Raw genomic sequence first — 457599 nt, 5'->3', positions numbered from 1 at the left:
TCGGCCTGGAGCTGCTCGTCGGTGGTGCCCACGTCGAACTCGGTGATCGCGACGGGCAGGCCGATCCCGGCGAACTTGTTGATCAGCGTGACCAGGTCCGCCGGAGGGGTGAGCTGCTCGCCGGCGAAGTGTCCCTGGATGCCGATGCCGCCGATGGGCGCCCCGCCGTCCTTCAGCGAGCGGACCAGGGCCGAGAACTGGTCCTGGTGGCGGACCTCCCAGCCGTTGTCCTCGATGATGTCGTAGTCGTTGAGGTAGAGCTTCGGGCCCGGGTCGGCCTGCCGGGTCAGCCGGAACCAGCGGTCGATCTCGCCGTCGCCGAGCACGTTCTGCACGTCGTGGTTGGCGTACGGCTCGTTGACCACGTCCCACTCGTCGATCTTGCCGGTGAGCGTGCCCACCTCGTCGGTGATGTGGGTGTCGATCCTGTTCCGTAGCGCGGCGGGGTCGTCACGGAGACCGCAGACGTCGGAGGGCATGTTCCCGCACGACGGCCAGATCAGGGTGTGCCCGCGGACGAACAGGCCGTTGTCGCGCCCCCACTGGAGTGCGGGAAGGGTGTAGGTGTTCCGCTCGGTGAGGTTCTCCCAGTGGTTCCACTTGAGGTTGTTGCCGAGCGTGAACTGGTTGAAGTTGGCCAGCAGCGTGTCGCGGTATTTCTGCCCCGCGGTGTTCTGGGTCATCAGGCGCACGCCGTCGGCGGCCGAGCCGAACTTGAACGCGTGCCCGGTCATGTCCGCCTGGACGGTGGCGCCGGGGACGAGGTGGCCCTGGGAGTCGACGACCTTGACGTAGAGGTTGCCCTTGCGGTTCCGTTCGATGCGGTCGTCGGCGGCCGCCCGCCAGGACGCCGCCGATTCGCGACCGGCATAGGTGGACGCCGGCCAGCCGGCTGGAGTCCCGGGTCCGTACCGGAGCACCGACACACCCGCGATCTGCAGCACCTGCGGGCCGTAGCCGAGCCAGAAGTTGATGCGGACCTGCCCGGCCGCGTAGTCGGCGGCCATCCGGAACGGCAGCTGGAACCGCTGCCAGACGGATCCGAACTTCATCGCCGCCTGGGTGGACTTGGTGTAGCCGCCGCCGTTCTGCTCGAACACGAAGTGGGCCAGGCCGGATCCGTACGCGGTCGGCGTGACCGACCGCGCCCAGAAGGTGGCCAGCATCGCCTCGCCCTTGACCGTGGGCAGCGCGGATGGGGCGCCCACGCCCAGCGAGTACTCGCCGTCGAGTCCGGACGTGCTCGGTTGCCCGGTCACCGTTACCTGCAGCGCCTTGTCGAAGTCGGGCTGCCCCTGCACGGCGACGATCTTGGTCTGTGGTGCCGGGCTCCCCGTGAACTGGGTGAACGATTCGAGGACGTCGGCCGGCATGATCTCGGTCGGCGAGTCCGCGGCGGCCGGGGGCGCCGCCGGTCCCAGCGCCGCGACCAGCGCCAAGGCAATGGCGTACGCCGGCCGGCGCCGTGCCTTCGTGAAGCGACCCATGGCAGGGTCCTCTCTTTCGACGGGCAGGGGGGATCGCGACCGGTGCCCCGAGGGCGCCGGTCTTTGCTTCGTCGATGTGAATGTGCGTCCGGCGGCAGGCGTCAGCCGGGAGCGGGGCCCGTGCTGTCCCGGACGACGAGAGTGGTGGGCAGGTGGACGCGGGCGGGCGGCGGCGGGCCGTGCTCGCCCGGAGCGGAGCCCTCGCCGGACTCGGGGGAGATCGCGGCGAGCAGCATCCGGGCCGCGTGCTCCCCCATCGCCTCGAACGGCTGGCTGACCGTGGTGAGGGCGGGCTTGACGTGTGCCGACGACGGTATGTCGTCGAATCCGACCACGGACAGGTCCTCGGGCACCCGCAGGCCGCGGTCGGCGGCGGCCTCCATGGCGGCGTAGGCGGTGACGTCGTTGTGCGCGAACACCGCCGTCGGCCGGTCGGCGCGACCCAGTAGCTCGCGCACCAGCTCACGGGCTCTGGGTGGCTCGAACCCGCTCTGCAGGGTGAGCGAGACCTCGACCGGGACTCCGGCCTCCGTCAGCGCGTCCTCGTAACCGCGCTGCCGGTCCTGGCAGCACGGGTACGTCATCGGTCCGGCCAGCGAGGCGACCCGCCGGTGGCCCAGCTCCAGCAGGTGGCGGACCGCGCCGTACGCGCCCTCGTAGTTGTCGGCCTCGACCGACGGCAGGTCGAGGCGGGAGCCGAGGGTGTTGATGAGGACCACGGGCACTCCCTGCTCGTGCAGGTCGAGCAGCGGTTTCATGGTCTGGTCCTGGCTGATGACCAGGACGCCGGCCGACAGTCCCGAGGCGAGCATGCGGTCGATGACCGGCCCGTAGTCGTGGTCGTTGGTGCTCGTGTAGAGGATGATCTCGTACGGCGTGCGCTCGATGACGGAGGCGACTCCGAAGTTCAGCGGGGCCACCATCCGCCACGTCAGCCCGGGCACGATCATGCCGATGAACGGCGGCCGTCCCTTCGCCAGCGCGCTCGCGGTGGCACTGGGCACGTAGTTGTGCCGCGTGATGACCGCCAGCACGCGCCGCCGGGTCGCCGGATCGACCCGCGGGCTGTTGTTGATCACCAGCGACACCGTCGATTTCGATACGCCGGCCAGGCGTGCGATATCGCGGATCGTGATTTTCTCCATGCACGTTCCTCAGCTGCCCGGCTTTTGTCAAACCGGTCCAACACTTGTCAGGAACGTAGCGCTGGACCGGTTCGATGGCAATACCTGAACGAAAAACGGGAGTAACTCGGCCGTAACTCTTGCGACGAATACGGCCCGATGTCAGCATCGGTCACGAGCGCCCGGACCGCCGGTCGTCCGTGCCCTTCGGAGAGATCTCCCACCCAGCCACCCTCAGGCAAGGGGTTGACGCATGCCTTATTCCGTTGACGAGTTCGCCTTCGACCTGCGCCAGAACATGGCGCCCGGCGACACCTGGGTCACCAGCGGCTGGACCACGGTCCACGCTCCGCCGGGGTCGGTGTGCGGGGCCGGCGGGTGGTTCGCGCCGCCGTACGCGGCACCCGACGCGCGGCTGGCCGTCGAGCTGGACGTGGACGGGCACCGGATCGCTGACGGCGCGGCGCCGGGCGTGGCCGGGGTGGGCCTGCTCTATTCGGGTGGCTCCTGGCGGCCCGGCCGGATCGTCAGGAACGGCACCTACCACCGCCGCCACCAGGGGAAGCTGACCTCGCTCCGGGTCCAGAGCACCCTCACCCCGCTGTACGGCCAGGCGGGGTTCGTCCTGGAGGTGGAGATCACCAATCGGGCCGGACGGGACGTCACCGTGGCCCTGCATCCGCGCGCCGAACCCGGCGGTCCCCGTCGCGTCCCGCTCGCCGAATGGGGCTGGGTCCCGCCGACCCCTGGTCCGAAGGCCGTGAGCACGGGCCAGTGGACCTGGCAGGCCGGGGACGTCAGCGTCGAGCTCTCCCACGAGGGGCTCCGCCAGGACGTCCCGGCGGGCGGTACCACGGTGTTCGCGCTGGCCGTCCGCGCCGGTGCAGGCATGCCGTCCGGGCGGCCGCGGGAGCTGGCCGCCGAGGCGACCGTGCGGTCGGAGTACCGGCTGGCCCGGGCCCTGGCGCGCGTGCCGCGGCTGTCCAGCGACATCCCCGGGCTGGAGGCGTACTGGCGCGGCTCACTGACCAGCGGGCTGGTCTGCCTCTGGGACAACCCCGGCTTCATCACCTCGCCCTTCGTGGCCACGTCCGGCGTGGACGGCGGGGCGCTCTGCGCCTACGCGTGGGACACCGGCGGGTACGCCCCGCACCTGCTCACTCTCATGCTCGGCGACGACACCACCGGTGTCCTCGAATCGATCATGAAGGTGGATCTCACCCGGCACTACGCCATCGCCCCCGACGGCACGGGCCTCGGCGTCCCGTACGCGTACAGCGGCTGGTCCCTGGTCACCCTCGCCACCGCCGTCGCCGCCCACCTCGGCATCTCCCCCGCCCTGGTGACTCAGCTCCATGACCTGGTCGAGGGTCTGGACGCCCGCTTCACCCCAGCGGGAGTGCTGCGCGACTACGGCAGCCAGTACAACCTGCTGGAGATGCGCAGCACGGGCTGGGAGCACGTGGTCGCCAGCCCCAACGCCGAACGCGCCTGGTGCCTCGACCGGCTGGCCGAGCTGGCCGAGGTGTCCGGCGCGCGGCTGCCGGTCGACGACCTGCGCTCCCGTGCCCGCGACATCAGGGGCGCTATCGCCCGCGAACTGTGGGATGAGCGCGAGGGCTGGTTCCGCTGCCGCTACCCCGACGGGCACACCGAGCTCGTCCAGCACGTCCAGGCGTTCGACGCGATGCGGAACGGCGCCTGCACACCGGAGATGGCCCAGGCCATGCTCGGGCGGCTGCGTGACGGCTCCTTCCTCGCGCCCTACGGCGTCAGCGCGGTGGCCGCGGACGACCGGCTGCACTACGAGCTCGGCGACACCGACTGGTCAGGCGGCGGTGCGTACACGGGAGAAGGCCCGCAGCTGGCCCTGACGCTCTGGGAGCAGGGTGAGCCGTCCCTCGCCTGGGATGTCATGCGACGACTGCTCTGGATGGGGCGGCACTTCCCGTACTACCCCCAGGAGCACTACTGCGACCGCCCGGCGGCGCCTCCCACAGGGCGGCGGGTCAACATCGTCGCCGGGCTGGCCGGTGCGGAGGCGATCCTGACCGGGGCCGCGGGCGTGCGGTTCCAGCTCGACGGCAGCCTGGTCGTCGTCCCTGCCGCGCTCCCCGACGGGGACGTGGAGCTGACCGGTCTGACCTACCGGGGGCGCACGATCGACATCTCGACCGCCTCAGGCGTCGTCACCGTCGACGGCCGTCCCCGGAAGGCCGGCGAGGTGATCGAGTGACGTCGGTGCCGGGTTGCCGGGCCGCACCGGCCAGAGCCGCGGGCACACGGCGGGGTCGGCGTAGTCGGGCCGGCCCTCGGGGTCACGACGGACGAGGTCGTCGTTGCCGTGCCGGGTCCGGAGGCTGGGGTGGTTGTCGCCCGGCTGGAGGTGAACGGCCAGCGAGCGGCGCGGCCGCCCGCTCAGGTTGGGGCCGCTGCCGTGGACCGTGCGGCAGTGATGGAAGCTGACCGCGCCGCGCGGGATCTCCGGCACGACCACCTCGACGTGCCGCGAGCCGCGCAACCGGTCCAGGGTCGAGAGGTCGGAGTCGAAGAAGTCGAGCCCCACGTCGTCCGGCCACAGGTGGCTCGCGTCCACGAACGAGATCCCGCCCTCGGCCTCGCCGACGTCGTGGAAGGGCACCCAGGCGGTGAGCATCTCCGTGCTCTCGCAGCTCAGCCAGTACTGGCGGTCGGTGTGCCAGCCCACGTTCACACCGCCCGCCTCGGGCAGCGCGGACTCGGGCGGCTTGTAGAGCAACTGGTCGTGCCAGAGGCGGATCTCCCCCGCGCCGCTGAGCCGGGTTGCGCACGCGGCGATCAGCGGGTACCGGACGAGCGCCGCCAGTTCGTCGACGACGAGCGAGGCGTAGTCGTTCTTCCGCAGCCCCTCGCCGTGCTCCGGCCGCCAGCCGCCGAGGGGCCGGACGCCGGGCAGCGGCCGGTCGGTGTCGCCCGCGTACAGCCGCGCCATGCCTGCCTCCGCGGCGTCGAGCACGCCCGCGGGCACGATCGGCCCGGAGATCCAGTAGCCGTGGGCACGGTAGAACGCCACGTCCTCGTCTGTGGGGAGCAGATGATCCATCATGGTACGGAACGGTACGTTCAAGGCCCGTCGCCGGGCGTTCACCAGAGCGGCGAATACGTATACGATCACGGGGTGATCCGCCCGGCCGGGCTGAGAGCGGGCTTCCACGCCCACCTCGCCGGGGCCGGCGTGCCGGGGCTCGTGCACGCCGGAGACCAGCGGGCCCCGTCGTCATGGCTCATCTCCGAGCACCGCCACGAGGTGTGGGAGCTCTACCTCCAGACGGACGGCCCCCCGACGAGGTGGCGGATCGGCGACGCCGAGTACGAGGTGCCGCCAAACGGGCTGCTGATCGTGTCCCCGCACGTGGCGCACCACATGACCCGGCCCGCCGACACGGTCTGGCAGTTCATGTTCGCCGCCTTCGACGCGCCGCTCCTGCTGCCCGAGGTCCCCTGGCACCGGTTGCCGTCCTTCGTGGCGGACGCTGCCTCCGCCGTCACGCCCTTCGAGACGTTCCTGCGTGAGGTGACCACGACGCGGGCGCTGCGCGTCCCCGGGCTGCGGGCCAGCGCTCAGCACCTGCTCGTCGAGGTGGCCCGGCTGCTCACCCCGGGCGACGCGACCGGGCGGCTCCGCCTGCACCCTGCCGTGGCCCACGTCCTACGCCTGCTGGAGACCCGCTATGCCGAGCGCCTGCCCCTGTCCGCACTGGCCAGGGCGGCCGGGCTCTCGCCGTCGTACCTGGCCGAGCTCTTCACCGCCCAACTCGGTGTGAGCCCCGCCCGCCACCAGGCGCGCCTGAGGATCCGCCGGGCCAGGACCCTGCTCGCCGAGACCCGGCAGAGCATCACGTGGATCGCGGCCGAGCTGGGCTTCTCCTCACCTCAGCACTTCGCCACCGCGTTCCGGTTCCACACGGGCATGACACCGCGCGAGTACCGCCGCGTCACCCAACTGTCGGATCCTGCACCGCCGAGGCCCGAGGTGGCCGGCGGCCGGCTCAGTCCTCCTGGGCCGGCATGCGAAGGACGAAGCGGGCGCCGGTATGGGAGTCCTCGATGGTGAGCGTGCCGTGGTGCGCCTTCGCGATCTCGCGGGCGATCGGCAGGCCGAGTCCGGAGCCGCCCGCGTCCCGGCTGCGCGAGTCGTCCAGGCGGGCGAAGCGCTGGAAGACGATTTCGCGCTGGTCGTGCGCGATGCCCGCGCCGTCGTCGAGTACCTCCAGCACGGCCTCACCGTCCTGCTGCCGAACCGTCACGATGATGTGTGACTCGGCGTGCCGCTCGGCGTTGTCCAGCAGGTTCGTCAGCAGGCGGGCCAGCTGCAACCGGTCGCCCGTGACGACCACGTCCGACTGCAGGTTGGGGATGACACGTTTGGAGCGCGGCCTGGCGATCTCAGCGGCGGCCAGCTCGCCGAGGTCCATGGGTTCGCGGCGGTCCGGGGCGCCCGCGTCCAGCTTGGTCAGCGTGAGCAGGTTGGTGACGATGGCCTGGAGCCGATCCAGGCTGGTGAGCACTTCGTTGCCCGTCGCCTGCCAGTCGGTGTCCTCGGGATGGAGCAGGGCCCCCTCGACCTGGGTGCGCATCGCGGTGATCGGGCTGCGCAGGTCGTGCGAGGCGTCGCCGGCGAACCTGCGTTGCTGCTCTATCGCCGTCTCCTGCTGTTCCATCGCCGCCTCCAGCTGTTCCAGCGTCTGGTTGGCGGTCTCGGCCAGTGCCCTGATCTCGTCGTCGTTCTCCGGCACGGGGACGCGCATTCCGCCGCCGCCCGCGGTGATCTCGGCCAGCTTCTTCCTGATGCTGTCGACGGGCGCGAGCGTCCTGGCCACGACGTGTGACACGCCGTACCAGGTCAACGACACCAGCAAGATCATTAGGCAGATCTGAAAGATGATCACTTTCGGGCTGACGTACCAGGGCACCGCCGGGTCGAAGGCGTAGATGACCCATGCGCCGTCCGGCTGGTACGCGTGCAGGGCGACCGCGATCTCGCACCGGCCGGGGAATCCGCGCAGGTCGCAGATCTCCGCGACGTCGTTGGCGTGGTCCCGATGCGGGATCTCCCTCGTGAGAGGGGGCAGGCCGGCCAGGTTCGGCGTCGAGGAGACCACGCGCCCGGCCGGGTCGACCACTTGGACGCCGTCGAGGCCGTCGGAGGTCACCCGCGGGGCAAGCTGGTTCCGCTTGACCAGGAGAAGCACGCGCAGCGCCTTGCTGGACACTTCCTGTGCCTCGGCATCGGCGACCTCGTTCCGGAGGGCGTACAGCACGAAGGCGCTGACGACGATGTTCAGCAGCAACATGGCGATGCTGGCGAAAAGTGCCAGCCGTGTACGCAGCGACCGGCGCAAACGTGTGCTCACGCGCCTTCCCCCGGCATTCAGGGGATCACATTCGTCGCGTTCGTCGCTAATCAAGGGAGATTCCCCGACAAAGACAGACAACCGTTACGGAGCAGGCATCGAGCTGATGGTGGAGTAAGCGCCCGTCATAGGACAGGTCGAGACCACGTCAGCACTCGTCCCGCCGGTGTCGCGCCGTCCCTGGCGCTCCCCCGTCCCGTGGCTAGATGGCAGCGGAATTGATCTTCGTACTGAGGGCCGTTGGGACAAGTTGATGACCAAGGTAGGACGAATTGCAACCGGCGTGGGCCTGCTCGCCGCCCTGTGCGTGCCGGGTCAGGCCGTCGGCACTCCCGTAGGGGTGGCGATGCCGGGACCGGTCACGGCGCCGCCGGTGTTGGACCTGGAGCTGGACGGCGATTCGCTCTCCCTCCGGGACGCCTTCGCGATCCTCGAGGGCCGTCCCGTGACGGCGCACCTCGCGGCGGCCGCGCAGGCGAACATGAGCAGAACGCGGGCCGGAGCGCTGGCGGCCCTGGACGACCAGCGGGTGTACGGCTGGAACCAGGCGCTCGGGCCGCTGAAGGACCGTCCGCTCTCCCCCGAGCAGGCGGAGCAGTTCCAGCGCAACGTCCTGCGCTCCCACGCCGCGGGCGTCGGGGAGCCCCTGCCCGACAACGTCGTCAGGCTGGCCCTGATCCTCAAGGCGAACCAGATGGCCAGAGGAACGTTCGGGGTGCGGCCCGAGGTGCCCCAGCGTCTGCTGGCCATGGTCAACGCCGGGGTCGTGCCGCGGATGCCGCAGATCGGCTCTCTGGGCACCGGGGACCTGCAGCCGCAGGCGGCGGCGGGGCTGGCGGCGCTCGGCGAGGACGCGCCCGTGCGTTATGGAGGTGAAGAGGGCCCCGCCTCCGAGATGCTGCCGAAGGCCGGGCTGCCCAGGGACTTCACCTTCGAGGCCGGGGAAGCGCTGCCCATCATCAGCGGCAGCACCGTACTGGCCGCCACGCTGATGGACGCCGTGCACCGGGCCACCGTGCTCGCTGACCAGGCAGAGGGCGCCTTCGCCCTGTTCATGGAGGCGACCAGGGCCGAACGGGGATCGCTCGACGCACGTACCCACAAAGAACGCCACATCCCCGAGGAGAACGCGGTCGCCGCGCGGCTGCGCGCGATGGTGGAGGGCTCTGGCTGGATGACGGAGGAGGGCCGCGAGCGCCTCGATCCGGCGAACTATCACCCGCGGGTCCAGGACGCGGTGTCGGTGCGGGCCGCGCCGCACATCATGGCCGGGTTGCGGCACGTGATCGACGACGCGCGCCAGGCTCTGGTACGGGAGGCCAACTCCTCGACCTCCAACCCGCTGATCTTCAAACGCAAAGAGGGCCCGGGGTACGAGTTCGTGATGGGCGGCAACTGGGACGGCTCCGTCATGGGGCATCTCGCCGACACCCTGAACGCGGAGATCACCGACATCGGGGTGCTGTCGCAGGAGCTGTCAGGGCGGCTGCTGTCCCCCAGGTGGAGTTACGATCTGCCGGCGAACCTCGCCGGCGGGACTGTCGGGCTGAACTCCGGGATGGTCCAGGTGCAGACGGTCGCCGCGGCCCTGATCCCGGAGATGCAGGCCAGGGCCACGCCGGCGGGGACGCTGTCCCGGCCGGTCAAGGACGGACAGGAAGACCACAACACGATGGCGATGGCCTCCGTCCGGCACCTGCACGAGAACCTCGACCGGCTGGAAATCGTCCTGGCGGTCCAGTACCTGATGGCGGCCCAGGGCATCGACCTCATCGCGGAGAAGATGTCCGGCTTGGCGCTCGGCACGACGACGCAGAGCCTCCTGGCGGAGATCAGGAAGCACATCGCGCCCCTGGGCGAGGATCGCTATCTGACCCCTGACTTGGAACGGGCCATCTGGCTGGTGCACAACGGGTACCTGACGCCGTCCGTCGCCCGGTGACGTACAGGCTCTTGACGGCGCGTGTAAGGTTCTCGAAGTGCCTGATCAGCAGTCGCGACAAGGGTGATTCGCATGTCATACCCCTCCCATGATCGCTATGACTCCCGCCCGGGACGGGCCCGGCCCAGGGTGAATCCAGCGCGAGTGTGGGGAGGCGGCGTGGCCGCCGCCGTGGTGGCCGCACTGATCGTGGTGGTCGGAGTCATGATCAGCAAGAAGCTCCTCGGCATCCGCGTCCTCACCCCCGACGGGGCAACCGCCTACGGCAGCGCGGCGACCACCGGTTACGCGATCTCGGCCGCCGTCGTCGCGCTCGTCGCCACGCTGCTGCTCTACATCCTGATGCTGTCGACCCCGGAGCCGACCAAGTTCTTCAGCTGGATCGGCGGGCTCTGCACCGTCATCATCACGTTCCTGCCGTTCATGCACTCCGCCGATCTCATCCCGCAGATCGTCACGGCCGTCATCAACCTGATCATCGGCATCGCCATCCTCTCGCTGCTGGCGTCGATCGGGCGTACGGCCATCGAGGAGGTGCCGGATCCGGGACCGTACCCGTACGAGCAGCCCCGCGGGTACGAACAGCCCCGCGGGTACGAGCAGCCTCGGGGCGGGTACGAGCAGCCTCGTGGATACGAGCAGCCGAGGCACGAGCAGCGGCCGCGTGACTACGAGCAGCGCCGACACGAGCGCCGGGACTACGACCCGTACGACTGATCGGGCGTTCGCAGGCATCACCCATCATGGCCTTATGAGCGAGGAGCCCCTGGCAGGGGGGAACAATGCCGTGGAAGTCGTGCGTGCCGGTGACACGGTTCGCCGCACGCGCGACAACCGGGCCGACTTCGCCGCCCAAGTACTCACCCACCTGGAGCACGTCGGCTACCCCCACGCTCCGCGCTACCTGGGCATCGACGAACAGGGCCGGGACATCCTGACTTTCGTCCCGGGCACCACCACCGACCATCCCACGCAGCGAGCACCCGGCGCTTATGCGCGCGGAGGCCGCATGCTGCGCAGCCTTCACGAGGCAACGACCGGACACGCCCTGGCAGCCGGCCAGGAGTGCGTCATCCATGGCGACCCCGGCCCCTTCAACACCATTTTCCAGAACGGCCTGCCGGTCGCCTTCATCGACTGGTCATCCTGCCGCCCCGGCAATTGGCTCGACGACCTGGGCTACATGGCATGGACCTGGTGCATCCAGTCCGAAGGTCACGTACCGATCAGCCAACAGGCCCTGCATCTGCGTGAACTCCGCGACGGTTACGGCGCCGTCGCCCCAGAACCACTCCTGGACGCGATGACGCGCCAGCAGACCGGCATCGCCGAGACGGAAGCCGCCAACATCGACAACCCGAAGATCACCGCCGCCCGTCGCCGCCACGCCGAAGCAGCCGTCACCTGGGCCACCAATGACCGCCGGCTCATTCGCCGGCACACGGAGCTCCTGCTGTCTGCGCTGCGGTAGGAGAAGATGAACAAATTGACGGCGAGGAGCGCTGGGTGAAAATCACTGACGCCGATGTCCGCTGGCTCGCCCACGGGTGGGAGTTGGGCGACGTATGGTGTCTGACCTTCGTACGGGGTCTCGACGAGGCAGAAGCACTAAGGCGGTTGGGCGCCGCAGAGGAGAGCATCCGTCCGCTGAGCTACAGGGAACTGACGGATGAAGGACTGTTCCCTCGTACGGTTCTGGCCGGGCGCCTTGAGGGTTGGGCCGTGCTCATCGAGCGAAACGGCAGCGAGGCGACAGAACCCGATGCCGTGCGAGCGCTGTCGGCCGGAACGGATCTCGTATCCGTATCCCGGCATGACTACGCGACCGATCTGTTCGTATATGCCGTTGACGGGGATCGGCTGACTTCCTTCGATCCAAGGAAACCTGCATGGCGGTACGGCAGCGATCCGGATCGCCTGCTGGGCAAGATGCGGGATGTGGGCGTGAGCGGAGCACTGATGCTCGCGGCCCAGCTGAGCGGCGTCGTGTTGACCCGGGAAGTATTGAACGGACCGCTTGTGGGCGGTGTTGTCGGCTCTCATGTCGACGACACCCTGGAAGAGGGTGCTGGGCGACCAGAGACAATATCGCACACGGCCGTCGATCTCTTTGCGGCGATCCGACGAGATGAGGAGCAGGGGTAAGCCACCGCGCGGCAGGCACGCACCTAGCCCGAGGCGGTGTCAGACGTGCGGGTGGCGTGCTGCGAACAGGATGTGGGTGCCGCCGTCCAGGCATCCGGGCTCCTGGCAGGCGGTCACCTCGTGCTCCAGGAAGCGGGCCCACCGGGAAGGGTCGGCTTCCAGTACGGCGAGCGCGTCCAGGTCGCCCAGGGAGGCCCAGTTGCTGGCGCTCGCCGCCACGATCTCGGCGTCCGCGGCGCGGACCAGGGCCGCCAGGTCGCGGTAGCGGAACATCTGGCACACGTGCGTGTCGATGCCCTGGCCGGATTCGTGGCGCAGGTCGCCGGTGCGCAGGATCCGGTCGTTGGCGTCCTCGCCGATGGTCTCGGCCACCTTGACCACGCCGGGGAGAAAGTGCCGCCAGGCGCCAAGCAGCGACATGACCGAGCCGACGACCAGCCCACCTGACCGGGTGATCCGCAGCAGGCCGCGCATCGCCTCCTCGGCGTGCTCGAAGGTGTACGACAGCGGCCCGCCGTACGCGAGCACCAGGTCGAACTCTCCGTCGGCGTACCGGCTGGTGTCGCAGATGTCCAGAACCTCCCGCCGTTCCACGGCGGCGTCGCTCGCGCTGCCCCGCAGGTGTTCGGCGTTGAGCGCGAGCTGGACCGGGGAGAGGTCGGTGACCACGACGGTCGCGCCGAGGGCGGCCAGTTCGATGGTGAACCGGCCGGGGCCGGCGCCCACCTCCAGCACCCGGTCGCCCGGCCCGACGAAGCGGGTCAGGAAGCGGCGGTGGATCTCCAGGCTCACCCGGCCCCGGACATCGCCTGTGAGCCGGTCCCACTCGGCGTCACCGAACTCGTCGAAGTAGCGCCGCACATGTTCCCGCGACTCGATCGTCATGGCGAGCATGATTGCAACCGTGCCCCCGGACGTCGACTGAATTTCGGGTCGCGAGCACGGAGTTCCCCCAGCATGCCGCACCGGCAGATGGTCGGCGAGAGCGCCGCAGGCCGGCGCAGGTCCAGCCCGCAAGCCGGACGGCGCGCCCTACTGCATGCTGCGCCGGCCGGCGTACAGTCCCTCGTTGCGAGGACCAGCTTCCGGAAGTCCGCCTTCTCCCGGGCCGCGCGGGACCGTGGGCCGAGCGGGGTGGACTATCGGCAGATCGGCCTCCACCCATGCGTCGAAGCCGCCGATGACGTCGGTGGCGTTGTGCAACCCGAGTTCCCGTAACGCTGCCGCGGCCAGCGAGGATGAGTACCCCTCGGCGCAGATCACGATCCAGTGGATGTCGTGGGAACGTGCCTCGGGGATGCGGGACTCGCAGGTGGGATCGAGCCGCCATTCGAGATGGTTGCGTTCGATGACGACGGCTCCGGGTATCTCGCCCGCGGCCCGGCGCTGAAACTCGGGACGGGTGTCGGCGATCACCCCACCGCGGCGCGTGGCGGCCCAGGCCTCGGCGGGATGCAGGCGACGGAGCCCTGCGCGAGCCTGTGCCAGCAGACGGTCGACGCCGGTCGAGCGGGCGGCGTACTCGCAGGTCGTTGCCGAGACGTCGGGTGATTCCTCAGGCACGGAGGCACTCCAGGAGAGGTAGGGCGACGCGGGCGACCGGTGGGCTGGGGCGATCCGCGCATCGCTGACGGCGAAGGGGACGGAAGTCGCGCCGACGGCGGGAAGGGCCACCAGACGCCTGAACGCCCTCGAAGTTGATCATAGGCCCATGAACAACCACGTGATGCCCAGGCGGTGAACCGGAGCCAATGAGGTGATCTCCAGCTTGCCCTCGACCCTGCCCGCTCCTTCAGGTTGAGCAGCTTCAGCGGGTCATTGACGATAGCCCCGCCACCGGCGCCGCTATCGCGGCGAAACCGGTCATCGAGCAGGTGCCCACGATAGAGGTCCCGCCCACGGCGATGGCCCCTCAGTGGAAAGCGGAGGGGTGCGGGGTCGGCACTCGCGGGGGTCGCCCCCAGCGCGATCACACGGGATGATGCAGACATGACGATGAAGGCGCGCGAAACGCGCGCCTCGCGGCGCGTTGCATGTGGTCCCCGTAAATCGCTCGACGTTTCAGGGAGAGCGGATCATCAAGCTGTACGGGGCGTCAATAACGAAATTGCGCGCTAAGTTAAGCCCATCAAGGGCGTAGAAGCGGCTGATACCGGCGTTCGGGGCGCCGCTCCGCGCTGCGGTGGCGGTCGATCCGAGCACGCTCGACGACAAGGTGATCGTGGAGTTTCACGGGGCCGGCAAAGAGCCGGTGGCCGACGCGCACGCACGTCGAACTCATCCGCGACAGCGACGAGCGCTGATACACGCGCTTTCTCAGTGGGCTGCCTCGTACTGTTCCACGACAGTGGCGGCGATGCGGCCACGCTCACTTACCGGCAGGCCCTGCGCCTTGGCCCACCGCCTGACCTCCGTGGCCTTGTCACGGCTGACGCCCCGAGCCGTGCCGGCGCCTCCGCGCCGGCCGCGACCGCCCCTTTCGGCACGGACCGCACGAGCCTTGGTGATGAAGGGAGCGAGAGCCTTCTCCAGCCTCTCTCTGTTCGCGCCCGACAGGTCGATCTCGTAGCTCACCCCGTCGAGAGCGAACCTCGTGGTCCTCTCAGCGTCACTGCCGTCGATGTCGTCGACAAAAGATTCAACAATACGCTTCGCCATAAGGTGCTCCAATTACGTTACGGTTGCAGGTACTGTAGCTCGCTTCAGCAGATCACGCATCTCCGGGGATACTGCTCCTCCGGCAAGGAACTTCGCGAGCCGGCCCTGGACCACGACGCCTTTCGCGCATGCGGCGCAGACAGCGACATCGCCGTAGGCAGACTCATGCGCCCCGCCGCGGGATGTCATCCGACCTCCAGCCCATGGTGCGCACTAGTGGGGCCACGTCCCAGTCCACCGGCCCCTCCCCGCCGACCCTCCAGGTCTTTGCTTCCCATATTGCGATCGTACGGATGTCCAGCCTGCCACCAATGGCAATGAATCCGCTATGTTGAATCCAAATTCAAAGCTCGCCGCATTGCCGATGTGGTGCATTCCCGTGACGCTCTTCCCGATCAGCGCACGGCGCGGGGTGACTGCGGCCGTTCCCGCCCGGCAACCGCCTCTCGGGTGGAGCTTCCGTCCATGACTTTCCTCCGGCCGCCGTCCAGATCACCGTCACGCCCGCGTACGGGTAGGCGGACCTTGCGACGGGACGGTGAACGCCGTGGTCGCCACCGCGAAGGGGTGGAAGCAGGCGAGCCTGCGCGCCGAGGACCGGGTACGCCGGCTGGAACCGCGCGGTCACGTCCAGCCCTTACTTCAGCATCGCCGCCCAGGTGAGGGGCACCGGCTACACGACATCACTATCAGCGGCGGCGCCGGGGGCCGATGACGGCGTCCTCTCGGCGGCGCCATCCTCATCGTCGGCGGGGTGCTCGTTGCGTCGCCTGCGCCCGTGGTACGCCGGGTCGGAGATGTCCTCGTCCGTGGAGCCGTCCGGGGCGAACGCGTCGAACGGGGTGGTCGCCGCGGGGATGACGATGCGCTCGAACGGTCCGGTGTCGACGATCGACTCCAGCGGTCCGGTGGGGAAGACGACCTCCAACGGCTCGGTCAAGGCGGCGGGCTCCTCCTGAGGGGCCGGGCCGGAGTCGGGGCTGGACGGGCTGGTCTCGGGTCGCCGGTTCGCCTGCTCGGTGGGTGCAGGGGTGGCGGGTGGGTCGCTGTCCTGTTCGCCGGGTGCGACGGTGTCGAGTGGCAGGGCGGCGGCGGCCTCGATGGCTTCCAGGAGTTCCCGCCTCCACAGGATGCCCTCGTCGGGCTCGGCGGTGCTGTGGCGGGGGACGTGCGTGGACGGGCTCGGTGCCATGGGCGCGGCCACGGCTGGGCGGGCCGCGCGGCGGGCCTTGACCACGGCGAGCATCACGAGCAAGGCCACCACTGCCACCACGGCCGAGGTGATCATTATCGGAGTGAACGAGTTCGACGATGGGCCGGCGATCGAGGTGTGGAGGTGCGCGGGCAAGACGGTCCCGGTCGTGGTGCTGGACGCCGCCGGCATGGCACTGGTGGCCTGCTCGGGGACGGGCTCGGCCGCGGAGGTCGCGGTCGGCTCGGACGAGGAGGGGGTGGTGGTCTGCGCGTCTGTGGAGGTGACGGTCGGCTCGGCTCCGGACGTGGCCGCCGGCTCGGTTGAGGAGGAGGTCGGCTCGGATTCGGAAGAGGCCGCCGGCTCAGCTTGGGAGGAGGCCGACTCGGATGGGGCGGCGGTCGACGAAGGGGCGCTGGTCTCCGGAGCCGTCTGCGGCACCGATGCGGTGGCCGTGGCCGATGGCGTGTCAGCGGTCGGGGCTGGGGCCGCGGTGGCCGTGGAGGGCTTGTCGGAGAGGGTTGGCGTTGGGGTGGCCGTGGCCGATGGCACTTCAGAGGTCGGGGTTGGGGTGGGCGTGGCCGACGGCATGTCAGAGGTCGAGGTGGGGGTGGGCGCGGTGGGCGGCATGTCAGAGGTCGAGGTGGGGGCGGGTGTGGCGGGCATGTCAGATGTCGGGGTGCCTGTCGGAGCGTCGGAGGAGCTCGGGGCTGGGGCTGTCGCGGTGGGCGGCGTGTCCGAAGCCCGAGTCGGAGCATGTGTGGGGCGGCCCTCAGCGGGAGACGAGTGGGAGTCGTCCCGCTTGGTACCGGGGTTCAGAGGGCTGGCCGGCTTCCCCTGCGAGTGCGGGCGGCCTCCGGCGTCCGTGCCCGGCCGGTCAGCGGCGGGCCGGCCGGGCCCTTGGGGCGCGTGGTCATCGGTTGCCCGAGGGGCCTGGTCGTGGGGTTTCTGGCCTGTCTTGTCACCGGGCGACCGCTCTTGGCCCACGTGGGTGCCGGGCGGCTGGCGGGGTGCGCCGTGGCCAGATTGCCCGTGGGTCCCATCCGGGTTGGGCCGTGCGATGAACTTCTGCATTTCTGGCGTCATGGAAGTGGGGAAACCTCCCGGACGAGACCGGCCTTAACCCACAGACCCTGACAAAAGGGGTAATGCAGGACTGAAGTGAATAAACCGGAAGCCTGTGATAGGGCGAGAGTACCTTGCCATTTCCGCAGGTCAAGTGCCCTTCAAGGGAGGTTCAACGGTTACGTCGAGAGTAAAGTCCCAGGTCAGAGGCACTGTCCCGACATAACCCCTGATGGGCGATATATAGAAAGATCTACCTAAATTCGGTCCATTGGCTCGCCGTCGGGGCATGAGCGACTCCGGCGTCGGTCCTCAGCGCCTGTGATCGAAGCCGGGAAAGCACCCCTGGCTCGGATACCGCGCCCTGGACCAGCCGATGACATGGATTTCGTTGTGGCAGCGAACCAGAGCTCGAAGATTCGTCTTCTGCGGACCTCGACCACGTCTGCTGTCCATCGCGGGGTCCTCCCGTTCGTCGTGAGGGTGTCACACGAAATCGCGAAGCGCCCGCAGCGGGCGCTGGATGGGAGGGCTCGTCATGCCTGATTTCCTCGCCGCCATCTACTCTCTGCGGCCGCGCAATGACTTCGCCCGGTCCGCGTTGCCCGACGCCCCGGTCAGGGCTGCCAGGCAGCGGAAGACCAGGACGTTCCGGCTTCCTTTCGCCGGCGTACTCGTCCGGCGTACAGTCAAGCCCGCCAACTTGGAGGAACCGTGCGGTACGTGATGTTCGTCTGCGACAACGAAACTGTCGGAGTGCCTATGGATGAAGCCGACCCGGCGTCATGGGTGCGCGAGATGGACCGCCGTGGAGTACGCCTGCAGGGGGCGCGCCTGCGGCCGGGCAGCGATGCCACGACCGTTCGGGTGCGCGGCGGTGAGGTACTGCTGTCCGACGGGCCGTTCGCCGAGACGAAGGAGCAGATCGGCGGCTTCGACCTGATCGAGTGCGAGGACCTCGACGAGGCGATCGAGGTCGCCTCCAAGCATCCCTCCGCCAGGTTCGGCTGGGTCGAGGTGAGGCCGCTTTGGGAGGAGTGACCGCCGAGGTCGAGGCGGCGGTCGCCGAGTCCTTCCGCCAGGAATGGGGCCGCATCGTCGCGACCCTGATCCGGATGACCGGCGACTGGGATCTGGCCGAGGAGTGCGCGCAGGAGTCCTTCGCGCTGGCGCTGGAGCGCTGGCCGCGCGACGGCCTTCCGCGCCGTCCCGGCGCCTGGCTCACCACGGCGGCGCGCAACCGGGCGGTGGACCGCTTGCGCCGCAGGTCGACCGAGGCGGCCAAGCTACGGGAGGTGGCCACGATGGCGTCCGGTGATGACGCCTTCGGCTCCGGCGAGGGTGGCGACAGCGGCGTTTCCGACGACCGGCTACGGTTGATCTTCACTTGCTGTCACCCGGCGCTGCCGCTGGAGGCGCGGGTGGCGCTGACGCTGCGCACCCTGACCGGCATGACCACCGCCGAGATCGCCCGGGCCTTCCTGGTCACCGAGGCGACGATGGCCAAGCGCCTGGTCCGGGCCAAGAGCAAGATCAGCAATGCCGGCATTCCGTACCGGGTGCCGCCGGCTCATCTGTTGCCGGAACGGACTGGTTCGGTGCTCGCCGTGCTGTATCTCCTGTTCAACGAGGGCTATTCCGCCAGCGCGGGCACTGACCTGGTGCGGTGGGATCTGTGCGCCGAGGCCATCCGTCTCGCGCGCCTGCTGACACGGCTGATGCCGGACGAGCCCGAGGCGCACGGCCTGCTCGCTCTCATGCTGTTCCACCACTCCCGCCGCGCGACTCGCGTCGACACCGCCGGTGACTTGGTGACCCTGGATCACCAGGACCGTACGCGATGGGACCGCGGCGAGATCGACGAGGGCGTCGCCGTCCTGCAGGCGGCCCTTCGACGTGACCGGCTCGGGCCCTACCAACTGCAGGCCGCCATCGCCGCCTGCCACGCCACGGCCCTCCGTGCGGCCGACACCGACTGGGCACAGATCGCCGCGCTCTACCGGCGGCTGGCACAGGTCGTACCGTCTGCGGTAGTGAGGCTTAATCAGGCGGTGGCGGTGGCGATGGCGGACGGCCCCGCAGCCGGACTCGAGCTGGTGGAAACCCTCCACTCCTCGGGCGAACTGACCGGGTACCACCTGCTCCCCGCGACCCGCGCCGACCTGCTCCGCCGCCTCAACCGCCTCGCCGAGGCCGCCGGCGCCTACCGCGAGGCGCTGGCCCTGGCCCCCACCGAGGCCGAACGCCGCTACCTGGCCGACCGGCTCGCCGAGACCGTCCCCAGCGGCGAAGGCTGATGGACAGACCTGGTAGCCGAGCCGCAACCACGGGCTCGGGCATCATCGCTATCTGCGGCCGTCCGAGCTCTCCACATGCTCGGAAGTCTGGGTGGGGCCGCCGTCGCGGATCCAGACGGTCATGTCGGAGAGGCCGCGGTTGCCCCAGGAGAAATAGGGCACGGCGGTCAGCGTGACGCCCCGTCGGCCCAGCGGGCGGTCACCGTACAGCCCGCCGTCCGCGGTGGCGTCGGCGGTGGCGTCGGCGTGCAGGGTGACGACGCCGGTCCGCTCGTCGGGGATCGCGCGGATCGGTACGTCGCGGGCGAGGGCGAGGTTGTGTACGGCGCCGTCATGGTCGACGCCCTCCACGCAGAACACCACCGGCCCGCGCTCGAGGGCGAGTTTGCCGGCGGCCGAGGCGACGGCGGGGTGCGCCCATGTACGGCGCACTTCCATGCCGAGGTCGATCTCGACCTGGTCGCCGGTCCGCCAGGGGCGGGAGAGGCTGAGATAGCCGTCGCGGAGGACGGGCTGCTGGACGGGTTCGCCGTTGACGGTGACAGTGGGTCGCGGGCTCCAGGCGGGGACGCGGATGGCCAGGGTGAACTCCAACTCGTCATCGGTGGGGCTGACAGTGACCGTGAGATGGCCGTCCTGGGGGTAGCGGGTGTCTTGGCGGAGGGTGACCTCACCGCCGGTGAGGGTGAAGCGGGCGGTGCCGGCCACGTACAGGTTGATGACGGCTTCGTCGGGTCCTTGGGCGTAGATGTAGCGGCCGAGTTCGCTGAGCAGCCGGGCGAGGTTGGGCGGGCAGCAGGCGCACTCGAACCACTCCTGCCGGGCGGCGGTGCCGTCGCTGGCGAGGGGGTTGCCGTAGAAGTAGTGGGTGCCGTCGGCGGAGGCGCCGCTGAGGACGCCGTTGTAGAGGGCACGTTCGAGGGTGTCGATGTAGTGGCCGTGGCCGGTGAGGTTGCTCATCCGCTGCGCCCACTGGACGAGGCCGATCGCGGCGCAGGTTTCCGCGTAGCCGTGGGCGTCGGGCAGGTGGTGGTCGGGTCCGAAGCCTTCGATGCGGGGGTCGGAGCCGATCCCGCCGGTGACGTACAGCTTCTTGGTGGTGAGGTTGGTCCACAGTCGCCGTACGGCCTGGAGCAGCCGGTCGTCGTCGTACTCGCCGGCCAGGTCGGTCATCGCGCTGTACATGTACATGGCGCGGACCGAGTGGCCGACGGCCTCGGCCTGGTCGGCCACGGGCTGGTGACTCTGGTTGTACTCCCGGAACCGCCGCGTCTCCCCGGGCCGTTGGGGAAGCCTGGTGCCGAAGTAGCCGGGGGTGCCGCGGCGCTGTAGCTCGGCCTCGAAGTAGTTGGGCTGCTGTCCGCGCCAGTCGATGAGCCGCCGGCTGAGCTCGAGGTAGCGGCGCTCGCCGGTCACACGGTAGAGCTTGACCAGCGCGAGCTCGATCTCCTGGTGCCCGCAGTAGCCGCCGGCGCAGGGGCCGTCAGGGCTGAAGACGGTGTCGATCAGGTCGGCGTAGCGGCGCACGATGTCGAGCAGCCGGGTCTTCCCGGTCGCCTCGAAATGGGCCACGCCGGCCTCGATGAGATGTCCGGCGCAGTACAGCTCGTGGGCGTCACGGAGGTCGGTGAACCGTTGTCCCGGCTTGACGACGGTGAAGTACGCGTTGAGGTAGCCGTCGTCCTGCTGCGCGCCGGCCAGCAGTTCGATGGCCTCGTCGACGGCCTGGTCGAGCTCGGGGTCGTCGGTGGTGGCCAGGCAGTAGCTGGCGGCCTCGATCCACTTGGCGACGTCGCTTTCCCAGAAGATGTGCGGCTCATGCGGGTCACCCTGCCGCCAGGACAGGGTCAGGGCGTCGAACTGCTGACCGGGCCGGCGCATCTGGCCTTCCTGGTGCCGCAACGTACGGGTACGGATCAACTCGCGGCGCGGCGCCCAGAACCGGTCATCGATCGTGACCGCGGTCAACGGCAGCGGGTCGCGAGCACGCGCGGCGGCGGCAGAGGTCATGGTCATGAGGACTCCAAAACAGAAGTAGTCGTGAAATGGCTGGACATGTCGCAGGCAGACCGTCACGAGCCCCGAGCTGTGGGGAGGACCGCGGTGCCCCAGACGTAGGCGAAAGACGCGAAGGCCGGTACGGCGACGCCGAAGACCGGGACCAGCCCCGGGACCAGGTAGTACACGCAGAGTGTCACGCCGGCCACGAGCAGCGTGACAAGCGCCAGGACCGGGCGGGCGAGGACGAGGATCGCGCTCCGGCGGACGAGCGCGAACGGTCCTTCAGCGAAGTGGGCAGCGAGGATCCAGACGTTCACGGTCATGCACGACACGAACAGCGTCACCAGCCAGAGCACCGCGCCGAGCAGTGGCTCGACGACACCGAGGTCGGCGGTTTCCAGCAGGTGCCGGTCCAGCAGGAGCACTGCCCAAGCCGTCGCGAAGACGTAGCCCACTACGTTGGCCGTGCGGAACTCCTGCCGCCAGATCCGGCGGAACTCGCCAGGCCCCGTCGACGGCTGGGCTGACTGCAGGAACTCGCCGCGGATGACGCCGTACACCGCGGCGGTCGCGGGGAAGACGCCGAGCACGATGCCACCGGCCAGACTCCACACCACCCACAGCAGGTGCAGCTTGAGCAGCAGCAGGCCCACCTCGCCCGCCCTCGTGTGCCAGGTGAGGACGCGTTTCATCAGCCTTTCACCGACCCGATGAGGACGCCCTTCTCGAAGTAGCGCTGGAGGAACGGGTAGAGCACCAGGACCGGGAGGCTCGAGACGACGATCACGCCGTACTTGATCTGGTCGGCATATTGCTGGTCGTAGCCGACGCCGCTGCCTCCGCCGGTTCCGGCGCCACCGGCGAACGCCTGATTGGAAAGGAGAATGTCACGCAGCACGATCTGCAGCGGTTGCAGGGCGTTGTCACGGACGAACACGAGCCCGGTGAAGAAGTCGTTCCAGTGCTGGACCAGGTAGTACAGGCCGATCACCGAGATGATCGCCTTGGACAACGGCAGCGCGATCCTGGCGAAGTACTGCAGGTAGGACACGCCGTCGATCAACGCCGCCTCGAACAGCTCCTTCGGCAGAGAATGCTCGAAGAAGGCGCGGGCGATGATGAGGTTGTAGACGTTCACCGCTGACGGCAGGACGAACACGAGCCAGTTGTCCAGCAGGCCGAGATCGCGATACAGCAGGTACGTCGGGATCAGACCGCCGTTGAAGAACAGCGTGAACACGAAGAACAACATGAGAATCCGCCGTGGACGGAACTCCGGCCGCGACAAGGCGTACGCCGCCGGGATGGTCACGACCAGGTTCAGCGCGGTTCCGGCCACGCTGTAGAGCAACGTGTTGCGATAGCCCGTCCAGATCCGATCGTCGTTGAAGATCTCCCGATAGCCGAAGAAGCTCACGCCTTTCGGCAACAACCACACCTCGCCGGTGGACGTCAGCGACGGATTGCTCACGGACGCGATCACCACGAAGTAGACCGGATAGATCACCGCGAACAGGACCGCCACGCAAATCGCGCCGAGCGCGAGCATGAAGACGACGTCGGCCGGTGTCTTGTTGCGGAAGAATCCCTTGCTCTGCGGGTAGGTCGCGCTCACCACAGGCTCCAGTTCGATACGCGGCGGGCGATCGCGTTCGCGGCGATCAGGAACACGAAGTTGATGACCGTGTTGAAGAGGCCGATCGCGGTGGCGTAGCTGAACTGAGTGCTGAAGATGCCGATCTTGTACACATACGTCGCGATGACCTCGGACACCGGCAGGTTCAGGGTGTTCTGCATCAGCCACACCTTCTCGAAACCGGTGTTCAGCACGCCGCCCATGGTGAGAATGAGCAGGATCACCATGGTCGGCACGATGCTCGGGACGTCGACGTGCCGGATGAGCTGCAGCCGGTTCGCGCCGTCCACCTTGGCCGCCTCGTACAGCTGGGGGTCGACTCGCGACAGCGCGGCGAGGTAGATGATGCTGTTCCACCCGCAGTGCTGCCACACGTCGGAGATCACGTACACCGGCACGAAGGCCGACGTGTCACCGAGGAGGTTCACGTCGTCGAGACCGAAGAAGGCGAAGGCCTGGGTCAGCAGCCCGGTGGACGGGTTGAGGAACGCCTGCAGCATGCCGACGATGACGACGATCGAGATGAAGTGCGGCAGGTACGTCGCCGTCTGCATGAACTTCTTGCGCCGGCCACCGGCGATCTGGTTGATCATCAGCGCCAGCATGATCGGCGCGAGGAACCCCACCACGAGCGTGGTGATGCTGATGACGAACGTGTTCCGCAGCAACGGCCAGAACAGCGGGCTGTCGAAGAACTGCTGGAAGTACTTCAGGCCGGCCCATTTGCCACCCGCGAGACCCGCGGTGAAGTCGAACTCCCGGAAGGCCAGCTGGATCCCGTACATCGGGACGTACATGAACAGGGCGATGAACCCCACGGCCGGCAGGACCATGAGCCACAGTTGCCAGTACCTGCTGACATGCCGGCCGGCACCCAGACCGGCCCGTCTCCGGGCGCCGGCCACCGGCTCGCGAGCTGCCACAAGCGATTCCGTCATCAGTGCGTCTTCACGTACTCGTCGTAGTAGCGCTGGTAGACCTCGATGTTCTTCTGCAGGCCGGCGTTCTGGACCTGCTGAACGTATTTGTCCCACTGATCCTCGATGCCACCCTTGGTGATCCACTCGGCGAACTTCGTCATCGTGCTGTTGAGGATCGTGGTGTTGTTCAGCGCCAGCTGGTTCGTGTCGTCAGGCGTCATCTGGACGAACTGGAAGGGGTAGACGTCCTTTTTCGCGTCCATGTTCGCCAGCGCCTTCAGCAGCGGTTTGGTCTGTTCGACGGCTTCGTCGAGGTCGGCCGGCAGCTTTACCTCGATGTCGTCCCGGATCCAGAGCGGGCCGTTGTCCGCGAGAGTGACCGTCCATTTCAAGGTCGACGGGTCGGTCTTGGGGTCGGCCGGCGGGAGCACCTCGTACTCCTTGTCGCTGACCTTCTTGACGTACCGGCCGAGATCGCCCCACAGCACCTGCAGCGACATCTCCTTGTCGTAGAAGGCGTTGATGACCTTGAGGGCTGCCTGCTTGTTGCTCGTTTTCGCGGACATGACGATCTGGTTCGACGGGAAGTTCTCGCTGTTGGAGTCGTACGTCCAGGTCACCGGGGTCGTCTGGCCGGCTTCCGCGAGCAGCGGCGCCATCGCGACGTACTGGTCGGCCAGCTGGGCGCCGAACCGGTCGCTGGCCGTCCAGCCCCAGCTGAAGCCGACCCTGGCCACGTCGCCGGAACCGCGGCCGACCGCCTGGTAGGCCGAATAGTCCTGCGTCATGACGTTCTTGCTGACCAGGCCCGCGGCGTAGCAACGATGGAGGAACTGGATCACTCGCTTGTAGCGCTCGTCGACGAGGAAATTGCCGACCTTGCCGTCCTCGAGGAAATAGCCCTGGCCACCGCCGCCCGCGATCGGCAGGCCCACGCTGCCGAGCAGCACACTGGGCTGGAAGTACCCGAAGCCGCCCGTGCCGACCGGCGACCAGTCCATCGGGATCTCGTCGTTCTTGTCACCGTTCCCGTTCGCGTCCTCCTCCTTGAACGCGACGAGTACGGTGTACAGCTCGTCCCAGGTGGTTGGCACCTTCAGGCCGAGACGGTCGAGCCACTGCTTGTTGATGTACTGGTGGGTGACGGTCGTCGGCCAGAACCGCTTGTAGCCCGGGATCGAGTAGATCTCGCCGGTGGACAGCGTGGCCATCGACTTCAGCTGCGGCTTCGCCGCGAACAACGCCTTCACGTTCGGCAACGCGTCCAGGTCGTCGGCCAGGTTCTCAAACAGCGTCCGGTACGTGCCCATGTCGGAATTCGTGATCCCGTTCGTACCGACGATCAGGTCCGGCACGTCGCCGGCCGCCAGCATGGTGGACTTCTTCTGGTCCCAGTCGGCCGAGATCTCCTGCCACTGGATCTTCACTCCAGCGATCTTCTCCAGCTGCTTGGGCCACTCCATCGTGCTCATCGGCTTGGTCAACGGATGCTTGGTGACCGCGATCCGCAGCGTGTTCGGATCGCTCGTCGAGTTCTTGCCGGAGCACCCGGCGAGTGCGGTGAGGCCGGCCGCGACGACGAAGGCACGGCGGGACAGAACCGGTGGGGTGGCCATGCGGTCCTCCTAAGGGGGGACGGAGGGTGTGACCCGGATCTCGGTGAATGTTTCAGCGATGTTAGGGGCGCTCCTTCAGCGATGTCAACGACAAGACAAAGAAGGCGACAAGTCACCGGATCAAGGGGTGAAGGGTGGGTCAGACCAGCGCGGACGAGTCGCGGACCAGCAGGTGCACACCGGTGTGCACCTGCCGGGCCTCGCCGTCGTAACCGTCGAGGCGCTCGATGAGCAGGTGAACGGCGGCGGCCACCATCGAGCCCTGATCAGGACTCACCGACGACAGCGACGGGATGGTGAACTCGCCTTCGTCCGTGTCGTCGAAGCCGGTGACGGCGACGTCGTCAGGGACGCGGATCCCGTGCGTGCGCAGGGCTTTCAGCACGCCCACGGCCATCGTGTCGTTGACGCACACCGCGGCGTCGAATCTGGGGCCGGAGCGCCGCAGCAGCCCCACCATCGCCTCGTAGCCCGTGGCCCTGCGGTCCCAGTCCGAGCCGTTGGCGACGAGCGACGGGTCATGCTCGATGCCGTACTCCTCCAGCGCGGCGAGGAACCCGGCGTACCGGTCACCGGTCGGGACGGCACCAACCGGACCGTTCCAGACGAACGCGAGCCGGCGCCGGCCGGTGGCAAGCAGATGCCGGGTGATCGCCACGAAGCCCGCGTGCTCCCCCATCAACACAGAGTCAAGCGTCTTGATCGGAGCGCCACCGAGGGCCACCGCCGGGCGCCGCGGGGCGGCACCGGCGAGCAGCTCATCGGACAGGTGATGCGGGCAGATGATGACGCCGTCGACGTCGGCGGTCGTCACACCGAGGACCGCGTCGCGTTCGCCGGCACTGCTGTGGGCGATCCGCAGCGTGCTGGTGAACCCGCGCTCGGCCAGGGCGAGGATGAGGCGCTCGGCGTTCTCCGCGAAGTACGGCTGGTAGAGGTTCGGGACGACGACGGCGATCCGGCCGGTCCGGCCGGAGGCGAGCCCACGGCCGGCCTGGCTCGTGGCATGCCCCGCCTCGTAGCCGACCTCCTCGACCGCGGCCTGGACCCTGGCCCGGGTCGTGGCCGAGACGTGCGGGCGGTCGAGGAGGACGTTGGAGACGGTCTTCGCCGAGACTCCGGCCCGCGCGGCGACATCCGCGAGCGTCGGGCGTTTCATCGCGGGTCCCGGCCGAGCGTGGACTCACGCCGTACCAGCTCGACCGGCGACACGACCGCGCGCGGGTGCCGCGGTGCCGTGCCGGCGAGGCGATCGGAGAGCAGTTCGAGCGCGCTGCGCGCCAACCGGGCCGGCCCGGGGTCGACCGTGGTGAGCGACGGCGTCGAGAACCGACCGTCCTCCAGGTTGCCATATCCCACGGCCGCCACCCGCCCCGGAACATTCACTCCATGCTTGACGAGCGCCGCGAGAGCCCCGAGCGCCACTTCGTCGTTGACACACAGCAGCGCGTCGACGTCCGGATGCTGCTCCAGCACGTGTACGGCGGCTCGCGCGCCCGCGCGCCGGTCGGCCGCCTCACCGAGATCCACACACGGTACGGCAGCGGGGTCGATGCCGGATCCGGCGAGAGCCGCGAGCATCCGGGCCTGATCCGCTCCGAGCAGAGCCGGGCGCGACCGGCCCATCACGGCGAGGTGGCGGGCCACCAGCGCCGCCGCCTCCGCGACGTCCTCCTCGACGCTGTCCACCTCGGCCGCGCCACCTTGTACGACGACTACCGGGCGGTCGTCCAACCCGTCGGTGATCAGCGCTGCCGGGCCGATGAGCACCACGCCGTCGAACGTCTTCCCCCGAGCGGCGAGGACCGCCTCCAGCCGGGCCGGATCGCCGTGCGTCGGCTCGACCGCGGCGAGCATTCCGCAGCGATCCGCCTCGGTGACGAGCGCCTCGACGAGACCCGCGAGATACGGGCGGCGCAGCTCGGTGACGGCGATGCCGACCACCCCGATCAGCCCGGTCCTGAGCGCCCGGGCGGTCCGGTTCGGAACCCAGCCGAGCTCGTCGATCGCCGCATGCACCCGCTGCACCTTCTCCGGACGGATGTGCGGTTCGCCATTCACCACACGCGAGACGGTCTTGATCGAGACGCCGGCCCGATCCGCCACCTCCCGCATCGTCACGCGCATGCGTACAGCGTAGGTCACGGTGGCACCTGTCAGGATTCGGTCCGATAGTGACGGTGCTCCTCGATGCGATCATCATCGCCTTCGCCACCGGGGCGCTGGATTTCGGTTACGTCAATACCCGTCTTCGACTGTTCGGTCGCTGTGACGGATGTGGCCGGCATAGTAATTTCCCACCATGGTCAAATTACGTGGCGCCGGCTGGGCAGGCGTCCTGCCACGCAAGGCCGTTCGCTTAGCCGTCGCCGGAGTCATCGCCGCCGGGTCTCCGATCGGACTCGGCTCGTCGTTCGCGTACGCGTCGACTTCGCACACGTCTACCAACGCCGTCATCATCTGGGACAGGAACGCCCAGACAGCGATTTGGGACATCGCCGGGCAGCAACCGCAGGTCCAGGCGCGCAGCTTCGCGATGGTGCACGGAGCCGTCTACGACGCCGTGAACGCGATCGCCGGCACTCCCTACCAGCCATACCTGATCGCGCCGCCCGCCGATGGAACCGAGTCGACGGACGCGGCCGTCGCCACCGCGGGCTTCCTTGTGCTGAACGCTCTGTTCCCGGATCAGCAAGTGAGGTTGAAGACACAGTACGACGAGGCGCTGGCCGCGATTCCCGACGGTACCGCCAAGCAGCGCGGGATCACCGTGGGCACTCAGGCGGCCTCCGCGATGAACGCCGCACGACAGAACGACGGGGCGTTCGGAGACCAGACCTGGCCCGTGGGCACCGAGCCCGGTCAGTGGCGGCCGGCGCCACCCACGTTCGCCTCCGACGGGGCATGGGTCGGCGAGCTCAAGCCGTTCCTCATCCGCGGCGCTTCCATGTTCCGCACATCCGGCCCGCCATCGCTCACCAGCCACCGGTACGCCCGGGACTTCAACGAGGTCAAGACGATCGGCTCGGCGACCAGCACGGTCAGGACGCCCGACCAGACACAGGCCGCGATCTGGTGGCACGACCGGCACCTGGCCGAATGGGAGATCAAGCGTCAGCTGGCGACGAAACAGCGACTGAGCACGCTGCAGACGGCGCGGATGTTCGCCATGGTCGACATGGCCGAAGCCGATGCCACGATCGCCTGCTACAACGAGAAGGCGGCGTGGACCTTCTGGCGGCCGGTCACCGCGATCCGCCTGGCCGACACCGACGGCAATCCGGCAACGACGGCCGATCCCGACTGGATGCCATTGCTCGTCACACCGCCGCACCCCGACTACACGTCCGGACATACCTGCTTCACAGCGGCGAGCATGTCGGCGTTGACGTACTTCTTCGGCCGGGACGACATCCCCTTCAGCGGGTACAGCGCCGACTCGGGTACCACCAGGTACTTCCGCGGCTTCTCGCACGCGCTCGCCGAGGTCATCGAAGCCCGCATCTGGGGCGGAATCCATACCCGCACGGCCGACGTGGAGGGCGCGAAGATCGGCAAGAAGGTCACCGCTTACATGGTTGCGCACTACTTCAAATCGAAGGATTGACGGCCCCGGCATCACGGCGGGCCCCCGCCCAGCTTGCCGATCGCGCGCCTGTCAGGCTCCTCTGAGCAGGCGTTGGCAATCGTCTCGCCGTCGCCGGGGGCGCCGCCGGCATCCTCACCCGGATTCGCCGTGCGGGAGATCGTGCTGGGTGAACATGTCGATCAGGAGGCGGACCGGCAGGTTGGCCTCGGTCGGGTAGCGGAAGTGCAGATCGAGGTTGAGGCTGTATTCGTTGCGCCGTCCGACCCGGTCGCGGGTGATGTATCCGGCCTGGTGCAGATCGGTCACTATGCCCTGCACGGCCCGCTCGGTGATCCCGATGCTGGCGGCGATGTCACGCAGCCGTACGCGGGGGTCGCGGGCGATCTCCAGCAGCACCCGTGCGTGATGGGTCAGGAAGGTCCAGGCGGGCAAACGGCTATCGGACTTGGTCACAAACCTTCACCTTCTACCATCATGGCGCACATCTCGGTAGGGGGCGCGGCGGCCCCCTCTTCTCATCATTGACGAACGATGGTTCGGGTATTGCAATTCAGGCATTAAACTTCAGAAGAGGAGAAGCGAGTCATCTTGCCTCGTATGCTTGCAACCCCTCGTGCCCGAGAAGGATGCCATGACCGTTCGCATCATCTTTGTGCCGAGCCTCCCGGAGATCGCCCTGTCACCCCTGAGGCTGGAATGCCAGCACCTGGATGGCGTCGTCCTGATCACCGTGATCGGCGAGGTGGACATCACCAACGCCGACCAGCTGGACACCTACATCCGTCAGCAGATGCTGCCCGGCAGGCCTGTGGTGCTCGACCTCGGCAGGCTGACCTTCATGGACAGCACCGGCCTGCAAGTGCTGGCAGACGTCCATGTCACCCTGCGGGAGCAGGGCACAGCCCTGCATGTGACGGATGTCCACGGCATACCGGCCCGGGCACTACAGATCACCGGCCTGTGGTCGTTCCTGAACATCCACTCCAGCGCGGCAGAGGTCGTCCTTAAGGACCTCAGCGACCAACAAGCGCCTCCCACGTAATCACCCTGAGCATCTATCGGTTCGGACATCGTGGGACTCGTGGAGATCCCGCCCGTGCCGCCACCGCCGATCGAGCAGACTTCTTCGCGAGAGCCGTACACGGGAACCAGCTCGGAAAGCGAGAAGCCATGGCCGATGTGTTCGCGAAATGCCGGCTGCCCGAGACCTACCAGTTCGTTAAGGAACTCGGCGTCTATCCCTACTATCAGGCCATCGAGGAGCGGCCGGGTGGGGGTGAGGTCGTGATCGACGGGCGGGTGCTCGTGCAGGCGGGCTCCAACGACTACCTCGGCCTGTCGGGCGACGAACGCGTGAAGGAGGCAGCGGTCGAGGCGACGCGGCGGCTGGGCACCGGCAGCGGCGGCTCACGCCTCAGCAACGGCTCGCTCGCTCTGCACGAGGAGCTCGAAGCGCGGCTGGCGGCCTTCCTCGGACGAGCGGCGGTCATGGTGACCAGCGCGGGCTACTTGGCCAATCTCGCCCTCGGGGCGCTGATCGGGCCCGGTGACACGGTGATCGGCGACCGGCTGGTCCACGCCTGCCTGATCGACGCCGTACGCCTGAGCGGAGCGCGGTTACGCCGCTACCGGCACAACGACATGAAGCATCTGGAGCGGCTGCTCGACGCCTCCGATCCCGATGCCGGGCGGCTGATCATCACCGAGGGCATGTTCTCCACCTCCGGCAGCGTGTGCGACCTGCCGGGAATCGCCAAGCTCGCCCGCGCGTACGGTGCCCGTGTCGTCATGGACAGCGCCCACGACGTCGGCCTGCTCGGCGCGACCGGGCGGGGCGCGGCCGAGCAGCACGGGCTGGAGCGCGCGGTCGACCTGCAGACCATCACCTTCTCCAAGGCGCTGGGCACCCTCGGGGGCGCTGTTGCCGGCCCCGAGGAGATCATCGCCTACCTGCGGCACTACGCGCGGTCCATGGTGTTCACGGCCGCGCTGTCCCCGGCGTGCGCCGCGGCCGCGCTGGCCGCCCTGGAGATCATCACCGCGGAGCCGGAGCGCCGCGACCGCCTGCGGGTGGCGGCCGAGCGGTTGAGCGGGGAACTGGCCTCCATCGGGTACGCGGTCGTCCCCTCCGATCGGCCGGTCATAGCGGTGCCCGTCGGCGACGACCTGCTGTGCTTCCGGCTGTGGCGGGAGCTGTTCGACGAAGGCGTCTTCAGCACCGCCATGATCTCGCCCGGCGTCCCGCCCGGCCAGGCGCTCATCCGGGTCAGCATCACCGCCTCCCACACCGAGGCCCAGGTGGACCGTATCGTGTCGGCGTTCGCCGCCGCCGGACGCCGCCTGCGGCTCGCCTCCGAGGCGTAGGCGGCACAACCGGCCGTCGTCAGCTCGTCACCCACAGCGGCGTCAACCTCGCACCCGAACTCGGCCGCCTCGCGGCCCAGGAGATCACCTACGGCGCCGGTCCCGGCCTCGCCGAATACCGCGTCACCCGCGGCATCGCGACCTCCGTGAAGGACGAAAGCCTGACCCTCATGACCACACGCTGACCACGCCTGGCGTTCCGTACGTCCTATGCGGGCCCTTGACGGCGGTGCAGGACGGCGGTCGCGGCGGCCTCCGGCGTCATCGGGATCCGGTCGAGAGCGGCCCCTACGGCGTCTCGGACGGCCGCCGCGATCGCGGCCGGTGCCGAGGCTCCCCCACTCCGGTCAGCCCGTCGGCGGCGACTGTGGCTCCTGCGTGCGGTGACGTTACCGGCGCGCTCGAGTGGCGTAGTCGTCAACGTGCCGTCTGAGCTGGTCATTTCTCGGAAAGCCGGGCCTCTTCATGACGGCCCTGACCGAGGCGCCGCGTTAGCGTCGGCGGCATGGAGATCGACGTGGTGCTGCCGTGCCTGAACGAGGAGGCGGCCCTTCCGTGGGTGCTCGGGCGGATGCCGGACGGCTTTCGCCCGATCGTGGTCGACAACGGCTCGACCGACGGATCCGCGAAGATCGCGACCGAGCTCGGCGCGACGGTGGTGCACGAGCCCCGGCGCGGATTCGGCGCCGCCTGCCATGCCGGACTGGTGGCCGCGGCCTCGGACGTCGTGTGCTTCATGGACGCCGACGCGTCGCTCGACCCGGAACAACTGCCTCGGGTGAGCGGGCCTGTCGTGGCCGGCGAGGCCGACCTCGTCCTCGGCCGCCGGGTCCTCCGGCCGGGCTCGTCCTGGCCTGCGCACGCCCGGCTCGGCAATGCCGTCCTGGCCCGGAGGCTACGCCGGCGTACCGGTGCCAGGCTGCACGACCTGGGGCCGATGCGGGCGTGCGGGCGGCTCGCACTGCTCCGGCTGGGGCTGGTCGACCGGCGTTTCGGCTATCCGCTGGAGATGGTGCTGCGGGCCGGAGCGGCGGGCTGGCGCATCCACGAGACCGAGGTGGACTACCTGCCCCGCAAGGGCAGGTCGAAGGTGACCGGCACGGTACGCGGCACCCTGCGGGCGATCGGCGACATGCGCCGGGTCATGGCACGTCGGGACGGGGTCGCGTGAGTGCGGAAGAGGGCCGGGACGGCGACTTCCGGGCGCAGATCCTCGTGATCGCGAAGGAGCCCCTGCCGGGAAGGGTCAAGACGCGGCTCGTTCCGCCTCTCACCCCCGTCGATGCCGCCGCTCTGGCGAGGGCCGCGCTGGAGGACACGCTGCGGACCGTCGCCCAGGTTCCGGGCGTTTATCGGGTGCTCGCCCTTGACGGTGCCCCCGGAGTCTGGCTTCCCAGCGGTTTCACGGTGCTCCCGCAGCGCGGGGACGGTCTGGACGAACGGCTGGCCGCGGCGTTCGAGGACACCCACCGGTTGCGGCCCACTCCCATCGTGCTCATTGGCATGGACACCCCGCAGGTCTCCCCTGGCCTGCTGACCGATGCCGTGTCTCTGCTCTCCGGCTACGACGCGGTGTTCGGCCCGGCGACCGACGGCGGCTTCTGGCTGCTCGGACTACGCGCCCCCGATCCCGCGCTGCTGCTCGGCGTACCGATGTCGGAGCCGGCCACCGGAGAGATCCAGCTGCGAAGACTCGAGGAGGCAGGGATGAGCGTCGCCTTGATGCCGCGCCTGACCGATGTGGACACCGTCGAGGACGCGATCGAGGTGGCGGCGATGGTACCGCGGTCCCGCTACGCCGCCGCGCTCTCCCGGATCGGGGTACCGCGATGACGAGGGTGCTGGTGACCGGTTCCGCGGGGTTCATCGGGAGTCATGTGGTCGAGGCGCTGGAGGCGGGTGGCCACGAGGTGGCCGGTCTCGACCTTCGGTCCGGCGACGACGTTCGTGACACGGCCGTGCTCGGCCGGCTGCTGCCGGAGATCGACGTGGTCGTGCACCAGGCGGCCAAGGTCGGGCTCGGCGTGAACGTGGCGGACCTGCCCGGCTACGCCTCGGTCAACGTGTACGGCACGGCCGTACTGCTGACCGCGATGGCGGAGCATGGCGTCGGGCGGCTGGTGCTGGCGTCCTCGATGGTGGTCTACGGCGAGGGCGCCTACGACTGCGCGCGGCACGGCCGGGTACGGCCGAGCCCCCGCTCCGCCGCCGACATGTCGCAAGGGTCCTTCGAACCCCGCTGCCCCCGATGCGGCGAAAGCGTCGTTTTCGCCGCCATCGACGAGGACGCGCCGACGGACCCGCGCAACGCGTACGCCACCACAAAGCTGGCGCAGGAGCATCTCGCCGCCAACTGGGCTCGCGAGACGGGCGGTACGGCGACCGCCCTTCGCTACCACAACGTGTACGGCCCCAGGATGCCGAGGGACACCCCGTACTCGGGCGTCGCGGCGATCTTCCGTTCCGCGCTGGAGGCCGGTCGCGCTCCACGCGTCTTCGAGGACGGCGGGCAGATGCGCGACTTCGTCCACGTCCGCGATGTCGCCGACGCGAACGTGGCCGCCCTCACCGGCGGCGAGCCCGGAACGCTGCGCGTCTACAACATCGCCAGCGGGGAGCCACATGCCGTCGGTGACATGGCCAGGGCCCTGGCGGCGCAGCGGGGCGGCCCGGAACCGGTCACCACCGGGGAGTACCGGCTCGGGGACGTGCGCCACATCGTGGCCTCACCACACCGGGCAGCCGCCGAGCTCGGTTTCCGGGCGCGCATCGGCTTCGCCGAGGGGATGAAGGAGTTCGCCGCAGCGCCGCTGGCCTGACCACTCATATGCCGACCTTGGAGGATCCGTTCCAGCGCCTTCCGCGGACCGGGGCATGACGCCGGACACCCTGATCCGCTGCCGCTTCGCCTGCGCGGCCGTGCTCCTGCTCGCCCTGGTCTGTGTGCTCGCACTGACGATCAGCGCGGGATCCTTCTACACCGACCGCGTGGGCCTGCTCTGGCGGTACACGCTCGCGTGGGCGCTCTTCGCCGCGGCGGTGTGGACCCTGCGCACGATACCGGGACGTCGCACGGTGTTCCTGGTGATCGCCGGCGGCATCGCGGTGACCGCCACGGGCCTCCTCGCGCCTCCGGCCACCAGCACCGACTCCTACCGCTATGCCTGGGACGGCCGGGTCCAGGCGGCAGGTGTCTCTCCCTATGACCACGCCCCGGCCGACCCCGTCCTCGCGCCGCTGCGCGACCGCTGGCTCTTCCCGGAGGGCGCCGGCTGCGACGGCCCCGGCCGCTACCCGATCCCGTCCAGCGTGGGCACCCGATCGTGTACGCGGATCAACCGCCCCGCTGTCCACACGATCTACCCGCCTCTGGCGGAGGCGTACTTCTCGGTCGTGTACCGGCTCTCGCCCGAGGGGTCACGGCACAAGCCGCTCCAGATCGGCGGAGCTCTGCTGGCGTTGGGGACGTCCCTTGTCCTGCTGATCGCCCTTCGCCGCAGGGCTCCGGCGCAGGCGGCCTGGTGGGCGTGGTGCCCCGCCGTTCCGGTCGAGGCGGTGAACAACGCCCATGTCGACACGCTCGGCGTCCTGCTCACCGTCATCGCCCTGATCACCACGAGCAGGCACAAAGTCCGCGGCGGCCTGCTGCTCGGCGCGGCGACCGCCGTCAAGCTCCTGCCCGCCGCGGCCGCGCCCGGGGCCCTGTCCGGGCTCCTGGCCAGGGGCGGGCCTTCCGTGCGACGTCGGCTGGTCGACGCTTCGGCGGTCGTCGGGCCCGCCGTCCTGGTCGTGGCGCTCTCGTATCTGCCGTACGTGCTGGCGTCCCGTGAGTCCGTCCTCGGTTATCTCTTCGGATACCTGAACGAGGAGGGCTACGACGACACCGGAAATAGCCGCCGCTATGCGGTGCTGCGACTGGTTCTGCCCGATTCGTGGGCCCTGCCGGCCGCCCTCGCCGTTCTCGCGGCCACGACCCTGTTCGTGCTGTGCCGGGGCGACGCCCAACGGCCCTGGCGTGGAGCGCTGGTGGTGACCGGGGTGGCGTTCATCGTCTTCACTCCCGGCTACTCCTGGTACGCCCTGCTGGTCGTCGCACTCGCCGCCCTTGACGGCCGCTGGGAATGGCTCGGCATCCCGTTCGCCGGTGCCGTCGCCTATCTGAGCACCCAGGCCGGCCTCGGGACGGCCGCTTACGCTGTCGCGACGCTGGCGGTGGCCGCGGGCTCCGTCATACGCACGCGCTCACAGCGGCGGCCGCTCAACGATCCGCACGCCTGGAGTTCCTGCGCCGCAGCACGTACAGCAGCCCAGAAACGCCGAAGAGAACCAAAGTGATCAGCAACCACCGCGCGAGATAAGGAGCGGTGCTCAGCCCGGACGCCCAGCGATAGTTCTGCTCGGCACCGCGGAGAATCAGCGGGAACCAGACCAACAGCAACAGGCCGGACAGCGCGGCCGGCACCCGCAGGTAGTTGATCACAGCAGGCGTCCGTCGCCGGCGCGCTACTCGCGGGAGCAGAGCGCGGGTGGCGCCGTCGGCCACGGAATACACGGGGAACAGCACCAGATCGTGCAAGATGATCGCACCCACGAACCATACGACGAACCCCATCCAGATGCCGGCGGCGACCACCCGGGTGGCGACGTAACCCGCGACCACGAAGCAGGCCACCAGCACGAGGAGGTGCCACAGGGGTGCGCCATAGACGCCTGCCAACCGCTTCACGACGTCTCCACGCGGAAGTCGAGTTCGCGCACCCATTTGGTGTTGTGCACTCCCGGGGCGTTCGGCACGATGATCCGCGCCGGATACCCGTGGTCGAGCGACAGGTCGGCGCCGTTCACCCGCAGCGCGAGCAGCGAGCGCGGGTCGGCCACCTGCCCGGCGCTGAGCGACGCCTGGCCGAAGTAGCCCACGCGCTGAAGGGACCTGGCCGTGACCCCCGCCGAGCCGGGCGGCACTCCGGCCAGGCGGGCCAGGTCCGCCAGCCGTACGCCGGTCCAGGTCTGCTCGGTCGACCACCCCTCCACGCAGGCGATCGGCAGCGCGTAGGTGTGCAGCGGCATCGTCAGCAGGTCCTCGCGGGACAGCTGGATCCGGCTCGCGCCGGCGACCGTCAGCCGCCACTGCGCGCCCGTCTCCGCCGCGGTGACGCCCAGGCTGGCCGCCGTCTTGTTGATCTGGAAGTCGTTGGGCCCGGTGCCGTACTCGCGCCCGCGCGGCGCCAGCAACGCCGTACGGCGCAGCGGCCCGTCCAGCGTCTGCCCCACCGACAGGCCGAACATCATCACCGAGCCACCGCCGACGAACGCCAGCAGAAAGCGCCGGGACATGGTGGGCGGCGCCGGATTCGCGGCCACCAGGCCATCGGGATCGGGTGGTTCCGGCCGTGTGCCGGCCAGGTCCGTGCGGAGCTCACGACGCAGGTCCCGCGACCGTACGGCGCGGATCGCCCGCGGCAGTCGCACGGCGACGTGGACGACGAGCGCGGCCAGGAAGATCCACGCACCGTACAGATGCGCCGGGTAGAAGGAGAACGGGAAGACGTAGAAGACCTGGATGTTGAGGATTCCCGTGACGAACTGGAACACCGCGCCGCCCACCAGGAGCACCAGGCTGGCCCGCTCGACGGCCTCGGCGATCGAGCGCGCGGGCGGCCAGGCGAACAGCTTCGGGATCACCGACCACAGCTTGGCCAGCAGCACCGGCACCAGCGTCAGCCCGACGACGACATGGGCGCCCTGGGTGAGCCGGTACATCCAGACCGGGTCCGTCGGCCAGTCGAAGAGATAGAAGCCCAGCAGGCCCTTGGTGGGAGTGGTGTCGTTCCCGGGCAGTCGCGGCTCGTAGGCGGCGTAGGACAACAGCCCGGTGACCGTGACGATGACCAGCCCGACCAGCAGGACCAGGCCGAGCACCGACGTGAGCCACGGGCCACGCAGGGGACTCCGCCAGAACTCGGCCCGGAACGGCCCAGGAGGCCCGCCACGCAACCATGCCTCCAACCGCTTCTCCCCACGGTCTCCCGCCCCAGCCGCGTCACCAGCGCGCCTGGGTGGCATATCCGGCATAGATCCCCCCGAAGCCGATGTCGGATACAGGAGTCCTTACCGGTTACGCCACCTTCTACGCTTCATCACGGTACGCATTCGGCCATGCCCGGCCGCCCACGTGGAAGGCGGCCACATGTCCTATGCGGGCGCCCGCCCCTGACGGCGGTCCAGCACGGCGGTCGCGACGGCCTCCGGCGTCATCGGGATCCGGTTGAGAGCGGCCCCGGCGGCGGCCCCTACGGCGTCTCGGACGGCCGCCGCGATCGCGGCCGGTGCCGACAGCAGCGGCGGCTCCCCCACCCCGGTCAGCCCGTACGGTGAGTCGGGCCGCGGCAGTTCGAGGATGTCGAGCACGGTCGGCGGCATGTCCATCGTGGTAGGGATCAGGTAGTCGGTGAACGACGGGTTCAGGATGCGGCCGTCGCGCAGCCGGATCTCCTCCATCACGGCCAGCCCGAGCCCTTGCGCGATGCCTCCGTGCATCTGACCCTCGACCGCCACCGGGTTGATCGCCTTTCCGACGTCCTGCGCGCAGGCGATCTCCACCACGCGTACCGACCCCAGTTCCGGGTCCACGTCCACGACGGCCCGGTGCGCGGCGAAGGCGTAGGCCACGTGGGCGTCGCCCTGGCCGGTCTCCGGGTCGAGCGCCTCGGTGGCCCGGTGGCGGAACACGGCCGTCTCATCCACGTCGCCCATGGCCAGCAGCTCCGCCAGCGTGATGGAGCGCCCCGACGGCGCCGTCACCGCGCCATCGCCGTAGACGAGGTTCTCCGCGCCGAGCAGCACGGCCGCGCGCTCCAGCAGCCGGGCGCGGACGGCCAGGCAGGCAGCGCGTACGGCGCCGCCCGACATCCACGTCTGCCGCGAGGCCGAGGAGGTCCCGGCGTCGCCGACGGCCGTGTCGGCGGGCAGGATCGTGACCCTTCCGACCTCCAGCTCGGTCCGCGCGATCTGCGCCTGCACGGTGACGAGCCCCTGGCCGACCTCAGCGGCGGCGGTGTGCACCTCGGCGACCGCCTCGCCCTCGTGGGCGAACAGACGCACCCGGGCCGTGCCGTAGTCGTCGTACCCGGCGGACTTGCAGATGTTCTTCACCGACAGCCCGTACCCGACGCCGCGTACGAGCTGGCCGGCGCGCGTGGAGTTGGAGGTGCCGCCCGGCAGCAGCCGAGGGTCGTCCCCGGCGGGCGGTGGCACGGGCTTGCCCGCGACCCGGCGCAGCAGCTCGGCCACGGGCGCGGGCCCCTCGACCCGCTGGCCGGTCGCCATCACCGACCCGGTGCTCACCGCGTTGCGCAGCCGCAGCTCCACCGGGTCCATGCCGAGGGCCGCCGCCAGCTTGTCCATCTGCGACTCGTGCCCGAAGCAGACCTGGACGGCGCCGAAGCCGCGCATCGCCCCGGCAGGAGGGTTGTTGGTGTAGACGGCGCGGCAGTCCACCTCGACGGCCGGCACCTCGTAGGGACCGGTCGCGAAGCAGCCCGCGTTCCCGGTCACGGCGGCCGATGTGGAGGCGTACGCGCCGCCGTCGAGCAGGATGTCGGCCTTGACGTAGAGCAGCCGCCCGTCGCGGGTGGCGCCGTGCTCGTATCGCATCCGGGCCGGATGGCGGTGCACGTGCCCGGCGAACGACTCCTCGCGCCCGTAGCTCATCTTCACCGGCCGTCCCAGCCGCAGTGCCAGCAGGCAGGCGTGGGCCTGCACGCTGAGGTCCTCCCTGCCCCCGAACGCGCCGCCCACGCCGGACAGCGTGAGCCGTACGTGCTCCTTCGGCAGCGCCAGGCAGTCCGCCAGCTGATCCTGGTCGACGTGCAGCCACTGCGTCGAGCAGTAGAGGTCGACGCCCTCCTCGGAGGGCACGGCCAGGCAGGACTCGGGGCCGAGGAAGGCCTGGTCCTGCATGCCGACCTCGTACTCGCCGGTCACGACCACGTCGGCCTCGGCATGGGTGCCTCGGCGGATGCGCAGGTGGCGTACGAGGTTGCCGCCTTCGTGCAGGGCGGGGCTCTCCAGCGCGCGCTCCGGGTCGGTCAGCGCGGGCAGCTCCGCGTACTCGACGCGGACGAGACCGGCCGCGCGGCGGGCCAGCTCGGGCGTGTCGGCGGCGACCACCGCGACCGGCTCGCCGGCGTAGCGCACCACGTCCTCGGCCAGCACCGGCTGGTCACGCTTCTCCAGCCCGTACCGGTTGACGCCCGGCACGTCGGCGGCAGTGAGCACCGCGTGCACGCCGGGCAGCGCGAGCGCCGCGGCCGCGTCCACGGATACGACGCGCGCGTGCGGGTGCGGGCTGCGGACGGTCGCGCCCCACACCATCTCGTCGTGCCACAGGTCGGAGGAGTACGCGAAGTCGCCGCGCACCTTGGACATCGCGTCGGGGCGCCGGGCCGAGGCGCCCACACCGTCCGCCGCGACCGAGAGTGTCATGGTCATCGCGACCGCCCCGCGGCCAGCCGTACGGCCTCGAAGATCTTCTCGTAGCCGGTGCAGCGGCACAGGTTGCCGGCCAGGGCCTCGCGGATCTCGGGCTCATCCGGGTCGTCGCACCGAGCCAGCAGGTCATGGACGGCGACCAGCAGGCCCGGCGTGCAGAACCCGCACTGCACGGCGCCCGCGTCCACGAACGCCTGCTGCACCGGATGGACCTCGTCCCCGTCGGCCAGCCCCTCGACGGTCACCACCGCCGAGCCCCGCGCCTGCCCGGCGGCGACGAGGCAGGCGCACACCGGCGTCCCGTCGAGGTAGACCGTGCACGAGCCGCATTCACCCTGCTCACAGGCGTTCTTGGAGCCGGGCAGCCCCACCCGTTCGCGCAGCAGCCAGAGCAGGCTCTCACCGGCCCCCACCCCGTCGAGGCTCCTGGGAACCCCGTTCACCCGCAGATCGACCCTCACCTGTTCAGCTCCTCCACTGTTCCTGCCAGGCCCACGTCAGCGTGCGCCGGGCCAGTACGGCGACGGCGTGCCTGCGGTAACCGGCGCTGCCGCGTACGTCGTCGATGGGCGCGGTGGCCCGGGCCACGAGCTCGCCGAATCGGGTGAGGACCGGCGAGGGCAGGTCGCCGCCCTCCCAGTCCAGCTCGGCGGCGGCGAACTCCTCGGCCTCGGCCGCGGCGACTGGTGTCGGGGCCGCCGAGCCGACGGAGCACCCGACGCGGCGGCGGCCCGGATCCAGCGTGAGCGCCACGGACGCGACGGCGATCACCATGGCGTTGCGCGGCCCGAGCTTGGCGAACTGCTCCGCGCCCGCGGCCACCGGCACCCGCACCGCCGTCACGATCTCGTCCCCGGCCAGCACCGAGCGCCCGGGACCGGCGAAGAACTCCCTGGCCGGGACCGAGCGCGTGCCCCGCGCCGAGGCGACCTCGACCGTCGCGCGGGCTGACAGCAGCGGCGGCAGCGCGTCGCCGGCGGGCGAGGCGGTGCCGAGGTTGCCGCCCACGGTCGCCCGGTTGCGGATCTGCGCGGAGCCGATCGTACGCGCGGCTCGCGCCAGGCCCGGCAGCTCGCCGCCGAGCTCCTCGACGATCCGTGTGTACGGCACGCCGGCGCCGAGTGTGATCGTGTCGCCGTCGCGCGACCACTCCCGCAGCTCCGGCACCCGGGAGATGTCGATCAGCGTGGACGCGGAGCGGTGCCCGAAGTTCAGCCCGACCATGACGTCCGTGCCGCCGGCGAGCAGCGTGGCCTCCGGGTGGGCGGCCTTCAGCTCGATGGCCTGCCGCAGGTCGGCGGCGCTGAGGAACTCCGTCACGCCGGCACCCCCTGTTCCGCCTGTTCGGAGCCGGCCCGCTCGGTCAGGAACAGTGCGGCCACCGTCCCCGCGACGCCCGCCGCGGTCATGTAGAGGGCGATCGCGAGCCAGGAGCCGGTGCCGTCGTACAGCCAGGTGGCGATGATCGGGGCCAGGCCGCTGCCGAACACCGTGCCGAGCGTGTAGCCGACCGACATGCCCGTGTAGCGCACGGCCGGCGGGAAGACGTGGGCGAAGAACGTCGGCATGGTGCCGTAGTTGGCGGCGTACGGGACGAACAGCACCACGAAGCCGAGCAGCATCAGCCCGAACGAGCCGGTCTGGAAGAGGGAGAACCACACGTACGGCAGCGCCGCCATGGCCACGATGCTGACCCAGAAGATTCGCTTGCGGTCCACCCGGTCCGACAGCCACCCGAAGAACGGGATGGCGGCGATGGTGAACACGTTGACCAGCAGCACGAGCTGCAGGATCATGTCGCGGTCCATGCCGAGCTTCTTCTCGCCGTAGCTCAGCGAGTAGACGGTCGCGATGTAGAAGGTGACGCCTGCCGGGATGTAGGCCAGGCACATCAGCAACACCCGCGGCCAGTGCTTCGACAGCACCTCCACGATGGGGGTCTTCCTGACCTCTCCGCGATCCCTGACCTCCTGGAAGTCGGGGCTCTCGGCCAGCTTGAGCCGGATGATCAGACCCAGCGCGACCAGGACCGCGCTCAGCAGGAACGGCACCCGCCAGCCCCAGGCGAGAAACGCGTCGTCGGACAGCTGCGAGGTGACCAGGAACACCAGGTTGGCGAGCAGCAGGCCCCAGGCGGCGCCGGTGTTGACCAGGGCGCCGAAGAAGCCGCGCCGGCCGCGGGCGGCATGCTCGACGCTCATCAGCACCGCGCCGCCGTACTCGCCCCCCAGCGACAGGCCCTGTACGACGCGCAGCAGCACCAGCAGGATCGGGGCGGCCACGCCGACCGCCCCGTACGTCGGCAGCAGGCCGATGCAGAGCGTGGCGCCGCCCATCAGGCAGAGGGTGACGACCAACATGGACTTGCGGCCGAGCCGGTCGCCGAAGTGCCCGAACAGCGCGCCGCCGATGGGTCTGGCCACGAATGCCAGGGCGAACGTCGACAGCGAGAGCAGAGTGCCGACAAGGTCGTCGAAGCTGGGGAAGAAGAGCTTGTCGAACACCAGCACAGCGGCGGTGCCGTAGATGAAGAACTCGTACCACTCGATCGTGGTCCCGGCCAGGCTGGCGAGGACGACCCGGGTGGAGCTGGACGGTTGTGCCATGGCGGTTACTTCCTCAGGAACCGGGTGACGGTGTCACGAAGCACGGCGGCCTCGTCGCGTACGGCGGACAGCCGTACGAAGTCGTCGCCGAGGAGATCGCCCTCGGCGGGTACCCCGAACATGACGGTGGGGATGCCGCGCTCGGACGGCCCTCCCGCGTCGAAAGAACCCCCGTAGACGCTGTGCCGGGACTCGCCGAGGCGCTCCCGGATCGCGGCGTCGAGCGGCCCCAGCACCTCGCGGTGCTCGGGCGGCAGATAGGCCGGCAACATCGTGACTCCAGGCCTGACCCCGCAGCCTTCCAGCCCCTCCAGCGCCGCGGCGATCTCCTCGGCGGCCTTCGCCGGATCGGTGCCCGGCAGCAGACGCCGGTCCACAATGATCCGCGCCGACGAGGGGAGCGTGTGCGGCGCCAGCGGCTCGTAGCTGACCAGGTACGGCACGACCTGCTCGCGGCCGAGCTCGGGATGCTCGGCGCGGGCCCGTACGACCGCGTCGAGCTCGCGAAGCCTGACGACCACGTCCGCGACGACGTCGATGACCCTGCCCCCGTCCGGCGGGTTCGACGAGTGCGCGGCGGTGCCCTGGACGTCGACGATCACGTCCACCCGGCCCCGGTTGCCGACCGACACCTCGAACCCGGTGCAGAAGAGCTGGATCACCAGGTCAGGGCGGTGCGGGAGGGCGTCGAGGATGGCGCGGGAGCAGTCGTGGCTGCTGCGGCCCTCGTTGTTGACGCACAGCAGCAGCGTGCCGTGCAGCTCGACCCGCTCCGAGGCGATCCACCGGGCCAGGTCCAGCAGGCACGCCTGGTGCGCCTTGTTCTGCGAGACGCCCTGGCCGAACAGGCACGGCTCGTCCACGCCCAGCTCGACGGGCGTGCGGATGCGGCCGGACCAGGGATCGGGCATGAGGTTGTGGTGCTGGGTCGGCGTGTAGGCCATGAGCGCCAGCGTGGGGCCGTCGCCGTCGCCGAACCGCACCGCGAACTGATTGGCCGGCAGGTCGATGACGTCCGTCGCGCCCGTCGCCAGGAACGCCGGGCGCAGGTGATCCTCGACGTAGCGCACGAGCGTCGGGTGGTCGGGGGCGATGAGCGTCTCCGCGCCCAGAGGCACGGCGGAGGGGACGCGGGCCAGGGCGGCCAGCACGTCCACGACGTACTCGCCGGTCACGAGAGCTCTCGCAGACGCGGGAGCACGTGGCCGCCGAAGCTCTCGATCAGCTCGCTCGGCAGCGTGTAGTTGCCGACGTGCCGCAGATAGAAGCCGGTCACGCCCAGCTCGACCGCCCGCCTCGCGCGCTCCACGATGTCGTCCACGGTGCCGAACAGGCAGAACGTCCGTGCGAACCGGACCGCCATCTCGTCGGTGACCCACTTGCTGGCGTGCCGGATGGCCAGTTCCCAGTCCTCGGCGTGCACCATGTCCGGATAGACCTCGGGCACGTGCGGCGGCGGCGCCAGCTCGATGCCGGCGATGCGCAGGAAGTCCTGCCCGCCGATGGTGGCCATGTGCAGGCAGATCGGCTTGAGCACGGCCGCGTCGCGTTCCAGGTCGTCGGTGACCTTGCAGAACGCGCCGGCCGTGAACTCGAAGGGCCGCTCCGACCCGTCCAGGCCCTTGCGCACGGCCTTCGTCGTCTGGTCGAGCGTCTCGGGCGAGATGCCCGCCAGCGTGACCACGCCGTCGGCGATCTCGCCGGCCAGTTCCAGCGTGCGCGGGCCGCTCGCGGCGATGTGCACGGGCACCGGGCCGCCGGCGTCGCGCAGGCGCAGCCGCCGCTCGCCGTACTCCCACTCCCCGCCGCCCAGCAGCGCGCGGATCTGCTCGATGGCCGCCTGGAGCTCGGCCCGCTTCGACGGGCGGATGCCCATGGGCTTCACCGAGCTGTCGCCGGTGCCCACGCCCAGGATGACGCGGCCCGGCGCCAGCTCCGCCACCGTGTTGATGCCCGAGGCCACCACGGTCGGGTGCCGGGTGACGACGTTCGTCACTGCGGTGGCCAGCCCGATGCGCTCGGTCCTGGTGGCGGCCACGGCCATGGCCGCGTACACGTCGCGCCACAGCAGTTGCGAGTCGGCGATCCAGGCGACGTCGAACCCGTAGCGCTCGGCGCGCCGCACCTCCTCGGCGATCTGGTCCGCCCGGGTGGCCGGGGGGAAGCGGACACCTACCTTGATCAACGACATCACCCTCCTCCGCGTTAGTCCGGCAACGTAGTCTGCTGTCTGACATCAGTCAACGGGTGTGGCAGAATATCCCGGTGAGCTCCGAGCAGACACGTGTCCCCGTTCGGTACGAGCCGCTCGCTCGCACCCCCTTGCCCGACGTCATCGCCGAGCAGTTGCTGGCCGAGATCGACTCCGGCGCCCTGCGACCGGGCGACCGGCTGCCTTCCGAGCCCGAGCTGGCCCGCCAGCTCCAGGTCGGCCGCAGCTCGCTGCGCGAGGCCATCCGCAAGCTGCACACGCTGGGCGTGGTCGAGGTCGTCCGGGGGCGCGGCACGTACGTCCGGCACCGCACGGAGCCGGAGCCGACCCCGCAGTTCGTCCATTGGAGCGCCACCCAGGGGCCGGCCATCGCCGAGGTGCTGGAGGTCCGGATCGGGCTGGAGCTGGCCGCGTCCGGGCTGGCCTGCGTGCGCGCCACCCAGACAGACATCGACGAGGTGGCGGCGCGCTGCCGCGAGCACGAGGCCGCACGACGCAAGGGCGATCTGGCCGTACTGGTGCGCACCGACGAGCAGGTCCACGAGAGCCTGATCCGGGCGGCGCACAACGACCTGCTGCTCCAGGTCTACCTGGCGCTGGTGCCGCAGATGGCCGAGTTCCGCGCGCACACGCTGGCCCTCCAGCACGCCGACGAGCGCTTCGACCCGCACCACCAGGCCATGCTGGCCGCGCTGGTCAAACGGGACGCGGCGGGAGTGCGCAAGGCCGTGGTGCAACACGTGGCGGCGCTCTACGGCGAGGTCAAGGCGGCGGGCACCGTGGAGACCGGCCGGCGGTCGGCTGGTCAGATGCTCGACTTCGCCACGATCCTGGCCAACTTCACCTGAAGGACCGCTTGCCTGGGCCGGAGACCACCGGCACGACGTCCATCGCCCCTCGTCCACCAGGCGGAGGGCGAATGCCTGCCCGCCGACGGTGCGCTCCCCCGCCAGTTCCCTCCGTGCCGAGATCGATGCGCACGGGACCGGCGTCGGCCCCGTGCCTGCGGAAGGTGCTGGATCCTAGCTGCCGGCGTACCCTTGTCGTGCAGAGGTGGGCCCGTAAACGTGCAGAGTGATGGGTCTCGGCGGGAATGCGTGGGTGATCCGCACGTCATGAGCGCTGACGATGCGCAAGAGCGGGTCCAGGCGGTGGTCGATGGCCTGGCGGCCGGCGGTGCCGAGGTCGGGTTGCAGGTCGCGGTGGTGGAGCACGGCCGTGTGGTGGCGGAGGCGGCCGGTGGTCTGGCCGATGCCGGCCGAGGGCTGGCGGTGGCCTCCGACACGCTGTTCTACGCCGCCTCCACGGCCAAGGGTGTGGCCTCGGCGGTGGCTCATGTGCTCGTGGAGCGGGGAGAGCTTGGCTATGACATGCGGGCGGTGGAGGTTTGGCCGGAGTTCGGTGCTCACGGCAAGGACCGGGTGACGCTCCGCCACGTACTGCTGCACACCGCGGGTGTCCCTGCCCCGCCGTATGACACCACGGTCGAGGAGTTGTGCGACTGGGACCACATGTGTGCGGTGCTGGCCGAGGCGAAGCCCTGGTGGGAGCCTGGCACGCGCTTCGGTTACGACGCACAGACGTTCGGCTTCCTGCTCAGCGAGATCGTGCGGCGGGCGACGGGGCGAACCCTGTCGTGGTGGCTTCGGGAGGCTGTCACCCGTCCGCTCGGCGGCTTACGCCGACATCGACTCCGGCGTGGCCGTGGCGGTGATGCGCAACCGCTTCACCGCCGACCTGTCGGCGGTGTCGCAGATCGACCGCACCGTCCGCGACGTCCTCCCTTTCGTCCCCGATCGGAGCGATCATGGTGGATCCGGCGGCCAGGCTCGACGAAGCCCTCCACACGTCCCCGCCCGCGCCCCCCTCGAACGACTCGCCACCGCATGGGCGGCGCTCACCGGCGACAACGTGAGCCGGCTCTTTGCCTCGGGAACTCGAGCAGCAACCGCGCGATGTCCTGCCGCCGAAGGTGGCCGAGTCGAACGAGGTGTCGCCGTGGAAGGCGGCCCCTCTGAACAACCCCTGATCCAGCCGGTCACCAATGCCCCGGGCATGCCCACGGCCGAGGCGGTCGAGCGGTTCGACAGCTGGTTAAAAGCCTTTGAGACACCGTGGCGCGCTGGCTAATCTGCCGTCCGTGATCTCACTCTCGCGCCACCGGCTGACCCCTCCCGAAACCGGCCCGGCGCTGCGCGCGCTGTGCGAGTGGACGCCAGTCGATGCCCCGGGCGGCGGCCTCCATCCCGGAGACGTGGGGTGGCATCTGCGGTCCGACGACGCGGCCGTTTTTCTTTGGATGGAGGATGTGGTTCCGGTGGCAGCCGGCTTCCTCGACAGCCGCGTGCTGCGCGTGACCGCCGCGCCCGGCGCCGATCTCGGGGCGCTCGCGGCCGATGCCGAGGAGCTGCTCGAGCCGGGCAACGATTGGTCCGACGGTCTGCCTGTGCCCGGGTGGGAGCTCGAGCAGGAGGAGTCTTGGCTCGTCATGTCGTGGACCCCGCGGCCGGTGTCGAGCCGCGCCGAGCCGGTCGGTGAGGCCGGTGCGGCCGACCGGGTGCTCGTGCAGCGGTCCGCCTTCGCGGGATCCACGTTCACCGTCGAGCGCTGGCGCACGATGAAGCGGTCGCCGGCGGGCGGGCTGGCCGTGGAGGCGCTCGTACGCACGCCCGCGGGGGAGCCCGCAGCCGCCGCGACCGGATGGTTCGCGGGCGTGGGAAGGTGCGGGCTGCTCGAGCCGGTCGGCACCCATCCGGACCATCGCGGGCACGGCTATGGGCGCGATGTCGTGCTCGGCGCGTGCGCGGCTCTCGCTGATCGGGGTGCGAGCGCGGTCGCCGTCGTGACACCGTCCAGAAACGACGCCGCGGTGGCGCTCTATCGATCGGCCGGGTTCACCGTCGTGCGTGAGAATCGCGATTGGGTCCGCGCTCGACGCGCTTGAACAGCGCGCCCACCTCGCCCGGGTTGAGCCTGCGGTGCCGGCCCACGCGCAGGTCGCCCAGCTTGATCGGGCCGATGGACGTCGAGAGATCCCCGAAGAGATGTTGCAAGAGGATGTCGAGAACGGCCTGGCAGCTCCGTCTCAGGGGCGGATGCGGCCACCGTGGCCGTACGACACCAAGGAGACCCAGCATGGCGATTCAGCGGATGGACAACGTTCTCATCGTTGTCGACGACCTTGACGCTGTTATTGCGTTCTTCGTCGAACTTGGCATGGAGCTGGAGGGCAAGGGGCCGATCGAGGGACGTTGGGTCGAGCGTGTCATCGGGATCGACGACGTCCGGCAGGACGTCGCAATGCTGCGGACCCCGGACGGCCACGGCCGAATCGAGCTGGCGATGTTCCACTCGCCGAAGGCGATCAGCGCCGAGCCGAAGGACGCACCGGCGAACACGCTGGGCATTCGTCGCATCATGTTCGCCGTCGACGACATCGAGGACGTCGTCGCCCGCCTGCGCACCCACGGCGCGGAACTCGTCGGCGAGCTGGCGCAGTACGAGGACAGCTATCGGCTCTGCTACGTCCGCGGCCCCGAGGGCATCGTCGTCGGGCTGGCCGAACAGCTCAGCTGAGGGCTGCCGAAGGGACCCTGCACGACGGGACGATCCCCGCGGGTGCGGGGCCGATACTTGTTGAGATGGGGTTTTGTCGGCGGATGCGGGCGGAGAGGATTGGTCCGTCGAAGTCGATGGGGTACCAGCGATCTTTGCCTGCGGTGCGGGTGGCCCAGCCTTGTTCGTTGGTGGCGGGTTCGACGAGTATGACTGGGCCGTCGCCGATGGGGTGTTCCCGGGTTCCAGGTGCCCTCATCCTTAACCCAATCGTCGGCCCCGCGCCTACGGGGGCGTTCCCCTTGAGTTTCTACGCCCTGCTGCCCGGCCCTGATAACCGACGAGGTTTCCCGCGATCAACAGAATAATATTCTGTGGGGCTAGGTGTCGCGCAGGCCCGCGAACAGGTCCTCCTCGTGGTCGGGCGCGTCCACCTTGCACAGCTTCCGTTCGAACGCCTCGTGCGAGAACGCCTGCTGCTGCGCCTCCTCGGACATGCGGAGCATGAAGATGTTCTCCCCCTGGCTTTCGTGCGCCTGGAGCGCCTTGACCTTGCGCTCGACGAAAGGCGCGACGTCGACGATGCTGGTGACCCGCTCGTCAGGCGTGCCGAAGTCGTCGGACGGCTCGAAGCCGCCGAGGTCGACCCCGCTGTCGCGCATCATCTCGAACATCTGCTTGATGGCCGAACGAGGAATGGCCGTGTAGTAGAGCTTGTCGGGAATGCCGGTCGACTCCGTGGCCGCCACCGTGATGCGGTGGGTCTGGACGTGGTCGGGGTGGCCGTAACCGCCGCCGCCCGTCTCGTCGTACGTCACCACGACCTGGGGCCGGTAGTGCTCCATCAGCGCGGCCAGCTTGGCGGCGGCCGTCTCGACGGGCACGTTGGCGAAGGCGTCGGGGTGGGCGTTGGCGTCCCAGCCGTCCATGCCGGAGTCGCGGTAGCCGAGCAGCTCCAGGTGGTCGATGCCCAGGTGGGCCACGGACTCGCGCAGCTCGGCCAGCCGCCGCTCGGCCACCGCCGCGTCATCGTGACCGGCCTCGCCCGGCTTCACGCCGTCCTGGCCGTCGCCCTGCTCACCGTTGGTGCAGGTGACGAGGACCGTGCGGATGCCTTCGTCGGTGTAGCGGGCCAGGATGCCGCCGGTGCTCAGGCACTCGTCATCGGGGTGGGCGTGTACGACCATGAGGGTTAGTTGCCGATCCATGGCCCGAAACACTACTCGCAGGCTCCGACAGTTCCCGCTCCCGCCCAGCCCCTCCCACCGTCCACCCGAACGCCGGGCCGGGGCTAAACCTGGCGGGCCAGGTCGGCGGCGCGCAGGCGGGCGGCCGCCGCGGCGCCCCGGTCGCCCAGCGTTTCGGCGAGGGTCGCCTGCTTGAGCCAGTTGTACGGGCTGCACGGGCGGACGTTGATCCGCTCGCTCACCAGGACCCGTGCCACGTCCCGCCGCCCCGCCCGCAGGGCCGCCTCCAGCAGGGTCTTCTGTACGGCGTCCCGCTGCGCGTGGCTGCCGCCGAACTCGTTGACCCGGTGCCGGATCGGATACAGCGCATCCACCACCGCGTCGTAGTCGCCCCGGCCGAAGGCCACCAGGGAGCGGCACACCGGCAGGCCCACCCGGAGGGTCATGTCCTGGTTGGTGACGCCGGGACGCGGCTCCAGCACGTACGCCTCCCGCGTCGCGATCAGCTTCTCCGCGTCCCCGACCCGCCCGGCGCCCACGTACGACATGACCGCGTGCATGTCGTTGAACGCGTAGAACGGCTCCCCCACCCGGACCGGCCACGCGTCGGCCAGGGCGCGCCACCGTTCGTCCTGACCGGAGCCCTCCAGGTAGAGACGCCAGAGCAGGGCGGCGGCGTCCAGCAGCTCCATGCAGGACTGCCCGTCGGCGAGCACCGAGTCGTAGATCGCCAGCGCCCGCGCCTCGTCGCCCGACTCCAGCGCGTAGAGACAGTAGTGCCACCAATTGTGGACATTGAAGAACGTGCCGGTCGACCAGTCCGGGAGCCGCGCGTCGAGGTAGCGCACGCCCTCCCCGAACCGGCCCTGCATCTCGTACGTGTGCACCACCGCGTGGATGCCCCACACGTCGCGCGGGTTCAGCTCGACCGCGCGCAGGCCGACCTCCTCCGACCTGTCGTAATGTCCCGCCTCCTCCAGGCCGAAGGCGTACATCCCCAGGACATGCCCGAAATGTCGGTCGTCTTCCCGCCAGGCGTTCAGGGCCCCGCCGATCCTGTCGCGCAGCGAGCGCGCGTCGCCGGTGAAGAAGTCGACCTGGTGACCGGCGGCCAGTGCCAGGGCGTCGCGCGGGTGCTCCACGGTGATCTCGCCCAGGAGCCGCCCGCACGTCAGCCAGTCTCCGTCGAGCAGCGCCTGCACGGCAGCCACGTGCGCGCGCTCGCGTGGCAGCAGCGACGTCTCGTCGATCCTGCGGCGGAACGCGGCGAAGCGCGCCCGCGCCGTCCGCGCGTCCTCCACCTCGGTGGTGAGCAACCCCAGGTACGCCGCCAGGACGTTGCCCATCGGGAAGCCGGGCGAGTCGGCCAGCGCCGCGTTGGTCTCGGCGTCGACCTCCACCCGGAAGTGCAGCAGTTCGTCGATCGCCCGGTCGTAGTGCCGTACTGCGGCGGCACCCGCCCCGGTCACCGCCAGGCCATGCTGGTCGTTGGTCACCGGACCAATGTACCTACTGATCCGGTGGGGAATAGGGCCAGGGACCATCGATCGCCGCGCCGGACCCCAGGCGCGGCGATCGAGCTCTCGTCGGCCCCTACGCCGACCGTCCGGTCACCACAGCCCTCCCCATGGCCGGGTCGTCGCAGAACGCTCCGTCGATCCCCAGTTCGACCAGCCTCGAGAGCCATCCCATCACGTTGCCGGTGGCCCGGGCGTAGACGGGGCTGGCCGGGTTGCCCAGCCGGTAGTCCGCCGGGAGCTGAGAGTTCTCGTTCCGTATCGTCCACACGTGCACGTCGAGCCGCCGCCGGTGAGCGTCGGCGATCAGCGTGGTGGGCTCGAGGGTCTTGCCGGAGGCGTCCTGGGGCACCACGCGCCGCGTGTCCACCCCGATCCCGTTCGCATAGGTCGCCACCTCGCGCAGCCCGTCCGGCGTCACCATGTCGTCATAGGTGCGGGTGCTCCCGGAGGCGGCCCAGTCGTACGGCGCGCCCCCGAACGTGATCAGCTGGATCAGCGGCAGCCTCGTCTTGGAGCGCAGCTCGCGCAGGTTCGCGGTCTCGAAGGACTGGATGTACGCCTTGCGCACGTGGTAGCGGTTCAGCACGTCCAGCAGCGGCTCCTCCAGCGACAGGCCGATGGAGTCGAAGTAGGTGGGGTGCTTGGTCTCGGGGTAGACGCCGACGCCGTGCTCCAGCGCGAGCTTCACGACCTCCTCGAACGTCGGGATCTCCGGCAGCCCGTCGAAGGCCGTGTTGTCCGGGCGCAGGTCCGGCACGCGTTCCTTGGCGCGCAGCGTCTTCAGCTCGGCCAGCGTGAAGTCCTCGGTGAACCAGCCGGTGACCGGCCGGCCGTCCACGGTCTTGGTGGTGCGCCGGTCGGCGAACTCCGGGTGCGCGGCCACGTCGGTCGTGCCGGAGATCTCGTTCTCGTGCCTGGCGACCAGCACGTGGTCCTTGGTGGAGACGAGGTCGGGCTCGATGTAGTCGGCGCCCATCGCGATGGCGGTCTCGTACGACAGGAGGGTGTGCTCGGGCCGGTGGGCGCTCGCGCCCCGGTGGCCGATCACGATGGGGGCGTGGCCGCGGCGGTCTGCCGTGGCGGGAGTCGTCTGGGTCAGCACAACGGCGACCGTACCGCCGGCGAGGACACCGGCAAGAATGCTCGCGAATAACCTGCGCATCGTCATGCGCGCACCGTAGACCGCCAAGGTGGACCTTGAGTTACGCATGAGCACACAGTGGAAGGCGTACGGAAACGCCCCTTTCCAACCTCCCCTCGACGCCCCCGTCACGTGGAAGATAGATGACCATGACCGATCTCAATGGGCGCGTGGCCCTGCTGACCGGCGCGTCGGGCGGCATCGGGCAGGCCATCGGACGCCGGCTCATCTCGGCTGGAGTCAGGACGGCCTTCACGTACGGCACCCGCTCCGGACACGCCGACGACCTCGTGGCGCAGGCGCGGGACGCCGGCGTGGACGCGATCGCGCTGCCCGGGGACCTGGCCGATCCCCAGGTGCCGGCCGCCCTGCTCCGCGCCGCGGCCGAGGCGCTCGGCCCCGTCGACGTGCTGATCTCCAACGCCGGCTACGCCATCCAGCAGGACTACACCGCGGTGGACGCGGTGACGTGGGACCGCACGATAGCCGTCAACCTGCGGGCCCCTTTCCTGCTGGCGCAGCGGGCGCTGCCGGGGATGGCGCAGCGCGGGTTCGGGCGGGTGCTGTTCATGTCGTCGATCGCGGCCTTCACCGGCGGCATCGTCGGCCCCCACTACGCGGCCTCCAAGGCCGGCCTGCACGGCATGCTCCACTTCCTGGCCTCGCATGTCGCCTCGCACGGCGTGACGGTCAACGCCCTGGCGCCCGCGCTGATCCAGGACACCGCCATGCTCCCCGCGACGGCCGACCCGCACCTCCTGCCGGTCGGCAGGTTCGGGCACCCGGACGAGGTCGCCGACCTGGCTCTGGCGGTGCTGCGCAACGGCTACCTCACCAGCCAGGTCATCAGCCTCGACGGGGGCGCCTACCCCCGCTAGATCCAGCCGCGCCGCGTCGCCTCCATCGCGACCTGGAAGCGGGTCTGCGCGCCCAGCCGGCGCATCAGCTTCGTGAGGTGCCGCTGCACCGTTCGCTCGCTCCACCCCAGGGCGCGGCTGGCGGCCTTGTCGGTGGCGCCCGCGGCGAGCAGGGTCAGCAGGCGCTCCTCGTCCTCCGACAGCTCACGGCCGGGGGCGGTCATGCGTACCGGCACGCTGCGTTCCCACAGTGCCTCGAACAGGGCGACCAGCGCGTCCAGCAGCGGTGACGGGTGGATCAGGTACGAGGCCGTGACCACGCTGTCGTCCGCCCGCAGCAGCGGGAGCATGGCCAGGCGGTCGTCCGAGATGGCCAGCTTCATCGGCAGGTTCGCGTGGATCCTGGCCTGCTCCCCGTGCTGCACCCCCGCCGTGACGTCCTCCAGCCAGCCCGGCAGGTCCAGCACGCTGGTGTCGTAGATGACGCGATATTTCACGCCTTGGCGGAGCAGGTGGAGTTCGATGGGGTTGGACTCGGTGTGCTCCTGCGGGGCGGCGTACGGCGGGCGGTCGAAGCCGCGCATCTGCGCCCGCGTGTCCTGCTGCATCTGCGCCCACCTGTGGTTGACCTCGTCGCGGCCCGAGACGACCTCGATCAGCTCGCCGGGATGGGCGAAGCGGGTGCCGGCGCGGTAGACGTCCATCAGGGCGCGGACGTGTGTGCGCACGCCGTCCAACTCGCGTTCGCGCTCACGCAGGATGGCCTCGAGGCTGCTGTCCGGCGAGACAGCGACGTAGCGGGTGGGACGGCCGGTCGAGCGGGTGGCCAGGCCGAGCTCGACCAGTGACTGCAGGGTGCGCCGGGCCGCCGTGGCAGGCAGGTGGCAGTCCTGTGTGATCTCCGCCACCGTCGCCTGCGTCCGGCGGACCAGGGCGTTGTAAACCTCCTCGTCCTGGTGGCCCAATCCGATCGCTTCCAGCATCCCGCCCCCTTCGCCGTGTGTCGGGTTTATGTCACATGACCGAAACTCGCCATCAACCGATCTTGTCAGGAAACGGCGAAGGATGTCAGCGTTCCTGTGATTTATGTGAACTAAGGAGCGTTATGCCGCCTTCCTCTCCCCGATCCGCCAAGCGACGCCTGCTCGCCGTCTTCTTACCGGCCGTACTCCTCCTCGGAACCCTCGTGGCGGGTCCGGCGGCGGCCGAGACCGTGGCGGAGCCGGGGCCCAAGGTGGATCCCAAGCTCGTCACGCAGCTCAAGAGCGGCCGTGTCGAGGCGGCGGTCGTGCTCCGCACACCGCAGGACCTGCCCGCGCTGAAGTCCCGCGCCGAGGCGCGGACCGCACTGGCCGAGAGCGCCGAGTCCGTGCAGGACCCCGTGGTCCAGCTGGTCAAGCAGCGCGGCGACCAGGTGCTCAACACGTTCTGGCTGAAGAACATGGTCCTGGTACGTGTCGCGCCCGGCACCCTGAGCGCCCTGGCCGGCCTGGACACGGTCGAACGGATCATCCCCAACTTCACGCTCGAGGCCCCCGAGCCCGAACAGCAGCCCGCGGCGGACGGCAAGGCCTGGGGCATCGCCAAGATCGGCGCGGACAAGGCGCAGAGCGCCGGGATCACCGGCAAGGGCGTGCGCGTGGCCGTGCTCGACACCGGCATCGACGCCACACACCCCGACCTCGCGAACAAGCTGGCCACCGACGACCCCTCGGATCCCCAGCACCCGGGCGGCTGGATCGAGTTCGACCGGGACGGCAAGCCGGTGGCCTCGGAGCCGCACGACAGCAGCTACCACGGCACGCACGTGGCGGGCACGATCGCGGGCGGGAACGCGTCCGGCACGCAGATCGGGGTCGCGCCCGGCGCCGAGCTGATGGCCGGCCTGATCATCCCCGGCGGCAGCGGCACGCTGGCCCAGGTGATCGCCGGCATGCAGTGGGCACTGGCCCCGTTCAAGGCCGACGGCAGCCCCGCGGGCCGGCCGGCCGACGTGGTGAGCATGTCGCTGGGCTCGGAGGGTTACGCCGACGAGCTGATCGAGCCCGCCAGGAACATCTACTTCGCCGGCGCGTTCCCCGCCTTCGCCATCGGAAACGACTGCGCGCCCGGCCAGTCGGCCAGCCCGGGCAACGTGTTCGAGGCCGTGGCCGTGGGCGCGACCGACGCCGACGACGCCGTGCCGGACTTCTCATGCGGCGGCGTGGTCAAGCGGAGCGACTGGTTCGACGCGCCACCCGAGTGGCCTGACTCGTACGTCGTGCCGGACGTGTCCGCCCCCGGCGTGGACGTGCTGTCGGCATGGCCGGGCGGCGGCTACCGCACGCTGAGCGGCACCTCGATGGCCACCCCGCACGTGGCGGGCACAGTCGCGCTCCTGCTGCAGGCCCGCCCGGACCTGAGTGTCGACGCCGCGCTGGAGATCCTGCGGGGCACGTCGGTCTCCGACGACCGGTACGGGGCACGCCCGAACCCCCGCTACGGCAGTGGCCGGATCGACGCCTACGCCGCCGTCACGGAGGCGGGGCTGAAGAGCGGCGTCCGCGGCGTCGTCACCGACGAGCGCACCCGCAGGCCGCTGGCCGGCGTCAAGGTCGCCAGACAGGACGGCCGCAGCGTCGAGACCGGCGCGGACGGCCGTTTCGAGCTCCGGCTTCCCGCGGGACGGCACGAGCTGACGCTGTCCAGGTTCGGGTACGAGACGACGCGCGAGACCGTCCAGGTCAGGGCCGACCAGATCTCCGAGCTGCCCGTGCGGCTGGAGCGGACCCGCTGGGGCACGATCTCGGGGCGGGTGGTGTACGGCCCGACTGGATCGACGGTGCCCGGCGCCGCGGTCACGGTGCTCGGCGTGCCGGACGTCCTGACGGCGACGACCGGCAGGAACGGCCGGTACACGATCAAGGACGTCCCGTACGGCGACTACGAGATAGCCGCCAACGCCCCGGGAGTGTCCAGGTCCGACCCGGTGAAAGCCAACGTGGGCACCGGACACGCCGACGTGACGCTGCCCCGGCCGCCGGACACCGAGCGGGTCTCCCTGGGCACCGACGGGCGGCAGGGCAACCACGAGGCCTGGTGGCCGGAGCTGAGCGGCGACGGCGGCGTGGTGGTGTTCGCGAGCCCCGCGTCCAACCTCGACGGCGAGGACACCAACGGCGAGCTGGACATCTTCGCCACCGACCTGCGTACCCGCGCCACCCAGCGCGTGTCGGTGCCGTCCGGCGGCGGGCTGGCGGACGCGTTCTCGGTGTCGCCGACGGTCAGCGGGGACGGGCGTCTCGTCGGGTTCAACAGCGGGGCGACCAACCTCGTGCCGGGCGACACGAACGGCCAGACGGACGCGTTCGTCCACGACCGGCAGACGGGGACGACGGAGCGGATCTCGGTGTCGTCCGAGGGCGTCCAGGGTGACGGGCTGTCGGGTTCGCCGCAGTTCAGCGCCGACGGGCGGTTCGCCGTGTTCATCAGCGACGCCACCAATCTCGTCCCCGGGGACACCAACGGGCGCAGCGACATCTTCCTCCGCGACCGGCAGACGGGCACGACCCAGCGCATCTCCGTCGCGCAGGACGGCTCCCAGGTGGACGGGAACTCCCGCGAGCCCACGATCAGCGCCGACGGCCGTTTCGTCGCGTTCCAGAGCGACGCGGCCACACTGGTGGAGGGCGACGGCAACGGGCACATCGACGTGTTCGTCCGCGACCGGGAGGCCGGGACCGTGAAGCGGGTCACCGGGCCGTACCCGGACACCGAGACCACCGGGCCCGTGATCAGCGCCGACGGGCGGGCGATCGTGTTCACCAACGGCGTGGGGCTCGGGCAGTTGTACGTACAGGTGCTGGCCACGGGCGAGTCCAAGCTGGTCTCGGCGGCAGCGGACGGCAGCCCGGCCAAGGGCATGTCGTTCGCCCCTGCGCCCAGCGCCGACGGGCGGCTGGTCGCCTTCTACAGCGACTCGGCCGACATCGTCGGCGGCGACGCCAACGGGCGGAACGACGTGTTCGTGCGGGACGTCGCGGCCGGCACGACCGAGCGGATCTCCACGGCTCCCAAGGGAGCGGAAGGGGACGGCTGGTCGGACCTGCCGTCGATCAGCGACGACGGGCGGTTCGTGGCGTTCGAGAGCACCTCGGCCAACCTTGTCGAGGGCGACACGAACCGGCGCTCCGACGTGTTCCTGCACGACCGGGTGGCCGGGCCGAAGGCGCTGTTCGCGCTGAGCGACCTGGAGGTGACGCCTTCGGTCTCGCGTTCCGGGCGCGTGGAGGTCTCGGCGCGGGTGAAGAACGTGGGCGAGCCGGCGGGTGCGTACGAGGCCGTGCTCCGCGTGAACGGTCAGGTGGAGCAGCGGAAGAGCGTGGAGCTGCGGGCCGGACGGGACGCGAAGGTCTCCTTCGACGTGCGTCGCGGTGAGCCCGGCGCGTACACCGTCGAGCTCGGGCCGCTGACGGGCACGTTCGCCGTCAAACGCTGAGGATCACCGGGGCCCGGGCAGCTCGCCCGAGCCCCGGACGATCAGCCGGGTGGACACCAGCGTCCTGCGGGCCTTCGACCTGTCGCCGTCCAGCCGCGACAGCACCAGCTCCGCAGCCGCGGCACCCATCCGCGCCGGGTCCTGGGCCACGACCGTCAGCGGCGGGTCCAGGCACTCGGCCAGGGGCAGGTCGTCGAAGCCCACCAGCGCCACGTCCCTGCGGCGGGCCCGCGACAGCGCCACCACCGTGCCCATCGACGCGAGGTTGTTGCCCGCGAACAGCGCCGTCGGCGGATCGTCGAGGGCTAACAGGCGCATGGTGGCCTGGGCCGCGGCCTCCTGGTCGTGGCCCGTCTCCACCAGGCAGCGCTCGAACGGCAGGCCCGCCGCCTCGAGAGCGTCGCGGTAGCCCTGGAAGCGCTCGCGGCGGGTGTAGAGGGTGGCGGGCAGGTCGCCGACGAAGCCGATCCTGCGGTGGCCGTGGGCGATCAGGTGGGCGACGCCGGCCCTGGCGCCCTCCCGGTTGGCGCTGACCACGCTGTCGGCGGTCAGGCCGACGGCCGGGCGGTCGAGGAAGACGATCGGCAGGCCGGCCACGCGCTCGGTGCGCAGGTGGCGGTGGTCACTGGTGGCCGAGGGGACGACCATGAGAGCGCTGACCCTGCGGGCCAGGAACGTCGCTATCAGCGACTGCTCCAGGTCGGCCGTCTCGCTGGAGTTGCCGACGATGAGGGTGAGCCCCCGGGCGCGGATGGCGCTCTCGATGCCGCCCGCGACCGTGCCGAAGAACGGGTTTCCCATCTCGGGGATGATCAGGCCGATCGCGGCGTCGCGCGCGCCGACCCGCATGTTGCGGGCCATCAGATTGGGCTGGTAGCCCAGCTTCCTGACGGCTTCCATGACGCGCTCGCGGGTTTCGACGGCGACCGGGCCGTCGTCGTTGAGCACCCGCGAGACCGTCTTCGCCGTGACGCCTACCTCACGCGCCACATCTGTCATCGTCGGACGCCGCATTGCGCCCATGTTAGTGGCCGCCCATCAGGACAACCCGATGGCCTCCGCCGCGCCCTGGTCCGCCACCACCGCCTTGCCGTCCGAGACCTGGAGCGCGCCCGTCATGATGGCCACCACCTCGGCCATGCTGTGGTCGCCCGGCTTGATCTGGGCGACCCGGCGGCCGAGGCGCTGGACGTGGACGCGGTCGGCGATCTCGAACACGTGCGGCATGTTGTGGCTGATCAGCACCACCGGCGTGCCCCGGTCGCGGACCCGCTTGATCATGTCGAGCACCTGGCCGGACTCCTTGACCCCGAGCGCGGCCGTGGGCTCGTCCATGACGACGACGTGCGTGGCCCACGCCACCGCCCTGGCCACGGCCACGCCCTGCCGCTGGCCGCCGGACAGCGACTCGACCGGCTGGGTGAGCGAGCGCAGCCCGATCTTGAGCTCGGCCATGTGCCTGGCCGACTCCTCGCGCATGCGCTTCTTGTCGAGCAGGCGGAAGACGCTGCCGAGGATGCCGGGCTTGCGGATCTCGCGGCCGAGGAACATGTTCGTGGCGATGTCGAGCGAGGCCGCGACCGCGAGGTCCTGGTAGACGGTCTCGATGCCGTGCCTGCGGGCGTCGAGCGGGTCGCGGAGGCGCACCGGCTCGCCGTCGAGCAGGATCTCGCCCGAGTCGGGCTGAAGCGCGCCGGTGAGCGCCTTGATGAGGCTGGTCTTTCCCGCGCCGTTGTCGCCGATGACGGCGAGCACCTCGCCGGGCATCAGGTCGAAGTCGGCGCCGTCCAGGGCCGTCACGTGGCCGTACTTCTTGACCAGGCCGCGGGCCTGGAGGACGGGGGTCGTCATCGGTTCCTCCTGCGCGAGAGCTGGTCGACGGCGACGGCGAGGATCACCAGGATGCCGGTGATGAGCGTCTGGTAAATCGACGGTACGCCCATCAGTTGCAGGCCGTTGCGGAACACCCCCACGATGAGCGCCCCGATCAGCGTGCCGATCACCAGGCCGCGCCCGCCGAACAGGCTCGTCCCGCCGAGCACGACCGCGGTGATGCTGTCCAGGTTGTCGGTCTGGCCGGCCTGCGGGTCGCCCACTCCGGTGCGGGAGACGAGCAGCAGGGCGGCGATGCCGTACACGAAGCCGGCCAGGGTGTAGACGCCGACGGTCAGGCGGCGCGTCCTGATGCCGGTCAGGCGGGCCACCTCGGGGCTGTTGCCGAGCGCGTACACGTGCTTGCCCCATGCCGTGGAGCCCAGCAGGTACGCGAACAGCAGGAACAGCAGGATCGTCAGCAGCGAGCCGTAGGTGACGTTCGTCTGCCCGACCTGGAACGTCTGCCCCAGGAACGTCAGCAGCGGCGGCAGGTCAGTGACCGTCTGCTCGTTGGAGTAGATGTGGGTCAGGGCGAAGACCACGTTCAGCATGCCGAGCGTCACTATGAACGGCGGCAGCGAGATCCGTGTCACCAGCAACCCGTTGACCAGCCCGAACCCCGAGCAGATCGCGAGCCCGGCGACCAGCGCCAGCACCGGCGGCAGGCCGCTGTCCACCGCCAGCTTGGTCATCACGATGCCGCCGAACGCCATGATCGCGCCGTTCGACAGGTCGATGCCCGCGGTGAGGATGATCAGGGTCTGCCCGATGGCCAGCGTGCCGACCACCATGACCTGCTGGATGATCAGCGAGAAGTTGGGGCCGGTGAAGAACTGGTCGGTCCTGAGCCCGAAGAACAGGCAGGCCAGCACCAGCGCGGCCAGCGGGCCCGCGACGGGCGTGGTGATCAGGCGTCGCGGCAATGTCGCTTCCATCACTGCCATGTCAGCCCCAGCAGTTCGCCAGGCCGAAGGCCGTGTCCTTGGCCTCGACGCCGGAGACGGACTTGTCGGTGATCAGCGTGACGCCGGTGTCGGTGTAGCCGGAGGCCTTCTTGCCGCTCTTGGCGAACTCGGCCACCGCCTTGACGCCGTCCTCGGCCATCTTGAGCGGGTACTGCTGGCTCGTGGCGGCGATCTGTCCCGACTGCACGGCCTTCGTGCCGGTGCAGCCGCCGTCCACGGAGACGATCAGCACGTCCTTCTCGCGGCCCTTGGCCTTCAACGCCGTGTACGCGCCCAGCGCGGCGGGCTCGTTGATCGTGTAGACGACGTTGATGTCGGGGGCCTTCTGCAGGCAGGTCTCCATGGCGGTCTGGCCCTTGGCCTGGTCGCCCCTGGTGTCCTGGGAGCAGACGATGGACGGGTCGCCCTCCTGGATGCCGTACCCCTTCAGGAAGCCGTCGTGCCTGAGCCGGCCGACCGTGATGCCCGGGGCCAGGTCCAGGGTCGCGATCTTGGCGGGCTTGCCGGCCATGGCGGCCTTGGCGTACTGGCCGATCAGCTCGCCCGCCTTGAGGTTGTCGGTGGCGAACAGCGCGTCCGTGGCGTCCTGCGGTTCCGTCGGGGTGTCGAGGGCGATGACGAGCACGCCCGCGTCACGGGCCTTCTTGATCGCCGGGACGATGGCCTTGGTGTCACTCGGGGTGATGAGGATGCCCTTCACACCGGCGGCGACCATGTTCTCGACGGCCGTGATCTGCGAGGCGTTGTCGCCGTCGAACTTGCCGGCGGCGGTCATCAGCTCCATGCCGCCGGTCTTGGCGGCCTTCTCCGCGCCCTCCTTCATCTTGACGAAGAACGGGTTGGTCTCCGTCTTGGTGATGAGTCCGACCTTGGGGGTGGACGAGCTCTGACCACTGCCTCCGCTGCCGCCGCCGCAACCGGTGATGAGAAGGGCGGTGACCAGGAGTCCGGCCGAAAGCTTTGCGTTCATGGGCGGTTCCTATCAGGGGGGATCCGATGTCATCGTTGACATATGTCAACGTTGACATCCGCTGTGCTGCGATGATGGACTCCGATCCGAGAAACGTCAATGCCCCCATGCCGTAACAAATCGGCAACATGCCTGAAAGGCAGGCCCGATGATCGCTGTCCTGGGTGAGTGCGTCGCCGACGGCTTCACCACCCGCTCCCCCGGCGACCACCCCCTCGGCCCCCGCCCCACCACCCCCTCCCTTGCGCCCAGCGACGCGTCCATGGCCATCGAGCGCGACGATGTACGCCTCGACGACCAGGGGCGACCGGCGCACCGCCCCTCTGGTGAGCAGCACCCTGGTCCGCGACGGGCACCCGCCGGCGGCGAGGCGAGTGCGCCGCGAGCGGAGAACGGCGCGAGGCGGGGCGGCGACCCTCACGGGGCGAGTGACGGCGGCGCGACAGGGCTGGCGTTGCAGGTGCTGCCAGGTGGCGGGCCCGCGAACACGGCGGTGGCGTTGGCACGGCTCGGAACCCCCACGCGCTTCCTCGGCCGCATCTCCGGCGACGTGTTCGGCGAGATGTTCCGCCGGCATCTCACCTCATCAGGCGTGGACCTCTCGGCGTCCGTCGAGGCCGAGGAGCCCAGCACGCTCGCCGTCGCCGCCCTCGACGCCGGCGGCCGGGCCGAGTACACCTTCTATGCCAACGGCACCGCCGACTGGCAGTGGACCCCGTACGAGCTGGACCTGAAGCGGCTCGGCCCGGCCACCTGCCTGCACACCGGCTCGATGGTGCTCGCCAAGGAGCCGGGCCGGACGGCGGTGGAGGCGTTCGCGAGGGAGGCCGCCGAGCACGCCACGATCTCCATCGACCCGAACGTCCGCCCCAGCTTCGCCACCCGGGACGACTACCCGGTGTCCCGCTGGTGCGAGTGGACCGACATCCTCAAGCTCAGCGACGACGACCTGGACTTCCTGCTGCCCGGCGTGCCGGTGGAACGCGCCTGTGACACCTGGCACGCCGCCGGCGCCCGCCTGATCGTCATCACCAGGGGCGCGGCGGGCGCGCTCGTGTCCCTGGGCGGGCAGAGAGCCCCGGTACGGGCGCCGAAGGTGAACGTGGTGGACACGGTCGGCGCGGGCGACTCCTTCACCGCCGGCCTCCTGCACAGCCTCTCCGCCAAGGGCCTGCTCGGCGGCCGCCTGGACGGCCTTGACCTGGAGACGGCGGTGGAGGCGGCGGAGTTCGCGGCCAGGGTGGCGGCCCTGACCTGCTCGGTGCCGGGCGCCAACCCACCCTGGGCCGCCTCGCTCTGACCCACGCTGCCGGATCCGTCATTCCGTCGGGACCGTTCGGTAGCCGTTCCAGACGAAACGGGCGGTCGTCACCGCGTCGTCCCCGTCGCCCGTGATGAGCTGGTGGACCGCGATCCCGTCAAGCTCGCGGTACTCGCACCACTCGTGGTCGGAGGTGAGCACGAGGTCCAGCCCCAGATCCACCAGCAGGTCGAACACCTGGCCGCGGTTCGCCTTGTCCACCCCCACGAACACCTCGTCCAGCAGGATGAACCGCGGACAGTCCGGATCGGTCTGGTAGTGCGCGGCCACGGCGGCGAACAGCGGCAGGTGCAGCGCGATCGCCTTCTCCCCGCCGGACAGTGCCCCGTGCAGCTTTCTGGTGAGCTCCTGCCACCCGTGCCCGTCGCCCCGGTCGAGCTTGACCACGAAGCGGTGCCAGGCCGTGTAGTCGAGCACCTTCATGAGCTGGTCCTCCCAGCCGGCCGACCAGTTGCCGGCCCTGGCCTCCTCCACCCGGTCCCTGAAGAAGACGTAGAGCGCCTCCTTGTCGGCCTCACTCAACCCCGCCGGGTCGCGCAGGAGCAGGTCGCGGGCGGCCCGCGTGCCGGAGGGCTGGGTGGGATCGACCTCCCAGACCAGGCGGACGGCGACCTGGGAGGCGGTGCGGACGCGTTCCAGGCGCTGGTTCATGCCCTCCACCAGCGCGGTCGCCTGCCTGATGCGGTCGGCGAGGTGCCGCCGCGTGTCGCCCGCCAGCGTCCGGCCGAACAGGTCCCGCTCCGCCTCCGTGAGGTCCGAGCGCCGCTCGTCGCGCTCCTTGCGCAGCGCCTCGCTGAGCGCCGCCGCCCCGGCCCGGACGCCGCTGACGGTGGCGGTCAGCACCTGCACGTCCTCGTCGGGCGCCAGCTCCAGGTCCGCCCGGCCGCCGAGGATCTCCCTGGCATGGTGGAAGGCGTCCTGCAGCCGCGTCTCGGCCTCCTTGACGCTCTTCTGCTCGTACGGCACCGCCGCGAGCTGCTCGGCCACGGCACTGGCCGACTCCAGCACGGCCCGCACCCCGGTGTCCCGCACCGGCCCGGCCGTCACCCGCGCGTCCGCCGGCAGGTGCCCGGCCATCAGGCGGCGGAACCGTTCCGACACCTCCTCCCGCACGCGGCCCGCCTCGGCGTGCTTCTCCTCGGCCGTGCCGAGCTCGCCCCTGAGCCGGCCGAGCCGGGCGTTGAGCCGCGCCAGGTCGTCGTTGAAGGAGCGGATGAGACGGCGGCAGGCCTGGTAGGCGACCTGCGTCTCCTGGAGCTGATCCAGCACGCGCGCCTGCTCGACGCCGATGGTGGACTCGACGGCCGCGAGCTTCTCCGCCACCACCACGGCGGAGGCCGCGGCGGCCTCGGCGCGCTCGACGGCTCTGACGGCGAGCTCCTGGTATTCGGCGGCGGTCTCGGCGGCGTGCCGGGCGCGTTCGCCTGCGGCGCGAGCGTCGGCCCGCCGGTCGTGCCAGGCGGTGCCGGCCGTCTCGGCGGTGCGCAGGGCCTCTTCCAGGTTGTCGAGCGCGGGCGGCGCGGTGGGCAGGGTGTGGCTCGCCGCCAGCTCGGTGAGCCGCCGCAGCGACCGGCCGACCTCCTGCTCGCGCTCGTGCAGGCGCTGCTCGTACGCCCGCAGCCGGTCCTCGAGCAGCGCGACCTTCTTCACCGCGCCGTCGAGGGCATCGACCGCCCTGGCGTACGGCTGCCTGTCGGGCCTGCGCCGCAGCTCGGCGGAGAGCGTGTCGCGGTCGGCGTCGACCACGGCGAGCAGGTGGTCGCACTCGGCGATCGTGCCCGCGAGCTCGCCGAGCCGGTCGTCCAGCTCCGCGATGCGGCGGCGCCTGGCGCGCTCGCGGGCGGTCGCTCCGATGTAGGAGGGCTCGGGCTTGACCCAGCGGCCGGCCGCGGGCCCGAGCCGCCAGGTGCCGTCGGCACCGATGACCGCGGGATGGTCGACGCCGATCGCGCTCGGCGCGAAAGCGATGCCCGCCAGCACCGTGTCGGCCCGCACGGGCGAGTCCGCCTCGGTGAGCAGCACGTGGGCCAGGCTGTAGCCAGGCGCGGGCTTGGCCAGCGACGCCACCGCGAACGCGTCGTGCTCCCCCGGGTCGAACCCGCCGTCCGGGCGCAGCCACAGATCCAGCAGACCCGCCGCCTCCAGCGCCGCCTCCACGCCCGCCTGCGCGACCGGATCGAGGCCCGACCTGAACGTCACGGCCCGCCACAACGGGGCGCCGGGGCGGCCCTCTCTGGCGGCGGTGTCCCGGGCGTGCGAGGTCGGCGGTTCGAGGACGGCCTGGTCGTTGAGCCGTTCGCGTTCGCGGGCCAGGTCGGCGCGCTCGGCCAGCAGCTTGTCGCGCAGGCCCGTCAGGTGCTGCTCGCGGGCGGCCAGCCTGACCGCCGCCGCCGTGCGGGCGGCGCCTGCCAGCTCGTCGGCCTGCTCGAATCGTTCGGCCGTGCCCGCCAGCTCTTCTGGGTCGAGCTTGAGCTGCGTGCAACCGGCCGCCCAATCGGCGAGGGCGGCGGCCAGGTCACGGGCCCGCTCGTCGCGCAGGCGTTCCGCCTGGTCGTGGGCCGTCTGGGCGGTGGCGAGGGCGTCCCGGGCGCGGTCGCGGTCCTGCTCGGCGGTGGTGCGGCGCTTGATCGTCTCGTGGTGCTCGACGGCTCCGGCCCGCACCTCGCGGATCTGGGCGGCCCGGCTGGTGACGGCGGCCCGCAACAACTCGCGCGCCCGGTGTACGGCGTCCTCGCCGTCGAAAGCACGCCCGCTCTCGGGCGCGTGTCCATCGTCGGGCGCAGGGTCGGCATCGGGCGTGCGCCCGCCGCTGAACGCGGTGCCGCCGGCGGGTGCGGCGGCTCGGGTGGCACCCGGTCCGGCCTGCGCGACGCCGGGCCGAGGCCCGTCCGCGAGGCCGTCGAGGTCGCCGGCCTCCCAGGTGAACCCCGCCCGCTCGGACTCCTCATGGGCGGCGAGGAGTCCGGCGCGTTCGGCAGCGTGGCGGGCCTCCGTCCTGGCGCGGCCGGCGAGCGCGGCGGCGGTGCGGGCCGCGGCTTCCGCCGAGGAAGCCGACTCCTGCTTGGCCGCGGAGGAGCGGGCGGCCGCGCCCGCCTGGTCGCGGAGGCGGGCGGCCGTCTCGTGGGCGGCCTGCGCCTCCGTGCGGAGCCGGTGCAGCTCGGAGCCCGACGCGTACGCCTCGCTCTCCTTGAGGCCGTCGATCTGCGCGGACAGCGCCAGCTCCTGCGCCTCTTCCTCGCCCAGCCGCGCGGTCGTGGCGGCCAGCTCGCCTTCGACCTCCTTGAGCGCTTCCCGCTTGGCCTCGGCCCCGGCCGCCAGCGAGTCCTGGGCGCGTCCCGAGGACGTCACCGCCGCGGCGGCGGCCCGCAGGACACGCTGGGCGTAGCCACGCTGCCGGACGGCGAGCCGGTCGGCCTCCTCCACGTCGCGGTCGAGCAGCCGCAGCTCCTCACGCTGCCGGTCGAGCCGCTCGAACCCTTCGGCGATCTCGTGGATCTCCCCCTCGCCGAGCGGCGGCAGGGCGCTCGACAGCAGGTCGGACAGCAGGCCGGGGTCGAGGCGTTCGGAGAGCTTGGGTGTGCGCAGCTGACGCAGGGCGGTGAGGAGCGAGTCGTAGCGCTGCTCGTTGAGCGCCGGGTAGAGCGTCTGCCGCACGACCGTGCGGTAGGCGTCGGCGGACTCGTGGACCTTGCCCGACGTGCCGAGCTCCTCGATGAGCTGGGACTTGGTCAGGGGCTGGCCGGCTTCGCCGGTGAGCCGGATGCCGTCGGCGGTGTCGACGCGGGCCTCGGTCGTGAAGTAGACGGCGGTGACGTTCTTGGTGTGGATGGTGGCCTGAAGCCGGGCACCGCAGGTGAACCAGCGGCCGTCGGCGTGCCGGAACTCCAGCCACACGTAGCCGACGCGGGTGGTGCCGCCGGCGCCGTCGCCCATCAGGTTCCAGTGCATGGTGCGCTCAGTGCCGCCGAACGTGGACAACCGGCTCGGCTTGAGGCTGGCGTCGAGCACGTACGGGAACAGCAGCTCGAGCACCTTGGACTTGCCGCTGCCGTTCGGCCCGCGCAGCAGCAGCCTGCCCCTGTGGAACTCGAACACCTCGTCGTAGTAGCGCCACACGTTGAGGATGCCCGCGCGTACGGGGACCCAGCGGGAGTCCATTCCGTGCGCTGCGCGGGCGGCGGCGGTGAGCTCGGTGACTGTCATGAATCCTCCTGGTCGGCCGTGTCGACCCGGTAACGGGCCGCGGCGGGCAGGGCGGCGACCCGGTTACCCGTGCGGCGGGCCAGCCCGAACATCGTGAGCACCTCCAGCGCGTCGGCGGCCAGCCGCGACCCGCCCCCGTCGGACTGGTACGCCCTGGCCCACAGCGGGAAGCGGCGCAGCAGCTCCGTGGCCTCGGCGTCGAACCGGGCGGCGGTGACGGGGCCGGACGAGACGAGCAGGTCGAGCATGAGCAGGGCGGCCACCTTGGCGTGGCTGCCGTCGTCGGGGAACCTCGTGTCCGTGGCGGTGGCGTCGGTGTCGATGAGCAGGAAGCCCTCGGCACGTTCCTCCAGCACGAAACCGGCCTCCTCCGCGACGCGGCGGATGAGCCGGCGGCCGGTGAGTGAGGCCGCGTAGGCCGACTGGTCGGCGGTCAGCTCGTCGCGGTAGACGACGGGCTCGTCGAGCAGGCGGCGGATCAGCGAGTGCCTGGCCCACAGGGTGCGCTGGGTCTCGGTCGGCTCCTCGCCGCCGTACCGTGCCTCGGTGGTGAGCGCGTCGCGGCGGCCCGCCTCCTCGAACGCGATCCGCGAAGGGGGCACCGGGGCGGCGAGGAGCCTGATCACCCGGGTCGTGTCGACGCGATAGAGCACCTTGGCCGCCTCGTCGTCGAGGTAGGCGTCGGTCGCGCCGTCCATGGCGATGATCGCGCCGTAGTGTTCGAGCAGTTTGAGCACGTCCACGAACGCGGCCCGTTCCCCGCCCTTGACCGGGTCGAACGCGGGCACCTCCGCCTCCACCGCGGCCGCCTGGACGACGCGCTGGGCCAGCATGCCGATCGTGGTGACCGGCGAGGTGAGCAGCTCGGCCGCGCACAGGCAGAGCAGTGTGTAGCGGCGGCGGTCGAACGGGGCCCTGGTGGCGCGGCGGCGCCGCGCGGGCCGGGTGGCGCTCGCCTCGGACCTGACCTTGACCAGGCGGGCGTACCCCTGGCGCGGCTCCACGACCAGCCGCCAGCCGCAGAAGTAGTCGAACCACTGGATCAGCGGCTGCCGCCGTTTCCTGATCAGGTCGAAGGCGGCGGGGTCGTCGTGCTGGGACACGAGGGGCCGGCCGAGCAGGGTTCTGATCGCCCGCGCGATCTCCTCCTTCTCGGCCCTGACGAGCTGGTTGGCCAGGCTGCTCATGCGCCCACCACCCGTCTCCGCGGCCCCTCGCCGGCCGCCCAGCGACGCGCGTCGGACGTCCGGCCGCGGGAGGTCTCGAGCGAGCGCACGTCGATGAGGTAGTCGGGTCCCCGGAACCACCCCTCCGAGGTGCGCAACACCGCCACCGCCCCGTCGTCGGGCGCCCGCAGCACGATCTCCACCCGCCCGTCGGAGGTCACGGCCCGCCGGAACCCGGTCGAGTCGGGCCGCTCGGCCAGGGCCCTCCCGAGCAGATCGAGCAGCCGCCCGAAGGCCTCGTGATCGAGCTCCCCCATCTGCGACAGCCGCATGGCGCCGGTGGTGGACAGCGCCGACCAGGCGGCCTCCAGCTCCGCCCGCTCCTTCCCGGCCCGCGCCCTGCGCTCGGCCCGCAAGGAGTCGACGTCGCGTACCCTCCCCGTACGTCCCATCCGCTCGTTGCGCCCGCGCGCACGCAGCAGCGCCGACACCTCCACGGGCTCCGCCTCCGACCACGGCACCCCGGCCGGGATCAGCTCGGCGTCCGCGTGTCCCAGGTGCGCGTGCCGGGCGGAGCCCAGCCCGAACGCCGCGTCCCACAGCCGATGCGCGTCGTCCTCGCTCGGCGCGCCCGCGAACCAGCGGGCCAGCGTACGGAAGTCGGCCGCGGCGCTGGAGGAGCGGCGGCGGGAGTCGGTGATCCGGTCGAGCACCTGCAGCAGCGACACGATGGCCCGCCGCGCCACGTCATGGAGCAGCCGCACCCGCGGGACCGCGCCGTCGCCGGGCGCGAACCACAGCCGCAGCCCCTCCCACCTGGCGGCCCTGGCCGCCAGCCACGCCGCGGTGTGATCCGTGCCGGGCTCCTTCGGCAGATCGGCCCCGTCGAGCGCCCGCGCGTGCAGCACGTCGACGCCGTGCCCGGCCACCGCGCGCACGGCGTCGGCGATGGTGTCGCCGCGCTGCTCCAGATTGCCCGCGAACTCCTGCAGGTAGGCCACCGTGGCGCCCTTGACCTCGTGGTACGTGCTCAGCTCGGACGCCTCGACGCGCAGCAGCCGCTGCAGCTCGCCGTTGAACCGCTTGGTGTTGTCCCGCAGCCCGTCGAGATGGGCCTCCAGCTCCTGCAGGGCGGCGAAGATCCGCCGGTCGCACCTGGGATCGGGATCACGCAGCAGCCCCTCCAGCTCCCCCAGCCGGTCGGCGATCGCGTCGAGCACCGCGGTCTGCAACGCTCCGGCCGAGCCCAGCACCGTCATCGCGTGCCGCACCCCGGCGTAGGCCGCCTCGCCCCGCCTGGTCAGCGAATACTGCAGGTTCTTGCGCTCGTACTCCTCCGCGGTGGCGAAACTCCCCGCATGGTTGAAGATCACGTCGAGCAGCCCCCACCCCGCGAGCTGCTTCAGCGTCCCGGTCAGCTCCTGCTCGCCGACCGGCGCGTACCACCCCACCGCCCGCAGCCCGTCCCGCACCTCGTCCACCGTCAGCGCCGTCTCGAGCCGCTCGCCGGCCTCGCCGAAGGCGCTGAGGACCGCCGTGTGCAGGTCGGCCCGCTCGGTGGAGGTGAACCGGAACATCTCGGGCGGCACCCGTGGCTGCTCAGCCATCGCCGCGCTCCCCTCGCCGCACGATTCCCATCCGCGCCACCGTAGCGGCAAGCCCCCGCGCCACGGCCGCTGTTTGCGAGCAGATCACACGGGTACGGCGGTGGCATTGGAAGGAGGGCTGGGATGGCGGAGTTCGAGGCGACGCGTGGCATGCCCGCGAGCAGCACAATCGTGTACGGAGTCGCGTCCGATGTGGACATCATGGACAGATGGCTGCCGCAGGGCCTGTCGGTCGCCGACGCCGGCCCCGGCACTCTGGAGGCCGGCGGCGATCTGGTGCCCGGGCCAGGGCCTCACGAGGGGCTGTTCCGCGCCTCGGAGGAGCAGCTGCGGGTGGAGTGGGGTGGCCGCGACCACCCTGGCTATGCGGGCTGGTTGCAGGTGTCCGACGCGGCCGGCGGCACGAGCGAGGTGACCGTGCACATCTCCCTCCTCGACGAGCCCGACTCGGGGGCACGGGCCGACGAGGTGCGCGAGCTGCTCGACCGCTCCCTCGACCGGCTGGCCGACGAAGTGAGCCGGCACCTGTCGGCCTGACCCTTTCCTTGCCGCGAGGCCGCCCTTTGCACTCGGCTTGCACACCGTGAGTGATCGGCGCCCCACACTCCTTCTCCCGAAGGGAGGTGCGGCGGGGTCGCGGAGGTGCCCAGGTCAGTCGCGGTGACGGGTGCTAGTCGTCGAGAGCCAGCGCGAGGCGGCGGGCCAGGCCGGTGTTTCTGCGGTGGCCCAGCCGGTGGACCGCCATCTCCAGCGCCTCCCGCTGGCCCACCAGCACCACCCACGCCTTGGCCCTGGTCACCAGCGTGTAAAGGAGCTTGCGGCGCAGCATGATCCCGCCCGATTCGGCGACGATCGGCGCCACCACGAACGGGTATTCGCTGCCCTGCGACCGGTGCACGCTGATCGCGTAGGCGTGGGTCAGGTCGTCGAGCTCGTCGAAACCGTAGCGAACGCTCTCTCCGTCGTCCGTCAGGATCTCGATCGCGCGCTCCTCCTGCACGACCGCCGTGACCGTCCCGGTCTCCCCGTTGAAGACGCCTTTGTCGTAGTTGTTGCGGATCGGCATGACCCGGTCGCCCACCCGGAAGACCGACGCGCCCGACCAGTGCTCCGGCTTGTCGTCGGCCGCCGGGTTGAGCTGGTCCTGGATCAGCCGGCCGAGCGCCGTGGCCCCCGTCTCGCCCTTGCGCATCGGGCACAGCACCTGCACCTGGCCGGGCTCGACGTTCTGCTTGCGCGGGATCGCCACCATCGCCAGGTGGGCCACCCGCCGCGCCACCTGCGCGGGATCGTCGAGCTCCTCGAACCAGAACCCGCCGCCGGCCGTGCGGACCGGCAGCCGGCCGGCGCGGATGCGGTGGGCGGCGTCGATGATGCCGCTGCCGCCCGCCTGCCGGAAGACGTGGGTGAGCTGCACCCGCGGGATCGCCTCGACCCGCAGCAGGTCGGCGAGCACGTCGCCGGGCCCGATGCTCGGCAGCTGGTCGCTGTCGCCGATGAGCAGCAGGTGGCTCCCGGGCGACACGGCCGCGGCCAGCCGGGTGGCCAGGTGCAGGTCGAGCATGGACGCCTCGTCGACCACGATCAGGTCGGCCTGCGACGGCCGCTCGTCGAACAACGTCTCCGGATCGGGATCGGGCTGCTGGGCGAGCATCCGGTGCACGGTCATCGCGGGCATCCCGGTCAGCTCGGACAGGCGCTTGGCCGCCTTGCCCGTGGGCGCCGTGAGCGTCACCGTGCCGCCCGCGGCCCTGACCGTGGTCGCGATGGCCTTCACCGTGTGGCTCTTGCCGCACCCGGGGCCGCCGGTGATGACGGAGACGGTGCTGGTCAACGCCATGTTGACGGCGGCGCGCTGGTCGTCGTGGAGCCCGGGGTCGTCGCGGAAGGAGCGCAGCGGCAGGGTCGAGCGGGCGCGCGTGAGCCGGGTGATCTGCTCGGTCAGCGCCGCCTCACGGCTGTGCACGTGCTTGGCGTAAACCACCGGTGTGCCCAGCTGGTCGGGGCCGGCCTCCACGACCACCCTGCGGTCGGCGACGAGCGCGTCGATCATCGGGCGCACCAGGGACTGGTCCTGCTCGATCAGCTCCGCCGTCTCCCTCACCAGCGTGGACATCGGCACGAAACAGTGGCCGTCGCGGCTGCCGGCCGCCTCCAGCCGGTCGAGCAGCGCCGCCTTGACCCGCTGCGGGCTGCGCTCGGGCACCCCGGACTGCAGCGCGATCTTGTCGGCGATGCGGAACGCGATGCCGCGCACCCGCCCGATCAGCCGGTAGGGGTCGGTGGCCAGGACCTCGTCGGCGTCCTGCCCGAACACCTGGTAGATCTTGGCCGCCAGCAGGGGGCTGACCCCGAGCCCCTGGAGCGTCACCATCAGCGCGGCGATCGCCTTCTGCTCCTGCCACGCCTGGACGATCTGGCCCTGCCGCTGCGGCCCGATGTTGACGACTTCGGTGAGCCGCTCGGGCTCGCTGTCGATCACCTTGAGCGTGGCCTCGCCGAAGTGGTCGACGATCGCGTACGCCAGCCGCGGCCCGATCCCCCTGATCAACCCCGACCCCAGGTAGATCCGGATGGCCCGCACCGACGAGGGCGCCACCCGCTCGCACCCGCTCACCGCGAACCGGCGGCCGTAACGCGGATGCCTGCCCCACTCGCCGAACAGCCGCAGCGTCTCGCCCGGCTGCACCCCGGCCAGCGCCCGCCCGGTGGCCACGAAGCCGGGCTCGCCGTCGGCACTCATGCGCGCGACGGTGTATTCGTCCTCCCGGACGTAGACGAGCTGCTCGACCGACGCCTCCACACGAGAGATCCAACCACCCGCCACCGACAAACGGTCACATGGCGGTCGGGTAAGTCTCTGGTTCGGTGTCTCCCCACGGCTCGCCGTGCAGCGGGTGCAGCGCCTTGGTCTCGTCCAGCCAGATGAACGCGTCGTAGCGGCGGCCCACGACCGTGGGCACGTAGTTGCCCCAGCGCTCCCGCTCGGGATGGTAGACGACGCCGATCGCCCGGTGTCCCATGGGCTCGTCGTAGAAGGCCGCCCTGGCCCCTTCGGGCGGGACCACGAACAGGGCCTCCGGCGCGGCGGCGTCGTGCAGCAGCGCCTCCAGAGACGCGGGCCGCGCGGGCGGCACCCGCATGACGTGGTGCTGGGCGCCCCACCGGTCGGCGGCCACCACGGACCCGCGATGGGTGCCGAACCCCACCAGCACGGCGTCCCGGCCGTGCCGCTCCCGGGCGAGCTGCCCGAGGTTGGTCATGCCGGCGGCGGCCATGTCCGTGGCGCGGGCGTCGCCGACGTGCGTGTTGTGCGCCCACACCACGCCCTTGGCCCCGGAAGAACCGGCGCCGTGGAACTCCGCGAGCCTGTCCATGGTGTCGGCCATGTGGATGTCCCTAACGTTCCATGATTCGGGGCCTCCCCGCATCATGGTCCGGTAGTAGCGTTCGGCCCCGGCCACGACCTCGGCGTTCTGCCGGACGCTGAAACCCTGCTCGTCCTCGGGAGCCGCGTGGATCACGGACTTGAGCAGGTTCACCACCTCGTCCTCGCAGGTCTCCGGGATCAGCCGGGTGGCCAGGCCGTACTGCTGCGGGTCGTGGCCGTAGGCCTCGAAGCAGTACAGCGCGCCCATGACCGAATCCATCTCGTCAGGCAGCTGGCCCGCGGCGTAGCGCCGTACGGCGCGCAGCGACTCCCACAGGCTGTAGACGTCGAGGCCGTGGAAGCCGCAGCGCTCGTCCGGCGGGAAACCGGAGTTCCAGCGCCGCAGCCACCGGCAGAACTCCACGACCTCGTGATTGGCCCACATGAACGTCGGCCAGCGCCGGAATGCGTAAAGCGCCTCGAAGGGATCGGCGTCGCCGGTTACGGCCCGATGCACCCGTTCGCAGTCGGGCCAGTCGCCCTCGACCCCGACGAACCCGAATCCCTTCTCGGCGATCAAGCGGCGGGTCAGCTCCACCCGCCAGGCGTAGAAGTCGTGCGTGCCGTGGCTGGCCTCGCCGATCAGCACGAATCTGGCCTCGCCCACACGTTCCAGCAGCGGGTCGAGGTCCCCCGGGCCGGTCAGCGGCAGTGCCGACCGGCGTACCTCGTCGAGAACCGTCATTCGTCCTCCTCCGCGAGCATCCGCAGGCATTCGCGGGCCAGCTGCAGTTCCTCCCGCACCTGGACCACCATGACGGGGACGGCCGAACCGAACGGACTGACGGGTCCGTCGTCGTGGCGGTTGCCCAGGGCGGGAGGCTCGATGCCGAGCAGGCCCAGCCGCCGGCAGACGGCCTCGCGTACTTCTGGCTGGTCCCAGCCGATCTCCCCCGTGAAGACCAGCGCGTCGATCCGCCCCAGCGAGGTGGCCGCGGCGGCGATCTCCCTGCTCACCCGGTGGCTGAACACGTCCAGCGCCAGCTGCGCCGCCGCGTTCCCCTCCTGCGCGGCCGCCACCAGGTCGCGTGTGTCCCCCGACAGGCCCCCCGACAGCCCGAGCAGGCCGGAGCGCCGTTCCAGCCCCTCGCCCAGTTCCTCAAGCGTCAGATGGTCCGAGGAGAGCAGCCACAGGAGCATCCCGGGGTCCACGCTGCCCGAGCGCTTGCTCATGGGCAGCCCGTCCAGGGGCGTGAAGCCCATGGATGTGTCCAGGCTGCGCCCGCCCGAGACCGCGCACACCGAGGACCCGCCGCCCAGGTGCGTCAGCACGAGGTCCAGCTCGGTCAGCGGCTTGCCGAGCAGCTCGGCCGTCCGGTCGGCCGCCCACGCGTACGACACGCCGTGGAAGCCGTAGCGGCGCAGGCCGAACCGCTCCCGCCATGAGAGCGGCAGCGCGTAGACCGCGGCCTCCTCCGGCAGCCCGACATGGAAAGCGGTGTCCGGGCAGAGCACGTGCGGCACGGCCGGCAACTCCTCGCGGGCCGCCTCCAGCAGGGCCAGCGCCGGCGGCAGATGCAGCGGCGCCAGGCTCGTCAGGCCGCGCAGCGCCGCGGCCGTCTCGTCGTCGGCCACGGCAGGGGCGTGTACGAAGTCGCCGCCGTGCACGAGGCGGTGCGCCACGGCACGGATGTCGCGGCCGAAGTGCCCGCCGAGGAACGCCGACAGCTCCTCCCTGGCCGAGCCCGGGTCGATGGCGCGCTCGGCATGCGCGCTGTCCAGCACGCAACCGCCCTCCACGAGGTCGAGGCGGAGGCTCGACGAGCCGGCGTTGACGGTGAGCACCGCCGCCGACTCCGTCATCTGCTCGTCGATCGCCCGGCTCATCCCGCTCGGCTACCCGCCGACGAAGGCACAAAACGGGACGAAATCCGGGGGCTCCCGCTTTACCGCCCTCAGGGGTTGTCTCGTCTGGACCTCGGGTAGGCGTGCGCCATGGACATCACCCTGAAGGTGAACGGCGTGTCCCGCGCGGTGCACGTGGACCCTCGGATGTCGCTGCTCGACCTGCTGCGCGAACGGCTGGCACTGATCGGCGCCAAGAAGGGCTGCGACCACGGGCAGTGCGGGGCCTGCACGGTCCTGATCGACGGGCGGCGGGCCAACTCCTGCCTGGCGCTGGCCGTCGCGATGGACGGCTCGGAGATCACCACGGTCGAGGGGCTGGGCCGGGAGGACGATCTACACCCTCTTCAGGCCGCGTTCATCGAACACGACGCGTTCCAGTGCGGTTACTGCACGCCGGGGCAGCTCTGCTCGGCGGCCGGGATGCTGGGCGAGCCGGGTCCGAGCGCCATCACCGACGACATACTCACCGACCCGGACCTGACTCCGGAGGAGATCAGAGAGCGGATGAGCGGCAACCTGTGCCGGTGCGGCGCCTACGTCAACATCGTCAGCGCGATCGCCGAGGTCGCGCCGTGAAGACCTTCGAGTACGCCCGTGCGGAGAGCCCGTCGGACGCGGTACGCAGGTTCGGGCCCGGCGCCATGTATCTGGGCGGCGGCACCAACCTCGTGGACCTCATGCGCCTCGGAGTGGCACAACCGGACCGCCTGGTGGATGTCAGCCGGCTGCCGCTCGACGTGATCGAGGAGGTCGGCGACCGGGTCCGCGTCGGCGGCGCCGTACGCAACAGCGATCTGGGGGCCCATCCCCTGGTGCGCTCCCGCTACCCGATGCTGGCGCGGGCCGTGCTGAGCGGCGCGTCGGGCCAGGTGCGCAACATGGCGACGGTCGCCGGCAATCTGCTGCAACGCACCCGCTGCCCGTACTTCCAGGACGTGACCAGGCCGTGCAACAAGCGGGAGCCCGGCTCCGGATGCCCTGCCATCGAGGGCGACCACACGAACCTGGCCATCCTCGGCACCTCACACGCCTGCGTGGCCACCCACCCCTCGGACATGGCGGTCGCGCTGGCCGCGCTGGATGCCGAGGTGCACGTCACCGGCCCGGGCGGTGACCGGATCATCCCGATCCCCGGGCTGCACCGGCTGCCGGGCGACGCGCCCGAGCGGGACACCGTGCTGGAGCCGGGTGACCTGATCACCGCCGTGGAGCTGCCCGCGCCGCCGCCGGGCGCCTCGCTCTACCGCAAGGTACGCGAGCGGGCGTCGTTCGCGTTCGCGCTCGTGTCCATCGCCGCCGTGCTCGACGTCCGCGACAGCGTGGTCGCCGGCTGCCGCGTGGCGCTCGGTGGCGTGGCGCACGTGCCCTGGCGGGCCGAGCGCGCCGAGCAGGTGCTGATCGGCGGCCCCGCGACGGGCGAGGCGTTCCTCACCGCCGCCGAGGCGGAGCTGGAGCAGGCCCGGCCGCTCCCGCGCAACGCCTTCAAGCTGCCCCTGGCCCGTAACCTGATCGTCCGCACGCTCGAGGAGCTGGCATCGTGAACCGCATCGAGGGCCAGGTCAAGGTCACCGGGCTGGCCACGTACGCGGCCGAATACCCGGTCGAGGGCGTCACCTACGCCTACCCCGTGCAGTCCCGGATCGCCAAGGGCCGCATCAAGCGGATCGACGCCGGCGACGCGCTCGCCATGCCCGGCGTGCTGGCCGTGCTGTCCAGCGAGGAACCGCCCCGGCTGGCCCGTGAGGCCGAGGGCGAGCTGGCGCTGTTCCAGAGCCGCGACGTCGCCTACCGGGGCCAGATCGTGGCCGCCGCGGTGGCCGACACGTACGAGAACGCCCGCGCCGCCGCGGACGCGATCGTCGTCGAGTACGAGCAGGACATCCATGACGTGACCCTGCGCGCCGACCACCCCAACCTGTACCAGCCGGAGGTCGTCAACCCCGACTACCCGTGCGACACCGTGAAGGGCGACATCGAGGCCGGGCTGGACGCGGCCGAGACCAGCATCGACGTGACCTACACAACCCCGGTCCTGCACAACAACCCGATGGAGCCGCACGCCACCCTGGCGCTGTGGGACGCCGAGGGCGGGCTGCTGGTGTACGACACCGCGCAGGGCGCCTCCGCGAACCGCGACATCATGGCCGCTGCTTTCGGCCTGCCCAGGGAGCGGGTGCGCGTGGTGTCCAGGCACGTCGGCGGCGGCTTCGGCTCGAAGGGCACGACCAGGCCGCAGGCCGTGCTGGCCGCGCTGGCCGCCAGGGCCGTCGGCCGCCCGGTGAAGGTCGTGCTGACCCGGCAGCAGATGTTCGACGTGACCGGCTACCGCACGCCCACGATCCAGCGGCTGCGCCTCGGCGCGGACACCGAGGGGCGGCTCACGGCGGTGGAGCACGTGGCCTACGAGCAGAGCTCGACGGTGGTGGAGTTCGCCGAGCAGACCGCGACCCCGACCCGCGTCATGTACGCCACGCCCGCGCTGCGCACCGCGCACCGGCTCGTCCGGCTGGACGTCGCCACCCCGTCGTGGATGCGCGCCCCGGGCGAGTGCCCCGGCATGTACGCGCTGGAGTCCGCCATGGACGAGCTGGCGTACGCCGCCGGCATCGACCCGATCGAGCTGCGCGTCGTCAACGAGCCGGAGATGGAGCCGGAGAGCGGCCGGCCGTTCAGCTCCCGCAACCTGGTCGCCTGCCTGCGCGAGGGTGCCCGACGCTTCGACTGGGACCGGCGCGACCCGGGCCCCGGGCACCGGCGGGACGGCGAGTGGCTGATCGGCATCGGCGTGGCCTCCTCCACCTACCCGGCCTACCGCCGGCCGTCCAAGGCCGTCGTCACCATGAAGGAGGGCGACTTCCTGGTCCAGGTGGCCGCCACCGACATCGGGACCGGCGCGCGCACCGCGCTGACCACGATCGCGGCCGGCGCGCTGGGCGTCCCGCCCGACCGGGTGCACGTCGAGCTGGGCGACAGCGACCTGCCGGACGCGCCGCTCGCGGGCGGCTCCATGGGGACGGCCTCGTGGGGCACGGCGATCGTGCGGGCCTGCGAGGCGCTCAAGGTGAACGGCACCGTGGGCCGCGCGGACACCACCGAGGAGGTCAAGCAGGCCGCGGAGCTGGCCAGGCACGCCTTCGGCGCCCAGTTCGCCGAGGTGCGGGTGAACTCCGTGACCGGCGAGGTCCGCCTCTCGCGCCTGCTCGGCGTGTTCGCCGCGGGGCACATCGTGGACGCCAAGCTGGCCAGGTCGCAGTTCATCGGGGGCATGACGATGGGCATGGGGATGGCGCTGATGGAGGAGACGTTCACCGACGAGGAGTTCGGCGGCTTCCTCCGGCGCGACCTGGCCCAGTACCACGTCCCGGCCTGCGCGGACGTACCGGACATCGAGGCGGTCTGGCTGGAGGAGGACGACAGCGAGCTCAACCCCATGGGCAGCAAGGGCATCGGCGAGATCGGCATCGTCGGCACGGCCGCCGCCATCGGGAACGCCGTGTACCACGCCACCGGCCACCGCGTGCGCGACCTGCCGATCACCCCGGCCAAGATCCTCAACCAGATGTTTTAGCCCGCTTTGCCGAGGAAAGAGGATTCTCTCGTTCCATAGGCGGGAGGCGGCGTGAAGAACGAGTCGGACCAGGAGCGGGCGGACCGCAACTTCGTGGAGCTCCTGCAGGGCGCGCGCGTGGCGGTGACCGGGGTGCAGGTGCTGTTCGCGTTCCTGCTGACCGTGCCCTTCTCGCCGGGATTCTCCAAGCTGGACCTGGCCGACCGGTGGCTGTTCTACGCGGCGCTGGTCAGCGCCGCGGTCGCGTCGATCTGCTACATCGCGCCGACCGCGCAGCACCGCGTGCTGTTCAGGCAGGGCCGCAAGGAGACGCTGGTACGGCGCTCCAACAACTACGGCATCGTGGGCGCGCTCGCGCTGGCGATCTCCATGGCCACGGCCACCATGCTCGTGATCGACTACCTGTTCGGCCCCGCGCTGGCCTGGACCACCGCGGGGATCCTGGCGGCGCTGGCCCTGTGGACCTGGTTCGGCCAGGCGGCGCTCAACCGGTCCGAGAAGGATCAGTCCTCCGGTGGGAGCTCGGTGTCGTCGTCGGCTCGCTCGCGCGAGTAGGCCGCCCGCGCCACCATGTACGCCGCCACCGACACGGTGATCACCTGCGAGACGCCCGCCAGCAGCAGCGGCCCGGCGTTCGCCCAGGTGGGCCGGTGCAGCCACATGGCCAGCAGCACCAGCAGCACGCCGAGCACCTGCGGCTTGGTGCCGGCGTGCATCCGGTCCAAAGTGGTGCGGAAGCGGACGAGCCCGGCTCCGGCCGACAGCGCCAGCCCCGCGCCCAGCAGCAGGCAGACGGCCGCCGCCACGTCGAACGCGCTCACCGCGCCTCCCTCATCGTGACCTCCCCGAGAAGAACCTGGCCAGCGACACGGACCCGACGAACCCCAGCAACGACAGCACCAGCAGGATCGGCAGGTCCGAATAGTCGTCCATGACCACGGCGAACGCCCCGACGACGCACATCGACAGCGAGGTCAGCACGTCGAGCGCCACCGCCCGGTCCAGCATCGTGGGCCCGCGCCCCACCCGGTAGAGCGTGGCGAGCGCCGCGCACCCGAGCAGCCCGAGCGTGACCAGGTACACCACCGTCATGGCAGCTCCTGCCTGTCCCGCCAGGTGCCGAAGGCCGCCACGACACGCGACTCCAGCCCGGCCACGTCCGCACGCACGGCCTCGGTGACGTCACCCGGGCGTCCCAGCACGTGCAGGACCAGCTCGCGCTCCTCGCGGTAGAGCTCCACCACGAGGCTGCCCGGCACGGTCGACAGCGCGATCATGATCATCACGGTCATGGACTCCGACGAGGTGCGCAGCCGTACCCGGACGATCTGGGTGGGCGGCACGCCGGGCCGCACCACCCAGAGCACCACCCGCGCGGTCGAGACGACGAGGTCCCGGCCGAACCAGAGCAGGAAGCCCACCAGCGCCACCGGGTGGATCCTGATGCCCGGGTCGAGGACGGGCAGCGGCAGCAGCGACGTCACCACCAGCCCTGCCGCCAGCCCGCCGAGCACGTTGCCGGCCGTCAGGTCGCCCCACAATGTCACCCACACCACCGCCAGCCAGGCGATCAGCGCCAGCCGGGGCTTCACGGCCGCCTCCCGAGCACGGCCGCGACGTACGGCTCGCGGGCCGTCAGCTCCACGGCCGCCCGGTGCGCCAGCGCCGACAGCGGTCCGGCCAGCACCGTGAACGACAGCCCGATCACGACCAGCGCCGCCACCGCCGCCGGCAGCGCCACCGGGAACGCGGTCGTCGTGACGGTCGGGTCCTCGCCCGTGTACTCCTCGCTCTCCATGACCGTGCCCGCCCGGACGGCCCTCGGGCCGCCCCAGAACGCCTTGGCCCACGTCTTGGCGACGGCGTACAGGGTGAGCAGGCTCGTCACCAGGCCCGCCACCACGAACGTGACGGGCAGGGGCCCGCCGTGGGCCAGACTGGCCTGCACCAGCAGCACCTTGCCGAGGAAGCCCGACATGGGCGGGATTCCTGACAGGTTCATGGCCGGCACGAAGAACAGCACGGCGAGCAGCGGCGCGGTCTTCATCAGGCCGCCCATCCTGGACACCGACGTGGTGCCGGTGCGCTGCTCGACCAGCCCGGTCACCAGGAACAGGCTCGTCTGCACGGTGATGTGGTGGAGCATGTAGAAGATCGCCCCCTCCAGCCCGGCCACCGTGGACAGGCCCACGCCGAACACCATGTACCCCATGTGGCTGACCAGGGTGAACGAGAGCATCCGCTTGAGGTCGGTCTGCGCGACCGCGCCCAGCACGCCCGCCAGCATCGTGGCCAGCGCCGCCCACATGAGCAGCGTGGACACCGGCCCGCCCGGGAACAGCAGGGCCTCGAGCCGGATGATCGAGTAGACGCCGACCTTGGTGAGCAGCCCGGCGAACACGGCCGTCGCCGGGGCGGGCGCGGTGGGATAGGAGTCGGGCAGCCAGGCCGACATGGGGAAGATCGCCGCCTTGATCGCGAAGGCGAGCAGCAGCGTCAGCTCCACCAGCATCGCCACCTCCTCGGGCAGCCTGGCGAACCGCTCGGCGAGCTGCGCCAGCGACAGGGTCCCCGTGGCGGCGTACGTGACGGCCAGCGCGATCAGGAACAACATCGACGAGGCGAGGGCCATCAGTGTGTACGTGGCGCCCGCCCGGATCCTCGACTCGGTGCCGCCGAAGGTGAGCAGCACGTACGAGCCGCTCAACAGCAGCTCGAAGGCCACGAACAGGTTGAACAGATCGCCCGACAGGAACGCGTCCGCCACCCCGGCCACCATGACCAGGAAGGCCGGGTGGAAGATCGCCAGGGGGGCGTCGTGCTCCTGCTCGGCGTAGGCGTTCGCGACCGAGTAGACCATGACGAAGAACGTCACCGCCGACGACACCAGCAGCACCAGCGTGGACAGCCGGTCGGCCACCAGGCAGATGCCGATCGGCGCCGGCCACCCGCCCAGGTCGGTGACCAGCGGTCCGCGCGCCTCGGCCGCGACCAGCAGCAGCGCCGACACGACGACCGAGACGGCCAGGGTCACCAAGCTGATCGCCGACTGCAGCCGGCGCAGCCGTCCCCCGATCGCGAGCTTCACCCCGGCTGCGAGGAGCGGCAGCAGCACGGGTACGCACACCAGGCGCTCCATCACCCGCGCCCCTCGCGGCCGGGCACCCCGTCGTCGGCGGCGCGCTCTCCTTCCCCTCCAAGGGATCGCAACCGCGTGCGGTGGGAGCGCGTCCACCCCGGCGGCCAGGGTTGCGGTCCTTTCGAGGGAAAGGGCGGGATCGGGCGGTCCATGGGGTCAGTCCTCGCCTTCCAGCTCGGGGTCCTGCGCGAGGGCCTGCCGCTCCCGCTCCTCCCTGATGGCCGCCCGCATCTGCCGGCGCGCATCCCGCTGGCGCGCCTTGAGCCTCCTCCGCATCGCCCGCTCCCTGGCCGCCTGCTCCTCCCGCCCCCGCGCGTGCTGCTCCCGGAGCTCCTCGATCCGCTCGAGGTTGTCCATGGCCACCGTGTCGTCCCGGAGCCCGGCCTCCTCGAAGCGCCGATGCATGTCCTCCTCCGACAGCCCCTCCTGGCGGCGGTCGCGCATCCACTGCTCGAGCTCGGTGTGCACCCTGGCGATGCGCCGCTCCATGTCCGCCTCCTGCAGCCGCTCCCGCTCCGCCTGCTCGGCCTCCAGACGGGCCAGCTCGGCCCGCTGTTCGGCGAGCAGCCGCCGGTAGGCGTTCTGCCTGGTGCGTACGGCGTCGCTCAGCTCGCCGCGGCGGGAACGCAGCCGCACGCGCCGGTCCTCGGTGTCGTCCTGGACCTCGTCGCTCCCGCACAGCTGCCACGACCGGTGCACCAGGGCCAGCAGGAACGCGGTCACCCCCAAAGTGATCACGATGGCGGTCAGCACCATGGCCTGCGGCAGCGGGTCGGCGATCCCGCGGGCGCCCACGAAGGGCGGCGCGCCGGCGTCGCCGCCCGCGGTGACGATCAGCAGGTTGACGCCGTTGCCCAGGACGATGACGCCGGCCAGCACGCGTACCAGGCCCCGCTCCAGCAGCAGCGTGACCCCGGTGGCGATCATCGCGCAGCAGGCCAGGAACGGCAGCAGGGTGACGGTCACGCGCTCTCCTCGGCGTCGATCTGCCTGTCCAGCTCGGCGCCGAGGCCACGCAGGATGTCCTGGACCATGCCGGCGACGGACACGTACACGCCGAGGTCGAAGAGCAGCCCCGTGCTCAGGTGCAGGTGGCCGAGCAGCGGCACGGTCATGTCCGTGGCCAGCATGTCCAGGGCCGCCCGCCCGAACAGCAGCCCGGCCAGGGCCGTCCCCGTGGACAGCGTGAGCCCGATGCCCATGAGCACGCCCGCGTGCACCGGGACGGCCACGGCCAGCTCGTTCCGCCCACCCGCCAGGTAGCGAACGGTGATCGCCATCCCGGCCACGATGCCGCCCGCGAACCCGCCGCCGACCGCGCTGTGCCCGATGAACAGCAGGAACACCGACAGCACCAGCACGGTGTGGAACGTCAGCCTGGCCGCCACCTCGAAGGCCAGCGCCCGCTGCCCGCGCGGGAGGGTGGCCGACAACCAGCGCGTTCCCTCGGCGGGTAGGGGCGGGCCCGGCTCGATGTGGTACGACCTGCGCCGCAGGAACACCAGGCTCGTCACGCCCAGGGTCAGCACGACGAGCACCGTGCTCTCGCCCATGGTGTCCCAGGCACGGATGTCGACGATGAGGGCGCTGACGATGTTCCTGGCACCGGCCTGCTCGGCCGCCGCCCCCATGAGAGCGCCGATCGGCTGGGCGGTCCGCGCGCCCATGGCCAGCATGCCCGCGCCCGTGACCACCACGGCCACGGCCAGCCCGAGCCCCATCCTGAACCAGAACGGCAGCCGCCCCCTGATCGGGCCGATCGGCAGCCGCCGCAGCACAAGCGCGAAGACCACCAGGCTCACCGTCTCGGCCAGGAACTGGGTGAGCGCCAGATCGGGCGAGCCGTGGACGAGGAACAGCAGCGCCGTGCCGTACCCGATGAGGCCTACGACGACGCCCAGGAGTATGTACGCGCGGGCGAACAGCGCCAGCGCGGCCGATGCCACGATGAGCAGGGCGACGACGGGCTGCTCGGGACGCTGCCAGGCGACGACGGGCACGTCGAGCCGGGGCGGGCCGCCGGACACGAGGGAGAACACGCCGACGCCGATCACGGCGAGCAGGGTGAGCGTGAGGTAATCGGGCACGGATCCGCGCTGCACGAAGCCGGTGAGCTGGATGGCGAAGCGGTCGAGGCGCCGTACGAGCGACCAGAAGATCTGCCCGGAGTCGAACACGTGCAGCGCCGCCCCTGCCCTGGCCACGGGCTCCCTGGCCAGGAACAGCGCCACCCCGGCAGCCGCCGACATGGCCGACAGCAGGAGCGGCAGGGAGAAGCCGCCCCACAGCACCAGATGCGTGACGTGCCCCTTATCACGAAAAGTCCCGATATATCCGGATAGTTCGTGGCCGTACCAGGGCGCGAACGGCGCCAGCGCCAGGCCGAGCACGGACAGCAGCGCGGCGGGCCCGAACATGGCCGCGGGCGCGCGACGCGTCTCCCGCGCCGCCACCCCCGGCTTGTCCCAGAACGCCCCCCACAGGAACCGCAGCGTGTACGCCACCGTCAACGCCGACCCGGCCACCACGCCCCCCAGCGCGAGCGGCGTGTCCATGAGCGCCTCCAGCGCGGCCTCCTTGCCGGCGAACCCCGCCAGCGGCGGCAGCCCCAGCATCGACGCCCCGGCCAGCACCGCGACCCCGCACACCCATGGCATCGACCGGCCGACCCCGCTGAGCTCGCGCAGGTCACGGGTGCCGGCCATGTGATCGACGATGCCCACCACCAGGAACAGCGCGGCCTTGAACAGCGCGTGCGCCAGCAGCATGGCCGCGCCGGCCAGCGCGGCGCCGCCGTCCCCCGAGCCGAACAGCACCGTGAGCAGGCCGAGCTGGCCGACCGTGCCGTAGGCGAGCAGCCGCTTGAGGTCGGTCTCGCGCAGCGCCCGCCACCCGCCCAGCAGCATCGTGACCACGCCGAGCGGCACGGCGACCGCTCGCCAGGGGGCCACGTCTCCCAGCGCGGGGCCGAGCCTGGCCAGCAGGTACACCCCCGCTTTCACCATGGCGGCCGCGTGCAGGTACGCGGAGACGGGCGTGGGAGCGGCCATGGCGGCCGGCAGCCACGTGCTGAACGGGAAGATCGCCGACTTCGACAGCGCGCCGACCAGGATGAGCACGATGGCGACGGGGCTCACGTGCGGCGGGTGCGCGACGATGTCCGAAATACGGTACGTGCCCGCGGCCTGCCCGAGCAGGACGAACCCGGCCAGCATGGCAAGGCCGCCGGACGTGGTGACCCCCAGGGCCTTCAGCGCCGCCTGCCTGCTCGGCCTGCTCTCGGGGTCGTACCCGATGAGCAGGTAGGAGCAGACGGTGGTCAACTCCCAGAAGACGTACAGAAGGAGCAGGTTGTCGGCGGTCACCAGCCCCAGCATCGAGCCGGCGAAGGCCGACATGAAGACGCCGTAGCGCCCGAGCCCGTCGTCGCCGCGAGGGAAGTAGCGGGCGCTGTAGATCATGACCAGCGCACCCACACCGGTGACCAGCGACATCATGAGCACGGCCAGCGCGTCGACGCGGAAGGCCAGCTCCAGCCCGATCGAGGGCGCCCAGGTCCTGGTCTCCCGCGCGGGCAACCCCAGCACCGTGGCGAGGAAGGCCGCGGCCGGAGGGAGCGCGAGCACGGCCAGTGACGCGCGCCTGACCAGCCAGGGAGCGCAGACCGCCGCCACCGCGTGCAGGACCAGCAGCGACTCCATGGGCTCCTCGGGAGGGCATTTCCGGCTACGTCCGCCAATCTCTCCCGTCAGAGCCCCGCTCCGGCGCAGGCACGGCCAGGGTTGACCCGAACGACACCAGTCCCACACCGTGGTGTGGGACTGGGAACGGCGGGTTCAGGCGCTGGCCGCGCAGGTGCCGGGGCGCGGCGGGGCGACCGTGATCAGGTACCGGTCGATCTGCCTCTCCACGCAGGTCGAGCCGCCGTGGTACGCGGTGTGGCCGTCGGCGTCGTTGGTGAGCAGCACGCCGTTCGACAGCTGGGACGCCAGCGCCTGGGCCAGCTTGTACGGCGTGGCGGGGTCACGGGTGGTGCCCACCACCACGATCGGCGGCGACCCCTGGGCCCGCACCTGCTTGGCGAACCCGGTGCCCTTGACCGGCCAGTACGGGCAGCGCGACTCGGGATGGTCGACGCAGCTGATGGCCATGAGCGCCTCGTACCGATTGTCGTAGCTGCCGTCGGGCCGGCGGCCGTTGTACTGGTCGGCGAGCACCAGCAGGTACGTGCCGTCGCCCTTGAACGCCGCCGCCAGCGCCCGGCGCAGCGCCGGCCACTCGCCCGCCGAGTACAGCGCGCTCATGACGCCGGTGCGCGCGACGGCCTCGCTGACCTGCCGGCCGTCGTAGGTGTTGCGCAGCGGCGCCCGGTCGGCCCGCTTGTACAGCGCATCGAGCTTCTTCCACGCCGCGCCGATCGAGTGCTGCCTGAACGGGCAGCCCTTGGCCTTGAAGCAGTCGCGCAGGAACGACTCCGTCGCCACGCGGAAGCCCAGGGCCTGCGACTGGGCGAACTCGGCGCCCGTCTGGCTCGGGTTCTCCGCGCCGTCGAGCACCATGGCGCGGATCCTCGTGGGGAACAGGTCGGCGTACCTGGCGCCCAGGTAGGTGCCGTACGACCAGCCCAGATACGTCAACCGCGCCTCGCCGAGGGCGGCCCGCATCACGTCCATGTCCCGGGCGGCCTCGCCGGTGCCGACGTGCGCGAGGAACTGCTTGCCCGCGTTGGCCTTGCAGGCACCGGCGAACACCTTGGCCCACTGCTTGGCCTGGTTGACCTCGGTGCTGTTGTCAGGGGTCGGGTCGGTGGCGAAGAGCGCGTCGAGGCCGAGCGTGCCCAGGCAGCGCACGGGAGCCGACCCGCCGACGCCTCGGGGGTCGAAGCTCACCACGTCGAACCGCTGCCGGATGGAGTCGGAGACGATCTCCTTGCTCGCTTTCAAGGAGTCGACGCCGGATATTCCGGGGCCGCCGAAGTTGAGCACGACCGAGCCGATCTTTTTACCGGTGGCCGGCAGCCGGACCAGGCTGATCTTAATCTGCTTGCCGTTGGGCCTCGAATAGTCGAGCGGCACTCTTAATTTGCCGCATTGGTATCCGTTGCCACACGAGGACCAGGCCACCCGCTGCCCGTAATACGCATCGAGCCTGACGGGCCCCGCGGCCCGGGCCGCACCGGAGAAACCGGCGGCGGCGACCAAGCCTGCGATCACAGGCGAAATGATTTTGATTAGACGTCGCATGAATAAAACGTGAATGAAAAACCTTGCGACGCCCTTTAAGGGTGCTGGAATAGATCACTTGCAAGCACCCGGGTGCTGCAGTGATATGGCGAGGAGCTCGGCCAGGTGGCTGGCTCGGCGGCCGGTTCCTGCGGCGGCGATCTGGGTACGGCAGGAGAAGCCGTCGGCCAGGATCGTCTGCTGCGGGCTCGCGGCTCGTACGGCGGGCCAGACGGACTCCTCCGCGCAGGCCACCGACACGTCATAGTGCGAGCGCTCGAATCCGAAATTTCCGGCTAGTCCGCAGCACCCGGCGTTCAGCACCTCCGTGCTGATCCCGAAGCGGTCGAGGACCGCCCGGTCGGCGTCGTACCCCATGATGGCGCTCTGATGGCAGTGCACCTGCGCCACCGCCTCACCGCCGGAGGAGGCCGGGCGCCAGTCGGGCGCCCGCGACTCGAGCAGCTCCGCCAGCGTCAGCGTCCGCTCCGAGAGCAGCCGCGTGTCCGGCGTGTTCAGCAGCTCCGGCCCATCGGCGCGGAACACGGCCGTGCAGCTGGGCTCCAGCCCCACCACCGGCACCCCGGTCTCCGCCCACGGCCGCAGCGCGCGCACGCTGCGGGCGAGCACCCGCCGGGCGGTCGCGAGCTGTCCCGTGGAGATCCAGGTCAGCCCGCAGCACAGCGGCACCGGCGGCACATGCACCTCGAACCCGGCCGCCTCCAGCACGCTCACCGCCGCCTGCCCGATGTGCGGATCGAAGTTGTTGGTGAACGTGTCGGCCCACAGCACGACCTTCCCCCGCGTACCGGGCGGCGACGCGCCCCGCCGCTTGAACCAGTCGGTGAACCGCTCCCTCGCGAATCTGGGCACGTCCCGCTCCGCCGCGATCCCCGCGACGGCCTTCAGCAGCCGCGACAGCCCCGGCGCGTGCGTCAGCGCGTTGACCGCGCCGGGCGCGGCGGAGGCGAGCGCGGACCACAGCGGCAGCCAGCCCAGGGAGTAGTGCTCGCGCGGCCGGAGCCGGTGCCGGTAGTGGTGGGCGAGGAACTCGGCCTTGTACGTGGCCATGTCCACGTTCACCGGACACTCGGACCTGCAGCCCTTGCAGGCCAGGCAGAGGTCGAGCGCGTCACGCACGGCCTTCGACCGCCAGCCGTCCGTGATCAGCTCGCCCCGCACCATCTCCCCCAGCAGCCGGGCCCGCCCGCGCGTGGAGTGCTCCTCCTCGCGCGTCACCCGGTAGCTGGGGCACATCACCCCGCCCTCGAAGGTGTGCTGGCGGCACTTCCCGATGCCGACGCACCTCGTGGCGGCATGCCCGAAGCGCCCGTGGTCCTCCGGATAGTCGAAGAACTTGTGCCGGGGCTCCAGCGGGTAGAAGTGCCGCTGGGCGAGATCCTGGTCGAGGCGGTGCGGGTGGACGATCTTGCCGGGGTTCATCCGGTTCCGTGGGTCGAAGACGGCCTTGAACCGGCCGAACGTCTCCACCACCTCGTCACCGAACATGCGCGGCAGCAGCTCGGCCAGCGCCTGCCCGTCGCCGTGCTCCCCCGACAGGGAGCCGCCGTAGGCGGCCACCAGGTCGGCCGCTTCCTCCGCGAACGCCCGGTAGTTGGCGATCCCGTCGTCAGTGTGCAGGTCGAGCGGGAGCCTGCCGTGCACGCACCCTTGCCCGAAGTGCCCGTAGAGGGCGGAGTCCTGGTAGCCGTGGCGGCGCAGCAGCTCGGCGTAGTCACGCAGGTACTCGCCCAGCCGCTCGGGCGGCACGGCCGCGTCCGACCAGCCCTCGTAGGTCTGCTGCCCGGTCGGCGGGTACGCCTCCACGCCCAGCCCCGATTCGCGCCACCGCCACAGCCGGTCCTCCCTGGCCGGATCGCCGAGGAAGGTGTGCGTCGCGTGCTCGCTCATGTCACGGATCAGCTCGTCGGCCCGCTCGCGCGCCTGGTCCGGCGTGTCCCCGCCGAACTGCACCAGCAGCCAGCCCGCCCCCTCCGGCAGGTCGCGGAGCGCGGGATCCCCGGGATGCTCCTGCTGGGCGAGCCGCTGCATGTTCTCGTCCATGGCCTCCAGCGCGATGGGCCTGTGCCGGGCGACGGCCGGTACGGCGTCCGCGGCGGCGAAGATGTCCTCGAACCCGAGCACCGCCAGCGCCCGCGCGGCGGGCTTCGGCACCACGGCCAGCTCGGCGCGGAGCACGGTGACCAACGTGCCCTCGCTGCCGACGAGGGCGCGGGCCACGTTGAAGCCGTTCTCGGGCAGGAGCTCGTCCAGGTTGTAGCCGGACACGCGCCGCTCCAGCTTGGGGAAGCGGGTGCGCACCAGCTCCATGGTGTCGTCGCGCAGCCGGCGGAGCTGCTGGTAGATCTCGGCCAGCCGCCCGCCCTCGGCCTGGATCCTGGCGTACTCGGCGTCGTCGGTCGGCCCGACCCAGGCGCGGACGCCGTCGTAGGTGAGGATCTCCAGGCGCAGCACCGACTCCGCCATCTTCCCGTACGCCTGCGCGGACGCCCCGCACGAGTCGTTGCCGATCATGCCGCCGATCGTGCACGTCGGATGGCTGGACGGCTTGGGGCCGACCATCAGCCCCTCCCGCGTCAGCACGTGATCGACCGCGTCCACCACCGCCCCGGCCTGCACCGTGACCTTCCTGGCCGCGGGATCCACGGACTCCACCGCGCCGCAGTACTTGGACCAGTCGATCACCACGGCCGCGTTGCAGCACTGCCCGGCCAGGCTGGTGCCGCCGCCCCGTGACAGCACCGGCACGTCGCGGGCCCGGCACGCGGCCACCGCCGCCACCCCGGCGTCGAGGGTGCGGGGCACCACCACGCCGATGGGGACCTGCCGGTAGTTGGAGCCGTCCCGGGCGTATACGGCGCGGCTGCCGGTGTCGAACCGCACCTCGCCGTCCACGGTCTCCTCCAGCCGCCGGCGCAGCGGCTCGACATCGATCTCGCGCGGCCGGTACGGATGCGCGACAGGTGTTCTGACCAGGCTGTCCATGGCCTCGCCCGTACCCTCAGAAGCGGCCTCCAGACACCGGGCAGATCTGAGCGTCGTTGAGCACCTGGGTGAACTTCCGCGGGTCATGCCCGAAGGTGGCGTTGCGGGCGGGCTGCGGCACCTGGCGACGGCTCAGGACGTACCGGAAGGAACACGGTGACGGCGACGGAGGCCGCGGCGAGCACGGCCATGGCCGCCGCGGGCGAGGTCCGCTGCGCGAGCGCGCCCGCGAGGACCGCGGCGACGCCCTGCATGGCGAGCATGCCGGAGGAGTGCAGGCCGAGCGCGTGCCCGCTCAGCTCGTCCGGGGTCAGCTCCATGAGTCGCTGCTGGAGCAGCAGGCTCGCCGCATATCCGGTCGAGGCGATGGTGACGGCCGCCGCCGCGACCGGGGTCGCGGGACTCAGGACGAAGATCAGGTACGGGGCCGCGAGCAGCAGGTGCAGCGGGGTGACGAGCCGTATCCGCCAGGCCGGAGGGACGAATCGCCCGGCCAGCACGTCGCCGGCCAGCATGCCGGCGGCCGCGCAGGCGAAGAGGAGGCCGGCGTGCTGGGGAGCGTACGGGACGAACAGCGACTCACAGCCGACGACCAGCCCGTTCGGCACCCAGAGGGCGAGGTAGACGCGGCGGCGCGGCCTGGACGACCACAGCAGGGCGTTGCTCCGCCAGGTCTCGGCGGGCGAGGGCCGTCCTTCCGCGCGGGGCTGGTGTTTCTTGAGCCAGGCCATGGCGGCGGCCGCCACCAGATACAGGGCGGCGCCGGCCAGCAGCGTGCCGCGCGGCGACAGGGCCGCGACCAGCACGCCGCCGACGGCGAACCCGCCGATCTGCATGGCCCCGGAGGCCATGTTGAGCGCGGAGCGGCCCAGCAGATACCCGCCGCCGGCGAGGATCTCGTTGAGCAGGCCGTACCGGACGCCGCCGCCCAGCGACGCGAGCGCGCCCTGCGCCAGCAGGATCACGAGCACCGCCCACACCGGCAGGCCGGGGATCGACAGGATGGCGGTGCCGAGCGCGAGGACGAGCGCCAGCCCGGTCAGCGCGGCGCGCGGGGGTAACCGGTCGGCGGCCGACAGCAGTGTCGCCGCCCCGGCCAGCTGGGCCAGCGCGGGGCCGAACATCGCCAGCCCGGACAGCAGCGGGTTCCCCGTGGCGGCGTAGACGAGTGTGCCGAGGGCGAGCCCGCTGACCGTCTGGGCCGCCACCTGGGCCGCCGAGGAGACGAACAAGGGTGTGAACTCCGGAGCGACGAACAGCTCCCGGTAAGTGCGCATGGGCCTCGAGTCTCGATGGCGGCGGGGCGGAGCGCTAATGTTTCGCGGGGAGGCGAAACATCGTTGGGTTTCTGGCGGATCAGCGCGGACACGCTCGCGAGCGGGCGCTTCGTCGTCTCGCCGCTGGCGGAGGCCACCGCGGCCCTGAAGACGCTGGAGCGGGGCACGGCCGCGCATCCGGGCGAGCGGACGTGGCTCGACGCCCACCTGCCGGCCTACCGGGCGCGGCTGACGGACGACCCGATCACGGCGCTGCTCGTACGGGCCGCGCTGGGGCGTACATGGAACGCCGACTTCCTCACCCCCACGCCCACCGGCGATGAGTCCTCCTTCGAGGAGGAGCTGACGCGCATCCGCGAGACGCCGCCCGGCCGGGCCCGCGAGGACCTGACCCTGTCGCTCGGCGGCCCGCTCCCGCCCGCCCTGCACCGATCCGACCTGCCCGAACGACTCGCCGATCACATGGAGTGGGTGTGGCGGGAGTCGGTGCTGCCCTACTGGCCGCGGCGCCGCCGCGTCCTCGAGGCCGACGTCGTCGCCCGCACGGCCCGGCTGAGCCGGGGCGGCTGGGCCGCCGCCCTGGACGGCCTGCGCCCCGGGATGCGCTGGCTCGGCGACGGGCGGCTGCGCGTCAACACCTACGACTACCCGCCGCGGGACCTCTCGGGTACGCGGCTGATGTTCGTCCCGGTCACGCCCCGCCAGGCCTGGGCGTCATGGGACGACTCAGACCACCGCTCCGCGGTGGTCTACCCGTGCTCGGGCACGCTCGCCGACACCCCGGCGGGGCCGCCGGAGGCGCTGGGCCGCCTGATGGGCCACGCCCGGGCCGGCGTCCTGGTGCTGCTGGACTCCCCGAAGAGCACGACCCAGCTCGTGGCCCTCACCGGCCAGGGCCTGGGCTCGGTCGGCGGCCACCTGAAGGTGCTGCTGGACGCCCGCCTCGTGGGCCGCAGGCGTTCGGGCCGCTCGGTGCTCTACTACCGGACGGAGGCCGGCGACGTCCTGGTCCTTGCCCAGCCGGACCACCGCGGCCCGTGACGGCGGAAACCGGGTTGACGGGGGCGAGATGATGGCCGTGATGGATGAACGGCGCATGGTGCGCATTTCCAAATACCTGTCCCGGCATCTGCGGCACGACCCGCAGCGCATCGGTCTCACCCTCGACGCCCACGGATGGGTGCCGGTCGACGAGCTGCTGCGCGCCGCCGCGGCGCACGGCTTCCGGATCACGGCCGCGCAGCTGTGGGAGGTCGTCCAGTCCAACGACAAGCGGCGCTACACGATCGAGAACGGCCGGATCCGGGCGAACCAGGGGCACTCGGTGCCGGTCGACCTCGACCTGCCCGCCGTCGAGCCGCCCGAGGTGCTGTATCACGGCACCGTGGGCCGGGTCGCCGGGGCGATCAAGGCCGAGGGCCTGCACCCGATGAACCGGCACCACGTGCACCTGTCGGCCGACCGCCAGACCGCGACCCGCGTGGGCGCCCGGCGGGGTGTCCCGGTGGTGCTGGTGGTGGCCGCCGGCGCCATGCACGCCGACGGGCACGTGTTCCACGTCAGCGCCAACGGGGTGTGGCTGGTCGGCCACGTCCCGCCCGGCTACCTGCGGTTCCCGTCCTGACAGCCCGCCTTAAGCGGGGCCTCCGTCCTGACGGCGGGCGAGGAGGGTGTCGCGGGCGGCCATCAACGCGAAGCCGAGCAGGTTGGCGCCCCGCCACGTCGCCGGGGACGCCGCCCGCTCGTCCGAGGCCGCCAGGCCGATGCCCCACACCCGGTCCACCGGGCTCGCCTCTACCAAGACCCGGCCCGACGTTCCGAGCAGGAACTCCGCCAGCTCCTCGTGCGCCCCGAACTTGGCGACGCTCCCGCGTACCACGATGTCGAAGCGGTGCGCCTCCCAGGTCGCCTCGTCGAAGCCCCGCACCGTCCGGCCGAGCGCCTTGGCCTCGCCCGGGTGACGGGCCGCGAGGACCTTGTCCGCGCTCTCCCCGTCCTCGAACAGCCACGCCTTGTGCGCCATCATGTAGTGCTCGGCCGAGGCGAACGTGTGGCCGTCCTCGGTGAAGTCGACCGGCCACCACTGACTGAGGCAACCGGGGCCGACGCCGCCGTCGCGGGCGGGCTGATGGCCCCAGAAGTACAGGTACTTGAGGCGCCGACCGGTCTGCTCGGCGGAGATGGCCTCGTCCACGGTCATGGGGAGCATGGACCATAGCCTACGAGGCGGCCCTTCCGAGCCGCTCGGAGATTTCGCGCAGCACCGGCACCAGCTCCGGCGGGTCCGGCAGAAGAAGCTCGGGGCGTACCTGCGGCTGCACGGGACCCGGCCGCAGACCATCGCCGCCTCGCTGCACGCATTTACTGGTTCACGGAGACGGCGGGGTCGACGGCGCACACGTAATACGAGCGGTTCAACGACTTCAGCATGTGGGGGCCACGGGAGCGGGGGACCGTGCCCACCGCGGTGGCCGTCTTCCCCGCGGACTACTCGGTGCGGCCGCCGGCCGAGCGGGTGCACCCATGGAGGGATGCGGGGGCGGGAGGGCGGCGAAGTAGGCTGGATCGCGGAGGCCATTGATGCGCGCACGCGATCTCGCCGTCGAGTTCCCGACGGTCACCCTGGACACCCCGGCGCTCGAGGCGGCCAAGCTGCTGGCCGAGCAGGACCTGCCGGGGCTCATCCTGGTCGACCAGGACCGGCGCCCCCTCAGCATCCTGCCCGGCACCCAGGTGCTGCGGCTGGCGGTCCCGGCGTACTGCCAGGACGACCCAGCGCTGGCCCGGGTGGTGGACGAGGCACACGCCGACCTGTTCCTGCGGCGGCTCGGGGGCAGGACGGTGCGGGAGTGCCTGCCCGAGCAGCCGCGGGAGCTTCCGGTGGCCGACATGAAGGCCACCGTGCTGGAGCTGGCAGCGCTGATGGCGCGTACGCGGAGCCCGCTGGTGGGCGTGGTGGACGGGGAGCGGCTGGTCGGGGCGGTCACGTTGCAGTCGCTGCTGGACCACGTGCTGGAGCTCTGAACCAAAGCTCCCCGAGTCTCATGGGCGGGTCGCGAAACCCACCGCGAAGGCGCGTCTGAGGTAGTCCCATGCGGGCGCGCTGAGCAGGCCCTTCGTGGCGGTCTCCGGCCCCGCAGTGTCGATCTTGCGGTAGATGGCCGACATGGCGCTCCTGTCGCCGCCCGCCAGCCCGGCCACGGCCTCCGTCCAGCGGCGGGCGAGCTCCTGGACGGCCGGCTCCGCCGGGTCCGTGCCGCGCTCGGCATGGGCGAGCGCCTCGGCGGCCAGGGCGGCGAGCTGCCGCAGCCGGTCGGCGAGGCCCTCCTGCCCGAGCTCCCGGTGCCGGTCCTCGAACCTGGCGAGCTGTTCCGGTGTGAAGTGCCTGGCCTGCATCATCGCCTCCATTGTCTCGATGAGCTGGTCGATCGACGGCTCCCGGGCCTCGCGCAGCGCCTCGGCGATGCCGGACAGCCTGCGGCGCAGGGCGCGCTGCGCGTCCAGCCGGCGTTCGACCTGTTCGAGCTGGCGCCGGATCATCGCCTGGAGGTCGCCTCCGTCCAGCGATTCCGCGATCTCGCCCAGCGGCAGCCTCAGCTCGCGCAGCGCCAGGATCCGGTAGAGCCTGCGCACGTCGTCATCGGTGTACACGCGGTGGCCGGCGGCCGACCGTTCGACCGGGCACAGCAGCCCGATCTGGTCGAAGTGGCGCAGGGTCCGCACGGTCACGCCCGTGGCGGTGGCGAGCTCGCCGATCTTCCAGCGTCGTCCGTTCACATCGCAAGACGCTAGGCCCTGACGCCGCGTCACCCGCAAGCCCCCGGGGTCCCCGTCGGCGGCGGGGCCGTCGTAGGCTGGTCGCATGGCGAAGACCGCGGCACGGCAGCCCGTACCCACGCGGCGTGCGGACGCCGAGCGCAACATCGCCGCGATCCTCGAGGCGGGGACCCGGCTGCTCAGCGCCGACCCCACGGCCAGCGTGGCCGACATCGCCAAGGCCGCCGGGGTGGGCAGGGTCACCCTGTACGGCCACTTCCCGTCGCGGGAGGCGCTGGTGGACGCGGTGCTCGACCACGCGGTCGGCATGGCGGACGCGGTGCTGGCGGACGAGTCGATCGACACGGCGCCGGCGCCGGAGGCCATGGCGCGGCTGCTGCGGTCGTCCTGGGAGCTCCTCGACCGGCACCGCCGCCTGTTCCTGGCCGCCGACCGGGTGCTGCCCACGGAGCGGATCAGGGAGCACCACGACCGGCCGTTGCAGCGGGTCGAGCGGCTCATCGCGCGCGGGCAGCACGAGGGATACTTCCGCACCGACCTGCCGCTGGCCTGGCTGGTCACGACGTTCTTCTCGATCATCCACAGCGCCGCGCAGGAGCGCGAGACCGGGCGGCTGGCGCCCGAGGAGGTCGAGCCGGTGCTGATCAAGACGATGCTGTCGCTGCTCTCCGAGCCCGCCTGACCACAGTCTCTCCAGGACCACCTGTCCCGGACGCTCATCCCCGATAAACCCTACCCATGTATGGTTCATAGCTGTTAACTTGAACATCACTGTTCGAGTTAAGGAGACTTCGGGTGAGTTCTGACACGGTTCCCGCCAAGGCGCGCACGGGCGGGTGGGGCCTGCTCGTGCTGCTGTGCCTGGCCCAGTTCATGCTGGTCGTCGACATCACGGTGGTGCAGGTGGCGCTGCCGACCATCGGCACGGACCTCGCGCTCGGCCGCGAATCCCTGACCTGGGTGGTGACCACGTACACGCTCTGTTTCGGCGGGCTCATGGTGCTCGGCGGGCGGCTCGCCGACGCGTGGGGCGCCCGCCGCACGCTCATGACGGGGCTGGGGCTGTTCACGGCGGCCTCGCTGGTGTGCGGGCTGTCCGGGAGCAGCGCGATGCTCATCGCGGGGCGGGCGCTCCAGGGCGCCGGCGCGGCGCTGCTCTCCCCCTCAGCCCTGGCCGTGATCACCACCGTCTTCACGGGTGAGCGGCGCGGCCGCGCGCTCGGCGTCTGGGCGGCCGTCGGCGGCACCGGCGCTGCCCTGGGCGTGCTGCTCGGCGGCGTGCTGACCGCGGGACCGGGATGGACGTGGGTGTTCTTCGTCAATGTCCCGATCGGGCTGGCGGTGCTCGCCGCGGTGCCCGCGACGGTGCCGTCCACGCCCGGGCGGAGCGGGCGGCTCGACGTGCCCGGCGCCCTGGTCGTCACGCTCGCGACGGCGCTGCTGATCTACGGTCTGGTGACCGCGGGCGACGCCGGATGGGGAGCGGCGGGCACTTTGCTGCCGCTGGCCGGGGCCGTGCTGCTCTACGCCGTGTTCGTGCTGGTCGAGCGGTCGGCACGGTCCCCGCTGATGCGCGCCGAGACGCTCGCCAGGCGGCCGGTGCTCTCGGGGACGTTCGTCATGCTGATGGCGACGGGGCTGATGCTGGGCCTGTTCTTCCTCAGCTCGCTCTACCTCCAGCACGTGCTGAGGTTCGGCGCGCTGGAGACGGGGCTGCTCTTCCTGCCCGTGGCCGTCGCGATCACGATCGGCGCGCAGCTCGGCGGGCACCTCGTCGGCAGGATCGGCGGGCGGCCGGTGGCGGTGGCGTCCTTCGTGGTGACCGCGGCGGGGGCGGCGCTGATGACACGCATCTCACCCGACGCGAGCGCGTACACCACGGTGCTGCCGGGCTTCGTCCTGGCCGCCCTGGGCATCGGTCCGGCGTTCGTGACGGCCACCACCACGACGATGGCCAACATCCCGCCCGGCGAGAACGGCGTCGCGTCCGGCGTCATCAACACCTTCCACGAGCTCGGCGGCTCGATCGGAGTGGCCGTGGTCTCCACGGTCGCGGCCTCCAGCCTCGCGCCCGGCTCGGCGGCGGGCGTCGCGGGCATCGGGGGGTTCGTCTCGGGGCTCACGCTGTGCGCCGTCGCCGCGGGCGCCGCGGCGCTCGTCGCGCTGTGGCTGGTGCCGCCGGGCAAGCCGGCGACGGCGTTCGTCGGCCACGGTCACGGCCACTGACACTGACACTGACACTGACACTGGCATTGGCACGACGCCCGGCCCCCGCTACGCCCGGCCCTGCGCGCGGGGGATGGGTCCGGGGGCCGAGGCGGCCTGACTGCCCGAGTGTGATGTCCGAAAACGGCCGACGTCGGCGGCCGTCGCGGTGTTGTATCTAGCGACACCAGCGACGAAAGGACCGAGGCGATGACGGTGGCGACGACGCTCTTCGACCTGCCCGGCGACGGCGGCGTCCCGGTCGTCGCGCCTCACGCGGAGCTCCCCGCGCTGCGTGATCTGGACTGGGAGAGCCTGTACGCCCGGCTCAACGAGGACGGCGTGGCACTGACGCCGCCCCTACTGACCCCCGCCCAGTGCGCGGCTCTCATCGACGGCTTCGACGCCCAGGGCCTCTACCGCAGCACGGTCGTGATGCAGCGTCACGACTTCGGCCGCGGCACCTACAAGTACTACGCCGATCCGCTGCCCCCGCTGGTGCGCGCGCTGCGCGAAACCCTCTACCCGCCGATGGCGTGGATGGCCAACCAGTGGGCGCGCCTGCTCGGCGAGCGGACCTTCCCCACCGCCCACGCCGACCTGGTCGCCGAGTGCGCGGCCGCCGGACAGCGGCGACCCACCCCGCTCATCCTGCGGTACGGCGCCGGCGACTACAGCTGCCTGCACCAGGACATCTACGGCGACGTCGTCTTCCCGCTGCAGATCGCGATCATGCTCAACCAGCCGGGCGTCGACTTCACCGGCGGCGAGAACGTGTTCGTCGAGCAGCGACCCCGCTCCCAGTCCAGGGCCATCGTCGTCAAGCCGGGACTCGGCCAAGGAATGATCTTCCCGGTCCGCCACCGGCCGTACCGGAGCACCAGTGGCTACCGCCGGCATGCCATGCGGCACGGCACCAACGCCGTCGAGTCCGGGACCCGCACCGTTCTGGGCGTCATCTTCCACAACGCCCGCTGAGACCCTCCAACACCGCCCGGCCTGCCGGAAGGACCTCCCCGATGTACACGCTGACCGGACCGGACGGCAGGCCGTACCCGAGCCCGTTCCCTGGCGCGCTCGGCGGCCACCGGCGCGGCCGGCTGTACGGGCGCCTGGACTGCCCCTCGGCCCTCCGAGCCATCGCCCGCGGCGGGTACGTCACCGACCGCGTCTTCTTCGCCGACGAGGACACCGCGGTCGCCGCCGGATACCGGCCGTGCGCGGTATGCCTCCCCGAGCAGTACGCGCAATGGAGAAACCACCAAGTGAGGACGACATGGGCCTGAGCACCTCCCGATCACCGCTGGTCCACGCGCCGGCGCGCACCCCGCACCGGCCCGCCGCCCACACCACCGCCGAACTGGACGCGCTGGTGACCATGCTCGCCACGCGGCGGCCCCGCGTCGAAACCATCACCATCGGCCACGCCCGCGACGCCGCCTCGGTCGCCGCCGCCGAGCACCTCGCCAGCACGTGGCAGGCCCGAGGCGGGCACGTGCTGACCGTCGTCCATTGGCCGGAGACCGCGGCCTCCTGGCTCCGGCACGCGCGGCGGTTCGCGGCGGGCGAGCCCGACGCGTGGGTGGTGGCGGGTGCGCCCCTGGGGTGGGCGCAGATGGCCCGCCGTCTGCGTCACAGCACCGGCTGGGACCCGGCGCGAACCTTCGCCTTCGCCTCCGTCGGCACGCCCGAGACGGTGGCCCTGGCCGCTCCAGGCACCCTGGACGGGCTGCGCGGCGCCACAGCCGCCGGCGGCACCTGGCGAGTCACCCGGCATTCCATCCTCTGGGAGGAGCCTTCAGCTCAGGCGTAGCGCGCCGGATCGACCCCGCGCAGCATCATCCCCTGCCCCCGGGAGCGGTGCACGTCGTCGGCGGGCCGGTCCTCGGGGTCGCGGTACTGGATGAGCAGGGTCGTACGGGCCTCCTCCGCCCGGTTGACGCCCGACCCGTGCACGGTGAGATAGCTGAGGAACAGCACGTCCCCCGCCTCCGCCTCGACCGGGACGGCCGACTCCAGCGGCCACTCCGGCAGCGGCAGGTGCCACCCGCCCTCCTCGATGTGCGGCAGCGGCCCGTTGCTGTGGCTCCCCGGCACCACCCGCACGCACCCCTTCTCCTCGGGCGCGTCGTCGAAGTGGAAGATGGCCGCGCCCACGGTGTGGCGGGTGTGCGGGAAGTGGGCGGCGTCCTGGTGCATGGGGAACGGCGAGCCCTTCTCGGCGGGCTTCACGAAGATCTTGGTGTGGTGGAGCTGGACGTTCTCCGAGCCCATCAGGGCCGCCGCCACGCCGGTGAAGCGCGGATCCACCATGAGCCGGGCGAACGCCGCCGAGTAGAACTGCGCGTCGTGGCAGTGCCGCAGCTCGGTCGCGCCCCCGCCGAGCTGCCGCGCGCTCCCCCAGGTCGGGTCCGCCGGGCGCAACCGTGCGAGCACCCCGTGGCACTCCTCCCGGTACGTCCGCGCCTCCCCCTTGCTGAGCAGCCCTTTGACCAGCAGGTAACCGTTGTCCCTGTAGAACCGCACCATCGCTGAATCGGTCATTCGCGCCCTCCCCGCGTACGTGCTCCATCTCAGTGATGCCCACCAACGCGCAATGCTTGAAACATTTTCGAAGCGTTTCCCGGTGTTACCAGCGTGACCAGCCACGAGTCGCAGAGCTGGTGGGGAGGCCCGTATGGCGTAGTGGTCGGGGGGACCGAACGATCAGTATCGCCGTGGCGGCCCGCGCTTCGGGCAAGCCCGCCCGCCCGAAGCTCACCTGGCCGCGCGACCAGGCGTGACACCCGGCGCGCCGGGTGGCGTGGGGGCCGGACGCCGTCAGGCCAGGACCCGGCCGCCGGGCCAGGCGGCGAAGGCCGCGGCTCGCGAAGGACGTCACCGGCGCCGTGACGATCCCGGCCACGAAGAGCACGCCTGGACCAGGTAGACCTCAACCCACGTAGTACGTCATCTCCACGCCCGACACCGTACGCCGCACCGCCTCGAAGCCCGTCAGGTCGACGTGGTCGCCCAAGGCATCGCGCACCGCCTCGCTCAGGTGGATGCGGCCGGGCGTGCCGAGGTCCTGGGCCATCTTGGAGGCGAGATTGACCGGGGCCCCGGCGACGTCCCAGCCGCCACCGGGGGTGCGGCCGGCAAGCACCGGCCCTGCGGCCACCCCGATCCGGCCCACGATCTCCCGCTCGGCGAGCCCCGTGCGCATCCCCAGCGCGAAGTGCACGGCCGGGGCGGGCTCCTCGAACAGGTAGATGCCCAGCGGCCCGGCGACCTTGATCTCGACGGCTCCCTCGGGGGACAGGAGGCTCAGGCCCACGTCGCGCATCGCCGCCGACAGCGACAACCCTCTCAGCAGCTCCACCTCCGGCGTGTCGGTCGGGGCGGCACTCCGCTCGACCAGGACGACGGTGCTCTCGCGCAGGTGCTCGGCGGCGAGCCGCCTGGCCAGTTCGGCGTCGCCGGGGCGGGCGTCGAGCAGCAGCAGGTCGGCGTAGAAGGCGCCGGAGTAGGGGATGGGATAATGCTCCTGGTCGGTGACCCCCGACTCGCCCGGCCACCCCTCGGCCGCCCACGCCGCGCCCAGCCCGGGAATGTCGAGGCGGGGACCGTCGAGCACTTGGTGGACGGGCCCGACCAGGCCGCCGACGCCGTCCTTGCGCCGCAGCGCGAAGGGATGCCCGTGAGGCAGCCGGTCCACCACGGCCTGCGTCACCGCGATCTCCCCACCCTCGGTGTCGTTCTCGGCGAACTCCTCGACCGCGTCGGCCTCCGCCCCGTACAGCCCGCCCGACAGCTCGTAGTAGGAGCCGAGGTGCGCGCCGATCCCGATGCGGACCTCGCAGTGGCGCCGGATCTCGTCCTGCGCCGTCAGCAGGGCGGACAGCAGCGTGGACGCCTCCACCGCCTCCGGATGGAACAGTTGCGCGTTGTCGGCCGCCCACACCCCCACCGCGCGCCCGCCGGCGGCCCTGGCGCACGCGTGCAGGATCCGCTTCGGCCGGTCGATGAGCGCCAGCACCTCCAGCAGGCCGAGCCGCTGGCTGAGCCGGGTGAGCCCCGCCGAGTCGGACACCACGGAGTATCCGCGCGTCTCGTGGCGGCTCAGCAGGCGGCGCGCCTCACCGTCGGTGCGGCCGGAGGCGCGCCACTGCTCGACGAGGAACAGTGGCAGGCCGGCAGCGACGTCGCGCCGAGTGTCGAAGCCGCCCGGGGTGAGCGGGCCGGCGGGGGGTTCGTAGGCCACCCCGTCACCTTATCTTACTCAGAGTGATCAGTTGAATGCTTTCAGTGATGCATCGGTCCGAGGGGCGCGAACGCGGCGCCCAGCTCGGACTCGACGCGGTGCGCCGGCGTGAGCAGTACGCGGCCCTGGACGACTACCAGCATCAGGAGGCGCTCACGCGCTTCGGCGGCGGCAACGCATCGCCGGGCAGGCACCGGAGCCGGGTGTCGTGAACGCCGCCACCGGATCACGCCGTGCTGCGTAACCGGACCTCCGCCGAGCATGACCGGCTTGTCGAGGCGGAGACGGCCCGGCGCTGCCGTCAGGCCGGGACGCGGGCGCGGCGCCAGGCGTACGAGCTCACGGCGATGCCCACGAGCGTGACGACGGCCGCCACGACGTAGAGGGAGCGCAGCCCGAACCCGCCGTCGATGACGCGCCCGCCGAGCCAGGCGGCGAAGGCCGCGGCGAGCTGGTACGCGGAGGCGTTCACCGCCATGGCCAGGGTCGGCGCCGCCGAGGCGGTGGACAGGACGCGCGCCTGCATGCCGGGGATGACCGAGAAACCCACCGCGCCGAGCACGAACACCATGACCGCGGTGGTCACCATGCTGCCGCTGACCACCCACGTGAGCACGAGCGCCGCGGCGAGCACACCCAGCAGCCCGAGCTGCGACCGCATCGGCGCCCGGTCCGACAGCCAGCCGCCGGCGAAGTTGCCGACGGCCGCGCCGACCCCGTACACGAGCAGGAGGACGGCCACCGCCGCGGCCGGGAAGCCCGTGACGTTCGTGACGAGGGGCGCGAAGAAGGTGAACACCATGAGCAGCCCCGCGTTGCCCACGGCCGTGACCGCGATGGCGAGCTGCACGTCGCGGGCGCGGAACACACGCAGCTCCGCAACGGCCGACGTCCCGCCCACCGCGTCGCGCACGTCCGGCACCACCCGCCAGACCAGCAGGAACCCGGCCGCGCAGCACGCCGCGACGGCCAGGAACGTGGCCCGCCAGCCGTGGTCGTTGCCGATGAACGTGCCGATGGGCGCGCCCAGGATCATCGACAGGTTCATCCCGAAGACCAGCTTGGAGACGGTGGACGCCTGCCTGCCCGGGGCTGCGGTGGACACCGCGATGACGATGGCGTTCGCGAAGAACGTGGACGTCACCAGCGATGTGACGATCCGGGCCGCGAAGAGCACGCCGTACGCGGGCGCGAGCGCGGAGGCGAGGTTGCCGGCGATGGTGATCGCGAGCATGACCAGGATGAGCGGCTTGCGCGGAAAGCGGGCGGTGAGCGCCGTCAGCACGGGACCGCCGACGATCATCCCGATGGCGTACGCCGTCACCAGCAGCCCGGCGGCCGGGATCGAGACGGCCAGGTCGGTGGCGATGTCCGGGAGGATCCCGGCGATGACGAACTCGCCGGTCGTGATCCCGAAGACGCACAGCATCAGGGACGGCACGGTGGGTCTCATCGGCCTTCTCCTTCTTTACAGATCAGTACAAAATGAGGGCGAAAAAAAGGGCCGCGGCTCGACGGACCGCGGCCGGGTCTCTACAGAGCGGCGACAGCCCCCTCGACGACGTCAAGGAGGGCATTCCTGTCGTCGGTGACCTTGGCGAGCACGCGCAGCCCGTAGTACGCGCTCTGGAACGCGCGCGCCACCTGGAGCGGCGGCCGGTCCCGCGACAGCTCGCCCGTGCTCTGGCCGAGCTCCACCAGCCGGCACAGCGCCTGCTCCAGGTCGGCGAACTGGCGCCGCACCAGCCCCGCGACGGCCTGGGTGCGCCCGCCGGCCTCGGTGGCGGCGTTGAGCGCCAGGCAGCCGCGCCGGCCGGGGTCGGCCATGTCGGCGTCGATCACGCCGATCATGAGGCCCCTGAGCCGCTCGCGCACCGACCCCGGCTCGGCCAGCATCGCCAGCTGCGCGTCGGCCCTCGTCGCGGCGTAGCGGCGGATCGCTTCCTCGTACAGGCGGTGCTTGCTGCCGAAGGCGTTGTAGAGGCTGCCGCGGCCGAGGCCGGTGTGGGCGCACAGGTCCTGGGTGCTGGTCGCTTCGTAGCCCTTCTCCCAGAACACCTCCATCGCGGCGTCGACGACTGCCTCATCGCTGAACTCACGTGGCCTGCCCATGGGAGGAGGCTAGCGGATTTTGTACAAGACAGTAAAGAACTCCTAGGGAGTGGTGGCGCAGTACTCCCGGGTGGCGCCGGTGTGGTGCATGCACACCTCGTCCCCGCTGACCAGCAGCACAGCCGGGTAGAAGTTCCCTTCGAGCGCCGTGCCGGTGACGCTCGTGTCCAGGGAGCCGGGGGTGGGGACGCCGTTGACGGTGAAGGAGAAGACGGCCGTCGTCGGCGCGGGCCGGATCACGAACCAGTAGCGGTAGTCGCCGGGCACTCCGCGGATCTCCTGGCAGAGCGCCGTCTCAGGCGCGCAGACGCCGTCGTCCTGCGCGAAGGCGGCCGGGGTCGATCCCCCGAACGCGAGGACTCCCGAGATCATGGCCGCCACGACGGCGAGGCGGCGCGGAAGACGGGACTCTGGGTTCGAGGGCATGCACGTCACCTTTCCTGAGCGGGGCATGAAAGCGTCCGCCCCCGTGGGGCCGGGACGACACCATCATCATGCGATCGATCATCCGGCGCCGCCAGCCGTTGGCGGCGCCCACGGGCCGTCGATGCGCTGGCAGAGGCCGTAGACGAAGCGGGCGCGGTAGGTCGCGCCCTCGTGGGTGAGATCGACCGCCCAGTGGTGCGGGGCCTGGCCCTCGAGGTGGACGGCCCCGGGGAAGCTCGCGCCGACGTCGCCGACGACGCATCCCCAGGGGACCAGCTCGTCGAAGCCGAACGTCCTGGGGCCCGCAGGGCGGACGAACCACTGGTTCCACACCTCGCCGCCGGGGCCGCTCAGGACCTCGAACTCCAGCCCCGGCCATGAGGGCAGGGCCCAGCGTGCCACGCCACAGGTCAGGCTGCCCATGGAGGTCATGCCGGCGTACGACGGAGGGCCGAGCAGCCTGCGCAGCCCCCTCGGAGGCCGCGGCGAGTGGAGCATCCGCGTCCACTGGGCGTGGGCGGCCCGCAGCTCCGCCCTGGACGCGCCCATGTCGCCCAGCGCCTCCTCCACCCTCTCGGGGTTGAGGTCGCGCATCCGATGCATCAAGGACAGCTCGAACTCCCGCACGCCGAATCCCACCCACCCGTTCTACCTGTTCCCGAAGCGGGCGGGGGCCTCAGCAGGCGCGCAGGCGGACCAGGGCGCTGGCGTAGTCGCCGCGCAGGTCGAGCGGCAGGCCGCGGGACATGAGCACCGCTCCGTGGTGCACGGCGCCCGTGTCCTCGTCGCGGTAACGGGCCAGCGGGTCGAGCCCGGCCGGCCGAAGCGGAGGGAGGGGTGTGCCGAAGGCGGTGGGGCCGCGCCAGGCGAGCACGACCATCCGGTCGCCGTGGACGTACTGCACCCCGTACGGGAGCCGCCACAGCCGCCCGAGCTGCACGACCGGCCGGATGTCCTTGTAGACGGCGACCAGGTCGGCGGCCTCGGACAGCTCGGCGTCGCTCCAGCGGGACAGGTCGCCGCCGAGGCCGAGCGCCCCGGCCATCGCCACGTGGAAGCGGAAGCGCAGCGGGACGGCGCGCCCGGTGAGCGGGTTCGGGCTGTCGGTCACCCAGGCGGACATGACGCGGGCCGGGTAGAGCTGGCTGAATCCGCGCTGGATCGCGATGCGGTCGTGGGCGTCGGTGTTGTCGGAGGCCCACACCTGGTCGGCGCGAGCCAGGATGCCCAGGTCGGTACGGCCGCCGCCGCCCGCGCACGCCTCGATGCGCAGGTGCGGGTGGTCGGCGCGGAGCCGGTCCATGATCGAGTAGACGGCCCTGACGTGGTCGATCCAGAGCCGGTCCTGGTCCGGGTCTCCGGGCCGGCCCGCCTCGGTGAAGGCGCGGTTGAAGTCCCACTTCAGGAAGTCGATGGCGTGCTCGGAGACCAGCTTGTGCAGCCACTTGTGCGCCCAGTCGGCGACGTCGGGCCGGGCGAAGTTCAGGACGAGCTGGTTGCGCAGCAGCGTGCGTGAGCGACCCGGCATGTGCAGGACCCAGTCGGGGTGGGCGCGGTAGAGGTCGCTGTCGGGGTTGACCATCTCGGGCTCGACCCAGAGGCCGAAGCGCATGCCGAGCCGGTGCACCGCCTCGATGAGCGGGGTCAGCCCGTCGGGGAAGCGGTCCTCGTTGACCCACCAGTCGCCGAGGCCCGCGCCGTCGCTCGTCCGCCCGCCGAACCAGGCGTCGTCCATCACGAACAGCTCCGCGCCCGCCCGGGCCGCCAGCCGCGCGAGGTCCTTCTGGTTGGCCTCGTTCACGTCGAATCCGACGGCCTCCCACGCGTTGTAGACGACCGGGCGCAGCTCGCCGGGCTCGGGCAGCACATGCCTGGCGACGTGGTCGTGCCAGCGGCGGCTCGCCTCGCCGTACCCGTCGGGCGCGTACACGCCGGCGAAGACCGGCGTCACCCACTCCTCGCCCGGCTCCAGCCGCCAGGTGAGGCCCTCGTGGCCGAACCCGCCGGTCCAGCTCGCCCGCCCGGACGGCGTGCGGGTGAGCGTGACGCGCCAGCTCCCGCTCCAGGCCAGGGCGCAGCTCCACACCTCGCCGTGCCGCTCGCCCGCGTCACCGCCGTCGATCATGAGCCACGGGTTCGCGTGGTGGCTGCTCAGCCCGCGCCTGCTCGTAAGCGTCGTCTCCCCGACCACCGGTTCGGTACGGCTCAGCGCGTGCTCGGAGCTCCAGCCGCCCGTGACGTGGCTGAGCCGGTAGCCGTCCAGCATCGGAACGCTCCAGGCCGCCGAGTCGCACCGCAGCACGGTCACCGGCACCTGCGAGCGCAGCACCGTCCAGCGCTCGATCACGTCGCTGTCCGCGTGCACCCGGTAGTGCAGCTCGACCAGGAACGGGTGGCGGCGGTCGGAGAAGCGCAGCGTGAGGTGGCCCCCGTCGATGTCGTGGCCCTCGTGCCGCCACTCGATCCCCCGGTCCCCGCCGGGGAACACGACCTGCAGCGACGGCGTCTCGAACCGCGCGCCCACCTCGGTGACCAGTTCCTCCTCCCCTGCCGTGCTGTCGAAGCTGCTGGCCCCGAACGCGGCAGGCGCGGGCAGGCCGGCCGCCTGCTCGGCGGTCAGCGCCGGACCCCAGTGCAGGCAGCGCGGGGCGTCGTCGTCCGCGAGGGCGACGACATAGCTCGTGGCCGGGGTACGCAGCGCCCACCTGCGGCTGGAGGCGTCGAAGGTCACCGATCGCATGCCGCGAGCCTAGGCATGCCCCTGCTCGAATTCAATTCTTGACGAAGTTAATTACTGCTACTATTGCACTCATGCACCCTCGGCTCACCTCGACTCCGGCGGCGGCCACCGTGTTCACCATGGTGCTGACGCAGGGGCCGGTCTCCCGGGTGGAGATCGCCAGGCGGAGCGGCCTGTCGTCCGCCGCCGTCACCAAGGCCGCCCGGCCGTTCATCGAGGCGGGCTACCTGGAGGAGCTCGAGGCCACCGAGCGTACGGCACCTGGTGCGGGCCGACCGGCCAGCCCTCTGTCCATCCGCCCAGAGCGGGAGTTCTTCTGCGGTGTGAAGATCACCCATGAGGAGCTCATCGGTGTGGTCACCGACCTGCGCGCCCAGCCGCTCGTCTCGGCGCACCGCCCGCTGGACACGACGTCGGCCAGGGGCGTGGTGTCGGCGCTGGCCGAGCTGGTGTCCGAGCTGCTCGCCGCCGACCCCGCGTACGGCGAGCGATGCCACGCGCTGGGCCTGGCCGTGTCGGGCGACGTCGACAAGGCCCACGGGATGGTGCGTTACTCGCCTTTCCTGCACTGGCGTCAGGTGCCGCTGGCGCGGCTGGCCGCCGAGGCGACAGGCCTGGCCGTCACGATCGAGAACGACGTCAAGTCGCTCACCGTGGCCGAGCAGTGGTTCGGCGACGGGGTGGGCGCGTCGTCGTTCGCGCTGGTCACCGTGGGGGTGGGGATCGGCTGCGGGCTGGTGGCGAACGACCGGGTGGTGGCCGGCTCGCACGGCGTGGCCGGGGAGATCGGCCACATCCCCGTCGGGGGCGACGAGCCCGAGTGCCACTGCGGCGGGCGCGGCTGCGTCGAGGCCATCGCCGGGACCGAGCCCCTGCTGGCGGCCGCACGCGCGGCGTCCGGCGACGGCTCACTGACCGTGGAGGCGGCCATCGGCGCCGCCCACGCGGGGGACGCGGCGGTGCGGGAGGTGTTCGCCCGGGCGGGGCACGCGATCGGCCTGGCCATGGCGGCGATGGCCAACCTGTTCGGGCCCGAGCGGATCATCGTGACCGGCGACGTGCCCGGGCTGCTGTCGTACGAGCTGTTCGAGGAGGAGCTCAACCGCTCGTTCACGGCCCAGGCGTTCGGCGCGGCGGCCGACTGCCGTCTGCTGCTGCGCCCGAGGTCGTTCGAGCAGTGGGCCCGCGGCGCCGCCGCGGTCGCCATCCAGCAGCACTTCACCCTCGACGGAATCTGAGCGACCACGGCGATCGAGACAGGACGGACGAGTGACCGCAGCACCCGGCATTTGGCAGCCCCACGATCGAGCGTTCGAGCAGCCGGAGGAGGTGCGGTTCGCGGCGGCGGGGCTCGAGTTCGAGTGCACGGCGGCGGCCGCGCTCACTTGGACGGCCGCCGAGCCGTCCCCCGGCGTCCTCGAGCTCCGCGTCACCCCCGACCGGCCGGCCGACGTGCGGGTGGCCTGGCGGGTGCCGTGCGTGGACGCGACCGCCTTCTGGGCCGCCGACGGCGGCGAGCATCGGGGGCTGCCGCCGTTCTGGCGCCGTCCCCGCACGGCGGCGCTGGAGAAGAACGCGCCCGTCGGCTGCCTGGTGGGTGCCGGTGACGTGGCCATCTGCACGTTCGCCGCGGGCGAGGTCGTCAAGCCCGTGCGGACGCGTACCGGGGTGGTGGAGGAGAGCGGCGAGTTCGGGTTCTGGGTGGAGCACGAGGCCACGCCGGACGCGGGGCTGCTGCTGCGGCTCGACCTCACCAGGCGGCACTTCGCGGCGACGCTGGCCGGCGTGGCGGACTGGTGGCGCGCGCTGCACGGGCCCATCGCCGACGTACCGAGGGCGGCGCGGATGCCCGCGTACTCCACCTGGTACGCCATGCAGCAGCACGTCAGCGCCGAGAGCGTGGAGCGGCAGGCGAAACCGGCGGCGGAGCTGGGCTGCGAGGCGATCATCGTGGACGACGGCTGGCACAGCGACGACCGGGGGCGCGGCTACGGCTACGTCGGCGAGTGGGAGCCATCCCCCACCTCTTTTCCCGAAATTTCCGGACACGTGGCTAAGGTCCGGGGTGAGGGACTGGCTTACCTGCTCTGGTACGCCCTGCCGTTCGTCGGCCGCCACACGGCGCTCTGGGACCGCGTGCAGCCGTACACACTGGCGTACAAGGAGCACATGAACGCGGCCATCGTCGACCCCCGCTACCCGTACATCCGCGACCTCCTGGCGGGCCACCTCACCCGGGCGGTCACCGAGTGGGGCATGGACGGGATCAAGATCGACTTCATCGACCAGTTCGCCGTGGAGGACCCGCCGGCGCCCGGTCCCGAGGCCGACTGCTCCACCGTGAACGAGGGTGTGCGCAGGCTGCTGGCCCAGCTCCCCCGCGACTGCCTGGTCGAGCTGCGCCAGCCGTACGTGAGCCCGGGGCTGTGGCCGTTCGCCACGATGGTCCGGGCCTCGGACTGCCCGCTCAGCCCGGCGCACAACCGGCAGCGCACGGTGGACCTGCGGCTGATCGCCGGGCCGCTGGCCGTGCACGCGGACATGCTGATGTGGCATCCCGACGAGCGGCCTTCGCGCGTGGCCACCCAGCTCATCAACGTGCTCTTCGCGGTGCCGCAGATCTCGGTGGACCTGACCTCTCAGACGCCCGAGCAGGCTGAGGTGCTGCGGTTCTGGCTGGGCTTCTTCCGGGAGCACGCGGAGGTGCTGCAGCGCGGCTCCTTCCTGCCCTCCCGGCCCGACCTGGGCTATCCGCAGGTGACGGCCCGCTCGAAGGGCACGGTCATCACCGCCCGCCATGCGCCGATACCCGTGGAGGTGCCCGCCACCGGCACGCTGTGGCTGGCCAACGGCGACGCCTCCTCCGACGTGCTCCTCCAGGTCTCCGGCTCCGGTACGGCCCGCGCCACGGTCCGTGATTGCCGCGGCCGGACCGTCAGCGAGAGCACCCTGGCACTGCGCCCCGGCCTCGCCCAGCTGACCGTCCCCGAGGGTGGCCTGCTCTCCCTGGAGCGCTGACGCCGGACCGATGGCCACGCCCACTTGGACGCGTCCCTCCTGCGACGGGCTCGACGTGCCACTGAAGGCGCGCCACCCGCGGCGGGACACGCGCCCGACGGCGCGCCACCCGGAGCAGGGGCGCGCCATCGCGGGGGCGCATCGACATGTATGCGAGCGTGCCGCACGGCCCAACGCCACACGTGCCGCGCGGCCCAATGGCGCACGTGCCCGGCGCACCTGTCCCAACCGGGGCGCCACCCGCGGCGTCGCCATGGCGTTGAAGCAGTGCGACAAGCTGGGGCCCAGTCGCCAAACGCCGAAAGTGCGATGGTTCAAAGCCGGGCCGGGCACCCCAACGACCCGCCACGTGCCGTGGGAAGCGCGGCGGTGGCGGGTCGGGGGTGTAAGGCGCAGCCGCTCGAGCGCCCTGGAGTCAGCGGCTGCGCCTGGTCAGGGGCGGAGGCGGTCCACGAGCTGTGCCTGGTAGAGCGAGGGCGGGAGGAGCCCGGGCTGGTTCGTGCCCTCGATGTACCCGGCCGGCTGCTGGAACGGCCCGTCGCCGGTGACCGTGCCGTGGCAGCCGATCGCGTAGTTCTGGGCGGTCGGCGGCTTCTGCACGATCAGCCTGCTGGTCGACACGTCGCAGTTCCAGGCCACCGAGTGAGCCGCCGACCACCCGTGCGAGGTGCCGTACCGGCCCCGGTTGTAGAGGCCGAGCGTGTAGTCGTAGTGCGGGTCGATGTCCTTGTGGCCGTCGTACAGCAGGCCCTGCGACCAGCGGCGGTGGCCCTCGCTCGAATTCAGGGCGTACTCCGAGGTGCCGCGCAGGAAGACGACTCCGGAGACGGTGCTGTGGCCGTTGGAGACGAACGCGTGCCGGGCCTTGTAGGCGTAGCAGTCGCGAAAGAGCACCTGCTGGGAGTAGACGTAGGTGTTGAAGTTGTAGCGCCTGCTCCCCGTCACGATGCTGACCGGGTCGATGGCCCGGCAGTTCTCGACCGTGGCGCGGGTGGTCTCCTGGGTGGCGACCCCGGCCTGGGTGAAGTGGAGCATGGTGCAGTTCCGTACCCAGGAGTCCTCGGTGCGCAGCAGGACGATCGCGTTGTAGGCGTGGTCCTCGTCCTGCTCCGGGTCGCCGTGGTACTCGATGTCCACGCGCAGCCGCTCCACGCCCACCTGGCTGACCAGCCCGGCCCTGTCCCACTTGTAGAGGAACGACGTGGAGAGGGCGCGGTTGAGGTGGTTGAAGACCGGGACATCGATTTTCACGACATTTCCGGAGACTTCGCGGATATAGCGGTTGTAGATGAGCGGGTGCTCGCCCACCTGCCACGCCGGCCCCACGTCGTGGCCGCCGTAGTCGATGGCCTTCAGCCACTCCTCGGTGCAGGGGTGGGTGATCACGATGTTGTCGCCGGGCCGCAGCGCGCCGGGGTTCGCCACCTGGAACTCGCGCGAGCCCACCTGCACGAAGTCGGTGGTGATGTCGGTGCGGGTGCCCGCGACCTCGCCCGTCCAGCCGCCGCCGGCGGCGCCGCCGGCCACGATCACGTCGCGGTCCTTCGGGTTGTTCCCGGTGGCCTTGATGATCGTGTTGCTCGCCGGGTCCTCGCCGTCGCCGGTGCCGCGCAGCACCATGCCGCTCGCCCGTACGTATAGAGTGCCCGCCACCGGATAGACGCCGGGCAGCAGGAGCAGGGCGCCGCGCCGCTCGCGGGGCAGCGCGGCGACCTCGTCGAGCGCCGCCTGGACGTGGGCGGTGTTGTCGCCCTCGACCGGGCGGATCGTCTTGACGACCGGCACGTGCGGAATGGGCCGCTCGCCGTTGCGGTAGCCGGCGTGGCTGAAGTCGGGGATCCGGTTGGCCTCGGCGTCCTGCTCGTAGGACAGCCGTCCCCGGTCGTAACGCACCAGGCGGGACTGCCAGACCGTCGAGGCGCTCGCGGGCCCCGCGCCCGCCGCCGCCGACAGCGCCAGCGCGCCGCCCGCGGCGAGCACGGCCCGCCTGCTGAGATCGTTTGCCATGTCCACCTACCTGATCACGATCTTGTCGAGTTCGGGCCCGCGCGCGGTGAGGCCGAAGAACCGGATGGTGTTGACCCCGGCCACCAGGTCCACCGGCACGGTCGCGGTCGTCACCGTGTCCTTGGTCCCGGTCATCGGCACCTGGATGGCGTCGCCGCCGTTGACGCTGACCGAGAACGACTGGGAGCCGTCCACCAGCGCGTGGACGGTCATCTCCTTGGTCCCGGTGGTCTCCGACAGCACGCCCCTGACCACGGCGTAGTCGTAGATGTTGCCGCCGATGAGGATCACCTTCCGCCCGCCGGAGCAGACGGCGCAGTAGGCGGGCTCCGCCGCGCCCTCGAAGACGTTCCCGACCCGCTCGGCCTCGTACGTCCCAGGGCTCCGGTCAGGCGGCGGCAGCTTCACCGGCGGCGTCGCCGGCCCGAGCTGCTCCGCCTTCAGGTCCTTGACCAGCAGGTACGTCTCCTGCAGCCCGGCGCTCTTGATGCTGCGGTAGATGCCCCACTTGGGCCGGTTGTACTGCTCCTGCGTCCACCACAGATCGATGCCGTCGGCCTTCTGGTCCACGATCGTCCGTGACCCGTCACGCAGCACCCACCGCATGTAGCCCGAGTCGCCGGACTTGAACTCGATGGTGGTCGTGACCCACTTGTTCTGGATCGGCTCCAGGTCGGCCGTGGCGAAGTCGTGCGACTTGTTGTCCTCCAGCGTCCAGTAGCGGGCCGCGATCTTCTGCACGCCGTTCACGACCGGCAGCGAGATCTGCGCGATCGGGGTGCCGACGTCGGAGTTCTTCAGCTGCCAGATGTGCGTGAAGTTCGTGGTCGCGTCGAGGGTGTCGGGAATGTACATCTGGTACGTGATCCGCCAGGTCTCGTCCTTGCGGATCTCCAGCGGCGTGCCGTCGGAGGCGCGCATGCCGCGTACCTCGTTGCGCATCCGGTCGGAGCCGTCGCGGTCCTCGAGGTGGGCGTCGAACCGCCAGTAGTTCTTCTCGGCGTGCACGTGCGGCAGGCCCTCGGGGTGCGAGCCGCGCCGGTCGTCCTCCAGGGCCTCGAACGCGTTGACGCCGTCGCGCCACGGGCTGGGGTTCCACCGCGTCTCCCAACGAGGTGCCCCGGCGGCGGTGGCAGCGGGCCCGGCGGCCTGAGCCGCCGGTACCACCTGCAGCAGCAGTGCCGTCGCCGCCAGAGCACCCGCCAGGCGCGGGCCGTGCTTTCTCACTGGATCGTCACCTTGTCGAGGTCGGGCGCGCTGGCGCTGTCGTTGAAGAAGCGGATGGTGTTGGCGCCCGCGTTGAGCTGTACCGAGACGGTCTTGGAGACGGGCGTGTTCCAGTCCGTGCCGGTCAGCGAGACGGTCTGGGCGGCGCCGCCGTTCACGCTGACCTGGAAGCTGCGCGTGCCGCTGACCACGCCGTCCACGGTGAGCTGCCGCGAGCCGGCCGCGGGCGACTGGACGTTGAGCGTGACCGCGTTGCCGGAGCCGCCGCCGATCCAGCCGGCCTTGGTGCCGCCCGAGCAGCCGGAGCAGGACGCGGTGCGGGCCGTGCCGCTGAAGGAGCCCTGCTCCGCCTCGTACGAGGACGCGTCACCCGAGTCGCTGCCGGTGAGCTGGTAGGCCTGGAGGTTCCTGATCAACAGGTAGGTGTTCTGCAGGCCGGAGCTGTTGATGCTGCGGTAGATGCCCCACTTGGGCCGCAGGTAGTCGGTGTCCAGCCGCCACAGGTCCGTGTTGTCCAGGCGCTTGTCCACCAGCGTCGTGGAGCCGCTCTTGAGCGTCCAGCGCAGGTAGCCGCTGTCGGATGCCTTGAACTCGAACGTCGTGTCCACCCATTTGCCCTGGATCGGCTCCAGGTTCGTGTTGCCGACCTCGTGGGTCTGCTCGGCCTCGTCCCAGTACCGTACGTTGATCTTGGGCGTGCCGCCGGAGATCGGCAGCGACATCGTGTAGAGGGGCGCACCGGAGCCGGGCACCTTCATCTGCGCGATGTGCGTGAAGCTGCTGGTCGCATCCAGGGAGGTCGGGATGTACATCTGGTAGCTGATGCGCCAGGTCTCGTTCTCGAGGATCTTGAGGTACGAGTTGCTGCCGGTCCGCATGCCCTTGACCTCGTTGCGCTGGCGGTCGTCGCCGTCGCGGTCCTGGGTGTGCATGTCGAAGCGGTAGGCGTCGCCGGAGACGTAGATGTGGGTGACGCCGGGGTGGGAGCCGGCGCGGTCGTCCTCGATGCCCTCGAACGCCTCGGCGACGGTGTCGTTCGCGGGGCTCGGGCTCCAGCGCAGCGTCCAGGCGGCCGCGGCGGCGGGGGTGGCGGCGGGCAGTGCGGCGGCGGCGACTGCCAGGGCGGCTAAGACGCCGGTGATTCGCTTGTTCATCAGCTCTTTCTCCTCAGGTGGAGGGTGAACCCGCCGTTGGGGGGGACGGCGAGGTCGAGCTTGCCCCCGGCGGAGACGGCGACCGTCTCGGCGAGGATCCGGTCGCCTGGGGCGTCCCGGTAGATCTCGGCCGCCCACTCCCCCTGGTCGAGGAAGTCGAGCGGCACGGTGAGCGTGCGGGCCTCGCCCGACACGCCCGCGCCGACGTACCACTCGCCGCCGCTCCTCCTGGCCAGGAGGATGTGGTCGGCGGGGTCGCCGGACAGCAGCCGGGTCTCGTCCCAGGCGGTGGGGACGGCGGACAGCAGCCGCAGGGCCTCCGGCCGGGCTTCGTAGACCTCGATGCCGTCGGCGAAGTGCTGGACGCCGGACTCGAAGATCACTGAGAGCGCGAGCTCGAATCCGGCCGAGATCGTGCGCACGCCGGTGAACGTGCACGGCGTGAAGTCCATCGGGCCCTGCACGTTGCGGGTGAAGGCCAGCGACAGGTAGTGGGCAGGCTGGTAGAGCGGCTGCTTGCCGGGCTTCGGCTTGATCCACTCGGCGCCCTTGACCGCTTCGGCGGTCATGAACTGCGGCCAGGTCCGCTCGGTGCCGCGCGGAATCGTGCCGCCATGGAAGACCACCATGAGCTCCAGCCGGGCGGTGGCGGCCAGGATGGCGTCGAACCAGCGCATCCGGTCCTGGCCGTCGGACTCGGTGAAGTCGATCTTCACGCCGACCGCGCCCCACTCCTTCCAGAGTGCGAGCTTCTCGCGGTGCTCCAGCTCGGTGTCCACGTGCTGCCAGTGCGACCAGAGCCAGATGCCGACGCCCTTCTCCTTGGCATAGGCGATCAGCTCGGGCATCCACTCCTTGTTCCAGCCCGCGTCGGCCAGCACGTACGGCCAGCCGTTCCGGGCGGCGAAGTCGACCCAGCGCTTCTGGGCGTCCAGGTCGCGGGTGGAGGGACCGTCGGACCACCACGACCAGGCGGCGGCCCCCGGCTTGATCCAGGAGGTGTCCTCGACCTTGGACGGCTCCGCGAGGCTGGTGATCAGGTCACTCTCCACGATCGTGGCCAGGTCGCCGACGATCACCGTGCGCCACGGGGTCGTGAGCGGGCTGGCCGCGGTCACGTACGGGTCGGGCAGGTCGAGCCGGAACGAGCGGCCGTCGAAGCGCAGGCGGGAGCCGGCGTAGCCGCTGTCCAGGTTCGACTCGGTGACCAGCAGCCAGGAGCCGCCGACCTCGAAGAGCGAGGGGTAGCCGTACAGGATCGGCTCGGCGCCGGCGACCGTGCCGTGCCGGTGGATCTCCTCGTAGTCGCACCGGCCGTTCTCGTACGGGAGCAGCACCGCGCGGGCCGCGCCCGGCACCACGTACTCGGAGATCTCCTCCACGACGGTGACCGGCCCCGTCCACGGGACCACGTACCGGTACGCCACGCCGTGCCCGCCGACCCGGATCTGCAGATCGAGCCGGTGCGTGCCCTTGGTGAACGACAGTGTCCACTGCCCGGCCTCGTAGCGGTGCTCGCGCCGCTTGCCGATCAGCGTCCGATAGGACTCCTCGATCCTCCGCTCGGACATCCCGGACAGGACGAGCCCCTCACTGAGGTCCTCGTGGGCGGTCCTGAGGCCGAGCCTGGACGGCTCGATCACCACGCGTCCGGCGTGCCGCACCTCGAGAGTGAGCTGTCCCTCGGGGGAAAGGGCGAGCGCTGCTTCCAGGTCCTCGTCGCTGAGCGTCCAATTCGGCACGATGCCCTCCAGGAGACAAGAGATAGGAGGAGTCGATCGCGCCTCACCATCCGCCCATACGCGCGGTGCGGCGGTCGCTCAAGGCGTCCGGATCTCCTCACAGTGCGCTAGAGCCTAGGTTGCAAGCGCTTTCAATTCAATTCTTGACGAAGTTAATTACCGGGTCTACGGTACGGCCATGCCTCACGGACTGCCAGAAGATCAGCCGCCCAGCCCGTCGATACATCCGACCTCTGCCGCTCGGCTGGCCGAGTTCCGTGAGCAACGCTTCGGGCTGTTCATCCACTGGGGGCTCTACGCACTCGCCGCCCGGCACGAATGGGTCAAGCAGCGGGAGCGCCTCACGGACGAGCAGTACCAGCCCTATTTCGACCACTTCGAGCCAGACTTGTTCGACCCGGACGCATGGGCGGAGGCGGCGGCCGGCGCGGGGATGCGCTACATGGTGCTGACCACCAAGCACCACGACGGCTTCTGCCTGTGGGACTCCGCCCAGACCGACTACTCGGTCGCGAACACGCCGTACGGCAAGGACCTCGTCGGCCCGGTCGTCGAGGCGTTCCGGGCTCGCGGCCTCGGGGTGGGCTTCTACCACTCGCTGATCGACTGGCACCACCCGCACTTCCCGATCGACGGCCTTCACCCGGCATACGCCGAGAACATCACCCATGATGACCGAAATATCGAGATTTATCAGTCCTATTTGCACAGCCAGGTCGAAGAGCTGCTCACCCGATACGGCCGAATCGACACAATGTGGTTTGACTTCTCCTACTCCAAGCGGGTCCGCAACGGCCGCCTCACACCCGGCGGCAAGGGCGCGGCGGACTGGCGTTCGGAGGAGCTGGCCGCGCTGGTCCGCAGGCTGCAGCCGAACATCCTGATCAACGACCGCCTGGAGATCCCCGGCGACTTCACCACGCCCGAGCAGTACCAGCCGGTGGTGCCCCCCGCGCAGGTGTGGGAGGCCTGCCAGACGCTCAACGGCAGCTGGGGCCACGACCGCGACAACCTCGACTACAAGCCGGTGGACCTGCTGGTGCGCCTGCTGGTCGACACCGTCTCCAAGGACGGCAACCTGCTGCTCAACGTCGGCCCGAACGGGCGCGGCGCGTTCGACCCGCGGGCGCTGGAGTCGCTGCGCGGCATCGGGGAGTGGACGCGGCTGCACGGCCGCTCCATTTACGGCGCCGGCCCGAGCACGTACGAGGCCCCGCCGGACTGCCGCTACACCCAGCGCGGCGACCGGCTCTACGTGCACCTGTTCGCCTGGCCGTACAAGCACCTCCACCTGCCGGGGTTGGCGGGGAAGGTGCGCTACGCACAGCTGCTCAACGACGCCTCGGAGATCCGCATCCTGGTCCCCGACCCGGCCGTGGACAGCGGCCACACCCGTCTGGGCGCGTTGCCGCCCGGAACCCTGACCCTCCAGCTCCCGGTGCAGCGCCCCGACGTGGCTGTGCCGGTGATCGAGCTCTTCCTTTGAGAGGCCCCCATGGAGATGAACCGTCGCCAGATGCTGGCCCTGGCGGTGGCGGCCGCGACCGCGCCCGTGCTGTCCGCCTGCGCGGACACCAGGCAGCAGAAGCAGGCCGCGGCTCCCGTCAAGTCCGGCGCGCAGCTGATCGACCCCAACCGGCCGGGCAGCGACGCCTGGCCTTATGAGGCGGCCGAGCAGCTCAACAACTCGCTGACATGGCCGAAGACGAACGTGGCCGACCCGGCGTCCAAGGTGACGATCACGGTGGCGATGACCACGGACGCGGTCACCGAGGTGCGCAACGCCCAGTTCGACTTCTTCTTCAAGAAGCGCCACCCGAACATCGAGATCAAGCGCGAGTCGGCGCCCTTCGACCAGTTCCTGACGAAGTACATGACGCAGGCCGCCGGCGGCACGCTGCCCGACGTGCTCTACAACCACTACTCCTGGACGCAGAACCTCATCGCCAACCAGGTGCTGCATCCCGTGGACGAGTTCATCGCCAAGACGCCCGAGTTCGACATGGAGGACATCCCCCAGCGCGGGCTCGGCTACTTCAAGCGGGACGGCAAGCTGTACGGCCTGCCCACCGACATGGCGCCCAAGCTGCTCTTCTACAACAAGGACCTGTTCGACAAGGCCGGCATCGACTACCCGGACGAGAGCTGGACGTTCGACAAGCTCTTCGAGACGGCGAAGAAGATGACCAGCGGCTCGGGCGCGGAGAAGATCTACGGCTTCTCCCCCATGCCGGTCCCGGCCCCCGACCTCAGCGCCGTCTTCCTGATGCCGTTCGGCGGCCGGTTCCTGGACGCCGCCGAGTCCAAGGTGCTGATCAACGAGCCCGCGGCCAGGGAGGCCATGGGGCGCTGGCTCGACCTGCTGGTCAAGGACAAGGCGGTGCCGAGCCTGGCCGAGCTGCAGCTGCTGGAGAAGGTGGACCCGTTCAAGACCGGGCACGCGGCCATGCTGATCAACGGCGCGTGGCTGATGCTGGAGCTGTCCAAGCAGAAGGCGTTCAAATGGGGTGCCACGCACGTGCCCAAGGGCCCCGCCGGCCGCTTCAGCCCGGCCGTGGGCAGCGCGCTGGTGATGCCGGCCTCGTCGCAGAACAAGGACGCCGCCTGGCTCTACATGTACGAGTTCCTGTCGTCCTCCGGCTACAAGTTCCGCCAGATCACCTCGCCCGCCCGGCAGTCCGCCTGGGACGACAACGCCAAGGAGGTCGGCATCCCCGACGAGACGGCGAAGCTGGTCAAGGAGATCCTGGCCGACTACGCCTCCGACGACGGCGTGCTGCGGCTGCCGGCCAACAAGAAGGTCGTCGACACGGCCAAGCCCATCTGGGAGAGGGCGATGCTCGGCAAGATCAGCGCTGACGACGCCCTGAAGGAGATCGCCGACAAGGTGGCGCCCGTACTGGCCGAGAACAAGATCGCATGACCGCCGTCAGCGCCCCCAGCACCCTGGCACGCCGCGAGGCGCGACGGTTCCACCTGTTCGTCTCGCCGTGGCTGATCGGGTTCGTGCTCTTCAGCGCGGGCCCGATCCTCGCCGCCATCGTGCTGAGCTTCATGGACTGGAACCTCCTGCAGCCGCCGAAGTGGGTGGGTTTCGCCAACTACGTGCGCATGGTCAACGACCCCGAGTTCTGGGAGTCGATCGGGAACACCGTGGAGTACGGCGTCGGGGCGGTGGCGCTCGGCGTGACGTTCACGTTCCTGCTGGCGCTGCTGCTCAACCAGCCGCTGCGCTGGCAGGGCCTGTTCCGCACGGTGATGTACCTGCCCTCGGTGGTCTCGGGCCTGGCCACGGCGCTGCTGTGGCTGAACATCCTGCACCCCGACTACGGACTGATCAACAAGGTGCTGGCGTCGTTCGGCATCCAGGGCCCCGGCTGGCTGGCCTCGCAGGAGTGGGCCATCCCCGGGCTCGTGCTGATGAGCGTGTGGGGCGCGGGCAACACGATCGTCATCTACCTGGCCGGGCTGCAGGGCATCCCCAAGACGCTCTACGAGGCCGCCGAGATCGACGGGGCGGGGTGGTGGCGCCGGTTCTGGAGCGTGACCGTGCCGATGATGTCGCCGGTCATCTTCTTCAACGTCGTGACCGGGTTCATCGCCGCCCTGCAGAGCTACGTGCTCATCCTGGTCATGACCGAGGGCGGCCCCGGCAACGCGACGATGGTGCTGGGGCTCTACATCTACCGGCACGCGTTCGTCTACTTCGACATGGGGTACGCGGCGACGCTGTCGTGGGCGATGTTCGTGCTGGTCATCGCCGTGACCGCGATCCAGTTCAGCCTGGCCAGGCGCTGGGTGCACTACGAGTTCAAGTGAGGTCGCCGATGCTCCTCGAGACCGCGGCACGCCGACGCAAGGGGCCCGCGCCCACCCGGCCGGGCGGCGGCACGTCCCTGACCTCGCAGCAGGCCGAGCACATCAGGAGGATCCGGCGCTCCGGCGCGTACATCCTGCTGATCATCAGCTCGGCGGTGTTCCTGCTGCCGTTCCTGTGGATGCTGACGACCTCGCTCAAATCGGACGCGGAGAACCTGGCCTTCCCACCGCAGTGGTTGCCCGACTCCTTCAACTTCGACAACTACGCCAAGGGCTGGAGCGGGTCGCTGCCGTTCAACCGGTTCCTGGTGAACACGATCGTGATCACCGCGCTGTCCATGGCGGGCAACCTCATCTCGTGCATCCTGCCCGCGTACGCGTTCGCCAGGCTGCGGGCGCGGGCGGCGGGCGTCATGTTCGCGGCGCTGCTGGCGACCATGATGATCCCGCGCGAGATCACGCTGGTGCCCAAGTTCGTGATGTTCTCCAAGCTCGGCTGGGTGGACACGTACCTGCCGCTGATCGTGCCGGAGTTCTTCGGCGTGGCGCTCTACATCTTCCTGCTGCGCCAGTTCTTCACCACGATCCCGCAGGAGCTCATCGACGCCGCCCGCATCGACGGCGCCTCCGAGCTGCGCATCCTGTGGAGCGTCATGCTGCCGCTGGCCAAGCCGGCCATCGCGGCGATCTGCCTGTTCTCCTTCGTCGCCAACTGGAACCAGTACCTGGAGAACTCGATCTATCTGCGCTCGATGGAGAAGATCACGCTCGCGCAGGGGCTCGGCATGTTCAACGGTCAGTACGTGACCCAGTACAACCAGATGATGGCCGTCGCGCTAGTGTCAATGTTGCCCATCCTTATCATCTTTTTCCTGGCACAGAAGACGTTCATCCGGGGCGTCACGCTCACCGGAATCGCAGGAAGGTAATCGTTGGACTACGAACGCCAGCCGTACAGAAGGTGCGGCCGTAGCGGTCTGCTCCTCCCCGCCGTGTCGCTCGGCCTGTGGCACAACTTCGGCGGTGGCAAATCCCTCGACAGCCAGCGGGCCATCTTCAACAAGGCACTCGACCTCGGCATCACGCACTTCGACATCGCCGACCGCTACGGCCCGCCGCTCGGCGCCGCGGAGGCCACGTTCAACCGGCTGCTGCCGCGGTCGCTGCGTGACGAGGTGGTGGTCACCACCAAGGGCAGCAACCCCATGTGGGACGGCCCGTACGGCAAGGGCAACTCCCGCAAGCACCTGCTCGCCACGCTCGACCGGTCGCTGGAGCGGCTCGGCCTCGACTACGTGGACATCTTCTACCTGCACCGCGACGACGAGGACACGCCGCTGGAAGAGCAGGTGGCCACGCTCGACCACATGGTGCGCACAGGACGCACCCTGTACGTGGGCGTGTCCAACTTCTCGCCCGAGCGCACCGCGCAGGCGGCCCGGCTGCTGCGCGACCTCGGCACCCCGCTGCTGATCCACCAGCCGTCCTACTCGCTGCTCAACCGGTGGATCGAGCAGGACCTGCTGGGCGTGCTCGAGCAGGAGGGCGTCGGCTGCGTGGTCTACTCGCCGCTGGCCCAGGGCCTGCTCACCGACCGCTACCTCAACGGCATCCCGGCCGACTCGCGGGCCGCCGAAGCGCGCTTCCTGACCCCCGACAGGGTCACGCCGCAGGTGCTGACGTTCGTGCGGGCGCTCTCCGAGCTCGCCTCGTCCCGCGGGCAGACGGTGGCGCAGCTCTCCCTGGCCTGGGCGCTCAGGGACCCGCGCGTCACGTCGGTGCTGGTCGGCGCCTCCAGCCCCGAGCAGCTGGAGGCCAACGTGGCCGCCGTGGACCGGCTCGACTTCACCGACGACGAGCTGGCCACCATCGACCGCGCCGCCAAGGAGGCGGGCATCGAGGCTTAGGGGATCTCCCCCTTTACCCTGGCTCCCCGCGGGGAGCCGCCGCTGCCCGGGCGACCGGCACGATCGTGGCATGACCACGGCCGGACGATGGACCGCCTGGGCAGCGGCCTCCTGGACGTTGTCCACGTCGCGTCCGAGATTCACTTCGCCCTCGCCGAGCGCATCAGCGTGACCGGCGGCCCGCACGCGGGCCCCGGAGACCTATGTCGCTTCCCGCCCCGCCGGCCGGTGCGGTGCCATGCGGCCGCCCGTCATGCGGCGCGCCGGACGGCACGGCCGAGGGCGACGAATCCCGCTGCGTACAAGGTGGCGCCGGCGACCTCGAGGATCTGGATGAACGGGGAGCGAGGTCCCGAGATGAAGATGAGCAGACCTCCGACCGTGTACACCACTGCGCCCGTGCCGAGGAGCAGGCCCGTCCACCTGCGTCCGTGCCGGGCGAGGAGGGAGGCGAGCACCGCATACCCGATCGGGAACAGGAGCAGAGCCGGCACCACGATGATCGCCCCGCCCGTGTCGAGATCGGCCGGAGTGTGCACGATCTGTGGCGCGTACCGTGCCGTCACCGGGTTGTGCGAGCCGTCGAAGACGATGAGGCCGAACCACGCTAAAGTGCCGGCCATCGCCGAGTACCAGCCGAGTGCCGCGTGGCGCCCCAGGCGGAGGCCGCCCGAGGCGAGGACGCCGACGAGGCTGATCACCTGGAGCAGCAGACCGATCGCCTGCACGTCGTGGGTCACCCCGTACAACTGACCGACCGCCGCGATGCTGTACCCGTCGCGACCGGGGTGCAGCACCGTCCCGATCAGGAACAGTGGTCCCCCGAGCAGCGCGGCCACCGCCCCGGTCGCACGGAGCGAGGTTCGGGCCGTGGCCGTGCCGGCCGGTCCGGAGGTCGGCGGGTGGGAAGCGGTCATCGTGTCCTCCTGGATTCAGGGGCGTTCGGTGTCGAGGATGTCCGGCGTCCACAGGTGGACGCCGTGCTCGGACAGGTCTTCGGGGAGAGATGCCAGGGCGGGGAGTTCGTCGATGTGGTGGACTCCGGCGGGGATGGCTCCTGCGATCAGCCGACGGGTCACCTGGGCTGCTACCAGCGCCGTGGCGCGGCTTTGCGCCTTGCCGGTCAGGGCGTAGGCGGCGTGCGCGTCGCCCACGCGGGCGTCGGCGCGCACCGCCCATCCGTCTCCGCCCAGGTGCACCCGGGTGAGTGCCGCTGTCAGGGCCCGCCGGACGCCGGGATGCCGGGCGGTGCGGAAGGCGCCGACCCGGCGCAGGCCGAACAGCGCGGCGGTAAGCGCCCGGGAGTCCAGGCACAGCCGGGTCGTGACATCGGGCACGCCGAGGGTCCGCCGGAGGCTGTACTGGTCGGAGAAGGGAAAGGGATGGGCCGTCCGGATCCTGTGACCGGGCAGCGGCACCCTCGCCGGCCGGGCTCTGGCAGCGGGATCGGCGAGCCGGGCGATGGTCCAGCGGACCGCGTCGGCGCCGTGGCGCTCGCCGGCACCCAGCAGCACGGTGAGGTCCACCCGGTCGGCGCCGCCGACGGCGTGGTGGGCACGGCGGGCCAGCAGGTTCGTCATGCCGGGCGCCACCCCGACGCTGAGAGCGACCCTCACTCCCGCGGCCGCGGCGGGGCCATGAAGGAGCTCGACCTGAGCCAGCAGATGGTGGGAGGCGCCCACGTCGACCAGGTGCACACCCCGTGTCAGGCAGGCACGGGCGATTCGGTCGTCGGGAGGCTCCACGCACAGGACGACGACACCGATCCGGTGACGGGCCAGGACGTCCTCGAACTCGCCGACATCGCCGGCCACGTCGACCCGGGCCGCCCCGGCTGAACCGGTCTCGGCGGCGACTCCCCGCGCCCGCGTCAAGTCGCGTCCGGCCGGTACGACGCGACCGGGAAACAGGTCGGCGAGGGTCCGGGAGACGATCACTCCGACCGCGCCGTAACCGCCGGCAACGAGAAGCCCGTCCCCGGCAAGTTTCACTGAAGTCACACTCCAGTAGATTTCACTAAACCGACGCTCTAGTCAACTCTCGGGGGCGGATGTCGTGTGGCCACGCTCGCAATTGAGCAGGTGAGCCAGCATGATGGTTGGCGAGCACGGCGGCGGACCGCTCGTGAATCCCAGAAGAGCCGACGAAGACGGTGTCTGCGAACGCTAGAGTGGTACTTTATCGATGTTCGTAGCAGTCTCGGGAACGAGTCGGGAGGTCAGATGTCGACCGCGAGACCCCGGCAAGGGGGCACCGGCGTGCGCGCGGCCAAGACGGCCGCGACACGCGCACGCATGCTGGCCGCGGCACGCGAGCTCTTCGTCGAACACGGCTACATCGCAACGACCATGCAGGCCATCGCCAAACAGGCCGGCGTCGCCGTTCAGACCCTCTATTTCACCTTCGCCACCAAGCGGGCCATCCTGAAGGAGCTCTTGGATGTCGAGATAGCAGGCGATGAGGCACCCATCGCGACCCTGGACCGGCCCTGGGTCGCCGAGGCCATGGCGGCGCCCCCCGCCGAGCAGATCCGGCTCCTCGTGGCCGCGAGCGGGCCCATCCACGCCCGGGTCAGCCCGATCCTGGAGGTCGTCCGCTCGGCCGCCAAGGTCGATCCGGAGATCGCCGAGCTCTGGCAGATCAACATCGGCCAGCGGCACACCGTCCTGGCCGCCTTCACAGGCGCCCTCGCCGCCAAGACGAGACTCCGTAACGGCCTCGACGTGCTACGCGCCACCGACATCGCTCTGGCGACCCTCGCGCCCGAGGTGTATCACCTGCTCATCGAGGAACGAGGCTGGACGCCGGAGGCATGGGAAGCCTGGGCCGCCGACGCACTGATCCGCCAGCTCCTGCCGGACTGAGACGCCTGCCGAGGTCGACCACCCACCGCCGCGGCCACTGCGCGCGCACGCTCGCCGGACGCACTTGAGGCGGGGCCCTCATCCGGTCAGCTGAAATGTCGCTCGTGCGCAGGTCAGGAGCGTTTCTGTCTCCGGACGCGGCGTGGTGGACCTCGCCGTCATCATCGACCACTCAAGGATGGGCGTCGGCTCGACGAGCGGGCGGAACACCAGGTCGCCGGGCGGATCGGCCCAGGTCGCGGTGGGTACGACACAGCCGGTCTCGCGCAGCACCTCGGCGTTGGCGGCGGAGCCGTGCGTGGCCCCCGGCCATCGGCTCGGCTTCACTTGGGCCTGCCGGCAGAAGGAGCGGACGAATTCCACCCATTCGATGGCGGCTTCGTCGGACGGCAAGAGCAGCTCGACGTCGGCCAGCATCGCCACGGGGACGGCGTCAAGCCGGGCGAGCGGGTGACCGGCGGCCATTCCCACCAGGACCGGCTCGCGGCGGATCACTTCGGCGCGCACCTCCGGCGGGCAGTGCGTGGACAGACCGAGGAGCATGTCGAGCCGACCGTCCCGAAGCGCGGCCAGCCCGCGGGGTACGCCGTCCTCGACCTGATGCACGCGAATGCGCGGATGCTCACGCCGCAGCCGCCGCAGGATGCGCGCGCCGGTCTCGAGCCCACTCGATGAGATGTCGACCCGTAGTGGCCGCCCCTGGCCATCCTGCGCGGCTTGCCGGGCGGCGTCGAACGCGTGCTGGACGGCCGTGATCGACCGTCCGGCCGACTCGAGCAAGGCCTCACCCGCCCGGGTAAGGCGCACCGAGCGCGTGGTGCGATCGAACAGCCGCACGCCGAGCTCACGTTCGAGCTGCTGGATGACCCGGCTGAGGGCCTGCTGGGACACGTACAGCCGCCGGGCCGCCGCGGAGAAGTTGAGCTCCTCGGCCACCGCTACGAAGTAACGCAGGTGCTTGAGCTCAGCGTTCATCTCCGCTCGCCCACCGCTCGTCATCGTGGTCAGGCGCCGGGCGCCTGCCCCTTCCGTCAAGGATCGTCGACGACGAACAACGGCTCCCTTCGCATGGGCTATTCCGCCGCTTATGGGCTTCGGCCGGCCACCCGTCACTCGCAAGAGAATCCCGCGTCCCCGCGATTTACCACGTGACGGCGTCAATGGCGGCGTAATCGGTGTTTCCGCCTCCAGAGTCATTCGCATTAGCGTCATTTCCGCGGCAGGCGCCGGCCTGATCCCGCCGCTCACGAACGGCACGCCACGCGGCGAGGTCTGACGTCGCCGCCGCCTTCATCACGTGCACAAGGAGAATGTTCATGCCTTTCGTCACCACCAGGGGCACCACCGTGCCCTACACCGCGACGGGAACCGGTCCGGGCCTGGTATTGCTGCACGGCACGAGTGGTGATGCCGCGACGCACTGGTCGCACCTCTCCGGCAGGTTCACCGATCGCCGGCGAGTCATCGTTCCCGACTACGCGGGCAGCGGCGAGTCCACGGTCGAGGACGGCGAACTCACCCTCGACCTCCTCGTCGAGCAGGCTGTGGCAGTCATCGGTGATGCGGCGGACGCTCCCGTGGATCTCGTGGGCTTCTCCATGGGCGCCGTGGTGGCGGCCGCCACCACGGCGGCCCACCCGGAATCGGTTCGCCGTCTCGTGCTCATCGCCGGCTGGGTGAACAGCGACGACTGCCGGTTCCGGCTGGCCTTCGACACGTGGGCGCGGCTGGAGGCCATCGACCCGGACCTGTACGTCCGGGTTCCGACACTGCTCGCCTTCAGCCCGCCTTTCCTCAGCCGCCTCGGCGACGACGGACTGGCCGGATTGCTCGCCGGCAAACCGGCCGCCGCCACCCTCCGCCAGATCCGGCTGGACATGCGCACCGACATCACAGCAGCGCTACCGCGGATCGCGGCGCCCACGCTGGTCATCGGCTGCAACCGCGACTTCCTCGTCCCCGTCGAGCACTCCCGCGCGCTACGCGACGGCATCGCGGGCAGCACCTACGCCGAGCTGGACAGCGGCCACGTAGTCGTGCACGAGCAACCCGACGAGCTCGTACGGCTCATCCGGGACTTCCTTCTCTGAGACCGGCCGCGACCGGTTCCCGACACCTCGATCAAGGACTGCCCCCTTCATGGACCGCGACCAGCACCAGACCACCACCGAGCCGGTTCGCACGCCGGGCGCCTCACCCGCCGCCCCGCTCCTGCTGGCGGTGATCTGCGCGACGATCTTCTTCGACGCGCTCGACCTTTCCATCACGCAGATCGCGCTTCCCCAGATCCAGGCCGCCCTGCGCGTATCCACCACCGCTCTGCCCTGGGTGGCGACGTCCTACGTCGTCACCTACGGCGGTTTCCTGCTGCTCGGCGGCCGCGCCGGAGACCTCGTCGGCGCCCGCCCCGTGTTCCTCGCGGGACTCGCCGTCTTCGGAGCGGCGTCGCTGGCCTGTGGCCTGGCGGGCGACAGCATGGCCCTCATCACGGCCCGCGCCGTGCAAGGAGTGGGGGCCGCGCTGACCGTTCCAGCCGCGGTCATGGTGCTCGCGACCGTGTTCCCCGACGGCCCGCCGCGCCATCGCGCGTTCTCCATTTTCAGCGCGGCCGCGGCCGGCGGGTTCACCGCCGGCCTCGTGCTGGGCGGCCTGATCACCAGCGGGCTGTCCTGGCGGTGGATCTTCCTGGCCAAGATACCGGTCGTCGCAGCCGTCCTGCTCGCCGCGATCCGTGCCGTCCCTTCACGCTGCGGACCACGCGGGCGTGGCGGCTACGACCTCGCCGGAGCGCTGACCGCGACCGCAGGAGCCCTCCTGCTCGTCTACGGCGTCACCCTGGCGGGCGATCCGGGCGCCGCGCCCGCCGGCGTCGCGATAACCGTCGCCGCCTCTGTCGTCCTGCTGACCGCGTTCGTGCTCGTGGAGCGCCGTAGCCGCGCACCGCTGCTGCCCCTGCGGCTGCTGCGGCAACGCGCTCTCGCCACCGCCGACGCCGCCGCGCTGACCGTGCTGGCCGCGCCCTTCGGGGTCTCCTTCGTCGTCACCCTCTACTCGCAGGACGTGCTGCATCGCTCGCCCTGGCAGACGGCGCTCACCCTGGTGCCGGGCAGCGTCGCCTCCGCCCTGGTCGGACGCTATGCCGCCCCGTGGGCGCTCGACCGGTTCGGGCTGCGCGCGGTGTACTCCGCGGCGCTGCTCACCGTCGCCGCCGGGAACGCCCTGCTCATCACGATCACCGCGGCGTCGGCCACCTGGGTCGTGATCGTCTCCACGCTGACCAGTCTGGGCCTCGGTATGGGCCTGGCCTATCCCGCCGCCACTCTCGGCGGCATCCGCCACGTGCCCCCCGCCGATCAGGGAACGGCCGCCGGCCTGAACAACACCGCGCTTCAGGTCGGCGGCGGACTGGGCCTGGCGGCAGTGGCGGCGGCCGTCACGATCGGGCTGGGCGGCGGCACCGCGGGCACGGTCCCGCCCGGCACCGCCCTGCACGCCGTACGGCTCGGCGCCGCGATGGTCACCCTCATCCCGCTGGCCGGCGCCGCCATCGCCGCGTTCGGCCTGCGCGCACCCGCAAAGCGGTGACCTAGAGGGAGTCAGAACCAGGACAGATGCTCACCGGGATCCGGACGCCTCGCCGCCCGCGTGGAGTTCTGAAAATTTCACGCCGCGACCGGCGTTCGCACTGGTCGCCAAGCGGGCGAGGGCGGCACCGTTGCGGTGACGGATCACCGCATCGTGCAATTGCGGTGATCCGCCCCCTTCGAGATGGGAGACCTGGTGCGCCACCGACTCGCCGCCCTGTCGCTACTCGCGTCCACCGCCCTGGTCCCGGCCCTGGCCGTGGCCACGCCCGCGCACGCCGACCTGACCCTGCAGAAGGTCTACTCCAGCCTGCCCTACGACATCTGCATCTCGTTCGGCCAGTCCGGGCAGCAGAACGGCCGGTGGGGCACCTGGTGGTGCAGCGCGACCCAGCCGCAGAACCCGCAGTACCCCACCTACGACCTGTGGGCGTACCCGTACTGAGGCCGAGACCGCAGGGCCGTGCCGTTCCATACCAGCGCCGGCGGCCCGGGGGTTGAGGGGCGCAGCCAGGCCACCTCCACCCCCGTGCCGACCAGCTCGAAGACGTAGGCGTCCGGGCGCCCCGGAACCTCCACGCGGCGGACGTCCTCCGCTCCGGCCAGCCGCGACGACAGCTCGGCGAACGCGTCCGCGCAGGGGTGCCGCACGGACATGGTGTCGCCCTCGAAGGCCATCAGCTGGAACTTCGAGAACAGCAGCTGCAGGAAGTTGTACGGGTCCGGCGCCGTGGGCTCGTCGGGTCCGAGCTGCCAGCAGACGGTCAGCCGGATGCCGCACGACAGGGCCAGCATGTTCCTGATGACGAGGTCGTCGGCGTTGAGCCGGTGCCGCAGGGCCTCGAGCTCCTCAGGGCAGCCGGTCATGAACATCTGGAGGGTGGGTGGCAGCTCGGCCATCCGGTCGTACAGCCGTTTCATGGCCGCGCGCACCGGTTCGGTGGTGAGCCGCCCCTCGTGGAGGTCTTCGACGGTCAGCCTGTGCCACGGCTGGACGCCCCCGGCCGCGAACACCTCGGTCAGGTGCTCGAACACCTCGGGGTACTGCAGCGGCAGCGGCCCGTTGTACTCGCCCGCCACGACCGGCTTGTCCCCCACCGCCGCGCGCACGTCCTCGATCGTGCGGGGGATCAGGTAGGGGTCCCCGTACAGGTGGATGTCGAAGACGTCGTATGCGTCCCGCCCCTCCTCGATGACCTGGAGGAAGAATTCCCGCTCGCCGTCCGGCTCGTCGGGGGCGGGGAACACGCCGGGCGGGCAGCCGCCCAGCACCACCGTGGCGTCCGGGTCGGCGCTCTTGACCGCCTGGTGGAAGGACGTGAGGTGGGCGACGTAGTCGGCGGCCGTGCCCGCCCAGAACAGCGCGATGCACGGCTCATTCTCGCACTGCCAGTAGCGCACGCGGCCCCGGCAGTGCTCCACGAGGGCGCGCAGCGTGGCCGCGTAGGCCGCCGGGTCGACGGGCGGGGAGGCGGGCAGCAGGTCGGTGGAGCGGGTGGAGCCCCATGGCGAGGACGCGCCCAAGGTGAACCAGAGCTCGGTGCCGTCGTCGACCTGGTCGAGCACGGCGTCCACCGCCGACCAGTCGTGGCGGCCGGGCTCGGGCTCGAGCTGCGACCAGTAGAAGAACACGCGTACCAGTCCTGCGCCCAGCTCCTTGGTCTGCGGGGCGAACGTGTCGGGCTTGGCGATGAGGCCGTACTGGATGCCCCGTACCACTCCGAGTTGGATGTCCATGACCTCACGGTCGCCGGTCGCTCTGGTAGAAAGCTGGCAGAGCGCTGTCAGGGGGTGCGCAGGCGGACGGGGCCGAACAGGCCGGTGCTGCGCTGGCCGGGGAAGACGAAGTGCGTGGGGCTGACCTCGTCCAGGTACGGGGCGAGCGTGCCGAGGACGAGGACCTCGATGGTGTTCTCGCCCTCGTCCAGCCCCACGTCGAAGGTGTAGGGCGAGCACACCCTGATCCCGCAGGGCCGCCCGTTCACCGTCACCTCGGCCGTGCCCCGGACCCTGCCGAGGTCGATCACGCCCGGCCCGGCCGCGGCGGCGATCGTGGTGCGGTAGCGGACGCCGCCGCTGTAGCCGGACAGGCCGCGCTCCTCCCAGTCGCCGAGCCGCATGCGGCCGGGGCCGCAGGTGAAGCGGACAGGGCCGGTCAGCTCCCCGGTGACCTCCAGCTCCGTTCCGCGGATCCGTACGGGACCCGTCGCGTCCGCCTCGATCCCGGTCACGCCGGGCGGCGGGTCCAGCAGGAAGCGCTCGACGCCCGGACGGCCGCCGGGCGCGGTGAACGTGGCGGGCAGGGCGGTGGGCAGACCGTCGAGCCAGCCGGCCTCGGGCAGCGGGTGGGGCCGGGTACGCAGGTGGAGCGCGGCGGGGTCGCCGTGCTGGCGCCGCCGTACGCGCGGTCGCGACGACCAGCCGGGGCCGGAGACCACGAGCCCGTCCACCAGCACCCAGCCGCCGGACTCCACGGTGATCGTGTTGTCGCCGGGCCGGAGCAGCCGGGACACGTCGTAGCGGCGCACCCGGGGGATGTCCGCCTCCTCGTACGGGTCGAATCCGCCCTGCCTGCCCGCCTCCACCCCGTTGACCAGCACGCGGCAGAACACCGTCGAGGCCACCTGCACCAGCTCGTACGGCGGCTCGCCGACGTGGACCGTGGCCTCCATGGGAGACCCGCTGATCCACTCGGGCCGGACGGCGTCCGCCGGTGAGCCGACCAGGCAGGCGTAGGCCCGCAGGTCGAGCGGCTCGTCGGGGACCAGCCGCAGCTCCAGCAGGTGTTCGCCGGGTGCGACCGGCGAGCGCGAGACCGCGGCGTATCCGGCGTCGTCCAGCGGCAGTTCCTCGCCGTCCAGCCACACGGTCTTCGCCGCCCCGGCCCCGACCGCCAGCCAGCCGGTGCGCGGGACGGTGAGCACGCTGCGGAAGCGTGCCTCCTCGCCCGCCCGCACCTGCCCGAACGCCAGGAACTCGCCCGGCACGTGCCCCTTCGGTCCGAGGGTCTCCCGGTGGATGGGGTCCTTGCGCAGGCCGCGTGAGGGCGACCACACCGACGGCGTCCACGGCCCGGCTCCCACCCGCTGCTCCCCGCGGGGCCCGAAGGTGGCGTGTACCGGCTCGCCGTCCGGTGTGCGCAGCGTCCAGCGCTCGACGGTGGCCTGGGTGCCGAAGTCCGCCCACGTGTCGTCCAGCGTCGGCACCAGCTCGACGTCCCACTCGTCACCGAGATCGACCTCGTGGGGGTACGACGGAGGCGTGGGCACCGCGGAAGTGGTCCCGTCGAAGATCAGCAGCGCCGCGGGCCCGTCGTCGAAAGGCACGACGACCTCCACCGCGTCACCGTCCCTTGTGTGCGGCAGCGCCCGGGTCTCCCCGGTGAAGGGACTGGCCAGCATCGGCGTCCCGGAGACTCCCCGCACCTTGACCCGCATCTCCTTGGCGTAGCGACCGGGGTCGAAGGAGATGGTGGCATCCAGCCAGCCCAGGTCGATGCCGCGCTCCTCGGGCCGGCCCACGCCGATCCTGCTGGCCATGGGGTGCGTGGCGGTCAGGAACACCAGCGTGGTCTCCCCGATCTCGCGCACCAGCGGCGGCACCGGCGCCTCGACCCGCCGTTCGAGCCCGGCCAGCGCCTCCCCCAGTTGCTCGCTCGACTCCACGTACGCGGCCGGCAGCCCCTCCGGCAGCGCGCCGACCGCGACCAGCAGCCCGCCGCCGGCGGCGAACTCCGCCAGCCTGGCCGCCACGTCCTCGTCGAGCACGGTGACGGCCGGCAGCACGATCGCCCGGTACGCCTCGGTGGAGACGCTCAGCCGCCCGCCCTTCACGTTCGCCCGCCGGACCGAGTCCTCGTCGATCACGTCGGCGTCGAAGCAGAGCCGGTCGAGCGCCCCGGGCACGGTCGCGAACCACGCCATGTCGCCCACGATCTCGCGGTAGACCTCCTGCGCCCGCGCGGCCTCGGGAGAGACCCCGTCCAGCCCGGTGCCAGCCTGCGACGTCGCGGTGGGCAGGAGCACCGCGACGTCGCAGGCGTGGCGGCCCAGGGAGAGCGCCGCGCACAGGCGGGTGACCGCGTCGGCGAAGACGCGGTGGTGCCGCCAGTACGGCTGGCGCCAGTCGGTGGAGGGAGGCGCCCACTCCCACCAGCCGCGCCTGGTCGTGTAGTAGACGGCGTGCGGGTTGTAGAGGTTGGCCCCGGCCCGCAGCCAGGGCAGCAACCAGTCGAAGGTCTCCTCCAGGGTGCCGCCCCAGCCGCTGGAGTGGAACGCCTCGATCCAGGTGCGCGGCCTGCCGTACAGGTGGGCGAGCGAGGAGTGCAGGCGTGCGTCCCCGTGGTGATCGGAGCCGGGCGCGCCGAACCAGCGATGGGTACGCGCGTAGTCGCCGTACAACCGCACCCCGTCCACGGGATGCCCGGCGCGGGCCGGGTCCTGCTGGTCGCAGCCGTTGAGCAGGCCGTGGCGCTCGTGCCAGGCGGCCAGCGGCCGGAAGAACGCCTCCTCGGCCAGCTCGGCGCGGGTGAGCTGGTAGGCCTGCCAGTCCGGCTCGTCGAGCGAGAAGGGCTCGCCGCGCCTGGCCGCGTACTCCTCGGCGAACGTGGCCGACCAGGTGGGCAGGGTGGGCAGCTCGTCCTGGAACGACCCGGCGATCACCCTGCCGAACCAGTGGCCGACCCGCCGCTCGAACTCCCCGTGCACCCGGTCGAGCAGCACCGCGCACGCCTCACGGGACAGGTAGTCGAAGCCGCGCGTCGAGACGGACCCGTCGGCGGCCAGCCACTGGCCGGCGAACTCCGGACGTTCCTGGACGAGGCGGGCCTGCAGGTCGGCGCCGGAGAAGCCGAGCTGGTCGTAGAACCACAGGTACGCGCCGAGCTCGAAGGCGTCGGCGCAGACGCCGTCCAGCAGCTCCCACCACGCCTCGGACAGGAACGGCGGATCGTCGGCGTCGGAGCCGAACAGCGGCCCCGACGGCGCCAGGTTCAGTATGACGAGGTTGCGCACTCCCCCGGCGACCAGGCGCTCCATCTGCCAGCGCAGCCGGTCGCGGCGCAGCGGCTCGCCGCTCCACCACCAGATGGCCGCCGGGGAGAACTCCCGGGGCGGGTCGCGCAGCACGTCCAAGAGGGTCATCCCTTCAGCCCGCTGGCGAAGCCCTTGATGACGTAGCGCTGCAACACCAGGAAGACCAGCACGATCGGCAGCGCGCCCAGCACGAGCCCGGCGAAGACCAGGCCGTGGTCGGAGACGTACTGGCCGACGAAGGCGAAGACGCTGACCGGGACCGTCTCGAACCCGGAGCCGCCCAGGTAGAGCAGCGGGGTGAAGAAGTCGTTCCAGATGAAGACGGCGTTGAGGATGAGCACGGTGCCGGTGATGGGCCGCAGCAGCGGGAAGACCACCTTGGTGAACGCCGTCAGGTGCGAGGCGCCGTCGATCTGGGCGGCGCTGGCGTACTCGCGGGGCAGCGCGCGGATGAAGCCGGTGTAGAGGAAGACCGTGAAGGGGAGCTGGATGCCGGTATAGAAGAGGATCATTCCGGCATGCGTGCCGATCAGCCCCAGATCGGTCACCAGCTCGTAGAGCGGGATCATGCCGAGCTGGAACGGCAGCACGATGCCCAGCAGGAAGAGGATGTAGAGGCCGTACCCGAGCCGGGTCTGCACCCGGGCCAGGAAGTAGGCGGCGAAGGAGCCGAGCGCGATCAGCGCGACCAGGCTGACGACGGTGATCACCGTGCTGTTCACCAGCGAGGGGCCGAGCGCGGCGGCCGTCCATGCCTTGCCGAAGTTGGCCAGCGTGGGCGGGCTGGGCAGCGCCAGCGGCGTCTGGGAGATCTGCGCCGGGTCCTTCAGCGACAGCGAGACCAGCGTGTAGACGGGGAACAGAAAGGCCACCGCCACCGCGATCATCACGATTTCCAGCAGGAACGTCCTTCTCACGCGGTCACCTCGCGGTTGCGCAGGTAGTAGACCTGGATGAGGGAGACGGCCGCCACGAACAACGCGAGCACCAGCGCGATGGCGGTGCTGTAGCCGAACTTGCCGAACACGAACGCCTGCTTGTACAGCACCGTGGACAGGGTCTCCGTGGCGTAGCCGGGGCCGCCGTTCGTGGCGGCGAAAACCTGGTCGAAGAGCTTGAGCCCGCCGATCGTGGAGAGCATGAGGTTGATCGTCACCGCGGGGGCGAGCAGCGGCCAGGTGACGTAGCGGAAGCGCTGGAACGTGCCCGCCCCGTCGATCATCGCCGCCTCGTGCAGCTCCTTGGGCACGCCCTCCAGCCCGGCCAGGAAGATGACCATGGAGTATCCGGCGTACTGCCACACGACCATGCCGGCGATCGACCACAGCGCGACCGACGGGTCTCCCAGCCAGTCCACGTGCAGGCCGAACAGCCCGTTGAGGCCGGCCGACGGGTCGGGGTTGTAGACGTACTTCCACAGGAACGCCACCATGACCGGGCTGACGACCACGGGCGCGAAGAAGACCACCCGCAGCACCGCCCGGCTCTTCAGCTTGGCGTTGACGCCCAGGGCCAGCAGCAGCCCGACGCCGTTCTGCACGGCCACGATGGCCACGGTGAGCAGCAGCGTGTTGCCGATCGAGCCCATGGCCTGCTCGTCGTGCAGGAGCGTGCCGAAGTTGGACAGGCCGACGAAGGCCATGTCCTGGCCGATGCCGCTCCAGTCCGTGAAGGCGTACACCACGCCGGCCGCGGCCGGGTAGAGCACGACCAGCGCGTAGACGACGAGTGCGGGCGCGGCGAACAGCCAGGACGGGGAGGTGGCGCGGAACCGCCGCCTCCGCCGTGAGGCTGCCGAGCGCCGCTGCACAGTCAGGGAAGTCACTTCTTGTACGCCTCGTCCATCTTCTTCAGCGCCTCGTCGATGGTCGACTTGCCGGCCAGCAGCTCCTGGATCACCGCGAAGTGCACGGGCTGCACCTCGGCGTTGGGCCAGCGCTGGTCCATGAACGGCACCGCCCGGTCCTTGGTGAACGGCAGGAACGACTGCACGGCCGGGTCGATCGTGGAGGAGGAGTCCTGGGTGAGCGGGATCGCGGCGATGGCCTTGGCCCAGGCGTTGATGTTCTCCTGCTTGCCGAGGAAGTCGATGAACGCCTTGGCCTGCTCGACGTTCTTGCCCTTGGCGTTCGCGCCGAGCCCGACGACCACGCCGGCCGGGATCCACACCTGGTTGGCATCGTCGGCCCCGGGCACGGGGAACATCGACAGGTCGTCGGGCGAGGAGGCCGCCTTGCGGAAGTCGGGCAGCACGGCCGACACCTGGATCGCCATGCCGGCCTTGCCGGTGGCCACCATCGAGATCTGCTGCTCGAACGTGGTGCCGTTCGGCTTGTCGTTGAAGAAGCCGCGCTTCTGCAGCTCCAGGTACATCTCCATGGCCTGGCGCCAGCCCGACTGGGCGAACGTGGTCTGCCCGGCGAGCTGCTTGTCGTCGAACGTCGGGTCCTTGGCGTAGACGGTGGAGGGCACCAGCGCGTACGTGATGAGCTGGGTGACCCACGGCGTCTGCGCGCCCAGGGCGATCGGCGTGATGCCGGCCTTCTTCAGCTTGTCGCAGACGGCGAGGAACTCCGTCCACGTGGTGGGCGGCGCGTCCACGCCCGCCTTCTGGAACGCCTTCTTGTTGTAGACGGCGCCGATGACCGACGACCCGGCGGAGTAGATGTAGGTCTTGCCGTCGAGCTGGAAGGCGGGCTTGAAGCCGGCGGGAATCGTGTTCGTCCAGGCCTGGGCCGACAGGTCGGCAAGCAGCCCGGCCTTGGCGATCTGGCTCATGGACATCGCGCTGCCGTTGCCCGGATACACCACGTGCAGGTCAGGCCCGTTGCCCGCGCCGAGCTGGGTCCGCACGGAGGTCTGCACCTGATCGGTGGGGGCGTAGGAGGCGGTGAGCCGCACCTCCGGCTTGGCCTTCTGGTACGTGGCGATCAGCTCGTCCAACGGCGCCTTCTGGTCGGCCACGCCCACGACCTTCAGGTCGAGGGCCGCCACCCCGCCGCCGGTCGTGGCGGTGGTCTCGGGCTTGGTCGAGCAGGCCGTGGCCGCCGCCGCCACCGCGAGGCCGCCCATCATGCGGAAGAACTGGACCCGGCTCAGTCGGGCGTCACGCAGATCGGTCATGTCATGTCTCCTCGACGGCGCTGGCGAGCCGATACGAACGTTTTAATGACGGGTCTGTTAAGTTAACAGCCAAACTTGTTAAAACTGAGGGATGTCGGGAGGTTACGAGTCGCCCGAGAAGGGTGTCAAGAGTAGGATCCGCAACCGTCCTAGCGAGGGTGGGGGCTTAGTGAAGTCGCGGCAGCACACCTCTGGCAGGTCCGCCCGGTGGCGGGACATGGCCGAGCACATCGTGCGGCAGGGTTCGGCCTCGGTGACGGAGCTCGCGGAGAGCTTCGAGGTGAGCGTGATGACCGTGCACCGGGACCTCGACGAGCTGGAGCGCCAGGGCATGGTGCGCAAGGTCCGGGGCGGCGCCACCGCCCAGGCCTCCAACGTCTGGGAGAGCAACATCGCCTACCGGCTCCAGGCGCACACGGCGGAGAAGGACGCGATCGCCAGGGTGGTGGCCGGGCTGATCGAGCCGGGCAGCTCCGTCATGCTCGACGACTCCACCACGGCGCTGGCCGTGGCGCGCCAGCTGGGCGAACTGGCGCCGCTGACCGTCCTGACGAACTTCCTCGAGGCGATCAGGCTGCTCGCCGGCACGCCCGACATCCGGCTCATCGCGCTGGGCGGCGAGTACCACGCCACCCACGACTCGTTCCTCGGGCTCGGCTGCGTGGACGCGGTCGAGGCGGTCAGCACCGACGTGGTGGTGGTCTCCACCTCGGCGGTCTCCGACCAGTACGCCTTCCACCAGGAGCAGGAGATCGTGCTGGTCAAGCGGGCGATGCTGCACTCGGGCACGCGGCGGATCCTGGCCGTGGACGGCTCCAAGCTGGCCAGGGTGGCCCTGCACAGGGTCGCGCCGCTCGAGGACTTCGACGTCATCGTGGTCGACTCGAACGCGCCCGCCGAGATGCTGCAGCGGCTGCGCGACCGGCACCGGCGGGTCGAGGTCGCTCAGTTGTAACAGCAAGATCTGTGATTTGTAACTCAAGTCTTGTTAAGACCTTGCCTGCTTGCTACAAAGTGAGGGCTTTCGCCCCCGCACGTGAGGAAGCAGCATGCACACCCGCCGTTCTTTTCTCGGCCTCAGCGCATTAGCCCTGGCGTTCAGCACCGACCTTGCCGACCCGTGGACGGCCCAGGCCACGGTCAAGGGCGACTATCCCTTCCAGCTCGGCGTCGCGTCGGGAGATCCGCTGCCCGACCGGGTGGTGCTCTGGACCCGGCTGGCGGTCAAACCGCTGGAGCCGCTGGGCGGCCTGCCGTACAACAAGATCCAGGTGGAGTGGGAGATCGCGGAGGACGAGGGGTTCACCCGGCGCGTGGGGCACGGCTCCACCTGGGCCACCCCCGAGTACGGTCACTCGGTCCACGTGGACGCCAAGGGTTTGCTGCCCGGCCGCGAGTATTTCTACCGTTTCCGCACCGGGGGGGAGCTCAGCCCGGTCGGCAGGACCAAGACGGCCCCCGCACTGCGCAGCAGCCCCGAGTCGCTCCAGCTGGCCTTCGCCTCATGCGCGTCGTGGCAGGACGGCTACTACGCCGCCTACCGCCACCTGGCGGAGGAGCAGCCCGACGTGGTCTTCCACCTCGGGGACTACATCTACGAGTACGGCATCGTGCCGTCGGGAGGCAACCGCAACACTCCGGTGCCCGAGCAGTTCCGGGTGCAGTGCGACACGCTCGACCGCTACCGCGTCCAGTACGGCCTCTACAAGAGCGACCCAGACCTGCAGGCCGCGCACCAGGTGGCGCCGTGGATCGTCACCTGGGACGACCACGAGGTGCTCGACAACTGGGCGGGCAAGTACGGCCCCGGCGGCGAGGTGACCGAGCAGGACTACCTGGTGATCCGCGCCAACGCCTTCCGCGCGTACTGGGAGAACCTGCCGATCAGGGTGCCGGCCGTGCAGGGGCCCGACGCGCGCATCTACCGCAGGTTCGCCTTCGGTGACCTGGCCGAGTTCAACGTGCTGGACACCCGCCAGTACCGCGACGACCAGGTCTGCGGCGACGGGCAGCAGATCGACTGCGCGGAGCGGCTCGACCCGGCCCGGCAGATGCTCGGGGCCGAGCAGGAGAAGTGGCTGCTCGACGGTCTGGGCGCCTCCCGCGCCAAGTGGAACGTGCTGGCCCAGCAGATCGCCATGATGCAGCTCGACTACGACGCCGGGCCCGCCCAGAAGCTCAGCATGGACCTCTGGGACGGCTACAAGGCCGCCAAGGACCGCGTGCTGAACGGCATGGTCGAGCGGCAGGTCAGCAACCCCGTCGTCCTGACCGGCGACATCCACTACAACCTGGCCGGCGAGCTCAAGGCGAACTTCGACGACCCCTCGTCGCGCACGGTCGGCGTGGAGTTCGTCGGCACCTCGGTCAGCAGCGGCGGCAACGGCAACGCGAACACCGGCCTGCCGCCCGGGGGCAGCGACCCGGTCAACCCGCATCTTCGCTTCTCCAGTTACCAGCGCGGCTACGTCTCCTGTGAGGTCACCCGGAGCCAGTGGCGGGCCGACTTCAAGGTGGTCCCGTACGTGGACCGGCCCGGCGCGCCGGTCTCCACCCGCGCCAGTCTCGTGGCCCTCGACGGCGTGCCCGGCCTGCACGCGCTCTGACAGGAAGGACCGATCATGCGACTCCTCACCGCCGCGCTGGCCGCCGCCACCGTCCTGACCGCCACGGCCGCGGCCTGGCAGCCCTCCCCCACTGAGCCCCCTTCGGTCCCATCGGTGAAGGTCCGGCAGGGAACGTCCAAGGGCACGGGCAAGCTGACCCCGATCGCGGGCTCCGACCGGGTGCTCGCCCCGCTCGGCGTGGACCCGGCCTGCCCGGCCAAGATCGAGGTCGGCATGCGCAGCGACGCGAAGAAGCCTTCGTACGCCAGCCTGTCCGTGGAGATCGATCAGCCGCTGTCCGCCTCCCGCTCGATGCTGACCAGCTACCTGCCACCCGGCTACGAGCTCGGGGCGAAATTGCTGATCGCCGTCCCTCCCACCACCTCCGAGGGCGAGTACGGGCTGCGGCTCAAGACCGCGAACCAGACCCTGCCGGTGCCGGTGCAGGTGGTAACCCTCGACAAGCTCGACAACGGCGGAAATTTCGCGCTTTATCGCCCGATCACCGCCTCGTCCCAGCACACCAACGCGAACTACCCGCCGTGCAGCATCGCGGACGGCGACTCGGGCTCCAACGGCTGGGCCGGCGGCAACGGCTGGAACGACGCCACGTCCAGGGCCTGGCCCGACACGGTGGCGATCGCGCTCGGCGGGGCCAAGCAGATCTCCCGCGTGGACCTCTACACCCTGAACACCGAGCGCTACCCGGCCTCGAGCGTCGGGCTGCGCGACTGGGACGTCCAGGCGGGACTGAACGGCCAGTGGCAGACGGTCGCGCAGGTCCGCGGCAACACCGCGGGCAGCGTCCGCTCCGACTTCGCGCCGGTGACGGCGGACGCGGTCCGCATCGTCGCCCTGGCCTCCAACGGCGCCAACGACTACACCCGCATCATTGAGGTGGAGGTCCGCTAGGCCGCCCCTAGAGCCCGTCGGAGCGGATGCCACCGCCGGGCTCACTGCCGGCGGCCAGGGGGCGGATCTCGCTGAAGAGCTGCAGCGTCACCGGCCGTATCCGCGCCCTGGGCCAGCGCAGCCGCAACGGGGAGAACGCCGCCGCCAAGACGATCTTCAGGTACGAGCGGCCGGTACGGCCGACGGGCACCGGGACGCACAACCCGGACACGCCGGCGACGGTCTCCCGGCGGCCGACCCGAAACCGGCTGGTCCCCCTGACCCGGGGTCCGCCCTCGAGGCTCACCGAGTCCCAGCAGAGCTCGGCGGCCCCGGGGAAGGCCAGCCGCAGCGTGAACCCCGCCAGCGACCCGCCCGGATCCAGGTAGAAGGAGCCCTGGAAGTCATGCGTCCCGAGGCCGGTCGACAGCTTCGCCTCGCTGGCGTCCATGGCGATCATCCAGGCGCCGGGATCGGTATAGGGGATCAAGGGGCTCACCTCGCTATGGAGTACGACGCGTCTACACAGATAAGACGTCTTTACTCCGGCAAATGTGACATTCTTCGCCCATCACCCGTTCCGTCGAGGGGGAGGTCAGCGTCTGAACGCCAGGCTGCCCACGGGGTGCTCGCCCTCCGTCTGCAGGCGGTACTCCTGGCCGGATTTCGCCCGGTTCTCCTCGATGACCCGCTCGGACGGCGCCTTGTCGCCGCCCATGATCGCGTCCTGCATCTTCTGGAAACGCTCGTGCGCGTCCTGGACGTACCCGGTCCCCAGGGTGGTGAAGTCGATCTGGGTGGCGATCAGCTCGCGCAGGTAGGCCTTGTTCGGCTCGAACGTCACCGGGGCCGGCAGCTCGGGAGCGCACACCTCCTCCGGCTCGCGCCCGTCGTGCCTCTTGAACAGCTCGGCGGCCAGCCGCAGGTGCTCCAGCTCCATGTTGAGGTGGAGCTCCCAGATGTTCTTCACCCTCGGGTCCGACTCGGTCTCCATGAACGAGTGGTACATGTAGCACTCGTTGTACTCGTGGTTGAGCAGCATCTCCCACCAGCTCTCGCCCGGGTCCACGAGCGACTCGTAGTGGGTGACGTGCTCCTCCTCGATCAGGGCGATCTCCTGGTAGAGCCGGCGCGCGATCGGCTCCATGTACATGGGGCCGACGTTCATGTAGAAGTTCATGGTCTGCTGCTCGGCCGCCATGATCGTGAGCGCGTGCAGCTTGGAGATGGGCGCGGTGTTGCTCCTGTCGTACGGCTCACGCACGTTGTCCACCGGATCCCGATGGTGCAGGTACGTCGGCCGCCCCGGCATCACCTCGGTCAGCTGGTCCACGATCTTCTCGGCCTTGCGGCGCTCGATCATCTCGTACAGGTTCGCGTACCGGTACAGATGGTCGAAGTCCTCCAGCACCCCGAACTGGTAGGCCTGCTTCAAATACCCGTCCGGCTCCATCCGCGCCACCCACGCCGTCAGATCCACCGCGACCTGCTCGTAGGCGAGCGTGGTCTCCAGCACCGACGACACCCCGGGCAGCAGCCAGTTGACCACCTTCTGCTGCTGCGCCTCGATGTAACGCACCCGCGCCAGCTGCTGCTTCAGCTCGATCTCCGGGCAGTGGCGGGCGAGATGGTGGCTGAAGAAGATCGCCTCCGTCTCGATCCCGTTCATGGCGATGATCCGGCACCGCGTGTACGGATCGGCGTGGTCGGGATCGATGGGCTCGACGTTCAGCTCGCGCCAGTTACGCAGCTGATCGTCCAGCGGGATACCCCGCTCCCGGAGTGGGTTGAAGGTCATGTGAGCAGCGCTCCTTCGAGGCCGTGGCATTCGGGTTGCGGCCTACCCGGGGCAATCTCCCCACTACACCGTCGAAGGTCCTAGAGATGGCAATGCCTCCGACACGGTCACCAACGCCACATTCCCACCCGCACCGGGACTCCGGGAGAGGAGTGCACGAGCGGCGGCCCGGAAGGCGCGGGCAGCCCGGCGGACTGGAGGAGACACTGGTCCAGGTCGGTCAGCTCGGCCCGGCGCAGCGGCCATGGCGGGTGCTCCACCGGCGCGCGGGCCAGCCGCCCGGCCACGAGGGTGAACAGCAGGAAGCGATCCGTCAGGAAACTCGCGATGCCGCCCCGCTCGCCCTGCTCCAGGGGCAGCCCCACCGTGACGTCCGCGTCGCACCATGCCTGGCCGTGCCTCGGCCAGATCCGGCGGCACCGGTAGCGGGTGTGGGCGCCGTCGGAACGTACCGACATGTCGGACCAGAAGTACGGCAGCCAATAGCCGGCGCGGCCCCCGAGCGCGGCGGCGAGGCGACCGGCGTCCAGCGACAGGAACCAGATCCCGCTGCGCCCGCGCCCGTCGCGGACGTAGGTCCGCACGTTGGTCTCCGGAAACGTGGACAGCCCTGGCAGGGTGGGCGCGCCGGGCACGCGTACCTCGTCCATGCGGAACGGAGCCAGACCCACCCAGGCCGCCCCGTCGTAGGTCTCGACCGTGAGGCAGTCCGGCACCAGGCGCCGCACGAGCTCGGCCGGGTAGCGCCAATGGATGAAGGTGATGTCCGACCAGCGGTTGTACATCACCGGCCGGGCGACACGAGGAGACTGCACCTCGCCTATCTACCCGTCACCGGCGCCGCCACTCACGCCGAGCGCCCGCGGTCACGCATGGGCAGCGTTGCCTCGAGCCGGTAGTGGTGGTCCCGCGAGGTGGTCGTGAGACCGCCGCCGCGGGCTGCGAGGCGTTCGGTGAGGTTGGCGAGGCCCTGGCCGGGGTCGGATGGGCGACCGGTGACGCCGTCGTTGGCCACGCGGAGGCGTACGTGGTCGCCGGAGGCGGACAGGGCGATCGTCACGTGGCGTGCCTGGCTGTGCCGCAGCACGTTGGTGACCGCCTCGCGAACCACGACGGCGAGCAGGGCATCGTCGGTGTCGTCGGGCAGGAGCGCGGGGTCGGCGTCGATCCGCACCGTCGCGCCGGTCGCCTCCAGGATCTCGCGGGCCGAGGTCAGCTCGGACCGCAGGCGGAGCTCGGGCTCGCGGTCACCGGGGATGGCGCGCAGGCCGGCGAGAGCGTCGCGGGCCACGGTGACGATGCCGGCCAGTTCGGCCGCGGCACGAGCCGGGTCGCGGGCGGCCAGCTCCGCCTTGACGGTGATCGCGGACAGGCCGTAGCCGATCAGATCGTGCACGTCCTGGGCGATCCTGCGCCGCTCCCGGGCCGCGGCCAGCCCGGCGAGCGCCAGCCGCGACTCGCGTACCTGGTAGACCAGCCGTGTCACCGCGGTCAGCCCGTAGAACATCGCCGACATGCCGGCCACCTCCAGCAGGGCGGCCGGTATGCCCGCGGGCGAGCCGTACCGGAGCAGGAGCACGATGGGCACGCTTCCCACCACGACCGCGTAGAGCACCCACGCGATCCGCCACGAGGGGATCACGATCAGCAGCGCGGCGGCGGCCCAGCCGGCCAGCTGGTAGTACGGGCGGTGCGGCTCGAGCAGCGGCAGCCACGCGATCATCAGCTGCGCGGGCAGCGTCCAGGCGGCGTGCCGCGGCCAGGTGCCGGGAGGCCGCGGCAGCGCGTGGTACGCCTGCAGAGCGACGACCGCGATGACCATGGCCCAGTACGCCACCCGCAGCCCGACCGGCACCGGCGCGCGGGCGACGACGATGATCGCGGCGACCGGGAACCACAGGTAGACGACCGTCAGGATGGGCACCGCGAGGCGCGGGGTCAGATCGCCGGGCGGCGGCATGGGTGCGGGCTCGGGGCGCCGCCTGGCCTGCTGCGCGGCCCGCCGGGTCAGCGGGGGGATCTCCTCGGCGCGCCCGGCGGCGGCCAGCCCGATGACGCCGGACAGCGCGGAGCCGAGCACGGTGTCCAGGTTGTGGCCGGCCCGCTCGCGCTCCTCGGCCACCGACTGGGCGGCCAGCTCGGCCCGGGTGGTGTGCAGCTCGTCGCGCAGATCGCTGAGCCGGGTGAGGGCGAAGACGACCAGGCCCTGCGTGACCGTGTTCCCGACGGCGTTGACCCAGACGTACGGGTCGGCGCCGAGGTTGATCACGCCCGCGGCGGCGGCCACGCCGGCGAACAGCGCCCAGCGGAGCGGGCCACGTGCGATCAGCAGCACGGAGGCGGCGAAGAACGCCGAAGGACCGCCGAACGGGACCGGGCCCATCCAGACGAACAGCACCGCCTGGCCCGCCACCAGCCACCAGCCCCGCAGCCGCCTGGTCCGCGGTAACGAGCACAGGACCTGCAGGCCGAGGGAGAGCAGGGCCGGCACGCCTGGCAGGCCGGCCGTCGGGGGGATCACGAGGAGGACGAGCACCACCAGGATGATGAGCGTGGACACCCGATCCCCACCGCGACATGACCTTCACCGTTTCCGGCCATAGCATCCCATAGGTGGCGCCGAGAGTCGCGGGCACGGGGCTCAGATCCCTGTCAGGCGAACACGCCCCCGACCATGTGGTACAGGTACGCGACCACCATGAAGGCCACCGTGACGAGCGCGAACGCCGTGTAGGACATCCGTCCCGGCAGCGCCCACCACCCCTTCCACCAGGCGCCCACCGAGCAGGCCACGACCCCGCCGGTGAGGACGAACGCCGTCGATGAGGCGGCCAGGGCGACCGTGAGGAGCGGGGAGCCGAGGAAGATGGCGTCGGTGGGCGCGATGGCGATCGTGGCGGCGAACCCGTACGCGAAGACCAGGACGAGCGCGCTGGTGAGCCAGGCGAGCCACCACGCGGTCCGGTGGCGGGCCGGGCGCCTGCGGATCCTCCGTACGAGCGCCGCGACCGGCATCCCGAGCGCGGCGATCAGGAACACGGTCAGGCCCGCGTAGACCAGCCACACGTGCAAGGCGGCGCCGGAGCGTTCGAAGGTGGCCGCCTCCTCCTGGTGGCCGCCCGCGAGAAGGCCGTGGCCGTCGAAGGCGATGCGTTCCTGGCCGCCCCGCTCGGCGAACAGGCCGGGCCCGATGAGCTGCCACGTCTGGTCCGGCTTGGCGGGGTCGCGCGACAGGCCGGTCGTGGTGATCGTGCCGTCGCCGGCGGACTCCACGGTCACGTTGTTGAACAGCGCGCCGGACCGCAGCAGGTCGCCGCGGATCCTGGTCGAGGTGTACGTGCCGGCGTACGCGGAGGTGTCCCCGCGCACCGGCCGCGGGCTGTCCACCGGGCCGGGGAAGTACCGGTCGACGATCCGGGTGATCAGGTCGTTGGCGGCCGCCGTGGAGTCCTCGCCGTTGTAGACGACGTAGACGCCGCTCTTCTGGTCGGGCAGCAGGGCCAGGACGTGGTGGAAGCCGTTGATGTCGCCGCCCTTGTAGAAGATGCGGTGGCCGTTCCTGGCCAGCTCCTCGAGGCCGTACCCCATGCCGGGCAGCCGCTCGTCCTGCGTGTAGTGGCGCCGCATCATGGTCGCGCCGATGTTCCTGCCCAGGCGCTGATCGTTGCCCAGCAGCGCCGTCATCAAGCGGCCCATGTCGGCGGCGGTGGTGACGGGCCCGGCCCCGGAGGCGGGCGATCCGTAGTAGCGCTTGTACGGGACGTCCCCGTTGTACCCCTGGGCGAGGGTGGCGGTCAGCGCGGCGGGCAGCGGCGCGGCGAACGACGTGCTCCTCATGCCGAGCGGCGCCAGGACGTGCTGCCGGACGTACTCGGCGAACGGCTGGCCGGAGGCCACCTCCACCAGGTAGCCGGCGAGGTTGTAGGCGTAGTTGTCGTAGGCGAGGACGGTCCCCGGCGGGCGCACCCGCTCCGGCAGGCCGTTCTTGACCACCTCCGCCAGCGGCTCGGCGGCGGCGGGATCGTCCCAGGACGAGCCGATCACGCTGTCCTCGAAACCGGCCGTGTGGGTCAGCAGGTGCTCCAGGGTGACCGGCCGTCCGGGGAAGGTGTCCTCGATCTCGAAGGTCTTCAGGTATCTGTTGACGTCGGCGTGGAGGTCGAGCTTGCCCTGCTCGACCAGCTGGAGCGCGGCGATGGCGGTGAACGTCTTGGCCGTCGAGGCCGTGAAGAACCCCGTGCGGGCCGCGTCGACCGGGATGCGCTTCGCCAGGTCGGCGTAGCCGTACCCCTTGGCGAACACCTGCCGCCCGCCCGACACCACCGCGACCGCCGCGCCGGGGATCCCGTGCTCGGCGAGCTGCGCGGGCACCACCTCGTCGACCAGCGTTCCGACGCCTTCCAGGTCCGTGGCGGCGGTGGCCGTACCGCAGAGGCCGGAGACCAGCAGCGCCGTCGTCAGGCCGAGGAACAGGGCTCTCTTCATACTCTCAAGATCGCAAACCTGGGCGGTCGCGGACCAGTGCCTGGCACCTCGATCCGGTATGTGAAATGCACGAACCGGACACCGGAAATATCATGGTCCTTTCCGCTTAGGGGGAGTCGAGGGTGATCCGGGTGCTGCTGGCCGAGGACATGCACCTGATCCGGGGTGCGCTGGCCTCGCTCCTGCGCCTGGAGCCCGACATCGAGGTCGTCGCCGAGGTGCCGTCCGGGGACGCGGTGGTGCCCGCGGCGCTGGAGCACCGGCCCGACGTCGCGGTGCTGGACGTGCAGATGCCCGGCATGGACGGGATCGAGGCCGCCGCCGAGCTCGGGAAGCGGCTCCCCGGCTGCCGGGTGCTCGTGCTCACCCAGCTGGGCCGCCCCGAGGTCCTGCGCAGGGCGCTCGCGGCCCGCGTCGGGGGGTTCATGCTGAAGGACGCCCCGCCCGCCGACCTCGCCGCGGCCGTGCGCCGCGTCAACGCCGGAGAGACGGTGATCGATCCCGCCCTCGCCGCGGCGACCATCACGGCCAGGGAGAACCCGCTGTCACCGCGCGAGGTCGACGTGCTGCGCCTGGCCGCCGGCGGCGACGACCTCTCGGAGATCGCGCACGCGCTCCATCTCACGAAGGGCACCGTCCGCAACTACCTGGGGGCGATCGTCACCAAGCTCGACGCCCGCAACCGCCTGGACGCCGTACGGATCGCCACGGAAGCCGGCTGGCTTTGACCGTGATGCTTCGCAAAAGTCCGAAGCATCGCCGCATGGGCGGCGATCATGGCTAACCTGCCGTTCCATGATGTACGGCCCCCAACAGCCACAGTTCAACACCCCCCATCCCCCGCGGCAGCCCCCTGCCTTCGCGCCGCCTCCGGTGGTGATCGACGTAGGCGGTGACGCCAAGGTGAAGGCGTTGATCGGCGGCTCCGTCGCGGGGGTCATCGGGCTCATCTCGATCTTCTCCGCGCTCACCGGGCAGACGACGGGCGGCTCGGGCAGCGCGGTCGTGGTCCTGGTCCTCGGGCTGATCTTCCTGTTCATCGGGCTGCTGCCGATCATCGCCTGGCGCAAGGTCAGCCGGCCGCGCCGGCTGGTCTTCGACGGCTTCGGCGTGCGCTGGGACGACCCCCAGGGCAAGCCGTGGGCGGCTCCGTGGAACGAGCTGTCCGGGGTGGGCATCTCACGCACGCAGCAGCGCCGGGTCAAGCTGGCCGACTACCTGGTCCGCAGGACGATGGTCCGCCTCGACCTCTTCCCCGCCGACCCGGGCTTCCGCGCGCGCCATCCGGACATGGAGCACCTGTGGGAGTTCCACACGGTCAAGAACGGCTACCGGCTCCCGCTGGGCTCCAACCCCAAGTACATCCCGGTCATCGAGCACGCGATGCGGCAGTACCGCCCGGGCATCTACCTGGGCATCCGCGACGAGGGCTTCATGGTCGGCCTGGTCTGACCGCACCGGGGCGCCCGTCACCCGAAGTCGAGGAAGACGGTCTCCTTCTCGCCCTGCAGGTGGATGTCGAACCGGTAGACGCCCTCACGCTCCTCCACCGGCACCAGCGTCCGCCTGCGCTCGGGCGGCAGCGAGTCGAGCAAGGCGTCCTGACCGAAGTAGATGCGGGTGTAGAGGTGGTGGAGCAGGCCACGGGCGAACACGCAGACGCTGATGTACCCGGTGCCGGGCATGAGCGTGCGCAACGCCCAGCGGCCGTCGCCGTCGGTGGGCACCCGGCCGAAGCCGGTGAAGTCGACGCCGTGCCTGCCGAGGAGCCCGCCGGTCACCTGGTCGCGCCGCAGCGAGCCCCGCGCTCCGCGCAGGCTGCCGGACGGGTCGGCCTGCCAGAACTCCAGCAGCGCGTCCGGCACCGGGTCGCCCGCGCCGTCGTAGACGTACCCGTGGACGACGATCCCGCCCTCGTCGCTCGGTGGGGCGAGGTCGCCTCCGCCGGGGATCGGGAGCGCGTAGCCGTAGAACGGGCCGACGGTCTGGGAGGGGGTGGGGTTCATCGGCCCTCCTCCATCCAGGTCGCGGCGGGGCCGTCCAGCACGATGTCCCACCGGTAGCCGAGCGTCCACTCCGGCACGGACAGGTCGTGGTCGTAGGTGGAGATCAGCCGCTGCCTGGCCCGCTCGTCGGTGACGGAGTTGAGCACCGGGTCGTACGGGAACAGCGGGTCGTTCGGGAAGTACATCTGCGTGACCAGCCGCTGCGTGAAGGCCGTGCCGAACACCGAGAAGTGGATGTGCGCGGGCCGCCAGGCGTTGACGTGGTTGCGCCACGGGTACGCTCCGGGCTTGATCGTGGTGAACTTGTAGCCGCCCTCGTCGTCGGTCAGGCAGCGGCCCACGCCGGTGAAGTTGGGGTCGAGCGGCGCGGGATGGTCGTCGCGCTGGTGCGGGTAGCGGCCGGAGGCGTTGGCCTGCCAGACCTCCACCAGCTGGCCGCGCACCGGGCGCCCGTCGCGGTCCAGCACCCGCCCCTGCACGGTGATCCGCTCGCCGAGTGGCTCGCCGTGGTGCTGCCTGGTCAGGTCCGAGTCGAACGGGGAGACGTCGGTGACGCCGAAGACGGGCCCGGCCAGCTCGGCGGCCTCCGGGTCCTTCAGCGCGACGAGCGGCTGCTTGGGGTGGCGCAGCACGCTGCTGCGGTACGGGGCGAAGTCGCGGTTGGGATGGCCGGTCGCCGCTCCGTCGTGCGCCGCGTGCAACACGGCGATCTCGCGGTCGATGTCGGCCTGGGTGAGGGGTGGGGTCATCTGTGGCTACCTTTCCAGAACGACGGCCAGGCCCTGGCCGACGCCGATGCAGAGGGACGCGAGCCCGGTGCCGGAGCCGGCGGCGGCGAGCCGGTGGGCCACGGCGCCGGTGATGCGGGCACCGGAGGCGCCGAGAGGGTGGCCCAGGGCGATGGCGCCGCCGTCGGGGTTGACGACGGCGGGATCGAGATCGGGCAGCTCGGCCAGGCAGCCGAGGACCTGCGCGGCGAACGCCTCGTTCAGCTCGGCGGTCGCCAGGTCGCCGAACCTCTTGCCCGCCTTGGCCAGGGCCTTCTGCGAGGCTTCGACCGGGCCCAGCCCGAAGTAGCGGGGTTCGAGCGCGCTTGCGGCGCTCGCGGTGATCCGCGCCAGGGGCTCGCGGCCGCGCAGCCCGGACTCGTCGGTCAGCAGCAGCGCCGCCGCGCCGTCGTTGAGCGGCGAGGCGTTGCCGGCGGTGACCGTGCCGTTCGCGCGGAAGACGGGCTTGAGCCGGGCGAGCTTGTCCAGGCTGGTGTCCTCGCGGATGCCCTCGTCCCTGGTCAGGCCGGCGATGGGGGCGATCTCGCGCTCGAACGACGCCTTGGCCGCCTTCTGGTGGCTGGCCAGCGCGTACGCGTCCTGCTCCGCCCTGGTGATGCCGTGCTTGTCGGCGATCAGCTCGGCGCCCTCGCCCAGGGGCACGGTGTGCTCGGCGGGCATCTCCGGGTTGACCAGCCGCCAGCCGAGCGTGGTGGAGACCAGCTCCTGCCCGCCCGCGGGGAAGGCCTTGTCCGGCTTGGGCAGCACCCACGGGGCGCGGGTCATCGACTCCACGCCGCCGGCGATCACGGTGGAGGCGTCGCCGAGGGCGATCATCCGGTACGCCTGGATGACGGCCTCCATGCCGGACCCGCAGAGCCGGTTCACGGTCGCGCCCGGCGTGGTCACGGGCAGCCCGGCCAGGATGGCGGCCATGCGGGCGACGTTACGGTTCTCCTCGCCCGCCCCGTTGGCGTTGCCGAGGATCACCTCGTCCGGGGCCTCCACGTCGTTGCGCTCGGCGATCGCCCGGACGACGTGCGCGGCCAGGTCGTCGGGCCGGACCCCGGCCAGCGCCCCGCCGTGGCGGCCGAACGGCGTGCGGACGGCGTCCACGATGTACACGGTCTTCATGCGAGAACCTCCGCTTCCGTACGGTCGCGCACCTCGGCCAGGCTCACGCCGGGCGCGGTCTCCACCAGCCTCAGCCCGTCGCCGGTGACGTCGAGCACGCCGAGGTCGGTGATGATCCGGTGCACGCACTCCTTGCCCGTGAGCGGCAGCGAGCACTCCTTGACGATCTTCGGTGCGCCGTCCTTGGCGGTGTGATCCATGATCACGATGACCCGGCGCGCGCCGTGGACCAGGTCCATCGCCCCGCCCATGCCCTTGACCAGCTTGCCGGGGACCATCCAGTTCGCCAGGTCGCCACGTGCCGAGACCTGCATCGCGCCCAGCACCGCCACGTCGATGTGCCCGCCGCGGATCATTCCGAACGACAGCGACGAGTCGAAGAACGCCGCGCCGGGCAGCACGGTCACCGTCTCCTTGCCCGCGTTGATCAGGTCGGGGTCCAGCGCGTCGGGGGCCGGGTAGGGGCCGACGCCGAGGATGCCGTTCTCCGAGTGCAGGATCACGTCCACGTCCGGCGGGAGGAAGGACGGGATGCGGGTGGGCAGCCCGATGCCGAGATTGACGTAGTCGCCGTCGCGCAGCTCGGCCGCCGCCCGCGCGACCATCTCGTCCCTGCTCCAGCTCATGAAGTGGTCCCTTCCCGTGCCGGAGGCGCGGAAATTGTGCGCCGTTCGATGCCCTTGTCGGCCGCCTGCTCGGGGGTGAGGACGAGGACGCGCTGGACGAACACGCCGGGCAGGTGGACCTCGTCGGGCTCCAGCTCGGCCAGCTCCTCGACCTCGGCGATCGTGATCCGCCCGGCCATCGCGGCGAGGGGGTTGAAGTTGCGCGCGGCCTTGTTGAAGACGAGGTTGCCGTACCGGTCGCCCTTGGCGGCCCTGACCAGGGCGAAGTCGGTGGTGATGCTGTGCTCCAGCACGTACTGCCGGCCGTCGAACTCGCGGACCTCCTTCGGCGGGGAGGACACCGCGACCGAGCCGTCCGGGTTGTGGCGCAGCGGCAGACCGCCGTCGGCGACCGGCGTGCCGACCCCGGCCGGGGTGTAGAAGGCGGGGATGCCGGCGCCGCCCGCGCGCAGCCGCTCGGCCAGACTGCCCTGCGGAGTCAGCTCCACCTCCAGCTCCCCTGCCAGGTACTGCCGGGCGAACTCCTTGTTGTCGCCGATGTACGAGGCGGTCACGTGGGCGATGCGCCCGGCCGCCAGCAGGACCCCCAGGCCGCCGCCGTCCACTCCGCAGTTGTTCGACACCACGCCGATCCCGCTCACGCCGGTGTTGTGAAGAGCCTGGATCAGCACGTTGGGGATGCCGCTGAGGCCGAAGCCGCCGACCGCGAACGACGCGCCGTCACGCACGCCCGCCAGCGCCTCCTCGGCGGTCGCGACCACCTTGTCTCTCCGCACGACGCTCCATTCACCCGGGAGTGTTCGCATAGTGAACATTAGTTCACTATTGTGATGTCGAGTATGCGTACGGGACCGCGTTCATGTCAAAGTCCTTGATCGAGCGGAGGAGGGCCGGATGGAGGCCGCAGGGACCCTGGAGCGCGGCCTGACCGTGCTGAGGGCACTCGTCGCCGACCCGGCCGGGCCCATGCCCGCAGGCGGGACGGCCGGCGAGGGTCACGGTGCCGCGCCGCCGCGTGCCGGGCGGTCGCGCCCCGGGCGGGTGCGCGCCACCGACCTCGTGCGCGCCACCGGCCTGGCCAGGTCGACCGTCGACCGCGTCCTGGCCACGCTGGTCCACCTCGGCTATGTCCGCGCCGAAGGGCGCGACATGCTGCCGGCGCCGCCCCTGATGGAGCTGGGCGAGGCGTACCTCGCCTGCGGCGGCCTGCGCGGCCCCCTCGCGCCCCTGGCGGAGCGGCTCGCGGAGGAGCTGGACGAGTCCGTGTCGCTGGCCGTCGAGGACGGCGACGGGGTGCGCTTCATCGGCCAGTTCACCCGGCGGCGCACCATGTCGGTCGCCTTCCGGGCCGGCGACCTGCTGCCCGCCGCCCGCTGCGCGGCCGGCCTGGCCCTGCTCGATCCGTCGGCGCCGTGGGCCGAGGACGACCAGCTCATCGAGCCGGGCCTGATCGCGGTCGCGGTGCCCGTACGGGGCCCGGAGGGAAAAGCGGTCTGCGCGGTGAGCGTCGTCAGCCACACCAGCAGGCACACCGCCGCCAGCCTGCGCGACTACGCGCTCCCCCAGCTGCGCAAGACGGTCGCTGACATGGAGGCGGCCCTGTCCGGGCCGGCGCCCCAGCCCCGCCCGGATTCCGCCGTCTCGCATCTTGCGCGGGAGCTTCCAGCGACCGAGCCGCCTCCGCGAAGTGGAGGCCATGGACACCGTGCCGCCAAGGACGAGCTGGGCGCGGGATTCCTGCAGTCGCTGGCGCGCGGCCTGGCCGTACTGGTGTCGCTCGGCTCGGCCCGCGGTGGCCTGAGCCTGGCCGACGCCGCCAAGGCCACCGGGCTCCCCAGGGCCACCGCGAGGCGATCGCTGCAGGTCCTGGAGCGACTGGGCTACGTCACCCCCCGCGACTCGCGCTTCGCGCTGCTGCCCAAGGTGATGGAGCTGGGCTACGCCTCCCTGTCGGAGCGCACCTTCGGCGAGGTCGTGCAGCCGCACCTGGCCGACCTGGTGGCCCGGGTCCACCAGTCCGCCTCGGTCGGAGTGCTGTCCGGCGACGACGTCCTGTACGTGGCGCGCGTTCCCACGGTGAGCATCATGACCGTCAACATCACGGTCGGCACCCGCTTCCCCGCGTACGCGACATCGATGGGCCGGGTGCTCTTGGCCGATCAGCCCGAGGAGCGCCTGGCCGCCATCGCGCCCGAGCCGCTGACCCGCCACACGATCACATCACCCGCCGAGTTGCGAGCCGCCGTACGGCAGGCCGCCGAAGACGGCTACGCGCTGGTCGACCAGGAGCTGGAGGAGGGAGTGCGATCGATCGCCGTGCCGGTCCGCGGCAGGGACGGGCGGGTGGTCGCGGCCGTCAACGTCGCCACCCATGCCAGCCGCGCGAGCCGCGCCGGCCTGCTCCGCGACGTGCTTCCCGCCCTATCAGAGACCGCTGCCAGGATGGCGGCCGACCTGCGGCACATCCCCGCCGCACCGTGACATGGATGGCCGCGGCCGCTCAGAAGGTCACTCGCGTACGCCCGTCGCCCCCCTCGGCGGTGCGATCAGGCCGTACATGACCAGGGCGCAGATCGCGATCGAGATGATGGACCAGACGGGGAAGGCCGCCATGAACGCGAAGTGGCCGATCATGGTGAGCCCTGCCAGCACGATCCCGGCCATACGGGCCCACATCTGCCCGGCCAGCACACCGAGCCCGATGGCGAACAGCAGCACACCGAGCGCCAGCCAGATCCAGCCCCACGCGGTGTAGTTCCACACCAGCAGCCGCCCGCCGGGTGTGACGAAGAAGTACGTCTTGAACAGGGCGATGACACCTTCGATGATGTTGAAGACGCCCAGCACCATGGCCAGCGTTCCGGCGAATCCCAGCCAGCCGGAAAAGCCGGCACCAGGGTGAAATGCCCGTCCGAACGGTGACGTCGACGAGGTCATGATCGTCTCCTTCCCCGAGTTGAACCTCCTGGTCGCGATGCATCCATGCCCGAAATGTCCGACCGCAACAATCCCCTCGGCAAAGCTATGGCTCCGCATCGGCAAAGACAGCCACAAAACATGATGCGACCCCCCAAGAGACCATTTTTGCCAATTTTTCCAGAAAAAGGAGACATCCTTGACCGACATATCAGTTTCAAAAACGACAAAGTGCATTTAAATGCATTCACCGAATAATGTGGGTTGTGGAGGCTCGGCCACCAGCGGCGCGGTGATCCGAGCGCCTGAGCCGTTGGAGCATTCATGACCATGACCGCACCGATCGTTTCGTTCCGGTTGCCCTCGGAGCTCAACAGCTTCGTCGGCCGGCGGCACGAGATTGCCGAGGTCAAGCGGCTGCTGTCCGAAGCCAGGCTGGTGACCCTCGTCGGCGTGGGCGGCGTCGGCAAGACGCGCCTGGCGCTGAGAGTCGGCTACGACCTGCGGCGCAGCTTCCACGACGGGGTGTGGCTGGTCGAGCTCGCGGCGCTGGAGAGCGCCGAGCTGCTCGTGCAGACGGTGATGGAGTCCCTGGAGATCCAGGACCGTTCCGTACGGCCGTCCATCGAGGTGCTCATCGACCACCTGCACGACAAGCACCTTCTCCTGATCCTCGACAACTGTGAGCACCTGCTGGACCGCTGCGCCAGGATGGCGGAGACGCTCATGCGCACCGTGCCCGGACTGCGGATCCTGGCCACCAGCCGGCAGTCGCTCGGCGTCGCCGGAGAGCAGACGATGCCCGTGCCGACGCTGCCCATGCCGGACAGCAACGGCTCGCGCCCTTCCACCGAGTCGCTGAAGCAGTTCGACGCGATACGACTGTTCGCCGAACGGGCCCAGGCCGTGCTCCCGGGATTCGAGGTGACCGAGGCCAACCAGGAGGTCGTGGCGCGCATCTGCCACCGTCTTGACGGCATCCCGCTGGCGATCGAGCTGGCGGCCGTGCGGCTGCGGGCGATCTCCGTCGAGCAGCTGCTGACCCGGCTGGACGACCGGTTCCGGCTGCTCACGATGGGCGCGCGCACGGCCATGCCCCGCCAGCAGACGCTGCGGGCGCTGATCGACTGGAGCTACGGCCTGTGCACCGATCAGGAGCGGCTGCTGTGGGCCCGTCTCTCGGTGTTCTCCGGCGGTCTCGACCTGGAGGCGGCCGAGCAGGTGTGCTCGGGGGACGGCATCCTCACCGATGAGGTCGTCGACCTGGTGGTCGGCCTGGTGGGCAAGTCGGTGCTGGCCCGCGAGGAGCACGAGACGACAGTGCGCTACCGGCTGCTGGAGACGATCCGCCAGTACGGCCGCGAACGGCTGCGGGAGTCGGGCGAGGAGGCGGAGCTGAAGGCCCGGCACCGCGACTGGTGCCACGACCTGGTGAGCCGCGCGCAGCGCGAATGGTTCGGCCCTCACCAGGTGGCCTGGTTCATGCGCCTGCACAACGAGCACAGCAACCTCCGCACGGCGCTCGACTACTGCCTCACGACGCCGGGTGAGGCGGAGCGCGGCCTGGCCATCGCCACGGCGCTGCGGTTCTACTGGATCGCGGCCGCCTCGCTGCGCGAGGGGCGCACGTGGCTCGACCGCCTGCTCTCCGCCGGCGCCGAGCCGACCCCCGCCCGCGCCGGCGCTCTGTGCCTCGACGCGCGGCTGGCGGTCCTGCAGAGCGACTTCGCGCCGGCCGCGGAGATGCTGGACGAGTGCCACAGCCTGAGCACGAAGCTCGGCGACGCGGGGATCCTCGCGGGCGCCGCGTACGTCTCCGGCCTCGCGGCCCTGATCCAGCGCGACTTCACCGGCGCGGTGACCTTCCTCGGCGCGGCGGTCGAAGGCCACCGCGAGGCGGGCGAGGACATGGGCATGGTGAACGCGCTGATGTATCTCGCCACCGCCCACTCGCTGCTCGGCCACTCCGATCAGGCCGAGGCCCAGTACAAGGAGTGCCTGGCGCTCTGCGAGGCGCGCGAGGACCACTGGTTCAGGTCGTACACGCTGTGGGTGTACGGGATCGAGCTCTGGCGGCAGGGCGACACGGCAGGGGCGGTCGAGATGGAGCGCGAGGCCATCCGGCTCAAGCGGCCCTTCGACGACCGTCTGGGCATCGCCCTGTGCATCGAGGCGCTGGCGTGGATGGCCGTCGACGGCGCGGCCGAGCGCGCCGCGGTGCTGTTCGGCGCCTCGCAGGAGAGCTGGCGGTCGTTCGGCGCTCCCCTGCTCAGCTATCTGTCCGGCTACCACGACGCCTCCGAGGCGCGGGCGCGGGAACGCCTCGGCGGGCGCGCGTTCGAGACCGGCTTCCGCAAGGGCACCGAGCTCATCCCCGACGAGGCGATCGCGTACGCCATGTGCGAGAGCGTCCAGGTGGCCGAGCCGGCGCGCGAGGCGGCCTCACCGCTCACCCGCAGGGAGCTGGAGATCGCCCAGCTCGTCGCGCAGGGCATGACCAACAAGGCGATCGCGTCCACGCTGGTGATCGCCCAGCGCACGGCGGAGGGGCATGTCGAGCACATCCTGAACAAGCTCGGGTTCAACTCCCGGGCCCAGATCGCGGCCTGGGTAGGCGAGCGGGAGCAGCCCCTTCCCGGGAGGTCTCCATGAAGGCCCGTGGCGGCCTACTGACCGACAAATCAAGCTTTGTCGGTCGGACGCATGAGCTGTTCGCGGTACGGAGGATGCTGGGGAAGGCCCGGCTGCTCACCTTGACCGGCGTGGGCGGCGTCGGCAAGACCCGGCTGGCGCTCAGGGCGGCGGAGCTCCTGCGGGACACGTACCAGGACGGCGTCGAGGTGGTCGAGCTGGCCACGCTGGAGACCGGCGACCTGCTCGAGTCGGCGGTCGCCACGGCGCTGGGGCTGCGCGACGGGCGCCCCGACCTCATGACCGTGCTGGTGGACTATCTGTCGGGCCGGCGGATGCTCCTGGTCCTGGACAACTGCGAGCATCTGAGCGCGGTCTGCGCCCCGTTCGTGGAGCGGCTGCTGAGGGCCGCCCCTCGCCTGCAGATCCTGGCGACCAGCAGGCACACACTACGGGTGTACGGCGAGCAGGTGCTACCGGTCCCTCCCCTGCCCATCCCGAGCCCCGGGGCCACCCTGCGGGAGATCGCCCGCCAGGACTCCGTACGCCTGTTCATCGAGCGCGCGACGGGCGTCGTGCCCGGTTTCGCGCTGCAGCCGGACAACATGGCGTCCGTGGCGCGGCTGGTGCAGCGCCTGGAAGGGATCCCCTTGGCGATAGAGCTGGCCGCGGTACGGCTGCGCACCCTGCCGCTCGAACAGCTGGCTCGCGAGCTGGACGAGCGGTTCGACGTACTGGCCGCGAAGGCTCCCGCCGCGCTCCCCCGCCACCAGACGCTGCGCGCGACCATCGACTGGAGCTTCCGCCTCTGCTCGACCGGCGAGCGGCGGCTGTGGGCCCGGCTGGGGATGTTCCCCGGCGGGGCCGACCTGGAGACGGCGGAGGCGGTGTGCTCGGGCGAGGGCATCGACCGCCTCGACGTGCTCGATCACCTGGCCGGGCTGGTGGACAAGTCGGTCCTGATCAGGGACGGGGCCCGGTACAGCATGCCGGAGAGCCTGCGCGCGTTCGGCTGCGAGCAGATGCCGCCCTCCGAGATGCGGCAGCTGCGCCGGCGGTACGTCGATCATTACCGGAACCTGGTGGAGGAGCACCGGGTCGACGAGATGGTTCCCGAGCAGCTGGAGCGATACCTGCTGCTGCAGCGGGAGCTGCCCAACATCCGCGCCGCCCTCGAAGCGTGTCTGAGCGAGCCGGCGCTGGCTTGCGTGGAGGTGGGCGCCGCGGCGGCGATGTGGTGCTTCTGGCTGCTCGCCGGCTCGCTCACCGAGGGTCGCTACTGGCTGGAGCGCGGACTCGAGCAGCTGCCCGAGTCCGACCCCGGCCGGGCGGCCGCGCTCTGGGCCGCCAGCATGCTCGCCATCCGCCAGGGCGACCTCGTGGCGGGGATGCCGAAGCTGCACGAATCCATCGTCATGGCCCGCGAGGCGGGAGACCGGAAACTGCTGGCGAACGGCCTGCGCACCTTGGGTGTCGCGGCGTTCCTCGCTCATGACACCCGGCGCGGACTCTCGCTGGTGCGGCAGGCCCTCGCCCTCCACCGCGCCATCGACGACCTCGACGGCGTCATGTTGGCCCTCTACGTCGCCTCCACGTACGGCTCCGACGAGGACCCGGACCAGGCCGCCGAGTACGGCGAGCAGCTCCTTGCCCTGTGTGAGCGGCAGGACGCCCTGGTGTTCCGGGCGTACGCCCAGCTGGCACTCGGTGTCGCCCGCTGGAACCTGGACGACAGCCGGCAGGCGGAAGCGCTGGTGACCACGGCCACCGAGTTCACCGGGGCTATCAACGACAGATGGTGCCTCACCCAGTGCCTGGAGGTCCTGGCGTGGATCGCGGGCGCGCGGGGAGAACACGACAGGGCCGCCGAGCTGCTGGGCGCGGCGCACGCGATGTGGCAGGCGGTGGGAGCCTCACCCGAATGGATGAGCTATCACACGACGTGGCACGAGCGCTGCACGCGACAGGCCCGCCGAGCGCTGGGCGGAGCGGGGTTCGCGGCGGCCTTCCGTCAAGGGGCGAGGCTCGGCCCGGAGCGCGCCGTGGCGTACGCGTTGGGCGGCCCCGCGCGGACGCGCGCCAGACGGCCGGGCGGATGACTGTGGAACCGTCACACATGGGCCGGTTCCCCTTCCGCGAGCTGTGGACGCCGGCCGCCGCGTCCTGTCCGGCTGAGCGCGGTCAGGAACGGGGCGAGAGGCGGAAGACGCGCAGCTCGCGGCCGGAGCGCTCGGTGTAGCCCTGGTACAGCGGCCAGAAGCGGGTGAGCGTCCGCCAGGCCTGCTCGCGGTCGGCGCCGCTCAGCAGGCGGGCCGTCACGGGGATGACGCGCCCGCGGAAGGTCACCGTGGCCTGCGGGGTCTTGAGCAGGTTGCCGCTCCAGGCCGGGTGGTGCTCCTTGCCGAAGTTGCTGCCGACCACCAGGAAGGTGCCGCCGTCCTCGGGCAGGCAGGCCAGCGGGCTCTCGCGGGGCTGCCCGGACTTGCTCCCGGTCGTGGTGAGCAGCAGGTGCGGGATCATCTGGTCGCCCATGAGCACGCGGCCGCCGGTCACGCGGTTGACGAAGCGGTCGAGAGGCGGCACGATCTTGGGCGCGACCCGGGCGAAGCCCTTGGTGCCCGCGAGCCACTGGAAGAACGGGCGCAGCGCGCCGCTGACCCGGGCCCTGGCCCCGCCACTGGACTGCTGCTCGACCACGGTGACCTCACGTCCGGCTTGGGGTGGCGCTGGCTGACGAAGGATACTGCCCAACCAAGCGATAGATCTACTGCATGCCGGATATTGGGAAGTCCCTACATGGGGATATAGGCTGCGGGCATGGATGACCGAGCGCGCAGGACGGGGCGGCGGCCGGGGACATCGACCACGCGGGAGGAGATCGTCTCGGCGGCGGCCCTGGCCTTCAGCACCGGCGGCTACGAGGCCACCAGCATGCGCCAGGTGGCCGCCGACGCGGGGGTGGACCCGGCGCTCGTGCGCCGCTTCTTCGGTGGCAAGGAGCAACTGTTCAGCGCCGTCGTCACGTCGGTGTTCCAGCCCGAACAGGCCGTGGCCATGCTGCTGGACGGGCCGCGGGGCAAGCTCGGCGAGCGCCTCGCCGGCTACGTCCTCGGCCTGCTCGGGGCGGTGGACCGGCCGGGCCCGGTCCTCGGCCTGATGCGCTCGGCCGCGACCAGCGAGCACGCGGCGGCCCTGATCAGGGAGTTCCTGGCCAACGACATGCTCGGAAAGCTCACCCACAAGCTCGGCGTGGACCACCCCGAGCTGCGCGCCGCGCTCGCGGCCAGCCAGCTCGTCGGGCTGGCCATCGCCCGCTATGCCGTACGGGTGGAGGCGCTGATCGCCTCCGAGCCCGGCGAGCTCATCGACTGGGTGGCCCCCGCGTTGCAGCGCTACCTGACGGGCCGCGCCCCCTGACCGCTTCGAAGACGCCCAGAGGTCAAGGCAGACCGCGCATCCCCTGCCTGCCGGTCGCCCGCTAGCCCCCCGCGTTCGTGCCGGCGGTTCCCGGCCGGGCGCCGAGGGTGCTGAGCAGGTAATGGCGCTGGCGCAGGGTGAGGTCGCCGATGAGGGCGCCGCTGCCGATCCTGCCCTTCCGCAGCACTCTGCTGATCTCGTCGGCGCTGCGTCCCGGCAGGGCCCGCAGCAGCGATTCGACGTCGGCGCTTATGGTGGCCAGCTCGCTGCGCGACAGCAGGGTCTCCACGCCGAGCTGCCCGGCGGCGACGGCGGAGCGCAGCTCGGAGGCCGTCATCGGCCCTCGCTCCGGCGTGGGTTCGGGCCGGGGGGACGGTGTACGGGTAGGCGGGACGAGCGGCCTGCCGGTCTGGCCGGCGGCGGCGATGGGGACGGGCGGGATGGGCCACTCCTCGCCGAACATGGTCTCCGCCGCGCCTAGTATGCCGCCCACGGCCAGCACGCCTGCCGCGGCGACCGCGACATGGCGCCGCACCAGCTGGCCGCTGTTGCGGGCGATCTGCAGTCCGATCACGGCGGTACGCAGCAGCACGCCGGTGAGCAGGCCGAGCAGGATCGGCACGCTCTGCGGCGGGATCGGCGCCACCGCGGCCAGCACGACACCGGCCGCGGGGCTGATGCAGGAGAGCGCCAGCCAGGGAATGCGCGGTTTGCTGGCCATGTCGAGCATGGCCGTCATGGCCAGCCCCTCGCCGGCCGAGTGGATCATGAGTGCGGCCACGACGATGGCCGAGGCGGCCAGGGCCAGGGTCGCGCCCTCGATCATGCGGTGCAGGGCCAGCGCGACGGCGGTGCCCACGCCTCCGTACACCGCGGCGCTGACGGCCTGCTTGACGCGCCTGTGCAGGCCGGGGGCGTGCCGCCCGCGCTGAACCGCGACCTCGTGCGGGTGGCCGTGGCGGGTGAAGTACGTGATGATGGCGAAGCCGATCACCCCGGCCAGCGCCACCAGCCACAGCGGCACTTCGGTGGCGTGGGCCTCACGCCAGGCGTCCGGCATCACGTCGGTCAGGGCGGTGATGAGCATGAGCGCCGAGGCGAGGGCCAGCCAGATGCTGATCTTGGCGGCGTTGCGCTGGGCCAGATGGGCTCCGGCCAGCGTGGACAGCGCCACCAGGCCCACGGCCGCCCACACCGTCCAGGCGGGCATGGCGACGTCGAGGCCCGCTTCTTGCAGCGCCGACTGCAGTGCCGGCCCACCGAGCGGCAAGGACATTTCACGACCTTTCTGGCGAGAGTGCGTACGGAACGGCTCGATCAGGGCGCGGCGACGGGACCGGCGTGCGCCGCATGGCCGGGCGTGGCGATGTCCTCGAGGACGGTGCGGAGCCGGCCCAGCTGGGCGCGCAGGCTGTTCTGCAGGTGCCGGCCATGGTCGGACAGCACCATGTCGAACTGGTCGAGCTGCTCCTCGATGGCCTCCCGGTAGGCCAGGCGAGCGGCCTGGGTCAGCGCATCGGCCGCGGCGGCGGCCTCACGACGCAGCCGCTCGGCATCGGCGCGGGCCTCGGCCAGGATCTGGCGCGCCTCCTGCTGTGCGGCCTCGACGGTGTCCTGTGCGGTCTGCTCCGCTTCGGCCAGCAGGTCGGCCGGGATCTGCGGGACCGGGATGTTCGCCAGACGCTCGCGCAGGTGGGCGTTGTCCTGCCAGAGCAGGCCGAGCGTGGTCTCCACGCTGGCCAGGAACGCGTCCACCTCGGCCAGGTCGTAGCCGGCGCGCAGCCGGACCACGGTGAAGACCTGATGGTGCACGGCCGCGGGGGTCAGCAGGGTGAGCTGGCCGGGGCCTGCCGCCTGCACCGGCAGCATGTCGGTGTCGTCGCCGATGGCGTGACTGAACGGGAGCCGGAGGCGATGGTCGTGATCTTCGTGCTTGATGTGCATGACGGTGCTTCACCGAGCCCTTCGGTGCAACCTTTACCGTTTGACCAGGCAACTTATACGCACAGTAGTTGACAGGTTACCTTGTGCTTAAACGTCCGGGCAGACGGTCACAGGTAAAGCCGCCGGACGAGACCAAATGATCTGTGACCCATATCACATTAACCGCCTGTCCCCCCGAGGGGTCCTCGACCGTCCTGTCGCCGAGTAACCGGCTTCGAGGAAGGTCCGAGATCATGAGCAAGCTGATCGTCATCGAGTTCGTCTCTCTCGACGGGGTCGTCGAAGACCCGGACGGGGCACAGGGAACGCCGTGGGGAGGATGGGCGTTCCGCTACGGGCCCGAGTCCGTGGCCGGCGACAAGTTCGCCCTCGGAGAGGTGCTCGACACCGGAATCATGCTGCTCGGCCGCGTCACCTGGCAGCTCTTCTCCCGCATCTGGTCCCCCAGGGACGACGAGTTCTCCAGGAAGATGAACGCCATCCCCAAGCTCGTCGCCTCCCGATCGCTGGACAGCGTCGAGGGGTGGAGCAACTCCGCCCTCCTGCGGGGCGAGCTGATCGAGGAGGTGGCCGAGCGGAAGAAGCGCCAGGATATCGTGGTGGCCGGCAGCGCCGGCGTCGTCGACGCGCTGAAGGAGCACGACCTGATCGACCAGTATCGGCTGCTGGTGTTCCCGGCCGTGCTCGGCCAGGGGCGCCGGCTGTTCGACCGGCCGGGGCAGCCCGCCGGGCTGAGCCTGGAGTCCGCCGAGCGGGTGGGCCAGGCCGCCCTCCTGGTCTACCGCCGCGAAGCAGCTCAAGGAGACCACCGGTGAGATACGCACTGCTCATCAACGAACGTCCCGAGGCCTACGACGACCTCAGCGCGGACGAGCGCGCCACCATCAGCGCCGAGTACGTCACGCTGATGCAGGACGCACGCATGATCTCGGGCGAGCGGCTGCAGCCGGCCGGCACCGCGACCACCGTACGGGTCCAGGGCGGCGAGATGCTGGTGACCGACGGGCCGTTCGCCGACACCAAGGAGATCTTCGGCGGGTTCTACATCGTCGAGGCCGGCGACCTCGACGAGGCGCTCGAGCTCGCCGCCCGGATCCCGGCCGCCCGCCTGGGCGGCTCGGTCGAGGTGCGGCCGCTGGTGGAGCTCTAGCCGGTGCTCGAGGAGATCTTCCGCGACCAGTGGGCGCGTGTGTTCGCCGCCCTGGTGAGCTACACCGGCGACATCGACGTCGCCGAGGAGGCCGCGCAGGAGGCGTTCGTCACCGCCGCCGAGCGCTGGAGCCGCGACGGGCTCCCGGACAATCCGGGGGCCTGGCTCGTGGTGACCGCGCGCAACCGGGCGATCGACCGCCTGCGCCGCGACCGTACCCATGCGGAGAAGCTCCGGCTGCTGGATCGGCCGGAGCCCAGCGATGAGGTAGCGATGGACGAGACGGCGATTCCCGACGAACGACTCGAACTGTTCTTCATGTGCTGCCATCCGGCGCTCGCGACGGAGGCTCAGGTCGCGCTCACCCTGCGGGCGCTGGGCGGCCTGTCGACCCCGGAGATCGCCCGGGCGTTCCTGGTAAGCGAGGAGACGATGAAGCGGCGGCTCTCCCGTGCGCGCACCAAGATCCGGGCGGCCGGGATCCCGTTCGCGATACCCCGGGAGGACCGCCTGCCCGCCCGTCTGGCCGCGGTGCTCGCGGTGCTCTACCTGATCTTCAACCAGGGGTACGGCGACGGCCGGGCCGACCTGACGGCCGAGGCGATCCGGCTGGCCCGGATACTCCTCGCCCTCATGCCCGGCGAGCCCGAGGCCATCGGGCTGCTGGCGCTGATGCTGATGCACGACTCGCGGCGCGCGGCCCGTGTTCGCGACGGCGAGATCGTCCTGCTCCACGAGCAGGATCGCCGTCTGTGGGACTCCGCGCAGATCGAGGAAGGGCGGGGGCTGCTGGACCGCGCGCTCGCGCTCGGCGCTCGCGGCGCCTACACGGTGCAGGCGGCCATCGCCGCGCTCCAGGCTGAGGAGCGGATCGACTGGCCGGCCGTGGCCGCGCTCTATGACCGGCTGCGGGAGCTGACGGGCTCGGCGGTCGTGGAGCTCAACCGTGCCGTGGCGATCGCCGAGGTCGAGGGGCCGCGCGCGGCCCTGGCGATCGTCGACGCGCTCCCCCTCGACGACTACCGTTACTTCCACTCCACCCGCGCCGAGCTCCTGCGCCGCCTGCACGACATCGCGGGGGCGCGGGCGGCCTACCAGAGGGCACTCGAACTGGCCACGACCGAGGCCGAGCGCCGTTTCCTCAACCGCCGGCTCGGCCTGCTCTGACGCGCCAGAGCTCTTGCCGTACCTTTACTGACCTGTCAGTATCGTGGCGTGAGCGATCAACGCGAACTCAGCGCCGCCGGGGAGCGGCTGCTGGAGGTGGCCACCGAGGTCTTCTACGCCGAGGGCATCCGTGCGACCGGCGTCGACACGCTGGTGGCCCGTGCCCAGGTGTCCAAGCCCACGCTGTACGCCCAGTTCGGCTCCAAGGAGCAGCTGGTCGCGGCCGTGCTGGATCGGCGGCGGGCCGCGCGGCAGGCGGCCATGACCGCGTTCCTCCAGCAGTGCGCGAGCGGCGGGGCGGAGCGGCTGCTGGCGGTCTTCGACTGGCTCGCGGAGGGGCACGGACACGAGGCGTTCCGCGGCTGCCCGTTCACCAACGCCGCGGTGGAGCTACCGGATGCGGGGCATCCCGCGCGCGAGGTCATCTCGGCCTACAAGGACTGGCTGCGCTCGACGCTGACCCGCCTGGCGGCGGAGGCCGGTCTGCCGCGGCCGGAGGAGGTCGGCTTCGGGCTGCTCCTGCTCATCGACGGGGCCAACGCCCGGGTGGTGGTCGACGGGGATCGTACGGCGATGCGCAGGGCCAAGCAGGTGGCGGCCAGGATGATCGGAGCCGACCATGCATGAGTTGAAGCCGGGCCTGGAGCACACGTTCAGGTTCCGCGTGCCGGAGAGCAAGATCGTCGCGGCGCTCTATCCGGAGTCGCCGGAGTTCGCGGTCATGCCGCCGGTCTTCGCCACCGGGTTCCTGGTCGGGCTGATCGAGTGGACGTGCATCCAGGCCGTCGTGCCGTACCTGGACTGGCCGCGCGAGCAGACGGTCGGCACGCACGTCGACCTCAGCCACGCGGCGCCCACGCCGCCCGGCCTCGAGGTGACCTGCCGCGTGCGGCTGACCGAGGTGGAGGGGCGACGGCTGCGGTTCGAGGTGGCCGCCGACGACGGGCGCGACGTGATCAGCACCGGCACCCACGAACGCGCGGTCATCGACGCCGCCCGCTTCACCGGGCGCGCCCACGCCAAGGGAGCGCCGGCGTAGTAGCACCGGACGCGGCCGCCGCCATCCGGCGGATCGCGGTCTCCTGCCACGCCGACCGGTCCAGCCATGAGTAGATTTTGAAGCGTCAAGCCGGACTGTCGTCGGCCTGCCGTGGTGCTGTGGCGGATTCCCGGTCCACCGCTGCTGTCAGGTGTACGTTGTACGCCTCGATGGTTTACGGTGTACACCGTGAGCACTTCGAACACAGCGGAGAAGATCGCGGTCGCGGCGCAGACCATTCTCGTGAGCGAGGGCGCTGGGGCAGTGACCATGCGGCGGGTGGCCGACATGGTCGGCGTGTCCCCGATGGCCACCTACAAGCACTATTCGAGTCGCCAGGCGCTTCTCGATGCGGTGGCCGAGCGGGCCTTCCGCGAACTGGCTGAAGGGTGGGGAATCCGGGTCACGACCGGCTCCTGGGAGGACCGGGCGCTCGGCCTCATGGAGGACTTTCTGGACTTCGCCCTGGGGCGGCCGCATCTGTACGGGTTCCTCATGACCGAGCGCCGCCAGCGGGCTCGGCGCTTCCCCGACGACTTCGAAGGCGGCGGGTCGCCGTTCAGCATGCTCGTCGTGCTGGTCGAGGAGGGCATGCGCGAGGGGCTGGTGCGCGAGGACGATCCGCTGGAGGTGACGCTGGCGCTGACGTCGTCCATCCAAGGGCTCGTGCAGCTCTACCTCGGTGGCCGCATCGGCCTGGAGGAAGACAGGTTTCGCGGGTTGTGTGAGCGTACGGCGCGGAGGATCTTCGATGGCATCCGGGAGTGAGCGGCGGCCCCGCTGGAAGCGGAGGGCCTGGGTCGCGGGCGTGGCGGTCCTCATCATCCTGGTCGCGGCGACGGGATCCGGGGCCTGGTTCGGTAGTGAGCAGGCGATCGAGGTTGTGCACTACGGCACGAGCAACACCAGGGTGCTCACCGTGCAGGGTGATCTGGTGACGCTGGAGCAGACGCCGGAGTCCGGCAAGCCTGGCACGTACTGGCTGGAGTGGAGCGGCGCGTACTCGATGCTCGGCGACGTCATGTCCCGCGCTCCGGGCCGGGTGACGCGCAAGGTGCTGCGAGGTCTGACCCCTTCTGTGGGCACTCCCGGCTACTTCGGCAATGTTCCGCCCGGCGATCCCGAGGTCGCCTGGGGGATCGGCTACACCGAGATCATGGTCCCCACGGAGCTCGGACCCGCGCCCGCCTGGTACGTGCCCGGCAAGGGCGCCACCTGGGTCGTCGCCGTTCACGGGCAGAACGGGCGGCGCAAGGCGGAGTTGAAGATTCTGCCCGTCGTGCACCGGCTCGGGCTGCCCTTCCTGGACATCAGCTACCGCAACGACGAAGGGGCGCCTTCCTCGCCCGACGGGCTGCTGCACCTGGGCGACACGGAGTGGCGCGACCTGGAGGCCGCCTTGCGCCAGGCACGGACGATGGGGGCGCGGCGGTTCATCCTGTACGGCACCTCGATGGGCGGCCAGATCGTCGGGCAGTTCCTGGGCAGGTCATCGCTCGCGAACCTGGTCGACCGCGTCATCATGGACGCGCCCATGATCGACGTGCGGATGACCGCGGAACAGGGCGCCAAGAACTTCCATCTGCCCGCCTTCGTGGCGGGGCTGTCGAACCAGGTCATCGAGTGGCGTACCGGGGTCGATACGGACCGGCTCAGCCTGATCCGCCACCCGCCGAAGATCAGGCCGCCCCTCTTGCTGATCCACACCGTTCCCGACACCGACCACCCGATCCAGGAGGCGCGCGACCTCGTCGCCACCGGCAGGCGCCTGGGCTGGAAGATCCAGTTCGAGCCGTTCGCGCAGGGTGAGCACACCGAGGCGTGGAACGTGGATCGCGCCCGCTACGACCGGCTCGTGCGCGACTTCCTGTCCCCGGCCCGGACCGTCCTGTAGAGACCGTCAGACGCGGGGCCGACGCCAGGAGCGCTCGGAATACGGCGTCGGCGCCGCGGCCGTCACCCGCTGTGGCCTCTACGTTGAGCCTTTCCCGGGCGCGACGAACGACAGCACGGCCTCGGTGAACGCGTCGGGGCGCTGCTCGGGCAGGCAGACGCCGGCACCGCCGATCACCTTCAGCTCGCATCCCAGCGCCTCCGCCAGGGCCGGCTGGTCAGGCAGCGAGTACGCGTCGTCCGCGCCGCACACCAGCAGGGTGGGAGTGCGCACGAGCGGCAGCCGCGACGCCATCTCGTACGCGTTCACGGCGGCGTGACCGTCCTGGAGCCGGTCCACGACCTGCAGGGCGTCGATCACGAACCGGGTGAGGTCGGCCTCCTGGCCGGCGTCGTAGAAGCCGCGCCGCTGACGCCACAGCTCGGTGACGTGAGCGCCGTCGGGTGCCGGCTGGACGTGATCGACCGGGGGCCGCCCGCGCATCCGTTCCCGGCGTCCGGGCGTGACGTGCGGCATCGCCGAGAGCACCAGCGCCGACAGCCGCGACGGGTCGCGGGCCGCCACCTCCAGAGCGATCACTGCGCCCGTGTGGTGACCGACCAGGGCGACCTGGGAGAGGCCGAGCGCGTCGAGCACCGCCTCGACGCCGTCGGCGAAGCGCTCGATGCTGAACTCGCCGGTGCGGGCCGACTGCCCGAAGCCGAGCGTGTCCAGCGCCATGGCGTGCGCGTGGCCGCCCGCGATCGGCAGCACGCGGATGTACTCGGTCCACGACCGCGGGGTCTGGTGCAGGAACAGCACCGGCGGGCCGCTCCCGCATTCGGCGAGGTGCATCTGGCCTAACCAGGTGTCCACGTATCGGCGCCGCACGCTTGTCATCGGTCACCACCGTTCTGCTGATGCCGGCCTCCGCAGCGGATGCTAGCCGAGGACCGGCCTCAGGGCTCCATGCCTTTGCGGAGCAGCGCCCACACCCGACCGGCGACCTCGCGCCGGCGGGGCGCCGGTGCCTTGGCGAGAGCCCCGGCGAGCATGCCGACGACCAGCACCAGATCGTCGGCCGTGACGTCATCGCGGACGGCTCCCGCGCGCCGGGCGTCGGGGAGCATGCCCGTCAGAAGGTCCGCCACGCGATCGCGCACCTCGAGGATGCGGGGGTCGGGGTCGATCGGGGGCATGGTGACCATGTCGATGAACGCGGTCGAGGCGATGGTCTGCTCGGTGATCAGGGCCAGCACGTCGTCGAGGGTGGTGCCGGGCTCGGCGGCCAGCGCCTCCAGCTGGGTGACGCCGTCCTCGAACACGGCCAGCGCGAGGCTGACGCGGTCGGGGAAGTGCCGGTACAGGCTGCCCTGGCCGACCCCCGCCGCGCGGGCGACCATGCTGAGCGGCGCGTTGTATCCGGCGCTGGCGAAGACCTCGCGAGCCGCCGCTATCAGCGCCGCCCGGTTTTCCGCGGCGGCGCTCGGTCCTCTGTTCGGTCGACGGGAGTCCGGCACAGCGGTTATGGTAGCAACCGGACAATCTTGTCCGGTTGTTGCGCCGCAGATGGACGGGGCTCGGCACCCGCTGATTGGAAGGACGGACTCTTGAGCACCTTTGACAGCAAGGTGGCCCTGGTCACCGGAGCGGGGTCCGGGATCGGCCGGGCGATGGCCGTGGCGTTCGCCAAGGCGGGCGCCCGCGTCGTGGCCTGTGACGTCAATCCGGAAAGCGCCGAGCAGACCGCCGCCGCCCTCGGGGACGTGGCCGTCGCCGTGTCCGCCGACATCGCCGACGAGACCTCGGTCGCGGCGCTGGCCGAGGCCGCGATCAGCGCATACGGGCGCATCGACGTGCTGTGCAACAACGCCGGGATCATGGACACCATGGCGCTGCCCGCCGACATCCCCCTCGAGCTGTGGGAGCGGGTGCTGCGGGTCAATCTGACCGGCACCTTCCTGGTCACGCACGCGGTCCTGCCGCACATGCTGAGCCAGGGCGGCGGGGCGATCGTCAACACCGCGTCGGAGGCCGGGATCCGCGGCGGCGCCGCCGGTGCCGCCTACACCGCGTCCAAGCACGGCGTGGTCGGTCTCACCCGCAGCGTGGCCTGGGCGTACGCCAACGACGGCATCCGCTGCAACGCCATCCTGCCCGGTCCGACCATGACCAACATCGCCACGAACACGTCCTTCGACCCGATCGGCGCCACCCGGCTCGGCCCTGTGCTCTCGCTCGGCGAGCGCATCGCCCAGCCGGAGCAGATGGCCGACGCCGCCGTCTTCCTCGCCTCCGACGCCGCCTCGTTCATCAACGGCGCGATCGTCCCGGTGGACGGCGGCTGGTCGGCTGCCTGACCGCCGTCGCACCACCCGGCCTCAACGTGGATCCTTCACCATGAGGCCGGGTGGTGGCGGTCCTAGTGCGTGGGGACCTCGCGGCCGGATTCGGCGGGCTCGCCGGAGGACACCGGGCGCGCGGCGGCGCGGCGGCCCGGGATGGTCAGGACGATGAGCGCCGCCACCAGGGCCACGCCGCCGCCGATGATGAAGCCGGCCCGAAAACCGGCTTCGGACGGCAGCGTCACGGGACCGAGCTTGATCGTCAGATTGGCCAGCACCGCCCCGAGCACGGCGCTGGCGCAGGACGTGCCGATCGAGCGCATCAGGCTGTTGAGGCCGTTGGCGGCGGCCGTCTCGGTGAGTGGCACGGCGCTCATGATGATGGACGGCATGGCCGCGTAGGCGAAGCCGATCCCGGCGCTGACCACGGCGGAGAAGACCAGGACTCCCCACGCCTCACCCATCAGGGCGAGCGCCAGGAGGTAGCCGGCGGCGATGATGACCGTGCCGAGCAGCAGGGACGTCTTGGGCCCCCGGGCGCCCGACAGCCGCGCCGCCACGGGCGAGATCGCCATCATCATCAGCCCGGCCGGCGCCATCCACAGGCCGGCCTCGACCATCGAACGGCCCAGGCCGTAGCCGGTGGCCGCGGGCAGTTGCAGCAACTGGGGCGTGATCAGCGACATCGCGTACATGGCGAAGCCGATGACGATGGAGGCCAGGTTGGTCATCAGCACCTGGCGGCGCACGCTGGTGCGCAGGTCGATCAGCGGCGCGGGCCTGCGCAGCTCCCACCATCCCCACAGCAGCAGGATCACCGCCGAGGCGGCGAACATGCCGAGCGTGGTGCCGCTCGTCCAGCCCCAGTCGCTGCCCTTGGAGATCGGCAGCAGAAGCAGGACCAGGCCGGCCGCCAGTCCCGCCGCCCCGACGAAGTCGAAGCGTCCCGGCGACTTGACCGGCGACTCCGGCACGATCAGCAGGATCAGGAAGCTCATCAGCAGGCCGAGCCCGGCCGCACCCCAGAACAGCGCGTGCCAGCTGACGTACTGGGCGACGAGCGCGGCGGCGGGCAGGCCGAGCGCGCCGCCCACGCCCAGCGAGGAGCTCATCAGCCCGATGGCCGAGCCGAGCCGCTGCGGCGGCAGGACGTCACGCATGATGGCGATGCCCAGCGGGATCACGCCCATGCCGAGCCCCTGCAGCGTACGGCCGGCCACCATGGGGGCCAGCGAGTTGGCGGGCGCGCACACCAGGGAGCCCACGGCCAGCAGGAGCGCGCTGACCACCATGACGCGGCGCTTGCCGTACAGGTCGCCGAGCCGTCCCGATACGGGCATGGCCACCGCGCCGGCCAGCAGGGTCGCGGTGATGGCCCAGAACGAGTTGGCGGTGGTGGTGTGCAACAGGGTCGGCAGCGTGGCGATGAGCGGGACCATCAGGGTCTGCATCAGCGAGACCGTGATGCCCGCCGCCGCCAGGACACTGATGATCGCTCCACTGGGCGGGGCGGCGCGCGTCGAACTCATGAGTTCTCCGAATCTCGCGAGGATATGCACGATGCATATGGCGTGTATCCTACAGTTCCCTATATAGAGGGATATTCGAGACACGGTCGGGAGGTACTCGTGCGCGAGGAGATCGTTCACATCGAGCGCGAGCTCATGCTCATCGGCCGCTACAAGGAGCTGGCGGCGGCGGCCGCGCCTCCCAAGGAACGACGGCTCGAGCGCGGCAGCAGCTACATCCTGCTCAGCCGGCTCGAGGCCGAGGGGCCGATGTCGATCGGCCAGCTCGCGCAGGCCTTCAGCCTCGACACCTCCACCGTCAACCGGCAGACCGCCGTCCTGCTCCGCGACGGCCTGGCCGAGCGCATCCCCGACCCCGAGGGCGGGATGGCACGCAAGCTGCGCATCACCGAGGAGGGGGTGCGCCGGGTCGCCGGCGAGCGCGAGTACCGGCTCGACGGCCTCGCCGCTGTCCTGCAGGACTGGACCCCGCGGGAGCTGGCCGCCTTCGCCGAGGGCCTGGCGCACTTCAACGCCAGCATCGAGCACTGACCTCCGGGGACGGCGTTTCTCAGCCGCGCACGCTCGCGACGTCGACGATGGTCTTCAGGAGGTCGCGTGGCGGGCCGGCCAGGCCGCGCCGTACGGCTTCCGGCAGCGGGACGGTCTGCACGGGCAGCTGATCGACGCGAACGTGCCCGCTGTGCAGCAGGGCGACCGCGCCGCGCACGTCGGTGTCCCACCGGTGCGAGGCCGACCCGACGACATGCTTCTCCCCCAGCACCACGTCCAGCGTGGGAAAGGCGGCCGGCTCCGGCGTGACGCCGAGCAGGACGGTGGTGCCGCCGCGGCGGCACAGCGACAGTGCGTCCGCCACCGCGGCGGCCGTTCCCGCGCTCTCCACCACCACGTCGGCGCCACGGCCGCCGGTCAGCTCGCGAACGGCGGCGTCCGCGGCGTCGCCGGGAGCCACGCCGGCCAGCCCACACGAGCCGGCCAGCCCGCGGCGGCCCGGGTCCGGATCGACCGCGACGATCGCCGCCGCGCCGCGGCACCTGGCCACCTGGGCGACCAGCAGTCCGATCGCGCCGGCCCCCACGACCGCGACCACGGCGCCGGACACGTCCCCGGCCTTGTCCAGCGCGCGCACGGCGACCGCCGCGGGCTCGGCGAAAACGGCGACATCGGCGGGCATGCCGTCGGGCAGCGGGACGCAGCGAGCAGCCGGCGCCACCAGGTACTCCGCCAGCCCGCCGTCGTCCTGCAGCCCGAGCGCGGCCCCGCGCTCGCACAGCGGGTACTCCCCGCGAGCGCACCACCAGCACCGGCCACAGCCCAGCACCACGTCCGGCACGACCGGGGTGCCGGGTGCGAGCGTGACGCCCTCGCCGGGTTCCGCCACCACGCCGACGACCTCGTGGCCGAGGGTGAGCGGCGCCGCCCGGCCGGTCAGCGGGTGCGGCGACACCGGCACCACGATCGGGCCGGCCTCGTACTCCTCGATGTCGCTGCCGCAGATGCCGCAGAGCGTGACCGCGATCAGCACCTCGCCGGGGCCCGGCCTGGGTACGTCGACGTCGACCAGCCGGACGTCGCCGCGCCCGTACCAGCGCAGCGCCTTCATCCCCGGGACCCCGTCAGCCGGGTCGTCACGCCGGGACGTTCGGTGAGGCCGTCGGCGAGCTCGACGCCCAGGCCGGGCCGCCCGTCCAGGCTCACCCGGCCGTTCTCCACCCGCGGCAGGCCGGTCGCCAGCTCCTGGTACCAGGTGTGGCGGAACGCGCGCACGCTCTCCTGCACCAGCGCGTTGGGCTGGCTCAGGGCGAGGTGGACGCAGGCCGCGAACGAGACGGGCCCGGTGCAGTCGTGCGGCGCGAACGGGAGGTCGTACGAGTCGGCGAGGGCGGCGATCTTGCGGGCCTCGGTCAGCCCGCCCGTCCAGCCGATGTCGACGATCGCGACCCGGATCGCCGAGCGCTCCAGCAGCGCGCGGAACGAGCGCTGCCCGGTCAGCGTCTCGCCGGTGGCGAGCGGCACGGAGGTCGCGGACTGCAGCGTGGCATAGGAGGCGTGGCTGTCGGACCGCAGTGGGTCCTCGATCCAGTACGGGGCGAACCGCTCGAGCTCTCTGACCAGGGCGAGCGCGGCGTGCAGGCTCCAGAGCCCGTGCAGCTCGACCATGACGTCCATGTCAGGGACGGCGTTCTTGATCTCGTCGAGCACCCGCAGGCCGGCACGCAGGTCGGCCTGCTCCAGCCGCATGCCGCCGGTGCGCTCGGCCGCCTCGTCGAACGGCCACACCTTCATGGCGCGAAGACCCTCGTCCCACAGTTCCTTGGCCAGCTCTCCCGGCCGTTCGAGAAAGCCGCGCAGGTCCTCGTACGGCGACGTCTCCGCCAGGCCCCAGTTGGACACGGCCTGGCGCGGCTCGTCCTTGACGTACGAGGGCCCCGCGCAGGTGTTGTAGACGGGGAGGCTGTCCTGGTAGGGCCCGCCGAGCAGGGTGGCCACCGGCTGGCCCGCGACCTTGCCGAGCAGGTCCCACACGGCCATGTCGATCGCCCCGTTGCCGCGGGTCTCCACCCCGCTGCCCTGGAAGCCCACGTGACCGGTGAGCAGCCGGCGCAGCCGCTCCGGGCTGGGCAGCGGCGCGCCCACGAGGAGCGGCGCGACGGTCTCGTGCAGGTACGCCTCGACCGCTTCCGCCCCGAAGAACGACTCGCCGAGGCCTGTCCGGCCGTCGTCGGTGTGCAGCCGTATCAGGAGCACGTTGGGCTGAATCAGGCATCGGATGGTCTCCAGGCCGCAGACGGCTCGGGTGCTCATGATTCGAGGACCATATCTGGTCAGACCAGAAGGCCACAAGGCCTTGACAGAACCGTAGCGGCCAGGGAAGCTCTTGCAATCTGGTAAGACCAACGTCGGGACGGATGTTGAGGCTATGACGTTGACCAACAGTCCCTTAGCGATCACCATGTGGGACTTCTCCTGGCTGGAGCGGCGCTGGGACGGCGCCGGCTACCAGGACTGGGACCGCGCGCTCGACGAGCTCGTCGAGCGGGGCTACGACGCGGTGCGCATCGACGCCTTCCCTCATCTCGTGGCGGCCGATCCCGAGCGGACCTGGCGCCTGCTGCCCGTGTGGCACTTCGAGGCGTGGGGCGCCACCGAGCCGGTCTCTGTACGTGTGCTGCCCGGCCTGCTGGAGTTCATCCGGGCCTGCGCGGCCCGAGGGCTGCGGGTGGCGCTGTCCTCCTGGTTCAGGAAGGACGAGCTCGACATCCGGTCGAGGATCCGGACCGCGGCAGACCTGGCCGGCGTCTGGGACGTCACGCTCTCGGCGATCGAGAGCGCCGGGCTCGCCGACGCCGTCTACTTCGTCGACCTGGTGAACGAGTGGCCGCTCGCGATGTGGGCGCCGTTCCTGTACGGCAACGACCCGGACGCCGCGACCCTGTCGCGAGGCGACGAGGTCGTGCGGAGCTGGACCCGTGAGGCCATCGGCACCCTGCGTGCGGCCCATCCGCAGTACCGCTACACGCTGTCCATCGCCACCGAGACCACCGGCGCGGACGGCGAGGACCTCTCCGAGCTGGACCTGATCGAGCCGCACGTGTGGATGACGCCGCAGGCCACCACCGACTTCTACGCCCAGATCGGATACGACCTCCACAACTCCCAGTTCGACCCGCGCGCCTACGAGCCGCTGTCGGGACCGGCCGAGCGCCTGTACCGGACGGACCCACAGCGGTGGGCCGGCAGCCTGACAGACCACATCGGAAAGGTCGCCGAGTGGTCGCGGTCGGCCGGCAAACCGCTGGTGACCACCGAATGCTGGGGGATCGTCAACTACAAGGACGGCCCCGGCCGCGACTGGGGCTGGGTCAAGGAACTGTGCGAGGTCGGCGTACGCGCCGCGCTCGCCACCGGCCGCTGGGAGGCGCTGGCCACCAGCAACTTCTGCGGCCCCCAGTTCGCGGGCATGTGGCGCGACATCGCCTGGCACCGGCGCATGACCGACGCCATCCACGCGGGGGTAACCGAGTTCGCGGCCGTCTCCTGAGAGGAACCGGACAAATGAGTACTATCCCCCGCCGAGACCTCCTGCGTGCCGCCGCCCTGCTGGGGGTGGCGAGCCCGCTGGCCACCGCCTGCGGTTCCGGCGGCGAACCGGTCGGCTCCAAGGAGGCCGGGCCGCAGGGCCCGGTCGTCGCCTGGATGCACCATGAGGAGGCGAACGACAAGTACTTCAACGCCAAGATCGCCGAGTATCAGCGCCAGTTCCCGAAGGTGACGATCAAGCCGCTGTACGTCCCGATCGCCAACCTCGACACCAAGCTCTCCACCGCGTTCACCACGGGCTCGCCGCCGGACCTGATCAAGGTCGGCGCCTGGACCCTCGCCGAGCGGGCCTCGAAGGGGCAGGTCGCCCCGCTGCCGCCGGCGGAGTTCGGGGCGGGCTCCATCGACGAGCTCAAGAGCAAGTTCGACACCAACGCCTTCGCCGCCCTCACCTACAAGGACCAGGTCTACGGGATACCGATCGACTTCAACTCGGTCCACCTGTGGTACCGCCGCGACCGCTTCGAGCAGGCCGGGCTCGACCCCGACAAGCCCCCGGCCACCTGGGAGGAGGCCGAGGAGTTCGGCCGGAAGCTCACCACGGGCTCCCAGGTCGGCCTCCAGTGGCAGCTCGCCGACAACATCTGGGCGATGCTGAACTTCCTCCCGCTGATCAACGGCCTGGGCGGGCGGATCGTCGACGAGGCCTCGGGACGCGGCGGCCTGAACACCCCGGAGGGCATCCAGGCCCTGGAGTACTACGGCCGTCAGGGCGACCCGAAGCTGAGCGACCCGGTGGGCGCGTTCGGCCTGTTCGCCAAGGGCACCTCGGCCATGCTGGTGTCCGGCCGGTTCACCTCCAGCCTCATCCCGGCGCTCAACCCCAAGGCCAAGCTGGGCGAGACCTTCGACAGCGCCGTCGTGCCCTCGTGGGCGGGCAAGGAGAAGGTGGCCTCCGGCTACTCATGGGGGTGGATGGTCGCCAAGAAGGCGAAAAATCCGTATACGGCCTGGCATTTCGTCAACTGGCTGACCAACTCCGGCAACGTCGACCAGCAGCTGGCCACCACCGGCCTGGTCACCCCCGCGGCTGGCTGGCAGAAGCTGCCCAGCGCCCGCGACAAGGCCAGCCAGCAGCTCGAGGAGCAGCTCGCGTACACCGACTTCGGCCCGGTGCTGCCCCAGTGGACGGAGACCATCAAGGCGCTGCTCGACGCGCTCGAGTCCGTGATCCACAAGCAGCGGCCGGCGAAGGACGCCGCGGTCGCCTTCGACGACGCGGTGGGGCGGATACTCAAATGACGCGGAAGGGCACCATGCCCTCGACGGTGGCCGCGGTCGAGGCCCGCGCGGGCGCGGGCCTCGCCGCCCCGGCGATCGTGTACTTCGTCCTGTTCTGGGCGCTGCCCGCGCTGGCCGCCCTGTATCTGAGCTTCACCTCGTACGACCTGGCGGGCACCCCGCAGTGGGTGGGCCTCGAGAACTACCGCCAGATGTGGGCGAACGACGAGTTCTGGGCCAGCGTGCGGGTGACCCTGCTCTACACGGTCTTCGCGGTGGGCCCGACGATCGTGATCGCCCTGGTCGTGGCCGTGCCACTGGCCAAACCTGGCCGGTTGCGGGCCTGGCTGCGCGGCCTGGTCTTCATCCCCGCGGTGATGCCGCTGGTCGGCGCCACGGTGCTGTGGCAGGTCATCTACTCGACCGGCGGTCTCGCCGACACCCTCGTCGGGGCCCGCCCGTGGCTCACCGACTCCGGCTACGCCATCTGGGCGCTGCTCGTGATGGTCATCTGGAAGTACGTCGGCCTCTACGTGATCATCTTCGTGGCCGGGCTGCAGGCCCTGCCCGCCAACGTCTTCGAGGCCGCCGCCATCGACGGCGCTCGCGCGCTGCGTACCTTCTTCCTCGTCACCGTGCCGCTGCTACGCCGCACCTTCACCTTCGTGATCGTGGTGGCCGTCACGGGAGCCATGCAGTCCTTCGTCCCCGCCTACCTGCTGACCAAGGGCGGGCCGGTCAACGCCACCCAGGTGCTGCCCCTCTACCTGTACAACAACGCGTTCGCCTACTCCCGGTTCGGCTACGCGTCGGCGATCGCGATCGTCCTGCTCGTGGTGCTGCTCATCTTCGCCTTCACCCAGTTCAAGCTGATCAGGAGTGACGAGGAATGAGAATCCGCCGCGCGCTCACCGTCGTAGCCCTCCTCGGCTTCGTGGCGCTGATGCTGCTGCCGCTCTACTCCATGATCGTGCTCGCGTCGGCACCGGACGACAGCGACCTGTCCGGGCTGCGTTTCCACGGTTTCGCGCTGTTCGACAACCTCGGCGAGATCATGACCGACGGCCGGTTCCCGCGCTACCTGCTGAACAGCATCCTGATCGCGTCGGCGGTCTCCGTGCTCGACGTGGCGATCTCGGCGGCCGCCGGATACGCGCTGGCCCGGCTGCGGTTCCCCGGCCGGGAGGCCCTGCTCAATCTGGTGGTCGTCGCGCTGTCCCTCACCCCGGCGGTCGTCATGATCCCGGTGTTCGTGGCGCTCAGCGAGATCGGCTGGCTCAACAGCTACCAGGGCCTGATCGCGCCGTTCGTGGCCAGCGCGCTCGGCGTCTTCCTGGTTCGCCAGTTCGCGCTGGGCATCCCGGCGCAGATGCTGCACGCCGCGCGGGTGGACGGCGCCGGCGAGCTGCGCATCTTCTTCTTCATCGCGGTCCCCCTGCTGCGCCCTGCCCTGCTGACCGTGCTGCTGCTGCAGTTCCTCGCCCAGTGGGACAACCTGATCTGGCCCCTGATCGCGGCCAGCGAGCAGGAGCTGTGGACGCTGCCGCTCGCGCTGTCGTCGTTCGAAGGCGAGCACGGAATCGTCTACCACCTGCAGACCGCCGCCGCGCTGCTGTCGATCCTGCCGCCGCTGGCCCTGTTCGCCGTGCTGCAGCGCTACTACGTCTCGGGCCTCACCCTCGGAGGAATCAAGCGATGACCGACGGTATCCGCATCGAGCGGGTCACCAAGCGTTACGGCAACCAGGTGCTGTTCACCGACATCGACCTGCACGTGCGCGATGGGGAGTTCCTGGTGATCGTCGGCCCGTCCGGGTGCGGGAAGTCCACGCTGATGCGCATCGTGGCCGGGATCGAGCCGGTCACCGCCGGGCGGGTGACGGTCGGCGGCCGTGACGTCACCCACGCCCACCCGGGCGAGCGCGGGATCGGCATGGTCTTCCAGGACTACGCCCTCTACCCGCACCTCAGCGTCGAGGGCAACCTGGCGTTCGGGCTTCGGGCCCACCACACGCCGAAGGACGTCATCCGGCAGCGGATCGCCGACACCAGCCGCGTGCTCGGGCTCGCCGACCAGCTCAAGAAGAAGCCGGGGCAGCTCTCCGGCGGCCAGCGCCAGCGGGTCGCGCTCGGCCGCGCCATGATCCGGGAGCCGGCCGCTTATCTCATGGACGAGCCGCTGTCCAACCTGGACGCGGCGTTGCGCGTGCAGATGCGTGCCGAGCTGATCGAGTTCCACCGCCGGACCGCGGGCACGGTCCTGTACGTGACCCATGACCAGGTCGAGGCCATGACCATGGGCGACCGGGTCGCGGTGCTCAACGAGGGCGAGTTCGCGCAGATCGGCACCCCGACCGAGATCTACGAACAGCCGGCCACCGTGTTCGTCGCCACGTTCCTCGGCAGCCCGCGGATGAACCTGCTCGACGCCACCGCGCGTGCGGGCGCGGACGGGGCCCAGCTGTCCAGCGGCGACCTGCTCTGGCGGTTGCCGCCCGGGGAACTGCCGGACGACCTGCCCGATTCGGTGCAGATCGGCTTCAGGCCGGAGTCCGTACATGTGCGTGCCGACGCGGGGTCACCGGCCGTCGAGCTCGACGCGACGGTGTCGTACCGGGAGAATCTCGGCAACGAGAGCATCCTGCATCTCCGCGACCGCGTGGGACGGCCGATCGTCGCGCGCGTCCCGCCGCGCACCGGACCGCGTGACGGCGAGCGCGCGACCTTCCACGTACCGCTCACCGATCTGCACCTCTTCGGTCCGGACGGGCGGGCGTGCTGGCACGGCACCCGGCTCGCCACCGGCGGCGAGCCGCTACCGTGGTCGGCATGACCGCTGATGGCGGAAAGAAGCCGTCGCCTGAGAGCATGACCGCGGAAAGTGGTAAGACCACGCCGGCAGCGCTGATCGCCGTCCTGGAGGACCGGATCCTGACCGGCCATTGGGCCGCCGGCGTGCGGCTGCCGTCGGAGCGCGACCTGGCGACCGAGTTCGCGGTCAGTCGCCCGGTCATCAGGGAGGTGCTCCGGACCCTCCAGGAGCGGGGACTGATCGAGGTCTCGCCGCAGCGCGGCAGCTTCGTGCGCCGCTACACGGCGGAGAACCTGATGCGGCCGATGTACCTCGCGGCCCGCGCCGCCGGGGTGACAGCCCGCCAGCTCATGCGGGCGCGCGTCATGCTGGAGACCGAGGCCGCGGGCCTGGCCGCCGTCAACGCCACCAAGCGGGACCGTACCGATCTGCTCCGCGTCCACCAGCTCTTCGCCCGGCCCGGTGACGTGCACGCCAGGGCGCGGGTCGACCTCACCTTCCACGAGACCATCGCCAGGGCCTCGGGCAACCCGGTCATCCACATGATGTTCACCTCGATCCAGGACCTCACCTACGGGCTGATGCTGCGCAGCCTCAGCGACCGCGAGGTGCGGGAGGCCGGCGAGCCCCTGCACACCGTAATCCTGGAGCACATCCTCGACCGCGATCCCGACGGCGCGCGCGAGGCGATGCGACGCCACCTCGGCCTCGCCGAGGAGTTCTACGGGCCCGACATGGACGCCAACCTCGCCGAGGTCATCGAGCACCAGCTCGGCTCGCCCGCGACGCCGTCCGGCGACGACCTCATGGCGGACCTGCGCACGCCTTCATGACGTCGCACGGCCCTCATTTGCGCAGCTTGTACCGGATGGGCAGGTGCTTGATGCCGCCGACGAAGGTCGTCGCGGTCCATTCCGGCCGTCCGGCGAGCTCGACGCCGTCGAGGCGGGGCAGCAGCTCGGCGAACAGGGCCCGCAGCTCCATCCGGGCCAGCGCCGCGCCCAGGCAGTAGTGCACGCCGAACCCGAAGGCGAGGTGGCGGTTGGGGTCGCGGCCCACGTCGAAGGCGAACGGGTCGGTGAACACCTCCTCGTCGCGGTTGGCCGAGGGATACGACAGCAGGACCGACTCGCCCTCCCCGATCGGCACCCCGTTCAGGGTGGTGTCGGCCGAGGCCGTGCGCATGAACTCCTTGACCGGGGTGACCCAGCGGATCATCTCGTCCACCGCCAGAGGCAGGAGGCCGGGGTTCTCGCGCAGGCGGACGAGCTGGTCAGGGTGCTCGATGAGGGCGTGGAGCCCGCCTGCGACGGTGGAGCTGGTGGTGTCGTGGCCGGCGGTGGCGATGATGACGTAGTAGGAGGTCGTCTCCAGGTCGTCGAGCGGCTTGCCGTCCACCGTGGCGTTGGCGATGGCGGAGGCCAGGTCGTCGGTCGGGTGGGCGCGGCGGGCCGCGGTCAGCTCCTGGAAGTAGGTGAAGAAGTCCATCATCACCGCGAACGAGTCCTCGGGGCTCTCGCCACGCCTGTTCTCCGCGTCCGCGCCGCCGAACAGCTCCTGGGTGAGCTTGAGCATGCGCGGGAAGTCGGACTCGGGCAGGCCGAGCAGCGAGAGGATCACGTACAGCGGGTAGTGCACCGCGACCTGGGTGGCGAAATCGCATTCGCCTCCGTAGCCGGCCATGCGGTCGACGTAGCGGCGCGCGAGGTCCTGGACCCGGCTCTCCAGGGCGCGCATGGCCTTGGGGCGGAACCAGTCGGCGCCGACCGCGCGGACCACCCGATGCTGCGGATCGTCCAGGTGGATCAGGGTCTTCAGCGCGAAACCCTGCGCGGCCTGCTCCCTGGCCAGCCGGTCGAACTCGCTCTTGGCCAGGACCGGGCGCGGCTCGTTGAGCCACAGGGCGTTGTCGCGCTCGATCTGCATGACGTCGGCGTGGCGGGTGACGGCGTAGAAGGGGCCGTATCCGGGGGCCCGCACGTGGTGGACCGGGGACTCCCGGCGCAGCAGGGTGAGCGCCTGGTGCAGCCGGGTCTCGTCGGTGTACGAGACGGGATCGGCCAGCATGAGCCCGGCCTGCTCGGCGGTCATGTTCATGGAGAGACTCCTGCTCGGGGACGCAGGACGGGCTTGATCGTCGCGCCGCTCGCGGAGTCGCGTTCGGCATCGTTGATCTCGTCCAGCGGGTAGGTGCGGATCAGCCGGTCGAAGGGGAAGCGGCCGTGCTGCCACAGCCGGATCAGCCGGGGGATGAACTCTTGGGGCACGACGTCGCCTTCGAGGATGTAGCGGAGGCTGCGCCCGGCGAGCGCCAGCGGCTCCAGCGTGATGTCGCCGCCTCCGGTGCCGACCAGGCCGCACGTCCCGCGCGGGCTCAGCACTCCGACGGCGGTGCGCACCACGCCGGGCACGCCGGTGGTGTCGAAGGAGTAGTCGACCTCGCCCGTCAGGGCTGCCAGGTCGGGATCCGCGCCGTCGATCGCCCGGGTGGCGCCGAGCTCCATGGCCAGCTCGCGCCGCCCGGCGTGCAGGTCGATCGCGACGATCTCGTCGGCGCCCGCGACCTTGGCCGCCATGACCGCCGCCAGACCCACCGCTCCGGTGCCGAACACCGCGATGCTGGAGCCCGGGCGCACGTTCAGGGCGTTCAGCACCGAGCCCGCCCCCGTCTGCATGCCGCAGCCGAGCGGCCCGAGCAGCTCCAAAGGCAGCGAGGGATGAACGGTGACGAGGTTGCGCTCGGTGGCGACGGCGTGCGTGGCGAAGGAGGACTGGCCGAACCAGCGGGCCGCGACCGGCCCGCCGCCGAGGTCGGTGGCGCCGCTCGTCCCGTCGGTCCGCACCCCGCTGAGGTTCCGCGCCATGAACTCGTCGCAGTACGGGGCCGCCCCGGTCAGGCACTGGGCACACCAGCCGCACGAGTCGTAGCTCATCACGACGTGGTCGCCCACCTTGACGCGGGTCACCCCTGGCCCGACCGCCTCGACGACGCCCGAGCCCTCGTGCCCGAAGACCATCGGCATCGGCAGCTCCGGCAGGCTCCGGAAGAGCACATCGGTGTGGCACATGCCCACGCCGGCCACGCGCACCAGCACCTCCCCCGGCCCCGGCTCGCCCAGCTGGAGATCTTCGACGGTGAACGGCTTGCCCGGATCACGCAGGATCGCAGCCTGTACGCGCATTTCACTCCTTGGCGGTGGCGGCCGGGGTGTCGCTACGTGTCATATCCGGATTCCTCCGCGACACGCCAGTGCACCGCCACCGTTCGACATTCTCGGCCGCGCGGTACAGGCGGCGCTCGCGGCCTCCCGGGACGGGGTCGTCGCCGGGACGGTGGGGATCGGGCAGGTCAGCCGGCGGCGCGGGAGGTGTCCTCCCACTCGGCCCAGGTCTTCAGCCGCTGGGCGTACACGCCCTTGGCGATGTCGTAGGCCGTGCCCGACAGCAGCAGGCGCAGCGGCGGCTCGGCGGCGTCGGCGGCGGCCAGCACGGCCGGGACGGTGGTGTCCGGCCCCGGCGCCGTCAAGCCGGAGCGCATCTTGGCCCTGGCCTCGCGGAACGGCTCGTAGACGGGGTTGGGCTCGGAGTGGACGGCCGAGTCGCCGGCCCAGTCGGTGGCGTACCCGCCCGGTTCGATGATGGTCACCTTGATGCCGGCGGGGGCGACCTCCTGAGCGAGCGTCTCGGAGAAGGCCTCCAGCGCCCACTTGGAGGCGTGGTAGATGCCCAGGCCGGGGAACGCGGCGACGCCACCGATGCTGGAGACCTGCATGATGTGCCCGCCGCCCTGCTCGCGCAGCAGCGGGACCGCGGCCTGGGTGACCCACAGCGCGCCGAACACGTTGGTCTCGATCTGGGCGCGGGCCTCGGCCTCGGTGAGCTCCTCGACCATGCCGAAATGGCCGTAGCCCGCGTTGTTGACGACGACGTCCAGGCGGCCGAAGTGGGCGTGGGCCTGCCGTACGGAGGCGAAGGCGGCCTCGCGGTCGGTGACGTCCAGGGCGATCGGGAGGATCGCGTCGCCGTACCTTTCGACGAGGTCCTTGAGGGTCGCGGTGTCGCGGGCCGTGGCGGCGACCTTGTCGCCGCGCTCCAGCGCGGCCGTGGCCCAGCTGCGGCCGAAGCCGCGCGAGGTGCCGGTGATGAACCAGACCTTGCTCATGATGAGATGTCCTCCTGAAGATCAACGGGTTGGTCCGGGGCCAGCCCTCGGCCGGCCCGGTCGAAGCATTCGCGGGCGAGCTGCAGGAACCGCTCGAATCCGTCCTCGGGCGACCAGGTGGCGTACGCGGTCCTCAGTACGGCGAGCGTGGTGTTGGTCTGCAGGGCGGCATGCATCTCCTCACCGGGCGGCGTGCGAGACGCGACCCACTCGCGAAGCTCGGCGAAGAACCGGTCAGAGGAGTCACCTTTCGACACCGCCAGGGCAGGCGAGGCCGCCTTGAGCCGCTTCTGCACCGCCAGACGGTCGGCCAGCAGCGACATGTAGCCCAGCTGGATCTCCTGCAGCGACACCCACAGCGGCTCGTCGTCCGGCCGGTCCTTCATGAGCTTGCGCCACGCGTCCGTCTCCGTGGGGTCGGGGTCGAAGACGGTGGCTTCCTTGGTGGCGAAGTAGTTGAAGAAGGTGCTGCGCGAGACGTTGGCCGCGGCGGCGATGTCGTCGACGTTGACCGCCTCGTAGCCCCGCTCGTTGATCAGCCGCAGCGCGGCGGCCCTGATGGACCGCCAGGTCTCCAGCTTCTTGCGCTCCCGCAGCCCCAGCTTCTCCTCTTCGGTCACACCCCGACCATAGAAGAAACTTGGACGGAGTTCAACTTTGGCCGCCGACCAAGACAGCGGACGCGCCGCCGCCTCGAGGTGGCATCGGCGCCACCGACCTCCTGGCGGCGAGCACCCCGGCCGCACGACCGCCGGACGTCTACGCCCCGGTCGGGCTTCCCTGACAGGACCTGGCGCTCGCCGCGAGGGCTGGACCATCGCCACCTCGATCCGGCCACCGGCGAGAGAGGAGCCCGCGCCTGCCGCCGCCGCTGGGGCAGGACTTGACCCCTTCATTACCGACGCAGGCATGTATCCGGATCTAGCCTTGAATGGAGGGATAAGACCATGATCATCGATATTGTGCTCGGACTGATCGTCGTGATCGCGATCTGGCTGGCGATCGCCGGCGTCAAGGTCGTCAACCAGGTCGAACGCGGCGTGGTCTTCCGCTTCGGAAGGGCCCAGAGGGAGGTCCGCCAGCCAGGGCTCACCTTCCTCATTCCGGTCGTGGACCGGATGAAGAAGGTGAACGTACAGATCATCACGATGCCGGTGCCCACGCAGGAGGGCATCACCCGTGACAACGTCTCCGTACAGGTCGACGCCGTCGCCTACTTCCGGGTCGAGGACCCGCTGCGGGCGGCCATCGCGGTGCAGAACTACCTTTTCGCGATCGAGCAGGTGGCGCAGACTTCGCTGCGCTCGATCATCGGCAAGAGCGATCTGGACGACCTGCTGTCCAACCGCGAGGAACTGAACAAGGGCCTGGCGCTGATGATCGACAGCCCCGCGCTGGGATGGGGCATCCACATCGACCGCGTGGAGATCAAGGATGTCCATCTTCCGGACACCATGAAGCGATCCATCGCCCGCCAGGCCGAGGCCGAACGGGAGCGCAGAGCCCGTGTGATCACCGCGGACGGAGAGTTCCAGGCCGCGCGGAAGCTCTCCGACGCCTCGGCCATCATGACCGAGACTCCTGGTGCGCTTCAGCTGCGCCTGCTGCAGACCGTGGTCGAGGTCGCCGCCGAGAAGACCTCCACGCTGGTCATGCCGCTGCCCGTGGAGCTGCTGCGCTTCTTCGAACGCTCCGCGAGGGACACGCCGGCCGCTGAGCGGGCCGCCAGTTCACCGGAGCGGCAGACCGAGGAGCAACCGGCCGTGACGGAGTCTGCCACGCCTGAGCTGGCCCCGCCGGAGCCTTCGTTCGAACCCGCGGGATCGGCCGTGGAGAGCGGCGTCTCGCGTACCGCATAGACCAAGGACCGGCTCAGGGCGTCCAGCGCTCGCCCGGCCTCAGGTCCGCGACCCGCAAGCGCGTCCCAGCGGCGCCACCGCGTCCGCGGCGGTGCCGCTGGGCCGGAACAACGCCGACAGCGGCACATGCCCGTCCGGTTCGAAATTCGGTGGCTTCCGCGCGGCGGTCGTCGTTAGCGTGTCGCAGTGATCTACGAGCATCCTGTGGCGTACGTGCTCGGCCTGGAGGGCATTGCCCTGATGCGGTCCTACACCGGCGAGCACGACCGCGCGTTCGTCGAGGCGCGCCTGGCCGAGATCCGCAAGTTCCTCGACGACGACTCCCTGGCCGACGCCGCCGTCGAGGTCGCCCGCGTGGACACGGTGGAGGGTTACCGGATCTGGTCGCAGACCTACGACGGGCCCAACTCCGCGTTCGACCTCGACGAGCCCTTCATCAGGGCGATCGTCGACGCGCTGCCGGTCGGCGACGCGCTGGACGCGGCGTGCGGCACCGGCAGGATGGCGGCTTACCTGGCCGGTCGCGGACATCGGGTGCGCGGCGTGGACAGCTCGCCCGACATGCTGGAGCGGGCGCGCCGGCGAGTGCCGCAAGCAGAGTTCCAGCTGGGCGACCTGTCTTGCCTGCCCATGCCCGACGAGTCCGTCGACCTGGTGGTCTGCTCGCTGGCGTTGACGCATGTGCCCGTGCTGGACCCGGTGCTGGCCGAGTTCGCCCGGGTGTTGCGACCCGGCGGGCATGTGGTGATCGCCGACATCCATCCCGAGGGCGTGGCGCGGGGGGTGGTTCCGCCCGTACGGCTGCCGGACGGCCGGCCGGGGAGGGTGGCCACCTACTGCCACCTGGTCGGGGACTATGTACGAGCCGCGCTGGCGGCGGGGCTCCAGGTGCGGCGCTGCGAGGAGCCCCGCCACCCGCCAGGGGAGCCGCGCGAGCGGACCGACGTCCTGGAGCCGTGGGACGTGTGGCCGTGGGCCCTGTGGGACCTGGCACCCGAGGCGGCGCACGCGGCCATCGCCGGGACGCCGTCAATGCTGTTCTGGCACTTCCAGCGCTAGCCGGCTCTCCACGGCCGCCGCGATGGCTTCCGAGCGCATGGGAAGGGATAGCTTCGGATCATGGAGAACACAGGCACGGGCCCCGGCCCCATCACCCCCGACGGATCCCCGGTCGAGTTCTACACGCTCCTCGAACCCGGTGGCGAGGCCGAGATCGTCGCCCAGGTGACCCCGCCCGGCGGATCCGTTCTGGAGCTGGGGGCGGGCGTGGGCAGGGTGACTCACCCGCTCATCGAGCTGGGCTTCGAGGTCGTGGCCGTGGACGAGTCCGCCGAGATGCTCGCCCACGTGCGCGGCGCCACGACGGTCCTGGCGCGGGTGCAGGACCTCGTGCTGGACCGGCGGTTCGACACGGTCATGCTCGCCTCCCAGCTCGTCAACACCGTGGACGACACGGCCAGGCGCGAGCTGATCGCGGCCTGCGCGCGGCACGTCAAGCCGGGCGGCGCGGTGCTGATCCAGTGGATGCCCGCCGAGGCGCACGACCGGTGGCACGTGGGCATGGGCAGGCAGGACGGCGACATCACGATCACGATGGCGGCCGTGGAAGAGACCTCACCCGGTGTCTTCCACGCCACCATGCGTTACACGTGCGGCGATGACAAGGTGTGGACGCAGTCGTTCGCCTCCAAGCGGCTCACCGACGACGACCTGTTGGCCGAGCTGGCCGCCGGGGGGCTGCGGCTGGAGCGCTTCGTGACCGAGGACCGCACCTGGGTGCTGGCGACCCCCGTCTGAACACCTCTACGCCGACGGCGTAGAGGTGCCGCACGCCTCGGAGTCGGCGTGTATCAATGGATCATGACAGCACGGTATGACGGACAGGCCGAGTGGTATGACGAGTACATCGGGTCCAACGCCGCCGTTACCATCGCCGACCTGGGAGACCTTCTCGGCCCCGGCGAAGGACTGTGCCTGGACCTCGGCTGCGGCACCGGTCTCTACCTCGACGCCATCCGCTCCACCGGCCGGGCCGTCGTCGGCCTCGACCGCTCCGCCGACCAGTTGCGTCTCGCCCGGCGCCGGGACGGCGCTCCCCTCCTCCAGGGCGACGCGACGGCGCTTCCGTTCGCCGCGGACACCTTCGGCACTGTCACCGCGCTCTGGGTCTCCACCGACATCGGCGACTTCGCCGGGCTGCTGAAGGAGGCGGCGCGGGTCCTGCGCCCGGGCGGGCTGCTGCTGTCCTACGGCGTGCACCCGTGCTTCAACGGCCCGCACATCGAGGCCCGCGAGGACGGAGCGGTGATCATCCATCCCACGTACGGGACCAGGGGATGGCACAAACGCTCGCCGTGGTGGCGCAAGGGCGGGGTCCGAGAGCGGGTCGGGATGAGCCACGTGCCGCTGGCCGACCTGATCAACGCCTTCATCGACGCGGGGCTGACCATCGAGCACGTGTACGAGCCCCAGCAGCGCCCCATTCCGAACGTGCTGGCCGTACGGGCATCCCGCCGCGGCTGAGGACGTGTCCCTTCAGCGGGTGACCACGAGCACGCCGCCTTCGGTCAGCACACGCTGGGGACCTCAGGAGTCGCTGCCCGCGTACGGCGCGGGGCGGCGGGGCGAGTGGCCGGCTGCCTTGAGGGTGTGCAGGACCGGGGCGGTCTCCAGGGCGCGGATCTGGTCCAGCGCGCTGAGCCGGTGGGTGAGGTAGCGGTGCAGGTCGGCGGGGGTGGGGCAGAGCGCGTGGGCGAGCAGGTTGGTCTGGCCGGTGGTGGCGGCGACGACGGCGAGCTCGTGGTGGGTGGCCAGGATGGTCGCGACCTGGTCCAGGTGCGCCGGGGCGACGGTCATCCACAACAGGGCCTGGATGCTGATGCCGTACGCGGCGGCGTCGGCCTCCACGTCGAAGAACACCAGCCCTCGGGCGCGCAGGTCGGCCAGGCGGCGTGCCACGGTGGCCTGGCTCCAGCCGGTCGCGGAGGCCAGCTCGGCGTAGCCGGCCCGGCCGTCGTGGCGCAGGGCGTCGATCAGGGCATGGTCCGCGCTGGTGAGCGGGGCGATGGCGGTGTGGCCCGCGTTGGTGAGCGCGGCGGTGGCGGCGTGGTGAGCCGGTGGTGCCAGCCACTGTTGCTGCCGGTCGTCGAGCGCCTGGAGCCGTCCGTGCCACGCGGTCGGGCCGCCCAGGTACATGTGGAGCAGCAGATGCGCGGAGACCGCGGTGATCCCGGACGTACGGGGGATGTCGTGCAGCAGCAGCGACCGTGACGGCCGGCTGTGGAGCGGCGCCTGGACGATCGCGAAGATCTCCGTACCTCCGGAGGTCAGCTTGACCCAGGAGGTGTCGGGCCGCCGGGCCAGAGCGTGGGCCAGAGCCTGCGAGGCGGCCGGGGCGGCGGTGAGCCGGACCACCCATTGCGCCTGGCCGGTGTGGTCCTGTTCGGGGAGGCCGACGACGCGCAGCCCGGCCTCGGCCCGCAGGCGCCGGTAGCGGCGCGCCACCGTCTGCGTGGACACGCCGAGCGCCTCCGCGATCCGGCTGAACGGGGCCCGCCCGTCTATGTGCAGGGCATGGATCAGGCCCCGGTCCAGATCGTCGAGCATGGTCACATTCTTTCGCCTATCGGCATTTGGTGGAAGAAATCAGCCAAGAAAACCCGGTGGCTGGAACACCCCTGCCTCCCGAGCCCACGCTGCTGCCTGGAAACACAAGCCGACAAAGAGGTAGCACGATGTTCGTACGAGAGGACACCGCTGCGGCGGTGGCGTATCGGTGGCGGTGGCTCGCCCTGGTCACGCTGTTGATCGCCGAGGCGATGAACCTGCTGGACGCCACGATCGTGACAGTGGCCGCGCCGGTGATCCACAACGATCTCGGCGGCGCGGGATCCGATATCCAGTGGTTCAGCGCCGCCTACACGCTCCCCTTCGCCGTGCTGCTGATCCCCGGCGGCCGTCTGGGGGACCTGGCCGGTCGCAAGCGGATGTTCGCGGCGGGGGTCGCGGCCTTCGCGCTGGCATCGGTGATGTGCGCCTGCGCCACCGGCCCGGGAATGCTGATCAGCACGCGCGCGCTCCAGGGCGCCGCGGCCGCCCTGATCATTCCACAGACCATCGGGCTGATCCGGGCCATGTTCGACGGGGCCGAGCTGGCCAGGGCGATGGGCAGCATCGGACCGGTGATGGGCCTGGCCGCCATCTGCGGGCCGGTGCTGGGCGCCGTGCTCACCCACGCCGACCTGTTCGGCGCCTCGTGGCGGGCGGCGTTCCTGGTCAACATCCCGCTCGCCGCCGTCGTCCTGGCCACCGTTCCGGCACTGCGGGAGAGCAGGTCATCCCGGCCGGTACGCCTGGATCTGAGCGGGACCGGCCTGGCGATGCTCGGAACCGGACTGGTCGTCTACCCCCTCATCCAGGGCAACACGGCCGGCTGGCCGGCCTGGACCTGGGCCGCCCTGGGGGCGGGCGTCGTGGTCCTGGCGGCGTTCGGCCGGCAGCAGCGTCGCCGCGCCCGCCGCGGCCGCGGCTCGCTGATCGAGCCGAGCCTGTTCCGCGGCCGGGCCTTTCCCGCCGCGCTCGCGACCTCGACGCTGTTCTTCGCGGCGGTGAACGGCCTGACAGTGGTGATCGTCCTGCAGGTGCAGCTCGGCCAGGGCGGCGACGTCCTCAACGCGGGGCTGACCCTGCTGCCGTGGTCCGTTGCGATGGCCGTCGCCTCCTGGGTCTGCGGCACGCGCCTGTATCCCAGATACGGGGCCAGGGTCATGTTCGCGGGACTCGCCGCCCTGCTCGCCGGGGTGATCTGTGCCATCGCCGCCTACCACGCCGCCCTCGCCTGGCCGCTGCCGGCCGCGCTGGCGCTGGGCGGGCTGGGGAACGGGCTGTTCACCGTTCCGTTCTTCACCACGGCCCTGTCGCGGGTACGCCCCCACGAAACCGGCTCCGCCGCGGGCCTGCTCAACGCCGTCCAGCAGTTCGGCGCCACGCTCGGCGTCGCCGTACTCGGCACGGCCTTCCTGCACGTCTTCACCCGCGCGAACATCGCACCGGGCACGGCCGCTCTCGACGCGGCCGAGGCGGCGTTCTGGATCGCCGCGGCTCTCATCGTCGCCACCGCCGTCACCGCGGCTCTCATGAACGTCCAGAATGGTCACCAAATATGACTATATAGATTAGTGACTATATCGCGCTTGCGTTGAACCCCGAACGGAATGGCTGGACGTGGTGGAGTGGCGAACGCCGGAGGACTTCGCGGCCTCGCGTGCCAAGGGAGCCAACCTTCCGGGCATCGCCGCGCCTACTCGTCGTCACCCTCCTCGGGCCCGGGCTCCAGGTCCTTGTCCAGGCCGAGCGCCTCGATGACCCACTTGTCGAACTCGATCGATGCACGCACCCAGCTCACCGTGCTGGACACGAAGTGCTCCAGCCCGACGCCGCCGCCGACCAGCATCTGAGCCTCGCCGATCAGGCGGACCGAGCCGTCGTCGTGGGTGTGGGTGTAGATCTTGGGCCACAGCGTGCGACGGTTCCAGTCGTCGATCGTCTCGTGAAGCCGCGGCTTGTCGTCGATGTTGTACGGACGGTCGTAGAAGGTGCGGACCGCATAGATCCGCTGGTCCCCCTCACCGCGGAACATGAAGTACGTGCGGAACTGATCCCAGGGCGCCGCGAGGTCGCCCTCCTCATCCACGACGAACTTCAGCTCCATCTGTTCCAGCAGCTGCTTGACCAGGTCCTGGTCAAGCAGGACCACCGCCTCGCTGGGGCCGGACGGGTGGGGCTCCGGCTGGCCCTCGAGATGCGGAATCGAGGGCGGGTCGATGCTCACAGCAAAGGTCCCTTCACGCGTTTCCGCCATCCTCCCCCATGTCGGACGGCCAGTGGCGCCAGAACGGCGTCTCCTTCGTCCCGAGAAGGCCCACGCGACCGACTCCCACGACAGTTATACTCGGTACATATAGCCCATATATGCATATTCCTCCCGGATAGATAACCGGAGACGCGTTGCAGAGCCTGGCCCTTGACGCTGACGGTCCTGGTGACGTGGTGAGGGGATGGGGATGGGCGAACAGCGTGCGCAAGATCCGCGGATCATGGGGATGGACCAGGCTTCAGAGGAGCGGAAACGGCTGCTGGCGAACGTCGGCGACGATCTGTGGGGCATCGAGCTCCTACGGTTCGCGATCCAGCAGGCGGTGGCCGATCTTGCCGGGCTGGGCGGCATGGTGCATCTCGGCAGTCCCGGCCACGGCGCCGGGCTGCGCCTGGCGGTGACCAGCGGACTACCCCCTGCCTTCACCCACGCGTGGGAGCGCATTGACGGGAACGGCCCCCTCGCCCCGGCACGCGCGTTCCGGGACGCCACGTTCGTGCAGGTGTCCATGGCGAACGCCGTCGTCGGCATACCGCAGCAGAGAGCGAGCGGTCGGCCGGACGGCTCCGAGCCCTGGTCTTGGCCGGTCGGTACGACGATGGTGGCCGTCCCATTGCCAGGCCCCGGCGGGCCGATCGGCGCCCTGTCGGTCGTGACAGTCTCCGAGCACGAGCCGTCGCCCGCTCAACTGGCCTTTCTGGACACGCTGGGCCGATGGACGGGCGAGCACCTGAGCACGTCCTCCGCGCCTCCGTCCGGCTCGGGACTCATAGGCTGGCAGGAGCAGTCCGCCGCCCCGCATCTGCGGAGGGAGCTGCAGGCGGTCGGCACGTGGGACTGGGACATCCGCACCGGCGACGTCATCTGGAACGACGCGATGCTCGCGGTGCTCGGCGTCGATCCGGACACCTTCGACGGACGGATCGAGACCTGGACGGGCATCGTCCACCCTGAGGATCTGCCCTGGGTGCTGGCGGACATAGATGAGTCGATCCGCGCGGGGAGGATGCACAGCACCGAGTACCGGGTGTGCCGCCCGGACGGGACCTCCGGCTGGGTGCGGGCCCGCGGCCGATTGGTGGTCGACGACAACGGCGAACCGGCACGCATGGTCGGCACGATGTGGGACATCACCAAGACCCATGACGACCTGGACGCGGTCACCGAGCCGGGGCCGAGCAGTGCCGAGCGCGCAGCCGTGGAGCGGGCCTCCCGCATCAAGCAGTTGACCAGAGCGCTGGCCGAGGCGGCCACCGTACGGGACGTCGTGGACGCGTCCGCCGATCACATCCTGCCGGCGTTCGGCGCCGCCGGACTGATACTCACCTTCCTGGAGAGCGACCACCTGCGGCCGGTCGGGTTCACCGGGTACACACAGGAGTTCGTCGACCGGATATCCCAGATACCAGCGTCCGGAAGGTACCCGATCGCGGAGAGCCTGCGCGATCGCACCCCGATGTTCGTCAACTCGGCCGAGGAGTACATCGAGCGCTACCCCACGACAGCCGACCTGCCGGCGGCGGGAGGCAAGCAAGCCTGGGCATTCCTCCCGCTGATCGCCTCGGGGCGCCCGGTCGGCAGCTGCGTCGTCTCCTTCTCCGAGCCGCGCCGGTTCACCGGCGAGGAGCGCAACCTGCTCACCGCACTCAGCGGGCTGGTCGCCCAGGCCATGGAACGGGCCCGTCTGTACGACAGGGAGCACACACGCTCCCAGGAACTGCAGCGCGGGCTGCTCCCCCGCGGGCTGCCCTGCCTGCCGGCGATCACCGCCGCGGCCCGCTATCTCCCTGCCGGCAAGGAAATGGAGGTGGGCGGCGACTGGTACGACGTCATCTCGCTGTCGGCAGACCGGGTCGCCATAGTCATCGGCGACGTCATGGGACACGGCGTGGCCGAGGCGATCACCATGGCCCGGCTGCGTACCGCGGTCCGTACCCTGGCCGACCTGGAACTGCCTCCCGACGAGCTGCTCTCCCACCTCAACGACCTGGTCAGCGAGCTCGGCGACGACTTCTACGCCACCTGCCTGTACCTGGTCTACGACCCCACTACGCGCTCCTGCGTCCTGGCCCGCGCCGGCCATCCCCCGCCCGCCGTCGTCCACCCTGACGGCACCGTCCAGTTCCCCGACGCCGATCCGAACGCGCCTCTCGGCGCCGCCACCCCGCCCTTCGAAACCGTGGAAATAGACCTGCCAGAAGGCAGCCTGCTGGTGCTGTACACCGACGGCCTGGTCGAATCCCCCGCCCTCGACATCGACCAGGGCATAGCTCATCTCGCCAAGACGCTCAGCGGCACGACGCTGACCGGAACGCCGTGCCGGCACCAGAATCACACCGCCGCATCGGGCTCGACGAGGCGCCGTTGCGCCGTGTGCCTCGAATCCCTGTGCGACAGACTCACCGCCGCCCTGCTACCCGGCAGACAGGAGACCGCCGACGACGCCGCCCTGCTGGTCGTCCGCACCCATGCGCTGCCGAACGACGACATGGCCTCCTGGCCGCTGCCCGACCACCCCCGAGCCGCCGGCCAGGCCCGCGAGCACGTCCGCGCCCAGCTCAGCGCCTGGGACCTGGATGATCTGTCCATGACAACCGAACTGCTGGCCAGCGAACTGGTCGGCAACGTCGTCCGCCACGCCAAGGGCCCCATCCACCTGCGCCTCCTCCGCAGCAACGTACTCACCTGCGAAGTCTCCGACGGCAGCCTCACCACACCCCGCATCCGCCGCGCCGCCGACACCGACGAGGGCGGACGCGGACTCCAACTGGTCGCCGCGATCTCCCACCGCTGGGGCACCCGCTACACCCCCAGCGGCAAATGCATCTGGACAGAACAACCCCTCAACCCCGCATGCCCCGCCTTCCTCACCGATCAAAGCGATTTGGACACGTACGACCTGCTGAACGAATAGCTCAAGAGATCACAGCCCGAGTTCGGTAGCTCAGGGTCCAGCGGCTTCCAGGCGCGCTACGGCGTCAACCGTCTCGGGGAATGTGGCGATGAAGGCGTCGACACGGTGTGCGTCGAAGTCGGCGCGCTTTCGGAGGCCGCTCTGCATGCAGGCGATGAAACGCAAGCCGGCGCCGTTGGCGGCGTGGGCGTCACCGGGTGAGTCACCCACGTACAGGCATTCAGAGGGCCGCAGTCCGGTGTCGGCCAGAAGTCCGTCGAATGCGCGGGCGTCGGGCTTGCTGAAGCGCATATTGCCCGCGTGGTAGGCGGCGGCGAGCCGACCGGCGAGCACATGGTCCGGCGCCAGCAGGTGCTCCATCTCGGTTTCGGTGCGCGAGGTCAGCACCATGACGCTGCGACCTGCGGCGGCGAGCTCGTCGAGCGCTTCGAGGTTCTCCTGGGCGACGACATCCACTCGGCCGGCCGCAACGTACTCCCGAAGCACGACCCGATGGACGGCGGCGAAGGCGGAGACGTCCAGACCGGGCGAGCGCCGCGGCATCGCTTCGAGTAAGGGCAGCCCCCACGTGGCCACGTGCACGGCCCGCGACATCGGCTCACGGCCGATGCGCGCCAGGACTTCGTTCTCGAGCTCGAAACACACCGCCTCGGTGAGGCAGAGCGTGTCGTCCACATCAATCACCACGGCGCGGATCACAGGGCAAAAGATAACGCGGGCCGGGAAGCGCAAGAGCCGACGGCTCTGCCGCCGGCTCTCATTCGATCGTCTACCACCAGCCTCCCCAATCATCCCGGAAGTGCCAGCCCCACCACCTACGGCGGCGGTGGCGGCGGCGGAAGCGACGACGGCGCCAGCCCGGAGGGCCCTCTTGGAAGCCAACCTGAGATACATGCCTCCCAGCCATGATTCCTCCCCGTTAGGGATCCTAAATGGGACGCTAGCACTCAAATAGTGATAAATATCCACAGAAAAGTTATTCAGACCGACCGTTAATCGCTGCCAACCGTCCGAGGCGTCACGCCCAGGGCAGGCAATGGTCAAGGACGCGTGCTCACCGCCGCCGCGCCGTTGGTCGCCCTCGGCGACACCCCAGAGGGCCGGAGCGCGCCGCCGTGCAAGCGGAGGGCGCCCGGCCGGATGGGGTGGGAACTCCCCACCCGGCCGGGCGGGCGCCGTGGCCTGGCAGTGGGTGTTAAAAGGCCAGTTCCCGCCAGTTCTTCACCTCGTCGGCGGTCAACGGCCTGGCCAGAATGGCGGCGCGGTCCACGCCACCGGTCAGTCGCTGGCCGCCGCCCTGGTCGGCGGCGAAGCGCAGCGGACGGGAGGTGCAGCCGGCGATTCCGTCAGAGGAGGCCTGGCCGGTCGCCTTCCGCTCGCCGTCCACGTAGACGGCGAGGGCGCCGGTGTGATCCAGGGTCACGACAAGGTCGAACCAGCGGCCGGTGGGCAGGGTGGTGTTCAGGGTGACGTTCGCGCCCGCGCCGATGAAGCGCAGCGTGTTGCTCGGCGTCACGTCGATGAGGACGCCATCCGTGCCGGGGTCGCCGGACGGCTGGGAGTCGAACAGCCGGCGGTAGCCGCTGCCCGCGATCTTGACCTCGGCGGCGAACGTCGCCTCCCGCACCAGGCCGAGCGCGGTGTTCGCGGTGGTCAGGTAGGTGTTGCCGTCGAGCGTCAGCCCGCTGCCCGACGGGGCCGTGGCGTCGTAGGCGGCGGTGCCGCCGGTCACGGTGGCGTCGCGGCCGTTGCCGGAGGCGTCGGCGACCGTACCGCCTTCTTTCGGGTCCCAGGCGACCAGGACCGAGCCTGAGGCGGCCGGGGCGCAGGGTTCGAGGGCGAGCACGGCGGTGGCCGCGCTCTTCCAGGAGTCGCCGATGACCGAGGCGGCGAGCACCGCCCGGCGCGAGCCGTCCGCCGGCCCCGGCGTGACCGTGAAGGCGGCGGTCCCCGTCCGTCCCGGCGCCACGCCCGCCACATGGCGGATGGCCGGCTCCACGGTCCAGCCCTGGGGCACGGTGAGCGTCACGTCGGAGGCCGGCACCGCCCGGCGTCGCGTGGCGGTGACCGCGACCTGCGCCTCGAACGGGGTCCCTGCGGTGGCCGTGGCGGGCGCCTTCAGAGCGACGGCCGCCTCGTTCTGGATCGTGTACGCCTTGCCCGCGCGGGCGTTCCAGCTCAGCACGTCACCGTCACGGCGCGGGCCGACCTCGTTGCCCTGCTCATCGTAGACGCGGTAGCGGCCGGCGACGAACGGCGAGCTGACCTTGATCGGGCCGGTCTTGCCCGGGTGCACAGTGACGGTGTCGGGGGCGCCGTCCTTCCAGGTCGCGTCCACGGTGACGTCGCCGCGGGCGCGCAGACCGGACACCGAGCCGTCCCGCCAGGCGGACGGCAGCGCGGGCAGCACGTGCACCACGTCGTGCTGGCTCTGCACCAGCATCTCGGCGATGCCGGAGGTGGCGCCGAAGTTGCCGTCGATCTGGAACGGCGGATGGGTGTCCCACAGGTTGTCCAGCGTGGAGCTCTTGAGCTGCTCGGCCAGCATCTTGTGGGCGTGGTCGCCGTCCAGCAGCCGCGCCCAGAAGTTGATCTTCCAGGCCTTGGACCAGCCGGTGCCGCCGTCGCCGCGCGCGGTCAGCGAGACCTTGGCCGCCTCGGCCTCCGGGGTTCCGGCGGTGATCTGGTTGCCCGGGTGCAGGGCGTACAGGTGGGAGACGTGCCGGTGGGTGTCGGTCTTGGAGTCCCAGTCGCTCTTCCATTCCTGGAGCTGACCCCAGGAGCCGATCCGCAGGCCCGGGTCGAGCTTGGCCAGCGCGGCGCTCACCTCGGCCTGGAAGCCCGCGTCCACGTTCAGCTTCCTGGCCGCCGCCAGGGCGTTGGTGAACACCTCGCGGACGATCTGCTGCGACATCGACGCGCCGGCCGAGAAGTCGCCGTGCTCGGGCGAGTAGCTCGGGGAGACGACGAGTTTGCCGTCGCGCGGGTCGGTGTGCAGGAAGTCCAGCCAGAACTCCGCCGCGCCCTTGATCACCGGGTACGCGGTCTCACGCAGGTAGCCGACGTCGCCGGTGAAGAGATAGCTGTCGTACAGATGCTGGGTGGTCCAGGCGGCGGCCTCGGGGAACCAGAACGAGCTGCCGTAGTTGTGCAGGCCGGTGAAGCCGAACGGGTTCGTCTCGTTGTTGACCACCCAGCCGCGCGTGCCGTAGATCTCCTGGGCGGTCTTGCGGCCGGGCGCGACAAGGGCCGAGATGTAGCGGTCGTAGGGCGTGGTGGTCTCGTGCAGGTTGGTCTGCTCGGCGAGCCAGTAGTTCATCTGCAGGTTGATGTTGACGTGGTAGTCGGCCGACCAGGGTGGGCTGGTGGAGTTGTTCCACACGCCCTGCAGGTTGGCGGGCAGGAGGTCGTTCTCGCGGGAGGAGGAGATCAGCAGGTAGCGGCCGTAGGCGAAGAACAGCGCCTCCAGGGCCCGGTCGTCGGGCGAGGCGCCGCCGCTGTAGTTCCTGCGCAGCTCGTCGGTCGGGATCTTCGGCGTCGTCTGGCCGAGGTCCAGCTTCACCCGGTCGAACAGCCTGCGATAGTCGGCGACGTGCGCGGCCTTGAGCTCGTCGTAGCCCTTGGCGGCGGCCGCGTCCACCGCCGCGGTCACCTTGGCGTGCGGGTCCTCGCCCCGGTAGGAGGGGTACATGCCGGCGTAGTCGGTGCCGGCCGACAGCACGAACACGGCGCTGTCGGCGCCCGTGACGGTGATCCTGTCCCCTGCCTCGGTACGGGTGCCACCCTGGATGATCACCTGCACCTGGGCCTCGAACTTCATCTTGTTGTCGGACAGCTCACCGCGGATGGTGAGCCGGCCGCCGGAGGCCGTGATCGTCTTGTCGTTGCGCGGCGAGGTGTGCCGGAGGGTGAACGACACCTTGCCGCCCTGATCCGCGGAGAGCCGGCCGACGATCACGTTGCCGGGGTTGCTGGCGAAGTACTCGCGCGAGTACCGCACGCCGTCCGCGGTGTAGCCGACCCGGGCCACGGCCTCGCGCAGGCTCAGCTCCCGGCGATAATCCGTGGGGCTCTGCGGCGCGCCGGCCATGTCCAGGTACAGGTCACCGAATGTCTGGTAGGCGCCGAATCCCGTCTTGGGCTGGCCGAGCTTGGCCGCCACATCCGCGGTGGTCATCTTGCCGTCGCGGTCGATCTGTTGCTGGACCTCGGCTATGGCGTTCGGACGCGGGGTCTTCCAGTTGCCGAAGTCGTAGCCGCTGTGTCCGGGACCACCGGTCCACAACGTCTTCTCGTTGAACTGGATCTGCTCCGTGGCCAGGCCACCGAACACCTTGGCACCCAGCGGACCGTTGCCGATGGGCAGGGCCTGGGTCTCCCAGTCAGTCGCGGGCTCGTCGTACCAGAGCGTCAAGTCATCGGGTGTCCGGCCGAGTCCGGCCGTCGAGTCGGGTCCTGTCTGCGCGCGTGCCGGGGATGCGAGTCCGGCCGCCAGGGTTAACCCGACGATCAGACCGGCACTGAATCGCCGTCTCGGGGGGTGGGCCACTGATTCCTCCGATCACATGATGACCTTGACCCAAGGAGATAGCACTGAAACACCCACGCAACAAGAGTTGACATCCGATGTATTGATCGGATTCGTCGAGATAAGCGGCTCGTGCGTCAAGAGATCTGATCGCGCACGTGGATTGATCCGACGTCTAATCCGTGATCGGGAATGCGCCGGCGAGCAGGCGCAGGGCGGCTTCGGACGGGGAGCCGGGTTCGGCGTTGAAGACTGCCACGCGCTGGCCGTCGTCCTTCGGTAGCGCCATGAACTCGGCCAGCAGCGTCATTTCGCCCACGAGCGGATGGTGGTAGATGCGGGCGTCGGTCTCGCAGTCGGCCACCGCGTGTGCGGACCACAGTTTCGCGAACTCCGGGCTGGCCACGCTCAGCTCGCCGACCAGGCTCGCCAGCTCCGGGGAGTCCGGGTACCGCCCGGCGATCAGGCGCAGGTCGGCGACCGTGGAACGGGCCTTGTGGGGCCAGTCGGCGTACAGCGCCCGCATGTGCGGGTCGAGGAAGAGCATGCGGGCGATGTTGGGCCGGTCGGCGGGGCGGCCGGGCGCGTCGAAGTCCAGGTGCCCGGCCAGCAGGGCGTGCGCCGTCCTGTTCCACGCGAGCACGTCGGTGAAGCGCCCGAGGACCAGGGCAGGTACGTCTCCGAGTGACTCGATCATGAGCCGGACGCCTGGCCGCACCTGCTCCGGCTTGGCCGCGCGCCTGCGGGTCTTCGGCTTCGGCCGGGCCAGTGTGTACAGGTGCGCGTGCTCGGCCTCGTCCAGGCGAAGCACGCGGGCGACGGCGTCGAGGACGGCGTCCGAGGCGTTCGGGCTCTGACCCTGCTCGAGGCGGGTGTAGTAGCCGGCGCTCACCCCTGCGAGCTGGGCCAGCTCCTCGCGGCGCAGACCGGGCACGCGGCGGCGGCCCCCGTACGCGGAAAGACCGGTGTCCTCGGGGCGCAGGCGCGCGCGCCTCGACCGCAGGAACTCCCCCAATTCCGTCTGCACGTCCATGTCAAGCCATTGTCGTACATGCCTGGGCGCGGTGCCTGCACCTGTCAGTTGTAGGCACCGCGGAGGGATGGCTGCTCCGCGCCGCCGCCCGCACGCTGGTCCCTGACAGAACATGAGCGAAAAGGAACTCTGATGCGAATTGTGGTGATCGGTGCGACCGGGATCATCGGCCGGGCGGTGAGCGATCTGCTGGGCGAGCGCCATGAGGTGGTGCGGGCATCGCGCCAGGGCCCTATCCGGGTGGACATGACGGATCCGGCGTCCATTGACTCCATGTTCAGCGAGGTCGGCGAGGTGGACGCGGTGGTGTGCTGCGCCGCCGGCGGAACCATGGCACGGCTGACGGACGCCGGGTACTGGACCGGCCTGGACGGCAAGCTGCTCGGGCAGGTGAACCTGGTGCGGCAGGCGCTCGCCCACGTGCGCGACGGCGGGTCGATCACGCTCACGAGCGGGCGGTTCGCCGAGCCGGTGCCGGGCAGCTCGCTCGGGCATCTGGTGAACGCGGGCCTGGAGGCGTTCGTGCTCGCGGCGGCGACAGAGCTGCCAGGCGGCCTGCGACTGAACACCGTCAGCCCAGGGTGGGTGCGGGAGACCCTGGTGGGCCTGGGCATGGATCCGACGGGCGGCACCCCGGTGGCCGACGTCGCCCGCGTCTACGCCGACGCGGTGGAGGGCTCCGCCCAGGGCCGTACCCTGACCTGCCCATGAGGTACGGCGCCACGCCGACCACCTCGACCCGTGCGCGTGCCGTGAACCGGGGCGATCAACGCTCTATGCCCTTGCGGAGGAGCAGCCACGCCCGCTCGGCGGTCTCGCGCCGGACGTCCGCCGGTATCTTGGCGAGGAGCCCCGCGATCATGCCGACCGCCGTCACCAGATCCTCGGTGGTGACATGGTCGCGTACGCGGCCGGCCGTTCGCGCCTGCGACAGCAGGCCCTCCAGCAGCTCGGCCACCTGGTCGCGCAAGCGCATGATGCGCGGGTCCTTGGCGCTGACCATGTCGATGAACGCCGTGGAGGAGATGGCCTGCTCGGTCATCTGCGCCAGCATGTCGTCGAGGGTGGTGCCGGGCGCGGCGGCCAGCGCCTCCAGCTGGGTGACGCCGTCCTCGAACACGGCCAGCGCGAGGCTGACGCGGTCGGGGAAGTGCCGGTACAGGCTGCCCTGGCCGACGCCGGCCGCCCGCGCGATCGAGGTGAGCGGCGCGTCGTATCCGTCGGTCGCGAACAGCTCGCGGGCCGCCGCGATCAACGCCGCCCGGTTCTCGGCCGCGGCGCTGGGGCCTCTGTTGGGTCGGCGCGCGTGGGACATGGGAGCTACAGTAGCAACCGGACTGTATTGTCCGGTTCGTCGGCCGCAAGCTCCTGGTTCTCGCTCGACACGCGTTGAAGGCAAGAGCTACGGTAACAACCGGACGATATAGTCCGGTCATTACCGTACGTCACCCTCGTGGCCTGGGTCTGCATCGCCAGAGCGCGCGCCGTCGCCCGCTCCGATCGAAAGGACGCGCACTTGACCGGCCATACCTTCGCCGACCGCGTCGCCCCGGCAACAAGGCCAGTCACCCCGCCCGGGGTGACACCCATGAAACGCTTCCGAGGAGATACCGCATGAGCCAGAGCGAGCAGGTCCTGAGCTACCCGATGCCGAGTGAGGCGGCGCTGGAGCCGCCCGCGGAGTGGGCGGAGCTGCGCCAGGGGTGCCCGGTGGCGCGCATCAAGTTGCCCAGCGGCGACGAGGCCAAGCTGCTGACCCGCTATGAGGACGTCAAGCAGGTGCTGGCCGACCCTCGCTTCACCCGCCTGCTGAACGCCCCCGACGCGGCCCGGCTGTCGGCCAACGACGACGGCGGGCTGTTCGGCAGCGAGATGGCGGCGATCATCCCCGACAGCGGCGAGGGACACCTGCGCTGGCGGCGCCTGATCGGCAAGTACTTCACCGCCAAGCGCATGGCCGCCCTGCGGCCCGCCATGACGGAGATCGCCGAGCAGCTCATCGACGACATGGTCAAGCGTGGCCGGCCCGGCGACCTCAAGGCCTCCCTGGGCTTCCCGCTGCCCGTGTACGTCATCTGCGACCTGCTCGGAGTCCCCGCGGCCGACCGCGACCGCTTCGCCTACTGGTCCGACACCCTGCTCAACCTCACCAAGTTCGGCCAGGCGGAGATCGACGCCGCCCAGGCCGCGTTCTTCCAGTACATGTCCGACCACGTGGCCGGCAAGCGGGCCGAGCCTGGCGACGACCTCCTCAGCGAGCTGATCAAGGAGAGCGCCGCCGAAGGTGAGGGCCTGTCCGACCTGGAGCTGCTGGTCACCGGCATGGCGCTGCTGGTCGCCGGGCACGAGACCACCGCCAACATGATCGGCAAGATGGTCAGCATGCTGCTGGCCGACCGCGCCCACTGGGAGCGGCTGCTGGCCGACCCGTCGCTGGTGCGCTCCGCGGTGGAGGAGTCGCTGCGCTTCGACGCCAACTCCGGCTTCGGACTGCCGCGCTACCTGAAGGAGGAGATCGAGGTCAGCGGCACGGTGCTGCCCCGCGGGACGACGGTCATCTGCAGCATGGCCGCCGCCAACCGCGACGAGGGCGTCTTCGACCAAGCCGACGACATGGACCTGAGCCGCAGCCCGAACCCGCACCTGGCCTTCGGCTCCGGCGCCCACTCCTGCCTCGGCCAGTCCCTGGCCCGCACCGAGTTGCAGGTCGTCCTGGAGGTGCTGCTGCGCAAGCTGCCCTCCCTGGAACTCGCCGTGCCCGTCGAGGAGCTGGACCGGGTGGACGGCCTCGTGGTCGGCGGCCTGCGCGAAGTCCCCGTGCGCTGGTGACCACGCCATCGAGGTGAGCGCCTGAGGTCTTCTCCGTGCGTGACGGTGCTGCGGCTCCCCAGCCGGCAGCCGCAGCACAAGCACTTTCGGAACGTGGCGGCCATCAGCGCCCGGACACGCCCATGGTGGCGCCGTGTCGAGAGGGGCGCGACTCGCGGCGTGAGCGGATCCTTGCCGTTGCGAGGGACGTGTGAGCTTCCCGGCCCACCGTCAATGGTCACGCCAGTTCGGGTGTCCATGCAGGGTCGCGACCTGCGAAGCCGAGTGCGCGGTCGAGCGCCGGCGCGTCATCGGCGACCTCGACCACCGGTCCGAAGAGCCCGTCCCGGCCGGCTGCCTGCTCCGGTTGCGCCGACGCGCTGGTGAACGCGAGGACGGCCGCCGTGTCGGCCGGGTTGCACGTGAACGGCTGGCCGGTGGCGCGGGCCAGGTCCCAGCTGGGTTCGTCCAGCGCGACCATGCTCATCTGTTCGGCGGACATCGTCACGCCGCCGGCCTCGGTCATCCCCGCCAGGCGATCGGGTCGCGCCAGGCTTCCATCTATCATCTCGCAGGGCTCGGTTCGGACATCGCCGCCATTCAAACGATCACCAGGACGATGTGGATCCGGCTGTCAGAGGCTGAACGACACGCCTGTGAGCTTCTCCGAGGCGTCCCAGAGTTGCCGGGCAACTTCCGTGTTCTGCGCGGTCTTGGACCGGCCGATCGGTTCGGCACCGCCACGCATGTGCATCCAGTGCTCCGGTCCGATGAAGCTGTCACCGGGGACATTCCCGATGGCGGCATGCAGCACTGGCAGAGCACCCTCCTCCGGGCCCTGCGCGAACAGACGGAGCATCAGCCTTGTGCCAAGCCCGGACGCCCGGTCGTAGATGTTCGTCGCGACAAAGCCGGGGTGCGCCGTGACTGCCAGCACCTTCGACCCGGCAGCGTTCAGCCGACGTTGCAGCTCGGATGAGAACAGCACGTTAGCCAGCTTCGACGTTGCATAGGCGCTGGACTGTTTGTAGCGGGTGCGTTCCCAGTTGAGATCGTCGAAGTTGATCCGCCCCAATCGCTCCGCCTGTGACGACAGAGAGACCACTCGTCCGGTGATGTGGGGCAGAAGCAGGTTCGTCAGGGCGAACGGACCGAGATGATTGGTTCCGAATTGCAGTTCGAATCCGTCGACAGTCCTTTCGAGTTCGGGGGCCGAGGTGCCTGCGTTGTTGATCAGCAGGTGGATCGGCTCCTGCCAATCGGCAGCGAAACGCCGGATCGACGCCAGATCGGCCAGATCCAGGTGCCGCACCTCGGTGAGGCCAGGCGCCGTCATGGCACCGCTCGCACCCTTCGCCGTGTTACGCACCGCGAAGACGACGCGCGCGCCGTATCCGGCGAGGGCTTTGGCGGTGGCGAGCCCGATTCCGCTGTTCGCGCCGGTCACGATGACTGTCTTGCCTGTGAGGTCTGGGGTCATGACAGCGAGACTAGACGTTGTCTAGTTTCTAGGCAACGTCTAGTTCGGGGTAGGCTGAGGGAGTGACCCAGAGGTCCTTCCATCACGGCAACCTACGAGCCGTCCTGCTAGACCAGGCCGAGCAGACCTTGCGCGAGGGCGGCATCGACGCGCTGTCGCTGCGTGAGCTGGCACGGAAGGCCGGCGTCAGTCATGGCGCACCCCGAAGCCACTTCGTTGACCGGCAGTCGCTCCTGGACGCGCTCGCCGAGCGAGGCTTCAACCGCCTCGCCGATGAAGTAGAAGCGGTGATCGCTTCCGACGCCGCGGACTACAAGCAACGTTTCCGCGCTATCGCGACCTCCTATGTGCACTTCGCCGTCACGGACGCCGCGCTCCTGGACCTCATGTTCACCGCAAAAAACGGCAACGCCCCTGAGGGGCTGCGCGCGGCCTCGGAACGACTTTTCGCAGCCTTCGGTGACCTGATCGACCGCACCACCGAGGCCGGAGAACTCAAACCCCAGAACTCGTACCGACTACAGCTGCTCTTCACCGCTGTCCTGCAGGGAATCGCGTCCCTCGTCAGCACCCGCCGCATCTCCGCAGAGGACGGTGACTCCCTCATCGACGACGCGATCTCCCTCCTGGTCCACGAGTAGAGTCTGGGTGATGTCGTGATCAATCGGCTGCTTGCAGGAGATCTCCGACCCAGATCATCGAGGCGCGAAGCTCGAGGCCGGCGACGCGGTCGACGGCTCGCCGAGGCGGCCGAGTGGCATCCCTGGGAGGGCGGCGAGCGCGAGCACGGGCGGCTTCCGCCACAGGACCTCCGGAGCCGGGATCGGCGCCATAGCCATCGCCTCGACCTCGACGTCGGCGCGCGTCTGATCAGCGTCGATCTTCAGGAACACGTCGCCGACGCGCAGGATCGCGCGCTCGTGATGGGCGACGACGACCTCGGCCTCCTCCGCGTCGGCCATTATCGCGGGGATGACCACCGGCGTCACCGGGCGCGTGCGACTGCGCGGCTGACCGCGTCCCGCTGCCCGGCGGCCTCGTGCACGACACCGGCCGCTGACGGAGCGAGCAGTGAGGTATTTCTGTGCGCCCAATGAACTTGGTCCTCGCTGTCCGCACGCGTGTCCGCTGTCGGCGTCTGGAGCCCTCGGCCACCGCGCCGCTCTTGTCCGTGTTGTCGAACAGGAAGAGGTCAGCGCGGGCTGCGTCGCGAATGGTCGCACGAGCGGATGTCCGCAGCCCCTTGTTGCGCTGAGACGCAAACGCTCAGGTGAACGACCGGCCGTTCAGCAACGCCCTGCCGAGAGCGGTGATGTGATGGAAGATGGCGTTGCCATCACGCCTGGAGTCAACCAGGCCGGCATTGCGCAACACTGTCGTGTGCCGGCTCGCCATGGCCAGCGAGATGCCGAGGCGCCGGGCCAGCTCCGTCGTGGTCATGGGGCCGGCGACCTGCTCCAGGACGTAAGCGCGGGTCCTCCCGAGCAGAGCCACGACCGGTTCGTGTTCCATCGTGCCGTCCGCCCGGACACGAGGCAGCCAGCCGACGGGCGGCTGTACGGGAAAGCACAGCACAGGCGGCAAATCGGTGTCCCGCAGCGTGATCGGATGGCGGCGGCAGAACGCTGACGGCAGGAGAACGAGTCCGCGCCCCTCAAGGTGCACGTCGTGGTCCACGTAGTCGAACACGCTCATGACCGGTGGCTCCCACACCACGTCAGGATGCAGCTCGCCCAGCAGGCGATCGACGCCGCCGTCGGCGAGCCCCTGCAGCCGCCGGTCGCGGTGGGCCTGCAGGTGTGGTCGCAGCATGCGTTTGTACGGAGCTATTCCGGCACGGTGATACTCGGTAATGGCGTTGCCCAACCGGTCGAGCATCGGAGCGCCTCCGTCCAGCAGCGCTCTGATGGACGAGGAATTCGGCTGCTTGTCATTGAAATAACTCAGCTCCTCGCGGAGCCGTTGCGTCGGGGTGGACAACAGCCAATCCAGTTGCTCCTCCAGCGCGGCGCCGCCGCGCCCAGGGGTGAGGAAATCCGGCGAATATCCTTGGGGCGGCGTCAATGACAGCAACAGGCGTATATCAGGGACCTTCACCCGCCGCGTCCGCCGCCACCACTCCCCATAAATCAGGTCCCGCCCTTCCTGCAGCACATGCAAGCTCAGCAGCACGTCCCACAACGGGTCCGTGTCCTCGGCCAAAGTAATCCGCCGTAAGTCCTGGCTGGTGAAGTGTATTCGCAGCACTTCAGCCCTCTCGTCTCGTCGGAGCAGATCTCCTCATCCTTCGACTACCGTCCGGGCAGAATGGTTTGACCCTCTTCGCCCGGGTCCGCCGGGTCCGCTCGGCCGCCGAACTCACTGGCGCAATCGACCGTCACGGCAAGGATGACCAGCGGCGATGGCAGCCGTGAACAGGGTCCCGTGGACGAACCCGGCCGAGCAGCCATGGGATGGGAGCGCTTCGGCGAGCCCGGAGTAAGAGGCCTGCGGGACGTGTCGGTCCGCCTCTGTGGAGATGGCTGCCGACCCCTGCAGCCTGCCCCCGCCTGGTAGCCGCCACTCCCCCGCCATTTCTCAGCCTGAATCCACGGCGTGATTTGGCCTGATCATTTTCCGGGCCAATTCCTCGACGAGGGCCGGATGCGCAGGTGAGGGCACGTTTTTGGGCATGGCGAAGCCGCCGCGCGCGGGGTCGCGGCCTGTCCGATGTCCTTCAGGGGTCGGGAGCGGGGGTGGGCGCGGCAGCGCGAGTTGTCCGTGCAGGGATCGTCGAGGGCAGCGGTGACCTGGGGCTGGGCGGGTCAGGCCTGGTGTGCGGGCGGTGGGTCGTGGGTGGCGGTGAAGACGTTCATCCAGGCGACTTCCCAGTGCCAGCGGGCAGGCAGGTGGAGGGTGAGGTGGCCGCGGCCGCCCGCTCGGCCGTGCCGGGCGATGCGGGCGGGGACGCTGATGAGGTGGCGGCGCAGGGTCGCTCCGCGCGCCCGGGCGTGGAAGGCGGAGGCCAGGCAGCCGAACGCGCGCAGCAGGTTGTGCGTGATCGCGGCGCAGGTGAGCCAGGCGGCGTTCGCGGCGAACTTCCCTGAGGGCAGGTGGGCGAGCGGCCCGTCGATCAGGTCGGCGTTGACCTGTTCCTGCACGGCGTGATCGCGATGCTGTTCCTCGGCCTGGAGCAGCGTGTAGGGGCTGTCGGTGAAGATCGGGTAGTACCGGTAGGTGGCGAACAACTCGTCTTGGCCGCGCTCGGCCTGGGTGTTGACCTTCTTGACCCGGCGGACGATCAGGCGGGCGGTGACCGCGCCGCCTTTCTTGCTGGTGAAGGCGGTGTAGCCGATCTCGGCGACCTCGGCATCGGAGACCCAGCCGCCGGCTTGGTCATCGAAGACGGCCTTGGGGTACTTGATCGGTGCCCATGCTTCTCGTCGATGGCTGCGATCGCCGCCTTGACCTTGGGGTCCAGTTTGGCGGTGACGGAAAAGCGCACGTCGCCGTCGTGGCAGGCGCCGACGAGTTCGGCACTGTAGAACGCGCTGTCACCGCGCAGCATCAGCGTGCCAGAGCACAGCGCCTGCCGGGCGGTGGCGATCGACTCGCGTACCAAGGATGCCGCGCCGCGAGCGGAGTTGGCGCTGCCACCGCGCAGCCTGGTCGCGGCCACGACCGGGGCGGCCAGCGGGGTGGACAGAGTGATGGTCAGCACGTTGAGCCCGCGGACCAGGACACTCTTTCCTTGGATCTTGGTGTGGCCGAAGCCGGAGCCCTGCTTGGCATACCCGTAGGTGCGCCGCTGCATGGAGTCGATGTCGAGGAAGGCCAGCACGTCAGCGCCGGGCAGCAGCGGCGTGTGCCGCGCCAGTGCGGCGAGTATCTGCCGGGCGACGGTGTCCAGCTGGCGTACGTTGCCCCAGGTGAAGGTGCGCAGGAACGCCCGAGCGTGGACGGCGCGCGGATGCCGGTGAACAGCTTGTCCATTCCCCCGTGCCGCAACGCGTCCAGGTCGTCGATGCTGTCGGCACCGCAGGCCATCCCGGCCACGATCGAGGCGACCTTCGCAGGAGCGTTCACCCCACCTGCCGCTGTCGGGGTCACATGCTCGCCGGTCAGGCGCTCCAGGCCGACCCGCTCAGCCAGCCGCAGCGCCGGAGCCAGGCCGCCGTAGGAGATCAGATGCTCTTCGTCGCAGATCGCGTGAGTGTTGCTGGCGGCGTGGGAGAATCGCACTTACGAGGTGCCTTCCTGAACTGGCTGATTGAAGCGTAGAGAACTCCAATCTTCCCAGTTCAGAGGGCACCTCGCCGCATTTCACAACGCATGCATCAGATTTCAAGCCGTGGATCCAGGCTAAGACCCACGAGCCGGGCAGGCCGCAGGTCGGTGACGGCCCGCCCGGAGATGGTGATGGAACACCGCTCAACTATCCGCCGAGGAATTCCCAGCTATCACCGGTGGCCACGCTAGTTGTTACATAGTAGATACGGACCGTGTCCAGGAACCTGCCCGTGGCTAGGTTCTGCACCCATCCGTTAGGAAGATATCCCCATTTCTGGTGAAGGCCGCCGTTGCACTGCTGGAAGTACACAGCGCCATTGAAGTCGCTGTCGAGACACAGGCCCGTGAAGGCCCTGTGGATAGTGGCGTCGTCTTGTCGGTCCCAGAGCATGTTCAAATTGCCCTCGCGGCACCAGTCCATGAGCACATCATCGTCCACGGTGACGACGCATTGATTCGTTGACAGATTCCTGATGAAAGTGTTCTCCCCGGCGGCGCTCGCAGGGGATACTGGTAGTCCCACGGTGACGGCTGCGGTGGCGATCACCGCCAACGCGACCCGCATCGTCTGCTTGAACGTCTGCTTCACGTATGCCTCCCATGTCCGCTAGCCGGCACGGCCGCTCTGGCCCGGCTATCTATCGGCGATTGTCCGTCGTTTCTCGGCTCGCAGTAGATCGGCTCGTCCGGCGCCGAGGCTCGGAGACATCGAGGTGCCGACGCTGGTGATCATCGCCTTCATACGGGCATCTTCGACCGCGTCGATGATCGATTGACAGTCCAGATGGGTGTCCATTTTCTGATCACACATGTCAGCACACGGGTAACCCACGGACCCCACGCCTGTTCACCTGGTCCGGCTTGTCCTTCAGCGGTTACGGCCTGAACCTCCTACAGGTCTGGTGAGCCGCCACCACGTGCCTCACAGGGGCAAGATCGCTGCTCTACTGATCGTTAACGGTTGTCTCGCAGTCGCGCGTTGGTGGGGTCCCTGCACACGCGGCCACCGACATCGCCTACCTATTGACCCAGATCGACTCGACCGCCATCGTGCGTGCGTCCGACGATGCCTGGCGCACTCGGTAGTCGATCCGTCGCCACCCCGACAGCAGCTCGCCGTACAGCTGCGACCGGTACCCCGACAGGACGACCGCGCCGCGGCAGGAGTTCAGCAGCTCCAGCAGGGGCCGGTGCTGGTCGTCGGCGTCCATCTCCTTGACGTACCGGCCCGAGCCGGCCGCGTTCCGCGTGCTCCGCAGGTACGGCGGGTCCAGGTAGAACGCCGTGTCCGGCGAGTCCATCCGCTGGACGAGCTCCAGCGCGTCGCACTGCTCGATGAACGCCTCCCGCAGCCGGGCCGCGTGCCGGCGCAGGGCAGCGCCCATCCGCTTCGTGGTCGTCGGGTTTTTGACCCGCGTTCTCGAGGTGGGTCGCCGCCACGACGCGCCGGCCTCACCCGAGCGGGACTGCGTGCACTGCACCCACCACCGGCGGGCGCGCTCCAAGTCGGACGCCGTGGCGTCGCCCAGGTTGGCCGCGGTGTGCTCGGCGCGGGCGTACGGGGTGAGCTGGATGGCGCGCTGCAGGTCACGCGGCCGGTCCCGCAGGGTACGCATGAACGCGACGAGGTCGCCGTTGATGTCGTTGATCGTCTCGATCTTCGCGGGGTCCTTGGCGAAGAACACCGCGGCGGACCCGGCGAACGGCTCGCAGTACACCTCGTGCTTGGGGAGCAGCGACGCGAGGAAAGGAGCGAGCTTGCCTTTGGCACCGTAGTACTGGAACGGAGGGCGCAGCGCCACGGGGACCCTCCTCGCTATGGTGACGGAATGGACGATTCGATCAGGCGGATGGCCGAGTGAGCAGGCCGAACCCCTACAACGAGGAGGCGTATCCGGTCGCGATACCGCCACTGGTCTCCTACGTGCTTCCCGGCGAGGTCCACGCACGGGGCGTTTACCTGCTCGCGTGGCGGCAGGCCGGCCCGAAAGCCTGGGAGGGGCTGGTGACGTGGGTGGTTACCACGCACTCGGACGGCGGGGCCTTGCACCAGAAGTTCGTGGAGTGGGTGCCCGCCGATGAGCTGCGGCAGGTCCCGGCCGAGGCGCTGCGCGACCGGTACAAGCAGGTGCCCCCGGTTCAAGCAGTGACAGGATTGTCGCGCTTGGCCGGGAGGTCGATGACCTCGACTAGGTCGGCCAAGTTGACGTGCTCGGCGACCTCTTGAACGTGGGAGCAATAGGCGAGCAGGTAGCGTCGGCCTGGTGTGGATGGTGGCGGCGGCCGGCGAAGGCCGGCTCACGATCGGGGACGTGTCGGTGTTCATCGCCGCTGTGGCCGGTACCCAATCCGGTCTCACCGACCTGATCGTCTCGACCACCGCGGCGTATCAGGAGGCGCTCCTGTTCGAGCACTACGAGGCCGTACTGCGCGCCGCCCCTGCGCCTGTCCCGGCTTCGGCTGCCCGGCCCGCCCCTGTGCCCGCGCTTCGCGACGGCATCCGGCTGCGCGATGTGTGGTTCCGCTACAGCGACGATCACGACTGGGTGCTGCGCGGGGTCGACCTGTTCATCCCGGCGGGCGCCACGGTCGCGCTCATCGGGGCCAACGGCGCCGGCAAGAGCACGCTGGTGAAACTGTTGTGCCGGTTCTACGAGCCGACCCGAGGCGCCATCCTCTGGGACGGCACCGACATCCGGCAGCTCCCGCACGAGGAGCTCCGAGCTCGGATGGGCGCCGTCTTCCAGGACTTCATGGAGTACGACTTCAGCGCCGCCGACAACATCGCCGTAGGTGAGCTGTCCGCGCTGGACGACGAGGCCCGCCTGCGCAAGGCCGCGGAGCTCGCGGGGATCCATGACGCCATCAGCGCGCTGCCCCGCGGCTACCAGACCCTGTTGACCCGGATGTTCGTCGCCGGCCCCGGCCCGGCCGGCTCGGACGTCGGAGTCGTCCTGTCCGGCGGGCAGTGGCAGCGCATCGCCCTGGCCCGCGCCTACCTGCGCCAGGACTGCGACGTCATGATCCTCGACGAGCCCAGCTCCGGGCTGGACGCCGACACCGAACATGACCTGCACACCAGGCTCAGGAACATCCGCAGCGCAAGGACCAGCATCCTGATCTCGCACCGCCTCGGCGCCGTACGGGACGCTGACATGATCTTCGTGCTCCGCGACGGCATCATCGCCGAGCAGGGCACGCACGCCCGGTTACTGACCCTCGACGGCGACTACGCACGGATGTTCTCCCTGCAGGCGGCCGGCTACCAGAGCGAGCAGGTGGGTCAACCATGATCATCGAACTGGCCTGCGGCCTGGTCATCGCCGCGGCGACATGGGCCGGGCTTGCTCTGCGCCGCCGGCTGCTGGTCATCACGGTGATCGGCAACAGCATGAAGCCGACCTACGGCCCGGGAACGCGCCTGCTGGCTCGGCGGGTCGCAGACGTCTCCAAGCTGCGGAGAGACGACGTCGTCATCCTGAGGCCACCCGCCGCGGAACAGCCGGTCGGCGTCACAGTGCCGGCCGCCGACGGAAGGGTGATGGCCATCGGCTTGGGGCCGGTGACCAGCCTGGTCGTCAAGCGGGTGCTCGCGCTGCCCGGCGACCCGGTGCCGCGCGACCGCGTCCCCTCGCTCGCTCACGTCGACGAGGAGACCGTCCCCGCGGGACGCATCGTCGTCCTCGGGGACAATCCGGAGGAGTCGGTGGACTCTCGCGGGTACGGCTACGTCGCGGAGGATGCGCTGGTCGCCGTGGTTATCCGCGCGCTGGCGATGTCGCCTCCCAGAGCGCGCGCAAGGCGCTGATCGGCGCGCCGGCGTTCGTCCGGCACAGCAAGGCCGGCTCCCGGTGGCGGCCCCGTCCTGGACATGGGGCCGTATTATCTGGCCATACTGGTGAACTTGCCGAGCCCGTGCCGGACCGCATCGAGGTCCACTGAAGGGACGCTCACCTTGCCCAATCCCAACCACTTCGACGGCGACGTACGACTGCGGCGACGCGAAGACGCAGACTGGTCCGTCCTGCCACCTGTCGCCGGCCAGTCCGGCGCGGCCGGCACCAAGGAGCAGACGCGCCGCGCGCTCGGTTCCGGGGCGTGACCCCTGAGCAGACCGCGACGCTGAGCGCGGTCGTCGACACGATCGTCCCCGCCGACGAGTACCCGAGCGGCACCGAGGCCGGCGTCCTGCACTACCTCGACCAGCAGGCCGGCGTGCACGCGGACTACGGCGTCGGGCTCGACGCCATCGAGGCCGAGGCGCGAGAGAGGTACGGCGCGAGCTTCCCCCTGCTCCCGTACGAACGACGCGAAGCGCTGCTGCGGGATCTGGAGGCCGGCGCCACCCGCACGCCGTGGCCGTTAGACGCGGCGGTGTTCGTGAGCACCGTGGTGGGGCACGTCATGGAGGGCTTCTACGGTGACCCGGGCAACGGCGGCAACCTCGACGCCGTCTCCTGGCGGATGATCGGGTTCGAGGTGCGGGGATGATCAGGCGAGAGGTGCGCGGCTGATGCGGGTGGACGCGGTCGTGATCGGATCGGGCGCCGGGGGCGGGGTCGCCGCCGCGGTCCTGGCCGAGGCGGGCAAACAGGTGCTCGTGCTGGAGCGGGGCCGCGATCTCACGTACGACCGGATCGGCCGCGATCATCTGCGCAACCACCGGATCGCCCGCTATCCGCACCGGTCCGGGCCGGACTACGAGGACGGCCGGCGCGTCTTCGTCGACGCGGTGGGCCGCGAGCGGCTGGTACGGGCCCACGAGCCGGGCTTCCACGGCAACGCCACGCTGGTCGGCGGCGGTACCCGGCTCTACGGGGCCCAGGCGTGGCGGTTCCTGCCCACCGACTTCACGATGGCGAGCACATACGGCGTGCCCGCGGGGAGCAGCCTCGCCGACTGGCCCATCGGCTACGACGACCTGGAGCCCTATTACGAGCGTGCCGAGTGGGAGATCGGGGTCTGCGGCGACCACGCGGCCAGTAGCCGTTATTGGACGCGCGCCAGGCCGTACCCCATGCCCCCGCTTCCTGAGGGCCTGCAGGCCAGAGCGCTGCGCGGGGGTGCGGCCGCCCTCGGCTGGGACGTGCTGCCGGTGCCTCTGCTGATCAATTCGGTGCCGTACGCCGGGCGGTCCGCCTGCACCCGCTGCCAGCACTGCGTCGGCTTCGCCTGCCCGGCGGAGGCGAAGAACGGCTCGCACAACACCGTGCTGAGCCGCGCGCTCGCCACCGGGCGCACCCGGCTGCTGCCGGAGGCCGTGGCCGAACGGGTCGAATGCGATCCCGCGGGCCGCGTCATCGGCGTGCGCTGGGTGGATCGCTCGGGGGCGCGCCACGTCGTCGAGGCCGAGGTGGTGATCTGCGCGGCAGGCGCGATCGAGACGGCGCGACTGCTGCAGAACTCACCGACCCGGCGCGAGCCGCACGGGCTCGGCAACAACCACGACCAGGTGGGCCGGCACCTCCAGGGCCACGCCTACGCATGGGCGCTCGGCGAGATGGACGAACCCGTGTACGACGGGCTCGGGCCCGGCGTCTCGCTGGCGACGCTCGACTTCGCGCACCAAAATGACGGGGCGATCGGCGGGGCGATGCTCGCCGACGAGTTCACCGTGCTGCCGATCGCCTTCTGGGCCCGCAATCTGCCTCCTGACGTGCCCCGCTGGGGCATGGAGAACAAGCGGTACATGCGTGAGAACTACCGCCGCGTCATGCGCGTCGGCGGACCGGTCCAGGAGATCCCCAGCCCGCACGCGAGAACGCGGCTCGACCCCCATGTGCGCGACCGGTGGGGAATCCCCGTCGCCCGCCTGTCCGGCACGACGCATCCGGAGACCCTGCGCACAGAGGACTACATCGCCGGCCGCGCCCGTGAATGGCTGCTCGCCTCGGGCGCGCGCCGGACGTGGACGGCGCCGGCGACCCTGGCCTTGCACGCCGGGCAGCACCAGTCGGGCACGTGCCGGATGGGCGACGACGAGCAGACGTCGGTCGTGGACCGATGGGGCCGGGTCCACGGCCACGACAACCTGTACGTCGTCGACGCCTCCGTGCATGTCACCAACGGTCCCGTCAACCCGGCACTGACGATCATGGCGCTGGCGTTCCGGGCAGCCGAACGGCTCTGCGCCGAGTGGTGACGCTGCCTGCCAGGGCCGGCGTCCCTCGCTTGAACAGCAGCGCTGTGCTTTCGCGCGATCCGGGCGGGAAGCGAGAAATCCGGTAAGCGTCTGGCTGTGCTGGTGCGTATAGGGGACGTGGAGCATCTGGAGTTTGAGGAGTTCTACCAGGAAAGCCGGGATGCCTGCCTCAGGGCGGTGCTTGCCACCACGGGTGACCGGCAGCTGGCGGAGGACCTGGTTGCTGAGGCGTTCACGCGGGCGTGGATGTCGTGGCGGAAGGTGAGCCGGCATCCAGCGCCACACGCCTGGATCGTTCGCGTGGCGCTGAACACCCGGGTCACATGGTGGCGGCGCCGCCGCCACGAGGTCGCCCTCACGGGTCACGACGCCGTGGACCGCGCGGCGGCCGACGGGGCCGATGTGGACCCCGCTCTGCTGGTGGCGCTACGGCGGTTGCCGCGACGGCAGCGGGAGGTGATCGCGCTGCGTGTCTTCCTCGACCTGGACACCGAAACCGCGGCCAGGGCCCTCGGGATCGCTCCGGGAACCGTCACCGCACATCTGTCGCGCGCCGTCGCGGCTTTGCGCGGCGACCTCGCAACAGTCAACGGCCAGGAGGGCGAACGATGAACGACAACGACGTACTGAACGCGATGCGGGACGCGATGGCCGAGGTGCACATGCACACGCCGGTGCAGGAACTCGTGGCGGCAGGCCGCTCGCGCCGCCGCCGCAGGACCGCGGCGACGGCGACCGGCGCGGCATTGGCGACGGGCCTGGCATTGACGCTGGCGATCAGCAGCCCCCAGGTGCACGCCCCGCCTGCGTCCGCCGGCAATCAGGTGCACGTGCGCCTGGCCGCGTTCTCCGTCGACACCAACCCCGACGGCACGGTCACCGTGAAGCTGACCAAGAGGCAGGCACTGGACCCGGAGATCATGCAGCGGACACTGGCCCAGGCCGGTATCCCCGCCCAGATCACGATCAACAAGTGGTGCCAGGCATCGGACGCATCCCAGAGCCTGGAAGCGGACTTGCAAAAGGTCGTCGGGACCGGAGAGCAGTCCGGCGAAAAGGTCATGGTCATCACGCCGTCGGCGATGCCCCCGGCGACCAAGCTGATCATCGGCATGAGGACAGAGGACTACCAGCCCGACTCCCCGAACTCGACCGCGCTCTCAATGCAACTCGTGCCCGACGATGCCCCGCTGACCTGCACCACGGACGTCCCGACGGACACGCCCAAGTCCGGACCCAAGTCCTAGACCGACGCATATAGCCAGGTGACCCATCGGGCAGGGCCACCTGGCACGTCTACTTTGCAGGCAGAGCTCGAGCCATGGCTCCACCCGTACCCGGTGGCACGAACGTGGTGGCCGTCAACCTTCAGTGACCATGTGCGGGCGTTCATGAAGTCCCGCCACCACCGGCGACGGGCGGACCGTCATCCGCGACTGCCCTGACTCAGGAGGTCATCGACGCCGGACTACGGGAGGGCGGCCAGTGACACTCACACCCATCGCTGCCGCTTGGTGACGGCCTGAATGGCGGGCCGGAACGCCGCAATACCTGCAGCCTGCGATGACTTCGAGCTGTGCGCGGAGCAACCGGGCCGAGACGCGCAAGCCATTGGCGAGCGGACGAAGGATCAAGGCGCAACGGCGATCACCGAGCGCGCCTTGCCCGGCTCCGGCCAGGGGCGAACACCTTGGCCGGCATATAGCTTGGCGTCAACGGGCCTTGGAGGAACGCGAGCCGTCCCGAAGGGCCATCAGCCCCACCATCGACAGCGCCGCGACAACGGCGACGGCCGCAGCCACAATGATCGTCTTGCGCATGACTTCCCACCTCGATTACCGATTGTGATACTCCATTACGATACGTAGTATTGCCAATCCGATCGATCTGAACCCCGCGTGTTTTCCCTGGATTCGTCAAATACGCAAGCATGGCCGACGCACCCGACGGGGGGGATGCGCGGTGCGGCAATCCCATAACCTGGCGATGGACCTGGGTGCCGCATCACCGGGCCACGGTTTTGATCCACGATCGGGACCGTGGCCATCCGGCTCGAGGCCCGGCTGACGAGGTGCCGGCTCAGGGGGCGATCGGCAGCTGCCGCTTGTGCTCGGTGAGCCGGTAGCGGCCGACGATAGCCGCGAGGGCGGCCTCATCGACCGGCTTGCCTTCCAGGAAGTCGTCGATGTCGTCGTAGGTGACGCCGAGCGCCTCCTCGTCGGGCTTGCCCGGGTTCAGTGTCTCCAGGTCCGCGGTCGGGGTCTTGTGAACCAGCGCGGACGGCGCACCCAGGGCCTGCGACATGGCTCGTACGCGTCGCTTGGTGAGGCCGGTGAGCGGAACCACATCGGCCGCGCCGTCGCCGAACTTGGTGAAGAAGCCGGAGACCGCCTCGGCCGCGTGGTCGGTGCCCACCACCAGGCCTTCGTGCGCGCCCGCTACCGCGTACTGAGCGATCATGCGCTGCCGGGCCTTGATGTTGCCGTGCACGAAGTCCTGGTGGTGCGCGTCGCGGAAGACCATGCCGCCGGCCAGCATCGCCTCCAGCGCGGCGTCGCTGGCGGACTTCACATCGACCGTCAGCACCCGGTCGGGCCGGATGAACTCCAGCGCCAGTTGCGCGTCCTTCTCGTCGGCCTGGGCGCCGTACGGCAGCCGCATCGCGAAGAACGTCGATTCCCGCCCGGCGGCACGGACCCGCTCGACCGCGAGCTGGCACAGCCGGCCCGCGGTCATGGAGTCCACACCGCCGCTGATTCCCAGCACCAACGCGCGCAGGCCCGTGGAGGTCAGCTGGTCGGCGAGGAAGGCCACCCGGCGCTCGATCTCCTGCCATACATCGAAGGACGCGCTCACCTGGAGATCTCCGGCGATCTCCTGCTGCAGGGTTATGGGCGCCAGGTCGGTCACGGTTGCTCCTCGGTCGGGCTCGTGGGCGGGGTCGGCACGCGCCGCCGGGCCGGGCCACAGGCGCGTGCAGGGGACGGAAGCACTCTAGAGGAGGGCTGCGAAGTCCTCCTCAGCGCATGCCACTTGGTAGCCGCTGTTGGACCGCATGCCGCGTGTTCGACGGCTCTGTAGGACCAGCGTGGATCACGGCCACTCCGGACACTCGAGTACAGAACTTCCTGAATTCAGGGATTCGTGTACTCTCAAGGTCATGCTGACGATGGCCCCCGAGATCGAGGTGCTCGCCCGGTTCGGCCGCGCCCTGGCCGACCCGATCCGCTGCCGCATCCTCATCGCCCTGCGCGAGGCGCCGGCGCATCCTGCCGATCTCGCCGAGCTGCTCGGCGTCTCCCGCACCCGGCTGTCCAACCACCTGGCCTGCCTGCGCGACTGCGGCCTGGTCGTGGCGGTCCCGGTCGGCCGGCGCACCCGCTATGAGCTGTCCGACCCCCGGCTGGGCCACGCCCTGGACGACCTACGCACCGCGGTGGTCGCGGTGGCCGCCGGCACCGACCGCACCTGCGCCGAAGCCGCCGACAAGGACTGCTGCTGATGGCCGGCGCCGGCCTGGACCTCGGCCCCACCCCGGCCCGGCGGGCCGCCCTGCGGCACCGCATCCGGCTCCTGGTCGCCGCCACCATCACCTACAACGTGATCGAGGCCGCCGTCGCCATCACCGCCGGCACCATCGCCTCTTCGGCCGCGCTGATCGGCTTCGGCCTGGACTCGATCGTCGAGGTCGCCTCGGCCGCCGCCGTGGCCTGGCAGTTCTCGGCCGCCGACCATGAGCGCCGGGAGAAGACCGCTCTGCGCGTCATCGCGCTCTCCTTCTTCGCGCTGGCCGCCTACGTCACGTACGACGCCGTCCGCGCCCTGCTCGGCGTCGGGACGGAAGCCGGACACTCCACCCCCGGCCTGATCCTGGCCGCCGCCTCGCTGGTGATCATGCCGTTCCTGTCGGCAGCCCAGCGCCGCGCCGGCCGCGAGCTCGGCTCCGCCTCCGCCGTCGCCGACTCCAAGCAGACCTTGCTCTGCACCTACCTGTCCGCCGTGCTGCTGGCCGGGCTCGCGCTCAACAGCCTGTTCGGCTGGTCCTGGGCCGACCCGATCGCCGCCCTGGTCATCGCCGCCGTCGCGGTCAAGGAAGGCCGCGAGGCCTGGCGCGGGGACGCCTGCTGCGCTCCCATCGCCGCCACCGGCGAACAGGAGCGGGCGGCCCAGCACTGCGCCGACGGTTGCTGCGGACCCACGACGACTCAACCGGACGGAACGACCTCATGATCGGCCTTATGGGGCCCGCCCAAGTGCGCACCGCCTACCGCGCCGAGATGCGCGCGGCCCGCATGGCCACCGGCTCCGAGCTGCGCCGGCGGCGCCTGGAACGGGCGCACATCCTCTCCCAGCCCTGGCCCTGGCCGCACACCCGCAACCACGTCGCCATGTTCGCCCTGACAGTCCGGCAGCGGGACCGGCGCGAAGCATTCGGCCAGGTCCTTCGCATCATCGTGGCAGCGCGTTGGGCCGCTATCCCGAGGGCAACTACTGCCAGCCGCGATCTCCGCTTGATCACTGATCGCGACTCCGCGGATCTCAAAGATCTGAACCTCGAACAGGCACTGGTTGGGTGGGAACTGGGGTGCCCTGGTCGGCGTCACCGCGGCATGTTGGCGCCGAGTGAGCGGGTCAGCCGAGCTTGAGCAGTAGTTCGGCGAGTTCGACCGGCATGGTGATCATGCAGTCGTGGCCGGTCTCCAATTCCCACACCTGTGCTGGGGTGCCGTTGGGCTGTATCGCGGGGACGGGTCGACGGGCGATGCCTTCCGGCACGCCGACGGTGCAGTGGATGTGCGTCCGAGGGATCGTGTTCACGGCCGGGTTGTCCAGCCGGACCGGTTGTTGAAGGCAGCGCACCGGCTGATCCGACAGCATCGTGCGCAGCCAGGCGACGTCCGCCGGGTCGGTGACCCCGAACAGACCCGAGGGCGGCGGCAGCTCGGGGAGCGGCGGAACCCGCCAGCCACTGTCGGACTTCACGGCGAGGTCGATCAGGGCCTGCGTTATGGGTTGGACATCGGCCGCGCTCTCACCGTCCTCCGGGACCATCGCATCGAGGTAGACCAAACGTGCGATCCGATCCGGGACCTGGTTGGCCACGGACGAGATGACCAGCCCACCGTAGCTGTGTCCCACGAGTACCACCTCGGTGAGGTCTTCCTCGATGATCAGACTGACGATGTCATCGACGTGCGTGTCAAGCCCCACCTCGCGGCTGAGCAGATGCGCCTTGTCGCCGTAGCCGGTCAGCGACGGCGCGACCACCCGGTGTCCGGCCGACGCCAGCAGCGGGACCACCCGTTCCCAGCACTGTCCGCTATGCCAGGCACCGTGTACCAGCAGATATGTTGACATGGTTTCGCTCCTTGCTGTGCTTGTCCGCGTTGGGGCCGCGGAAGGACGAGGACCACCAGCCCGAGTTCGCCGGCGTCGTCGGTGGGGGTGTAGCCGTGGCTCGGTGGGCCGCTGACCAGGCTGCCGCCCGGGCTCTGACGGAGCCAGGGCCCCTGCGATCCTGGGGGTGACAGGACCAGGCACGCGCGCAGTCGCGCAAATTACAGTGGAGAGATGAGCGACGAATCGAACCTGTTGGGCGATTACGTGCGCGCCCGCCGTGAGCTCGTCACTCCTGAACAGGTCGGTATCCCCGTCTTGGGGGTACGGCGCGTGCCGGGCCTGCGCCGGGAAGAGGTCGCGATGCTCGCCGGCATCAGCGCCGACTACTACCTGCGCCTGGAACAGGGCCGCGACCGCAACCCCTCGGCGCAGGTCCTCGAGTCCCTCGCCCGCGTGCTGCAGCTCGACGACGACGCGACGGCATACCTGCTACGCCTTGGCGCCGGCAAACCCCGACGGCCCCGGCGCCGGCCCCGGAAGGAGACCGTCCCTCCGGGCGTCGCCAAGCTCGTCGCCACGCTCCCGCTACCCGCATACGTCGAGGGCCGCTACTTCGACGTCCTCGCCGCCAACGCCTTGGCGACCGCTCTGTCACCGCGCCTCGTGGCGGGAGCCAACCGCCTGCGGGACGTATTCCTCGACCCCGCCGAACAGGCCCTCTACCCGGACTGGGAGAACGCCGGCGCGGGCATGGTCGCCGGCTTCCGCGAGTCCGTCGGCACTGACACGGACGACCCCCGATTCATCGAGCTCGTCGGCGAGCTCTCCCTCGCCAGCCACCGCTTCAGCCAGCTCTGGGCCCGCCACGACGTAAAGGCGTGCGAAGGCGCAGCGAAGCACATCGACCACCCCCAGGTCGGTGGCCTCCAGCTGAACCGCGAGAGGCTGGGCATCGGCGGCGCGGCAGGCCAGATGCTCGTCGTCTACCACCCGGACCCCGGCACTGACAACGCCGACAAACTGGCACTCCTCGCCTCCGCCATGCAGACACCGGCTGCGCCCCCAGGCACAACCGCCAACGAACAGGTACGAGCGGATGCCAACCGCGGTGAGTCTGTCCGCCGACCAGTGGCCGACGAGGATCGGTAGCCACACGACTCGGGCGCTGAGCCCACGGTCATCCAGACGTTCCCGCCACACCTGGCAAATGCCACGGCAGCGCGACCGGCTGAGCTGGAAGATTCCCCTGCAGCAGGCGCTCCATCAGCTCGGCCAGGCCCACCGGAACGATAATCTCTGCTGCCGACCTCAGCTCCGTAACCGTCCACCACTCAAAGCGGTCAGTCACCTGCCGTTCTTCTTCGTCCATGCCAGAGGTGTCCACCTCCAGCCCGCTGACGCGAAGGGAGAAGTAGGAATCCACTGAGCTGAACGTCTCACCGCCTAGCGACCATGTTCCCGAACTGATCGCGACGACCGGTCCAAGGGCTGAGGGAGCGACGGCATACCCCAGTTCCTCTCGAAGTTCGCGTGCGGCGGCCTGCTGCAGGCTTTCACCAGGATCAACAGCGCCCCCCGGTGTGAACCAGGCGTAGTAAGGATCCTCAACCTGAAGCAGCAGCCCGCGATAGACCAGGAGCCGATCGACGTCATCCACCAGCAGCACGCGAGCGGTCGCCCGGTAGATCATCTCGCTCATGAACAAGATCCTAAAGCGGCCCAGTGACTACGACCACTAGGGCGCTTTGATGAACCGATTGCGGGTCAGGATCAAAGACAAGCGGGTGTGTGCGCTGGTCAGGGCGTTCCTGAAGTCCGGAGTCGTGACGGCTGACGGGGATGGTGGCAACACCGACACCGCGTCCGGGGCCGACCCCACGACCGTCGCCATCACCTCGGCGGTTCGTAATACACCGCCAAGGCCCCCTGGGCGGACGCGCAGCGCGGCACCGGCCGGCGGAGCCGCACGTCCGATTCGGCGGCCCGGGAGCGCGTACAACCCCTATCACCTGCGGAAACCCGCGGCATGGGCCAAGGCCCCGGACGATCACACTCGAGATTTGCTCATATGAGCAAAATCCGGCTCAAGTGTTGCAGGCAGGTTAATACCCGACTTACGGTGCGTTATCTACGCCACATACGGAGGCCCATATGCGTGGATTCCGGCCGCTCTCAATTCCTATCCTCCTCCTGGTCACCGCCTTGTCCGCATGCTCGGTGTCCGCCACTCCCGGCGGATCCGCCGAGGGCACCGGCCGGCCGGCGGACGGTCCCGTCGCCATCGGCTTCAGCCAGGCGACCCAACAGTCCCCCTTCTACGTCCAGCTCCGCGAAGGAGCGGAGGCTGCCGCCAAGAAGGCCGGTGCCACGCTGTACTTCGCCGACGCGGGCGGCGACGTCACCAAGCAGAACAACGACATCCAGGACCTCATCACCCGCCAGGTCGACGTCTTGCTCGTCAACCCGGTCGACCCGCAAGGCGTGCAGCCCGGTATCGCTGCGGCCAAGGCGGCCGGCGTCCCCGTCGTGACCGTGGACCGACCGGTGCCCGAGGGCGCGGTCGCGCATGTCGGACGCGACAACAAGGCGATGGGCGCGCTCGTCGGCAAGCGGCTCAGCGAGCAGCTCGGCGCCAAGGGCGGCAAGGTCATCGAGATCCGCGGTGACGCCGGCGGCGCCGTGGCACGCGACCGCAGCGCGGGTTTCCACGAGGCCGTGGCGGCCAATCCCAACATCAAGATCATCGAGGGCCCGTACTCGGACTACGTGCGCTCTAAGGCGATCACCGCGATGCAGGACCTGCTCCAGGTCCACCCTGACGTGGCCGCCGTCTACGCGCACAACGACGACATGGCGCTCGGCGCGTTGCAGGTCCTCAAGGAGAACGGCAAGGACAAGGTCCTGGTCTCCGGGGTCGACGGGCTCATGGAGGCGGTCAAGCAGATCCCCGCCGGCCAGTACGTGGCCACCGCGCTCAATGACCCCATCTCGCTCGGCACGAAGGCCGTGGAGACGGTGCTCAAGGTTCAGAAGGGCGAGAAGGTCGACCCTTCGATCGACGCGGGCACCGCGCTGATCGACACGGACAACGCGGCTCAGTACGCCGGGACCGGCGAATTCGCCGGGGCCTCTAAGTAAACCAAGGAGAAAGGCGACAGGATGTCGGAAACCATGCAGGCCGCGGTGCTCCACGCTCCCGGCGACATCAGAGTCGAGCAGGTGCCCGTGCCCGAACCAGGCCCCGGCGAAGCGCTCGTCCGTGTCGCGGCCTGCGGGGTTTGCGGATCGGATATCCCGCGCATGCTGCACGCGGGGGCCTACCATTTCCCGATCATCTGCGGCCACGAGTTCTCAGGACACGTGGTACGCCTCGGCGACCGCCTGGCCGCCACCGGCCGGGTACGCGAGGGCGACCTGGTCACCGTGCCTCCGCTCATCCCCTGCCACAAGTGCGCCCCCTGCAGCCAGGGCCACTTCAGCCTGTGCAAGGACTACGGCTACTTCGGCAGCCGCAGGGACGGGGCGTACGCGCAATTCGTCACCGTGCCGGACGAGAACCTCATGGTGTTGCCCGCCGATCTCGACCCACGGGCCGCGGCCATGCTCGACCCGGCCGCGATCGCGCTGCACGCCCTGTGGCGCACCAGGATGCGCGGCGGCCACCGAGTGGCGGTGGTGGGCGCCGGCCCCATCGGGCTGTTCGCCGTGCAGTGGGCCCGGATCGCCGGGGCGTCCGAGGTGCTCGTGATCGAGCTGAACGACCAGAAGGCCGCCATGGCGACCGAGGCCGGCGCCACGCACACCGCGACAAGCGCGAAGGCGGCGGCAGAGCTGGCCGGTGACGGCTACGACGTGGTCATCGAGTCCGCGGGCGCGCCCGCCACGGTCGACCAGGCCGTGGCGCTGGCGGCCAGGCACGGCGAGGCGGTGTTCATCGGCATCCCGCACGAGCCCGTGGTGCTGCCGAAGTCCACGTTCAGCTCGTTCCTGCGCCGCGAGGTCACCCTGCACGGCGCCTGGAACTCCTTCTCCGCGCCGTTCCCCGGGGAGGAGTGGCGGGTGGCGGCCAGGGCGCTGGCCTCGGGCGACCTCGCGTGGAAGTTCATGATCACGCATGAGCTGGGGCTGGACGCGCTGCCCGAGACCATGGCCAGTCTCGGTGACCGGTCGATCTTCAGCTCCAAGGTCCTCTTCCTGCCGAACGAGGAGTGACGATGACTGCTTTCCTCGCTCTCGATCTGGGAACCGAAGGCGCGCGGGCCGCGGTCTACAGCGTCGAGGGCTCGCCGATGGGGGCGGGCGACGCCTCGTACCCGACCAGTTTTCCCCGGCCCGGGTGGGCCGAGCAGGACCCGGACGACTGGTGGCGGGCGAGCGTCCACGCGGTGCGACAGGCGCTTGACGAGGCGGGGAACCCGCCCATCGCCGGAGTCGCGGTGGCGACCACGGCCTCGACGGTGGCCGTCCTGGACCGGCACGGGCGCCCGCTGCGGCCGGCCCTGCTGTGGATGGACGGCCGGGCGGGCGAGGAGTCGGCGCTGACCGCGCGGACCGATCACTCGGTCCTGCGCTACTCCGGCGGCTGCGACGCGGTGGAGTGGCTGGTGCCCAAGGCCATGTGGCTGGCCCGCCACGAGCCCGAGACCTACCGCGCCGCCGCACGCATCACCGAAGCGGTGGACTACATGGTGTGGCGGCTCACCGGGCGGTGGGCCGGATCGCGGATGAACGCGGTCTGCAAGAGCAACTACGACCCCCGCGGCGCGGGCTCCCCGCACGACCTGTACGAGTCGCTCGGCATCGGCGACCTGGGCAGCAAGCTGCCGGACCACATCGTGCCCGTCGGCGACCCGGTCGGGCCACTAGGCGCCGGGGCCCGCGAAGAGCTCGGCCTCACCGGCCCCGCCGTAGTCGTGTCCGGCGGGATCGACGCGCACCTGTCGCTGCTCGCCATCGGCGGCGCACCCGAAGGCCGAGTGTCGATCGTCTGCGGCACGTCCAACGCGTTCGTCACGGAGATCGACGAACCGGTCTTCCCGCCCACCGTCTGGGGGCCGTACCCGGACGCGCTGCACACGGGCCGCTGGCTCGTGGAGGGCGGCCAGGTGAGCGCGGGCTCCGTGCTGGCCTGGGCGGGCGAGAGGCTCATCGGGCGGCCTCGGGCGGAGCTCGGTGGGCTCATCAAGGCCGCGGCGGCGCTGCCGCCTGTCGATCATGGCCTGATCGTCCTGGACTATTTCATGGGCAACCGCACGCCGCTGCGGGACGCGCGCCTGCGGGGCGCGGTGCTCGGGCTGACCCTGGCCAGCTCTCCCGAGCAGGTCTACCGGGCGGCCGTGGAAGGCGTCGCGTACGGCACCCGCCAGGTCATCGACTCCTTCACCGACGGCGGGATCGCCGTGGACGAGGTCTTCCTCTCGGGCGGCATCCGGCACAACGAGCTGTGGCTCCAGACTACTGCGGACGTCCTCGGGCGACCGGTTCACCTGGTCGCCGGTGACAATCTCACGCTGCGCGCCTGTTCGGTGCTCGCCTCGGTCGGCTCTGGGTGGCACACCTCGCTGGCGGAGGCGGCGGCACAGTACGCGCCCCGGGTCCGCACAGTGGAACCGATCGCCGAGCACGTGGAGGCGTACCGGACCGGCTACGCCGACTACCGCGCGGCCACCGCCGCCACGACGGGGATATCCCACCGGCTGAGCGAAAGGTCCGGCTCATGACCGACGACGACCAGCTCTACCAGGTGGCCGTCCGCTACTACGAGAGCGGCGAGACGCAGGAGCAGATCGCCCACGCGATGCACCTGACCCGCTGGAAGGTGGGCCGGATGCTCGCCGAGGCGCGCGAGGTCGGCATCGTCCGGATCGATGTACTGCATCCGCGTTCCCGGGTGCGTACGTTGGAGCGGTCAATCAGGGAGCGGTTCGGGCTGCGGGACGCCATCGTGGTGGCGAACGGGGGCGGCGACGACGAGCAGTTGCGCGACCGGGTGGCCGCGGCGGGAGCCGACCACCTGACGGAGATGCGGCCCGTGCCCCGGCTGATCGGGGTCTCCTGGGGGCGCACGCTCGACCGGCTGGCCGGCGGGCTGGCCCCCGGCTGGGCGACAGGCGTCAACGTAGTGCAGATCAACGGCGCGCTCAGCCGCTCGCGGCAGCCGACCAGCGCGCACAGCATGGCGAGCCTGATCGCCCACCACGGCGGCGGCACCGCGACGATGCTGACCGCGCCGGCGATCCTGGAGCAGGAAAGCACCCGGGCGGTGCTGGAGAACGACCGAGCCGTCTCCGACGTGCTCGCCCTGGCCACGCGGGCGGACCTGTTCCTGTTCAGCCCGGGCAGCATGGGCAGCGACTCGGTGCTGGTGGACTCCGGCCAGATCGACGCGGACGACCTCGCGAGGCTCGCGCGCGCCGGCGCGGTGGGCGACGTGCTGGGCCGCTTCATCGACGCGCACGGCCGGATCGTCGATCCCGGCCTGAACGGGCGCACGCTCGGCCTCTCCTTGGACGTCCTGCGCTCGGCCACCACCTCGGTCGCGCTGGTCAGCGGCAAGGCGAAGCGGGCGGTGTGCCGGGCCGTCGTGACGAGCGGCCTGTGCGACGTCCTGATCACCGACGACCAGAACGCGGCTCACCTGCTGGAGGAGTCATGACCGGGACCGCCGAACGGCTGCGCATGACCGGCATCGTCAAACGCTTTCCCGGCACCGTCGCCCTGGACGGCGTGGAGCTGAGCGTCCGCCCCGGCGAGGTGCACTGCCTGCTGGGCGAGAACGGCGCCGGCAAGAGCACGCTCATGAAGATCCTGTCGGGCTCGTACCAGCCGGATGAGGGGACGATTCTGCTGGACGGGCAGCCCTTCAGGCCCGCCACCCCGCACGCTGGGCTGACGGCCGGCATCGCCGTGATCTACCAGGAGCTCGACCTGCTGCCCGACCTCACCGTGGCGCAGAACCTGCTGCTGGGCAGGGCGCCGCGGCTGGGCCCGTTCGTCCGGCGGGCGCGGCGGGCGAAGCTGGCCCGCGAGGCGCTGGAGCGGGTGGGCGCCACCTTCCCGGTCACCAAACCGGTCAGGGAGCTGCCGATCGCGGCCCAGCAACTCACCGCCATCGCCAAGGCGCTGACCGCCGATGCGCGCGTCATCGTCATGGACGAGCCCTCCGCCACGCTCGGCGAGAGCGAGCTGCTCGCCGTGTTCGAGGTCATCCGGTCCCTCACCGCGGAGGGGCGCTCAGTGATCTTCATCTCTCACCGGATGAACGAGGTGATGGAGATCGGCGACCGCGCCACGGTGCTGCGCGACGGCCGTACGGCCGGCGTCTACGACCTGGCCTCGACCGGCCCCGACGAGATCGTGGCCGCCATGATCGGCGAGGCGAGTGAGCTCGTGGGCGCCACGGACCGGCCCGCGCCCGAGGGCGAGCCCCTGCTCAGCGTCGAGCGGGTTCACGTGCCCGGGCTGCTCGACATACGCGACATCGAGGTGCGGCCCGGCGAGGTCGTCGGGCTCGCCGGGCTCGGCGGCGCGGGACGGACTACCTTGCTGCGCGCACTCTTCGGCGACCTCAAGGCACACGTCGTGGCCCGGCTGGACGGCCGCCCGCTCAAGGTCTCCGGCCCGGCCACGGCCGTGCGCGCGGGACTGGCACTCGTACCGGAGAGCAGAAAGGAGCAGGGACTGATGCTGGGCCTCTCCGTGAGCCGCAACGCCGCGATCGGCGCGCTCGGCCGTTCCCCATGGTTGCTGCCCGGCCGGCTCGGGCGGCGCCTCGCCCAGCCCGCGCTCGCCGACCTGGGCGTCAAGGTGGCCAGGCCCGGCCAGCTCGTGGGCCAGCTCTCCGGCGGCAACCAGCAGAAGGTCGTGCTAGCCAAGTGGATCACCCGCGGCGGGATCAGGGTCCTGCTGCTGGACGAACCCACGCGCGGCCTGGACGTCGGCGCCAAGGCCGACCTCTACCGGCAGGTGCGCCACCTCGCCGACCAGGGCGTGGCCGTGCTGCTCGCCAGCAGCGAGCTCAACGAACTGACCGCGAACGCCGACCGGATCCAGGTCCTGTACGAGGGTCGCAACGTCGCGCGTTTCGACCCCCGGGTCAGTCCGGAAAGCGTCATCGCGCACACCGTCATCACAGGAGCCACACCATGACCGCATCCATCGGATCCACGGTGACCTCGACCGCCGGCCAGGAACCCGGCGCCCGATCGCGCCGCGGCGCCGACCTGATCGTCAAGTCCAACCTGCTGCTGGTCTTCCTCGCCTTGTGCGTGGTGGCGTCACTGCTGGCCCCGCAGTTTCTGACCGGCCGCAACATCGCCAACCTGCTGCAGCAGTCGTCGCTGACCGGAATCGTGGCCATCGGCATGACCATGGTGGTGCTGACGGCGGGGATCGACCTGTCGGTCGGCAGCGTCGCGGCCTTCGGCGGGATGACCATCGCCCTGCTCATGGCTTCGGGCGTGCCGGTCGTACCGGCGATCCTGCTCAGCGTCGCGGCCGGCGCGGTGTTCGGCGCCATCATGGGAGGCCTGTCGGCCTATCTGTCGCTGCCGTCGTTCATGACCACGCTGGCCGGGCTCACCGCCGTACGCGGGCTCACGTACCTGCTGACCGACGGCAAGCCCGCGGAGAGCGGCGGCTCAGAGGCGTTTCAGCTGCTCGGTGGCGGGTTCATGGGCTATGTGCCGATCGTCGGGATCATCTTCGTCGTGATCACCATCCTCGCCGCCGTGGTGCTGCGCGGCACAACGTTCGGCGAGTACGTCTACGCGGTCGGCAGCAACAAGGAGGCCGCGCGGCTCTCCGGCCTGCCCGTGCGCGGCATGATCACCACCGTGTTCGCCGTGTCCGGCGCGCTGGCGGCGCTGGCCGGGGTGCTGCTCACCTCCCGCCTGACCGTGGGCCAGCCCACCGCCTTCAACGGCCTGGAACTGGACGCGATCGCGGCCGTGGTGCTCGGCGGCACGAACCTGTTCGGCGGACGGGGCGGCGTGTTCGGCACGTTCGTGGCGGTGCTGCTGCTGTCGGTGCTACGTAACCTGTGCAACCTGCTCGGCCTGGGCTCCTTCTTCCAGATGGTGGTGACCGGCCTCATCTTGCTGGTCGCCCTCGTCCTCAACATGCTCATAGAGAGGCGTGGCGCTCGTGCCTGACACCATCCCCGGCTCGTTGCGGGCCTACCTGCACGGACTGCCAGGCGTCGACGAGGTCGGCGTGCGCAGGCGGGCCGCCGACCTGGCCACCCGGTCCGTCAAGACCACGGCCAAGCGGCGGGCGATCGACCTGGCCATCAGGATGGTCGACCTGACCACCCTCGAAGGGGCGGACACACCAGGCAAGGTGCGCGCGCTGGCGGCCAAGGCCATGCGGCCCGATCCAGCCGACCTCACCGCTCCCCCGGTCGCCGCGGTCTGCGTGTACCCCGACATGATCGCGGTGGCCGCCCAAGCTCTGGCGGGCAGCGAAGTCGGGCTCGCCTCGGTCGCCACGGGCTTCCCCGCCGGGCGCACGTCGCTGGAGGTGAAGCTGGCCGACACGGCCACGGCGGTGACCGCGGGAGCGACCGAGATCGACATGGTCATCGACCGGGGGGCGTTCCTGGCGGGCGACTACCACAAGGTCTTCGACGAGATCACGGCCGTCAAGGAGCACTGCGGTCAGGCCCATCTGAAGGTCATCCTCGAGACCGGCGAACTGGTCACGTACGACAACGTACGGCGGGCGTCCTGGCTCGCGCTGCACGCCGGGGCCGACTTCATCAAGACCTCCACCGGCAAGGTCACGCCCGCCGCCACCCTGCCGGTCACCCTGGTCATGCTGGAGGCCGTCAGGGACTACCGGGCCGCCACCGGACGGCAGGCGGGGGTGAAGCCGGCGGGCGGCATCCGTACGACCAAGGACGCGATCCGCTACCTGGTGCTGGTCAAAGAGATCGCGGGGGATGACTGGCTGAATCCGGCATGGTTCAGGCTCGGCGCCTCGACGCTGCTGAACGACCTGCTCATGCAGCGGACCAAGCTCGACAGCGGCCACTACAGCGGGCCCGACTACTACACCATCGACTAGGGAGAGGCGTGGAGATCTTCGAATACGCGCCCGCGCCGGAGTCACGATCCATCGTGTCCATCCGGCCGTCGTACGACCTGTTCATCGACGGCGAGTTCGTCGAAGCCAAGAATGACGAGCGCATCATCACAGTCAACCCGGCCGACGAGGAGCCGCTGGCCGAGGTGGCCGCCGCCGGCGACGCCGACGTGGAGCGCGCCTTCGCCGCGGCGCGGCGGGCGTTCGAGCGGGTGTGGTCACCCCTGCCGGGCGCCGAGCGCGGCAAATACCTGTTCCGGATCGCACGCATCATCCAGGAACGCGCCCGAGAGCTCGCCGTGCTCGAATCGCTGGACAACGGCAAGCCGATCAAAGAGACCAGGGACATCGACCTGCCGCTGGTCGCGGCCCACTTCTTCTACTACGCCGGCTGGGCCGGCAAGCTGGCGCACGCAGGGCTCGGCACCAGGCCATTGGGCGTGGCCGCACAGGTCATCCCCTGGAACTTCCCGCTGCTGATGCTCGCCTGGAAGATCGCGCCCGCGCTGGCCACCGGGAACACGGTCGTGCTCAAGCCCGCGGAGACCACCCCGCTGACCGCCTTGGCGTTCGCCGAGATCTGCCAGGAGGCCCAGTTGCCGCCAGGCGTGGTGAACATCGTGACCGGAGCCGGCGCCACCGGCCGGGCCGTGGTCGCACACCCAGGCGCCGACAAGGTGGCCTTCACCGGCTCAACCGAAGTGGGCAGGGAGATCGCCCGCGCGGTCGCCGGCACGGGCAAGCGGCTCACCCTCGAACTGGGCGGCAAGGGCGCCAACATCGTCTATGACGACGCCGCGATCGACCAGGCCGTCGAGGGGATCGTCTCCGGGATCTTCTTCAACCAGGGCCACGTGTGCTGCGCAGGCTCGCGGCTGCTGGTACAGGAATCGATCGCGGAAGAGCTGCTGGCGAAGCTGCGAGCCCGCATCGAGCGGCTGCGCCTCGGCGACCCGCTGGACAAGAACACCGACATCGGAGCCATCAACTCGGCAGCGCAGCTCGCCAGGATCCGCGAGCTCGCTGTCATCGGCGAGTCGGAGGGCGCCACAAGTTGGTCGCCATCCTGCCCCCTCCCGGAGCGCGGGTACTGGTTCCCGCCCACCGTGTTCACCGGCGTCACGCAGGCGCACCGGATCGCCCGCGAGGAGATCTTCGGGCCGGTGCTGTCGGTGCTGACCTTCCGCACCCCGGAGGAGGCCGTGGCCAAGGCCAACAACACGCCCTACGGGCTCTCCGCCGGGGTTTGGACGGAGAAGGGCTCCCTGATGCTCTGGACCGCGAGCCGGTTGCGCGCCGGTGTGGTGTGGTCCAACACCTTCAATGTGTTCGATCCGGCCAGCCCCTTCGGCGGCTACAAGGAGTCCGGTTACGGCCGCGAGGGCGGCCGACACGGGCTGGAGGCATACCTTGGCTGACATCCCCCCGCGCATCACCGTGCGCAGGACGTACAAGCTCTACGTCGGCGGCGCGTTCCCACGCTCGGAATCAGGCAGGTCTTATCCCGTGACGTCCTCGGCAGGGGTCCACCTCGCCAACGCCGCCCAGGCATCCCGCAAAGACGTACGCGACGCCGTGGTGGCGGCCCGTAAGGCGTTCCCTGGCTGGTCGGGCCGCACCGCCTACAACCGCGGCCAGATCCTCTACCGGATCGCCGAGATGATGGAAGGACGGCGGGCCCAGTTCGCCGAGGAGATCGCCACGGCAGAAGGGGTGAGCCCGGCCAAGGCCCAGTCGCTCGTGTCGGCGGCCATCGACCGCTGGGTCTACTACGCCGGGTGGACAGACAAGATCGGCCAGGTGCTGGGCGGAGCAAACCCGGTGTCCGGCCCGTTCTTCAACCTCTCCGAACCCGAGCCGACGGGCGTCGTAGGCGTCCTCGCACCCACCGGCGCCCCACTGCTCGGGCTGATCTCGGTGCTCGCACCCGTGATCACCTCCGGCAACACGGTGGTGCTGGTGGCGAGCGAACGCGCCCCACTGCCTGCCATCACGCTGGCCGAAGTGCTGGCCACCTCGGACCTGCCGGCAGGCGTCGCGAACATCCTGACCGGCCGCCTGGCTGAGCTCGCTCCGCCGCTGGCCGGCCACGCCGACGTGAACGCCCTGGATCTGGCCGGCGCAGGGACTCTCGCGGCCCAGCTGGAGACCCTGGCGGCGACCACACTCAAGAGAGTCCTGCGGCCCACCGAAGACGGCGACTGGAACGACCCTGATCCCGGCCTGTCCCGCATCAGACCCTTCCTGGAGATCAAGACGGTCTGGCACCCGATCGGCCGATGACCCGCAACTCGGGGCTGCCCCACCGATTGTGAAACATCCCCAGGGCCGCTCCTGGCGGCGGCCGTCCACGGCGCCATCGTCGGCTTCCGCCGCCCGGGCCAGGTCGACCCGATCCTGGCCGCCGACCGCCTGCAGCTCGACGAGGCCGACCTGGCCCACCTAGAAGGAAGGAGCTGACCCGGTAACCACCACCAGCCTCACTCCCGGCGATCGAATGCGCCGGACTCGGCCACATGGGCGGCGCGGCGGCCGTACCACGCAACCTTGGCCTTACGACCTCCCGTGGACCAGCAGGAACACGCCAGAGGCCACCAGGGCAATCTCTACCACCGCGACGAAGACACCGACCGGCATCCGATCGACGATCTGCTTCCCGAGCCAGGCCCCGGCAATGCTGGGCGGCACAAGCACAAGCCCGACCAGACCCGTCGAGACGGTCAGCAAGGCCACGGCGCCGAAGACGACGAGCTTGGTGATGTGCACCATCAGCTGGGCGGCGGCATCGGTGCCGATGTAGGCGCCGCGCACCAGGCCGCGCGCCAAGAAGAACGGTGTGATCAAGGGGCCGAACGAGCCCACCAGACCGGATCCGAGACCCGACAGTCCGTTCATCACCACGAACACCGGATCTGGCACGTGGACGGCGGCCGGGCGCAACCGCCGCCACAGCACCAGGGCCAGCAGGAAGCCGCCGATGACCCGCGTGTGAGTGTCCAGCGGCGTGGCCGTCACCAGCAGGCTTCCGGCCACGGCGCCGGGCACGCCTCCGAGGCAGCAGACACCCACCAGCCGGCGGTCGATCTCGGTCCGGTTGAACCACGCCCGGCCGCCGTTGCTGGCCAGTTGGGAGATGGTGACCACCACGATCGCGTTTCGTGGGCCCAGAGCGGTGACCAGGATCGGCACCATCAGCACCCCGCCGCCGAAGCCGGCCACCCCCGACAGCACCGCACTGCCGAAAGCCGCCGCGACCAGCAGCACCATCTGGACAGCGGACGGCAGCGTCACCATCACCTGCGTCACGCCCCACCCCCATCCGCGACAGCAGCCCTGCACCTGCTGGGTGAGCGGATACGCCACAATATGTCATATTGCCCTCACACTTTGTAGCGGGCACGCCGACCCAGAGAACTCCGTCCATGCAGCTCAAGCCGCTAGCGGCGGGCACCGCGTGGCGATGGACCAGCCGAAAAGGTCAGAAGAAGCCGCCGTCGGCGGCCAAGGTGCGGCCGGTGAGGTAGGAGGCGTCGTCACTGGCCAGGAAGGCGTACGCGGCGGCGATCTCGTCCGGCTCCGCCAGCCGGCCCAGGGCCGTCTGCGTTCGGATCCAGGCGTCCGCGGTCAGATCGAGATCCGGGTGTACATAGCTCTGGGCGTTCTCCGCGGCCATGTCGGTGGCGGTGCCGCCGGGCGCGATGGCGTTGATGGCGATTCCCCGCGTGCCGAGCTCGGCGCAGAGGTTGAGCACCATCGCCTCCACGGCCGCCTTGCTGGCCGCGTACAGGGTGTGGTGGAAGACCGCGCGGGAGGCGGAGACGGAAGAGGTGAGCACGATTCGGCCGCCCGAAGTGCTCGATTCCGGCGCAGGAAGCCAGCACGTCCAGATGCCCGAACGCGGCGACGGCCTCCTCCATCAGGCGGCGGATCTGCTGGGGGTCGATCGCGTCGGCCTGCACGGCGATCGCCCTGGCGCCGTCGCCGGCGAGGCGGGAGACAAGGCCGTCGGCTGCTGCTCGGTCAGCGCGGTAGCCGATGGCCACACTCGCGCCCTCGTCCGCCAGCCGCCGCGCGACCGCCGCCCCTATCCCCCGGCTGCCGCCGGTGACCACGGCCACCTTGTTCTCGAACCGTCGGTTCATCCGGCTCCCACCCCCATGGATCGAGTGCCCTTGACTCGAGGGGATGCGACGGGGACTCTGCGTGTCTTGGCCGAGCTTTGCCGACAAATTCCAGCTGCGGGACACCGGGGGCGGCCGTCACGCCGGTGGGTACTGCATTCGAACCAGTGACCCCTCGATTGTAAGAGTAGCCATTCGATCACTGGAGCAGGCGCATTTGCTCCTCAGGTCCACAAAAGGTAGCGGGTCAGCTGCGCAGCCGTGCGCCCGGTGCCAGGGACCATGATGTTTGCTCCCCTTGGCCATTCACGGCTCGGCCCGTTCAGGTCAGCGTGCAGCCGTGTTGCACTGGGCAGTAAGCCTGTTCGGCGTTCGAGCTGACCTCGACGTCACACCGTACGTAGTGCGCATCTTCCCGCAGTGTGTCCGGATGCGTACTCGGTGACCGTGTCACGTGGAGGGGACCGACACGGCCGGGGGCGCGTCGAGGTCGTGGGCGGAACGGGCCAGCCAGACCACGGCCAGGACACCGGCGACCGCCACGACGTCGTCGTAGACCTCAAGCGGCACTCCGCTCAGCCTGCCCGCCATCGTGAGCACGGCGGGCAGCACCAGAGCGAGGATGCCGTACTTGACGGTGGTCCGCTGGAAGCGGTTGTTGTCCCACTGCGCCCGCAGGACCAGCACGTTCCAGATCAGGGACGCCAAGCCGGCGACCAACGCGAGAGCTCCGACTGCCTGCCCGGACAACGCCAACCCCAAGCCGACGGCGGCGCATCCGTATCCCAGGGTGCCGCTGACCCGCAGGACGAGGACATGTCTTCGGGTGCGTCCCACGACCGGAGAGAGCAGGAGCACGACCCCGAGCATCGGCACGAACGTCACCACCGCTCCCCACGAGGACCAGGTCGTCAGGAACGGGTTGAGCAGGGTTGACGCCGCCGCGACGTACAGCGCCACGCGCAAGCGCCGTGTGTCTCGGTCCTGCTCCGCCGGCGGCCCGGTCAGCGGCCCGCGCAGGAACTCCCACAACGCCCAGGCCACCACCAATCCCGCCAGGGTCAGCAGGAGCACGTTCGGCCACGTCACCTGGATGCTCGCGTCCGGTGCCGCGAACAACGTCATCCACCACAACGCGCCGAGGTCGCCGGCGGCCAGTGCGACTACCACGGCGACGGCCAGCGCCGAGAGGTAGACGCCTGTGACTATGAGGGCGGGAACGCCTAAACGGTGACGACGGAGCACGTGACACTTCCCGGAGGAGAGAAGGGGGGCGGGACGCCTCACCCTAGCGAGCCGGGCACGCGCAGTCATGTGCGGGCCTCCCCGGAGGTCGGCGTGACGATCGGCCCCCTTGCCTTGATCCAGGAAGGGAACCTGAGTGGTGTGTCCCTCAGCTCACATCACCCATCAGTGCGGGCCGGCCGGCTTCACTGTGACGATCACGACGTGCTGCCGGAATCGCACGAACGCGCCCGAACAGTGATCGACGAACGGTTCCGCCGCACACAGGAACCCACCGCATGATCACGGAACACAGTGTGATCATCAGGAACGCGACCCTATCGGCGATCAACCAGGCAGGGGCCCCCTTTTCATGTGCGTGGGGCGTGCACCTGCGAAAACGTCAACGCACGGGCAGGCCTGTCACCGCGCGGCCGATGATCAGCCGCTGGATCTCCGACGTGCCCTCGAAAATGGTGTAGATCTTGGCGTCCCGGTGGAAGCGCTCCGCCGGGTGCTCCCTGGTGTATCCGGCGCCGCCCAGGATCTGGATCGCCTGCTCCGTCACCCACACCGCCGTCTCCCCCGCCACCAGCTTCGACATCGACCCTTCCGCCTGCGTGAACTGGCGGCCGTTGCGCGCCATCCAAGCGGCGCGCCAGGTCAGCAGGCGGGCCACGTCCACCCGCGTGGCCATCTCGGCGAGGAGGAAGGCGATCGCCTGGTTCTCGCCGATCTTGCGGCCGAACTGCTCGCGCTCGCGGGCGTAGTCCCTGGCGTACTCGAAGGCCGCGCGGGCGATGCCCACGGCCATGGCGGCGACCGACGGGCGGGTGGTCTCGAACGTGCGCATCGCCGCCTGCTCGCCCGCACGCTCCCCATTGCGTACGCGCGCCAGCCGGGCATCCAGTTTGTCCTTGCCCCCGAGCAGGCAGGAGCCTGGTACGCGCACGCCGTCCAGGATCACCTCGGCCGTGTGGGAGGCGCGGATCCCGTGCTTGCGGAACTTCTGGCCCATGGACAGCCCGGGCGTGCCGGGCGGGATGACGAAGGACGCCTGGCCCCGGGTGCCGAGTGACGGCTCGACCGAGGCCACGACGACGTGGACGTCGGCGATGCCGCCGTTCGTGGCCCAGGTCTTGACGCCGTCCAGGACCCAGTCGCCCCGGTCGTGGACTGCGCGGGTGCGGATGGCGCCGATGTCGGAGCCGGCGTCCGGCTCGGAGGCGCAGAAGGCACCCAGCTTGATGTCGTTCTCCGTGCCGAACATCTGCGGCAGCCACTCCCCCATCTGCTCCGGGGTGCCGTTCGAGGCGAGGGCGGCGGCGGCCAGGCCGGTGCCGACGATGGCCAGGCCGATGCCCGCGTCGCCCCAGAAGATCTCCTCGAACGCCACGGGCAGCGCCAGCCCGCTCTCCTCGAACCACTGGGTGGCGAAGAAGTCCAGAGAGTACAGGCCGATCTCGGCCGCCTCTTGGATGACCGGCCAGGGAGTCTCCTCCCGCTCGTCCCATTCGGCGCCCGCCGGGCGGATCACGTCACGGGCGAACTCATGCACCCAGTCGCGTACCTCGACCACGTCATCGCTGAGCTCCGGGCAGAAGCCGGCCATGTGCGCACTCTCCTCGAATGGGTTACCGTTGGTAACACCTTACCGGCCGGTAGCCATGAGAAGGAATGCCCCATGGCCAACCCGGCCGGAGTTCACGTCAGGCGGCTTGCCTGGGCGACCTCGCGGAAGCCAGTACGGCCAGGGCCGCCAGCCCCATGCCGATCGCGAGGCCGTACATCATCGGAGTGAATCCCTCGAATGCGGCGGCCACCTGCGGTCCGACGCTGCCGCCGACCGCGAGAGCGAAGGAGAACAGCGACAGCGCTGTTCCCCGCGCCTGGCCGGCGCCGGCGGAGATGGCCTCGTTCATGCTGGGCAGGCCGCCGGCGATGGCGGCGACGTAGACGGCGAGCAGGACCACCAGCGCGGCCGCGCCGGTCAGCCCGACGGCCGCGAGCGCGAGGCCACCGGCCGCCAGGAACGCCGCGGCCCTGACCGTCGTGGGGATCCGGGCCAGCCAGGGCATGAGGAGGGGCACCAGGACGATCGAGGGGAGTCCGGCCGTTCGGAGCGTGAGCAGATCGGCGGACGACGTCACACCATAGATCTGCAAACCGGTGTAAACGGCTACGAAGCCCACCATCAACATGATCGTGGCGATGTACCGGAGCCCGAGAACGCGATGGAACAGCAGTCCCGGCACCGCCCGATAGACCGACAGCAGCGAGCCGGAGCCCTCACGCGGCAGGTCGGGCAGCATGATCGCCCGCACGCCCAGGAAAGCCAGCAGGAAACCGGCCGCCGACAGCAGGAAGAGCCCGCGCCAGCCGATCGTGTTCACCATCAATTGGGCGGCGACCTGGAGCACCACGGCCGAGGCGAGGAACGCGCCGGTCACCGCCGCGATCGCGACCACCCGCCGGCGCGGCTCGACCCGTTCCGCCAGGTACGCCATACCCGCGGGCGGGAACATCGCCACCGCCAATCCCTGCACGGCCCGCAACGCGAACGCCACCTCGGGGGACGGGCTCAACGCCACCGCCGCCGAGGTGACCGCGGCCAGCGGTAGTCCGATCATCAGCAACCTGCGACGCCCGTAGCGGTCGGACAGCGGGCCGAACACCAGGAAGCCGGCGCCGTACCCGATGCCGAACGCGGTCACCAGCCAGGTCAGCCCGCCCGGCGAGGCCCCCCAGCCGGTGGCCATGTCGTGCAGGAGCGGGATCACGACGTACAACTGGCCGCTGACCAGCACGGCGGTGAGGGTGAACGCCGTCATCGTGCGCCCGAACGGGGCGCGGGCCGGGGTGGTCGCCGCGAGGTGGGGCGGCGCGCAAGGAGTGGTTATTGCCATGTGCCGGGACGGTAGCCAACCAACTAGTTGGATGTCAACTGAACAGTTGGATTGCAACCAACTGGTTGGTGGCTATGATGAGCGGTATGGCACCCAAGGTCTCGACCGCCGCCACGCGCGCCGCCCTGCTGGAGGCCGCGCGGGAGGAGTTCGCCGCGTACGGCGTGGCGGGCGCCCGCGTGGATCGCATCGCCGAGCGCGCCGGCGTCAACAAGGAGCGCATCTACGGACATTTCGGCAGCAAGGAGAAGCTGTTCGACGCCGTCATCACGGAGGCGGTCGACGACCTGACCACGCAGATCGCTCTCCCCGGCGGCGATCCCGCGGACTACGTGGCCAAGCTGATGGACTACTACCACACCCATCCCGAGCTGGTGCGGCTGCTGATGTGGGAGGCGCTCAACTACCGCGGCCCGGACCTGCTGCCTGGGCAGGAGGCGCGGGTGGAGCGCTGTGGCCGCAAGACGCGCTCGCTGGCGGAGGGGCTGGGGGTGGAGCCCTCCGCGAGGGTGGCGCGGATGGTGTTCCTGCTGACGGGGCTGGCGTTGTTCCCGTCGATGATGCCGCAGCTCGGGCGCATCATCCTGGGTGATGCCGCGGCCGACCACGAGGCCATGCGGGACCAGATCACCGAGATCGTGGCGGCCGGCTTCAAGTAACGGCAGGCGGACACGGGCGCCACGCCGGCGAGGGGATGTGCGGCGGAGCCCCGACCTTACATGGTCAGGGTGATCATGGGTGGGCGTTCGCCTATCCCGATGTCGCGGAGCAGCACGTCGTGCCCGTCCAGCCCTCTGCGGAACTGCGTCAACCGTACCGAAGGCTCATGGCACGAATAGATCTTGCCCTGCCGTCGCAACCTCGACCAAGCAGCCAGCATGATCTGGGACGCCATCCCCCCGAGCGCCTCGGTCGACTGTGGGGAGTGCTCGCGCGACCCCAGGTCCACCTGCGCGAGCGCGTCCAGCCCGGCCAGCTCCAGCAGGTCGATCAGCAGCCCCAGCTCCACGCCGTACCCGGTGAGGAACGGCACCCGTTCCAGGGCCGAGCGGCGGCCGGCGTACTCACCGGCCAGGGGCTGGACGAAGCCGGCCAGTTGGGGCCAGTGGAGGTTGATCAGGGGGCGGGCCACGAGCTCCGTGACGCGGCCGCCTCCGTTGGAGGTGCCGTTCAACGGGCGGTCATAGCAGCCTTTCGAGTACACCACGGTGGGGTCCGCGAGGAGCGGCCCGAGCAGGCCAAATATCAGGGAAGCGCGAAATTTACGGATATCTGCGTCGGCGAACACCAGCACGTCCCCTGAGGTCACCGCCAGCGATTTCCACAGCGCCTCACCCTTGCCGTCCAGCGGCACGAGCTGCGGCAGGATCTCGTCCTGGGCATGCACGCAGGCCCCCGCCCGCGCGGCCACGAGCGCCGTGTCGTCGGAGGAACGCGAGTCGATCACCACGATCTCGTCAATGAGCCCGGCCAGCTCCCGCCGGATCACCCTGACGATCTCGCCCACGGTCTCCCGCTCGTCGCGGGCCGGAAGCACCACGCTCACCGTGGTCTTCCCCTTGGCGGCCTTCAGGTCCCGGAGCGGCCAGTCCGCGGCGGACGAAGTACGGCGCCGCAACCATCTTCGCACTTCAAAGAGCATGCGACACCTCCCCCGTATCCCCACATGTCAGCTTATGCGGTGGTGGCGTGCCGCTCCAGGAACGTATACACGTCGGCCTCGTCCACCCCCGGGAACGAGCCCGGCGGCAGCGCGGCCAGGACATGGGAGTTGGCGCGGGCGGACGGCCAGGCGTACCCCTCCCAGCGTTCGGCCAGGTCAGCGGGCGGGCGGCGGCAGCAGTCGCCGTTGGGGCAGTGGGATCTGGTGCGGTTGGTGGTCTCACGGCCCCTGAACCAGCGTGACTCCTTGTACGGCACCCCCAGCGTGATCGCGAAGTCCCGCTCGCGCGACGGATCCACGTGCGCCACGCAGAAATAGGTCCCGGTGGGCGAGTCGGAGTACTGGTAGAACACCGAGAACCGATCGGGCGAGGCGAACACCTGCCGCCCTGACCACTGCAGGCACATCCGCTGCCCCTCGATGGCCCCCTGCTCGTCGGCCGGGAAGACGATGCCGTCGTTCTCGTACGCCTTGTAGATGGTGCCGCCGGCGTCGTTGCGCACGAAGTGGCAAACGAGGCCGAGGTGGTGGGTGGCGAGGTTGGTGAAGCGGTGGGCGGCCATCTCGTACGAGACCGCGAACACGTCCCGCAGGTCCTCCACCGACAGCGCCCGGTCGGCCTTGGCCTCCTGGAGGTAGGGCGCGGCGGCCCGCTCGGGGACGAGGACGGCGGCGGCGAAGTAGTTCGCCTCGGTGCGCTGGCGCAGGAAGTCGGCGAAGTCACGCGGCTTGCCGTGGCCGAGCGCGAGGTGGCCGAGGGTCTGGAGCAGGATCGTGCGCGGGGTGTGCATGCCGAGCTGCTCGTGTTTGACGTAGATGCGGCGGTTGCGGAGGTCTGTGATGGAACGTACGGACCGGGGCAGGTCTTGCGCGGTGTGCACGGTGTAGCCGAAATGCGTGACCAGGCTCTGGATCGTGCTCTGCGAGAGGGCACCCGTGCGGTAGCCGACCGCGTCGAGCGCCTTGGCGGCGTCCTGCTCGATCTCGCCGAAGTAGTTGCCCACCTCACGCTGCCTGCGCCGCAGCTCGGCGTTGGCGGCCCTGGCCTCCTCCGGGGTGGCGGTGCCGCGAGCCTGCCTGGCACGCAGCTCGCCGTACAGGCCGAGGAGGTGTTCGAGCACGTCGTTCGGCACGCGCGCGGAGACCTTCAGGCGCGGCAGCCCGAGCCCGGCGTAGATGGGGTCGCGCTGCGCCTCCTCCAGCGCGATCTCGAGCTGGGCGCGGCGGTTGGGCGCCTGGCGACGCAGCAGTTCCTCGACGGGCACGCCCAGGGCGGCGGCCAGCGCCTTGAGCAGCGAGAGCTTGGGCTCGCGCTTGCCGTTCTCCAGCAGCGACAGCTGGCTGGGCGCTCTGCTGACGCGCGAGCCGAGGTCCGACAGGGTGAGGCCGCGCTGTTTGCGCAGGTGGCGTAGGCGCTGACCAAACGCGATCAGATCAAGCTCCTGCGTCAAAGACAGCGGTTCTTCACCTAGCAAGGGCGCCATGCAGGCATCTTAGGCAGAAATTCGGCCCTTTTTCTAGCCTCAACGCCAACCCCTGGGACAGGGGGTGCGTCACTCGGATTGGTCTAGGCCAACGGGAAAACTATGGATTTCTTCACAGCTGAATACCCACGAGTAATGCCTGTTTTGGAAACTTGCACGATTCTTCTCCCAGCTATCGACTATTGACCGGCCCTGCCGGGGCACAGACTCGGCGTGAGCCCCAGGGGACGAAAAGGAGCGAACAATGATCGATCGCCTCAAGGGAGCTGCTGAGCAGCTGCAGGACGAATGGGACAGCGACCCTCGCTGGGAGGGCGTCGAGCGCACGTACCGCGCCGAAGACGTGATCAGGTTGCGCGGCAGCGTGCAGGAGGAGCACACGCTGGCCCGGCTGGGTGCCGAGCGGCTGTGGGACCTGCTGCACATCGAGGACTACGTGAACGCCCTCGGCGCGCTGACCGGCAACCAGGCGGTCCAGCAGGTGAAGGCGGGTCTGAAGGCGATCTACCTGTCCGGCTGGCAGGTCGCCGCGGACGCGAACCTGGGCGGGCAGACGTACCCGGACCAGAGCCTGTATCCGGCCAACTCCGTCCCCGCCGTCGTGCGCCGCATCAACAACGCGCTGCTGCGCGCCGACCAGATCACCTGGTCGGAGGGCGACTTCGACACCCCGTACTGGCTGGCGCCCATCGTGGCCGACGCCGAGGCCGGCTTCGGCGGGGTGCTGAACGCGTTCGAGCTCATGAAGGGCATGATCGCGGCAGGCGCCGCGGGCGTGCACTGGGAGGACCAGCTCGCCTCGGAGAAGAAGTGCGGCCACCTGGGCGGCAAGGTGCTCATCCCGACCGGCCAGCACATCAAGACCCTGAACGCCGCCCGCCTCGCCGCGGACGTCGCCGGAGTCCCGACGCTGATCATCGCGCGGACCGACGCACAGGCCGCGACGCTCCTGACCAGCGACGTGGACCCGCGCGACCAGGAGTTCGCCACCGGCGAGCGCACCGCGGAGGGCTTCTACCGGGTCAGGAACGGGCTGCAGGCCTGCATCGCCCGCGGCCTGGCGTACGCGCCGTACTCCGACCTGCTCTGGATGGAGACCGGCACACCCGACCTGGACGTGGCCCGCGAGTTCGCCGAGGCGATCAAGGCCGAGTATCCCGACCAGATGCTCGCCTACAACTGCTCGCCGTCGTTCAACTGGAAGAAGCACCTGGACGACTCCACCATCGCCAAGTTCCAGCGGGAGCTGGGGCACATGGGGTACAAGTTCCAGTTCATCACGCTCGCCGGGTTCCACTCGCTGAACTACGGCATGTTCGACCTGGCCCAGGGGTACGCGGCCGAGGGCATGTCGGCGTACGTGGAGCTGCAGGAGGCCGAGTTCGCCGCCGAGTCGCGCGGCTACACGGCCACCCGGCACCAGCGTGAGGTCGGGACCGGCTACTTCGACCTGGTCAGCACGGCCGTCGCTCCCGACTCCTCGACGGTCGCACTGCGCGGCTCAACCGAAGAAGAGCAGTTCGAGCACTAGTTTCCGACTCGCCGGCCACCTCCAGGGCATGGGATGGTTCACCGGCGAACGGGCCGCGCCAGTCCCCCCAGCCTGGCGCGGCCCGTCTCACTTCATGATCGACAGGCCATATCGATGTCTTTCCGCGAGTTCCGAGGCCGGGCAGGGCCCTGAACTTCACGACCGGCGCGAGGTGATATCTCATGATCAAGACACGCACTGCTCTGGCTACGTGCGCGATGGCGATCTCAGTTCTTGCCTTCCCTGCGGTGGCATCAGCTGAGCCCGCAAGCGCCGAGCCTGCGACTCAGCAGGCCGTCACCGAAACGGCCGCTTACGTGATTCCGTGCGGCCATGGAAGGCATTCCGCCGAGTGCCGCGCCCGGCACGGCCGCAGCCACCACAGAGGCGATACCGATCTCGAAGAGCAGAGCCCCGCCACTGGCCAGGTATGCACCAGCGGCAGTGTAGTCGGCTGCTGAGGCGGTGCCGGTTGATGCCGAGCGGCCGTCGTCAACCCGGGCGGGCAGCTCCAGGTGTGCGGCGTGACCGTCTGTCTCGGCTAAGCCCGGACGGCGGGTCCTTCCGTCACGCTTAGGGAAGCCTGGACACTGGCACCCGATCGACCTAACTAAGATCCAGTAGCCGTAGGCGTCTCCGAGACGGACACGGAGGGGTCCGGCGACTCGCCGGGCCCGTCCTGGGGGATCGTGGAGATGGAGCCCGACGGCTGTGGGCAGCTCCGCCTGGCCGCGTTTCCCCTCCTCCTGCTCGCCGGGTTCGCGCACTCGCCCGGATCGTCGCCCCCGGGGTCGTCAGGGCCGCTCGTGTTCGGCGGCTGAAACGTGTTCTTGCGCTCGGGCGAAGGGTCGAGCAGGGCGGACGGACTCTTCGTGCGCCTGTGGGAGACGGACTCCGTGGGCGTGGACGTGGTTGTCACAGGCGCCGTCACCCCGGCCCGTGTGGGCGGGAGGGCGCCGGTGGGCGTGGCAGAGGGGCGGACGGTGGATTCGGCGCTGCCATGGGGCTGCACGACCGGCGGGTTGGCGGGCAGCAGTGAGCCTCCCCCGATGCTCATCCCGTCGCCGCCCGCCGCCGCGATCACCGTGATGGCCGCGATGGAGACCGTGGCGAGGGCGGCGAAACTGGCGTGCGACAGGTGCGCCCCCGTATTCCTCCTGCGTCTACGCGAACCGGAACGCTCCACACCAGCTTCCGGTACGCCGGACGGGCCGGAACCGGTGTCGCCGGGCGGCCCCGCCAGGCGTACCCTCCCTCCCCCGGGCGGATAGGGCACCGGCGTCCAGATCTCCTCCAATACCCCGGCCACCGCCTGCCGCAGATCCCAGGGCTCACCGACGCCTCCGGCGGCCAGCAGCACCCGCAGCAGATCTGCGGACCTGGGGCGGTCGGCGGGATCCTTGGCCAGCGCGGCCTCGACGGCGGGCCGGAGCATGGCGGGCACGCCCGCGACCCGCGGCGGGTCGAACAGGATGCGCCGGGTCAGGACATCAGCCTCGCCGCCGCCGAACGGGTGATGCCCCGCCGCGGCGAACGCCACCAGGCACCCCCACGCGAACACGTCCGACGCGGGCACCGCGGGGCCGCCCGTCAGCCGCTCCGGCGCCACCCATCCGGGACTGCCCATGACCTGCCCAGCCTGCGTGTGCGCGGCCAGCGTGTCGACGTCGCGCGCGATGCCGAAGTCGATGACACGCGGCCCCCGCGTGGACAGCAGCACGTTGCCCGGTTTGAGGTCACGATGGACCAGCCCGGCCTCGTGCACCGCCACCAGGGCCGCGGCCACGCCCAGCGCAACGCCGTACGCGAGGTCGGGCGTGAGCGGTCCCTTGGCCCCGACGACCTGGGAGAGCGCCGGGCCCGGGATGTACTCGGTGACCAGGTAGGGGCGGTCCTTGTCGGTGCCGTCCTCCACGACCGCCGCCGTGCAGAACGGCACCAATCTTCGCGAGAAAGCCACTTCCTCGGCGAAGCGCGCGCGTAACGTGGCATCGTTGAGATGCACCGCATGCGGCGTCTTGAGTGCGACCAGGCCACCCTGAGGGTGTTCGGCCAGATAGACCACTCCCATCCCGCCCGTGCCGAGGCGGCCGAGGAGCAGGTATCGGCCGATGATGACCGGGTCGCCCACCGTAAGCGGTCGCACGCCAGGAGGCATGTCACTTGCACCACGCGCCATCCGGTTTTCGCCTCTCCTGATCAGGGTCACGGCAAAGCACACTGTGACCGGATCCGCGGAGGCTTTCCGCATGTCTGCCATAAGGGGTATTGGAGGTAAGGCGGTCATTCCTTCGGGGTAAGTAAGGGCTGTGGTTCGACGGTCTGAAGTGGTGTTTCGGCTCTGGCGTGCCGGACGAGAATGATCACGTTCAGTACGGCGAGCGTCACGAAGAGCCTCACCGCCGGAGCCGTAACGTGCCCTCACCCGCGACCGCTTCACGGCCCAACTACCCGAGGCGGTACGCGGCCCATGGAGCCCGCCCGCTGACGGGTGGGCCGCCGCGTACCCGACCTAGGAGGCGAGCGCCGCCTCTTCCTCGGCTTCGACCTGCTGGTTCCAGTCGCGCTTGATCGCGCGCCACCCCTCGTCGTCGGCCCCGGTCCGCCAATATCCGGAAATCGACAGCCGATCCATCCCGATCCCCCGGTCGAGCCGCAGGTGGCGGCGGAGTTCCTTGACGAACCCCGCCTCCCCGTGCACGAACGCGCACACCTCTCCCTCGGGGAACTCCAGAGCCCGCACCGCCTCCACGAGCCTCTCGCCCACGGGACGGTCGCCACGGTGGACCCACGTGACCCGCGCGTCGGCGGCCGTCTCGAGCTTCTGCTCGTCCTCGGGCGCGTCCACCTCCACCAGCACGTGCGCAAGGGTGCCCTCCGCCAGCTCCTCCAGCGAGGCCGCGATGGCCGGCAGCGCGCTCTCGTCGCCCACCAGGAGGTGCCAGTCGGCCGCGGGGTCGGGGGCGTACCCGCCGCCGGGGCCGAGCATGAGCAGGACGTCGCCGGGAACGGCCCGGTCGGCCCACGGTCCGGCCAGCCCCTCGTCGCCGTGCACCACGAAGTCGAGGGTGAGCTCACGGCTGTCGGGGTCCCAGGCGCGGACGGTGTAGGTCCGCAGCCGCGGCCAGTGCTCGCGCGGCATCGTCTCGCGGCAGGTCTTCACGCTGAACGGCTCGGGATATTTCACCCCTTCGTACGGAAAGACCAGCTTGACGTAGTGGTCCGTCAACCCCGAGGTGGCGAAGTCGGCCAGCCCGTCGCCTCCGACGACGACGCGGACCATGTTCCGCGAGAGCCGCTCGGTCCGCAGGACGACGCCCCGATGATGATCCGTGGGCTTCTCAGCCATCAATCAGGCCCCCTGACTCAAAGTTAGGTATACCTAACCTTACACTTTCCCTGAGATGCAAGCGTACGCCGATCTTCACAAAAGGGGCAGTGGTAAATCTTCACGCCGCCGCGATGTCCCCGGTGGACGCGCGCCGAGCGGCCACCGCGCGCAGAAAATCGGACATATGCCGGAACGCCAGCCGGGCCTCGGGCAGCACGTCCGCCAGGATCGGGAAGACGTGCGGCATGTGTTTCCACTCCTCGTACCGGACCTGGACCCCGGCCAGCCGCGCCCGTTCGGCCACTCTCCTGGCCTCATCACGCAGCACCTCGGTCGACCCGGTCACGATCATGAGCGGCGGCAGCCCCGTGAAGTCCCCCAGCACCGGGGAGACGAGCGGATCGCGCGGGTCGAGGCCGGAGGTCCATCGGCGCGCCAGCCACCGCACCCGGCCGGCCGGGAGCATGGGGTCCTGCCAGCGGTTCGCGCGGCGCGGGAAGTCGGTCAGGTCGGCCCATGGCGAGAGGCAGATCGCGGCCCCCGGCATCGGGAGCTTCCCGTCGCGCAGCGCCAGCAACGTCGCCAGCGTGAGGTGGCCGCCCGCCGAGTCCCCCGCCAAGATGATGTCCTCAGGCGCGTAGCCCCGTCCCAGCACGCAGTCGTACGCGTCCAGCGAGTCGGCCAGCGAGTCCGCAAGCTGGTGCACCGGCCCCTGCCGGTAGTCGAGCGCCAGCACCGGCCGCTTGGCCGCCACCGACAGCCGCCACGTGATGGACCGATGGGTACGCGGCGAGCACGAGAAATAGCCGCCGCCGTGGAAATACAGCACCACCTTGCCCTCGTCGAGCCCCGGCCCGCCCCGCACCCACTCGCCCTCGCACGCCGAGAACGCCTCCGGCTCGACGGTGACGTGCTCGGGCTGAGGCACCCGGACCAGCCGCCCGATGTCACCGAGCCGGGCGGCGCAGGCCAGGGCGAAAGGATGGCGCATGAGTAGCGTTGAGGCCGGCTTCAGAGTGCCGTGCATCAGGCCGATCAGCGCGCGGGCCTGCCAGCTCAACGGGTACTCGGGAGCCACGTCCCTGTCGATCCGCATATTGACCCTCCGCTGAACTCCTTCCCCCAACGAGATCGTCCTACCGGCCAGTAAGTATCTCATCGCTTACGTGGATATTTCGGCGCTGTGACACGCTGTCGTTCATGGCCGGATATTCGGGCACACCGCTGCCGCGCAAGCTCGGCATCAAACCGGGGCACAACGTGCTCGCCCTCGGCGCCCCCGACGGTCTCGACCTGGGCGAGCCCGCCGCCGAGGTCCACCGGACCCCGGCCGCCGGCCCGTACGACGTCATAATGGTCTTCTGCCCCGACAGCGCCACACTTCACCAGGCGTTCCCAGCCGTCATGGCCCTCTTGGCCAAGAACGGCGGGCCGTGGGTCTGCTGGCCGAAGCGTTCCAGCAAGGTGCCCACGGACCTCTCCGAGAACCCCATCCGCGACTACGGCCTGTCCACGGGCCTGGTGGACAACAAGGTCGCCGCCGTCGACGCCACCTGGTCGGGCCTGCGCTTCGTCTACCGCCTCACGGACCGCTGACGTTTATTGCGTTGCAGGGCCCATGGCCCTCGTCGCATAATTCCGTGCTCCCCATCGGCAGACCCGTGCGCGGGTCCGGACACGGCTGGTAACCGTGTCATCACCCCCCGGAGGTGCAAAACCATACCGCTCTATGCCCGGCTCGTCCGGTACGGCTTCCGCAAGCACGCCACCTACGTCTGGGCCGCAGTCGCCGCGACGTTCACCAACAGTGTGTTCGGCGTCCTGCGTGCCTACATCCTCATCGCACTCTGGCAGGCCCGCCCTGGCTTGGCCGGTTACGACGTGACCGACGCCATCACGTTCTCCTTCATCACCCAGGCGTTCATCGGCCCGATGCAGCTGTTCGGCGGCGGGCTCGGCATCCCCGAGCGCATCCGCAGCGGCGACATCGCGCTCGACCTGGTCCGCCCGGCCTCACTCCAGCTCTGGTCACTGGCCGAGGACGTGGGCAGGGCCGCCTACCTGTTCCTGGTCCGCGGCGTCCCGCCCATGCTGCTCGGCGCGGCGCTGTTCGGCATCACCGTCCCCACCGGCCTCGGGCAGTGGCTGGCGTTCCTGACCGGGTTCGCCATCGGCGTCCTGGTCAGCTTCGGCTGGCGCTACCTGCTGGCGCTGTCGGTCTGCTGGCTCGTGGACGACCGCGGCGTCGCGGTGTTGTCACTGGTCCTGACCACGTTCCTCAGCGGGATGATGGTCCCGATCCACATCTTCCCCGGCTGGCTACGCGACCTGGCCATGGCGCTGCCCTGGGCGGCCATGGTCCAGCTCCCCACCGACCTCTACCTCGGCAAGGCTCCGGTCCTGGAGACGCTCGTGTTCCAGGCGCTCTGGGCGGCGGTCCTCCTCGGGCTGGGCGCGCTCGGCACCAGGGCGATCCGCCACAAGGTGGTGATCCAGGGTGGCTAGGACGTACTTCCTGCTGCTGTGGACCTGGACCCGCGCGGCGGCGGCGTACCGGGCGTCGTTCACGCTGATGACCGTGCTCGGCTTCGTGCTCGCCGGACTCGACGTCGCCGTGATCCTGGTCATCTTCTCCAACACCACCACGCTCGCGGGCTTCTCCCGCGACGAGGTCCTCTTTCTGTACGGCGCCGCGAGCCTGTCGTTCAACATCTGCGACACGTTCGTCAGCAACATCGACCGGATCAGCCAGCACATCAAGGCAGGCACACTCGACACGGTACTGATCAGGCCGGTGAGCGCGTGGATCCAGCTCACCACCGACCGTTTCAACGCCAACAGGGCCGGCCGGATCGTGCAGGCGGCCGTCGTGCTCGGCTACGGCATCGCCGCGGTCGACGTCGACTGGCGGCGTGCCTGGATGATCCCCGTCATGGTGATCACCGGGATCGTCATCTTCTCGGCACTGTGGACGCTGGGCGGCGCGCTGCAGTTCGTGCTGACAGACGCGCCCGAGGTGGCCAGCTCCTTCACCTACGGCAGCAACCAGCTCAACCAGTACCCGCTCAGCATCTACGGCCGCGACCTGGTCAAGGGCGTGACGTACGTGCTGCCGCTGGCCTTCGTCAACTGGCAGCCCGGCCTGTACGTGCTGGACCGGGCCGACCCGTTCGGCACGCCCGAGTTCATGAGATTCGCCGGACCGGCCGCCGCGCTGGTCCTCTCACTGCTGGCCGGGCTGGCCTGGCGGCAGGGCATCAGGCACTACCGATCCACGGGGAGTTGACGATGATCGAACTTGATGGCGCCGGACGCTCGTTCAAGATCAAAAGGAGGGTCGTGCACGCCGTGCGCGACCTGTCGTTCACCGTGTCGCCGGGGGAGTTCGTCGGCTACCTCGGCCCCAACGGCGCGGGCAAGTCCACCACGATCAAGATGCTCTGCGGCATTCTCACGCCCACGTCGGGCCGGGTCCGGGTGGCCGGGCTCGACCCGTCGCGCAGGCGCACGACGCTGGCGCGGCGGATCGGGGTGGTGTTCGGGCAGCGCACGACGCTGTGGTGGGACCTGCCGCTCGGCGACAGCTTCGAGCTGATCCGCCACCTGTACAAGGTGGACCGCGCAGCGTTCAGGTCGCGGCTCGGCGAGCTGACCGAAACCCTCGACCTGGGCGAGTTCATCCGCACACCGGTGCGCCAGCTCAGCCTGGGCCAGCGCATGCGCGGCGACCTGGCCGCGGCGCTGCTGCACGCGCCCGACGTGCTGGTGCTCGACGAGCCGACGATCGGGCTGGACGTGGTGAGCAAGGCCAGCATCCGGGCCTTCCTGCAGCGGCTCAACGCCGAGCGGGGCACGACCGTGCTGCTCACCACGCATGACCTGGGCGACATCGAACGCCTGTGCCGCCGGGTCATGCTGATCGACCACGGGCGGCTGGCGTTCGACGGCACGCTCGACGACCTGATGGCCACGGCGCCCGACCGGTCGAGCCTCGAGGAGGTGGTCACCCACCTCTACACGGGCATGACTCAGTAGTAGCTGCCCTCCGGCGTGGCCTCGTAGTCCTCATCCAACTCGTCGTCCCGGCGCGACCAGCGCGACGGCATCAGCACGGGGATGAACAGCGCCACGCCGAGCAGGGCGAACACGCCCGTCGTGAGCAACGTCTTGGCGCCGAAGCCGGCGTCCCTGATGATCTGGTTGACCGACGGCTCGCTCGGGATGAAGGAGAGCGCCCGGTTCACGTCGAGGGCGTAGACGACCGTCCAGGCCAGCAGGACCATCGACGGCACGAACGTCGCGAGCGGCGACACCCGGCCCGCCACCACCAGCCCGACGACCAGCCCGATCGCGGCCATCGCGCCCAGCGCGATCCACATCTTCTGGCTGTCCGGTGGGCTCGCCGCCGCATTGCCGACGACCTGCTGGACGGCCCATCCGCCGCCCGCCAGGACGGCCGCCGTCACCACAAGCCCGATGAGGAATCCACCTAAGTGCCGCAACGTTCTCACCTCTATGTCAACGCGGTCGGCACGACCCTAGCGAGAAATGCCCATTTCGGACAGGCATTGTGCAGCTTCGCACTCTGGGTCTCATGTGTCACTGCCCCGTGAGAGCATGGGGCACACCCATGCACGCGCAACTCCCTCTGAGGCTCGCGCGGACGGCCGCCTTCTCCGCCGTCTGCGTGACTCTTGCCGCGCTCGCCCACATGCTGGGAGGCGGCTCGGCGCCCGCGCCGTGGGCCGCCGGTCTCGGCCTTGCGGGCGTGTCCGCGCTGGGGCTGGCGCTGTGCGGCAGGGAACGCTCGACGGCGACGATCAACGTCGTGCTGATGAGCGCTCAGCTGGGGCTGCACGAGCTGTTCGCCAGTGACGGCGGGACGTACTTCTCCCTGCACGGCCTGTTCTCGACGGACGTGGTCGTGCACAGCCATACGCAGGGCGGCCTGGCCGTGAACACCGGGATGCTGCTCACGCACGTGACGGCCACGTTGATCACGGGCCTGTGGCTGGCGCGCGGCGAGGTCGCGCTCTGGTCGCTGCTGCGCCTCATCGGCCGCCGTCTCGTGCTGCTGCCTACGATCGTCGTGCCCCCCGTACGGGTTGTCGCGCCGATCGTCCAGACAAGGGTCGTGCCGCTCCAGCCGGAGTTCTGGCACTGCGTGGCCAGGCGTGGTCCTCCACTTCCCGCCTGACCATCTGACACCCGTTTCATCCCCTGATTCACCAAGTGGAGTTTTCCCATGTCCTTCGTACGCCGTGCGGCGACCGTGCTCGCCGCCGCCACCGCGCTGACCGTCGGGCTCGCCATCCCGGCGCTGGCCCACGTCACCATCCAGCCGGGCACCGCCGAGCAGGGCGGGTTCACCAAGGTCGCGTTCCGGGTGCCGAACGAGCGCGACAACGCCTCGACCGTCAAGATCGAGGTCAACTTCCCGACCGACCATCCGCTGGCGTTCGTGTCGGTCAAGCCGCTGCCGGGCTGGGACGTCAAGGTCACGCAGGGCAAGCTGCCCAAGCCGGTCAAGACCGAGTACGGCGACCTCGAGGAGGCCGTGACCAAGGTCGTGTGGTCGGGCGGCAAGATCAATCCCGGGGAGTTCCAGGAGTTCGAGGTGTCCATGGGGCAGTTGCCCAAGGACACGGATTCGCTGACGTTCCCGACCAAGCAGACCTACTCGGGGGGTGAGGTGGTGAACTGGGCCGACCCCGCCAAGGCGGACGGCACCGAGGCCGAGCACCCTGTCCCGACGCTCAAGCTGGTTCCCGCCAGCGGGGGTGACGAGCACGGCGCGGCCTCCGCCTCCGCCGCTCCGGCCGGCGCCACGCCTTCGGTGGTTCCGGTGGCGGCGTCGACGTCCACGTCCGACGGGACCGCCCGCCTCCTGGGCGGGGCGGGCCTGGTGGTGGGCGTCATCGGCATCGTGGTCGGCGCCCTCGGCCTCCGCCGCCGCCCCACCTCCTGAGCCCCGCACCCCGGGCGCCGGGCTCCGACCTTGGGGCCCGGCCGTCCTGGCCATCCGCCGTCTCCCAACCCACCGCCCCGGGCAAGGCCCCATTCGGGGTCCGGGCGCCTACGGGGCCGAGCGCCTTGTGCCGGGCTCCAGCCCGCCGACGCGGGGCCTCAAAGCGGCGACGCTCCCATGCGGATGCCGGCCCCATCCGCGGACGCCCACGCGCACAACGCGCCGGCTGGGGACGGGCGGCGCGGGAAAGATGCGGCCAGCCCACCCCGCAGGCGTCCATGCGCGCGACGCCGTGCCTATGGACGGCGCGCCCGGCGCAGGAGCGTGCGGGTCGTCCGGAGGCGTGCAGCTCGCCAGGGGCACCTGACGCCGCGTGACACGCACGCCCGTCCGTCGCGTGTGGGGCGGGCGGCGTCAGGAGGTGATGTCCTTGCCGGAGAAGCGGGCCCAGGCGATCGAACCGAACAGCACGATGTACGCCCCGAACGCCAGCAACCCCTCCCTCAGCGCCCCCATGTCGACCGGGTTGCGCAGCACCGCGTCGAAGTTCGTGAACTTGGACGGCAGCAAGTACGGCGTGATCGAGCCGAGCTCGGGGATCGCCCGGAGCACCTGGCAGATGATGACCAGCACCAGGGTGGCCGCGATGGCTCCGATGGACACCTCGGTGAACGTCGAGAGCGCCAGCCCGATGGCGGCCAGGGCGGCCATGCCGGCGCCGACGTACCCGACGGTGATGAGGATGCGCAGCAGGCCGTCCGTCATCGAGATCGTGGTGCCCGACAGCAGCGTCACAGGACCGGCGGGGAAGAGGAGCAGGCCCGTCAGCAGGGCCGTCAGCGCCACCACCGCGGTCACCGCGTACGCGAAGACGACCGCGTTGAGGTATTTGACCAGCAGCAGCCGGGTGCGTCCCGCCGGCGCGGCCAGCAGGTAGCGGAGCGTCCCCGCCCCGGCCTCGCCCGCGATCGAGTCGCCCGCCACCACGCTGACGGCGACCGGCATCAGCAGCAGCACGAGGAACGAGAACGAGGCGAACGTCAGCATCAGGCTGTTGCCCGCCACGTCCGCGATGATCCCGCCCATGCCCCCGTCGGAGCTGACGATGCGCAGCGCCACGCCGATGACGATCGGCACGACGCCGAGCGCGGCCAGCATCACCAGGTTGCGCGGCCGGCGGAAGGTCAGGCCCAGCTCCGAGCCGAGCAGCCGCCAGAACGACCACGTCCTGCCCGCACCCGTTGGGACGGGGGCGGCGCTGGGCGGCTCCGGCGGGTGGCGTTCGGTGGTGCGCATGGTCTCCGTGACGGGTACGAGGCCGGGCGAGCGCCGCTGGGCGGTCTGCGTCTCAGCCGTTTCAGCCGTTTCAGCCGTCTCAGCCGTCTCAGCCGTCGACATCGAAGCCCTCCCCTGTCAGTCCGACGAACACGTCCTCCAGGCTCGGCCGCAGCACGGCCAGCCCGCGTACGGCCACGCCCTCCCCCACCAGCGCGGCGTTGATCCGTTCCGGCGCGTGCCCGCCCAGCTCCGCCGTCACTTCCCCGCTCGCGGGCCGCACATCGGCGAGGCCGAGCGTGCCGAGCACCCGTGCGGCGTCCGCCACGTCCGGGGTCTCCACCCTGACACGCGCCACGACCCCACCGCTCAGCGAGGCGATCGTGCCCTGCGCCACGAGCTTCCCGGTACGCATGATCGCCGCGTGCGTGCACATCTGCTCGACCTCCGCCAGCAGGTGCGAGGAGACGAAGACGGTCGTGCCGTCGGCGGCGATCTCCTTGACCAGCGCGCGGACCTCGCGCGTGCCCTGCGGGTCGAGCCCGTTGGTCGGCTCGTCCAGGATGAGCAGCTCGCGCGGCCCCAGCAGGGCGGCGGCGATGGCGAGGCGCTGGCGCATGCCGAGCGAGTAATTGCGGTAGCGCTTGCCGGCCGCGGCCGTCAGGCCCACGCGCTCGAGCGCCTCGGCGATCCGCCGCCTGGCGGTGCCGCCCGGAGCGGTGGGGTCGGCGGCGTCGAAGCGCATGAGGTTGGCCGAGCCCGACAGGTACGGGTAGAAGGCCGGTCCTTCGACCAGCGCCCCCACCTTGGGCAGGGCCTGGGCCTGCGGCAGGCCGAGCACGGAGTACTCGCCCGACGTCGGCGCGATCAGGCCGAGCAGCATGCGGATCGTGGTGGTCTTGCCCGAGCCGTTCGGCCCCAGGAAGCCGAACACCGAGCCGCGCGGGACGGCCAGGTCCAGCGTGTCCACGGCGACCTGACCGCCGCGGAACCGCTTGGTCAGGCCCTCCGTGACGATCGCGAATTCCCCGGCGTTCACCCCGGAGGGCGGGGCCGCCCCGAAGGGCGCCCCCGCTTCCTGCATGACGACGGTCACTTGGTGCCCGCCGCCTTGACGATCTCCTCCGGGGTGACCGCGCCGACCAGGAGGCGGCCGTCGTCGGTCAGAAGGGCGGTGACGAGCTTGGTCTTGATCAGCTTGCCGGAGCCCCACGTGCCGCTCACCGGGGTGGCGGACTTCAGCACACTGTCGGCCAGCGCGCTCGGATCGGCGCCCTGACGCGAGCCGGACGGCGTCGCGGTCTTGTCGCCCGCGCCGCCGGCGAGGTCCGACAGCGAGAACGGGACGACCGCCACGGTCGTCCAGCCCTGCCCCACGACCTTCGCCTGGCCGGCGACGTCCTTGGCGTGCTCGGCGCGCTGCTCCGCGCCCTGGCCGAGGTCCGTGCCGAGGGTCTTCTCCTCCACCTTGGCACCCGCGGGCGGGGTGAAGGTGAAGTTCTCGGCCGCCGGCGGCGTGAATGTCACCTGCGTGAACCCGACCTGGAACGCCGGCTCGGCCGACTCCTTGGCGTAGACCTGCACCTGCAGCGGGACGTACGTCTCGCCGTCGAGCGCGATGCGGATCTCCTGCACCAGCGAGCCCGCGTCCTTGGGCGCCAGCACGAGCTGGTAGACCGGCCGGCCCGCCACCTCGGCCGTGTTGATCACACGGACCGCGGTGTGCTGGTCGACGTTGGCCAGCAGCCGCTCGGCCACCTGCTGCGGGGTCAGGTCGGTCGGCTGGGGCGTGGGCAGCTTGTGCTCCTGCGCCATACCTGCCTCGGTGCCCGCCTTGATGCTCACCTTGGTGGCGGTGTTGGTGGCGCTCTCCCAATACCAGGCCTGGTCGCCGTTCACGATCAGGTTGGTCTCGTTCAGCTGGGTCGGCATGGCCACCCGCAGCTTGTCCTTGGCGCCGTACCAGACCTTCACCTCGTGCGAGCCGGACAGCAGGTTGAGCGGCGACGCCTCGCCGGTCTGCGGCAGCGCGGGCAGGCCGAGCGAGGCCGTCTGCTGCACGGTGCCGGACATCGGCGGGATGCCGCCTTCCTTGCCGGTCGCCGCCACGGCGTCGGCCAGCAGTTGCTGGGCCGAGCGCTCCGGCAGCACCGGGTCGCCGCTCACCGCGGCTATGACGGGGCCGGCGCCGATCGCGGCTCCGATCACGGCCGCGGCCGCGATCGGCACTCCCCACCTCACGAACGTGCCTCTGCGCATCTCACTCCTTAACGGTATGTCGATGCTCAGAGCCTGCGTGATGCATCCTGTGGCAGACCTGAGACTGTCTGAGACGGCTCTCAGCCTTCTCAGCGTTGTCTCAGGGCAGGAACAGGAGAATTGCCACATGAGAGTACTTGTCGTCGAGGACGAGCGGCGGATGGCCGCCGCGCTCCAGCGGGGACTCCAGGCTGAGGGGTTCGCGGTGGACCTCGCCCACGACGGCGAGGAAGGGCTCCATGCTGCCAGGCACGGCGACTACGACGTCGTGGTGCTCGACATCATGCTGCCCAGGCTGTCGGGCTACAACGTGTGCAAGCAGCTGCGCGCGGAGGAGAACTGGGTGCCGATCCTCATGCTGTCGGCCAAGGACGGCGAATACGACATGGCCGACGGGCTGGACCTGGGGGCCGATGACTACCTGACCAAGCCGTTCTCGTACGTGGTGCTGGTGGCCAGGCTGCGGGCGCTGCTGCGGCGCGACTCGGGGCGGCGGCCGTCGGTGCTGGTGGCGGGCGACCTTTCGCTGGACCCGGCACGGCGCAGGGTCGAGCGGGCCGAGAACGCGATCGAGCTGACTCCGAGGGAGTTCGCGCTGCTGGAGTATCTGATCCGGCGGCGGGACGAGGTCGTGTCGAAGGCTGAGATCCTCGAGCACGTGTGGGACACCTTCGACACCGACCCGAACGTCGTCGAGGTGTACGTCGGCTACCTGCGGCGCAAGATCGACGCCCCGTTCGGCAGGAACGCGCTCCAGACCGTGCGCGGCGCGGGCTACCGGCTGGCGGGCGACGGTGGCTGACTCCCCGCTCGTCTGGTGGCGGCGGCAGGGGCTGCGGTTCAGGCTCACGGTGGCGGCCGCCGCGGTGCTGGCGCTGGCGCTGGCCGTGTCGGCGTCGGTGCTGCTCAGCGTGCTGGACCGGGCACTCATGGACACGGTGGACGAGTCCACCAGGCAGCAGGCTCAGTCCGTGCGCGTGGCGGCCGACGCGGGCACGCTGACCAGCCCGATCACCACGCACGACGGCACGATCGTGCAGGTCATCGACGCCCAGGGGCGGATCACGCACGTCACGTACGGCACCGACCGGCTGGTCCCGCTGCTGGACGCGGCGAGCAGGTCCAGGGTGCTGAAGCACGGGCAGGCCACGCTCCTCGACGGGCGGCCGTACGCGATCTCCGGGTTCCTGCGGGTGATCGTGCTGCGCGCGGACCGCGGGCAGACCGTGATCGCGGCCAGGCCCATCAGCGAGATCCAGACCAGCCTGGCCACGGCCGGCAGGGTGCTGCTGGTGGGCACGCCCGCGCTGATCGTGCTGCTCGCGGTGGCGAGCTGGCTCATGATCGGCCGTACGCTGCGCCCGATCACGGCGCTGCGCAGAGGCGCGGCCGACATCACGCACACGGCGAGATCGCGCCGGCTGCCGGTGCCGCAGTCGCGTGACGAGGTGCACTCGCTGGCCACCACGCTGAACGACATGCTGGCCCGGCTGGAGGAGGCCGAGCAGCGCCAGCGGGCGCTGGTCTCCGACGCCGCGCACGAGCTGCGCAGCCCCCTCGCCAGCATCAGGCTGCAGCTGGAGGTCGCGCTCGGGCATCCCGAGGGTCAGGACTGGCAGGAGACCGCCGAGGGCGTCCTGGAGGACACGATGCGGCTGTCCAGGCTGGCCGAGGACCTGCTGGCGCTGGCCAGGCTGGACGAGCGCGGCGGCGTGCCCGCCAGGCGGGAACCCGTCGAGCTGGACGAGGTGGTACGGCAGACCGTCGACAGGTACGCCGAGGCGCGCCTGACGGTGTGCGACCCGGTCGTGGTGCGGGGCGACGCCCTCGACCTGAGCCGGGTGCTGACGAACCTGATGGACAACGCGGTACGTCATACGTCGTCGAAGGTCGAGGTGGCGCTGACCGCGGACGGCGTGCTGACGGTGACCGACGACGGGCCCGGCATTCCCGAGCAGGATCGCGAGCGCGTCTTCAACCGTTTCACGAGGCTGGATTCCGGTCGCAGCCGTGACGAGGGCGGCGCCGGACTTGGGCTGGCCATCGTACGCGAGACCGTGCGGGCTCACGGCGGCACGGTCGTCCTCGAGGACGCCGCGCCTGGGCTGCGGGCTGTGGTGCGGCTGCCCGTCTCCCCCTGACGGGCCCGCGGCTCCCCAGCGACCGAGCCGCCTCCACGCAGTGGAGGCCATGAACGCTGTGGAGCGTTCCTAATCAGGTCAGGCGGCTGTCCCCTTTTCTGCGGTGGCCAGGAAGTCCTGGGCGATCAGCGGGAGGCGGCGCCGGGCGTGCACGACGGCGATGACGCGCCGCACGGCGGGTTCGAGCGAGCGCACGATCAAGCCCGCGCGGGCGGCCTGTTCGGCCATGCCGCGGTACCAGAGCAACGACGCCTGGCCGGCGCGTACCGCGTTGAGCCAGCCGTTGCGCTCGTCGGTTTCGAGCACGACGACGGGGCTCACCGCGTACTTGCCGAACATCGCGTCCAGCTCCCTGCGCCGCACGCTGCCGCGGGCCGGGAGTGCCAGGCGCATGCCGTGCAGCTTGCCCATCGGCACCGGATTGGGCAGTTCGAGCCCGGGCGGGGAGATCAGCACGATCTCCTGGCGTTCGAGCGGGTGGGTGATGAGATCCGTGGGGACGGGCAGATCGGTGAGCCCGAGGTCGGCCCGCTGGTCCCTGATGGCGCTGACGACGGCGTCTCTGCCGTCGCAGCGGACGATGTGCACGCGTACTCCCGGGTGCTCGGCCGCGTAAGCCGGGAGCAGCCGTCCGGCGAGGCCGGGTTCGAGGCTGGGCGTGGAGGCTATGCGGAGCTCCGCTTCCGTGACTCCGCTGTGGTTGGCCAGGCCCTCGATCTCGTGAACCGCGTCGAGTGCCTCCCTCGCCAGCTTGACCACCCGGCGGCCCTGCGCGGTGACGACCACGCCGCGGCCTGAACGAGCGAAGAGCGTCATGCCGAGCTCTCGCTCCAGATCGCGGATCGCGCGTGACAGCGCAGGCTGCGCGATGTAAAGCGATCTTGCCGCGTCAGTCATGGTGCGGTGCTCCGCAGTCGCGACCACATAGCGGAGCTGCTGGAGATTCATGCCAAAGAAGCTAGGGCAACGCCCGCCGCGCGGACCGGGAGATAACCGAGATCACCTCGAATGATTTCGGACCGTAACCGTGCACTGCTACATCCGTGACGGGTGATAAATCAGTATGCTTTTGCCCCAAATTTGGCAATGGTCCGACTAGCCGCGGCGCAAGGTCATCCATTCCAGACAACCGGGTGAACGGGGAGACACGGTGACAGGGAACGGGCAATATCCACCCCCGCCACAGGGGCCAGGCCAGCCACAGAGGCCGCCCTCGTTGCCATGGCCGCCGCCGAACTACCGCCAGCCGCAGCAGCAGGGCGGCGGGCAAGCGTACCCGCCACCCCCTCCGCCGCCGGGTGCTCCCCCGCAGGGGCCGCCGCATCCCCAGTGGCCGACATATCCGCAGGGCGGCCCACAGTACCCGCCTCCGCCGCCACCGTACGGGCAGCAGCAGTACCGGCAGCCGCCGCCACCCCCTCCCCCGCCGCCGCCCTTGCCGCCGGCGCAGTGGGGGCCGCCTCAGCGCAAGAAGTCGGGGATGGGCGTCGTCGGGGTGGTCGGAGCCGTTCTCGGGTCGATGGCGGCGCTGTTCGTGCTGCTCGTCATCGGGGCGGCGTTACTGAAGAGCTCGTCCAGGCCGGAGACGACGACGCCGGTGGCGATCCCGACGTACGAGCCGTCGGAGAGCACCACCGACGAGCCCTCCCCCACCTGGACGCCGACGCGGTCGCACTCGCAGTCCGAGGAGCCCACCCAGCAGGAGACGACCCCCACCCAGCAGCAGCCCAAGGTCACCCTCAACACGAGCCTGAAGAACAACACCGTGTACCGGGCCGGCGCGCTGCCCAGGCTGAGCTGCCCCGCCGGCAACGCGAGCATCTTCAACCACAGCCAGCTCAAGGCGCTGATCCTGAAGACCGGCAAGTGCATGGACCAGGCATGGGGGCCGATCCTGGAGAAGCAGGGCATCGACTTCAGCCCGCCCAGCTACGCCATCGCGGCCAAGCGGGGCAGGGGCGCGTGCGGCGACTACCCGTCCGCGGGCAGCATGGTGCCGTACTACTGCCCGCGCAACAACACGATCTACGCCTCCACCTCGGCCATGGCCAGGGGCAACGGCAACGCCCGCGGGTACGGCCAGATCATCTCCTGGCACGGCGGCATCATCAGCATGCTGGCCCACGAGTACGGGCACCACGTCCAGAACATCACGGGCATGATGGACTCCTGGTGGCGCGCCAGCCTCGACTCCTCCAGCCAGAGCGGCAAGCTGGCGCTCAGCAGGAAGCTGGAGTTGCAGGCCACCTGTTTCGGCGGCATGTGGATGCGGTCCGTGGCGTCGTCGTACCCGGTGAACACGTCCATGCGCGCCCGCCTGTTCTGGTTCTACGGCCAGGTGGGCGACTACCCGGGCTGGCCGCGCGACCACGGCAAGCCCGTCAACAACAACCTGTGGTTCAGGCAGGGCTGGGAGAAAGGCAAAACTTTTCAGTGCAACACCTGGGTGGCACCCTCCTCGACGACCTCATGACATAGCGCGCCAAGCCCCGCTGCAGCGGGGCTTGGCGACGGGCAATGGGCTGCTAAAACGTGGCCCACCATGCACGGCGTGTTCATCTCAGGTTGGGCACATGTCTCTGATGTCCAGATATGGGGACTAGAATCCTGGCAATCTTGTGCCCAAAGGGGAGCAAACGTCAGTTTTGCCTGGTAGGCGTGTGAGGAGCCGGGTGTGAGCAATCGCGAAGGGTCAGAAACCGTGCCTGGAGGCAGGAAACGGCGGCCCATCCGTCGTCCGCGTCCCGGCTCCTCGACCCCTCGCTTCGCCAGGCCCCTGACGCCCGCCTCCGTACTCGGGTGGACCGCACTGTCCGCCGTCGCGCCCGGCGCCGCTCACCTGCGCGCCGGGCGTCGCCGTACCGGGCTGGCGCTTCTCAGCGTGTACGTGCTGCTGCTGCTGGCGGTGCTGGCCTTCGGGCTGACCCGGAACCTGCAGGACGTCGCCGCGCTCGCCGGCGACGGGGCGATGGTCACCGTGGTCGTCGTGGCCTGCGTCTTCGCGCTGCTGTGGTTCGCGGTGCTGGTGACCTCGTACGTCGCACTCAGCCCCAACCGGCTGAACCAGCAGGGCCAGGTGGTGACCGGCATCGTGGTCGGGGTGCTGTGCGTGGCGGTGATGTCGCCGTTCGCCCTGACCGCCAACTACGTGATGACCCTCCGGGGCACGATCCACGAGATCTTCCCCTCGGTGCCCGACCCCGACGTCCCCACCCCGGTCAAGGAGGGCGAGGACCCGTGGGGCGGCAAGGACCGCGTGAACTTCCTGCTGATCGGCGGTGACGCGGCGGGCGACCGCACCGGCGTGCGCACCGACAGCATGAACGTGGCCAGCGTGGACCTCAAGACGGGCAACACCGTGCTGTTCAGCCTGCCACGCAACCTGCAGCACGTGCGCTTCCCGCCGACCTCGCCGCTGCGCAAGCAGTTCCCGAACGGCTACATGGCCGAACTGCCCAACGGCGGGCTGCTCAACGAGGTCTGGCAGTACGCCAACGACAACCCGCAGCTCATGGGCGGCAAGAACAAGGGCCCCCGGGCGCTGATGGACGCCATCGGCTACACGCTGAACCTCAAGATCGACTACTACATGCTGATGAACATGTACGGCTTCGCGGACCTCGTCGACGCCATCGGCGGCCTCAAGATCCGGGTCGAGCAGGACGTCAAGTGGGGCGGCCACTACGGCACTGCGGGCACCATCAAGGCCGGCTACCGGAGACTGTCGGGCGAGGAGGCCCTCTGGTACGGCCGCTCCCGCGTCAACAGCGACGACTTCTCCCGCATGGCCCGCCAGCGCTGCGTCATCGGCGCCTTCGCCCAGCAGGCCACTCCCGCCAAGATCCTCACCAACTTCACCAAGATCGCCGGCGCGGCCAAGCGGCTGGCCCAGACCAACATCCCGCAGCACCTGGTGCAGCCGCTGGTGGAGCTGGCCGTCAAGGTCAAGGACGCCCGGATCACCAGCCTGCAGTTCGTCCCGCCGGACTTCTACTCGGGCCGGCCGGACTGGGTGAAGATCCGCCAGGCGGCGAAGAAGGCGCTGACCGACTCGACGCGGCCCGCCGGCCAGGCGCAGACCGCCAATGTGAGCGCGTCCCCGAGCGTCACCTCCTCGGCCTCGCCGACCCGCACGCACGCCGCGACGCCCACGCAGACGCCGACCAGGAACACCCAGAAGAGCGGTGCCAAGTCCCTCACCGAGCTCTGCGGCCTGTCGTAGACGGTGTGCGTGGCGGCCGTCGTGTCGAACTCCGGCCACCACCTCCGTCACACTGCCGCTGACTTCCTCGGCAGCAGCGCCATGGCGCCGAGGTAGAGCAGCGCGGCCACGATCAGCAGGCCCTTGTAGCCGATCACCAGCGCCGCGTACTCGAGGCACCCGCCCACCATGGCCCCCAGCAGGTTGGCCCCGAAGGACGTGGTCGCGTCCGCCGTGTCCGCGAAGCGCTTGGCGAAGACGACGTTCGCGGCGAAGATCGGCAGGAACGCCACCGTCACGGCCGCCACCGCGCGCAGCGGCAGCGGGAGCGACAGGAGCCACGCGTTCGGCACCAGCCAGGCCAGCAGCAGGCCGGCGAGCAGCACGCCGTACATGACCGGCAGGGGCGGGGTGCGGAAGCGGCGGGTGACCTCGACGGCGGCGAGGACCGCGACCAGGACGCCGGCGAAGACGATCGCGTTCACGACCCACGTGGTGCCGAACAGCAGCGCGAACCCGGTCACGCTCTTGGTCTCCAGTAGCATGAACCCCACGCCCAGCAGGAACAGGTCCGCGTACGGGCGCATCCGGTCGAAGGGCCCCGCGACGACGCGGACGGCGAAGAGGCTGACGATGAGGATCAGGCCGAGCGTGATGATGTAGATCGGCGGGATCGTGGCGTCCTTGAGGTAGAGGAACGGCCGGTCGTCGTTGGCGGGCTGCGGGGTGCCGGCGGCGGCGCCGGGCCACTCGGCCGCGCAGCGCTGGTCGGAGGCGGTCAGGCCGGCCGTGATCACGGCCTGCTGGCCCGCGGTGCTGACGACGTCCACGCACGGCTTGTGGCCGAAGGCGCTCTGCATCGTGGAGGCGAGGCGGTCGACGAGCCAGCTCTCGCGGTAGTAGTTGTACATCGAGAACGTGCCGCCCGGCTTGAGGTGGGCGCGGGCGGCCCGCATGGCCTCCTCGGTGAACAGGTAGCTCTCCAGGCGCAGCGAGGAGGCCCCTGAGACGAGGGTGAGCGAGTCGGGCAGGGCGAAGAGGATCAGGTCGTACTTGTCGCTCGTGCGCTCCAGGAAGGCGCGCCCGTCGGTGATGTGGGTGGTGACGCGCGGGTCGTCGTACGGCCGGTCGGGGTGGACCGAGCCGCCGAGCTCGCGCAGCTTGGGGTCGATCTCCACGGCGTCCACCCGGTTCGCGCCCTTGGTCAGCGCGATGGCCACGTCGGTGCCGCTGCCCGCGCCGACGATGAGCACGTCCTTGGGCGGTTTCGTGGTCCGCTCGTACGGCAGCCCGTACTGGGCCTCCCACTGCAGGCGGGCGACGGCGGGCACGGCCTGCTGGTGCGGGATGCCGTTGACGGCGATGTCGGTGACGAGCACGCCGAGCTGCGTGAGCTGCCTGGTCGTGACCTTGTAGTACGGCGACCAGATCGCCCCGGCGGTCAGCGTCTCGGCCAGCAGCAGCCCCACCACGGCCACCGAGGGCACGGTCACCAGCCCGATGTAGAGCGAGCGCGGCCGGGGCACGAGCAGCAGGCCGTAGCAGATGGCCACGATCAGCCCCCAGAACACCGGCGGCGCGCTCAGGAACGACAGCGCCGTGAACGCCGCGATCCCGCTGAGGCTGCCGATCAGGTCGTATCGGTACGCCTCCAGGCGCGGCAGCTCGGGGAAGCAGCGTCCGACGAGCTCGGCGGGCCCCATGAGCACCAGCGCGGCGGCGCCGAAGATCACCGGCAGGATCAGCCAGGCGGGCGGACCGGTGGTGGACAGGCTCGTCCAGTACAGGACGCCCTCGGTGTTCCTGTCGACCGTCACGGGGAACGTCAGGACGACGGCGACCAGGACGGCTAGCACGACGGGCGAGTAGTACGGCTGCCGCCGCGACCGCCCCACGCGCAGGAAACCCAGCCCGATGCCCAGAAACGAGCCGAGCAGCACAAAATTCGTGAAATAGCTGAGGTGGACGATGTTGGAACCGGTCCACCGGATCAGTGCCAGCTCGAGAAAGAGCATGAAGGCGCTGGCGAGGACGAGCCTCGGCCGCACCGCCAGCCAATGAGCTCTTTCCCCGTCCCCGACCGGCTTCTGCGCCTGGAGCGTCATGCTGCATCACCGTAGTGAAGAGAGCGAAAACAAGGAAGTCCGGCGCCCCGGAAGAAATGTCGTCCACTTCGCGCGAATTAAGGCATTTACGCAGGTCAAAACCCCTGGGAGTGGCTGGACGCCAAACCATTGGATGGATGAAAGTTGGGGAGTTCGTTTCCCTCCACATCCTTCGGTGGTGTCACATGCGGGTTCTGATTCAGCTCCGCCCCTCCCCTGATCTGGTCGCGGCCGTCGCCGACCCCGGCCAGACCGCCACGACGGCCGACGTCGCCGACGGCCTGCCCGGGGTTGAGCTCGACTCCGCCTTCGTTCCCGTGGCCGTCGCGCGGCCCGTCCCGGCGGCGGGCGGCGATCCGCTCTCGCTCAACCAGCCGCTCGGCTTCTCGCTGGCCGCCGAGGACGCCTCGGTGCTGGTACGCGGCACGATCTCGGACGACGAGCTGGCCTCCAGGATCACGATGCTGCCCGCCCTGAGGCCGGACGTGGTCGGGATCTTCGCCGACCCGGTCATCGAGTCCACGCAGACGTGCGGGGGCGATCCGCCGGTCGGCGACTGGCACGACGTGGAGCGGCTGCTGAACGTGCCGGCCCTGCACGCGGAGGGGCTCGACGGCACCGGGGTTGCGCTGGCCGTGCTCGACACCGGGATCAACGCGGCCCACACGGCCAGGCAGCTCGGCAGGGGCGTCACGCTGGACGCCGCGCGGTCCTGGAGCCCGCAGGGCGTGTCGGGCACGCCCGGCGAGTTCGAGGTCGATCACGGGACGATGTGCGCGTTCGACACGCTCATCGCCGCCCCGCAGGCGTCGCTGATCGACATCCCCGTGCTGCTGTCCACCCGGCCGGGCGGCACGGCGATGGACGGGCTGCTGTCGGACGCGGTGTCGGCGTTCGCGCACCTGCGTGACGTGCTCGCCGCCCAGCCCGCCGGCACCAGGGCGCTGGTCGTGAGCAACTCGTGGGGGTCGTTCTCCCCCGAGTGGGACTTCCCCGTCGGGCATCCCGGCAACTACTCCGACAACGCCGCCCATCCGTTCAACCTGATGGTGGCCGAGCTGGACGCGGCGGGGGCGGACGTGCTGTTCGCAGCGGGCAACTGCGGACTGCAGTGCCCCGACGGCCGGTGCGCCTTCCCCAACCGGCCCATCGCGGGCGCGAACTCCCACCCGAAGGTCCTGTCGATCGGCGGCGTCGACGTGAACGGCGAGCGGGTGGGCTACTCCTCGCAGGGGCCCGGCCGGCTGACCGCCCGCAAGCCCGACCTCTGCGCTTACACACACTTCTCCGGGTCCAAGGCGTTCGGCGACGGCACGCCCGACTCGGGCACCTCCGCGGCCACGCCGGTGGCCGCCGGGCTCGTCGCCGCCATACGCACCCGGTGGCCGGCCGCCGCCCTGTCGCCCGCCCAGCTGCGGGCGCTGCTGCGGCGCACCGCCGAGGACCGCAGCGAGGTGGGCTTCGACTACGACTACGGCTACGGCAACGTGGACCCGGCCGGGATCATCGCCGCGCTCGAGCGGCGGGTCAAGAGCGCGGCCTGACGCCCATCAGGCGTTCGCCCGGTTGAACACCCGAGTACCGACCGTGAGGCTGACCACGGCGAACACCAGGGTCACCGCCACACCCAGGCCCACGGTGCCCGTCAGGTAGCGCCCGTTGAACAGGTCGCGCAGCGCCTCCAGGACGTACCTGAACGGGCTGATGTGCGAGATGGCGTCGAGCCAGCCCGGCGCCATCGACATCGGCAGGAACGTCCCAGACAGCAGGACCAGCGGGATCACCGCGGTGGACATCACGGGCGCGAACAACTGCTCGTTGATCGTCAGCGCGACGGCGTACGACAGGGCGGCCAGGCTGACCCCCAGCACGATCACCAGCACGATCCCGGCGGCCAGTCCCGGCGCGGGGGCGCGCAGGCCGAAGGCGAAGGCGACGGCGAGGAGCAGCACCAACTGGATCACCAGCGTGAGCGTGTTGTTGAGCACGCGCCCGAGCAGCAGCGCCAGGCGGCTGGCGGGGGTGACCCGCACCCGCTCCAGCACGCCGGAGCGCTTCTCGAACACCACCCCGAATCCGGCCATGCCCGTGCTCATCAGCCCCAGCTGGATGATCAGGCCGGGGACGAGCGTCTCCCACGTGCCGAACGTGGTGAAAATGGGCCCGAACAGCACCAGGAAGAGCAGCGGCTGGATCGCGCCGACGACGATGCCGACCTTCTGCCGCAGCGTGACGCGCACGCCGTGGCGGAACAGCACCCAGGTGTCGCGCAGCATCAGACACCCGCCTCCTCGCGCAGCGACCTGCCGGTGATGTCGAGGAACACGTCGTCGAGCGTGCGCCCGCCGGTCTTGAGCTCGGCCGGGGCACCCTCGGCCACGATCCGGCCGTGGTCGATGATCAGTATCCGGTCGCAGAGCGCGTCGGCCTCGTCCAGGTAGTGGGTGGTGAGGAAGACCGTCATGCCCTTCTCCTCCCGCAGCGAGCGGATGTGCTCCCACAGGTTGGCCCGGCTCTGCGGGTCGAGCCCGGTCGTGGGCTCGTCGAGGAAGAGCAGGACGGGGGCGTGCAGCAGGGCGAACGCGATGTCGAAGCGGCGGCGCTGACCGCCCGAGAGCGCGGCGCCCGGCTTCGACTCCAGCCCCGTGAGCCCGAGTCGCTCCAGCGCCTCCCGCGTCCTGGCCTCCGCCTCCCGCCGGCTCAGCCCGTACAGCATGCCCTGGAGCTCGAGCTCGCCCTTCAGCGGCGTCGCGGGCGGGATCCCGCCGCCCTGGGAGACGTACCCGATGCGCCTGCGCACCTCCTTCGCGTCACCGAGCAGGTCGTGGCCCGCCACCGTGGCGGTGCCCGAGGTGGGGCGCAGCAGCGTGGTCAGCATGCGCATGGTCGTGGTCTTGCCGGCGCCGTTCGGGCCCAGGAAGCCGACGATCTCGCCGGGCTCGACCGAGATGTCGACGCCTCTGACGGCTTCCACGCCGCCGTCGAAGGTCTTGCTCAGACCTGAAGTCCTAATCATTTCATCGCCTCCAAAATTAGAGTAGCCATAATTTTGGAGTCGCTGCAACATCGGTACGATGAGAGCATGGAAGAGGGGCTGCGGGAGCGGAAGAAGCGCGAGACCAGGCAGCGCATCGCGGACATCGCGATGGGGCTGTTCATGGCGAAGGGGTTCGACAACGTGACCGTGGCCGAGGTCGCGCGGACCGCCGACGTGTCGGTCAACACGGTGTTCAACTACTTCAGCACCAAGGAGGACCTGTTCGCCGACAAGCAGGACGTGGCGGTCGAGCGGGCGCCCGGGGTGTTGCGCGAGCGCGAGCCCGGGGAGAGCGTGGTGCGGGCGTTCCGCCGCGACTTCTTCGACGCCATCGACACGCGCGACTGGCGTTACGGGCTCAACGCGGGCGCCGACGTGTTCGCCAGGGTTGTCAGCGACGCCCCCTCGCTGGTGGCCAAGCTACGCGAGCTCCACGAGCGGCGGGAGAACGCGCTGGCGCGGGCGCTGGCCGACGAGCTGGAGGCCGACGCGGACGACATCACGCCGCGGCTGGCCGCCACCCACATCCTCAACACGACGCGGATCCTCACGCACTACTCGACGCGCAGGCTGCTGGCGGGAGAGGACTGGGAGAGCATCGAGCCCGACCTCAGGGCTCAGGCGGAGAAGGCGTTCGACCTGCTGGAGTCGGGCATCGGCGGCCTGCTAGCGGGAAAGGGCACCGCTCAGCAGCGCGATCCCGAAGCCGAAGATGAGGAAGCCGAAGGTGAGGATTAGCATGACCGAGCTGACGATCCCGCAGATGCGCCCCGCCTGGACCATGCCGCGGTTTTCGTAGTAGTAGCCGCTCGCGTCGATCTCGCGCAGCACCCTGGTGCCCATCGACCAGGCGAAGGGGCCGATGAACGTGCAGACCACCAGGCTCAGGATGCCCAGCACGAGAATGGTGGTGCCCTGCGGATGGCTCTGCGGCGGCGGCCCGTAGTAGGAGGGGCCGTAGTCCGGATAGGACATGCTCGCTCCGCCCCCTCTCCGTCGTCGTCCAGGTGCGTTTTTATACCACAGTCTCCCGCTTGATCATGTTGCGCCATCATGGTGGAGCACCTGATCGATCCCCTCTAGGAGCCTGCCCCCGTGCGTGAACGCACCGCCGCCTTCCTCGCCCACCCCGCCTTCCAGCGGTTCATCGTCGGCGTCATCCTGCTCAACGCGGCCACGCTCGGCCTGGAGACCTTCCCGGCCGTCGTGGCCGGCCACGGTCACCTGCTCACCGCGGTCGACCACGTCGCGCTGTACATCTTCGCCGCCGAGCTGCTGGCCAAGGTCTATGTCGAGCGCTCGCGCTTCGTGCGCGACCCGTGGAACATCTTCGACACGTTGATCGTCGTCACCGCCTTCATCCCCCACTCGGGCGGTCTGTCGGTGCTGCGCTCGCTGCGCATCCTGCGTGCCCTGCGGCTGCTGTCGGTCGTGCCGAGCCTGCGCCGCGTGGTGTCGGCGCTGCTGCGCGCGATGCCGGGCATGAGCTCAATTGTGGTGCTGCTCGGCCTGGTGCTCTACGTCGCCGCCGTCATGGCCACCAAGCTCTACGGGGACACCGCGCCGCAGCGCTTCGGCAGCCTGCCGACGTCGCTGTTCACCCTTTATCAGACGATGACCGGCGACGACTGGGGCAACATCGCCAGGGAGGTGATGAGCGTGCACCCGTCGGCGTGGATCTTCTTCACCATCTTCATCCTGGTGTGCACGTTCGTGATCCTGAACCTCTTCATGGCCGTCGTGGTCAGCGCCATGGACGAGGAGAGCGCCGAGGAGCGCGCCGTCCTGGAGGACACCACCACCGCGCACACCCAGCGGATCCTGGAAGAGCTGGCCGAGCTCCGCAAGGAGGTCGCCCAGCTACGCCGGCAGGACGTCATGGACTGAGCCGCCAGGGCTACGCCGGCTGGACCGAGGCGACGCGCGGCCGGTAGGCGACCCGCCACAGGGTGACGAGCAGCAGCAGCGCGACCACGGCCCAGCCCGCGACCAGACCGGACACCCCGGCCACCGCCAGCGGCGCGACGACCGAGGGCAGCGCCCATCCCCAGATCCACCGGCGCTCGGCGCCCGCGGCCACGCCGAGCACGGTGGAGGCGGCGAAGTAGACGGCCAGGCCGGCGCCCAGCACCCAGCCGACGCCGCCGTGCGGGTGGGCGTCCGGGTGCGCGGCGATCGCGCCGAGCCCGGCCGCCGTCGCGGTGATGCCCACGGTCATCACAAAGTGCGCGGGCAGCGCCACATACGCCCGCAGCCCCCGCTCGGCCGCGCCCGGCACCGCGCTCACGCCGTACTGCAGGGTCAGCCACCACAGCGAGACGACCAGCCCGAATCCCGCGGCCGCCGCCAGGCCGAGCTCCGGACCCCAGGATTGCCCGGAGGCGGCCATCACGACCTGCATGACCGCCTCGCCGAGCACGATGATGACGAACAGGCCGAGCCGCTCTCCCAGGTGCGCGGGGTCGAGCACGGCGGCCTTGATCGCCTCGATCGGGCGCGGCGCCCGTCCGCTCAGCTGCGCCCGGCGCAGCTCACGCTCCTTCATCCGCTGGCCCTGCCGCCGCATCTCGCTGACCAGGCGCTCCGGCCTGCGGCTCTGCAGCACGGAGAAGATCATGTCGAGTACGACGCCGACGCCCCACAGCCAATACCGCGCCGGCCCCTGGACTCCGATGGAGGCGAACCACGGGATGAGGCCCGCGCCGAGCTGGGCCGCGGGCCAGGCCGTCATGATCATGCCGGAGCGCTGCAGGGTCTGCGAGGCGCCGACCCTGCAGGTGATGTACGCGGCGATGAACCACCCGTCGTGCGTGTCGCCCGTCGTGACCATCGTGTGGGCGACGTCGGGCGCGGCGGCGGCCATCACCGCGATGCCGAACATGCCGATCAGCATGCCGCGCGTGCGGGTGCGCTCGGCCTCCGCGTTCGAGTAGAGCGTCAGCGTCGTCCACACGCTCCACACGGCGTAGTAGAGCACCACGAACAGCCCGACGTCCGGCCACGTGGGGTGCGCCAGCCGGTGGGCGAGTTGCGCCACCGCCACGACGACGACCAGGTCGAAGAACAGCTCTAACCAGCTTGCATGGCGCTCTACCGCTTCGGTCACGGCTAACGAGAATAGAACTCCACGACGAGTTGCTCGTCCACAGGGATCACGATCTGCTCGCGTTCGGGCCGGTTAGTCAGCGTGACACGCAGGTCGGCGTGGTCCACGGAGAGGTAGGGCGCGATGCGCTCGTCGGCGTGCACGCCTTCCGCGGCCGCCACGAACGGCTGCATCCTGCGGGACCGCTCCCGGACCGTGATCACCTGTCCGGGCTTGACCAGGTAGCTGGGGATGTCCACCTTGCGGCCGTCCACGGCGATGTGCCCGTGGCTGATGTACTGCCTGGCCGCGTAGATCGACGGCGCGAACCCGGCGCGCAGCAGGAGCGAGGCCAGCCGGCTCTCCAGCAGCGTGACCAGCTCGGCGCCCGACGCGCCCGGCTTGCGCACGGCGAGGTCCCAGTAGCGGCGCAGCTGCCGCTCCGACACGTCGTAGTACCAGCGCAGCTTCTGCTTCTCCATCAGCCGCAGCCCGTAGTCGCCGGTGGTGCGGCGGTTGGTCTTGCGGCCGTGCTCGCCCGGCGGGTAGGGGCGCTGCTCGAAGTAGCGGACGGCTTTCCTGGTCAGCGGGACGCCCGCGCGACGCGACAGTCGCACCTTGGGGCCGGTGTAGCGCACGTTCACCTCGATGTGGTTAGGTAATCCTTACTTAGGTAAGCCTAACCTACTATCGGAATGGAGGGCCCATGCTGACGATCCCCGAGCGTGTCCGCACCCTCGCCGCGAGCGCGAGCGTCGCCAAGTTGTCCGTCGACGGCGCCCCCTCGCCCGCCCGCGGAGGCGTGGACGAGCGCGGCCGGCCCGTGCTGCTGGTGCTGCCCGGGGAGCCGCTGCACGGCCTGCGTGAGGACGCCGTCGTGGCGGTGAACTTGACCGCGATGCGCCAGCTGGGCTCGGTCACGCATCCGCGCGGGCTGATCGAGGTTCAGGGGTGGGCGGAGGCCGTACCGGCGAGTGAGGCGCGCGCGGCGGCGGTCGCGGTGGCCGCCCACAGTGCTGACGAGAGCCTGTTCGACGCGCTCGAGCAGTTCGGCGAGCGCGGCGCGCCGCGGCTGCTCCGGCTGGACGTGGGGCAGGTCGTCTACCTGACGGGACAGGAGTCGGGGCTGCTGGACGCCGACGACTACCTGGGCGCGGCGCCCGACCCGCTGACCGAGACGGCCGAGCAGGTGCTCGCGCACGTCAACTCCTCGCACCGGGCGCAGCTGACCGCCGGCGTGTCCAGGCAGCTCGGTGAGCAGGCCGGCGAGGTGTGGCTGTGGGAGCTGGACCGGTACGGGGCGACCGTGCGGGTGGACGAGTCGCTGGTGCGCTTCCCGTGGCCCACTCCCGCGCACTCCGGTCTGTGCTTGGAGACGGCGATGCGAGGGCTCCTCTGCACCTGTTGATGATCACAATTTTCCGTGATTTGTCCGGATCGCCCCTGACGTGCTCGCGGCCTCTCTAGCATTTGAGGGGTGAGCGAACCCGAGCGATCACCAGATTCCGCTGAACTCGCCGATTTCGCCAACGAGGGCGGGCGGCGAGAGCGGGCGCTGATGGTCGCGGGCGTCCTGCTCGGCACGATCATGCTCGCCACGGCGGGGATCCTGGTGGGCGGGAACGTCAGCACCAAGCAACTGAACGCGGTCGACTGGCCCGGCGCCCCCATCGGCTCCATCCCGGCCGCCGTCGAGTCCTACCCGGGCACACTGCGCCGATCTTCTTCCCTCCCATCCTCCCCGCCCTCTTCACTTCCTTCCTCGGGCCGTCCGTCCTCCGTGCTTCCGCCCTCTGCCGCGGCCCCGTTTGCTTCACGGCCCAGCCGGTCGGCCCGGCGCACCACACCTCCGGCTACCACGCCCTCCGCGCGCCCTGGGGTCTCCACGCGGCCCAGCCTCGTCGGGCCTGGTGAGCCCGCCGCTTCCCGCGCGCCCGCGCCCGTCGGGCCCTCCACGCCGGCGCAGACACAGACGCTCCTGTCCGTCCTGCCACCCACCACTGACGCCACCGCGCCGGAGCACACGCCTGCCGGCAAGACGCACAAGCCCAAGAAACCCAGAAAGCCCTGAACGCGTCGAACCGGCTCAGGGCCGCCACGGAATCGGCCAAGGATGCGCGTCGTCACGGCGAGCGACCCGTGAGCCTTCACGACCGGCCATGACAGAGGGCCACTGACGTCGGCGCGTGCGGCCCACTGTGCGAAGCCGTAACGGATGGACGGGTTGATCCGTTCAAAGCCGCAACGGGTTAGAGCGAGGGAACGCGGCGGAGGACCGAGAGCGTCATGGTCTCGTCCACGGCCTCCGGTGAGAGCACGTGGTCGAGCACCATCACCGCGCATCCGCTGATGCCCGCCCCGGCGCCCAGCCGGCTCGGCTCGATGTGCAGCCGCCGGGTGGCCAGGGCAGTGGAGCGGCGGTAGACGACCTCGCGGATGCTCGACACCAGCGGCCCGAACGCCTCGGCCACGTCGCCGCCCAGCACCACCACCGACGGGTTGAGGATGTTCACGGCGCCGGCGAGCACCTCGCCGATCCTGCGACCGGCCTCGCGCACGGTGGCCATGGTCTCGGCGTCGCCCGCCCGCACCAGCGCGGTCACGTCCGCGATGGTCTTGACCTCCTTGCCGCGCGCCCGCAGGTCGCGTAGCAGTGCGGTGCCGCTGGCCACGGAGTCGACGCAGCCCGTGTTGCCGCAGCGGCACAGCACGTCGCCGCCGTCCAGCACCGGGATGTGCCCGATCTCGCCCGCCGCCCCGAGCGCGCCGCGCAGGATGCCGCCGCCGGCGATCACGCCCGCGCCGATCCGCGTCGAGATCTTCACGAACATCAGGTCACCCAGCTCGGGGTAGACGCCCCGGTGCTCGCCGATGGCCAGCACGTTCACGTCGTTGTCCACGAGCACGGGAACGGGGAAGCGGTCGCGGATGATCGGCGGGATCACCACGCCGGTCCAGGACGCCATCACCCGGGCGCTCTCCGTGCGGCCGTGCGCGAACTCGACGGTGGCCGGCACGCCCATCCCGACACCCCTGATCATCGAGCGCGGCCGGTCGCCGAGCAGCTCGTCCCAGGTGTCCATGAGCAGCGGCAGCACGATGTCGGGACCTTCCTCCACGTCCATCGCGAACTCGCGCCCGTCCAGCTCCTGCCCGGCCAGGTCGCAGACCGCCACCCTGGTGCGGCTGGCGCCGAGCGCCGCCACCAGCACCACACCGCCCGCGGCGTTGAACTCCAGCCGGACCGGCGGCCGCCCGCCTGTGGAGGGGGCGTCGTCGCGCTCCACGACCAGGCCGCGTTCCAGCAGCTCACCGACGCGCAGTTGCACCGCGGGACGCGACAGGCCGGTCACCCGGCCGATGTCGGCCCGCGTCACGGCCTCACCGGTACGGATGAGGCGGAGCACCTCACCACTCGTGGCGAGGGTCGCGGCGGTACGTCGAGGCATCGGCTAAGTGAACCACACGGGGTTAGGTCATGAAAACTCCAGACTTTTTTATCTCAAATGCCAAAACTCCGCTTGTGTGCGACCCAAACTCTCGTTAGTGTCCGTTCTGTCCCCGCTTGGTAGATCATCAGGAGCCCTGACCGTGTCCCCCCTGTCGACAACCAGCCCCGCCCACACCGCCGACCTCGTCGTCTTCGGCGGGACCGGCGACCTGTCCATGCGCAAACTGATCCCGGCGCTCTATCACACCGACCGGGACGGGCGGCTCTCCCCGGAGACCCGTGTCATCGCCATGTCCAGGGGCGGCCTGACCGACGCCGACTTCCGCGGCAAGGTGGACGCCGAGGTACGCGACCAGGTCCCGGTGGACGACCCCGCGATGTGGCAGCGCTTCCTCGACCGCCTGCACCACGTGTCGGTGGACGTCGGCGGTGCGGACAAGTCCGGGTGGAGCGCGCTGACCAAGCTGCTGGCCGGGCACGAGCAGCGCGACCGGATCTTCTACCTGGCCAGCCCGCCCAGGACGTTCGGCCCCTTCTGCCGCGAGCTGGACGAGGCCGGGCTGGTGACGCCGCGCTCGCGCGTGGTGCTGGAGAAGCCGCTGGGCCAGGACCTGGCGAGCGCCCAGCGGATCAACGACGAGGTCGGCGCGATCTTCGACGAGCGCCAGATCTTCCGCATCGACCACTACCTGGGCAAGGAGACCGTCCAGAACCTGCTGGTCCTGCGCTTCGCCAACGCCTTCCTCGAGCCGATCTGGAACTCCCTGTGGATCGACCACGTCCAGATCACCGCCGCCGAGACCGTCGGCACGCCGGGCAGGCGCGGCTACTACGACCACGCGGGCGCGCTGCGCGACATGGTGCAGAACCACCTGCTCCAGCTCCTCACACTGACCGCGATGGAGCCGCCGGCCCGCAACGACCGCGAGGCCATCCGCGACGAGAAGGTCAAGGTGCTGCAGGCGCTGCGGCCGATCACGGGCACGGAGGTCGAGCGGTTCACCGTGCGCGGCCAGTACACCGAGGCGGACGGGATGCCGGGCTACCTGGACGAGCCCGCCTCCACGCCGCCGACGGACGCCTCGCGGCGGGTGGAGACGTTCACCGCGATCCGGGCCGAGGTCAAGAACTGGCGGTGGGCCGGCGTGCCGTTCTACCTGCGGACCGGGAAGCGCATGCCGTACCGGAGGTCGGAGATCGTGGTGCAGTTCAAGGACGTGCCGCACTCCATCTTCCCCGGCGGCAGCCCGAACCGCCTGGTGCTGCGGCTGCAGCCGGAAGAGGGCATCGAGCTGCACATCATGGCCAAGGAGCCGGGCGCGGGCGAGGTGACGCTGAAGCCGGTGCCGCTGTCGCTGAGCTTCGGCAAGACGTTCACGGCACGGGTGCCCGAGGCGTATGAGCGGCTGCTGACGGACGTGCTGGCCGGGAACCCGACGCTGTTCATGCGGCGCGACGAGGTGGAGGCGGCCTGGCGCTGGATCGACCCGATCCTGTCGGCCTGGGAGGCGTCCGATGACCTGCCGGAGCCGTACCCCGCCGGAACCACCGGCCCCACCGGAGCCCACGAACTGCTCGGCCGCAGCGGTCGCGCCTGGCACGAGGAGGAAGCGTGAACGAGCGCAGCGAGCGAACCATTAGACGCAGCAACCTCGGGTTCACGGACCCGACGAAGGAGGGGCCGTGAACCCGATTATTCAGGACGTCACTGACCGGATCGCCGAGCGGAGCGCCGCCAGCCGGGCCTCCTACCTGGAGCGCATCCGCCGCGACGGCGAGGCCGCCAAGGCCAAGGGTCCGGCCCGCGCCCACCTCGGGTGCGCGAACCTGGCGCACGGCTTCGCGAGCGCGCCCGCCGAGGACAAGCCCGTTCTGATGGGCGCGGCCAAGCCGGGCGTGGCGATCGTGACGAGCTACAACGACATGCTGTCGGCGCACCAGCCGTATGAGACGTACCCGCCGGAGCTGAAGGCGGCGGTGCGCAAGGCGGGCGGCGTGGCGCAGGTGGCGGGCGGCGTGCCCGCGATGTGCGACGGCATCACCCAGGGGCGGCCCGGCATGGAGCTGTCCCTCTACAGCCGTGACGTGATCGCCATGGCGACCGCGATCGCGCTGTCGCACGACATGTTCGACGCGACGCTGCTGCTGGGCGTGTGTGACAAGATCGTGCCCGGGCTGTTCATCGGGGCGCTGCACTTCGGGCACCTGCCCGCGATCTTCGTGCCGGCCGGGCCGATGACCTCGGGGCTGCCGAACAAGGTCAAGGCGCGTACCCGCCAGCTCTTCGCCGAGGGCAAGGTGGGGCGCGAGGAGCTGCTCGACGCCGAGGCGAAGTCGTACCACTCCCCCGGCACCTGCACCTTCTACGGCACCGCCAACTCCAACCAGGCGCTGATGGAGGTCATGGGCCTGCACCTGCCGGGCTCGACGTTCGTCAACCCGCACACCGAGCTGCGCCACGCGCTCACCCAGGCGGCCGGGCGCCGCGCGGTGGAGATCACCGCGCACGGCTCGGAGTACACGCCGATCGGCGAACTGGTCGACGAGAAGGCCATCGTGAACGCCTGCGTCGCCCTGCTGGCCACCGGCGGGTCCACGAACCACACGATCCACCTGGTGGCCATGGCCGCCGCCGCGGGGATCGTACTGACCTGGGATGACTTCGCCCGCCTGTCGCGGGTCGTGCCGTCGCTCACCAAGATCTACCCGAACGGCCAGGCGGACGTGAACCACTTCCGCGACGCCGGCGGCATGCAGGTGCTCATCGGCGACCTCCTCGACGAGGGCCTGCTGCACGCCGACGTCATGACCGTGGCCGGGCGCGGGCTCGACCGCTACCGCGAGGCTCCCGAGCTGGTTGACGGCGAGCCGGTGTGGTCGCCGGTCACCGGCGGAAGTTCGGACCTGGACGTGCTGCGCCCCGTCGCGGCGCCGTTCTCGCCGGACGGCGGCATCCACATGCTCTCCGGCAACCTGGGCCGGGCCGTGTCCAAGGTGTCCGCGGTCAAGCAGGAGCACCTGGTGATCGAGGCGCCTGCCAAGGTGTTCGACGACCAGCTGGACCTGCTGAAGGCGTTCGAGGCGGGCGAACTGGACGGGCAGGACTTCGTGGCGGTCATCCGCTACCAGGGGCCGAGCGCGAACGGCATGCCCGAGCTGCACAAGCTCACGCCGCCGCTGGCCGTGCTGCTGGACAGGGGCCAGCGGGTGGCCATCGTCACGGACGGGCGGATGTCCGGCGCGTCCGGCAAGGTCCCCGCGGCCATCCACCTGTCTCCTGAGGCCGCCGACGGCGGGCCGATCGCGCTCGTGCGCGACGGCGACGTGATCAGGCTCGACTCGGCCGCCGGGACGCTGGAGCTGCTGGTGCCCGCCGAGGAGCTGGCCCGGCGCACGCCCGAGGGCCGTCCGCTGAGCGACGCGCAGTGGGTGGGCACGGGCCGCGAGCTGTTCGCGGCGTTCCGCCGGATGGCGGGGCACGCCGAGCAGGGCGCCGGGATCTTCGGCCTGAGCGGCGCCGAGTCGCCCCACCACGGCCCGGGGCTGGGCTTCCCCTCCGAGGCCGGCGCGTCCCACCTGGAGACGGGCGCCCCAGTGGGCGCCCAGCACGCCGGACTGGCGCGGTGAGCGATCATCGTCCGGTACGCCGGGCGCCGGGACGGCGGCCGGCGGCTCACCACCCCCTCTGGGGCAGCGTGAGCGTTCGTGGGATCCTTCGGTGGATGGCGGCGAGCGATCTTGACGCCGCCCTGGATTGCCGGAGGTAAGCGGTGAGTGCCTTTGACCTTCCGTGGCTGGTCGCCGACATCGGCGGGACCAACGCCAGGTTCGGCCTGGTCACCTCGCTGGGAGCGCGGCCGTCGAACGTCGTGGTCCTGGCGGGGGCCGACTACGAGACCCTCCCCGAAGCCGTAGCCGCCTATCTCGCGGAACACGCGGGCGGAGTGCGACCGGGGGCGGCGTGCCTGGCTGTGGCCGGGCCGATCGACGGCGACCACTACCGGCTCACGAACTCCAAGTGGGCCGGCTCCGTACGGGACCTCGGCGTGCCGTACGCGGTGCTGCTGAACGACTTCGAGGCGCTGGCGGTGTCGCTGCCGCACCTGGAGGGCGACGACCTGATCTCCCTGGGCGGCCCCGAGCCGGGCCACGGCGTCAAGGCCGTGCTGGGCCCCGGGACCGGGCTCGGCGTGGGCGGGCTGGTGCCGGCGGACCACGGCTGGACGCCGATCCCCGGCGAGGGCGGGCACGTCACGGTGCCGGTGGTGGACCGGCGGGAGATGGAGATCGTGCAGGCGCTGCAGTCCCAGGGGCTGCCGCACGTGGTGGCCGAGCACGTGCTGTCCGGTCCGGGGCTGGTCCGGCTGCACCGGGCGCTCGCCCAGGTGAACGGCGTCGCCGCCCCCGACCTGACCGCCTCGGACATCGTGGCCCGGCTGGACGACTCGCTGTGCGCGGAGACGGTCGAGGTGTTCTGCGGGATGCTCGGCTGCTTCGCCGGGAACGTGGCCCTGACCCTCGGCGCGAGGGGTGGGGTGTATCTGGGCGGCGGAGTGCTCCCCCGTATCGTGGAACGGGTGCGCACCAGCAACTTCCGCACCAGGTTCGAGGCCAATCCCGACATGGCCGACTACCTGGCGGCCATCGGCACCGCGCTGATCGTCGCCCCTCAACCGGCGCTGACGGGCGCCGCGGCCTGGCTGACCCAGCGTGCCCGCAGGGAGCTGGTGGGGTGACCCAGCGCCCGTCGGGCGGGATCCGGTTGGGGTGTGTGCCATTGGGCAGGGCCATTGATGCGGTCGAGGCCTGGTGTGGGGACGTGTACGTGACTAGACGGCCGGAACGGGCCGACGAGGAGAAGAACTCATGAGCTTGCTCGATCTCGCCCCAGTGATTCCCGTCGTGGTGATCGAGGACGTCGAGAGCGCCGTACCGATGGCCAGGGCGCTGGTCGCCGGCGGCTTGCCGGTCATCGAGGTGACCCTGCGGACCCCGGCCGCGCGTGAGGCCATCGCCAGGATCTCCGCCGAGGTGCCCGAGGCGACGGTGGGAGCGGGAACCATCCGGAGTTCGGAGGACATTTCCGCTTCTATGACCGCGGGCGCGAAGTTCCTGGTGTCGCCTGGCACGACCCTGTCGCTGGTGGAGGCGATGGATTCGAGCGGCGTCCCCTACCTGCCCGGGGCGGCCACCGTGTCCGAGGTGATGGCGCTGGTCGAGCGGGGGATCAAGGAGCTGAAGTTCTTCCCCGCCGAGGCCGCGGGCGGCGTCCCCTACCTCAAGGCGCTCGGCGGGCCGCTGCCCGACGTGCGGTTCTGCCCGACGGGCGGCATCCGGGTGAACACCGCGCCCGACTATCTCGCTCTGCCGAACGTGGGATGTGTCGGCGGCAGCTGGCTGACCCCGGCCGACGCGCTGACGGCCGGCGACTGGGGCCGCGTGGAGAAGCTCGCCTCAGAGGCCGCCGCCCTGCGATGATCGGCTAAAGGTCCCAGCGGGGCTCGTCGCTCTCCCGTACGTGCCCGTCCGCTCCGAACACCAGGTAGCGGTCGAGGTCGGCGGCGAACCACCGGTCGTGCGTGACCATCAGCACCGTCCCCTCGAATCCGGCGAGTCCCTGCTGGAGCGCCTCCGCGCTGGCCAGGTCCAGGTTGTCCGTCGGCTCGTCGAGCAGCAGCAACGTCGCGCCCGACAGCTCCAGCAGGAGGATCTGCAGCCGGGCCTGCTGGCCGCCCGACAGCGTCTCGAACGCCTGCCCGCCCGCCGGCGCCAGTTCGTAGCGGGCCAGCGCCGCCATCGCATCGTTGCGCTCCATGGCATGCTCCCGCATCACGATGTCGGCGGCGGCGCGCCCTTGGAGGTCGGGCCGCACGTGGGTCTGGGTGAAGTGCCCGGGTGACACCCTGGCGCCCAGGCGGGCCACGCCGGTATGCGCAATCGGCTCACCGGCCAGCAGGCGCAGGAAGTGGGACTTGCCCGTGCCGTTCATGCCCAGCACGCCGACCCGCTCGCCGTACCAGATCTCGGTGGAGAACGGCCGCAGCAGCCCGCTCAGCTCGAGCTCCTCGCAGACCACCGCCCGCTTCCCGGTGCGTCCGCCGCGCAGCCGCACGCGGATGTTCTGCTCCTTCGGCGCGCGCTGCGGCGGCCCCGCCCACTCGAACCGCTCCAGCCTCGTGACCGCCGACTGGTACGTCCCCGCCAGCGCGTCGTTGTTCGCCGAGCGCTGGCGCAGCGTGTGGACCAGCCTGCGCAGCCTGGCCCGCTCGTCCTCCCAGCGCTGCCGCCGCTCTTCGAGGCGCTCCCTGCGTTGCCTGCGGGCCTCCGCGTAACCGGCGAAGCCGCCGCCATGCACCCACACCCCGCGTCCCTCCACGGTGATGATCCGGTCGGCCGCCTCGGCCAGCAGCTGCCGGTCGTGCGAGACGAGCAGCACCGTCTTGGCCGAGCTCCTGATCGCCCGCTCCAGCCACTGCTTGGCCCGCACGTCCAGGTAGTTGTCGGGCTCGTCGAGAAGCAGCACCTCGTCGGGGCCCCGCAGCAGCGCCTCCAGCATGAGCCGCTTCTGCTCCCCGCCTGACAGCGTGTCCAGCCCTCTGTCCTTGACCTGTTCGTACGGCATCCCCAGCGCTTCGGTCGCGCACACGTCCCACACCACTTCGAGCTCATAGCCCCCCGCGTCGGCGTAGTCGGCGATGGCCTGGGCATAGGCGAGCTGGGCGGGCTCGTCGTCCGAACGGGAGATCCCGGCCTCGGCGGCATCCAGCGTCGCCGCCGCCGCCCTGATCCGCTCCGGCGCGACGTTCAGCAGCAGGTCGTGCACAGTGCTCTCGCCGAGGAACTGCCGCATCACCCCGATTCCGCCGCTGCTCGCGATCCGGCCGTCCGAGGGGTCCAGCTCGCCCGCGATCAGCCGCAGCAGCGTGGTCTTGCCCGCGCCGTTGGGCCCGACAAGCGCCGCATTGGCGCCGTCGCCCACCTTGAACGACGTCTCCAGCAGCAGCGGCCGCCCGTCAGGCAGCAGGTACGTCAGCCCGCTCACTTCGATGTGCCCCATGCCGGCCACCCCCTACTCGACCAACGCTCCACTCACTAGACCATCGATCCGGTCACTCGCACAACGTATTATGCCTGGGTGGACATCGTGTGGTCGCGCCCCCAGAAGGCGCCCAGGCAGACGCTGACACTCGACCGGATCGTGTCCGAGGCTGTGGCGCTGCTCGACGAGGAAGGCGTGGGCCGCCTGACCATGCGCCGCCTGGCCGAGCGGCTCGACACCGGCTCGACCACCCTCTACTGGCACGTCAAGACCAAGGACGACGTCCTCGACCTGGCCTTGGACGCCGTGTTCGGCGAGGTGTCCCTGCCCTCGCGGAACCACCGGATGGCAACGGCCGACTGGCAAGGGGTCGTGCGCGAACTCATCGGTGGCTGGCGAGCGGCCCTGCTGCGCCACCCGTGGTCGGCCACGATCCTCGACCGTCCGCTCATGGGCCCGAACGCGCTGGAGCGGACCGAGTTCCTTTACACGGCGCTGGCCGCCGCCGGCTTCACCGCACCCAAGCCCGCCGCCTACAGCCTGTCCAACTACGTCATGGGCTCGGTCGTCATGCAGGTGACCTGGCAGGACCGCGACCGCGAAGGTGCCGGCGAGTTCCTCAGAGAGCGCGCCGACCGCTACCCGGCCCTCGCCGAGCACGGCCTCGACCACGCCTGGGACGCCACCTTCGACGAGGGCCTCGGCTACCTCCTTGACGGCATGGAACAGGCCCGCCACCGCGAAACCGGCCGGCTCGGATGAGTCCGGCCCGCTGTCCTGCACGCCCCTTGCACACTGGACTTTGGGGCCAAAACACCTGATGACGTGGCGGTTTCCGTCTACGCGGAGATCATCGGCCCGCGTTGAACGGGCGGCGGCCGGGTACAGCACAGGGAAACCGCAGCCCCCGGGAAGCCCCTTTCGCTCCTCGGAGAGCGAAAGGGAGATGAATGCCGACGGAAACGGCCAGCCAAGCAGTGACGGACGACCGGCCCGTGGCGCAGCCCGGCAGTCTGGAGCGGGGGATCGACATCCTGCTCGCGCTCGGCGCCGCCTCCCACCCGGTCAGCCTGTCGCAGCTGTGCCGCGCCACGGGCCTGCCCAAGTCGACCGCGCACCGCATCCTGGGCGTGCTGTGCTCGCGGGAGCTGGCCAGGCGGGTGGGCAACGGCTACCTGCCGGGTGAGCTGCTGGAGACGATGGCCGGCATCACCCGCTTGCGGGTGCCGGGCACCCGCAAGGTCGTGCTGCCCTATCTGCTCTACCTGTACGAGACCACCAGGCAGACGGTGAACCTGGCCGTCCCCTCCGGTCTGGAGGCCCGCTACGTCGAGCGCCTCTACGGCCACAACCGGGTCGACTCCCGCTCCGACGGCATGGACCGCGCGCCGCTCCACTGCACGGCGACCGGCAAGGCGCTGCTGGCCTTCGACTCGAGCCTGCACCAGGCGCTGCTCGCGCGTGGCTCGTTCGAGCAGATGACGCGCCGCACGATCACCACCCTGACCGGGCTCGAGCGCGAGCTGGCCCAGGTCCGCAGGCAGGGCGTGGCGTACTCGCAGGAGGAGTTCACCGAGGGCGTGTCGTGCGTGGCGGCGCCGGTGTTCGGACCCGGCGGCCGGATCTGCATGTCGCTGGGGGTGGCCGCCCCTGCGGGCAGTACGCCGCTGGCCAAGCTCGGCATCTCCGTGCGCGGCGCCGCCCAGGCCATCTCGTCCGCGCTCCTCAGCGCGTAGGTGTCCCGGTCACCGGGACACCTGGCCGGCGCGTGACCGGAAGTGTTCCGTCAGCCGAAACCGCCGATTGCGGCGCGGCGGCCTGGGCGTTCAGATCGGCTTATGGACTTCCATCCCGCTCCGGCCGCCCAGGAGGCGCCCGCGGTCCGCAAGGTCCGGACCCGCAGGGCCACGGACACGCGGGCGCCGGCCGGAACGCGGGAGGTCGCGCGTGCCTAGAGGCCTCCCCAGGGCCACCGTATTGGAGAGCCTGCGCCTGGCTGCCGCCGTCGTCCCACCCGTCGCGCCGCACTTGATGCCCGGACGCGACCTGCTGCGCTCCCGTGCGCTCCTGGCCGGGCTCGAGGCCAGGTACGGCGGCCGCCCCGTGCTGGTGCGCGGCCTGCGCGGCCAGGCGCTGCTGGTCATGTCGAAGCGCGACGTCCTGCGCGTGCTGTCTGAAGGGGGCGAGTACGCGCAGGGCGTCGAACAGCGCCCCTTCGGCCTTCCGACGGACGTGCTGCGCCCGGCCTTCATCGACATCGCCAGGGAGGAGGCCAAGGAGCTGACCTCCGGCGTGGTGGATCACGCCCGGCTCGACGCCCGCTGGCGGCGCGTGGCCAGGCGCTGCGTCTACGGCGACGGCGCTGCCGGCGACGAGGAGCTCACCAGGCTGCTGGCGGGCATCACGCGGGCCGGCAGGTGGCGCGCCAGGCGACGCCAGGAGATCCTCTCCGGCCGGTACGACGCGCGCATCCTCGACCACCTGCGCCGCGCCGAGCCGGGCACCCTGGCCGGTCTGATCGCGGAGAACGCCGGCGAGGCCGAGTCGCGCGGGCTCATGCAGGCGGCGTTCTGGCTGATGGGGTTCGGGGCGATCTCCACGGGGCTGATGCAGACGCTGGCGCTGCTCGCCGCCCACCCGGCCCAGCGCAAGTCGGCCCGCACCGACCCTGACTACCTGCGGGCCTGCCTGCGCGAGGGGCTGCGCCTGTGGCCGCCGGTGCCGGCGCTCTCCCGGGTCACGACCACGCCGACCGACTGGTACGGCACCACCCTGCCCGCGGGCACCACCGTTCTGGTGCCGATCGCGGCGCATCAGCGCAGCCCGCGCCTGCCGTACGCGAACACGTTCGCGCCGGAGATCTGGCTGGACGGCACCGCGGCGAACGAGTGGTGGGCGAGGCCGGGCTGCGACGGCGCGCACCTGACGCTCGCGGTCGGCACGGCCTTCCTCGCCGGCATCGTGCGCGCGGCCCGGCCCAAGCCTGTCGGGCGGCTGCTGTCGCCGCACCGCCCACTCCCCTACGCGCTCAACGTCCCCCGCCTGCGCGTGACAATGCGCCCGCTGCGTGTTCATGGCCTCACTCCGTGAGGCGGGCTCGGTCGCTGGGGAGTCGCATGACAGCTCAGAACCAGCCGCATGCCTGCTCAGAACTAGTGGCCAACGAGCGTCCCCTTCCTCCGTTAGAGTCTTGGGTACAAAAGGCGTGCCGGGCGGAGGAACGGTTCGGGTTGAGACGGGATGACGACGGCGAGAGGACGGCGACGTTGGGGCGCTCCGCAGGCACTCCGCTGAAGCCGGAAGATCCGCCGGCGATCGGCCCCTACGAGCTGATCAGCCGTCTCGGCACCGGTGGCATGGGCGTGGTCTATCTCGCAAAGGCGGCCGACGGGTCGCGGGTGGCGCTCAAGGCGATCCGGCGCGACTTCACGGCAGACCCGATCTACCGGGCGCGTTTCCACGAAGAGGTGTCCAACGCGCGCAAGGTGGCCTCGTTCTGCACGGCGCGCGTGCTCGACCACGGCGAGGACCGCGGCGTCCTCTACCTCGTCACCGAGTACATCGACGGCATCTCGCTCGAAGACCACCTGATCGAGCACGGCGCGCTCTCGCCGTCCGTGCTGCACTCCGCGGCCGTCGGCGTGGCCGCCGCGCTGACCGCGATCCACGCGGCGGGGCTGGTGCACCGCGACCTCAAGCCGGCCAACGTGATGCTGACGCTGGCCGGGCCCCGGGTGATCGACTTCGGGCTGGCGCGGTCGACGCACGTCGACTCCCGGCACACGAACGCGGGCATGGTCATGGGCACGCCCGGATGGATCGCTCCCGAGCAGGTCTTCGAGGGACGCACCAGCCCGGCGGGCGACGTGTTCGCGTGGGGGTCGCTGATCGCTTACGCGGGGCTGGGCGGGCATCCGTTCGGCGAAGGGGACGCGTACGTGATGGCGGCCCGGGCCCGTACGGCGCCGCCGGACCTGCGAGGGCTGCCCGCGCCGCTGGACCGGCTCGTGGCCGCGGCCATCCACCCCGACCCGGCGCGCCGGCCCGCGGCCAGGCAGCTGCTGCTGGAGCTGGTGGGGGCGGCCGACGAGCCCGCGGCTCAGCTGGCCGCCACCAAACACCTGACCAACGCGTGGAACCCGTCGGACTTCCCGCTGATGCCGCAGCCGCCGCACCGGATGCCGCCCGACCGCACGGGCGCGGTGCCGGGCACCGGCCACCCACGCACCCCTCACCGCCCGTCCCACCAGAGTCGCGGCCCACGCCCTGAGGCGCCCGCGCGCAGCCCGCAACCACCGCCGCCCGCGGAGCGCACCGGTCCCACGCCCGGAGCGGGCCCGGTGCCGCCTGCCGAGCGCACGGGTCCCACACCTGGAACGGGCCGCGGCCCACAGCAGCCGCCACCGGCCGAACGCACCGGTCCCACGCCCGGAACGGGCCGTGGACCGCAGTCTCCGCCCCCTGCCGAACGCACCGGCCCCACGCCGGGAGCCGTTCGTGGGCCGCAGCAGCCGCCCCCCGCCGAGCGGACCGGGCCTGTGCCCCCGGCTCCCCACCCGGAGCGGACCGGCCCCGTGCCGGGGCCGCGCGGGCCGCATCCGGACCTGACAGGCCCGGGGCCGCTCCATCACCACCAGGGTGGGCAGGGGCCGCTGCCCCACCACTCGACCACCGGCCAGGGGCCGATGCCGGGCTACCTGCCCGCCAAGCGCAAGCGGGGCGTGCTGACGGGCTGCCTGACCGCCCTGGTCATCGCGGTCGTGCTCCTGGTAGCGCTGATCTTCGTGCTGGCGTGGGCGTTCCGCTCCCCGGCGGTCGGCGAGGACGGGCCGGTGCAGGACGGCAAGCTGCGCTTCGCCGTGACGAGCACGAAGTGCCCCAAACCGGCGAGATCGGCGGCCAAGCGCACATGCCAGGTCGGGGTGAAGGTCAGCAACGTCGGCCAGGAGGCCCGGGTGCTCTACCCGGGCCAGCAGAAGCTGATCGACGAGGACAAGGAGCTGCACGGCGGCACCAAGCTGCTCGACAAGGACGGCAAGGAGATCACGCCGATCCGCATCGAGGCCGGCCAGTCGTTCATCGGCGCGCTGGTGTTCGAGCTGCCGAAGAACCTCGACCCGGCCGGGCTCGAGGTGCACGACTCGGGGCTGAGCAACGGAGCCCGGCTCAACCTGGGCTGACCCGCCGGCCTCGCCGGCGGCGGGCCGCCCGGCGTCCGGCGCGCCTCAGAAGCCCTGGGACGGCGAGACCACGCCCTCCAGCGGGGCGCCGTCGCTGAAGCGCCGCACGTTGGAGGTGACGCGCTCGGCCAGGCCACGCCAGTAGGAGGAGCGCGGGTTCGCGCAGTGCGGCGTGATGAGCACGTTGTCCAGGCTCCACAGCGGATGGCCGTCGGGGAGGGGCTCGGGGTCGGTCACGTCGAGTGCCGCGCCGCCGATGCGGCCTGCGCGCAGCGCGTCCACCAGTTCGTCGGTGACGACGAGGCCGCCTCTGGCGACGTTCACCAGCCAGGCGTCCTCGCGCATGAGCTCGAACTCGCGCTTGCCGAACATCCCCCTCGTCTCCGGCGTGGCGGGTGCCGAGACGACCACGTAATCTGCCTCGGGCAGCGTCTCGCGGTAGCGGGCACGCGGGAGCACGAGGTCGGCGCCGGGCGCCTCGCCGCTGTCGGTGACCGCGAGGACCCGGCAGCCGAACGGCTCCAGCATCCGGATGAGCGCCCGCCCGATGCCGCCGAAGCCGACGATCGCGACCGTCGAGCCCGCGAACTCCCTGGACTCGCTGCGCTCCCATCTCGTGGCCCTCGCCGACCGGTGCAGGCAGCGCGCGGCCGCCAGCATCATGGCCAGCGCGTGCTCGGCCACCGGCACGCCGTAGGAGCCGGTGGCGGCGGTGAAGACCGGGTGCTCGGAGATGATCCCGGCGTCGGCGAACCGCTCGATGCCCGCGCTGGGCAGTTGCACCCAGCGGATGCCGTCGTGGAGCATCGACCGCAGCTCCTCGGGACCGCCGCCGTAGTAGACGATCGCCTCGGCCTCCTCCAGGGGCACGACCTTGCCGCCCGCCCGACGCACTGCATCGATCAGCACGGGCACCGGCTCGGGTCCGACATGGACGGCGACGGTCATGCTCAGTCTCCTTCTCGCCACGGGCCCACCAGCGTACCGAGGGCGCCTGGGCACGGCGTTTCCGGGTGCCAGCATCTCTTCAGGGATCGCGGGTAGTTTGACCCGGATGTCTGCTGCCGCCGCCGCCCAGCCCGTCTCCGCCGCCCTGCCTGCGCCGTCGAGGTTCGCGTGGCTGGACGCGCTGCGGGGGATCGGCGCGCTGGCCGTGGTGGCCGAGCACCTCCTGCCGTGGTTCCTCCCCCAGCTCAGGCCGTACTGGTTCAACCTCGGCGTCTACGGCATCCTGGTGTTCTTCCTGGTCAGCGGCTATATCATCCCCACCTCGCTGGAACGCCACGGCGACGTGCGCGCGTTCTGGATCAGCCGGTTCTTCCGCCTCTACCCGCTCTACCTGAGCGTGATCGTCGTCGTGCTGGCCCTCGCCTGGTGGGTGCCGCTGCGTGCGGAGGTGCCGAGGGACGGGAGCGCAGTGGCTGCGCACGCGACCATGCTGCTCGACGTCGTGAGCGTGGGCGGCGTGGCCGACACGATGTGGACGCTGTCGTACGAGATGGTGTTCTATCTCCTGGTCACGGCGCTGTTCCTGGTCAGGGGGCATGGCCGCAGCGGGCTGCTGTCGATGTTGTTCGCGGCGGGCGCCGTGACGGTCGGGCTGGTGGCGTCGGGAGCGGTGCTGGTGGGCGGGTGGCCCGCCTACGTCTCCGCCGCGGTGTTCGTGGTCGGGCTGGCGTGCGTCGTGTGGGGACGCTTCCGTACAGCCTCGGCCTGCGTGCTCGGCCTGATGGCGCTGGCGTTGCTGCTGCTGAGCAGCCGGGTGCCGTGGCTGGGGACGGCGGTGCTCGCCGTGATGTTCGCGGGCACGGCCATCCACCGGTGGGAGCGGGGCGGCGGACGGCTGTGGCCGGTGGCGGTCACGACGGCCCTGGTGGCGGTCGCGCCTCTGTGGGCCGTCGAGGGCGGGTGGTGGTGGGTGCAGGCGGACGTGTGGCTGACGACGATCGCGCTGGCCGGTGCCACCTTCGCGGCGGGGATGGCGCTGCGCGGGCGGCGGCTGCCCAGGGTGCTCACCTGGCTCGGGCTGATCAGCTACTCGCTCTACCTGGTGCATCATCCGCTGCTGAAGTACTTCGTGGAGATCACCGGTGACCTGCGGCGGGCGGAGTTGCCGTACCAGCTCATGATGTCGGCGCTGGCCGTGGCCGTGGTGCTGGCCGTGAGCGCGCTGTCGTTCAGTTACGTCGAGCGGCCCATGCAGGCGCTGGGCCGCCGCCTGTCACGCCGGAGCGCCCGCCGGCTCCAGCGCGAGGGCGATCTCCGGATGGCGGGACAGGGCGCGCGCCACGACGGAGTCCTCGGCCATGAGGAAGGCGAGGTGCCTGACCGCGTGCGCGACCACGTTGGCCAGGGCGACGCGGTCAGGTGACGGCGTCGCGGGCGCCTCGCCCCTGGCGATCTCCAGCACGGGCACCTCGACCGCGGGCAACCACGGCGCCGGATCCGGGCAGACCGCATATGTCAGCACGATCCCGGCCTCGGGCTCGTACCGCCAGCTCGTGGAGTGCACGACGGTGGCGGGATCGTCCGCCGGGACCCCGCTGAGCCGGCGCGCGGCCTCGTCGGGGCTCTCCCCGAACCCGGGCTGGGTGATGGCATGCCGGTAGGACCAGCGATTGTCGGTGCCCGCCCGTAGCATGAGCGTCTCAACCGAGACCACGTGTCTTCCCGTCACCGTCGACAACTTACTGCCAATCATATGCAAGTACATCCCAGACGCATTGTGTTCCGGCTCTTGAACACGACCGCGGGTCCGGCTGTAGTCGATGGCGTGCGAGAGAGAGGCCGACAGCGATGCCCGCTTTACTGGTGCTGATGGGGTCGGGCGAAACGAGCCCGACCATGGTCGAGATCCACCGCGCGGCGGCGCGGACGCTGCGCACGGGAGCACGGGCCGTGCTCCTCGACACCCCCTACGCCTTCCAGGAGAACGCCGCCGACATCTCCGCCCGCGCCCGCCGCTATTTCGCGCACAGCGTCGGGCTTGAGGTCGAGGTGGCGGCCGGGATCACGGGCGCCGACTGGATCTTCTCCGGCCCGGGCAGTCCCACCTACGCGCTCGACCGGTGGGCCGGCTCGGGCGTGGCCGGCGACCTGCGTGCCCGGGTTCGCGCGCGTGAGGGGGTGACGGTGCTGGCCTCGGCGGCCGCCTGCACGGCGGGCCTGGCCACCGTGCCGGTCTACGAGATCTACAAGGTGGGCGCGGATCCCCATTGGCGCGAGGGCATCGACCTGCTGGAGCCGCTGGGCCTGCAGGCCGTGCTGATCCCCCACTTCGACAACGCCGAGGGCGGCACCCACGACACCCGCTACTGCTACCTCGGCGAGCGCCGGCTGTCGCGCATGGAGCGCGAGTTGCCGCCCGGCACCGCCGTGCTCGGCCTCGACGAGCACACCGCGCTGGTGATCGATCTGGAGAGCGAGTCCGTACGGGTGGCGGGCCGGGGCGGCCTCACCGTCCGCCGCCCCGGCTCCCAGACGGTCCTGCCCACCGGCACCCACACCGACCTCGCCCAGCTCCGCCGCCTGGCCGAAGGCGGCACGAGCCTCGCCACGACCCCGCCGCCCCCGGCCGAGCCGGCTCCCGCGGAGGTGACGCTGGAGGAGACCATCCACACGTGCGAGGAGCTGTTCAAGGCCGCCGTGGGCAAGCCGGACATGGTGGCGGCGGCCCAGACCGTCCTCGACCTCGAGGCGGAGATCGTCAAATGGGCCGCCGACACGGAGGAGGACTCCGGCGGGGTCGAGCAGGCCAGAGAGCTGATGCGGCTGCTGATCGCCCGCCTCGGCGAGCTCGCCTCCGCCGCCGGCCTCCGCTCCCTCGGCCTGCCCTCCCTGGTGGAACCCCTCCTGGCGCTCCGGTCGCGGCTGCGCGAGGAGGGGCGGTACGAGGTGGCGGACGCGCTGCGGGCGGCGATGCTGGAGGGCGGCATCGTGGTGGAGGACACCCCCGACGGGCCCCGCTGGACCTGCACTCCGTGAAGGTACGGACGCCTGTCGCTATTCGCGTTCGCACGGATACGCTGTGCGTGCACACACAGGCGGATCCACGGAAGGCGATGAACGCATTGCGGAACGATGGCTGGCTGGCCGCCCATCCGCCACCATGGCGTGTCATGCTCTTCCCCTCGCCGCCCACCACGGCGGGATACACCGTCGAAGACTGGCTCAAGCTGCCCACGACCGGGGAGCGGATCGAGTTGATCGACGGGAGTTTCATCGCGAGCCCCATGCCCGCATACGTTCACGCCATCGCGACCAGCCGGCTGGTCGGCGCGTTGGATGACGCTCTCCCCCGGAGCCTCGAAGTGGTGGCGGCGGGCAATGTCGCCGTCGGAGACGACGGGCTCATTCCCGACATCGTCATTGGACACGCCGAGGCCATGCTCAAAGGCCCCGTTGCGCTCTCCGCGTCCGACGTCGTGTGCGTGGCCGAAGTCGTCAGCCCTGGCAAGGTGAATCGAGACCGCGACTACACGATCAAACCACCCAAATATGCCGCCGCAGGGATCCCCGTCTTCATACGAGTCGATCTCGAAGGCGGCGACGCACCACGAGTCGAAATCTTCAACCTGGGCGAACAGGGCTACGAGCTGGTCGCGGAGGCGAAGGCAGGCACCGTGCTCACGCTCGACCAGCCCTTTCCCGTCTCCTTCGATCCAGCGGTGTTGACCGGGCCGCGATCTCGATGACCCGCCGCTAGAAGGTCCTGGCGATCTGGCGGGCGCGTTCGTCGGCCTGCTTGCGCTCGTTCTCGTAGGAGCCCGTGAGCGTCGGGTGGTGGTGGATCTCCTGGATGTCGGCGATGCCGGTCCAGCGTAGCCAGCCGTTGAAGAACGTCGACTGGAAGTCGCTCCCGAACTCCCGCCCCAGCCCCGGCCCCCAGACCGCGCTGGTGTAGACGACAGCGGCGCGCTTGCCGGCGAGCAGGGGGCGGTAGCCGGTCTCCGGGTGCACATCGAAGATCATCGCGGGCTGGCTGACGACGTCGATGAACTGCTTCAGCTTGTACGGCACGCCCGCGTTCCACATCGGCACGCTGAAGAGGTAGCGGTCATAGGAGTCGAAGCGCTCGAACGTGCGCACGGCCGCCTCCCACGCCTCGGCCTGCTCGCCCTCGGGAGTGCCGCCCCCGAACACGGTCATCTTCGCCGTCGCGGCGGCGGGCCCGAACTCGGGCAGCGTCCCGTCCCACAGGTCGAAGTGGTCGACCGTCGCGCCTGGACGGGCGGCCAGGTACTCGTCGACAAAGGTCTGCGCGATCCCCAACGAGATCGACTCGCCGCCGCGCGGCGAGGCGGCGATGTGCAGCAGTCTGCTCATGGATTCATACCCCTTCCGGACTCTGGTCCGATTAACGCCTCCGAAGATACGGACTATGGTCCGGATAGTCAACATGCGAAGACGCCAGTGGACGTGCGCGTCCCAGGGGTCAGGGAAGGCGCGTGCTTCCGGTGGTCAGCGAATGCACCCTGGTCAGGGTCAAGGAAGGCGTGTCCAGCCGGTCGACGACTGCGGGAATGGCGGTTGCGCCGTAACGGCGGCCGGCCCTGTGCGGGTCAGCGGGCGTCACCCTGGAGGCCATCAGCCATGTGCGGCGGGTGGCGCCGCCCGTGCTCCGCCGTAACAAATGAAGAAGGACCAGCCACGTGCGGCGAGCACTTCGCCGTAACAGATAAGGGAGCTATCGGCGGGGCGGGTCGATGCGGGCGCCGTCCAGGGTGAAGATCATCAGGCGGGAGAGATCCACGCCCACCTTGGCCGCGTCGCCGGTGCGCCAGACGGGCCGGCCACCCAGGCGGACGATCAGGTCGGAGCGGCGGTGGATGCCGCTGTTCGGGTGCTGGCCCACCCGTTCCTGCTCCTGGTGCTCCTCCTGGTGCGACGACGAGAAGATCCGCCGCACCAGCCCCGACAGCTTCCCCGACCCGTTCTTCTCCCCGTTGATCCGCTGGCGCGGGTCCGGCGGCTCGGGCACCGGCACGGCGGGCATCCCGCACTCGAGGTACGCCAGCCACTCGTGCCCGTGGTACTCCAGCGCCCGCACCCGCCCGTAGAAGGACGGCCCCTCGTACGACTCAGGCACCGGGGCCAGACTGTCGGGCCGCAGGCCCACGAGCACCTGCCCACCGGTGTGCTGCGAGATCGCGTACGCCCTCGGATCGCTCCACGGCAGCGTGAGCCGGTGAGGGCCGAAGTCGAGCATGACGTACTGGTTCTGCGGCGTCCTGACACCGGCCGCCAGCAGGTTCAACTGCTGGGAGTTGAGGAAGGCCGCCACGAAGGCGGTGGCTGGATCGTTGTAAATCTGGGCCGGAGTGCCGACGTCCTGAAGGACCCCGCGGTTCAGGATGGCGATCCTGTCGGCCAGCGTCAGGGCCTCCACCTGGTCGTGCGTCACGTAGATCGTGGTCACGCCGAGCGACCTGACCAGCGCCGAGATCTCCATGCGGAGCTCGGTGCGCATGCCCGCGTCGAGGTTGGACAGCGGCTCGTCCATGAGGAACAGCTTGGGCTGCCGGACGATCGCCCGCCCCATCGCCACGCGCTGCCGCTGGCCGCCGGAGAGCGTGCCGGGGCGGCGGTCCAGCGTCTCGTCGATGTGTAAGGCCTTCGACAGCTCGGTCACGCGGTCGCGCACCATCGCGGGGTCCGACTTGGCGATCTCCAGAGGGAAGGCGATGTTCCCCCGGACGGACCTGTGCGGATAGAGCGCGCCGTTCTGGAACACCATGGCCACGTCACGATCGCGCGGGGCCAGATGGTTGGCCAGCTGCCCGTCCAGCCAGAGGTCTCCCTCGGTGATCTCCTCCAAGCCCGCGATCATGCGGAGTAGCGTGGACTTGCCACATCCAGAGGGACCGAGGAGGACGAGGAACTCGCCGTCTTCCGCCCGAAGGTTCAGCCGGTCGACCGCGAGGTAGTCGCCCGGATACACCTTGGTCACTTTGTCGAGAACGACCGAGCTCATGGGCCTACACCTTGCGCGAGTGTCACCTGTGACGAGGCTGATTGAAGAGGTAGTACATCGCGCCTTAACGCTACATGTCCACCCTTGACATAAAGAATCTCCTTCTCAGCCGTTTCGGTCGAGTGTTTTGGGAAGCCAAAAGCCGAAATTTCCGTATTAGAGGGGTATGTAAGGGCTTGCGTAAACTTGCGGCAAGGGATTTCATAGTCGGGACCTTCAGGGGGGACTATGACGGCATGGTGGCGGGACGCCGCGATCTACCAGGTGTACGTGCGCAGTTTCGCGGACGGCGACGGCGATGGGATCGGTGACCTGATCGGCATTCGCGATCGCCTCCCCTACCTGGCGGGTCTGGGCGTGGACGCCGTCTGGCTGACGCCGTTCTACCGCTCCCCCATGGCCGACTTCGGGTACGACGTCGCGGACTACAGGGACGTCGACCCGCTGTTCGGGACGCTCGCGGACGCCAAGGCGCTCATCGACGAGGCGCACGACCACGGGCTGCGGGTGATCGTGGACATCGTCCCCAACCACACCTCCTCGGCCCATCCCTGGTTCCAGCAGGCCCTGCGCGGCGAGCACCGTGGTCGTTACATCTTCCGCGACCAGCCGAACGACTGGGAGTCGATCTTCGGCGGCCCGGCGTGGACGCAGGTCGAGGACGGGCAGTGGTACCTGCACCTGTTCGACTCCGCGCAGCCCGACCTCAACTGGGACGACGACGAGGTGCGCGGCGAGTTCGAGTCGATCCTGCGGTTCTGGCTCGACCTGGGTGTGGACGGCTTCCGCGTGGATGTGGCACACGGCATGGTCAAGCCGCGCGGCCTGCCCGACATCGGACATGCGAACCAGACCACGCTGATCGGCAAGGAGCCGGTGCCGTACTTCGACAACGACGGCGTGCACGAAATCCACCGCGCGTGGCGACGCGTGCTCGACTCCTACCCCGGCGATCGCATCGGCGTGGCCGAGGCGTGGGCGCCGACGGCCGAGCGGCTGGCGATGTACGTCCGCCCGGACGAGCTGCATCAGGCGTTCAACTTCCACTACCTGTTCACCCCGTGGGACGCCGCCGAGCTGAGGGCGGTGATCGACTCCTCGCTGGCCACCGCCGCCTCGGTGGGCGCCCCGACCACCTGGGTGCTGTCGAACCACGACGTCAAGCGCCACGTCACCCGCTACGGAAGCCTGGCCAGGGCCCGCGCCGCCGCGCTGCTGACGCTCGCGCTGCCCGGCTCGGTCTACGTCTACCAGGGCGAGGAGCTGGGCCTGCCGGAGGTGCTCGACCTGCCGGCCGGCGTGTGCCAGGACCCGCAGCGGCTGCGCGACCCCGACAGCGGCCGCGACGGCTGCCGTGTGCCGCTGCCCTGGACCCGTGAGTCCGGCTGGCTGAACCCGTGGCTGCCGATCCCGGCGGACTGGGCCGAGCTGAGCGTGGAGGCGCAGGAAGGGCTGCCCGGCTCGACGCTGGAGCTGTATCGGGCGGCGCTGCGGCTGCGGCGCACGTTCGACGGAGACCTGACCTGGCACGAGTCGCCGGAGGGCACGCTCGTGTTCTCCAGGGGAGAGCTTGTCTGCGCCGTCAACCTCACGGAAGCACCCGTGGACTTCGAGGTCGACGGGGAGCTCCTGCTCGCCTCGGATGTCCCTGGAGCTGGGGATTCGGCGGCCTGGTGGAAAGTAAAGTGTGTGGCATGAACGGTCACGCTCGCCTAGCCGACATCGCCGCCCAGGCCGGGGTGAGTGAGGCCACGGTCAGCCGGGTGCTCAACGGCAAGCCCGGCGTCTCGACCGCCACCCGCCAGGCGGTGATGGCCGCGCTCGACCTCATGGGCTACGAGCGCCCGCCCCGGCTGCGGCAGCGCAGCAACGGGCTCGTCGGCCTGGTGACGCCGGAGCTGGACAATCCGATCTTCCCCGCGTTCGCGCAGGCCATCGAGAAGGCGCTGACCCAGCACGGCTACACGCCCGTGCTCTGCACCCAGCTGCCCGGCGGCGCGCCGGAGGACGAGTTCACCGAGCTGCTGGTCGATCGCGGTGTGAGCGGCATCGTGTTCGTCTCGGGGCTGCACGCCGACACGACCGCGCGGATGGACCGCTACACCCGGCTGACCGACCGCGGGCTGCCGATCGTGCTGGTCGACGGCTACAGCGAGCACATCGACGCGCCGTTCATCTCGCCCGACGACCGCCTGGCCGCCCGGCTGTCCGTGCAGCACCTGGTGGACCTCGGCCACGAGCGGATCGGGCTCGCGCTGGGGCCGCGCAGGTTCGTGCCGGTGATCAGGAAGATCGAGGGCTACAAGCAGGCCATGGCGCAGCTGCTTGGCGCGACCGACGTCGACGAGCTGATCGCCCACTCGCTGTTCTCCGTCGAGGGCGGGCAGGCGGCCGCCGCGCAGCTGCTGGCCCGCGGCTGCACCGGCATCGTGTGCGCGAGTGACCTGATGGCGCTGGGCGCGATCCGCGCCTGCAGGGAGAAGGGGCTGTCGGTGCCGGGAGAGGTGTCCGTGGTGGGGTTCGACGACTCGCCGCTGATCGCGTTCACCGACCCGCCGCTGACCACCGTGCGCAAGCCGATCGGCGCGATGGCCTCGGCGGCCGTGCAGACGCTGCTCGAAGAGGTGAACGGCGCCCCCGCCAAGCACGTCGAGCTGATCTTCCAGCCGGAGCTGGTCGTCCGCGGCTCCACCGGCTCCGGCCCGCTGGTCAACCGGTGAACGAAGTGAGGCAATGAGCACGTGACGCACGACATCCTGGTCCTCGGCGGCGCCGGGGTCGACACGACGGTGTACGTGCCCGGGCTGCCGCTGCCGTACCAGGACACCTACCACGTCCCACCGGTCGTCGACCGGATCGGCAACACCGGTGCGGGCGTGGCACTGGGTTGCCACGCGCTCGGGCTGGGCGTCGCCTTCTCCGACCTGATCGGCGACGACCCGCAGGGCGCGCTCGTCCGCCAGGCGCTGCGCGAGGTCGACTGCTCCTGGGGGCCGGCCGCGGCGGGCACCCGGCGCAGCGTCCTGCTCGTCGGCCCCGACGGCCGCCGCACCTCGCTCCACGACCCCAAGGTCACGCCTGACGAGCGCCTGCCGCGCGAGCTGTACGCGAACGTGCGCGCCCGGCACGTCCACCTGTCGATCATGGACTTCTGCCGCCACGTCTACCCCGACCTCGACGGCACGCCCATCTCCACCGACCTGCACGACTGGGACGGCCTCAACGACTACCACAAGGACTTCGCCTACCGGTCCGACCTGGTGTTCCTGTCGGCCACCGCACTCACGGACCCTGTGACGACGATGCGCGACATCCTCGCGCGCGGGCGCGCCCACACGGTCGTGTGCACCCGCGGGGCCGAGGGCTGCCTCGTTCTGACGCGTGGCTCCGACGTGCGCGCCTTCCCGGCCGTGCCGCTGCCCGGGCCGGTGGCCGACAGCAACGGCGCGGGCGACGCGTTCGTCTCCGGCTTCCTGTACGGCACGGTGAAGGGCCGGTCGCTCGAGGAGTGCGTACGGCTGGGGTCGATCGCGGGGGCGCACGCCTGCACGGTCGCCGGCACCCACGAGTCGCCGATCGACGAGTCCCTGCTGCTGGCTAGGTTTTCGCGGTAGACGGCTGGTCCAGTTCCCGCCAGGCCCGGCAGACGAACGGCGGGATGGACGCGATCAGGTAGACGCTGGCGAACGCGTACAGAGTGGTCGTGAGGCCGGCCAGTTCGGTGAGCGAGCCGGCCAGCAGCCCGCCGAGCGGCATGGCCGCGTAGGCGGCGGCCGTCATGGCGCCCAGCGCCCGCGCTCTCAGGCGGGCGGGAATGCGCTCGAACTGGATCACGCCGAGGATGGGATTGATCGCGCCGGCCGCGAATCCGGAGAGAGCGGCCACGCCGAGCGCCACGGGAAACGGCGCGCCGAGGGCCAGCACCAGCACGCGCGGGACGCCGGCGACGAGAAAGCACCATCCGTACGTCAGCCTCATGGGTAATCGTCCGCCGGCCGCGCCGTAGACGATGGTGCCGGCCACCGCGCCCGCCCCGAGCCCACCGGTGAGCAGGCCGAACGCGCGGGGATCGCCTGCCACGTCGCGGGCGTACAAGGCCAGCAGCACCTGCGTCACGCCCGTGTCGAGCATGTTGACGACCACGATCATCCCGGTGGCGCTCGTCTGCAGCCGGTCGTGCCAGAGGAACGTCAGCCCGTCGCGCAGGTCACGTAGGTAGCCGCCGGATTCGCGTTCGCCCGCGTCGATGTGCGGGACTCCGCCGGAGATGAGCAGCGCGGAGAGGAGGAAGGTGACGCCGTCGACGATGAGGAGCGTGCTGGGCCCCGTCCAGAGGATGAGGATTCCGGCGAGCGGGGCACCCACCATCGTCGCGCCGCGGCTGACCCCGTCGTACGCTGCCGTCGCGCGGCCGATGCGCACGCGCCCGAGCGCCGACAGGTCGGGCAGCATGGCCTTGCGTGCCGTCTCCCCGGGCGTGGCCACCAGCCATCGTAGGAACAGGAGCAGCAGCAGGAGCGGATAGGAGAGCCCGGTCGTCAGCGACAGCGCGGGGATGGCGAGCACGACGAGGCCGCTCGTCAGGTCGGACAGCACGCTCGCCCAGCGAAACCCCAGCCAGTCCACGAGCGTGCCACCGAACGCCGCGGATATGACGATCGGGAAGGTGGTGGCGAAGGCGGCCAGGCCCGTCAGCCCGGCGCTTCGGGTGCTCTCCAGGACGAACCACGGGACGGCGAGCATGGAGAGCACGTTTCCGGTGACGGAAAGGGCGTTGGCGGCCAGCAAGGTGATGAATGGACGCCTCACGCGCGATAGCCCCCGGCAACGTCTCCCGCTTCAGCGTTCCTCACGGTCGGCGTGCGGTCAAGGGAGGCGGATGGCGGTTCTAGAGTCGGACGCGTCGGATTCGCGGCCGCCGGCGCCGTGCACCCGGACGCGGGCGCGTGCGGCGCGTTCCGCGGCCCGCACGTCAGCGGCCCGCACGACGTTCACCGTCAGAAGGGGAGTCATGTATCGGTGGGAGATCGTCCGAGCCGTCACCGAGCAGCGGGTGTTCGGGATCGTCAGGAGCCCGGGGCCCGATGAGGCGCTGGCCGCCGCCGAGGCGGTGCTGGACGCGGGGCTGAGAGCCGTGGAGGTGGCGCTCACCACGCCGCGCGCGCTCGCCGCCGTCGCGCGGCTCACCGAGCGGCGGCCTGAGGCGCTGGTCGGCGCGGGCACCGTGCTGGACGCCGCCGCGGCCCGCGCCGCCGTGGAGTCGGGGGCGCGTTTCCTGGTCTCGCCCAGCCTGCATCCCGACGTGATCCGCACCGGCCACCGCTACGGCGTGCCGGTCTTCCCCGGCGTGGCGACCCCGACCGAGATCGTCCGGGCTCTGGAGGAGGGTGCGGACGCGGTGAAGATCTTCCCGGCCTCCGCCGTGTCACCGTCGTGGCTGCGGGACGTACGGGCGGCGCTGCCGCAGGCTCCGGCGATCCCGACCGGAGGTGTGACCATCGACAACGCGCCGGAGTGGATCGCGGCGGGCGCCGTGGCCTGCGGGATGGGCTCGGCGCTGACCTCCGGCGGGGCGAAGGCGGCGGGCGAACGGGTCACCGCCCTGCTCGCCAGGCTCGCCGAGGTCGCGCCAGGGTAGGTCGCAGTTCAGTGGGTGCGATGGGCGGACAGCGAGGCGTGGTGGTCGGCGCCTGCCGGGCCGTGTGGGTCGGTGTGTACGGTGGCGGCCCTCAGGCGTGGGAGCTCGTGGATGAGGCGATGCTCGGCCTCCACCGCCACCGCGTGCGCGTCCACCACCGACATGCCGTGGTCCACGAGGATCTCCACCTCGGCGTGCAGGGCGTGGCCGATCCAGCGCAGGCGTACGGATCCGACCCGCCGCACCCCGTCCACCGCGGCCAGGATGCGTTCGGCGTGGTCCACGAGGGCGGGGTCCACGGCGTCCATGAGCCGGTGGTAGATCTCGCGGGCGGCGTCGCGCAGGACGAAGCAGATGGCGAACGTGATCAGCAGTCCCACGATCGGGTCGGCGAGGGGGAAGCCGAGGGCCGCGCCGCCCGCGCCGAGGAGTACGGCAAGCGAGGTGAAGCCGTCGGTCCTGGCGTGCAGGCCGTCGGCCACCAGCGCGGCCGAGCCGATCTCCCTGCCCACCTTGATCCGGTACCGGGCCACCCACTCGTTGCCCGCGAACCCGACCAGGGCGGCGCCCGCCACCCAGCCGACGGCCCTGATGTCCTGGGGATCGAGCAGCCGCACGACGGCCTCGTACCCGGCCAGGGCCGCCGAGGCGGCGATCAGGAGGACGATGCCGATGCCCGCGAGGTCCTCCGCCCTGCCGTACCCGTAGGTGAAGCGGCGGTTGGCGGCGCGGCGGCCGAGGGAGAACGCGATCGCCAGCGGGACGGCGGTGAGGGCGTCGGCCAGGTTGTGCAGGGTGTCGCCGAGCAGCGCAACCGAGCCTGAGGCGACGACGATCACCGCCTGGACGGCGGCGGTGGCCATCAGGACGGCGAACGAGACGGCCAGCACACGCATGCCACGGCTGCTGGACTCCAGGGCGGCGTCGGTCTTGTCGGCGCTGTCGTGGCTGTGCGTCCTGAAGAGGCCGTGGGAAACGACCTCGTGCACCATGTGCGCGAGTCCCCTCCCCGCCCCCGACCGCTGGTGCCCATGCCCGTGCCCTCGAAGGTCCTGCTGCTCAGCCATGGCATCCCTCGCTTGCGCAATTCGTCCGTTTTTATCAGGATATGTAGTTATGTACGCACGCGACAACGTCTCAGGTGCGAACCAGATGCAGGAGCAACCCACTCCCGCCCAGGTCAACGCGGCCGTGGACGCCTTCCGCATGCTGAGCGACGGCACCCGCCTGAGGCTGATGTGGTTGCTGTCGTCCGGCGAGCAGGATGTGAACTCGCTTGCCCAGGCCATCGGCGTGCCCCGGCCGTCCGTGTCACAGCACCTGGCCAAGCTCCGGCTGGCGGGACTGGTGGACACCCGCAGGGACGGGCGTCGCGTGCTCTACCGGGCCCGTGACTCACACGTACGGGCCCTCATCGCCGAGGCTCTGTTCCACGCCGGCCACGAGGTGTCAGGCCTGCCCCGCCACGACTGAACGTGGACCACAGTCATCGGACGGCGAGGATGGCGCGCTTCGCCAGCGCGGCGAAGAGGGGGCGGGCGGGCGGAGATCGTACTTTTGGCTGATTCAGCCAGCGGGGCCCGGCCTCCTAGCCTGGACTGCGTGAACGTCGGGAATCAGCTGGCCGCAGGTTCCGGCGTGCCCGGGAGGGGTGTCCGCGTCACGGTCGACGCCGGGCTCGCTGTGGCGTTCGCCGGGCTGCTCGCTTTCGGGGCGTACCGGATCGCCGGCACCTGGGGCGGCGGCTACTGGCAGTTCGGCTGCGCCGCCGGCGCCATGGTGTGCGGGCTCGCCCTGGCGCGTCGGCGCGGGCGGACGTGGGCGGCGGTGGCGGGGCTGGCCGTCGCGGCGGCGGCCGTCCTGGCGAGCCGGTACGCCGATCTACCGGCCGAGCCGGGCCCTGCCATGGTGCTGGGCCTGTCGGTGCTGGTCGGCTCCGCGGTCAGGGCGCTCCCGAGCCCGGCGGCCTGCGCCGTAGCGGCCGGTGGGCTCGCGGTGGCCCTCGGCAGCCTGCTCACCGCCCATGCGGCCCTCGCACCCGTGACGACGCTGAACCTCGGCGGATGGCTGGCCGGGGTCGCGTTCGGCCTGGGCCACAAGGTGCTGGCCGTCCGCCGCCGCACCATGGCCGACCACGTACGCCGCCACGAGCGTCTCCAACTCGCCAGGGAACTGCACGACGTCGTCGCCCACCACGTGACCGGCATCGTGCTCCAGGCCCAGGCCGCCCAGGTCCTCGCCCGCAGGCAGCCCGATCGGCTGGGCGGCTCACTGTCCGGCATCGAGGAGGCCGGCTCCGACGCGCTGGCCGCCATGCGCCGCCTCGTGGGCCTGCTGCGCGAGACCGACGAGGCGGCCCCGCCCGCGCTCGGTCCCGAACGCCTCAGCGACCTGGTCGAGCGCTTCGACGGCCCCGAGGTACGCCTGCACCTGCCCGACGGCGAGAACGAGCCCGCCTGGCCGCCTGAGGTGACCACCACCGTCTACCGGGTCGTACGGGAGTCGCTGACCAACGTCTCCCGCCACGCCCGGCACGCCCGCACCGTCGACGTCACCGTTGCCCTCGACCGCGACACCGTCACGGTCGAGGTCTGCGACGACGCCCCGCCCGTTCCCGCCCGGCCCCACCGCCGTGCCGGATACGGCCTGCTCGGCATGCGGGAACGCGTGGAGGCCCTGGGCGGCACGCTGCACGCCGGCCCGCGTCAGGGCGCCGGCTGGTCGGTACGCGCCACCCTGCCTCTGCCCGCGCGGGAGCGTCGATGACGATCAGTGTCCTGCTGGCCGATGACCAGGCGATGGTCCGCGCCAGCCTGCGGGTCATCCTTGAGGACCAGCCCGACATCGAGGTCGTCGCCGAGGCCGCCGACGGCGACGAGGCGGTCGCCCTGGCCCGTCGGCTGCGCCCGGACGTGTGCCTGGTCGACGTTCAGATGCCTGGCATGAACGGCGTCGAGGTCGCCCGCGCCCTGGCCGGCCCCGGCGTGCTCGCCCCGCTCCGAGTAGTCGTGGTGACCACCTTCGACCTGGACGAGTACGTCTACGGCGCGTTGCGGGGCGGCGCTGTCGGCTTCGTGCTCAAGGACGCGGGACCGGCCCTGCTGGTGGAGGCCGTGCGCGCGGCCGGCGCCGGGGAGGCGCTGATCTCGCCGTCGATCACGCTGCGGCTGCTGCGGCATGTGAGGGCCGGCGGATCGGCGTCCGCCCGCCGGGCCGGGCAGTCGCTGTCGGCGCGGGAGATCGAGGTCGTGCGGGCGGTCGCCAGGGGCCGTACCAACCAGGAGATCGCCGCAGAGCTGTTCATCTCGCTCAGCACGGTCAAGGGCCATGTCTCCGGTATCCAGGTCAAGCTCGGGGTGCGCAACCGGGTCGGGATCGCCTCCTGGGCCTGGGAGAGCGGCCTCGTGAGCGGCCACTTGGACGAGTCCTGAATCGTTCGGGATACCGTGCCGGTGACGGCCGCCAGACCTGCCACGCGGACTCGCATTCCGGGAGGCCGGCGATGGTGGCTGCGTCCGGGCCTCGTGATGAGGGCACGATAGATCGCCGGACGTCGTTCGGCCGTCAGCGGGTCAGGCCCGGGAGGCCAGCTTGGCGACCACGTCCACGATGCGGGCGGCACGTTCCAGCTCGGCGCGGTGGAACACCGGCCCGTCCGCCCTGGCGACCACCAGATGCAGGCCCTGGGCCACCACCGGCAGCAGCATCAGCCGCAGCTCGTTGGCGTCCATGGTGGCGGCACGCGGGGGCGGCTCCGGCAGGTCCAGCTCGAACTTCTTGGGAGCGGCCAGCGAGGCGTGCCGCACGGCTCCATCGGCCAGTGCCACCGACCACTCCGCTCCGCACAACCCCGGCAGCGCGTCCACCAGCGTGGCGAAGCCCCGTGCGGGTTCGGACACGACATGCATCAGCAGGTCATAGTCCAGCGCCGAACCCGGCACCTCCTTGGTCGCCCAGACGCCCTCCACCCGTACACCCGGCACCGCGGACAGCCGCTCGCGGGCCTCGGACGTGGTCACCGGCCCCGGCCAGGAGACGGTGAAGTCGTCCACGGCCCGACCGCCCTCGCGTTCGAGCACGATGACCTGCAAGATGTCCGCGCCAAGCGCACCCAGAGCCCTCGCGACCTGGCCAAGGCCGCCAGGCCGGTCCGGCAGCGACACCCTCAGTCGCAGCAGCATTGCCGCCCCCTTTCCAGAGGCTCCCACAGTGCCGTGGAAAGATTTCGAGAATATTCCACGGATATGTCGCACATGCTGCGGTTATATCCCAGCATGCAGCGTTAAGTCCGTATTGTCGATAAAGGGCTGGCGCAAGTTTCCGCAGGTCATGGTACGCCCCCTCCCAGGGCGCCACGCCAGGTCCTGGCGCGGCACCCCAAACCCCTGCACACCACCAAGGCTCTACAACCCAGCCTGCCGCGCGCTGGCCCCACGCCCCTGTCCGACACGCACCGCACGGGCCCAGCCTTCGGCTGCCGTGGTGGTCATCGTAGGAGTGCGCCGAACGACGCCGTGGTGGGCCGTCGTGAGAGCACGCCGCTCCCCGGGAAACGCCGTGGTGGGCCGTCGTGAGAGCGCGCCGGGCTCCGCCGTGCGACTCCTCGCCGACGCGGCGCCTTCGGAGGGCGCTTGCCGCGAGGGTCGCCCCGCGGGAGTGCGCGAACCGCCCGCATCGCCCTCCCCCGGCGGCTCCACCGTGCCACTCCCGCTCACCGTGCCACCGACCCGCGTGGAGCCCCATCGCCCAGCGTCGCCCACGCCCCGCCACCCAGAGCCGCCGCCGGTGCCACTTCTCGCCGACGCGGCGCCTTCGGAGGGCGCTTGTCGCGGATCACCCCGGCGGGGATACGCAGACCGCCCGCATCGCTATCGCCCGGCGGCGCCGCCGTGCCACTCCACGCCCACGGCGCTACCGACCCACCTGAACACCCGCCCCCCCGGCGCCACCGCGAGGGGGGTCGGGTGCGTCCGAGGCGGTCAGGCGAACACGTCCTGCTGGTAGCGCCCCGCCGCCTCCAGCCCGGCCAGCCACGCGGCGCCGTCCTGCCCCGTCCGCTCCCGGTGGATGTCCAGCAGCGCCTGCCGCACCGCCGGGGCCATCCGCAGCCCGTCGCCGCACACGTACACGTGGGCGCCCTGCGAGAGCAGCTCCCACACCTCGTCGGCGTGCGCGGCGATGGCGTCCTGGACGAACCGGTACGGGTGCCCCGGCACGGCGGAGTACGCGGCGTGTGCCGTCACGCCCCAGCGGGCGAGGTCGCCTGCGTACAGCTGGTCGTGCTGAGGGTGGCGGCACCCGGTGAAGATCGCGGCCCGGCCGGTGGCGCCCGTCAGCAGGCGCTCCTCGAGGAAGCCGCGCAGCGGCGCGAAGCCGGTGCCGGGGCCGACGAGGATCACCGGCGTGGCCGGGTCGTCCGGCAGCCGGAACGGCGGCGCGGGCACGCGGATGTAGCCGTAGAACACCTCGCCCTCCTTCAGGGAGGCGAGGTAGGCCGAGCACATGCCCTGGTAGGTGCCCGTGCCCGACCAGGCGGGGCCCTCGACCAGGCCGACGGTGAGCCGCACCAGACCGGGGTCCGCCAGCGGCGAGGACGAGACCGAGTAGTAGCGCGGCTTGATCGGCCCGGCCATCTCCAGGAACACCGGCAGGGGCAGCGAGATCGCCGGGAAGCGCTCGAGCAGCGCCAGCGGGGAGACCCGCTTGGCGAGGATCTCGTCGGCGTAGTTGGCGGTCAGCTCGGCGAGCTGACCGCCGGTCCACGGGCATTCGGTGTGGGCGGCCAGCGCCTCGATGTCCGCCCTGGTGGCCACGTCCTGCAGCTCGGCGAACTCGGTCAGCAGCAGGCCCGCCGTGACCGGCGTGTCCACGGGCAGGTGGGTGGATCCGGCGGCGCGCAGCCGTACCACCTGCTCGCGGGGGACGCGCAGGCAGCGCAGCGCCCACTCCACCAGCTCGGGGTCGTTCTTGGCGAAGACGGCCACGTGGTCGCCCGCCGAGTACGTGACGCCTTCGGGCAGCCTGGCCACGATCGAGCGCACGCCGGGACGCGGCGCCTCGATCGAGAAGTCCCAAAGTCCGGTGGGGTCGCCGGTCAGCTCCTCGTTGGAGACGACGGTCAGCGGGAAGGCCCGCGAGGAGACGACGGCCGGCCGGACCTCGGCCTCGCTGAGCACCTCCATCTCGTAGCGCGGCCCAGCGCTGTCGGTGGAGGCGCTGTACTCCTCGGCCAGCGCGGCCCAGAGCTTGGCGGTCCATGCGGACACGTCGCCGTCGAAGTCGCCGTCCGCGTCGGCCTCGCCGCGCTCGATCAGCGGCACGGCCCCCGCGGCGGTCAGCTTCTCGTACGCGCGCCGCGGGAACTCCTGGTATGTGGGCCACTGCGTGTTCCCGCAGCCCAGCACGGCCAGGTGGACACGGGACAGGTCGGGCAGCGTCTCGAGCGCGTCGAAGCGCTGGGCGTTGTCAGGGGCCTTGCCGTTGTAGGAGGAGGCGACCACGACCAGCAGGCCCTCGCTCGGGGGCGTCATGTCGTCGAGCGTGGTCAGCGTGGTGGCGAAGCCCGCGCGACCGGCCCGCTCGGCCAGGCGCTCGGCGATGTCGGAGCTGGTGCCGAGGTTGGAGCCGTACGCGACGGTGAGCGGGACGCCGGTGACGGCGATCTCCTGCTGCTCGCTCTCCTCGACCTCAGGGGCCACGACGACGGCCCGCTCGTGCGCGCGCCGCTCGCGGACCCGCACGGTGAACCCGTCCGGCTTGAGCGTGAGCGTCTGCTTGATCTTCATGCGGTAGACGTTCGGGTCGGAGATCGCGAAGCGGCGCAGGATCATCGCCAGCGCCAGCCTGGCCTCGGTGAGCGCGAACTGGCGGCCGATGCAGGCCCGCTCACCGTTGCCGAACGGCTTGTACGCGCCGGGGTGGTGGTTCTTCTTGTTCTCCGGCAGCCAGCGGTCGATGTCGAACTCGTCGGGCCGCTCCCACGCCTTGGGGTTGCGGTGCAGCGCGGGCAGCAGCATGCCGACGCCCTGGCCCTTGGCGATGGGGTAGCCGCCGATCGTGGTGTCCTCGACCGCGCTCACGCCGAACAGCGGGATCGGCGACCAGTGGCGCAGCGTCTCCTCCAGGATGCGGGGATGACGTCAAGCTTCATGATCGTCTCGTACGTGGGCGGCTCGTCGCCCGGCAGCAGCCGGTCCACCTCGTCGTAGGCGCGCGCCAGGGTGTGCGGGTCGCGCAGCAGGTTGTACAGGGCGAAGGAGAGCAGCCCGCTGGTGGTCTCGTGGCCGGCGATGAGGAAGGTGAGGACCTGGTTGCGGATGTTCTCGTCGGACAGGCGGGCGCCGCTCTGCGGGTCGGACGCCTCCAGCATCAGGCCCAGCAGGTCCTTCGAGCCCGAGACGCCCTCGGCGCGGCGCTGCCTGATCACGTCGTCGACGAGCTCCTGCATGGTGGCGATGTCGCGCCGGTACGCCTCCTCGTGCCCGCGCTTGAGCTTGGTGACGAACGGCAGCTGCTGGTTGCGCAGCATGGCCTCGGTCAGCGCGCCGCCCATGGCCCGCAGGAACGGGTGCAGCTCGGGCGAGTCGAACGAGTGGAACCGGTAGCCGAACCCGGTGAGCGAGATCGTGTCCAGGGTGAGCCTGGTCATGTCGTCGGCGACGGGCAGGTCCTCCCCCTGGCGACCCGCCCACGACTCGACGAGCTCCTCGGCGATCTCGAGCATCTGCGAGTAGTACGCCTTCATCGAGCGCTGGCTGAAGGCGGGCATCAGGATGCGATGCGCGTGGCCCCACACCGGCTCGTCGTGGTCGGCCGTGAACAGCCCGTCGCCGCCGAAATCGCGCACGATCGACAGCGGCGGCCGGATGCGCTTGACGAACCGGCTCTCGTCACACACTTCGGCGACCAGATCGGGGTCGTACACCAGCACGATCGTGCGACCGGCGACCTCCAGCCTGAAGATGCCCTCCTCGTACCGGGAGGCGACCTGGACGAAGTGCTCCACCGGCGAGTGAGAGGGAATCTGCAGCGTGTTGCCCAGGAAGGGCAGGCCCTGGGGTGCGGGAATCTGCGTCATGATTGCTCCCTTCGGGTAGCCATACACCGTATGGCTGACGCTACCATACGGTGTATGGCGGTGAGCGCGCGCAGGGGTACGCCCCTGACTCTCGAAGAGATCGGCTCCACGGCGGTACGCCTGATAGACGAGGGCGGAGTGGAGGGGTTGTCCATGCGCAAGCTGGCGGCCGAGCTGGACGTCAACCCCATGTCGCTCTACCACCACGTGGAGAACAAGGAGGCACTGCTCAGGCTGGTCTGCGCCACCGCGGCCGAGCGCATGTACATGCCGCCGGACGACGGCGCCTCCTGGCAGGACCAGCTCAAGGCGCTCGCGCTGGCCTACCACCGGCACGCCCGAGAGCATCCGGCCTTGTGGGGATATGTGCACACCCATCCGCAGCTCGTCTCCGACCATCGGCTGGTGATCTGGCAGACGCTCTATCGCATCCTGCGGCTGGCGGGGGTGCCGGAGCCGGAGCTGCGGCGGACGAGCGAGATCCTGAACGCGTTCGTCGCGGGCTTCATCGTGGCCGAGACCCAGGGACACATGTCGGACGACCCCGAAGAGATCGACCGCGACTTCGAAACGGCCGTCCATCTGATCATCAACGGCGTGGTGAGTTTCTCCGGCTGATCAGAGGTGCGTTGGAAAACCCAACTCGCTCGCGCTAGGGTGGGTTCAGTTTTCCAACTCACAAGGAGGGCGCGATGCGTGACGCGGTCATCGTGCAGGCCGTACGCACTCCGATCGGCAAGGGCAAGGCGGGCGGCGGACTGAGCGGGATCCACCCGGTGGACCTGCTGGCCCACACTCTGCGCGCCCTGATCGAGCGCAGCGGCGTGGACCCGTCGCTGGTGGACGACGTGATCGGCGGCTGCGTCGACCAGGTGGGCGAGCAGGCCATGAACACCACGCGCAACGCCTGGTTGGCGGCCGGCTTCCCGGAGTCGGTGCCCGCGGTCACGGTGGACCGGCAGTGCGGCTCGTCCCAGCAGGCTGTGCACTTCGCCGCGCAGGGGGTCATGGCGGGCGCGTACGACCTGGTGGTGGCGTGCGGCGTGGAGTCGATGAGCCGTGTGCCGATGTGGTCGAACGTGCCTCCCGGCGCCGACCCGTTCGGCCCGGCTATGGCCGCGCGCTTCCCCGAGGGCCTGGTGCCGCAGGGCATCAGCGCCGAGCTGATCGCCGCCAAGTGGTCGCTCAGCCGCGAGCAGCTCGACGCGTTCTCCGCGGACTCGCACCGCAAGGCCGCCGCGGCCTCCTTCGCCGGCGAGCTCGCTCCCATCGCCGGGCTCGACCGGGACGAGTCCGTACGCCCGAGCACGACGCCGGAGATCCTGGCCGGCCTCAAGCCCGCCTTCGCGGACCCGGGCTACGCCGAGCGCTTCCCGCAGATCGACTGGTCGGTCACCGCGGGCAACACCAGCCCGATCAACGACGGGGCGGCTGCCGTGCTGATCGCCGGCTCGGAGACGGCGGCCCGCCTGGGCCTGCGTCCTCTGGCCCGCCTGCACAGCTTCGCCGTCGCGGGCGCGGACCCGATCCTCATGCTCACGGCCATCGTCCCCGCCACGGAGAAGGTGCTGCGCCGCGCGGGGCTGAGTCTCGCCGACATCGACCTGTTCGAGGTCAACGAGGCGTTCGCGAGCGTCGTGCTGGCCTGGCTGCAGGAGACCGGCGCCGACCCGGCCAAGGTCAACGTCAAGGGCGGCGCCATCGCGCTCGGCCACCCGCTGGGCGCGAGCGGCGCCCGCATCGCCACGACGCTGGTGCACGCGATGCGCGAGCGCGGCGCCCGCTACGCCCTGCAGACCATGTGCGAGGCCGGCGGCCTGGCCAACGCTCTGATTCTCGAACGCCTCTAACGACAACCAAAGGAACAAGATGAAGATCTCCGGCAGCGTCGCCCTCGTCACCGGCGCCAACCGCGGCCTGGGCGCCGCCTTCGCCCGGGCCCTCCTGGACCGGGGCGCCCGCACGGTCTACGCGGCCGCCAGGAACCCCGCCACGATCACCGGCGAGGGCCTCACCCCGCTCCAGCTCGACGTGACGGATCCGGCCGCCGTCTCGGCCGCGGCGGACCGCTGCGCCGACGTGGACCTGCTGATCAACAACGCCGGCATCTCCCGCTCGGGCACCGCCGACCTGGACTCGGCCCGCGCCGAGATGGAGACCAACTATTTCGGCACCCTCTCCATGAGCCGCGCCTTCGCCCCCGTCCTGGCCCGCAACGGCGGCGGCGCGCTGGTGAACGTGCTGTCGGTGCTGTCGCTCGTGACGTTCCCGCAGGTGAGCACGTACGCCGCGTCGAAGGCGGCGGCGTGGTCGCTGACCAACGCCCTGCGGGTGGAGCTCAAGGAGCAGGGCACCCTTGTCGTGGGCGTGCACGCGGGTTACATCGACACGGACATGGCCGCCCGCGTCACCGGCCCGAAGATCTCCCCGGAGGAGGTCGTCGCCCAGGCGCTCGACGCCGTGGAGGCCGGGGCGTACGAGGTCCTGGCCGACACGATCAGCCGCGAGACCCGGGCCGCGCTCTCGGGCGAGCTCGACCTCCTCTACCCGGCGCTGGCCACTCGCGGCTGAGCCCGGCTCAGCCGGCGCTCGCCTCCCACACGGCCTCGAACGCCGGCTCCGTGATCTCGGTCAGCTCCCAGACCTCCAGCGGCTGGTCGGCGAGGAAGCCGTGCTCGTCCTGGAGGTGGCGCCACCAGTAGCGGCGGGCGGCCCGGTCGGTGCCCACCAGCACCTGCCTGATCGCCCACTGCTCGCGGCCGTCGCCCTCGACGCTCTCGAACAGCCAGGCACGCCCGTCGTCGTCAGCCATGTGCCAGTAGCGGCGGGGAGCGTCGGACTCGGTGAGCTGCCTCACCAGCGGCTGGCGAAGATCTGGAAGCACCCGCCTACTCTAGAACGAGCGCAGCCCCCGCAGGGCGATCTCGACGCTGCGGTCCATCGACTCCACGATCCCCTCCTCCGACTGGCCGAGCTCCCGCGCGGCGCCGCCCGCGGACTGGACCGCGCCCATGAACATGCCGACCACCGCCGCGGCGCTGATCGGGTCGAGCTTGTCGGGGAAGGCCTTCAGCAGCTGCCCGGCCAGCTCGCGCTGCATCTCGAACAGCAGGTGCAGGGCCCTGGCCTGAACGGCGGGCACGGTCATGACGACCTGCTCGTAGACCTTCGTCAGCTCGCGGTCGCCGGCCATCGGGCCCATGGTCAGGTAGTGGGCGATGACCTGCTTGTAGGCCTTGAGCAGCACCTCGGCGACGCCGTCCTCCGGCGCCCGCCCGGCGACCACGTCGGCCGACAGCTCCATGTACTGCTCGGCCTGGGCGAGCAGTACGTCTTCCTTGGTCGGGAAGTAGTTGAAGAACGTCTTGGTGGCGACGTCGGCCGTGGCGGCGATCTGCGCGACGGTCGTCTGCTCGTATCCCTGCTCGGCGAACAGCCGAAGCGCCGTACTGACGAGCAGCTGCCTGGTCTGGCGTTTCTTGCGCTCGCGCCGCGTCTCCTCCATACACTGACTATATCTTTATATGGAGTGCATCTCAGTGCTGGTAGGCCCCGGCGTCCGGCGTGCCGGACAGGGGCTTGCCGGTGATGTCCTTGCCGAGGGCCTTTCCGCCGTACCACTTGGGGGTGAGGGTCAGGCCGCGGCCGAGCGCCGGGGAGCCGGGGCGCAGGCGGAGGTCGGTCCGGGAGACGAACTTCGGGTCGGCCATGACCGACTTCGGCCCGAGCTTGAAGCGGGCCACGAGCCCCTTGTACACGCTGCCGCCGTCGTCGGCCCCCTTGCCGTCCTCCCAGCCGGCCTCCCCGCCCACCACGATCACGTTGTTGCGCAGCTTCAGGATCGACGGGGCGCAGCCGTCGTGGCACGACCAGCCGATGGTGTTCCTGGCCGGCAGGTAGACCGAGTTGTGCACGGCGACCGTGCCCTTGACGGGGCCGACGACGTGGTGGGGGCCGCGGGTGATGAGGAAGGAGCCGCGGCCGCGGGAGGAGGTCACGACGTTGAAGGCGAACACGTTGCCGGTGGCGGTCTTGCCCTTCTGGGCGCCGAGCTCGGTGAAGGTCTCGTTGTTCCTGGCGGTGTTGTAGGTGACGAGGTTGCGGTCGCCGTTGAAGATCTCGACGGCGGACCCGTCGGTGACGTAGTCCATGCTCTTGGCGAAGCTGCCGGTGATGGTGTTGCCGGTCACGAGGTTGTCGTCGCCCTGGAGGAGCACGCCGAAGGCGCCGGAGTCGTTGTCGCCGCCCTCGTCGTTGACGCTCATCCGGTTGTTGTCGGTCAGGACGCTGTCGCGGATGGTGTTGCGCGAGCCGGACGGCGTGACGAAGATGCCGGCGATGTTGTGGTCGGCGTGCACGCCGGCCAGCTCGTTGTGGTCGCCGCCGACCTGGAAGCCGGCCCAGCGGCAGCCGGAGGCGCGCAGGCCGCTGATGCGCCAGTGGCTGCCGGTGACCAGGACGCAGTCGTCGTCCATGCCGCTGATCTTGGCGAGCGGGCCGCGACCGTACGCCTGGATGACGATGGGCCGGGCCGCGGTGCCGTCGGCCGCCAGCCGGAGCGGGCCGGTGAAGGAGCTGCCGCGCTTGAAGCTGACGGCGTCGCCCGGCTTGAGGTCGGCGGAGTTGACCTTGTCGAGCGACTTCCACGGCGCGGTGGCACTGGTGCCCGCCGAGTCGTCATTGCCTGCCTTGGAGTCCACGTAGTACGTGGTGCCGGCCATCGCGTGAGCGGGGACCGGGAAAGATAACGCGGGCAGGACCACGGCCACGACGGCTATGGGCAGCAACCTCATTGTGCACACCACGATCGGGTTGGAGCTGGGGGGAAGCCAACGGTAGCGTGATCAACGCCTGAGGCGCCAGATACGGAGCGAGGGTCCTTCTCCGGGCAGCACGTCGCCGTCCTCGGCGTTGTAGACGCCGGACGCCTGGACGCCGAGGCGGAGCGGAGCGCCAGGTGCCCGCCGCACGCACACCAGGATCGACTCCTCGTACGTCTCACGCGCGAAGACCAGGCAGTCGGCGTCGGCGTGCAGCCAGCGCAGGCCGCCGTGGCGCAGCGCGGGCTCGGCGCGGCGCAGCCCGAGCAGCTCCCGGTAGGCCGCCAGCGTCGGGAGGTCCTGGTCCGCGGGCCGGTTCCAGGGCATCGGGGTGCGGGAGTGCTCGCCGTTCACACCGGTCAGGCCGAACTCGCTGCCCGCGAACACCATCGGCGTGCCCGGCAGCGTGGCCTGCAGCCCGAGCGCGAGCAGGTGGCGCTCGCGCGAGCCGGTGACGGTGCGGATGCGCGGCGAGTCGTGCGAGTCGAGCAGCTGCCAGGAGTGCACGAGCGTGCGCCATGACAGGTGCGACGCGAACGACCTGAACGTGGCGAGCGTGGCCAGCCCGTCGCGCGCCGGCACCCCGCCCGGCACGCCGAGGAAGTGGTCCAGGTCCAGCTCGGACCCGCGCAGCCAGGTCCAGACGGGACGGGTGAAGCCGCCGTAGTTCATGGTGCCCTGCCAGCCGTCGCGGTCGAGGTCGGGCGAAGCGTCGTGGTTGTGCTCGGCGATGAACGCGGCCTCGGGGCCGAGCTCGGCCCGCAGCATGGCGGCGACCTCGTGGTTGTGGTCGTCGGCGGCGCGCCTGCCGGTCATGTTGGCCACGTCCACGCGCCAACCGTCGAGCGGCCCCAGCCATTTCTTCAGCACCGCGCGCATGCTGGAGCGGACGAGCTCGCTGCCCCAGTTGAGCTTGGGCAGCGTCTTGACGCCCCACCAGGACTCGTAGTCGCCGGTGTCGGGGTCGAAGTAGAACATCTCGCGTTCAGCCGCGTTCACGTCGGACACGGCCGCGGTGAACCATTCGTGCGTGTCGCCGCAGTGGTTGGTGGTGATGTCGCCGAGCAGCCGCATGCCGCGGGCGTGCAGCGCTCCCGACAGCCGGCGCAGGGCCTCGTCGCCGCCGAGCAGCGGGTCGATGTGCTCGAACGTGGAGGCGTCGTAGCGGTGGTTGGAGCGGGCGGGGAAGATCGGCGTCAGGTAGACGGTGTCGGCGCCGAGGCCCTGGATGTGGTCGAGCCGCTGGACGATGCCGTCGAGGTCGCCGCCGTAGAACTGCTCGGAGGTGCCGGGGCCGCTGGGGATGACCGGGTCGCGGTCCCAGTCACGCGGCAGCGCCCAGTCGGGCAGGTCGCGCGAGCCTGCCGGGAGGGGCCTGGAGCGGTCGAACCGGTCGGGGAAGATCTGGTAGACGATCGCGTCCGACATCCACGAGGGCGGCGCCTGGTGGCACACGAGACGGAAGTCGCTCGCGTCGGTCACGTCGTGCGTGACGAGCCCGGCCGCGGTCAGCCACGCCTGGCCGCCCTCCCTGTGGAGCAGGAAGCGGTACGGCGTGACGGGGTTGACCGCGGTGATCTCGGCCCGCCACCAGACGTCCGTGCCGCCGTATCCGCCGACATCCCGCCGCGACGGGTCCGGCGCCGCCTCGGCGTAGCGCGGCTCGCCGTCGTGCACGGTACGTACGTGCACGCCGGTGACCCCCGCGGCCAGCGGCGCCCGCAACCACAGCGTCACCCGCGAGCCCACGGCGGGCTGCTGGTCGGAGACGTACAGAGCTGAGCCGTCGTGATGCGGCTCCCCGATGAAGCGCAATGAGACCTATCCCTTGACAGCCCCGGCGGTGAGCCCGGAGACGATGTACTTCTGCAACCAGAGGAACACACCCACCGTGGGAATGGCGGTAAGCAACGTGGCCGCGGCGAACATGCCGAAGTTCGCGTTGCGGTGGTCGCCGGCGATCATGCCGTACATGCCGACGGCGAGGGTCTTGCTCTCGGGGTCGCGCAGGAACACGTTCGCCATGAGGAACTCGCTCATCGTGCCGATGAACGCCAGCAGCGCCGTGACGGCGAGGATCGGCGTGACCAGCGGCATGATGACCCGCCAGAAGATCTGCGCGTGCGTGGCGCCGTCCACGGTGGCCGCCTCGTCCAGCTCCTTCGGCACGGTGTCGAGGAAGCCCTTCATCAGCCAGGTGTTCACGCCGAGCGCGCCGCCGAGGTAGAGCAGCATGAGGCCCCACACGGTGTTGAACCCGAAGGCCGGATACAGCTCGGTCACCCTGGTGAAGATCATGAAGATCGTCACGATGGCCAGGAACTGCGGGAACATCTGGATGAGCAGCAGCGCCAGCAGCCCCACCCGGCGGCCCGCGAAACGCATGCGGCTGAAGGCGTACGCGGCGAACATCGACAGCAGCAGGCTCGCGAACGAGGCCACCAGCGCGATGAACACGGAGTTGAAGAACCACCGGCCGAACGGGTAGCTGTCGGAGCTCAGCAGGTTGGCGAAGTTGCTCAGGCTGGCCCCGGTCGGCAGCAACTCGGTGGAGGCCAGCGTGCCCATGGGGTTGATCGCGGCCGAGACCACGAACAGGATCGGGAAGAGCGCGAAGGCGCACACGACCAGCACGAAGACATGTCTGAGGGCGAGCTTCACGCGTAGACCTCCTCCTGCTTGCGGGTGCGGCGGAACGCCACGGCCGAGATGACGGCCACGATCGTGAAGATGAACACCGAGATCGCCGCCGCGAAGCCGAACTGCGCGCCGCCCGCCCCGAACGCCAGCCTGAACGTGTAGGTGATCAGCAGGTCGGTGCCGCCCACCTGCGGGTTCTCCGCCGGGAACGGCCCGCCCTCGGTGGTGAGCGCGATCGCGTTGAAGTTGTTGAAGTTGTAGGCGAACGACGAGATCAGCAGCGGCGTGAGCGCGACCAGCAGCAGCGGCAGCGTCACCCGCCGGAACGCCTTCCACGGCGTGGCCCCGTCGATGGCCGCCGCCTCGGTCAGCTCGCGCGGGATGGCCTGCAGCGCGCCGGTGGTGACCAGGAACATGTACGGGAAGCCGAGCCACAGGTTGACCAGGATCACGCCGAGCCTGGCGGTGCCCGGCTCGCCCAGCCAGTCGATGTTGGCCCCGAGGAGCTGGTTGATCAGGCCGAAGTCACGGTTGAACATGTCGCGCCACACCAGCAGCATGGCGAAGGCGGGCATCGCGTACGGCAGGATCAGCGCGATCCGGTAGAACCGGGTGCCGCGCATCCGCGGATGGTGCAGCGCCAGCGCGACCGACATGCCGATCGCGAACGTGCCGAGCACGGAGGCCAGCGCGAAGACCAGGTTCCAGCCCAGCACCCCGGCGAAATATCCCGAAATAGTGGGGTTCGTCAGCACGCGAGCGAAGTTGTCGAACCCGACTCCGACCTGCCAGCCCTGCGCCAGGTGCTCGCCCTTGGCGTTGACGAAGTACCCCTGCCCCTCGTCGGCCTTCCACGTGTCGCCGTTGCCACGCACGCAGTCGCAGGCGGCGTCGTACACGAGCGCCGCCTTGCCCTCGACGGCCCGGCTGAGCCCGTTCGCCTTGATCACGCCGTCGCCGGTGGGCACGGCCAGCGCGGAGATGTCCTGGCCGCGGGCAGCGGCCTCGGGCGTCTTGAGCACGGTCAGCCCGGGCGCGCTCAGCACCTTGCCGGTGACGCCGACCTGGGCGCCCGCCAGCGGCGACAGCCCCTTGGAGTCGCCCAAGCGCACCTGCTTGGTCTTCGGGTCGACCAGCAGGAACACCAGCTGGTCGCCGCGCAGCGCGGCGGTCAGGGCGTACTCGGGCGAGCCGGGGGCCTGCCGTACGGAGCCGGTCTCGATGGCGGTGATGGCGGCGGCCTTGTCGCCGCGGTGCCCGTCGCCGAAGTTCGTGAACGCGGTGGTGACCGTGTAGACGACCGGGAACACCTGGAACGCGATGAGGAAGACGGTGCCGGGGACCAGGTACTTGGCCGGGATGAAGCGGCGGGTCAGGTAGAGGTAGGCGATGGCCGCGCCGGCCGCGCACAGCAGCGCCAGCGAGACCCATGACCCGGTGGCGACCAGCGGCGGCACGGCGTAGAGCAGGATCGCGGCGGCCACGGCGAGCACCGCGATCCTGCTCACCACGAACGCCGTGGTGATCTCCCGGCGGGGCCGTGGAGACGGCTCGGTCTCCACGGCCTCGCGCACGTCGAGCGCCATGATCAGTGCTTGAGCGAGCCGTCGATGGCCTTCTGCGCGGCCTCGGCGGCCTTGGCCGCGTCGCCGCCCTTGACGACGGCGTTCTCGGCGATGCCGAACGGCTCCCAGATCGCCGCCATCTCAGGGATGGCCGGCATCGGCATGCCGTCCTTGCCGGCGTCCATGAACTTGACGGCGTCCGGGTCGCTCGCCTGGACCTCCTGGAGGGCGGCGGTCAGCGCCGGGGGCCGCGGGTCGGCCTCGTACAGCGCCTTGGCGACGTCCTTGTTGGTCACGTAGTTGGCCACGAACTCCTGGGCCAGCGCCTTGTTCTTGCCCTTGGAAGCCACGAAGAACGTCTGCACGCCGACGAACGGGGTGGCGGGCTTGCCGCCCTTGAACGCCGGGACGGCCGTGATGTCGTACGTGACGCCGCCCTTCTTGACCTCGCTCATCGCCCACGGGCCGGAGATCAGGTAGGCGCACTTGCCGCCGGCGAAGTTCACGATGTAGTTCTCGTTCGTGATCGAGGTGCGCAGCGCGCCGTCGCCCTTCTCGCCCAGCTCCTTGAGCTTGCCGAACGCCTTGACCGAATCCGGCGAGCCGACCAGCACCTGCTTGGCGTCGGGGTCGCCGGTGGGGGTGGCGCCGAACAGCGCGCCGCCCGCGGAGGCGAAGAGCGGGTAGACGTGGAAGGCGTCGCCCTTCTGGCCGACGGGGATGCAGAGCACCTCCTTGACCTTGCCGGCCGCCTTGAGCTCCTTGCCCTTGGCGATCATGTCCTCGATCGTGGCGGGCGCCTCGGGGGCGAGCTTGGTGTTGCGGATCAGCGCGATGTTCTCCACCGCGTACGGGGCGCCGTAGATCTGCCCGTTGAACGTCACGGCCTGGATCGCCTTGGCCGAGAAGGCGGCCTTCTGCTCGTCGGTCAGCGTGACCGGGTCGATGGCGCCGTTCTGCACGAGGTTGCCGATCCAGTCGTGCGCGCCGATCATGATGTCGGGGCCGCTGCCCTGCTGGGAGGCGGTGAGGAAGGTCTGCTGGTTGTCCTTGCTGATCTCCTTCACCTCGACCGTGACGCCGTTCTCGGCGCCGAACTGGTCGGCGAAGGGCTTGAGCGGCTTGACCCGGCTGGGGTCGGCCCAGATCACGAGCGTGCCGCCGCTCTTCGCCGCCGAGGTGGAGGCGGACGCACTGGGTGCCGCCGAAGAAGCCGACTGGGAGGCCGGCTGGGAATCGCCGCACGCCGTCGCGGCGAATGCGAGAGCCGCGAGAGCGGCCACACCCAGAGCCCGCATACGCATGAGATCTCCTGAGGTCACGGAGGAACGGCGGCGCCGCGCCAGCGCCGCCGCCGGAAGAAAGCTCTAACGTTTCCGGGACGTTAGCGGCACTTTGCAAGAATTGGAAGAACTTGCGAAAGAGCGTTACGTGATCCTCACCGAACACCGGCGAAAGCGGCCCTCAGCCCCACACCCTTCGCCCTTTTCGGGAGACCTCAGCCGGAGTACGGGCGGGTCGAAGGTGATGTGTGCAACTTTCCGCAAGTTGCGCTTGACCCTGGCCAAACGATCGCGACATCCTTCACCACAACATCAGCGGACATCTCGGGCATCCGGGGAAGGACAGCCATGCTCGGCAACGACGACTGGTGGCGTGACGCCGTCGTGTACCAGGTCTACCCGCGCAGCTTCGCCGACGCCGACGGCGACGGCATGGGAGACCTCGCAGGCGTGCGCGACCGCCTCGGCTACCTCGCCGACCTGGGCGTGGACGCCATCTGGCTGAGCCCCTTCTACACCTCCCCCATGGCCGACGGCGGCTACGACGTGGCCGACTACCGGGACGTGGACCCCATGTTCGGCACGCTCGCCGACTTCGACACGCTCATCGCCGACGCCCACGAGAAGGGCATCAGGGTCATCGTGGACCTGGTGCCCAACCACTCCTCCGACCAGCACCCGTGGTTCAAGGCGGGGCTGCGCGACCGTTACATCTTCCGCGACCAGCCCAACGACTGGGAGTCGATCTTCGGGGGGCCCGCGTGGACGCAGGTCGAGGACGGGCAGTGGTACCTGCACCTGTTCGCGCCCGAGCAGCCCGACCTCAACTGGGACAACCCTGACGTGCGCGCCGAGTTCCGCGACGTCCTGCGCTTCTGGCTCGACCGGGGCGTGGACGGCTTCAGGATCGACGTGGCGCACGGCATGGTCAAGGCCGAGGGACTGCCCGACGTGGGGCCGAAGGAGGGCCGCCAGGCCGAGATGCTCGGTGACGAGCAGCTGCCCTACTTCGACCAGGACGGCGTGCACGAGATCTACCGCGAGTGGCGGCCCATCCTGGACTCCTACCCGGGCGGCCGGATGGCGGTGGCCGAGGCGTGGGTGTCCTCCCCTGAGCGGCTGGCCCGCTACGTCGGGACCGACGAGCTGCACCAGGCGTTCAACTTCGAGTTCATGATGGCCGACTTCCACGCCAAGTCGTTCCGTACGGTCATCGAGAAGTCGCTCAAGGAGGCCGAGCTGGTCGGCGCGCCCACCACGTGGGTGCTGTCCAACCACGACAAGCCCCGCCACGTCACCCGCCACGGCGGCCTGGCCCGGGCCAGGGCGGCCACGCTGCTCATGCTGGCCCTGCCCGGCTCGGCCTACCTCTACAACGGCGAGGAGCTGGGCCTGCCCGAGGTGCTCGACCTGCCGGACGAGCTGCGCCAGGACCCGGCGTTCCGGCGCACCGGCGAGAGCCGCGACGGCTGCCGGGTGCCGATCCCGTGGACGGCCTCCGGCGACTTCGGCTGGCGCAACCCGTGGCTGCCGATCCCCGGCTCCTGGGGGCCGCTGTCGGCCGAGGCCCAGGAGGACGACCCCGGCTCCACCCTGAACCTCTACCGGGCCGCGCTCAGGCTCCGCAAGGAGCACCCGGCGCTCGGCGGCGGCACACTGACCTGGCTCGACTCCCCCAAGGACGTGCTGGCCATCGAGCGTGATCCGGGGCTGGTCGTGGTGCTCAACACGGGCGAGGAGCCGGTCCGCCTCGACCTGGGCGGCGAGATTCTGCTGTCCAGCGGCCCTCTGCCCGACGACGGAACCATCCCGCCGGACACCACGATTTGGGTCCAGCGCTGACACGGGTTGGTGGAATCTTTCCATTAACGCGGCATATGCCGGTAATCACGCTCGGTAACCTGCCAGGGTGGCACCCTGGTGGGCCCGATCCCTGCGGGGACGCGTAACCCTCATCGCGACGGCCGTAGCCGCCCTCGTGCTGATCCCGGCGGCCGTGGGCGGGGTGATCGTGACCCGATCCCTGATGTCGGCCAGCGTGTTCCGCGACACCAGGGACACGGCCGAGCGGATCGCGTACGAGATGCGTGGCGGTGCCCTGCCCATGGGGGCCGCCATCCCGGTGCCGAACCCGTCGGTCCCCCTGATCCAGGTGGTCGGACCCGACGGGCAGATCCTCGCCAGCAGCGACGCGGCCAGGAATCTGCCGCCGCTCAGTGACATCCGCCCCACCGCCGAGAACCGGCTGGTCAACATGACGAACTGCCTGCCGACCCAGTGCATCCACCTCACGGCCGTCAGGGTGAGCATGTTCTCCGACTCCCCCGTCGTCTACGCCGGCCGCAGCACGCCCGACCTGCTCACCAGCCGCACGCTGGAAGTGGTCGTGTTCACCCAGGTCGGGATCCTGATCGCGCTGGCGTCGTGGGCCACCTGGCTGGTCACGGGGCGGGCGTTGCGGCCGGTGGCGACCATGCGGGCCGAACTGGACGCCGTACACGCGGGCGACCTGAGCCGCCGGGTCACCCAGCCACCGGGGCAGGACGAGGTGGCCCTGCTCGCCAAGTCCGTCAACGGCACGCTGGCCCGGCTGGAACGTTCCGCCCAGCAGCAGCGCCAGTTCGCCTCCGACGCCTCGCACGAGCTGCGCACCCCGATCGCCGGGCTGCGCGCCCAGCTCGAGAGCGCCCAGCTCTACCCGGAGGACACCGACATCGAGGCGCTGGTGGAGAGCTCGCTGCGCGACACCGACCGCCTGGAGGCGATCATCACCGACCTGCTGCTGCTGGCCAGGATCGGCTCCCGGGTGGACGTGGTCAAGGAGCGGGTGGACCTCGCCGAACTGGTGCTCCAGGAACTCGCCGTGCGCTGCGACAAGGTGCCCGTGCACGTGGACCTGGACGAGGGGGTCGTGGTCGAGGGCGTACGGCTCCAGCTGGCCAGGGTCCTGACGAACCTGCTGGACAACGCCCAGCGGCACGCCGAGCACAAAGTCCGGGTCCAGGTCTCCAAGGAAGGGGACGACACGGCGGTCCTGGCGGTCGAGAACGACGGCATGGAGATCGCCGTGGAGGACCGCGAGCGCATCTTCGAGCGCTTCACCCGCCTGGACGCCGCCCGAAGCCGCGACGCCGGCGGCACGGGGCTGGGCCTGGCCATCGCGCGGGACATCGCGATGGCCCACCGCGGCACGATCACCGTCGAGGACTACAAGGGCGGCGCGAGATTCGTCCTGAGACTTCCCGCCGTTTGACCGATTCTCGTAGATTTCCGGTGCTCATGTCATAGATCATGGTGCCATGAAGGAACAAGCGCCGCAGGGCGTCGACCCTCACATCCCTAACGCGGCGCGCATGTACGACTACTTCCTGGGCGGAAAGGACAACTTCCAGGCCGACCGGGATCTGGCCGACCGGGTGCTCAGCTTTCTTCCGGAGACCCGCGACGGCACCAGGGAGAATCGCGCGCTCATCGGCCGGTTCGTGCGTTACCTGTGCGAGCAGGGCATCACCCAGTTCCTCGATCTCGGTTCCGGCCTGCCTGCGCAGGAGAACGTGCACGAGGTCGCCCTCAGGCACGCCCCGGACGCCCGCGTGGTGTACGTGGACAACGACCCCGTGGTGGCCACGCACGGCAGGGCGCTGCTGGCCGACCCCGAGCGGGTGGCCATGGTGCTGGGCGACGTGCGCCGGCCGAAGGAGATCCTGTCGAGCCCGGAGGTGCGCACGCTGCTGGACTTCGACCGTCCGGTGGCCGTGCTGATGATGTTCATCCTGCACCTGATCCGCGACGAGGACGACCCGCACGGGTTCGTGGCCGCCTACCGCGACGCCCTCGCCCCGGGCAGCTATCTGGCCATCTCCCACGTGGGCAGCGACTCCCACACCTCTGTGACCGACCGGGTGAGCCAGTTCTACGAGGCGGCCAACATGCCGTTCAGGCCGCGGCCCGGCGAGGAGATCTCCGCCTTCTTCGGTGACTTCGAGTTCATCCCGCCGGGCTATCTGGCCAACGGTGTGGGGCCGGAGCTCGGGTGGCCGTACCTCGAGCCCGGCGCCCCGGTCTTCCTGGACCCGGACCTGGCCCTGCTGGGCTACGCGGGCATCGCCCGCAAGCCCTAGACCTTCGACAGCTCCCTGTCGCCCGGCTCGCCCGGCTCCGGCGGCTCTTCGCCCTCGTCCTCGTCCTCGTCCAGCAGCGTCGCCTCGTCGAAGGGCAGCTGCCCCGCCAGCACCCGGTCGGCGCGCTCCCGGTCGAACTCGCCGGTCCAGGTGCCGACGAGCACGGTGGCGACGGCGTTACCGGCGAAGTTGGTCAGCGCCCTGGCCTCGGACATGAACCGGTCGATGCCCACGATGAGGCCGACGCCGTCGACCAGCGCCGGTCGGTGCGCCTGCAGCCCGGCGGCCAGCGTGGCCAGCCCGGCCCCGGTCACGCCCGCGGCGCCCTTGGAGGCGATCATCATGAACAGCAGCAGTGCGAGCTGCTCGCCGAACTGCAGCGGCGCACCGGTGGCCTCGGCGATGAACAGCGTGGCCATGGTCAGGTAGATGGCGGTGCCGTCGAGGTTGAAGGAGTAGCCGGTCGGCACGGTGATGCCGGCCACGGTCTTGCTGACTCCCATGTGCTCCATCTTGGCGATGAGGCGGGGCAGAGCCGTCTCCGAGGACGAGGTGGACAGGATCAGCAGGAACTCGCGGCCCAGGTAGCTCAGCAGCGACCACAGGTTGATCCGGGCGACCAGCCACAGGATCGTGCCGAGCACGACGCCGACGAACAGCAGGCAGGTCACGTAGAAGGCGACCATGATGATCGCCAGGCTCTTGAGCGCCTCGAGCCCTGTCTCGCCCACCACGGCGGCCATCGCGCCGAACGCGCCGACGGGCGCGGCCCACATGACCATGGCGAGGATGCGGAACACCAGCCGCTGGAAGTGCTCGATGCCGCGCAGGATCGGCGTGCCCTTGTCGCCCATGGCCTGGAGCGCGAACCCGGTCAGCAGCGCGACGAGCAGCGCCTGCAGGACCGAGCCGCCGGTGAGCGCCGACACCAGCGTCTTCGGGATGATGCCGAGCAGGAAGTCGACCGTGGTGGCCTCGCCGCCCTTGGCCGCCTGTGCCTCCGCGGCCTGCCTGGCGGCGTCGCTGAGGTGCAGCCCCGAGCCGGGGTCGATGACGTTGCCGACCAGCAGGCCGATGAGCAGGGCTACCGTGGACATGACGATGAAGTAACCGAGCGCGAGACCGCCGACCTTGCCGACCTTGGCCGCCTGGCGTACCGAGCCGATGCCGAGCACGATCGTGCAGAAGATGATCGGCCCGATCACCATCTGGATGAGCGCCACGAAACCGGTGCCCAGCGGTTTCAGCTCCTTGCCCACGTCCGGCCAGACGAATCCGACCAGGATCCCTAGCAGGACGGCGCCGATGACGGCGAGGTACAGGTACCGAGTGCGATCACGCATGGGGGGTTCTCCAGCGGTGATGGAATTTCCTTCTAGTTTTTCGAGTATGACGCTCACAGTGACGTAGGTCACCATTGAGTAAGTTTCGTTCACAGGAGAGGTGTCAAGATGCGGCGATGGAGCCTGGCGGGGCAGATGTTGGTCCTGCAGCTGCTCGTGGTCGCCGTCACGGTGGCGGGCCTCGCGGTGCTCGCGCTCGTGCAGGCGCGTGAGCTGCTCACCGACGAGGCGAGCAGCAAGGCCAGGGCCGTCGCGGTGAGCGTGGCGGCCTCGCCCAGCGTGCTGGACGCCCTCGACGACCCGAACCCGTCCGCGCGGCTGCAGCCGTACGCCGAGCAGGTACGCCACCAGACGGGCATCGACTTCATCACCATCATGAAACCGGACGGCACCCGCTACACCCACCCGATCCCCGCCGAGATCGGCAAGCGTTACCTCGGCCACATCGAGCGGGCGCTGGCGGGCGAGACGTTCACCGAGACCTACACCGGCACGCTCGGTGAGTCCAGGCGGGTGGTGACCCCTGTCATGTCGGACGGCCGGGTGCGGGCGCTGGTCAGCGCGGGCATCACGATCGAGAAGATCAGCGCCAAGGTGCGCGACCAGCTCGCCTGGGGCGGGCTCGTCGTCGCGCTCGCGCTCTCGCTGGGTGCGGCAGCCACCTGGCTGGTGACCGCGCGGCTGCGCCGCCAGACGCACGGCCTGGGCCCGGTGGAGCTCGGCCGCATCCACGACCACCACGACGCGGTCCTGCACACCGTCAGGGAGGGCCTGCTGCTGGTGGGCAAGGACGGCACGCTGACGCTGTGCAACGACGCCGCCCGTCACCTGCTCGGCCTGCCTGCCGACGCCGAGGGGCGGCACGTGGACGAGCTGGGCCTTTCCGAGGTGCTGGCCGACGACGAGGAGCGCATCCACCTGGTCGGCGAACGGGTGCTGGCGGTCAACAGCGCCGCCAGCAGGCTCGGCACCGTGGTGACCCTGCGCGACCACACCGAGCTGCAGGCGCTGACCGGGCAGCTCGACGCCGAGCGCGGCTTCGCCGACTCGCTGCGCTCGGCCGCCCACGAGGCCGCCAACCGGCTCCACACTGTCATCACGCTGGTGGAGCTGGGCCGTACCGAGCAGGCGGTGGCCCTGGGCACGGCGGAGCTGCGGGCCGCCCAAGAGCTCACCGACCGGGTGGTCGGCGCGGTCCGCGAGCCGGTCCTGGCGGCGCTGCTGCTGGGAAAGAGCGCCGAGGCGGCCGAACGCGGCGTCGAGCTGGTGATCAGCCAGGACAGCGAGCTGGACGACCTGGGCCTCGACCCGCGCGAGCTGGTCACGATCGTGGGCAACCTGATCGACAACGCCGTCGACGCGGCCTCCCGGGTGGAGGTGCACCTGTACTCCGACCGGGAAGACGTCATGATCAGGGTGGGCGACAACGGTCCCGGGCTGTCCGACCCGCAGGCCTTCGACAAGGGCTGGACCACCAAGGGCGACGGGCACGGGCTCGGGCTGGCCCTGGTGGGGCAGTCGGTCCGGCGTATGGGCGGCACCATCGCCGTGGAGGGCTCGGTGTTCACCGTGCGGCTGCCCGTGCCGGAGCGTGTGCGATGACGATCTCGGCGCGGGACCCGGGCGCGAGGATCTCCGTGCTCGTGGTCGAGGACGAGGAGATCACGGCGGAGGCCAACCGCATCTACGTCGAGCGGATTCCGGGCTTCGAGGTGGCCGGGGTGGTCAGGACCGGCGGCGAGGCGCTGCGCTTCCTGCGCGGGAAGCCGGTGGACCTCGTCCTGCTCGACCTGTACCTGCCGGACATGCACGGGCTGGAGGTGTGCAGGGCGATCCGCGCGGGCGGGCTCATGTGCGACGTGATCGCCGTCACCTCCGCCCGCGACCTGGCCATGGTCCGTTCGGCGGTGTCGCTCGGCATCTCCCAGTACCTGCTCAAGCCGTTCACCTACGCGACACTCGTCGAAAAGCTCACGCGTTATGCCAAGTTCAAGGAGGAGGCGGGCGTCGCCGTCGGGCAGAGCGACGTGGACCGCGTGCTGGGCACCCTGCGGGGCAGCTCCGAGCTGCCCAAGGGCATGGCGCGGGACACGCTCGACACGGTCGCGGCGAAGCTGCGGGCAAGCCCCGAGGGCATGGCGGCGCAGGCTGTGGCCGACGCGATCGGAGTGTCCCGTGTGACGGCCCGCCGCTACCTGGAATACCTGGTGGAGCTGGGTGTGGCGGCCCGCATCCCGCAGTACGGCGGGGTGGGCCGGCCAGAGTTGCTCTACCGGATCCCCATGGAAAGTTAATGATGGTGACGCTAGCCGTTCAATCCAGGCCTCTAGCTTCTGGGTGCAGTCCATTGCACTGAGGAGATATACCTTGCGAGTCCTGGCCGTAGTTCCCGCCCGCGGAGGTTCGGCGGGCGTACCCCTGAAGAACCTCGCCCTGGTCGGAGGCGTTCCCCTGGTCACCCGCGCGGTGCGGGCCTGCCGGCGGGCCGAACTGGTCGACCAGGTCGTGGTCAGCACCGACCACGCGGGGATCGCCGAGACCGCCAGGCAGGCGGGGGCGGTCGTCGTGGAGCGGCCCGAGGAGCTGAGCGGCGCGACCGCCTCCAGCGAGTCGGCGGTCCTGCACGCGCTCGACGCCATCGGCGAAGACCCCGAAGTGGTCGTGCTGGTGCAGTGCACGAGCGCGTTCATCGACCCCGAGGACCTGTCGGACGCGGTGCGCAAGGTGCTCGACGGCGAGGCCGACTCGGTGGTGTCCGGGCTGCCGACGCACGAGTTCCTGTGGACGGCCAACGGGGCCGGGATCAACCACGACCCGGCCGTCAGGCAGCGCAGGCAGGACCGCGAGCCCGAGTTCCGCGAGAACGGCGCCTTCTACGTCATGCGCACCTCCGGCCTGCGCGAGCACGGCCACCGCTTCTTCGGCGAGGTCGCCGTCCAGCCGGTGCCGCAGCGGCACGGCATCGAGATCGACAACCCGGAGGACCTGGAGCTCGTGCGCGCGCTCGCCCCGTTCATCGACCAGCCCGAGCCGATCGACGTGGACGCCGTCATCACCGACTTCGACGGCGTGCACACCGACGACCGCGCCTACGTCGACTCCGACGGCCGCGAGATGGTGCTGGTCAGCCGCTCGGACGGGATGGGCGTCTCGCTCCTGAAGCGGTCCGGGGTGAAGGTGCTGGTCATGTCCACCGAGCACAACCCCGTGGTGGCCGCCCGGGCCCGCAAGCTGGGCGTTCCCGTGCTGCAGGGCCTGGCCGACAAGCGCACCGTGCTGCGCGACTGGCTCAAGATCGAGGGCCTCGACCCGGCTCGCGTGGCCTACGTCGGCAACGACGTCAACGACCTGGGCCCGATGTCCGAGGTCGGCTGGCCCATCGCCACCCCCGACGCCCACCCGCGCGTGCGCGCCGCCGCCAGGATCGTGCTGACCAAGCCGGGCGGGTCCGGCGCCGTACGCGAGCTGTGCGACCGCGTCGTGGCCGCCCGCCCCGAGCCGCCCGCCGTCGAGGTCCGCACCCGGCCCAGCCTCGGCCCCGTCGCGATCGGCGACGTGCTGGTCGGCAACGGCGAGCCCGTGTACATGATCGGCGAGATCGGCATCAACCACAACGGCGACATCGACATCGCCCGCCGCCTCATCGACGTGGCGGCCGAGGCCGGCTGCCAGGCGGTCAAGTTCCAGAAGCGCACTCCCGCGATCTGCGTGCCCGAGGAGCAGAAGGGCCAGATCAGGCAGACGCCGTGGGGCGAGATGACCTACCTGGAGTACAAGGAGCGCACGGAGTTCGGCTTCGACGAGTACCGGCAGATCGCGAAATACTGCGACGAGCGCGGCCTGCACTGGTTCGCCTCGCCGTGGGACGTACCCTCCGTGGAGTTCCTGGAGGAGATGGACGTCCTGACGCACAAGGTGGCCTCGGCCAGCATCGCCGACCACGAGCTGCTGCGGGCCCTGGCCGCCACCGGCAAGCCGATCATCCTGTCCACCGGCATGTCCACGCTGTCGGAGATCGACGCGGCCGTCGAGATCCTCGGCACCGACAAGCTGATCATGATGCACGCGACGTCCACGTACCCGCTGCCGCCGGAAGAGGCGAACCTGCGCACGATCACCACGCTCAGGGAGCGGTACGGCGTGCCCGTCGGCTACTCCGGCCACGAGCGCGGCCTGCAGATCTCGCTGGCCGCGGTCACGCTCGGCGCGGTCTGCGTGGAGCGGCACATCACGCTCGACCGCACCATGTGGGGCTCCGACCACGCCGCCTCGCTGGAGCCGTCCGGCCTCGAGCACCTGGTACGCGACATCCGCATCATCGAGCAGGCCATGGGCGACGGCGTCAAGCGCGTCTTCCCCGGCGAGGAGGCTCCCAAGGCCCGCCTGCGCCGGGTGACCGTCTGACCTCGTTCGCACTCTGGAGAAACAACCCTTGATCACACTCTCGGTCGTCGTGCCGGTGCGGGACGGTGAGCGCTTCATCGCCGACGCGCTCACCTCTCTCAGCCGCAATGCCCGGCACGACTTCGAGTTCATCGTCGTGGACGACGGCTCCGTGGACGCCACCGGGGCCATCGTCGAGGACTTCGCCCGCGACCTGCCCGGGCTGTCCGTGCTGCGCAACCCCGCGCCCGTGGGGCTGGCCGACGCCCGCAACACGGGACTGTCGGCCGCCTCCGGCCGGTACGTGACGTTCATGGACGGCGACGACTGGCTCGCCCCCGGCTACCTGACGCAGCTCGTCGAGGCGATCGACGGGCTCGGCTGCGACTTCGTCCGCGCCGACCACGTGCAGGTGGAGGGCCGCAAACGGGTCGTGCACCGTGCCCCGCTGGCGCGGAGGGGCGCGGTGCTCGACCCACGGGAGGCGATCCTGCCGGAGAACGTGCGGACCATGGTCGACTACCCGTACGCCTGGGCCGGGATCTACCGGCGCTCCCTGCGCGACCTGCTGCACTTCCCCGGCTCCCTGCACACCGCCGAGGACCGGCCGTGGATCTGGCGCCTGCACAGGGAAGCCGCCACGTTCGCGGTGGTGTCCCTGGCCGGCCTGTTCTACCGGCGCATGGTGTCCGGATCGCTGACGCAGGTGGGCGACGAGCGCCAGCTGCACTTCTTCGACGCGTTCGACCTGGTCTTCAAGGACCTGGAGCCGGAGTTCCTGCCCAAGGCGGTACGGAACTTCTGCGCCCTGCTCGCCCACCACCTGGAGATCGCCGACCGGTTCACGCCGGCGCTGCGGGCCCGCTTCGAGGAGCGCGGCGCGCACATGGTGCGCGCGCTGCCCGCCGAGCTGGTGTCCGAATCGGTGGCGCGGATGTCCGCCGAACGCGAGGCCACGCTGCGGGCCCTGGTGCCCGACCTGCCGCCCAGTCCGCACATCCGGGTCCGCCGCGACCGGGAGGAGACGTCGTGAAGGTCTTCTACGCCTCGACGCTGTTCGGTGCGATGTCGCTGGCCGCCGCCATCGACGACGGCCGCTTCGGTGACGGGCGCCGCGTCCTCGTCGTGTCCAACAATGCGGCCATCCCCGAGGTTTCCACGCCGCTCGACAAGACGCCCGGCTTCGCCGTGCTGCGCTCGCGCTTCGACGAGGTGCACTCGTGGAACGAGCTCATCGCGCCGCTCCACCCCTCCGACTGGAAGGCCCGCGTCATCGAGGTGCCCATGATGGAGCGCCTCATCCGCTCCCACTGGGCGCTGGACGGGGTGGAGCAGCTGGTGCTGGAGTCGATCGCCGTGCCTCCGGCCCGGACGATCGCAGGGCTGGTGCGCGACTGCCCGATCACCGTCTACTCCGACGGGCTGATGAGCTACGGCCCGACCCGCGACCCGATGCCCGCCGAGATCTTCCGCCGCATCGAGCGGCTGCTCCACCTGGACCTGGTGCCGGGGCTGGTGCCGCTGCTGCTCAGCGAGTACGGCGTCACGCCGTCGATCCTGCCGGACGAGCGGTTCCTGTCGATCGTGGACGAGGTCACCGCCACCGCGCCCGACATGATGCACGGGCGGGCGATGATCCTCGGCCAGTACCTGTCGGCACTGGAGATCGTCACGCCGGAGGAGGAGGCGGCCCTGCACGAGACGATGCTGCGTGCCCTGGCCGCCCGCGGTCACACCGACGTCGTCTTCAAGCCGCACCCGGCCGCCGGGCGGCGGCACGCCCAGCTCCTGCGGGCCGCGGCCGAGCCCCTGGGCGTGCGGCTGTCGGTGGCCCCCGAGAGCGTGCCCGCCGAGGTGTGCTTCGCCGCGCTGCGCCCGGAACTCGTCGTGGGGTGCTTCTCCACGGGGCTGCTGACGGCGCAGCGCTACTTCGGGCTGCCCGTCGCCTCGTACGGCACGGACCTGGTGCTGGACCGGCTGGCTCCCTACGAGAACAGCAACCGGATCCCGGTCACCATCGTGGACGCGCTGCTGCCCCGTCTGTCGGCCGACGGGGCCATCACGCCCCCGCCGGTGGTGGATCTGCGCGGGCTGGTGCGGGCCGTGGGCTACTGCATGCAGGCCGAGACGTACCCGGAGCTGCGGCCCGCGAGCGTCGACTTCGACGCGCGTTACTTCAAGCGCAAGCGCCTGGAGACCCTTGGCTTCGTGGCCAAGCCGACCGCGCTCACCCGGCTCCGCAGGAAGATCCGCTCCGCGATCTGACTCGCGACCCCGGCCGGTGGGATGGCCACTCGCGCCGGCACGGCCGCCGTCCCTACAGGGACCTCGACCCGGGACGACGGGCCGGCTGCCTCCCACCGTCCGGGGTTTGCGGTCCTTTTGAGGGAGAGCTCCCGTCACTCCACCCTCCCTCAAAAGGGAACTCAACCCGCGACAACAGGCTGGCTGCTCTCCCACCGTCCGGGGCTGCGGTCCTTCGGAGCGGGAGGGGGAAGGACGGCCGGGGCCGCGCCGGCCCCGGTGCTGGGGCCGGGGCGGTCAATCGCCGAGGCCACCCCGACCGCGGGGCCGGGGTTGGGTGGTCAGCCGAGGGCCTTGAGGTATCGCCGCATCCGGCGCTTGGCCCGGTAGCCGGCCCGCAGCATCGAGGGGTGCACCTCCACCCGGAGCCGGGCCCGGCGCCGGGCCGCCGCGTGCTCGGGCCCGTCCAGCAGCGAGGCCGCGGGGACCCGCGGCCCGCCCGTCACCAGCCCCGTCAGCAGCCGAGCCCAGTCGTTGCGCTCCGCAGGGTGGAAGTAGTTGGCCGCGCACCACTCGGCCGAGGCAAGCCGGAAGTCGCCCTTGGCCAGGTCGTCGAGCGTGCCCAGCAGCCCGCTGCCCTCGAACACCAGGTTGATCATCTCGGCGCTCACGCCGAAGTCGCTCAGCACCAGCGACGGCACGCCCAGCGCGATCGCCTCCAGCGCCGCCGTCGAGCTCACCGTGACGAACCCGGCCGCCCGCTCGAGCTGATCGTGCATCGAGCCCGCTTGGAAGGAGAGCCGCCCCGGCTCCCCCATCTCCCGCCACAGCCGCTGGTAGTGGTAACGCTCGTTGTGGGTCTGCCGCTCGTCCTCCAGCGCGCGCAGCTTGACGACCACGTCCAGGTCGGGGCGGAGCCGGGCCAGCTCGGCCAGCCCCAGCAGGATGCGCTCCCGCTCCTCCCGCCCGCGCGGCACCTTGGCCTGGGTGGCGAACACGATCCGGTTCCCGCCTCCGGCGACCGTCTCAGAGCGCAGGAACGGCAGCCTCGCCAGGCCCACCGCCCCTCCCCCGCCGAGCCTGGCGGCGATCTCGGAGAACTCGGCCACCTCCCGCTCGCTGTGCACCACGAACAGGTCGCACCCGCTGCGGAACAACCACGCCTTCTCCGTCGCGGGCACCGAGATGCCCGGCAGTCCGCTGACGAACACCGGCCGCGGCCGCAGCCCCGCGAACACCTCGGCCACCAGCACGTCCACGACCGGCCCCGTGCAGGCCACCAGCACCACGTCCGGCTGCGTACGCTCGGCCAGCCGCCGCACGGACCGGGCCGACAGCACCGGCGGCGGCTCCACGCCGCCGCCCACGGCGGCGGCGATCTGCTCAGGCGAAGGCGTGATAGGTGTACGCACCACCACCAGCTCCGCCGCACCTCCCCCGGGCAGGTCGCCTAGCAGGCAGGCCGCCCACTTCAGGTACGAGTCGGAGTCGGCGACCGCCAACACTTTCAACCGGACACTCCCGTCAGATGCGAACGAAGGGCGGGGGCCGCCCTGCTGGTCCACCAGTCCTCGGGGACCTCCACGGGCTCGACGGCGACACCGCGCGGGCTGAGCAGCACCCGCAGCGAGGTGATCGCGGTCGAGGGGAGGCTGAGCACGCGCTGGCTCGCGTCCAGGCCGCGCAGCGTCAGTTCGGCGGGCGCACCGGCGTCGTGGACCGTGATCCCCGGGCGTTCCCGGATCAGCGCGACGTCGACGGGGTCCTCGCGGCGGTGCGGGTAGTACGCCAGCGGCTCGCGCGCGGCCAGGTCGGTCAGCCAGCGCAGGTAGTGGTCGCGGTGCACCAGGCCGTTCCTGACGAGCGAGGTGCCGAGGACGACCGTGCGCTCCGCCGGCCCTTCGGCGCTGGGCGGCTGGGCCCGCAGCCAGGCGAACTGGTGGCGTACCAGATCGATCCCGGCCCGACGTACCGCGTCTTCCAGGGACTTGTCGACGGGCAGGGCGGTGAAGACCGACACGTCGCTCAGGCGCAGCCGCAGCGCGGCCGCCAGGCCCAGCGCGGCGCGCAGCTTGGTCGGCTGGGCCCTGGCCCGCAGCAGCGGCCGGTACGGCCCCGCGGCCAGCAGCTCGAGCAGCCGGAGAGTGGCCAGACCGTCGTCCACGATCACGATGCGGCCCGGACGCGAGGTGAGCCAGCGCAGCTGCACCCTGCCGGAGAAGGCGTCGCCGACGGCCTGCACGCGTCTGGGCATGCGTTCGCGCGGGTCGGCGAGCTCCAGTCCGTCGGGTAGCCCGAGAGACCTCAGCTCCCGGCGCGTGGCCTTCAGCGGCCGAAGACCCGAGCGCGGCACGACGACCGTCTTGGGACCGAGCAAGCCTGCGTGGTGGGCCTCGACGGCGCACAGCATCTGGAGCGGAGACTCCACCCAGGCCGACGCCTGTTCGACCACTCCTGCTCCTCCCAGCCGGGTGATGGCCCGTTCACGACCGCTTCAAGCTAGCCCCGCCGCCTTAAGCCCTCAGAAACGCGACGTGAACAATGGAGGCTATGAACTCTCTCTTGCTCAACGCCGACGGCGTGCACATCCCGCAGCTCGGCTACGGCGTCTGGCAGGTCGCCGCCGACGAGGCCGCGCAGGCCGTCACGACCGCGCTGAAGGCCGGCTACCGGCACGTCGACACCGCCGCCGCGTACGGCAACGAGGAGGGCGTGGGCCAGGCCGTGCGGGAATCGGAGCTGCCGCGCCGGAAGGTGTTCGTCACCACCAAGCTGTGGAACGCCGACCACGGACGCGCCGAGGCGGCCTTCGAGGAGTGCCTGGCCCGGCTCGGCCTCGACTACATCGACCTTTTCCTCATCCACTGGCCGGTGCCGCAGCAGGACAAGTACGTGCAGGCGTGGAAGGCGATGGAAAAGATCTACCGTGATGGGCGGGCGAAGGCCATCGGCACCTCCAACTTCACGATCGACACCCTGACCCGGCTGATGAACGAGACCGACATCGTGCCGTCGATCAACCAGATCGAGCTCCACCCGTACCTGCAGCAGCGCGAAATGCGCGCCTTCCACGAGGCCAACGGCATCCTCACCGAGGCCTGGAGCCCGCTCGGCCAGGGCCAGGGGCTGCTCGACGACCCCGCGCTGGCCGTGCTGTCCGGCAAGTACGGCAAGACGCCCGCGCAGATCGTGCTCCGCTGGCACCTGCAGCTCGGCAACGTCGTCATCCCCAAATCCGTGACCCCGTCGCGGATCGCCGAGAACATCGACGTGTTCGACTTCATCCTCGACCCCGAGGACATGGCCGCCATCGGCGCGCTGAACAGGGGCCGGCGTTTCGGTCCCGATCCCGACACGTTCGACATGATGTGATTCGTCTACGATCTCCCGTGTGCGGGATTTTGCGTGGGGCATTGCGGCGACAGGCGGTATCGCGCGGACTGTGGGAGCGGCCATCGTGGCCGAGCCGGGGATGCGGGTGGCCGCCGTCGGGTCCAGGAACTTAGGACGGGCGCAGGCCCTGGCCTCCACTTTGGGCGCGGAGTCGGCGTACGGCTCCTATGAGCAGATGTGCGCCGATCCGGCCGTGGACGCCGTCTATGTCGCGACGCCGCACGCCCAGCATCTGCAGGTGGCGGAGGCCGCCATCGCCGCGGGCAAGGCCGTGCTGTGCGAGAAGCCGCTGGCCGCCACCGTGGACGACGCGGAGAAGATGGTACGGCTGGCGCGCGAGGCAGGCGTGTTCCTCATGGAAGCCATGTGGATGCGCTTCAACCCCCTCATCCAGAAGATCGCGGCCGACGAGCGCTTCGGCGACATCCGCTCCGTGCAGGCCTCATTCGGCTTCGCCAAGCCCTACGATCCGGCGCACCGGCTGTGGGCGCCGGAGCTGGGCGGCGGGGCCCTGCTCGACCTCGGGATCTACCCGTTCGGCCTGGCTCAGCTGCTCCTCGGCATGCCCTCTGACCTGCGGATCACCGGCTCCCTGGCCCCCAACGGCGTGGACGCGGAGGCGGCCGGGGTCTTGCTCTACCCCGACGGCAGGCGGGCTCTCGTAGAGACCTCGTTGCTCGGGAATTACCCGAACCATGCCTGTGTTGTAGGTACTCAGATGCGGGCGGACGTCCAGGCGCCGTTCTGGGCCCCGCAGCGGATTTTACTTTCCGGGCGCTCCATGGAGCCGGAGGAGCATGTGCTCGATCCGGCGGACAACGGATACGCCGGAGAGCTCCGCGAAGTCCGCGCCGCGACGGCCGAAGGCAGGACCGAAAGCTCGGTCATGCCGCTTGATGAGTCCCTTGCCATGATGGGGCTCCTGGCCGCGGCTCGCAGGCAGCTCGCCTAGCTGGGTCGTTACAGATTTGTAGCCTCTTGCCTTATGCATTACATTTGAGGCATTCTTGAGACATTCGTCCGGTTTGTCCGGCGATGTCCGACCATCGCGACACACATCACAGGACCGTCCTGTGACCGCTGAATCCGCCTCCGGGCGGAACCGGGGACCCAAGTCCCATGGGGTGAATCGGCACTTCGGTGCCGTAGGGCAGCTTCCACGCCCGAATCCGTCAGCTAACCCGGTAAGCGGCATGGAAGCAAGGAGTAACCCCCTCGATGGCCAAGTTCCGCATTACCGCTGCCACGAAGACCAACATCGTCCGAGCCGCGCTCGGCGCGACCGTCCTGGCCTCCGGGCTCGGCGCCCACATGACCGCGGCCTCCGCCGCGGACAAGCAGCCGGCCACCGCAGCCACTCACGACAACGACCGTGCCAAGTCCCGGGAAACCAAGATCAACGTCACCGCCTCCCAGGTCCTGGCGCTCGCCAAGTCCCAGGTCGGCACCTCCGAGAACGCCTACGGCGGCGGCACCCCGTACCAGAAGTGGTACGCCAACTCACAGCGCGCCGCGGAGACCATCGCCCGTGACGGCGGCAGCCGGGCCGACTACGTGAACGCCGCCTGGTGCTCGATGTTCGTCTCCTGGGTCGGCGAGCAGACCGGCGCCCGCCCGCAGGTCGGCTGGGACGCCTACACCGTCGCCCACGCCAAGTGGTTCGCGGCCAACCACCGCTTCGGCACTGTCGCCAAGCCCGGCGCGGTCGTGTTCTTCTCCTGGAGCGGCAGCAAGAGCCTCGACGACATCCAGCACGTCGGGTTCGTCGAGAAGGACAACGGCGACGGCACCATCTCGACCGTCGAAGGCAACACCGGCAACGGCAAGGTCGAAGAGCGCGTGCGTCCGAAGTCCCAGGTCGTCGGCTACGGCTACCCGCAGTACGCCGGCTGACCCTGTTGCGCTAGACGAGCGCGCGTCCCGAAAGGGGCGCGCGCTCTTCGCATTCCACCGGCGAGGCGGGTCAGGCGCAGGCCGGATGAGCGGCCCGCCACCTGGGAAGACCCGAGGGAAGCAGGCTCGCGGGAAGAGCCACGCGCGAACCTCGCCAAGGAGCCGCCATGAGACCCAGCCCACGCCCAGGAGCCGTCGTCTCGAAGCAGCCATGAAGGGCGGGCTCCAGTGGGTCGCCGACGGGTTGTTCCCCCGCGGCGGAAACCCACACGGCCTCCTGCCCGCCCTGCTGATCCTCCTGGCCATGGTCACCGGAATCGTGGACGCCGTCAGCTACCTCGGCCTGGGCCGCGTCTTCGTGGCCAACATGACCGGCAACATCGTCTTCCTGGGCTTCGCCCTGGTTGGCGGAGGAGACCTGTCGAAATGGGCCCCTCCCCTGTCCCTCGCCTGCTTCGGGACCGGAGCGTGGAGCGCCGGCCTGCTGACCAGGCAGGTGGGGAACGCGCGGCGGGCGTTCACCATCGCCACCACCGTGCACGCGGTCCTCGTCGCGGCCGGCCTCGTAGTGGCCCTCACGGCCGGACACCACACCGCCGGGGCCAGGGCGGCGCTCATCGCGCTGCTCGCGTGCGGCATGGGCCTGCAGAACGCGTCCGTACGCGCGCTGGGCGTACCCGACCTGGTCACCAACGTCCTCACCACCACCCTGACGGGCCTGGCCGCCGACACCCCCGGGCGGGCGGCCTTCCGCCGGTTCGCCTCCGTCGCGGCGATGTTCCTCGGCGCGCTCGCCGGCGCCACGCTGCACCTGAACATCGGCCCCGCAGCCGCGCTGACGCTCGCCCTGGTCCTGCTCGCGATCGTCGCCCTCGCAGCCCGCGGGCGCTCATGAGAGGAAGAAATCCGCCAGAGCCCGCGCGACCCCCGCCGGGTCGTTCTCCATCGGGATGTGCCCGGCCCCGGGAATGCGCACGAGCGTGCTGTTCGGGATCTCGGCCACGAAGCGCTCGGCGTACCGGACCTCCTGGAACGTGTCGTCCTCGCCCCACACCAGCAGCTTCGGCGTCTCATCGGCCTTCAGCGCGGGCACCAGGTCCAGCGTGTAGCGGCTGTCGGCCGCGCCCGCCAGGGCCATCCAGGACCGGCCGACCCGCAGGTCGTGCCACGGCTCCAGGTAGCCGGCCAGCTCCGCCTCGGAGGCCGGCCGAGCCAGCGCGGTCGTGACGGCCTTGCGGCGCGCGGCCAGCAACTCCTCCACGGTCGTGGCCGCCACCACAGCGGGATCCCGGTAACGGGCCACCCCGGGCACCGGCCAGGAGTCGTACGTGACCGAATTGACCAGAGCCAGCCGCCGTACCTCCGACTCGACCAGCAGATGCTGCGCGACCGCGCCCCCGATGTCGTGCCCCGCCACCAGCAGCGGCGCCTGCGCACCCACCGCGGCCGCGAACCGCCCCACCCACGCCGCCAGCGCGGGCACCGCCGCCGTCTCCCCTGTGAGCTCCCCCTCGGAACGCCCCAGCCCCGGCAGATCGACCGCCACAGGCCGCAGCCCCGCCGCCGCCAGAGTGTTGATCACCGGCTCCCAGACCCGGCTCCAATACGTGCCGTGCAGCAGCAACACCACCGGGCCCCGCTCGCCCGCCGTCAGATAACTGGCCATGCGGCCGTCGACTTCGATCGTCATTCGCTCGGACATGGCATAACCATGATGTTCTGCCCCACCTATGGTCAAATACCAACTAAGGTATGTCGGCATGACATTGGCGCAGCTCAGGGTGCTGGTCGCGGTCGCCGAGCACGGCGGCTTCACCACCGCGGCCGACCACACCGGCATGTCCCAGCCCGCCGTCAGCCGCGCAATCGCCACCCTGGAGCGCGAGCTCGGCGCCGCCCTGTTCGTACGCCACCGCGACGGCATCGCCCTCACCGAAGCCGGCCAGGCAGCGCTCGCCCGAGCCCGCGAGACCCTGCGCCACTTCGACCTCATCCGCGCCGACGTGGCCGCCGCCGCCGGCCAGATCACCGGCGAGCTGCGCCTGGCCAGCCTCCCCAGCGCCACCGGCACGCTCGTCGCCAAGCTCCTGCGCGCCTTCACCGACCGCTACCCGCAGGTACGGGTCCGCCTGTTCGAGGGCGTGGACGACGACATCCGCGAATGGCTGCACCGCGGCGCCGCAGAGGTGGGCGTCGTCACCCTCCCCGCCCCCGGCCTGCACACCGTCCACCTCAGCACCCACGACATGGTGGCCGTGATGCCCGCCGGCCACCCCCTGACCGCCCGCCCGGCCATCGCCCTCGCCGACCTGGCAGGCCGGCCGTTCATCCTGACCACCGCCGGCTGCCGCCCGCTGATCATGGGCGCGGCGCTGGCCGCCCAGGTCCAGTTCGACATCGCCTTCGAAGCCAGCGGCCCCGCCGCCATCCTGGAGATGGTGGCCGCAGGGCTGGGCGTCAGCATCGTCCCCACGCTGGGCCTGCCCGCCGACCTGGGCGCCGTCGTCACGCGACCCCTCGAGCCGGGGATGACCCGCTCCCTGGCCCTGGCCGTTCGCTCGCTGGCCGATTGTGCCCCGACGGCCCGGGCCTTTCTCGACCAGCTCGCCGCCTTTACATCGTAGATTCCGTACGGAGCCGCACCTCCTGGAGGACGACCCGGCGGACGCTCACCGCTCTGACCCGCCTGCAAGCCCTGCCCTGACCAGCCACCCCACGGCCAGGAAGGGAACACCCGCGGGCCGGTGGAACCCCGCCCACCCGGCGCGACAGCCGGGCTGGTATGCGGGCCCACAGCACGGATTTCAACCTTCAGCCGGACCGTTCAACCGACCGAGCCAAGATCACGAAAGAGATCGAGGTTTAGGCGAAACTCGTGATGCTGGTGTGAGGATTTTGTTTGAATGTGGCGCGGAATCATGATCTGCCACTGGAAGGGTGCTTGTGGACCCCGTCCGACCGGACCGCCCGCCGCGGGTGGGCAGCAACACCATCATCGAGACGATCGGCGAAGGACCGCGTGGTGCCGTCTACCTCGGACAGGAAGCGGAAGAGTCCTCGCCGCGCGTGATCAAGCTGCTGGCGCCGGAGGCGGGGCAGGACGCGGACGTCGTCCAGCGCCTGAGGTCGCTGAACCGCGTGTCCAGCTCCTATGTCGCGCGGGTGCTCGACGCGGGGGTGTGGGAGGGGCGGCCGTACGTCGTCAGGGAGCACGTGGCGGGGCGCAGCCTCGCCGAACTCGTCGCAGCCGAGGGGCCACTGCCGGACGACGCGCTGGAGCGGGTCGCGGTCGGCGTCCTCACGGCGCTGATCGCGATGCATCTGAAGGGCCTGGCGCACGGCGGACTGACCCCGCACAACGTCATCCTCGCCCCGGACGGGCCCAAGGTCACCGATATGGCGGCCGGACCGCCCGCGGGCGAACTCGGCTACCGCTCACCGGAGCAGCTCAACGGAGAGGTGTACGGGCCGTACTCGGATGTCTTCTCCTGGGCGGCGGTCGTCGTCTTCGCGGCCGCCGGTCGGCCTCCCTTCGGACATGACCCGCAGACCGTGATGAACGCCGCACCGGACCTGGGCCATCTACCGGAGCCGATACGGGGTGTCGTGGCGTCCGCCCTGGCCAAGCCGGTCGCGCAGCGGCCGACAGCGCAGGCCGCGCTGCTGCGGCTGCTCGGCGAGGCGGACAAACCGGTCCCAGCCCTGCCTACCGACGCCACGCGCCACGCGAACCCGCCCATCCCGTCCGCCTATCCGCCCGCACACATGTCCGGCCCGTCCGCCGGGCGGGTGTCGCCCGGTGAGGGGGCGGCGTGGCCGCATCCAGGCCATGGCGAGGCGCCTCCTCGAGGGGCGCCCGTTCGGCCCGGAAGCGGGTCCCCTGCCTCGGCGGGAACAGCCGTGCCGCCCGGGCCGCCCGTGCCGCACCCGACCGCTTCGTCCGGGCAGACGCCGACCCCGCCGTCCTGGGGGCCGCGTGTGGCGGGCCCGCAGGCGTCCGCGCGCTCGCAGCCTGCGCGTCCCGGCGCCGAACGGCCATCCCGGTCCTTTCCTGTCTTGCTGGTCGCGGCGGTGGCGGTGGTCGTTCTCCTGTCCGGGGTAGGACTCTGGGGGGCCAGCAAGTACGCCGAGCAGCAGCCGTTGCGGCCCGCCGCGGCAACCATGCCCGGTACGTCGTCCACCCCCGCGCCGGTCGGCACCGGCGAGCCGCCGATCTCCTCATCCCAGCCCGAAGCGACCGTCCCCTGGGCCGGAACTCCCGACCCCCAGGACACGGCGCCACTGCCGTTCGAGGTGCCGACCGAGCCGACCGCGGGTCCGGTGCCCGAGCTGACCACCGTGCCCACGCCGCCGCCGGTGCCGACCCAGCCGGTCCCGCAGCCCACCGTGACGGTCACCAAGCAAGCGACCGTCACGCCGTCCCCGACCACCTCGGCCGCCAGCAAGCAGCAGGACTCGCCCAAGCCCACGAAAACTCAGCAAAAACCCACCGAGGAGCCGGAGCCCGCACACTCCACGACCTCGGCCCGGCCGCCGTCGAAGACGCCTCCCCCAGAGGTTCCCGCCGGCGGGCGGCCCATGAACATCAGCACGAACTACGCCTGGGCCAGAGGATCGGTGTCCTGGAACGGGACCGTGGCGACCGCGAACGGCCAACTGCAGGACACCATGCAATACGAGTCGCATTCCTGGGTGCGCATCGCGTACAAGGCGTACGTCTCGGGTGCGTGGAAGGTGCGCTACGCCCAGCCCGATCCGTACGTCAACGTCTCGAACGGACAGTCCGCGAACATTTCGTTCTCGATGAACGGTCCCGTCAAGGACGTGCAATGGGACCTGTGCTCCCGCCGGCTTGAGAAGACGTTCTGCACGGGGTGGAGCTGACGCGATTGCGCCTGCCGGAACCTCATCCACCAGTTCAAGCGGCCTGCGAGTATTCGCGGCGAAGGCTCCCCGAGCAGTCCTCCGGCGGCCGTACCGGGCTTGTGCTTCAGGTGACAGCTATCGCGCTTTGGCACAACGTTCCGGACCGCGTCGCGGCCCGGCTCTTCGCCGAATAAATTCTCCGGTACGTGTCGATCCCGCCCTTCGCCGTTCGACGCGTTCAACGAGACCGATACGAGCGACAGGGAGACGGACACCGATGAAGTTCATGATCGTGGGCAAGGCGAACGCGGAGACCGAGGCCGCGGTACTGCCCAGCCAGGAACTCGTGGACGACATGCACGCCTACAACGAGTCGCTGGCCAAGGCGGGGGTGCTGCTGGCGGCCGAAGGGCTATACCCGAGCTCGCAGGGCGCGCAGATCGCCTACAGCGGCGGCAAGGCGAAGGTGGTCGACGGGCCGTTCACCGAGGCCAAGGAGCTCATCGCCGGCTTCTGGCTGATCCAGGTGAAGTCACGGGAAGAGGCGATCGAGTGGGCCATGCGGGTGCCGGTGCCCCCAGGGCATGAGGGGGTCGGGCTGGACGTGTGGCGGGTGTTCGACGCCTCGGACGTACCGGACGACTCGTTGCCGGCGGAGGAGCGGGAGCACGAGGAGGCGCTGCGCGAACGCCTCGGAGTCGACCAGCCTGACGCCTGACCCCGAGGCGGGTTGCCATCGGCGGCTTCGTGCTGCTCTCATGGGCCGGTGATGGCTTCCGGCACCGACCCCCAGGGCGTTCACCGGTCGATCGAGGCGGTGTGGCGGATCGAGGCCGCCCGGCTCATCGCCGGGCTGGCTCGGTTCATGCGTGACGTCGGCCTGGCCGAGGAGCTGGCGCAGGACGCGCTGGTCGCCGCCCTGGAGCAGTGGCCGGAGGCGGGCGTGCCCCGCAACCCGGGCGCCTGGCTGATGACCGTGGCGAAGCGCCGCGCCATCGACATGATCCGCAGGACTGAACGCCTCGAGCGCAACCTGATCGAGCTCGGCCACCGCCTCGACACCGAGGAGGACCTCCCCGAGGTGGACGAGATCGAGGACGACCTCCTGCGCCTGGTGTTCACGGCCTGCCATCCGGCGCTCTCCATGGAGGCACGGGTGGCCCTGACCCTGCGCGTGCTCGGCGGCCTGACCACCGACGAGATAGCCCGGGCCTTCCTGGTCTCGGAGCCGACGGTGGCGCAGCGGATCGTCCGGGCCAAGCGGACCCTGGCCGACAAGAAGGTCCCCTTCGAGGTGCCCCAGGCCTCCGAGTTGCCGGCCCGCCTGGTGTCCGTCCTCGAGGTCATCTACCTCATCTTCAACGAAGGCTACGCGGCGACCGCCGGGGACGACTGGATGCGTCCCGCCCTGTGCGAGGACGCCCTCAGGCTGGGCCGGGTCCTGGCGGGCCTGATGCCCGCCGAGGCCGAGGTCCACGGCCTCGTCGCCCTCATGGAGATCCAGGCCTCCAGATCCGCCGCCCGGGTGAGCCCGTCAGGCGAGCCGATCCTCCTCCTGGAGCAGAACAGGGCCCGCTGGGACCAGTTGCTCATCCGGCGCGGCCTGGCCGCCCTCGAACAGGCCGAGAAGCTGAGTGGCGAGCCCGGCCCGTACGCCCTCCAGGCCGCCATCGCCGCCTGCCACGCCAGGGCCGTCACCCCCGAGGACACCGACTGGGAGCGCATCGCGAGCCTGTACGAGGCGCTGGCCAAGCTGTCCCGCTCCCCCGTCGTCGAGCTCAACCGGGCGGTGGCCCTCGCCATGGCCTACGGCCCAGCAGCCGGCCTCCAGCTCCTGGACCAGATCGTGGACGAGCCCTCGCTCAGGGACTACCACCTGCTGCCGAGCGTACGGGGAGACCTGCTCTTCAAGCTGGGCCGGCGGGAGGAGGCCCGCGCCGAGTTCGAGCGGGCGGCCGCGCTGACCCGCAACGCCCGCGAACGCACCCTCCTCCAGGAACGCGCCGCCGCCTGCTAGAGGCCCAGCGCGGCGGCGCACCGCTCGTCCAGCCAGCCGCTGGACGCGTTCTACGTCACGCGCGATGGTCCACGGCCGTGACCGCAAGGTGGTCGAAGCCTTCGCCACGGCACTGTCCCAGCAGCGCGACGAACACGCTCCGAAGTACTATGAATACACCTACAGCATGTCCGCGCCCGAAGTGCGGCGCCTCCTGGAGGAGATCATGACGTCCACGGACTGGCCCGTCTACAGCCCCTTCGCCCGCGAACACTTCGGCCGCGGCCTCGCGGAAGGCAAAGCAAAAGGTAAAGCAGAAGGCAAGGCAGAGGGCAAGTCGGAAGAAGCAGTCAAAATGCTCCTGCTGGTGCTGGACGCCCGCGGTCTTGACGTCCCAGAAGACACGCGCGCCCGCATCACCACCTGCACCGACCTTGCCCAACTCGAAACCTGGACCACCCGCGCGGCAACCGCCCGGGCCCTCCAGGACCTGTTCGACGAGCCCGGCGGACAGCGTTCTTAAGACAAGCACCACCAGCTCACGATGGACTCCAGCAGGCCCACCCGGCGGTAACCGTGCAACGGGTGGGCGCCTGGCGAGCGGTCGGCCCACATCCCCCTGGAGCTCTCCAACGCCCCCCGGACAGCGGTTCTCACTGGCAGTGTGACCGGGAGAAAGCGTGGTGGGTGCGGGTGACATGCCCTTGATGCGACACAAAAGATGTCTCTTGAGGTGGGAGCGCTCCCAGGAAGCTCTTTGCGAAGTATAACGCTATAAATCCCATTTCACGGTCACAAACCGCCCCATTGGTAACGGTTGCGTTTCGGTGGATTGACGTGCAGACCACCTAAGTGCACCCTTTGTGGGAGCGCTCCCAAAGACTCCCACCGCGGCGGAGCGCGTGCCGCGGTGCACTCCCCCAACATTCACCCGAGAAGGGGTCCACCATGATGATCAGCAGGCGTCGCGGCGGTCTTGCCGCGGCCTCGGCCCTGGCCGCGGCGGCGCTGACCGTCGCGTCCTGTAGCTCAGGCAGCACCGGTACGGGTTCGAGCAGCGCTCCCGCCTCCTCGGCGGCGGCCGAACCGGTCACCATCCGAGTGCAGACGTTCGGCGGCGGCTCGAACTTCGGCTACAAGAACGCCATCGAGAAGTGGAACGCCGAGCACAAGGACATCCAGATCAAGGAAGAGCACCTCACCGACCAGTTCGAGCAGCAGTACTGGCCCCAGATGATCCAGTGGCTGCAGGCCGGCAACGGCGCGGGCGACGTGGTCGGCATCGACGAGGGCGGCATGGGCCTGGCCAAGGCGCACCCCGAATGGTGGGTCGACCTCAAGGAGTACGGCCTGGAGTCCCGCAAGGCGGACTTCCCCGCGTGGAAGTGGGAGAACGGCGTCACGGCCGACGGCAAGGTGTTCGGCCTGGGCACCGACATCGGCGGCATGAGCCTCTGCTACCGCAAGGACCTGTTCAAGAAGGCCGGGCTGCCCACCGACCGTGAGAAGGTCAGCGCGCTCTGGCCGACCTGGGACGAGTTCATGAACGTCGGCAAGACGTTCCAGTCCAAGGTCAAGGACACCAAGTTCACCGACGGCACGAACACGCTGTACCAGGTCGTCCTCTACCAGGAGGCGGCCAAGAACGGCAACGTGACGTACTTCGACAAGGACAACAACCTCATCGTCGACAAGAACCCGGCGGTGAAGGCGGGCTTCGACTTCGCCACGAAGATGAGCCAGCAGGGCCTGACCGCCAAGCTGCGCAACTTCACCGACGAGTGGGCGGCGGGCACCCAGAAGGGCGCGTTCGCCACGGTCGGCTGCCCGTCCTGGATGCTCGGCGTGGTCAGCGGCAACGCCGGCGACGGTGGCAAGGGCAAGTGGGACGTGGCCTCGGTGCCGGGCGGCGGCGGCAACTGGGGCGGCTCCTGGGTGGCCGTGCCCAAGCAGTCGAAGCACCCGAAGGAGGCCGCGATGGTCGCCGACTACCTGACCAACGCGCAGACCGAGGCGAGCATCTTCACGGACTTCGGCAACATGCCGAGCAACACGAAGGCTCAGCAGGACCCGGCCGTGCAGGGCGCGAAGAACGAGTTCTTCAACGACGCCCCCATCGGTGAGATCTTCGCCAAGTCCGCCTCTAGCCTGCAGCCCGTCTTCCTCGGCGTGAAGCACGCCCAGGTCAAGAACGCCATCGAGTCCGTCATCCAGGGCATGGACGACGGCTCCGTCCCGTACGACAAGGCCTGGCAGCAGCTGGTCGACGACGCGGTGAAGGCCGCGGGTTAGTCTCCCCCGCCCGGCCCGCCAGCAGCGGGCCGGGCTTGTTGCCGCCGAAAGGTCTGCTATGAGCTTCGATCCGCGGGCGGCGCGGAACAGTCATCGCCGCGCCCGCCCGCCCGGACACCGCATGCGTTCCCGGCTGGACGTCAAAGCGATGCCGTACGCCCTGGTGTCCCCGTATTTCTTGCTGTTCGCCGCCTTCGGGCTGTTCCCGTTGGCCTTCACCCTCTACTACTCGCTCTACGACTACGACCTGGCCGGGACCGTCGAATGGACCGGGCTGGGCAACTACACCGCGCTGCTGGCCGATGAGGACTTCTGGAACGCCGTGGTCAACACGGTCTGCATCTTCCTCATCGCCACCGTCCCCCAGATGCTGCTCGCGCTGCTCCTGGCCAACGCGCTGAACAAGCGGTTCAAGTTCCGCCTGCCGATCCGCATGAGCGTGCTGCTGCCGCTCGTCACGTCGGTGGTCGCGGTCGCGGTGGTGTTCACGCAGCTGTACGCCCGCGACTGGGGCCTGGTGAACTGGGCCCTGAGCTGGTTCGGCGTGGACAAGACGAACTGGCGGGCCGAGCGCATCCCGTCGTGGATCGCCATCGCCACCATGGTCGACTGGCGCTGGACCGGCTACAACGCGATCATCTTCCTGGCCGGCATGCAGACGATCCCCAAGGACCTGTACGAGGCCGCCGCGATCGACGGCGCGTCCCGGCGCAGGCAGTTCTGGCAGATCACGCTGCCGATGCTGCGCCCGACCATGATCTTCGTGGTGCTCAACTCCACGATCGGCGGCCTGACGCTGTTCTCCGAGCCGACCACGTTCTACAACGGCAACGTCGACGGCGGGTCGCAGGGGCAGTTCCAGACGGTGGCCATGTTCATCGTCAAGCAGGGCTTCCGCGAGTTCGACTACGGCTACGCCGCGGCGGCCGCCTGGCTGCTGTTCCTGCTCATTCTCATCGGAGCGGCGATCAACTTCCTGGTCGTGCACCGGATCGGGGGCAAGAAATGAACAACTTCTCCCCGACCCTCTTCACCAGGGTCATGCTGGGCGTCGCGGTCGTGCTGTCGGCCTTCCCGCTGTACTGGATGCTGGTCATAGCCTCCCGTACGAACGCCGACGCGGTCGCGGTGCCGCCGCCGTTCCTGCCGGGCGGGAACCTGGGCGACAACATCGTCGCGGTGCTCAACAACGAGGACGCCAAGTTCCTGCTGGGCCTGACGAACTCGTTCCTCGTGTCCAGCATCGTCACCGTCTCCGTGGTGATCATCTCGACGCTGGCCGGCTTCGCGTTCGCGAACCTGAGCTTCAAGGGCAGGAACGTCCTGCTGGTGCTCGTGCTGCTGACGATGGCGGTCCCGCTGCAGCAGATGGGCGTGGTCCCGCTCTACCGGCTCATGGTGAGCCTGGAGTGGACCGGCACGCTCAAGGCGGTCATCCTGCCGTACCTGCTCAACGGTTTCGGCGTGTTCCTGATGACGCAGTACACGCGGCAGGCCGTGCCGATGGAGCTGGTCGAGGCGGCCAGGGTCGACGGCGCCGCCACGCTGCGGATCTGGTGGAACGTCGTCCTGCCCGCCGTGCGCCCCGGCATGGCGGTGCTCGGCATCAACACGTTCATGCTCATGTGGAACGACTTCATGTGGCCGCTGATCGTGCTGACCCCGGACAACCCCACCGTGCAGATCGCGATCACCTCGCTCAACGCCAGGTTCTCCACGAACTACACACTGATCTTCGCGGGGACAGCGCTGTCCATCATCCCCCTCATCGCAGTATTCGTCGCATTCGGCCGGCAAATCGTCGGCGGTCTCATGGAAGGTGCGGTCAAGGCGTGACGACACAAGAGGAACAGACGCGTGCCGGGCTGCGCTTCCCTGCGGGCTTCGCGTGGGGTGCGGCGACCTCGGCGTACCAGATCGAAGGGGCGGTCGCGGAAGACGGGCGCGGCGTCTCCATCTGGGACACGTTCACCAAGACGCCGGGGCGGGTGCTCAACGGCCACAACGCGGACGTGGCCATCGACCACTACCACCGCTTCCGGGAAGATGTCGGGATCATGGCGGACCTGGGCCTGTCGGCCTACCGCTTCTCGGTCTCCTGGCCCCGCATCCAGCCGACCGGTTCAGGCAAGGTCAACCAGAAGGGCCTGGACTTCTACAAGCGGCTCCTCGACGAGCTGCGCGCGCACGCCATCGACCCCTGGCTGACCCTCTACCACTGGGACCTGCCCCAGGAGCTGGAGGACAAGGGCGGCTGGCCCAACCGTGACACGGCCTACCGGTTCGCCGAGTACGCCGGGGCCGTGCACGAGGCGCTGAAGGACCACGTGCACACCTTCAGCACCGTGAACGAGCCGTGGTGCGCCGCGTTCCTCGGCTACGCCTCGGGCGAGCACGCCCCCGGCAGGCGTGAGCCGCAGAACGCGATCAGGGGCGCGCACCACCTCAACCTGGCGCACGGGCTGGCCGTCCAGGCGATGGACGCCAGGCGGGTCGGCGGCTGCGTGAACCTGTACGCGGTCACGCCCGCCACCGACAGCCCGGAGGACCTGGAGGCGGCCCGGCGCATCGACGGGCTGCAGAACAGGTTCTTCCTGGACGCGCTGCTCAGCGGGCGCTACCCGGAGGACGTGCTGGCCGACCTCCCCGTCGAGGTCGACTTCATCGAGCCGGGCGACATGAAGACCATCTCCGCCCCCATCGACGTGCTGCTCGTCAACTACTACAGCCGCTTCACGGTCTCGGGAGCACCAGGCGGCAAGCAGTCGGCGGCGGCGGCCCCCACGGACACGGCCTCGCCGTGGGTCGGCAGCGAGCACGTCTCGTTCGTCAGCGCCGGCCTTCCGGTGACCGCGATGGGCTGGGAGATCGACGAGAGCGGCCTGGTGGAGGTCCTCACGAGGGTGGCGCGGGAGTACCCGCCGATCCCCATGGTGGTCTCCGAGAACGGCGCCGCCTTCGAGGACGTGCTCGAGGACGGCAGGATTCACGACAGCGAGCGGCAGGCGTACGTGGAGGCGCACCTCGGCGCCTGCAAGGAGGCCATCGAGGCCGGCGTGCCCCTGGAGGGCTATTTCGCCTGGTCACTGATGGACAACTTCGAGTGGGCGTGGGGCTACGGCAAGCGATTCGGCCTGGTGCGCGTGGACTTCGAGACCCAGGAACGGCTGCTCAAGGACAGCGCGCTCTGGTACTCGGAGATCATCCGGCAGAATAGGCGCCATGAACCGACCGACTCTTGAGGCAGTAGCGGCTCGGGCCGGTGTTGGCCGGGGCACAGTGTCGAGAGTCATCAATGGCTCGCCGAACGTCAGCGCCAGGGCCCGCGAGGCCGTGGAGCTGGCCATCCGCGAGCTGGGCTACGTGCCCAACCGTGCGGCACGCGCCCTGGTGACGCGCCGCACGGACGCTGTCGCCCTGGTGGTGTCCGAGTCGCAGCTGCGGGTGTTCGACGACCCGTTCTTCGCGGGCACCATCCGCGGCATCGGGTCGGCGCTCTCGGAGACCGGGCTGCAGCTCATCCTGGCGATGGCCCGCACCACCGAGGAGTACGACCGGCTGGAGCACTACCTGACCGGGCAGCACGTCGACGGCGTGCTGCTGCTGTCGCTGCACGGCGCCGACCCACTGCCGGGCCGGCTGGAGGAGATGGGCGTGCCGACCGTGCTCGGCGGCCGCCCCGTCGGCCTCGACCCCTACAGCTACGTCGACATGGACAACAGGGCAGGGGCCCGGCAGGCGGTCAAACACCTGCTGGGCCTCGGCCGCACCTGCATCGCCACCATCGCCGGTCACCAGGACATGGGCGTGGGCGTCGACCGCTTGGCGGGCTACCGCGACGCGCTGCTGCCCGCCGGGCTGCCGGAGCTGGTGGTGTACGGCGACTTCTCGGAGGAGAGCGGCTCCGCGGCCATGACCGAGCTGCTGGCGTCACACCCCGAGCTCGACGCGGTGTTCGCCGCGTCCGACCCGATGGCGCTGGGCGCGATGCGCGTGCTCAAGGCGTCGGGCCGGTCGATCCCGGAGGATGTGGCCGTGATCGGGTTCGACGACTCCAAGGCCGCGCTGCACGCCGACCCGCCGCTGACCACCGTCCACCAGCCGACCGAGCAGATGGGCCGGCAGATGGCGCAGCTGCTGGTGGCCCGCATCAACGGCGAGGAGCTGCGGCAGCCCGTCGTGATCCTCGACACCCACCTCGTACGCAGGCAGTCCGCATGAGAGGTCTCCGTGGACAGTAGGACGAAGCGCCGGTTATCCGACGCCGAGCTCGACGCCCTGGTCCGGCGCGCGCTGGGCACGGGGGTGACGGCCTCCACCGAGCTGACCGACGGCTACGCCAACGCCGTCTGGCGGCTGAAGCTGGACGACGGGCGCGAGGTGGTGCTCAAGCTGTCGCCGCCGCCCGACCTCGACCAGCTCAGCTACGAGCGGAACCTGCTGCGCATGGAGGCCGCCGCCTACGAGCTGGCGGCGCAGGCCGGCGTGCCGGTGGCGGCGCTGCTGCGCGCCGAGTTCGACGACCCGGTGCTGGGCGGCGACTACCTGCTGCTCAGCGCGCTCGACGGGGTGTCGTGGAACGACGTCAAGCCCGAGGGCGAGGACGCGCTGCGCCGGGAGCTGGGCCGCCACCTGGCCATGTTCAACGCGGTGACCGGCGAGGTGTTCGGCTACCCGCACGCCGGGATCGTGGGCACCACCTGGCGGGAGGCGTTCCTGGCGATGGTCGGGGCGCTGGTCGGCGACACCGACCGCTACCCGACGCCGCTGCCGCGCCCGGCCGGAGAGATCATGGCCGTGGTCGAGGCGGCGTCGCCCGTGCTCGACGAGGTGACGACGCCGCGGCTCGTGCACTTCGACGTGTGGCAGGGCAACGTCTTCCTCGACCTCAGCGGCCCGCCGCGGATCCAGGCCATCATCGACCACGAGCGGGCCTTCTGGGGCGATCCGCTCGCGGAGTTCGTCACGCCGACGATCTTCGGTGAGCTGACGGAGGACGATCCGCTGCTGGCGGGCTACCGCGAGGTGACGCCGCTGGAGCTCACTCCGGCGGCGCGCACCCGGCTCGATCTCTACCGCGCCTACCTCTACCTGATCCTGCTGGTGGAGAACGGCCCCCGGCAGTACCCGGAGGACGAGTACGCCAGGCTCCGCGACGCCGCGTTCGGCTCACTGGCCGGCGTGCTCGACCGCCTCGTACGCTCCTCCCCTGGCTCCCGCGGGTAGCTTGACGCACGGCCCGGTGCCCTCGTTGGGGACGCCGAGGTCCACGGGCTGCTCGCCGGTGCAGACCAGAGCGCCCCTGACCGTCGTGCCCGACAGGATCGGCGCCGTGTTTCCGGCCAGCAGCGCGGCGCCGCGCAGGTCGGCGCCGACGACGGTCAGCGCCTTGGCGCCGCGGACGCTGAGCGCGCCGGTGACCGACGCCTTGAGCAGGTGTACGGAAGCGGGCTCGGCCGCGGTCAGCGTGCCGGTGATCCGCCCGCCGGTGACCACCAGCGACGCCCCCGGCTTGACCGTCACGGGGCCGGTGACCTCGGCGCCGTCGAGGCAGGTGACCCCGCCGGCGACGGTGAGCGGGCCGCGGTGCGTGCCGGTGACCGTGCTGGTGCAGGCGGGTGGCGGCGCGATGGTGGTGACGGTGAAGCTCTTCGCCCCGCCGTAGTTCCCGGCGGCGTCGATGGAGCGGTACTCGATGGTGTGCCGGCCGCGCGGCAGCTTGCCGTACACGAGGGAGTCGATGACCGTGCCCTCCTCGGTGAACGTCCACGGCAGCTCCGACGACGTGGGCCAGCCGAAGTAGTTGAACCAGCCGTCGCCGTCCACCCTGGACTCCGAGACCACGTAGCCGTCGCGGTCGTCCTCGCCGGTGAGCCGCATGGAGAACGGGCCGTTGTAGACGTAGGTGTCGCCGGACCTGGCGAGCGGCTCGGACAGCTCGTACCGGGTCGTGGGCCGGTCGGCGTCGACCTGCCAGGTGAGGGTCTTGCCGCCGAGGGTCGCGGTGAGGGTGTGGGTGCCCGGCTTCAGCTCCAGCTCGCCCAGGTCGAGGTCGGGGCCGGTGCCCGCGCGCCTGCCGTCCAGGGCCCAGGAGATCTCGGGGACGGTCGCGGCCGGGTGGGTGGTCTCCACGTACGCGACGTCGGCGCGGCCGAGCGGCCGGTCCGTGGGCGTGGAGGAGACGACGGCGGGCTCGACGCCGTCCGGCGGCGTGGTCAGCGACGTGTCCACGGTCCAGGTGCGCGGCCTGGTGATGGCCGCCCTGACGGCCGGATCCCTGACGAACCCGGTCGGGTCCGAGACGGTGACGGTGACCGTGTGGGTTCCCGGGGTGAGGCCCAGGGTGCGCAGGTCCAGTGTCTGCTCGTGGGTCTGGAGGTCCTTGCCGTCCACGTTCCAGGTGATCGCGAGCGCGTGGCCGACGGGGCGCATCGGCTCGGCCCACAGCACCCGGTCGGCGCCGACGGGCCGCTCGCCGGGCGTGGCGTCCTGGATGACCATGGTCTTGGCGGTGATGCGCTGGACCATGACCTCGCGGCTGATCTGGTCGTAGTAGTAGCCGAGGGTCTTCATCATCGAGTGCCGGCTGGGCCGCCAGACGCCGCTCGTGTAGTACATGCCGCCCTCGTAGCGGCCGACGGGGCCACCCGACTCGCTGGGCTCGCCCAGCCAGGGCCACCACTTCTTCTGCTGGTCCTTCATCTGCTGCTCGGTCAGGAGCGTGTGGTGGGCGCTGGACGGCTCGGGCCCGGTGTAGGCGCCGCCGGGGACGCCGCGCTGGTAGTAGTCGTACTCGTCCTGCAGACCGCCCAGGGAGTGGCCCAGCTCGTGCGGGCTGATCAGGGCGGACATGCTGTTGCTGCCCGAGGCGGTGGCGTACGAGCCGCCCGCGCCGCCGTACGTGCCGCTGTTGCCCAGCGCGAGGATCTGCCGGTTGCCGGACGAGATGCCGGTGACCAGGTCGGCGTAGCGGGTGGCGGCGGCGTTGTCCATGGTGATCAGGCGCTGGACGCTGTTCGGGTTGCAGCGGCCCCAGAAGCCCATGCCGAGCGGTGTCGTCTTCCTCGGCGCGTCCAGCCCCGGGTCGCAGCTGATGCCCGACTCGCCCGAGACGATGTCGACGCGGTAGACGTTGATGTAGTTCCGGTACGTCTTGAACGGCTCTATCGACCACATCACGTTGAGGTGCCGGTCGACGTCGGCCCGGAATTCGGCCTGTTCCGCTTCGGTGTAGCCGTCGCCCATGACGATCAGGTTGAACCTCTTGGACGGGGCGCCCGTGACCTGCACGGGCACCACGGTGGCCGCGCCCGGCTCGGCGATCGCTGAGGGGGTGTGTAACAGGGCAGCGGCCAGCACCAGGGCCGCGAATATACGCATGCCCTGCACTATCGCCGATCATGGCCGCACGACCAAGGGTCAGGCCTCGGGAAGATCGGCCAGGAGGATGGGCCGGGTCGTCGGTTTCCCGGAACCGGACGCGGGCTCGACCGTCAGCGCCACCTGGTCGTCCCCTCGCTCCGGTGTGACCAGCAGAGGCGTGGTCAGCCCGTCCCCGGCGCGGTCCAGCATCCCGGCGGGGCGCGGGCCGTCGTGGCCCATCAGCCAGAGCTCGTACCCCTGGGATCCGGGCAGTTCGGGCAGGCCGGATGAGGTGAACACCATGCGTCCCCTGGATCGGGAGATCACGACCGTGCCCGTACCGCCTGAGGTGACGGGCCGGCGTACCGTCTCGGCGTCGGGCGCGGCCAGCACGGCGATCACCTCCTCGTTCCTCGAGGCCAGGTCGCCCAGATCGCGGCGGGCGTCGATGGCGACCGCGCCGAGCGCGACCGCGGCCGCCGCGGCCACCGCCGCCAGGCCCGCCATCACCCTGGCCCGGCCGCGCCTCAGCGGCACGACCCGGCCACCCTCGAGCGCCGCGGCGGGCTGCTGCGGCTCGAGCGGGATCCGGATCGTCGGCGGATTCGCGGAGCCGGGCGCCGGCTCCCGGGGACGCCAGATGGTGGGGCTGTCGTCGGGCGCCTGCGCCGGCCGGACGCCGGGACGCCGCGACTCGTGCGCGGCGGCGAGCAGGCGCCGGCGGAGCGTTGCGGGCGGCGGCTCGGCCACCGCCTCCGCCAGCCTGGCCGCCGTCTCCCGCAGGAGCCGCACCTCGGCTCCGCACACCTGGCACGCCGGCAGGTGCTCCTCGAACGCCACCCACTCGGCGTACGACAGTGCGTGCACGGCGTAGGCGCCAGAGAGGGTGTGGAGTTCGTCGGTCATCATCCACTCCCTTGTGAGAGGCGGCTCACGCATGTACTTCGGCCGCTCGGGCATGTCGGATGGCTGTGGGGGTTGCTCTTTTCTCATGACGTGAGACCATCTCATCGGGTGATGAATTATGCAGTGTGTAATCGCGGGAGGCGGCCCGGCAGGCGCGATGCTCGCGCTGCTGCTGGCCAGGGCAGGTGTCGAGGTGACGCTGCTGGAGAAGCACGGCGACTTCCTCCGTGACTTCCGGGGCGATACGATCCATCCGTCCACGCTGCAGGTGCTCGACGAGCTCGGGCTGGCCGAGGAGTTCCTGAAGATCCCGCACAGGAGGGCGTACGGCCTCAGCATGGTGACCGACGCCGGGGACATCAGCCTGGCGAGCCTGCGCGGGATGCCTGGCAAGTACGACTACATCGCGTGGGTCCCGCAATGGGACTTCCTCAAGCTCATCACCTCGGCCGCCGGCAGGTACCCCGGTTTCCGGCTGCTCATGAACTCCGAGGCGTACGACCTGATCCGCGAGGGCCGGACGGTGCGCGGGCTGCGTTACCGGGACGAGTCCGGCGAGCACGAGATCAGGGCCGACCTGACGATCGCCGCCGACGGGCGGCACTCGACCCTGCGCGAACGGGCGGGGCTCGTCCCCGAGGAGCTCGGCGCGCCGATGGACGTGGTGTGGTTCCGGCTGCCCAGGCACCCGTCCGACCGCGACGACGCGTTCCTGCGGATCTCCAGCGGTCGCATGATGGTCGCGATCAACAGGGAGAGCTACTGGCAGCTCGCGTACCTGATCCCCAAGGGCGGGTTCGACGAGCTGGTACGCCAGGGGATCGTGGCGCTCCGCGAGCCGGTGGCCTCGTTGCTGCCGTGGCTGGCCGACCGGATCGGGCAGATCGGGAGCTACGACGACGTCAGCGTGCTCACGGTCGTGATCAACCGGCTGCACCGCTGGCACCGGCCCGGGTTCCTGTGCATCGGGGACGCCGCGCACGCCATGTCACCGGTGTTCGGGGTGGGGATCAACCTGGCGGTGCAGGACGCGGTCGCCGCCGCCAACCTCCTGGCGGGCTCGCTCAGATCCGGCGCGCCGATCCCCGAGTCGACCCTGCACCTGCTGCAGAAGCGGCGGATGCTGCCCACCAGGATCACGCAGGCGACCCAGCGGGTGGTCCAGAACCTGGTGATCAAGAAGGCACTGAGACGCGAGTTCGACCCGTCGCGGCTGCCGCGCGATCTCACGAGGATCCCGCTGGTGAACCGGATGGCGCGGCGGTTCATCGGGCTGGGAGTCCGGCCGGAGCACGTGAGGGTGCCGGAGGCCTGAGATCGCATGCTCGGGTTCGGCCGGAAAAGCACGTTCTTTCACGCCCGGGTGGATGCCAAAACGTGGACAACACGGTCGGCAGGGCGGAGCCAGTGGATTACCCTCGTATCTCGTGAGCAGCAATCTCGTGGATCTCGATTCCTGGCGAGCCCTCCCCGCGGCGCAGCAGCCAGACTGGCCCGACCGCGGCGAGCTCGACAAGGTCGTCGCCGAGCTGGGCGGCCTGCCCCCACTGGTCTTCGCCGGCGAATGTGACCAGCTCAAGGAGCAGCTGGCCGCCGTCGCCCGCGGCGAGGCCTTCGTCCTGCAGGGCGGCGACTGCGCGGAGACCTTCTCCGGCGCCACCGCCGACAACGTGCGCAACAAGCTCAAGACGCTGCTGCAGATGGCGATCGTGCTGACGTACGCGGGCAAGGTGCCGGTGGTGAAGATCGGCCGGGTCGCGGGCCAGTTCGCCAAGCCGCGCTCCAAGGGCACCGAGACCCGCGACGGGATCGAGCTGCCGGCCTACCGGGGCGACATGGTCAACGGGTTCGACTTCACCGCCGAGGCGCGCAGGCCCGATCCGTGGCGGCTGCTCAAGGCGTACCACTCCTCGGCCGTGACGCTCAACCTCGCGCGCGCGTTCACCAAGGGCGGCTACGCGGACCTGCGCCAGGTGCACGCCTGGAACCAGGACTTCGTGGCCGAGTCGCCCGCGGGGCGCCGCTACGAGCAGCTTGCCAGGGAGATCGACCAGGCCCTCGCGTTCATGCGGGCCTGCGGGGCCGATCCCGAGGAGTTCCACACCGTGGAGTTCTACTCCTCGCACGAGGCGCTGATCCTCGACTACGACAGGGCGCTCACCCGGATCGACTCGCGTACGGGCCGGCCGTACGACGTGTCGGCGCACATGGTCTGGATCGGCGAGCGCACCCGTCAGCTCGACGGGGCGCACGTCGACTTCTTCTCCAAGATCCGCAACCCGATCGGCGTCAAGCTCGGGCCCGGCACGACGCCCGAAGAGGCGCTCGGGCTCATCGACAAGCTCAACCCGAGCAACGAGGCGGGGCGGCTCACGTTCATCACCCGGATGGGGGCCTCCAAGATCCGCGAGAGCCTGCCGTCCCTGGTCAAGGAGGTCACGGCCACAGGGGCGCGGGTGGCCTGGATCTGCGACCCGATGCACGGCAACACGTTCGAGGCGCCCAGCGGGCACAAGACGCGGCGGCTCGACGACGTGCTGGACGAGGTCGCGGGCTTCTTCGAGGTGCACCGGTCGCTGGGGACGCATCCCGGCGGGATCCACATCGAGTTCACCGGCGACGACGTGACGGAGTGCGTGGGGGGCGGGCACGAGATCGTGGAGGACGACCTCGCCACCCGGTACGAGACGGCCTGCGACCCCCGGCTCAACCGCGGCCAGTCCCTCGACCTCGCCTTCCGGGTCGCCGAGCTCTACCGCGGCTGACCCCGGCCGCCCCGAGCGGACCACCCACCGCTCGGGGCGAGCACCGTCGCACAGGGCGAGAGCCGCGGCGGCACTCCGAGCCGGATTCCACCGCAACGGCGCGCCGTCCCAAGACGGGACGGACGCGCCCGTGTCCGCCCGAGCGCGCCGCGGCGGGACGGAGCGGAACGGCCCCGATACGAACCGCTGAGGCAGGGGTGATGTACGTCTCATCGGGGCGGGAAGAAGAACCGATTTCAGGGGAAATGTGGCGCTCCGCGGATATGATCGCCCGCAAAGAGGCCGAAATTTCGGGAGAAAACGTGGACAGTGCCCCCGAGGGGGTGGACCCCAACCTCCCCAACGTCGCGCGTATGTACGACTATTACCTCGACGGCAAGGACAATTTCGCGGCCGACCGGGCAGCCGCCGAACAGATCCTGCAGACGTTCCCCAACACCAAGGAGGGCGCCCGCGCGAACAGGGCGTTCCTGCGCCGCGCCGTGCGGCACGTGGTCGAGTCGGGCGTGCAGCAGATCGTGGACCTCGGCGCGGGGCTGCCGACCCAGGGGAACACGCACGAGATCGCCCCGAAGGCACGCGTCGTCTACGTGGACAACGACCCCGTGGTCTGCGTGCACGGCAGGGCGCTGCTGGCCAGGACCGACGACGTGGACTTCCTGCAGGCCGACGTGCGCGAGGCGGACGCGCTGCTGGACAAGCTGGGCGGTCTGGTGGACTTCGACCAGCCGGTGGCGTTCCTGACGCTGGCCATCCTGCACTTCATCCCGGACGACATCGCGTACGACCTGATGGAGAAGGTGCGTGCGGTGAGCGCGCCGGGCAGCCGGCTGGTGATCAGCCACGCCATCGACAACACCCCGGACACCACCCCGCAGGCCATCGAGATCTACCGCAAGGCCACGGCCGCGCTGAGCCTCAGGACCCGCGAGGGGATCCTGCGCTTCTTCGACGGCTACGAGCTGGAGGAGCCCGGGCTGACGTACCCGAACGGCTGGCGTCCCGACGACCCGGACGCCCCGGGCAACGGGATCACGTTCGGGTACGTGGGAGTCGGCCGCAAGCCCTGAGCCGGAAGCCCTGAGCCCCTCCCACGAGGCTCAGTTCTGCTTCAGTTCCTCGGCGAGCTCGGCCCTGATGGCGTCCATGTCCAGCGCCCGCACCTGCCGGATCAGGTCCTCGAGTGCGGGTGCCGGGATGGCACCGGCCTGGGCGAAGACCACGATGCCGTCGCGGATGGCCATGAGTGTGGGGATCGACGTGATGTCGAAGCCCTGAGCAAGCCCCTGCTCGGCATCGGTGTCGATCTTGCCGAACGTGATGTCCTCATGCTTGCCTGAAGCCTGCTCGAAGATCGGGCCGAACTTCTTGCACGGCGGGCACCACTCTGCCCAGAAGTCGAGCAGGACGATCCCCTTGTCGGCGATGTCGTTGAAGTTCTTCTCGGTCACTTCGATGGTCGCCACAAGTGGCTCCTCGTTCGTCGCTGAAAATTATCCATCGGTATGAACCTCTACCCTCTCCCCCGCATTCCACTGTCCACGTCAGCGCGGACTCCGCCACCTGGCGAGGATGCTCGGAGAGGACGTTCCATGTGCCGAAGCGCAGCAGCATACGCGTCCGGGATCGATCAACGTGCGCCATTGCACGCCCACCTTCTCCCAGAGGTTCGGTCCGACGTCGTCCAGGATCACGACGCTATCGGAAGATCCACTCGGTTCGGCGTGTGTTGTGACGTTCGTCACTCTGCTCCGACCAGGAAGGCGAGGAGGAGCTATATGGACCGCATATTTCCGCATAAAAGTGGATAGAACATAAAAACATCGAACCTTGACACCGGCATCCCGCGGGTATGACCAGTGCATGGACTGGGTCACCTGCGCGTATTCGGCTGCCTGCACCGGAATCGCCGGCCTGCCGACCGGCTTCTGCCTCGCACACCTCACGCCCGACCAACTGTCCGAGGCCCTGGACGAGATGGCCCCCGGCCGCCTGCTCGACCTGCGGGGCACGACCGTCAACGGTGAGCTGCTGTCCAGAGTCCTCGAGGCCACCGGCGGCAGGCCAGGCAGGGCCCGGCTCGATCGGGTCAGGTTCACCGGCGACGTCCGGCTCGCGGGCGTGACGTTCGCGGGCGACGTGTCGCTCGACGGGGCCAGGTTCGAACGGCTGGCCTCGTTCTTCGGCGCCCGTTTCGAAGGCAACGTGTCGCTGCCGGGCGCCAGGTTCACCCGCGAGCTGTCCTTCCACGGCGTCACCGTCCGCGGGCACGTCTCGCTCGACCGGGCCGTGATGTCCCGTGACGCGCTGTTCAGCCAGGCCGTCTTCGGTCACGGGCTGTCGTGCGAGCGGGCCAGGTTCGACGGGTACGCCACCTTCGACGGCGCCAGGCTGGGCGACGGGGCCACGTTCAGGGGGGCGCGCTTCGGCCGTACCGTGTCCTTTCGCAAGGTCAGCGGGCACGCCGGGTTCGAGGGCGCGCACTTCGCCGCCGACGCGTACCTCTCGGCCACCGGAAGGTTGTCGGTGGCCAGGGCCCGCGCCGACGGGCTGCTGGACGTGGCGGTGTCGCGGTGCGGCGTGGACCTGCGCGGCGTCGAGGTGGCGGGCTCGACGACGCTGCGGCTGACCGACTCGCAGGCCGACCTCGAAGGGGCGCTGCTGCGCGGCCCCGCCACCGTGACCGGCCGAGGGAGGTCCATGCTGACGTCGCTGCGGCTGGTGGAGGCGGGCAGCCTGGCGCTGTTCGGGCTGGACCTGTCGGCGTGCAAGTTCGCGGGCCTGACCCATCCCTCGGGGGTGCGGGTCAAGGACTGCACGTTCGCGCTCACGCCGCGCGGGGTGCGGGTGAGCCTGCGCTGGCCGATGCTGCGCTGGTTCTCCCGCCGCCGGGCGCTGGCCGACGAGCACACCATGCGCGGCTGGGCGACGCAGGGGGACCCCGGTGCCACGCCCGACGGGCTGGCGGCGCTCTACGCCGGGCTGCGGCCCAGCGACCGGGCCACCTCGACCGACTTCGCGTTCGCGGCCATGGAGATGCGCCGCCAGGCCGGTCACCGCTGGTGGCTGTCCGTCTCCTGGCTCATGTGCGGGTACGGCCTGCGGATGGGACGGGCGGCGGGCTGGTTCGCGGCGCTGCTGGCGCTCACCGCGGCCGCCGTGCTGTGGGGATCGGCCTCACACGCCGACCGCCAGGCCGAGCCGCCCCGCCCCGCGGCGCACCCCTAGAGCTCGTCCACGATGGCGGCGATGGCGCCGAAGTGCTGCGAGCGCCAGCCGCCGTCCATGATCCGGCGGGAGAACTGCTGCATCTCGTCGTCGGGATCGAAGCCCTCGTGGTCGAGGAACAGCCTGGTGCCCTTGCCCTCGGGCTCCAGCCGCCAGGTCACCGTCCAGTCGGCCCGCTTGCGATCGGTCCAGCTGATCTTCAGCAGCTTCTCCGGCTCCAGCTCCAGCACCTCGCAGTAGACGACCCCGTCGAACTCCACGTTGGGCCTGGGCGTCGTGGTGAACGTGAACCGGTGTCCCACCTCGGGCTTGAAGTCGTTGGGCATGAGCCAGCGGGCGACCAGCTCGGGCTCGGTGAGCGCCCGCCAAACCTTGGCGGGCGGGTGCGCGATGAACTGGTCGATCCTGATCGCGCGCAGGTCTTCAGCCGTCTTGTCGTGGGGCATGGTCGTCCTCTTCCATCTCGTCGAGCAGGGTCGTGAGGTCGGCGAGCTTCTCCCGCCAGAACCGTTCGTACGGAGTGAGCCAGTCGCGGATCTCCATGAGCGGCGTCGCCTCCAGCCGGTAGTGCCGTTCCCGCCCTTTGCGGGTCTCGGCGACCAGCCCCGCGTCCCTGAGCACCTTGAGATGCTCCGACACGCTGGGCCTGCTCATGTCGAACCGCTCGGCCAGCCGGCCCGCGGGCTGCGCGCCCTCGTCGAGCAGCAGGCGCAGCAACTCCCGCCGGGCCGGGCTGGCCAGCGCGGCGAACACGTGGTCGGCGGTCATACCTGGCTGACCACGAACCCGTTGCCGAACGGATCGTGGAACAGCAGCTGCCGGCCCCACGGCTCGTCGCTCGGCCCTTCGAAGGCGATGTCGTGCTCGCGCAGGCGCGCGGCCAGCGCGTCGAGGTCGGGCGCGGCCACCACCAGGCCGCCGATCGGCGCCATGCCGGGGAACCAGGAGGCCAGCAGCAGCGTGGTCTCGGCGCCCTTGGGAGCGACGGTGAGCCAGCGGCCCATCGGGAAGGGGTTGTCGGTGCGCACCTCAAAGCCGAGCACGCCGGCGTAGAAGGCCAGCGCCCGCTCCTGGTCGGCGACGGGTACGGTGACGGTGAGGATCTGGGATATCGGCATGTCGGACACTATACGTAGGTTTTTTCCTACGCATCAACCCGTCCGTCGAAGATATCGGGGATTTCCCCTATGGGACCCCGAGATCGCTCTCCGTAGACTTGGTCTCATGCGTATCGACGACTACGTGGCAGAGCTCGACCGCGCCCTGGCCGGCCCCCACGGGCCGAAGCACGATCTGGTCGTCGAGGCGCGCGACAGCCTGACCGACACCGCCGAAGCGCTGGAAGCGGAGGGGCTGGACCGGGCGGAGGCCGAGCGGGTCGCGGTGGCGGAGTTCGGGGAGGTCGGCGAGGTCGCCCCCGGCTACCAGGCCGAGCTGACCGCCATGGCGGGGCGCCGTCTGGGCTTCCTGCTCTTCATCAGCGTGCCGCTCACCGCCCTGATGTGGTCGGTGATCTGGCGCATCTATCCCGGCGATGAGGCGCTCTGGCGACACGCGCCCGTCTGGTACAGGCCGGTCTCGCGGCTGCTCGACGTGCTCCAGCTCTGCGTCGGGCTTTACGGCGGGCTCGCGCTGTTCGCCCTGAGCCGGGGCGCCCGATGGATCCACCGGCCGCGGCTGGTGACCAGGTCTCTGGGCGTGCTCGTCTGGGCCATGCTGCCGGTCACCGGGGCGCTGAGCGTGGCGCTGACCTTGGGCGCGAAGGGGGCGAGCCATCTGGACGTCCTGCCCTCCCTGCTCGCCAACGTGGTGACGTCCGCCTTCTGGGGCCTGCAGATCTACGGCGCCACGCGCTGCCTGCGCGTCAGCCGTTCGCCGCTCGCACGGCGCTGACCTCGGCGGCTTCGGCGCGCAGCACGCTGCCGATCACGGTGGCGAACTCCTGCCATGCCGAGCGCTCTCCTTCGAGCTGCTTCCTGCCCGAGTCGGTCAGCCGGTAGGTGCGGCGCTTGCGCCCGCCCACCGTCGCCCACTCGCTGGACAGGTAGCCGATGCGCTCCAGCCTGCGCAGTGCCGGATAGACGGTGCCGGTGGGCACGCTCAGGGCGCCCCCACTGCGTTCCAGCAGCGCCTCGATGATGGCGTAGCCGTGCAGCGGCTCACGCTCCAGCACGGAGAGCAGGAGCGCGTCCATGTGCCCGCGCAGCGCGTCCGGATTCATGACTTCGATCCTAGAACCCGCGCCCCGGAGGCGTCGCGCTCCGCCCATCGAGCGCACGCCCCAAGGACGCCACCCCACCGCGACGGCACGACTCCGCCGACCGTGACCGGGGCCCGCCCGGCCCTTCCCGAGGTATGGAGGGGTGCGCTCATATAGACAGTCTACATGTAGGCTGTCTATATGTAGATAGGCATAACAACCCACGGAGTCGTGATGGATGTACTCGAACTGGCACGTACACAGTTCGCGGTGACAGGCAGCCTGCACTTCCTGTTCGTCGTGCTCACGCTGGGCCTGGCGCCACTCGTGGCGCTCATGAACACGCGCTGGGCGATCTCCCGCAAACCGCTGCACGAGGCGATGACCCGCTTCTGGGGGCAGGTCTACGTCGTCAACTACGCGCTGGGCATCGTGACCGGACTGGTGATGGAGTTCCAGTTCGGCCTGTCGTGGAGCGGCCTTTCCCACTACGCGGGCGACGTGTTCGGCGCGCCGCTGGCCATGGAGACGCTGGTGGCCTTCTTCCTGGAGTCCACCTTCCTGGGCCTGTGGATCTTCGGCTGGGGGCGGCTGCCCAGGTGGCTGCACCTGGCGTGCATCTGGCTCGTGACGCTGACGGCGTACGCGAGCGCGTTCTTCATCATGGTCGCCAACTCTTTCCTGCAGAACCCGGTCGGCTCCGTCGCCCGCGGCGACCGCCTGGAGCTGGTGGACTTCGGCGCCCTGCTCACGAACAAGGCGCTGATCTTCTCCTTCCCGCACGTCCTCGGGGCGGGCCTGTTCACGGGGGCCATGGTGCTGGTGGGCGCGAGCGCGTACCAGCTGCGGCGCCGCACCGAGCACGTGGAGTTCTTCACCAGGTCGCTGCGGACCGGCGTACTCGCCGCGGCCCTCGGGATCTTCCTCACGATCGGGTTCGGGTACGCGCAGTTCGCCGGGGTCCAGGAGGGGAAGTTCAGCGGCAACACGGGTGCGGCGGTCCCGCTCGGGTTCATGATCGAGATCGGGCAGTTGCTCGCTCTGGTCGTGCTGTTCGTGATGCTGCCGATGATCGGCGTGCTGCATCGGTTGCGGTGGACGCACCCGCTGCTCATGGCGATGACGCCGCTGCCGTTCATCCTGGCGATCTTGGGGTGGCTGGCGCGGGAGGTGGGGCGTCAGCCATGGATGATCTGGGAGAAGCTCACCGTGGCCGACGCCATGTCTCCCGGGCTGACCTCGGGCATGATCACGGGCTCGCTCGCAGGGTTCGCCGGCGTGCTGGGGCTGCTGGCGGTCGTCGACTACGTGCTCATCGCCAGGATCGTCCGGCGCGGGCCGCGCGACCTCGCGCTGGGCGCCGTTCCCGCCGGTGACTCCCGCTCCCCCGCACTGAGCTACTGAGGAGTGCTGATATGGAAGTGATCTGGTTCGTCCTCTTCGCGCTCCTGCTGGCCGGATATTTCGCCCTTGAGGGGTTCAACCTGGGGGTGGGGCTGCTGCTGCCTGTGCTGGGCAGGACGCGTGAGGGCCGCGATCGGATGGTGGCCGCGATCGCGCCGTACGTGCTGGCCAACGAGGTGTGGCTGGTGGCGGTCGCCGGTGCGCTGTTCGGGGTCTATCCGCTGCTCGAGGGTGAGGTGCTGTTCGAGCTGTACCCGCTGGTGGTGGCCATGCTGCTGAGCTGGGTGATACGTGACGCGGGGCTGTGGTTCAGGCGCCGGCTGGACGGGGTCAGATGGCGCGGGTTCTGGGACGCGATGATCGCGTTCGGGTCTCTCGGGCTGTCGTTCGGGTGGGGCATGGCGATCTACGCGGCGGCCACGGGGTTCCAGGCCCCGGCCGTGCATCCGGTGGGGGTGATGCTGGGAGCGGTCGTGACGCTGCTGTTCGCCTTCCACGGGTGGACGTTCCTGGCGTGGCGGGCGCCCGGGACCTTCGGGGCGTCACGGTCGGGGCTTGCCCTGGCGGTGTCGGGGTTCGTGGCGGCGGTCCCGGCGCTGGGGGTGCTCGTGGGCGCGATGCCGTACCTGCTGGACCACAGCGCGCCCCCGGCTACGTTGAATGTGCTCAGTGTCATGGTGCTGCCGTGCGCGCCCATCGTGCTGGGCGCGCAAATATGGGTATGGCGCACTTTCCGCCCAGGGAAGGACGCTTTCCGGCTCCCGTCGTTCTTCTGAGGGCTCGTGCATAAGGATCTCCTGCGGCTCATGCGGGCCGAGCGGTCGGTTCGCCGCCATCTGACCGTGACCATGGTCGCGGCGGTGCTGGCGGGGCTGCTCGTTCTGGTGCAGGCCGAACTGCTGGCCGGGGTGCTGTCCGGCAGGTTCACCGCCGTCGCCCTGGCCGGGCTGGCGGCGGTGGTGGGCGTACGGGCGCTGCTCGCCTGGACGCAGGGCGTCTTCGCGGGGCGCACCGCGACCGGCGTGAAGTCGGCGCTGCGCCACCGGCTGCTGGGCCGCCTGCGGGACCTCGGGCCCGGGCGGCTCACCGCTCACCGCTCGGGCGAACTGGTCACGCTCGCGGGGCGCGGCCTGGACGGGCTCGACGCGTACCTCACCGGCTACCTGCCGTCCATCGCGGTCGCCGGGGTGGTGCCGCTCGCGGTGCTGGTACGGCTCTTCGCCGCCGACCTGGGCAGCGCGGTCATCGTCCTGGTCACGCTGCCCCTGATCCCGATCTTCGGCGCGCTGGTGGGCATGACCACCAAGGCCGTCACCGAGCGCCAGTTCCTGGCCCTGTCGCGGCTCGGCGGTCACTTCCTGGACGTGGTGCGCGGACTGCCCACCCTGCGGGCCTTCGGGCGTGCCCGGTACCAGGCGGGTGTCATCCAGCAGGTCGCGGACGCGCACCGGAGCGCGACGATGCGGACCTTGCGGGTGGCGTTCCTGTCGTCGCTGGTGCTGGAGCTGTGCGCGTCGCTCTCGCTGGCGCTCGTGGCGGTGCCGATCGGGCTGCGGCTGCTGAGCGGGTCGCTGGATCTGACGACGGCGCTGCTGGTGCTGCTGCTGGCGCCGGAGGCGTACCTGCCGCTGCGGGCGATGGGGACGCGCTTCCACGCCTCGATGGAGGGGGTGGCGGCCGCCGACGCGGCCTTCGCCGTACTGGACGAATCCGGCACCGATCCGGTACGGCGGCCGGCCCCGGCATCGCCGGGCGGGGCGCCCTTGGCCGGGGCACCATCGGTTGGCGCACCATCGGTTGGGGCGCCGGAGATTCGGTTGGAGAACGTGACCGTACGCTACCCCGGCCGCGACGACGCCGCGCTGGAGAACGTCTCCCTCACCATCGGCCCGCGTGAACGGGTGGCGCTGGTCGGCGAGAGCGGCGGGGGCAAGAGCACCCTGCTCCATCTCGTCCTCGGCTTCATCCACCCGTCGGAGGGCCGGGTCCTCGTCGACGGGACGGACCTGCGCGAGCTGGACCTGGGGAGCTGGCGGGCGCGGCTGGCGTTCGTGGCTCAGCGGCCGCACCTGTTCGCCACGTCGGTGGCCGGCAACATCCGGCTCGGGGCACCCTCGGCCACCCTGGACGAGGTCCGCGCGGCGGCCGCCGCCGCGCACGCGGACTTCGTGGACGGACTGCCGCAGGGGTTCGACACGGTGGTGGGCGAGCGCGGGGCCAACCTCTCGGCCGGTCAGCGGCAGCGGATCGCGCTCGCGCGGGCCTTCTGCCGTCCCCAGGCGTCGGTGCTGCTGCTCGACGAGCCCACCGCCCGCCTGGACGGCCGCAGCGAGGCGGCCGTGGTGGCCGCCACCGCGGACCTGGCCCAGGACCGTACGGCCGTCATCGTCGCCCACCGGCCCGCAATGATCGAGCTCGCCGACCGCGTCATCCGCATCCACGAGGGCCGCGTCGTCTCCGACACCACCCGCCGCACTTCCCGCCTCGGTGGGAGCCCTGCGGGAACCGGTGAGCCGACGGCGCGAAGCGGGGGTGTGTCGGCGCCGAGCGGGGACATCGTGGCGGGAGGGGCAGCCACCACGTCGGCAGGCGCCACCACCGAGCGTGACGCCGGTGCACCGAGCGACACCACCTCGAAGGGTGACGGCACCGCAAAGGGCGCCGCCACGGCAGGTGCGACGGCAGATGGCGACCCCGCCGCAAAGGGCAACGCGATCGGGAAGAGCGACCCGGCTGGGAGCGACCCGACCGCGCAGAGCAACGCGACCGCACAGGACGACCCAGCCGCGCCGGACGACGCGACCGCGCAGAGCGACCCGGCCGCACAGGACCACCCTGCCGCGCAGAGCGGCCCTGCCGCGCAGAGCGGCCCGGCAGCGCAGGCCGATATGGCGGTGGAAGGCGGTGGCCTTTCCGTGAGAGGTGCGCCGGAGGCGGCCCCGCATCATCGCCCACCGCGTGATCAGGTGGCAGCGGTGCGGCCAGGCGAAGGGAGCCGACAGTGAACCGGCGCATGGGAGTGCGGCTGGTCTGGGCCGTGCTGGCCGGGTCGGCGGCCGATCTGGCCGGGCTCGGGCTCATCGCCGCCGCCGCGTGGCTGATCACCCGGGCGGCGCAGCAGCCGTCGCTCGCCGCCCTGAGCGTGGCGATCGTGGCGACCAGGGCGTTCGCCACCAGCAAGGGCGTCTTCCGCTACGCCGAACGCCTCACCGGCCACGACGTCGCACTCCGCGCCCAGGCAGGCACCCGGGAACGCCTCTTCCAGGCCCTCATCCCGCCCCAGCAGCCGAGGCACGGCGGCGCCGACCTGCTCAGCCGCATGGTCGATGACACCGACGCCGTACAGGACCTGCTCGTGCGCTGCCTGCTCCCCGCCGCCGCGGCCGCGGCGGCGGGACTGGCGGCCGTGGTCATCGGGCTGACCATCCTGCCGGTGACGGCGCTGGTGCTGGTGGCCGGGCTCGTGCTGGCCGGGGTGGTGCTGCCCGCCGGTACGGCCGCCGCCGCCCGCCGCTGGTCGGCCAGGATCGCCCCGGCCAGGGCGGCCCTGGCGGGCCGGGTGGCGGACCTGGTGCACGGCTCCGCCGACCTGGCCGCCTACGGAGCCGACGACGAGGCGCTGGCCCGGGCGCTGTCCGCCGACGAGTCCCTGGCCGCGCTCGAACGCCGCCAGGCCCGTGTCCACGCTGCCGCCCTCGCCGGGGGCACGCTGGTGCAGGGGCTGACCGTGGCGGCAGTCGTACTGCTCGCCCAGGGCGCGGGCGCCGGTTGGGTCGCGACGGCCGTGCTGGCGCTGACCGCCCTGGTGTCGTTCGAGCCGGTGCTGCCGCTGGCCGCGGCGGGCGAGCGCCTGGCGGGCATCACGGCCGCGCTCCGGCGCCTCCGCGAGGTCCGCTCCGCCACCCCGGCCGTCACGGAACCCTCGGCGCCCGCGCCCCTGCCCGCGTCCCCGCTGACCATCGAGATCGACAGCCTGGTGGTCCGCCACCCCGCCGCCGCCTCGCCGGATGGAAAGTCACCGCGCGCCAAGGCGCCCCTCAGGCACCCTGCGCTGGACGGGGTGTCGTTGACGCTCACCCCCGGCAAGCGGGTCGCGATCGTAGGTCCCAGCGGAGCGGGGAAGAGCACGTTGCTGGCCGCCCTGATGCGGCTGGTCGAGCCCGAATCCGGTCATATCCGCGTCAACGGCGTCGACGTTCGCGACCTCGCCGGCGACGACGTACGGACGCTCATGACCGGCCTCACCCAGGACCCGTACATCTTCCGCGCCACCCTCCGCGACAACCTGCGCCTCGCGGGCCCCGAGGCCGGCGAGGAGACGCTCGAGCAGGCCGTACGGGACGCCAGGCTCGACGGCTGGGTCGAGCGGACCGGATGGGACGCGGAGCTGGGCGAGGACGGCAAGACCGTGTCCGGCGGGCAGTTGCAGCGGCTGGCCCTGGCCAGGGCGTTGCTGTACGACCCGCCCGTGCTGCTGCTCGACGAGCCCGCCGAGGCGCTCGACGAGGAGACGGCCGACCGGCTGATGAGCGACCTGCTCGACGTCACCAGGGACCGCACCACGCTCCTCGTCACGCACCGGCTCAGAGGGCTGGAGAACGTGGACGAGGTGGTCGTGCTCGACGAGGGCCGGGTCGTCCAGAGAGGGCGGCATGACGAGCTCGTCGCTGTGCCCGGCTACTACCGCGACCTGTGGGAGTCCGAGGTCCTGACCCGGCGCTGAGTCCCTGCCTGAGGAGAGGGATTGAGTTGGCGCGGCAATCTGGTTTAAAGTACAAACCAGTTTGAGGGAGCGAGAGGTTTGCGATGGCGAGCGACGACGATCACTTGGCGAGTCCCGAGGAGATGCTGCGCACCATCGAGGAGCAGCGCGCCGCCACCGCGCGATGGCTGTACGGCGACCCGCTCCTGCTCTACGTCCCCTGGGGCGTCGCCTGGCTGCTCGGCTTCACCGCGCTTTTCCTGCACTACGGCCTCGACGGCCACCCGTACGCGCCGATCTCCCAGACGCAGGCGCTGGCGGTGCTGATGAGCGCGCAGCTCGTGGCCGGGGCGGTGGCCGCGTTCGGGATCGTGCGGATGAACAGAGGAGTCCGCGGCGACCACACGGCCAGGGGCACGATGTACGGGTACGCGTGGTTTGCCGGGATGCTGCTCGTGTGGGTCATCTGCGGCAGGCTCAGCTCCCTCCTGCCTCCCGATGAGAGCGGCCTCGCCTGGGGAGGCGCGTCGCTCATGATCGTCGCGGTCATGAACATGGCCGGGGGCGCGATCTGGCTCTACTGGCCGATGTTCTTCATCGGCGTCTGGGTCGCCGCCGTCGACGCCCTGGGCGTGCTGCTCGGCGTCGGCTGGCACGCGCTGCTGACGGCCGTGCTGCTGGGAGGCGGCTTCATCGTCGCCGGCCTGTGGCTGAGGCGCCGCCAGTGAGCGCGGACCAGGCGCCGCCCGAGCTCGACCCGGTGATCCACGCGCAGGCCCGGCTCCGGGTGGTCGCCGCGCTGAACATGCTCGGCGAGGGCGACGAGATGGCGTTCCCGGCGCTGAAGGACCTGCTCGGCATGACCGCGGGCAACCTGTCGGTGCACCTCAGCAAGCTGGAGGACGCCGGGTACGTCCGGATCACCAAAACGCACAAGGGCCGCACACCCGTCACGTACGTGGCGCTCACCAAACGCGGACGGCTGGCCTTCGAGGATTACACCAAGGCGATTCGCGCCTTGCTCGGCAACGCAGGAGGAATGTCATGACCGTCCTCGCCAGGGCGATCGAGGTCAGCCGCAGCTACGGCGACGTGCTCGCGCTCGATCGGCTCTCACTCGACATCAGGGCGGGCGAACTGGTCGGGCTCCTCGGCCCGAACGGCGCGGGCAAGTCCACCCTGATCAACCTCTTCGTGGGGCTGCGCCGCCCGACGTCCGGCACGGTCGAGCTGCTCGGCGGCTCCCCGCAGGACCCGGCGAGGCGACGCGGCATCGGCGTGACCCCGCAGGAGACCGGGCTGCCGGAGTCGTTACGCGTCGGCGAGATCGTCGACTTCGTATCCGCGCATTTCCCGAAAAAGGCGGAGAAAGAGGAGCTGCTGGCGCGCTTCGGCCTCGGCGACCTGGTCAAGCGGCAGGTCGGCGGCCTGTCCGGCGGGCAGAAGCGGCGGCTGGCCGTGGCACTGGCGTTCGCGGGCGACCCGAAGCTGGTCTTCCTGGACGAGCCCACGACCGGCCTGGACGTCGAGGCCAGGCGCTCGCTGTGGGACGGCGTCAGGGCCTTCCACGAGGCAGGCGGCACCGTCCTGCTGACCAGCCACTACCTGGAGGAGATCGAGGCCCTGGCCGAGCGGGTCGTGGTGGTGGGCCACGGCCGCGTGCTGGCCGACGACACCGTGCGGGCCGTACGCGACATCGTGGGCGTGCGGCGCGTCTCGCTCGTCGCCGCCGGCCTGCCCGAGCTGCCCGGAGTGATCGGCTCCGAACGCGAGGACGGCCGCATCCATCTGATGACCACCGACCCCGACCGGCTGGTCGTCGAGCTGGTGCGGAGCGGCACGCCGTTCTCCGGGCTCGAGATCAGGCCGACCACCCTGGAGGAGGCCTTCCTCGCCATCACCTCGAAGGAGTCCGCGCATGCCTAGTCTGGTCCTCGCGCACACCCGCTACCTCATGCTGGAGCAGATCAGGGTGCCCATCAGCATCCTGGCCAGCGCGTTCTTCCCGGCCGTGTCGATGCTGGCGTTCGTGGTGCCGTTCACGGGCCACGATCCCCAGGCGGCCACGACGGCGACGGCGTCGCTGATGTTCTTCGGCGCGATGTCCGGCGCGCTGATCGGGCTCGCCATCAGCGTCGCCCAGGACCGCGAGCAGCCCTGGAACCCGTACCTGCGCACGCTCCCCGCGGGCCCGTTCCCCCGCTTCGCCGGGCGGATCCTCACCACGGTGGCCGTCATGCTGATCTCGGTGATCCCCGTGCTACTGCTGGCGGCGTTCTTCACGGACGCCACGATCACGCCGCCGCGGCTGCTGCTCGGGCTGGTCGCGCTGGTCGCGGGCGGGATCCCGTTCATGCTGCTGGGCCTGCTGATCGGCTTCCTGCTGAGCTCGAAGGGCGCGATCGCGGTGTCGCAGATCCTGTTCTTCCCGCTGGCGGTGATCGGGGGGCTGCTGTTGCCGCCCTCGGTGTTGCCCGGCTTCATCGAGGTCATCTCCCCGTACACGCCGGCCAGGGGTGCGGCCGAGCTGCTCTGGGCGGCGACCGCGGGCCGCAGCCCCGACGTGGTCGCCCTCGTCATGCTGGCCGTGTGGACCGTCGTCGTGGCGCTCGCGGCCGGCTGGGCCTACCGGCGCGACGAGGGCCGGCGCTTCTCCTGAATGAAGCTTCTCCCAGAAATGGGGGGTGTGCCGCCGAGTCCGCAGCGATCTCGACGGCACACCCGTCCGGGAGGGGGTCCTGTTATTTCTTCTCTTCGAGGGTCACGGTGACTTCGTTGGTCTTGCCGTCCCTCATGTATGTGATCTTGACCTGTTGACCCGGTTTGAAACCTCTGACCTGCCCAACTACAGTATCGCCGCCGTCAACCGCCTTGTCACCGATCTTGGTGATCAGATCGCCCTGCTGCAGTCCCGCCTTCGCCGCCGGGCTTCCGTCGGTGACCTGCCTGACCAGGGCGCCCGGCACGTCGCCCGTCGCGTCGGTGACGCTCACGCCCAGGAACGCGTGGCTGACCTTGCCGCTGTTGATGAGCTGCTCGGAGACCTGCTTGGCGGTGTTGACCGGGATGGCGAAGCCGACGCCGCCGCCCGCGGCATCCGAGGCGATGGCGGTGTTGATGCCGATCAGTTCGCCCGCGGCGTTCACCAGCGCGCCGCCGGAGTTGCCGGGGTTGATGGCGGCGTCGGTCTGGATGGCGCCGCCGATCGTGGTGGCCCCGCTCCCCTGGCTCTGCTGCTCCTGGCCCCAGCCCGGCGGGATCTGCTGTTGCTGCTCGCCGCCGACGGTGAGCGTGCGGTCGAGCGCGCTGACGATGCCGGCGGTGACGGATCCGTCCAGGCCGAGCGGGCTTCCGATGGCCAGTACGGGGTCACCGACCTTGACGATGTCGCTGTCGCCGAGCGTCGCCTTGGTCAGCCCCGACACGCCCTCCACCCTGATGACGGCGAGATCGGTGGCCGGGTCGGTGCCGACGACGCTGGCCTTGGCGGTCTTGCCGTCGTTGAACTTGACGGTCATCTGCCCGCTGCCGCCCTGGCTCGCACCCTCGACCACGTGGTTGTTGGTGAGGATGAGCCCGTCCTCCGACAGCACGACACCGGAGCCCTCACCGGTCTGTCCCTGGATCATCACGACGCTCGGCTGCACCTTGGCGGCCACCTGCGCGATGGTGAGCTGGTTGGAGGCCGACTTGAAGACCGGGCTCGGCGTGGCGCTGCTGGCGAGTTGCTCGGGCTGGAACGCGTTGGCGACGACGGCCCCCACGACGCCGCCGCCGATGGCCGTGGCCGCGAGAGCGAGGCCGGCGATGGCCCTGCGCCCCATGAAGGAGAAGCCGGGCTTCTTCGGCGGCGGGGGCGGAGGAAGCGGCTGTCCCAGGATCTGCGTGTCTCTGCGGGGGAAGCCCCCGGCGGCCGGCGGGGTGCTGCCGAACTGGCTCCACCCGCCGGTGCCCTGCTCGTGAGGCTCATTGGCGTTCATCTGTCATCTCCCTCGAGTCCCGATGACTCAAGGGTGCCAAGACTCGCGTAAGAGCTGGTTAAGCCGGTCCTTGGAGCTTTCTGAGAGGGTTGACAACTGCTTTATCGATCGAGGTGGGGGCCCAGGGCGCGAGTCGTACGAAATTCCGAAGGTTTTACCCGCGAACCGGCCAGTACTCGTCTCTGAGCAGGCGCTTGTAAAGCTTGCCCGTCGGATGGCGCGGGAGTTCCTCGCGGAAGTCCACCGACTTCGGGCACTTGTAGTGTGCCAGACGCTTCCGGCAGTACGCGATCAGCTCCGCCTCCAGCTCCGGGCCCGCCTCCGCCATGGACACCGGCTCGACCACGGCCTTGACCTGCTCGCCCATCTCCTCGTCCGGCACCCCGAACACCGCCACGTCGGCCACCTTCGGGTGCACCGACAGCACGTTCTCGGCCTCCTGCGGGTAGATGTTCACACCGCCAGAGATGATCATGTACGAGCGGCGGTCGGTGAGGTGGAGGAAGCCGTCGTCGTCCAGGCGGCCGATGTCGCCGAGCGTGGTCCAGCCCCTGCCCTGGGGGTCCTGCGCGGAGCGGGTCTTGTCCGGGTCGCCGTGGTATTCGAACCGGCCACCGTTCTCGAAGTAGATCGTGCCGTCCTCGCCCGGCGGCACGTCGTTGCCGTCCTCGTCGCAGACGTGCACGACGCCGAGCAGGGAGCGGCCGACCGTGCCCTTGTGCTGGAGCCAGTCCTGGGAGTTGACGTAGAGGAAGCCGTTGCCCTCGGTGCCCGCGTAGTACTCGTGGATGATCGGGCCCCACCAGTCGATCATCTGCTCCTTGACGGGGACGGGGCAGGGGGCGGCGGCATGGATCGCACACTGGAGCGATGAAAGATCATACTTTGTCCGGATTTCTTCCGGCTGTTTGAGCATCTTGATGAACATCGTCGGCACGAGCTGCGAGTGCGTCACCCCGTACCGCTCCACCAGCGCCAGGAACTGTTCGGGGTCGAAGCGCTCCATCACCACCACCGTGGCCCCGAGCCGCTGGAACGTCAGGCTGTAGCGCAACGGCGCGGCGTGGTAGAGCGGCGCGGGCGAGAGGTAGACGCTGTCCGCCGACGGCGCGAACAACGCCTGGATGAGATGGAGCAACGTGCCCGGCTCGGTGAGCGGGCCGTGCGCGGAGGGGATCTTGACGCCCTTCGGCCGTCCCGTGGTGCCCGACGAGTAGAGCATGTCCGTGCCCATGCATTCGTCGTCGACCGGGGTGGCCGGCTGCTTGGCGACCGCCTCTTCGTACGACTCGAAGCCCTCGGTCACGCCGTCCAGCATGAGCCGTACCTCGACGCCGGGCGTGGCGGCGGTGATCGAGCCGGCGACGCCGGCCAGGTCGGCGCTGGAGACGAACGCCCGGGCGCCGCAGTTGTTCACGATGTAGGCCAGCTCGTCGGTCTGCAGGCGGGAGCTGATCGGCGTGTAGTACAGGCCCGAGCGCAGCGCCGCCCACGCCACCGTCAGGAAGAGCGGGTGGTTGGGGAGCATGAAGGCGATGTGGTCGCCCGGGCGCAGCCCGGCCGCGCGGAACAGGTGGGCCAGGCGGTTCGACTCCTCGTCAAGCTCGCGATAGGTGATGATCCGTCCGGAGCCCGCCATGATCACAGCGGGCTTGTCTGGGGTGACTGCTGCGATGGCTCCCGGATACATGACCGAACACTATTCTGTTGCCCGCCGCCACGCCAGCACCGCCTGCCGCGAGCACGCCCGCGCGGACCGTGAACGCGCGAAGCCGCGGCCTCGGCATCGAGGTCGCGGCGTCGGGCGCTTGGCGCGTGCAGGCGCGGGGCGGACGTCCCGCCGGCCGTACCGGCAACCGGTCGTCCCCGCTCCGGTCCGGTGTCACTCCGCGGGGATGACCGAGCCCTCGTACTTCTGCTTGATAAAGTCCTTGACCTTCTGGTCCTGCAGGAGCTTGCCGAGGGTGACGATGTTGGCGTCCTTCTCGTGGCCGGCCTGGACGACCAGGCCGTTGACGTACGGGTTGCCCTCGGTCTTCTCCAGCACCAGCGCCTGCGAAGCGGGCTTGAGCCCGGCCTCGATGGCGTAGTTGCCGTTGATCACGGCGGCGTCGACGTCCTCGAGCGAGCGCGGCAGCTGAGCCGCCTCGAGCGGCTTGAACTGCAGCTTCTTCGGGTTCTCGACCACGTCGCGCTCGGTGGCGGCGGTGCCGACGCCGTCCTTGAGCTTGACCACGCCGTTGTCGGCGAGCAGCTTGAGCGCGCGGCCCAGGTTGGTGGCGTCGTTGGGGAGGGCCACGGTGGCGCCACTGGCCAGCGCGGACACGGAGGTGATCTTCTTGGAGTACAGGCCCAGCGGCTCGAGGTGGACCGGCGTGACGAAGCTCAGCTTGGTGCCCTTGGAGGCGTTGAAGTCGTCCAGGTACGGCTTGTGCTGGAAGAAGTTCGCATTCAGCTGGCCCTCGTCGAGCTGCACATTGGGCTGCACGTAGTCCGTGAACTCCACGATCTCAAGCTTGAGCCCGGCGGCCGGGGCAAGGTTCTGCTTGACGAAGTTGAGAATCTCCGCGTGCGGCACCGGGCTCGCGCCCACCTTCAGCACGGTGTCGGCAGACTCGGCCGTCTTCGTCGCCGGCTGCGACGTCCCGCATGCGGCGAGCGACAAGGCCAGCGCAACGGCACCCGCTATAAAACGAAATTTCATGGTTTTTCCTTATTTGTGGGATAGGCGCCGAGCGACCCAGTCGCCCAGGCTCTGCAGGAGTTGCACGATCACGAGGAGGAGGACGACGGTCACGATCATCAGCAGCGTCTCGAACCGCTGGTAGCCGTACCGGACGGCCAGGTCGCCGAGCCCGCCGCCGCCGAGCGTGCCGGCCATGGCGGAGTAGCCGATGAGCGCGACGACGGTCACGGTCAGGCCCGCGATCAGCCCGGGCAGCGCCTCGGGCAGCAGGACCTTACGCACGATGGTGGTACGGCTCGCGCCCATGGCCTGCGCCGCCTGCACCACGTCCGCGCCGACCTCCCTGAGCGCGGTCTCGACGAGCCGGGCGAAGAACGGCACCGCGCCGACGGTGAGCGGCACGACGAACGCGGCCGTCCCGATGGTCGTCCCGACGACGAGCCTGGTGAAGGGGATGATCGCGATCATCAGCACGATGAACGGCAGCGACCGTCCGACGTTGACCACGAATCCGAGCGCCGACTTGAACGCCGGGAGCGGCCGCAGCCCGTTCCGGTCGAACACCACCAGCGCCACGCCGAGCGGCAGCCCGAGCAGCGCGGTGAACAGCGTGGACCAGCCGACCATCTGCGCCGTCTCCAGCGTCGCCGGCCAGAGCAGCGGCAGCATCTCATCCCAGGTCATGAGCCCTCCTTCGCCGGTCTCATGACCAAGGTGCCGTGCCTGTTGATGACCTCGACAAGCCCGGTCATATGCCTTCCACCTCCACGATCAGGCCCGCGTCACGCAGATAAGCCAGCGCCGCGGCCGAGTCGGACCCGTCGAGCGCGACGCGCAGGCGGCCCACCGAGCCGCCGGCGAGGTCCTCGATCGAGCCGCCCAGGATGCTCAGGTCCACGTTGAACTTCCTGACCACTTCCGACACCACCGGCTGCCGGGGGTCGCCGGTGAACGTCAGCGTCACCGAGCCGGCCGGGGCGGGCTCGGGCAGCGGGAAGATCTCCCTGGTCAAGCGGGATGCGGGCGTCCTGATGAGGTCCGCGATGGCGCCGGACTCCTCGATGCGGCCGTGCGACATGATGGCGACCGAGTCGCAGACGCTCTTGACGACGTTCATCTCGTGGGTGATGAGCAGGATCGTCAGGCCCAGCTCGGCGTTGAGCCGCTTGAGCAGGGCGAGGATCGACTGGGTGGTGGCCGGGTCGAGCGCGGAGGTGGCCTCGTCCGACAGCAGCACGGCGGGGTTGCCCGCGAGTGCCCTGGCGATGCCGACTCGCTGCTTCTGGCCGCCGGAGAGCTGGTTCGGGCGGTCCTTGCCGCGGCCTTCCAGCCCGACCAGCTCCAGCAGCTCGGCGACCCGCCTGTCGCGTTCGGCCCTGGGCACGCCCATGATCTCCAGCGGGAAGGCGATGTTGCCCGCGACCGTGCGCGAGTTCAGCAGGGCGAAGTGCTGGTGGATCATGCCGATGCGCTGCCTGGCGCGGTTGAGCTCGGCGCTGCGCAGCGCGGTCAGGTTCTGCCCGGCGACGGTGACGGTGCCCGCGGTGGGGCGTTCGAGCAGGTTGACGCAGCGCAGGAGCGTGCTCTTGCCGGCGCCGCTCTGGCCGAGCACGCCGTAGATCTCGCCTTCGCGCACGTGCAGGTCGACGCCGTCCAGGGCGACGGTGTCCCCGTACTGCTTGCGCAGGCCTGAAGCCTGGATCACGGAATATCCCCACGACTGAGAGCGGCCCGGCGGTGGGCCGCGGAAACGTACATCACCGGAAGAGAGGCTGGTGTCAGCGTGTGCCGGGGTGGAAGGGCAGGTGACTCAGCCTGCGCAGCACGAAACCAGGTGCGATCATGGTGACCTTCGGAGAGGAACGGGCGGATTCTCTGCTCAGCTCGGCATTCGCCCCATACGACGACACGAGCCGTCCCTGTGGGCGCTCGTGTCGTTCGCGTATGCCTCGTTCACGCCGTGGTCAACGGATCTCCGCGCTCCCTCTATTCCCTATCTCTTTGGTGACCTGAGTCACGATGCGCCAGCTGTGGGCTGGTACGACGGCTGGATCCTCTCGGTCGCCCTGGAAGGCGGCTTGCGCATCGCCGATGAGGAAGCGGTGCGGGTGGTCGCCGAGGTTCAGCAGGGTGACGACCTCCACGCCGCCTTGCCCGGAGCCGCCGGGCGGGCGGCTGCGGAGCGCAACGGCCGTGTTGGTGAGGTGTTCGGCTGTGGTCCGGGCTCTGTGCAACCACGGATGACGCCTTCGGAAGCCGATGAGCCGCTGGTGAAGCCGGTACACCTCGGCTCCGTACGGCGCCAGCCCGCCGGGCTCCGCGGGGAACGCCGGCCTGATCGCGTCGTCGCCGCCCGCCCGTTCCTCCTTCAGCCCCTGGAACGCCTGCTCGTCCCCGTAATAGACGCTGGGCAGGCCCGCGACGGTGAAGAGCACGGCCAGCGCGTGCCCCAGGTGGCGAGGGTCGTCGAGCCGGGTTGCGAGCCGGGTGACGTCGTGGTTCCCGACGAACGTGAGCGGCACGAACGTGTCGAGCAGCTTGTCGTGGCGGTCGAGGGCCCAGGCGAGCTCGAAGAGGTTCCGGTCGTTGAGCGAGCTCCAGATGGCCTTCCACAGCTCGTACTGGGTGACCGAGTCGAGACCCGACTCCCTGACATATCCGGCGTAGTCGCCGTGGATCATCTCGCCGCCGAACCACGCCTCGGGATGCCGTACCCGAACCTCCGGCAGGACCTTCCTCCAGAACCAGGCCGGTACGGCGTAGGCGGCGTCGAGCCGCCACCCCGAGGCGCCGCGGCCGAGCCAGTGGTCGAGCACGCCGGCCACGTACTTCTGCACGGCGGGTTCGGCGTGGTCGAGCGCGACGAGCCCGTGGTGGCCCTCGAAGACCTCGTAGCCCTCGGGGCCCCGCCTGAACCACCGGTCGCCGGCTCGGAAGGAGCGGCCCACGTGGTTGAACACGCCGTCGAGGATGATGCGCAGCCCACGGTCGCGCGCCTTGGCGACGAGGGAGTCGAAGTCGTGGTCATCGCCGAGGCGCGGGTCGATCCTGAAGTGATCGATGGTGTCGTACCCGTGGGACTCGGCGGCGAAGATCGGACCGAGCTGGAGGCCCGAACAGCCCAGCTCGGCGACGTAGTCCAGCCACGACTCGAGGTGGCGCAGCCGGTGCCGCACGCCGTCGGGGGCGGGCGGCCCGGCCGCGGTGGCGGGGGCTCCGGTGAAGCCGAGCGGGTAGACGTGCCACCAGATCGCGTGGTCAGCCCAAGACGGCACGAACGCTCCCCTCCCGGCGTGCCGCCCAGGGCAGGTAACCGAGCCCCAGAGCCAGCACGCAGCCAATGACCGTGTCCGCCAGCCGGTACCCGATCGTCGCAGGTGCCACACGTCCGCCGCCCTCCATGAGGAGCAGGACGAGTGGCGTCATGACGGTCGCGTACACGGTGTAGTGGCGTTCCTTGAGCACCGGCCTGAGTGCGGCCAGCACGGCGACGAGCAGCACGAACAGCCACGACGGCGGCACCCACAGCAGCACGGCGGAACCGGCGATCACCCCGGCGGCGGTGCCGGCGGCCCGCTCGGCCGCCCGCCGCACCGCTCCGTCCAGTCGCCGCCTGACGACGATCACAACGGTGACGGCGATCCACGACGCGGCCGGCTGGGGCCACAGGAGCCCGGCGATCTCGGCGGCGGCGAGGCAGGTGATCAGGCGGATGGGGTACTGCCACCCGCGCACGCTTCCCAGCGTCCTCCACCAGCGGCGCAGCAGCGCTCGCCCCGTGGGAGCCGGTCGGGCGACGGCCGCGGACCCCGGATGACGTTCGCGGCCGTCGCGCCGAGGGCGTTTCGCGTGGACGCAGAGCGCGGTGACGAACAGGCTCCAGATCGCCCCTTCGGCGAACAGCACGGCGGCGGCGACCGGCTCGACGTGGTTCGCGACACCGGTGGCGATGACCATGAAAACGATGAAGCGAGTGCTGTGCTCCGCCATGGGACGGCTGATCCCGCCCACCACCGCGAGCAGGCCCGCGAACAGCACGACCGTCACAGCGGTGATCCACCCTCGCCCCGCGACGCCGGCCCCGGCGAGCCCCGCCACAGCCGTGCCCGCCACCACGGCGGCTCCCTGAACCAGGGCCAGGCGCGCAGGTCCCGGGGAGACTCTTCCCAGGGAGACGCCGCTCACGGCGAGGGCTCCGATGGCCGCCAGGGCGCCGAGCGCAGGCCACCCCGAGGCGACCCCCCACGCGAGCGGCCCGCCGAGCTCCAGCGCGGCGGCCGCCATGCGTCGCACCTCGATCCGCACGCAGCACCTCCCGGCGTGCCAGCATACCGATATTCTTACGCATTGCGTAGCGAATATTACTGGATTGCCGAGATTTAGCCTAGGATTAGTAAGTGATAGCGTAATAAGCATGAACGATGAGGACCTGCAGGGCACAGCCGTGGCACTCCGCCGGGCGGCCATCGGCCTGGCGCGGCGCCTGCGCGAGGAGCGTCCCGCGCACGGCCTCGGTGGCCTGTCCCTGTCCCTGCTCGGCCACCTGCACCGGCGCGGCGCGATGACGGCGGGAGAGCTCGCCGCCGCCGAACACCTCCAGCCCCAGTCCGTCACCCGCGTGCTCGCCTCGCTGGAGGAGCAGGGCCTGATCCGCCGCTCGCGCGACGAGGACGACCGCCGCAGGCACCACATCGCCCTCACCGAACGTGGCACCGCGACGCTCACGCAGCAGGTCGGCGCCACGGACCAGTGGCTGACCGAGGCGTTGGCGCGGAAGCTCACCCCCGCCGAGTGCCGGATCCTGGCAGTGGCGGCCGACCTGCTCGAACAGCTCCAGACCTAGCGGTACGGGTCGCGCAGCGGCGTGACGCGTCCGGCGAAGTCGGCCTTGATCCGGTCCATGCGCGGCCCTGGCGCGTAGAAGCGGCCTTTGGTCTCGCCGTACGGCCGCAGCCAGCCCTTGGCGGCGAGATCGCGGAGGTCACGCGCAGCCTGCCCCTGACTGAGGCCCTCGTCGGCCTGGTAGCGGCTCCTGCGCAGCCGCCTGTTCACGAACACCTCGTAGAGCGCGGAGACGGTGCGGCTGTTGAGGCCGTCGGCGTCGACCTGTTCCTCCAGGAGCATCCAGATCTCTCCGGCCTCGGCCAGCCGCTGGCGGACCCGCTGCGCCTGCATGTGGTGGGCTTTCAGACAGAACCGCACCCACGGCAGCGTGTCCCCGTGGGGACCCCATCGCCGCCCTCCGACCTGGCCGAGCACGTCGTAGTAGTCGAGGGTGACGCGCTGCTGGCCGAGCCACTCCTCGATGGAGCAGAATTCGGGCAGCAGGATCTGTTCCCGGCCGAGGACGAGCGTCTGCAGCGCCCTGGACATCCGCCCGTTGCCGTCGCGCCATGGATGGATCTTGACGAGGTTGAAGTGGGCCATGGCGGCCCGGACATAGCTGGGGGCGTCCAGGTCGCCCTCGTTGAGCCATGCGACCAACTCGTCCATCGCGCCGGGGACCAACTCGACGTCGGGCCCCTCGTAGACGACCTCTCCCGTGTCGGTGTCGCGGATGTAGATGCCGCCCGGCCGGACGACCCCCGGGCTCTTGTTGCGATGGTGACCGATGACCATGAAGTTGAGCGCGTGGAGCAGCCCGGCGTCGTACCGGAACATCGGCGCCCGCGACAGCACCTGGACGTACGTCAGCGCCTGCTGGTACCCCGCGATCTCCTGAGCCACCGGCGCCGACGTCTCCAGCGGCTCCTCCCCCGCCATGATCGACTCGATGTCCTCGACGCTGGCCCGGTAGCCCTCGATCGAGTTCGAGCCCTGGATCGCCCGGGCCTGCAACTGCCTGCGCAGTTGCCCGTCCCACCGGTGCGTCTCGGCGAGCCGGTACTTCAGGTCGCGCCGCATCTCCTCGATCTCCTCGAGGACGCCTTTGTCCACGGGCTCCAGCGCCGGGGTCTCGTACAGCATGCCCTCATGACAGCATGGGCGAATCATCCAGTCAAACGACTGAATGATTCGCCCATGTATGCCCTCTTAGGCGGCGACCGGAGCGGCCACCTCCGCCGGGGCGAGCGCGATGTCCAGGACCTCGCGGACGTCGCTCACCGCGTGGATGGTCAGCTCGTTCCTGACCTCCTCGGGCACGTCGTCCAGGTCCGGCTCGTTGCGGGCCGGGATGAGGACGGTGGTGATGCCCGCACGGTGCGCCGCCAGCAGCTTCTGCTTGACGCCGCCGATCGGCAGGACCCGCCCGGTCAGCGAGATCTCGCCGGTCATGGCCACGTCACCGCGTACCAGACGGCCGGACAGGAGGGACGCCAGCGCGGTCGTCAGCGTCACACCGGCGGAGGGGCCGTCCTTGGGCACGGCGCCCGCCGGGAAGTGGACGTGCACCGAGCGGTCCTTCAGCGCGGTGACCGGCAACTCCAGCTCCGCCCCGTGCGAGCGCAGGTAGGACAGCGCGATCCTGGCCGACTCCTTCATCACGTCGCCCAGCTGACCGGTCAGCGTGAGGCCCGTCTCGCCGGTCTCCGGGTCGGCCAGGGACGCCTCGACATACAGGACGTCGCCGCCGGCGCCGGTGACCGCCAGGCCCGTGGCCACGCCCGGCACGGAAGTGCGCTGGGTGGCCTCGGGCAGGGACGACTCCGGCACGAACCGCGGCCGTCCGAGGTAGCCGACGAGGTCGTCCTCGCCGACCGTGACGGGCAGCTCGTCCTTGGCCGCCACCTTGCGCAGGACCCTGGCGACCGCGCGCTCCAGCGACCGGACGCCCGCCTCGCGGGTGTACTCGGCGGCCAGCCTGCGCAGAGCGTCGTCCTCGACCGTGACCTCCTCGGCGGTCAGCCCGGCCAGCTCCCGCTGCCTGGGCAGCAGGTGGTCGCGGGCGATCGCGACCTTCTCGTCCTCGGTGTAGCCGTCGAGCGTGACGATCTCCATCCGGTCCAGCAGCGGCCCGGGGATGGCCTCCAGGACGTTGGCCGTGGCCAGGAACAGCACGTCGGACAGGTCCAGCTCGACCTCGAGGTAGTGGTCGCGGAACGTGTGGTTCTGGGCCGGGTCGAGCACTTCCAGCAAAGCGGCCGTCGGGTCGCCGCGGTAGTCGGCGCCCACCTTGTCGACCTCGTCGAGCAGGACCACCGGATTCATCGAGCCGGCCTCGCGGATGGCGCGGACGATGCGACCTGGCAGCGCGCCCACGTAGGTGCGCCGGTGGCCGCGGATCTCGGCCTCGTCGCGTACGCCGCCGAGCGCGACTCGTACGAACTTGCGGCCCATCGCGCGGGCCACGGACTCGCCCAGAGAGGTCTTGCCGACTCCGGGGGGACCGGCGAGGGCGAGCACGGCGCCGCTGCGGCGGCCGCCCACCACGCCGAGGCCCTTGTCCTGGCGGCGCTTGCGCACGGCCAGGTGCTCGATGATGCGGTCCTTCACGTCGGACAGGCCCGTGTGGTCGGCGTCGAGCACGGCCCGCGCGCCGGTGATGTCGTAGTTGTCCTCGGTACGGTCGTTCCAGGGGATGTCGAGCACCGTGTCCAGCCACGTGCGGATCCAGCCGGTCTCGGGGGACTGGTCGGAGGTCCGCTCCAGCTTGTCGACCTCCTTGAGCGCGGCCTCGCGCACCTTCTCCGGCAGGTCGGCGGCCTCGACGCGCGCCCGGTAGTCCTCTTCCTCGGTCTCCGTGTCGCCGTTGAGCTCCTTGAGCTCCTTGCGCACGGCGGCGAGCTGCTGGCGCAGCAGGAACTCGCGCTGCTGCTTCTCCATGCCCTCCTGGACGTCCTTGCGGATCGTCTCGGCGACGTCGAGCTCGGCGAGGTGCTCCCGGGACCATTCGATCAGCTTGTCCAGCCGGTCGGCGGGGTCGGCGGCCTCGAGCAGCTCGACCTTCTGCGCCGTGGTCAGCCAGGGGGTGTAGCCGGAGCTGTCAGCCAGCACCGAGGGGTCATCGATCTGGTTGACCTGGTCGACCACCTGCCAGGCGCCGCGCTTCTGCAGGATCGTGGTGGCCAGGGCCTTGTACTCCTTGGCCAGCTCCTGGGCACGCTCGCCGGCGGCGACGGAGTCGATCGTGTCGGCCTCGACCCACAGCGCGGCGCCGGGTCCGGTCGTGCCGGTGCCCACGCGAACGCGGTTGACGCCCCGCACCACGGCGGCGGGCTCGCCACCGGGCAGTCTCCCGACCTGCTCGACAACGGCCTGCACGCCGATCGCGCCGTAACGGCCGTCGATCCGGGGAACGAGGAGGACCCGCGGCTTGTTGCCACCGGATGCACGGGCCGCGTCAATGGCAGCGCGCACCTCGGAGTCGGACAGGTCCAGGGGAACGACCATGCCGGGCAGGACGACCTCGTCGTCCAGCGGCAGGACCGGGAGGATCAGACTCTCACTCATGCGAACTCCAAAGGGTTGAGTTATACCGACTCAATTCATTGGAGCCCAGCTATGTTCCCTCTCTTGCTGATGTTCGCTCACGGCGATCGTAATCATGTAAGCCAGACCTGATGGCGACGCTCTGGATCAGACCCTGGAGTGACGCCATCCGGCGTCGGCGGCCTGCCCCGTTCCCCTTGCCGGGCCTCCGCCGTACAGTCAGCTGATGGACCCGGTTGAGCTCTTTCATCAAGTGGCGCAGACCGTTCCCGCCTACAAGGCCTTTCTGGCGGAGCACCGCATCGACCCGCGGGACGTCACGACGCTGCAGGACTTCGTGCGGGTGCCGATGACGTCCAAGGACAACTACACCCGCCGCCACCCCCTCCCCGACCTGTGCAGGAACGGCATGATCGGGGACATCATCGCCGTGTCCTCGGGCTCGACCGGCGTCCCGTCCTTCTGGCCGCGTTCGGCGGAAGACGAGCGGGTGATCGCGGCCCGGTTCGAGGAGGTCTTCAGGGACGCCTTCGACGCCCGCGAACGCCGTACCCTCGCCGTCGTCTGCTTCGCCCTCGGCACCTGGGTCGGCGGCCTGTTCACCATCAACTGCTGCCGCCATCTGGCCGAACGCGGCTACCCGATCACCGTCGTGGCCCCGGGCACCGACAGGAGGGAGATCCTGCGGGTCATCCCCGAGCTGGCGCCCCACTTCGACCAGGTCGTACTCCTGGGCTACCCGCCGTTCCTGAAGAACGTCATCGACACCGAGGAACTCCCCTGGGCCGACTGGAACATCAAGCTCGTCACGGCCGGAGAGGTGTTCAGCGAGGAGTGGCGCAGCCTGGTCGCGCGGCGGGCCGGGATCGCGGACCCGGTCAAGGGCATCGCCTCCCTGTACGGCACCGCCGACGCGGGCGTCCTGGGCAACGAGACGCCGCTGTCGGTCGAGATCCGGCGCTTCCTGTCCACTCGGCCGGGCACGGCCAGGGAGCTGTTCGGCGAGTCCAGGCTGCCGACGCTCGTCCAGTATGACCCGGATGTCCGGTTCTTCGAAGAGCATCAGGGCACACTGCTGTTCTCCGGCGACAACGGCATCCCGCTCATCCGCTACCACATCGCCGACGAGGGCGGTGTGGTGCCGTACGACGACATGCTCGCCTTCGTCCGGCAGCGCGGCTTCGAGCCGGAGGCCAAGGGACCGGAACGGCCGTTCGTGTACGTCTTCGGCCGCGCCCACTTCACGGTGTCCTACTACGGCGCGAACGTCTACCCGGAGAACATCGCCGTCGGCCTGGAACAGCCCGAGGTGAGCGGATTGGTGACGGGGAAGTTCGTCATGGAGGTGGTGGAGGACGCCGGCCACGACCGGCATCTGACGATCACGGTGGAGCTCGTGCCCGGCGAGAAGCCGTCGGACGAGACGGCCCTGGCCGTGGGCGAGTCGGTCCTGGCCCAGTTGCTGAGGCTGAACAGCGAGTTCGCCAACTACGTGCCCGCCTCGCAGCAGACGCCGTTCATCCGCCTGCGGGAATCCGGCGATCCCGAGTACTTCCCGCCGGGCGCCAAGCACCGCTACACCCGCTAGGCGGCTCAGCGCCACGGCGAGGCTGGCCTCCTCCGCTCCGGGCACCATGGGCAGGCCGTGCCGGGATCGTCGGCAGCCGCGCCCCCGGACAGTCCCCGGGCCGGCCCCCGGCACCGACGCCGGCGTGCGCGAGGTGCGGCGGTGGATGTCCGCCGAGGTCGGCCACGCCTGCTGCACTCCCCGCACCACGCGCCCGAGCCGGCTCAGGCCACACAGGTCCCGCTCCGTCGCGCCAGGCCCGAGCGGGCTCACACATACCTGCCGCGCTCCGCCACACCAAGCGGCATCCGCGGCACCCAGCCCCGAAGAGGCTCACTCACACAGGCCGCACGTCCCGGAGCGGGCGCGGCGTGGGTGGTGAGGAGGTGGCGCGGGTGCGGGTGTGGGCGGGGCTCGGGGAGCACCCCATCACTTCGGCAAACCTGGCTGTCGCCCTCGGCCGTCCGGACGAGGTGACTTCTTGACGTGGCGTTTCCCGGGTACGGAAGAGGAAAGCCAGGTTTTCATGACATAGTGTCGTCATCAGCTTGACGCCGGATGCCGACGTTTGTGACACTTCGCCATGAAAACGTACACGCGAGTTGAGGTAGTCCGTGACCACGCCGTTCTCCGAATCCCTGAGAAACGCCACCTGGGCCGACCACGAGTCCGCCGAGTCCGAGAGTTATCTCGCCGAGCTCATGGGCGGCCGGTTGAGCAAGCACGAATATGGCGAGATGGTGGCCCAGCACTACTTCGCGTACGCCGCCCTCGACGGGGTGTCGCGGGAGCTCGCCGGCCATCCGGTGGCCGGCCGGTTCGTCTTTCCCGAGCTGTACCGGGAGCGGGCGCTCGAGCGGGACCTGACGACGATTTACGGGCCGGGCTGGGAGCGGCGGATCTCGCCGTCCAAGGCCACCCGCACGCTGGTCGCGCGGATCCACCAGGTGGCCGACTGGCCGGGCGGCTACATCGCGCACCACTACACGCGCTATCTGGGCGATTTGTCGGGCGGGCAGTTCATCCGGATGGAGCTGCAGAAGATCTACGGCTACGGCAAGGACGGGGGCGTCGACTTCTACATCTTCGACGAACTGGGCAGCCTGCCGAGGTTCAAGGGCGAATACCGCTCGCGGCTCGATGAGCTGGAGCTCGACGAGCGCGAGCGGCAACGCGTCATCCGCGAGGTCCGCCTGGCCTACCAGCTCAACGCCGAGGTCCTCACCGAACTGCACCAGACTCTCCAGGCCGCCTGATCGATTCGTCTCGGGGCGGAACGGGCCCGGTATCGGCTGGAAGAAACCGGAAGGGGCCTACGATAGGCCTATGCCCCGGATCTCGGCCGCCACCATCGGCGAGCATCGCGCGCAGACGCGCGACCGCATCCTGCAGGCCGTCTCCCGCCTTTCCAGGATGCACGGCATCGACGCCATCTCGATGACGGACGTGGCCGGCGAGGCAGGCATCACCAGGACCGTCCTGTACAACTACTTCCCGGACAAGGCGGCCCTGCTGCTGGCGTTCACCGAGCGGGTGACCCAGTACTTCATCGACAGCTACGAGCGGGAGCTGCCGGAAGGCGCCTCCCCGGCCGACCGGTTGCGGGCGTTCGTACGGTTGCAGCTGGCGGGCCTGCTCGCCCATCCCCACCCGGGGGCCGCCGATCTCGGCGCCGCCCTCGGCCCGGACGCCTACCAGCAGCTGGCCGAGCACGTCGCGCCCATGCAGCGCGCCCTGGTGGAGATCCTCGAGAGCGGTGTGGAGTCCGGCGGCTTCCGCGTGCTCGACGTGGAGGCCACGGCCCGGATGATCCTCGCCGTCGTCGGCGCCGAGCGGGTCCCGCTGATCAGCGGGGACGTGACGGTCGACCGGGCCGCGGAGCTGGTGTCCGAGTTCGTGCTGCGGGCCCTGAGCGCCGAAAGCGCCGCGTGACAGGCCAGGGAACCGTGCCCGGAGACGGCCACGTCGAGCTCAAGTCCGCCCGCGGCCGCTGGATCCTGGGCGCGACCGTGCTCGGCTCGGGCCTGGCGCTGCTCGACAGCACCGTGGTCAACGTCGCGCTCCCGTTCCTCGGCAAAGAGCTCGACGCGGGCATGGACGGCCTGCAGTGGACGATCAACGCCTACACGCTCACCCTCGCCGGCCTGATCCTGCTGGGCGGTTCCCTGGGTGACCGTTACGGGCGGCGGACGATCTTCGTCATCGGCGTCGTGTGGTTCGCCATCGCGTCCGCCCTGTGCGGCCTGTCGCCGAACATCGAGTTCCTGATCGGGGCGCGGGCCCTGCAGGGGATCGGCGGGGCGCTGCTCACGCCCGGATCCCTGGCGATCATCCAGGCGTCGTTCGTGCGGCACGACCGGCCCCGGGCCGTGGGGATATGGTCGGGGCTCGGCGGAGTGGCCGCCGCGATCGGGCCGCTGCTGGGCGGCTGGCTCGTGCAGTCGGCCGGATGGCGGTGGGCGTTCCTGATCAACCTGCCGTTCGCGGTGCTCATCGTGCTCGTCACCGTTCGGCACGTGCCCGAGAGCAAGGACGAGGAGGCGGTGGGGCGGTTCGACGTGCTCGGGTCGGCGCTGGCGGCGCTGGCGCTGGCCGGGATCACGTACGGGCTGATCCAGAAGGGCGCGCCCGTGCCGCTCATCGCCGGAGTGCTGCTGGGGGCGGCGTTCGTGGTGACCGAGATCCGCAGGTCACCGGACGCGCTGGTGCCGGTAGGGATCTTCAGGAACCATGTGTTCGCGGCCGTGAACGTGGTGACGCTGATCATGTACGCGGCCATGGGCGTGGTGTTCTTCCTGCTCGTGGTGCAGCTCCAGGTGGTGTCCGGCTTCGGGCCCATCGAGGCGGGGCTGGCGATGCTGCCGACGACGATCCTGATGATGTTGTTGTCGGGCAGGGCCGGCGAGGTGGCCAAGCGGATCGGGCCGCGCTGGCCGATGACGGCCGGGATCCTGCTGGCGGGCTGCGGCTTCCTGGCGATGAGCACGATCGGGCCGGGCGTCTCGTACCTGCTGGGCGTCCTGCCCGCGGTGACCGTCTTCGGGCTGGGGCTGTCCGCGGCGGTCGCGCCACTCACCTCGACCGTGCTGGCCACGGCCGAGGAGCGGTACGCGGGCACGGCCAGCGGCATCAACAACGCCGTGGCCCGCACCGGCAGCCTGCTGGCCGTCGCCGCGGTGCCGCCGCTGGTCGGGCTCGTGGGCGACGCGTTCAGGAATCCGCCGGTGTTCAACGCGGGGTTCCGGGCGGCGATGCTGGTCAGCGCCGGGATGATGGTGGTCGCGGCGCTGATCACGTTCCTCACCATCAGGACGAACGTCCTCGCGACCGAGGACTAGGAGACACGGCCCCGTACGCCGACGGCCCCGCCGCGCTAGAAGGCGAAGGCCTGGCTGCGGACGCTGTTGTCGAAGTTCGACAGGAGCAGGTCGGGCTCGCCGACCGAGCGGATGCCGGGCAGCCTGGTCAGCAGCTCGCGGAACATCGTACGCATCTCCTGCCTGGCCAGGTTGGCGCCGAGGCAGAAGTGCGGACCCGGCCCGCCGAAGCCGACGTGGGGCTTGGTGTCGCGGGTGATGTCGAACGTGTCGGCGTCCGGGAAGACCGACTCGTCCCGGTTGGCCGAGCCGTAGAAGAGGACGACCTTGTCCCCCTTCTTCAGCTCCAGCCCACGCAGCGAGCAGTCCTCGGTGACCGTGCGCCTGAACTGCATGATCGGTGACACGTACCGGACCATCTCCTCGATCGCGCCGTTGACGTGCGTGTCGAAGTCGCTCATCAGTAGCTCGCGCTGCGCCGGGTTGTCGGTGAGGAGCTTGACGCCGTGGGCCATCGTGTTGCGGGCGGTCTCGTTGCCCGCGACCAGCAGCAGCGCGAAGAACGAGCCGAGCTCCTTGTCGGTCAGCTTCTCGCCGTCCGGGTTGGCGTTGACCAGCAGGGACACCAGGTCGCCCTTGGGGTTGGCGACGCGCTCGTGGCCGAGCTTGATGACCATGCGCTGCAGGGCCAGCAGGGCCAGCATGTTCTGTCCGGCCATCTGGACGCTGCGGGCCAGGCTGGGGCGCAGGCCGGTGTAGGCGGTGGAGATGTCGACGTGCTGGTGGACCTTTTCTCGCAGCTCCTGCGGGATGTCCAGCATGTCGCAGATGACGTGGATGGGCAGCCGGGCGGCCACCTGGGCCACGAAGTCGTGAGGACCGTCCTTGACGACGTCGTCCACGATGCGGGCGCAGGCGGCCTCGATGTCGCTCTGCAGGCCGGCCAGCATCTTCGGGCTGAACGAGCGGGTGACGATCCTGCGCAGGCGGGCGTGGCGCGGGTCGTCCATGTTGACCATCGACTCCCCGAACACCTGCTTCACCCAGCCGGGCGGCTCCGGGTTCGTCACCGCCGGCTCGCTGGAGAAGATCTTGGCGTTGCGGCTGGCCTCGATCACGTCCGCGTGCCGTACGAGGGCGTAGAAGCCCTTGCCCGACCGGAGGAACGGCACTTTCTTCTCAGGGAAGAACACCGGATGCTCTAACTGCCGGAGCCGGGCGAACGCCTCATTCCGCTCTTTGAGCGGCTTGCGCCAGAAATCCAAGTCCGCGAGGTCGATGTCCACGCGACTATCGTGGCACGTTCCCACCGCGCTGGGGATCAGGAGCGGATGTGCATCCGGTTCTCCTGGCCCGTTCTCGCGCCGTTCAGGCACGGTTCGACCTGTGTGGACATTACTTCCGGTATGAAGTTGCTGCTCGCCGCCTGTCTGGTTCTTCCTCTCACTTCCGCTACGACTCCCACCGCGGCTCAGTCGTGCGGTGGGCACCCTCTCGACTTCGACGGCGACGGACGGCCCGACCTCGCCGTGGCCGCGCCCTACGACGACTCCCGGGCCGGGTCGGTGACCGTGATGTACGGGTCCGGGAAGAAGGCGAAACTCACGCAGCAGGGTGCGGAGCCGGGTGACTCGTTCGGCTCGGCTCTGGCCGTGGGGGACTTCAACGGGGACAAGTGCGCCGACCTGGCCGTGGGGGTGTCGGAGGAGTTCGTGGGCGCCCGGGTGCCCGGCGGGGACGGGAACGGGGTGGTCCAGATCTTCAACGGCTCGGTCGAAGGGCTGGTCGCGGGCAAGGAGCTGGCGCTGGCCAAGCCGTCCAGCGACCGGTTCGGGGCGTCGCTGGCCGCCGGGGACCTCGATGGCGACGGACGGGACGAGCTGGTGGTGGGCGCGCCCAGCCACCGGTCGGGCGGGGCGGTGACCGTCTACTGGATGAAGGGGCGCAAGCCGTACCAGATCACGCAGAAGACGCCGTGGGTGCGGCAGGTGGCGAACGTGACCGACCAGTGGGGGGCGGCGCTGGCGACCGGGGACTTCGACGGGGACGGCAAGGACGAGCTGGTCGTCGGCGCGCCCGCCGACAGCGTCACGCAGGACGGGCAGGGCTCGGCGACCGTGATCGACGTACGGGCGAAGCGGGCGCGGCTGCTCACCCAGAGCAGCCCCGGGATCAAGGGGTCCTCCGAGAAGTGGGACGCGTTCGGGGCCGCGCTGGCCACGGGCGACTTCAACGGCGACGGGCGCGCCGACCTGGCCGTCGGGGTTCCCGGCGAGGGCCTCAGCGCGAACCAGCGGGCCATGGACTACGGTGACGGCACCGTGGACGTCCTGTACGGGTCGCGGAGCGGGCTGACCACCCACAAGAGCGAGGCGTGGTCGCAGAACACGCTGGAGGGCGTGCCGCGCTACTACGACCGGTTCGGGGCGTCCTTGGCGGCCGGTGACTTCAACGGCGACGGCCACGACGAGCTGGCGATCGGCGTGCCCGGGGAGAAGGCGGTCCAGGTGCTGGCCGGGCGGTCCTCCGGCGGGCTCACCCGGGTGGGGAACCTCCTGATCAAGGGCAAGGGGCGCGACTTCGGCGCCGCGCTGACCGCGCTGCCCTTGAACGAGCGTTATCGCACGCTGGGCAAGCAGCGGCCGCTCTACGGGCTGGTGGTGGCGGCGCCCGATCAGGGGCTCGTCATGTACGCGCCCGGCTCGCGGAAGCAGGGGCTGAAGCTGGGCAAGGTGCGCACGCTCAGCGAAGGCACCGGCCTGTACGGCTACACCTTCGGCTGAGGTCCTTCTAGGAGGAGGCGGGGCCGGGTGCGGTGCCGGCGACGGGCAGGATCACCCTGAACAGCGCCCCCTTGCCCGGCGAGCCCTCCGCCATCACGATGCCGCCGTGCGCCTCCACGAGCGTGGCCGCGATCGACAGCCCCAGCCCCGACCCGCCCGCGCTCCGGGCCGGATCCGCGCGGTAGAACCGCTCGAACACCCGCTCGGCCACCTCCGGAAGGAACCCGGGCCCTTCGTCGGCCACCTCCACCACGGCCTGGTCGCCGTCCAGGCCGACCCGCACCTGGAAGGGCGTGCCGGGCGGCGTGTGGGTGAGGGCGTTGGTGACGAGGTTGTTGATCACCTGTCCGAGCCGCGACTCGTCCCCCGTCACGATCACCTCCCCCTCGCCTCCGTACAGCCGCTTCAGCTCGATCTTCCGGTCCGGTGCCAGCGTCTGGGCGTCGATCACGGCGGTGGCGGCGAGGCTGAGCAGGTCCACGGGCCGCCGGGCCAGCTCCCGCCGCTGGTCGAGCCGGGCCAGCAGCAGCATGTCCTCCACGAGCAGCCCCATGCGCGCCGCCTGCCCTTCGATGCGGCTCAGCAGCCGTACGGCCTCGGCCAGGTCCTTCTCCTTTCCCAGCCGGTACAGCTCCGCGAACCCCCTGATCGAGGTCAGCGGCGTGCGCAGCTCGTGCGAGGCGTCGGCCATGAACCTGCGCATCAACTCCTCCGACCGCCTGGCCGCCGTGGCGGACTGGCGGGCCGACTCGGCCGCCGCCTCCCGCTCGTGCGCCGCCACCTCGATCTGGGCGAGCATGCTGTTGAGCGAACGGCCGAGCTTGCCGACCTCGGTGGTACCCGCCCAGAGGGGAACGCGGCGTGACAGGTCGCCGTCCGCGATGTCGTTGGCCGTGCGGGCGATCTCGCGGAGCGGGCGCAGGCTGCGGCGTACCAGCCAGTAGCAGCCGAACCCGAGCACCACCAGCGTGCCGCCGCCGCCGACCGCGACGATCAGGATGAGCTGGGACACCGTGGCGTCCACTTCGCTCAGGTTGACGGCGATCACCCGGCTCTCGCCGTCGCGGCCCGGCACGGCGACGACGCGCCAGCTCGGCCCCCCGGCGGCGCGCGACTCGACGGTGAAGGGGCGGCCGTTGAGCGCGACGACCTTGAGGAAGCTGAGCTTGGGCAGCGCGGGCATGTGGTCCTCGGTCGACTCGCTCAGCGTCCTGATCGGGGCGCCGCCGGCGTCCAGGAGCACCGAGTAGAACAGGCCGAAGAAACGCTGCGGACGCGCGCCGGGACGGGGCTGCTCAGGCATCGGGGGCGGGTCGCGGAGCGGGCGGCTGGCCGCGACCAGCTGCTGGTCCACGCGCTCGACGAGATAGCCGCGCAGCAGCCGGACGGCGAACAGGCCGGTCAGCGTGATGGCGAGGGTGACCAGCAGGAGCGTGGCCGACACCAGGCGCAGCCACAGCGGGCTTCTGGCCAGATATCTCCGCACCCGCGCGGCCCTCGTCATACGCATACTCATATACGGGGCGGGCGCAGGATGTAGCCGACCCCGCGCAACGTGTGCAGGTACTTGCGCTCCCCCGTGTCCACCTTGCGCCGCAGGTAGGAGACGTACGACTCGACCAGGCCGACGTCGGTCCGCCAGTCGCCGTTCCACACGTGGTCGAGGATCTGCGTCTTCGACAGCACCCGGCCCACGTTGAGCATGAAGTACCGCAGCAGCCTGAACTCCGTCGGCGACAGCTTGATCGGGATGCCGTCGCGCCACACCTCGTGGCTCTCCTCGTCCAGCTCCAGGTCGGCCACCCGCAGCCGGTTGGGCGGCGGCGTGCCGCGCCGGGTCCTGCGCAGCACCGCCCGGATCCTGGCGATGACCTCCTCCAGGCTGAACGGCTTGGTCACGTAGTCCTCGCCCAGGCCCAGTCCCGCGATCCGGTCCTCGGGCGTGTCCTTGGCGGTCACGAACAGTACGGGGACCCGGCGGCCGCGGGACCGCAGCCTGCCCGCGACCGCCAGGCCGTCTAGATCGGGCAGCATGACGTCGAGCATCACCAGGTCGGGCGAGCTCTCCTCGGCCACCCGCAGCGCCTCCTTGCCGTCGGCCGCCGTCAGCACCTCGAACCCGGCCATGCGCAGGCTGGCCGAGAACAACTCCCTGATGTTGGGCTCGTCATCGACCACCAGCAGCCTGGCCTCGGGCTCACTCATCGAGGGCCTCCTCCTTGGGTGATCGAGGTCGCCGCCACCGAGCCGTCACCGCCCTGCTGGCCGCGTACCACGACCGTGGTGCCGGTCTGCAGGTCGGACACCTTGCCCGTCTTGGAGATCTGGACGGTGGTCTGGTCGTTCGTGGTGACCGTGACGGTGGAGCCGTCTATGGTCTTGACGGTGATCTTGCCGCCCTCGACCTTCTCGACGGTGCCCATGGTGCCTCCCCCGCCGCCGCCCATCCGCTGGCCGCCGCCGTAGCCGGGCGGCTGCCCGAAACCGTTGCGCTGCTGGCCGTAGCCGCCCTGCTGCTGACCGTACCCGCCTCCCATGGGGCGCTGCTGCTGAGCGCCGGCGGCGGATGCGGACGGCGAGCCGAACAGGTTCTGCGCCTGGATGCCGATGAGGATGCCCGCCACCAGCACGACGCCGGCGGCCAGCGCCAGCGTCAGCTTCGACGGGCCCTTGCCGGGCTGGACGGCGAGCTCCTCTCGCAGGTCGTCGGGGTAGGGGGAGGAGTCGAGCTGGGCCATGTCATTCTCCTTACTCGTGGCGCAGTGCCTGGATCGGCCTCAGCTTGGCCGCCCTGTTGGCGGGATAACTCCCGAAGAACAGCCCGATCCCCACCGACACGCCCAGCGCCAGCGCCACCGATGACGGCACGAGGACCGGTTCGATGCCGGCGACGGTGAACCTGGTCCCGATGAACGCCACCAGCACCCCGGACAACCCCCCGACCAGGCTCAGCAACGTGGCCTCCAGCAGGAACTGGCCCAGGATCGCGCTCCTGGGCGCGCCGATCGCCTTGCGGATGCCGATCTCGCGCGTTCGCTCCGTGACGGTCACCAGCATGATGTTGGTGATGCCGATGCCGCCCACCAGCAGCGAGATCGCGGCCACGGCGCCCAGCAGCACGGTGAAGGTGCCGGTCGCCTGGCTGACGGTCTCCTGCAGGGTGGCCTGGTTGAGGATCCGGTAGTCGGGGTTGTCGTTCGTGATGCCGTGCCGTTGGTTGAGGATAGCCGTGACCTCCGACTGAGCGGTCGTCGTGGCGTCCGACCCGGACGCCTGGACGACGATCGAGCTGAGCGAGCCGAACCCGCTCAGGCTCTGCTGCACGGCTGGCAGCGGCGCGATGGCCACGTCGTCGGCGTCCTGCATGCCGGTGGACCCGGCCTCCTTGAGCACGCCGACGACCGTGAACGGCACGCCGGACACGCTGACCTGCTTGCCGATCGGATCGACGGTCCCGAACAGCTCCTCCACGACGGTCTGGCCGAGCACCACGACCTTCCTGGCGGCGAGCACGTCGTCGTTGAAGAAGTACGTGCCCTTGGTGACGGGCTTGTTCACGGCCTCGAAGTAGCTGGGGTACGTGCCGACGAACTGCGAGATCGCGTGGCTGGCGGCCCCGTACGTGGCGGTCGAGGAGGAGGCGGTCACGACGGGCGAGACGCTCCTGACCGAGGGCGCCAGGGTCTTGTCGGTCAGCGCCTTGGCGTCGGCCAGGCCGAGCTGCCTGGCCTGGGTGCGTGGGCCGGTGTTCCCGCCACCGCCGGATCCCCGCATGCCGCCACCGCCGCCGCCCCCCGAGAACTGCGGGGAGATCGTCAGGGTGTTGGCGCCGAGGCGCTGGATGTTGCGCTGGATGCTCTGCGAGGAGCCCTCGCCGACGGCGACCAGCATGATGACCGCGGCGACACCGATGAGGATGCCGAGCGTGGTCAGCGAGCTGCGCATCTTGTTGGCCAGCAGGCCGCGCAGCGCGAAGCGGAGGATCTCGAACTGGTTCACCGGGTCGCCGCCCCGTCCTTCTCCGGATCCTTCTCTGGCCCCTTCTCCGGCAGCCGCGGCGGCGGGCCGTCCACGGGGGCCTGGCGGCGGTCCTCCACGACCTCGCCGTCCACCAGCCGGATCACCCGCTTGGCGTGCGCGGCCACGTCGTTCTCGTGAGTGATGAGCACGATCGTGCGGCCCGACTCGCTGAGCCGGTCCAGGATCTCCAGGACGTCGTTCGTGGAGGCGGTGTCGAGGTTGCCGGTCGGCTCGTCGGCGAGCAGCAGGGCAGGCGCCGTGACCAGCGCCCTGGCCACGGCCACGCGCTGCTGCTGACCGCCGGAGAGCTGGTTCGGCTCGTGGTGCACGCGGTCGGTCAGCCCGACCTGCTCCAGCGCGGCCAGCGCCCGTGCGCGCCGCTCGGCCTGGCCGATGCCGCCGTACACCAGCGGCAACTCGACGTTGGCCAGCGCGCTCATGCGCGGGATCAGGTTGAACGACTGGAAGACGAACCCGACCCTGCGGTTGCGCAGGATCGCGAGCTGGTGTTCGTCCAGCTGTCCCACGTCGGCGCCGTCGATCTGGTACGTGCCGGAGCTCGGGATGTCGAGGCAGCCGAGGATGTTCATGAGCGTGGACTTGCCGGAGCCGGAGGCGCCCATGATGGCGACGTAGTCACAGCGCTCCACGTCCAGGTTGACGCCGCGCAGGGCGCGTACCCTGGCGTCGCCCTCGCCGTACTCCTTGACCAGGTCCCGCACCCGCAGGACGGGCGGGGCCGCGCCGGCCGACGGGGCGCTCATCGCCCGCCTCCCGGCCCGCCGCCGCCATTGGGCCCGCCACCGCCGGCGGGGAACCCGCCGCCGCCGATGCGCAGGTTGCCGCCCGTGGTGTTCGTCGTGGTCACCGGAGGCACGATCTGGTCGCCTTCGGACACGCCCGACTTGATCTCCGTCAGGCTCGTGCCCTGTACGCCGACCTCGACCGGGGTCCTGGTCTGCCGGCCGTTCTTGAGCAGGGTGACCGTGGTCTGGCCGCCGCTGGTGGAGACCGCGGTGGAGGGGACGGCGATGACGTTGTCGGCCTGGCCGACCACGACCTGGACGGTGGCCGTCTGGCCCAGCCGCACCTGGCTCGGGACCTTCGTGAACGTGACCGTGACCGGGTACTGCACGACGTTGTTGCTGGTGGAGGCGACCGGCTCGATCTGGGTGACCTTGCCCGTCGCGGTCACGCCCGGCAGGGCGTCGAAAGTGACCGTGGCCGCCTGGCCCTGCTTGAGCTTGCCGACGTCCGACTCCGTGAAGGTGCCCACGAGCTGCAGCTTGCCGGTGTCGGCCAGCTCGACGAAGCCGCTGGAGCTCTGACCCGCGCTGGAGCCCGTACCGGAGGACGAGCCCGTGCCCTGCCCCGTGCCCGAGGTCGAGCCGGAGCCCGAGCTTGAGCCTGAGCCGGAGCTGCCGCCGCCGACCGAGCCGTTCACCGCCGTGATCGTGCCCTTGAACGGCGCCTTCAGCACCGTGGCGGCGACCGTGCGCTGGGCCTCCCGGTAGGCGTTTCTGGCCTTGATGTAGGAGGCGTAGAGCTGGGCCGTCGAGGTCCCGTCGTCCACGGCACTGTCGTACGTGGCCTTGGCCGCCGACAGGCTCTCCTGCGCGGCGTCGTCGTCGAGCCTGGCCAGGATGTCGCCCGTGCTGACCTTGTCGCCGGCCTTGACGTAGATCTTCTCGACCGTGCCGGTCGTACCGAATGAGAGCGCTCTGGACTTGGAGCTCGTCACCGCGCCCGACGCGGACACCGAGGCCACCACGGAGCCGCGGCTCGCGGTCACGGTCCTGACGGTCGTCTCACCGGCCGCCTGTCCCGTGCCGAGCTGGGAGTAGGCGAGCGCGGCACCGCCCAGCAGGAGCACCACCAGTGCTCCGTTGGTCATCAGCGCTCTGCGCCTTGTGGACACCTTCACAGGCGGTGACCCTTGCACACAATGCTGCGCCGGAGCCGCGAGCAAGCTGAACGTTCGCTGACAACCTCTGAGTCTCATCAGGCACACAGGTAACTCTTAGGCTGCTCGCAGCCTGGCACGAACCTCCTCCGCCATGATGGGCCGCCATGAGACCGACTTTCGCGCTGGGCGGGCTCGCCCTTGCCGTGCTCGTAGGCGGAACCGGCCTGGCACTGGCGTTGCGCGACGACGCCCCGCCCACTGTCCAGGTACGGCTCGCCTCCGCGGAGCGCGGCCAGGTCACGGCCACGGTCAGCGCGGCGGGCAACACCGTGGACGGCTCGGGCAGGAACCTCGCGTTCGGCTCCTCGGGGACGCTCACCAAGGTGTACGTCAAGGTCGGGACCAAGGTGAAGAAGGGCCAGGTGCTGGCCAGGATCGACAGCCGCACGGCCCGGGAGGCGTACACGGCGGCCAAGGCCGACCTGGCCGCCGCCCAGGAAGCCCTGGACGACGCCCAGGAGACGGCCGCGTCCCCGGCCACTTCGACGTGCGCCCCCTCCGGGAGCGCCGCCGCATCCGCCACCGGCGGCTCGACGCCGACCGGCAACGCGGCGAACGGCGAGCTCGGGCCGCCGGCGCCGTCCTCCCTGAACGCGAACCCGGTGCCCACCTCCACCCCGCACCCCACCACCACGCCGACCTCCGAACCCACGGATCCGGGCCCCGAGCCCCAGCCCACGGTCACGGTGACCGTGACGGCCACCGTCACCACGACCGTCACCGCCACTCCCACCGGCGGCGCGCCCACCGGCGGGACCCCGACCGGCGGCACCTCCGATGGCGCGACCGGCCGGCCCGGCGGCCCCTCCTCAACCGGCACCCCCTCCGCCAAGCCGTCCACCAGCGCGAAACCGTCCCCGAGCGGCAAGCCCACAGGCAGCGGCAGGCCGTCGGCCCAGCCGAGCGGCAGGGCGAGCGGCAGGCCCAGCACCAAGCCGACCGGCGCCACCCGGCCGTCCTCTCAGGGATCCTGCGGCCGGGGCACGGGCACGGGCTCGACGGGCCAGGGCGGGATCAGCGAGGAGCAGGCCTCCGCCAACGTGGACCGCGCCGAGGCCGCGCTCGAGCAGGCGGCCGACTCCGTACGGGCCACCCGCATCGTGGCGCCGGCGGCGGGCACGGTCCTGTCGGTGGCCGGCGCGGCCGGCGACACGGCGGGCACCGGCACCTTCATCAGCCTCGGCAACCTCAACGAGCTGCAGGTCCAGGCCATGGTCACCGAGTCCGACGTGAACCGGCTCAAGCTCGGCCAGAAGGCCCAGATCACCCTGGCCACCCGGAACGGCGAGCACTACCAGGGAACGGTCACGGCCATCGCGCCGACCGCGACGGTGGACGGCCAGCTCGTCCGCTACTCGGTCACCCTCGCCTTCGACGAACCGCCCACCGGCCTCATGCTCGGGCAGACCGCCTCGGTGACGGTCACCACGGGCGAGGCCAAAAACGCGATCTACGTGCCCGCCGCCGCGGTACGCAGCAGGTCGGACGGCACGCAGGTGGTCACGGTGCGCTCCGGCGGCCGCGACGCGGCGAAGGTGGTGCGGACGGGGGTGCGCGGCGACCAGTACGTGCAGGTCACCTCGGGTCTGCAGGAGAGCGAGGAGGTGGTCATGTCGGGCACCACGTCCGGCGAGTTCCCCGACGCGAGCTGGCCCGGCGCCTGAACCGGCACCAGACCGGCCGGGCGCTTGAGCCGGACCAGGATCGGCCGGGCGCCTGAGCCCAGGACCGGCCCGGCACGCCTCCTGCCGGGCCCTGGGTCCGGCGTGCGTGCGGCGCGCCCGGCCCGGCACGCCCCCGGCGGGTGCCATCCGGCGCCCCCGGCGGGCGTGGCAGGCGTGCCCGCGGTTGAGCGAATCCTCAGCCCGCTCCCAGCGAACGTTCAGCCAACGCGCGGGGCGCCCGCCTGGCCGGCGGCCGCGGCACCGGTGGTGGCCGGGAGGGTGAGGCGGTGGGTGGTCTTGGCCGGAGCACCGCGGCGGGAAATGTAATCCAATGTCCGGAAATCGACGGACAGCTCGTCACGGGTCAGCCGCGCCATCAGGTACCCGCGCCGCTGGTCGATGAAGGAGATGTGCGGGTTCTCCTGCAGCGCTTCCGCGATCCACGTCCGGTCCCGGTACCCGTCGCCGTCGCTCGCGATCGACGAGGCCACCAGTTCCCTGGCCACCACCGGCGAGTCCGGGTCGTCGAAGTCGGTCTTGAGCTCGGCCAGGTGGTGCATGTGGGCGTCTCCCGTCAGCACCACCGGGTTCGACGTCCCGGCCAGCGACCCGAGCAGGCGCGTGCGCTCGGCCGCGTACCCGTCCCACGAGTCCAGGTTGACCTCCCGCCCCGGCCCGACCTTGTAGTCGCGCTGCGCCATCATGATCTGCTGCCCGAGCAGGTTCCAGCGAGTGTCCGAGCCGCGCAGCCCGCTCTCCAGCCAGCGCCACTGGTCGGCCCCGAGCAGCGTGCGCCCGGACGCCAGCCGGTCGTCGCAGCCGGCCCGCACCCCGTCCAGGCAGGCCTGGTCGTCGCGGAACTGACGGGTGTCGAGCAGGTGGAAGCGCGCGAGTGTCCCCCAGGAGATCCGCCGGTTCACCCGGAGCACCGCCCCCTGGAGGCTGGCGCGGCGCAGCGGCATGTTCTCGTAATACGCCCTGAACGCCTGCGCCCTGCGCTTGGTGAAGTCGGGCGCCCCCGTGCTGGAGACCGAGCCGGCCCAGTTGTTCTCGATCTCGTGGTCGTCGAACGACATCAGCCAGGGCGCCACCAGGTGCGCGGCCTGCAGGTCGTGGTCGCTCTTGTACTGGGCGTGCCGCAGCCGGTAGTCGGCGAGGGTCTCGCACTTGCCCGGCGTGTGGGTGCGTACGCGACCGGCCAGCGCCGTGTAGCCGCTGGGGCCGTACTCGTACATGTAGTCGCCGAGGAACACCACCAGCTCCGGCTCCTGCTCGGCCAGGCGGCGGTAGGCGGTGTAGTAGCCGTGCTCGTAGTGCGCGCACGCCGCGACCGCGAACGTGAGCGGCGTCTCCCCGGTGGGCGTCGTCCTGGTACGGCCTGCCTGCGAGAGCCGGCCCTCGCTCCTGAACCGGTAGAAGTAGTCGCGCCCCGGCTCCAGCCCGTCCAGCTCGACGTGGACGCTGTGAGCGTCGCGCGCCCTGGCCGTGGCCGTACCGGACCTGAGGATCTTGGAGAAGCGCTCGTCGGCCGAGACCTGCCAGTCCACGTCGATGTCGCGGGCGGGCATGCCGCCGAGGCCGTCACCGCCCAGCGGGTCGACGGCCAGCCTGGTCCACAGGACGAAGCCGTCGGCCGACGGGTCGCCCGAGGCCACGCCCAGCGTGAAGGGGTCGGATCTGAGGGTTCTGGCAGCCGCCGGGGTGGTGGCCGTCTGAGGGAGGAGGAGTCCGGCTGTCGCCGCTGTCAGGAAGGCTCTGCGGTCCACGTTCACAGGTATGTCCGCCCGCGCTGACTCGGCCGTGACCGCCGAGTCAAGCGCGGATGAACAGCATCAGTCGTCCTGTTCGCGAGGTCTCACAACGTCATTTCACAGGGCCCCCGAGAGCGTGCCGCGGAGGGCGGCGGCGTCCGTGAAGTGCACGCCGGTCATGCCCACGCGCTCGGCGCCCTCGATGTTCTCCTTGCGGTCGTCGATGAAGACCATCTCGGACGGGTCGGCGCCGAGCGCACGGGCGACCTCGTCATAGATCTCCCGATCGGGCTTCACCAGGCCCATCCTGCCGCTGTAGAAGCGGTGGCCGATCGCCGCGATCCAGGGCAGCTCGTCCAGGCCGTCACCGATGCAGACGGGCGCGTTGGACAGCAGCGCCACGTCCCGTCCCGCCTCGATCAGCTCACCGAGCAGGGCGACCGTGCCCACGTTGGGGTACGCCCAGCTCGCGACGTCCATGGCGACCAGGCGGGCGACCTCGGCCTGGGTCACGGGCCGGTCCACCACCGCCGACCAGTAGGCCGACGGACTCAGGCTCGCCCGGTCGAAGTCGAGCCGGTGCTCCCAGTAGCCCTGCTTGAAGGCCTCGGGGTCCGCGTCCACCGCGCGCGCCATGGCCTCGGCGTCGGACTCGGGCTGGGGAAGGGACAGGACACCGCCGTAGTCGAACACAATCCACGTCATGCCAGGAATGGTCGCAGATGCGGGTCCAGCGCCGGGCAGCCTAGATACTTCTCGACGGTGTGGAAGTCGATCCAGTCCAGGTTGACCAGCTCTTCCACGTCCACGCCGGTGAAGCTGACTGCCAGGTTGGGCGGGATGGCGGCGATGTCGTCCTTGTCGGCGATGTTCACCCAGCGCTTGACGCCTTCGGGGCGCTCCCCGCGGCCGTTGATGGGGGCGGGCAGGAGGCGCTCGAAGACGACGTTGCGCATGCCGAGGGGGCTGCCGAGGGTGATCAGGAGGTCGATCTGGAGGTCGGGGTTCGCCCAGAGGGTCTCGTACGTGACGACGCTGCCGAGCGAGTGGGCGATCACCACCTTGGGCCGGTGCTTCCTGATCACGTCGGCGACGACCTGCCGGCACTTCTCGCGCTTGGCCTGATCGGTGAGGTACGCCGCCACCTCCGGCGCGAACAACTTGGCGAACGCCGCCGACCTGCTGTCCAGCTTGTCCAGCAGCCAGCCGGTGAACGACTTGAGCGCCCCCGTGACGTGCTCCCCCACGCCCAGGTTCTTCGCCCAGCCGACGAGCACCTGCTGGGCCTGCGTCTCCATGGCCGCGGAGGACCTCGCGGCGTCGCCGCCGCGCCTGCCGTCGTTCAGGTGGTGCGAGAAATAGGCGATCTCACTGAAGTACGCCCGCGTCTCGCCCTTGAGCGCGACGTGCAGGTAGCGGTCCCATTTGAGCCGCATCGCCTCTGCCGCCCCGGCCTCGGACCGCCCGGCCTCGAGATAGTAGTTGTACTTGCCGATCCCGTGCACGCCGACGATCCCGGCCACAGCGCCTCCCCACCCCGTGATCTTTACGCGCGATAGTGGCACACGCCCCTTGCAGTCCGCCATCGAGAAGGCGTCGCCCGGCGTCCGCGCCCCTCATCTCCCCAGAAGGGACGGTCACCGTTGGCGGCGGGAGAGCTCCCAACGACGAGCCGGCGTCCATAAACTTTAGGCTTGCCTAAAGATTTAGGTAGAGCTAAAGTGGGGATATCTGTAGACGAACCTGTAGTTGAGCGTCGAGAGCGAGACCGTGATGGCCTTCCGACGGAGCCCGCGCGACGAGGTGGGCGGTCTCGCCCAGAACGTCGTGGATGAGATCACCTGGTACATGCGGGAGCACAAGATCTCCCGTGCCGACCTGGCCGCGTCGATGGGCGTCTCCGCGGGCCGGGTGAGCCAGATCCTGTCCGGCGACGAGAACCTGACGCTCCGCACGCTCGAAACCGTCGTCGGCGCGCTAGGCGCCCGGCTGGAGTTCACGCTCGGCGACGCCGAGGACTCGGAGATCCTCCTCCACGACCCCGCTTGAGGCCGCACCCGCCTCATCTCGTGCGTACCTCGTCGTCGCGCCGGGAGCCGGTGTGCGGCACGAATGCGGGCAGCGACCGGTATCCGGCACGGTACGCACACGCCAGCAGCCGCAGCAGTTCGGCCTCCGCATCATGCCTGAGCACCCCGTGCAGCCGCGTCAGGTCGTTCAGATACCGCTCGTACCGGGCCAGCCGCGTGTGCCGCGACCCGTTCAGCGCCGTGACGACTTTCGAGCGCGAAGCCCCGTCCTCGACCAGCGCCGCCACGTCCAGCCGCCGCTCGATCGCGTCGAGCCTGGCGTGCACCCGCTCCCGCCTGCGCTCCTCCGGTGGGAGCCGCTCGGCGATCCGGGCGTGGTAGCGATGGGCGGCCAGGCTGAGCTCGTAGACGTCCCACGAGTCGTCCACCCGCTTCTCGCACCAGATCCGCTGGTCCTCGGCCATCGCCTGGTCGAGCCTGGCCAGCAGCGACACCAGCCAGAACGTCGCCGCCTCCCGCGCCGGCGAGCGCCGCTCGTCCTCCTTGCCCCGCATCTGGCTCAGCCACAGCCCGCTCGGCGCGACGGCGCCCAGCACCGTGGCGAGGTTCTCGCTCAGAACCATTCCGCTCACCAGCGCGACCGCGGCGGACAGGCACCCCGTCAGCGTGGTGATGGCGATGGCGAGCCGGCGCCCCGCCGGTCCGAACGGACGTCCCTTGCCCTGGCATCGCAGGAGCAGGAATCCGACAGCGGAGACAATGGCCAACACCACGGTCAGGACAACCTGCGCGGCCGAGGGTGGCTGCATGGAATTTCGCCTCTCCTGCGGGACGTTCCCTCCATATTCGCAGTGACGGCAGTGATTGAAAATGCCGTTGCGAGCGGCATATGTCGCTCATATACGGTGACACCGTTCGAAGAAGGAGAACAGGAGCCCCGATCATGCCCGGCCCGCTGATCGTCAACGACTCGGTCGTCATTCCCGACGCCGAGCTCGTCTGGCGTTTCTCACGCTCGTCGGGCCCCGGCGGCCAGGGAGTCAACACCACCGACAGCCGCGTGGAGCTCACCTTCGACGTGGCGGCGACCACCGCGCTTTCGCCCGCGCTGAAGGCCAGGGCGCTCGAACGGCTGGGCGCTCCCACGATCACGATCGCCGCCTCCGAATACCGTTCGCAGCTGCGCAACAGGGAGGCCGCGGCGCACCGGCTGGCACAGCGCCTGCGCGAGGCCATCGCCCCGCCGCCGCGGCGCCGTCGCCCGACCAAGCCCAGCCGCGGCGCCGTCGAGCGCCGCATCGCCGCCAAGAAGCACCGCGCCGACCTGAAGCGCATGCGCCGCGATCCCTGACCCCGCGACCGACCCGAGCTCCTCCGCCACCCACCGCACTTCGGCGAGGTCCCTTCGGGAAGAGGGGCGGGACGTGGCGCCACCGATCGCACTTCGGCGGGCCCCTTGGAGGAGGGTCGGGCCTAGGCGATCAGGCGGGGCAGGGCGGTGATGTGCTCGGACAGGTAGCCGGCCACCGCCTCGGGGATCAGGTGGCGTGAGGTGATCTCCGACCGGTCCAGCCGCAACCGCTCCACCTCGTACAACCCCCTCGACGGATCCTCGAACTCTGGCCCGTGCCGCAGCCCCGGATCCATGGACACCAGGCGGCAGCCGTAAACGTGCTGCGTCTTGACCCCGCCTTGCCACGGGTACGACACCGTGACCAGTGGCGTCACCGACGAGACCGTCGCGCCCAGCTCCTCGAGCAACTCCCTGTGCAGGGTGTGCTCCAGCGTGGCGTCGCCGGGCTCGACATGCCCGCCGGGGATGGTCCAGTAAATGTCACGTCCGGGAACAGTGCGCCGGAAGAGCACCAGTCGTTCATGATGGTCGAGTAGGACACCGCGGACACTGGGTCGCATACAGCCACCCTATTTGACCGGTATGTCCTTCGGGTAGCCTAACCTACGGTACCGTAACCTGAAGGAGAAGATCTTTATGGCGATGACTCAGACGGAGCTGCTGCACGAGCTGGAGCCCGTCGTGGCCGTGGAGCTCGACCGCCATCACACCATGGCGAAGGAGTGGTTCCCGCACGAGTACATCCCGTGGAGCGAGGGCCGCGACTTCGACGGCATCTACGGGGGCGAGGCCTGGCAGGAAGGCGACTCGAAGATCCCCGAGGCGGCTCGCATCTCGCTCATCGTCAATCTCCTGACCGAGGACAACCTGCCCAGCTACCACCACGAGATCGCCACCACGTTCGGCCGCGACGGCGCCTGGGGCACCTGGGTGCACCGGTGGACGGCCGAGGAGGACCGCCACGGCACCGCCATCCGCGACTACCTCACGGTCACCCGCGCCGTCGATCCCGTGGCGCTCGAGCGCGCCCGCATGCACCACATGGAGAACGGCTTCACCAGCGAGTACGGCACCATGCTCGGGCAGCTCGCGTACGTCTCCTTCCAGGAACTGGCCACCCGCATCGCGCACCGCAACACCGGCAGGGCCTCCGGCGACGAGGGCTGCGAGCGGCTGCTCGCCAGGATCGCCGCCGACGAGAACCTGCACATGCTCTTCTACCGCAACCTCCTCAAGGCGGCCTTCGAGCTCGACCCCGGCCAGACCATGCGCGCGGTGACGGACGTCGTCACCACGTTCCAGATGCCGGGCACGGGCATCGACGGCTTCGCCCGCAAGGCCATGATCATCGCCAACGAGGGCATCTACGACCTGCGCCTCCACCTGGACGACGTGCTGATGCCGGTGCTGCGGCAGTGGTCGGTGTTCGACAAGACCGGGCTGGGCGCCGAGGGCGAGAAGGCCCGCGAGGAGCTGGCCGCGTTCCTGGCCAAGACCGAGACGACGGCCGCCAGGTTCGTCGAGCGCCGGGAGGAGCGCCGGGCTCGCGCCGCGGCCGCACGCTGACCCTTCCAGCGGGCCGCGGTCAGCGAGGACGAGGCGCCGCCGCCGTGGAATGATCCTCACCTATGGATCTCGCCACCCAGGTGCTTCTCGGTGCCTTCACCCTCCTGATGATCCTCGGCCTGGCCACAGCGGCGCAGCGCCTGCTGGGCGTCAGGTTCGGCAGGCTGCGCACGTTCCTGGCCGCGCTGGTCGCCTTCGGGCTGGCGCAGCCGCTGCTGGAGCCGATCCTGGTCTCGATCGGCCCCGTCGACCGGGAGCATCCGCCGGCCGCGCCGGCACTGGGGCTCCTGCTGCTCATCGTCATGTCGGTGGTGCTGATCCCGATGGTGATCCTGGTGATCGCCGAGGCGCTGGCTCCGCCGGGCTCGGTGCCGGGGCCGCTGGAGCTGATCAGGTCCGTACGCGGCCGCCTCTCCCGGTCCAGGCGTTACTCCCAGATCACCAGGATCGCGATCAGGCACGGCCTCGGCCCGTACCTGCGCGGCCGGGGCGAGCGGCTGGAAGACCGTTCGGGCAAGGTACGGCTGGCCAGGTCGTTGCGCGAGGCGCTCGACGACGGCGGGGTCACGTTCGTCAAGCTCGGCCAGGTCCTTTCCACCCGGCGTGACCTGCTGCCCGCCGAGTTCGTCGAGGAGCTGGGACGGCTGCAGGACCAGGTCGCCCCGGCGCCCTGGGAGCAGATCGAGCCGGTGCTCAAAGCCGAGCTGGGCGGGCCGGTGGAGGAGGTGTTCGCCGAGTTCGGCAGGACGCCGCTGGCCACCGCCTCCATCGGGCAGGTCCACACCGCCCGCCTGCACACCGGCCAGAGCGTCGTGGTCAAGGTGCGGCGGCCCGGGATCCAGTCGGTCGTCGCGAAGGACCTCGACATCGTCAGGCGGCTGGCGGCCACGCTCGAGTCGCGCACCAGCTGGGGCCGCTCGCTGGGCCTGCGCGACCTGGCCGAGGGGTTCGCGACGGCCATCCGCGAGGAGCTCGATTTCCGCGTGGAGGCGGCCAACATGGCGGCCGTCGCGGCCTCCGACGGCGGCGGTGTCACCTACCCCGCCCCGATCAGCGCCATGTGCACCGAGCGCGTGCTCGTCATGGGCCGCCTGTCGGGCAGACCGGTCACCACGGCCACACCCGAGCAGGGGCCGGGGCTGGCCCGCGACCTGCTCGCCTGCCTGCTCAGGCAGATCCTCGTCGAGGGCGTCTTCCACGCCGACCCGCATCCCGGCAACCTCATGCTGCTCGAGGACGGCACGCTGGGGCTGCTCGACTTCGGCTCCGTCGGCCGGCTCGACGGCTCGGTGCGCTCGGCGCTGCAGCGCTTCCTGCTCGCCATGAACCGGCAGGACCCCCTGGGCGTCACCGACGCGCTGCTGGAGGTGGTGCCCAGGCCGGAGGACATCGACGAGGCCGCATTAGAGCGGGCGCTCGGCCAGTTCATGGCCAGGCATCTGGCGCCCGGAATGGACAGCGTGCAGCTCTTCACCGACCTGTTCAAGATCGTCTCGGCGTATGGGCTGTCGATCCCGCCCGAGGTGGCCGCGGTCTTCCGCGCGCTGGCCACGCTGGAGGGCACGCTCGTACGCCTCTCGCCCGGGTTCGACCTCATCGGCGAGGCCCGGGCGTTCGCCGGGCGCCATCTCGCCGAGCGGATCACCCCAGAGACGATCAAGGAGTCCGTCACACAGGAGCTGGCCGCGCTGCTGCCGATGCTGCGCCGGCTGCCGCGCCGTGTCGAGCGCATCGCGAGCGCCGCGGAGCACGGCCGGTTCACCATGAATGTGCGGCTGCTCGCCGACGACCGCGACCGCCGCTACGTGACGGGCCTGCTCCACCAGGTGCTGCTGACGGTGCTCGGCGCCACGGCCGGGGTGATGGCGGTCATCCTCCTCGGGACGGCAGGCGGCCCGCCGGCGTGGGGGAACACCTCGCTGTTCCAGCTCATCGGCTACAACCTGCTGGTGATCGCCGCCATCCTGGTGCTGCGCGTACTGGCCGTGATCTTCCGCCGCCCGCGCGCCTCAGACGATCACCAGTCGTAACCGAACGGCTCGCGAGCCCGGTAGGGCGCCTCCAGCGCGGCCATCTCGCCGGCGCTGAGCCGGAGCTCCACCGCGGCCAGCGCGTCGTCCAGGTGCCGCGTCTTGGTGGCGCCGACGAGCGGCACGGTCCCCTTGCCGATCAGCCAAGCCAGAGCGACCTGCGCGGGCGGCACGCCGCGCCCGTCCGCGACGGTGGTCAGCGCCCGCACGACCGCCTCACTCTCCGGCGCCCGCCCCTCGTGCGCCCCCCTGACGGTGCCGGCGCTCTCCCGTCCGGTGAGCAGCCCGCGCGCCAGGGGACTGTAGGCCAGCACGCCGAGCCCCGCGTCGGCGCAGTACGGGATGACCTCGCGCTCCTCCTCCCGGTAGGCCAGGTTGTAGCGCGTCTGCATGGACACGAACGCCGTCCCGCCCGCGCGCCGCGCGGCGTGCTGCATCTTGGCCAGCTGCCAGCCGTACATGAGCGAGGCCCCGGTGTAGCGCACCTTGCCCGCCCGCACGGCGTCGTCCAGCGCCGCCATCGTCTCCTCGACGGGGGTCTCGGAGTCCCAGCGGTGGACCTGGTAGAGATCGATGTAGTCGGTCCCGAGCCGCCGCAGCGAGCCGTCCACGGAGTCGAGGACGTGCTTGCGCGAGAGCCCGCGATCGTTCGGCCCCGGCCCCATCGGGAAGCAGACCTTGGTCGCCACCACGTACTCCTCGCGCCTGGCGAACAGCTTTCGCAGCAGCCTTCCGGTGATCTCCTCGCTCACCCCGGCGGAGTACATGTCGGCGGTGTCGAAGAGCGTCACCCCGCCCTCGACCGCCCGGCGCACGATGGGCTCCGCGTCCTCCTCCGGCAGGAACCACGGCGCCTTCGCAGGATCCCCGTAGGACATCATGCCCAGCCCGATCTTCGACACCTTCAGCCCTGACGCGCCCACGCGGGTGTACTCCATCGCTCCATCATGCGGCAAAGCGTGTGCGCCTCTTGACCGGGAGCTGGTCTTGGACATCCGCGGCATCGGGCAGGTTCTGTGTACTATCCGTAACCCTATGGGAGCAGAGGGTGAAAATCATCGGGATCGCCGCCAGTCTGCACGCGGGGTCTTTTATCAACAAATTGCTGGACGCTGCGGGCGGTGAGCTGCCCCTGGGCGTCGACTTCGCGGTGTGGCCCGGGCTGGGCGAGATCCCGCCGTACGCGCGCGGTCCCGTGCCAGCCTCCGCCGGCGAGCTGATCGGGCTGGTGGCGTCGTCTGACGCGGTGCTGCTGACCGCCCCCGAGCACAGCCTGCTGCCGGTGGAGCTGATGTACGCGCTGGACTGGTTGTCGGCGCGGGACAGGCTGTCGGGCAAGCACGTGGCGGTGATAAGCGCGAGCGCCCGCGCGTGCGGCGCGATGTGGGCGCAGGCGGAGCTGTACAAGCATCTCCAGGCGGCGGGCGCCGTGGTGATGGGCGACGAGCTGGTGATCTCCCCGGCCTGCCCGCACTTCGACGAGGACGGCCACCTCACGGATCCCGCTCTGCGCGCCCAGGTGCGCGCGGTGATCGGCCGGCTCTGCCCCGCCGAGGTCATGGAGCCCGCGCTGTCGCTCTGATCCGGCTCATGACCTTCCTCACCGAGCCTTGCGATCACGGCGACTGCGTACCGCGTGCCCCATGGTCTCGTTACGCTCGAAGATCCACGGGCAGGGAGGTGGACCGTCGTGCTGATCCGGTTGCTCGGACCGGTGGAGGTGGAGCGCTCGGGGCAGACGCGGCCCGTGCGGCCGCCGCAGGTCGCGCTCGCGCTCGCCGCGCTCGCGTGGGAGGTCGGCCGGGTCGTGTCCGTCGAGTCGCTCCTCGCCCGGGTCTGGGGTGAGCAGGTTCCGCCCGGCGCGCGACGCACCTTGTACACGATCATCACACGTATCCGGCGTGACGTACTCGCCGATGACGGCGCCGTCGTCCGCCGGCTCGGGGGCTATCTGCTCGATGTGGACGAGTCCGCGGTGGACGTGTCGCGGTTCCGCTGCCTCACCGATCAGGCGACGGCCGAGCCGGACCCGGTCTTGCCGCTGGGTGAGGCTCTGGAGCTGTGGCGCGGCGACCCGCTGACCGGGCTGCCCGGCGAATGGGCCGAACGAGCCCGCCACCGCCTGCGCGACGAACGCAGGGAGGCCCTGCTGCGCTGGGCACGGGCGATGACCGGCCGCGACGCCGCGGCCTCGGTGGCGGCGCTGTCACCGCTGGCCGAGGAGTATCCGCTGGACGAGCTGGTGGCGGCCGCGCTGATCGAGGCGCTGCACGCGTGGGGGCGGACCGCCGAGGCGCTGACGCACTTCGCTCGCGTACGCCGCACGCTCGCCGAGGAGCTGGGTGTCGAGCCGGGTACGGCGCTGCAGCGCGTCCATCGGAGGCTGCTGCGCTCCGGCGACGCGACCGAGACCGCGCGCCTGGTTCCGGCACAGCTGCCGGTCGGCCTGAGGCACTTCGTCGGGCGGGCGATCGAGCTGGAGCAACTGGCCGCGATCGGTGAGCGGACGGCGACCGCGACGATCTGCGCGATCACGGGGCCGCCCGGGGTGGGCAAGTCGTCACTGGCGTTGCGCTGGGCTCACCTGCACAGTGACCGCTTTCCCGACGGGCAGCTGTACGCCGATCTCAGCACGGTCGACCCGGATGACGCGGCCGTGGTCCTGCCCCGCTTCCTCGGCGCGCTGGGCGTCCCGGAAGCCCAGGTGCCGTCGGGCTTCGAGGCGCAGATCGGGCTCTACCGCAGCATGCTGGCCTGCCGGCGGGTCCTCGTCGTGCTCGACGACGCCCGCGGCGCCGCTCAGGTCCGCCCGCTGCTGGCCACCGCGCCGGGGTGCCTGACGCTGGTCACCGGCCGTTCCGAGCTGTCCGGGCTCGCGGTCACGGCGGGGGCGTACATGCTGCGTCTGGACGTGCTGCCGGGTGACGACGCGTACCGGCTCCTGGCGACGTGGCTGGGCGAGGCGCGGCTCGCGGCGGAGCCACAGGCCGCCGCGCGGATCATCCGGCGGTGCGGCCGGCTGCCGCTGGCGCTGGCGATCGTCGCGGCCCAGCTGGCCCAGCGCACCGATCTGCCGCTGGCGGAGGTCGCCGCGGACCTCGAGCGGGCCGACACGGATCTGAAGCCGTTCGCCCACAGCGACCCCGCGATCGACCTGCGCGGAGTGTTCGGGCGCTCGTATCGGGACCTGCCCGAGCCCGCGGCCCGGCTGTTCCGGCGCCTGGGGCAGCACCCCGGGCCGCACCTGTCGCTGCCGGCGGCGGCGAGCCTGGCCGCGCTGCCGGTGGACCGCACGCGGGAGCTGGCCGCGCACCTCGACCGGGCGAACCTGGTCGAGATCCACGCGCCCGGCCGTCTGCACATGCACGACCTGCTGCGCGTGTACGCGTCGGAGCAGGCGCGCGCCACCGACAGGCAGTCGGTACGGCGGGCGGCGACACGACGGCTGCTGGACTACTACCTGCACTCGGCGTGCGCCGCGAACGGTGTGTGTTACCGCCACCGCGACAACCTGCGGCTGGAACCACCCGCGCGGGGCGCCGTCGTCGAGCGCTTCGACGCAGAGGCGCCGGCCCTGCGGTGGTACGCCGACGAGTCGGCCGCACTGCCGGCGTTGCTGGCGGAGGCGACCACGGCCGGGTTCGACCGGCACGCGTGGCAGCTGGCGTGGGCGTTCGCGGAGTTCATGCAGCGCCGTGGTCTCTGGGAGGAGATCCTGCGCACTCAGGCGGTGGCGTTGAACGCGGCCGGGCGGCTCGGCGACCGGCTGGCCCAAGCCCGCTGCCACAACAGCATCGCCAGGGCTCACGCCAGGCTCGGCCGCGACCGCGAGGCCGTCGAGCACTTCGAGCAGGCGGTCGAGCTGCACCGGGACCTCGGCGAACCGGTCCTGCAGGCCCACGTCCACCTGGGCCTGACCGTCGCGCTGAGCCAGGCGCGACCCGGCGACGCGCTGAGCCACGCGCTGCACGCACTGGAGCTGTTCCAGCAGGCCGGCGACGTCGTCGGAGAGGCGCGGGCGTTGAACAACTCCGGCTGGTTGCGAGCCCAGATCGGCGAGTACGACGAGGCGCTGGCCGACTGCCGGCGCGCCCAGCGGCTCCTGGCCGACCTCGGTTACGCCCAGGGCGAGGGCCACGCCTGGGACAGCGTCGCCCACGTACTGCATCTCAAAGGCGACTTCGCTGGGGCGGTGACGTGTTTCGAGAGAGCGGCGGAGCTGCTGCGCGACTGCGACGACCTGCACGCGGCCGCCGAGACGCTGGTCCGCCTGGGCGAGACGCACGTGCGGGCGGGTGACATCGCGGCCGGGCTCGACGCCTGGAAGCAGGCGGCGGAGTTCTTCGACGCCGTCGGCAATGCGCAGGCGGACAAGGTCCGCGACCGGATCGTTTCCTTTCACCATCCGTGATCTGGCCGCGCCTGCGGCAACCGGGCTGAGCTGCGGGGACAGGCCGTTAAGAATTCGTTGAGAAATCGCTCAGAGCTCTGGCGCAGGCTGCGACGGGCGGCGGGCGCGGGCCCGCCCGTACGACCGAAAGGAACGATTTGATGCGCCTCGTGACCAGAATGGCCGACCGGCTCCTCGAGTTGGTCGCGCCGCACACCGTGGCCCAGGCGACCGACTGCGGCTACCAGTGCTGCAGCTTCCCGGCGTTCACCGCGAAGTACTGCTGCTACTACCCGGACGGTCGTGTCTCCTGCGGCGGTTGCAAGTCATACGTCTACTGCTCATAACCGCTCATTTTCGGGTGCCCGGCTGGAGGGTCGGCCGGGCCCCTCACATGGAGGTGTCCCATGCCCTATCTGATCGCCGTCGTAGCCCTCGTCGGCGCATTGTGCCTCGTGGATCTGGTGTTGACGCTCGGCGTGGTCCGGCGGCTTCGGGAGCACACCAAGCTGCTGGACGCGCTGTATGAAGCCGTCGACCTGATGGGCGGCCCTCTCGGGGGCGGGCAGCTGTCCCCCGGCGACGTCGCCGGCGACTTCGAGGCGACGACCGTGGACGGGACCCGTCTCACCAGGGATCTTCTGCCGGACGGGACGGTGGTCGCGTTCCTGTCGCCCGATTGCAGCGGCTGCCATGAGAAGCTTCCCGCCTTCGCCTCGTGGGCCGCCGGCCAGGACCGGTCTCGGGTGCTGGCGGTGGTCGACAACCGATCGGGTGACCCCGCGGAGATGGTCACCACTTTGAAGCCCGTGGCACAAGTGATCGTGGACAGTGCTGTGAGCAACGCGTTCGGCGTGCAGTCGTTCCCGACCTTCCTCCAGGTCGCCACGGGCGGCAAGCTGCTCGCGGCGGCGCCCGAGATCTCCCGGCTGCCGGCCGGGTCGCCCACGTGAGCGAACCGGCACCGACGCGGCGGGAGCTGGCACGGAGCGTGGTACGCGCCGCCGCGCTGGTGTGGCGGTCGGCGCCGATCCATGTCCTCGGATACCTGGCGGTCACGCTGGTGGGCTCCGCCACCCCGGTAGCCGTGGCCTGGCTGACCAAGGCCGTGCTGGACGGGGTGGCGCGAGGGCAGACGAGCGAGCTGCTCACCCTGGCGGTGACGATCGCCGTCGTCACGGCGGTCGCCACGGCGGCGACGCACGCCGGACATTACCTGCGCGCCGAGGTGGACCGCCGCGCCGCGCTGCGCGCCAAGGACGAGCTGTTCGCGGCGGTATGCCGCGTCACGGGACTGACCCAGTTCGAGAGCCCCGCCTTCCTTGACCGGCTGCGCCTGGCCGAGCAGAGCGCGAGCAACCCTGGCAGGCTGGTGGACACCGCGCTCTCCGCCGCACGCGGCACGGTGACCGCCGCCGGGTTCGTCGGCTCCCTGGCGCTGATCAACCCCGCGTTCACCGTCGTGGTTCTGCTGTCGGCCGTACCGGCTCTGATCATCGAGCTGCGGATGTCGCGGCAGCGGGTCGCGATGCTGTGGCGGATCGGGCCGGCCGAGCGCCGGGAGCTGTTCTACGCAAACCTGATGTCGACCGCGGATGCCGCCAAGGAGATCCGGCTCTTCGACCTCGGCGCCTTCCTGCGTCTTCGCATGCTGGCCGAGCTGCGGACCGCCAACGCCGCTCGCCGCCGGATGGACCGGCGGGAGTTCGCCGTGCAGGCGACCCTGTCGGGCGCGTCGGCGATCGTGGCCGGCGTGGGACTGGTCTGGACGATCCTCGCGGCCGGCCGCGGGCAGCTCGGCGTCGGCGACGTGTCGATGTTCGTGGCGGCCGTCGCCGGTGTGCAGGCGGCGCTGAACGTCATGGTGTCGGCCGGCGTGATGGCGTACGAGCAGTTGTTGATGTTCCACCACCACGTCACGATCGTGACAGCCGGGTCCGGTCTGCCGGCACCGTCCCCAGGCCGGTCGCTGCCGCCCTTGCGCCGGGGCATCGAGCTGCGCGACGTCTGGTTCCGCTACGGCGCGGACCATCCGTGGATCCTGCGCGGCGTCAACCTGTTCGTTCCGAACGGGGAGACGGTCGCGCTGGTCGGGCGCAACGGCGCCGGTAAGAGCACGCTGGTGAAGCTGCTGTGCCGGTTCTACGACCCGACCCGCGGAGCGATCCTGTGGGACGGCGTGGACATCCGCGACGTGCCGCCGGAGACGCTGCGCGCCCGGATCGGCGCCGTCTTCCAGGACTTCGTGTCCTACGAGCTGACCGCCACCGACAACATCGCGGTCGGTGACCTCCCCGCCGCGCAGGATCAGGCGCGGATCGAGCAGGCGGCGCGGGACGCCGGCGTCCACGACGCCGTCGCGGCCCTGCCGTACGGCTACCGCACACTGCTGAGCCGCGGATTTCCCCTGGATGAGGAGGAGGACCAGGGCGGAGCGGACTCGGGAGTGCTGCTCTCCGGCGGGCAATGGCAGCGGCTGGCGCTCGCCAGGGCGTTCCTGCGCCGCGACCGCGACGTGATGATCCTCGACGAACCCAGTTCCGGCCTGGACCCGGAGGCCGAGTTCGAGGTGCACAGCCGGCTGGCGAGGCTGCGGTCGGGACGCACGAGCGTGGTCATCTCCCATCGCCTCGGCGCGGTCCGTGACGCCGACCGGATCGTGGTGCTGGCCGACGGCGTCGTCGCCGAGGAGGGCACGCATGCCGCGCTGCTGGCCGACGGCGGCACGTACGCCGAGCTGTTCACCCGGCAGGCGGCCGGTTACCTGGACGACGCGGGGCCGGACCCGTCCGAGGGCGCCGCCGAACCGGCAGGAGCGTCGCGGTGACCGGCGTGGCGGCCGTGCTCGCCGGCATCGGCCTCGCCGGTACCGCTGTCGCCCTTGCCTGGCTGCGCCGCCGGTACCTGGTGGTGACCGTCCAGGGGGAGAGCATGCTGCCGGCGTACCGGCCCGGCGAGCGCGTGCTCGTCCGGCGGACGTCGCCTGGTTCGCTGCACGCGGGGCACGTCGTCGTGCTCGCCGGTTCCTCGCACGGCAGGCACTCACGGGGGTCGCTCGGACCCCAGCCGGCCGCCGCCGAGCTGAGCCTGGGCCCGCGCTGGATCATCAAGCGCGTCGCGGCCGTGCCGGGTGACCCGATACCGCGCGACACCGTCCCCGCCCTGCGGACCGCGCCGGGTACGCGGGTGCCGGACGGGCGACTCGTGGTGCTGGGCGACAATCCGGACCGCTCGCACGACTCCCGCCACGCCGGATACCTGGCAGCGGACCGCCTGTTCGGCGTGGTGCTGCGCAAGGTGGGACAGCCGCTCACATACAGTCGTTCTTCAGCAGCCGATCGACCTTGATGCCCAGGTCGAGCAGCTCGGACCGCACCGCGTTGAACTCCTGCCCGATCTCGGACCGGACGGTAGCGAACTCGTCGGCTATCTGCGCCGGGATGTAGTCGTCCTCGCCGGGCGAGGCGACGAAGTGGGCGTTCACCTCCCGCCGGATGGCCGCGACCTCCACGTCGACGGCCGCGAACTGCTCGATCGTCTCGGCCCGCGCCGTCGCCATCTGCGCCTTCATGGTGGCGATCTCCGTCTCCAGGCGCTTGGTGCGGTCGTTGATCTCGCGTAGGAGGCCCTGCTCGATATCGGCCCCCGAGGCGGCGCCGGTGAGCCGGCCGCACGTCTCGAGGCCTTCGACACGGAGCTTCAAGTCGAGAATCTCCGCTTGTACGTCCACACGTCATACCTTTGCATTTGCTGGATGGGACGCGGCCATCATCGTGAACCGCCCCCGCTTTCGGTCACCATATGGTTGCAGTCAGTGATTGTGTTTGCCCGTAGCTCGAGGAAATCGGGGTCGATTCTTTGCCTTCGCCGGTGCTAGCGGCGGTCCTCGATCTCCCAGAGATGGTCGATGACGTGCCAGGCGATGCGGCGCAGCGCGTACCGGGGCGGCCAGCCCGTCGTCTGGGGCGGCTCCCAGGGCCGGGAAAGGACGTCGGCCAGCTCCGCTCTCATCGCGTCCCGATCCCCGGGCGACTTGTACGGCTTGTGGCGCACGTCCACCTTCCTGGCGAAGGCGCGCTCGGCGTTCAGCACGTGATCGACGATGCGCGACAGGTCGCGGCCACCACCACGGGGGCCCTTACGGAGGTCCTCCGGCGAGGTGGCGGCGGTCTCGTCGAAGAGGGCCCAGGCCGCCCGCAGCAGGGCGACACCGCGTGCCGCCTCCGCGGCCGGCAGGGGCTCCTGGTCCAGGTCGGGGACGGCGTACGGAGCGCCGAAGTCCGTGATGTCGCTGCCGGGGATCCGCGCCACCACCACCGGGTCCCCAGGGGCGAAGTCAAGGCCGGCCCGCGCGGCCACCACGCCGTAGCGGGGGACGTACTCCATGAGCAGATCCAGCGCGGCCTCCTCGCCCTTGGCCACGCGGCACCAGCCGGGCCAGTCGAGCGAGCAGGCGAACACCTTCTTCGGGCCGATCTCCAGGTAAACGCGGGTCATGGCACCCAAGCGTGCCATCCGTACCTGTCAGAAGGCGTCAGGTTCAGATGAGGTCGATGAGGTCGGCCACCGAGTCGACCACCAGCGAGGGGCGGAAGGGGAAGCGGTCGATCTCGTCACGCTGGGTGACGCCGGTGAGGACCAGGATCGTGAACAGGCCCGCCTCCATGCCCGACACGATGTCGGTGTCCATGCGGTCGCCGATCATGGCGGTCGTCTCGCTGTGGCCCTCGATCTCGTTGAGCGCGCTGCGCATCATACGGGGGTTGGGCTTGCCGACGAAGTAGGGGGCGACGCCGGTGGCCTTGGTGATGAGGGCGGCCACGGCGCCGCAGGCCGGGAGCGAACCCTCGGTGGAGGGGCCGATGGGGTCGGGGTTGGTGGCGATGAAGCGGGCGCCGGCCTCGATGAGGCGGATGGCCCGGGTGATCTGGGTGAAGCTGTAGGTGCGGGTCTCACCGAGCACGACGTAGTCGGGGTCGAGGTCGGTGAGCACGTAGCCGACCTCGTGCAGCGCCGTCGTCAGGCCCGCCTCGCCGATCACGTACGCCGAGCCGCCCGAGCGCTGGTCGTCCAGGAACTGGGCGGTGGCCAGCGCGGAGGTCCAGATGGAGGCGGGGGGCACCTCGAGGCCGGCCCCGGCCAGACGCACCGACAGGTCGCGCGGAGTGTAGATCGAGTTGTTCGTCAGGACCCGGAACCGCTTGCCGGACTCACTGAGCCGCTTGATGAACTCGTCCGCCCCGGGGACCGGCCGCCCCTCGTGCACGAGGACGCCGTCCATGTCGGACAACCAGGAATCGATCTGCTTGCGCTCAGTCACAGGCACATCGTAGCGAGCGCGCCTTGTCGACTTCCCGTCCCCTGCATGAACAATGTCCTTCATGACATTCACTGAAGAAGCGCTTGATATCCGGGACGAGCTCGTCGAGCTCCGCCACTCGTTGCACACCACGCCGGAGCTCGGCCTGCACCTGCCGCGCACGCAGGAGAAGGTCCTGGCCGCGTTGGACGGCTTGCCGTTGGAGGTCAAGACGGGCACCTCGCTCAGTTCCGTCACGGCCGTGCTGAGGGGCGGCAGGCCGGGCCCGGCCGTGCTGCTGCGCGGGGACATGGACGCGCTGCCCGTGGCCGAGAAGAACGATCTGCCCTACGCCTCGCAGCTCCCCGGTCAGATGCACGCGTGCGGGCACGACCTGCACACCACGATGCTGGCGGGGGCGGCGCGGCTGCTGAGCGCGCGGCGCGAGGAGCTCGCGGGTGACGTCATCTTCATGTTCCAGCCGGGTGAGGAGGGACACGAGGGCGCCAAGCACATGATCGGCGAGGGCGTGCTCGACGCTGCGGGCGCGCGGCCCGTGGCGGCGTACGGGATGCACGTGGTGTCCGGGATGTTGCCGCCGGGGCTGTTCGCGTCGCGGCCGGGGCCGATCATGGCGGCGGCGGACACGTTCCTCGTGACGGTCAAGGGGCGCGGCGGGCACGGCTCCACCCCGCACCGGGCGCTGGACCCGATCCAGGCGGGCTGCGAGATGGTGACGGCGCTGCAGACCATGGTGACCAGGGGGTTCGACCCGTTCGACCCCGTGGTGGTGACGGTGGGCAGCTTCCACGGCGGCTCGGCGGACAACGTGATCCCCGACGATGCCAGGTTCGAGGCCACGGTGCGCACGTTCAGCAAGGACAACCGGGCGAAGGTCAGGCGCCGGCTGGTGGAGGTCGTGCAGGGCATCGCGGCGGCGCACGGGCTGGAGGTCGAGGCGTCGTTCGGGATGGGTTACCCGGTGACGGTGAACGACCAGAGCGAGGCCGAGTTCGTGGGCAGGACGGCCGACGAGCTGTTCGGTCCCGGGCGGTATTTCGTGTCGCCGCAGCCGATCATGGGCTCGGAGGACTTCTCATACGTGCTGGAGGAGGTGCCGGGCGCGTTCGTGTTCCTGGGGGCGTGCCCGCCCGACCGGGATCCGGCCACCTCGCCCTACAACCACTCCCCCGAGGCGATCTTCGATGACTCGGTGCTGCCCGACGGCGCCGCGCTCTACGCCTCGCTCGCCTACTCCAGGCTGTCGTGACCATGCGGGCGTGGGTCGTGGCCGAGCCGGGGCCGATGGCGACGCGGCCGCTTGAGCTCGTCGAGCGGGACGTGCCCGAGCCGGGACCCGGCGAGGTGCTGGTGCGGGTCGAGGCGTGCGGCGTGTGCCGTACGGACCTGCATCTGGCCGAGGGCGACCTGCCGCCGCGGCGGCCGCGGACCACGCCCGGTCATCAGGCGGTGGGCAGAGTGGAGGGCACGAACGAGCGGGTCGGCGTGGCCTGGCTCCGCTCCACCTGCGGTAAGTGCCGCTACTGCCTGCGGGGGATGGAGAACCTCTGCCCGCACTCTGCTTACACGGGGTGGGACGCCGACGGCGGGTACGCCGGATATCTCGTCGCGCCCCGCGACTACGTCTACCCCCTGCCCGAGGACGTGCCCGCCGAGCGGCTGGCGCCGCTGCTGTGCGCCGGGATCATCGGCTACCGGGCGCTGCTGCGCTGCGACCTGCCGCCGGGCGGGCGGCTGGGGATCTACGGCTTCGGGGCCTCGGCCCACCTGACGGCGCAGGCCGCCATCGCCCAGGGTGCCGTCGTGCACGCGGTGACCAGATCCGCGGCCTCCAGGGCGCTCGCGCTCGAGCTCGGCGCCGCGTCCGCAGGCGACATACCGCCCGAGCCATTGGACTCGGCCATCCTGTTCGCGCCGGTAGGTACCCTGGTCCCACCGGCACTCGAAGCGCTCGACCGGGGCGGCACTTTGGCCATCGCGGGAATTCATCTGACCGATGTACCCGTTCTGGACTACGAGCGGCATCTCTTCCAGGAGCGCACCCTACGCAGTGTGACGGCCAATACCCGGGCCGACGGGCGGGCCTATCTGGAGCTGGCGCTGGCGCATCCGCCACGCGTGACGACGACGCTCTACCCGTTCGAAGAGGCGGACCGCGCACTCACCGATCTGGCGAATGACCAGGTCAGCGGGGCGGCCGTCTTGGTAATGAGCTGACCGATTACTTGACGGCGCTTAGCTCCACTCCGCACACTGATGAAGGAAAGTTACATTAGCCTCACAACCACTGGAGATTATTGACGCGAGTCGGGCGCGATCGTAGTGTCCGGTCAATCCCTACAGATCATCGACAGGTCCCGACATCTCCCCGGAGCGGCAAATGAAACGACTGGCAGCGGTAGTAGCGTTGCTGGGTCTTGCCACCGCGACAGCGGCGTGCAGCGGTGGTTCCACCAACAATTCCAGTGGCTCGGGCGGCGGCGGGCTCTTCACCACGATCGACGTGAACCGGCCCGGCATCGACGCGAGCGGCCCGGCGAACCCATGGGCGCCGAAGGGCAACTCCTTCATCGGCTACAACGCGATGAAGCTGGGATGGGTCAAGAACCATCTGACCGACCCGAACCAGTTCTACCCCGGCATCGCCGCCAGTTGGGAAATCGCCCCCGACAACTCCTCGATCACCATCCACCTCCAGCCGAACGGCAAGTGGTCGGACGGCAAGCCGGTGACGGCCGACGACGTCAAGCTCTCCCTCGGCCTGGCCTCCACGACCGGCAGCACCGCGTTCGCGACCACGCCGGGCGCGGCGGGCGTGGCGGCTGACGTCCAGGTCGTCGACGCCAAGACGGTCAAGGTCACCCAGGACATGAAGAACCCGAGCATGAAGTTCGCCCGGGGCGTCATGGACAACTGGGTCGTGCCCGCGCACGTCTGGGGCAGCCTGCTGCCCGCCGACTTCTGGGACAAGCTCAAGGCCTCCAGGGGCACCGGCGCCGAGGCCGACAAGGACCGCGAGGAGATCCTCGCCCTCGGCCAGAAGGTGCTCGCCTTCGCCCCGCCGAAGGACGTCTCGGCCGGTCCCTTCACGCTGGAGCGGGTCAACCCCGGCGAGGCGCTGCTGGTCAAGAACAAGAACTTCTACAACGCCGCACAGGTCGCACCCGCGCAGGTGAAGTTCCTCAACTACAGCGGCAACGAGCAGATCTGGAACTACCTGACCGCGGGCAAGCTCGACCACGCCGGCTTCACCGCCGCCCCGACGGACGTGATGACCCGGATCAAGAACGCCCCCGGCTCCCAGCTGATCAAGGGCTTCTCGCCGGTCGCCGTCGGCATGGCGTTCAACCAGTCGAAGAAGCCGTACGACAACGTGCACGTGCGGCGCGGCCTGGCCTACCTGATCGACCGCGAGCAGGTGACCAAGGTGGCCTCGCCCGAGGGCGGCACCGCGGCCGTGACGACCTCCGGCATCCACCAGAAGCCCGCCCAGGAGTGGCTCGGCTCCGAGCTGGCGAGCCTTGAGCCGTACAAGCACGACGTGGCCAAGGCCGAGGCGGAGTTCAAGGAGGCCGGCCTGCAGAAGAAGGGCGGCAAGTGGGCGCTGGCCGACGGCTCGCCGTGGAAGTTCACGATGCACGCGCCGTCCGGCTTCTCCGACTGGATCTCCGCGCAGGAGAACATCAAGAGCCAGCTCATCGAGAACGGCGTGGACGCCGAGGTCGTGACCGTGGCCGACTACCCGGTCTACCTCGAGGAGATCGCGGCCGGCAAGTACGACGTCGGCTTCTGGCTGATGGCGCTCGGCCCGGCGCCGTACGACATCTTCCAGCGCCTCTACGGCGCCTCCAACGGCTGGACCAACGTCGCGGGCAAGGTGGCGCACAGCGCTCCCGGCAAGGGCGGCAACTGGATGGGCAGCGCGGAGGAGATCGACGTCCAGGGCGTCGGCAAGGTCAACCCGGGTGAGCTCACGGCCAAGCTGAACGCGGCCACCGCCGACCAGGCCAAGCCGATCATGGTGCAGCTCGCCAAGACGGCCAACCAGGACCTTCCGGCCATCCAGCTCTGGGACTACGTGAACACGCAGTTCACCAACACCAGCCGGTTCACCGGCTGGCCTGAGCAGGACAGCGACCTGCTGCGCCTGCCCGCCGGTGTCTGGATTCAGCTGGGCCTCATCAAGGCCAAGCAGTAGAGAAAGAGCCTATGGTAGTCATCGCACGACGACTCGCGGGCCATCTGGCCCGCGGGATCGTCATGATCCTCGTCGTAGCCACGATCAGCTTCTTCATCGTGAGGAGCATCCCCGGCGACCCGGTCGCCGCGAACGTGCAGAAGCTGATCCAGTCGGGCATGGACCCCCAGGCGGCCGAGCAGGCGACGCGCGTGCTGTACGGGTTCCAGCCGAAGGGCTCGCTCTGGGAGCAGTACACCCAGTACATGGCCGGCCTGGTCCACTTCGACCTGGGCCAGTCGGTCACCCACGCGGGCGCGCCGGTCACCCAGGTGCTGGGCGAGGCGGCCAAGTGGACCGTTCTGCCGGTGCTGGCGGGAACGCTGCTGAGCTTCCTGGTCGGCATCGTCATGGGCGTCTACGCGGCCATCAAGCGCTCGGGCAAGCTCGGCGACATCCTGGCCGTCTCGGGGTCGCTGCTGCACGGCGTGCCGCAGTACGTGCTGGGCCTGCTGCTCAGCGCGATCTTCGCGACGCTGATCCCGATCCTGCCTGCCGACGGGCCCGTGGACATCCTGTTCGAGCCCGGGTTCAACGCCGGCTACATCGGCTCGCTGGTCGAGCACGCGGTGCTGCCGGTGCTGACGTACGCGCTGGCGGCCTACGGCGGATGGATCCTGGCGATGAAGTCGAGCGTGGTGACCGTGCTCGGCGACGACTTCATCCTGGCGGCGGAGCTGCGCGGGATGAAGCGGTCGATCATCTTCAGGTACATCGCGCGCAACGCGATCCTGCCGCTCTTCACGATCCTGGCGCTGTCGCTCGGCGTGCTGCTCGGCGGCGCGGTGTTCATCGAGCGGATCTTCAACTACCCGGGACTGGGCCTGCTGCTCCTCGACAGCATCACCATGCGTGACTACGCGCTGATGGGCGGGGCGTTCCTGCTGATCACGGTGTCCATCATCGTGGCGAACATCATCGCTGACCTGTTCTACTCCGTGATCGACCCGCGGGTCCGCAGCGGCGAGGAGGTGTCCGGATGAGCGTGCTGCTGGAGAGCTCGTCGACGAGCGCCACGATGCGCCGCAACTTCTGGGCGGGCGTGTGGCGGGTGATGAAGCGCAAGCCCAGCCGCATGGTGGGCGTCGTGCTCATCCTCGGGTTCGTGTTCATGGGCGTGTTCGGTCCGATGTTCTACCCCGCCCAGCTGGACCGCGACCCCAACCTGATCACCAGGCCGCCGAGCTGGGAGCACTGGCTCGGCACCGACGACCAGGGCAGGGACGTGATCGCCCTGGTCGTCACCGGGTCGCGGTACGTGCTGCTGGCCGCGCTGGTGACCGCCGTCATCACCGTGGTCGTGGGCGCCGGCATCGGGCTGTTCTCCGGCTTCAAGCGGGGCCGCTGGGACAACGTCCTCATGCGGATCACCGACATGAAGTTGACCATCCCCGGCCTGCCGCTGCTGCTGGTGCTCTCCACCGTGTGGAAGTTCAGCAGCGCGATCCAGATGGGCCTGGTGCTGGGGCTGCTCAGCTGGGGTGGCGTGGCGCGGGCGGTGCGCTCGCAGACGCTGTCCCTGCGCGAGCGGGGCTTCATCGAGGCGGCGCGCGGGCTCGGCCTGTCCACGACGCACATCGTGAGCAAGGAACTGCTGCCGAGCATGGCGCCGTACATCGCGATGAACATGCTCATCGCGGTCACCGGCGGCGTCTACGCGCAGGTCGGCCTGTTCTTCCTGGGCGTGCTGCCGTATGAGTCGAACAACTGGGGCCAGATGCTCAACACGGCCGTGTTCCGCTCGGGGGCGCTCACGGTGCCCAGCGCGCTGGGCTTCCTGATCGGGCCGCTGCTGGCGATCCTGCTGCTGACGCTGGCCATCGTGCTCGTGGTGGACGCCATGGACGAGATCTTCAACCCCCGGCTGCGTGAGGAGTAGCAATGACTCAACAAGCGCCGGGAGTGCGCATCGACGGCCTCACGGTCGTCTACAAGACCCCCGCGGGCGAACTGCCCGCCGTCAGGAACATCAGCCTGGCCCTGGAGCCCGGCTCGATCACCGGCATCGTCGGCGAGTCGGGGTCCGGCAAGTCCACGCTGGCCCTGTCGCTGCTCAACGCCGTCCAGCCGCCCGGCAGGATCGCGGCGGGCAGCGTCGAGATCGACGGGCTCGGCGACGTGGTGGGCCTGCAGGGCGAGCAGCTCCGCAAGGCCAGGGGCAGGCACATCGGGTACGTCTTCCAGGCCGCCCAGAACTCCCTCAACCCGCTCAAGACGGTTGGCAAGCAGCTGCTCGACCTGGGCCGCTCGCACGGCGTCGAAGACCTGCGCGGCCTGGTGCGCGAGGCCAAGGAGCTGCTCGGCCGGATGGGGCTGGACGGGGCCAGGGTGCTGGACTCGCACCAGCACGAGCTGTCCGGCGGCATGCGCCAGAGGGTCGGCATCATGCTGGCACTGGTGCTCAACGCCCACCTGGTGGTGCTGGACGAGCCGACGACCGCGCTCGACATGATCACCCAGGCGAACATCCTGAAGATCATCCGCGAGGTCCACGCGGAGCGCGGCCTCACCACTCTCGTCATCACGCACGACATCGGCGTGGTGGCCGAGGTCGCCGACCGGCTGGCCGTCATGTACGGCGGGCGGCTGGTCGAGCAGGGCCCCACCAGGGAGGTGCTCGGCTCGCCGAAGCACCCCTACACCAAGGGCCTGATCCAGGCCATCCCCCGGCTCGTCGGCGACATCGACGAGGCCCGGGCCCTGCCGGGCCGGCCGCCGACCCTGGCGACCGTGCCGAAGGAGGGCTGCGTGTTCAGGGAGCGCTGCCCGCTGCGCATGGACGTGTGCGACACCGTCGATCCCGACCCCCGTGTCCATCAAGGGGCGGACGGGTCCAGGGTCGTGGCCTGCCACGCCGTGACCGTGAACGTGAAGGAGCCCGCATGATCACTGGGAACGGCGTCGTCAAGACGTTCAAACAGCGCGGCAAGATGCTGGGCGCCCGTGAGGTGCGCGCGCTGCGCGGGGTCGACTTCTTGATCCCGAAGGGCGGCGCGGCCTCGTTCATCGGCGAGTCCGGATGCGGCAAGACCACGCTGGGCCGGATCATCGCGGGGCTGGAGACGTACGACGAGGGCGAGATCCTGATCGACGACGTCTCCATGTCGCCGCTCAAGCCCAAGGAGCGCCAGCCGCACTTCCGCAAGATCCAGATGATCCATCAGGACCCGTACTCGGCCCTGAACCCGACCAGGACCATCCACCAGACGCTGTACGCCCCGCTGAGCCTGCGGGCCAGGCAGACCGGGCGGTCGCGGTCGTGGATCGACGAACGGGCGGCCGAGGTGCTGTCGCTGGTCGGCCTCGACCCGGGCACGGTGCTGTCGCGCTACCCGCACCAGCTGTCCGGCGGCATGCGGCAGCGCGTGGTCATCGCCCGCGCGCTGACCGTCGACCCGGAGATGCTCGTCGCGGACGAGGCCGTCTCGATGATCGATGTGTCGCTGCGGCTGGGCATCTTGGCGCTGCTGAAGGACCTGCGCGAGCGGCTCGGGGTGAGCGTGCTGTTCATCACGCACGACGTGGCCACGGCCCGCTACATCGGCGACGACGGCGAGCTGTACGTCATCTACCGCGGCCAGGTCGTCGAGCGCGGCCCGGTGGACACGGTCATCGCCGACCCCGTGCACCCGTACACGCAGTCGCTGCTGTCCGCGATCCCGGTGCTGCACGGCCTGGAGCAGCCCGGCGAGCAGCCGGTGACGCCGCTGGAGTCGCTGAACGAGAGCCAGTCGGACGAGGGCTGCCTGTTCGCCCGCCGCTGCCCGTTCAGGGGCGAGCGGTGCACGACCGAGCGGCCGCTGCTTCAGCTGACCGAGGGGGTGCCGCAGGAGCACGCGTGCTTCTACCCCGAGCGCCGCAGCGTGATCGCCCGCCCGATGAGCGAGGTGTGATGTCCCACGCTGTACGGGCCGCCGTGTCGGCCACCGACCTCGCCGAGGCGGCACGGATCGCCACCGCCGCGCTGACGCTGGACGCCGCGGAGGCCGCCGACCTGGTGGGCTCCCTGTCGCGGCCGCCCGCGGAGCGGCGCTGGACCGCGCTGGCCACCGACGGCGGCGTGGTGATGGCCTCCCTGTCGGCCACGGATCCGGGCAACGGGCACATCGACCTGCTGGCCGTGCACCCCTCCATGCGGGGGCAGGGGCGCGGGCGGGCGTTGGTGGGGGCGGCCGAGGAGTGGCTGCGGGGCCAGGGGGCGCGGCAGGCGCACTTCACCGGCAACCCGCCGTGCTACGCCTGGCCGGGCATCGACGTACGCTACACCGCCGCCGCCTGCCTGGCCGAGAGCCTCGGCTACGAGCGCTATCACGTCGCCTGGAACATGACGGCCGACCTGGGCGCCGACCTGTCCGTCGAGGACGACCTGCGGCGGCTCGAGGCGTCCGGGGTGCGCGTGCACGCGGCCGACGAGAACCGTGAGGGGGTCGCCGCGTTCGTCCGGGAGCACTGGAACGATCTGTGGGCCTGGGAGGCCACGCACGCGGCCGGGCTGCACTACGCCGAGCGCGACGGGCGCGTCCTGGGCTTCGCCGCCTGGGGCGCCCGGCCGGGCTGGTTCGGGCCGATGGGGACCTCGCCGGACGCCCGCGGGCTCGGCGTGGGACGCGTACTGCTGCGCAGGTGCCTGGCGGACCAGCGGGCCGCCGGGCAGGCCAGCGCCCAGATCGGGTGGGTAGGGCCGTTGCGGTTCTACTCGCACGCCGTCGGCGCGCGAGCGGAACGCGTCTTCTGGCTCTACCGGCGCGATCTGGCGTGATGTCACGTATAGAGCAGTCGTCCTTCTGGTCTTCCTGGTGGCGGGCAGAGGTCCCGGGGGTCCTCGCCCGCGTCCAGGCGGCGGGTGAGCGTGTCGGAGCCCCACAGGTGGTCCATGAACAGGTCGGGGCCCCACCAGCGCAGGTCGTCCGGGTAGAGGGTGCGGGCCACGTACAGCATGGACAGGCCCGTCAGGACGGGCCTGAACGACTCGCGGTCGTGCACGTGGAGCTGGACGCCGCGCACGGGGACGCCGGCATGCTTGTGGAACGTGGGGGTGAACCAGGTCTCCCTGAACCGCACACCGGGCAGTTCCAGCCCGGTCAGCGCGGGGGCGAACCTGGCGTCCGCGTACGGGGCCCCGATCAGCTCGAAGGGCCTGGTCGTGCCGCGCCCCTCGGAGAAGTTCGTGCCCTCGAACAGCCCGGTGCCCGGGTAGACCAGCGCGGTGTCCACGGTCGGCATGTTGACCGACGGCATCACCCAGGGCAGCCCCGTCTCGGCGAACGTCATGTCGCGCCGCCAGCCCTCCATCTCGACCACGCGCAGGTCCACGTCGAACCCGAACAGCGTGGCCAGCTCCCCCGCCGTCCTGCCGTGCCGGACCGGGAGCGGGAAGCGGCCCACGAAGCTGGCGAACGCCGGGTCGAGCAGCGGGCCCTCCTGGACGGTCCCGCCGAGGGGGTTGGGGCGGTCCAGCACCACGAAGCGCAGCCCGAGCCGGGCGGCCGAGGCCAGCAGGTCGTACATCGTCCAGACGTAGGTGTAGAACCGGGCACCCACGTCGGCGATGTCGAAGACCAGCGTGTCCACGCCAGACCCCGCGACCACCCGGTCCAGCGCCTCGCCCTCGATCTTGTGCGTGTCGAACACCGGCAGCCCGGTCTTCTCGTCCACGGCGTCGGCCTCGCTGCCCGCCGCCTGCGCGGTGCCGCGCATGCCGTGCTCGGGGCCGAACAGGGCTGTCAGCTTCAGGCCCGCGGCCAGCAGCGCGTCCGGGGTCGGGGTGAGATCGGGCAGGACTCCAGTGGGGTTCGTGATCAGGCCGAGGCGGGTTCCGCCCGCGAGCGCGGGGTCCGCGGCCAGCCGTTCGGCTCCGGTTCGTACATGTGGCATGCAAGCCATTATCTGAAAGATATTTACAAGCGTGAAGGAGAAGGTGGAAATTAGCGTCATGACTGATCCGCTACCCGAGCTGTCCACCGAGCAGAGCGATCCCCGCTACAGCCAGATCGACCGGCTGCCGACCGAGCAGATCGCCCGGCTCATGAACCAGGCCGACGCCGCCGTGCCCGCCGCCGTCGCGGTGGCCATCCCGGCGATCTCGGCGGCCATCGACGGCATCTCCGCCAGGATGGCCGAGGGCGGCCGGCTGCTGTACGTCGGCGCCGGCACGTCGGGGCGGCTGGCCGTGCTCGACGCCAGCGAGTGCCCGCCCACGTTCGGCACCGATCCGTCGCTGGTGCAGGGCATCATCGCCGGCGGGCCGGACGCGCTCACCCGGTCCGTGGAGGGGGCGGAGGACGACACCGAGGCCGGCGCCGCCGCGCTGAAGGACCTTGAGGTGGGGCCGCTCGACTCGGTGGTCGGCGTGTCCGCCAGCGGGCGGGCCCCTTTCGTGCTCGGCGCGCTGGCTGAGGCGTCCGCTCGAGGCGCGCTCACCGTCGGCGTGTCGTGCAACGACGGCGCGCCGTTGTCGGCCGCCGCCGAGCACGCGATCGAGGTCGTCGTGGGGCCCGAGGTGGTGACCGGCTCGACCCGGCTCAAGGCGGGCACGGCTCAGAAGCTCGTCCTGAACATGATCTCGACGATCTCGATGGTCAAGCTCGGCCGCACGTACGGGAACAAGATGATCGAGATGTCGGCGATGAACAGCAAGCTGGCTGGGCGCGCGCTGCGCATGGTCAGCGACATCACCGGCGCCGACAGCGCGACCGCCGAGTCGGCGCTGGACGCGGCCGGCGGGCAGGCGAAGATCGCCGTGCTGATGATCCAGCACGGGCTCGACGCTGAGGGGGCGCGCGCACTGCTGGAGTCGCACGGAGAGCGCCTCAGTGACGCGCTGAGCGGCTGACCGCGTCCGGCACGACGGGGCCGCCACCACGCGCCACGGCCCCCGCACGACGCGTGACAGCGACGGGCGCCCTGCACGACGGGCGCCCCGGACAGCGGTTGCTCGGGACGACCGGGGCCGGACGACCGGGGCCGGACACGAGGGGACGAGGGGGACGGGGATGGCTGATCGGCTGGGCGCGATCCTGGCGGACGGGGTGCCGCGCGTATGCTCGGCCGCGGTCGCGCTGATCGCCGTGGACGGCCGCGTGGCCGCCGCGGCCGCGACCGGCGAGCTCGTACGCTACGCCGACGCCGAGGGAAACCTGGCCTCGGAGCGCCCGCCCGCGGGGCAGGACTCGATCTTCGACCTGGCCTCGATCAGCAAGCTCTTCACCACGACTGTACTGCTCTCCCTGGCAGAGGAGGGCCGGCTCGGCCTCGATGAGCCGGTGGCCACGTGGATACCGGGCAGCGACGGCCGGATCACGCCGCGCCGCCTGCTCACCCACACGGCGGGCCTGCCCCCGACCCGCCGCATCGACCTGGAGCTGCCGGGCGCGGACGCCTCCGAGCACATGGCGGCGATGCTGGACACGCCGATCACCCACCCGGCCGGCGGCCCGTACCTCTACAGCGACGTCGGCATGGTCATGGCGGGCCGGATCGCGGAGCTGGCCGGCGGCGCGCCGCTCGACGATCTGGTCCGCGCGCGGGTCACGAGCGTGCTCGGCCTGGCCGACACCGGCTACCGGCCCGGAGCCCTGCCGCGGATCGCCGCGACCGAGTGGAAGCGGGAACGCCAGGGGCCCGCGCCGCACCCGGGCGCATCAGCCGGCGGCTGCGTGCGCGGCGAGGTGCACGACGAGACGGCGTACGCGCTGGGCGGCGTGGCGGGGCACGCGGGGCTGTTCGCCACGGCCGGGGACCTGCTGGCCTTCGGCGAGGCGCTGCGGCTCGGCGGCGGGCCCGTGCTGCGCCAGGAGAGCGTGGCCGAGATGCTGCGCGACCAGGGCGCCGAGGGCGCCCCCTTCCGTCACGGGCTGGGCGTGCGCATCGGCGACCCGGGCATCGTGGGGCCGCTGACCGGCGCTTTCGGCCATTCCGGCTTCACCGGCACCTCGCTGGTGGTCGATCCCGCGCGCCGGTTGACCGTGGTGCTGCTGACGAACGCCGTCCATCCCGTACGGGGGCGCGACGGCATCCGCGAATTGCGCCACGCGGTGGCCGCCGAGGCGTCGCGCCTCCGCGACCTCGCCCTTTGACAGGACGTAATTACAAAACCACAAATAGCGTATTGCTCAGCCCGAAACTGTGTGTGAAGGTACCAGTGAGACGGCCGGGAAAGCTCCGGACGGATTGAAGGTTCCTTTCACCAGAAGGGCCTCGGGCACAAATGGATGAACCTCCATCGTCCGCACAAAACCGATTTATCCAGCGATTTGCTGGCATGGGGAGATTCGGCGTGGTCTGGACGGGCCAGGTCGTCACCCTCGTCGGCAATTCCGTATTGCGCTTTTCCCTGGTCATCCAGGCCTGGACCGTGGACCACCAGGCCACCCAGGTCGTGGCGCTGTCGCTCTGCGCGCTGCTCCCCCAGATGCTGCTGAGCCCCACCGCTGGGGCCATCGTCGACCGGTGCCGCAAACGCACCGCCCTGCAGCTCGCCGACGCGGGCGGGCTCGTCGCCGTCGGGGCCATGGCGGCCGTGTACTTCCTCGGCGACCTGCACCTCTGGCTGGTCTACCTGACCGTCGCGCTGCTCGGCGCGTCGGCCGCGTTCCAGTTCCCCGCCCTGTCGTCGGCGGTGCCGCTGCTGGTGGGAAAGGAGCAGCTCCAGCGGGCCAACGGGCTGCTCGCCACCGCCAAGAGCGTGGCCGACGTGGGCGGTCCCGCGCTGGCCGGGCTGCTCGTGCTGACCGGCGGGCTGGGCGCGGTGCTCTGGATCGACCTGCTGAGCTTCGCGGTCGCGCTGGTGACCGTGCGCCTGGTGCGCATGTCCGGCGACGCGCCCGGCTCGGCCACCGAGCGCAAGCGGCTCGGGGCGGACTCGCTGGAGGGGCTGCGCTACCTGTTCGCCCAGCCCAGCCTGCGCGGCCTGATCCTGGTGTTCTTCACCGTCAACCTGGTGATGGTGTTCGGGTTCGCCGTCGTCCAGCCCATGATCCTGGCCAGGACGGGCAGTGACGTCTCCGCGCTGGCCGGCGTGAACGCCGGGATCGGCGTGGGCGGGATCACGGGCGGGCTGCTGCTGGCCGCCTGGGGCGGTCCGAAGAACCGGGTGCGCGGCATGATGCTCGGCGTCGTCGGCATGTGCCTCAGCGCCCAGATCGTCATGGCCGTGGTGCACGGGGTCGTGGCGTGGACGGCGGCCATCCTCGTGGGCGCGCTGATCATGCCGATCGTCAACGGCTCGATGCAGTCCATCATCCAGACCAAGGTGCCGAAGGAACGGCAGGGCCGGGTGTTCGGGGCCGTCATGTTCGTCTCGCAGATCTCCTCTCCGGTGGCGATGGCCTTCTCCGGGCCGCTCGCCGACCACGTCTTCGAACCCCAGGCCGCCTCGGGCACCGGCCTGCCGGGGCTGCTGCGGCCCCTCGTGGGCGCCGGGCCTGGCAGCGGCATGGCGGCGATGCTGCTGATCGCCGGCCTGCTGGGCGCGGGCGCCGCCCTGCTGGGGCTGGCCCGCCGCGCCGTACGCCACATCGACGTGCTGACGCCCGACCTCGAGAAGCAAACCGCGGGAGGCTGACCATGACCACCAATCCGTTCGAGGACGAGAACGGCGCCTACCTGGTGCTGGTGAACCGTGAGAACCAGCACTCGCTCTGGCCCGCCGACATCGACGTGCCCGCGGGCTGGCGGGTGGCCCTGCCGTCGAGCTCCCGCGCCGCGTGCCTGGAGTACATCGAGACGCACTGGACGGACATGCGCCCGGCCGGCCTCACCCAGGCATGACGATGGACGTTTCCCCCGGTCCGAGAACGAGTGTCCACGAGCTCTTCGCCCGGCAGGCGGCGCGGACACCCGGCAGGACGGCGCTGATCTGCGGCGCTGAGCGGCTGACCTACGCCGAGCTGGACGCGCGGTCCTCGGCGCTCGCGGACGGGCTCGACGTGCCGCCGGGCGGCCTGGTCGGGGTCCGCATGGAGCGCGGCGCCGGCCTGGTGGTCGCGCTCCTGGCCGTGCTGAAGCGCGGGGCCGGCTATCTGGTGCTCGACCCGGACTTCCCCGAGGAGCGGCTGCGCGGCATGGTCGAGGACGCCGGCGCCGCCGCGATCCTCTCCCCCGAGGGCGTCGAACGGCTCCCCCGCGCGGCCCGGCACGACGGCGTCGCGTGCGTGATGTTCACCTCCGGCTCCACCGGCCGCCCCAAGGGGGTCGCCGCGCCGCACAGAGCGATCGTGGCCACGGTGACCGGGCAGGAGTACGTGCCGTTCGAGGCGGTGTGGCTGCAGTGCTCGCCGGTCTCGTGGGACGCGTTCGCGCTGGAGCTGTGGGGGCCGCTGCTGTCGGGCGGCACCTGCGTGCTGCATCCCGGGCAGCGCGTCGACCCGGTGGTGATGGGGCGGCTGACCGCCGAGCACCGGGTGAGGTGCATGTACCTGTCGAGCAGCCTGTTCAACGTGATCGTGGACGAGTATCCGGACGCGCTCACCGGCGTGCGCCACCTGATCGTGGGCGGCGAGGCGCTGTCGCCCGCGCACGTCAGGCGCGCCCTCGAACGGCATCCCGGACTGCGGCTGAGCAACGGGTACGGGCCGGTCGAAGGCATGATCTTCATGACCACCCACCCGGTGACCCCGGCGGACGGTCCGGTGCCCATCGGCACGCCGCTGGCGGGCAAGCGCGTGTACGTCCTGGACGGGCGGCTGCGGCCGGTGGCGGACGGGGACGTCGGCGAGCTGTACGCGGCCGGGGACGGCCTGGCCCTGGGCTACCTGGGGCAGCCCGGGCTGACGGCCGAGCGGTTCGTGGCGGATCCGTTCTGGGACCCGGGCGGCCGGATGTACCGGACGGGCGATCTGGTGCGGCGCTCGGGCGGGGTCCTGCAGTTCGTGGGGCGGGCGGACGAGCAGGTGAAGATCCGCGGGTTCCGGGTCGAGCCCGACGAGGTGGCGGACGTGCTGGCGCGCCACCCGTCCGTGGCCCGGGCCGGCGTGGTGGCCAGGGAGGACACGCCCGGCGAGAAGCGGTTGGTCGCGTACGTGGTGGCGGCGGCCGGCACGCGGGTGCACGACGACGGGACGCCGTGGGAGGGGCACGTGGACGTCGAGGCGCTGCGCGCCTATGCGGCGGCCGTGTTGCCGGACTTCATGGTGCCGTCGGCGTTCGTCGTGCTACCCGGCCTGCCGCTGACCCCCAGCGGGAAACTGGACAAGCTCCGGCTGCCCGCACCGGCGTACGAGCGTGGCGGCTCCGGGGCGGCGCGCGACGACGTGGAGCAGTCGTTGTGCGAGCTGTTCGCCGAGGTGCTCAAAGTGCCGCGGGTGGGCGTCGAGGACGACTTCTTCGCGCTGGGCGGCGACTCGCTGATGGTGGCCAGGCTCCTCAGCAGGATCCACGCCGAGCTGGGGGCCGAGGTGGGAGTCAGGGCCCTGTTCGAGACGCCCACGGTGGCGGCGATCGCCGAGCACGTCAGGGAGCAGGCCGGGGCACGCGCACCGGAGCGGGGCGAGCCCGCCGCCCCGATCGCGGAGGAGGCCGCGCTGCCGCTGTCGTTCGCTCAGCGCCGGCTGTGGTTCCTCGACCAGATCGACGCGGGCGTGGCCTACAACATGCCCATGCTGGTACGGCTCCACGGCCCGGTGGACGTCCCGGCCCTCCGCGGCGCGCTGGAGGACGTGGTGGCCAGGCACGAGGCGCTGCGGACCGTCTTCACCGTCCACGACGGTGAGCCCGCCCAGCGGGTGCTGCCGGTCGAGGAGGCCAGACCCGGCTTCAGCGCCGTCGAGGTCCCGGCCGCCGAGCTGGACGGGCGGGTGGCCGAGGCGGCCGGGCACCGGTTCGACCTGGCCGCCGAGCTGCCGATCCACTCCGTGCTGTTCACCACCAAGCCGGACGAGCACGCGCTGCTGCTGGTCATGCATCACATCGCCACCGACGGGTGGTCGCTGCCGCCGTTCATGCGCGACCTGTCACGCTGCTACGCGGCCCGGCTCGGAGGGGTGCCCGCCGAGCTGCCGCCCCTTCCGACCCGGTACGCCGACTACGCGGTCCGGCAGCGCGAGCGCGTGGACGCGCTGGCCGCCACGGAGCTCGGCTACTGGCGCGAGACGCTGAAGGGCCTGCCCGAACGGCTTCCGCTGCCCCGCACGGCGGAGAACGTGGCGGAGACAGCAGGTGCCGCTGACACGGTCGTCAGGCAGATCGGCGCGGAGCTGCACGGGCGGCTGGCCGAGCTGGGCAGGCAGCGCGGGGCCACGCTCTTCATGGTGCTCCAGTCGGCCCTCGCCGTCGTGCTCAACCGGGCCGGCGCGGGGACCGACCTGCCCATCGGGTCGCCGGTCGCCGGGCGGTCCAGCGACTCCGTGGGGGACCTCGTCGGGTTCTTCGTCAACCTGCTGGTGCTGCGTACCGACCTGTCGGGCGATCCGGACATCGGCGAGCTGGTGGCGCGGGTACGCGAGATGGACCTGGAGGCCTTCGCCCACCAGGAGGTGCCGTTCGAGCGGGTCGTACAGGACCTCAACCCGGTACGCCACCCCGGGCGGCATCCCCTCGTGGACGTCGTGCTGGCGCTGCAGAACAACGCGCGGGCCGAGCTGGACCTGCCCGGCGTCGAGTCGCGGGTCGAGGTGGTCAGGACCGGGGCGGCCCGGTTCGAGCTGCTGGTCGACGTGACGGACGACTACGGCCGCGACGGCGCTCCTGCCGGGATCGCCGTGACCGTCGAGTACCGGGCGGCCGCTTTCGACAGGCTCGTGATGGAGTGGCTGGCCGACGCGCTCGTACGGGTGCTGGAAGCCATGGCGGCTGCCCCGGACGCGCCCGTCTCCTCGATCGCGGTGCCGGAGTCGCCGCAGGCCGCGGTGGAGCCGCCATCGGCAGGCGCGTCTCCCGCCTGGCCGGCGAGCACCTCCAAGAGGGCGCGGCGGTGGCCGGGCACCGAGCTGGAGCGGCGCATCGCGGGCGTCTGGGCCGACGTGCTGGGAGTGCCGGGGGTCGGGCTCGACGACGGGTTCTTCGCGCTGGGCGGGAACTCGCTGAGCGCCGTGCGGGTCGCGGCGCGGCTGGCGAGCCAGGGCCTGCCCGCCACCGCCGGGCAGCTCTTCTCCGCCCCGACCGTCGCCGAGCTGGCCACAGCGCTGAAGCAGGCGCTGGAGCAGGCGCCCGGCATCGAACGCATCCCCAGAGCCCCGCGTATCCGCCCCCGGTGAGGAGCACGCCCATGGACCTCAGTGTGATGTTCTTCGGCGCCGACGACGCGGACGCCGCCGGCCCGAACGCCACGACCGGCTCCGCCGGCCATGCCGCGAAATACGACGACATCCTGACGATCACCCGGGCCGCCGACCGGCTCGGCTTCACCGCCGTCTGGACTCCAGAGCGGCACTTCCAGCAGGTCGGGCAGGTCTTCCCCAACCCGGCCGTGCTCAGCGCGGCGCTCGCCGTGGCCACCGAGCGCATCCACGTGCGGGCGGGCAGCCTCGTGCTCCCCCTCCACCACCCGCTGCGCGTCGCCGAGGACTGGGCCCTCGTGGACAACCTGTCACGCGGCCGGGCCGGGGTCTCCGTGGCTACCGGCTGGCACTCGAAGGACTTCGTGCTCGCCCCTGACGCCTTCGAGGACCGGCGTGCCCGGGCGTTCAGCGACATCGGGCTGCTGCGCAGGCTGTGGGCGGGCGAGGCGGTGGAGTTCACCGGCGGCACGGGCGAGCAGGTGGCGGTGACGTCGCAGCCGCGCCCGTACTCCCCCGCCCTGCCGCTGTGGACCACGACCTCGGGCAGCCCGCAGACGTGGGAGGCGGCCGGGCGGATGCGGACGAACGTCCTCGGCGCCACCATCGGTCAGACCCGCGAGGAATTAGCCGAGAAGATCCGCCTCTACCGCAAGGCCTACGACGAGGCACCCGAAGTGGACGGCACCCCGCCCAGGGGCACCGTCACGCTCATGGCCCACACCTACGTGGGCGTCACCGACGAGCAGGCCAGGGAACGGGCGGGCGGGCCGCTCAAGGCGTACCTGAAGTCGTATGTGGCGCAGACCGCCGCCAACAAGGACAAGAGGGCCGATTCGCTCACCCCCGCGCAGCTGGACATCCTCACGGAGTTCGCCTTCCAGCGCTACCTGAGCTGGGGCAGCCTGCTGGGCTCCGCGGAGACGTGCCGCAAGAGCCTGGCGGACCTGGCCGACCTGGGCTGCGACGAGGTGGCCTGCTTCGTGGACTTCGGGCTCGGCGCCGACGAGGTGCTCGCCGGACTGGAAAGGCTGGCGAGCCTGTCATGAACAGCGCCGACCGCTTCGCCGCGCTCGGGGGCGAGCGCCGGGTGGAGCTGCTGCGCCGCCTCGTCGAGGCGGGCAAGCTCGACGCGATCCCCGACATCGTGCCCCCGCGCGACCCCGCGCGGCCCGTGCGGCTCAGCCCCGCCCAGGAGGACCTCTGGGTGTACGAGTCGCTCTATCCGGACACGGCAGCGCTCAACCTGTGCTGCTCGTACCACTTCGACGCCCCCGTCGACCCGGCCGACCTGGAGGCGGCGCTGACCGTCGTGCAGGAGCAGCACGACAGCCTGCGCATGCGGATCAAGGGCGAGGTCGGCGACCTGCGGGTGGACTTCCCGGCCGCGGAGCCGTTCAAGCTGGAGCGGCTCGACCTGCGCGGCACGGGCGTGAGCCTGCGCGAGGCGCTGCACGCCTTCAGCCGCCGCACGTTCGACCTCGACGGCGGGCGGCTGATCAGGGGGCAGTTCATCACCGTGGACGGGACGCGCTCCACGCTGGCGCTGGCGCTGCACCACATCGCCACCGACTGGTGGTCGTTCGACGTGCTGCACGGCGAGCTCACCGAGGCCTACCGCGCCGTGCGCGACCGCGTCCCGCCGCGCCTGCGCCGCCCCGAGATCCAGTACGCCGACTTCGCCGGATGGCAGCGTGAGCTGGCGGCGGCGGGGGTGTTCGACGCGCAGCTCGACTGGTGGCGCGGCTACCTGGCGGACCCGCCCCGCCCCCTGACGGTCGGCCCCTTCTCCGCCGGCGCCACGCCGGGCGGGGACTTCGGGGTCGAGCAGATCGCCTTCCGCATCGACGCGGGCACCGAGGCCGCCGTGCGTGCGCTCGCCAAGGAGCGCGGCGCCACGGTGTACGGGGTGCTGATGACGGCGTTCGCGGTGTTCGCGCACCGGCTGACCGGCGAGCCCGACCTGATCACGGGCACCCCCATGGCCAATAGGTCCGCCAAGGGCCTGGAGCGCGTCATCGGGTACGTCATGAACACCGTCCCCATCCGCTGGCGCGTCGACGGCGACACGACGTTCGCCGGCCTGCTGTCCCGCTTCACCGCCGAGTTCCCCCAGGTCCTCGCGAACGCCGACGTCCCCGTGGGCAGGGTCGTCCAGGCCGTGGACCCGGAGCGGGTGGCCGGGCGGTCGCCGCTGTTCCAGTGGGTGTTCATGCACCTGCCGCGCCAGGAGAGCGTGGCCAGGCTGCGTGAGATCGCCGATCCCGAGCGCGTGCACACCGGCGGGGAGCACGACCTGATCGGGATCGTGCGCGACGGCGACGACGGGTTCGAGGCGAGCCTGGAGATCCGTACCGACCTGTACGCGCCCGAGGTCGTGCGTGAGTGGGCGGACGCCTTCACCACGCTGCTCGGCTCGCTTGTGTCCGCGCCGGACGCGCCGGTGGCGGCGGCCACGATGACGCGACCCGTCGTGGAGGACTTCGGGGGCGCCGCCGTCGAGCTGCCGCACACGAGCCTGCCCGAGTTGGTGGCCCGCTGGGCCGAGCGGACGCCGGACGCCGTGGCCGTGGAGTCGGACGACGAGCGGCTCACCTATCGCGGGCTGCTTGAGCGAGTGGATGGGCTGGCCGGGGCGCTGCGGGAGCGCGGGGTGGGGCCCGAGCGGGTGGTTGCCCTGGGGCTCGGGCGGTCGGTGGAGCGGGTGGTGGCGATGCTCGCGGTGCAGCGCGCCGGTGGGGCGTACCTGCCGCTCGACCTCGACCACCCGGCCGAGCGCATCGCTTACACGGTCGAGGACGCGGGGGCCACGCTGCTGATCGCGCCGCCCGGTGCGCTGCCGGAGCTGGGGATCGAGCGGATCTCACCCGACATTGCCGGATTTATTGGGAAATTTCCCGCTCTTGCGCCGTTCGGCGCGGCATACGTGATCTACACCTCCGGCTCCACCGGCCGCCCCAAGGGGGTCGTGGTCGGCCACGCGGGCATCGCGAGCCTGGCCCACTCGCTGGTGACCGCCTTCGAGCTGGACGGCTCCAGCCGTGTCCTGCAGCTCGGACCGGCGGCGTTCGACATCTCGGTGGCCGAACTGTGCATGGCGTTCGGCTCCGGCGGCACGCTCGTCGTCCCGCCCGACGGGCCGCTGGTGGGCTCCGAGCTCGGCGAGGTGCTGCGGGAGCGGCGGATCACGTTCGCGATCATCCCTCCGGCCGTGCTGGCCGGCGTGCCGCCCGGCGGCCACCCCGCCCTGCGCGGGCTGGCCACGGGCGCCGACGTGTGCCCGCCGGAGCTGGTGGCGGCGTGGGCGGGCACCCGATTCTGGAACGCGTACGGGCCGACGGAGATCACGGTGGCCGCCACGGTGAGCGACCCGCTGGCCGCCGACGGCTCCCTCCCGCCGATCGGGCGTGCCCTCGCCGGCACCCGCCTGTACGTCCTGGACGAGCGGCTGCGGCCGATGCCCGTGGGGGTGCCCGGGGAGTTGTACGTCGCGGGCGCCGGTGTGGCCCGCGGCTACCTGAACCGGCCGGGGCTCACGGCCGAGCGCTTCGTGGCCAACCCGTTCGGCGCGCCCGGGGAGCGCATGTACCGCACGGGCGATCTGGTGCACCGGCGGCCCGACGGCCAGCTGCATTTTCTCGGCCGCGCGGACGACCAGGTGAAGGTGCGCGGCGTCCGCGTGGAACCGGGCGAGATCGAGGCGGTGCTGGCCCGCCACGAGTCCGTCGACCGGGCCGCGGTGGCGCTCCGGGACGGCCGCCTCATCGCGTACCTCGTCGGTCGCGGCATCTCGTGCGATACCGGCGACGTACTGGCGCATGCCGTGGCGTCGTTGCCTGTGCACATGGTGCCGGGCGAGTTCGTGGTGCTGGACGCGTTGCCGATCACGCCGCAGGGCAAGCTGGACCGGGCCGCTCTGCCCGCGCCGTCCTTCCGGCCGACGACGCCGCGCGAGCCGGTGTCCGGACGGGAGGCCGCACTGTGCGAACTGTTCGCCGAGCTGCTCGACGCGCCCGCGGGCCCGGACGACGACTTCTTCCGGCTGGGTGGCGACAGCATCGGTGCGATCCAGCTCGTCGGCCGCGCCAGGGCGGCGGGGATGAGTCTCACGCCGCGCGAGGTGTTCGTCGCCAGGACCCCGGCCGCGCTGGCGTCGGTGGCACGGGCCACCGCGCGAGCGGTCGCTGACTCCCCTGTGGGCAGATTCCCGCTGACGCCGATCATGCACTGGTGGCGCGAGCACGGCGGCCCGCTCGACACGTTCACCCAGTCGCTGCTCCTGCCCGTGCCCGAGGGAGCCGGCGAGGAGCGGATCAGGGCGGCGCTGCGGACGTTGGCGGCGCGGCACGCGGCCCTGCGCATGCGCCTGCTGCGGCACTCGGACACCGACTGGGAGCTGGAGGTGCCGCCGCAGGACGAGCCGGTGGAGGTGCTCTTCACGCGCGCCGGCACGGAGACGGCGCCGCGGCTGGATCCGGAGCGCGGGCAGATGCTCGCCGCCACCTGGCTCGAACCAGACCGGCTGCTGGTCACCGCGCACCACCTGGCCGTGGACGGCGTCTCCTGGCGCATCCTGGGCCCCGAGCTGACCGCTCTCCTGGAGGGCAGCGACACACCCGGCGCCGCGGGCACATCATTCGCGGGCTGGGCCCGGCTGCTCGCCGCCGAGGCCGTGCGGTCCGAGCGGGTGGAGGCGGAGCTGCCGGTGTGGAAGCGGCTGGTCTCGGGGGACGAGGCCGGGATCGCACCCGGCTGGAGCGGACAGGGCGGGCCGCGCACCACGCTCACCAGGACGCTCCCAGCCGACCTCACCGAGCAGGCCGTCACCGATCTCCCCGCCGCCTTCCGCTGCGGCCCCGACGACGTGCTGCTCACCGCCCTGGCCGGCGCCGTGACCAGGTGGCGCGGCGGCACCGGCGTGCTGGTGGACCTCGAAGGGCACGGCCGGGAGTCCCCCGCGGACGACGTCGACATCACCGGCACGGTCGGCTGGTTCACCACCCAATACCCGGTCAGGCTGGACGCCACCGGCTCCCCGGCCGAGGCGCTCAAGCGGACCAAGGAGCGGCTCCGCGCCGTGCCCTCGGGCGGCCTCGGCTACGGCCTCCTCCGCTACCTCAACCCGCGCACCGCACGCGAACTGGCCGAGCTTCCCACGCCGGACCTGCGCTTCAACTACCTGGGCCGGTTCGACGGCGAGCTGGTCGGCATGCCCGGCGCCCCCATGGCGTACGCGATCGAGCTGGACACCGTCGTGCACGCGGGGCGGCTGGTGGCGAGCTGGTCGTACGCCGCCGACGCCATCGGCGAGGACCAGGTGGAGAGGCTGGCCGGGCTGTGGTTCGACGCACTGGCCGAGCTGGCGGGCCGGGCGGGCGAGGGCGGCGCGACCAGCTCCGACTTCCCGCTGGTCGAGCTGTCGCAGAGCCAGATCGAGGATCTCGAAGCGGACCTGGACGGTGACTGGTGAGCGGCAGGCTGGCCGACGTGCTGCCGCTCTCCCCCGCGCAGGAGGGCCTGCTCTTCCACGCCCTGTACGGCGGCGACGACGCGTACGTCATCCAGGCCAGATTCACCGTCGGCGGCGAGGCGGACCCGGCGAGGCTGCGCGCGGCGGTGGAGGCCCTGCTCGCCCGCCACCCGAACCTGCGCGCCTGCTTCCGCCACAAAGGCCTCGACCGCCCGGTGCAGCTCGTCCCCCACCGGGTGCGGCTGCCGTGGACGGAGGTGGACCCGCCGTCGGACGCCGAGCTGGAGCGCATGCTGGAGGCCGACCTGCTGCGCCCGTTCGACGTCACCAGGCCGCCACTGGTCCGCGCCACCCTTGTCCGGCGGAAAGAGCTGGTGCTGACCATGCACCACATCCTGGTGGACGGCTGGTCGATGCCGATCCTGGCCAGGGAGCTGGCCGCCTTGTACGCCGGCGAGGGCGAACTGCCGCCCGCGCCTCCGTACCGCGACTATCTGGCCTGGCTGCGCGACCAGGACGGCGAGCTCGCCGCGCGGGCCTGGCGGGAGTCGCTCGCGGGCCTGCCGGGCCCGACCCTGCTCAGACCGGGCTCGGGCGCTGGGAGCGGGCGCCAGGAGACGGTGGAGCTGGAGCTGACGCGCGAGCTGAGTGAGGCCCTGCGGGACCGGGCGCGCCGCGCGGGCGTGACCGTGAACACGCTGGTGCAGGCGGCGTGGGGGCTGGTGCTCGGGCGGCTGACCGGGCGCGAGGACGTGGTGTTCGGGACTGTGGTGTCCGGCCGTCCGCCGGAGGTGGCGGGCGTGGAGTCGATGGCGGGCCTGTTCATCAACGCCGTGCCGGTACGGGTCAGGACCCGCGAACGCGACCTGCTCACCCGCCTGCAGGACGAGCAGGCCAGGCTCACGGCGTTCCATCACGTACGGCTGGCGGACGTGCAGCGCGGGACCGGCGAGCTGTTCGACACCCTGCTGGCCTTCGAGAACTACCCCCGCGACGGCCTGGACACGTCCGGCCTGCGACTGGCCGAGGTCCGGGACGCCACGCACTACCCGCTCACGGTCACGGTGGTCGCGGGCGAGCGGCTCTGGCTGCGCCTCGGCTACCGCGCGGAGCTGCTGACCAGGACCGAGACCGAGGCCATCGCGGCCCGGCTGACCAGGGCGTTCGAGGTTCTCGCCGATGGCGGTACGGGAGACGTGCTGCCGGAGGAGGAGTCGCACCGGCTGCTGGTGACCTGGAACGACACCGCGCGGCCAGGCGCCCGGCACGCGGCGGCGGGGTCGGTGCCGGAGCGGTTCGCCGCGCAGGCGGCCCGCACGCCGGACGCGGTGGCGGTCGAGCACGGCGGGCACACCCTCACCTACGCCGAGCTGGACGCCTGGTCCGGCCAGGTCGCCGCCGGGCTGGACGTGGCGCCGGAGACGCCGGTCGCGCTGCTCATGGAGCGCTCACCCGACCTGGTGGTGGCCCAGCTCGCCGTGCTGAAGACGGGCGGCTGCTACGTCCCGCTGGACCCGGGGCAGCCCGAGGCGCGGCTGGCCTGGCTGCTGGAGGACAGCGGCGCCAAGACCGTCCTGACCCGGCTGGAGGCGGGCGAGGGCCGTTCCACGCCACGGCCATCGGCAGGGCCGGCCGACCCGCGCTCGGCGGCGTACGTCATGTACACCTCCGGCTCCACCGGCACCCCCAAGGGCGTCGTCGTCACCCACGCGAACATCCTCGAGCTGACCTCCGACCGGCGCTTCGCCGCCCACCGGCGGGTGCTGCTGCACAGTCCGCACACGTTCGACGCGGCCACGTACGAGCTGTGGGTGCCGCTGCTGAACGGCGGGACGGTCGTCATCGCCCCGCCGGGCCCGCTCCAGCCGGACACGATCAGGCGGGCCCGGCTCAGCGCGGTGTGGCTGACGGCCGAGCTGTTCCGCACCGTGGCCGACCTGGCGCCCGACGCGCTCGCCACGGTGGACGAGGTGTGGGCCGGGGGCGACGTGCTGCCGCCGGACGCGGTGCGGCGGGTGTCGGGGCGCGGCGTGCGGGTCGTCAACGGGTACGGCCCCACGGAGACGACCACGTTCGCCACCAGCCACCCGGTCCCCTCGGGCTGGGCCGGCGACGCCGTACCGATCGGACGCCCGCTCGACGACACCCGCGTGTACGTCCTGGACCCGCGCCTGCGCCCCTCCCCCATCGGCACGGTCGGGGAGCTGTACGTCGCGGGGACCGGGCTGGCCCGCGGCTATCTCGGCCGCCCGGGGCGGACGGCGGAGCGGTTCGTGGCGGATCCGTTCGCGGCGGGCGAGCGGATGTACCGGACCGGTGACCTGGCGCGGTGGACGTTCGACGGGGAGCTGGAGTTCGCGGGGCGGGCCGACGGGCAGGTGAAGATCCGCGGCTACCGGATCGAGCCCGGCGAGGTCGAGTACGTCCTGGAGAGCTCCCCGGAGGTGGACCGCGCCGTGGTCGTCGCCACGCCGGGCGCGGGGCGGCGGCTCATCGCCTACCTCGTCCTGGCTCGCGGTGGCGCGCTGGATCGGGTGCGTGAGCACGCCGCCGCCCGGCTGCCCAAGCATCTCCTGCCCGCCCGGTACGTTCCCCTCGACCGTCTCCCGCTCACCCCGCACGGCAAGGTCGACCGCGCGGCCCTGCCCGATCCGGCGCTCCCCGCCCCCGCCGCCAGGGAGCCGGGGACGCCGCGCGAGAAGGAGCTGTGCGAGCTGTTCGCCGAGGTCCTGGGCACGGGGGCGGTGGGTGCGGACGCCGACTTCTTCGACTCCGGCGGCGACTCGCTCCTCGCCATGCGGCTCACGGCGGCGATCGAGTCCAGGCTGGGCGTGCGCACGAGCATCGCCGCCCTGTTCGAGGCGCCCACCCCCGCCAGGCTCGCCGTGAGGCTGAACAGGGCGGCCACCGAGCTGGACCTGTCACCGCTGCTGACACTCCGGCCGGAGGGCGACAGGCCGCCGCTGTTCTGCGTGCACCCCGGCCGGGGCATCGGCTGGTCGTACACCGCGCTCCTGCCCCACCTGACCCCCGGCCGCCCGGTCCACGCGCTGCAGTCGCCGTCGCTCCAGGCCGGCTGGACGCTCCCGGGAAGCATGCGGGAGCTGGCCGAGGACTACCTGACGCGCGTCAGGGCCGTCCGCCCCGAGGGGCCGTACCTGCTGCTCGGGCACTCCTTCGGCGGCCTGCTCGCGTACGAGATGGCCGCCTGCCTGCGGGAGTCCGGGCAGGAGGTGGGGCTGGTGGCCTCGCTCGACGCCTTCCCGTGGCCGGCCGGGTTCCCGGCGGATCCCGAGGCGGTCGAGCAGGAGGCGCTGACCATCCTGCTGCGCACCCGTACGCTTCACCCCTACGCCCAGCCGGGGCCGCTGGAGCGGGCCCGGGTGTTCGCGGCGGTGCGCGGCAGCGAGGGCCCGCTGTCGGGGCTGGACGACGAGCGGCTGTCCGCCGTGGCCGACACGGTGGCCGGGCATCTCCGGCTGGCGGTCACGTACCGGCCGCCGCCCTTCGACGGGACGGTGCTGCTCTACTCGGCCACCGCCCAGCCCGGCGGCGTGTCCTCGGCGGTCAAGGCCGAGCGCTGGGCCCCCGCGCGCGTACGCGTCCACGATCTCGACTGCGGACACAGCGACCTGCTCAGGCCGGGGCCCGCCGCCGAGATCGCCAGAGTCCTCCAACCGATCCTGCGGGAGTTCTGATGGTGCCGGTTGAGTACGAGTTCCCCGTGTCGCCCGCGCAGGCCAGGATGCTGGTGCTGGATCAGCTCAATCCCGGCACGGCCCAGTACAACGTGCCCGTGGCCTTCGCCGTGCACGGATCCTTCGACGTGGCGGCCTTCGGCGCGAGCCTGGACGCGGCGCTCGCCCGGCACGAGTCGCTGCGCACCGTGTTCCGGCCGCACGACGGCGAGTACGTGCAGGTGGTGGCGGAGGGAGGGCCCGGTGTGGGGGGTAGGGCGGCGCTGCGGGTGGAGCGGGACGTGCCCGTGGCCGAGTCGTACCCGTTGATGGTGGCGGAGGCGGGGACGCCGTTCGACGTGGCGGCGGGGCCGCTGCTGCGGTGCGTCGTGTACGCGCTGGACGACGGCAGCCACCGCGTCCTGCTGACCGCCCACCACCTGGTGTGCGACGGCTGGTCCCTGCGGATCCTCCTCCGCGACATCGCCGACTCCTACCGCCTTGCCGTCCCTCCGGCGTCCGATGATCACAGCGGGTCGCCGGAGGTCCAGGGCGGTGGGGAGCCACCGCTGCAGTACCCCGACTACGCGGTCTGGCAGCGGGAGCGGCTGGACTCCCATGCCCTCGACGAGGCCGTCGCGTTCTGGGCCGAGTCGCTCAGGGACGCGCCCACGACCCCGGCGCTCCCCACCGACCATCCCCGCCCCGCCGTGCAGTCCACCGCCGGGGGCGTCGAGCGGATCGCGCTGCCCCCGGACACGCGGGAGCGTCTGGCGAAGGTGGCCGCCGAGCGGAACGCGACGCCGTTCATGGCGTTGTTCGCGGCCTTCGCCGCGTTCCTGGCCAGGATCTCGGGGCAGCGGGACCTCGTCGTGGCCACGCCCGTCTCGGGCCGCGACCACCCCGACGTCCAGGGCCTGGTCGGGCTGCTGGCCAACACCCTCGCCGTCCGTACGGACCTGTCGGGCGAGCCGTCCTTCCTCGACCTGATCACCCGCGTACGTGACCGCTTCCTGGCCGCCCACCCGTACCAGGAGGCGCCGTTCGAGGCGGTCGTCGAGGCCGTGGCGCCCGGCAGGGAGCTCAGCCACGACCCGCTCGTGCAGGTGATGATGGCCTTCGACGACGACGCCGGCATGCGGCTCGACCTGCCGGGCGCCGTCACGGAGCGAGTCGAGCTGCTGCTGAGCGAGGCCAAGTTCGACCTGCTTCTGAACGTCGAGCGGGACGCGGACCGCCTGGCCGCCCAGTTCATCTACCGCGCCGACCTGTTCACGCCCGGGACCGTCCGCCACTGGGCCCGTGCCTTCGCGACGCTCGTGAACGGCCTGCTCGACCGGCCGGACCTGCCCACCACGGCCGTCGACCTCCTCTCGCCCGAGGACCGCCGCCTGGTGCTCGGCGACTGGAACCGCACCGCGCCCGCCGCCGGCGCCTCCACCGGCACACGCCTGGTCCCCGACCTGGTGGCCGACCGCGCACGCGAACGCCCGGACGCGACGGCTCTGGTGTACGGCTCGACCTCGCTCACGTACCGCGACCTGATGGAGCGGGCGGACGGCCTGGCCGCCCGGCTGCGCGCGGCAGGCGTGGGGCCGGAGGTCCCGGTGGGGCTCTGCCTGCCCAGGGGCGCCGACATGGCGGTGGCGGCCCTCGCGGTGCTGCGCGCGGGCGGCGCGTACGTCCCGCTCGACCCCGGTCATCCGGAGGCCCGGCTGAGGTTCATGGTCGCGGACGCCGGGGTCCGCCTGCTGATCGCCGCGGAGCCCAGAGACCTGGGCGCTCCCGTGATGCGGCCGGACGGGGAAGCGCCCGCGATCGGACCCGCGACCAGGTCGGAGCCCACCCTCACCGACACCGCCTACATCCTCTACACCTCCGGCTCCACCGGCACCCCCAAGGGCGTGACCGTCGAGCACCGCGCCCTGCTCAACCTGGCCACCGCCGTGCGCCCCCAGTTCCCGGTGACCGGCGACGACCGCGTGCTGCAGTACGTGTCGTTCGGGTTCGACGTGGCCGTGTCCGACCTGTTCTTCTCCTTCGTCGCCGGGGCCGAGCTGCACGTGGCGGCCGAGTGCGAGCGGCTCGGCGAGGACCTGTACGCCCGGCTGCGCGACTCCCGGATCACCTACGCCTTCCTGCCACCGTCGGCCGCCATGTCGCTGCCGTGCCCGCCCGGGGCCCTCCCCGACCTGCGCACGCTGGCCATCGGGGGCGAGGCGTGCCCGGCCGAACTGGTCGAGCGCTGGGCGACGCCGTCGCGCCGGGTGGTGGACGCGTACGGGCCGAGCGAGACCGCGGTCTACGCCACCACGGCCGACCTCGTGCCCGGCGAGCCGGTGGTGATCGGGCGTCCGGTGGCGAACGCGCGCGCGTACGTGCTGGACGAGCGGCTGCGCCCGGTGCCCGCGGGTGTGGTGGGCGAGATCTACCTGGCGGGCGCGGGGATGGCCCGAGGGTACGCCAACCGGCCCGGCCTGACGGCGGAGCGCTTCGTCGCGAACCCGTTCGGCGAACCGGGCGAGCGCATGTACCGCACAGGCGACCTCGGCAGGCACGACGCCGACGGGGTCCTGTCCTACCTCGGGCGGGTGGACACGCAGGTCAAGCTGAGGGGCTTCCGGGTCGAGCTGGGAGAGATCGAGACGGTCCTGGCCGCGCACCCGGGCGTCTCGGTCGCGGCGGCGACCGTGCGTGGCGACCGGCTGGCGGTGTACGCGGTCCCCACCGGCGACGGGGCCACCGAGGGGCCGGCCGCCGGGGAGCTGCGGGCCTGGCTGGGCGAGCGGCTGCCCGGCTACATGGTCCCGGACATGGTCGTCTTCCTGGACGAGCTGCCCCACAACAAGTCCGGCAAGGTGGACAGGTCCCGGCTGCCCGATCCCCCGCTCACCCGCCCCGATCTGGACCGGCCGTACGTCGCCCCGGCCACCGCGACCGAGCGTCGGCTGGCGGAGGTGTGGGCCGAGGTGCTCGACCTGACCAGGATCGGCGCGCAGGACAACTTCTTCGACCTGGGCGGCAACTCGATCAGGCTGCTCGCCGTCCTGACGGCGCTGCGCGAGCGCGGCGACGACGGCGGGCTCAAGCTGGTGGACCTGTTCAGGCACCCCACGGTCGCCGCCCTCGCCGCCCGCCTGGACGGCCCCGGACAGGCGGACCACGGCGAGTCCCGGCGACGCGGGCAGGGCAGGCGGGAGCGGCTGGCAGCGCGTAGGAACGCTCTGAAAGGCGGTACGGAATGACCGACGCACCGGCGGTGGCCATCGTGGGGATGAGCGGCCGCTTCCCCGGCGCCCGCGACCTCGCCGAATACTGGCGCAACCTGCGCGACGGCGTCTGCTCGATCACCGACTTCGGCGAGGAGGAACTGCTGGCGGCCGGGGTGGACGCCGGCGAGCTGCGCAGCCCCGGTTACGTGCCGGCCAAGGGCTTCCTGGCGGACGCGGACCGGTTCGAGCACGAGCTGTTCGGGTTCAACGCCACGGAGGCGGCGGCGCTGGACCCGCAGCACCGGCTGCTGCTGGAGACGGCGTGGTCGGCGCTGGAGGACGCCGGGTACGACCCGCGCGGCGCCCCGGACGGCACGGGCGTGTACGTGGGCGGCGGGCCCACCGAGCACTCGGTCGCGGCCCAGGTCGACCGGCGGCTGCACGCCCGGCTCGGGCCCATGCACGTGCGGATCTTCACGGACCGGGAGTTCCTGGCGGGGTGGCTGTCGTACCGGCTGGGGTTGACCGGGCCGAGCATGACCGTGCACACGGGCTGCTCGACCTCTCTGGCCACCGTGCACGTGGCCGTGCAGGCGCTGCTGACCGGCGAGTGTGACCTGGCTCTGGCGGGCGGCGTGTCCATCGGGTCCCCGTACAAGCGCGGATACCTGTACGAGCCCGGCGGCATCCACTCGCCGGACGGGAGGTGCCGCCCGTTCGACGAGAAGGCGGCGGGCATGGTCGGCGGCGACGGCGTCGGGCTGGTGGTGCTCAGGCGGCTGGAGGACGCGCTGGCCGACGGCGACCCGATCCACGCGGTCATCCGCGGCACGGCGGTCACCAACGACGGCGCCGCCCGGGTGGGCTTCACCGCGCCCGGTGTGGACGGACAGACGGCCGCCATCCTCGAGGCGTGGGCGGCGGCGGGGCTGGACCCGGCGGGCGCGCAGTTCCTGGAGGCGCACGGGACGGGGACGGACCTCGGGGACCGGATCGAGGTGGCGGCCGCGACCGCGGCCTTCGCCGGGGCACGGTGCGGGCTCGGCTCCGTGAAGTCCAACATCGGCCACCTGAACGCGGCGGCGGGCGTGGCGGGGCTGATCAAGGTCGCGTTGATGCTGGCCAACCGCACGATGGTGCCCACGGTGAACGTCACCCGCCCGCACCCGGACCTGGACCTCGACGCCACCCCGTTCCACCTGCTCACCGAGGCGAAGGAGTGGGACGCCCGGGGGCCGCGACTGGCGGGGGTGTCGTCGCTCGGCATCGGCGGCACGAACGTCCACGCCGTCCTGGAGGAAGCCCCGCCACCGGTCCGGCGCTCGCCCATGCCCTCTGGCCGGGCCACCGAGGCGTCCCCGCACCGGAGCACCCCCGCGGCGCCCGGCCAGGGCGCGGCCACCGTCGTGCTGCCGCTTTCCGCGCGCACTCGGGCGCAGCTCGACGCCGCGGCCCGGCGCCTGGCCGCCGCGCTGCGCGAGCCCGGCGCGCCACCGCTGGCCGACGTCGCCCACACGCTCACCCACGGCCGGGCCGCTCTGGACGTGCGCGCCTATGTGGTCGCCGCCACCCACGAGGGGGCGGCGGGCGCCCTGGAGACCTCGACCTCGGCCAGGGATCCGCTGGGCGAGGCCTGGGTGGCGGGCGAGGAGGTCACCTGGCCCGCGACCGGGCGGCGGGTCCACCTCCCCACGTACCCGTTCGCCGGAGACAGCCACGGCGCGCTCACCCTCGGTGCCCCGCCCGCCGCCCCCGAGCCACAGCCGGACACGGCGACGGCGGTGACCGAGCTGTTCCTGACCACCCTGGCCCTCACCGGGCCGTCCGACCTGGACAGGACGTACTTCGCCGTGGGTGGCGACTCCCTGACGGCTGTCTTCCTGGTCAGCGAGCTGCGTGACCGATTCGGCCTGGACATCCCCATCGAGACCTTCCTCCGCGAGCACACCCTGAACGAGATCATCACCAAGGCCCTGAACCCCGAGGACGACGACCCCCTCGGCGACCTCCTGGACGAGCTGGAGCGATGAGACCCGCGCCGGACCCCGCCGGGATCGACGAGCTGGATCTCCTCGACCCCCGCCTCCACGCCGCCCACGACCTCACCCCCGTGTGGCGCTGGCTGCGAGCCAACGACCCGGTGCGCAGGCACGAGCGGTTCTGGAGCGTCACCCGCCATGAGGACGTCCTGCGCGTCGTGCGCGACCCCGCCACGTTCACCTCGCTCCAGGGCAACATGCTGCGCACCCTCCTGCGCGGCCATGACCCCGGCGCGGGCAAGATGCTGGTCGTCACCGACGGCCCCGCGCACACCCGGCTGCGCCGCCTGCTGACGCCCGGCTTCGGCCCGCGCACGCTCGGCCCCGTCACGCGTTCCATCACCGCGGCCACCCGTGAGCTGCTCGGCGCGCTGGTACGGCGCGGCGGCGGCGACTTCGTGACCGAGGTGGCCGCCCAGGTGCCGCTACGCGCGATCTGCGAGCTCCTGGGCGTGCCCGAGCAGGACCGGCAGCGCGTCCTGGAGCTGACGAACGAGGCCATGCTGGGCGAGAGTGACGGCGGGGGCACAGGGGTTCCCGCCAGGATCGCCCAGAGCGAGATCCTGCTCTACTACACCCGCCTGGCCGCCCAGCGCAGGGCGGCTCCGGGCGACGACGTCATCAGCCTGCTCGTGGCCGGCGACCTCACCGAGGAGGAGGTGCTGCTCAACTGCTACAACCTCATCATCGGCGGCGACGAGACCGCCCGCCTGGCGATGGCCGGGGGCGTGCTGGCGCTGGCCACGTACGACGAGCAGTGGGCGCGGCTGCGTGCGGACCCTGAGCTGATCGGCACGGCCGTCGAGGAGATCCTGCGCTGGACCACCCCCGCCGCGCACGTCGGCAGGGCCGCCACCCGGGACGCCGAGCTGGCCGGACGCCGGATCGCGGCAGGTGACGTGCTGGCGCTCTGGACCGCCTCCGCCAACCGGGACGAGGCCGTGTTCGACGACCCCGGCCGTTTCGACGTGGGCAGGAGTCCGAACCGGCACCTGACGTTCGGCTACGGCCCGCACTTCTGCCTGGGCGCCCAGCTCGCCCGCGCCGAGATCACCGCCCTGCTGGCCGAGCTGCGCGCGAGCGTGCGGGCCATCGAGGTGACCGGCCCGGTGACCTGGCTGCCGTCGAACTTCATCAACGGCATCGGCTCGCTCCCCGTCGCGCTGACATAGCGTGAAAGTATGTCCGTCCATCTGAACCACACCATCGTGCAGGCGAGGGACAGGGACGAGACCGCCGCGTTCCTCGTGGACGTCCTCGGTCTGGAGCCGGCGCCGGTGTACGGGCCGTTCCGCGTCGTCACGCTCGGCAACGACGTCTCGCTCGACGTCATGCAGTCGGGCGGGACGGTGGTCCCGCAGCATTACGCGTTCCTGGTCGGCGAGGAGGAGTTCGACCAGATCTGGGAACGGATCAAGAGCCGCGGCCTGACGTACTGGGCCGATCCGCACCATGAGCAGCCGGGGCGGATCAACACCCACGACGGCGGCCGCGGCCTCTACTGGTCCGATCCCAACGGCCACAACCTGGAGATCATCACGGTCCCGTACGGCGGCTGGGGCCAGGAGGCCAGGGCCTCCGGCTAGGGGGCCAGGGCCTCCAGCGCCTCCTCGGCCCGGCGCATCGCCTCCTTGGCGTCGAGCGTGACGAACTCACGGTCGAAGCCGAGGTCGTGGAAGACGTCCGTCACGCCCCTGGCGGCCAGCTCGTCCACGTCACGCCGGATCTTCTCGTACGTGCCCGTCAGGGGCCGGTCTTCGTCCGCCGCCCGGACCTGCGTGACGCCGCGGCACACGAAGCGGAACGCGGCAGCGTCCCTGCCCGACTCCGCCAGCGTGGCCTTGATCAGCTCCACCCGCCCGGCGACCGCGGACAGGTCCTCCCTGCTGGAGCTCACCCATCCGTCGGCCAGCCGCCCGGCGCGGCGCAGCGCGACCTCGGCGGTGCCGCCGAGCAGGATCGGCGGCGGTCCGGGCACCGGCTTGGGGTCGATGTGGGAGGGCGGCACGCGGTAGAACTCGCCGCTGTGCTCCACCACGTCGTCGGCCCACGCCTCGCGCAGCACCTCGACGAACTCCTCGCCCCTGCGCCCCCGCCGTTCCATGCCCACGCCCGCGGCCTCGAACTCCTCCGGCAGCCAGCCCAGCCCGATCCCGGCCGTCAGCCGCCCGTCCGAGACCGTCTGCAGCGTGGCCAGCTGCTTGGCCAGCACCAACGGCTGCACGTACGCGTTGATCACGGCCACACCGAGCCGGATCCGGCTCGTCACGGCCGCCAGGTGGGCCAGCGTGATGAGCGGGTCGTGCACGCTGCGGTACGTCGGCCCCATCGGATGCCCGACCGGGTACAGCAGTCGCTGGAACGTCCACAGCTCGTGATAGCCGAGCTCCTCCGCGCGCGTGGCGACGCGGCGCATGTTCTCGGGGGTGGCCCACGGGCCTGACTGGGGCACTGCGAAACCGACTCTCATGCACCCTAGTCTGACCTACGCGAAATCGCTCCAGGAAGGAGCCTGTGACCTGCGAAGAAGCACGAGACGAGCCGCCCACCGGCGTGGCCGTTCCGCGTATGTTCCGTAGCGGTACCCTGATCGGGGGATGAGGGGATGAAGCTCGGTATTCGGCTACCGGAGCGTGTGGGGGTGGATCTTCGGCTGGACATCGTCGAGGCCGCCGCCGGCCCGCTCCGGGCCCCGAGAGAGCATGGTGCGGGTCGGCGGCGGACGAGACCTACGTGCCGTGGCGGCGTCTCCACGGCCTTGTCAGAGCATCGTCGCGGCGCGTCACGGCCGCGGGCGACGCGTGCCGAAGCTCAGCGGTGATCCCAGCCGTGGTCCCAGTGGTGGTCCCCCTGGTGGTCCCAGCGCGGCTCCCAGCGCCGGTCCCAGCGGTGGTCCCAGCGCCGGTCCCAGTCCCGGTCCCAGCGGTAACGGCCGATGCTCGGGTCGAAGTGCCGGTAGCCCAACCGGGGGTCGTACCGCCAGTAGCCCCACTGCGGGTCGTACCGGTTGCCTTGATGCGCGTCCCAGCGGGGGTCGTCGGTGCCCCAGCGCGGGTCGAGGGCGTGGTGCCCGTGTTGCCAGACAGCCTCCACCGCATGGTGGACCGGCGTGGTGGCGGCCGAGGCGACCGGCGCGAGCCCCGCCAGCGCCCCGATGGCGATGGCCGGACCGACCAGCGCGGCCTTGATGGTCGTTGAAAGAGGTTTCATGGATCCCCGTATCGTTGTCGCGAACGGACGCCGGTTATCTTCCGCGTGCGGCGGAATGGCAAGCTCAACGAATCGTCAATGCCGGGCGGGGAATTGAGTCCATCCGCCTCGCGGCGCTGAACTGCTCACCAGCACACGAAAGCCGTCCCACCCCTGCGTGGGGAGCCGCAGGGGGCGGCGAGATCATTCCGCGTATATTCCGCGAGTGGCGGCATTCACGGGCCGCGACTGGCACACCGTGGCACACGCCAAAAGGTGAGCGGCTGGCGTTACCGCAGGTCTGGTCGGGGATTTGGCCCGATCCGGCGATCGCGTCCGGCGGCATGCACCGCCGATACCGCCGAATAGTCTGTACGAGTGGGTCTAGAAGATGAGCTGGCGGGTGTCGCCGCGGCGTACGGCGGCGCGGGCGAGCCCGCGTGGCATCTGATGCGCGCGGATGTCGTGGTGTTACGCAGGGGCGAGGTCGTGGTCAAGGCCCACTCACTGCATGACGACGTGGAGTCGTTGCGCGTCCAGCTGCGTGCCGCCGCGTCGGCCGCGGTGAGCGGGGTGATGCTCGCCCCGCTGGAGCCCGAGGTGCTGGAGGTCGCGGGCCGCGCGGTGACGGTCTGGCCCGCTGGCCGCCCCGTCGCGCAGGACGACCCGGACTCCGCGCCCTGGGAGGAGGGCGCCAGGTTGCTGGCCAGGCTGCACGCCACCCCGCTCACGCTGCTGCCCGAGCTGCCCGCGGCCGGAGGCCCCGCGCGGGCCGCCAGGGCGGTGGACCGGATGGACGGAGACGGCCCCGTCGAGCAGCTCATCAGGCGGACCTTCAAGGAGCTGCCGGAGCCCGACCCGCTGCCGGGGCTGCTCACGCACGGCGACTGGCACCTGGGCCAGCTCGTCCACCGCGACCGCTGGCTGCTCATCGACGTCGACGACCTCGGCGTCGGCGACCCGGCGTGGGACCTGGCCAGGCCGGCCGCCTGGTACGCCGCGGGGCTGCTCGACCCGGCCGTCTGGGAGCGGTTCCTCGGGGCGTACCTGGCCTCCGGCGGGCCCGCGCTCGGCCAGGGCGACGACCCGTGGCGCCGGCTCGACCTGCCCGCCCGGGCGCTCACCGTCCAGCTCGCCGCCGTGGCCGTCGTCAACGCTCAGCGCGAGGGCAGGGAACTGGACGAGGTCGAACATTCGTTAGTCGAGGCGTGCAACAGAATCGTCCGAGCGTGACGGGGTTGCGCGCGGTAGGTTTCACCCTGAAACCCCGAAGCCAAGGAGAGCGACTTAGATGCAGTGCCCTAAGTGCCGCGGGAACATGCGGACCTATGAGCGCAACGGCGTCCACATCGAGCAGTGCGACAACTGCCGTGGGATCTTCCTCGACTACGGCGAGCTGGAGACGCTGACCCGGATGGAGTCGCAGTACCACGCGGCTCCCCCGCCGCCCCCCGCCCCCGGTCCGGCCTGGGGCGCTCCGCACCACGGCGGCGGCCACTACGGCCACCACCGGCAGCGCAGCTGGGTGGGCATGCTGTTCTCGACCTGATTCGGCGCAGGCCGCGCACACCGGGCGGGGTGCGCGGCCTTTCAGCTCGGGAAGTCGTCGGGGTCCACGGGCGCGGTGCGGGCGTTGCCGCCCGAGATCGCGTGCAGCGTGATCCGCCAGTCGTGCCAGCGGATCTGCGTGGCGGTGAACGTCGTCTTGAACTTCACCGACTTCTCGAACTTCTCAAAGCTGCACTCGCGCGTGAACGACTTGCTCTTGCCGTCCCAGTCCACGCCGTGCGTGAAGTAGACCTTGTACGTGCCGTCGCGCACGCCCTTGACCTTGAACTTCGAGTTCTTGCGCACGTATACGCTGAACGTCTTGCTGCCGCCCTTCACGACGGTGACCACGGCGTCGCGGGTGCCGCCGTTGTCGATCTCCAGCGAGCTGCGGCCGTTGAACGTGCTCCTGCGGATGAACGAGCCGTTGCCCAGCCGCCTGGTCTCCTTCTTCCCGGCCTTCACGTCCACGACGTCGGCCGGGTAGCCGCCCGCGCTCTGCAGGGCCTCGCCCGCCTTGTCGAGCGCGGCCAGCTTGTCGTCGAGGTCGGTGAGCACGGCCGACGACGTGCACAGGTTCCTGGCGCCCACCTTGCCCGCCGTGGAGCCCAGCCCGCTGGCGAAGTCGCGCAGGCTGGTCACGTACGCGTCGTGCTGGGCGCGTACGGCGTCGGGCGGTGCGACGGCGGCCAGCGCGTCGGCGGCGCCGCTCAGCGCCTCCTCCGCGCGGCCGACCCGCTCGTCCAGGGCCTTGACGCTGCGCGCGCCCGCCAGGGCGTCGATCGCGCCGGCCATCGCCTTGTGCCTGCTCTCGAGCGTGCTCTTGTACTCCTCGGCCGTGAGCGCACTCGGGCTGGGGCTGCTCGTCTCCGTGCCGCCGCCGCTGACGGGCGCCCCGCCGCCGTTGCCGCCGGCTATACCGCTGACCTTCGGCTCGCCTCCGGTCGGTGACGGTAAGGACGACGAGCATGCGCCAAGCGTGAGAGTTGCCAGGGCGAGAACGCAGGGGATCAACCGGGGTCCAGCCACCTGTCACACTATCGCCGGGTTGATCCCCACACGTCAATCACGATTCCGTCAGTCCGGCGTCCCGATCCTGTCGCAGCCGGCGAGTGATCCCGATCGTCTCCAGGAACGGCACGTCGTGGCTGGCCACGATGAGCGCGCCCCGGTACGCGTTCAGCGCCTGGGAGAGCTGGCGGACGCTGGCCATGTCCAGGTTGTTCGTCGGCTCGTCGAGCAGGAGCAGCTGTGGCGGCGGCTCCGCCGACAGGAGCGCGGCGAGGGTGGCCCGGAAGCGCTCGCCTCCCGACAGCGTGCCGACCGCCTGGTTGACACGCTCGCCCCTGAACAGGAAGCGCGCCAGGCGCGCTCTGACGTCGTTCACGGAGGCGCCCGGGGCCACGGCCCGCACGTTGTCCACGACGCTCAGGGTGTCGTCCAGGAGGTCGAGGCGCTGCGGCAGGTATCGGACGGGGACGTGGGCGCCGTGCTCGATGATCAGCTTGAGCAACGTGGTCTTGCCCGACCCGTTCGGACCGAGCAATGCGATCCGCTCGGGACCACGCACCACCAACGTCTCCAGCACAACGCCGCGCGCCTCGCCTTCGCCGCCCTCGCCACGCACACCAGGCTCGCCACCCACGCCGCTTTCCGAGGTGCCCTGATCAGGGGACAGCGGACGGGTGGCGAGGGCCGGAGGCGGTGGGAGCGGGAGGGTGAGGACCGTGCGGCCGGCCGGGACCTCGGTGCCGGGCAGCTGGATGCGGATCTCCGCGTCGTCCCGCACCGACAGCTCGGCCTCCGTCAGCCGCTCACGCGCCTCCTCCAGCTTCTCGATGGCCAGGTTGCGCTGCTTGCCGGCGGTCACCTGGGCCTTCCGCTTGAGTCCGTTGGCGACGATCTTCGGCACCTTCTTGTTCTCGAACGCCTTCCGCCCGGTGCGCAGGTTCCGGTCGATCCGGGTGCGGGCCTCGATGAGCTCGCGCTGCTGCCGCCGGATCTCGCCTTCCGCGGTCCGTACCATCCGCATGGCGGCCTCCTGCTCGCCGGCGACCTGCTCCTCGTAGGCGCTCAGGTTGCCCCCGTACATGCGTACGACGCCCTCGCGCAGCTCGGCGATCTGGTCCATCAGCTCCAGCAGCGCGCGGTCGTGGCTGACCACCAGCAGCACCCCCGACCAGGCGGCGACCGCGGCGTAGAGCCGTTCGCGCGCGTCCAGGTCGAGGTTGTTGGTGGGCTCGTCGAGCAGCAGCACCTCGGGCCGCTTCAGCAGCTGGGCGGCCAGCGCGACCATGATGGTCTCGCCGCCCGACAACGTGCCGACCGTGCGGTCCAGCCCGATGTGGCCGAGCCCGAGCCGGTCGAGCTCGGCCCTGGCGCGCTCCTCGACGTCCCAGTCGTCGCCGACCGCGGCGAAGTGCTCCTCGGCCACGTCGCCGCTCTCGATGGCGTGCAGCGCCGCCCGCGTCCCGCTGATCTCCAGCAGGTCCGACACGGTACGGCCGGCGCCCAGCGGGACGTTCTGCGGCAGGTACCCCACCTCCCCCGACACGGAGACAGACCCGGACCGAGGGGCCAGCTCCCGCGCGATGATCTTCAGCAGGGTGGACTTGCCCGACCCGTTGACCCCGATGAGCCCGGTACGTCCCGCGGGGAACGCGGCGTCGAGCCTGTCGAGCACGCCGGTGCCGTCAGGCCAGGCGAAGGACACGTGATCTACAACAATGGAAAAAGACATAAGGCGGCTCCCGTCACAAACGTCGAACTTTCGTGACTTGGCGGGAATCACCGCATATGCGCGCAACACGAGGAAAGGAGGGGGCGAAGAGGTCGCCAGAGGTCCAGGTGTGCGCGCATCGCCCACGACAGGGCGGAAACGGCGCGGTGCCCGCGACCTCAGATCCTCACGCCAACTGCCCCCAGGGCTCGGCTACAAGACGCGAGAAAGACTATGCGACGCGAGGATCACCTGGCAAGGCTCCTGGCCCGGTGCGCCGCCACATTGACCCTGTTCGCGCAGGCCGGCGAGCAGAACCGGCGCCGCCCGTTACGCGAGGTGTCCACGAAGACGACCTCGCACCCGTCGCGGTCGCACCTTCCCAGGCGATGCCCGCCCGCGAACGACATGGCCATGGCCAGCCCGCCCGCCGTGGTGTCCTTCGCCCTGGACACGACGTCGGCGTGCGGGTCGAAGAAGTGCAGGTGCGGCTCGCGGCCGTCGTGCGCGCTGACGTACGGCTTGGACGCGGTGACGTCGAGCAGGTCGTTGATCAGCTTGATCTGCGTGTCCTGGTCGCGCTCCCCGAACACGGGCGCGAGCCGGCCCGCCCACTCGCGCAGCTCCTCGGCCTGTCCGGCCGTGACGACGGCGCGGAGCAGGCGGTGCTCGGCCAGCATCGCCTCGACCGCCTCAGGGCTGAAGTCGGTCGCGTTCACCAGGGCCGCCGCGAGGGCCGCCCCGTTGCCCCCGTAAGCGTTGAAATGCATAAGGGCATTACATCAGATTGGAATCATGCACTCCAGACATCTCCACGATCCGCTGGCCCTGGCCGTCGTCTCCTCCCACCGCACCTCAGAGGGGACGGTCTCCTACCTGAAGTGCGCCTGCGGCGCCTGGGAGGTGCGCACCTCCGGGCTCGTCGCCACCGTCCGGCCGCGCGAGCGCTGCGCCGGCGGGGCCGGATGACGACAGGGCCGGATGACGACGGGGAAACCGCGGAGGGCCGTCCGCCTCAGGTCAGCCGCGCCAGGTAGACCGCCCTGGCCTGCTCGAGCAGCGACACGTGGTCGCCGATCTGGTACGGGGCGGCCAGCCGGCAGTGCCGCTTGATCAGGTCCTCCAGCAGGTCCAGCCACTCCAGGCACCACCGCACGTCCTCCTGCCTGGCGACGTGCTTGCCGTCCACGTCGACGTAGACGGGGCTGGTCAGGGCGTACCCGGTGGTGGTCAGGGTGCGCGGGTGCGGGTCGCACAGGACCTCGGCCACCACGTACGTCGGCGCGTCCACCAGGATGTCGGCCGTCACGGTCAGCGGCTCGCCGGAGACCCGGCCGGAGCCGGCCGCAAGTCGCTCCGCGCCGGCCCACACGCCCTCCGCGGTGCGGATGCGTACCGCCGCGACCTCCGGGCCGATGGCCCCGGCCGTGACCCGGATGCGCCGGCCCTTATGCGCCTGGATGACCTGGCCGGGGCCGTGACCGTCCACGGACAGCTCCAGCCAGGGTCCGGTGGTGGCGAACGTGCGGCCCGCGCGCACGGCCGCGGCGAACGACCTGGCGCTCAGCTCGCCCTCGATCTGCGCGTAGACGCGGGCCCAGCCGGGCGGGTTCGACTGGTCGCCGGAGCGGGTGAAGGAGATCATCGCGTCCGTGCCCGCGGTCACGGCGAGCCGGTTGCCCGCGCCGATCAGCCGCCGGTACACCGCCGCCGCGGCGGGGATCGAGGCGTGCGTGAGCACGTCCAGGCTGTCCACCAGTCCGAGCGCGACGTCGGCGACCAGCTCTCGAGCGGCGCAGTCGCTCCACACGGGCCGCATGGGCGGGTCGCCGTCGCAGACCGGGGTGCGGAAGGGGTGGCCGTAGCCGACGAGCGCGCCGAGTCCGCGCAGCTCCCGTAGCCCGTCGGCGTTGGGCGGCCAGTCCGCGTCGCCGGCGAACTCGGTGTGGTGGCGGCCCGGAGCGGCGCGCGGCGCGAACGCGTAGACGTGGCCGAGCAGGTCGTCGCGGTATTCGACGCCCATCCGGGCCACGTGCGTGGCGTCGGACCACGGCAGGTCCACGTCCGTCCAGGCCTCCAGCGCCTCGCGGTCGTGGACGCGCCTGCCGGAGATGTCGCCCGTCAGGAGGTTGAGCACGTGCAGGTCCTCGCCGTGCTGCGCGGCGGCCGCGTCCGCGGGCACTCCGGCGCGGTCTGCCGCCCAATTGAGGTGGACGTGCATGTCGGCGCCGTACCAGCCGCGGGCGGCCGCGTCGTAGATGCGCTGAGGGGCGAGCTCGACCAGGCGCTCCTCGCCCGGGCCTGGGGTGAGCTCCAGCCTGGCCTCGTCGTACTCCATGCCTCTGGCGGCCGTGATCGTCAGTGGCACGCAGGGGACCTTCAGGACGAGGTCGTCGCCGTGGAAGTAGGGGCGGCCGTGGTGGTCGTACCGGTTGGGGGTGCCGGGCGGGAACCAGCCGCTGCCGTCCTCGCTCGTCACGCTCCATCGGCAGGGCATCCCCGCCACCAGCCGCAGTCTGGCCGCCTGGGTGGGGATCAGGAGGGTGTCCAGCTGGATGCGTACGCCGTCCACCACGACCGAGCTACCGTGATCCACCTCTACCAGCCAGGCGCCCCGGGGATCGATGCGCCGCCGGGTGTCGTCCACGCTGACCATGCAGGCCTGGTCGCGCCTGGAGTCGATGAGCAGCGACAGCCGCTCCTCGCCGCGTGGCGCCCCTTCGAGCCGGATCTCGTCCGGGCCGACGCGTACGGCGGCGAGGTGCGGAGGCAGTTCGCCGCCGAGAGTGTCGCGCAGCACCCGGTCGTAGTCGGGCCCGGCCAGGCAGGCCCCGATCCCGTGCATCGGCTCGCCCGGATGCAGCTCGGCCACCGCCTTGACGGCCAGCTCCCAGAACCGGTCGAACAGCGCGGCCGGAAGGACCCTGCGCCGGGCGAAGAACCTCACATAAGGGATCTCCAGCTCTCCCCAGGTCATGCCGTGCTCGGTCAGCAGCCGGCCGCACTCGGGCAGCATCAGCTCCGCAGACATACGCGCCCTCTCCCTGTCGGTTGCCGCGCCATCGTGACATGGATCACGGACGTCAATCCCCGAGCGCCTGCGGAGCGGAGTGGATATTTCACCCCCGGGGGTACGTCTCTCCTTCCGCGTATTCCTGGACCCCACGTTGTCCCGGCTCACGACGCCTTCGGCCGTTTCCTGAGCACGGGACCGCGTCGGCACGGACCAGCGGGCGTCGCGCCTGCGGCGGGGGCGACGCAGCGCCAAGGCACCCCGGGCCTGAGGCATGCACGCTCCTGGCCGCTCGTGCTAAATTTTGGCCATGCGGTCAGAAATTGAGCCGACCGGCCAGAAGCCGCGCTCGTTCATCGAGGAGGCCAGACGAGCCCAGATCGTGGCGTCGGCCGTGGAGGTGATCGCGGAGGCCGGGTTCGCCCAGGCGTCGCTGGCCCGCATCGCCAAGCACGCCGGCATCAGCAAGGGCGTCATCTCCTACCACTTCGCCGGCAAGGAGGAGCTGATGGAGGAGGTGGTCACCCGCGTCTACACGCAGGCCGCCGACCACGTCCTCGCCGAGATGGAGGGCCTGGAAGAGGCCGGTGACCTACTGAGGACGTACTTCATCGCCAACGCCGCGCACATGCGCGAGCACCGGGCGCAGATCACGGCGCTCGGGGAGATCTTCAACAACCTGCGCACCGCCGAAGGCAGACCCCGATACGGCGTCCAGACCAGCGAGGAGATCTACCAGGCGCTGGAGAGCGTCTTCCGCCTAGGGCAGCGCACCGGCGAGTTCAGGGACTTCGACCTCCGCGTCATGGCCGTGACGGTGTCGGCCGCCATGGACAGCATGTTCGGCTACTGGGCCGCCTATCCCGACCACGACCTCGAGGCACACGCACGTGAGCTGGCCGACCTCTTCGAAAGGGCATGCGGCAAGTGAAGACCGAGCCGAGAACCAGGCTTCACTCGATCGACAACCTCCGGACCGTGCTGACCGTGCTGGTCGTCCTCCACCACGTGGCGATCACGTACGGGAACATCCCCCTGTGGTACTACACCGAGCCCGCCAGGGACCCGTCGGGGATCCTGCTCGACCTCTTAGTGACGTTCAACCAGGCGTTCTTCATGGGGTTCTTCTTCCTGATCTCCGGCTTCTTCACCCCCCGCTCCTACGACCGCAAGGGCGGCCGCGCCTTCATACGGGACCGGCTGGTGCGGCTGGGCATCCCGCTGCTCGCCTTCCTGATCCTGCTCCGGCCCCTGGTGAACTTCGGCGACTACACGAAGCTCGACGGCATCCCGTACTGGCGGTTCTATCTGGCCTCGTGGGACCCGGGGCCGATGTGGTTCGCCGAGGTTCTGATCGTCTTCGCCCTGGTGTACGCGCTGTGGCGGTCGCGGC

The 457599-nt window shown here is 70.7% G+C and carries 404 protein-coding genes, 4 pseudogenes and 1 riboswitch (2 of these 409 cut by a window edge); of the genes and pseudogenes, 218 read left to right on the top strand and 190 right to left on the bottom strand.

Features of this window, described 5'->3' with window-relative positions; genetic code table 11:
* Positions 1-1487, bottom strand: the 5' portion of a protein-coding gene (locus ACQPWU_RS22890; protein WP_433443265.1) for an endo-1,4-beta-xylanase. It extends 334 nt beyond the left edge of the window; only the first 1487 of its 1821 coding nucleotides appear in the window; the start codon lies at positions 1485-1487; the stop codon falls past the left edge of the window.
* Positions 1488-1588: 101 nt separating this feature from the next.
* Complete coding sequence (locus ACQPWU_RS22885; protein WP_433443262.1) at positions 1589-2632, bottom strand: LacI family DNA-binding transcriptional regulator; 1044 nt, start codon at positions 2630-2632, stop codon at positions 1589-1591.
* Positions 2633-2864: 232 nt separating this feature from the next.
* Between ACQPWU_RS22885 and ACQPWU_RS22880 the strand changes: the two genes are divergently transcribed.
* The gene (locus ACQPWU_RS22880; RefSeq protein WP_433443259.1) at positions 2865-4847 is read left to right on the top strand and encodes an MGH1-like glycoside hydrolase domain-containing protein; all 1983 of its coding nucleotides are present in this window, start codon (positions 2865-2867) and stop codon (positions 4845-4847) included.
* On the opposite strand, the gene ACQPWU_RS22875 is transcribed toward ACQPWU_RS22880, so the two are convergent.
* A complete protein-coding gene (locus tag ACQPWU_RS22875; protein ID WP_433443256.1) occupies positions 4791-5696 on the bottom strand; it encodes a phytanoyl-CoA dioxygenase family protein in 906 nt (301 codons plus the stop codon). The two genes, ACQPWU_RS22880 and ACQPWU_RS22875, sit on opposite strands and share 57 nt — an antisense overlap.
* A gap of 72 nt (positions 5697-5768) precedes the next feature.
* On the opposite strand from ACQPWU_RS22875, the gene ACQPWU_RS22870 reads away from it, so the two are divergent.
* Positions 5769-6704 carry a helix-turn-helix domain-containing protein gene (locus tag ACQPWU_RS22870; protein ID WP_433443254.1) on the top strand — a complete coding sequence of 312 codons (936 nt, stop codon included), beginning with the start codon at positions 5769-5771 and terminating at the stop codon, positions 6702-6704.
* On the opposite strand, the gene ACQPWU_RS22865 is transcribed toward ACQPWU_RS22870, so the two are convergent.
* Positions 6640-8004 (bottom strand): sensor histidine kinase, encoded by a 1365-nt coding sequence (locus tag ACQPWU_RS22865; RefSeq protein WP_433443251.1) that lies wholly within the window; start codon positions 8002-8004, stop codon positions 6640-6642. The genes ACQPWU_RS22870 and ACQPWU_RS22865 overlap by 65 nt on opposite strands.
* Before the next feature lie 253 nt (positions 8005-8257).
* Between ACQPWU_RS22865 and ACQPWU_RS22860 the strand changes: the two genes are divergently transcribed.
* From ACQPWU_RS22860 to ACQPWU_RS22845, 4 genes are all read left to right on the top strand, one after another.
* Positions 8258-9946 carry an HAL/PAL/TAL family ammonia-lyase gene (locus ACQPWU_RS22860; protein WP_433443248.1) on the top strand — a complete coding sequence of 563 codons (1689 nt, stop codon included), beginning with the start codon at positions 8258-8260 and terminating at the stop codon, positions 9944-9946.
* A 72-nt stretch (positions 9947-10018) separates the two neighbouring features.
* Positions 10019-10663 carry a DUF6069 family protein gene (locus ACQPWU_RS22855; RefSeq protein WP_433443245.1) on the top strand — a complete coding sequence of 215 codons (645 nt, stop codon included), beginning with the start codon at positions 10019-10021 and terminating at the stop codon, positions 10661-10663.
* Positions 10664-10697: 34 nt separating this feature from the next.
* Positions 10698-11417: an aminoglycoside phosphotransferase family protein gene (locus ACQPWU_RS22850; RefSeq protein WP_433443243.1), complete on the top strand. Its 720-nt coding sequence runs from the start codon at positions 10698-10700 to the stop codon at positions 11415-11417.
* Between the two features lie 35 nt (positions 11418-11452).
* On the top strand, positions 11453-12091 hold the full coding sequence (locus tag ACQPWU_RS22845; protein ID WP_433443240.1) for a DUF6461 domain-containing protein: 639 nt from the start codon (positions 11453-11455) through the stop codon (positions 12089-12091).
* Between the two features lie 39 nt (positions 12092-12130).
* Here the strand turns inward: ACQPWU_RS22845 and ACQPWU_RS22840 are convergent, their stop codons facing one another.
* The 4 genes from ACQPWU_RS22840 to ACQPWU_RS22825 form a co-directional block, all read right to left on the bottom strand.
* On the bottom strand, positions 12131-12985 hold the full coding sequence (locus ACQPWU_RS22840) for a class I SAM-dependent methyltransferase (protein ID WP_433443237.1): 855 nt from the start codon (positions 12983-12985) through the stop codon (positions 12131-12133).
* Positions 12986-13123: 138 nt separating this feature from the next.
* A complete protein-coding gene (locus tag ACQPWU_RS22835) occupies positions 13124-13654 on the bottom strand; it encodes a rhodanese-like domain-containing protein (RefSeq protein WP_433443234.1) in 531 nt (176 codons plus the stop codon).
* Positions 13655-14407: 753 nt separating this feature from the next.
* Entirely contained in the window at positions 14408-14749 is a 342-nt protein-coding gene (locus ACQPWU_RS22830) for a histone-like nucleoid-structuring protein Lsr2 (protein ID WP_360699420.1), read from the bottom strand.
* A gap of 673 nt (positions 14750-15422) precedes the next feature.
* Entirely contained in the window at positions 15423-16607 is a 1185-nt protein-coding gene (locus tag ACQPWU_RS22825) for a hypothetical protein (protein ID WP_433443231.1), read from the bottom strand.
* A 1161-nt stretch (positions 16608-17768) separates the two neighbouring features.
* On the opposite strand from ACQPWU_RS22825, the gene ACQPWU_RS22820 reads away from it, so the two are divergent.
* Together ACQPWU_RS22820 and ACQPWU_RS22815 are read left to right on the top strand one after the other, a co-directional pair.
* Positions 17769-18047, top strand: coding sequence for a YciI family protein (locus ACQPWU_RS22820; protein ID WP_433443228.1), 279 nt, complete (start codon positions 17769-17771; stop codon positions 18045-18047).
* Positions 18044-19303, top strand: coding sequence for an RNA polymerase sigma factor (locus tag ACQPWU_RS22815; RefSeq protein ID WP_433445270.1), 1260 nt, complete (start codon positions 18044-18046; stop codon positions 19301-19303). Before ACQPWU_RS22820 ends, ACQPWU_RS22815 begins: the two co-directional genes overlap by 4 nt.
* Before the next feature lie 48 nt (positions 19304-19351).
* Here ACQPWU_RS22815 and ACQPWU_RS22810 read toward each other — a convergent pair whose 3' ends face one another.
* The 7 genes from ACQPWU_RS22810 to ACQPWU_RS22780 form a co-directional block, all read right to left on the bottom strand.
* Positions 19352-21319, bottom strand: a complete 1968-nt coding sequence (locus ACQPWU_RS22810) for a glycoside hydrolase family 127 protein (protein ID WP_433443225.1) — start codon at positions 21317-21319, stop codon at positions 19352-19354.
* 56 nt (positions 21320-21375) lie between these two features.
* A complete protein-coding gene (locus ACQPWU_RS22805) occupies positions 21376-21996 on the bottom strand; it encodes a YesL family protein (protein ID WP_433443223.1) in 621 nt (206 codons plus the stop codon).
* The gene (locus ACQPWU_RS22800) at positions 21996-22919 is read right to left on the bottom strand and encodes a carbohydrate ABC transporter permease (RefSeq protein ID WP_433443221.1); all 924 of its coding nucleotides are present in this window, start codon (positions 22917-22919) and stop codon (positions 21996-21998) included. Before ACQPWU_RS22800 ends, ACQPWU_RS22805 begins: the two co-directional genes overlap by 1 nt.
* Positions 22916-23878, bottom strand: coding sequence for an ABC transporter permease (locus ACQPWU_RS22795; RefSeq protein ID WP_433443218.1), 963 nt, complete (start codon positions 23876-23878; stop codon positions 22916-22918). Before ACQPWU_RS22795 ends, ACQPWU_RS22800 begins: the two co-directional genes overlap by 4 nt.
* Positions 23878-25476 carry a hypothetical protein gene (locus ACQPWU_RS22790; RefSeq protein WP_433443216.1) on the bottom strand — a complete coding sequence of 533 codons (1599 nt, stop codon included), beginning with the start codon at positions 25474-25476 and terminating at the stop codon, positions 23878-23880. The genes ACQPWU_RS22795 and ACQPWU_RS22790 overlap by 1 nt, the downstream gene beginning before the upstream one ends.
* 139 nt (positions 25477-25615) lie before the next feature.
* Positions 25616-26635, bottom strand: a complete 1020-nt coding sequence (locus tag ACQPWU_RS22785) for a LacI family DNA-binding transcriptional regulator (protein WP_433443214.1) — start codon at positions 26633-26635, stop codon at positions 25616-25618.
* Entirely contained in the window at positions 26632-27621 is a 990-nt protein-coding gene (locus ACQPWU_RS22780; protein ID WP_433443212.1) for a LacI family DNA-binding transcriptional regulator, read from the bottom strand. Before ACQPWU_RS22780 ends, ACQPWU_RS22785 begins: the two co-directional genes overlap by 4 nt.
* Positions 27622-27778: 157 nt before the next feature.
* Here ACQPWU_RS22780 and ACQPWU_RS22775 point away from each other — a divergent pair, with 157 nt between their 5' ends.
* On the top strand, positions 27779-29083 hold the full coding sequence (locus ACQPWU_RS22775; RefSeq protein WP_433443210.1) for a phosphatase PAP2 family protein: 1305 nt from the start codon (positions 27779-27781) through the stop codon (positions 29081-29083).
* A gap of 114 nt (positions 29084-29197) precedes the next feature.
* On the opposite strand, the gene ACQPWU_RS22770 is transcribed toward ACQPWU_RS22775, so the two are convergent.
* The gene (locus tag ACQPWU_RS22770; RefSeq protein ID WP_433443208.1) at positions 29198-29518 is read right to left on the bottom strand and encodes a helix-turn-helix transcriptional regulator; all 321 of its coding nucleotides are present in this window, start codon (positions 29516-29518) and stop codon (positions 29198-29200) included.
* 178 nt (positions 29519-29696) lie between these two features.
* On the opposite strand from ACQPWU_RS22770, the gene ACQPWU_RS22765 reads away from it, so the two are divergent.
* The 6 genes from ACQPWU_RS22765 to ACQPWU_RS22740 all read left to right on the top strand — a co-directional run bounded on the left by ACQPWU_RS22765 (position 29697) and on the right by ACQPWU_RS22740 (position 35764).
* A complete protein-coding gene (locus ACQPWU_RS22765; RefSeq protein WP_433443206.1) occupies positions 29697-30107 on the top strand; it encodes an STAS domain-containing protein in 411 nt (136 codons plus the stop codon).
* Positions 30108-30235: 128 nt separating this feature from the next.
* Positions 30236-31429 carry an aminotransferase class I/II-fold pyridoxal phosphate-dependent enzyme gene (locus ACQPWU_RS22760; RefSeq protein WP_433443204.1) on the top strand — a complete coding sequence of 398 codons (1194 nt, stop codon included), beginning with the start codon at positions 30236-30238 and terminating at the stop codon, positions 31427-31429.
* Between the two features lie 505 nt (positions 31430-31934).
* On the top strand, positions 31935-32600 hold the full coding sequence (locus ACQPWU_RS22755; protein ID WP_433443202.1) for a glycosyltransferase family 2 protein: 666 nt from the start codon (positions 31935-31937) through the stop codon (positions 32598-32600).
* Positions 32597-33262: a TIGR04282 family arsenosugar biosynthesis glycosyltransferase gene (locus tag ACQPWU_RS22750; protein WP_433443200.1), complete on the top strand. Its 666-nt coding sequence runs from the start codon at positions 32597-32599 to the stop codon at positions 33260-33262. The genes ACQPWU_RS22755 and ACQPWU_RS22750 overlap by 4 nt, the downstream gene beginning before the upstream one ends.
* A complete protein-coding gene (locus tag ACQPWU_RS22745; RefSeq protein ID WP_433443197.1) occupies positions 33259-34248 on the top strand; it encodes an NAD-dependent epimerase/dehydratase family protein in 990 nt (329 codons plus the stop codon). The genes ACQPWU_RS22750 and ACQPWU_RS22745 overlap by 4 nt, the downstream gene beginning before the upstream one ends.
* 55 nt (positions 34249-34303) lie before the next feature.
* On the top strand, positions 34304-35764 hold the full coding sequence (locus ACQPWU_RS22740) for a glycosyltransferase 87 family protein (RefSeq protein WP_433443195.1): 1461 nt from the start codon (positions 34304-34306) through the stop codon (positions 35762-35764).
* On the opposite strand, the gene ACQPWU_RS22735 is transcribed toward ACQPWU_RS22740, so the two are convergent.
* The 8 genes from ACQPWU_RS22735 to ACQPWU_RS22700 all read right to left on the bottom strand — a co-directional run bounded on the left by ACQPWU_RS22735 (position 35688) and on the right by ACQPWU_RS22700 (position 44716).
* A complete protein-coding gene (locus ACQPWU_RS22735; RefSeq protein ID WP_433443193.1) occupies positions 35688-36155 on the bottom strand; it encodes a hypothetical protein in 468 nt (155 codons plus the stop codon). The two genes, ACQPWU_RS22740 and ACQPWU_RS22735, sit on opposite strands and share 77 nt — an antisense overlap.
* Positions 36152-37435, bottom strand: a complete 1284-nt coding sequence (locus ACQPWU_RS22730; protein WP_433443192.1) for a molybdopterin-dependent oxidoreductase — start codon at positions 37433-37435, stop codon at positions 36152-36154. The genes ACQPWU_RS22735 and ACQPWU_RS22730 overlap by 4 nt, the downstream gene beginning before the upstream one ends.
* Positions 37436-37621: 186 nt before the next feature.
* Positions 37622-39919 carry a xanthine dehydrogenase subunit D gene (pucD, locus tag ACQPWU_RS22725; protein ID WP_433443190.1) on the bottom strand — a complete coding sequence of 766 codons (2298 nt, stop codon included), beginning with the start codon at positions 39917-39919 and terminating at the stop codon, positions 37622-37624.
* Positions 39916-40380 (bottom strand): (2Fe-2S)-binding protein, encoded by a 465-nt coding sequence (locus ACQPWU_RS22720; RefSeq protein WP_433443188.1) that lies wholly within the window; start codon positions 40378-40380, stop codon positions 39916-39918. Before ACQPWU_RS22720 ends, pucD begins: the two co-directional genes overlap by 4 nt.
* Before the next feature lie 4 nt (positions 40381-40384).
* On the bottom strand, positions 40385-41239 hold the full coding sequence (locus tag ACQPWU_RS22715) for an FAD binding domain-containing protein (RefSeq protein ID WP_433443186.1): 855 nt from the start codon (positions 41237-41239) through the stop codon (positions 40385-40387).
* The gene (locus tag ACQPWU_RS22710) at positions 41236-42525 is read right to left on the bottom strand and encodes an MFS transporter (protein ID WP_433443183.1); all 1290 of its coding nucleotides are present in this window, start codon (positions 42523-42525) and stop codon (positions 41236-41238) included. The genes ACQPWU_RS22715 and ACQPWU_RS22710 overlap by 4 nt, the downstream gene beginning before the upstream one ends.
* Before the next feature lie 5 nt (positions 42526-42530).
* Positions 42531-43700, bottom strand: coding sequence for a peptidase dimerization domain-containing protein (locus ACQPWU_RS22705; protein ID WP_433443181.1), 1170 nt, complete (start codon positions 43698-43700; stop codon positions 42531-42533).
* Positions 43697-44716, bottom strand: coding sequence for an LLM class flavin-dependent oxidoreductase (locus tag ACQPWU_RS22700; RefSeq protein WP_433443179.1), 1020 nt, complete (start codon positions 44714-44716; stop codon positions 43697-43699). The genes ACQPWU_RS22705 and ACQPWU_RS22700 overlap by 4 nt, the downstream gene beginning before the upstream one ends.
* A gap of 74 nt (positions 44717-44790) precedes the next feature.
* Here ACQPWU_RS22700 and ACQPWU_RS22695 point away from each other — a divergent pair, with 74 nt between their 5' ends.
* The 5 genes and pseudogenes from ACQPWU_RS22695 to ACQPWU_RS22675 all read left to right on the top strand — a co-directional run bounded on the left by ACQPWU_RS22695 (position 44791) and on the right by ACQPWU_RS22675 (position 48313).
* Positions 44791-45585: a FadR/GntR family transcriptional regulator gene (locus ACQPWU_RS22695; RefSeq protein WP_433443177.1), complete on the top strand. Its 795-nt coding sequence runs from the start codon at positions 44791-44793 to the stop codon at positions 45583-45585.
* 267 nt (positions 45586-45852) lie between these two features.
* Positions 45853-46389, top strand: a pseudogene (locus ACQPWU_RS22690) (serine hydrolase domain-containing protein); the annotation flags it as partial.
* A 46-nt stretch (positions 46390-46435) separates the two neighbouring features.
* The gene (locus ACQPWU_RS22685; protein WP_433445612.1) at positions 46436-46867 is read left to right on the top strand and encodes a hypothetical protein; all 432 of its coding nucleotides are present in this window, start codon (positions 46436-46438) and stop codon (positions 46865-46867) included.
* 10 nt (positions 46868-46877) lie between these two features.
* On the top strand, positions 46878-47681 hold the full coding sequence (locus ACQPWU_RS22680) for a GNAT family N-acetyltransferase (RefSeq protein WP_433443174.1): 804 nt from the start codon (positions 46878-46880) through the stop codon (positions 47679-47681).
* A 206-nt stretch (positions 47682-47887) separates the two neighbouring features.
* Entirely contained in the window at positions 47888-48313 is a 426-nt protein-coding gene (locus tag ACQPWU_RS22675) for a VOC family protein (protein WP_433445268.1), read from the top strand.
* Here the strand turns inward: ACQPWU_RS22675 and ACQPWU_RS22670 are convergent.
* The 4 genes from ACQPWU_RS22670 to ACQPWU_RS22655 form a co-directional block, all read right to left on the bottom strand.
* Positions 48306-48551 (bottom strand): type I-E CRISPR-associated endoribonuclease Cas2, encoded by a 246-nt coding sequence (locus tag ACQPWU_RS22670; protein WP_433443172.1) that lies wholly within the window; start codon positions 48549-48551, stop codon positions 48306-48308. The two genes, ACQPWU_RS22675 and ACQPWU_RS22670, sit on opposite strands and share 8 nt — an antisense overlap.
* Before the next feature lie 121 nt (positions 48552-48672).
* Positions 48673-49500: a PIG-L family deacetylase gene (locus tag ACQPWU_RS22665; protein ID WP_433443170.1), complete on the bottom strand. Its 828-nt coding sequence runs from the start codon at positions 49498-49500 to the stop codon at positions 48673-48675.
* An 83-nt stretch (positions 49501-49583) separates the two neighbouring features.
* Positions 49584-50975 carry a tetratricopeptide repeat protein gene (locus ACQPWU_RS22660; protein WP_433443168.1) on the bottom strand — a complete coding sequence of 464 codons (1392 nt, stop codon included), beginning with the start codon at positions 50973-50975 and terminating at the stop codon, positions 49584-49586.
* Between the two features lie 97 nt (positions 50976-51072).
* A complete protein-coding gene (locus tag ACQPWU_RS22655) occupies positions 51073-52167 on the bottom strand; it encodes a glycerophosphodiester phosphodiesterase (protein ID WP_433443165.1) in 1095 nt (364 codons plus the stop codon).
* A 122-nt stretch (positions 52168-52289) separates the two neighbouring features.
* Here ACQPWU_RS22655 and ACQPWU_RS22650 point away from each other — a divergent pair, with 122 nt between their 5' ends.
* Complete coding sequence (locus ACQPWU_RS22650) at positions 52290-53018, top strand: SDR family NAD(P)-dependent oxidoreductase (RefSeq protein ID WP_433443162.1); 729 nt, start codon at positions 52290-52292, stop codon at positions 53016-53018.
* Here ACQPWU_RS22650 and ACQPWU_RS22645 read toward each other — a convergent pair.
* Complete coding sequence (locus ACQPWU_RS22645; protein ID WP_433443159.1) at positions 53015-53980, bottom strand: helix-turn-helix transcriptional regulator; 966 nt, start codon at positions 53978-53980, stop codon at positions 53015-53017. The genes ACQPWU_RS22650 and ACQPWU_RS22645 overlap by 4 nt on opposite strands.
* Before the next feature lie 122 nt (positions 53981-54102).
* On the opposite strand from ACQPWU_RS22645, the gene ACQPWU_RS22640 reads away from it, so the two are divergent.
* Positions 54103-57474, top strand: a complete 3372-nt coding sequence (locus ACQPWU_RS22640) for a S8 family serine peptidase (protein WP_433443156.1) — start codon at positions 54103-54105, stop codon at positions 57472-57474.
* A 3-nt stretch (positions 57475-57477) separates the two neighbouring features.
* Here ACQPWU_RS22640 and ACQPWU_RS22635 read toward each other — a convergent pair whose 3' ends face one another.
* From ACQPWU_RS22635 to ACQPWU_RS22620, 4 genes are read right to left on the bottom strand one after another with little or no spacing between them, the layout of a single operon-like run.
* Positions 57478-58488, bottom strand: a complete 1011-nt coding sequence (locus ACQPWU_RS22635; RefSeq protein ID WP_433443154.1) for a LacI family DNA-binding transcriptional regulator — start codon at positions 58486-58488, stop codon at positions 57478-57480.
* 24 nt (positions 58489-58512) lie between these two features.
* Entirely contained in the window at positions 58513-59325 is an 813-nt protein-coding gene (locus ACQPWU_RS22630; RefSeq protein WP_433443152.1) for an ATP-binding cassette domain-containing protein, read from the bottom strand.
* Entirely contained in the window at positions 59322-60284 is a 963-nt protein-coding gene (locus ACQPWU_RS22625) for an ABC transporter permease (protein WP_433443149.1), read from the bottom strand. Before ACQPWU_RS22625 ends, ACQPWU_RS22630 begins: the two co-directional genes overlap by 4 nt.
* 10 nt (positions 60285-60294) lie before the next feature.
* On the bottom strand, positions 60295-61284 hold the full coding sequence (locus ACQPWU_RS22620) for a sugar ABC transporter substrate-binding protein (RefSeq protein ID WP_433443147.1): 990 nt from the start codon (positions 61282-61284) through the stop codon (positions 60295-60297).
* A gap of 148 nt (positions 61285-61432) precedes the next feature.
* Here ACQPWU_RS22620 and ACQPWU_RS22615 point away from each other — a divergent pair, with 148 nt between their 5' ends.
* Entirely contained in the window at positions 61433-62584 is a 1152-nt protein-coding gene (locus ACQPWU_RS22615; protein WP_433443146.1) for a carbohydrate kinase family protein, read from the top strand.
* Positions 62585-62602: 18 nt separating this feature from the next.
* On the opposite strand, the gene ACQPWU_RS22610 is transcribed toward ACQPWU_RS22615, so the two are convergent.
* From ACQPWU_RS22610 to ACQPWU_RS22600, 3 genes are read right to left on the bottom strand one after another with little or no spacing between them, the layout of a single operon-like run.
* Positions 62603-66808, bottom strand: coding sequence for a TIGR02680 family protein (locus ACQPWU_RS22610; protein ID WP_433443144.1), 4206 nt, complete (start codon positions 66806-66808; stop codon positions 62603-62605).
* A complete protein-coding gene (locus tag ACQPWU_RS22605; protein ID WP_433443142.1) occupies positions 66805-67995 on the bottom strand; it encodes a TIGR02678 family protein in 1191 nt (396 codons plus the stop codon). The genes ACQPWU_RS22610 and ACQPWU_RS22605 overlap by 4 nt, the downstream gene beginning before the upstream one ends.
* Positions 67992-69581, bottom strand: a complete 1590-nt coding sequence (locus ACQPWU_RS22600; protein WP_433443140.1) for a TIGR02677 family protein — start codon at positions 69579-69581, stop codon at positions 67992-67994. Before ACQPWU_RS22600 ends, ACQPWU_RS22605 begins: the two co-directional genes overlap by 4 nt.
* Before the next feature lie 123 nt (positions 69582-69704).
* Here ACQPWU_RS22600 and ACQPWU_RS22595 point away from each other — a divergent pair, with 123 nt between their 5' ends.
* Positions 69705-70118, top strand: a complete 414-nt coding sequence (locus ACQPWU_RS22595) for an SRPBCC family protein (protein WP_433443138.1) — start codon at positions 69705-69707, stop codon at positions 70116-70118.
* Between the two features lie 133 nt (positions 70119-70251).
* On the opposite strand, the gene recD2 is transcribed toward ACQPWU_RS22595, so the two are convergent.
* Genes recD2 through ACQPWU_RS22580 form a run of 3 tightly spaced genes read right to left on the bottom strand, consistent with a single transcriptional unit; the run spans position 70252 to position 74838 of the window.
* Entirely contained in the window at positions 70252-72384 is a 2133-nt protein-coding gene (recD2, locus tag ACQPWU_RS22590; RefSeq protein WP_433443135.1) for an SF1B family DNA helicase RecD2, read from the bottom strand.
* Positions 72385-72418: 34 nt separating this feature from the next.
* On the bottom strand, positions 72419-73696 hold the full coding sequence (locus ACQPWU_RS22585) for an erythromycin esterase family protein (protein ID WP_433443133.1): 1278 nt from the start codon (positions 73694-73696) through the stop codon (positions 72419-72421).
* Positions 73693-74838, bottom strand: coding sequence for an acetate/propionate family kinase (locus tag ACQPWU_RS22580; protein WP_433443131.1), 1146 nt, complete (start codon positions 74836-74838; stop codon positions 73693-73695). The genes ACQPWU_RS22585 and ACQPWU_RS22580 overlap by 4 nt, the downstream gene beginning before the upstream one ends.
* A 108-nt stretch (positions 74839-74946) precedes the next feature.
* Between ACQPWU_RS22580 and ACQPWU_RS22575 the strand changes: the two genes are divergently transcribed.
* Genes ACQPWU_RS22575 through ACQPWU_RS22560 form a run of 4 tightly spaced genes read left to right on the top strand, consistent with a single transcriptional unit; the run spans position 74947 to position 78982 of the window.
* The gene (locus ACQPWU_RS22575; protein WP_433443129.1) at positions 74947-75435 is read left to right on the top strand and encodes a (2Fe-2S)-binding protein; all 489 of its coding nucleotides are present in this window, start codon (positions 74947-74949) and stop codon (positions 75433-75435) included.
* Complete coding sequence (locus ACQPWU_RS22570; RefSeq protein ID WP_433443128.1) at positions 75432-76400, top strand: FAD binding domain-containing protein; 969 nt, start codon at positions 75432-75434, stop codon at positions 76398-76400. Before ACQPWU_RS22575 ends, ACQPWU_RS22570 begins: the two co-directional genes overlap by 4 nt.
* Complete coding sequence (locus ACQPWU_RS22565; RefSeq protein ID WP_433443127.1) at positions 76397-78427, top strand: xanthine dehydrogenase family protein molybdopterin-binding subunit; 2031 nt, start codon at positions 76397-76399, stop codon at positions 78425-78427. Before ACQPWU_RS22570 ends, ACQPWU_RS22565 begins: the two co-directional genes overlap by 4 nt.
* 51 nt (positions 78428-78478) lie before the next feature.
* Positions 78479-78982, top strand: coding sequence for a DUF6328 family protein (locus tag ACQPWU_RS22560; protein WP_433443125.1), 504 nt, complete (start codon positions 78479-78481; stop codon positions 78980-78982).
* Here ACQPWU_RS22560 and ACQPWU_RS22555 read toward each other — a convergent pair.
* From ACQPWU_RS22555 to ACQPWU_RS22515, 9 genes are all read right to left on the bottom strand, one after another.
* Positions 78931-79248 carry a cation:proton antiporter gene (locus tag ACQPWU_RS22555; protein WP_433443123.1) on the bottom strand — a complete coding sequence of 106 codons (318 nt, stop codon included), beginning with the start codon at positions 79246-79248 and terminating at the stop codon, positions 78931-78933. The two genes, ACQPWU_RS22560 and ACQPWU_RS22555, sit on opposite strands and share 52 nt — an antisense overlap.
* A 10-nt stretch (positions 79249-79258) precedes the next feature.
* Complete coding sequence (locus ACQPWU_RS22550) at positions 79259-79519, bottom strand: monovalent cation/H+ antiporter complex subunit F (RefSeq protein ID WP_433443120.1); 261 nt, start codon at positions 79517-79519, stop codon at positions 79259-79261.
* Positions 79516-80019: a Na+/H+ antiporter subunit E gene (locus ACQPWU_RS22545; protein ID WP_433443119.1), complete on the bottom strand. Its 504-nt coding sequence runs from the start codon at positions 80017-80019 to the stop codon at positions 79516-79518. Before ACQPWU_RS22545 ends, ACQPWU_RS22550 begins: the two co-directional genes overlap by 4 nt.
* Complete coding sequence (locus ACQPWU_RS22540; protein ID WP_433445267.1) at positions 80016-81566, bottom strand: Na+/H+ antiporter subunit D; 1551 nt, start codon at positions 81564-81566, stop codon at positions 80016-80018. Before ACQPWU_RS22540 ends, ACQPWU_RS22545 begins: the two co-directional genes overlap by 4 nt.
* 156 nt (positions 81567-81722) lie before the next feature.
* Positions 81723-82532 (bottom strand): Na(+)/H(+) antiporter subunit C, encoded by an 810-nt coding sequence (locus ACQPWU_RS22535; RefSeq protein ID WP_433443117.1) that lies wholly within the window; start codon positions 82530-82532, stop codon positions 81723-81725.
* Complete coding sequence (locus ACQPWU_RS22530) at positions 82529-85267, bottom strand: Na+/H+ antiporter subunit A (protein ID WP_433443115.1); 2739 nt, start codon at positions 85265-85267, stop codon at positions 82529-82531. Before ACQPWU_RS22530 ends, ACQPWU_RS22535 begins: the two co-directional genes overlap by 4 nt.
* 135 nt (positions 85268-85402) lie before the next feature.
* Positions 85403-86779 carry an alpha/beta hydrolase gene (locus tag ACQPWU_RS22525; RefSeq protein ID WP_433443114.1) on the bottom strand — a complete coding sequence of 459 codons (1377 nt, stop codon included), beginning with the start codon at positions 86777-86779 and terminating at the stop codon, positions 85403-85405.
* Between the two features lie 84 nt (positions 86780-86863).
* Complete coding sequence (locus ACQPWU_RS22520; RefSeq protein ID WP_433443112.1) at positions 86864-89794, bottom strand: FAD-binding and (Fe-S)-binding domain-containing protein; 2931 nt, start codon at positions 89792-89794, stop codon at positions 86864-86866.
* A gap of 83 nt (positions 89795-89877) precedes the next feature.
* Positions 89878-91071: an MFS transporter gene (locus ACQPWU_RS22515; protein ID WP_433443111.1), complete on the bottom strand. Its 1194-nt coding sequence runs from the start codon at positions 91069-91071 to the stop codon at positions 89878-89880.
* A 63-nt stretch (positions 91072-91134) separates the two neighbouring features.
* Here ACQPWU_RS22515 and ACQPWU_RS22510 point away from each other — a divergent pair, with 63 nt between their 5' ends.
* The gene (locus tag ACQPWU_RS22510) at positions 91135-92112 is read left to right on the top strand and encodes a transcriptional regulator (RefSeq protein ID WP_433443109.1); all 978 of its coding nucleotides are present in this window, start codon (positions 91135-91137) and stop codon (positions 92110-92112) included.
* A gap of 40 nt (positions 92113-92152) precedes the next feature.
* Positions 92153-92695, top strand: coding sequence for an RNA 2'-phosphotransferase (locus ACQPWU_RS22505; RefSeq protein WP_433443107.1), 543 nt, complete (start codon positions 92153-92155; stop codon positions 92693-92695).
* A gap of 9 nt (positions 92696-92704) precedes the next feature.
* On the opposite strand, the gene ACQPWU_RS22500 is transcribed toward ACQPWU_RS22505, so the two are convergent.
* Positions 92705-93280: an NADAR family protein gene (locus tag ACQPWU_RS22500; protein WP_433443106.1), complete on the bottom strand. Its 576-nt coding sequence runs from the start codon at positions 93278-93280 to the stop codon at positions 92705-92707.
* A 371-nt stretch (positions 93281-93651) separates the two neighbouring features.
* Here ACQPWU_RS22500 and ACQPWU_RS22495 point away from each other — a divergent pair, with 371 nt between their 5' ends.
* Positions 93652-94095, top strand: coding sequence for a CBS domain-containing protein (locus ACQPWU_RS22495; protein ID WP_433443103.1), 444 nt, complete (start codon positions 93652-93654; stop codon positions 94093-94095).
* 18 nt (positions 94096-94113) lie between these two features.
* On the opposite strand, the gene ACQPWU_RS22490 is transcribed toward ACQPWU_RS22495, so the two are convergent.
* Complete coding sequence (locus ACQPWU_RS22490) at positions 94114-94848, bottom strand: MerR family transcriptional regulator (protein WP_433443100.1); 735 nt, start codon at positions 94846-94848, stop codon at positions 94114-94116.
* Between the two features lie 85 nt (positions 94849-94933).
* On the opposite strand from ACQPWU_RS22490, the gene ACQPWU_RS22485 reads away from it, so the two are divergent.
* The 5 genes from ACQPWU_RS22485 to ACQPWU_RS22465 all read left to right on the top strand — a co-directional run bounded on the left by ACQPWU_RS22485 (position 94934) and on the right by ACQPWU_RS22465 (position 98866).
* Complete coding sequence (locus ACQPWU_RS22485; RefSeq protein WP_433443097.1) at positions 94934-95530, top strand: TetR/AcrR family transcriptional regulator; 597 nt, start codon at positions 94934-94936, stop codon at positions 95528-95530.
* A gap of 113 nt (positions 95531-95643) precedes the next feature.
* A complete protein-coding gene (locus tag ACQPWU_RS22480; protein ID WP_433443094.1) occupies positions 95644-97074 on the top strand; it encodes an MFS transporter in 1431 nt (476 codons plus the stop codon).
* A 189-nt stretch (positions 97075-97263) separates the two neighbouring features.
* Positions 97264-98031 (top strand): 2OG-Fe(II) oxygenase, encoded by a 768-nt coding sequence (locus tag ACQPWU_RS22475; RefSeq protein WP_433443091.1) that lies wholly within the window; start codon positions 97264-97266, stop codon positions 98029-98031.
* 41 nt (positions 98032-98072) lie between these two features.
* Positions 98073-98339: an Ada metal-binding domain-containing protein gene (locus ACQPWU_RS22470; RefSeq protein WP_433443088.1), complete on the top strand. Its 267-nt coding sequence runs from the start codon at positions 98073-98075 to the stop codon at positions 98337-98339.
* Positions 98330-98866 carry a hypothetical protein gene (locus ACQPWU_RS22465; protein ID WP_433443086.1) on the top strand — a complete coding sequence of 179 codons (537 nt, stop codon included), beginning with the start codon at positions 98330-98332 and terminating at the stop codon, positions 98864-98866. Before ACQPWU_RS22470 ends, ACQPWU_RS22465 begins: the two co-directional genes overlap by 10 nt.
* Here ACQPWU_RS22465 and ACQPWU_RS22460 read toward each other — a convergent pair.
* Both ACQPWU_RS22460 and ACQPWU_RS22455 read right to left on the bottom strand, forming a co-directional pair.
* Positions 98857-99597: a phytanoyl-CoA dioxygenase family protein gene (locus ACQPWU_RS22460; protein ID WP_433443083.1), complete on the bottom strand. Its 741-nt coding sequence runs from the start codon at positions 99595-99597 to the stop codon at positions 98857-98859. The genes ACQPWU_RS22465 and ACQPWU_RS22460 overlap by 10 nt on opposite strands.
* Before the next feature lie 388 nt (positions 99598-99985).
* The gene (locus tag ACQPWU_RS22455; RefSeq protein WP_433443080.1) at positions 99986-101296 is read right to left on the bottom strand and encodes an adenylate/guanylate cyclase domain-containing protein; all 1311 of its coding nucleotides are present in this window, start codon (positions 101294-101296) and stop codon (positions 99986-99988) included.
* Positions 101297-101343: 47 nt separating this feature from the next.
* Between ACQPWU_RS22455 and ACQPWU_RS22450 the strand changes: the two genes are divergently transcribed.
* Entirely contained in the window at positions 101344-101508 is a 165-nt protein-coding gene (locus ACQPWU_RS22450; protein WP_433443077.1) for a hypothetical protein, read from the top strand.
* An 89-nt stretch (positions 101509-101597) separates the two neighbouring features.
* Here the strand turns inward: ACQPWU_RS22450 and ACQPWU_RS22445 are convergent, their stop codons facing one another.
* From ACQPWU_RS22445 to ACQPWU_RS22425, 5 genes are all read right to left on the bottom strand, one after another.
* A complete protein-coding gene (locus ACQPWU_RS22445; protein ID WP_433443074.1) occupies positions 101598-102749 on the bottom strand; it encodes an MFS transporter in 1152 nt (383 codons plus the stop codon).
* Positions 102750-102829: 80 nt separating this feature from the next.
* The gene (locus tag ACQPWU_RS22440; RefSeq protein ID WP_433443072.1) at positions 102830-103408 is read right to left on the bottom strand and encodes a TetR/AcrR family transcriptional regulator; all 579 of its coding nucleotides are present in this window, start codon (positions 103406-103408) and stop codon (positions 102830-102832) included.
* A 42-nt stretch (positions 103409-103450) separates the two neighbouring features.
* The gene (locus tag ACQPWU_RS22435) at positions 103451-103834 is read right to left on the bottom strand and encodes a hypothetical protein (protein WP_433443070.1); all 384 of its coding nucleotides are present in this window, start codon (positions 103832-103834) and stop codon (positions 103451-103453) included.
* A gap of 78 nt (positions 103835-103912) precedes the next feature.
* Positions 103913-104473 (bottom strand): hypothetical protein, encoded by a 561-nt coding sequence (locus tag ACQPWU_RS22430; RefSeq protein WP_433443067.1) that lies wholly within the window; start codon positions 104471-104473, stop codon positions 103913-103915.
* A gap of 37 nt (positions 104474-104510) precedes the next feature.
* Positions 104511-106574: an alpha-galactosidase gene (locus tag ACQPWU_RS22425; protein WP_433443065.1), complete on the bottom strand. Its 2064-nt coding sequence runs from the start codon at positions 106572-106574 to the stop codon at positions 104511-104513.
* Between the two features lie 71 nt (positions 106575-106645).
* Between ACQPWU_RS22425 and ACQPWU_RS22420 the strand changes: the two genes are divergently transcribed.
* Positions 106646-107812 (top strand): ROK family protein, encoded by a 1167-nt coding sequence (locus ACQPWU_RS22420; protein WP_433443062.1) that lies wholly within the window; start codon positions 106646-106648, stop codon positions 107810-107812.
* A gap of 31 nt (positions 107813-107843) precedes the next feature.
* Positions 107844-109592, top strand: a complete 1749-nt coding sequence (locus tag ACQPWU_RS22415; RefSeq protein WP_433443060.1) for a glycoside hydrolase family 36 protein — start codon at positions 107844-107846, stop codon at positions 109590-109592.
* Between the two features lie 432 nt (positions 109593-110024).
* Here ACQPWU_RS22415 and ACQPWU_RS22410 read toward each other — a convergent pair whose 3' ends face one another.
* From ACQPWU_RS22410 to ACQPWU_RS22395, 4 genes are read right to left on the bottom strand one after another with little or no spacing between them, the layout of a single operon-like run.
* Positions 110025-111599 carry a hypothetical protein gene (locus tag ACQPWU_RS22410; RefSeq protein WP_433443057.1) on the bottom strand — a complete coding sequence of 525 codons (1575 nt, stop codon included), beginning with the start codon at positions 111597-111599 and terminating at the stop codon, positions 110025-110027.
* A 6-nt stretch (positions 111600-111605) separates the two neighbouring features.
* A complete protein-coding gene (locus tag ACQPWU_RS22405; RefSeq protein ID WP_433443054.1) occupies positions 111606-112826 on the bottom strand; it encodes a hypothetical protein in 1221 nt (406 codons plus the stop codon).
* Positions 112823-113980 (bottom strand): CBM35 domain-containing protein, encoded by a 1158-nt coding sequence (locus ACQPWU_RS22400; protein WP_433443051.1) that lies wholly within the window; start codon positions 113978-113980, stop codon positions 112823-112825. Before ACQPWU_RS22400 ends, ACQPWU_RS22405 begins: the two co-directional genes overlap by 4 nt.
* On the bottom strand, positions 113980-115722 hold the full coding sequence (locus ACQPWU_RS22395; protein WP_433443048.1) for a glycoside hydrolase family 97 catalytic domain-containing protein: 1743 nt from the start codon (positions 115720-115722) through the stop codon (positions 113980-113982). Before ACQPWU_RS22395 ends, ACQPWU_RS22400 begins: the two co-directional genes overlap by 1 nt.
* A gap of 178 nt (positions 115723-115900) precedes the next feature.
* Here ACQPWU_RS22395 and ACQPWU_RS22390 point away from each other — a divergent pair, with 178 nt between their 5' ends.
* From ACQPWU_RS22390 to ACQPWU_RS22370, 5 genes are read left to right on the top strand one after another with little or no spacing between them, the layout of a single operon-like run.
* Positions 115901-117208 (top strand): alpha-L-fucosidase, encoded by a 1308-nt coding sequence (locus tag ACQPWU_RS22390; RefSeq protein ID WP_433443046.1) that lies wholly within the window; start codon positions 115901-115903, stop codon positions 117206-117208.
* A 15-nt stretch (positions 117209-117223) separates the two neighbouring features.
* Positions 117224-118645 (top strand): ABC transporter substrate-binding protein, encoded by a 1422-nt coding sequence (locus ACQPWU_RS22385; protein ID WP_433443043.1) that lies wholly within the window; start codon positions 117224-117226, stop codon positions 118643-118645.
* Positions 118642-119541 carry a carbohydrate ABC transporter permease gene (locus ACQPWU_RS22380; protein ID WP_433443040.1) on the top strand — a complete coding sequence of 300 codons (900 nt, stop codon included), beginning with the start codon at positions 118642-118644 and terminating at the stop codon, positions 119539-119541. Before ACQPWU_RS22385 ends, ACQPWU_RS22380 begins: the two co-directional genes overlap by 4 nt.
* Before the next feature lie 8 nt (positions 119542-119549).
* On the top strand, positions 119550-120470 hold the full coding sequence (locus ACQPWU_RS22375; RefSeq protein WP_433443037.1) for a carbohydrate ABC transporter permease: 921 nt from the start codon (positions 119550-119552) through the stop codon (positions 120468-120470).
* Between the two features lie 3 nt (positions 120471-120473).
* Complete coding sequence (locus tag ACQPWU_RS22370; RefSeq protein ID WP_433443034.1) at positions 120474-121448, top strand: aldo/keto reductase; 975 nt, start codon at positions 120474-120476, stop codon at positions 121446-121448.
* A gap of 251 nt (positions 121449-121699) precedes the next feature.
* On the opposite strand, the gene ACQPWU_RS22365 is transcribed toward ACQPWU_RS22370, so the two are convergent.
* Both ACQPWU_RS22365 and ACQPWU_RS22360 read right to left on the bottom strand, forming a co-directional pair.
* Positions 121700-122365: a hypothetical protein gene (locus ACQPWU_RS22365; RefSeq protein ID WP_433443031.1), complete on the bottom strand. Its 666-nt coding sequence runs from the start codon at positions 122363-122365 to the stop codon at positions 121700-121702.
* 15 nt (positions 122366-122380) lie between these two features.
* Complete coding sequence (locus ACQPWU_RS22360) at positions 122381-123439, bottom strand: saccharopine dehydrogenase NADP-binding domain-containing protein (RefSeq protein WP_433443028.1); 1059 nt, start codon at positions 123437-123439, stop codon at positions 122381-122383.
* Between the two features lie 231 nt (positions 123440-123670).
* Between ACQPWU_RS22360 and ACQPWU_RS22355 the strand changes: the two genes are divergently transcribed.
* Positions 123671-124312, top strand: a complete 642-nt coding sequence (locus tag ACQPWU_RS22355) for a helix-turn-helix domain-containing protein (RefSeq protein ID WP_433443026.1) — start codon at positions 123671-123673, stop codon at positions 124310-124312.
* Between the two features lie 78 nt (positions 124313-124390).
* Here ACQPWU_RS22355 and ACQPWU_RS22350 read toward each other — a convergent pair whose 3' ends face one another.
* Positions 124391-125287, bottom strand: a complete 897-nt coding sequence (locus tag ACQPWU_RS22350) for a LysR family transcriptional regulator (RefSeq protein WP_433443023.1) — start codon at positions 125285-125287, stop codon at positions 124391-124393.
* Between the two features lie 341 nt (positions 125288-125628).
* Here ACQPWU_RS22350 and ACQPWU_RS22345 point away from each other — a divergent pair, with 341 nt between their 5' ends.
* The 3 genes from ACQPWU_RS22345 to ACQPWU_RS22335 all read left to right on the top strand — a co-directional run bounded on the left by ACQPWU_RS22345 (position 125629) and on the right by ACQPWU_RS22335 (position 128341).
* Complete coding sequence (locus tag ACQPWU_RS22345) at positions 125629-126402, top strand: alpha/beta fold hydrolase (protein ID WP_433443020.1); 774 nt, start codon at positions 125629-125631, stop codon at positions 126400-126402.
* A 49-nt stretch (positions 126403-126451) separates the two neighbouring features.
* Positions 126452-127897 carry an MFS transporter gene (locus ACQPWU_RS22340; protein ID WP_433443018.1) on the top strand — a complete coding sequence of 482 codons (1446 nt, stop codon included), beginning with the start codon at positions 126452-126454 and terminating at the stop codon, positions 127895-127897.
* A gap of 195 nt (positions 127898-128092) precedes the next feature.
* Positions 128093-128341, top strand: coding sequence for a hypothetical protein (locus ACQPWU_RS22335; RefSeq protein ID WP_433443016.1), 249 nt, complete (start codon positions 128093-128095; stop codon positions 128339-128341).
* Here the strand turns inward: ACQPWU_RS22335 and ACQPWU_RS22330 are convergent.
* The 5 genes from ACQPWU_RS22330 to ACQPWU_RS22310 are packed head-to-tail and all read right to left on the bottom strand — an operon-like array spanning position 128314 to position 136052.
* On the bottom strand, positions 128314-129633 hold the full coding sequence (locus ACQPWU_RS22330) for a hypothetical protein (RefSeq protein ID WP_433443014.1): 1320 nt from the start codon (positions 129631-129633) through the stop codon (positions 128314-128316). The genes ACQPWU_RS22335 and ACQPWU_RS22330 overlap by 28 nt on opposite strands.
* Positions 129634-129680: 47 nt before the next feature.
* Positions 129681-133037, bottom strand: coding sequence for a hypothetical protein (locus ACQPWU_RS22325; protein WP_433443013.1), 3357 nt, complete (start codon positions 133035-133037; stop codon positions 129681-129683).
* Complete coding sequence (locus tag ACQPWU_RS22320; RefSeq protein WP_360701385.1) at positions 133034-133846, bottom strand: carbohydrate ABC transporter permease; 813 nt, start codon at positions 133844-133846, stop codon at positions 133034-133036. The genes ACQPWU_RS22325 and ACQPWU_RS22320 overlap by 4 nt, the downstream gene beginning before the upstream one ends.
* Positions 133843-134754 (bottom strand): carbohydrate ABC transporter permease, encoded by a 912-nt coding sequence (locus ACQPWU_RS22315; RefSeq protein ID WP_433443010.1) that lies wholly within the window; start codon positions 134752-134754, stop codon positions 133843-133845. The genes ACQPWU_RS22320 and ACQPWU_RS22315 overlap by 4 nt, the downstream gene beginning before the upstream one ends.
* Positions 134751-136052, bottom strand: coding sequence for an extracellular solute-binding protein (locus ACQPWU_RS22310; RefSeq protein ID WP_433443007.1), 1302 nt, complete (start codon positions 136050-136052; stop codon positions 134751-134753). Before ACQPWU_RS22310 ends, ACQPWU_RS22315 begins: the two co-directional genes overlap by 4 nt.
* Before the next feature lie 217 nt (positions 136053-136269).
* Between ACQPWU_RS22310 and ACQPWU_RS22305 the strand changes: the two genes are divergently transcribed.
* The 3 genes from ACQPWU_RS22305 to ACQPWU_RS22295 all read left to right on the top strand — a co-directional run bounded on the left by ACQPWU_RS22305 (position 136270) and on the right by ACQPWU_RS22295 (position 139570).
* The gene (locus ACQPWU_RS22305) at positions 136270-137007 is read left to right on the top strand and encodes a DeoR/GlpR family DNA-binding transcription regulator (RefSeq protein ID WP_433443004.1); all 738 of its coding nucleotides are present in this window, start codon (positions 136270-136272) and stop codon (positions 137005-137007) included.
* A gap of 94 nt (positions 137008-137101) precedes the next feature.
* Complete coding sequence (locus ACQPWU_RS22300) at positions 137102-138658, top strand: alkaline phosphatase D family protein (RefSeq protein ID WP_433443001.1); 1557 nt, start codon at positions 137102-137104, stop codon at positions 138656-138658.
* A 15-nt stretch (positions 138659-138673) separates the two neighbouring features.
* Positions 138674-139570: a discoidin domain-containing protein gene (locus ACQPWU_RS22295; RefSeq protein ID WP_433442998.1), complete on the top strand. Its 897-nt coding sequence runs from the start codon at positions 138674-138676 to the stop codon at positions 139568-139570.
* A gap of 7 nt (positions 139571-139577) precedes the next feature.
* On the opposite strand, the gene ACQPWU_RS22290 is transcribed toward ACQPWU_RS22295, so the two are convergent.
* The 5 genes from ACQPWU_RS22290 to ACQPWU_RS22270 all read right to left on the bottom strand — a co-directional run bounded on the left by ACQPWU_RS22290 (position 139578) and on the right by ACQPWU_RS22270 (position 145832).
* Positions 139578-140039 carry a hypothetical protein gene (locus ACQPWU_RS22290; RefSeq protein WP_433442995.1) on the bottom strand — a complete coding sequence of 154 codons (462 nt, stop codon included), beginning with the start codon at positions 140037-140039 and terminating at the stop codon, positions 139578-139580.
* Positions 140040-140144: 105 nt separating this feature from the next.
* The gene (locus ACQPWU_RS22285; protein ID WP_433442993.1) at positions 140145-141347 is read right to left on the bottom strand and encodes a hypothetical protein; all 1203 of its coding nucleotides are present in this window, start codon (positions 141345-141347) and stop codon (positions 140145-140147) included.
* A gap of 107 nt (positions 141348-141454) precedes the next feature.
* Complete coding sequence (locus ACQPWU_RS22280; protein WP_433442990.1) at positions 141455-142162, bottom strand: YqjF family protein; 708 nt, start codon at positions 142160-142162, stop codon at positions 141455-141457.
* Positions 142163-142194: 32 nt separating this feature from the next.
* Positions 142195-143907: a sensor histidine kinase gene (locus ACQPWU_RS22275; RefSeq protein WP_433442987.1), complete on the bottom strand. Its 1713-nt coding sequence runs from the start codon at positions 143905-143907 to the stop codon at positions 142195-142197.
* Between the two features lie 92 nt (positions 143908-143999).
* Positions 144000-145832 (bottom strand): serine hydrolase domain-containing protein, encoded by a 1833-nt coding sequence (locus tag ACQPWU_RS22270; RefSeq protein WP_433442985.1) that lies wholly within the window; start codon positions 145830-145832, stop codon positions 144000-144002.
* Between the two features lie 122 nt (positions 145833-145954).
* Between ACQPWU_RS22270 and ACQPWU_RS22265 the strand changes: the two genes are divergently transcribed.
* A complete protein-coding gene (locus ACQPWU_RS22265) occupies positions 145955-146560 on the top strand; it encodes a response regulator transcription factor (RefSeq protein ID WP_433442982.1) in 606 nt (201 codons plus the stop codon).
* Between the two features lie 67 nt (positions 146561-146627).
* Entirely contained in the window at positions 146628-147284 is a 657-nt protein-coding gene (locus ACQPWU_RS22260; protein WP_433442980.1) for a hypothetical protein, read from the top strand.
* A gap of 17 nt (positions 147285-147301) precedes the next feature.
* On the opposite strand, the gene pcaG is transcribed toward ACQPWU_RS22260, so the two are convergent.
* The 5 genes from pcaG to ACQPWU_RS22235 are packed head-to-tail and all read right to left on the bottom strand — an operon-like array spanning position 147302 to position 151141.
* Entirely contained in the window at positions 147302-147838 is a 537-nt protein-coding gene (pcaG, locus tag ACQPWU_RS22255) for a protocatechuate 3,4-dioxygenase subunit alpha (RefSeq protein ID WP_433442977.1), read from the bottom strand.
* On the bottom strand, positions 147835-148587 hold the full coding sequence (gene pcaH / locus ACQPWU_RS22250; RefSeq protein ID WP_433442974.1) for a protocatechuate 3,4-dioxygenase subunit beta: 753 nt from the start codon (positions 148585-148587) through the stop codon (positions 147835-147837). Before pcaH ends, pcaG begins: the two co-directional genes overlap by 4 nt.
* 6 nt (positions 148588-148593) lie before the next feature.
* On the bottom strand, positions 148594-149739 hold the full coding sequence (locus tag ACQPWU_RS22245; RefSeq protein WP_433442971.1) for a thiolase family protein: 1146 nt from the start codon (positions 149737-149739) through the stop codon (positions 148594-148596).
* On the bottom strand, positions 149736-150365 hold the full coding sequence (locus ACQPWU_RS22240) for a CoA transferase subunit B (RefSeq protein WP_433442969.1): 630 nt from the start codon (positions 150363-150365) through the stop codon (positions 149736-149738). Before ACQPWU_RS22240 ends, ACQPWU_RS22245 begins: the two co-directional genes overlap by 4 nt.
* Positions 150362-151141, bottom strand: a complete 780-nt coding sequence (locus ACQPWU_RS22235; protein ID WP_433442966.1) for a CoA transferase subunit A — start codon at positions 151139-151141, stop codon at positions 150362-150364. Before ACQPWU_RS22235 ends, ACQPWU_RS22240 begins: the two co-directional genes overlap by 4 nt.
* Before the next feature lie 118 nt (positions 151142-151259).
* On the opposite strand from ACQPWU_RS22235, the gene ACQPWU_RS22230 reads away from it, so the two are divergent.
* Complete coding sequence (locus ACQPWU_RS22230) at positions 151260-152846, top strand: IclR family transcriptional regulator domain-containing protein (protein WP_433442963.1); 1587 nt, start codon at positions 151260-151262, stop codon at positions 152844-152846.
* A gap of 27 nt (positions 152847-152873) precedes the next feature.
* Here the strand turns inward: ACQPWU_RS22230 and ACQPWU_RS22225 are convergent, their stop codons facing one another.
* The gene (locus tag ACQPWU_RS22225; protein WP_433442961.1) at positions 152874-153302 is read right to left on the bottom strand and encodes a DUF7144 family membrane protein; all 429 of its coding nucleotides are present in this window, start codon (positions 153300-153302) and stop codon (positions 152874-152876) included.
* A gap of 303 nt (positions 153303-153605) precedes the next feature.
* On the opposite strand from ACQPWU_RS22225, the gene ACQPWU_RS22220 reads away from it, so the two are divergent.
* Together ACQPWU_RS22220 and ACQPWU_RS22215 are read left to right on the top strand one after the other, a co-directional pair.
* Positions 153606-155933, top strand: coding sequence for an ATP-binding protein (locus ACQPWU_RS22220; RefSeq protein WP_433442958.1), 2328 nt, complete (start codon positions 153606-153608; stop codon positions 155931-155933).
* A 74-nt stretch (positions 155934-156007) separates the two neighbouring features.
* On the top strand, positions 156008-158011 hold the full coding sequence (locus ACQPWU_RS22215; protein ID WP_433442956.1) for an ATP-binding protein: 2004 nt from the start codon (positions 156008-156010) through the stop codon (positions 158009-158011).
* A gap of 82 nt (positions 158012-158093) precedes the next feature.
* Here ACQPWU_RS22215 and ACQPWU_RS22210 read toward each other — a convergent pair whose 3' ends face one another.
* Positions 158094-158609, bottom strand: coding sequence for a nitroreductase family deazaflavin-dependent oxidoreductase (locus ACQPWU_RS22210; protein ID WP_433442954.1), 516 nt, complete (start codon positions 158607-158609; stop codon positions 158094-158096).
* A gap of 120 nt (positions 158610-158729) precedes the next feature.
* Between ACQPWU_RS22210 and ACQPWU_RS22205 the strand changes: the two genes are divergently transcribed.
* Positions 158730-159329, top strand: a complete 600-nt coding sequence (locus tag ACQPWU_RS22205; protein ID WP_433442952.1) for a TetR family transcriptional regulator — start codon at positions 158730-158732, stop codon at positions 159327-159329.
* A 61-nt stretch (positions 159330-159390) separates the two neighbouring features.
* On the opposite strand, the gene ACQPWU_RS22200 is transcribed toward ACQPWU_RS22205, so the two are convergent.
* Together ACQPWU_RS22200 and ACQPWU_RS22195 are read right to left on the bottom strand one after the other, a co-directional pair.
* Positions 159391-160605, bottom strand: coding sequence for a hypothetical protein (locus ACQPWU_RS22200; protein ID WP_433442950.1), 1215 nt, complete (start codon positions 160603-160605; stop codon positions 159391-159393).
* Between the two features lie 41 nt (positions 160606-160646).
* On the bottom strand, positions 160647-161273 hold the full coding sequence (locus tag ACQPWU_RS22195) for a DivIVA domain-containing protein (protein ID WP_433442948.1): 627 nt from the start codon (positions 161271-161273) through the stop codon (positions 160647-160649).
* 233 nt (positions 161274-161506) lie between these two features.
* Between ACQPWU_RS22195 and ACQPWU_RS22190 the strand changes: the two genes are divergently transcribed.
* The 7 genes from ACQPWU_RS22190 (at position 161507) to ACQPWU_RS22160 (ending at position 166523) form a co-directional block, all read left to right on the top strand.
* Positions 161507-162088 (top strand): dihydrofolate reductase family protein, encoded by a 582-nt coding sequence (locus ACQPWU_RS22190; RefSeq protein ID WP_433442946.1) that lies wholly within the window; start codon positions 161507-161509, stop codon positions 162086-162088.
* Positions 162085-162423: a YciI family protein gene (locus ACQPWU_RS22185; protein WP_433442944.1), complete on the top strand. Its 339-nt coding sequence runs from the start codon at positions 162085-162087 to the stop codon at positions 162421-162423. Before ACQPWU_RS22190 ends, ACQPWU_RS22185 begins: the two co-directional genes overlap by 4 nt.
* A 3-nt stretch (positions 162424-162426) precedes the next feature.
* Positions 162427-163590 (top strand): RNA polymerase sigma factor, encoded by a 1164-nt coding sequence (locus tag ACQPWU_RS22180; RefSeq protein ID WP_433442942.1) that lies wholly within the window; start codon positions 162427-162429, stop codon positions 163588-163590.
* Between the two features lie 48 nt (positions 163591-163638).
* Positions 163639-164217, top strand: a complete 579-nt coding sequence (locus ACQPWU_RS22175) for a TetR/AcrR family transcriptional regulator (protein ID WP_433442940.1) — start codon at positions 163639-163641, stop codon at positions 164215-164217.
* On the top strand, positions 164210-164629 hold the full coding sequence (locus tag ACQPWU_RS22170; RefSeq protein ID WP_433442938.1) for a thioesterase family protein: 420 nt from the start codon (positions 164210-164212) through the stop codon (positions 164627-164629). The genes ACQPWU_RS22175 and ACQPWU_RS22170 overlap by 8 nt, the downstream gene beginning before the upstream one ends.
* 189 nt (positions 164630-164818) lie before the next feature.
* On the top strand, positions 164819-165397 hold the full coding sequence (locus ACQPWU_RS22165; protein WP_433442936.1) for a TetR/AcrR family transcriptional regulator: 579 nt from the start codon (positions 164819-164821) through the stop codon (positions 165395-165397).
* Positions 165381-166523: an alpha/beta hydrolase family protein gene (locus tag ACQPWU_RS22160; protein WP_433442934.1), complete on the top strand. Its 1143-nt coding sequence runs from the start codon at positions 165381-165383 to the stop codon at positions 166521-166523. The genes ACQPWU_RS22165 and ACQPWU_RS22160 overlap by 17 nt, the downstream gene beginning before the upstream one ends.
* Before the next feature lie 78 nt (positions 166524-166601).
* Here the strand turns inward: ACQPWU_RS22160 and ACQPWU_RS22155 are convergent, their stop codons facing one another.
* Positions 166602-167402, bottom strand: coding sequence for an alpha/beta fold hydrolase (locus tag ACQPWU_RS22155; protein ID WP_433442932.1), 801 nt, complete (start codon positions 167400-167402; stop codon positions 166602-166604).
* 59 nt (positions 167403-167461) lie between these two features.
* A complete protein-coding gene (locus ACQPWU_RS22150; protein WP_433442930.1) occupies positions 167462-168022 on the bottom strand; it encodes a TetR family transcriptional regulator in 561 nt (186 codons plus the stop codon).
* 90 nt (positions 168023-168112) lie between these two features.
* Here ACQPWU_RS22150 and ACQPWU_RS22145 point away from each other — a divergent pair, with 90 nt between their 5' ends.
* Positions 168113-168862, top strand: coding sequence for an SDR family NAD(P)-dependent oxidoreductase (locus ACQPWU_RS22145; RefSeq protein WP_360713933.1), 750 nt, complete (start codon positions 168113-168115; stop codon positions 168860-168862).
* 62 nt (positions 168863-168924) lie between these two features.
* Here the strand turns inward: ACQPWU_RS22145 and ACQPWU_RS22140 are convergent, their stop codons facing one another.
* Positions 168925-170376: an MFS transporter gene (locus ACQPWU_RS22140; protein ID WP_433442927.1), complete on the bottom strand. Its 1452-nt coding sequence runs from the start codon at positions 170374-170376 to the stop codon at positions 168925-168927.
* 99 nt (positions 170377-170475) lie between these two features.
* Here ACQPWU_RS22140 and ACQPWU_RS22135 point away from each other — a divergent pair, with 99 nt between their 5' ends.
* Positions 170476-170907, top strand: a complete 432-nt coding sequence (locus ACQPWU_RS22135; RefSeq protein WP_433442925.1) for a MarR family winged helix-turn-helix transcriptional regulator — start codon at positions 170476-170478, stop codon at positions 170905-170907.
* 19 nt (positions 170908-170926) lie between these two features.
* On the opposite strand, the gene ACQPWU_RS22130 is transcribed toward ACQPWU_RS22135, so the two are convergent.
* Positions 170927-171979: an alcohol dehydrogenase catalytic domain-containing protein gene (locus ACQPWU_RS22130; RefSeq protein WP_433442923.1), complete on the bottom strand. Its 1053-nt coding sequence runs from the start codon at positions 171977-171979 to the stop codon at positions 170927-170929.
* Entirely contained in the window at positions 171976-173181 is a 1206-nt protein-coding gene (locus ACQPWU_RS22125; RefSeq protein ID WP_433442921.1) for a mandelate racemase/muconate lactonizing enzyme family protein, read from the bottom strand. Before ACQPWU_RS22125 ends, ACQPWU_RS22130 begins: the two co-directional genes overlap by 4 nt.
* A gap of 115 nt (positions 173182-173296) precedes the next feature.
* On the opposite strand from ACQPWU_RS22125, the gene ACQPWU_RS22120 reads away from it, so the two are divergent.
* The 6 genes from ACQPWU_RS22120 to ACQPWU_RS22095 are packed head-to-tail and all read left to right on the top strand — an operon-like array spanning position 173297 to position 179342.
* Complete coding sequence (locus tag ACQPWU_RS22120; RefSeq protein WP_433442919.1) at positions 173297-174418, top strand: cellulase-like family protein; 1122 nt, start codon at positions 173297-173299, stop codon at positions 174416-174418.
* A 14-nt stretch (positions 174419-174432) separates the two neighbouring features.
* Positions 174433-175719 (top strand): extracellular solute-binding protein, encoded by a 1287-nt coding sequence (locus tag ACQPWU_RS22115; RefSeq protein WP_433442917.1) that lies wholly within the window; start codon positions 174433-174435, stop codon positions 175717-175719.
* Positions 175716-176591 (top strand): carbohydrate ABC transporter permease, encoded by an 876-nt coding sequence (locus ACQPWU_RS22110; RefSeq protein ID WP_433442915.1) that lies wholly within the window; start codon positions 175716-175718, stop codon positions 176589-176591. Before ACQPWU_RS22115 ends, ACQPWU_RS22110 begins: the two co-directional genes overlap by 4 nt.
* On the top strand, positions 176588-177397 hold the full coding sequence (locus ACQPWU_RS22105; RefSeq protein WP_433442913.1) for a carbohydrate ABC transporter permease: 810 nt from the start codon (positions 176588-176590) through the stop codon (positions 177395-177397). Before ACQPWU_RS22110 ends, ACQPWU_RS22105 begins: the two co-directional genes overlap by 4 nt.
* A complete protein-coding gene (locus ACQPWU_RS22100; RefSeq protein ID WP_433442911.1) occupies positions 177394-178530 on the top strand; it encodes an ABC transporter ATP-binding protein in 1137 nt (378 codons plus the stop codon). The genes ACQPWU_RS22105 and ACQPWU_RS22100 overlap by 4 nt, the downstream gene beginning before the upstream one ends.
* Positions 178527-179342: a FadR/GntR family transcriptional regulator gene (locus ACQPWU_RS22095; RefSeq protein ID WP_433442909.1), complete on the top strand. Its 816-nt coding sequence runs from the start codon at positions 178527-178529 to the stop codon at positions 179340-179342. The genes ACQPWU_RS22100 and ACQPWU_RS22095 overlap by 4 nt, the downstream gene beginning before the upstream one ends.
* A gap of 13 nt (positions 179343-179355) precedes the next feature.
* On the opposite strand, the gene ACQPWU_RS22090 is transcribed toward ACQPWU_RS22095, so the two are convergent.
* The 4 genes from ACQPWU_RS22090 to ACQPWU_RS22075 all read right to left on the bottom strand — a co-directional run bounded on the left by ACQPWU_RS22090 (position 179356) and on the right by ACQPWU_RS22075 (position 183291).
* Positions 179356-180606, bottom strand: a complete 1251-nt coding sequence (locus ACQPWU_RS22090; RefSeq protein ID WP_433442907.1) for a cytochrome P450 — start codon at positions 180604-180606, stop codon at positions 179356-179358.
* Complete coding sequence (locus ACQPWU_RS22085; protein WP_433442905.1) at positions 180603-181691, bottom strand: NAD(P)-dependent alcohol dehydrogenase; 1089 nt, start codon at positions 181689-181691, stop codon at positions 180603-180605. Before ACQPWU_RS22085 ends, ACQPWU_RS22090 begins: the two co-directional genes overlap by 4 nt.
* A 167-nt stretch (positions 181692-181858) precedes the next feature.
* On the bottom strand, positions 181859-182671 hold the full coding sequence (locus ACQPWU_RS22080; protein ID WP_433442903.1) for an SDR family oxidoreductase: 813 nt from the start codon (positions 182669-182671) through the stop codon (positions 181859-181861).
* Positions 182668-183291 carry a TetR/AcrR family transcriptional regulator gene (locus tag ACQPWU_RS22075; RefSeq protein ID WP_433442901.1) on the bottom strand — a complete coding sequence of 208 codons (624 nt, stop codon included), beginning with the start codon at positions 183289-183291 and terminating at the stop codon, positions 182668-182670. The genes ACQPWU_RS22080 and ACQPWU_RS22075 overlap by 4 nt, the downstream gene beginning before the upstream one ends.
* 327 nt (positions 183292-183618) lie before the next feature.
* On the opposite strand from ACQPWU_RS22075, the gene ACQPWU_RS22070 reads away from it, so the two are divergent.
* From ACQPWU_RS22070 to ACQPWU_RS22055, 4 genes are all read left to right on the top strand, one after another.
* Positions 183619-184530 carry an SPFH domain-containing protein gene (locus ACQPWU_RS22070; protein ID WP_433442899.1) on the top strand — a complete coding sequence of 304 codons (912 nt, stop codon included), beginning with the start codon at positions 183619-183621 and terminating at the stop codon, positions 184528-184530.
* A gap of 186 nt (positions 184531-184716) precedes the next feature.
* A complete protein-coding gene (locus ACQPWU_RS22065; protein ID WP_433442897.1) occupies positions 184717-185589 on the top strand; it encodes a class I SAM-dependent methyltransferase in 873 nt (290 codons plus the stop codon).
* Between the two features lie 60 nt (positions 185590-185649).
* Entirely contained in the window at positions 185650-186327 is a 678-nt protein-coding gene (locus ACQPWU_RS22060; RefSeq protein WP_433442895.1) for a class I SAM-dependent methyltransferase, read from the top strand.
* A gap of 63 nt (positions 186328-186390) precedes the next feature.
* On the top strand, positions 186391-187053 hold the full coding sequence (locus tag ACQPWU_RS22055) for a class I SAM-dependent methyltransferase (protein ID WP_433442893.1): 663 nt from the start codon (positions 186391-186393) through the stop codon (positions 187051-187053).
* A 63-nt stretch (positions 187054-187116) separates the two neighbouring features.
* Here ACQPWU_RS22055 and ACQPWU_RS22050 read toward each other — a convergent pair whose 3' ends face one another.
* Positions 187117-188136, bottom strand: coding sequence for an Lrp/AsnC family transcriptional regulator (locus ACQPWU_RS22050; RefSeq protein WP_433442891.1), 1020 nt, complete (start codon positions 188134-188136; stop codon positions 187117-187119).
* A gap of 128 nt (positions 188137-188264) precedes the next feature.
* Here ACQPWU_RS22050 and ACQPWU_RS22045 point away from each other — a divergent pair, with 128 nt between their 5' ends.
* A complete protein-coding gene (locus ACQPWU_RS22045; protein ID WP_433442889.1) occupies positions 188265-189695 on the top strand; it encodes an MFS transporter in 1431 nt (476 codons plus the stop codon).
* A 134-nt stretch (positions 189696-189829) separates the two neighbouring features.
* On the opposite strand, the gene ACQPWU_RS22040 is transcribed toward ACQPWU_RS22045, so the two are convergent.
* Positions 189830-190360 carry a YbjN domain-containing protein gene (locus ACQPWU_RS22040; protein WP_433442887.1) on the bottom strand — a complete coding sequence of 177 codons (531 nt, stop codon included), beginning with the start codon at positions 190358-190360 and terminating at the stop codon, positions 189830-189832.
* Between the two features lie 271 nt (positions 190361-190631).
* Between ACQPWU_RS22040 and ACQPWU_RS22035 the strand changes: the two genes are divergently transcribed.
* Positions 190632-193319: a SpoIIE family protein phosphatase gene (locus tag ACQPWU_RS22035; protein ID WP_433442885.1), complete on the top strand. Its 2688-nt coding sequence runs from the start codon at positions 190632-190634 to the stop codon at positions 193317-193319.
* Positions 193320-193349: 30 nt separating this feature from the next.
* On the opposite strand, the gene ACQPWU_RS22030 is transcribed toward ACQPWU_RS22035, so the two are convergent.
* The 3 genes from ACQPWU_RS22030 to ACQPWU_RS22020 form a co-directional block, all read right to left on the bottom strand.
* Complete coding sequence (locus tag ACQPWU_RS22030; protein ID WP_433442883.1) at positions 193350-194018, bottom strand: HAD family hydrolase; 669 nt, start codon at positions 194016-194018, stop codon at positions 193350-193352.
* 496 nt (positions 194019-194514) lie between these two features.
* On the bottom strand, positions 194515-197733 hold the full coding sequence (locus ACQPWU_RS22025) for a glycosyl hydrolase family 95 catalytic domain-containing protein (protein ID WP_433442881.1): 3219 nt from the start codon (positions 197731-197733) through the stop codon (positions 194515-194517).
* Between the two features lie 289 nt (positions 197734-198022).
* Positions 198023-198880: a helix-turn-helix transcriptional regulator gene (locus tag ACQPWU_RS22020; protein ID WP_433442879.1), complete on the bottom strand. Its 858-nt coding sequence runs from the start codon at positions 198878-198880 to the stop codon at positions 198023-198025.
* Between the two features lie 132 nt (positions 198881-199012).
* On the opposite strand from ACQPWU_RS22020, the gene ACQPWU_RS22015 reads away from it, so the two are divergent.
* Entirely contained in the window at positions 199013-199591 is a 579-nt protein-coding gene (locus tag ACQPWU_RS22015) for a short chain dehydrogenase (protein ID WP_433442877.1), read from the top strand.
* Positions 199592-199646: 55 nt separating this feature from the next.
* On the opposite strand, the gene ACQPWU_RS22010 is transcribed toward ACQPWU_RS22015, so the two are convergent.
* Positions 199647-200195 carry a TetR/AcrR family transcriptional regulator gene (locus ACQPWU_RS22010; RefSeq protein ID WP_433442875.1) on the bottom strand — a complete coding sequence of 183 codons (549 nt, stop codon included), beginning with the start codon at positions 200193-200195 and terminating at the stop codon, positions 199647-199649.
* 299 nt (positions 200196-200494) lie between these two features.
* Here ACQPWU_RS22010 and ACQPWU_RS22005 point away from each other — a divergent pair, with 299 nt between their 5' ends.
* A complete protein-coding gene (locus tag ACQPWU_RS22005) occupies positions 200495-201709 on the top strand; it encodes a cytochrome P450 (protein WP_433442873.1) in 1215 nt (404 codons plus the stop codon).
* Between the two features lie 217 nt (positions 201710-201926).
* On the opposite strand, the gene ACQPWU_RS22000 is transcribed toward ACQPWU_RS22005, so the two are convergent.
* Both ACQPWU_RS22000 and ACQPWU_RS21995 read right to left on the bottom strand, forming a co-directional pair.
* Entirely contained in the window at positions 201927-202214 is a 288-nt protein-coding gene (locus ACQPWU_RS22000; protein ID WP_433442871.1) for a hypothetical protein, read from the bottom strand.
* Between the two features lie 108 nt (positions 202215-202322).
* Positions 202323-203168 (bottom strand): oxidoreductase, encoded by an 846-nt coding sequence (locus tag ACQPWU_RS21995; RefSeq protein ID WP_433442870.1) that lies wholly within the window; start codon positions 203166-203168, stop codon positions 202323-202325.
* 62 nt (positions 203169-203230) lie between these two features.
* On the opposite strand from ACQPWU_RS21995, the gene ACQPWU_RS21990 reads away from it, so the two are divergent.
* Positions 203231-203809: a TetR/AcrR family transcriptional regulator gene (locus tag ACQPWU_RS21990; protein WP_433442868.1), complete on the top strand. Its 579-nt coding sequence runs from the start codon at positions 203231-203233 to the stop codon at positions 203807-203809.
* 54 nt (positions 203810-203863) lie between these two features.
* Here the strand turns inward: ACQPWU_RS21990 and ACQPWU_RS21985 are convergent, their stop codons facing one another.
* The 6 genes and pseudogenes from ACQPWU_RS21985 to ACQPWU_RS21960 all read right to left on the bottom strand — a co-directional run bounded on the left by ACQPWU_RS21985 (position 203864) and on the right by ACQPWU_RS21960 (position 209239).
* On the bottom strand, positions 203864-204130 hold the full coding sequence (locus ACQPWU_RS21985) for a hypothetical protein (RefSeq protein ID WP_433442866.1): 267 nt from the start codon (positions 204128-204130) through the stop codon (positions 203864-203866).
* A 304-nt stretch (positions 204131-204434) separates the two neighbouring features.
* Positions 204435-205340, bottom strand: coding sequence for an ArsR/SmtB family transcription factor (locus ACQPWU_RS21980; protein WP_433445266.1), 906 nt, complete (start codon positions 205338-205340; stop codon positions 204435-204437).
* 632 nt (positions 205341-205972) lie between these two features.
* A pseudogene (locus ACQPWU_RS21975) lies at positions 205973-207389 on the bottom strand (IS1380 family transposase).
* Positions 207390-207582: 193 nt separating this feature from the next.
* The gene (locus ACQPWU_RS21970; RefSeq protein WP_433442864.1) at positions 207583-208026 is read right to left on the bottom strand and encodes an RICIN domain-containing protein; all 444 of its coding nucleotides are present in this window, start codon (positions 208024-208026) and stop codon (positions 207583-207585) included.
* A 45-nt stretch (positions 208027-208071) separates the two neighbouring features.
* On the bottom strand, positions 208072-208233 hold the full coding sequence (locus ACQPWU_RS21965; protein WP_433442862.1) for a hypothetical protein: 162 nt from the start codon (positions 208231-208233) through the stop codon (positions 208072-208074).
* 220 nt (positions 208234-208453) lie between these two features.
* Entirely contained in the window at positions 208454-209239 is a 786-nt protein-coding gene (locus tag ACQPWU_RS21960) for a DNA adenine methylase (protein ID WP_433442860.1), read from the bottom strand.
* A 56-nt stretch (positions 209240-209295) separates the two neighbouring features.
* Between ACQPWU_RS21960 and ACQPWU_RS21955 the strand changes: the two genes are divergently transcribed.
* The 8 genes from ACQPWU_RS21955 to ACQPWU_RS21920 all read left to right on the top strand — a co-directional run bounded on the left by ACQPWU_RS21955 (position 209296) and on the right by ACQPWU_RS21920 (position 214826).
* Entirely contained in the window at positions 209296-209664 is a 369-nt protein-coding gene (locus ACQPWU_RS21955) for a hypothetical protein (RefSeq protein ID WP_433442858.1), read from the top strand.
* Between the two features lie 43 nt (positions 209665-209707).
* Entirely contained in the window at positions 209708-210730 is a 1023-nt protein-coding gene (locus ACQPWU_RS21950) for an ABC transporter ATP-binding protein (protein ID WP_433445265.1), read from the top strand.
* Positions 210727-211245 carry a S26 family signal peptidase gene (locus tag ACQPWU_RS21945; protein WP_433442856.1) on the top strand — a complete coding sequence of 173 codons (519 nt, stop codon included), beginning with the start codon at positions 210727-210729 and terminating at the stop codon, positions 211243-211245. The genes ACQPWU_RS21950 and ACQPWU_RS21945 overlap by 4 nt, the downstream gene beginning before the upstream one ends.
* Before the next feature lie 147 nt (positions 211246-211392).
* A complete protein-coding gene (locus ACQPWU_RS21940; protein WP_433442855.1) occupies positions 211393-211539 on the top strand; it encodes a hypothetical protein in 147 nt (48 codons plus the stop codon).
* Entirely contained in the window at positions 211536-211928 is a 393-nt protein-coding gene (locus tag ACQPWU_RS21935; RefSeq protein ID WP_433442853.1) for a gluconate 2-dehydrogenase subunit 3 family protein, read from the top strand. Before ACQPWU_RS21940 ends, ACQPWU_RS21935 begins: the two co-directional genes overlap by 4 nt.
* 22 nt (positions 211929-211950) lie before the next feature.
* On the top strand, positions 211951-213579 hold the full coding sequence (locus tag ACQPWU_RS21930; protein WP_433442851.1) for a GMC family oxidoreductase: 1629 nt from the start codon (positions 211951-211953) through the stop codon (positions 213577-213579).
* Positions 213580-213675: 96 nt separating this feature from the next.
* Positions 213676-214191 (top strand): sigma-70 family RNA polymerase sigma factor, encoded by a 516-nt coding sequence (locus ACQPWU_RS21925; RefSeq protein WP_433442849.1) that lies wholly within the window; start codon positions 213676-213678, stop codon positions 214189-214191.
* The gene (locus ACQPWU_RS21920) at positions 214188-214826 is read left to right on the top strand and encodes a hypothetical protein (protein ID WP_433442847.1); all 639 of its coding nucleotides are present in this window, start codon (positions 214188-214190) and stop codon (positions 214824-214826) included. The genes ACQPWU_RS21925 and ACQPWU_RS21920 overlap by 4 nt, the downstream gene beginning before the upstream one ends.
* Before the next feature lie 832 nt (positions 214827-215658).
* On the opposite strand, the gene nadE is transcribed toward ACQPWU_RS21920, so the two are convergent.
* The gene (gene nadE / locus ACQPWU_RS21915; RefSeq protein ID WP_433442845.1) at positions 215659-216489 is read right to left on the bottom strand and encodes an ammonia-dependent NAD(+) synthetase; all 831 of its coding nucleotides are present in this window, start codon (positions 216487-216489) and stop codon (positions 215659-215661) included.
* A 250-nt stretch (positions 216490-216739) separates the two neighbouring features.
* Between nadE and ACQPWU_RS21910 the strand changes: the two genes are divergently transcribed.
* The 3 genes from ACQPWU_RS21910 to ACQPWU_RS21900 are packed head-to-tail and all read left to right on the top strand — an operon-like array spanning position 216740 to position 218225.
* The gene (locus ACQPWU_RS21910) at positions 216740-217081 is read left to right on the top strand and encodes an ArsR/SmtB family transcription factor (RefSeq protein ID WP_433442843.1); all 342 of its coding nucleotides are present in this window, start codon (positions 216740-216742) and stop codon (positions 217079-217081) included.
* Positions 217081-217809, top strand: a complete 729-nt coding sequence (locus tag ACQPWU_RS21905; protein WP_433442841.1) for a cation transporter — start codon at positions 217081-217083, stop codon at positions 217807-217809. The genes ACQPWU_RS21910 and ACQPWU_RS21905 overlap by 1 nt, the downstream gene beginning before the upstream one ends.
* Entirely contained in the window at positions 217806-218225 is a 420-nt protein-coding gene (locus tag ACQPWU_RS21900) for a DUF3703 domain-containing protein (RefSeq protein WP_433442840.1), read from the top strand. The genes ACQPWU_RS21905 and ACQPWU_RS21900 overlap by 4 nt, the downstream gene beginning before the upstream one ends.
* Here ACQPWU_RS21900 and ACQPWU_RS21895 read toward each other — a convergent pair.
* The gene (locus ACQPWU_RS21895) at positions 218212-218937 is read right to left on the bottom strand and encodes an alpha/beta fold hydrolase (protein WP_433442838.1); all 726 of its coding nucleotides are present in this window, start codon (positions 218935-218937) and stop codon (positions 218212-218214) included. The genes ACQPWU_RS21900 and ACQPWU_RS21895 overlap by 14 nt on opposite strands.
* Positions 218938-219150: 213 nt before the next feature.
* Here ACQPWU_RS21895 and ACQPWU_RS21890 point away from each other — a divergent pair, with 213 nt between their 5' ends.
* Complete coding sequence (locus ACQPWU_RS21890) at positions 219151-220068, top strand: helix-turn-helix domain-containing protein (RefSeq protein ID WP_433442836.1); 918 nt, start codon at positions 219151-219153, stop codon at positions 220066-220068.
* A 28-nt stretch (positions 220069-220096) separates the two neighbouring features.
* Here the strand turns inward: ACQPWU_RS21890 and ACQPWU_RS21885 are convergent, their stop codons facing one another.
* A complete protein-coding gene (locus ACQPWU_RS21885; protein ID WP_433442834.1) occupies positions 220097-220618 on the bottom strand; it encodes an NUDIX hydrolase in 522 nt (173 codons plus the stop codon).
* Between the two features lie 518 nt (positions 220619-221136).
* Between ACQPWU_RS21885 and ACQPWU_RS21880 the strand changes: the two genes are divergently transcribed.
* From ACQPWU_RS21880 to ACQPWU_RS21840, 9 genes are read left to right on the top strand one after another with little or no spacing between them, the layout of a single operon-like run.
* Positions 221137-222057 carry a substrate-binding domain-containing protein gene (locus ACQPWU_RS21880; protein ID WP_433442832.1) on the top strand — a complete coding sequence of 307 codons (921 nt, stop codon included), beginning with the start codon at positions 221137-221139 and terminating at the stop codon, positions 222055-222057.
* 21 nt (positions 222058-222078) lie between these two features.
* The gene (locus ACQPWU_RS21875; RefSeq protein WP_433442830.1) at positions 222079-223131 is read left to right on the top strand and encodes a galactitol-1-phosphate 5-dehydrogenase; all 1053 of its coding nucleotides are present in this window, start codon (positions 222079-222081) and stop codon (positions 223129-223131) included.
* 2 nt (positions 223132-223133) lie between these two features.
* A complete protein-coding gene (locus ACQPWU_RS21870; RefSeq protein ID WP_433442828.1) occupies positions 223134-224639 on the top strand; it encodes an FGGY-family carbohydrate kinase in 1506 nt (501 codons plus the stop codon).
* A complete protein-coding gene (locus tag ACQPWU_RS21865) occupies positions 224636-225574 on the top strand; it encodes a sugar-binding transcriptional regulator (RefSeq protein WP_433442826.1) in 939 nt (312 codons plus the stop codon). The genes ACQPWU_RS21870 and ACQPWU_RS21865 overlap by 4 nt, the downstream gene beginning before the upstream one ends.
* Positions 225571-227067 carry a sugar ABC transporter ATP-binding protein gene (locus ACQPWU_RS21860; RefSeq protein WP_433442824.1) on the top strand — a complete coding sequence of 499 codons (1497 nt, stop codon included), beginning with the start codon at positions 225571-225573 and terminating at the stop codon, positions 227065-227067. The genes ACQPWU_RS21865 and ACQPWU_RS21860 overlap by 4 nt, the downstream gene beginning before the upstream one ends.
* A complete protein-coding gene (locus ACQPWU_RS21855) occupies positions 227064-228071 on the top strand; it encodes an ABC transporter permease (RefSeq protein ID WP_433442822.1) in 1008 nt (335 codons plus the stop codon). The genes ACQPWU_RS21860 and ACQPWU_RS21855 overlap by 4 nt, the downstream gene beginning before the upstream one ends.
* The gene (gene deoC / locus ACQPWU_RS21850; protein WP_433442820.1) at positions 228064-228984 is read left to right on the top strand and encodes a deoxyribose-phosphate aldolase; all 921 of its coding nucleotides are present in this window, start codon (positions 228064-228066) and stop codon (positions 228982-228984) included. Before ACQPWU_RS21855 ends, deoC begins: the two co-directional genes overlap by 8 nt.
* Before the next feature lie 14 nt (positions 228985-228998).
* Positions 228999-230420 carry an aldehyde dehydrogenase family protein gene (locus tag ACQPWU_RS21845; RefSeq protein ID WP_433445264.1) on the top strand — a complete coding sequence of 474 codons (1422 nt, stop codon included), beginning with the start codon at positions 228999-229001 and terminating at the stop codon, positions 230418-230420.
* Complete coding sequence (locus ACQPWU_RS21840) at positions 230326-231285, top strand: aldehyde dehydrogenase family protein (protein WP_433442818.1); 960 nt, start codon at positions 230326-230328, stop codon at positions 231283-231285. The genes ACQPWU_RS21845 and ACQPWU_RS21840 overlap by 95 nt, the downstream gene beginning before the upstream one ends.
* A 270-nt stretch (positions 231286-231555) precedes the next feature.
* Here the strand turns inward: ACQPWU_RS21840 and ACQPWU_RS21835 are convergent, their stop codons facing one another.
* From ACQPWU_RS21835 to ACQPWU_RS21815, 5 genes and pseudogenes are all read right to left on the bottom strand, one after another.
* Positions 231556-232308, bottom strand: coding sequence for a sulfite exporter TauE/SafE family protein (locus ACQPWU_RS21835; protein WP_433442816.1), 753 nt, complete (start codon positions 232306-232308; stop codon positions 231556-231558).
* 172 nt (positions 232309-232480) lie between these two features.
* A pseudogene (locus ACQPWU_RS21830) lies at positions 232481-233144 on the bottom strand (SDR family NAD(P)-dependent oxidoreductase).
* 429 nt (positions 233145-233573) lie between these two features.
* The gene (locus ACQPWU_RS21825; RefSeq protein ID WP_433442814.1) at positions 233574-234368 is read right to left on the bottom strand and encodes a hypothetical protein; all 795 of its coding nucleotides are present in this window, start codon (positions 234366-234368) and stop codon (positions 233574-233576) included.
* A 382-nt stretch (positions 234369-234750) separates the two neighbouring features.
* Entirely contained in the window at positions 234751-235959 is a 1209-nt protein-coding gene (locus ACQPWU_RS21820) for an acyl-CoA dehydrogenase family protein (RefSeq protein WP_433442812.1), read from the bottom strand.
* A 97-nt stretch (positions 235960-236056) separates the two neighbouring features.
* Positions 236057-237253: an MFS transporter gene (locus ACQPWU_RS21815; protein ID WP_433442810.1), complete on the bottom strand. Its 1197-nt coding sequence runs from the start codon at positions 237251-237253 to the stop codon at positions 236057-236059.
* An 86-nt stretch (positions 237254-237339) separates the two neighbouring features.
* Between ACQPWU_RS21815 and ACQPWU_RS21810 the strand changes: the two genes are divergently transcribed.
* Entirely contained in the window at positions 237340-237912 is a 573-nt protein-coding gene (locus ACQPWU_RS21810; RefSeq protein WP_433442808.1) for a TetR/AcrR family transcriptional regulator, read from the top strand.
* Positions 237913-237968: 56 nt separating this feature from the next.
* Here the strand turns inward: ACQPWU_RS21810 and ACQPWU_RS21805 are convergent, their stop codons facing one another.
* Together ACQPWU_RS21805 and ACQPWU_RS21800 are read right to left on the bottom strand one after the other, a co-directional pair.
* Complete coding sequence (locus tag ACQPWU_RS21805) at positions 237969-238895, bottom strand: glucosyl-3-phosphoglycerate synthase (protein WP_433442806.1); 927 nt, start codon at positions 238893-238895, stop codon at positions 237969-237971.
* Between the two features lie 32 nt (positions 238896-238927).
* Positions 238928-240400: a helix-turn-helix domain-containing protein gene (locus ACQPWU_RS21800; RefSeq protein ID WP_433442804.1), complete on the bottom strand. Its 1473-nt coding sequence runs from the start codon at positions 240398-240400 to the stop codon at positions 238928-238930.
* Positions 240401-240644: 244 nt separating this feature from the next.
* Here ACQPWU_RS21800 and aceA point away from each other — a divergent pair, with 244 nt between their 5' ends.
* A complete protein-coding gene (gene aceA, locus ACQPWU_RS21795; protein WP_433442802.1) occupies positions 240645-241931 on the top strand; it encodes an isocitrate lyase in 1287 nt (428 codons plus the stop codon).
* A 610-nt stretch (positions 241932-242541) separates the two neighbouring features.
* On the opposite strand, the gene ACQPWU_RS21790 is transcribed toward aceA, so the two are convergent.
* The 3 genes from ACQPWU_RS21790 to ACQPWU_RS21780 all read right to left on the bottom strand — a co-directional run bounded on the left by ACQPWU_RS21790 (position 242542) and on the right by ACQPWU_RS21780 (position 246358).
* Positions 242542-244077, bottom strand: a complete 1536-nt coding sequence (locus ACQPWU_RS21790; RefSeq protein ID WP_433442800.1) for a protein kinase domain-containing protein — start codon at positions 244075-244077, stop codon at positions 242542-242544.
* Between the two features lie 366 nt (positions 244078-244443).
* Complete coding sequence (locus ACQPWU_RS21785; RefSeq protein ID WP_433442798.1) at positions 244444-245280, bottom strand: siderophore-interacting protein; 837 nt, start codon at positions 245278-245280, stop codon at positions 244444-244446.
* Between the two features lie 100 nt (positions 245281-245380).
* Complete coding sequence (locus ACQPWU_RS21780; RefSeq protein WP_433442796.1) at positions 245381-246358, bottom strand: alpha/beta hydrolase; 978 nt, start codon at positions 246356-246358, stop codon at positions 245381-245383.
* Between the two features lie 104 nt (positions 246359-246462).
* On the opposite strand from ACQPWU_RS21780, the gene ACQPWU_RS21775 reads away from it, so the two are divergent.
* The 4 genes from ACQPWU_RS21775 to ACQPWU_RS21760 all read left to right on the top strand — a co-directional run bounded on the left by ACQPWU_RS21775 (position 246463) and on the right by ACQPWU_RS21760 (position 249297).
* Complete coding sequence (locus ACQPWU_RS21775) at positions 246463-246858, top strand: hypothetical protein (protein WP_433442794.1); 396 nt, start codon at positions 246463-246465, stop codon at positions 246856-246858.
* Positions 246859-247071: 213 nt separating this feature from the next.
* Positions 247072-247767, top strand: coding sequence for an ABC transporter permease (locus tag ACQPWU_RS21770; RefSeq protein ID WP_433442792.1), 696 nt, complete (start codon positions 247072-247074; stop codon positions 247765-247767).
* Positions 247760-248548, top strand: coding sequence for an ABC transporter permease (locus tag ACQPWU_RS21765; protein WP_433442789.1), 789 nt, complete (start codon positions 247760-247762; stop codon positions 248546-248548). Before ACQPWU_RS21770 ends, ACQPWU_RS21765 begins: the two co-directional genes overlap by 8 nt.
* Before the next feature lie 2 nt (positions 248549-248550).
* Entirely contained in the window at positions 248551-249297 is a 747-nt protein-coding gene (locus ACQPWU_RS21760) for an ABC transporter ATP-binding protein (RefSeq protein WP_433442787.1), read from the top strand.
* On the opposite strand, the gene ACQPWU_RS21755 is transcribed toward ACQPWU_RS21760, so the two are convergent.
* Complete coding sequence (locus tag ACQPWU_RS21755; RefSeq protein ID WP_433442785.1) at positions 249291-249773, bottom strand: hypothetical protein; 483 nt, start codon at positions 249771-249773, stop codon at positions 249291-249293. The two genes, ACQPWU_RS21760 and ACQPWU_RS21755, sit on opposite strands and share 7 nt — an antisense overlap.
* 119 nt (positions 249774-249892) lie before the next feature.
* Between ACQPWU_RS21755 and ACQPWU_RS21750 the strand changes: the two genes are divergently transcribed.
* Positions 249893-250459 carry an MFS transporter gene (locus ACQPWU_RS21750; protein ID WP_433442783.1) on the top strand — a complete coding sequence of 189 codons (567 nt, stop codon included), beginning with the start codon at positions 249893-249895 and terminating at the stop codon, positions 250457-250459.
* A gap of 48 nt (positions 250460-250507) precedes the next feature.
* On the top strand, positions 250508-251230 hold the full coding sequence (locus tag ACQPWU_RS21745; RefSeq protein ID WP_433442781.1) for a YcnI family copper-binding membrane protein: 723 nt from the start codon (positions 250508-250510) through the stop codon (positions 251228-251230).
* A 414-nt stretch (positions 251231-251644) separates the two neighbouring features.
* On the opposite strand, the gene ACQPWU_RS21740 is transcribed toward ACQPWU_RS21745, so the two are convergent.
* From ACQPWU_RS21740 to ACQPWU_RS21730, 3 genes are read right to left on the bottom strand one after another with little or no spacing between them, the layout of a single operon-like run.
* Positions 251645-252628 carry an ABC transporter permease gene (locus ACQPWU_RS21740; protein WP_433442779.1) on the bottom strand — a complete coding sequence of 328 codons (984 nt, stop codon included), beginning with the start codon at positions 252626-252628 and terminating at the stop codon, positions 251645-251647.
* Positions 252615-253601, bottom strand: coding sequence for an ATP-binding cassette domain-containing protein (locus tag ACQPWU_RS21735; protein ID WP_433442777.1), 987 nt, complete (start codon positions 253599-253601; stop codon positions 252615-252617). Before ACQPWU_RS21735 ends, ACQPWU_RS21740 begins: the two co-directional genes overlap by 14 nt.
* Positions 253598-254764: a LolA family protein gene (locus ACQPWU_RS21730; RefSeq protein WP_433442775.1), complete on the bottom strand. Its 1167-nt coding sequence runs from the start codon at positions 254762-254764 to the stop codon at positions 253598-253600. The genes ACQPWU_RS21735 and ACQPWU_RS21730 overlap by 4 nt, the downstream gene beginning before the upstream one ends.
* A gap of 127 nt (positions 254765-254891) precedes the next feature.
* On the opposite strand from ACQPWU_RS21730, the gene ACQPWU_RS21725 reads away from it, so the two are divergent.
* A complete protein-coding gene (locus ACQPWU_RS21725) occupies positions 254892-255566 on the top strand; it encodes a response regulator transcription factor (protein WP_433442773.1) in 675 nt (224 codons plus the stop codon).
* Positions 255559-256905: a sensor histidine kinase gene (locus tag ACQPWU_RS21720; protein ID WP_433442771.1), complete on the top strand. Its 1347-nt coding sequence runs from the start codon at positions 255559-255561 to the stop codon at positions 256903-256905. Before ACQPWU_RS21725 ends, ACQPWU_RS21720 begins: the two co-directional genes overlap by 8 nt.
* Positions 256906-256983: 78 nt before the next feature.
* On the opposite strand, the gene ACQPWU_RS21715 is transcribed toward ACQPWU_RS21720, so the two are convergent.
* Positions 256984-257853: a LysR family transcriptional regulator gene (locus ACQPWU_RS21715; protein ID WP_433442769.1), complete on the bottom strand. Its 870-nt coding sequence runs from the start codon at positions 257851-257853 to the stop codon at positions 256984-256986.
* 532 nt (positions 257854-258385) lie between these two features.
* Here ACQPWU_RS21715 and ACQPWU_RS21710 point away from each other — a divergent pair.
* Both ACQPWU_RS21710 and ACQPWU_RS21705 read left to right on the top strand, forming a co-directional pair.
* Positions 258386-259378, top strand: a complete 993-nt coding sequence (locus ACQPWU_RS21710) for a neutral zinc metallopeptidase (RefSeq protein ID WP_433442767.1) — start codon at positions 258386-258388, stop codon at positions 259376-259378.
* Between the two features lie 201 nt (positions 259379-259579).
* Complete coding sequence (locus ACQPWU_RS21705; protein ID WP_433442765.1) at positions 259580-261127, top strand: LCP family protein; 1548 nt, start codon at positions 259580-259582, stop codon at positions 261125-261127.
* 47 nt (positions 261128-261174) lie between these two features.
* On the opposite strand, the gene ACQPWU_RS21700 is transcribed toward ACQPWU_RS21705, so the two are convergent.
* Entirely contained in the window at positions 261175-263211 is a 2037-nt protein-coding gene (locus tag ACQPWU_RS21700) for a spermidine synthase (protein WP_433442763.1), read from the bottom strand.
* A gap of 185 nt (positions 263212-263396) precedes the next feature.
* Between ACQPWU_RS21700 and ACQPWU_RS21695 the strand changes: the two genes are divergently transcribed.
* Positions 263397-264755 carry a S8 family serine peptidase gene (locus tag ACQPWU_RS21695; protein WP_433442761.1) on the top strand — a complete coding sequence of 453 codons (1359 nt, stop codon included), beginning with the start codon at positions 263397-263399 and terminating at the stop codon, positions 264753-264755.
* Positions 264756-264761: 6 nt separating this feature from the next.
* On the opposite strand, the gene ACQPWU_RS21690 is transcribed toward ACQPWU_RS21695, so the two are convergent.
* Both ACQPWU_RS21690 and ACQPWU_RS21685 read right to left on the bottom strand, forming a co-directional pair.
* Positions 264762-265487, bottom strand: a complete 726-nt coding sequence (locus ACQPWU_RS21690; protein WP_433442759.1) for an ABC transporter permease — start codon at positions 265485-265487, stop codon at positions 264762-264764.
* Positions 265487-266227: an ABC transporter ATP-binding protein gene (locus tag ACQPWU_RS21685; RefSeq protein ID WP_433442757.1), complete on the bottom strand. Its 741-nt coding sequence runs from the start codon at positions 266225-266227 to the stop codon at positions 265487-265489. Before ACQPWU_RS21685 ends, ACQPWU_RS21690 begins: the two co-directional genes overlap by 1 nt.
* A gap of 66 nt (positions 266228-266293) precedes the next feature.
* Between ACQPWU_RS21685 and ACQPWU_RS21680 the strand changes: the two genes are divergently transcribed.
* Positions 266294-266986, top strand: a complete 693-nt coding sequence (locus ACQPWU_RS21680; RefSeq protein ID WP_433442755.1) for a TetR/AcrR family transcriptional regulator — start codon at positions 266294-266296, stop codon at positions 266984-266986.
* On the opposite strand, the gene ACQPWU_RS21675 is transcribed toward ACQPWU_RS21680, so the two are convergent.
* Positions 266915-267223: a DUF4190 domain-containing protein gene (locus tag ACQPWU_RS21675; RefSeq protein ID WP_433442753.1), complete on the bottom strand. Its 309-nt coding sequence runs from the start codon at positions 267221-267223 to the stop codon at positions 266915-266917. The two genes, ACQPWU_RS21680 and ACQPWU_RS21675, sit on opposite strands and share 72 nt — an antisense overlap.
* Positions 267224-267343: 120 nt before the next feature.
* Here ACQPWU_RS21675 and ACQPWU_RS21670 point away from each other — a divergent pair, with 120 nt between their 5' ends.
* The gene (locus tag ACQPWU_RS21670) at positions 267344-268135 is read left to right on the top strand and encodes an ion transporter (protein WP_433442751.1); all 792 of its coding nucleotides are present in this window, start codon (positions 267344-267346) and stop codon (positions 268133-268135) included.
* 10 nt (positions 268136-268145) lie between these two features.
* On the opposite strand, the gene ACQPWU_RS21665 is transcribed toward ACQPWU_RS21670, so the two are convergent.
* Both ACQPWU_RS21665 and rpsD read right to left on the bottom strand, forming a co-directional pair.
* Complete coding sequence (locus ACQPWU_RS21665) at positions 268146-269354, bottom strand: low temperature requirement protein A (RefSeq protein WP_433442749.1); 1209 nt, start codon at positions 269352-269354, stop codon at positions 268146-268148.
* A 2-nt stretch (positions 269355-269356) separates the two neighbouring features.
* Positions 269357-269971: a 30S ribosomal protein S4 gene (gene rpsD, locus ACQPWU_RS21660; RefSeq protein WP_433445263.1), complete on the bottom strand. Its 615-nt coding sequence runs from the start codon at positions 269969-269971 to the stop codon at positions 269357-269359.
* Positions 269972-270039: 68 nt separating this feature from the next.
* Between rpsD and ACQPWU_RS21655 the strand changes: the two genes are divergently transcribed.
* Both ACQPWU_RS21655 and ACQPWU_RS21650 read left to right on the top strand, forming a co-directional pair.
* Complete coding sequence (locus tag ACQPWU_RS21655) at positions 270040-270741, top strand: DUF2470 domain-containing protein (RefSeq protein WP_433442747.1); 702 nt, start codon at positions 270040-270042, stop codon at positions 270739-270741.
* 69 nt (positions 270742-270810) lie between these two features.
* Positions 270811-271404 (top strand): hypothetical protein, encoded by a 594-nt coding sequence (locus tag ACQPWU_RS21650; protein ID WP_433442745.1) that lies wholly within the window; start codon positions 270811-270813, stop codon positions 271402-271404.
* 178 nt (positions 271405-271582) lie between these two features.
* On the opposite strand, the gene ACQPWU_RS21645 is transcribed toward ACQPWU_RS21650, so the two are convergent.
* On the bottom strand, positions 271583-272782 hold the full coding sequence (locus ACQPWU_RS21645) for an ROK family transcriptional regulator (protein WP_433442743.1): 1200 nt from the start codon (positions 272780-272782) through the stop codon (positions 271583-271585).
* 151 nt (positions 272783-272933) lie between these two features.
* Here ACQPWU_RS21645 and zwf point away from each other — a divergent pair, with 151 nt between their 5' ends.
* The 4 genes from zwf (at position 272934) to ACQPWU_RS21625 (ending at position 278262) form a co-directional block, all read left to right on the top strand.
* A complete protein-coding gene (gene zwf, locus ACQPWU_RS21640) occupies positions 272934-274400 on the top strand; it encodes a glucose-6-phosphate dehydrogenase (RefSeq protein ID WP_433445262.1) in 1467 nt (488 codons plus the stop codon).
* Between the two features lie 67 nt (positions 274401-274467).
* The gene (gene edd / locus ACQPWU_RS21635) at positions 274468-276411 is read left to right on the top strand and encodes a phosphogluconate dehydratase (protein WP_433442741.1); all 1944 of its coding nucleotides are present in this window, start codon (positions 274468-274470) and stop codon (positions 276409-276411) included.
* A gap of 143 nt (positions 276412-276554) precedes the next feature.
* Positions 276555-277520, top strand: a complete 966-nt coding sequence (gene glk / locus ACQPWU_RS21630) for a glucokinase (RefSeq protein ID WP_433442739.1) — start codon at positions 276555-276557, stop codon at positions 277518-277520.
* Positions 277521-277650: 130 nt separating this feature from the next.
* The gene (locus ACQPWU_RS21625) at positions 277651-278262 is read left to right on the top strand and encodes a bifunctional 4-hydroxy-2-oxoglutarate aldolase/2-dehydro-3-deoxy-phosphogluconate aldolase (protein WP_433442736.1); all 612 of its coding nucleotides are present in this window, start codon (positions 277651-277653) and stop codon (positions 278260-278262) included.
* Positions 278263-278266: 4 nt separating this feature from the next.
* Here ACQPWU_RS21625 and ACQPWU_RS21620 read toward each other — a convergent pair whose 3' ends face one another.
* Positions 278267-279841: an ATP-binding cassette domain-containing protein gene (locus tag ACQPWU_RS21620; protein ID WP_433442734.1), complete on the bottom strand. Its 1575-nt coding sequence runs from the start codon at positions 279839-279841 to the stop codon at positions 278267-278269.
* A gap of 78 nt (positions 279842-279919) precedes the next feature.
* Between ACQPWU_RS21620 and ACQPWU_RS21615 the strand changes: the two genes are divergently transcribed.
* The 4 genes from ACQPWU_RS21615 to ACQPWU_RS21600 all read left to right on the top strand — a co-directional run bounded on the left by ACQPWU_RS21615 (position 279920) and on the right by ACQPWU_RS21600 (position 285003).
* Positions 279920-280585 carry a TetR/AcrR family transcriptional regulator C-terminal domain-containing protein gene (locus ACQPWU_RS21615; RefSeq protein ID WP_433442732.1) on the top strand — a complete coding sequence of 222 codons (666 nt, stop codon included), beginning with the start codon at positions 279920-279922 and terminating at the stop codon, positions 280583-280585.
* Positions 280586-280773: 188 nt separating this feature from the next.
* Entirely contained in the window at positions 280774-281559 is a 786-nt protein-coding gene (locus tag ACQPWU_RS21610; protein ID WP_433442730.1) for an IclR family transcriptional regulator, read from the top strand.
* Between the two features lie 211 nt (positions 281560-281770).
* A complete protein-coding gene (locus ACQPWU_RS21605) occupies positions 281771-282913 on the top strand; it encodes a cytochrome P450 (RefSeq protein WP_433442728.1) in 1143 nt (380 codons plus the stop codon).
* A gap of 140 nt (positions 282914-283053) precedes the next feature.
* On the top strand, positions 283054-285003 hold the full coding sequence (locus tag ACQPWU_RS21600; RefSeq protein WP_433442726.1) for a protein kinase domain-containing protein: 1950 nt from the start codon (positions 283054-283056) through the stop codon (positions 285001-285003).
* Positions 285004-285048: 45 nt separating this feature from the next.
* On the opposite strand, the gene ACQPWU_RS21595 is transcribed toward ACQPWU_RS21600, so the two are convergent.
* Complete coding sequence (locus ACQPWU_RS21595) at positions 285049-285951, bottom strand: D-isomer specific 2-hydroxyacid dehydrogenase family protein (RefSeq protein ID WP_433442724.1); 903 nt, start codon at positions 285949-285951, stop codon at positions 285049-285051.
* Positions 285952-286057: 106 nt separating this feature from the next.
* Between ACQPWU_RS21595 and ACQPWU_RS21590 the strand changes: the two genes are divergently transcribed.
* The 3 genes from ACQPWU_RS21590 to ACQPWU_RS21580 all read left to right on the top strand — a co-directional run bounded on the left by ACQPWU_RS21590 (position 286058) and on the right by ACQPWU_RS21580 (position 289697).
* Positions 286058-287374, top strand: coding sequence for an acyltransferase family protein (locus ACQPWU_RS21590; protein ID WP_433442722.1), 1317 nt, complete (start codon positions 286058-286060; stop codon positions 287372-287374).
* A gap of 425 nt (positions 287375-287799) precedes the next feature.
* On the top strand, positions 287800-288987 hold the full coding sequence (locus ACQPWU_RS21585; protein ID WP_433442720.1) for a CysS/YqeB C-terminal domain-containing protein: 1188 nt from the start codon (positions 287800-287802) through the stop codon (positions 288985-288987).
* 134 nt (positions 288988-289121) lie between these two features.
* The gene (locus ACQPWU_RS21580; protein WP_433442718.1) at positions 289122-289697 is read left to right on the top strand and encodes a Uma2 family endonuclease; all 576 of its coding nucleotides are present in this window, start codon (positions 289122-289124) and stop codon (positions 289695-289697) included.
* Between the two features lie 7 nt (positions 289698-289704).
* Here the strand turns inward: ACQPWU_RS21580 and ACQPWU_RS21575 are convergent, their stop codons facing one another.
* Together ACQPWU_RS21575 and ACQPWU_RS21570 are read right to left on the bottom strand one after the other, a co-directional pair.
* Complete coding sequence (locus tag ACQPWU_RS21575; protein ID WP_433442716.1) at positions 289705-290328, bottom strand: FMN-dependent NADH-azoreductase; 624 nt, start codon at positions 290326-290328, stop codon at positions 289705-289707.
* A 361-nt stretch (positions 290329-290689) separates the two neighbouring features.
* Positions 290690-291976: an ABC transporter ATP-binding protein gene (locus tag ACQPWU_RS21570; protein WP_433442714.1), complete on the bottom strand. Its 1287-nt coding sequence runs from the start codon at positions 291974-291976 to the stop codon at positions 290690-290692.
* A gap of 228 nt (positions 291977-292204) precedes the next feature.
* Between ACQPWU_RS21570 and ACQPWU_RS21565 the strand changes: the two genes are divergently transcribed.
* Genes ACQPWU_RS21565 through ACQPWU_RS21555 form a run of 3 tightly spaced genes read left to right on the top strand, consistent with a single transcriptional unit; the run spans position 292205 to position 295590 of the window.
* Positions 292205-293674 carry an alpha-amylase family glycosyl hydrolase gene (locus ACQPWU_RS21565; RefSeq protein WP_433442713.1) on the top strand — a complete coding sequence of 490 codons (1470 nt, stop codon included), beginning with the start codon at positions 292205-292207 and terminating at the stop codon, positions 293672-293674.
* Entirely contained in the window at positions 293671-294696 is a 1026-nt protein-coding gene (locus tag ACQPWU_RS21560; RefSeq protein WP_433442711.1) for a LacI family DNA-binding transcriptional regulator, read from the top strand. Before ACQPWU_RS21565 ends, ACQPWU_RS21560 begins: the two co-directional genes overlap by 4 nt.
* 21 nt (positions 294697-294717) lie before the next feature.
* Positions 294718-295590: a carbohydrate kinase family protein gene (locus ACQPWU_RS21555; protein WP_433442709.1), complete on the top strand. Its 873-nt coding sequence runs from the start codon at positions 294718-294720 to the stop codon at positions 295588-295590.
* Here ACQPWU_RS21555 and ACQPWU_RS21550 read toward each other — a convergent pair.
* Entirely contained in the window at positions 295574-296785 is a 1212-nt protein-coding gene (locus ACQPWU_RS21550) for an MFS transporter (protein ID WP_433442707.1), read from the bottom strand. The two genes, ACQPWU_RS21555 and ACQPWU_RS21550, sit on opposite strands and share 17 nt — an antisense overlap.
* Before the next feature lie 202 nt (positions 296786-296987).
* Between ACQPWU_RS21550 and ACQPWU_RS21545 the strand changes: the two genes are divergently transcribed.
* A complete protein-coding gene (locus ACQPWU_RS21545) occupies positions 296988-297614 on the top strand; it encodes a bifunctional 4-hydroxy-2-oxoglutarate aldolase/2-dehydro-3-deoxy-phosphogluconate aldolase (RefSeq protein WP_433442705.1) in 627 nt (208 codons plus the stop codon).
* A gap of 8 nt (positions 297615-297622) precedes the next feature.
* On the opposite strand, the gene ACQPWU_RS21540 is transcribed toward ACQPWU_RS21545, so the two are convergent.
* Complete coding sequence (locus tag ACQPWU_RS21540) at positions 297623-298681, bottom strand: cation diffusion facilitator family transporter (protein WP_433442703.1); 1059 nt, start codon at positions 298679-298681, stop codon at positions 297623-297625.
* A 49-nt stretch (positions 298682-298730) separates the two neighbouring features.
* Between ACQPWU_RS21540 and ACQPWU_RS21535 the strand changes: the two genes are divergently transcribed.
* The 3 genes from ACQPWU_RS21535 (at position 298731) to ACQPWU_RS21525 (ending at position 301045) form a co-directional block, all read left to right on the top strand.
* Entirely contained in the window at positions 298731-299087 is a 357-nt protein-coding gene (locus ACQPWU_RS21535; protein ID WP_433442701.1) for an ArsR/SmtB family transcription factor, read from the top strand.
* Positions 299088-299216: 129 nt separating this feature from the next.
* The gene (locus tag ACQPWU_RS21530; RefSeq protein WP_433442699.1) at positions 299217-300380 is read left to right on the top strand and encodes a sensor histidine kinase; all 1164 of its coding nucleotides are present in this window, start codon (positions 299217-299219) and stop codon (positions 300378-300380) included.
* Positions 300377-301045 (top strand): response regulator, encoded by a 669-nt coding sequence (locus ACQPWU_RS21525; protein ID WP_433442697.1) that lies wholly within the window; start codon positions 300377-300379, stop codon positions 301043-301045. Before ACQPWU_RS21530 ends, ACQPWU_RS21525 begins: the two co-directional genes overlap by 4 nt.
* Positions 301046-301186: 141 nt before the next feature.
* On the opposite strand, the gene ACQPWU_RS21520 is transcribed toward ACQPWU_RS21525, so the two are convergent.
* From ACQPWU_RS21520 to ACQPWU_RS21510, 3 genes are all read right to left on the bottom strand, one after another.
* Entirely contained in the window at positions 301187-301795 is a 609-nt protein-coding gene (locus tag ACQPWU_RS21520) for an ACT domain-containing protein (RefSeq protein ID WP_433442695.1), read from the bottom strand.
* A 798-nt stretch (positions 301796-302593) separates the two neighbouring features.
* A complete protein-coding gene (locus ACQPWU_RS21515; RefSeq protein WP_433442693.1) occupies positions 302594-304693 on the bottom strand; it encodes a bifunctional cytochrome P450/NADPH--P450 reductase in 2100 nt (699 codons plus the stop codon).
* Entirely contained in the window at positions 304690-305691 is a 1002-nt protein-coding gene (locus ACQPWU_RS21510) for a cytochrome P450 (RefSeq protein ID WP_433442691.1), read from the bottom strand. Before ACQPWU_RS21510 ends, ACQPWU_RS21515 begins: the two co-directional genes overlap by 4 nt.
* 54 nt (positions 305692-305745) lie before the next feature.
* Here ACQPWU_RS21510 and ACQPWU_RS21505 point away from each other — a divergent pair, with 54 nt between their 5' ends.
* The 3 genes from ACQPWU_RS21505 to ACQPWU_RS21495 all read left to right on the top strand — a co-directional run bounded on the left by ACQPWU_RS21505 (position 305746) and on the right by ACQPWU_RS21495 (position 308262).
* Positions 305746-306309 (top strand): TetR/AcrR family transcriptional regulator, encoded by a 564-nt coding sequence (locus ACQPWU_RS21505; protein ID WP_433442689.1) that lies wholly within the window; start codon positions 305746-305748, stop codon positions 306307-306309.
* A gap of 74 nt (positions 306310-306383) precedes the next feature.
* Positions 306384-307541: a thiolase family protein gene (locus ACQPWU_RS21500; protein WP_433442687.1), complete on the top strand. Its 1158-nt coding sequence runs from the start codon at positions 306384-306386 to the stop codon at positions 307539-307541.
* A 19-nt stretch (positions 307542-307560) separates the two neighbouring features.
* Positions 307561-308262 carry an SDR family oxidoreductase gene (locus ACQPWU_RS21495; RefSeq protein WP_433442686.1) on the top strand — a complete coding sequence of 234 codons (702 nt, stop codon included), beginning with the start codon at positions 307561-307563 and terminating at the stop codon, positions 308260-308262.
* Between the two features lie 7 nt (positions 308263-308269).
* On the opposite strand, the gene ACQPWU_RS21490 is transcribed toward ACQPWU_RS21495, so the two are convergent.
* The 7 genes from ACQPWU_RS21490 to ACQPWU_RS21460 all read right to left on the bottom strand — a co-directional run bounded on the left by ACQPWU_RS21490 (position 308270) and on the right by ACQPWU_RS21460 (position 316020).
* Positions 308270-308575, bottom strand: a complete 306-nt coding sequence (locus ACQPWU_RS21490; protein ID WP_433442684.1) for a hypothetical protein — start codon at positions 308573-308575, stop codon at positions 308270-308272.
* A 9-nt stretch (positions 308576-308584) separates the two neighbouring features.
* Positions 308585-309196, bottom strand: coding sequence for a TetR/AcrR family transcriptional regulator (locus ACQPWU_RS21485; RefSeq protein WP_433442682.1), 612 nt, complete (start codon positions 309194-309196; stop codon positions 308585-308587).
* 31 nt (positions 309197-309227) lie between these two features.
* The gene (locus ACQPWU_RS21480) at positions 309228-310412 is read right to left on the bottom strand and encodes a right-handed parallel beta-helix repeat-containing protein (protein WP_433442680.1); all 1185 of its coding nucleotides are present in this window, start codon (positions 310410-310412) and stop codon (positions 309228-309230) included.
* Positions 310413-310535: 123 nt separating this feature from the next.
* Positions 310536-312326 (bottom strand): glycoside hydrolase family 13 protein, encoded by a 1791-nt coding sequence (locus ACQPWU_RS21475; RefSeq protein WP_433442678.1) that lies wholly within the window; start codon positions 312324-312326, stop codon positions 310536-310538.
* Positions 312327-312332: 6 nt separating this feature from the next.
* Complete coding sequence (locus ACQPWU_RS21470; RefSeq protein ID WP_433442676.1) at positions 312333-313172, bottom strand: sugar ABC transporter permease; 840 nt, start codon at positions 313170-313172, stop codon at positions 312333-312335.
* On the bottom strand, positions 313169-314737 hold the full coding sequence (locus ACQPWU_RS21465; RefSeq protein WP_433442674.1) for an ABC transporter permease subunit: 1569 nt from the start codon (positions 314735-314737) through the stop codon (positions 313169-313171). Before ACQPWU_RS21465 ends, ACQPWU_RS21470 begins: the two co-directional genes overlap by 4 nt.
* Before the next feature lie 2 nt (positions 314738-314739).
* Positions 314740-316020, bottom strand: coding sequence for a sugar ABC transporter substrate-binding protein (locus ACQPWU_RS21460; RefSeq protein WP_433442672.1), 1281 nt, complete (start codon positions 316018-316020; stop codon positions 314740-314742).
* Between the two features lie 327 nt (positions 316021-316347).
* Between ACQPWU_RS21460 and ACQPWU_RS21455 the strand changes: the two genes are divergently transcribed.
* The 3 genes from ACQPWU_RS21455 to ACQPWU_RS21445 all read left to right on the top strand — a co-directional run bounded on the left by ACQPWU_RS21455 (position 316348) and on the right by ACQPWU_RS21445 (position 320120).
* Positions 316348-317841, top strand: coding sequence for a glycoside hydrolase family 13 protein (locus ACQPWU_RS21455; RefSeq protein WP_433442670.1), 1494 nt, complete (start codon positions 316348-316350; stop codon positions 317839-317841).
* A gap of 67 nt (positions 317842-317908) precedes the next feature.
* Complete coding sequence (locus ACQPWU_RS21450) at positions 317909-319252, top strand: ATP-binding protein (protein WP_433442668.1); 1344 nt, start codon at positions 317909-317911, stop codon at positions 319250-319252.
* 46 nt (positions 319253-319298) lie between these two features.
* A complete protein-coding gene (locus ACQPWU_RS21445; RefSeq protein WP_433442666.1) occupies positions 319299-320120 on the top strand; it encodes an SAM-dependent methyltransferase in 822 nt (273 codons plus the stop codon).
* Here ACQPWU_RS21445 and ACQPWU_RS21440 read toward each other — a convergent pair.
* Positions 320117-321463 (bottom strand): cation:dicarboxylate symporter family transporter, encoded by a 1347-nt coding sequence (locus tag ACQPWU_RS21440; RefSeq protein WP_433442664.1) that lies wholly within the window; start codon positions 321461-321463, stop codon positions 320117-320119. The two genes, ACQPWU_RS21445 and ACQPWU_RS21440, sit on opposite strands and share 4 nt — an antisense overlap.
* Positions 321464-321571: 108 nt before the next feature.
* Here ACQPWU_RS21440 and ACQPWU_RS21435 point away from each other — a divergent pair, with 108 nt between their 5' ends.
* The 5 genes from ACQPWU_RS21435 (at position 321572) to ACQPWU_RS21415 (ending at position 328111) form a co-directional block, all read left to right on the top strand.
* A complete protein-coding gene (locus ACQPWU_RS21435) occupies positions 321572-323065 on the top strand; it encodes a sensor histidine kinase (RefSeq protein WP_433442662.1) in 1494 nt (497 codons plus the stop codon).
* Positions 323062-323757 (top strand): response regulator, encoded by a 696-nt coding sequence (locus ACQPWU_RS21430; RefSeq protein WP_433442660.1) that lies wholly within the window; start codon positions 323062-323064, stop codon positions 323755-323757. The genes ACQPWU_RS21435 and ACQPWU_RS21430 overlap by 4 nt, the downstream gene beginning before the upstream one ends.
* Positions 323758-323830: 73 nt before the next feature.
* Positions 323831-325867: an N-acetylneuraminate synthase family protein gene (locus ACQPWU_RS21425; protein ID WP_433442658.1), complete on the top strand. Its 2037-nt coding sequence runs from the start codon at positions 323831-323833 to the stop codon at positions 325865-325867.
* Between the two features lie 28 nt (positions 325868-325895).
* Positions 325896-326879, top strand: a complete 984-nt coding sequence (locus tag ACQPWU_RS21420; RefSeq protein ID WP_433442656.1) for a glycosyltransferase family 2 protein — start codon at positions 325896-325898, stop codon at positions 326877-326879.
* A complete protein-coding gene (locus ACQPWU_RS21415) occupies positions 326876-328111 on the top strand; it encodes a polysialyltransferase family glycosyltransferase (protein WP_433442654.1) in 1236 nt (411 codons plus the stop codon). The genes ACQPWU_RS21420 and ACQPWU_RS21415 overlap by 4 nt, the downstream gene beginning before the upstream one ends.
* Before the next feature lie 320 nt (positions 328112-328431).
* On the opposite strand, the gene ACQPWU_RS21410 is transcribed toward ACQPWU_RS21415, so the two are convergent.
* Both ACQPWU_RS21410 and ACQPWU_RS21405 read right to left on the bottom strand, forming a co-directional pair.
* A complete protein-coding gene (locus ACQPWU_RS21410) occupies positions 328432-329595 on the bottom strand; it encodes a DUF6716 putative glycosyltransferase (RefSeq protein WP_433445261.1) in 1164 nt (387 codons plus the stop codon).
* 2 nt (positions 329596-329597) lie between these two features.
* Positions 329598-330542, bottom strand: a complete 945-nt coding sequence (locus ACQPWU_RS21405) for a hypothetical protein (RefSeq protein WP_433442652.1) — start codon at positions 330540-330542, stop codon at positions 329598-329600.
* Positions 330543-330640: 98 nt separating this feature from the next.
* Here ACQPWU_RS21405 and ACQPWU_RS21400 point away from each other — a divergent pair, with 98 nt between their 5' ends.
* The 4 genes from ACQPWU_RS21400 to ACQPWU_RS21385 all read left to right on the top strand — a co-directional run bounded on the left by ACQPWU_RS21400 (position 330641) and on the right by ACQPWU_RS21385 (position 334271).
* Positions 330641-331462, top strand: a complete 822-nt coding sequence (locus tag ACQPWU_RS21400) for an aldo/keto reductase (protein WP_433442650.1) — start codon at positions 330641-330643, stop codon at positions 331460-331462.
* Positions 331463-331481: 19 nt separating this feature from the next.
* The gene (locus tag ACQPWU_RS21395) at positions 331482-332435 is read left to right on the top strand and encodes a Gfo/Idh/MocA family protein (RefSeq protein ID WP_433442648.1); all 954 of its coding nucleotides are present in this window, start codon (positions 331482-331484) and stop codon (positions 332433-332435) included.
* A 116-nt stretch (positions 332436-332551) separates the two neighbouring features.
* A riboswitch (cyclic di-AMP (ydaO/yuaA leader) is annotated at positions 332552-332689 on the top strand.
* Between the two features lie 12 nt (positions 332690-332701).
* Positions 332702-333376 carry a CHAP domain-containing protein gene (locus tag ACQPWU_RS21390; RefSeq protein ID WP_433442646.1) on the top strand — a complete coding sequence of 225 codons (675 nt, stop codon included), beginning with the start codon at positions 332702-332704 and terminating at the stop codon, positions 333374-333376.
* Between the two features lie 211 nt (positions 333377-333587).
* Positions 333588-334271 (top strand): YoaK family protein, encoded by a 684-nt coding sequence (locus ACQPWU_RS21385; RefSeq protein ID WP_433442644.1) that lies wholly within the window; start codon positions 333588-333590, stop codon positions 334269-334271.
* Here ACQPWU_RS21385 and ACQPWU_RS21380 read toward each other — a convergent pair.
* Complete coding sequence (locus tag ACQPWU_RS21380) at positions 334266-335078, bottom strand: alpha/beta fold hydrolase (protein ID WP_433442642.1); 813 nt, start codon at positions 335076-335078, stop codon at positions 334266-334268. The genes ACQPWU_RS21385 and ACQPWU_RS21380 overlap by 6 nt on opposite strands.
* 58 nt (positions 335079-335136) lie before the next feature.
* Here ACQPWU_RS21380 and ACQPWU_RS21375 point away from each other — a divergent pair, with 58 nt between their 5' ends.
* From ACQPWU_RS21375 to ACQPWU_RS21325, 11 genes are all read left to right on the top strand, one after another.
* A complete protein-coding gene (locus ACQPWU_RS21375; RefSeq protein WP_433442640.1) occupies positions 335137-336000 on the top strand; it encodes a LysR family transcriptional regulator in 864 nt (287 codons plus the stop codon).
* A gap of 319 nt (positions 336001-336319) precedes the next feature.
* Positions 336320-338260 carry a serine/threonine protein kinase gene (locus ACQPWU_RS21370; protein WP_433442638.1) on the top strand — a complete coding sequence of 647 codons (1941 nt, stop codon included), beginning with the start codon at positions 336320-336322 and terminating at the stop codon, positions 338258-338260.
* A 259-nt stretch (positions 338261-338519) separates the two neighbouring features.
* Positions 338520-338960 (top strand): YciI family protein, encoded by a 441-nt coding sequence (locus tag ACQPWU_RS21365; protein ID WP_433442636.1) that lies wholly within the window; start codon positions 338520-338522, stop codon positions 338958-338960.
* A gap of 51 nt (positions 338961-339011) precedes the next feature.
* Positions 339012-340259, top strand: a complete 1248-nt coding sequence (locus ACQPWU_RS21360) for an RNA polymerase sigma factor (protein WP_433445259.1) — start codon at positions 339012-339014, stop codon at positions 340257-340259.
* A gap of 64 nt (positions 340260-340323) precedes the next feature.
* Positions 340324-340761: a hypothetical protein gene (locus ACQPWU_RS21355; protein ID WP_433442634.1), complete on the top strand. Its 438-nt coding sequence runs from the start codon at positions 340324-340326 to the stop codon at positions 340759-340761.
* Positions 340762-341186: 425 nt separating this feature from the next.
* Positions 341187-342530, top strand: a complete 1344-nt coding sequence (locus ACQPWU_RS21350; protein WP_433442632.1) for an ABC transporter substrate-binding protein — start codon at positions 341187-341189, stop codon at positions 342528-342530.
* 58 nt (positions 342531-342588) lie between these two features.
* The gene (locus ACQPWU_RS21345) at positions 342589-343539 is read left to right on the top strand and encodes a carbohydrate ABC transporter permease (protein WP_433442630.1); all 951 of its coding nucleotides are present in this window, start codon (positions 342589-342591) and stop codon (positions 343537-343539) included.
* Positions 343536-344366 (top strand): carbohydrate ABC transporter permease, encoded by an 831-nt coding sequence (locus ACQPWU_RS21340; RefSeq protein WP_433442628.1) that lies wholly within the window; start codon positions 343536-343538, stop codon positions 344364-344366. The genes ACQPWU_RS21345 and ACQPWU_RS21340 overlap by 4 nt, the downstream gene beginning before the upstream one ends.
* The gene (locus tag ACQPWU_RS21335; protein WP_433442626.1) at positions 344363-345772 is read left to right on the top strand and encodes a GH1 family beta-glucosidase; all 1410 of its coding nucleotides are present in this window, start codon (positions 344363-344365) and stop codon (positions 345770-345772) included. Before ACQPWU_RS21340 ends, ACQPWU_RS21335 begins: the two co-directional genes overlap by 4 nt.
* Positions 345753-346751: a LacI family DNA-binding transcriptional regulator gene (locus tag ACQPWU_RS21330; RefSeq protein ID WP_433442624.1), complete on the top strand. Its 999-nt coding sequence runs from the start codon at positions 345753-345755 to the stop codon at positions 346749-346751. Before ACQPWU_RS21335 ends, ACQPWU_RS21330 begins: the two co-directional genes overlap by 20 nt.
* A 9-nt stretch (positions 346752-346760) precedes the next feature.
* On the top strand, positions 346761-347756 hold the full coding sequence (locus ACQPWU_RS21325) for a phosphotransferase family protein (RefSeq protein WP_433442622.1): 996 nt from the start codon (positions 346761-346763) through the stop codon (positions 347754-347756).
* Here ACQPWU_RS21325 and ACQPWU_RS21320 read toward each other — a convergent pair.
* Positions 347700-349910 (bottom strand): M64 family metallopeptidase, encoded by a 2211-nt coding sequence (locus tag ACQPWU_RS21320; RefSeq protein ID WP_433442620.1) that lies wholly within the window; start codon positions 349908-349910, stop codon positions 347700-347702. The two genes, ACQPWU_RS21325 and ACQPWU_RS21320, sit on opposite strands and share 57 nt — an antisense overlap.
* Before the next feature lie 39 nt (positions 349911-349949).
* Positions 349950-350801 carry an anti-sigma factor gene (locus ACQPWU_RS21315; RefSeq protein ID WP_433442618.1) on the bottom strand — a complete coding sequence of 284 codons (852 nt, stop codon included), beginning with the start codon at positions 350799-350801 and terminating at the stop codon, positions 349950-349952.
* A gap of 115 nt (positions 350802-350916) precedes the next feature.
* Between ACQPWU_RS21315 and ACQPWU_RS21310 the strand changes: the two genes are divergently transcribed.
* The 3 genes from ACQPWU_RS21310 to ACQPWU_RS21300 all read left to right on the top strand — a co-directional run bounded on the left by ACQPWU_RS21310 (position 350917) and on the right by ACQPWU_RS21300 (position 354633).
* A complete protein-coding gene (locus ACQPWU_RS21310; RefSeq protein ID WP_433442616.1) occupies positions 350917-352113 on the top strand; it encodes an FAD-dependent oxidoreductase in 1197 nt (398 codons plus the stop codon).
* Positions 352114-352225: 112 nt separating this feature from the next.
* On the top strand, positions 352226-353563 hold the full coding sequence (locus ACQPWU_RS21305) for a class II 3-deoxy-7-phosphoheptulonate synthase (RefSeq protein ID WP_433442614.1): 1338 nt from the start codon (positions 352226-352228) through the stop codon (positions 353561-353563).
* A 302-nt stretch (positions 353564-353865) separates the two neighbouring features.
* Positions 353866-354633, top strand: a complete 768-nt coding sequence (locus tag ACQPWU_RS21300; RefSeq protein ID WP_433442612.1) for an SAM-dependent methyltransferase — start codon at positions 353866-353868, stop codon at positions 354631-354633.
* Positions 354634-354663: 30 nt separating this feature from the next.
* On the opposite strand, the gene ACQPWU_RS21295 is transcribed toward ACQPWU_RS21300, so the two are convergent.
* Positions 354664-355029 carry a thioredoxin family protein gene (locus ACQPWU_RS21295; protein WP_360710168.1) on the bottom strand — a complete coding sequence of 122 codons (366 nt, stop codon included), beginning with the start codon at positions 355027-355029 and terminating at the stop codon, positions 354664-354666.
* A gap of 397 nt (positions 355030-355426) precedes the next feature.
* Here ACQPWU_RS21295 and ACQPWU_RS21290 point away from each other — a divergent pair, with 397 nt between their 5' ends.
* Complete coding sequence (locus ACQPWU_RS21290) at positions 355427-356791, top strand: pentapeptide repeat-containing protein (RefSeq protein WP_433442610.1); 1365 nt, start codon at positions 355427-355429, stop codon at positions 356789-356791.
* On the opposite strand, the gene ACQPWU_RS21285 is transcribed toward ACQPWU_RS21290, so the two are convergent.
* From ACQPWU_RS21285 to ACQPWU_RS21275, 3 genes are read right to left on the bottom strand one after another with little or no spacing between them, the layout of a single operon-like run.
* Positions 356788-357237, bottom strand: a complete 450-nt coding sequence (locus tag ACQPWU_RS21285; RefSeq protein ID WP_433442608.1) for an SRPBCC family protein — start codon at positions 357235-357237, stop codon at positions 356788-356790. The genes ACQPWU_RS21290 and ACQPWU_RS21285 overlap by 4 nt on opposite strands.
* A complete protein-coding gene (locus ACQPWU_RS21280; protein ID WP_433442606.1) occupies positions 357215-357559 on the bottom strand; it encodes an ArsR/SmtB family transcription factor in 345 nt (114 codons plus the stop codon). Before ACQPWU_RS21280 ends, ACQPWU_RS21285 begins: the two co-directional genes overlap by 23 nt.
* Positions 357556-357909: a VOC family protein gene (locus ACQPWU_RS21275; protein WP_433442604.1), complete on the bottom strand. Its 354-nt coding sequence runs from the start codon at positions 357907-357909 to the stop codon at positions 357556-357558. The genes ACQPWU_RS21280 and ACQPWU_RS21275 overlap by 4 nt, the downstream gene beginning before the upstream one ends.
* A 106-nt stretch (positions 357910-358015) precedes the next feature.
* Here ACQPWU_RS21275 and ACQPWU_RS21270 point away from each other — a divergent pair, with 106 nt between their 5' ends.
* On the top strand, positions 358016-358684 hold the full coding sequence (locus ACQPWU_RS21270; protein ID WP_433442602.1) for a permease prefix domain 1-containing protein: 669 nt from the start codon (positions 358016-358018) through the stop codon (positions 358682-358684).
* Here ACQPWU_RS21270 and ACQPWU_RS21265 read toward each other — a convergent pair.
* Positions 358656-359012: a PadR family transcriptional regulator gene (locus ACQPWU_RS21265; protein ID WP_433442600.1), complete on the bottom strand. Its 357-nt coding sequence runs from the start codon at positions 359010-359012 to the stop codon at positions 358656-358658. The genes ACQPWU_RS21270 and ACQPWU_RS21265 overlap by 29 nt on opposite strands.
* Positions 359013-359225: 213 nt before the next feature.
* Here ACQPWU_RS21265 and ACQPWU_RS21260 point away from each other — a divergent pair, with 213 nt between their 5' ends.
* The 8 genes and pseudogenes from ACQPWU_RS21260 to ACQPWU_RS21225 all read left to right on the top strand — a co-directional run bounded on the left by ACQPWU_RS21260 (position 359226) and on the right by ACQPWU_RS21225 (position 367756).
* Positions 359226-360395, top strand: a complete 1170-nt coding sequence (locus tag ACQPWU_RS21260; protein ID WP_433442598.1) for a cytochrome ubiquinol oxidase subunit I — start codon at positions 359226-359228, stop codon at positions 360393-360395.
* 11 nt (positions 360396-360406) lie between these two features.
* Positions 360407-361171, top strand: a complete 765-nt coding sequence (locus tag ACQPWU_RS21255; RefSeq protein WP_433442596.1) for a cytochrome d ubiquinol oxidase subunit II — start codon at positions 360407-360409, stop codon at positions 361169-361171.
* 6 nt (positions 361172-361177) lie between these two features.
* Positions 361178-362893 (top strand): annotated as a pseudogene (gene cydD, locus ACQPWU_RS21250) (thiol reductant ABC exporter subunit CydD); the annotation flags it as partial.
* A 503-nt stretch (positions 362894-363396) separates the two neighbouring features.
* On the top strand, positions 363397-365118 hold the full coding sequence (gene cydC, locus ACQPWU_RS21245) for a thiol reductant ABC exporter subunit CydC (protein ID WP_433442594.1): 1722 nt from the start codon (positions 363397-363399) through the stop codon (positions 365116-365118).
* 83 nt (positions 365119-365201) lie between these two features.
* Positions 365202-365825 carry a hypothetical protein gene (locus ACQPWU_RS21240; protein ID WP_433442592.1) on the top strand — a complete coding sequence of 208 codons (624 nt, stop codon included), beginning with the start codon at positions 365202-365204 and terminating at the stop codon, positions 365823-365825.
* Entirely contained in the window at positions 365822-366145 is a 324-nt protein-coding gene (locus ACQPWU_RS21235; protein ID WP_433442590.1) for a transcriptional regulator, read from the top strand. The genes ACQPWU_RS21240 and ACQPWU_RS21235 overlap by 4 nt, the downstream gene beginning before the upstream one ends.
* Positions 366142-367023: an ABC transporter ATP-binding protein gene (locus ACQPWU_RS21230; RefSeq protein WP_433442588.1), complete on the top strand. Its 882-nt coding sequence runs from the start codon at positions 366142-366144 to the stop codon at positions 367021-367023. The genes ACQPWU_RS21235 and ACQPWU_RS21230 overlap by 4 nt, the downstream gene beginning before the upstream one ends.
* On the top strand, positions 367016-367756 hold the full coding sequence (locus ACQPWU_RS21225; RefSeq protein ID WP_433442586.1) for an ABC transporter permease: 741 nt from the start codon (positions 367016-367018) through the stop codon (positions 367754-367756). Before ACQPWU_RS21230 ends, ACQPWU_RS21225 begins: the two co-directional genes overlap by 8 nt.
* Before the next feature lie 82 nt (positions 367757-367838).
* Here the strand turns inward: ACQPWU_RS21225 and ACQPWU_RS21220 are convergent, their stop codons facing one another.
* The 7 genes from ACQPWU_RS21220 to ACQPWU_RS21190 form a co-directional block, all read right to left on the bottom strand.
* Positions 367839-369077, bottom strand: coding sequence for a S1C family serine protease (locus ACQPWU_RS21220; RefSeq protein ID WP_360702941.1), 1239 nt, complete (start codon positions 369075-369077; stop codon positions 367839-367841).
* Positions 369078-369231: 154 nt separating this feature from the next.
* Entirely contained in the window at positions 369232-370767 is a 1536-nt protein-coding gene (locus ACQPWU_RS21215; RefSeq protein WP_433442584.1) for an AMP-binding protein, read from the bottom strand.
* A 192-nt stretch (positions 370768-370959) separates the two neighbouring features.
* Positions 370960-371781, bottom strand: coding sequence for a MetQ/NlpA family ABC transporter substrate-binding protein (locus tag ACQPWU_RS21210; protein WP_433442582.1), 822 nt, complete (start codon positions 371779-371781; stop codon positions 370960-370962).
* A 9-nt stretch (positions 371782-371790) separates the two neighbouring features.
* Positions 371791-372447 (bottom strand): methionine ABC transporter permease, encoded by a 657-nt coding sequence (locus ACQPWU_RS21205; RefSeq protein ID WP_360702949.1) that lies wholly within the window; start codon positions 372445-372447, stop codon positions 371791-371793.
* Between the two features lie 64 nt (positions 372448-372511).
* Entirely contained in the window at positions 372512-373468 is a 957-nt protein-coding gene (locus ACQPWU_RS21200) for a methionine ABC transporter ATP-binding protein (RefSeq protein ID WP_433442580.1), read from the bottom strand.
* A 259-nt stretch (positions 373469-373727) separates the two neighbouring features.
* Positions 373728-375038: an alpha-amylase family protein gene (locus ACQPWU_RS21195; RefSeq protein WP_433442578.1), complete on the bottom strand. Its 1311-nt coding sequence runs from the start codon at positions 375036-375038 to the stop codon at positions 373728-373730.
* Entirely contained in the window at positions 375022-376068 is a 1047-nt protein-coding gene (locus tag ACQPWU_RS21190; RefSeq protein ID WP_433442576.1) for an FUSC family protein, read from the bottom strand. The genes ACQPWU_RS21195 and ACQPWU_RS21190 overlap by 17 nt, the downstream gene beginning before the upstream one ends.
* Before the next feature lie 109 nt (positions 376069-376177).
* Here ACQPWU_RS21190 and ACQPWU_RS21185 point away from each other — a divergent pair, with 109 nt between their 5' ends.
* On the top strand, positions 376178-376606 hold the full coding sequence (locus ACQPWU_RS21185) for a MarR family transcriptional regulator (RefSeq protein WP_433442574.1): 429 nt from the start codon (positions 376178-376180) through the stop codon (positions 376604-376606).
* On the opposite strand, the gene ACQPWU_RS21180 is transcribed toward ACQPWU_RS21185, so the two are convergent.
* Complete coding sequence (locus ACQPWU_RS21180) at positions 376603-377730, bottom strand: Fic family protein (protein WP_433442573.1); 1128 nt, start codon at positions 377728-377730, stop codon at positions 376603-376605. The two genes, ACQPWU_RS21185 and ACQPWU_RS21180, sit on opposite strands and share 4 nt — an antisense overlap.
* A 66-nt stretch (positions 377731-377796) precedes the next feature.
* The gene (gene lon, locus ACQPWU_RS21175; protein WP_433442571.1) at positions 377797-380154 is read right to left on the bottom strand and encodes an endopeptidase La; all 2358 of its coding nucleotides are present in this window, start codon (positions 380152-380154) and stop codon (positions 377797-377799) included.
* A gap of 205 nt (positions 380155-380359) precedes the next feature.
* Between lon and ACQPWU_RS21170 the strand changes: the two genes are divergently transcribed.
* From ACQPWU_RS21170 to ACQPWU_RS21155, 4 genes are all read left to right on the top strand, one after another.
* Positions 380360-381721 (top strand): phenylacetate--CoA ligase family protein, encoded by a 1362-nt coding sequence (locus ACQPWU_RS21170; RefSeq protein ID WP_433442569.1) that lies wholly within the window; start codon positions 380360-380362, stop codon positions 381719-381721.
* Between the two features lie 593 nt (positions 381722-382314).
* A complete protein-coding gene (locus tag ACQPWU_RS21165; RefSeq protein ID WP_433442567.1) occupies positions 382315-382956 on the top strand; it encodes a heme oxygenase (biliverdin-producing) in 642 nt (213 codons plus the stop codon).
* Between the two features lie 70 nt (positions 382957-383026).
* Positions 383027-383632, top strand: coding sequence for a TetR/AcrR family transcriptional regulator (locus ACQPWU_RS21160; protein WP_433442565.1), 606 nt, complete (start codon positions 383027-383029; stop codon positions 383630-383632).
* Positions 383629-385038 carry an MFS transporter gene (locus ACQPWU_RS21155; RefSeq protein WP_433442563.1) on the top strand — a complete coding sequence of 470 codons (1410 nt, stop codon included), beginning with the start codon at positions 383629-383631 and terminating at the stop codon, positions 385036-385038. Before ACQPWU_RS21160 ends, ACQPWU_RS21155 begins: the two co-directional genes overlap by 4 nt.
* A 35-nt stretch (positions 385039-385073) precedes the next feature.
* Here the strand turns inward: ACQPWU_RS21155 and ACQPWU_RS21150 are convergent, their stop codons facing one another.
* Positions 385074-386303, bottom strand: a complete 1230-nt coding sequence (locus ACQPWU_RS21150; RefSeq protein ID WP_433442561.1) for a cytochrome P450 — start codon at positions 386301-386303, stop codon at positions 385074-385076.
* A gap of 120 nt (positions 386304-386423) precedes the next feature.
* Here ACQPWU_RS21150 and ACQPWU_RS21145 point away from each other — a divergent pair, with 120 nt between their 5' ends.
* The gene (locus ACQPWU_RS21145; protein WP_433442559.1) at positions 386424-387800 is read left to right on the top strand and encodes an FG-GAP and VCBS repeat-containing protein; all 1377 of its coding nucleotides are present in this window, start codon (positions 386424-386426) and stop codon (positions 387798-387800) included.
* A 7-nt stretch (positions 387801-387807) separates the two neighbouring features.
* Here ACQPWU_RS21145 and ACQPWU_RS21140 read toward each other — a convergent pair whose 3' ends face one another.
* Genes ACQPWU_RS21140 through ACQPWU_RS21115 form a run of 6 tightly spaced genes read right to left on the bottom strand, consistent with a single transcriptional unit; the run spans position 387808 to position 393714 of the window.
* Positions 387808-389304 (bottom strand): ATP-binding protein, encoded by a 1497-nt coding sequence (locus ACQPWU_RS21140; RefSeq protein ID WP_433442557.1) that lies wholly within the window; start codon positions 389302-389304, stop codon positions 387808-387810.
* Positions 389305-389312: 8 nt separating this feature from the next.
* Positions 389313-390005 carry a response regulator transcription factor gene (locus tag ACQPWU_RS21135; protein ID WP_433442555.1) on the bottom strand — a complete coding sequence of 231 codons (693 nt, stop codon included), beginning with the start codon at positions 390003-390005 and terminating at the stop codon, positions 389313-389315.
* Positions 390002-390538 carry a hypothetical protein gene (locus ACQPWU_RS21130; protein WP_433442553.1) on the bottom strand — a complete coding sequence of 179 codons (537 nt, stop codon included), beginning with the start codon at positions 390536-390538 and terminating at the stop codon, positions 390002-390004. The genes ACQPWU_RS21135 and ACQPWU_RS21130 overlap by 4 nt, the downstream gene beginning before the upstream one ends.
* Before the next feature lie 10 nt (positions 390539-390548).
* A complete protein-coding gene (locus tag ACQPWU_RS21125; protein WP_360698831.1) occupies positions 390549-391799 on the bottom strand; it encodes an ABC transporter permease in 1251 nt (416 codons plus the stop codon).
* Positions 391796-392584 carry an ABC transporter ATP-binding protein gene (locus tag ACQPWU_RS21120; RefSeq protein WP_433442550.1) on the bottom strand — a complete coding sequence of 263 codons (789 nt, stop codon included), beginning with the start codon at positions 392582-392584 and terminating at the stop codon, positions 391796-391798. Before ACQPWU_RS21120 ends, ACQPWU_RS21125 begins: the two co-directional genes overlap by 4 nt.
* A complete protein-coding gene (locus ACQPWU_RS21115; protein WP_433442548.1) occupies positions 392581-393714 on the bottom strand; it encodes an efflux RND transporter periplasmic adaptor subunit in 1134 nt (377 codons plus the stop codon). Before ACQPWU_RS21115 ends, ACQPWU_RS21120 begins: the two co-directional genes overlap by 4 nt.
* A gap of 176 nt (positions 393715-393890) precedes the next feature.
* On the opposite strand from ACQPWU_RS21115, the gene ACQPWU_RS21110 reads away from it, so the two are divergent.
* A complete protein-coding gene (locus ACQPWU_RS21110) occupies positions 393891-395450 on the top strand; it encodes an efflux RND transporter periplasmic adaptor subunit (protein ID WP_433442546.1) in 1560 nt (519 codons plus the stop codon).
* Positions 395451-395668: 218 nt separating this feature from the next.
* Here ACQPWU_RS21110 and ACQPWU_RS21105 read toward each other — a convergent pair whose 3' ends face one another.
* The 3 genes from ACQPWU_RS21105 to ACQPWU_RS21095 all read right to left on the bottom strand — a co-directional run bounded on the left by ACQPWU_RS21105 (position 395669) and on the right by ACQPWU_RS21095 (position 398724).
* Positions 395669-397216, bottom strand: a complete 1548-nt coding sequence (locus tag ACQPWU_RS21105; protein ID WP_433442544.1) for an alkaline phosphatase D family protein — start codon at positions 397214-397216, stop codon at positions 395669-395671.
* 102 nt (positions 397217-397318) lie between these two features.
* Entirely contained in the window at positions 397319-397906 is a 588-nt protein-coding gene (locus ACQPWU_RS21100; protein WP_433442542.1) for an HAD family hydrolase, read from the bottom strand.
* Positions 397903-398724: a hypothetical protein gene (locus ACQPWU_RS21095; protein ID WP_433442540.1), complete on the bottom strand. Its 822-nt coding sequence runs from the start codon at positions 398722-398724 to the stop codon at positions 397903-397905. Before ACQPWU_RS21095 ends, ACQPWU_RS21100 begins: the two co-directional genes overlap by 4 nt.
* Before the next feature lie 250 nt (positions 398725-398974).
* Here ACQPWU_RS21095 and ACQPWU_RS21090 point away from each other — a divergent pair, with 250 nt between their 5' ends.
* Entirely contained in the window at positions 398975-399250 is a 276-nt protein-coding gene (locus tag ACQPWU_RS21090; protein ID WP_360698845.1) for a helix-turn-helix domain-containing protein, read from the top strand.
* Between the two features lie 13 nt (positions 399251-399263).
* On the opposite strand, the gene ACQPWU_RS21085 is transcribed toward ACQPWU_RS21090, so the two are convergent.
* On the bottom strand, positions 399264-400040 hold the full coding sequence (locus tag ACQPWU_RS21085) for a hypothetical protein (RefSeq protein WP_433442538.1): 777 nt from the start codon (positions 400038-400040) through the stop codon (positions 399264-399266).
* Between the two features lie 134 nt (positions 400041-400174).
* Between ACQPWU_RS21085 and arfB the strand changes: the two genes are divergently transcribed.
* The gene (gene arfB, locus ACQPWU_RS21080; RefSeq protein WP_360698849.1) at positions 400175-400582 is read left to right on the top strand and encodes an alternative ribosome rescue aminoacyl-tRNA hydrolase ArfB; all 408 of its coding nucleotides are present in this window, start codon (positions 400175-400177) and stop codon (positions 400580-400582) included.
* Positions 400583-400704: 122 nt separating this feature from the next.
* Here arfB and ACQPWU_RS21075 read toward each other — a convergent pair whose 3' ends face one another.
* On the bottom strand, positions 400705-401145 hold the full coding sequence (locus ACQPWU_RS21075) for an NUDIX domain-containing protein (RefSeq protein ID WP_433442536.1): 441 nt from the start codon (positions 401143-401145) through the stop codon (positions 400705-400707).
* 82 nt (positions 401146-401227) lie between these two features.
* Between ACQPWU_RS21075 and ACQPWU_RS21070 the strand changes: the two genes are divergently transcribed.
* Positions 401228-402151, top strand: coding sequence for an acyl-ACP desaturase (locus tag ACQPWU_RS21070; protein ID WP_433442534.1), 924 nt, complete (start codon positions 401228-401230; stop codon positions 402149-402151).
* A 62-nt stretch (positions 402152-402213) separates the two neighbouring features.
* Positions 402214-404181, top strand: coding sequence for an ABC1 kinase family protein (locus ACQPWU_RS21065; RefSeq protein WP_433442532.1), 1968 nt, complete (start codon positions 402214-402216; stop codon positions 404179-404181).
* On the opposite strand, the gene ACQPWU_RS21060 is transcribed toward ACQPWU_RS21065, so the two are convergent.
* Entirely contained in the window at positions 404169-405119 is a 951-nt protein-coding gene (locus ACQPWU_RS21060; RefSeq protein WP_433442530.1) for an aldo/keto reductase, read from the bottom strand. The two genes, ACQPWU_RS21065 and ACQPWU_RS21060, sit on opposite strands and share 13 nt — an antisense overlap.
* Positions 405120-405229: 110 nt before the next feature.
* Here ACQPWU_RS21060 and ACQPWU_RS21055 point away from each other — a divergent pair, with 110 nt between their 5' ends.
* The 6 genes from ACQPWU_RS21055 to ACQPWU_RS21030 all read left to right on the top strand — a co-directional run bounded on the left by ACQPWU_RS21055 (position 405230) and on the right by ACQPWU_RS21030 (position 411919).
* Positions 405230-405763 carry an NADPH-dependent FMN reductase gene (locus tag ACQPWU_RS21055; RefSeq protein WP_433442528.1) on the top strand — a complete coding sequence of 178 codons (534 nt, stop codon included), beginning with the start codon at positions 405230-405232 and terminating at the stop codon, positions 405761-405763.
* Positions 405764-405871: 108 nt separating this feature from the next.
* Positions 405872-408592, top strand: coding sequence for a BTAD domain-containing putative transcriptional regulator (locus tag ACQPWU_RS21050; protein ID WP_433442526.1), 2721 nt, complete (start codon positions 405872-405874; stop codon positions 408590-408592).
* A 140-nt stretch (positions 408593-408732) separates the two neighbouring features.
* Positions 408733-408918: a hypothetical protein gene (locus ACQPWU_RS21045; RefSeq protein ID WP_433442524.1), complete on the top strand. Its 186-nt coding sequence runs from the start codon at positions 408733-408735 to the stop codon at positions 408916-408918.
* Positions 408919-408978: 60 nt separating this feature from the next.
* The gene (locus ACQPWU_RS21040; protein WP_433442522.1) at positions 408979-409524 is read left to right on the top strand and encodes a hypothetical protein; all 546 of its coding nucleotides are present in this window, start codon (positions 408979-408981) and stop codon (positions 409522-409524) included.
* On the top strand, positions 409521-411398 hold the full coding sequence (locus ACQPWU_RS21035; RefSeq protein ID WP_433442520.1) for an ABC transporter ATP-binding protein: 1878 nt from the start codon (positions 409521-409523) through the stop codon (positions 411396-411398). The genes ACQPWU_RS21040 and ACQPWU_RS21035 overlap by 4 nt, the downstream gene beginning before the upstream one ends.
* Positions 411395-411919, top strand: coding sequence for a S26 family signal peptidase (locus ACQPWU_RS21030; RefSeq protein ID WP_433442518.1), 525 nt, complete (start codon positions 411395-411397; stop codon positions 411917-411919). Before ACQPWU_RS21035 ends, ACQPWU_RS21030 begins: the two co-directional genes overlap by 4 nt.
* On the opposite strand, the gene ACQPWU_RS21025 is transcribed toward ACQPWU_RS21030, so the two are convergent.
* The 3 genes from ACQPWU_RS21025 to ACQPWU_RS21015 all read right to left on the bottom strand — a co-directional run bounded on the left by ACQPWU_RS21025 (position 411882) and on the right by ACQPWU_RS21015 (position 413891).
* A complete protein-coding gene (locus tag ACQPWU_RS21025; RefSeq protein ID WP_433442516.1) occupies positions 411882-412301 on the bottom strand; it encodes a hypothetical protein in 420 nt (139 codons plus the stop codon). The genes ACQPWU_RS21030 and ACQPWU_RS21025 overlap by 38 nt on opposite strands.
* A gap of 143 nt (positions 412302-412444) precedes the next feature.
* Positions 412445-413068, bottom strand: coding sequence for a hypothetical protein (locus ACQPWU_RS21020; RefSeq protein ID WP_433442514.1), 624 nt, complete (start codon positions 413066-413068; stop codon positions 412445-412447).
* A 43-nt stretch (positions 413069-413111) separates the two neighbouring features.
* Positions 413112-413891, bottom strand: coding sequence for an HAD-IIA family hydrolase (locus tag ACQPWU_RS21015; protein ID WP_433442512.1), 780 nt, complete (start codon positions 413889-413891; stop codon positions 413112-413114).
* A gap of 61 nt (positions 413892-413952) precedes the next feature.
* On the opposite strand from ACQPWU_RS21015, the gene ACQPWU_RS21010 reads away from it, so the two are divergent.
* The 8 genes from ACQPWU_RS21010 (at position 413953) to ACQPWU_RS20975 (ending at position 422887) form a co-directional block, all read left to right on the top strand.
* On the top strand, positions 413953-415140 hold the full coding sequence (locus tag ACQPWU_RS21010; protein WP_433442510.1) for a M20 metallopeptidase family protein: 1188 nt from the start codon (positions 413953-413955) through the stop codon (positions 415138-415140).
* Positions 415141-415142: 2 nt separating this feature from the next.
* Positions 415143-416108, top strand: a complete 966-nt coding sequence (locus ACQPWU_RS21005) for a zinc-dependent alcohol dehydrogenase family protein (protein WP_433445258.1) — start codon at positions 415143-415145, stop codon at positions 416106-416108.
* 163 nt (positions 416109-416271) lie between these two features.
* A complete protein-coding gene (locus ACQPWU_RS21000) occupies positions 416272-418089 on the top strand; it encodes an ABC transporter substrate-binding protein (protein WP_433442508.1) in 1818 nt (605 codons plus the stop codon).
* Between the two features lie 11 nt (positions 418090-418100).
* Positions 418101-419111 (top strand): ABC transporter permease, encoded by a 1011-nt coding sequence (locus ACQPWU_RS20995; RefSeq protein WP_433442506.1) that lies wholly within the window; start codon positions 418101-418103, stop codon positions 419109-419111.
* Positions 419108-420007, top strand: a complete 900-nt coding sequence (locus ACQPWU_RS20990; RefSeq protein ID WP_433442504.1) for an ABC transporter permease — start codon at positions 419108-419110, stop codon at positions 420005-420007. The genes ACQPWU_RS20995 and ACQPWU_RS20990 overlap by 4 nt, the downstream gene beginning before the upstream one ends.
* 2 nt (positions 420008-420009) lie before the next feature.
* Positions 420010-421014: an ABC transporter ATP-binding protein gene (locus ACQPWU_RS20985; RefSeq protein WP_433442502.1), complete on the top strand. Its 1005-nt coding sequence runs from the start codon at positions 420010-420012 to the stop codon at positions 421012-421014.
* Positions 421011-422021, top strand: coding sequence for an ABC transporter ATP-binding protein (locus ACQPWU_RS20980; RefSeq protein ID WP_433442500.1), 1011 nt, complete (start codon positions 421011-421013; stop codon positions 422019-422021). Before ACQPWU_RS20985 ends, ACQPWU_RS20980 begins: the two co-directional genes overlap by 4 nt.
* Positions 422021-422887, top strand: a complete 867-nt coding sequence (locus ACQPWU_RS20975) for a GNAT family N-acetyltransferase (protein ID WP_433442498.1) — start codon at positions 422021-422023, stop codon at positions 422885-422887. The genes ACQPWU_RS20980 and ACQPWU_RS20975 overlap by 1 nt, the downstream gene beginning before the upstream one ends.
* A 2-nt stretch (positions 422888-422889) precedes the next feature.
* Here the strand turns inward: ACQPWU_RS20975 and ACQPWU_RS20970 are convergent, their stop codons facing one another.
* Entirely contained in the window at positions 422890-424002 is a 1113-nt protein-coding gene (locus ACQPWU_RS20970; protein WP_433442496.1) for an exo-beta-N-acetylmuramidase NamZ family protein, read from the bottom strand.
* Between the two features lie 58 nt (positions 424003-424060).
* Between ACQPWU_RS20970 and murQ the strand changes: the two genes are divergently transcribed.
* The 12 genes from murQ to ACQPWU_RS20910 all read left to right on the top strand — a co-directional run bounded on the left by murQ (position 424061) and on the right by ACQPWU_RS20910 (position 447323).
* Positions 424061-424960, top strand: coding sequence for an N-acetylmuramic acid 6-phosphate etherase (gene murQ, locus ACQPWU_RS20965; RefSeq protein WP_433442494.1), 900 nt, complete (start codon positions 424061-424063; stop codon positions 424958-424960).
* Positions 424961-425120: 160 nt separating this feature from the next.
* Entirely contained in the window at positions 425121-426203 is a 1083-nt protein-coding gene (locus tag ACQPWU_RS20960; RefSeq protein ID WP_433442492.1) for a serine hydrolase domain-containing protein, read from the top strand.
* A 200-nt stretch (positions 426204-426403) separates the two neighbouring features.
* Positions 426404-427690, top strand: a complete 1287-nt coding sequence (locus tag ACQPWU_RS20955; protein ID WP_433442490.1) for an MFS transporter — start codon at positions 426404-426406, stop codon at positions 427688-427690.
* A 2-nt stretch (positions 427691-427692) separates the two neighbouring features.
* Positions 427693-427896: an MbtH family protein gene (locus ACQPWU_RS20950; RefSeq protein ID WP_433442488.1), complete on the top strand. Its 204-nt coding sequence runs from the start codon at positions 427693-427695 to the stop codon at positions 427894-427896.
* Entirely contained in the window at positions 427893-431318 is a 3426-nt protein-coding gene (locus ACQPWU_RS20945; protein ID WP_433442486.1) for a condensation domain-containing protein, read from the top strand. Before ACQPWU_RS20950 ends, ACQPWU_RS20945 begins: the two co-directional genes overlap by 4 nt.
* Before the next feature lie 11 nt (positions 431319-431329).
* On the top strand, positions 431330-432388 hold the full coding sequence (locus ACQPWU_RS20940; RefSeq protein WP_433442484.1) for a MupA/Atu3671 family FMN-dependent luciferase-like monooxygenase: 1059 nt from the start codon (positions 431330-431332) through the stop codon (positions 432386-432388).
* Positions 432385-436809, top strand: coding sequence for an amino acid adenylation domain-containing protein (locus tag ACQPWU_RS20935; RefSeq protein WP_433442482.1), 4425 nt, complete (start codon positions 432385-432387; stop codon positions 436807-436809). The genes ACQPWU_RS20940 and ACQPWU_RS20935 overlap by 4 nt, the downstream gene beginning before the upstream one ends.
* Positions 436806-440507, top strand: a complete 3702-nt coding sequence (locus ACQPWU_RS20930) for a non-ribosomal peptide synthetase (protein WP_433442480.1) — start codon at positions 436806-436808, stop codon at positions 440505-440507. The genes ACQPWU_RS20935 and ACQPWU_RS20930 overlap by 4 nt, the downstream gene beginning before the upstream one ends.
* On the top strand, positions 440507-443731 hold the full coding sequence (locus ACQPWU_RS20925; RefSeq protein ID WP_433442478.1) for a non-ribosomal peptide synthetase: 3225 nt from the start codon (positions 440507-440509) through the stop codon (positions 443729-443731). Before ACQPWU_RS20930 ends, ACQPWU_RS20925 begins: the two co-directional genes overlap by 1 nt.
* Positions 443728-445728, top strand: coding sequence for a beta-ketoacyl synthase N-terminal-like domain-containing protein (locus ACQPWU_RS20920; protein ID WP_433442475.1), 2001 nt, complete (start codon positions 443728-443730; stop codon positions 445726-445728). Before ACQPWU_RS20925 ends, ACQPWU_RS20920 begins: the two co-directional genes overlap by 4 nt.
* Complete coding sequence (locus ACQPWU_RS20915) at positions 445725-446909, top strand: cytochrome P450 (RefSeq protein ID WP_433442473.1); 1185 nt, start codon at positions 445725-445727, stop codon at positions 446907-446909. The genes ACQPWU_RS20920 and ACQPWU_RS20915 overlap by 4 nt, the downstream gene beginning before the upstream one ends.
* A gap of 9 nt (positions 446910-446918) precedes the next feature.
* Positions 446919-447323, top strand: a complete 405-nt coding sequence (locus ACQPWU_RS20910; RefSeq protein ID WP_433442471.1) for a VOC family protein — start codon at positions 446919-446921, stop codon at positions 447321-447323.
* Here ACQPWU_RS20910 and ACQPWU_RS20905 read toward each other — a convergent pair.
* Positions 447320-448207, bottom strand: a complete 888-nt coding sequence (locus ACQPWU_RS20905) for a TIGR03619 family F420-dependent LLM class oxidoreductase (protein ID WP_433442469.1) — start codon at positions 448205-448207, stop codon at positions 447320-447322. The genes ACQPWU_RS20910 and ACQPWU_RS20905 overlap by 4 nt on opposite strands.
* Positions 448208-448548: 341 nt before the next feature.
* Positions 448549-448947: a hypothetical protein gene (locus ACQPWU_RS20900; protein WP_433442467.1), complete on the bottom strand. Its 399-nt coding sequence runs from the start codon at positions 448945-448947 to the stop codon at positions 448549-448551.
* 357 nt (positions 448948-449304) lie between these two features.
* On the opposite strand from ACQPWU_RS20900, the gene ACQPWU_RS20895 reads away from it, so the two are divergent.
* Together ACQPWU_RS20895 and ACQPWU_RS20890 are read left to right on the top strand one after the other, a co-directional pair.
* A complete protein-coding gene (locus tag ACQPWU_RS20895) occupies positions 449305-450159 on the top strand; it encodes a phosphotransferase (protein WP_433442465.1) in 855 nt (284 codons plus the stop codon).
* Positions 450160-450217: 58 nt separating this feature from the next.
* On the top strand, positions 450218-450475 hold the full coding sequence (locus ACQPWU_RS20890; RefSeq protein WP_168005659.1) for a zf-TFIIB domain-containing protein: 258 nt from the start codon (positions 450218-450220) through the stop codon (positions 450473-450475).
* A 41-nt stretch (positions 450476-450516) separates the two neighbouring features.
* Here the strand turns inward: ACQPWU_RS20890 and ACQPWU_RS20885 are convergent, their stop codons facing one another.
* The 3 genes from ACQPWU_RS20885 to ACQPWU_RS20875 form a co-directional block, all read right to left on the bottom strand.
* Positions 450517-451503, bottom strand: a complete 987-nt coding sequence (locus tag ACQPWU_RS20885; protein WP_433442463.1) for a hypothetical protein — start codon at positions 451501-451503, stop codon at positions 450517-450519.
* Positions 451504-451540: 37 nt separating this feature from the next.
* Positions 451541-453214: an ABC-F family ATP-binding cassette domain-containing protein gene (locus tag ACQPWU_RS20880; protein ID WP_433442462.1), complete on the bottom strand. Its 1674-nt coding sequence runs from the start codon at positions 453212-453214 to the stop codon at positions 451541-451543.
* 227 nt (positions 453215-453441) lie between these two features.
* On the bottom strand, positions 453442-453963 hold the full coding sequence (locus tag ACQPWU_RS20875) for a CGNR zinc finger domain-containing protein (RefSeq protein ID WP_433442460.1): 522 nt from the start codon (positions 453961-453963) through the stop codon (positions 453442-453444).
* A 25-nt stretch (positions 453964-453988) separates the two neighbouring features.
* Here ACQPWU_RS20875 and ACQPWU_RS20870 point away from each other — a divergent pair, with 25 nt between their 5' ends.
* On the top strand, positions 453989-454162 hold the full coding sequence (locus ACQPWU_RS20870; RefSeq protein ID WP_433442458.1) for a hypothetical protein: 174 nt from the start codon (positions 453989-453991) through the stop codon (positions 454160-454162).
* 46 nt (positions 454163-454208) lie between these two features.
* Here ACQPWU_RS20870 and ACQPWU_RS20865 read toward each other — a convergent pair whose 3' ends face one another.
* Complete coding sequence (locus ACQPWU_RS20865; protein WP_433442456.1) at positions 454209-456224, bottom strand: CehA/McbA family metallohydrolase; 2016 nt, start codon at positions 456222-456224, stop codon at positions 454209-454211.
* Between the two features lie 292 nt (positions 456225-456516).
* Between ACQPWU_RS20865 and ACQPWU_RS20860 the strand changes: the two genes are divergently transcribed.
* Positions 456517-457137, top strand: coding sequence for a TetR/AcrR family transcriptional regulator (locus ACQPWU_RS20860; RefSeq protein ID WP_433442454.1), 621 nt, complete (start codon positions 456517-456519; stop codon positions 457135-457137).
* Positions 457125-457599: the start of an acyltransferase family protein gene (locus tag ACQPWU_RS20855; protein ID WP_433442452.1), read on the top strand. Its footprint extends 608 nt past the window's final position; 475 of the gene's 1083 nt are visible here — the first part of the coding sequence; it begins with the start codon at positions 457125-457127; the stop codon falls past the right edge of the window. The genes ACQPWU_RS20860 and ACQPWU_RS20855 overlap by 13 nt, the downstream gene beginning before the upstream one ends.

Origin of the sequence: Nonomuraea sp. CA-141351, assembly GCF_050944675.1 — a bacterium.
Classification (GTDB): domain Bacteria; phylum Actinomycetota; class Actinomycetes; order Streptosporangiales; family Streptosporangiaceae; genus Nonomuraea.
Note: the sequence above shows the minus strand (reverse complement) of the source record. Positions and strands in the feature narration are given on the sequence as shown.

Coding starts and splice junctions, on each gene's coding strand:
- ACQPWU_RS22885 (WP_433443262.1), bottom strand. CDS start 2,632: ATGGAGAAAATCACGATCCGCGATATCGCACGCCTGGCCGGCGTATCG.
- ACQPWU_RS22880 (WP_433443259.1), top strand. CDS start 2,865: ATGCCTTATTCCGTTGACGAGTTCGCCTTCGACCTGCGCCAGAACATG.
- ACQPWU_RS22875 (WP_433443256.1), bottom strand. CDS start 5,696: ATGATGGATCATCTGCTCCCCACAGACGAGGACGTGGCGTTCTACCGT.
- ACQPWU_RS22860 (WP_433443248.1), top strand. CDS start 8,258: ATGACCAAGGTAGGACGAATTGCAACCGGCGTGGGCCTGCTCGCCGCC.
- ACQPWU_RS22855 (WP_433443245.1), top strand. CDS start 10,019: ATGTCATACCCCTCCCATGATCGCTATGACTCCCGCCCGGGACGGGCC.
- ACQPWU_RS22850 (WP_433443243.1), top strand. CDS start 10,698: ATGAGCGAGGAGCCCCTGGCAGGGGGGAACAATGCCGTGGAAGTCGTG.
- ACQPWU_RS22840 (WP_433443237.1), bottom strand. CDS start 12,985: ATGCTCGCCATGACGATCGAGTCGCGGGAACATGTGCGGCGCTACTTC.
- ACQPWU_RS22830 (WP_360699420.1), bottom strand. CDS start 14,749: ATGGCGAAGCGTATTGTTGAATCTTTTGTCGACGACATCGACGGCAGT.
- ACQPWU_RS22825 (WP_433443231.1), bottom strand. CDS start 16,607: ATGCCCGCCACACCCGCCCCCACCTCGACCTCTGACATGCCGCCCACC.
- ACQPWU_RS22820 (WP_433443228.1), top strand. CDS start 17,769: ATGGATGAAGCCGACCCGGCGTCATGGGTGCGCGAGATGGACCGCCGT.
- ACQPWU_RS22810 (WP_433443225.1), bottom strand. CDS start 21,319: ATGACCATGACCTCTGCCGCCGCCGCGCGTGCTCGCGACCCGCTGCCG.
- ACQPWU_RS22805 (WP_433443223.1), bottom strand. CDS start 21,996: ATGAAACGCGTCCTCACCTGGCACACGAGGGCGGGCGAGGTGGGCCTG.
- ACQPWU_RS22795 (WP_433443218.1), bottom strand. CDS start 23,878: ATGACGGAATCGCTTGTGGCAGCTCGCGAGCCGGTGGCCGGCGCCCGG.
- ACQPWU_RS22790 (WP_433443216.1), bottom strand. CDS start 25,476: ATGGCCACCCCACCGGTTCTGTCCCGCCGTGCCTTCGTCGTCGCGGCC.
- ACQPWU_RS22785 (WP_433443214.1), bottom strand. CDS start 26,635: ATGAAACGCCCGACGCTCGCGGATGTCGCCGCGCGGGCCGGAGTCTCG.
- ACQPWU_RS22775 (WP_433443210.1), top strand. CDS start 27,779: ATGGTCAAATTACGTGGCGCCGGCTGGGCAGGCGTCCTGCCACGCAAG.
- ACQPWU_RS22765 (WP_433443206.1), top strand. CDS start 29,697: ATGACCGTTCGCATCATCTTTGTGCCGAGCCTCCCGGAGATCGCCCTG.
- ACQPWU_RS22760 (WP_433443204.1), top strand. CDS start 30,236: ATGGCCGATGTGTTCGCGAAATGCCGGCTGCCCGAGACCTACCAGTTC.
- ACQPWU_RS22755 (WP_433443202.1), top strand. CDS start 31,935: ATGGAGATCGACGTGGTGCTGCCGTGCCTGAACGAGGAGGCGGCCCTT.
- ACQPWU_RS22745 (WP_433443197.1), top strand. CDS start 33,259: ATGACGAGGGTGCTGGTGACCGGTTCCGCGGGGTTCATCGGGAGTCAT.
- ACQPWU_RS22740 (WP_433443195.1), top strand. CDS start 34,304: ATGACGCCGGACACCCTGATCCGCTGCCGCTTCGCCTGCGCGGCCGTG.
- pucD (WP_433443190.1), bottom strand. CDS start 39,919: ATGACCATGACACTCTCGGTCGCGGCGGACGGTGTGGGCGCCTCGGCC.
- ACQPWU_RS22710 (WP_433443183.1), bottom strand. CDS start 42,525: ATGGCACAACCGTCCAGCTCCACCCGGGTCGTCCTCGCCAGCCTGGCC.
- ACQPWU_RS22700 (WP_433443179.1), bottom strand. CDS start 44,716: ATGTCGTTGATCAAGGTAGGTGTCCGCTTCCCCCCGGCCACCCGGGCG.
- ACQPWU_RS22675 (WP_433445268.1), top strand. CDS start 47,888: ATGGACAACGTTCTCATCGTTGTCGACGACCTTGACGCTGTTATTGCG.
- ACQPWU_RS22670 (WP_433443172.1), bottom strand. CDS start 48,551: ATGAGGGCACCTGGAACCCGGGAACACCCCATCGGCGACGGCCCAGTC.
- ACQPWU_RS22665 (WP_433443170.1), bottom strand. CDS start 49,500: ATGGATCGGCAACTAACCCTCATGGTCGTACACGCCCACCCCGATGAC.
- ACQPWU_RS22655 (WP_433443165.1), bottom strand. CDS start 52,167: ATGACGATGCGCAGGTTATTCGCGAGCATTCTTGCCGGTGTCCTCGCC.
- ACQPWU_RS22650 (WP_433443162.1), top strand. CDS start 52,290: ATGACCGATCTCAATGGGCGCGTGGCCCTGCTGACCGGCGCGTCGGGC.
- ACQPWU_RS22645 (WP_433443159.1), bottom strand. CDS start 53,980: ATGCTGGAAGCGATCGGATTGGGCCACCAGGACGAGGAGGTTTACAAC.
- ACQPWU_RS22640 (WP_433443156.1), top strand. CDS start 54,103: ATGCCGCCTTCCTCTCCCCGATCCGCCAAGCGACGCCTGCTCGCCGTC.
- ACQPWU_RS22635 (WP_433443154.1), bottom strand. CDS start 58,488: ATGCGGCGTCCGACGATGACAGATGTGGCGCGTGAGGTAGGCGTCACG.
- ACQPWU_RS22630 (WP_433443152.1), bottom strand. CDS start 59,325: ATGACGACCCCCGTCCTCCAGGCCCGCGGCCTGGTCAAGAAGTACGGC.
- ACQPWU_RS22625 (WP_433443149.1), bottom strand. CDS start 60,284: ATGGAAGCGACATTGCCGCGACGCCTGATCACCACGCCCGTCGCGGGC.
- ACQPWU_RS22620 (WP_433443147.1), bottom strand. CDS start 61,284: ATGAACGCAAAGCTTTCGGCCGGACTCCTGGTCACCGCCCTTCTCATC.
- ACQPWU_RS22615 (WP_433443146.1), top strand. CDS start 61,433: ATGATCGCTGTCCTGGGTGAGTGCGTCGCCGACGGCTTCACCACCCGC.
- ACQPWU_RS22610 (WP_433443144.1), bottom strand. CDS start 66,808: ATGACAGTCACCGAGCTCACCGCCGCCGCCCGCGCAGCGCACGGAATG.
- ACQPWU_RS22605 (WP_433443142.1), bottom strand. CDS start 67,995: ATGAGCAGCCTGGCCAACCAGCTCGTCAGGGCCGAGAAGGAGGAGATC.
- ACQPWU_RS22600 (WP_433443140.1), bottom strand. CDS start 69,581: ATGGCTGAGCAGCCACGGGTGCCGCCCGAGATGTTCCGGTTCACCTCC.
- ACQPWU_RS22595 (WP_433443138.1), top strand. CDS start 69,705: ATGGCGGAGTTCGAGGCGACGCGTGGCATGCCCGCGAGCAGCACAATC.
- ACQPWU_RS22585 (WP_433443133.1), bottom strand. CDS start 73,696: ATGACGGTTCTCGACGAGGTACGCCGGTCGGCACTGCCGCTGACCGGC.
- ACQPWU_RS22580 (WP_433443131.1), bottom strand. CDS start 74,838: ATGAGCCGGGCGATCGACGAGCAGATGACGGAGTCGGCGGCGGTGCTC.
- ACQPWU_RS22575 (WP_433443129.1), top strand. CDS start 74,947: ATGGACATCACCCTGAAGGTGAACGGCGTGTCCCGCGCGGTGCACGTG.
- ACQPWU_RS22550 (WP_433443120.1), bottom strand. CDS start 79,519: ATGACGGTGGTGTACCTGGTCACGCTCGGGCTGCTCGGGTGCGCGGCG.
- ACQPWU_RS22540 (WP_433445267.1), bottom strand. CDS start 81,566: ATGGAGCGCCTGGTGTGCGTACCCGTGCTGCTGCCGCTCCTCGCAGCC.
- ACQPWU_RS22530 (WP_433443115.1), bottom strand. CDS start 85,267: ATGGAGTCGCTGCTGGTCCTGCACGCGGTGGCGGCGGTCTGCGCTCCC.
- ACQPWU_RS22520 (WP_433443112.1), bottom strand. CDS start 89,794: ATGGACAGCCTGGTCAGAACACCTGTCGCGCATCCGTACCGGCCGCGC.
- ACQPWU_RS22515 (WP_433443111.1), bottom strand. CDS start 91,071: ATGCGCACTTACCGGGAGCTGTTCGTCGCTCCGGAGTTCACACCCTTG.
- ACQPWU_RS22505 (WP_433443107.1), top strand. CDS start 92,153: ATGGATGAACGGCGCATGGTGCGCATTTCCAAATACCTGTCCCGGCAT.
- ACQPWU_RS22500 (WP_433443106.1), bottom strand. CDS start 93,280: ATGCTCCCCATGACCGTGGACGAGGCCATCTCCGCCGAGCAGACCGGT.
- ACQPWU_RS22495 (WP_433443103.1), top strand. CDS start 93,652: ATGCGCGCACGCGATCTCGCCGTCGAGTTCCCGACGGTCACCCTGGAC.
- ACQPWU_RS22485 (WP_433443097.1), top strand. CDS start 94,934: ATGGCGAAGACCGCGGCACGGCAGCCCGTACCCACGCGGCGTGCGGAC.
- ACQPWU_RS22475 (WP_433443091.1), top strand. CDS start 97,264: ATGACGGTGGCGACGACGCTCTTCGACCTGCCCGGCGACGGCGGCGTC.
- ACQPWU_RS22470 (WP_433443088.1), top strand. CDS start 98,073: ATGTACACGCTGACCGGACCGGACGGCAGGCCGTACCCGAGCCCGTTC.
- ACQPWU_RS22465 (WP_433443086.1), top strand. CDS start 98,330: ATGGGCCTGAGCACCTCCCGATCACCGCTGGTCCACGCGCCGGCGCGC.
- ACQPWU_RS22460 (WP_433443083.1), bottom strand. CDS start 99,597: ATGACCGATTCAGCGATGGTGCGGTTCTACAGGGACAACGGTTACCTG.
- ACQPWU_RS22450 (WP_433443077.1), top strand. CDS start 101,344: ATGCATCGGTCCGAGGGGCGCGAACGCGGCGCCCAGCTCGGACTCGAC.
- ACQPWU_RS22445 (WP_433443074.1), bottom strand. CDS start 102,749: ATGAGACCCACCGTGCCGTCCCTGATGCTGTGCGTCTTCGGGATCACG.
- ACQPWU_RS22440 (WP_433443072.1), bottom strand. CDS start 103,408: ATGGGCAGGCCACGTGAGTTCAGCGATGAGGCAGTCGTCGACGCCGCG.
- ACQPWU_RS22435 (WP_433443070.1), bottom strand. CDS start 103,834: ATGCCCTCGAACCCAGAGTCCCGTCTTCCGCGCCGCCTCGCCGTCGTG.
- ACQPWU_RS22425 (WP_433443065.1), bottom strand. CDS start 106,574: ATGCGATCGGTGACCTTCGACGCCTCCAGCCGCAGGTGGGCGCTGCGT.
- ACQPWU_RS22420 (WP_433443062.1), top strand. CDS start 106,646: ATGCACCCTCGGCTCACCTCGACTCCGGCGGCGGCCACCGTGTTCACC.
- ACQPWU_RS22410 (WP_433443057.1), bottom strand. CDS start 111,599: ATGGCAAACGATCTCAGCAGGCGGGCCGTGCTCGCCGCGGGCGGCGCG.
- ACQPWU_RS22400 (WP_433443051.1), bottom strand. CDS start 113,980: ATGAACAAGCGAATCACCGGCGTCTTAGCCGCCCTGGCAGTCGCCGCC.
- ACQPWU_RS22390 (WP_433443046.1), top strand. CDS start 115,901: ATGCCTCACGGACTGCCAGAAGATCAGCCGCCCAGCCCGTCGATACAT.
- ACQPWU_RS22385 (WP_433443043.1), top strand. CDS start 117,224: ATGAACCGTCGCCAGATGCTGGCCCTGGCGGTGGCGGCCGCGACCGCG.
- ACQPWU_RS22380 (WP_433443040.1), top strand. CDS start 118,642: ATGACCGCCGTCAGCGCCCCCAGCACCCTGGCACGCCGCGAGGCGCGA.
- ACQPWU_RS22375 (WP_433443037.1), top strand. CDS start 119,550: ATGCTCCTCGAGACCGCGGCACGCCGACGCAAGGGGCCCGCGCCCACC.
- ACQPWU_RS22365 (WP_433443031.1), bottom strand. CDS start 122,365: ATGACCGCTTCCCACCCGCCGACCTCCGGACCGGCCGGCACGGCCACG.
- ACQPWU_RS22355 (WP_433443026.1), top strand. CDS start 123,671: ATGTCGACCGCGAGACCCCGGCAAGGGGGCACCGGCGTGCGCGCGGCC.
- ACQPWU_RS22350 (WP_433443023.1), bottom strand. CDS start 125,287: ATGAACGCTGAGCTCAAGCACCTGCGTTACTTCGTAGCGGTGGCCGAG.
- ACQPWU_RS22345 (WP_433443020.1), top strand. CDS start 125,629: ATGCCTTTCGTCACCACCAGGGGCACCACCGTGCCCTACACCGCGACG.
- ACQPWU_RS22340 (WP_433443018.1), top strand. CDS start 126,452: ATGGACCGCGACCAGCACCAGACCACCACCGAGCCGGTTCGCACGCCG.
- ACQPWU_RS22330 (WP_433443014.1), bottom strand. CDS start 129,633: ATGGACATCCAACTCGGAGTGGTACGGGGCATCCAGTACGGCCTCATC.
- ACQPWU_RS22325 (WP_433443013.1), bottom strand. CDS start 133,037: ATGACCCTCTTGGACGTGCTGCGCGACCCGCCCCGGGAGTTCTCCCCG.
- ACQPWU_RS22310 (WP_433443007.1), bottom strand. CDS start 136,052: ATGACCGATCTGCGTGACGCCCGACTGAGCCGGGTCCAGTTCTTCCGC.
- ACQPWU_RS22305 (WP_433443004.1), top strand. CDS start 136,270: ATGGCCGAGCACATCGTGCGGCAGGGTTCGGCCTCGGTGACGGAGCTC.
- ACQPWU_RS22300 (WP_433443001.1), top strand. CDS start 137,102: ATGCACACCCGCCGTTCTTTTCTCGGCCTCAGCGCATTAGCCCTGGCG.
- ACQPWU_RS22295 (WP_433442998.1), top strand. CDS start 138,674: ATGCGACTCCTCACCGCCGCGCTGGCCGCCGCCACCGTCCTGACCGCC.
- ACQPWU_RS22285 (WP_433442993.1), bottom strand. CDS start 141,347: ATGACCTTCAACCCACTCCGGGAGCGGGGTATCCCGCTGGACGATCAG.
- ACQPWU_RS22270 (WP_433442985.1), bottom strand. CDS start 145,832: ATGAAGAGAGCCCTGTTCCTCGGCCTGACGACGGCGCTGCTGGTCTCC.
- ACQPWU_RS22260 (WP_433442980.1), top strand. CDS start 146,628: ATGATGTACGGCCCCCAACAGCCACAGTTCAACACCCCCCATCCCCCG.
- pcaG (WP_433442977.1), bottom strand. CDS start 147,838: ATGAACCCCACCCCCTCCCAGACCGTCGGCCCGTTCTACGGCTACGCG.
- pcaH (WP_433442974.1), bottom strand. CDS start 148,587: ATGACCCCACCCCTCACCCAGGCCGACATCGACCGCGAGATCGCCGTG.
- ACQPWU_RS22245 (WP_433442971.1), bottom strand. CDS start 149,739: ATGAAGACCGTGTACATCGTGGACGCCGTCCGCACGCCGTTCGGCCGC.
- ACQPWU_RS22240 (WP_433442969.1), bottom strand. CDS start 150,365: ATGAGCTGGAGCAGGGACGAGATGGTCGCGCGGGCGGCGGCCGAGCTG.
- ACQPWU_RS22230 (WP_433442963.1), top strand. CDS start 151,260: ATGGAGGCCGCAGGGACCCTGGAGCGCGGCCTGACCGTGCTGAGGGCA.
- ACQPWU_RS22225 (WP_433442961.1), bottom strand. CDS start 153,302: ATGACCTCGTCGACGTCACCGTTCGGACGGGCATTTCACCCTGGTGCC.
- ACQPWU_RS22220 (WP_433442958.1), top strand. CDS start 153,606: ATGACCATGACCGCACCGATCGTTTCGTTCCGGTTGCCCTCGGAGCTC.
- ACQPWU_RS22215 (WP_433442956.1), top strand. CDS start 156,008: ATGCTGGGGAAGGCCCGGCTGCTCACCTTGACCGGCGTGGGCGGCGTC.
- ACQPWU_RS22205 (WP_433442952.1), top strand. CDS start 158,730: ATGGATGACCGAGCGCGCAGGACGGGGCGGCGGCCGGGGACATCGACC.
- ACQPWU_RS22200 (WP_433442950.1), bottom strand. CDS start 160,605: ATGTCCTTGCCGCTCGGTGGGCCGGCACTGCAGTCGGCGCTGCAAGAA.
- ACQPWU_RS22195 (WP_433442948.1), bottom strand. CDS start 161,273: ATGCACATCAAGCACGAAGATCACGACCATCGCCTCCGGCTCCCGTTC.
- ACQPWU_RS22190 (WP_433442946.1), top strand. CDS start 161,507: ATGAGCAAGCTGATCGTCATCGAGTTCGTCTCTCTCGACGGGGTCGTC.
- ACQPWU_RS22170 (WP_433442938.1), top strand. CDS start 164,210: ATGCATGAGTTGAAGCCGGGCCTGGAGCACACGTTCAGGTTCCGCGTG.
- ACQPWU_RS22160 (WP_433442934.1), top strand. CDS start 165,381: ATGGCATCCGGGAGTGAGCGGCGGCCCCGCTGGAAGCGGAGGGCCTGG.
- ACQPWU_RS22155 (WP_433442932.1), bottom strand. CDS start 167,402: ATGACAAGCGTGCGGCGCCGATACGTGGACACCTGGTTAGGCCAGATG.
- ACQPWU_RS22140 (WP_433442927.1), bottom strand. CDS start 170,376: ATGAGTTCGACGCGCGCCGCCCCGCCCAGTGGAGCGATCATCAGTGTC.
- ACQPWU_RS22130 (WP_433442923.1), bottom strand. CDS start 171,979: ATGAAGGCGCTGCGCTGGTACGGGCGCGGCGACGTCCGGCTGGTCGAC.
- ACQPWU_RS22125 (WP_433442921.1), bottom strand. CDS start 173,181: ATGAGCACCCGAGCCGTCTGCGGCCTGGAGACCATCCGATGCCTGATT.
- ACQPWU_RS22120 (WP_433442919.1), top strand. CDS start 173,297: ATGACGTTGACCAACAGTCCCTTAGCGATCACCATGTGGGACTTCTCC.
- ACQPWU_RS22115 (WP_433442917.1), top strand. CDS start 174,433: ATGAGTACTATCCCCCGCCGAGACCTCCTGCGTGCCGCCGCCCTGCTG.
- ACQPWU_RS22110 (WP_433442915.1), top strand. CDS start 175,716: ATGACGCGGAAGGGCACCATGCCCTCGACGGTGGCCGCGGTCGAGGCC.
- ACQPWU_RS22105 (WP_433442913.1), top strand. CDS start 176,588: ATGAGAATCCGCCGCGCGCTCACCGTCGTAGCCCTCCTCGGCTTCGTG.
- ACQPWU_RS22100 (WP_433442911.1), top strand. CDS start 177,394: ATGACCGACGGTATCCGCATCGAGCGGGTCACCAAGCGTTACGGCAAC.
- ACQPWU_RS22095 (WP_433442909.1), top strand. CDS start 178,527: ATGACCGCTGATGGCGGAAAGAAGCCGTCGCCTGAGAGCATGACCGCG.
- ACQPWU_RS22090 (WP_433442907.1), bottom strand. CDS start 180,606: ATGAACATGACCGCCGAGCAGGCCGGGCTCATGCTGGCCGATCCCGTC.
- ACQPWU_RS22085 (WP_433442905.1), bottom strand. CDS start 181,691: ATGCGCGTACAGGCTGCGATCCTGCGTGATCCGGGCAAGCCGTTCACC.
- ACQPWU_RS22080 (WP_433442903.1), bottom strand. CDS start 182,671: ATGAGCAAGGTCTGGTTCATCACCGGCACCTCGCGCGGCTTCGGCCGC.
- ACQPWU_RS22070 (WP_433442899.1), top strand. CDS start 183,619: ATGATCATCGATATTGTGCTCGGACTGATCGTCGTGATCGCGATCTGG.
- ACQPWU_RS22060 (WP_433442895.1), top strand. CDS start 185,650: ATGGAGAACACAGGCACGGGCCCCGGCCCCATCACCCCCGACGGATCC.
- ACQPWU_RS22055 (WP_433442893.1), top strand. CDS start 186,391: ATGACAGCACGGTATGACGGACAGGCCGAGTGGTATGACGAGTACATC.
- ACQPWU_RS22050 (WP_433442891.1), bottom strand. CDS start 188,136: ATGCTCGACGATCTGGACCGGGGCCTGATCCATGCCCTGCACATAGAC.
- ACQPWU_RS22045 (WP_433442889.1), top strand. CDS start 188,265: ATGTTCGTACGAGAGGACACCGCTGCGGCGGTGGCGTATCGGTGGCGG.
- ACQPWU_RS22035 (WP_433442885.1), top strand. CDS start 190,632: ATGGACCAGGCTTCAGAGGAGCGGAAACGGCTGCTGGCGAACGTCGGC.
- ACQPWU_RS22020 (WP_433442879.1), bottom strand. CDS start 198,880: ATGGACGTGCAGACGGAATTGGGGGAGTTCCTGCGGTCGAGGCGCGCG.
- ACQPWU_RS22015 (WP_433442877.1), top strand. CDS start 199,013: ATGCGAATTGTGGTGATCGGTGCGACCGGGATCATCGGCCGGGCGGTG.
- ACQPWU_RS22010 (WP_433442875.1), bottom strand. CDS start 200,195: ATGTCCCACGCGCGCCGACCCAACAGAGGCCCCAGCGCCGCGGCCGAG.
- ACQPWU_RS22005 (WP_433442873.1), top strand. CDS start 200,495: ATGAGCCAGAGCGAGCAGGTCCTGAGCTACCCGATGCCGAGTGAGGCG.
- ACQPWU_RS22000 (WP_433442871.1), bottom strand. CDS start 202,214: ATGACCGAGGCCGGCGGCGTGACGATGTCCGCCGAACAGATGAGCATG.
- ACQPWU_RS21995 (WP_433442870.1), bottom strand. CDS start 203,168: ATGACCCCAGACCTCACAGGCAAGACAGTCATCGTGACCGGCGCGAAC.
- ACQPWU_RS21985 (WP_433442866.1), bottom strand. CDS start 204,130: ATGGCCGACGCGGAGGAGGCCGAGGTCGTCGTCGCCCATCACGAGCGC.
- ACQPWU_RS21965 (WP_433442862.1), bottom strand. CDS start 208,233: ATGGACACCCATCTGGACTGTCAATCGATCATCGACGCGGTCGAAGAT.
- ACQPWU_RS21950 (WP_433445265.1), top strand. CDS start 209,708: ATGGTGGCGGCGGCCGGCGAAGGCCGGCTCACGATCGGGGACGTGTCG.
- ACQPWU_RS21945 (WP_433442856.1), top strand. CDS start 210,727: ATGATCATCGAACTGGCCTGCGGCCTGGTCATCGCCGCGGCGACATGG.
- ACQPWU_RS21930 (WP_433442851.1), top strand. CDS start 211,951: ATGCGGGTGGACGCGGTCGTGATCGGATCGGGCGCCGGGGGCGGGGTC.
- ACQPWU_RS21920 (WP_433442847.1), top strand. CDS start 214,188: ATGAACGACAACGACGTACTGAACGCGATGCGGGACGCGATGGCCGAG.
- ACQPWU_RS21910 (WP_433442843.1), top strand. CDS start 216,740: ATGCTGACGATGGCCCCCGAGATCGAGGTGCTCGCCCGGTTCGGCCGC.
- ACQPWU_RS21905 (WP_433442841.1), top strand. CDS start 217,081: ATGGCCGGCGCCGGCCTGGACCTCGGCCCCACCCCGGCCCGGCGGGCC.
- ACQPWU_RS21900 (WP_433442840.1), top strand. CDS start 217,806: ATGATCGGCCTTATGGGGCCCGCCCAAGTGCGCACCGCCTACCGCGCC.
- ACQPWU_RS21895 (WP_433442838.1), bottom strand. CDS start 218,937: ATGTCAACATATCTGCTGGTACACGGTGCCTGGCATAGCGGACAGTGC.
- ACQPWU_RS21890 (WP_433442836.1), top strand. CDS start 219,151: ATGAGCGACGAATCGAACCTGTTGGGCGATTACGTGCGCGCCCGCCGT.
- ACQPWU_RS21885 (WP_433442834.1), bottom strand. CDS start 220,618: ATGAGCGAGATGATCTACCGGGCGACCGCTCGCGTGCTGCTGGTGGAT.
- ACQPWU_RS21875 (WP_433442830.1), top strand. CDS start 222,079: ATGTCGGAAACCATGCAGGCCGCGGTGCTCCACGCTCCCGGCGACATC.
- ACQPWU_RS21870 (WP_433442828.1), top strand. CDS start 223,134: ATGACTGCTTTCCTCGCTCTCGATCTGGGAACCGAAGGCGCGCGGGCC.
- ACQPWU_RS21865 (WP_433442826.1), top strand. CDS start 224,636: ATGACCGACGACGACCAGCTCTACCAGGTGGCCGTCCGCTACTACGAG.
- ACQPWU_RS21860 (WP_433442824.1), top strand. CDS start 225,571: ATGACCGGGACCGCCGAACGGCTGCGCATGACCGGCATCGTCAAACGC.
- ACQPWU_RS21855 (WP_433442822.1), top strand. CDS start 227,064: ATGACCGCATCCATCGGATCCACGGTGACCTCGACCGCCGGCCAGGAA.
- ACQPWU_RS21840 (WP_433442818.1), top strand. CDS start 230,326: ATGTGTTCGATCCGGCCAGCCCCTTCGGCGGCTACAAGGAGTCCGGTT.
- ACQPWU_RS21820 (WP_433442812.1), bottom strand. CDS start 235,959: ATGGCCGGCTTCTGCCCGGAGCTCAGCGATGACGTGGTCGAGGTACGC.
- ACQPWU_RS21815 (WP_433442810.1), bottom strand. CDS start 237,253: ATGGCAATAACCACTCCTTGCGCGCCGCCCCACCTCGCGGCGACCACC.
- ACQPWU_RS21810 (WP_433442808.1), top strand. CDS start 237,340: ATGGCACCCAAGGTCTCGACCGCCGCCACGCGCGCCGCCCTGCTGGAG.
- ACQPWU_RS21805 (WP_433442806.1), bottom strand. CDS start 238,895: ATGCTCTTTGAAGTGCGAAGATGGTTGCGGCGCCGTACTTCGTCCGCC.
- ACQPWU_RS21800 (WP_433442804.1), bottom strand. CDS start 240,400: ATGGCGCCCTTGCTAGGTGAAGAACCGCTGTCTTTGACGCAGGAGCTT.
- aceA (WP_433442802.1), top strand. CDS start 240,645: ATGATCGATCGCCTCAAGGGAGCTGCTGAGCAGCTGCAGGACGAATGG.
- ACQPWU_RS21785 (WP_433442798.1), bottom strand. CDS start 245,280: ATGGCTGAGAAGCCCACGGATCATCATCGGGGCGTCGTCCTGCGGACC.
- ACQPWU_RS21780 (WP_433442796.1), bottom strand. CDS start 246,358: ATGCGGATCGACAGGGACGTGGCTCCCGAGTACCCGTTGAGCTGGCAG.
- ACQPWU_RS21775 (WP_433442794.1), top strand. CDS start 246,463: ATGGCCGGATATTCGGGCACACCGCTGCCGCGCAAGCTCGGCATCAAA.
- ACQPWU_RS21760 (WP_433442787.1), top strand. CDS start 248,551: ATGATCGAACTTGATGGCGCCGGACGCTCGTTCAAGATCAAAAGGAGG.
- ACQPWU_RS21750 (WP_433442783.1), top strand. CDS start 249,893: ATGCACGCGCAACTCCCTCTGAGGCTCGCGCGGACGGCCGCCTTCTCC.
- ACQPWU_RS21745 (WP_433442781.1), top strand. CDS start 250,508: ATGTCCTTCGTACGCCGTGCGGCGACCGTGCTCGCCGCCGCCACCGCG.
- ACQPWU_RS21740 (WP_433442779.1), bottom strand. CDS start 252,628: ATGTCGACGGCTGAGACGGCTGAGACGGCTGAAACGGCTGAAACGGCT.
- ACQPWU_RS21730 (WP_433442775.1), bottom strand. CDS start 254,764: ATGCGCAGAGGCACGTTCGTGAGGTGGGGAGTGCCGATCGCGGCCGCG.
- ACQPWU_RS21725 (WP_433442773.1), top strand. CDS start 254,892: ATGAGAGTACTTGTCGTCGAGGACGAGCGGCGGATGGCCGCCGCGCTC.
- ACQPWU_RS21715 (WP_433442769.1), bottom strand. CDS start 257,853: ATGAATCTCCAGCAGCTCCGCTATGTGGTCGCGACTGCGGAGCACCGC.
- ACQPWU_RS21710 (WP_433442767.1), top strand. CDS start 258,386: ATGGGCGTCGTCGGGGTGGTCGGAGCCGTTCTCGGGTCGATGGCGGCG.
- ACQPWU_RS21700 (WP_433442763.1), bottom strand. CDS start 263,211: ATGACGCTCCAGGCGCAGAAGCCGGTCGGGGACGGGGAAAGAGCTCAT.
- ACQPWU_RS21695 (WP_433442761.1), top strand. CDS start 263,397: ATGCGGGTTCTGATTCAGCTCCGCCCCTCCCCTGATCTGGTCGCGGCC.
- ACQPWU_RS21690 (WP_433442759.1), bottom strand. CDS start 265,487: ATGCTGCGCGACACCTGGGTGCTGTTCCGCCACGGCGTGCGCGTCACG.
- ACQPWU_RS21685 (WP_433442757.1), bottom strand. CDS start 266,227: ATGATTAGGACTTCAGGTCTGAGCAAGACCTTCGACGGCGGCGTGGAA.
- ACQPWU_RS21680 (WP_433442755.1), top strand. CDS start 266,294: ATGGAAGAGGGGCTGCGGGAGCGGAAGAAGCGCGAGACCAGGCAGCGC.
- ACQPWU_RS21675 (WP_433442753.1), bottom strand. CDS start 267,223: ATGTCCTATCCGGACTACGGCCCCTCCTACTACGGGCCGCCGCCGCAG.
- ACQPWU_RS21655 (WP_433442747.1), top strand. CDS start 270,040: ATGCTGACGATCCCCGAGCGTGTCCGCACCCTCGCCGCGAGCGCGAGC.
- ACQPWU_RS21645 (WP_433442743.1), bottom strand. CDS start 272,782: ATGCCTCGACGTACCGCCGCGACCCTCGCCACGAGTGGTGAGGTGCTC.
- ACQPWU_RS21625 (WP_433442736.1), top strand. CDS start 277,651: ATGAGCTTGCTCGATCTCGCCCCAGTGATTCCCGTCGTGGTGATCGAG.
- ACQPWU_RS21620 (WP_433442734.1), bottom strand. CDS start 279,841: ATGGGGCACATCGAAGTGAGCGGGCTGACGTACCTGCTGCCTGACGGG.
- ACQPWU_RS21610 (WP_433442730.1), top strand. CDS start 280,774: ATGCCGACGGAAACGGCCAGCCAAGCAGTGACGGACGACCGGCCCGTG.
- ACQPWU_RS21595 (WP_433442724.1), bottom strand. CDS start 285,951: ATGACCGTCGCCGTCCATGTCGGACCCGAGCCGGTGCCCGTGCTGATC.
- ACQPWU_RS21590 (WP_433442722.1), top strand. CDS start 286,058: ATGTCTGCTGCCGCCGCCGCCCAGCCCGTCTCCGCCGCCCTGCCTGCG.
- ACQPWU_RS21585 (WP_433442720.1), top strand. CDS start 287,800: ATGCCCGCTTTACTGGTGCTGATGGGGTCGGGCGAAACGAGCCCGACC.
- ACQPWU_RS21580 (WP_433442718.1), top strand. CDS start 289,122: ATGCTCTTCCCCTCGCCGCCCACCACGGCGGGATACACCGTCGAAGAC.
- ACQPWU_RS21575 (WP_433442716.1), bottom strand. CDS start 290,328: ATGAGCAGACTGCTGCACATCGCCGCCTCGCCGCGCGGCGGCGAGTCG.
- ACQPWU_RS21570 (WP_433442714.1), bottom strand. CDS start 291,976: ATGAGCTCGGTCGTTCTCGACAAAGTGACCAAGGTGTATCCGGGCGAC.
- ACQPWU_RS21565 (WP_433442713.1), top strand. CDS start 292,205: ATGACGGCATGGTGGCGGGACGCCGCGATCTACCAGGTGTACGTGCGC.
- ACQPWU_RS21560 (WP_433442711.1), top strand. CDS start 293,671: ATGAACGGTCACGCTCGCCTAGCCGACATCGCCGCCCAGGCCGGGGTG.
- ACQPWU_RS21545 (WP_433442705.1), top strand. CDS start 296,988: ATGTATCGGTGGGAGATCGTCCGAGCCGTCACCGAGCAGCGGGTGTTC.
- ACQPWU_RS21540 (WP_433442703.1), bottom strand. CDS start 298,681: ATGGCTGAGCAGCAGGACCTTCGAGGGCACGGGCATGGGCACCAGCGG.
- ACQPWU_RS21535 (WP_433442701.1), top strand. CDS start 298,731: ATGTACGCACGCGACAACGTCTCAGGTGCGAACCAGATGCAGGAGCAA.
- ACQPWU_RS21525 (WP_433442697.1), top strand. CDS start 300,377: ATGACGATCAGTGTCCTGCTGGCCGATGACCAGGCGATGGTCCGCGCC.
- ACQPWU_RS21520 (WP_433442695.1), bottom strand. CDS start 301,795: ATGCTGCTGCGACTGAGGGTGTCGCTGCCGGACCGGCCTGGCGGCCTT.
- ACQPWU_RS21510 (WP_433442691.1), bottom strand. CDS start 305,691: ATGACGCAGATTCCCGCACCCCAGGGCCTGCCCTTCCTGGGCAACACG.
- ACQPWU_RS21505 (WP_433442689.1), top strand. CDS start 305,746: ATGGCGGTGAGCGCGCGCAGGGGTACGCCCCTGACTCTCGAAGAGATC.
- ACQPWU_RS21500 (WP_433442687.1), top strand. CDS start 306,384: ATGCGTGACGCGGTCATCGTGCAGGCCGTACGCACTCCGATCGGCAAG.
- ACQPWU_RS21495 (WP_433442686.1), top strand. CDS start 307,561: ATGAAGATCTCCGGCAGCGTCGCCCTCGTCACCGGCGCCAACCGCGGC.
- ACQPWU_RS21485 (WP_433442682.1), bottom strand. CDS start 309,196: ATGGAGGAGACGCGGCGCGAGCGCAAGAAACGCCAGACCAGGCAGCTG.
- ACQPWU_RS21480 (WP_433442680.1), bottom strand. CDS start 310,412: ATGGCCGGCACCACGTACTACGTGGACTCCAAGGCAGGCAATGACGAC.
- ACQPWU_RS21465 (WP_433442674.1), bottom strand. CDS start 314,737: ATGGCGCTCGACGTGCGCGAGGCCGTGGAGACCGAGCCGTCTCCACGG.
- ACQPWU_RS21460 (WP_433442672.1), bottom strand. CDS start 316,020: ATGCGTATGCGGGCTCTGGGTGTGGCCGCTCTCGCGGCTCTCGCATTC.
- ACQPWU_RS21455 (WP_433442670.1), top strand. CDS start 316,348: ATGCTCGGCAACGACGACTGGTGGCGTGACGCCGTCGTGTACCAGGTC.
- ACQPWU_RS21445 (WP_433442666.1), top strand. CDS start 319,299: ATGAAGGAACAAGCGCCGCAGGGCGTCGACCCTCACATCCCTAACGCG.
- ACQPWU_RS21440 (WP_433442664.1), bottom strand. CDS start 321,463: ATGCGTGATCGCACTCGGTACCTGTACCTCGCCGTCATCGGCGCCGTC.
- ACQPWU_RS21435 (WP_433442662.1), top strand. CDS start 321,572: ATGCGGCGATGGAGCCTGGCGGGGCAGATGTTGGTCCTGCAGCTGCTC.
- ACQPWU_RS21430 (WP_433442660.1), top strand. CDS start 323,062: ATGACGATCTCGGCGCGGGACCCGGGCGCGAGGATCTCCGTGCTCGTG.
- ACQPWU_RS21400 (WP_433442650.1), top strand. CDS start 330,641: ATGAACTCTCTCTTGCTCAACGCCGACGGCGTGCACATCCCGCAGCTC.
- ACQPWU_RS21390 (WP_433442646.1), top strand. CDS start 332,702: ATGGCCAAGTTCCGCATTACCGCTGCCACGAAGACCAACATCGTCCGA.
- ACQPWU_RS21385 (WP_433442644.1), top strand. CDS start 333,588: ATGAAGGGCGGGCTCCAGTGGGTCGCCGACGGGTTGTTCCCCCGCGGC.
- ACQPWU_RS21380 (WP_433442642.1), bottom strand. CDS start 335,078: ATGTCCGAGCGAATGACGATCGAAGTCGACGGCCGCATGGCCAGTTAT.
- ACQPWU_RS21375 (WP_433442640.1), top strand. CDS start 335,137: ATGACATTGGCGCAGCTCAGGGTGCTGGTCGCGGTCGCCGAGCACGGC.
- ACQPWU_RS21365 (WP_433442636.1), top strand. CDS start 338,520: ATGAAGTTCATGATCGTGGGCAAGGCGAACGCGGAGACCGAGGCCGCG.
- ACQPWU_RS21360 (WP_433445259.1), top strand. CDS start 339,012: ATGGCTTCCGGCACCGACCCCCAGGGCGTTCACCGGTCGATCGAGGCG.
- ACQPWU_RS21355 (WP_433442634.1), top strand. CDS start 340,324: ATGGTCCACGGCCGTGACCGCAAGGTGGTCGAAGCCTTCGCCACGGCA.
- ACQPWU_RS21350 (WP_433442632.1), top strand. CDS start 341,187: ATGATGATCAGCAGGCGTCGCGGCGGTCTTGCCGCGGCCTCGGCCCTG.
- ACQPWU_RS21345 (WP_433442630.1), top strand. CDS start 342,589: ATGAGCTTCGATCCGCGGGCGGCGCGGAACAGTCATCGCCGCGCCCGC.
- ACQPWU_RS21340 (WP_433442628.1), top strand. CDS start 343,536: ATGAACAACTTCTCCCCGACCCTCTTCACCAGGGTCATGCTGGGCGTC.
- ACQPWU_RS21330 (WP_433442624.1), top strand. CDS start 345,753: ATGAACCGACCGACTCTTGAGGCAGTAGCGGCTCGGGCCGGTGTTGGC.
- ACQPWU_RS21320 (WP_433442620.1), bottom strand. CDS start 349,910: ATGCGTATATTCGCGGCCCTGGTGCTGGCCGCTGCCCTGTTACACACC.
- ACQPWU_RS21315 (WP_433442618.1), bottom strand. CDS start 350,801: ATGATGACCGACGAACTCCACACCCTCTCTGGCGCCTACGCCGTGCAC.
- ACQPWU_RS21310 (WP_433442616.1), top strand. CDS start 350,917: ATGCAGTGTGTAATCGCGGGAGGCGGCCCGGCAGGCGCGATGCTCGCG.
- ACQPWU_RS21290 (WP_433442610.1), top strand. CDS start 355,427: ATGGACTGGGTCACCTGCGCGTATTCGGCTGCCTGCACCGGAATCGCC.
- ACQPWU_RS21285 (WP_433442608.1), bottom strand. CDS start 357,237: ATGCCCCACGACAAGACGGCTGAAGACCTGCGCGCGATCAGGATCGAC.
- ACQPWU_RS21280 (WP_433442606.1), bottom strand. CDS start 357,559: ATGACCGCCGACCACGTGTTCGCCGCGCTGGCCAGCCCGGCCCGGCGG.
- ACQPWU_RS21275 (WP_433442604.1), bottom strand. CDS start 357,909: ATGCCGATATCCCAGATCCTCACCGTCACCGTACCCGTCGCCGACCAG.
- ACQPWU_RS21270 (WP_433442602.1), top strand. CDS start 358,016: ATGCGTATCGACGACTACGTGGCAGAGCTCGACCGCGCCCTGGCCGGC.
- ACQPWU_RS21265 (WP_433442600.1), bottom strand. CDS start 359,012: ATGAATCCGGACGCGCTGCGCGGGCACATGGACGCGCTCCTGCTCTCC.
- ACQPWU_RS21260 (WP_433442598.1), top strand. CDS start 359,226: ATGGATGTACTCGAACTGGCACGTACACAGTTCGCGGTGACAGGCAGC.
- ACQPWU_RS21255 (WP_433442596.1), top strand. CDS start 360,407: ATGGAAGTGATCTGGTTCGTCCTCTTCGCGCTCCTGCTGGCCGGATAT.
- ACQPWU_RS21240 (WP_433442592.1), top strand. CDS start 365,202: ATGGCGAGCGACGACGATCACTTGGCGAGTCCCGAGGAGATGCTGCGC.
- ACQPWU_RS21230 (WP_433442588.1), top strand. CDS start 366,142: ATGACCGTCCTCGCCAGGGCGATCGAGGTCAGCCGCAGCTACGGCGAC.
- ACQPWU_RS21225 (WP_433442586.1), top strand. CDS start 367,016: ATGCCTAGTCTGGTCCTCGCGCACACCCGCTACCTCATGCTGGAGCAG.
- ACQPWU_RS21220 (WP_360702941.1), bottom strand. CDS start 369,077: ATGAACGCCAATGAGCCTCACGAGCAGGGCACCGGCGGGTGGAGCCAG.
- ACQPWU_RS21215 (WP_433442584.1), bottom strand. CDS start 370,767: ATGTATCCGGGAGCCATCGCAGCAGTCACCCCAGACAAGCCCGCTGTG.
- ACQPWU_RS21210 (WP_433442582.1), bottom strand. CDS start 371,781: ATGAAATTTCGTTTTATAGCGGGTGCCGTTGCGCTGGCCTTGTCGCTC.
- ACQPWU_RS21205 (WP_360702949.1), bottom strand. CDS start 372,447: ATGACCTGGGATGAGATGCTGCCGCTGCTCTGGCCGGCGACGCTGGAG.
- ACQPWU_RS21185 (WP_433442574.1), top strand. CDS start 376,178: ATGAACGATGAGGACCTGCAGGGCACAGCCGTGGCACTCCGCCGGGCG.
- ACQPWU_RS21180 (WP_433442573.1), bottom strand. CDS start 377,730: ATGCTGTACGAGACCCCGGCGCTGGAGCCCGTGGACAAAGGCGTCCTC.
- lon (WP_433442571.1), bottom strand. CDS start 380,154: ATGAGTGAGAGTCTGATCCTCCCGGTCCTGCCGCTGGACGACGAGGTC.
- ACQPWU_RS21170 (WP_433442569.1), top strand. CDS start 380,360: ATGGACCCGGTTGAGCTCTTTCATCAAGTGGCGCAGACCGTTCCCGCC.
- ACQPWU_RS21160 (WP_433442565.1), top strand. CDS start 383,027: ATGCCCCGGATCTCGGCCGCCACCATCGGCGAGCATCGCGCGCAGACG.
- ACQPWU_RS21145 (WP_433442559.1), top strand. CDS start 386,424: ATGAAGTTGCTGCTCGCCGCCTGTCTGGTTCTTCCTCTCACTTCCGCT.
- ACQPWU_RS21140 (WP_433442557.1), bottom strand. CDS start 389,304: ATGACGAGGGCCGCGCGGGTGCGGAGATATCTGGCCAGAAGCCCGCTG.
- ACQPWU_RS21135 (WP_433442555.1), bottom strand. CDS start 390,005: ATGAGTGAGCCCGAGGCCAGGCTGCTGGTGGTCGATGACGAGCCCAAC.
- ACQPWU_RS21130 (WP_433442553.1), bottom strand. CDS start 390,538: ATGGCCCAGCTCGACTCCTCCCCCTACCCCGACGACCTGCGAGAGGAG.
- ACQPWU_RS21120 (WP_433442550.1), bottom strand. CDS start 392,584: ATGAGCGCCCCGTCGGCCGGCGCGGCCCCGCCCGTCCTGCGGGTGCGG.
- ACQPWU_RS21115 (WP_433442548.1), bottom strand. CDS start 393,714: ATGACCAACGGAGCACTGGTGGTGCTCCTGCTGGGCGGTGCCGCGCTC.
- ACQPWU_RS21110 (WP_433442546.1), top strand. CDS start 393,891: ATGAGACCGACTTTCGCGCTGGGCGGGCTCGCCCTTGCCGTGCTCGTA.
- ACQPWU_RS21100 (WP_433442542.1), bottom strand. CDS start 397,906: ATGACGTGGATTGTGTTCGACTACGGCGGTGTCCTGTCCCTTCCCCAG.
- ACQPWU_RS21090 (WP_360698845.1), top strand. CDS start 398,975: ATGGCCTTCCGACGGAGCCCGCGCGACGAGGTGGGCGGTCTCGCCCAG.
- ACQPWU_RS21085 (WP_433442538.1), bottom strand. CDS start 400,040: ATGCAGCCACCCTCGGCCGCGCAGGTTGTCCTGACCGTGGTGTTGGCC.
- arfB (WP_360698849.1), top strand. CDS start 400,175: ATGCCCGGCCCGCTGATCGTCAACGACTCGGTCGTCATTCCCGACGCC.
- ACQPWU_RS21075 (WP_433442536.1), bottom strand. CDS start 401,145: ATGCGACCCAGTGTCCGCGGTGTCCTACTCGACCATCATGAACGACTG.
- ACQPWU_RS21070 (WP_433442534.1), top strand. CDS start 401,228: ATGACTCAGACGGAGCTGCTGCACGAGCTGGAGCCCGTCGTGGCCGTG.
- ACQPWU_RS21065 (WP_433442532.1), top strand. CDS start 402,214: ATGGATCTCGCCACCCAGGTGCTTCTCGGTGCCTTCACCCTCCTGATG.
- ACQPWU_RS21060 (WP_433442530.1), bottom strand. CDS start 405,119: ATGGAGTACACCCGCGTGGGCGCGTCAGGGCTGAAGGTGTCGAAGATC.
- ACQPWU_RS21045 (WP_433442524.1), top strand. CDS start 408,733: ATGCGCCTCGTGACCAGAATGGCCGACCGGCTCCTCGAGTTGGTCGCG.
- ACQPWU_RS21040 (WP_433442522.1), top strand. CDS start 408,979: ATGCCCTATCTGATCGCCGTCGTAGCCCTCGTCGGCGCATTGTGCCTC.
- ACQPWU_RS21020 (WP_433442514.1), bottom strand. CDS start 413,068: ATGACCCGCGTTTACCTGGAGATCGGCCCGAAGAAGGTGTTCGCCTGC.
- ACQPWU_RS21010 (WP_433442510.1), top strand. CDS start 413,953: ATGACATTCACTGAAGAAGCGCTTGATATCCGGGACGAGCTCGTCGAG.
- ACQPWU_RS21005 (WP_433445258.1), top strand. CDS start 415,143: ATGCGGGCGTGGGTCGTGGCCGAGCCGGGGCCGATGGCGACGCGGCCG.
- ACQPWU_RS21000 (WP_433442508.1), top strand. CDS start 416,272: ATGAAACGACTGGCAGCGGTAGTAGCGTTGCTGGGTCTTGCCACCGCG.
- ACQPWU_RS20995 (WP_433442506.1), top strand. CDS start 418,101: ATGGTAGTCATCGCACGACGACTCGCGGGCCATCTGGCCCGCGGGATC.
- ACQPWU_RS20990 (WP_433442504.1), top strand. CDS start 419,108: ATGAGCGTGCTGCTGGAGAGCTCGTCGACGAGCGCCACGATGCGCCGC.
- ACQPWU_RS20985 (WP_433442502.1), top strand. CDS start 420,010: ATGACTCAACAAGCGCCGGGAGTGCGCATCGACGGCCTCACGGTCGTC.
- ACQPWU_RS20980 (WP_433442500.1), top strand. CDS start 421,011: ATGATCACTGGGAACGGCGTCGTCAAGACGTTCAAACAGCGCGGCAAG.
- ACQPWU_RS20975 (WP_433442498.1), top strand. CDS start 422,021: ATGTCCCACGCTGTACGGGCCGCCGTGTCGGCCACCGACCTCGCCGAG.
- ACQPWU_RS20970 (WP_433442496.1), bottom strand. CDS start 424,002: ATGCCACATGTACGAACCGGAGCCGAACGGCTGGCCGCGGACCCCGCG.
- murQ (WP_433442494.1), top strand. CDS start 424,061: ATGACTGATCCGCTACCCGAGCTGTCCACCGAGCAGAGCGATCCCCGC.
- ACQPWU_RS20960 (WP_433442492.1), top strand. CDS start 425,121: ATGGCTGATCGGCTGGGCGCGATCCTGGCGGACGGGGTGCCGCGCGTA.
- ACQPWU_RS20950 (WP_433442488.1), top strand. CDS start 427,693: ATGACCACCAATCCGTTCGAGGACGAGAACGGCGCCTACCTGGTGCTG.
- ACQPWU_RS20945 (WP_433442486.1), top strand. CDS start 427,893: ATGACGATGGACGTTTCCCCCGGTCCGAGAACGAGTGTCCACGAGCTC.
- ACQPWU_RS20940 (WP_433442484.1), top strand. CDS start 431,330: ATGGACCTCAGTGTGATGTTCTTCGGCGCCGACGACGCGGACGCCGCC.
- ACQPWU_RS20935 (WP_433442482.1), top strand. CDS start 432,385: ATGAACAGCGCCGACCGCTTCGCCGCGCTCGGGGGCGAGCGCCGGGTG.
- ACQPWU_RS20925 (WP_433442478.1), top strand. CDS start 440,507: ATGGTGCCGGTTGAGTACGAGTTCCCCGTGTCGCCCGCGCAGGCCAGG.
- ACQPWU_RS20920 (WP_433442475.1), top strand. CDS start 443,728: ATGACCGACGCACCGGCGGTGGCCATCGTGGGGATGAGCGGCCGCTTC.
- ACQPWU_RS20915 (WP_433442473.1), top strand. CDS start 445,725: ATGAGACCCGCGCCGGACCCCGCCGGGATCGACGAGCTGGATCTCCTC.
- ACQPWU_RS20910 (WP_433442471.1), top strand. CDS start 446,919: ATGTCCGTCCATCTGAACCACACCATCGTGCAGGCGAGGGACAGGGAC.
- ACQPWU_RS20905 (WP_433442469.1), bottom strand. CDS start 448,207: ATGAGAGTCGGTTTCGCAGTGCCCCAGTCAGGCCCGTGGGCCACCCCC.
- ACQPWU_RS20900 (WP_433442467.1), bottom strand. CDS start 448,947: ATGAAACCTCTTTCAACGACCATCAAGGCCGCGCTGGTCGGTCCGGCC.
- ACQPWU_RS20890 (WP_168005659.1), top strand. CDS start 450,218: ATGCAGTGCCCTAAGTGCCGCGGGAACATGCGGACCTATGAGCGCAAC.
- ACQPWU_RS20880 (WP_433442462.1), bottom strand. CDS start 453,214: ATGTCTTTTTCCATTGTTGTAGATCACGTGTCCTTCGCCTGGCCTGAC.
- ACQPWU_RS20875 (WP_433442460.1), bottom strand. CDS start 453,963: ATGCATTTCAACGCTTACGGGGGCAACGGGGCGGCCCTCGCGGCGGCC.
- ACQPWU_RS20870 (WP_433442458.1), top strand. CDS start 453,989: ATGCACTCCAGACATCTCCACGATCCGCTGGCCCTGGCCGTCGTCTCC.
- ACQPWU_RS20865 (WP_433442456.1), bottom strand. CDS start 456,224: ATGTCTGCGGAGCTGATGCTGCCCGAGTGCGGCCGGCTGCTGACCGAG.
- ACQPWU_RS20860 (WP_433442454.1), top strand. CDS start 456,517: ATGCGGTCAGAAATTGAGCCGACCGGCCAGAAGCCGCGCTCGTTCATC.